Here is a 331,285-nt window from a genome sequence, read left to right on the forward strand (position 1 = left end):
GAGTTGGTGCGCCCAGTTTAGGGCCGAAGACCCGGGCAGGTGCTTGCGTAATCAGCCAGCAAGACCGCTGAAATTGGCATAACCTTCCAGTATTTAGCAGAGCTACCATCCGAATATGCCAAATATGAAACTCGACGCTTACGACCGCAAGATCCTCGCCGCCCTGCAGCGCGATGGTCGCTTGATCAATGTGCAACTGGCAGAGGAAATCGGCCTGTCACCGTCACCCTGCCTGCGCCGGGTGCGCATGCTGGAAGAGGCCGGGGTGATTCGTGGCTATCAGGCGACCCTGGATCGCGATGAAGTGGGGTTGGGGCTGACGGTGTTCGTCGGGGTCAAGGTGGAGCGGCACAACGACGCCGAGGCCGAAGCCTTTCGCCTGGCGGTGTTGCAGTTACCGGAGGTGATCTCGGCGTTCCTGGTGTCCGGCGAGTCGGATTTCCTGCTGCAGGTCGTCGTTCCAGACTTGCGCGGTTATGACCGTTTCCTCACCGGTTGCCTGCTGAAGATCCCCGGCGTCAGCGATATCCGCAGCAACTTCGCCATTCACACGGTGAAAACCCCGGGGCCCCTGCCATTGGGGCACTTGCCGGGGTGAGGTGAAGGCTAGCGCCTCAAGTCCACCAGTAGCGCACCAGGTGGAAGAAGATCGGTGCGGCGAAACACACCGAATCCAGGCGGTCGAGCATGCCGCCGTGGCCTTCGATCATGTGCCCCCAGTCCTTGACCCCGCGATCGCGCTTGATCGCCGACATGACGATGCCGCCGGCAAACCCCAGCAGGTTGATCAGCAGGGCGATGAGGAACGACTGCCAGATGTTGAACGGGGTTATCCAGAACAACGCCCCACCGATCATCGAGGCCAGCAGGATGCCGCCGACAAACCCTTCAACGGTCTTGGACGGCGACAGGTTGGGGGCGATCTTGCGTTTGCCGAAAAGTTTTCCACAGACGTACTGCAGCACGTCCGAGAGCTGCACGACGATCACCAGGTAGGCGATCAGCAGCAGGTTGCGGCCTTCGTAGCCGGCGATGTCCAGGGTCAACAGGGCCGGGACGAAGGACACGCAGAACACTGCGATCATCAACCCCCACTGGACCTTGGAGGCGCGTTCCAGGAAGTGCGTGCTGTCGCCCCCGAGGGACGCCAGGATCGGCAGTAGCAGGAACACGTAGACCGGGATGAAGATCGAGAACAGCCCGTACCAGTCGGAGTAGATCAGCAGGTACTGCAGCGGCAGCGCCAGGTAGAACGCCGCCACCAGCGCCGGGTAGTCGCTGCGCCGGGTTGGGGTCAGGGTCAGGAACTCGCGCAGGGCATAGAAGGACACCGCGTAGAACAGCAGGATCACCGCCGCAGTGCCGAGCCAGAAGGCGATGCCGATCACCAGCACCATCACCCACCAGGCGTTGATCCGCGCATTGAGGTTGTCGATCACCGGATTGGGCGTGCCACGGGTGCGTAGCTTGAGGATGAAACCAATCAGCGAGGCCAGCACCAGAATGGCGCCAATGCCGCCGAACAACATCAGGGTCTGCTTATCCATCTCAGGCGTGCTCCGGGGCCAGGGCCAGCAGCGCGGCGCGGCTGCGTTCGAGGAAGTGTTCCTTGCTTTCATCTTCTTCCAGGGTCAGCGGTGCACCGAAACTGGTGGTACACAGCAGCGGCAGGGGCAGGAAGCGGCCCTTGGGCATGACCCGGTTGAGGTTGGCAATCCATACCGGGATCACCTCGACCTGTGGATAACTCTTGGCCAGGTGGTAGATGCCACTCTTGAACGGCAGCAGGCCGTCTTCCAGGTTGCGTGTGCCTTCTGGGAAGATGATCAGTGAGTCGCCATGCTCCAGGGCGTCGAGCATCGGTTGCAGAGGATTATCCACAGGCTCCTTGCGCTCGCGGTCGATCAGCACGCCGTTGAACACCCGGTTGATGATGTAGCGGCGCAGGCTGCTTTTCTGCCAGTAGTCGGAACCGGCCACGGGCCGGGTCAGTTTGCGCAGGGCCGGTGGCAGGGAGGCCCAGAGCAGCACGAAGTCGCCGTGGCTGCTGTGGTTGGCGAAGTAGATCCGCTGCACCGCCTGTGGTGCCGAGCCGAGCCACAGGCTGCGGGCGCCGGTAATGCTGCGGGCGGCGGAGGTGATGAGGTTGGCGACCAGGGGTTCGAACATATGCATTCCTTATCCGGCGAAGGTCAGCCAGGGGCTGGCCAGGATCAAGCTCAATATCACCAGCACTTGTGCTGCCAGCAGCAGCGCCTGACGGCGCAGCAGGCCCAGGGCACCGCGGCTGCGTTCATTCCAGGGGCGGCCGCCACGTTCGGCAGGCATCAGGCCGAGGGCGCCCAGGGCCTGATCCAGGGCCTGGGTGCTGTGTTCCAGGGAGGCCGGGGTATCGGCCACGCGCTGAAACAGATCGGCATCGAAAGCCACCCGCAGCGCCAGGTACTTTTCCACAAGCCCCAGCAGGATCAGGGCGACGCTGATGAGCAGGCCCCCCAGGCTGACGCTGGCCAGCAGGTACTGGCCCAGGCCGTACAGGGCGCCGAGCAGGGTCAGCCCTGTGGATAACTGATCCAGGGCCCGGCCCTGGCGCAGCAGGCTGGCGACGCTGTGCAGTTGCATTTCAGTGGACATGGGCCGCCCTCTTGGCAGGGAGCAGCGTCTCAAGGGCCTGGCGATGGGCCACTTGCAGGACAATCTGCGGACGGGCCCGCTGGATTTGCACGATGGCGGCGTCCACCGTGGCCGCACGGCCGCTGTGCAGCAACCAGGCGGCAATCGCCGTGGCGCTGCGCGAATAACCCAGGGCACAGCACACCAGCAAGGGGCCGTGCTGGCGCAGACGTTCGATGGCCTGTGCCGCGGCCAGGCACTGCTCCGGGCTGGGGGCGCAGAGGTCGAGCACCGGCAGGCTCTGATAGCCCTGCAACTGCTGGCTGTCCAGGGACAGTTCGGCGCACAGGTCGAGCACTGCGACAAACGGGCTGTGCTTGAGCTCTGCCGGGGTTGGCAGGCGTCCCAGCCAGACGTTATCCACAACCTGATCCGGCTGCGGGTGCTTTTTTGTCCACAGCCGCGAGTTGATCCAGGCCGCCGCCAGGTAGGGCGCCAGCAGCCAGCGCGCGGCGGGGCTGAGGCTGCCGTCCACACGCTTCTGGAAACCCTCGGCGCCCAGCAAGGCGTAGTTCAAGGCCACCAGCAATAGCGCCACCGCAGGCCAGATCAGCCACAGGCCAGTGCCGCCCCAGGTGCCGGCCGCCAGGGCTAAAAGCGCTGCTCCCAGGCCATAGCGCAGGGCCAGTTGGCGACGTCTCGGGTCGCGTGCCGGATGGGCACTGAGCAGTGGGCTGGGGCGATCCAGCGGCCACAGCCAGACACACAGCCAACCAGCCAGGGCGCCGGTGGGCACGTCGATAAAGTGGTGTTGATAGGTGCTCAGCACCGACACCCCGATCAACGCGAACCAGCCATGCACCAGCCAGCGCCAGAAACCCTGGGTATGCCGTGCGTAGCAGACCCAGAGCACCACCAGCAGGGCGATGTGCAGCGACGGCGCCTGGTTGAAGGGCTTGTCGAAGCCCGCCAACACCGCGAACAGCCAGCCAAACACCCCGTCCAGCTCCGGGCGGGGGAAGGTGAAGCGCAGTGGCCAGAGCAGGAAGCAACTGACCGCAATCAGCTGGGCGGTGAGCAGGCGCAGGGCATGACGCTTGAGCTCGTCACGGCTGCGCGGCAGTAGCAGGGACAGGCCGTAGAGCAGGTCGATGGACCAGTAGGGCACGATGGTCCAGGCCCAGAACGGCATGTGCCGTTCCCAGTCGAAGACCAGGCTGGCGACGTCGTCCCGTTGTGCGGTAACCCAGGTGGCGAAACCGTAGGTGCTGAAAAACAGCGGTGCCAGCAACAGCAGCCAGAGCACCGCGGGTTTCAGTAATCCCGGTTCGCGCGGGGGCAACCCGGTATTGCCCATCATTGCACCCGTACGGCCAGGGACACGCTGAAGATGCCCCATTCATCCACCCGCATGGTGATCTTGCGGAAGCCTGCGGCCTCCACCAACTGGTCCATTTCCGCCTGGGTCCGGCGACGCATGACCCAGGCCTGGCCTTCACGGTGGCTGGTCAGGGCACGGGCGATCAGTTCCAGCTGCGGGTGCCAGGGCTGGCCGGTGTACACCAGGAAACCGCCGGGCGCCACGGCGCTGGCCAGGCCGGCCAGGGAGCCGCCGACCATCTGGTTGTCGGCGAACAGCTCATACAGCCCGGACACCACCGCCAGGGTCGGTTTCGGATCGAGGGCAGCCAGGTCTTCGCGATCAAAGGCGTTGCCTTTGACGAAGCGGGCGATTTCACCCAGGCCCTTCTCCTCGATCAGGGCGCTGCCGTCGCGCACGTTGATGTCGCTGTAGTCACGCAGCAGGATCGATTCCGGCAGCGGGCTGACCCCTTGCAGGGCTTCGAGGATGTAGCGCCCGTGGCCGGCGGCGATGTCGACGATGCGCACTTCGTTGTGCTGTTCACGGAGTTTCTCCATGGCCAGGCGCAGCAGTTCCTCCACATGCAGCTTGCGTTGGCGAATGCCGCGCCAGCCGATGGAGTTCAGGTAGTTCTGGTCGATCATCCGACCCAACGGTGAATGCCCGGTGGGGCGGTTGCGGTAGACGTAGTCCAGGGTGCTGCCGGAGTCGAAACCAGTGTCGAAGCCCAGCTTGACCCCTGCCGACAGCTGGCTGCCCAGGCGCATGCTGGCGCGAGTGGCACGCCAGTACAGGTCGCGCAGGGAGTTGTGCGGCAATGGCGCGGCCAGGGATTCGGATTCGGCGCAGGTGACGCCCAGGCGATCGGCATCCAGCAGGGCAGGGCGGTTCAGCGGGCGCAGGAAGTTCTGCTGAATGAATCGGCGGGCGCTGGCAATCGCCGGGGCCCGTTCCTTCTCGCCCAGGGTGTCGTGGAAGAAGCCCGGGAGGATGTGTTTTTCCTTTTGCAGGCTGCCCAGGCGCTCGAAGAACTGTTCCTGGGGCTTGCGGTGCACCACGAAGTCGGCGCCGGAAATCAGCAATTGGGTCGGTACCTGGATGGCTTGGGCATCGGCCACTACTCGGTCAGCTGCTTCATACAGGCCCAGCAGGACGTTGACCGAAATCGCTTTGGTGATCAGTGGATCGCTGTCGTAGCTGCGTACCCGTTCCGGGTCGTGGCTGAGGAAGCGTGCCTTGACGTAGCTGTTGACGAAGAAGTTGCCGCGAAAGCGCCGCATCAGGGCCAGGCCGGAGCGGGCGAAGGGCACGTACAGCTTGACCTTGAAGGCAGGGGACGCCAGCACCAGGGAGCGGATCCGCGGGGCGTAGTCGTGCACCCAGGTGGCGGCGATCACCGCGCCGACGCTCTGGGCCACCACGGCAATGTTTTCTTCATCGATCTGGTGGGCGCTGGCCAAGTGGTCGCAGAAGGTCTGCACGTCGCGCACACTGGTGGCGAAGCTCGGGCTGTCGCCCCGGGCTCCCGGCGACTGGCCATGGCCGCGGGCGTCCCAGGCAAAGAAATCGACCTGTGGCAGGTTCAACTCATCCACCAGGTGTGCAATGCGCCCCGAATGCTCGTGGCCGCGATGGAACAACATCACCGCCTGACGCGGTTCGCCAGGGGCCACTTCAGTGGCCGGCCAGTGGCGGTAAAACAGTTCGACACCGTCATGGGTCCGGAACGTCTGGTGTTGAGCGTCGCGCATAGCCATTTCCTTATGCAGAGGGAGCATTGTGCTGAACTTCTTTGAGGCCCTGGCGGACCCGGTTGATCAGGGTGTAGACCAGCAGCGCGGCGACCAGTGCCAGTACACCGTTGATCCACAGGGCACTGAGCCAGCCCAGGGCGATGCCGGTGGCCAGCACGCCGAGGATGAAGGCGCGGTCGCTTTTGCCCATGGGCCCGTCGTAGCGCCGTGAGGCGCCGATCATCGGCCCGAGCACGCCGGCATATTCGCTGAACAGCGCCAGCAGGGTCACCGCCAGCACCAGCAGCAGGCTGACGTCGGGCAGCAGGGCGAAAGGCAAGATCAGGGCGCTGTCGGCGACCACGTCGCAGAGCTCGTTGAGGTAGGCACCCAAGCGCGACTGCTGGCCGAATTCCCGGGCCAGCATGCCGTCGATGGCGTTCAGCGCCATGCGCAGGATCATCCACAGGGGAATCAGGGCGAAGAGCCAGGTGTGGCTGGCAAACAGGGCGATCAACGCGCCCACCAGCAACGAGATGACGGCGGCCAATACAGTGATCTGATTGGCTGTGGTGCCGTTGTCGTACAAGCGCTGCACCAACGGCCGCAGCAAGTTTTGAAAGCGCGGTTTGAGCTGGTAGATCGAGAGCATGATGGGACGGTTCCTTGTCGCACGCGGTAGGCAGGGTTGGATTATTGCCTTAAATGCCAGGGGGCTGACATCAGAAGTTTATGCACGATCAAACAGCGGTCTCTGGGTGTTCGACGCACGTAATAGATGAAAAGGCATGGCGCGCGACAAAAATTTCACTCGAATCGTTATACAGTAACGAATTGTTTTGGATTTCTTCGGCCCGGGATCTATCCCCGAGGCCGGACTAGAGCGGCGGGGTGGTATGCAAGTCGATCTTGAGACGCAGGGGGCCGAAGTGGCCGCCTTGCCACGGTTCCAGCAGGCGGCGTTCCACGCTGGGCGTTTGCAGCGCTGGGGCACTGCATTGTTTGGCCTGGCGGTGCTGGGGCTGGTGTCGTCGGTGTTCGTCGATTTGTTCGCTGCGCTGACGATCTGGCCGGTGATTCTGGTGAACCTGTCCTGTGCGCTGTTGGTAGCGGTGGCGGGCCTGCAATCGGCCTGCTGGGTCAGCCGCTGGCGGGAAGCGGCAATCAATCCGCCGCCCGCAGTAGCGCCCCAGGTGATGGATGAGCCTGGGGGTGAGCCTCTCGGGCGTCTCTCGGCTGTTCTGGCTGTGCGCTGGCGTCGTTTGTTGCAGCAGATAGGTGCGCCGACCCTGTGGCTCGCCGGCTGGTCGCTGCTGATCCTTTATTGCGGCGTGCAGGTCTTCAACCTGTCGTTGCCCGCCACCGGCCTTGGCTTGAGTGCCAGTGTGTTTGCGGTGCTGGCCTTGCTGCTGGCTTTTGCCCTGCTGGTACTGGAGCGGCAGCTGGCCCAGGAACACTCAGGGGAATGGCCGGAAGCCGGCGCCCTGGCGCAACTGTTGCGGGTATCCATTGTTTGTTTGCTGGTGAGTGCGCTGTGCCTGTTATTCAGCAGTGACACGGCACTCTGGCCGGCACGCTTGGCGGTGTTGATGGGCTTGCTGCCGGTTCTGGTGGCGGGTGAGCTGTTGTTGCGGGCTCTGTTGTCACTGTTCAGCCCCCAACGCGAACAACTGGAGCCGCGTTTGCTGGCCCACAGCTTTGTCGCCGATATGCTGCGCTGGCCACCGCAGCCGCTGCTCAGCCTGCAGCATGAGTTACACAACCGTTTTGGCATCGATCTGCGGCAGATCTGGGCCTTTGCCTACATGCGCCGGGCCTTTCTGCCCGTGCTGGCCCTGGTGCTGCTGGTGGGTTGGCTGTTGACCGGTGTTCATGAGATTTCGCTGCAGAATCGCGGTATTTACGAGCGTTTTGGCAAGCCTGTGGAAGTCTTCGGCCCAGGGTTGCACGTGGGCCTGCCCTGGCCTTTGGGGCGGGTGCTGAGCGTTGAAAACGGCGTGGTCCATGAACTGGCCACTAGCGTGGGCGATACCCCGCAACCGGTGCAGTTGGCTGCGGCCGAAGGGCCGGCGCCACAGATCGCCAATCGCCTGTGGGATGCCAGCCATGTGAATGACAAATCCCAGGTGATTGCCAGCGGCAACGCTCAGCAGCAGAGCTTCCAGATCGTCAACATGGACGTGCGCTTCGTCTACCGCATCGGCCTGGATGATGCCGCAGCCTTGGCAGCAACCTATAACAGCAACGATGTGCCGACGTTGATTCGCAGTACCGCCAGCCGGGTACTGGTACACGATTTTGCCTCGCGAACCCTCGATGGCCTGCTGGGCGAAGACCGCACCCGCCTGGCGGATGACATTGGCCGAGCGGTGCAGGCTGACCTGGGCAAGCTCGACAGTGGGGTGGAAATTCTTGCGACGGTGGTCGAGGCCATTCACCCGCCGGCCGGTGCGGCCAATGCTTATCACGGCGTGCAGGCGGCGCAGATTGCTGCCCAGGCGCTGATTTCCCGGGAGCGCGGCGCGGCTGCCGAACAGACCAACCAGGCGCAGTTGCAGGCCAGTGTGGTCAACGACAAGGCGCGCGCCGATGCCCATCAACTCCAGGCCACGGCCCAGGCCGCCGACCTGCGGTTTGCCGCCGAGCAGAAGGCCTACGCCGGCGCGGGGCAGGCATTTGTCCTTGAGCAATACCTGAGTCAGCTGAGCCAGGGCCTGAGCCAGGCCAAATTGCTGATTCTTGATCATCGTCTGGGGGGCGACAGTGCGCCGACCCTCGATCTGCGTACGTTTACCTTACCGGCCGACCCAGTGGCGCCGCGTAAAGCCGCTCAGCCAGGAGCCGACCATTGAGCCAGTCTTCCCATCCTCACGATCACGCCGCTCACGACCATGGCCATCATCACCATCATGGGCATCACCACCATCATCATGGTGCTCCGGGCGAGGCGGGGCCTTTTCCCTGGCGGCGCATGGGCTGGGCAGTGGTGCTGGTGCTGTTTGCCGTGGCGGCCGCCAGTCTGGTGCAAGTGCGCTCCGGAGAGGCGACGGTGATCACTCGCTTCGGCAATCCGGCGCGAGTGCTGCTGGAACCAGGATTGAGTTGGCGCTGGCCGGCGCCTTTCGAAGCGGCGATCCCGGTGGATCTGCGTTTGCGCACCACTTCCAGCGGTTTGCAGGACGTGGGCACCCGCGACGGTCTGCGCATCATCGTTCAGGCCTACGTCGCCTGGCGAGTGCAGGGCGACCCAGACAACGTGCAGCGTTTCATGCGAGCGGTGCAGAACCAGCCCGATGAAGCGGCGCGGCAGATCCGCACCTTTGTCGGCTCGGCGCTGGAAACCACCGCCAGTAGTTTCGATCTGGCGGATCTGGTGAATACCGATGCCGGCAAGGTCCGGATCGCCGACTTTGAAGCGCAGCTGCGCAAACAGATCGATCAACAACTGCTCTCCACTTACGGAGTGCAAGTGGTACAGGTTGGCATCGAGCGCTTGACCCTGCCCTCGGTGACCCTGACCGCAACCGTGGATCGGATGCGCGCCGAGCGAGAAACCATCGCCACTGAGCGCACGGCCATCGGCAAGCGTGAAGCGGCACAGATCCGCTCCGCCGCCGAGCGCGACGCGCGGATAGTCCAGGCCAATGCCACGGTGAAAGCGGCAGATATCGAGGCGCAATCCCGGGTTGAAGCGGCGCAGATTTATGGTCGTGCCTACGCCAGTTCACCGCAGCTGTATAACCTGCTGCGCTCCCTCGACACTCTGGAGACGGTGGTGACACCGGGCACCAAACTGATCCTGCGCACCGATGCGGCGCCGTTCCGGGTGCTGGTGGATGGCCCGCCGAGCTTGCCCAATAAAGCGCCTGGATCGCAGCCATGAATAAGGTTCCACGTGGAACAAATGAGCTGGGCAGCCCGTGGATTCAGGCCGGGCGCCTGGCGTTTATCGCGCTGTATGCGGTAACCGTGCTGGCTGCGCTGGCTTGGGCGGTGTCCAATGTGCGGCAGATCGATCCGCAAGACCGGGCGCTGGTTTTGCACTTTGGCGCGCTGCAACGGGTGCAGAATGCCGGGTTGTTGTTGGCCTGGCCCCGTCCCTTTGAGCAAGTGATATTGCTGCCTGCTGCAGACCGGGTTTTGGAGCGTCGGGTTGAAGGTCTGCTGCGTTCCGACGCGGCCTTGGAGGGCGATCGGCTGGCGAGCCTGGCCACGCCCTTGAGTGATGCCCTGGCCGGATCGGGTTATTTGCTCACCGGTGATGCCGGTGTCGTGCAACTCGATGTACGGGTGTTCTACAAGGTCAGTGAACCCTACGCTTATGTCTTGCAGGGCGAGCATGTGCTGCCGGCCCTCGACCGCTTGGTGACCCGCAGCGCGCTAGCACTGACTGCGGCCCGGGATCTGGACACCATCCTGGTGGCACGTCCGGAGTTGATCGGCAGCGACAATCAGGCCGCTGAACGTCGTGAGCGTTTGCGTGGTGATCTGCTGCAAAGCATCAATCAGCGCCTGGCGCAGCTGACTGCCAGTGGTCAGGGCATTGGGGTCGAGGTAACACGGGTGGATGTGCAATCGAGCCTGCCCGGCCCGGCGGTGAGCGCCTTCAACGCGGTACTGACCGCCAGCCAGCAAGCCGACAAGGCCGTGGCCAATGCCCGCACCGAGGCTGAGAAACTCACCCAGGGTGCCAATCAACAAGCTGACCACAGCCTGCAAGTGGCTCATGCCCAAGCCAGTGAGCGTCTAGCCTTGGCCCAGGCCCAGACCGCCACCGTACAGAGCCTGGCCCAGGCGCAACGCAACGGTACCGATCCGCAAATGCTCTTGCGTATCTACCGCGAGCGTTTGCCGAAGATTCTCGGCCAGGCCGGCTCGGTGACTACGGTCAATCCCAAAGACGATTCCCGCCTGATCATTCAGGGAGCCGAACAATGACAGTTTCTCGCCAAGGGACGGCCCCGGTCAGCATGCTGACTTCGACCGAGCAACGCAGTGCTGCGCGTCAGTTGACCCTGGCGATGCTGGCCCTGGGGTTGCTGGGGCTTGGGCTGGTGTGGCGCTGGTTGGCCCCGGAGCAGGTTGGCGTCAGTCAATTGTTGCTGGGTGTCGCCTCGCTGCTGGTGGCCGTGCCGGTGATGCGCTCGGCCTGGTTCAGCCTGCGTTATCCGAGCCTGCACGGCATCACCGATCAACTGATTGCCCTGGCCATGCTCGGTGCCTGGGCCACCGGTGATCTGCTGACCGCCGCCTTGCTGCCGATCATCATGATCTTCGGCCATGTGCTGGAGGAGCGCAGTGTGATCGGCTCCCAGGAAGCCATTGATGCCCTGGGCCGTTTGACCCGCAGTCAGGCGCGTCGGGTCCAGGCCGATGGCAGTGTGCTGGAGGTGGACAATGCCACCCTCAAGGCCGGGGACCTGGTGGAGGTTCGCGCCGGTGACCGGGTGCCCGCCGATGGTGTGGTGGTGTCCGGCCAGGCGAGCCTGGATACCGCGCCGATCACCGGTGAGTCGGTGCCCCTGGAAGCCGCGGTGGGCATGCAGGTGTTCGGCGGGGCGATCAATCTCGACGGCCTGTTGCGCCTGGAGGTGACTCGTACCGGCGAAGAGTCGACCCTGGGTAAGGTGATCGCCCTGATGCAAAGCGCCGAACGGGCCAAGCCGCCCATCACCCGTCTGCTGGAGCGTTACGCCGGCAGCTATCTGGTGCTGGTGCTGTTGTTGGCGGCGGTGACCTGGTTCATCACCAATGATGCCCAGGCCATGCTTGCCGTGCTGGTGGCGGCCTGTCCCTGCGCCCTGGTGTTGTCGGCACCGGCCACGGCGATTGCCGGGATCGCCGTAGCGGCGCGCCACGGCATCCTGATCCGCAGTTCGGCGTTTCTCGAAGAGTTGGCGGACCTGACTTCATTGGTGGTGGACAAGACCGGCACCCTGACTTTCGGCACCCTGCGCCTGCAAGCCATCGACACTGCCCAGGAGGATCAACGGGCGATGCTCGCCCTCGCGGCCAGCCTGGGCTCGGCTAGCAGCCACCCGGTAAGCCGAGCGTTGGCCGGGCTGGTGACCCAGGATCAGCAGTGGTTACTGCGTGATATCCATGAGCGCCAGGGGCTCGGCGTGGTGGCGCGTACCGAACAAGGCGAGGCCGCTTTAGGGCGTCCGGAGTTGTTTGCCCAGTTGGCAATCAACACCCGCCCTGTCCCGGGGCATGACGGGCCGATTGCCGGCCTGGCGCTCAATGGCGAGTTCCTCGGCTGGCTGTTGCTGGCGGACAGCGTCAAACCCGAAGCCCAGCAAGCGCTGGAGGAATTGCGTGAGCTGGGGCTGGGTCGCCAGTTGCTGCTGACCGGCGACCGGCAAAGTGTCGCGGACAGTCTGGCGCAGGAAGTGGGCATCAGCGATGTCGAGGCCCAGGCCTTGCCGGAAGACAAGCTTCAGCGGGTGCTGGGGGAAATCGACAAGGGCTTCCGGCCGATGGTGGTGGGAGACGGCATCAACGATTCCCTGGCGCTCAAGGCTGGGGTGGTGGGCGTCGCGATGGGCGCCGGTGGCGCGGATATCGCCCTGGCTTCGGCCGATGTGGTGCTTATCGGCAGCGACCTGCGGCGCTTGGGAACCTGCGTGCGCTTGAGTCGTGAATGCCGGCGTACCTTGCAGGTCAACGTGATCATCGGCCTGGGCTGGACCCTGGCCATTGTCGCCTTTGCCGCCTTTGGCTGGCTGGGAGCGGCGGGGGCGATGATCGCTGCGGTGTTGCACAACCTCAGCACTTTGCTGGTGCTGGGCAATGCCGGCCGGTTGTTGCGGTTCCAGGAGCCGCTGTTGAAGCTGTGAAGACGACGTTCGTCGGCAAGCCAGCGCTCGCCGCTGCTGGTTTTTTTGTGAGTCGGTTGCTCGCCTGCAGTTTTTTTTCATCCCGGCTGTAACGCCGGGAGTCCTCCTCTCTCTAGTGCTAGGACGGGATTGAACAAGCGTCCCGCCAACCCCCTGCGACTATTGAGGAAATAAAAATGAACATGAAAAAAACCGTTGCCGGCGCCGCCTTGGCTTTCGCTGCCGCCACTATGTTTGCTGGTGTTGTCACTCAAGCGTCGGCCGCTGATGCCCAAGTTCATTGTTACGGCGTCAACGCTTGCAAAGGCCAGAACGACTGCAAGACTAAAGACCATGCCTGTAAAGGCATGGGCGCCTGCAAAGGTCAGGGTTTCAAGGCCATGACTCAGGCGGCGTGCGACAAAGCAGGCGGCAAAGTCGGCGAGTAAGCGGCGATCGAGTGCTGCCGCAGTGGACTGACGACCGCTGCGGCCACTTTGCAAGGAGTTCACGATGTCTGATTTCCCTTCAAGCCTGGGCTACGGCCTGGGTTTGCGCAGTGCCTACTATCAGCAGATTCTCGATGAAGCACCGGACATCGACTGGTTCGAAGTGGTGTCCGAGAACTTCATGGTCCAGGGCGGCAAGGCCCTGTATTACCTGGACGCCATCGCCGAGCGTTATCCGATCGTGATGCACGGAGTGTCGCTGTCGATTGGCGGCCCCCATGCCCTGGATCGGGATTACCTGAGCCAGCTCAAGCAACTGGCCAAGCGGGTTGGCCCGGCATGGATTTCCGATCATCTGTGCTGGAGCCGTGGCAACGCCCATCAGTTGCACGACCTGCTGCCATTGCCCTACACCGAGGAAAGCCTGCATTACGTGGCGGACCGGGTGCGCCAGGTGCAGGAGTTGCTGGAGCGTCCGCTGGTGTTGGAGAACGTTTCCAGCTATGTGCGTGCAGCGGCGGATCAGTTCAGCGAGTGGGAGTTTCTTGCCGCCTTGAGCCAACTCAGCGGCTGTGAGCTGTTGCTGGACGTAAACAATGTCTACGTCAGTTCGCGCAATCATGGTTTCGATCCCTGGCAGTTCATCCAGGGCTTGCCGGCTCAGCGAGTGCGGCAACTGCATTTGGCTGGGCACCAGGACTATGGCGACTATGTGATCGACACCCATGACCATCCAGTGTGCGATCCGGTCTGGGAGTTGTATCAGAGGACACTCGAACACCTGGGACCCGTGGCGACCCTACTGGAGCGTGATGATCATTTTCCGCCCCTGGACGAGTTGCTCGCCGAATTGCACAAGGCGCGTGACCTGGGCCGGCAGACCCTGGCCGGGAGACAGCAATGCGCCTGAACGACTGGCAATTGACCTTTGAGGCCTATCTGTTGGGAGTCCAGCCCCAGGCGGGCGCAGTGTTGGGCGACAGCCTGATCGGCGGCCCGACCCTGGATGTCGGCACCGGCCTGGCGATTTATCACAACGCTTATCAGGCGCGGCTGCTGGAGGTCATGGTCACGGACTTCCCGGCGATTTTGTATTGGCTCGGGGATGAAGAGTTTGAAGCCCTGGCCGCCGCTTACATACGTCAATCGCCGTCCCGGCATTTCAGCCTGCGTTGGCTGGGGCAGGGGTTTGCCGAGTTCATCCTCGGTCATCTGGTGGCGGAGCAGGGCGCACCCCTGGCGGAACTGGCGCGATTGGAGTGGGCCTTTACCCTGGCATTCGACGCCGTCGAGGCTGAGGTACTGACGGTGTCGACCATGGCGACCCTGGATGCCGAGGAATGGCCGTTGCTGCAACTGGGGCTGGCGCCTTGTGTGCAGTGGCTCGGCTGTCGCTACAACAGTGTGGCCCAGTGGCGAGCGGTCAAGGACCAGGCGGATTTCCCCGCCAGTGCCTTGCTCGACGAAGAGCAGCTTTGTCTGGTCTGGCGAGTGGAACGAGTCTGTCGCTATCGCAGCCTGTCGACCGAGGAGACATGGGCATTGAAAGGCATGATTGAAGAGCGTTGGAATTTTGCGGAGCTCTGCGCCGAACTGGCCGTCATTTATGCCGAGGGGGCCCCGCTGCAGGCGGTTACCTGGCTGAAACAGTGGGTCGAAGACGGCCTGGTTATGCGCAGCGAATCATAGAAAACCGCTATCAGATCGATAGCCAGCTAGTTTTCTAGGATGGTCTACCCTCATTTCAGACGTCTGAAACAAGGGGGATTTTCCATGCTCGTGCAACTTCCACCGGCCTTACAGAATCTGCAATTGCCCTTGCGCCTGCGGCTCTGGGACGGTCATGAGTTCAATCTGGGGCCGGACCCCAACGTCACTATTGTGGTCAAGGACCCGCAATTGGTGGCGCAATTCACCCACCCCAGCCTCGACGCCCTGGGGGGCGCGTTTGTCGAAGGCAAGCTGGAGCTCGAAGGCTCCATCAGCGAAGTCATCCGGGTCTGCGATGAACTGAGCCAAGCCTTGCTGGAGGACGGTGAGGACAATCAGCCGGTGCGTTCACAGCACGACAAAGCCACTGACGCCGCCGCCATTTCCTACCATTACGACCTGTCCAACGCTTTCTATCAGCTCTGGCTCGACAGTGACATGGCCTATTCCTGTGCCTACTTCGAGACCGGCAGCGAATCCCTGGAACAAGCCCAGCAAGCCAAATTCCGCCACCTGTGCCGCAAGCTGCGCCTGCAACCGGGGGACTATCTGCTGGATGTCGGTTGCGGTTGGGGCGGGCTGGCTCGCTACGCTGCCCGTGAGTTTGGCGCCAAGGTGTTCGGCATTACCTTGAGCAAGGAACAACTGGCCCTGGCCCGTGAGCGGGTGAGTGCCGAAGGCCTGGACGATCTGGTGGAGTTGCAGCTGTTGGACTATCGCGACCTGCCCCAGGATGGCCGCTTCGACAAGGTGGTCAGCGTCGGTATGTTCGAGCATGTCGGCCACGCCAATCTGCCGGAGTATTGCCAGACCCTGTTCAAGGCGGTGCGCGAGGGTGGGCTGGTGATGAACCACGGGATCACTGCCAAGCACATCGACGGACGACCTGTTGGCCGCGGTGCGGGGGATTTCATCGAGCGTTACGTATTCCCCAACGGTGAGCTGCCGCACCTGTCGATGATCTCGGCGCAGATCAGCGAGGTCGGGCTGGAAATCGTCGATGTCGAGAGCCTGCGGATGCATTACGCCCGCACCCTGGACCACTGGAGCGAGCGCCTGGAAGACAATCTCGAGGCCGCCGCCCAACAGGTTCCACAGCAAGCATTACGGATCTGGCGGTTGTACCTGGCGGGTTGCGCCTATGCGTTCGCCAAGGGCTGGATCAACCTGCACCAGATCCTCGCGGTCAAACCCCATGCCGATGGCAGCCATGAATTGCCCTGGACCCGCGACGATCTCTACAATCCTTGACGCTGGCATTCACAGAATCGGAGAAATCAGCCGCGCGACCCGCATGCCCAGTTGTTGCAGGCGGTGGGTCTGGCGGCTTTCTTCCTTGGCGATTTCCCGCGCTTTGGCGAAGTCGGCTTCCAGCATCTGCTCCACCTCAGTGGCGAAGTCGTCGTCCACGGTCAGCAGCATCACTTCGAAGTTCAAGCGGAACGACCGGTTGTCCAGGTTGGCACTGCCAATGGCGCTGATCTCGTTGTCGATCAGCACCACCTTCTGGTGCAAGAACCCCGGCTGGTAACGGAACACCCGCACCCCGGCATTGACTGCCTCGAAGGCGAACAGGCTGGAGGCGGCATAGACGATGCGGTGATCCGGGCGCGCCGGCAGCAGGATGCGCACGTCCACATCCCGTAGCACCGCCAGGCGCAGAGCGGCGAACACGGCTTCGTCGGGGATGAAGTACGGGCTGGTGATCCAGACCCGCTCGGTGGCCGCGTGGATCGCCTCGACGAAGAACAGCGAGCAGGTTTCGTAGGCATCGGCCGGGCCGCTGGCGAGCAATTGGCAGAGCACGCCGTCATCCGGATAAGTGTCCGGAAGGATCAGCGGTGGCAACTCCCGTGCAGCCCAGAACCAGTCTTCGGCGAAGGATTCCTGCAGGCAGGCCACCACCGGGCCAGCGACCTGGATATGGGTGTCGCGCCAGGGCGCCAGCGGTGGTTTCTTGCCCAGGTATTCGTCGCCGACGTTGTGCCCGCCGACAAAACCCAGCACGCCGTCCACTACCACGATCTTGCGGTGATTGCGGAAGTTCACCTGGAAACGGTTGAGCCAGCCGCTGCGGGTGGCGAAGGCGTGGACCTGGACTCCGGCGTCGCGCAGTGTCTGTACATAACTGTTGGGCAGGGAATGACTGCCGATGCGGTCGTAGAGCAGGTGGATCGATACCCCTTCGGCGGCTTTCTCCAGTAGCAGGCGTTGCAGGCGTCGGCCCAGGTCGTCGTCGTGAATGATGAAGAACTGGATCAGCACGGCCTTGTGGGAGCGGCGGATGGCGTTGAAGATCGCCTCGAAGGTGGCGTCGCCGTTGACCAGCAGGCGCACCTGATTGTTGGCCAGGCAGGGCATGCGTCCGAGCTTGGGCATGGCGCGCAGTGAGGCATAGGCCTTGGAGGCCCGGGCAGTCAGGGCTTCTTCGACCCAGGGGCGCCAGTTCAGGGCATTGATGGCCTTGTGCATTTCCACGTTGGCCTGGCGCCGCGCCTGGATATAGGCGTCGAAGGTACTGCGGCCGAATACCAGATAGGGCACCAGGGTCAGGTACGGCATGAACATCAACGACAGGGCCCAGGCGATGGCGCCTTGGGCGGTCCTGACTGTAAGCACCGCATGGATGGCGGCGATCAGTCCGAGAGAATGCAGCAGTGCGATGATATAGCCGAAGATGTGCGGGCCGAAATAATCCATGGGGCAACCTTGCTCCTGAAGATTCACACCCTAAAAGACCATGTTCTATAGCGAAAGTCGCTATTTTATTCTGTATGCAACACCGAGCCCTGGCCGAAGTCTAACGGCCACTATTGTCTAGGAGTCATTCGATGAAACTTCATTTACTGGGTTGGGCCTTGGCTGCGGGGCTGGCGCTTCCGGTGGTTGCGCAGGCGCAGATGCTGCAGCCGGGGTTGTGGGAGCTGACCAGCAGCAACATGAAGATCGAGGACCAGAACCTGCCGGACCTGTCGTTGATTCTTGGCCAGTTGCAGCAGCAAATGACCCCGGAGCAGCGGGCGATGTTGGAGAAGCAGGGCGTGACCATGGGTGGCAAGGGCATCCGCGCGTGCCTGACCCAGGCCCAGGTGCAGTCCGACACCATTCCGCTGCAGGACCCGCAATCGGGTTGCCAGCAGCAAATCACCGAGCGCAACGGCAATCAGTGGAAGTTTCGCTTCAGTTGCCCCAAAGCCCAGGGCAATGGGGTGGCCAAGTTCATCAGTGATCGCGAGTTCACCACCCATGTGATCGGCACCTTCAATGCCACCGGCCTACAGCAGAACGGCAGCATGGACACCCGTGCGGTGTGGCTGGGACAGGACTGCGGCACGGTAAAACCTCGCGCCTCATAAGCGGCTACACGATACGGGCCAGGGCCTGCTCCAGCGTCAGGCGGCCCAGGTCCTCGCCGTTCCTACTGCGCAGGCTGACGTAGCCTCCTTGCTTTTCCTTGTCTCCGATCACCAGCAGGTACGGTACTTTCTGCAGGCTGTGCTCGCGGATCTTGTAGCCGATCTTTTCGTTGCGCAGGTCGGCACTGGCCCGCAGTCCGTGTTGGCGCAGGGTGTCGCGGACTTCCCGGGCATAATCCGCCTGGGCTTCGCTGATGTTCAGCACCACCACCTGTTGCGGGGCCAGCCATAGGGGCAGGGCGCCGCCATAGTGTTCGATGAGGATGCCGATAAAGCGCTCCAGGGAGCCGAACAGTGCGCGGTGCAGCATCACCGGTTGCCGACGTTCGCCGCTGTCGCTGATGTAGCTGATGGCGAAGCGCTCGGGCAAGTTGAGGTCGACTTGCAGGGTGCCGCACTGCCAGTCGCGCCCGATTGCGTCCCGCAGCACGAACTCCAGCTTTGGGCCGTAGAAGGCGCCTTCTCCCGGGTTGAGCCGATAGTCGACCTGCATGCTCTGCAGGGCGCCGATCAGAGCGTTTTCCAATTGGTCCCAGACTTCGTCACTGCCGATGCGGTTGGCCGGGCGGGTAGAGAGCTTTACCGCCACCTCGGCAAAACCGAACTCCTTGTAGATATCGAACACCAGGGCGATGGTGCTGGCGCATTCGCCTTGCATCTGTTCCGGGGTGCAGAAGATGTGGGCGTCGTCCTGGGTGAAGTGACGCACCCGGAGCAGGCCGTGCAGGGCACCTGACGGTTCGTAGCGGTGGACCTTGCCGAACTCGGCGATACGCAGCGGCAGGTCGCGGTAGCTCTTCAGGCGGTGGCCGAAGATCGCTACCGCGCCTGGGCAGTTCATCGGCTTGAGGGCGAAGGTGCGCTGGTCCTCGGTGCTGGTGGTGAACATGTGGTCGCGGTAGTTCTGCCAGTGGCCGGAGGTTTCCCAGAGGCAGCGGTCCATCACGTCCGGGGTGTTCACTTCTTCGTAGCCGGCCTGTTCCTGGCGCCGGCGCATGTAGCCGATCAGTTGCTGGAACAGGGTCCAGCCCTTGGCGTGCCAGAACACTGAGCCCGGTGCGCAGTCGTCGAAATGGAACAGGTCCAGTTGTTGCCCCAGCTTGCGGTGGTCGCGCTTGGCCGCCTGTTCCAGGCGGGCCAGATAGGCGTCCAGATCCTGGCGGTTGGCCCAGCAGGTGCCGTAGATCCGCTGCAGCGGCGCGTTGTTGGCGTCGCCACGCCAGTAGGCACCGGCCACCTTGGTCAATTTGAAGGCTCGCAGTAACCCGGTGGAGCGAACGTGAGGGCCGCGGCACAGGTCCTCGAAGTCCCCCTGGCGGTACAGCGACAGCACAGCGTCCGGCGGCAGGTCGCGGATCAACTCGACCTTGTAGTCCTCGCCCAGAGCGCTGAAGTATTCCAACGCATGCTCGCGGGACAGCTCTCGACGGCGCAGCGAATGATTGGTGGCGGCGAGACTGGTCATACGCGCTTCGATCAGGCTCAGGTCTTCGGGAGTGAAAGGGCGCTCGTAGGCAAAGTCATAGAAAAAGCCGTCTTCGATCACCGGCCCGATGGCGACCTGCGCCGAGGGATACAGCTGTTTCACCGCCATCGCCAACAAGTGGGCACAGGAGTGGCGCAGCACCTCCAGCCCTTGCGGATCGCGGGCGGTAACGATGCTCAGGTTGGCATCCGTTTCCAGCAGATAGTCGCAGTCCACCAAACGGCCATCGACGTGCCCGGCTACGGCGACTTTGGCCAGGCCGCTGCCGATGCTGGCGGCCACCTCGAACACGGACAACGGCTGGTCGTACTCACGGCACGAGCCATTAGGCAGGGTGATGCGGATCATCTTCAGTGGTCCTTGGTAAGGCGTGTGGGGTTAGCGGTTGAAGCGCAGGGGCAGGCCCTGGCAGTCGTCGTACAGGCGGCCCTGGTGCCAGGCGAGCTGGCCCGATACCAGGGTGGTGCTGACGCTATGGCGCAAGCGTTGGCCGGCGAAGGGTGTCCAGCCGCAGTGGGCGAGGATCGGCTGGCTGTCCACGGCCATGCCTTCAGGCTCGGCGCGGATCAGCACCAGATCGGCCCAGTAGCCTTCGCGCAGGTAGCCGCGGTCGGGAATCGCGAACAGATCGGCCACTCGGTGGCTGGTCTTGGCCACCAGGGTGGTCAGGGGCAGTAGCTGATCCGCCACCAGTTCCAGCAGCGCCGGCAACGCGTGTTGCACCAGCGGCAGGCCGGAAGGTGCGCGGGTGTAGGGCAACTGCTTCTGCTCCCAGGTGTGGGGCGCGTGGTCGGTGCCGATGACGTCCAGGCGATGGCTGTTCAGGGCCTGGCGCAGGGCATCGCGATCGGCCTGGGTCTTGATCGCCGGGTTGCATTTGATCAGGTGGCCAAGGCGCGAGTAGTCGCGTTCATCGAACAGCAGGTGGTGCAGGCAGACTTCGGCAGTGATGCGTTTCTCGGCCAGGGGCCGGTCCTCGAACAGCGCCAGTTCCCGGGCGCTGGTCAGGTGCAGGACGTGCAGGCGGGTGCCGTGTTGCTTCGCCAGTTCCACGGCCTGGGACGAGGAGCGGTAGCAGGCCTCGGCATCACGGATCCGCGGGTGGGCGGCGGCGGGAATCTGCTCGCCATAGAGTTGCTGCCAGCGCTGTTGCCTGGCCTGGATGCTCGGGGTGTGTTCGCAGTGGGCCAGGAGGATGGTGGGTACTTGGCGAAACAACCGATCCAGTACCAGAGGATCGTCTACCAGCATGTTGCCGGTGGAGGCTCCCATGAACACTTTGACCCCGGCTACCTGGGTGGGGTCGAGGGCGGCGATGGTGTCGAGGTTGTCGTTGCTGACGCCAAAGTGAAAGCCGTAGTTGGCCACTGAGGCGACCGCCGCGCGGCGCTTCTTGTCGTTGAGGGCGTCCAGGGTCAGGGTCGCCGGCGAGGTGTTGGGCATGTCCATGAAACTGGTGATGCCACCGGCCACCGCTGCCCGCGACTCGCTGTACAGGCTGCCTTTTTCCGGCGCCCCGGGATCACGAAAATGCACTTGGTCGTCGATCATTCCCGGCAGCAGCCACTGGCCCTGGGCATCGATTTCCAATTCGGCGCTGAGGTGATCGAGGCTGCCAATGGTTTCGATACGGCCGTTGTGCACCAGCAGGTCGGCGTCGAACACGCGCTCTTCATTGACCAGGCGGGCATTGCGAATGAGGATTCGACTCATGCTTAAAACTCGTTCTGCAGGGCCTTGTAGCCGCGGATCAGGTCGACGTTGGTGCGGGCCACGTCTTCGGAAAACTCCGATGCGCTGACGCTCACCGGAGGGAATTGGCCGAGGTCGGTCTTAGGGCCGATCCGGGTGGTGGAGGGCACATAGAAACCCTTGGGCAAATCGCGGCCGTCCACCACCGAGTTGTGCCGGACCACGCTGCCGTCGCCGACTACGCAGTTGAACAGCACGCTGTTGAAACCGATGAACACTCGGTCGCCGACCACGCAGGGGCCGTGGACGATGGAGCGGTGGGCGATGGAAGTGTGTTGGCCGATGGTTACCGCTGCGCCGGATTTGGAGTGGATTACCACGCCGTCCTGGATGTTCGAGTTGGCGCCAATGGTGATAGCTTCCATCTGCCCGGAGGCGTCCACCTCGTCAGCGCGGATCACCGCGTAGGGGCCGACGAAAACGTTGTCGCCGATGACCACCTTGCCGCAGATGATTGCGGTCTTGTCTACGTAAGCGGATTCGGCGATTACCGGCAGGTCACCGGAAGGGTTTTTACGAATCATGGCGCGGGTCCTTCATGGGGGAACTGATGACTTCCACCGCGCCATCGCGAATGGCGTTGTAGAAACAGTTGGGGCGGCCGGTGTGGCAGGCAGGGCCGTACTGGTCGACTTGCAGCAACACGGCATCGCCATCGCAGTCCAGGCGCGCTTCGACCAGGCGCTGCCGGTTCCCGGAGCTTTCACCCTTGCGCCACAGGCACTGGCGCGAACGCGACCAGTAGCAGGCCTGGCCGCTGGCCAGGGTTTCGGCCAGGGCCCGGCGGTTCATCCAGGCCAGCATCAGCACCTCGCCGCTGTCGTGTTGCTGGGCGATGGCGGCGATCAGCCCATCGCTGTTCCAGGGCAGGGCATCGAGCACGGCCGTCAGTGGCCAGCGGCTACCGATGGCGGCGCTTTCCAGGTCCAGCATCGATAGCGGCGGGCGTCGGATCATGGCTGGCTCAAGGCCTCGTACAAGGTATTGAGGTTGTATTCGAACAGCCCGGTGAAGGTGCTGGCCGGGCCGCTGGCCGAGAGGGCGTCGGAGTACAAGGTGCCACCGATATGGGCACCGCTTTCTTCGGCGATCTGCTTGAGCAGGCGTGCGTCCTTGATGTTCTCCATGAACACTGCCTTGACCTTGGCGTTGCGGATCTGGGTGATCAGCGCCGCGACTTCGGCGGCCGATGGCTCACGCTCGGTGGACAAGCCCTGGGGCGCCATGAAGTCGATACCGTAGGCTTGGCCCAGGTAGCCGAAGGCATCGTGGGAGGTGACGATCTTGCGGTTGCCAGGGGGCAACGAGCCGAGCTTGGCCTTGGCTTCGGCCAGCAGGTGATAGATCTGTTTCAGGTAAGCCTGGCTGTTGCGCTGGTAGTCGGCCTGGTGGGCCGGGTCGGCTGCGATCAGCGCCTTGGTGATGTTGTTCACATAGAGTTCGCTGTTGGCCAGGTTGTGCCAGGCGTGAGGGTCGGGAATGCTTTCGCCGTCTTCCTCCAGGGTCCGTGGAATCACCCCGCGGCTGGCAGTGATCAGCGCAGTCTTGGTGGCGGTACTGGCCACCAGGCGATCCAGCCAGGGCTCGAAGCCCAGGCCGTTCTTGATGATCAGCCGGGCCTTGAGCAGGGCCTTGGCGTCATCCGGACTTGGTTCGTAGGTGTGGGCGTCTTCGTCGGCGCCCACCAGGTTGGTGATCTGCACGTGCTCACCACCGACCTGGCGGGTCATGTCGGCGAGGATGCTGAAACTGGTGACCACGGCAAGCTTGTCTGCGGCTTGGGCGGTCGACAGCGACAGCGGCAACAGCAGGCTGAACAGCACGAGTAGAGCGCGCATCGGGAAACACCTCATGGGGATGTGAGCAACGGTGGGCGGTGCAGCAAGCCGTGCACCGGCCCGAACACCACGGACAGCAGGTACAGAGCGCCCGCCACCAGCACGATGGCGGGTCCGCTGGGCAGTGAGTAATGGAACGACAGCAGCAGGCCGAGCCAAACCGAGAGGCAGCCGAGCAGCGCGGCGATGCCCATCAGCAAGGGCAGGCGGCGGCTCCAGAAACGCGAGGCGGCGGCCGGCAGCATCATCAGCCCCACCACCATCAACGCGCCGATGGCTTGGAAACCAATCACCAGGTTGAGCACTACCAGGGCCAGGAACAGGCCGTGGGCCAACGGCCCGAGGCGGCTGACGCTGTGCAGGAACAACGGGTCGAGGGTGTCCAGCAGCAGCGGTTTGTAGATCAGTGTCATGGCCAGCAGGCTGACGGCTGAGACCCAGAGCATGCCCTGCAAGGTCGGGCCGTCCACCGCCAGGGCGGAGCCGAACAGCAGGTGCAAGAGGTCCAGGCGTTTGCCGGCCAACCCAAGAATCAGCACGCCGCTGGCCAGGGAGATGGGGTAGATGGCGGCGATGCTGGCGTCTTCCCGCAGGCCGGTGCGGCGGGTGATCCAGGCGGCCAGGCCCGCCATGCCCAGGCCGGCGCCAAGGCCTCCGAGGGTCAGCGCCGGTAGGCTCAGGCCAGCAAACCAAAATCCCAGGGCGGCGCCAGGGAGAATGCCGTGGGCTACTGCATCACCGATCAAACTCATGCGGCGCAGGATCAGAAACACCCCCAAAGGGGCAGTGCTGCAAGCCAGGACCAGGCCGCCGAGCAAGGCCCGGCGCATGAACATGAACTCGTTGAACGGCTGCCAGAGATGTGCGGCGATCTGCATCAAGCTACCTGTGTCTGGAATTGTGGAGCGATCAGTTCCCGACTGGGGCCGAAGACACAGCCGCTGCTTTTGATCAGCAGCGTCTGGGGGATGTGCTGACGCACTGCGGCCAAGTCATGACAGACCACCACCAAGGTCCGGCCCTGGGCATGCCAGGCATGCAGGTGTTGCCAGAGCAGGGCCTGGCCCAGTTCATCCAGGGCTGCATGGGGTTCATCCAGCAGCAACAGAGAGGCCTCGGTCAGGCTCAGGCGAGCCAGCAGCGCACGTTGTAATTCACCGCCGGAGAGCGCCATCAGCGAGCGCTTTTCCAAACCACTCAAACACCAGTCTGCGAGTGCGGCCTGCAGCTTTTCCGCCCGGGTCCTGGTCGGTTCACGCTTGCCCCAGAATCCGCCGGCCACCAGTTCTTCCAAGCTGATGGGGAACTGCCGGTCGAGGTGTTGTTGTTGAGGCAGGAATGACAATCCGCCACGTTGCGGGACTGCCAGATCGACTTTGCCGGCCAGCGGTTTTTGCAATCCGGCCAGGACCTTCAACAGGCTGCTTTTGCCTGAACCGTTGGCGCCGATGATCGCGCTAAAACTGCCGGTGGGCAGGTGCAGATCCAAGGCTGGGGTCATTGGCTGGCCGGGAGCGCCCCAGCGTAATGCTTGGCAACTGATCATCAAGCCTCCCAGTTCCAACGGCTTTCAGCCACCGCGTCATGGGCGTGCAGGCTTTCTGCATGCACCACGCGCAAGTGGAAGGCGTTGACTCCAGGGGAGCGACGCAGGGCCAGGTTCAAGCGGCGGGCGGCGTCTTCGCAGAACATCAGGTTTTGTCCGTTGGCCAGGGCGAAGGCTTGCTCGTCGGCGCGTTTGACTGCGGTTTGCACGGCGGTGCCCAGAGCGTTTTCAGCGTCATTGATCAGCGCAATCAGCGGCAGTTCGTCGAGGAAATCGTCTAGGCGCAAGCGCAGTTCGGCATGGCTGCGTTGGCTGTGGGGCGTGGCAACAATGCCTTGGGTCGATCCCAGCCAGGCGAGAACATCGGCATGCTGCAACGGCTGATTGGCAAAATCATCGACGAATTGCTGCTGAATCAACTGCCGGGACAGGGCTGCCGAACACGGGCAAGTTGAGGAATAAGGCACGTCGATCTTTAGTTCCACGTGGAACATCGCGTTTTTCAGCCGCGCTTCGATGCATAAGGGATAGCTCTTCCAGCCGGCCAATGGACTGACCAGGGCCGGGCGTTTGAGCAGCAAGTCGAAGTGAATGCGCAGGTAGGCGCTGTGGGCCAAACCCTGGTGGCTGTCGAGAAAACGCCGCAACACCTGACGCAGCAGAGCCGGGGTCAGGTTTTCCTGTTCGAGCAGTTCCAGGGCCAGGTACAGGCGCGACATGTGAATACCGCGCGCTTCGCCGTCGTCGAGGCTGACCCCGGCATCGGCTTTGGCCGCGACCCGCTGACTGTCGATCACTACAGGTAAGGCAATGCCGCACATGCCTACCCATTCCAAAGGCAAGGCTTGGCGTGAGGCCTGCGCGGCAATATCCGGCAGAGTCAGCGCGTTCATGAGCAGGTCCGTCGTAGGAAATAATTCGACATGTTATATTATAACAATACGTTCGATGGGAAATTTTTCCTCGCCGTTTCTTCAGCCTGCCTTGTGAGTACGGACGCTCCCCTATTTGCGGTATTTGTCATGCACAGACGTCAATTGCTCAACCTGCTGTTGGCCGGTACGGCCCTGATGTTTCCCTGGAGTATTTCCGCTGCGCAGATCCGCAATGCCCGGTTGTGGAAAGACCCCGACAAGCTGCGGCTGGTGCTCGATCTGAGTGGCCCGGTGCAGTACAAGACCTTCACCCTCAGTGCGCCGGAGCGCTTGATCATCGATTTGAGCGGGGCCCGCCTGAGTGGCGACTTCAGTCAGTTGGCCCTGGCCAATACGGTGATTCGTTCGATCCGCTCCGGGCATTTTGGCCAGGGCGATACGCGGATCGTCCTTGATCTGAGTGAGCCGGTGCGGCTCAACAGTTTTCTCCTGCCGCCCCAGGGCGGGCAGGGGCATCGGCTGGTGCTGGACCTGTCCCACGCTGGCAAGGCGCCGCTGCAGATCGCCGCGGCAGCCGCACCGCTGGTCAAGCCCGAGGTGTCGGTGGATAGATCGCATCCCAAGCGCAACATCATCGTCGTGGTGGACCCCGGGCACGGGGGCAAGGATCCGGGTGCGGTGGGGGCCAGGGGCGAACGGGAAAAGGATGTGGTGTTGTCCATCGCCCAGTTGTTGGCCAAGCGACTCAAGCGCGAGAAGGGTTTCGACGTGAAGCTGGTGCGTAACGACGACTTCTTCGTGCCACTGCGCAAGCGAGTGGAGATTGCCCACAAGCATAAGGCCGACATGTTCATCTCGGTGCATGCCGACGCCGCACCGCGACTCACCGCCTCGGGTGCCTCGGTGTACACCCTGTCCGAAGGTGGTGCGACCTCGGCCACAGCACGGTTCATGGCCCAGCGGGAAAACGGCGCCGATCTGTTGGGGGCCACCCGTTTGCTCAACCTCAAGGACAAGGACCCGATGCTGGCCGGAGTGATCCTCGACATGTCGATGAACGCCACCATTGCCGCCAGCCTGCAACTGGGGAACACGGTGCTGGACAGCCTGGCCGGGATCACCACCCTGCACCAGAAACGCGTCGAGCAGGCCGGGTTCGCGGTGCTCAAGTCCCCGGACGTGCCATCGATCCTGGTGGAGACCGGGTTCATTTCCAACAGCCGCGACAGCCAGCGCCTGGTCACTGCACGGCATCAGCAGGCAATTGCCGATGGTTTATTCAAAGGCCTGCAGCGCTACTTCGAGAAAAATCCGCCAGCCAACAGCTACATGGCCTGGCTCCAGGAGTCGAAAAACAAGGGCTCGGTGTAGGCGCCGGCTTGCTGGCGAATGGGCTGTATCAAGGGGGCTACGGCGCCTGGTTCGCTGGCAAGTCTGCTCCGCCGCCGCGCTGGGCTAGCAGCCGGTGATGCGGCTGCAGGTGAACTTGGCGCTACTGCCGCCGGAGCTGGAGAAGCGGTTGCGGGTGGTCCAGCCCACGCGTTGGCTGTAACCCACCCAGGCCTCGCCGTCGGATGCCAGGCCGGTGAAGAAGGTCAGTTGTCCGTAGCGGCTGTTGGTTTGCGCCCAATAGCGTTTGCCGATCACCTCGAACCCGCGCAAGTACGTGGTGCTGCCGGCGGTAGCGACGCTGTAGGCGTTGCCCAGGGGATCGACGCAGGCCAGCAGGGTAGCACTGCGGGTGCAACTGGCCAGGGTACTGGGCACGGCCGCGACGGCATGGCCGGCAAACAGCAACAGGCTTGAGAGCAGGGTGGGCAAGACAAGGCGCATGGCGATTCTCGTGGCGACAGGGGCGCAGCATCGCGCCCTTCGTCGTGGGCGGCAAGAGAGGATTGGCTAATTTGCATTGTTATAATATAACATCAAAACAAAGCCTGACCGTGACTCGCCATGACTGAACAAGATCTTCTCGCCCAACCCGACGCGCACTACATGAATGATGCCCAGCAGGGCTTCTTTCGTGACTTGCTGCTGGCCCAGCGCAGCGAACTGCAGGAGCGCATCGCCGCCGAATTCGACCAACTGCGTGAACACGAGGCCCATAGCGACCCCGCCGACATCGGCAGCGCCGAAGAACAGCGGCTGTGGCAACTGCGCCTGCTGGAGCGGGAAAAGAAGCTCCTCGACAAGATTGACGAGGCCCTGGAGCACTTGGCCCGTGGTGAGTACGGCTGGTGCCGTGACACCGGCGAGGCCATCGGCCTGAAACGTCTGCTGCTGCGGCCTACCGCCACCCTGTGTATTGAAGCCAAAGAACGCCAAGAGCTGCGCGAACGCCACCAACGGGCGTTTTGACCCAGCCGCGACCCTGATGAGGATCAACCGATGACCCAGCGTCTTCCCGTTACCGTGCTATCCGGCTTTCTCGGCGCCGGTAAAAGCACCCTGCTCAATCACGTGCTGCGCAACCGCGATAACCTGCGGGTGGCAGTGATCGTCAACGACATGAGCGAAATCAACATCGACGGCAGCGAGGTGCAGCGTGATGTCAGCCTCAACCGCGCCGAAGAAAAGCTGGTGGAAATGAGCAACGGCTGCATTTGTTGCACCCTGCGCGAGGACCTGCTGGAAGAAGTGGGCAAACTGGCCGGTGAGGGACGCTTTGATTACCTGCTGATCGAATCCACCGGCATTTCCGAGCCGCTGCCGGTGGCCGAGACCTTCACCTTTCGCGACGAATCGGGCCAGAGCCTGGCAGATATCGCCCGGCTCGACACCATGGTCACCGTGGTCGACGGTATGAACTTCCTGCTGGATTACCAGGCAGCAGAAAGCCTGGCCTCACGGGGTGAAACCCTGGGAGAGGAAGACGAGCGTTCGATCAGCGACCTGTTGATCGAGCAGGTGGAGTTTGCCGATGTGATCCTCATCAGCAAGATCGACCTGATCAGCAGCGACGAGCGTCTGGAGCTGATGGCGATCCTGGCGCGCCTCAATGCCCAGGCGGAAATAATCCCCATGGTCATGGGGCAGGTGCCGTTGACCAAGATCCTCAACACCGGTCGCTTTGACTTCGAGCGGGCGGCCCAAGCACCGGGCTGGTTGCAGGAACTGCGTGGCGAGCACGTGCCGGAAACCGAGGAGTACGGGATCGCTTCCAGCGCCTACCGGGCGCGACGGCCGTTCCATCCTGAGCGCTTCTTCAACTTCATCAACCGGACCTGGGTCAACGGCAAGCTGCTGCGCTCCAAGGGCTTCTTCTGGCTGGCCAGCAAGTATCAGGAGGCTGGTAGCTGGTCCCAGGCCGGCGGTCTGATGCGCCACGGGTTTGCCGGACGCTGGTGGCGTTTCGTGCCTAAGCAGCAATGGCCCCAGGACGAGGAAAGCACTGCGGCGATCATGCACAACTGGACCCCGGCCACCGGCGACTGCCGACAGGAACTGGTGTTCATCGGCCAGAACATCGACTTCGCCCGGCTTTGTGCCGAGTTGGACCTGTGCCTGCTGGACGACGATGAAATGGCGCTTGGCGTCGAGGGTTGGAGTCTGATGAGCGACCCCTTCGGACCCTGGCATGAAGACGAGGCTGCCTGATGCTGACCTTGAGCTCCCCAGTGACACCGCTGGTTAACCAGCCACCGGCCAGGTGGCTGTTGCTGCCCAGTGTCGAGCCTGTGATTTCACGCCGCGCGGCCATTGGCACAACCCCGGCGGTGCTGGCGCAGGTGCTGGAGGACGAGGTAAACCTCGGCCTCTGGCAGCGTCAGCTACCGGCGCATATCGCGGATTTCGGCGAGCTGCTGTTGTCCCTGGACGAACCGTTGGCGGAGTCCTTGTCCCTGGAGCTGCCGGATGAAGACTCGGAGCCGAACCTGCGTGGCCTGGCCTCGGGCTTCAGTGATTTACAGGGTTATGACGGCTTTATCGCCGATGTTTCCTGGTTGGTCAGCGCCTTTGCCTGCTTGCTCGGAGCCAAGCGCGTGGGGCTGCGCTTGCGGATGCTGGACAAGGCCATGTGCCCGCGCTTTCACGTGGACCATGTACCGGTGCGCCTGATCACCACCTATGCCGGCGTGGGCAGCCAGTGGTTGCGCGAAGGGCGGATGGACCGCCGGCAGCTCGGGCGTGCCGAGGCCGAGCCACTGGATCCGGCGTTGATCCAGCAGATCGCCAGCGGCGAAGTGGCGCTGTTCAAGGGGGAGAAATGGCACGGCAACGAAGGCTTCGGCCTGATTCACCGCTCGCCGCAGCCGGCGCCGGGTGAGCGTCGGTTGATCCTTACCCTTGATTGGCTGGGTTGATTGCTCCCATTCTCTGGTCCTCCATGGGTTTTCGGGAGCCTCTGTCGAAGGCCGCCATCGGGCACTGAAGTGCCCCCGCCCGAGAGGCCCGCAAAGCCCCTCCGGTGCCTATTGTCCGAACATGGCCCGAACCTGCAGCAACGGCTACGGGCCTAGCGGATTTTCGCCCCGGGAGGGAAGGGCGTAGCATCACTCCACAAGCTTTCGGAACCCCTTCCCATGCTGCAGAACATCCCCACTCACGTGATCGCCGGCCCTTTGGGCGCCGGCAAGACCAGCCTGATTCGTCATTTGCTGAGCCAGCGCCCGGCTAATGAGCGCTGGGCGGTGCTGATCAACGAATTTGGCCAGATCGGCCTGGATGCGGCATTGCTGACCCGGGATGAAGACGGTATCGCCCTCGGCGAAGTCGCTGGCGGCTGTCTGTGCTGCGTCAACGGCGCGCCGTTCCAGGTGGGCCTGGGGCGCCTGTTGCGCAAAGCCAAGCCGGACCGTTTGTTCATCGAGCCGTCCGGCCTTGGCCACCCGGCGCAGTTGCTCAAGCAACTGAGTGTTGCGCCGTGGCAGGGGGTGTTGGCGTTGCAGCCCTGTGTGCTGGTGCTGGACGCCCAGGCCCTGGCCGCCGGCAAGCCGCTGCCCCAGGCGCAGCAGGAGGCTCTGTCCAGCGCCGGTTTGCTGGTGCTGAACAAGGATGAGCTGCTCAGTGACAGCGATCGCTTGCGCGTGCTGGAACAATTGCCGGACATTCCCCTGTTCTGGACTCGCCATGCGGCCTTGCCTTTGGCGGAGCTACCGGGCCTGGAGGTCAGTGCCGGGACGGCGCTTGAGCCGTTCGCGGTGCCCCAGGGATTGGCGCAGCTAGCGGCGCTCTGGAGTGATCCGGGGGTGCCGATCTGCCTCAGCCAGTCCCAGGCAGAAGGTTGGAGCATTGGCTGGCGCTGGCATCCGAGCCAGCAGTTCGATCTGGCTCGAGTCGATCACTGGTTGCAGAATCTCGATTGGCGGCGGGCCAAGCTGGTGATCCACAGCAGTGAAGGCTGGCGCTCAGGCAACGGTCTGGACAATTCGCCATTCAATTGGCTGCCCAGTGAGTGGCGTCGGGATTCACGCCTGGAATTGATTTTCAGTGATGCTCAGGATGTTGCTGCGCTGCAAGCCAGCCTGGCTGCCTGCCGTCTATAACCGCAGGATTGCAGGAACCGGCTTGCCAGCGAATCTCAGTTACGCCACTTGCGGTGTTCGTCGCGCCACTGGCTCAGCTCGATCACTTCGGCGCTGGGCAATGGCTCCTTGGCTTCAAACGGGTAGGGCGCAAGTTCGATATGCGCGCTATGGGCACCGAACTGGGTAATGGTCCCGGCGTGGCGGGTTTCGCCAGTCACGGTGAACTCGAAATTGTAGATCCGCGCCAGGCGCCGACGGCCATTGGCGTCCTTGACGAAACCAATACGCTTGAGCGCGACGTTGCCGTCCAGCAGCTCGATATCGAGTTTGGCGCAGTGCTGCTTGACCCGCGCCAGCGCTCGCTCGCGCAGGCCGTGGTTGTGCCACAGCCAGGCGCCGCCGGTCGCCAGCAGCATCAGCACCAAGATGTTTCCAAGGGTCAGCATGAAAGTTTGCTCCAACGAAGTAGCATCAGCTTAACTGCGTCTCCGGTCTGTCGTACAGGCTGCGTTTAGTCGCATACTGCGCGGCTTGAATTCCACCGGTTCTATGGAAAATCCTGCATGAAACGTACGCCTCACCTGCTTGCGATCCAGTCCCATGTGGTTTTTGGCCACGCCGGTAACAGCGCCGCGGTATTTCCCATGCAGCGGGTCGGGGTGAATGTCTGGCCCCTGAACACCGTACAGTTCTCCAATCACACCCAGTATGGTCACTGGGCGGGAGAAGTGCTGGCACCGCAACAGATTCCCGAACTGGTGGAAGGTATTGCCGCCATCGGCGAGCTGGGCAACTGCGATGCGATCCTCTCCGGCTATCTGGGCAGTGCGGCCCAGGGCCGGGCGATCCTCAGCGGCGTGGCGCGGATCAAGGCGACCAACCCCAAGGCCCTGTACCTGTGCGACCCGGTCATGGGCCATCCGGAAAAGGGCTGCAGCGTGCCGGAGGAAGTCAGCGATTTCCTGCTGGATGAAGCCGTGGCCATGGCCGACTTCCTCTGCCCCAACCAGCTGGAACTGGACAGCTTCTGCGCACGCAAGCCGCAATCACTGTTCGATTGCCTGGGCATGGCTCGCTCGTTGCTGGAGAAGGGCCCCAAGGCGGTGCTGGTCAAGCATCTGGACTACCCGGGCAAACTGGCTGAAGGCTTCGAGATGCTGCTGGTGACCGCCGATGGCAGCTGGCACCTGCGGCGTCCGCTGTTGGCATTCCCGCGTCAGCCGGTGGGGGTGGGCGACCTGACTTCAGGCCTGTTCCTGGCCCGAGTGCTGCTGGGTGACAGCCTGGTGGCGGCGTTTGAATTCACCGCCGCAGCGGTGCATGAAGTACTCCTGGAAACCCAGGCCTGCGCCAGCTACGAGCTGGAGCTGGTGCGGGCCCAGGATCGTATTGCCCATCCACGGGTGCGTTTCGAGGCCACGCCGATCGGCCTTTGAGCGCGACCGGCGGGCCGCGACTCAGGCCTGCTCGGAGAACTGCACCGTCGGTGCCGGCTGGCGGAAACCTCGGGTGTGTATTCCCAGGTAGGCCAGGCCCAGGGCGAACCAGGCCATGCCGATCCCCAGGGTCAGGGCCGAGAGGCTGGTCCAGAGCCAGACGATCAGGGCGAAGCCGATCAACGGCAATAGGCCGTACTGCAGCAGCCGTATTCCGGTGCGTGGCTGGCCTTGGCCCAAGTGGCTCTTGATCACTGCCAGATTGACCACGGAAAACGCCACCAGAGCACCGAAGCTGATCATCGAGGCCAGGGTGGTCAGATCGATGACCACCGCCAGCAGGGACACCAGCGATACCAGGACAATAGCGATCACTGGCGTCTTGTAGCGCTCGGACAAGGTGCCGAATAGGCGCCGTGAGAGGATACCGTCGCGGCCCATGCTGAATAGGATGCGTGACACCGAGGCCTGTGAGGCCAGGGCCGAACCGGCAGCGCCGGCGACATAGGTCGCGGTGAAGAACATCTCCAGGAAGCGGCCGCCGGCGTGCAGCATGACTTCGCTGGCCGCCGAGTCGGCATCCTTGAAGCTGCTGCCGGGGAAGGCTAGCTGGCTGGCCATGGCCAAGAGGATGAACAACAGGCCGGCGCCCAGGGTGGTGATGAGGATGGCCCGGGGAATGTCCCGGCGCGGATCGCGGGTTTCCTCGGCCAGGGTCGATACCGCGTCAAAGCCCAGGAATGACAGGCACAGCACCGCCGCTCCCGCCATCAACGGCAACAGCCCGCTCTGGCTGCCGTCGCCGAGCCAGGGCGCGCCGAGATCCATGCTTTCGGCCCCGGCCAACTGGCGCGCCACCAGCGCCACGAACACCACCACGAACACCAGTTGGGCGCAGACGATCAGGTTGCTCATGCTCGACACCGAGCCAATCCCGCGGATGTTCAGCACGGTCACCAGGCTGATGGTCGCCACCACGAAGACCCAGGCTGGCACGGCCGGAAAGGTCAGGTTGAGAAACAGGCCGATCACCAGGTAGTTGATCATCGGCAGGAACAGGTAATCCAGGAGCAGCGACCAGCCGGCCAGGAAGCCGATACCCGGACCGAAGCTGAGGCTGGCGTAGGAATAGGCGGAGCCGGCGATGGGGTACTTCTTGACCATGACGCTGTAGGAGCGGGCGGTGAAGATCATCGCCAGCAGGGTGATTAAATAGGCCGCGGCGGTGCGCCCACCGGTGATCTGGGTAACCACGCCGTAGGTGGTGAAGACGGTCAGCGGGACCATATACACCAGGCCGAAGAACACCAGGGCCGGAAGCCCGAGAATGCGCCGCAGCGTGGTGCCCTGGGCGCTGTGGGTGAAGTCGTCGCCGGGGCTGGCGCTGCGGGTGGACAAGGAGGGGCTGCTGGGGGAGGGAGTGGCGCTGGGCATTGTTATTGTTCTCACGCGTTCGTTGGCTCGAAGGCTCCCCGGACGGGAAGTGCGTTTGTGCCTTGCCCATCGATTCTGGCAGTGGCGCCCCGCAGGCATAACTCTCTATGTGGTCAAAAAGGGATCGATCTGGCCATTCTGGATGACCGCAGAAGACTGCTTGCAAAGGCCGGGGGGGCTTGTGGCCGAGCGCTGGAGGTTCTGGCCGGGGGAGGCAGGCGTGTGGCGAAGGGACCGTCCGTGGTCCTGCTGGATCAGCGTATCTGCTTGAGGATCAAGGGCCGTCGGCCTTGATCTCCTGATAGCGCTTTTCCAGCTCCTGGCGGATCTGCCGGCGTTGCTGGGCCTGGATGTAGCGGCGTTTACCGTCGCTGGTCTCGGGTTGCAGCGGCGGCACCTGGGCGGGTTTGCGCTGGTCGTCCACCGCCACCATGGTGAAGAAGCAGCTGTTGGTGTGGCGCACCGAACGCTCGCGGATGTTCTCGGTGACCACCTTGATGCCCACCTCCATCGAGGTATTGCCGGTGTAGTTGACCGAGGCCAGGAAGGTCACCAGTTCACCGACATGGATCGGCTCGCGAAAAATCACCTGGTCCACCGACAAGGTCACCACGTAGCGACCGGCATACCGGCTGGCACAGGCATAAGCGACTTCATCGAGGTACTTGAGCAGGGTGCCGCCATGGACATTGCCAGAGAAATTGGCCATGTCAGGGGTCATCAATACCGTCATCGACAGCTGGGCGTTTCCGGGTTCCATAGCACGCTCACGGTTCTAGGCAGGGGTTGCTGGAGCACCTCTGCGGGTGCTTGGTCGAAGAGTTTTCAAACCATCGATAACCGGACGTCGGGCCGCGCCGGGCCGTCACGCTTCGGTGGATCTGTTTCCTTATATTGCACCGCCTTTCTGCCGGAAGTCGCGGTGTTAACCTGCAAAACACCCGTTCCAGGGCATTTTCCGCTCCTATTTTGGATATTTACGTCTACTGATCAGATTTTTCTTTTTAGGCGATCTCCGCCGCCCCTCATTCAAGGAGAACCCCGGCCATGCATGCCATCAGTTTCATTCAGGATCTGGCAGTCATCATGTTGGTCGCGGGCGTGGTGACCATTCTCTTTCATCGGCTCAAGCAACCCGTGGTGCTGGGCTACATCGTCGCCGGCTTCATCATCGGCCCGCATACACCTCCCTTCGGCCTGATCCACGACGAACAGACGATCAAGACCCTGGCCGAACTGGGGGTGATCTTCCTGATGTTCTGCCTGGGGCTGGAATTCAGTCTGCGCAAGCTGTTCAAGGTCGGCGCCACGGCCTTTATCGCGGCCTTCCTGGAAATCGTGCTGATGATCTGGATCGGCTACGAGATCGGTCGCTGGTTCGACTGGAGCACCATGGATTCGCTATTCCTTGGAGCGATCCTGGCCATTTCCTCCACCACCATCATCGTCAAGGCCCTCAACGACCTGAAGATGAAGAACGAGCGATTCGCCCAGTTGATCTTCGGCGTATTGATCGTCGAGGACATTCTCGGCATCGGCATCATCGCCTTGCTGTCGAGCATTGCAGTCAGTGGCACGGTCAGCTCCGGCGAAGTGTTTTCCACCGTCGGCAAGCTCTCGCTGTTCATGATCGTGGCGCTGGTGATCGGCATCCTGTTAGTGCCGCGCCTGCTGGCCTATGTGGCCAAGTTCGAGAGCAACGAGATGCTGCTGATTACCGTGCTGGGGCTGTGTTTTGGCTTCTGCCTGCTGGTGGTCAAGCTGGAGTACAGCATGGTCCTGGGGGCGTTCCTGATCGGCGCAATCATGGCCGAGTCCCGTCAGTTGCTGAAGATCGAGCGGTTGATCGAGCCGGTCCGCGATCTGTTCAGCGCGATCTTTTTTGTCGCCATCGGCCTGATGATCGACCCGCAAATCCTGCTGCAGTACGCCTGGCCGATCGCCGTGATCACTGTGGCGGTGGTGCTGGGCAAGATGCTGTCCTGCGGCATGGGGGCGTTTATCGCCGGTAACGACGGACGCACCTCTTTGCGGGTTGGGATGGGGCTATCACAGATTGGCGAATTCTCGTTCATCATCGCGGCCTTGGGCATGACCCTGCAGGTCACCAGCGACTTCCTGTACCCGGTGGCGGTAGCGGTATCGGCTATCACCACCTTGCTCACGCCTTATCTGATCCGCGCCGCCGATCCGCTGTCACTGAAGTTGGCGGGGGTTCTGCCCAGCCGCCTGAGCCGGGTGCTGGGAATGTACGGCGAGTGGCTGCGCAGCATCCAGCCCCACGGCGAGGGCGCATTGCTGGCGTCGATGATCCGCAAGATCCTGCTGCAAGTGGGGGTGAACCTGGCGCTGGTGGTGGCGATCTTCTTTTCCGGCGGTTATTTCGCCAAGCGCATTGGTGCCTATCTGGCGGATTGGGTCAGTGATCCAAGCTGGCAGAAAGCGCTGATCTGGGGTGGGGCCTTGTTGCTGTCGCTGCCGTTCCTGATCGCCGCCTACCGCAAGCTCAAGGCGCTGTCGATGCTGCTGGCGGAGATGGGGGTCAAGGCGGAAATGGCCGGGCGCCATACCCAACGGGTACGCCGGGTGATCGCCGAGGTGATCCCGATCCTGTCGTTGCTGGTGATCTTCCTGCTGCTGGCGGCGCTGTCGTCGAGCATCCTGCCCACTCTGGAGCTGCTGGTGCTGATCGCGGTGGTGGCGGCAGCGGTGGCCGCAGTGCTCTGGCGCTGGTTCATCCGAGTGCACACGCGGATGCAGGTGGCGCTGATTGAAACCTTCGATCACAGCAAGGACAACGGCGGGCATTGACCTAGCTGCTCGCCAGCAGGGCGCTGGCGAGCCTCTTCGAATCTCAGGGGGTGCTCAGCTTTCCAGCCAGACGTCCCGCGCCCAGTGCCATACCGACTCCCAGGACTCTTCGGTGATCAGCTCTTCTTCGCCGGACCACAGCACCACGGTGCCGTCTTCTTCGACGCAGTAGTAGTCGTCACCGTCCTGGCAGATCGGGATCAGCTCGCGAGGCACGCCCATGTCCCAGGCGGTCGCCGCCACTTCCGGCAGGTAGGTATGGGATTGCGGATCGGTGACGGTGACCGGTTCCAGGCTGCCGTAAACCACATCACTGACCGTCAACAGGAACTCTTTGAAGACGAATGGGATATTGATGAACAGCTGTTCTTCAATTTCCACCAGTTGGTCTTCGTCCGGCAGTTCCAGGGGGACGGGTACCGGTTCGTTGGCTTCTCGGAGTTGTTCGATGACTTCTTCCACGGCCTGGGTCCTCTTAGCTCTATGGCGCGGTTATTTGACGGCGGTTTATACAGTAGCTTGCTATAAGTGCAATCGTGAAATGCAAAACCCCGACCTGAGTCGGGGTTTTGCCTTACAGCTGTGACAGCAGAATGAATCAGCCGTTCTGGCGGATACCTGCTACCAGCCATGGCTGGTTATCGCCCTGGGCGCGTTCCATGTTCCAGCTCTCGCTGAACACTTCGCCCTGGTCGAAGCGCGAACTCTTCGACACACCACTGAAGGTCAGGGTGGCGATGGTCTTGTCGGCACGGTCATCCACACCTTCAAGCTGCACTTGCAGGTTGTCGATGTAGGTCGACTGGAAGTTGTCGCCCAGATCGGCACGTTCCTGTTTCAGGAATTGCAGCATCTGCGGGGTGACGAACTCGGCGATCTTGTCCATTTCATTAGCGTCCCAGTGTTGCTGCAGGGATTGGAAATGGTTGCGCGCAGCTTCAACGAAATTCGCTTCGTTGAACCACGCCGGAGCGTTGATCACCGGGCGCGCGGCAGGTGCTGCCGAGCCACCGAAGATCGAGCCGCCAGCAGGTTGCTGAGGTTCGAAGGCTTCACGCTGCATTGGCGCGTGGCCCGCGGGAGCGTATTGCTCCTGCTGCTTGCGACGACGAGCGGCGATAAAGCGGAAGATCACAAAAGCGATGACCGCCATGATCAGGATGTCGAAGATCTGCATGCCCTGGAAGCCGCCGCCCATGAACATGGAGGCCAGCAGGCCACCGGCCGCGATGCCGGCCAGAGGGCCGAGCCAGCGCGAAGCACCGCCGGCTTTGGCTGCGGCGCCTGCGGCACCGGCTGCACCAGCTGTTGCTGCCGCGGCGGGAGCGCCCGGAGCGGTGGGTGCCGCCTGGCGAGTTTGGTGGGTCGGGGCAGCGCCGACGCTTTTGCCGCCACCGAAGCGCTTGGCGTTGGCGTCGAGGCTCATCGTCAGGCCGATGCACAGCGCCATGGCGATGCTAAGAAAACGTTTCATAAAGGGGGTTCCCATTTGTGGATGGCACGCGCGCCATATTGCACAGGTGAAGTGTCAGTGGCGAGCGGCATAATGTTTCGGGCTTTTGCCTGACAGGCTTGGTTCAGCGCTGTCGGCAATCATGCTCGCCGATCGGCTTCAGGTCCATAAGGAAGCGGCTTTGGTTCCAGCCCATTGGCCGTTCAGCGGCGCAGTGCCAGTAGCACCACACCGGCGGAGATCAGACCGATTCCGCCCCATTGCCGCAGATCGAGTTTTTCCCCCAGCAGTGCCACGCCGATGATCGCGACGAATACCACGCTGAGTTTGTCCACCGGCGCTACCAGCGAAGCGGGGCCGAGTTTCAGGGCGCGGAAGTAGCACAGCCAGGAAGCGCCTGTCGCCAGCCCGGACAGCAGCAGGAACAGGTAGCTCTTGGGGGAAATCGATCCCAGGGACTGATATTGGCCCGTTGCGTACAAAATCAAGGCCAGGCTCACCAGTACCACGACGGTGCGCAACAGGGTGGCGAAGTCGGAATTGACGTTTTCGATGCCGATTTTCGCGAAGATCGCCGTCAAAGCAGCAAAAGTCGCCGACAACAGGGCCCAGAATGTCCACGAGGAAAAAAAGCCTGAACCCATGTTCGCGCTTCCATTGTTTGCCCTGCAGGAGCCGGCTTGTCGGCGAAGAGGCCCTTGAGCCGATCTTCGCCAGTGAGATTCGCTGGCAAGCCAGCTCCTACACAAGCCAACCGTGGGAGGTTAGATGGCTTCCAGCTTGGCATAGCCGAGCATCAGCCATTTGCTGCCTTCGCTGAAATTCACCTGGACCCGGGCCTGGGCGCCGGCACCTTCGAAGTTGAGGATCACGCCATCGCCGAAGACCGAATGCCGCACCGTCTGACCCAGGCTCAAGCCGGTATCAGGAATCTCGGTGCCGCCGAACAGGCTGCTGGTGCTTTGTGACTGGCCGCCGCCGAAAGGTCGGCTGACGCTGTTGGACAAACGCACTTCCTGAATCAGCCCCTTGGGCACTTCGCGTACGAAGCGCGAGACCTTGTTGTAGGTTTCGCTGCCGTACAGACGACGGGTTTCCGCATAGGTCATCACCAGGTTCTGCATCGCCCGGGTAATGCCGACATAGGCCAGGCGGCGTTCTTCCTCAAGGCGGCCGGGTTCTTCCAGGCTCATCTTGTGAGGGAACAGACCTTCTTCCATGCCCACCAGGAACACGTAGGGAAATTCCAGGCCCTTGGCGCTGTGCAGGGTCATCAGCTGAATGCTGTCTTCGTGTTCGTCGGCCTGGGTATCGCCGGCTTCCAGCGAGGCATGGCCGAGGAAGGCCGCCAGGGGGGTCAGTTCCTGGTCTTCTTCGGTGGTCTCGAAGTTGCGTGCGGCGCTGACCAGCTCCTCAAGGTTTTCCACCCGGGCCTGGCCTTTCTCGCCTTTTTCCGCCTGGTGATAAGCGATCAGCCCGGACTGCTCGATCACCGTCTGGGTCATCAGGTGCAGGGGCATTTCCAGGGTCTTGGCAGCGAGGTTCTCGATCAGCTCGATAAAGGCCCCGAGGGCGCCGGCCGCACGACCGGTCAGGCCTTTATTGGCCACCAGCTGGCGCAGGGCTTGCCACATCGATACATCGCTGTGGCGTGCATGCTCACGAATGGCTTCGACGGTTTTCTCGCCGATACCCCGGGCCGGAACGTTGATCACCCGCTCTAGGGCCGCGTCGTTGCCCCGGCCTTCCAGAAGGCGCAGGTAAGCCATGGCGTTCTTGATTTCGGCCCGTTCGAAGAAGCGCTGGCCGCCATAGATGCGGTACGGAATTCGTTCCCGCAGCAGGGCTTCCTCCAGCACCCGGGATTGGGCGTTGGAGCGGTAGAGAATGGCAATGTCGCTGCGGGCCATGCCGGTCTTCAACGCGCTCTCGATGGTCTCCACCACATAGCGCGCTTCATCGTGTTCGTTGAAGGCCGCGTACAGGTTGATCGCTTCGCCTTCGCCGCCATCGGTCCACAATTCCTTGCCCAGGCGCCCGGTGTTGTTGGCGATCAGGGCGTTGGCGGCCTTGAGGATGCCAGCGGTGGAGCGGTAGTTCTGCTCCAGGCGGATCGTCTCGGCGTCCGGAAAGTCGGCGGAGTACTGGTGGATGTTCTCGATCTTCGCCCCGCGCCAGCCGTAGATCGACTGGTCGTCGTCGCCTACCACCATCAGGCTGTCGCCGCCCTTGGCCAACAGACGCAACCAGGCGTATTGCACGGCGTTGGTGTCCTGGAACTCGTCCACCAGCACATGGCGGAAGCGCTTTTGATAGTGCGCCAGCAGTCCCGGGTGATCGCGCCACAGGTCCAGGGCGCGCAGCAGCAGTTCGGAGAAATCGATGACCCCGGCGCGCTGGCACGCGGCCTCGTAAGCCTCATAAATGCTGCGCATGGTGGCCAGGAACAGGTCGCCGCTGGCTTGAATGTGTTGTGGACGCAAGCCTTCGTCTTTTTGCCCGTTGATGAACCACTGGGCCTGACGTACCGGCCAGCGCTGCTCGTCCAGGCCCAGGTCGCGGATCACTCGCTTGACCAGACGTTGCTGGTCGTCGCTGTCGAGGATCTGGAAGGTCTGGCTCAGCCCGGCTTCTTGCCAGTGAGCCCGTAGCAGGCGGTGCGCCAGACCGTGGAAGGTGCCCACCCACATGCCGGCCGGGTTGATGCCCATCAGCTGCTCGATGCGGTGGCGCATCTCGGCGGCAGCCTTGTTGGTGAACGTCACCGACAGGACGGAGTGGGGCGAGGCGTTCTCGACCTGGATCAACCAGGCGATACGGTGCACCAGCACTCGGGTTTTGCCGGAGCCAGCACCGGCCAGGACCAACTGACGACCCACGGAGGCGGCTACGGCCTGGCGTTGGGCATCGTTGAGGGAGTTCAACAGGAGGGAGAGATCATCGCGCATCGGCGCATTCTAGGGGGCTGCGCCACCCCGGGCAAACCCGGCTTCGCATTAGCCGATAAAACAACCCTTGAGGACGACTGGTTGGTCATGGGCTGCAGCCATTGGCGCGTCTCGCCTGGACACTTTCGGGACGGATTGCAGCGGTTTGGTTTTATCGATTTTATGACCTGGAGCAGTTTGGCTCGGGCGTTTGCTTGTGTATGCTCCGGCGACGTTTCGGGCTCAACCATTATAAGAACACTGCCTATGACACTTAACCCCGACCTGTTCGGTCCCTTCGTGGAGCCGCGGGTTATCCGCCAGCATTACGCCGTCGAGATGGCAGTGGAGCGTACGCGCCTGCTGTATCAGGGCTCCTTGCTGCCTACCTTGTTCATGTTGCTCAACGGCCTGGTGTGTACCTGGTTGCTCTGGAGCCCTGAGCGCTATTTGTTGCTCAGCGTGTGGATGGTCTGGCTGCTGGCCCTGGTGGCCTTGCGGGTGATCCAGGTGGCGGCCTTCGATTCAGCGATTCCCAGTCGCCAGGCGCAGGCTATCTGGCAACGCATGTTTCTCTTGGGGTCAGCGGTCAGCGGCCTGACCTTGGCCTGCGCCGGGATTGCCCTGGTGCCTACCGACAGCTTCCTGCAGCAGGCCTGGGTATTCGGCCTGATCGGCGCGGCGATTCTTTCCGCCAGCGTGGCCTATGCCGTCAGCCTGCAGGCTTTCCTATCGTTCACCCTGCCTTGCCTGTTGCCGGCGATTGCCTATCTGTTCTGGGGCGGCGATGACCAGCAGCGCGGCTGGGGCTGGCTGGGGCTGATTCTCCTGGTATCGCTGAGTGTGGTGGCCTGGCAGGTCAATCGCTTGCTCCAGCGTGGCTTGTTGCGGCGCTTTCAGAACCAGGCCCTGATTGAACACCTGCAGGACGCCCAGAGCCGCAGCGGCCACCTCAACCGCGAACTGGCCCGGGAGGTCGAGCAGCGTCGGCGGGCCGAGGAGCAATTGCGTGAGGCCCAGGCCGAGCTGGAGCAGCGCGTGGCCCAGCGCAGCCTGGAGCTGGACGCGGCCAACCAGGCCCTGAGCAAGAGCGAGGCGCGCCTGGCCCTGGCCCTGAAGGCCAGCGAGCTGGGGCTGTGGGACTGGAACCTGCAGACCGACGAGGTCCATCACACTCAGCTCAAGGAGCTGTTCGGCCTGGAGCCGGAGGGTGTCACGGCGATGCTCAGCCATCTCAAGCCGCGCCTGCACCCCGAGGACCTGCCTCTGCTCAAGCGTGCCCTGGTGGAGCACCTGAAGGGCCGCAGCGAGGATTACCAGGTGGAATACCGGGTGCGCCACGGCGCCGGCCATTGGGTGTGGATCGAGGACCGTGGCCGGGCGGTGGAGCGCAGCCCCAGTGGACGGGTGCTGCGCATGGTCGGCACGCGGCGCGACATCAGCATCGACAAGGAACAAGAAGTGCAGCGCAACCTGGCGGCGACGGTGTTCGAGGCGGCCAGTGAAGGCATTGTCATCCTCGACCCCGATTACGCCCTGATCGCCGTCAATCAGGCCTTTAGCCAGGTCACCGGCTTCCAGATCGAGGACATGCTGGGGCGCAACGTGGTGGAGTTGTCCTGCAGTCGCGACGCCCGTCGGCATTATCCGTTGATTCATCAGGCCCTGGAGCAGCACGGCAGCTGGCAGGGCGAGTTGGTGGAAGCGCGCAAGAATGGCGAGCTCTACCCGCAATGGCTGCAACTGAACGTAGTGCGGGACAAACGGGGAAAAGTCCGACATATCGTGGGCTTCTTCGCCGATCTTTCGGCCCGGCGCGAATCCGAGGAGCGCATGCGCTACCTCACGCATTACGACGAGCTCACCGGGCTGGCCAACCGTTCGCTGTTTCGCGAACGCCTGCGCGAGGCCCATCAGCGGGTGCGCCAGGGCGGTCGCAGCCTGGCCTTGCTGCACATCAACCTGGATCGCTTCAAGTTGCTCAACGACAGCCTCGGCCATGAAGTGGCCGACCTGCTGCTGCAGAAGATGGCCCGGCGACTGGTCAATGCCTTGCCGGAAGCCGACACCATTGCCCGTTTGTCCGGGGATGAATTCGCCGTGCTGTTCGATGCCTATGGCAGCCTCTCCAGCCTGACCCGGGTCGCCACCCGGCTGCTGAGCAAGCTGCGCCTGCCGATCACGGTCGATGGCCATGAGTTGGTGGTCAGCGCTTCCATGGGCATCAGCATGCTGCCGGACAGTGCCCGGGAGATTGCAGCCCTGGTGAGCCAGGCAAACATGGCCATGGCCCACGCCAAGCACCTGGGCGGCAACAACTTCCAGTTCTATACCGAGAGCCTGCAAGCCAGCACCCTGGAGCGCCTGCAACTGGAAAACCAGCTGCGCAAGGCCATCGAAGAAGACCAGTTGATGGTCTTCTACCAGCCCAAACTGTGCTTGGCCACGGGCCGCTTGAATGCCGCAGAAGCCCTGGTGCGCTGGGATCATCCGACCATGGGGCGGGTGCCGCCGGGGGACTTTATCGGCCTGGCGGAAGAGACCGGGCTGATCGGTCCCATCGGTGAGTTCGTATTGCGCCAGGCCTGCTGGCAAGCCTGTGAATGGCAGCGCCAGGGCCTGGAGCCGATTCGTGTTTCGGTCAATCTGTCGGTGTATCAGTTGCGCCAGGGCAAGCTGGTCAGCCTGGTGCGCCAGGTTTTGGAGGAAACCGGCCTGGCGCCGCACTTTCTCGAACTGGAGCTGACCGAAAGCCAGTTGCTGGACAGCGTCGAGCACATCATTGCGACCTTCAAGCAACTGCGTGACCTGGGGGTGAAGCTGGCCATCGACGACTTCGGCACGGGCTACTCGTCACTGAGCTACCTCAAGCGGATTCCGGTGGACTACGTGAAGATCGACCAGGCCTTCATTCGTGGGCTGGCCGAAGGCGGCGAGGATGCGGCGATCACCCGGGCGATCATCGCCATGGCTCACGGCCTGTCGTTGAAAGTGGTGGCCGAGGGGGTTGAGGATCCTGGCCAGCTGACCTTCTTGCGTGCTGAGCACTGTGACGAAGTACAGGGTTACCTGATCAGTCGCCCGGTGAATGCCGAAGGCCTCGCGCTGTTGCTGCAGGCTCAGACCCGGTAGCGGTTGGCGCTGCCCGCCACAACGGCTACATAAGTCGTACCTCGCTGAAAATGGGGGGCAGGCAGGTACTTTCTTGATGCATTGAGCAGGCAAAAAGACCATTCATGTAGTATAACTACAAGCTCGCTACATCCCCGGCGTCAGCCAATAACAATGAGTCCAGCCCTTTGAACCTGTTGCAGCACATCGCCCAGTCACGTCATTTGTTACGCAAATCGGAGCTCAAGGTCGCCGATCACGTGCTCCTTGATCCTGCGGCCGTGATGCACAGCTCCATGGCGGACCTGGCCCACAACGTGGGCATCAGCGAGCCGACCATCGTGCGCTTCTGTCGCGCCATCGGTTGTTCGGGGTTCCAGGACCTGAAGCTCAAGCTGGCGCAGAGCCTCGCGGCTGGGGCCAGCTTCGGCCAGTTCGCGATTCATGAAGACGATTCCGTCGCCGACTACAGCCTGAAGATCTTCGACACCACCCTGCACACCCTGATGGAGGTTCGCGAGAAGCTCGATCCGGTGGCGCTGCAGCAGGCGGTGACCGCCATGTCCCAGGCCCAGCGCGTAGAGTTCTATGGCTTCGGGGCCTCGGGTGCGGTGGCGGCGGATGCCCAGCACAAGTTCTTCCGCCTGCTGCTCACTGCGGCGGCCTATTCCGACCCGCACATGCAGGCGATGTCGGCGGTGACCTTGAAACCCACCGATGTGGCCATCTGCATTTCCCAGTCCGGACGTTCCAAGGACCTGCTGATCACCGCCAATCTGGTGCGTGAAAGTGGCGCTTCGCTGATTACCTTGTGCCCGAGTCAGACACCGTTGGCCGAACTGTCCACGGTCAACCTGGCCATCGACGTGCATGAAGACACCGAGATCTACACCCCGCTGACCTCGCGTATCGCCCACTTGGTGGTGATCGACGTGTTGGCGATGGGCGTGGCCATGGCCCGTGGTCCGAGCCTGGTCAACCACCTCAAGAGCGTCAAGCGCAGCCTTCGCAGCCTGCGCCTGTCGCCCAAGTCGGTCAAAGCCCTGGACGATTGAGTCAGCAGCTTCCCGGTTAGAACAACGAGGTCTCGTCCTGGTCATCGAGATCGTTAGGCTTCACTTCCGCCAGAGTGCCTGCCGCGTCTTCGCTGAGGCTGCGCGCCTGGCGCACTGCCGCAGTGTCTGGCTTGAAATCCAGCAACCTTTCGGCGGCCAACAATTGTTCGTTGGCTTCCTCAAGCCGTACCAGTTCCTCGCCATAGCCTTCGTAGCAAGTGTCGTCATCCGACAGATCGTCGATGCGCCGCTGTTTGGCGCTCAGGTTGGCATGGATTCTTTCTAGCAGATCCTGGTGCCCGGCAATCTCATCGATGATTTCATCGACTTCATCGGGGGCAGCCGCAGCGTCAGGTGCCGGCTCTTGGTTCCGACTGGTGGCGAGCGCGGCCAGGGCGTCCTCTTTGTCTTGGTCGAAGATCGTGGGTTGTCCGGCAGGTGCTTCGCCGGGGGCTTTTTCGTGTGCGGGTGTGATCATGGTGACGGTCTCTAAAAAAGGCACAGGGATGGGTTTGTCCAGCAGGGTGTTGCGAGGGCGATAATAGAGAGCGGGCATTTTCCGGTTGACCGGAAATCCGTGGAGGCGGTGTCCATTTTTCAAGGAGCGACAGTCGATGGTCAGGATTCCAGCGTATTTTGAGGTCTTCGAAGTGCTGTGCTGGGGGCTAGGGCTGGTGACTGCCACTGCCGATGGTTTTTCCGAGCTTAGGTCCTATGAGGCCAAGCAGAAGCTGTATTTCAGGAAAACCAACGAAGTGGAGCAGGGGCTGCTGCCCGATCTGCTCAGGTATCTGGTAGAGGACGACAAGGCGCTGGCCGCTACGCTCCAGCACTGTCTGGGTCAATACGAGCATGTCTTCTCGATAGTGAGGTCACGTCCGGTCATCACTTACCAGAATTACGACACTGGAATAGCCCGTTTCCTGGATGCTTGGGTCCTGCCACAACTGGCCGTACTTCTGCATCGAGTGCACGCCAAGCTTTCTTCTCGAACCACGCTCTATCATTTCGAGGCACTGCTGGTCAGTCATCAGGCCAGCGAAATGCAGGCTGCTTCGCTGAGGGGTTACGTGAAAAGCCTGGTCCCGGCGGGTGTCGAAACTCCGGATTTTTTCTACGCTTTGGACAAGGTCAGCGACAAGTCCCACAAGAAACTCTCCACGATCAATGCCGAGATCGAAGGTCTGAGCGCGGAGATTTCATCCAGCAAGCTGACCGCTGCAGAGCAACTAGCACTGCTGGACGCCGTTCGTTGCGGCTATACGGCAGCGACTGCGCTGAGTCGTTTTTCGGCCATGTACGAAGCCGCCCGGATGGATTCGAAAGCCACCCTGGTAGAACGTTTTCGTTATCACTACGAAGCAGTCTGCGGGCGCCGCAAGCCTGATCGACTGGCTACTGCGCATGCCGGTCTGTTTGATGGCTTCATTGTTTCGAGATCGCTGGATGCCAGTGAAAATGAGCATCTTGAGTACCTGTTCGCGCTCTTTTCCCGACAAGTCGCCGCAAGGTCAGTGGAGGCGTTCGAGCCCTTGTACCAACTTCTGCTGGCCACCGAAGAGGAGTTCCGGGACCCCGTGGCGATCGAACAGGCCTTCTCGAAGCTGGAGCAGGATCCGGATTACCGGCTGTTCGAGGCCTTCGCGTGGCAGGCTCGTGCCGCCCTGGCACTGGAGGATGGCGAGACTGCCCGATCCCTGGGGTTTTATCGGAACGTCCTGCCGTACTCGGAAAAACAGCAGCTGGGGCATGTGGGGTTCTATGCCGCTTCCTATGCCATTGCCTTGGAAGTGATGCAGGAAATGCCTCTGCCACATGGAAGCCAGAACCCGCTGATCAGCTACAGGATCGAATCGGAGCCGCAGGTCGCTGAACTGCACGTGGCGTTCCCTACGGTCTTCACCCCATACAACAATCAGCCTGAGTGGCCGGCCCCGGTGCAGGCGGTGTTCTCCTCGATCAGAGAGTTCAACCGGGATATGTTGGAACTGGCGCGAATTTCCCAGGAGATCTACTGCAACCCGTTGAAAAAGCTCAACGGATTCATGGGAGAGTTCTTTAACGCGCTGGCATCGGGAAGCGATGAGGCCAGGTTCGGCAAGCTGATCTGCAAGGCCATCAAGGGCAAGGACCGGGTACGCTCGGTGTTGAGCATGCACAGCGCCACGCCTTATGAAGTCTTGCGCGATGAACACCTGTATGCGCAGACGCTGTTCGGCAGCCGCAAGCTGTACTTCCAGCTGAACCCGCACCTGCATGCGTACTACCGGTTGCCGGAGGCCCGGAAGAGACTGATCTTGAACGCCTTGAGCCCGGAGCGTTACCGGGGCGATTCGCAGCGGCCCCATTGAGCATTGCCGGGCAGCCGTTCGTCGTACGTGCCAAGCTTCATCGTTCTGTTACCCCGCTGACGTACAACTGTCATCGGGGTGGCGCATCGTGAAGCTTCCGTACTCGCATTGGGAGACCTGAAATGGCCCGGCCTTACGAAGACAGCAACAGCGCAGTCAAGACTCGTCGTCAGCAGGAAGATCACCGTCGCATGGAATTTCGTCGTGCGATCGAACACCGCTCCGAGCTGCGTCAATTGCAGCAGGAAATCAATGATTACCCCGAGCTTGAGGCCGTCAACTACTGGCAGGCTGCACCCGCAGCTTCCCGTCGAAGCGCTCAACCAGCCCGCTGATCTGCACCCGTTCGCTGCGGATGAATCCCAGGAACGCATGCGCTACCGGTGACAGGCGTTTGGCTTTGGCCTGCACCAGGCACCAGCTGCGCAGCAATGGCAGCTCTTCGACCGGCAACTCGATCAGGCCGCCGGTCGCCAACTCAAGGTTCAGGGCATGGCGCGTCAGCAAGGCCACGCCCAGACCTGCCCGCACACATTCACGCTGGGCCTCGGCCGACGACACTTCGAGGATCTGGGTGAAGTGCACGCGCTTCTCCTTGAAGTACTCCTCACAGGCCAGGCGGGTGCCGGAACCCTGCTCGCGCAGCACCAGGGTATAAGGCTCCAGGTCCTGCAGGCGCAGCGGGCCCATATGGCTCAAGGGATGATCCGGCGGGGCCACCGCGACGATCGGATTGTTGAGAAACGGCAGGAATTCCAGCTCCATGTCCTGGGGCACCATGGACATGATCACCAGGTCGTCGCGGTTGTCCGAGAGGCGACGGATCACCTGGGCCCGGTTGACCACGGTCAGCTGCAGATGGACTTCCGGGTGCTGGCGCTTGAAGGCCGCGAACAGATGCGGGACGAAGTACTTGGCGCTGGATTCCACCGCCAGCTTGAGCTGGCCCTGCAGCGAGCCCTGCATGTCGGAGAGTTGCATGTCGAGGTTCTCCAGGCGCCCGAAGATGTCCCGGCTGGCCCGTTGCAGGGCTTCGGCGGCTTCGGTCATGTAGAGCTTCTTGCCGACGTAATCGAACAACGGCTGGCCAATCAGCTCCTCCAACTGACGAATCTGCAGGCTAACCGCAGGCTGGGTAAGATTCATCTCATCGGCGGCGCGGCTGTAGGAGCGTAGATCGCAGACTTCATTGAACACCTGCAACTGACGTAATGTCAGTCTCATCAAGGACTTACGCATTTTTTGAGTGCTCGCGCCAAGGGCCGGTGCGGTGACTATAAGTCTTTACTTATGGCCAACCCAATAATTATTGATTTTTGTTAATCCCTCTGCGGAGCTAGTGTGTCGCTGCGACTGATCTGAAACATTTGGTCACGCGCCGACTCGGTCTAGCGGGTCGTTTGTTCCAACGGCTCAAGGGAACCTCCAAGTGATAAAAAAAATCCTGATCGCCAACCGTGGTGAGATTGCCGTACGAATCGTGCGTGCCTGCGCCGAGATGGGCATCCGTTCGGTGGCGATCTTCTCCGACGCCGATCGCCATGCCTTGCATGTAAAGCGTGCGGATGAGGCCCACAGCATTGGCGCCGAGCCGCTGGCCGGCTACCTGAACCCACGCAAACTGGTGAACCTGGCGGTGGAAACCGGCTGTGATGCCTTGCACCCCGGCTACGGTTTCCTTTCGGAAAACGCCGAACTGGCGGACATCTGCGCCGAACGTGGAATCAAGTTCATCGGTCCATCGGCGGAAGTGATTCGTCGCATGGGCGACAAGACCGAAGCCCGCCGCAGCATGATCAAGGCCGGCGTGCCGGTGACCCCGGGCACCGAAGGCAACGTGGCGGACATCGCCGAAGCCCTGCTCGAAGGTGACCGCATCGGCTACCCGGTGATGCTCAAGGCCACCTCCGGTGGTGGCGGCCGCGGTATCCGCCGTTGCAACAGCCGCGAAGAACTCGAACAAGCCTTCCCCCGGGTGATTTCCGAAGCGACCAAGGCCTTTGGTTCGGCGGAAGTGTTCCTGGAAAAATGCATCGTCAATCCCAAGCACATCGAGGCGCAGATCCTCGGCGACAGCTTCGGCAACGTGGTGCACCTGTTCGAACGCGACTGCTCGATCCAGCGCCGCAACCAGAAGCTCATCGAGATTGCCCCAAGCCCGCAACTGACCCCGGAACAGCGCGCCTACATCGGCGACCTGTCCGTGCGCGCAGCCAAGGCCGTGGGTTACGAAAACGCCGGCACCGTGGAGTTCCTGCTCGCCGAGGGCGAGGTGTACTTCATGGAGATGAACACCCGGGTGCAGGTGGAACACACCATCACCGAGGAAATCACCGGCATCGATATCGTCCGCGAGCAGATCCGCATCGCTTCGGGCCTGCCCCTGTCGGTGAAACAGGAAGACATCCAGCACCGGGGGTTCGCCCTGCAGTTCCGGATCAATGCCGAGGACCCGAAGAACAACTTCCTGCCCAGCTTCGGCAAGATCACTCGCTACTACGCGCCCGGCGGTCCTGGTGTGCGTACCGACACGGCGATCTACACCGGCTACACCATTCCGCCGTTCTACGACTCCATGTGCCTGAAGCTGGTGGTCTGGGCCCTGACCTGGGAAGAAGCCATGGACCGTGGCCTGCGCGCCCTGGACGACATGCGCCTGCAAGGGGTCAAGACCACCGCCGCCTACTACCAGGAAATCCTGCGCAACCCGGAATTCCGTAGCGGTCAGTTCAACACCAGCTTCGTTGAGAGCCACCCGGAACTGACCAACTACTCGATCAAGCGCAAACCCGAAGAGCTGGCCCTGGCCATCGCCGCCGCCATTGCCGCCCACGCAGGCCTGTGAGGAATACATTCATGTCCAAGAAGATCTTTGTTACCGACACCATCCTGCGTGACGCTCACCAATCGCTGCTGGCGACCCGCATGCGCACCGAAGACATGCTGCCGATCTGCGACAAGCTCGACAAAGTCGGCTACTGGTCCCTGGAAGTCTGGGGCGGCGCGACCTTCGACGCCTGCGTGCGCTTTCTCAAGGAAGACCCTTGGGAGCGCCTGCGCAAACTGCGCGCCGCGTTGCCCAACACCCGTTTGCAGATGCTCCTGCGCGGCCAGAACCTCCTGGGCTATCGCCACTACAGCGACGACGTGGTCAGGGCTTTCGTGGCCAAGGCGGCGGTCAACGGCATCGACGTGTTCCGCATCTTCGACGCGATGAACGACGTGCGTAACCTGCGGGTGGCCATCGAGGCAGTGAAAGCCGCCGGCAAACATGCCCAGGGCACCATCGCCTACACCACCAGCCCGGTGCACACCATCGAGGCCTTCGTGGCCCAGGGCAAGCAGATGGAGGCCATGGGTTGCGACTCCATCGCGATCAAGGACATGGCTGGCCTGTTGACCCCTTACGCCACCGGTGAGCTGGTCAAGGCGCTGAAGGCCGAGCTGTCGCTGCCGGTGTTCATTCACTCCCACGACACCGCCGGCCTGGCCGCTATGTGCCAGCTCAAGGCCATCGAGAACGGCGCCGACCATATCGATACCGCCATCTCCAGCTTCGCCTGGGGCACCAGCCACCCGGGCACCGAGTCGATGGTCGCCGCCCTTAAAGGCAGCGAGTTCGACACCGGCCTGGATCTGGAGCTGCTGCAGGAGATCGGTTTGTACTTCTACGCCGTGCGCAAGAAGTACCACCAGTTCGAAAGCGAATTCACCGCCGTGGACACTCGGGTGCAGGTCAACCAGGTGCCGGGCGGGATGATTTCCAACCTGGCCAACCAGTTGAAAGAGCAGGGCGCGCTGAACCGCATGGGCGAAGTGCTGGCCGAGATCCCACGGGTCCGTCACGACCTGGGCTACCCGCCGCTGGTCACCCCGACCTCACAGATCGTCGGCACCCAGGCGTTCTTCAACGTCCTGGCCGGCGAGCGTTACAAGACCATCACCAACGAAGTGAAGCTCTACCTGCAAGGTGGCTACGGCAAGGCGCCGGGCCAGGTGGACGAGCACCTGCGGCGCCAGGCCATCGGCAGCGAAGAGGTGATAGACGTACGTCCAGCCGATCTGCTGAAGCCGGAAATGACCAAGTTGCGCGGTGAAATCGGCGCTCTGGCCCATTCCGAAGAAGACGTGCTGACCTACGCCATGTTCCCGGACATCGGGCGCAAGTTCCTCGAAGAGCGTGAGGCCGGCACCCTGGTTCCGGAAGTGCTGCTGCCGATCCCTGAAGCCGGTGGCGTCAGCAAGCCGGGCGGTGAAGGCGTGCCCACCGAGTTCGTCATCGACGTCCACGGCGAGACCTATCGCGTCGACATCACCGGTGTCGGGGTCAAGGCCGAAGGCAAGCGTCACTTCTACCTGTCCATTGATGGCATGCCGGAAGAAGTGGTGTTCGAACCGCTCAACGAGTTCGTTGGCGGCGGCACCAGCAAGCGCAAGCAGGCCAGCGCGCCGGGCCATGTCAGCACCACCATGCCGGGCAACATTGTTGATGTGCTGGTCAAGGAGGGTGATGTGGTCAAGGCCGGCCAGGCCGTACTGATCACCGAAGCCATGAAGATGGAGACCGAAGTCCAGGCGGCAATTGCTGGCAAGGTCATGGCAATCCACGTGGCCAAGGGCGACCGGGTCAACCCGGGTGAGATCCTGATCGAGATCGAAGGCTGAGTTCAGGCCCTTATCTGCAACTGTTTACCTCGGGGGAGCTACGGCTCCCCTTTTTTTGTTTTTCTGAAGTGTCATTTAATGCTTTTTTTGAGAAGGATAGTTTCTTGAAATGTATTTAAATGCACTTACTGGTTCAGTGGCTTGGAAAAACTGCAATATAATGCGCGGATGATTGAGGCGGAACGTCTATTGAAGCGCATCAAATTGCAGGTACCCCAATGCTCCGGCTGACGTTGCAGCTCTACGGCGCAGGGGCGTGGGCCGATGCCATGACCCTGAGTTTCGACAAACCTGAAGCGGGCTTTGCCAGCCCTTGCAGCTTTGGTTATGTCCCGCAGTATCTGGTGGACAACCTGGAAGCGGTTGCCAGCCCGCTGGGCCGTTCGGTCAGTGCACAGATCCCTTTGGGTTGGGAGCCCTGGCGAGAAGACCGGGCGCCGGCCTTTCTTTATGACCTGGTCGCCACGCCGGCGGCGCGCAGCTTTTTGCTCCGGCAGATCGGCCATGAGCGGCCCGATGGCATGGGCAGCGAGTTGTTCCTCCTGGCCCGAAGCACCGCGGCGCCCATTGGTCGTCTGCGGATCAAGGAGTCCCTGGCAGGGCTGCACAGGCGTCCAGCCCTGGGCTTCACCCGGGAGCAGGTGGTGACCCTGGATAACCGTTTTCTTGAGTACGCCCATGAGCAGGCGGCGGCCTTTGGTGGCACGGCGAGCCTCGGCGACGAAGCGCCCAAGCTGTTGCTGACAGAAAACCGCGAGGGCTTGTTGTACCCCGATGCGCTGCTCGACGACGCTGCGGCAACGCGTCACTGGTGGGTGAAGTTCCCCCGTAACCCGGCTTCGCCGAACGCCTGCGACATTCTCAGAAGCGAGTTCCACTATTACCGGGCGCTGCAGCAACTGGGAGTCGATACGGTATCGGCGCAAGGCTTGGCCCTGGAAGAAGCTCGCAAGCCCAGCCTGTGGATGCAGCGTTTTGACCGTCGGCGGACGCCCGCCGGAGTCGAGCGTCTGGCAGTGGAGTCGATCTATTCCCTGGCCGGGCTGGTGGGCCATGGCCAAGGCATGCGCCATACCGAGGTACTGGGGATCCTCGCCGAACTGTGGCGCGCCACTGGCCAGGAGGCGTCGATCCCCGAACTGGTGGCGGACTACCTGCGGCGCGATCTGCTCAACAGGATCCTTGGCAACACCGACAATCATGGCCGCACGCTTTCGGTGGTGCGCACTGATGCTGGGGTACGCCTGGCCCCGATCCATGACCTGGCGCCCAAGGTCATGGATGACGAGGGGATTGCCCGCACCACCAAATGGCCCGGGCGCATGGAAGTGGCCGGTGACGTCGACTGGCGCCTGGTGTGCGCCAGCCTCAAGCCACTGCTCGACCCCGAAGCCGCCCTGACGCGCCTGCGCGCGGATGCCGAACACCTGCGGGCCCTGCCGGACCTGCTGAGTGCCGGCGGCTTGCCCGAAGCCACCTTGAATCATCCGCGCATTCACTTGCGCCACCTGGACCGACGCCTGCAGGAGTGGGGATTGCGATGAACATGACGCTGGAAGAACGCGGGGCCCTGATCGATCACATCCAGCAGGAAATGGCGGCCGGTCGCCTGCCGATTGGCGAGGCGGTCAAGCGCCTGCGCACTGAAGTCACGGGGCTGCACCAGCACCAGTTCGCCCGCATGTGCCGGATTTCCCTGCGCACCCTGATCCACATCGAACACGGTGACGGCAACCCGACCCTCAAATCATTGACTGGGGTGTTCAAGCCGTTCGGCCTGCAGATGGGGGTGGTGAAAGTGCAGAAGACCAGCCGTGCCCGTTCGCTGCTCGATGAGCCTGAGCGCTCTGCTCCCGAGCCTTCAGCGCTCGCCTGAACCTCAGCCGCGCTTGGCGTAGCCCTTGCCGTAATGCTTTTCCATCCGCGCCTGGATCAGCTCCAGGCCGATGGACAGCAGCCAGTAGATCAGCGCCGCGGTGCTGAGCATTTCAATGTAGCGGTAGCTGGAGCGGCCGTAGGACTGGGCCAGGAACATCACTTCCCAGACCCCCATCACCGAGATCAGCGACGAATCCTTGAGCATCGAGATGAACTGGTTGGTGGCCGGCGGGATGATGGTGCGCATGGCCTGGGGCAGGGTCACTTGCCAGAAGATCACGCTGTTGCTCATGCCCAGGGCCATGGCGGCCTGGCCTTGGCCGTGGGGCACGCCGAGGATGCCGGCGCGGAAGATCTCGCTGAGGTAGGCGCCGTAGTTCAGTGACAGGGCGATGATCCCCGCGGTGATGGCACCGGGGACGATCCCCAGTTGTGGCAGGCCGAGGTAGATCAGCAGGATCTGGATCAGCAGCGGTGTGCCGCGAAAGAACGAGGCATAGAAGCTGGCGATGCCGAAGGCCACGGCGCTGCTGGACAGTCGCGCCAGGGCGGTAACGAACCCCAGCAGCGACGAGGCGACGATGGAGCAGGCGCAGAGAAACAGGGTCAGCGCCGCGCCCTGGAGAAATCCGCTGGGAGACAGGTGCAGGCCCAGCAGGTTTGGCAGCTTGTCGAGGATGATCGAGAACTTCAGGTCGAAGCTCAGGAAGAAACTGGCGAACAGGCCCAGCAGCGTCGCCCAGGTCAGGTACAGCCGGGTCCGAAACCCCAGCAGGCGCTTGAGTCGTGGTTCGGCCAGCGGTTGTGGCGGCTGTGCAGATGGCGGGAAGGAAGTCATTGGCTGATGTCGGCGCCGATCCATTTCTGCGACAGCTGGCTCAGGGTGCCGTCCTGCTTCAGCTGGGCGAAGACCTCACGCACCTTGGCGTCCCACTGGGCATCGCCTTTCTCGATGGCCACCGAGTTGGGCTCGGCGTACAGCGCTTCGCCGGCCAGCTTGAAGCGCGAATCCTGGGTCAGCCGTGGTTGCGCGGTGACCAGGTTGGTGAGGAGCGCATCCAGGCGCACACCGGGGCCCAGGCCGAGGTCCTGGAAGGCCACGTTGTCGGTGTCGTAGGGGGCGATCTGCACATTCTCGAAGGGATATTGCAGGTGGGTGTCTTCAGCGCCTTCGATCACCAGGTTCTTGTTCAGGTAGCTCTCGTAGCTGGAGGCGGCAGTCAGGCCGACTTTCTTGTCGCTCAGGTCCTTGGCGCCGTGGATCCGCTCATCCTTGGCGTTGACCACGATCACCGCCGGCGAGGCGTAGTACTGCACCGGGAAGTCGAAGACTTCGGCGCGGGCCTTGCTCGGGGTCATGGAGCAGATGCAGATGTCGTAGCGCCCGCTCCAGCGTCCGGCGGCGATCACGTCCCAGGACGGCGTTTCCAGGCGCAGCTTGACCCCGAGCTTGGCGGCCACGGCCTTGGCCACGTCGACGTCGAAGCCGTCCAGCTGGTTCTGCTCATTGAGAAAGGAGAAGGGCGGGTAGCTTTCCATCAGCACGCCCACCAGCTCTTTTTTCTGCTCGATACGCTCCAGGGCAGCGCCGGCGAAGGCCTGGGAGGAGGCGAAAAGAGTGGTCAGGCCGAGGGCCAGCAACGGTTTGAAGTTCATCGTAATCCTGACTGAAAAAGAGTTGTTATTAACTGGATGGTGCGTATTTAATAGTTATAAGAACGGCTCAGATAGTGAGTTTTTTTCATAAGCATATGAGTGAAAAGCATATGGGCGCAGACAGCACGGTGATTCTGGATGGCGGTATGGGACGTGAACTGCAGCGCCGCGGCGCGCCGTTCCGGCAGCCCGAGTGGTCGGCCCTGGCGTTGATCGAGGCGCCGCAGGCGGTGGAAGCGGTGCACGCGGCGTATATCGACAGCGGCGCCAATGTGATCACCAGCAACAGCTACGCCGTGGTGCCGTTCCACATTGGCGAAGAGCGTTTTGCCGCTGAGGGCCAGGCCCTGGCGGCCCTGGCCGGTGAACTGGCACGTCGTGCAGTGCAGGCTTCCGGCAAGCCGGTGCGGGTCGCGGGCTCGTTGCCGCCGTTATTCGGTTCCTATCGCCCGGATCTGTTCGACGCTGCGCGGGTCGAGGAAGTGCTGAGCCCGCTGATCAAGGGGTTGGCGCCTTTCGTGGACCTGTGGCTGGCGGAAACCCAGAGCTCCATCGCCGAGGCGCGGGCCATCCACGCCGGCCTGCCCAAGGACGGCAAGCCGTTCTGGCTGTCCTTCACCCTGAAGGATGAAGACGTCGATGACGTGCCGCGCCTGCGCTCCGGCGAGCCGGTGGCAGAAGCGGCGGCGGTGGCGGCGCAGTTGGGCGTTGAGACCCTGCTGTTCAACTGCAGCCAGCCGGAAGTGATTGGTGCGGCGGTGGATGTGGCCCGTGAAACCTTCGAGCGCCTGGGCGTGCAGATCCACATCGGCGTGTACGCCAACGCCTTCCCGCCGCAGCCCGAGGATGCCACTGCCAACGATGGCCTGTGCCCGCTGCGCGAAGACCTGGACCCACCGGGTTATCTGCACTGGGTGGCGGACTGGCACCAGCGCGGTGCCAGCCATGTGGGCGGTTGCTGCGGCATCGGGCCGGAGCACATTGCGGTGTTGGCGCAGAAGCTCGGCTGAGCCCTTCGCCGGCAAGCCGGCTCTTACAAGGTTCGGGTTCACCGCAATCCTCGTAGGAGCCGGCTTGCCGGCGAACCCCCCGCTTAGCCGCGACACTCCGCCAGGGACTTGAGCTGCCCCGAGCCGCTCTGGTTTTCATCGCTCAGCCACTGCTCGAAACCCTGGGCGATAGCGGGCCATTCCCCATCCAGGATCGAGAACCAGGCGGTATCGCGGTTCTGCCCCTTGGTCACCATGTGCTGGCGGAACACCCCTTCGAAACTGAAGCCCAGGCGCTCTGCGGCATAGCGCGAGCGGGCATTGGCGTTGTTGCACTTCCATTCCAGGCGCCGGTAACCCAGGGCGAAGGCTTCCTTGGCCAGTAGATAGACTGCCTCGGTGCTCTTGGGCGAACGCTGCATCGGCGCGCCGAAGGTCACGTGGCCGATCTCGATACGACCCTGGATCGCGACGATCGACATCAGGCTGATGATGCCCTGGGCCTGGCCGCTGGCACGGTCGATCACGGTGAAGAAGTACGGGTCGCTGGCTGCCGCGTTGTTGCTCAGCCAGGCATCGAATGCCGGGCGCTCGGGGAACGGGCCGTAAGGCAGGTAGTTCCACAGCTTGGGGTCGGCGCCGGGGCCTTCCAGGGCCTGGAACAGGTCATCGCCGTGGCGCGCCGGGTCGAGTTTTTCCAAGCGGATGAAGCGCCCTTCCAGGAGGGTGGCCGAAGGGCTGGGAGCACCTTTCCAATCGGCGAGTGAAGTCGACATGCAGTGGCTCCTTGGGTCAGAGAGGGTGACGGAATTGGATGAAACCAGGGCGCTCGGCGATGCGCTCATAGAGCTGGATGGCCGTGGCGTTGCTTTCGTGGGTCAGCCAATGAACCTTGGCGCAGCCGTCCTGCTTGGCCTGGGCGTAGACGAACTCGATCAACTGGCGGCCGACACCGGTGCCGCGTTGTTCCGGGGACACCAGCAGGTCCTGTAGGTAACAGGAGTTCTCGATGCTCCAGTTGGAGCGGTGGTAGATGAAATGCACCATGCCCACGGCGTGCTCGCCATCCCAGGCCAGGGCGGCGTGGGTCGGCTCACGGGCATCGAGAAAACGCTGCCAGGTGCTCTGGGTCACGGCGTCTGCCAGCTCGGTTGCGTAGAAGCGCAAGTAGGCCTGCCATAACGGCAGCCAGGTGGCGTGGTCGGCGGCGGTGACGGGGCGGATCTGGATCTGGCTCATGAACACTCCTTGATTGTTGGGTACGAAAACCTAGGGCATCAGGCGGGACAGTTGTTGGTCACCCAGGTCGGCGCTGGCCGCCAGGCCTTCACGCACCCCGGCGATATCTTCGGCGCTGCGGTTCTGGCTGAGCTTGCGCTTGCCTTCCAGGCGCTGGATCGGCAGGGCAAAACCGACGATGGCCCGGAGCATGCCGTCGATGTAGTCGGCGGGGGCGTCGTCCACTTTCCACGGTTGCGCGCGGCCATTTTCATGGCGATCGGTCAGGGCGCTGACCAGGTTCAGCAAGCGATGAGGATCGCTGAACACCTCGGGCTGGCCGTAGGCGTGCACCGCCACGTAATTCCAGGTCGGCACCACTTTGCCGTGTTCGGCCTTGCTCGGATAGAGCGACGGGCTGACGTAGGCGTCCTCGCCGGTGAAGATCACCAGCGCCTCGGCGCCATTGGCTAATTCCGCGCACTGTGGGTTGGCCTTGGCCAGGTGCCCATAAAGGGTGCCATTGGGACCTTGCGCGCCGTCCAGCAACAGCGGCAGGTGGCTGGCCTGCAAGCCTTGATCGCCCCAGGTCACCAGGGTCGCCAGGCGGCTCTGCTGGATCACTTGGTGCAAGCGGGAGAGGTCTTCATCAACGAAAGCGCGCGGTAGGTACATATAGAAAATCCTTGGCGTGTGGCTGCATCCTAGGCAGGCTAATGGTTCGTTGTAAGAGCCATCATTGGTCTATTTCATGGGTCCAATCTTCGGAGCATGTCGATGAGCAGTGCCGTACCTCCGCTGTCTTTCAATCCGGCCGGCATCGAATTGGATCGCCGCCAGGGCCTCAGCCGCCAGCTGTACCAGGCCTTGCGCCTGCGGGTGCTGGATGGCCGCCTGGCCAGCGGGACGCGCTTGCCCGCCAGCCGCGACCTGGCCGCCGCCCTGGGGATTTCCCGGAACAGCGTGGTACGGGCCTACGACCAGTTGTACGCCGAGGGGTTTATCGAAGGTCGGGTCGGCGACGGCACCTACGTGGCCCAGTTTTCGGAAACCCACCTGCCGATCAAAAAATTATCCACAAAACTATCCACAGGGTTTTCAACAGGCTTACCCACAGGGTTATCCACAAAATCAGTAGATTTACCTGGGATTACATCCAGTGAAGTTATCCACAGCAGTGGTTTGCAGCGGCTGCAAAAGCACCATTTGAACACTCCGCCCAGTGGACCGCCGCGGGCTTTTCGGGTCGGCGTGCCGGCTTTCGACCTGTTCCCGTTCGAGGTCTGGGCCAAGCTGAATGCGGCTTTCTGGCGCAGGCCGGACCTGCGTCACCTGTGCTACGGCAATTCGGCCGGCGATTCGCGCCTGCGCAGTCTGATTGCCGCTTATTTGCGCAGCTCCCGGGGGCTGCAATGCAGCGCTGAACAAATTGTGATCACCAGTGGCGCGCAGCAAGGGATTAGCCTTTGTGCACAGTTGCTGGTGGAGCCCGGCGATGCCGTGGCTGTGGAAAACCCCGGGTATCGGGCGGCCGGCCATGCCTTCGCCGTGGCTGGCGCGCAACTGCAGGGCGTGGCGGTGGATCAGGAGGGCATTGACTGTCGCCAGCTGGAGCAACTGCACAACTGTCGCCTGGTCTATGTCACGCCGTCCCACCAGTACCCCACCGGAGTGATCATGAGTCTGGCCCGGCGCCTGGAACTGCTGGCCTGGGCCGAGCGCAGCCAGGGCTGGATCGTCGAGGACGACTACGACGGCGAGTACCGTTACAGCGGTGCGCCGTTGGCCCCCTTGGCGGCATTGGACCGGCAAGGGCGGGTGATCTACGTCGGCACCTTCGGCAAGGTCGCATTCCCGGCGCTGCGCCTGGGTTACCTGGTGCTGCCGCCGAACCTGGTGCAGGCCTTCGCCCAGCGCCGGGCGGTGGATGTGCGGCATTCCGAGGTCAGCACCCAGGCGGTGATGGCCGAGTTCATGGCGGCCGGGCATTTCCAGCGGCATATCCGGCGCATGCGCCGGGCGGCCCTGAGCCGGCGCAACACCTTGCTGGCCGGCTGGCCGGCGGCAATCGATGGCGTCGGGCCGCTGCCCGGTGTAGCGGCCGGGCTGCACCTGACGGTGGCTGTGGACAGTCTGGCCCGGGAGCGAGAGTTGCTGGCGCAGGCGGCCGCTGTCGATGTCGAGATCAGTGGCCTGAGCACTTACTGGCTGCCGGAAACCCCCTTGCCCGAGGACCAACGGGCCGGGCTGGTGCTGGGTTTTGCCGCCGTGCCTGAGGCAGATATCCAGTCTGCCCTGAGCCGTCTGCGCCAGGCCTGGCGAGTCTGACGGGGTATACTCGCGGCCATTTCCAAGCCCGAGAACCCTCATGAGCCAGACCCTCTCTGTGGCGCCGCAACGCCAGTTCGGCGCGCCTCTGTTCGCCTTGCTGCTGTTGGTCGCCGGTGCCCTGTTCCTGCAGGCCCAGGTGGGGCCACGCCAGGTCCTGCTGTTGCTGTTGGGGGCGGCCCTGGGGCTGACCCTGTATCACGCCGCCTTTGGCTTCACCTCGGCCTGGCGGGTGTTTATCCGTGACCGTCGCGGCGCTGGCCTGCGGGCGCAGATGGTCATGCTGGCCCTGGCGGTGCTGCTGTTCTTTCCTGCGCTGGGGGCTGGAACCCTGTTCGGCCAGCCGGTGGTAGGGCTGGTTGCGCCGGCGGGCGTCTCGGTGATCTTTGGTGCCTTTATCTTTGGTATCGGCATGCAACTGGGCGGCGGCTGCGCCTCTGGCACCCTGTTCACCGTCGGCGGTGGCAATGCGCGGATGCTGGTAACCCTGGCGTTCTTCATCTGTGGTTCGCTGATTGCCACCCATCACGTCGACTGGTGGTTCGCCCTGCCGTCGCTGCCGCCGATCTCCATCGTCCAGAGTTTCGGCGTGGGGCCGGCAATGGGGATGAGCCTGTGTCTGTTCGCGCTGATCGCCGTGCTGACCCAGACCCTGGAAAAGCGTCGCTACGGCCACCTGGAAGCGCCGGTGAGCAGTCAGCATCAGGGCTGGCGCCGGCTGCTGCGCGGTCCCTGGCCGCTGGTCTGGGGCGCGGTGGCCTTGGCCCTGTTGAACTTCGCCACCCTGGCCCTGGCGGGTCGGCCGTGGGGGATCACCTCGGCGTTCGCCTTGTGGGGGGCGAAAGTCGCCAGCGGCCTGGGTGTGGACGTGAGCAGTTGGGTGTTCTGGCAGGGCGCGGCGAATGCCAAGGCCCTGGCAGCCCCGGTGTGGCAGGACATCACCAGTGTCATGGACATTGGCATTGTCCTCGGTGCCTTGCTGGCGGCGGGATTGGCGGGGCGTTTTGCGCCGAATTTGAAGATTCCTACCCGCTCCCTGGTAGCGGCGGTGATCGGTGGCCTGTTACTCGGCTACGGCTCGCGCTTGGCCTATGGCTGCAACATCGGCGCCTATTTCAGCGGCATCGCCTCCGGCAGCCTGCACGGCTGGTTGTGGCTGGTGGCGGCGTTTATCGGCAACGGCGTGGGCGTGCGCCTGCGTCCCTGGTTCTTCGCCGAAGAGCGCACCCCCCAAGGCCTCACCGGCTGCTGAACGCAAAGCTGTAGGAGCCGGCTTGCCGGCGAACCCGGCGCCGCGGTCTATCGCCAACCGCGCCACCGTCGTCCGCCGGCAACCCGCACACCGCCGCTGTGCTGTTGACGAATCAGGTCCCGGACTTGATCTTGGTCCAGGCCCGGGTCCGTGCCCGCTCGGCATCACGCGGCAACGGCTGCAGGGTATACAGGGTGCTCATCGCCGCTTCGGTGGGATACAGGTTGGGGTTGTTGCGGATCGACGGGTCCACCAGCTCGGTGGCGTCCTTGTTCGGGTTGGGATAACCGACAAAGTCGCTGACCGGGGCAATCACCTGGGGTTGCAGCAGGTAGTTGATGAAGGTGTAGGCATCTTCCTGGTCCTTCGCGCCTTTGGGGATCGCCAGCATGTCGAACCAGATCGGTGCGCCTTCCTTGGGCAGGCGCATGTCCACGGTCACGCCGTTCTTGGCTTCCTTGGCGCGGTTGGCGGCCTGGGAAAAGCTCCCCGAATAACCCACCGCGACGCAGATGTCGCCGTTGGCGATATCGGCCATGTACTTGGACGAGTGGAAGTAGGTGATGTACGGCCGGATCTTCATCAGCAGCGCTTCAGCCTTCTCATAATCTGCCGGCTTCTTGCTGTTGGGGTCCAGGCCCAGGTGCTGCAGGGCCAGGGGCAGGATTTCCGACGGCGAGTCCAAGAGGGCCACGCCGCACTGCTTGAGCTTGCTGATGTTCTCTTCCTTGAAAATCAGGTCCCAGCTGTCCACCGGCGCCTTGTCGCCCAGGGCGGCCTTGATCTTGTCCGGGTTGAAGCCGATCAGGATGGTGCCGTACATGTAGGGCACGGCGAACTTGTTGCCCGGGTCGTTGGCCTCGATCAGCTTCATCAGCTTGGGGTCCAGGTGGTTCCAGTTGGGCAGCTTGCTGCGGTCCAGGGGCTGGAACACCCCGGCCTCGATCTGCTTGGCCAGGAACACGTTGGACGGCACCACCACGTCGTACCCGGAGTTGCCGGTGAGCAGCTTGGCCTCCAGGGCTTCGTTGGTGTCGAAGATGTCGTAGACCAGCTTCACCTGGCTGTTCTGGGTCTTGAAGTCTTCCAGAGCCTTGGGGGTGATGTAGTCGAACCAGTTGTAGACCCGCAGGGTGCGTTCTTCAGCGTGGGCGGTGGTGCCCAGCAGGGTTGCGCACAGGGCCGGAACGATGAGGCGTTGGAATCTTTTCATGTTTCGAGTCCCTCACTGGGCGCTTTGAAAACCTTCGAGAACGTTCACGGCGTTGATGCCGATTTCTGCCACTGCGTACCCACCTTCCATGACGAACAGCGTCGGCTTGCCGAGGGCGGCGATGCGCTTGCCCATGGCCAGGTAGTCCGGGCTGTCGAGCTTGAACTGGGAGATCGGGTCGTCCTTGAAGGTGTCGACGCCCAGGGACACCACGATGATGTCGGCGTCGTAGCTGTCGATCTGCTTGCAGGCCTGTTCCAGGGCCGCGCTCCAGGCATCCCAGCCGCTGCCAGCGGCCAATGGGTAGTTGAAGTTGCAGCCTTCGCCGGCGCCTTCGCCACACTCGTCGGCATAACCGAGGAAGAACGGGAACTCGGCTTCCGGGTGGCCGTGGATCGAGGTGAAGAGCACGTCGCTGCGGTCGTAGAAGATCGACTGGGTGCCGTTGCCGTGGTGGTAGTCGACATCGAGGATCGCGACTTTCTTGTGGCCCTGGTCGAGGAACGCCTGGGCGGCGATGGCCGCATTGTTCAGGTAGCAGTAGCCGCCCATCAGGTCGCCGGCGGCGTGGTGTCCTGGTGGCCGGCACAGGGCGAAGGCACTGCGGGCACCGCGCTGGATCACCGCCTGGGCGGTAAGGGCGACTTGCGCTGCGCTGTAGGCGGCCTGCCAGGTGCCGGCAGTGATCGGTGCGCCACCGTCGAAGCTGTAGTAGCCGAGCTGGCCGTGCAGGCTGGTGGGGATCACGCTGCGCAGGGTACGCGCCGGCCAGGTGTAGGGCAGCAGGTCGCCGTCGATGCCCTGGGCGGCCCAGCGCGCCCAGGCACCCTTGAAGAAGTCCAGGTAGGCGCGGCTGTGGATGCGCTCGATGGGCCCCAGGCCGAAGTCCTTGGGTGCCTCTACCGAGCCAAGGTTGCGGTATTTCACCCGGTCCAGCACATGGTCGGCCCGGGAAGGCATTTCGAAGCAGGGCATCAGTTGCCCGTCGATGAGTTCACAACGGCCGTGGTGCAGGTGGTGATCGTCCGAGTAGATCGTCAGCATTTTCTTGTTCTCCGCAGGCTGATTCGGTGCAGCACAGTCTTGCGGGACGCGGGGTTTCGGAGAACGGCAGGAGCGGCCAAAAGGGGATCGATCTGGCCAAAGTGTTTGACCGAAATTCGCCCCCTAAAGAAGCATAGGCGCCCTATTGCGGGGCGCCATCCGATTCAGTTGGCGGGTGGGGCGGGAGCGAAGCGCTGCAAGACCTTGAGCATGTCCTCGCGTTTTTTCCGGGCGATGGTTTCCAGCAATAGCGCGTAGCCCTTTTTCTCGCAGTGCTGGCCGATATTGGGATCGGCGCCTTTTTCCAGCAGCTGGGTGAACAGGTCCAGGGTGTCTTGCTGGCTGACGTAGGGGGCCTTGTCGTCGGCGGAGGTCTTGTCGGCCACCAGGGTCAGCAGGCTTTCGCCGACCGGCTGGTTATAGCAGGTGCCACGGCCATAGCTCAGGTTGAGGTTGGCGCCGGCCTCTATCAACTGCCTCATGGCCACATAGTTGTTCCCCGAGAACGCCCGGTACAGCGCGGTCTGACCCTCACTCGTACTGCGCAGGTCGAGGTTTTGCGGGTACTGCATCAGCCAGCTGAAGCCTTGCAGGCTGCGCCTTTGCTCGGCCATCTGCATCAGTGGGGTCTGGCCCTGGCTGTCGGGCTCGTCGATGGCGACGCCGGCTTCGATGAGGAACTTCAGGCGCCCGCCCTGGCTCAGGTCGGGGCTGTCGCCCAGGTCACGGCGCATGGCCAGGGTCGCCAGGGTGGTCCAGTTATACAGGCCGCTGGTGTGGGCGCCGTGTTCCAGCAGCAGCCGGGCGATGTCCAGGCGAGGGGCGTCCAGGGCGTGCAACAGGGCGCTGCGGCCATCGTCGGCCATGACCTCGCCGCTGATGCCAGTGGCCAGCAGGCGCTGCACTTCGGTCAGGCCGCCTGCATCCACGGCGTCTACCAGGGGCCAGAAGGCCTGGCAGGCCTGGGGGGTGGCGGCGTTCAGGCCCAGGCGCTGCAGCACCCGCGGCGGGATGCTCATCTGGCGTTGCAGGCGCAGGCCGCAATACACCCGGTAACCCTCGATGGCCCGGCCCTGGTGGACGTTGTCCAGGGTTCGCTGCTGGTAGATCGCCCAGTCCAGGTCTGCCAGGTTGAGGTAGGTCGGCATGCGCCCGGGGTCGCGGCGCAGCACTTCCTTGAGCCAGGGGCGGGCGGTTCTCAGCTGCCCGGCTTCGCTGGTCCAGTAGGCGATGTCGTTGAGCAGGCCGGCGTATTCGCGGCGCTCGGTGGCGATGCTGCGAAAGTCATGGGTGACGAAGAAGTCCTCCACCTGGTTGATGCCCGGTTGCTTGTCCTTGGCGCTGCGCAGTTGCTCGTGCAGCGCGCGGAACTGCTTCCAGATGCTCTCCGGGTCCGGAGCCTGCTCTGCTACATAGGGGTTGAGGGTGATCGGCCCAGTGCCGCGGGGGAAGGGGCGGAACCATGGCGGGAATGTCTGCAGGGCCTGCAACCATTGCTGCCCGGTTTCCTCGCTGATGGGTTGCAGCGGGGTGAACTCCAGCTGGCTCAGGTCCCGGCGGTGACTGATCGCCAGCAGCGGGTGCTGCGGATCGCGGTGGTCGATCAGCAGGTAGCGTTGGCTGAGTTGCCAATCACTGGGTTTTTTGCAGTTGAAGTCGATCGAGGTCAGGGTGATGCCGGTGTCCAGGGCATTGGTCGCGGGCCAGTTGTCGGCGACCTGCACCGGATACTCCGGGGTCATGCAGGCCCGCAGGTCTTCGGGGCTGAACAGGGCAATGGCTGGCGACTTGTAGACCCGTTGCCGGTAATCCAGGTCCTGATAGGCGTTGAGGTAGAACAGCCCGCGATACTGGGTCAGGAGGATCCGCGCCGGCACCCGCTCCCGGCCCGGCACGGGGAACGGCTTGAGCTCCAGGGTGGCGGTTTCCGGATAGTCGATGACGAAGTAGCGCGCCATTCCCGACCATTTGATCGCGCCCAGGTCCAGGTCGAAGGCCTGGGCGGCGGGTGCGCCCGCCAGCAGCACCAGCGCCAGGCCAAGCCCGCGAATGCCGATGCGCCGGGCGATGGCGCCTGAAAATAGGTTCAACGTTGCAGTCCCTTGCCGGTAGAAAGGTCGGCAATGTAATGCAATCGGCGCTGTTGTGCCGGGCTTTGTCGCAGCGGCGCAGCGGGTTCGGCGCTACGTCTCAAAGACGAAACGCCGTCGCCGGCGGTGGCGGCGCAAAACCTTGCAGCACCTTGAGCATGTCGTCGCGCTTGCGACGGGCGATGATCTCCAGCAGCCAGGTGTAGCCGTTTTGCGCGCAATAGCGGCCGACGTTGGGGTCGGCGCCACGTTGTAGAAGCAGGGTGAACATGTCCAGGCTCTCTTGCTGGCTGACCCAGGGATTGATGACCTCGGGCGAGCCCTGTTCGGCCACGATCATCAGCAGGCTTTCGCGGCTGGGCTGCTTGTCGCAAAAATAGCGGCCATAGCTCAGGTTAAGGTCGGCGCCGGCTGCTATCAGTTGCCTGGCAGCGGCGTAGTTGCCCGCCTTGAGCGCCAGGTACAGCGCCGTTTCGGCGTCTGGCCCGCTGCGTTTGTCGAGGTTCTGTGGGTGTTGCAGCAGCCAGTTGAAACGCTCGATATCGTCGCGGTCTTTGGCCATTTCCTGAAGCACGGTGCCGCCCTGGGCATCCTGTTCATCGATGGCGGCGCCGGCCTGCAGCAGGAAGTTCAGGCGTGTGGCCTGGCTCAGGTCAGGGTTGTCCTTGAGGTCGCGGCGCATGGCGAGGAACACCTGGGTGCGGCCGTTGTACTGGCCCTGGGGGCGGGCGCCATGGGCCAGCAACAGCCGGGCGATATCGAGGTTGGGTTTATCCAGCGCGTGCAACAGCGCCGGGCGCCCGTCGGTGGCGATGACGTCGCTGCGCAGGCCGCTCTGCAGCAGGCGCCGGACTTCGGCCTCGTCACCCTGGTCCACCGCTGCCACCAGCGGCAAGGAACCCTGGCAGGCCTGTTCGCTGGCCGCCGCAAGATTCAGGCGCTGGGTGACCCTGGCGGGTATTCCGAGCTGGCGTTGCAGGCGCAGCCCGCAGTACAGCCGATAGTTCTCCAAGGCCCGGCCCAGCTGCTTGGAGTTCGTGGGCTCCTGTTCGTACAGGCGCCAATCCAGGTCCGCCAGATTGAGATAGGTCGGCATGCGTCCAGGGTCGCGGAGCAGCACGTACGCCAGCCAGGGCCGGGCGCTCTGCAACTGGCCAGCCTCGGTGGCCCAATAGGCGATGTCGTTGAGCATGCCGGGGTAGACACTTCGCTCGGGGGCGATCTGGCGAAAGTCATGGCGGGTGAAGAAGTCTTCGACCCGGGCGATTCCCGGGGCCTTGTCCCTGGCGTCGCGCAATTGCGCGTGCAGTTGGCGGAACTCTGTCCAGACCTGCTCCGGTGTCGGCGCCGGGACATAGGGCTGGACCGTCAGTTGGCCGGTGCTGGCGTCGAACGGATCGAGCAACTGAGGATACTTCTGCAGGGCCTTGAGCCATTGCTGCTGGAGCTCGGGGCTGATCGGTTGCTGCGGGATGAAGTCAATCTGCGCCTCGCCCTGGCGATGACCGATGGCCAGCAACGGCCGCAGGGGATCGCGGCTGTCCACCAGCAGGTAGCGATGGCTGAGCTGCCAGGCCGGGCTCTGGCAGTCGAAACTCAGTTTGGTCAGGCTCAGGGCGGGTTCCAGATGCTTGCTCTGCGGCCAGTTGTCCGTGGTCTCAACGGGGCGCTGCTCTGGCACACAGGCCTTTAGCGCCTGGGTATCGAACAGCGGCAGCGGCGCTGACTTGTACACCCGCTGCCGGTACTGCTGATCCTCATAGGCGTTGAGATAGAACAGCCCGTGGTATTGGCTGAGGATCACCCGTGCCGGCGTCCGGGCCAGCCCGGGCAGGGGGAATGGTTCGAGTTGCAGCGTGGCGGTTTCCGGATCGTCCAGGAGGATGCCTTTCTGCATTTCCCACCAGCGGATTTTGGACAGGTCGAAGGCCTGGGCGACGGGTACGCCGGTCAGCAGCACCAGCGCCAGGCAAAGCCCGCGCAGGCCAATGCGCCGGGAGATGGCGCCTGAGGATAGGTTCAACGTTGCAGTCCCTTGCCGGTAGAAAGGTCGGCAATGTAATGCAATCGGCGGTTGTGTGCCGGGGTTTGTGTCAGGGCCGGAACTGGCTCGGCGCCACGCCGCTCCAGCGGATGAAGGCATGGCGAAAGCTCGCGGTCTCGCTGAAGCCGAGGGCCTCGGCAATCCGGTAGATGGGCAGCTGGTCTTCGCAGAGCATCTGCTTGGCCCGCTCGAAACGCAGCTCGTCGAGCAGTTCCTGATAGCTGCAGCCCAGGTCCTTGAGGTGTCGGCGCAGGGTCCTGGCCGAGCAGTTCATTTGCTCCGCCAGCCCTTCCAGGCCCGGCGCGGCATCCAGTTGCGCCGCCAGCAGTTGGCGGATCCGCCCGAGCCAGGCCTGGCGCCCGGTGAATTCGGTGTTCTGCTTGCGGCAGCGTTCGGCCATGGCCTGATGAGTGATCACGTCCGCCAGGGGCAGCGGCTGGTCGAGCCAGCGCTGGTCGAAGGCGAAGGCGTTGCTGCAGGCGTCGAATTGCAGGGGGCCGTCGAACGGTTCGTGGTAGCGCTGTTGATAGTCCGGCGCCGGATAGTCGAAGCGTGCCCCGAGCAACGGCAAAGGATGGCCCAGCAGGTCGTCGCAGATGACCTTCATCGACACCAGACAGAATTCGGTATTGAACGCTGCCAGCTCCGGACATTCGCGATAACCGGCAGCGGTGAGCCAGATTCGCGGGCCATCGGCTTCCAGGCTGAGCTCGAAAAGTGTTCCCAGCAGCGCCGGGTAGTGCATGGCCAGGCGCAAAGCGTCACCTAAGGTGGCACTGGTGAGCAGGGCGTAGCCGAGCATTCCATAGGAGGAAACGTGCATGCGCCGGCCCAGTTCCAGGCCGATGTCCCGTTGCAGGGCGACGGCATTGGCGCACACCAGCATTTCCTGATTGGTGGTGATGCGGGTGTCGGCGCGGCTCAGGTCGGCGGCGTTGATGCCGCTTCCGGCCAACAGCGCTTCGCTGTCCTGGCCCTGGTCCTTGAAGGTATTGAGAACCAGTGAAACCGCATTGAGGGTGGTGAGGTGCGAGTGCAGCATGCGCAGATTCCAGCCTGGAGAAGACCGAAAACCCGAGCAAGTTGCATGCCGCCCGCGCTCAGGCCTGCGGTTTGCCTGCCAGCGGCATGCAGCATTCCGGGCGTTGTGTAGTGAGTGACTTGGCGCTTTGATTGGTGCAACCTGCCTGCCATTCACCGCCTGAGGTGGCGGTGCAGCAACCCCGATAAAGGACTATGTATGACCCTCATCCCTGCGCGTTCCCTGCTTCTGGTGTCCGGCTTGCTCCTGAGTTCGCTGTGCCTGGCCGAGGCTGAGCCAGGCAGCGAAAGCACCATCAAGGACTCTGCCAAGTCAGCCGTCTCGTCAGCCATCTCGGCAGGCAAGAACCTCTTGGGCGGCGTCAGCGAAGGTGTGCTCGATGGTCGCCAATCGGCGCAAGGCGTCGACGGTGCCTCGATCATTTCCTCCCGTGAGCAAATGAAAGGCCGCGTCGATGTCCAGGTATTGAAGACCGAAGCCGTCGGCGATAGCTTCAACGTCACCCTGGGTTTCAAGAACAGCAGCGACAGCCAGTTGCGGCTGATCAACCTCAAGCAGACCGGCGCCCTGCTGGCGATCGACCAGGACGGTTACGCCAACAACCTGACTGTCAGCCTCGACAACCCGGACGAAGTCACCATCCCGGCCAAGGCGGCCGTGCGGCAGAAGTTCGTGTTTGAAGGGCCGATCGAGAGTTCGAGTTCGGTGCGGGTCTGGGGCCAGGATTACTCGGTCAAGAAGTAACCTGACAGCCATCCCCTGCTCGTCGTCGAGCCGGCGGCTACCGCAGTCGCTGCCGGCTCCCGAGCGTGTGCTTCAGCTCAGCTCGCCGCACAGGTCGAGTTCCACCAGGCGTCGCACTTCGCTGTTCTTCAGCCCCGCGCCGAGCAGGGCATTGAGCTTGCCGAACGCCGCTTCGCGGGTCATGCCGCCACCGGACAGTACACCCGCGCCGCGTAGGCGGCTGCCGGCTTCATAGATGTCCAGCTCGACCCCGCCTTCATGGCACTGGGTCACGGCCACCACCACGATGCCGCGGTCCTGGGCGCACCTGAGGCTGGCGAGGAACGCCGGGTTGTCGCTGGGACCGGTGCCACTGCCGAAGCATTCCAGCACCAGGGCCTGGATCCCGCTATCAAGCACGCCGTCCAGCAACTTGGCGCTGATGCCGGGGAACAGTGGCAGCACGCCGACCTTGGCCGGTTGCTTGGTCCGGCGGTAGTCCAGCGCTGGCGGAGTGGCCTCGGTCCTGGCACCGCTGCCCTTGCGTTGCAGGGCGGCAAACGGATGCCGGCCGAAGCTGCGGATCTTCGCGCAGCGGGTTGGCGCCAGCAGCTCGCCGTGGAAGTACAGGTGCACCCCTGGCGCCAGGCCCTGACCCAGTGCCAGCAACGCGCCGCTGAGGTTTTCCCAGGCGTCGCTGTCGGGCACCCCGGCCGGCAGCATCGAGCCGGTGAACACCACCCGCGCCGGCAGGCCCAGCAACTGGAAGCTCATGGCGGCGGCGCTGTAGGCCAGGGTGTCGGTGCCGTGCAGGATCAGCACGTTGTCGCAGCCCTGCACCTCGACCGCCTCGACCACCGCTTCACGCAGGCGCTGCCAGTAGTCGGGGGTCATGTTGGCGCTGTCGATCAGCGGCGCCATCTCGCGAAAGCGCCAGGCCGGCACCACCAGCTCGGGCTGACTGTCGAGGTAGGCACGCATCCGGGCTTCGAAGCCGGACGCCGGGGCCAGGCCGTCGGCGCTGGCCTGCATGCCGATGGTGCCACCGGTGTACAGCACCATGACCGGTTGCGCGGCGGGGAAAGTAGGGGAATTCATTGAGCTTCTCCTGAGCGATGGCAGCGTGGGCCAGAAGCATGCCTCTGGCCACGCGCGGTGTCACGTCGGGCGACAGGACGTCGCCCGACTTTCAGCACTCAGCGTTGCGCTGGGCTGGCGTTGGCCGCAACGGCCTCGGCTTCGGTCTTGACTGCCGGGATCTGCGGGTTGGCCGGCCAGGCCTTGGTGTCCAGGTCCAGGTCGGGGAACTTGCTGGAGTCGAACACCGGGGTCTTGATGCCTGCGGCACGCTGGTCGTCGTAGTCCTTGAGCACGCGCAGGGCGATCTTGAACAGCAGGAACAGGGCGATCAGGTTGACGAAGGCCAGCAGGGTCATGGTGATGTCGGCGAAGGCGAACACCGTGCCCAGGTTCTCCACCGCGCCCCAGAAAATCAGGACCAGTACCAGCACCCGGTAGGCGATCAGCCCCTTGCGGTTTTCGCCGATCAAGAAGCGCAGGTTGCTCTCGCCCAGGTAGTAGTTGTAGAGAATCGAGGTGAACACGAACAACGACAGGGCCACCGAGATGAACACCCGGCCCCATTCGCCGACGACCGCCGCCAGGGAGTTCTGGGTCAGGGCAATGCCGTCGCCTTCAAAACCCGGGGTATAGAAGCCCGACAGCAGGATCAGCAACGCGGTGCAGGTGCAGATGATGAAGGTGTCGAGGAACACGCTGAATGCCTGAACCACGCCCTGGGCGACCGGGTGCTCGACCGAGGCCACGGCGGCCACGTTCGGCGCACTGCCCAGGCCCGCTTCGTTGGCGAACACGCCACGCTTCACGCCCATGATGATGGCGCTGCCGATCAGGCCGCCAAAGGCCTGGTCCAGGCCGAAGGCGCTTTTGACAATGGTCATCAGCATTCCTGGCACGTGGTCGATCTGCAGCACGATCACGTACAGGGTCACGCCGATGTAGGCCAGGGTTTTCACCGGTACCAGCAGGTCGGCGACCTTGGCGATGCGCTTGATACCACCGACGAACACCAGGCCCAGCAGCACGGCCATGGTAATGCCGGAGTAGGTGGTGTCGAAGTTGAAAGCGTCCTTGAGCGAGTGGGTCACGGCGTGGGCTTGCAGGCCGTTGAAGGCGAAGCCGAAGGTCACCAGCAGCAGGAAGGCCATGATCATGCCCAGCCAGCGCTTCTGCAGGCCGTGCTGGATGTAGTAGGACGGGCCGCCACGGTACTGACCTTCGGAGTCGCAGCGCTTGTAGAGCTGGCCGAGGGAGCACTCGAAGAAGCTGCTGGACATACCCACCAGCGCGGTCACCCACATCCAGAACACGGCGCCCGGGCCACCCAGGGTCACGGCGATGCCGACGCCCGCGATGTTGCCCGCGCCGACCCGGCCGGCGAGGCTGAGCATCAGCGCCTGGAACGAGCTGAGCTGGCCGGCGCTGCTTTTCAGGCTGTCGCCGAACACCGAGAACATATGGAAGAAGTGGCGCAGTTGAACGAAACGCGAGCGGATCGTGAAGTAGCTGCCGAGCCCGACAATGAGCACGATCAGCACTTTCCCTGAGAGGAAGTCGTTGATGACTTCGAGCATGGAGTATTCCTCGCTGTTTTTTGTGTAGGCAAAAGCAGAGCGGACGGAAACATTCTGTTACACCGCTGACTGCACGCACGGCAAAGCGGTGGGGCGATTGTTCGTCCCGGTTCTCTATTCGCGGGTTGTTATTAGTTCGGGTTTCCCGTGGGTTTGAGCCTCGTTACCGACGGCTGCCCACGTGGAGAGGGGGCGCACTATACCGGTGCGCGGGCTCGCCGTCTGCATATAGCGCGTCGAGCCGAGGAACGGCAGGCGGGGCGGGAGGCTGAATCGGTTCTTGTCACACCCCGCAAAACCCCGCGAACAGGGGCCCCAAGGGGCCCGCAAGAACGGCTTCGCCGGCAAGCCGGCTCCTACACTCCCCGCAATCTCCCTGCCAGCTGTAGGAGCTGGCTTGCCAGCGAAGGGGCCCGTTTGAGCGGCGCCGGTCTTGAGGTCTTGTTCGCCGGCAAGCCGGCTCCTACAGACTCCCCGCGATCCCCCTGCCAGCTGTAGGAGCTGGCTTGCCAGCGAAGAGGCCCGCAAGAACGCCTTCGCCGGCAAGCCGGCTCCTACGGTTCAGAGCAGGAACTCTTCATGCCGCTCCTGGAAGCCCTGCAACTCACCCTGTTCCAGCAACTGGCGAATCCACGGGCCCAGCAGATCCAGCGAACTGTCCAGAGGGGTTGGCCGCTGCCAGCGCAGCGGTACTTGGACGAAGCGCTGCTGGTTGGCACTGAGTTTTTCCAGGATCTGCCGGTCCTGCTTGAGGATCACCTTGAACAAGGGCTGCAGCACGCCACGCTTGAGCCAGCCCGGCGTGCGGCCGCGGGCGGTGGCGATGCGGGCGAACAGGCGCAGCTCACCCTCGGCGGCCGGGCTCAGCCAGGCGCTGACCAGCAGGTTGAGCCGGCCCTGGCGGTCGCGGTATTCGATTTCCGCCAGCCCTGGCAGGCGAAAGCGGCCCATGCTGATGCCGCGTTCGCCTTCGAACAGCCGGGATATCAGCCCGGATTGGGTGCCTTCTTCGCTGTACTGCGCTTCAACCCCATCCTCCAGCTGATGCACCCAGGCGCGAATGCGCTGGCGCTGGCGGTCGTGGCGAATCCAGCCGGCGTGCACGAAGTGGGTGTGAAAGCCGTCGAGGAAGTTCTCCGCGGCGTCCTGCAAGGTGCAGCGCACCCGGTCGCTGATCCAGAACACGTCCAGGGCCTGGGCCTGTTCGGCGGCGGCCACCGGAGGCGTGCTCGGTGGTTCGGCGGCGAGGCTGGCCCACACCAGCCCCTGGGCTTCGCAGCTGTGCAAGGGTTGTAGCAGCGGTTGGCTGCAGCGCTGCTGCTCCTGGCCGGGCAGGTGAGTGCAGCGGCCCTGGGGGTCGAAACGCCAGCCGTGGTAGGGGCACTGGATCTGCCCGTCGCGCACCCGACCGGCGCTCAGGGGCGCAAAGCGGTGGGGGCAGCGGTCCGGCAGCACGGAGGGGGCGCCTTCGGCATCGCGGAACAGCACCAGCGGCACGCCGTGCAGGGTGCAGGCCAGGGGTTGGCGTTGCAGTTGCCGGCTCAGGGCGACGGGCCACCAGCCCGAGTGACTGTTCACAGTTTGAGCTTCCTCATCAGCGGTACGCCGATCCGTTGCAGCAGCAGGCCCATCAGTTGCCACACTAGCCTTCGCGACCAGGGCAGGTGGGCGACGTGGATCAGGCTGTATTCGATCTCGGGCTCACCGCCGCGCAGGCGCTTGAAGGCGGCGGCGCCGGAGCTGAAGTTGAGCACCTGGCGGCGGTTCACCGCTTCTTGCAGGCACAGCCTTGTCAGTTGCCGGTACAGGCCGGCGCGCTGAGGCAGGGCGGTGTCGTAGCCGACGATGGGGGTGCTGATCAGGGCGCTGTTGGCGAACCAGCCCAGGGCGCCGTCGATGCGCCCTTCGGCGTTGCGTAGGGCGCGCACTTCCAGCCAGCCCTCGGCCTGCCCGCGTTGCAGCCATTGGGCGCTGTAGTGGGGGTTGAGGCGGCTGTACTTGTCCAGGTAGAGCAGGTTGTACAGCTGTTCGATGCGCTGGAAGTCGGCCTCCCTCAGCTCACTGCCGGGCACCACCGTATAAGGGCTGCGGCGCAGCAGGGTGGCGTCCATGCGGGTGTTGTGATGGCGCAGGAAGGCCGAGTCCTCGCCGTCGCGGCCGTCGAACAGGTACACCTGGCGGCTGGGAATGGCCAGGTAGCCCAGGGCTTGCAGGCGCTTGCGCAGTTCGCGGTTGCTGAAGTCGTTGAGGGAGCGGAAACCGAAGCCGTGGTCGGGAAACTCGCGGCGCAGCAGTTCGGTGATCGCCGGCAAATCCGCGCCATCCCAGTCGGCCGGGTAGAGGTTGGTGGACAGCAACCAGTTGTTGACCTGCACCAGGCGATCGACCTTGGCCGCGCTCAGCAGCCGGTCGACGCCCTGGGTCAGCAGCTTCAGCGGCCAGGCCAGCCAGGGTCGCTTCAGGCGTTGCAGCTCTTCCCGGGCATAGCCGCTGTAGGCGGTCTGCGGCGACACCACGTAGCAGTTATCCACAGGGTCGTGGCCATGGTTGATGCTCACCGGGAACTGCTGGCGGCCGGTGTCCAGCAGGGCCAGGGCGGTGCTGACGTTGCCGATCAGCGCGCCACCGGCGCAGGTGCGCACGTAATGCCGGGCGCGGCTGTCGTCGGCGCCGGGTGGCTGCTGGGCCAGTTGTTCCGGCAGCAACAGCTTCATGGGCGCGGCGCCTCCAGGGGTTGGCCGTTCCACTCGATATCGGCGGTGGAGGCGGCCAACAGCCCGCAGCGGCGGGTCAGGGCGCGGCCGATGATTTCCGCCAGGCTCAGTACCTGGGCGGTGAGGGGGCCGCGGTCGCCGTCCTGGACGATCACGTCCCGGGCTTGCCGGTAGTCGTGCCAGAACGCGCGGCTCAAGGCTCGCTGTGGTGCGGCCAGAAGCAGCATGGCCAGGGCGATCATCCGCGGTTCCAGGGTGGCCTGCAGCGCGGTGCCGGCCTCGGTGCTAAGCGCCGCCACCAGTTGCAGCCGCTGATCGTCGAACAGGTGCACGCCGCTGGTGGCCCTGGGGTTGCACTCCAGGACGTGGAAGCGGCCGTGCTGGTCCTCGATGAAATCAAAGCCCACTTGCCCGGTGTAGCCGGTGGCCTGGCCGAACTGTTCCAGGAAGGCGCGGATCGGCGCCGGGGCGCAGCTGTGAAAGTAGATCCCCGAGCCGCGCCCGACCCGGTAGCGCGGCTGGTAGCTGCTGTGGGCGCGCAACTGGCCGTCCACCAGCACGCTGAAGCTGCAGTATTCCTGGCCGGGGACAAAGCGCTGGGCGACCCAGGGTGCCTCGGCGCTGGGTCGGACCTTGGCCAGTTGCGCCGGGCTCGGGCGGATCAGGGTCTGGGAGGCGAAACGCGAATAGGCCGGCTTGAACACCAGGGCGTCGTGCTCGGCGGCCAGGGCCTGCAACGCGCTTGCGTCATGCAGCACCTGGGTCGGCGGTGCAGCCACGGCCCAGCCCTGGGTCATGGCCGCGAAGTCGCCCTTGTGGTGCAGGCGGTGTAGCAGCTCGAAATCGCTGGTGAACACCCGGCACAGCGGGCGCAGGCGCTGCATGTCGTGGGCCAGGTAGAACACCTCTTCGCAGGTGGGCAGCAGCAGGTCGATGGCCTGCTGGCGGATGACCACGGCCAGGGCCTCGATCCAGGCCTGGGGATCGTGGCGGGGTTCCGGCAGGCGCACGAAGTGTTCGGCGGCGCGGCTGAAACGGCTCAGGGGCTGGGCCAGGGAGTCGGCCACGGTCACCGTCCAGCCGGCTTGCTTGAACGCCCGGGCCCATTCCAGGCAGGCCGGGGCCCGGGCGCCGAGAATCAATACACGCATGGCAGTCCCTCGGGTAGTTGCAGCATCAGCAGGCGGCGTCTTTTCGTTTGGGGGGGCGGGGCCTGCCAGTGGCCGAAGCTCAGGCTCGGCGCCTGCAGCCCCTGTTGCGCGCAGAGTTCGCTCAGGGCCTCGGTCAAGCGTTGGCACAGGGCGGGGTAGTCGCCCGAGGTGCGCAGGTTGGCCTGCCAGAGCAGCCCGCGCTGGTGGATTTCATATTCCTCAAGCGTCGCCCCCAGCATCAGCAAGGCGCGGCGCAACACATCGGGGTAGAGCGGTGCCAGTTGCTGGCCGTCGAGCCTTGGCAGCCAGAGGATCTCGTCGGCGCGGCCCTCCACGGCGGCAATGGCCCGCTCCGCGCGGCCACAGGGGCAGGGCGCGCTGGCCACTCGCAGGATGTCATTGAGGCGATAACGCACGATCAACTGCGTACGCCGGGAAAAGTCGGTGATGATCGGCTGAAAGCGCGTGCGTTCCGGGTCCAGCCACTGCGGCTCGATGTGCAGGTGGCTTTCATTCAGGTGCAGGGTGCCAGCCTCGCAGGTGTAGCCAAGAAAGCCCTCGCTGGCTTGATAGATCTGCTGGGGCTTGAGCCCGAAGGCCTGCTGCACCAGCTCGGCGTCAGTGCTTTCCAGCACTTCGGCCACCGACAGGATGTGCCGTGGGCGGATCGTCAGCTGCCCGGCCAGGGCCGCCTGGGCCAACCCGCGCAGCACCGTGGCCGGGGCCACCAGCACGTCGGGGTTCTGCTGGTTGAGGCGTTGCAAAGAGGCGCTCAGGCCCAGGGTCAGGTCATGAAAGGCGAAATCGATGCGACGGCTGGCCAGGGTGGTGTACAGGCGGCTGTTGGCCCGCAGGAAAAAGGCGATGCGCAGCGGCGCCAACCAGGGGCACAGCAACCGTGGCAGCAGGGCCCGGGGCAGGGTCCGCGCCAGCAGGATACCGGCCCAGCGCTGGCGTTCCGCGCTGCTGACCAGGAACACCCCCTGGGCTCCCGAGGTGCCGCTGGACAGGCCCACGGTGATGTCCCCCAGGGTCGGGCTGAAGTCCCGGGAATGCTCGGCTTGCAAGGCCACCGGCAACACCTGTTCCAGGCTCAGGGCACGGGTGTTGAAGCCGGCGAAATCGCTCATCAGGCTGGCCTTGTCCATGATCGGCAAGCTGTGCAGGCCGTCACGTCCCAGCCCCTTGAAGCGCTCGCCACGGGGCATGACCCGGGCCATGAAGTGCTTCAGGCGCCGGGCTTGCCAGGCTTCCAGTCGCTCGCGGCGGCGAAAGCGCAGGGCATAGCGGCTGAACACGAAGGCACCGATGCTGCGCAGGGTGCCCAGCAGGCGTTCACTGTTCATTGGCGAACGCCTCCCAGGCCTGGGTGCAATGGGACGGCAGCACCGCCACCGCCGGCTCGCGGCGGATCAGCTGGCCCAGGCCGCTGTAGGTGCGCAGGTATTGCTGGCGGTCGGCGCTGGCAAACCACAGCGCCGGTGCGGCCGGCAGGCGTTCGGCGCGGCAGGCCGGCACCGACCAGCAGGCATCGGCCACCAGGAACGCCGGCCGCCCCTGGGCGTCGGCGATGAACAGGCCCAACTGGCCGGCGCTGTGCCCCGGCAGCGGCACGCCGATCAGGCTGCCATCGCCGAACAGGTCCAGGCCCTGCTCGAAGGGCGCCATCCAGCCCGGCAGCGCACAGCTGGGGCTGGCGTCGGCCAGGCGCAGGCGGGCGCTGAAGTCGTCCGGCAGCAACCCCGGCAGATGGCCGCCGAGGGTGGCGCGCCAACGCTGGCCGCGCAGGCTGTCGATATGCCGGTAATCGGCCTCCAGGGCGATGAAGCGGGCATTGCTGAAGTCCCGCAGGCCGGCGATATGGTCGGCGTGGAAGTGGGAAATGATCACATGGCGGATATCCCCCGGGCCGATGCCCAGCTCGTGCAACTGCGCGCCCAGTTGCTCGACCACTGGCAACTGCACCGGCACCGCGCTGCGGTACAGGCGCTCGGGCAGGGCACGGGTGGCCTGGAAGAAGTGCTCGGCGTAGCCGGTGTCGTACAGAATCCAGCCGTGGTCCGGGTGCTGGATCAGCCCGCACAAGGCCGGGAACTGCACCGGCGCCAGGCGCCCACCACGGTCGGCCATGCATTCCAGATGCTGGCACCAGCCGGCCCGCAGGATCTTCAAGCTAACGCGGCGGCTCATGGGCGTTGCCTCTGTTGGGCCAGCCACCATTGGGCGTGCTGGGCGATGCCCTGTTCCTGGCTGATCACCGGGTGGTAGCCCAGCTCGCGCTGGATGGCGCTGATGTCCAGGGTCTGGCTGAAGGCCAGGACGCCTGCGGCATAGCGGGTGATCAAGGGTTCGGCGCCGTTGCCCAGGCGCGCCTTGAGCTCCAGCAACTGCGCCACGCCGTGCACCAGGGGCCAGGGCAGGCGGCGGGTGCGCAGTGGCAATTGGAAGTGCTCGGCCATCTGTTGCAGCAGGTCCTTGAAGGCCAGGGGCGTGGCGTTGCTCAGGTTGTAGACGCACAGCGGGCGCGGCAGGGGCCGGGTCAGGGCCAGCCACACCGCGTGCACCAGATTGTCGACGCAGGTCAGGTCCAGCTGCGCCCGGCCGCCGCGCATCAGCGGAATCGCCCCGCGCTGCATCACCCGCAGCAGACGCGGCATCAGGGTCGCGTCCCAGGGGCCGAATACCGCCCGGGGCCGTAGGATCACGCATTCCGGCAGGCCGGCTTGGCCCAGCAGGGTTTCGGCCTGGGCCTTGCTGCGGGCGTAGTCGTTCACCGGTGGCGGCAGCGGCTGGTCTTCGCGGATGCCCAGGCGGTCGCTGAAGTTGAAGTACAGGCTCGGGGTGGAGATGTGCACCAGCCGCGCAATGCGGTTGTCCCGGCAGGCGTGGATCACCTCGGCGGTGGAGTCGAGGTTGGCCCGGGCAAAGGCTTGGGGCGAACCCCAGGGTGAAGACAAGGCGGCGCAATGGACGATGGCGTCGTGCTCGCGGCTGGCGTCGGTCAGCAGGCGTTTGGCCTGGCGGCTGCCGTGCTCCAGAGGCAGCCAGCGTACCGGCGCCGGGCTGTGGGCAATCACCTCGGCCGCCGCCTCGGGGTTGCGCCCGCTGAACTGCACTTCGCAGCCTTCGGCGGCCAGCTTCCAGACCAGATGCCGACCGATAAAACCGGTGCCGCCGGTGACCAGGATCTTCATTAGAACTCCAGGATCAGGCCGCCGAGGGACAAGCCCGCGCCGGTGCCGATCAGCATCAGGGTTTGCCCGCGTTGAATGCGCCCGTCGCGCACCGCGATGTCCAGGGCGGTGGGCAGGGACGCCGCCACCTGATTGCCGTGCCGGGCAAAGATATCGATCAGCTTCTCGGGGCCGAGACTCAGGCGCTTGGCTGCGTGCTGCATGGCCTGCTGGCTGGCCTGATGGGGGATCACCCAGTCGATCCTCTCCAGGGGCAATGCGGCTTGCTGGAGCAGGTCGTCCATCAGCTCGGGCAGATGCTTGGCGGCGAGGCGGAACACCCCTTTGCCCTGCATGGCGAAGCTGGTCAGGGGCTCGAAGGGCACCTCAATGCGCCGCGGATGAAAGCGCGAACCGCCGGCGGGGATCTGGCACAGCGCGGCGCCTTCGGCGTAGGTCTTCAGGCGCGAGGCGAGGATCTTCTGCCCGCCGTCACCGGCTCCCAGCACCACCGCCGCCGCGCCGTCGCCGAAGATGCCGCTGACCTCCACCTGCTGCCAGTCCAGGCCGCAGGAGGCGATATCCGCGCACACCAGCAGCACACGCCGGTAATGCCCGGCCTGAATCGGCCAGGACAGGGTGTCCAGGGCGGCGATAAAGCCCAGGCAACTGGCGTTGATGTCCATGGCCGGGATACCCGACTGCCCCAGGCCCAGCTCCCGCTGCAGCAGCGCGGCGTTGCAGGGCATGCCCTGGTCCATGGTGCCGCTGGCGCAGACGATCAGGTCCAGCTGTTCAAGCGCCAGGCCTGCTGCGTGCAGGGCCTGGCGCGCGGCACTGGCACCGAGGCTGGCGGCGTTGTCCGCGGGGCCGGCGACATGGCGCTGCTGCACACCGCTGATGCGCGCCACGCTGCCGGTTTCCAGGCCGAGCCGGCTGTCCAGTTCGGCACTGGTGACCACCCGCTGCGGCAGGGCATGGCCGCTGCCGAGGATGGCCAGAGTGCGGGCCGGGCGCAGGGAGGACGCTGATGTGTGCATGAAAATTCCGTTTGTGGGGCGTCGAGGGGGCGTTGCGAGGTGCGTTCAGTTGGCTGAAGGCGCCACTGGGCATTTGCTCAGAAACCCCTGCAGCTTTTGCTGGTATTCCTCGACCGGCATCAGGTCACTGTGTTTGGCGATGAAACAGGCCATGCCCTCGCGGGCCATATCGGCGCAAGCCACGAGGTAGAACTCCGTTATCTCCTGCACATGCACAATCTGCTTCCAGGCCAGGCTGCTTTGAGCGCCGCGGGCGTTGAGCAGGGTGAAGCCCTGGTCGTCGAAGTTCAGGTAATAGGTGCCTTCGACGGCCCGCAACCGGGTTTCGATCAGGCGCTGACTCAACCCGCGCAACGGTGCCTGGGGTTTGATCGGGGTGGCAGCAATTCGGTTTTGCAGGTGCTTGATCCAGCGCCCGGAAAAGCGCCACCACAGGGGGATGAAGATCAACGCGAACAGCACCATGGCGATGACTTTCTCCGGGGTAAGGCGTCGCTCGGGGAAATAGATCGACAGGCAGCCGCCGAGCAGGCACAGGGTGAACATCACGAGGCCGATAAAGCGGCCTTGCCACTGCGCAAATGTGCTCATGGCCCGGACATGCTGCTGATCACCCTTGAGCAGTTCCTGCTTCAGCGGTTCGGCAATCCAGGCTTCGGTGTGGGCAGGGGTGATGCGGTAGTGCAATTCCATGGGGGCTGAATCCGAGGTCCGTGTTCGGTGAGGGCGGCAGTTTACCGATTTCTGGGGGGCGGGTAGCAGCGGCGTGTGCGCGAACCTTTACTCACTGCTCAGGTTGGAAATTGCTCTATGTATCGCTCCACCCATTGGTACAGGTGTTCGTCGAGTTGCGGCCGCTGCTGGCTGAAGCGGTCCTGGCAGCTAATGAAGAACGGGTCCTGATTGACCCGCAGCGCCAGCTCGATGGGGCTTTCGCTTTCGGCATGGGCCGCTCTTAGTTGCTGCTGGCGCTGATCGGCCTGTTCCAGACTGTCCGCCAGGGTATCCAGTTGCAGGTGGCGCAACTGGGCGATGGCCTCGGGCAGGTGAAAGTGCAGGGCGCTGTCGAAGCCCTCCCAATCCTCGTAGGCCAGCCACTCGTGCAGGATCATGAAGCAGCGCAGGGCCGGGGCCAGTTGCTCCAGTCGTGCGAAATCCAGCCAGTACTGACGCGGCAACTGCTCGGCGGTTTCCATGGCCTGGGCGATCAGATCCAGGGCCTGAGCCGGGTCCCGGTGATGCTTGCGCAGGATGCGCTGGGTCAGGGTGAAGCGCGCTTCTTCAATCGCGTGCAGGGCGCGGTTCAGGTCGTAGCCGGCGGTGTGCAGCTGTTCCCGGGCTTGCTCTTGGGGCAGGCCGGACTTTTCTACCAGCACTTGCAGCAACTCGGATTTGTAGAGCTCGGCGGCCTGTTGCGGGTTGCCTGCGCAGCGGGCGAGCAGGGCCTGGGCGTGGCGCAGGCCGATGGGGATCAGGCTGCGTAGCTGTTGCAGGGCCTGGATGTGCGTCGGGTCCATCGACTGCGGTGCCTCGGGATTGGCGGATGTTCGAGAGGGGCGATTATCCACCGTGGGCGCGCAGTTGTGCGGGTTTATAACGAGGGCCCGGTGATGTTCGCGGCACCCACGGGATTTACACGGCTTTGGGTTTGTAGGAGCCGGCTTGCCGGCGAAAGCGTCGGCCGGGATGGTGGTGAAGGCCGGGCTGGCCTCTTCGCTGGCAAGCCAGCTCCTACGGGATTTGCGCGGTTTTGAGTTTGTAGGAGCCGGCTTGCCGGCGAAGGCGTTGGCCGGGATGGCGGTGAAGGCTGGGCCGGCCTCTTCGCTGGCAAGCCAGCTCCTACGGGATTTGCGCGGTTTTGGGTTTGTAGGAGCCGGCTTGCCGGCGAAGGCGTGGGCCGGGATGGCGATGAAGGCCGGGCCGGCCTCTTCGCTGGCAAGCCAGCTCCTACGGGATTTGCGCGGTTTTAGGTTTGTAGGAGCCGGCTTGCCGGCGAAAGCGTTGGCCGGGCTGACGATGAAGGCCGGGTTGGCCTCTTCGCTGGCAAGCCAGCTCCTATGGGGAGGTGTTTAGGCGGGGTCTGGGCGGGCGCCGTCGAGCAGGGCATCCACCACGGCGCGGGCCATTTCAACGGAATGCACCATGGACCAGATCAGCCCACGTTCGATGCCGCTGGCCCGTTCGGTGATTTCATCGGACACCTCTTCGGCGCATTTGAGCAGCAGGGAGACGTGCATCAGGGCGTCTTCGGCATTGACCTGGGCTGCACGGCGAACAGCGGGTGGCCCTGGCCATCGCGCAGGTCGAAGGGGCGATGGCGGGTGCCGTGCAAGGCGGCCAGCAGGTTGGCGTTGGCGCGGTCCAGCTCCGGATCGCGGCGCGGATGATCGGTGGGCAAAGGCGGATCGGGGACGAGCCTTTTCATGACGGTCACTCACTCAGTAGTTAACGGACTGCCGAGCTCACTTCCACATGAGGGGTGGCCGTTGTGCGAGGGTGTGGAAGACCGGGACTGAGTAACCCAGCACACCCGAAGGTGTCCCGCGCACAACCGCCATAAAGCGATGCCGACGACAAAACGTCGAGCCATGCCCATGAGCGCTCATGCTTACTCAGGTCCGAACTTCCACATCCGGGCCGCTGATTTTGCAGCGGCACCGGGAGACTGCCTGATCGTTCGAAAGGGGTGCAAGGCGCTCAAAGGCGTGGGGGATTCTCTCGGATTTACCCTACAAAACAAAGAGACTCTGCTTCGCTATGGCGCGGCTTCGCCTGACAAATCTCGGCTTTTATCCAGGCAAAGAGCGGCACAACGGCCGATCAAAGAAGCAGAGAAATGATTTGATATTTAATGAAATCAGGCTTTGATGCTCGGTCTGTATTTGGGCTGCATATAGTGTGTGGTGGAAGCCGGCAGGATTCAGCGTCAGGAGTCCTGAGCGGCGAAGTTGCACAGGACATTCCTTAGCAGGGCTGCGAGCACGTCGCAAATTCTAGGAGGCTTCACTCATGCGCGTTGAAACGGTTGGCTTTTTAAAACAATACGCATCCGACCTGCCTCTAGAGGAGCCAATGGTCGTCACGCAAAACGGTGTGCCTGTTTACGTTGTCGAGTCTTACGTTGAGCGTAAGCGTCGCGACGAGGCAGTGGCGTTGGTGAAATTGCTGGCAGTCAGTTCGCGCGAGTATGCCCGAGGCAAGCATTGTTCGACTGATGAGCTGAAGGCCCGTTTAAGCGGGAGGTTTGCCCACAAATAAAAAAAAGGGCCTGGAGACGTATCTCCAAGCCCTCAAAAGGTGAGAGGTGTCTAGTCCCTCAACCTGGTGAGCGGTGTTGCATGTTTCGGTGTCGCGGTGGTTAGGCTTTCAGCGGAACCAGACGCGGGGCAATCATGTTTTCCGGACGCAGGATGTCGTCGAGCATGGCGTCGTCCAGCAGGCCTTCTTCGCGCACCAGTTCCAGTACGCCACGGCCACTTTCCAGGGCGATGCGGGCGATACGGGTGGCGTTTTCATAGCCGATGTACGGGTTCAGCGCGGTCACCAGGCCGATGGAGTGCTCCACCAGTTCGCGGCAACGGGTTTCGTTGGCGGTGATGCCGGTGATGCAGTGCTCGCGCAGCATGTCCATGGCGCGTTGCAGCAGGCGGATCGAGTCGAAGATCTTGAAGGCGATCAACGGCTCCATCACGTTCAGTTGCAGCTGGCCGCCTTCGGCCGCCATGGTCAGGGCCAGGTCGTTGCCGATAACTTGGAACGCTACCTGGTTCACGGCTTCCGGGATCACCGGGTTGACCTTGCCGGGCATGATCGAGCTGCCTGGCTGACGCGCTGGCAGGTTGATTTCGTTGATGCCGGTGCGTGGGCCGCTGGACAACAGGCGCAGGTCGTTGCAGATCTTCGACAGCTTCACGGCGGTACGCTTGAGCATGCCGGAGAACAGCACGAAGGCGCCCATGTCGGAGGTGGCTTCGATCAGGTCGGCAGCTGGAACAACCGGCTGGCCGCTGATGACGGCCAGGCGTTGTACGGCCAGGGCCTGGTAACGCGGGTCGGCGTTGATGCCGGTGCCGATGGCGGTGCCGCCCAGGTTCACTTCGGTCAGCAGTTCTGGCGCCAGAGTCTTCAGGCGCGCCAGGTCTTCACCCAGAGTGGTGGCGAAAGCGCGGAATTCCTGACCCAGGGTCATCGGCACGGCGTCTTGCAGTTGGGTACGGCCCATCTTCAGGACGTGGTTGAACTCGACGCCTTTGGCAGCGAACGCCTGGATCAGGCTGTCGAGGCTGGCCAGCAGCGCGTCGTGACCCAGCAGCAGACCCAGGCGGATCGCGGTCGGGTAGGCGTCGTTGGTGGACTGCGCCATGTTCACGTCGTTGTTCGGGTGCAGGTACTGGTATTCGCCCTTGCTGTGGCCCATGGCCTCCAGCGCGATGTTGGCGATGACTTCGTTGGCATTCATGTTGGTTGAAGTGCCAGCGCCGCCTTGAATCATGTCCACCACGAACTCTTCGTGGAAATCGCCGCGGATCAGACGGGCACAGGCTTCGCTGATGGCAGCGTGCTTGGCTTCGCTGAGTTGGCCCAGTTCGCGGTTGGCGTCAGCAGCTGCCTGCTTGACCATTGCCAGGCCGACCACCAATTTCGGGTAATGCGAAATCGGAACACCGGAGAGGCGGAAGTTGTTCACCGCTCGCAGGGTCTGGATGCCGTAATACGCTTGAGCGGGTACTTCGAGTACGCCAAGCAGGTCTTTTTCGGTGCGGAATGATGCAGCGGAGGACATGACGGAGATCATCTCGGTAGGGACCCGGTCTGTGCCGGGAACGCTGCGAATCCTAGGCTGAAGGGATTTTTTGGGCCAATGCTGTTAAACACTGGGCTATGCATATTCGGCATAATGCTGGTGTGACGCCGGGTTGCCGGCGAGCGTGTGACCTAAAATGGTGCGTGTCCGGGAGGACGTGATGAATCTGGAAAGCAAATGGCTCGAGGACTTCAGTGCCCTGGCCGCCACCCGCAGTTTTTCCCAGGCTGCCGAGCGTCGCTTCGTGACCCAGCCGGCGTTCAGCCGGCGGATCCGCAGCCTGGAAGCGGCCCTGGGCCTGACCCTGGTCAACCGCTCGCGCACGCCGGTGGAGCTGACGGCAGCGGGGCAGTTGTTCCTGGTGACCGCGCGCACCGTGGTCGAACAGCTCGGCGAGGTGGTGCGCCACCTGCACCACCTGGAAGGCGGGCAGGGTGAAGTGATGCAGGTGGCGGCGGCCCACTCCCTGGCGCTGGGCTTCTTCCCGCGCTGGATCGCCCAGTTGCGCAACGAGGGGTTGAACATTGCGACGCGGCTGGTGGCGACCAACGTCGGCGACGCGGTGCATGCCCTGCGTGAAGGCGGTTGCGACCTGATGCTGGCCTTCTATGACCCGGACGCCGCACTGCAGATGGACTCGGAAATCTTCCCCTCGCTGCACCTGGGGCATACCGAGATGCTCCCAGTGTGTGCCGCGGATGCCCAGGGCAAGCCGTTGTTCGATCTGGAAGGCGAGGCCAGCGTGCCGCTGCTGGCCTATAGCGCCGGGGCTTTCCTTGGCCGCTCGGTGAACCTGTTGCTGCGCCAGCGCAACCTGCGTTTCACCACTGTTTATGAAACCGCCATGGCCGACAGCCTCAAGAGCATGGCTTTGGAGGGGCTGGGTATTGCCTGGGTGCCGCAACTGAGCGTGCGCGCCGAACTGGCCCGGGGCGAACTGGTGGTGTGTGGCGGCGCGCAATGGCATGTGCCGCTGGAGATCCGCCTGTACCGCTGCGCCCTGGTGCGCAAGGCCAACGTGCGCTTGCTGTGGCGCAAGCTGGAAGGCGCCGCTGTGCAAGCCGCGGCCGTGTAGGAGCTGGCTTGCCGGCGAAGGCGTCGGTCGGGAGGGTGGTGATCGCGGGGCTGGCCTCTTCGCTGGCGAGCCAGCTCCTACGGGAGATAGGCGCAGGTTTTTTGTAGGAGCCGGCTTGCCGGCGAAGGCGTCGGCTGGGAGGGCGGTGATTGCAGGGCTGGCCTCTTCGCTGGCAAGCCAGCTCCTACGGGAGATAGGCGCAGGTTTCTTGTTAGGAGCCGGCTTGCCGGCGAAAGCGTCGGCTGGGAGGGCGGTGATTGCAGGGCGGGCCTCTTCGCTGGCAAGCCAGCTCCTACGAGGGAGCCGGATTGACCTTGGAGTCAATAAAGCCGGGGTTTTGCGCCGGAAATACTTTGTTTTGCAGGTGGTCGGCGAAAGTGCGTTTAGCCCGGCTTTTTCGGTATACTGCGCGGCCTTCGGCCGGTTCGTCCGGCCATTTTTCGTACAACAAGCCACGCCTTTTCGCGTGGCTTGTTGTTTTTGACGCGCCTGCGGGCGCCCAGAGAGAAGAGGCACGACGATGAGTGCACTGGTTGGCGTGATCATGGGCTCCAAGTCCGATTGGTCCACCCTTAGCCACACCGCCGATATGCTGGAAAAGCTCGGCATCCCTTACGAGGTGAAGGTGGTTTCTGCACACCGCACCCCGGACCTGCTGTTCCAGTACGCCGAAGAGGCTGAGGCGCGAGGCATCGAGGTGATCATCGCCGGTGCCGGTGGCGCGGCGCACCTGCCGGGCATGTGTGCGGCCAAGACCCACCTGCCGGTGCTGGGCGTGCCGGTGCAGTCGTCGATGCTCTCGGGCGTGGATTCGCTGCTGTCGATCGTGCAGATGCCTGCGGGCATTCCGGTAGCCACCCTGGCTATCGGCAAGGCCGGTGCAATCAACGCGGCCCTGCTCTCGGCGAGCATCCTGGGCGCCAAGCACCCGCAGTTCCATGCGGTGCTGAAAAAATTCCGTGCTGAACAGACAGACAGCGTCCTGGACAATCCAGACCCACGCGTCGCCTGAGGTTGTTGACGATGAAGATCGGTGTAATCGGTGGCGGCCAGTTGGGCCGCATGTTGGCCCTGGCGGGGACTCCGCTGGGAATGAACTTCGCTTTTCTCGACCCGGCGCCGGATGCTTGTGCGGCCGCCCTGGGCGAACACCTGCGGGCCGATTATGGCGACCAGGACCACCTGCGCCAGCTGGCCGATGAAGTGGATCTGGTGACCTTCGAATTCGAGAGCGTGCCGGCGGAAACCGTGGCCTTCCTCTCGCAGTTCGTGCCGGTCTACCCGAGCGCCGAAGCCTTGCGCATCGCCCGCGACCGTTGGTTCGAGAAGAGCATGTTCAAGGACCTGGGGATTCCTACTCCCGAGTTCGCTGACATCCAGTCCCAAGCCGATCTCGACGTTGCCGTGGCGCGCATTGGCCTGCCGGCGGTGCTCAAGACCCGCACCCTGGGTTACGACGGCAAGGGCCAGAAGGTTCTGCGCAACGCTGCCGACGTCGAAGGCACCTTCGCCGAACTGGGCAGCGTGCCTTGCCTGCTGGAAGGCTTCGTGCCCTTCACCGGTGAAGTCTCGCTGATCGCCGTGCGCGCCCGTGACGGTGAAACCCGTTTCTACCCGCTGGTGCACAACACCCACGACAGCGGCATCCTCAAGCTGTCCGTGGCCAGCAGCGATCACCCGCTGCAGGCGCTGGCCGAAGACTATTCCAGCCGGGTGCTCAAGCAGCTGGACTACGTCGGCGTGATGGCGTTCGAGTTCTTCGAAGTGGACGGTGGCCTCAAGGCCAACGAGATCGCTCCGCGGGTGCACAACTCCGGGCACTGGACCACCGAAGGCGCCGAGTGCAGCCAGTTCGAAAACCACCTGCGGGCGGTAGCCGGCCTGCCGCTGGGTTCCACCGCCAAGGTGGGTGAGAGCGCGATGATCAACTTCATCGGTGAAGTGCCGCCGGTGGACAAGGTCATCGCCATCGACGACTGCCACCTGCATCACTACGGCAAGGCCTTCAAGGTCGGGCGCAAGGTCGGTCACGCCAACCTGCGCTGCGTCGACCAGGCGACCCTGCAAGCGCAGATTATCAAGGTCGAAGCGCTGATCGCCGAGTAACAAATCCACCGGCTGGCGGGAACCTTCGTTTCCCGCCGTTCTCTGATAGCAGGATGCCAAGGCGCTGACTAGGCTTTGGCATAACCCCCCTTATCAGAGGAACAGCCATGCACATAATCGGAACCATTTTCATCGGCTTGATCGTTGGTCTGCTGGCGCGTTTCCTCAAGCCGGGAGACGACAGCATGGGCTGGATCATGACCATCCTGCTGGGTATCGGCGGTTCGCTGGCGGCCACTTATGGCGGTCAGGCGCTGGGTATCTACCATGCAGGCCAGGGCGCCGGTTTCATCGGTGCGTTGGTGGGCGCGATCATCCTGCTGGTGATCTACGGCTTCGTCAAAAAGAGCTGAGCCACGCTGCAAGCCCCCTCTGCCGTCCGGGCGGAGGGGAGCCCCTTTCTTTATCTGAAACTTCACCGCAGCTGACGGTTTGGGCACTAGAATGCCCGGGTTTTTCCGTCCTTCCTTTTTGACCGAGCCACCCTCTCATGCGCCGTCTTCTATTGACCCTTGTTCTGCTGGGCTGCGGCCTGGCCCAGGCTGGCGAACTGCCGGAAACCGACTGGCTGGAGCTGATGCCCAAGTCGGACCAGAAGGCCCTGGAGCAAATGCCGGAAATTGATCACAACTCCCCCGAAGCCAATGGCACCTTCACCGACAAGGGCGGCTTGAAGCAGAGCAAGGGGTTGCCGGCGGTGATGTATTCCACCAAGACCGTGGCGGCCATGAACGGCAAGGAAATCCGCATTGGCGGTTATCCGGTTCCGCTGGAAGCCGATGCCAAGGGGCGCAGTACGCTGTTCTTCCTGGTGCCGTACCCGGGCGCCTGCATCCACGTGCCGCCACCGCCGCCCAACCAACTGGTGCTGGTGCGCTTTCCCAAGGGTTTGAAGCTGGATGACATCTACACGCCGCTGTGGGTGACCGGCACTTTGAAGGTCGAGAAGGTCAGCAATGACCTGGCCGATGCCGCCTACGCCCTGGAGGCGGCGAAGGTGCGGGTGGTCAAGGAATCGGATCTCTGACGCGGTAGGAGCCGGCTTGCCGGCGAAAGCGGCCTCAAGAACGCCGACGGTCTTGAGGCCGCTTTCGCTGGCAAGCCAGCTCCTACGGGGACACGTCAGAGCGGGGCGGCGCTGATGCTCACGCTTAGGGTGTGGCTGGCGCCCGGCGCCAGGGTGACGATGTCGTCCATCACGTTGGCGGTCTCGATGCACAGCATGCGCTGCCAGCCATCGTCGGCCATGTCGCTGAACTGCGCGGCGCGGTCGATCCAGGGGTTCCAGATCACTGCGGTGCGCGAGCCTTCGCTGTTCAGTCGAACGCGCCGTTGCCAGCCCGGGTCGACGATATCCAGTTGCGCTGGGGCATTCAGGTAGATGCGGTCGGTTTCGCCGGCAAAATGCAGGTTGCCGCTCTGGACCTTGGTTTTCCAATCTTCCAGGGTCTCGATGTAACTCAACCCGTCCACACCCTCGACATGCACCTGGCGCACATCGCTGACTGCAAAATAGCTGTGCAGTGCCTGGCTGATGCTGACGCTTTCAGTGCCCTGGTTATGGCTGGTCAGGCTGATGTGCAGTTGCTCGTCGAGACGGATGGTCAGGCTCGGTTCCACCGGGTGAGGCCAGCCGGGAAAGCCGCCTTCGGGGCAGGGCAGGCGCAGGTGTACCAGCAGGCTGTCGCCCTGGATCTCGGTGCCCAGCAGCTCCCAGTCGGTGGCCCGTACCAGGCCGTGGGCCGGCGCCGGTTCGCTGCTCTGGCGCATGGCCTGGACACTTTCTGGGTTGCGCGCAAAGTTGCCGAACCATGGCCAGCACACTGGTACCCCGGCGCGAATGTTCTTGCCGGTCTTGAACTGCGCCTCGTCGTTGAGCCAGATCAGCGGCTGCTGCCCGGCCAGTTGATAGCTGAGGATGTGCGCGCCTTGCTGGGCCACCAGCAATTGGGCCTGACCGTGGCGGATACGCCAGCAGTTCAGTTCGTCCATTTTCACCGTTTCAACGTGGGGCGTCGGCATGCTGCGGTTCTCGTTCAGGAGGCTTGGGCTGTCATGGCAACAGCCGCCGGGTTAACGCGCTCTGGGCGGGACCGAACGGGTGCGGCCGCTGCCGTCGATGGCGACGAACACGAATACCGCCTCGGTGACCTTGCGCCATTCGCTGGACAGCGGGTCGTCGCTCCACACTTCCACCATCATCTGGATCGAGCTGCGGCCGATTTCCAGGGTCTGGGTATAGAAGGACAGCTGCGCGCCCACCGCCACCGGCACCAGGAAGGCCATGCGGTCGATGGCCACCGTGGCCACCCGACCTCCGGCGACGCGGCTGGCCATGGCGGTGCCCGCCAGGTCCATCTGCGCGACCAGCCAGCCACCAAAGATATCGCCAAAGCCGTTGGTTTCACGCGGCAAAGCGGTGATTTGCAAGGCCAGGTCGCCTTGCGGGATTGGATCTTCTTGTTCGAGTTCTATCATGCCGAGGGGCCTCTGACCCGTGACGCTTCTTGGGGTACTTCAGGTGAATAGCCGTCTTCAGGAAAAACGATTCAGTCCGAACATACTACGTTCGTCACGTTCTTTCTAAGGCGTGCTAAAGGGAAACTCTGCGAAATCGACTGGCGCTGGCCAGGGGGCGCGCAGCAGCGTTTTCGCACAGCAACCCTTGCCAGGAGCGGCTTTGCGCCCCGAGGTCTGCGAGTATATCGGTCGATAGACTCCGCGACGACCCGTCCAGTTCGCAAATTTGTCAGTCATTTGTGCACCGCTGTGTACGCATTCGAACAATTTGCTATCGTGCCGGACCTGCCAGGCCCCAACCAGCGCTGTTGCGGCTTCCAGAATCAACTATAAGAGAAGCCCTTGCCATGACCACTGTGCCCTCGAGCGCCGCGCAGCCAGCGCAACCCGCCCGCCCCCTGACCCGTAGTGACTACAAGACCCTGTCGCTGTCCGCCTTGGGTGGTGCACTGGAGTTCTACGACTTCATCATTTTCGTGTTCTTCGCCACCGTGGTCGGCAAGTTGTTCTTCCCGGCAGACATGCCCGAGTGGCTGCGCCTGATGCAGACCTTCGGCATTTTTGCTGCCGGTTACCTGGCGCGGCCCCTGGGCGGGATCGTCATGGCGCACTTCGGCGACCTGCTGGGGCGCAAGAAGATGTTCACCCTGAGCATCTTCATGATGGCGGTGCCGACCCTGATCATGGGCCTGCTGCCGACCTACGCGCAGATCGGCATGTGGGCGCCGATCCTGTTGCTGTTGATGCGGGTGATCCAGGGTGCGGCGATCGGCGGTGAAGTGCCCGGGGCCTGGGTGTTCGTTTCCGAGCACGTGCCCCAGCGGCACATCGGCTATGCCTGCGGCACCCTGACCTCCGGCCTGACCGCCGGGATTCTCCTGGGCTCGTTGGTGGCCACCGCGATCAACAGCATCTATACCCCGGCGGAAGTGGCGGACTACGCCTGGCGGATTCCGTTCCTGCTGGGCGGGGTGTTCGGCCTGTTCTCGGTGTACCTGCGTCGCTTGTTGCATGAGACCCCGGTGTTCGCCGAACTGCAATTGCGCAAGGCCTTGGCCGAAGAGTTACCGCTGCGAGCGGTGCTGCGTGATCACCGTGAAGCCATCGTGATCTCCATGTTGCTGACCTGGCTGCTGTCCGCCGGGATCATCGTGGTGATCCTGATGACCCCGACGGTGTTGCAGACCGTCTATCAGTTCCCGGCCATCACCGCCCTTGAGGCCAATAGCCTGGCGATCGTGTTCCTGAGCCTGGGCTGCGTGGCCTCCGGGGCCCTGGCGGACCGTTTCGGTGCCGGCAAAGTCTTCGTCTTCGGCAGCGCCTTGCTGCTGGCCACGTCCTGGACCTTCTATCACGGCCTGCAGGACAACCCGCAGTGGCTGTTCCCGCTGTATGCCCTGACCGGCCTGTTCGTCGGCACCATCGGCGCCGTGCCTTATGTGATGGTCAAGGCGTTCCCGGCGGCGGTGCGTTTCAGCGGCCTGTCGTTTTCCTACAACCTGGCCTACGCAATCTTCGGCGGGCTGACGCCGATGGTGGTGACCTGGCTGCTCAAGGAAAGCCCGATGGGCCCGGCCTATTATGTTGCAATTATTTGCGGCATCGGCCTGCTGGTGGGGCTGTACCTGTGGAAGAAGGGCCGCTGACAGGCGTGATGCCCACTTGGACGTGTTCGCCGGCAAGCCGGCTCCTACCGACACAATCAGGAAAGGCCAGCTTCTGTAGAGGAGTGCTGGCCTTTCATCTAATTGTCATATTCCAGACATAGAGTGTTCACACGGCCTACAGATACTGGCCCCGACTTAACACCCCCTATCTGCTAGGAGTAAGGCATGAAACTGAAGCGTTTGATGGCGGCAATGACCTTTGTCGCCGCTGGCGTTGCGACTGCCCACGCGGTTGCCGCTGTTGACCCTGCTATCCCGAGCTACACCAAGACCACTGGTGTGTCGGGCAACCTGTCCAGCGTCGGTTCCGATACCTTGGCGAACCTGATGACCCTGTGGGCCGAGAACTACAAAAAAGAATACCCGAACGTCAACATCCAGATTCAGGCCGCCGGCTCCGCCACCGCGCCACCTGCGCTGACCGAAGGCACCTCCAACCTGGGCCCTATGAGCCGCAAGATGAAGGACACCGAACTGGCGGCCTTCGAGCAGAAGTACGGCTACAAGCCAACCGCTATCCCGGTGGCCGTGGACGCCCTGGCGGTGTTCGTGCACAAGGACAACCCGATCCAGCACCTGACCATGGAACAGGTCGATGCGATCTTCTCCGCGACGCGTCTGTGCGGCGCTAAAGAAGAAGTCAAAACCTGGGGCGACCTGGGCGTGAAGGGCGACCTGGCCAACAAGCCGGTCCAGCTGTTCGGCCGTAACTCGGTATCCGGCACCTACGGCTACTTCAAGGAAGAAGCCCTGTGCAAAGGCGACTACAAGCCTAACGTCAACGAGCAACCAGGTTCGGCCTCGGTCGTACAGTCCATCAGCTCCTCGCTGAACGGCATCGGCTACTCGGGCATCGGCTACAAGACTGCCAGCGTGAAGACCGTGGCCCTGGCCAAGAAAGGCAGCACTGACTTCATCGAAGACAGCGAAGAAAACGCCCTGAACGGCAAATACCCGCTGTCGCGCTTCCTCTACGTCTACGTCAACAAAGCCCCGAACAAGCCTCTGGCCCCGCTGGAAGCCGAGTTCGTGAAACTGGTCCTGTCGAAACAGGGTCAGGAAGTGGTGGTGAAAGACGGTTACATCCCTCTGCCAGCCAAAGTTGCCGCCAAGGCCCTGGCTGACCTGGGTCTGAAAGAAGGCGCATAAGCCGCCGCATAAGGGTCCGGCCCCCGGACCCTGTCGTATCCGTAGGAGCTGGCTGGGCGACCCAGGCTCAAGGCCCCGTTCGCCGGCAAGCCGGCTCCTACAACCTCATTTTTTGTCCGCTGCCAGCTTTGCTACGCGGCGGATTTGTTGCGTCACTGCATTGTCATCTTTCTGTCATACAGGATCGCTAGGGTGTGCGCATGAATGATCTGGCCAACTCCACCATGACTACGACTTCTCCCCCCAAGCGCATTGACTTCAATACGCCTGAACTGCAACGCAAGCGCCGCATCCGCGCGCTCAAAGATCGCCTGACCCGCTGGTACGTGCTGATTGGCGGCCTGGCTGTGCTGGGTGCGATCACCCTGATCTTCTTCTTCCTCGCCTATGTCGTCGCACCGCTGTTCCAGGGTGCCGACCTGACCGCCAAGGACCCTCTGACTCCCGCCTGGATGCAGGACGCCGGCAAGCCGCTGATGTTCTCCCTGGAAGAGCAGAACCAGGTCGGCATGCGGGTCTCCGACAAGGGCCAGGCACTGTTCTTCGACATCGACAACGGCGCCGAGCTGCGCAAGGTCGACCTGCCGATCCCGGCGGGCGCCAGTGTCACTTCCATCGGCAAGGACCAGCCGGGCACGCCGCTGGTAGTGGTAGGTTTGTCCAACGGCCAGGCCCTGGTGTTCCGCCACACCTACAAGGTCAGCTACCCGGACGGCAAGAAGACCATCTCGCCAGCCATCGAGTACCCCTACGGTGAAACCCCGATCACCCTGAATGAACAGGGCGAGGCGCTGGAACACGTCAACCTCAACGCCACTGATTCGTCGCTGATCGTCGCCGGCTCCAGCGGTTCGCAGTTGCAAGTGCTGAAGCTGACCCGCGAAGAAAACATGATGACCGGTGAGGTCACCAGCGAGCAGAACCGCATCGAGCTGCCGCAGATGACCGAACCGGTCAAGGCGATGTACATCGATCCGCGCCAGCAATGGCTGTATGTGATCAATGGGCGCGCCCAGGCCGACGTGTTCAGCCTGCGCGACAAGAGCCTCAACGGTCGCTACAAGCTGCTGGAAGACGCCGATACCGAAGTGACTGCCAGCACTCAGCTGGTAGGCGGTATCTCGCTGATCATCGGTACTTCCAAAGGTGGCCTGGCCCAGTGGTTCATGGCCCGCGACCCGGATGGCGAACTGCGCCTGAAGCAGATCCGCACCTTCCAGATGGGCACTGCACCGATCATTGAAATCACCGCCGAAGAGCGCCGCAAGGGCTTCGTTGCCCTGGACGCTTCCGGCAAGCTCGGGGTGTTCCACAGCACCGCCCACCGCACGTTGCTGGTGGACCAGGTGGTCGACGGCCAAGGCATCTTCGGCCTGTCGCCACGGGCCAACCGGGTGATCGTCGAGGCTGGCGGCAAGCTGCAACCGCTGTTGCTGGACAACCCGCACCCGGAAGTGTCCTGGAGCGCGCTGTGGAGCAAGGTCTGGTACGAGAACTACGACGAACCTAAGTACGTCTGGCAATCCACGGCGGCCAACACTGATTTCGAACCCAAGCTGAGCCTCTCGCCCCTGACCTTCGGCACCTTGAAGGCGGCGTTCTATGCCATGTTGCTGGCGGCTCCGCTGGCGGTTGCGGCAGCGATCTACACCGCCTACTTCATGGCTCCGGGCATGCGCCGCAAGGTCAAGCCGGTGATCGAGCTGATGGAGGCGATGCCGACGGTGATTCTCGGCTTCTTCGCCGGTCTGTTCCTCGCGCCCTATGTCGAAGGTCACCTGCCGGGCATCTTCAGTCTGCTGCTCTTGCTGCCGGTGGGCATCCTGGTGGCGGGTTTTGCCTGGAGCCGCCTGCCCGAGTCCCTGCGCCTGCGAGTGCCGGACGGCTGGGAAAGCGCGATCCTGATCCCGGTGATCATTTTCGTCGGCTTCATCTCGCTGTACATGAGCCCGTTCATGGAGAACTGGTTCTTCGGCGGCGACATGCGCATGTGGATCTCCCATGACCTGGGGATCACCTACGACCAGCGCAACGCCCTGGTTGTGGGCCTGGCCATGGGTTTCGCGGTGATCCCGAACATTTACTCGATTGCTGAGGATGCTGTGTTCAGCGTGCCGCGCGGCCTGACCCTGGGCTCCCTGGCCCTGGGCGCCACCCCGTGGCAGACCATGACTCGCGTGGTGATCCTCACCGCCAGCCCGGGGATCTTCTCGGCGCTGATGATCGGCATGGGCCGCGCCGTCGGCGAGACCATGATCGTGCTGATGGCCACCGGCAACACCCCGATCATGGAGATGAACCTGTTCGAAGGCCTGCGCACCCTGGCCGCCAACGTCGCGGTGGAAATGCCTGAGTCGGAAGTCGGCGGCAGCCACTACCGCGTGCTGTTCCTCTCGGCGCTGGTGCTGCTGCTGTTCACCTTCGTCATGAACACCCTCGCCGAGCTGATCCGTCAGCGTCTGCGCAAGAAATATTCGTCGCTTTAACAAAGGTAGAAGTCTGTGAAACAGAACTCCCTAAACGGCTGGTTCAAAAGCGGCGCCCCCGGCGTCTGGATCAGCGGTGGCGCGGTGTCCATCGCGGTCATCATGACCATCGGCCTGCTGGCGGTGATTGCCGTGCGTGGCCTTGGCCACTTCTGGCCGGCGGATCTGCTGCAAGCCCACTACGACGTGCCGGGCCAGGCCAACCACCTGGTCGTCGGTGAAGTGGTACAGAAGGAAGAAGTGCCCCGGGAACGCCTGAAGAGTGCCGGCCTGCCGGTGCCCGACCAGGGCCCGGAGTTCATGACTCGCGAGTTGATCAAGGTCGGCAACCGTGACCTGAACGGCAATGACTTCACCTGGATCGTCGGCGAGTGGCTGACCAACCAGAGCTACCCCAAAGAGCTGATGACCATCGAACGCCGTGAGTGGGGCAACTTCTACGGCTACCTGGTCAACGTCAAAGAGAATGGCAAGGTGATCGCCGAAGGCGAGGCCGCCTGGCCTGAGCTGCAAGCGCGGATCGACCGGGTGAGCAAGCTGGCGGCCCAGCTCAAGAGCCTGGAGAAGTCCGACATTGGCGCGATCAACGCTGGCCTGGAGCGCATCCGCTTGCATGGTCGCAAGCTGGAGCTGGGCGGCAAGCTGGACGCTGCCGCTCAAGCCGACATGGACGCCGAGCGTGCCGAGCTCAATGCCCGTTACCAGGATGTCGAGTCCCGTCTGGGCGATCTGCACGCGCAGTTCAACCGCGACAGCCTGACCGCCCGTGATGCCAACGGTAAGGAAATCGAAATCGGCCTGGGCAAGGTGGTACATGCCTACCAGCCGAACGCCATGGGCACCTTCACCAAGATCGGTTTCTACTTCAGCAAGGTCTGGGAATTCCTCAGCGACGACCCGCGTGAAGCCAACACCGAAGGCGGGATCTTCCCGGCGATTTTCGGCACCGTGATGATGACCCTGATCATGGCCATGATCGTGACGCCGTTCGGTGTGCTGGCAGCGGTCTACCTGCGTGAATACGCCAAGCAGAACGCCCTGACCCGGGTGATCCGCATTGCCGTGAACAACCTGGCGGGGGTTCCGGCCATCGTCTACGGCGTGTTCGGCCTGGGCTTCTTCGTCTATGTACTGGGCGGTTCCGTGGACCGTCTGTTCTTCCCCGAAGCCCTGCCGGCGCCGACCTTCGGTACTCCGGGGCTGCTCTGGGCATCCCTGACCCTGGCGCTGCTGGCGGTGCCGGTGGTGATCGTGGCCACTGAAGAAGGCTTGGCGCGAATTCCCCGCACCGTGCGTGAAGGCTCCCTGGCGCTGGGCGCGACCAAGGCCGAGACCCTGTGGAAGATTGTCCTGCCCATGGCCAGCCCGGCGATGATGACCGGCATGATTCTCGCGGTGGCCCGTGCCGCCGGTGAAGTGGCACCGCTGATGCTGGTGGGCGTGGTGAAACTGGCGCCGTCGCTGCCGGTGGACGGCAACTACCCGTACCTGCACCTGGACCAGAAGATCATGCACCTGGGCTTCCATATCTACGACGTCGGCTTCCAGAGCCCCAACGTCGAGGCTGCGCGGCCACTGGTGTACGCCACCGCGTTGTTGCTGGTGCTGGTGATCGCGACCCTGAACCTGTCGGCGGTATGGATCCGTAACCACCTGCGGGAAAAATACAAAGCGCTGGACAGCTGATCGGCTGGCTTGTGTAGGAGCTGGCTTGCCAGCGAAGGCGCCCACAAGGGCGACACAAGGCCTAGAGGCCCCTTCGCCGGCAAGCCGGCTCCTACGGAACAGAATGATGTCGCCGCCGGCCTGATGCCTGCGGTTCACGACAAACGAATTGGTAGCACAGGGAGCATCCCATGCAACATGAAGCACACACTCACGGCATCAACATGTCCGCCCTGGGCCGCGACAAGCAGAGCCTGAGCCTGGAACAGGAAACCGTGGCCATCGAAGTGCCCGGCCTGAGCTTGTTCTACGGCGAGAAACAAGCGCTGTTCGACGTCAGCATGAACATCCCCAAGCAGCGCGTGACCGCCTTCATCGGCCCGTCCGGTTGCGGCAAGTCGACCCTGTTACGGACCTTCAACCGTATGAACGACCTGGTGGATGGCTGCCGTGTCGAGGGCGCCATCAACCTCTACGGCAACAACATCTACCGCAAGGGCGAGGACGTGGCCGAGCTGCGCCGTCGCGTCGGCATGGTGTTCCAGAAGCCCAACCCGTTCCCCAAGACCATCTATGAAAACGTGGTCTACGGCTTGCGCATCCAGGGCATCAACAAGAAGCGCGTTCTCGATGAAGCCGTGGAGTGGGCGCTCAAGGGGGCGGCGCTGTGGGAAGAGGTCAAGGACCGCCTGCACGAGTCGGCCCTGGGCCTGTCCGGTGGTCAGCAGCAGCGTCTGGTGATTGCCCGGACCATTGCCGTGGAGCCGGAAGTGTTGCTGCTGGACGAACCCTGCTCGGCGCTGGACCCGATCTCGACACTGAAAGTCGAAGAGCTGATCTACGAGCTCAAATCCAAGTTCACCATCGTCATCGTGACCCACAACATGCAGCAGGCGGCACGGGTTTCCGACTACACCGCGTTCATGTACATGGGCAAGCTGGTGGAGTTCGGCGATACCGATACGTTGTTCACCAACCCGGCGAAGAAGCAGACCGAAGACTACATCACCGGACGCTATGGCTAGGAAGCAGCTGCAAGCCGCCAGTATCAAGCGGCAAGTGAGAGCGGTTAAGGGTAACGACATAGATAGCTTGCAGCTTGTAGCGTGCGGCTCACAGCTTTTGCGGAGCAAACCATGATTTCGAAGGAAGGGTTAACCCATCACATCTCCCAGCAGTTCAATGCCGAGCTGGAAGAGGTGCGCAGCCACCTGCTGGCCATGGGCGGGCTGGTGGAGAAGCAAGTCAATGACGCGGTCACCGCGCTGATCGAGGCCGACTCCGGGCTGGCCCAGCAGGTGCGTGAGATCGACGAACAGATCAACCAGATGGAACGCAATATCGACGAGGAGTGCCTGCGCATTCTCGCTCGTCGTCAGCCGGCGGCTTCCGACCTGCGCCTGATCATCAGCATCTCCAAGTCGGTGATCGACCTGGAGCGCATCGGTGACGAAGCCACCAAGATCGCCCGGCGGGCCATTCAGCTGTGCGAGGAGGGTGAAGCTCCGCGGGGTTACGTTGAAGTGCGGCACATCGGTGACCAGGTGCGCAACATGGTCCGTGACGCGTTGGACGCTTTTGCCCGCTTCGATGCCGACCTGGCCCTGTCGGTGGCCCAGTACGACAAGATCATCGACCGTGAGTACAAGACCGCGCTGCGCGAGCTGGCCACCTACATGATGGAAGACCCGCGCTCTATCTCGCGGGTTCTGAGCATTATCTGGGTACTGCGCTCGCTCGAACGGATCGGTGACCACGCGCGCAATATTTCCGAGTTGGTGATTTATCTGGTGCGCGGTACTGATGTGCGCCATCTGGGTCTCAAGCGCATGAAGCAGGAAGTTGAAGGCACCAGCGGTGAAAGCGCTAATGTTCCGGGTGAAGCTGACGATAAGTAAGATTGCCTGAGAAGAGCGCCCGGCCCTTTTGGCCGGGCGCTTTTGTTTGAGGCTTTCGAATTGAATGGCAGCACCCGTGAACGAAAAGTCCCGGCGTGACTGAAGAGTTTTGGCAAAGTGCCATCAGCCAGCGTTATGCTTGCCGGGATTTTTAAAGGGGTGGTCGATGAGTAAGGTAAGTGTGTTGGTGGTGGATGACGCCTCGTTCATTCGTGACTTGGTGAAGAAGTGCCTGCGCAACTACTTCCCTGGCATCAAGATCGAAGACGCAATCAACGGTAAGAAGGCCCAGGCGATGCTTGCCCGTGAAGCCTTCGATCTGGTCCTGTGTGACTGGGAAATGCCGGAAATGTCCGGGCTTGAGCTGCTGACCTGGTGCCGTGAGCAAGAGGCCCTGAAAACCATGCCGTTCGTCATGGTTACCAGCCGTGGCGACAAGGAAAACGTGGTGCAGGCGATCCAGGCCGGGGTTTCCGGTTATGTCAGCAAGCCCTTCACCAACGAACAGCTGCTGACTAAGGTCAAGCAGGCGTTGAACAAGGTCGGCAAGCTCGACACCTTGATGAACAGCGCGCCGACCAAGATGAACTCGGCGTTCGGCAATGACTCCCTGAGCGCGCTGACCGGCGGCAAGCCGACAGTGGTGGGCGCTGCGGCTCCGGTCAATCCGTTTGCCAAGCCTGCCGCTGCTCCGGCTCCGGCAGCCAGTGCGGCGCCGGCTCGTGGCCTGCTCAATAGCCCGCCAGTCAAGGCCCCAGCCCCTGCGGCGTCGGCCGGTGGTGGTCGTGGCCAGGGGCAACTGCGGCTGTCCAGTGGCAACCAGCAATGTGTGATCAAGGCCTTGAGCATCAAAGAGGCCTTGTTGGTCGTGAAGCGCACCGAGAACCTGCCGCAGGTACTGGAGAGCGCGGTGCTGGACCTGGAGCAGGGCGACAACGCCGAAGTGGCGCGGTTGAATGGCTACCTGCATGCGGTGGTGGCTGTTGAGCCGAAGCCGGATAGCGACTGGTTGCAACTGACATTCCGTTTTGTGGATCAGGATGCGCAGAAGCTCGACTACATCTCCCGGTTGATTGCTCGCGGGACGGCGCAGAAGCATTTCGTTCCTGGCGCTTGATCTTCCAGGTGCTGGCTTGCCAGCCAAGGCGGACTGACCGGCGGCTCGTTCGTGGATCATTGCCGCTATAGCAGCGGCTTGTGGTTTCGCCTCTACGCCGCTGCCTAGGGCCTTCGATTCGTTCAGGCGTTCTCCCTCGAACGTCCCTCAGGAGGGCATCGCTGCCAGCGCTGCCCTCGACTGCGTCCCAATCCCGGGCTACGAGCCTATGGGCTTTCTCGGCGGTACATGGCGGCCTTCGAGCCTGTCGTAGTGTCCTCCTATCCGGCCCGCGCAGCCCCTTGCCAGCGCCGCCAGCAATCTGCTGCAAACACTTTCCTGTCCCAGGATTTTTTCCACCGCTGGATAGCGTCCGGGTTACATCACCACGACCTTGGCGTTGCGGGTGGATAACCCTCGCCTTGGGTTGAAGGCCGCCAGCAGCAAGGCGTTGAGGCTTGTACCGAGGCATTTGAGACCGTATGTCCGATTAACTTTGTCGAACTTGATTTATATCTATTTGGATATAAATTGCGAATAGCGCTCCACATCATTCTGCTCTTGCGGCCATGCCTTGAAACAACCCGATGCGACCATCCATGGCGGGGTTGATTAGCCTTGCTCCTGGTCAGTCACAGGAGAAGTTCGATGCACAGGCACAAGGATGTGGTGTTTGTCGGGAGTGCGCTCAGGGATCTCAGGGCTTTCCCTGAAGATGCCCGTCGGGCCGCCGGTTTTCAGCTGGATCTGCTGCAGCAGGGCGAGCCGCCCTTCGATTGCAGGTCGATGAAGGCTATCGGCCCGGGCGTTTTCGAAATCAGGGTCAATGAGGATTCAGGGGCGTTTCGGGTGTTTTATGTGGTCAGGCGACCCGCAGCCATTTATGTACTGCACGCGGTACGCAAGACCACCCGCAAGGCCGAAGCGCGGGATATCGAACTGGCTCGTGCCAGATTTCAGGAAATAGGTTCACGCCATGACTGACTCATCCGTTACTCAGCGGTTCGCCAGTGTCTGGGATGCTCTCGAGGCCACCCCCCAGGAAGCGGCCAACATGCGCCTGCGGGCCAAGCTCATGCTGGCGCTGGGCAAGACCGTGCAAGCCTGGGGCGTATCGCAGAAGGAGGCCGCCAAACGCCTCAATATCACCCAGCCGCGGCTCAATGACGTGCTCAGCGGCAAGATCAACAAGTTCTCCCTCGATGCGCTGGTCAATCTGTCCGAGGCGGCCCGGCTGGGGGTGGATATCAGCTTCGATACCCCAGGCACGGAGCCCCTGGCGCCGGCCTGATTCACACAAGCTCCATATCCGCCTGTTAGCGTGATTCCACAACCTACCAAGAAGCTGCCGTATGTGTGTGCGCCTGCTGTTTTTTTGTGGATTGTCGCTGGTCGCTACGTCGTTGGCGGCGATGACGGTCTACAAGTCCATCGACGCCAATGGGGTGGTGTCCTACAGCGACCGGCCTTCGCCTGGGGCGCAGGAGTTCGTGTTCCGCGAGCGCATGGTCGAGCACCTGGAGCGTCAGGTGCTCCTGGATATCCAGAAGCACAAGGGCGTGGATACGGTATATGTGCGCAATGACCTGTACGCACCGGTGGAGATCGAGTTGGGTTTTGCCGGCTTGAACAATGTCAGCGGTGTTCCCGGGCAACCGATCCGCCGGGTGCTGCCGGCCCGCAGCAGGCAGCGCCTGGCGCTGCTCACGGCGACTCGGGCCGACCAGCCCTTCAGCTATGCACCCAGGTTCCGTTATTCCCTGGGGGACCCGACAGGCGCCACCCAGGCCTATCGCTACCCGTTGCCCTGGCGTGGCGGGCCGTTTCGCCTGACCCAGGGTGCCAATGGCCAATACAGCCATTTCAGCCCCAAGAGTCGTTATGCGTTGGACATTGCCATGCCCGTAGGCACGCCGATCATCGCTGCTCGGGGTGGGAGGGTGGTGAAGACCGAGAGTGCCCAGAACGGGCGCGGCAACAACCCTGCGGGCAACTTCGTTCGGGTGCTGCACGATGACGGCACCATGGGCGTGTACCTACACCTCAAGCAAGGCTCAGTGAGCGTGCGGGAAGGGCAGCGGGTAGCGGTGGGCAGCCCGCTGGGGCTGTCGGGCAATACCGGCAACAGCAGCGGGCCGCACCTGCACTTCGTGGTGCAACGCAATACCGGGCTGGGGCTGGTGTCGATTCCCTATCAGTTCAACCAGCCGCTGGGGGATCTGCCGAATTTCGCACTGGGCAAAAAATAGGTTTCGGGGGCGGGTGTTGGCAACCGGCTCCGGGGCAGATGCAGGAGCCGGTTTGGCAGTGCAGGGCTCGATTAGTCGAGCATCAGGACTTTGGCCAGGATGATCTTCGGACCCTTCATCTTCTTGATGATGATGCGCAGGCCTTCGACTTCCAGCACTTCTTCCTCTTCCGGCACCCGTTTCAGGGTTTCGTACACCAGGCCGGCGAGGGTTTCGGCTTCGATATGGTCCAGGTCGATGCCCAGCAGGCGTTCGACCTTGAACAGTGGCGTGTCACCGCGCACCAGCAGTTTGCCCGGCTGGTAGGCGAGGATGCCGCGCTCGGTCTTGCGGTGTTCGTCCTGGATGTCGCCCACCAGCACTTCCAGCACGTCTTCCATGGTCAGGTAGCCGATCACCTTGCCGTCGGCTTCTTCCACCAGGGCGAAGTGCGAGCCGCCCTTGCGGAATTGCTCCAGCAACTGCGACAGCGGCATGTGCCGGGAGACGCGCTCCAGCGGGCGGGTCAGCTCGGCCAGGTTGAACGACTCGGGGATATGGTCCAGGGCTGCCAGTTCCAGTAGCAGGTCCTTGATGTGCAGCAGCCCGACGAACTCGTTTCGTTCGCTGTCGTAGACCGGGTAGCGGCTGAATTTGTGGCGACGGAACAGGGCGAGGATTTCCTTGAGCGGCGCGTTGAATTCGACGCTGATCAGGTCTTCCCGGGAGTTGGCCCAGTCCACCACTTCCAGTTCGCCCATTTCCACGGCCGAGGCCAATACACGCATGCCCTGGTCGCTGGGGTCCTGGCCTCGGCTGGAGTGCAGGATCAGCTTGAGTTCTTCGCGGCTGTAGTGGTGCTCGTGGTGCGGGCCAGGCTCGCCTTGGCCGGCGATGCGCAGGATGGTGTTGGCGCTGGCGTTGAGCAGGTAGATCGCCGGGTACATCATCCAGTAGAACAGGTACAGCGGCACCGCAGTCCACAGCGACAGCAACTCGGGTTTGCGGATCGCCCAGGATTTGGGAGCCAACTCGCCAACCACGATGTGCAGGTAGGAAATGATGAAGAACGCAGTGAAGAACGACACGCCGCGGATCACTTCCGGGGAGTTGACGCCGAGCGCTCCCAGCAGCGGTTCCAGCAGGTGGGCGAAGGCCGGCTCACCGACCCAGCCCAGCCCCAGGGATGCCAGGGTGATACCCAGCTGGCAGGCCGAGAGGTAGGCATCCAATTGGCTGTGCACGGTGCGCAGGATTTGTCCGCGCCAGCCGTTTTTGTGGGCAATGGCTTCGACTCGAGTCGAGCGCAGCTTGACCATGGCGAACTCTGCGGCAACGAAAAATCCGTTGAGCAGGACCAGGATCAGAGCAAAAAGAATCATGCCGAAGTCGGCGAACAGAGACGCGAGGGTAAAACCAGGGGAAGGATCCATGATGGAGTTTTGCGGGTTCCGTGTATTCGAAAAAGAAGGAAATGCAGTGCCTGAAAGGCAGGCACAAGTGACGCAATGTAGCGGCTGACAAGGCGATTGCCTAGTGTTAGCGCTGGTCGGTCAGGCTCTCGGTGCGATTTTTCTTCACCTGGGCCGGGACGAAATGGCAGGTAAAAGTGCTGCCGTGGCCCAATACGCTGCTGATCTCCAGGCGCGCCCGGTGGCGCAGCAGCACGTGTTTGACGATGGCCAGGCCCAGGCCGGTGCCGCCGGTGTTGGAGTTGCGGCTGGAGTCCACCCGGTAGAAACGCTCGGTGAGGCGCGGCAAGTGCTTGCTGTCGATGCCGATCCCCGAATCCTGCACGCTCAGGTGTGCGCCGTGCTCGTCACCCCACCAGCGGACACGGATGTTGCCTTCGGCCGGGGTGTATTTCACCGCGTTGAACACCAAGTTGGAGAAGGCACTGCGCAGCTCCGCCTCGCTGCCCTTGAGCTGTACCGAAGCATCGGCTTCCAGGGTAATGCGCTGGTTGCGCTCCCCGGACAACGCCTGGGCATCGCTCTTGATCGATTGCAGCAGCGCCTCGATGGGGACGGGCTGGTTGTCCGACGGGTAGTCGGTGGCCTCCAGCTTGGCCAGCAGCAGCAGGTCGTTGAGCAGGGTCTGCATGCGTCCGCCTTGCTGCTGCATTTGCTGCAGGGCACGGCTCCAGCGCGGATTCACTTCCTCGACGTTGTCCAGCAGGGTTTCCAGGTAGCCGCAGATCACCGTCAACGGCGTGCGCAGTTCGTGGGAAACGTTGGCGATGAAGTCCTTGCGCATCTGCTCCAGCTGGTGGATGCGGGTCACGTCCCGCACCAGCATCAGGTGCTCGTTGTTGCCGTAGCGGGTGATGTACAGCTGGATGCGCATACGGTCGTTGGCCGGGGAAGGAATCTCCAGCGGTTCGGCATAGTTGTCTTGTTCGAAGTATTCCTTGAAGCGCGGATGGCGCACCAGATTGGTCACCGGTTGGCCGCTGTCCTGGGGCGTCTTGAGGCCCAGCAGGGTTTCGGCGGCGCGGTTCCACCACTCCAGGTTGCCGTCGCTGTCGAGCATGATCACCGCGTCTTTCAGGGCCGCTGTGGACTCCTGGACTCGGTCGATCACCGCCTGTAGGCGCCCGCGGACTCGCTGATCACGGCGTTGCAGATGGTAGATGCTGTCGAACACTTCGCCCCACAGGCCGTAGCCATCGGGTGGTGCCTCGTCGGGTTGGTGCAGGCGCAGCCACTCGTGCAGGCGCAGCAGCTGTTTGAGGGTCCAGGCCAGGTAGAGGCCCAGGCCGGCGGCCAGGCTCCAGCCGTAGTAACCGCTGATCAGGCCTACCAGCAGGCAGCCGGTGATCAACAGCAACATGTGGCGAATCAGGGTGCCATGCCAGTTTTGATTCACTTAAAACACGTCCGGGTGAGTGGAGCAGCTCCGAGCTGCAAGCTTCAGTTCGAAGCGACGGGGTCCAGCTTGCCGCTTGTCAGCTTATGGCTTGCCGCTGCATTTATGCCTTTGTCGAAAAACGATAGCCGGTGCCGCGCACGGTTTGTACCAGATTCTCGTAGGCATCACCCAGGGCTTTGCGCAGCCGGCGGATGTGCACGTCCACGGTGCGCTCCTCGACATACACATTGCCGCCCCAGACCTGGTCCAGCAGTTGGCCGCGAGTGTAGGCGCGTTCCTGGTGGGTCATGAAGAACTGCAGCAGACGGTATTCGGTCGGGCCCATTTCCGCCGGCTTGCCGTCGATGGTCACCCGGTGGCTGATGGGGTCCAGCAGCAGGCCGCCGACTTCGATCGGCGCTTCGCCATCGGTGGGGCCGGCGCGGCGCAGCACGGCCTTGAGGCGGGCCACCAGTTCACGAGGGGAGAACGGCTTGGTGATGTAGTCGTCGGCGCCGACTTCCAGGCCCTGGATCTTGTTGTCCTCTTCGCCCTTGGCGGTGAGCATGATGATCGGGATGTCCCCGGTCAGCTCGTCGCGCTTGAGGCGTCGTGCCAGCTCGATGCCGGAGGTGCCCGGGAGCATCCAGTCCAGCAGGATCAGGTCCGGCTTGCGGTCGACGATGATGGCATGGGCTTGCTGCGAGTTCTCTGCCTCCATGCAGTCATAGCCGGCCATTTCCAACGCAACGGCGATCATTTCGCGAATAGGCGCTTCGTCGTCAACGATCAGAATGCTTCTGCCAACCATGCTTGAACCTCTTGTCATTTAACTGTCTTGCGCCGCATTAGATAACGGAATTATTGCAGTCGTGTGACAGTATTTCAGCTCGCGGGGCGAGGCGCATCTTCGTCGACTAAGCTTTGAGTCCGATTCCTGACAACCACAAAAGAAGGTTTCCATGACTCTGTTCAAGCAATCATTGAAAGTCCTGCTGGTGGGCGCTGTTCTGGCCTTGCCGACATTCGCTCTGGCCGCCGACCCGGCGATGAGCAAGGACGGCGTGCTGGTGGATCACAAGGGCATGACCCTCTACACCTTTGCCAAGGACGCTGATGGCAAGTCCATGTGCAACGACAAATGTGCCAGCAACTGGCCGCCGCTGATGGCTGAAGGCAGCGACAAGGCCATGGGCAAGTGGACGGTGCTCAAGCGTGACGACGGCAAGATGCAGTGGGCCTATGAAGGCAAGCCGCTGTACAGCTTCGTGATGGACAAGAAGGCCGGGGACATGACCGGCGAAGGCAAGATGGACGGCGCCTGGAAGGTCGCCAAGTCCGAATAGGCATCGAGCCCCGCAGCCGCTACTCGGGTCGCGGCTGCGACTTTGTGGGGATTTCAGCGCAACGCGTAATCCATCACCACGCCGATAAAGATCGCCATGCCCGCCCAGTGGTTGTGCAGGAAGGCCTTGAAGCATTTCATCCGGTCGCGATCCCGGGTGTACCAGTATTCCCAGGCGAAACATCCCGCTGCCACTGCCAGCCCCAGGTGAAACCAGGTCCCCAGCTCGAAGCGCGCGCCCGCCAGCAGCAGGCAGCCCAGTGACAGGCCCTGGAGGATGAGAATGATCGCCCGGTCGGCATCGCCGAACAGGATTGCGGTGGATTTGACCCCGATCCTCAGGTCGTCGTCGCGGTCGGTCATGGCGTAGTAGGTGTCGTAGCCCACGGTCCACAGCAGGTTGGCGATGTACAGCAGCCACGCGCTGGCCGGCAGTTCACCGTTCTGCGCGGTGAAGGTCATCAGGATGCCCCAGGAATAGGCCGCTCCCAGCACCACCTGGGGGTAATAGGTGTAGCGCTTCATGAAGGGGTAGCAGGCCGCCAGCGCCAGGGCGCCGAACGACAGCCAGACCGTGGTGGCGTTGGTGCACAGCACCAGCAGGAAGGCTGTGCCCATGAGGATCGCGAACAGCGCCAGGGCTTCCTTGGCGCTGACCTTGCCGGTGGCCAGGGGCCGCTGGTCGGTACGCTTGACCTGACCGTCGACCTTGCGGTCGGCAAAGTCGTTGATGGCGCAGCCACCGGCCCGGGTCAGGATCACGCCGAAGGTGAAGATCAGCACGTGGCTCAGGGACGGCTTGCCCTGGGCGGCAATCCACAGGGCGACCAGGGTCGGCCACAGCAGCAGGTAGATGCCGATGGGCTTGTCCATGCGGGTCAGTTGCAGGAAGTCCCAAGCCCGTGGATGCAGGCGATTGAGGGATTTGAGCAGGCTCAAGTACATCAGCAGGCCTCCGGTTGGGCTTCGATAGCGCGCCACAGGCTGGGCAGGAAAACCTCGGCCACCAGCAGGCTCAGGGGCCCGCGATCGAAGCGCGAGCGGCGGCCCCAGAGTCCCTCGGTTGCCACCGCAGCGGGCAGCCAGGCCTGAGGATAGCGGCAGACCTCGATGGGCCGGCGGGTAAAGGCCTCGTCGCAGAACAACAGTTCACCGAGGGAACGGCTGCCCAGTTCGTCGATATTCAACCCGCCCTCCTGCAAGGCGCTGCGTGCAGCAACGCTGCGGGCAAACACCCAGGCTTCGCCGTGGCCCCGCAGATACACCTCGCGAACCCAGCCCTGGCTGTGTTCGGGCAGGTCCAGGGCGGCGCATTCATCGTTGCGCAGGGTTTGCCATTCCTCCACCAGCGGCGTGACGCTGAAACCGTTGTGGGAGAGTCGGGTCAGGCGTCGGGTCAGCGACCCTTGATCGAACAGCCAGTTGGCGACAACTGCACCGGGGATCGGGGACAGATGGCTTTGCACCAGCCAGGTCGGGGCCGGCGCGGGGGACATTGAGTGCGGCACGGAGGGTCAGTATTGGCAGCAAATGAGGCGGCGAGCTTAGCATGGCAGCCGGCGGATTTGATTGACCCAGGACGCCTGGCGGCACGAACGTGCTTGCATCTGCCGGTAGTGATCAGTAAAAACCCCCAGTGCCGGACGCGGATCAGCGTGGCCTTTAGAGTCGATTCATCGACCGGTCCACCGGCAACGCCTGAATTCCTGAGGAAATGCATCAATGAAAAAGTGGCAATGTGTGGTCTGCGGCCTGATTTACAACGAAGCGGAAGGCTGGCCGGACGACGGTATTTTGCCGGGTACCCGCTGGGAAGACGTGCCCGCAGATTGGCTCTGCCCGGACTGCGGCGTGGGCAAGATGGATTTCGAGATGATCGAAATCGCTTGATCGATTTTTGTGGATTGAACAACCAATAACAAGGAGCAGGGAATGAGCGCACCGGTAGTGATCGTGGGAACAGGCTTGGCGGGTTACAACCTGGCCCGGGAATTTCGCAAGCTCGACGGCGAAACGCCGCTGTTGCTGATCACCGCCGATGATGGCCGTTCCTACTCCAAGCCGATGCTCTCCACGGGGTTTGGCAAGAACAAGGACGCCGACGGCCTGAGCATGGCCGAGCCCGGTGCCATGGCCGAGCAGCTCAAGGCCGAGGTGCGCACCCATACGCGCATCAGTGGCATCGATCCCGGCCACAAGCGCCTGTGGATCGGCGAAGAGGCGGTGGCCTATCGCGACCTGATCCTGGCCTGGGGCGCGGAAACCGTACGGGTGCCGGTGCAGGGCGATGCCTCTGAGTTGATCTTCCCGATCAACGACCTGGAAGACTACGCCCACTTTCGTGCCGCGGCGGCCGGCAAGCGCCGGGTGCTGTTGCTGGGGGCCGGCCTGATTGGCTGCGAATTCGCCAACGACCTGATCCTTGGCGGCTATGAAGTGGATCTGGTCGCCCCGTGCGAGCAGGTGATGCCGACGCTGTTGCATCCTGCTGCAGCTGCGGCGATCCAGGCTGGCCTGGAAAGCCTTGGGGCACGATTCCACCTGGGGCCGGTGCTCAACCGCCTGCAACGCAGCGCCGACGGCCTTGAAGCCCATTTGTCCGATGGTCAGGTGATCGCCTGCGATCTGGTGGTCTCGGCCATTGGCCTGCGTCCGCGCATCGACCTGGCCGCCGCCGCCGGGCTGGTGGTCAACCGTGGGGTGGTGGTGGACCGCGAGCTGAAAACCTCCCACGCCAATATCTATGCCCTGGGGGATTGCGCCGAAGTCGATGGCCTCAACCTGCTGTACGTGATGCCGCTGATGAACTGCGCCCGGGCTCTGGCGCAAACCCTGGCCGGCAAGCCGACGGCGGTCAGCTACGGCCCTATGCCGATTACCGTCAAGACCCCGGTCTGCCCGTTGGTGGTGTCGCCGCCGCCACGGGGTAGCGAAGGCGTCTGGACCGCTGAAGGGCAGGGGGCCGACATCAAGGCCCTGTGCCGAAATGCCAATGGCCAGCTGCTGGGCTACGCCCTGACCGGGGCGGCGGTGATGGAAAAACTGGCCCTGAACAAGGAACTCCCGGCCCTGCTGGCTTAAATACGGGTCGTTCTGTCGGATTAACCCGGTTTCAGCCCTCACAAAGGTCGTGGGGAGACTGGCGCCACTCTCAAGCGCGTGCCATCCTCACACCCGTCTGCCGCAGTGTAGAGCCTGCGGCGCCTTGGGCGCTGTTCCCGTGAACAGCACGGACATAACAACAAAAAACCGTCAAAGAGGCTTCACACTATGCGTAAACCAGAACTCGCCGCAGCCATTGCTGAAAAAGCAGACCTGACCAAAGAACAGGCCAGTCGCGTGCTCAATGCCATCCTTGAGGAAATCACCGGGGCTCTGCACCGTAAAGACAGTGTCACCCTGGTTGGTTTTGGTACCTTCCTGCAGCGCCACCGTGGTGCGCGTACCGGCAAGAACCCGCAAACCGGTGAGCCGGTGAAGATCAAGGCCAGCAACACCGTGGCATTCAAACCGGGCAAGTCGCTGAAAGACAGCGTCAACCCATAAGCATTGAGCGAGTTCCCGTCACCGGGAGCGCGCAGGAAAAGATAGGCACGCCGAGCGCATCGAGTGCCTATTTTTTTGCCCGGCGTTTGCTGGCGGATCAGCTTGCGCACCCGGGGTGGCGTGGCTAGGATGCGCGATTGTTTGACTCGCGACCTAAGGCCAAGGATGACCCGCCCCACAGACAGATCCCCAGTATTGGCAGCCGTGCTTCGTTGCCTGGGGAGCCCAGGCGCAGCCTCCATGACAGTGGGCTGCATCCTTGCTCTTGGCCTGTCATCGGCCTCGGCCGCAGGCAATTCGCGGTTGAGCCAGATCGGTTATCGCGAGGCCCTCAGCTGGTTCCACAGCCAGCAGTACGGCAGCTCCGGTGCCTGGCTCTGTGGCTACTCCCTGGCCCGCGAGGACTACAGCGTGGCACCCAAGGCTCCGCGGTTGATGGTGGAAGTGGATGAGCGCTTTCTCTACCTCAAGACCGGCGGGCAACTGGTGGAGCTCACCGGCGTCGCCCAGGGCCCCGAGCGCAGCGAGTACCAGAATGCTGGCGCGCACATCCGAGTCACCCTGAACATCCTCAAGCGCAACAATTTCAGCGAGTACCAGGAGTCTCACGACCGCCAGGTGCTGGCGCAGATCGAGATGAACGATCAGGTCGAAACCCTCACCCTCAAGGGGCAATCATGCGGTACTTGAACCTGGCGGGCCTGGGCCTGCTGATCGCCAGCGCGGCCATGCCCGCCCTGGCGGATGAATCGAACCCGGGCAAGGGCTGCTACGGCTACCTCACCGAAATGGTGCGCAGCAGCGATTTTCCCTACCGCGACTTCACCACCCCGGAGCACCTCAAGCTGCTGATCGATCAGGATGATGGCGATCAGCTGAGCCTGCAACTGTTCTATGAAACCTCCGGCAGCGGGATCATCGGCTGGGTCCGCTACGACGTACCGCAGCAGGCGTTGTGGAATGTCACCATCGATCCCGAGGAGCCGCAGGCGTTGAAGTTTGACCCGCGCTTTGCCCGGGAGTATGCGGCCTGCCTCAAGGCTCGCTGACCCCTGGCCTGGAGCGCAAGGCCAGGCGCCTCTGAACGCGGCAGCAGCACCCCCGGCGGCGAGGCTTCCTGACTCAAGGTTGCCGACAGGCTCCTTGATTGTTGCCAGTCATTGCCTGAAAATTTGCCGCTGTCCGACTCCCCCTTTTTGCATGGAACGCGAACCTCTTGTCCTCTTACCGCATTCAAGAAGCCGACCTCGACATCCCCGATACCTGGCAGGATCAGAGCATCAACATCTTCAAGCTGCCGGCCGTGGGCGGTGCCCAGGAAGCCAGCTTCGTCATCAGCCGCGATCCGAGCCAGGGCGACGCCGACTTTGCCGACTATGTGGCCAGGCAACTGACCAGCGCCGAGCAGCAACTGCCGGGTTTCAACCTGCTCAAGCGTTGGGACTTCGACATGCATGGCCACGCCGCGGTGCTGCTGGACTACAGCTGGAAGCGCGAAGGCCGCGAGCTGATGCTGCGCCAGGTGTTCGTCGAGCGTAAACCGGCGGTGCTGATCACCACCCTGACCACCACGGCCAATGACCTGGTGCACCACGAGCCCGCCTGGAAGCAGGCCATGCAGAGCCTCAAGCCCCAGCCTTCGGTGATCTGACCCCAGGCTGAGTAGCGCACCATGGATATGTTGGCAGCAGCCCGCCTGGGCGATGAGATCGCCCATGGCTTTGGCGTGGCGGCGATGCTGGCCGGGGCGGTGGCCGGTGCCCTGATCGGCGCCGCTGTGGTGGCAGCGACCGTGGCCACCGGTGGGGTGGCGATCGCCATCATCGCCGGCTCGGTCGCGGCCGGCGGTTTGTCGATGTTCCAGATCGCCAAGGGCCTGAGCACGATCTTCAACCTGCCCGAACCCAGCACGGGGGTGCTGGTGGAGGGCAGCTTCAATGTCCGCATCAACCTGCGCAACGCCATGCGCGCGGGCCAGGACCACTCGTCCTCGTGCAGCGGCCTGCCGCTGAACCATCCGCCCTGGCCGTTCCCGGTGTTGATCGCCGAGGGCAGCGCCAAGGTCACCATCAACGGCAAGCCGGCAGCACGCCTGCAAAGCAAGATGGTCTGCGGTGCACACATCAAGACCGGCAGTGAAAACACCTTCATTGGCGGGCCCACCGTGCAGGTGGCGTTCGTCCTGGATATTGAAGGCTGGATGCACACTGGGCTTGAGGCGCTGGGTTTGCTGGCGGCCGGTGCAGCCCTGGTACTGGCGGCTTGTGCCGGGGCGGCGGCGTTTTTCGGCGCCGTGGCGGTCGGTGGCGCGATGTATGGCGGGATGTCGCTGCTGGGGGACCTGGGCGACCGTTTGGGCCCGGGTTATCGTGACCTGCTTCAGGGCGTGGCCGGCATGGCCTTGCTGGGCATGGGCCCGAAGTTGGCGCGTACGCCGATGAGCGCGACACAACGCACGCTGATGGCGCAGCGACGCCAGGCGCAGATGCTCAAGGACAATCGGGGCTTCAACGTCAGCCCGGTCGCGTGGGACAAATACCCGACCATCGGCCGCAATGGCACATATGTTTCCGACAAGAAGGGTGTCGCGGATATCATCGGCGACTTTTCCGGGCGTTCGAAAGTCACCATCAGCACCGAGAAGGCGGCGAAGCTCGAACGGGCTTTTGGTCTGGAAGAAGGCTCGTTGAAAGACGGCTTCAAGATCCGTCAGGTCGATAACGTCATCGAGCGTATGCCGAGAAGCCCGATGGAGGGCAACCAGTACTTCCTCGGACCGGGTAAGCACCTGCCGGGAGGAGCACCGGAAATGGTGGTCGAGTCGATCCCGACCAAAGATATTGACGGGGTCAAAACCTTAACTGAGGTGTTTGTAAGTGACTGAGCAAGAATTGCAGGCCTATGTGGAAAAGGCGGATGCCGACACAGTACGTATTCGGGTCATTGCCGCTTCTCTGGATGCGGCCTTGGTGGCTCTGGGGTTTAGCGCAACGATCGAACCGGGGGTTTATGCCCAGGACGTAGCGGACGACGGGCGCAAGGCGCAGCTCTTCGATGCCTTGCGCACGCTCGGCGTGGCCTTTGCCGATGGCAAGGAATGGTGCCCGGCCGAGGTTTTTGAATACCTGCGCGACATGAACCTGCTCAGCGGCAAGTTCACCCGGGTTTCCTGGCGAGAGCCCGGGCGTTATCACCTGGTCGAGGTCTGATCGTTTGAGCCAGCAAGCCGCCATTTGCGAGTGGTGGCCGTATAGAGGACCGAGATGAAATTCAACGATCTGTTTGTCAGCCGCGAGGAAATGTTCTCGATGGGCATCGAAGAACTCAGCGGCCAGTACTACGTCTCCTTCCCGGTCAGCCTCGGTGTGGTCGACTACGAGGAGTTCTACGCCATCGATCGTGCGACCTTCGAGCGGTTCGAACAGGATCTGCAGGCCGCCCTGGAGTTCGTCACCCGCGGTAGAAAGCGCGAGCTGGATCGGTTGCTGATCATCAAGCCGGGCAGCAATCGCGGCACGGCGATCTGACCCGGCCTCCAGCAAGTGCTCAGGTCAGCGCTGTCAGGAGTTGCTTGTTGAACGACTCCTTCAGTTCCTGGTGATTGGTGTAGCCCAGGGTCTGCTCGCTCAGAATCTTCGCTAGCGTTTCTTCGTCCGGTTTGATGGCGTTGGTTTTCAAGGCGATAAAAATCAGCGGGACCGGATAGGCGTAATACTTTGGCCTCTCGATGACATCGCTCACCAGTGCGGGGCTGACGTTGAAGAGGTTGAACAGGACAGGCAGGTGAACATCCTGGAGCTGGCGCAGAATTACCTGGCAGGTATTTTCAATGCCTTGCTCTGTCACGGGCAGCAGTGGGCAGGCGGCTTTTTCGCTGACCGTCGACAAGCTGTAGACCAATTTTGGATTGGCCAGGTTGGACGGGTAGGGCGGGCTTATCCGCTCGATCTCGGCCTGCAGGGCCGGGTGTTCGACGAAGATGATGATTTCGTAGGCGCGGGTGTTGGCCAGGTACTGGAAATGCAGGCTCGCCACGGCGCCCGATTCTTTCTGGGCAATCACCACTTTGTTCTTGGTGACTTTTACTCCGGGATAACCTGCGAGCTCGCTCTTCAAGAAAAGTTGGAGCGCCTTTTCGAAGTGGCTGCGCAATTGATGGGTGCCTGCTTTCATTTCTTGATGGGTCCTTCAATCATGAAACGGCGGTACGACGATCCGCCCCGACCGTCGTTGAGCCCGATGTGCAGGCCTCTGCTCACTTGCCGAACGCGGCATTGATCTCCTTGAGGCTATGGCTGTAGTGCTTTTTCTTCGGATGGAAGTAGACCTCTTTCAGGCTCTTGGAGGTCAGCAGCGGGCTCATCTCGCCGTCTTTCAGGTCCCAGAATTGCAGTGAGCTCAGGCGCTCCATTGCCGGGGCGAACGACACTGAGTCGAGCTCGGAAATGAACACTTCCTCAAGGGTCTGGTTTTCCGACAGGAATCCGTAGTCCCGTAACTGGCTGCATTTTTCGACGTGCAGGGTCTTCAGGCTCTTGAGCGCGTTGATGGTGCTGATATCGAGCATCTTCGGGCTGTGCTGGATCTGAATCGATACCAGCCCGTCCAGCGTCTCGATGCCGGTCAGTCGCTCGATGTTGCCGCCGCTGATTCTCAGTTCCTGCAGTGCGCTGAGCTTCGAGAGAAACCCGCAATCCTGATTCTTCACCGCCACCAGCAACAGGTGCTTGAGTCGGGGCAGTTCCAGGGGCTCCAGCGCTTCGTCTGCGCCGGTAATGTAGAGCGTCTCCAGGCTGGGCAGTCGCGAGAAGTCGATACGGTCCTTGAGGTAGGGGAGCGACAGCAACTTCAGCTGCGGCAACGCGTACAGCGGGCTCAAATCGACCTGCTTCAGGTCGATGTCATCCGACAGATCCAGTGATTGCACGCTGTTGTGCCTATTCAGCGCACTCAAGTCGAGCGGCGTACTCTTGGCCGCTTTGGCAGAGCCCATGACCCGGAGGTTGGCGTAGCCCTTCTTGCTGGCGTATTCGATACCGGCGGCGAACTGTTGGGCCGGTATTTCCAGTGCGTCTATGTCTTCGTTGTAGCTGAAATTCTTCATTACTTACCCCCACATGATCCGGATTTCTTGAACTGGTTGTCCAACTTCGTGGCCAGCCTGTTCACTTTGCGCTGGGTCTTGGCATCCGCAGCTTCGTAATACTTTTTGCCTGGCGAGTTGAGATTCGGGCTGTTGGCGAACTTCGCCGAGTTGCGCGCGTTGTACTTCTGCATCAGGCGATGTTCCACCATGAAGCCCATCTTGCTGTCGCCGAAGTCCAAATGGGCAAACTGTGTAGCATTGCCCTTGCCTTTGATGCGGGCGAGCATCGAGTTGTTCATGCGGGTCACCGGGCCCTTGCCGATGTAGGAGATCTTGCCGTTGGTGAAGATGTAGGTGCCTGTCCAGCCGAGCGGATCAAAATACGTCAGCGGGTTGGGGCCGTAGGTGTAGAGGTTCAGGCCGCCTTCGAGGCCGATGGGGTCGGGGCTGATGTAGCGGCCGATATCCGGGTCGTAGAAGCGGAACGTGTTGTAGTACAGCCCTGTTTCGCGGTCATGGTACTGACCTTGAAAACGCAGGTTCTGTTCCTCGAGGTAAGAGGGCTCGCGCTGTTCCTCGGCAATGTTCCCCCACACCCGGTAACGGGCCTGCCAGACGCTGTGCCCATCTGCTTCCGTGAGCTGTTGCGGCAGGCCATTGAGATCGTTGTGATAGTGCCGGACCTTCTGCAGGGCGCCCGTACCATCGACCCGGGCCAGCACTTCGAAGCCCTCGTCGACATACAGATAGAGGCTGGTGGTGCTGTTGCGCTGCTCTTGCAGCAAGCGCAGGCCATCCCAGGCGAAGCGGGTTTCGCCCAGTAGATAACCCTGGGCGTCATGTTCGGTTTTCTGGATGCGGCGACCCAGGGGGTCGTAGCTCATGCTTACCGTTGTTTGCCGCTGGCCGGCCTGATTGCGCACCTCTATCAGGCGGTGTTCAGCGTCATAGTGCATGTGCTGGATCAGGTGGCCGGCGCTGCGTTTCTCGATCAGCCGGCCAAAGCCGTCATAACGGTAATGCTTGTCCTGGAACACGCGCTGCTGGTTATGCAGGACCGATCCAGACGCGGCCGATTGGCCATCCAGCAGGTTGGCGGCAGCGTCGTAGGCAAAGGTTTCGGTCTGGCCCAGGACATTGTCCTGGCTGGCGATGATGCGTTCGCTCGCATCGTAGTGATACAGCTGGTGGTGCCCGCCGCGTGGGCGCTGTTCGAGCCGGCCGATGAGATTGTCGGCAGGGTCATACTCAAAGTGCTTGCGCACTGGCGCTGGCAGCGCCGCGGGCTGTTGGGTCGGACGTTGCAGGCGCGAGCGCAGGCGCCCGGCGCGATCATATTCGCTGAGGGTCGTGAGCTGGCCCTGGGTCCGCAGCACCTCGCGGTGCAGGCGATCTCGCTCGAAGTCGCTGATCACCTGGCCGTCCACATTGATCTGGTGCAGGTGGCCGCTGCCGTAGTACAGGCGGTTGATCCAGCGCTGATCCGGCAACTGGCTCTGGCACAGGTTGCCCAGCTCGTCGTAGTGATGCTGCAAGCAACCGGCCGCGCTCTGTTCTTCCAGCAGCTGGCCGAGGGCGTCGTAGGCGAAGCTCAGGGTTTGCGACTGCTGGTTCTGATCGGTAAAGACCACCTGCGTCAGTTGATCCAAGGGATCATGCTGATACTCGGTCAACCCGTCGCTGGTGACCTTGGCGAGAATCCGGCCCACCGCATCGCGCTCCAGGCGATGGACGATCTTCGGTTGCTCCACGTTGCCCGCGGGGGCTGCCAGATACTCCACGCCTACCACGTTGTCCAGCACGTCATAGTGGTACTGCTGCACGCTGCCATTGAGGCCTTGTTGCCGGGTCAGGCGATCCCCGGCATCCCAGGCAAATCGGTAGCTTTCAGCGTTTTCGTTGCTCAGTGCCTGCAGGCGGCCGTAGGCGTCGTAACTGAACTGCACCCGGCGCCCATGGGCATCGATGCGTACCTGAAGCTGGCCCTGTCGATCGTACTGATAGTGGGTGGCGTGCCCGGCCGGATCGATGTAACCGGTCAGCTGGCCGCTGTGGTCACGCAGGAACTGCTCGACACGGCCGTCCGCGAGCTGGTTGCGCAGCAAGCGCCCACGGGCGTCGTGCTGGTAGACCGTCTGTTCGCCCAGGGCATCGGTGACGGCCTGCAGGTAGCCGCGGGGTTCATAGCTGAAGTGGGTCGGGTAGCCGGAGCAATCGGTGAACCGCAGCAACTGCCCCAGTTCGTTCCACTGCAGATGCTTGGTTTTTCCGCTGGCATCGGTGATCTCCACCATCCGCCCATGGCGGTCATGGCGATAGCGGGTGGCGTAGCCCAGCGGGTCGGTTTCACAGAGGCAATTGCCGCGCGGATCGTAGTCGTAGGTCCAGCTATTGCCGGCGGCGTCGGTTTCGATCCGCGGCAGCGACCAATGCTCCAGCCAAAGGGTCGACTCGCGCCTGCCGAGGGGATCGAGGGTTTCGCTGAGGTTGCCGGCTTCGTCGTAGCTGAGCTGGAACTGCCCGCCCTGAGGGTCCGTTGCGCCCAGTAGCTGGCGTTGGTCATTCCACTGGAACTGCCAGGTCTGCCCGAGGTTGTCGGTGTAGTCGGTGATTTGATGCTGCTTGTCCCAGTGCCGGGTGCTCTGGCGTTGCAGGCCGTCCTCGATCCGGGTGATGCCCGCCTGCAAGTCATAGTCAAAGCGGTACTCTTCGCCGCTATCGGTCCAGTGCCGCACCACGCGCCATTCGACGTCGTCGATCTGCGCCCACTGATAGAAGCAGCGCAGCCCGCTGGGCAGCTGGTGCTCCACCATGCGCCCGCCCTCGTAGGCAAAGCGCCGCTGCACCTGCTGGCTGGCGTCCTCTACCTGAGCCAGATCACCATGGGCGTCGTAGGCGTAACGGGCGAGGATTTCCCGCTGCTGGTCCGGGTACAGGCGCTCTATCTGTTGCACCCGGCGCGGCCATTGCGCGCTGTAGATCAGTTCGACCTGAACCAGATCGAAGGTGTCGCGCAGGCGGATCAATTGCCCGGCCGGGTCGTAGTCCAGGTAAATGCGGTTGTCGTTGCGGTCGCCGAACTGGCTCAGGCGCAGCCGCGAGCCTTGCCCGGGGTCGGGCTCGAAAAGACGGTACAAGCCGTTGTTGCTCTCGATCAGCAACTGCCCGTTGCCGTTGCGCCGGACACTCAGCCCTTCGCCGGGGCTGAAGGCGGCAGCGCCCAGGGCAATCGAGCCCATGTCGATGCGCCGGCCCTGTTCATCGATATACACCAGGCGCTCGCCGCCCTCGGGGTGGGTTTCGATCAGCACGCTGATTTCGTAAGGCACACTCCAGCCGCTACCGAACAGCCCGTCGTAGCGTTGGTCGAGGCTGTTGTAGAAGCGCTGCCAGTCGATGGGCAGCAGGCCCGGCAAGACGAAGTCCAGGTCCGCGGCGCCACCCAGGACCTTGGCCCCGGTCGCCGCATGCACCGGGTTTGGCGAGCCCACCACGGCATTGGTCAGGGCTCCCATGGCCTGGCTGACCACAAACGAATTGACCCCCGCCAGCAACATGCAGGGCAGGTTGGCCTTGAAGTTGCCCTTGCCGCCCTTGAGCATCATCAGCACGGTAATCGCCAGGCCGATTCCCGGGGTCTTGCCGCTGCGGATCTCGCGCACCACCACCGAGCCGCCGCCGATGCTCACGTTGGACGACACCATGCCCGCCGCGACCACCTTGGCGTCGCAGGTGCTGCGGTCGCCGCTGCGCACGGCCGGCTGGCCGTTGATGCTGACCTTTTCCGAGCCTTCGGCTAGAAACTGCGGCGGCATCGGCGGGTGCTTGGTGCAGGTCACCAGGTCCAGCGGCTTGGGTTCCGTACCGGGGGCAGGGGTGGCGACGGTGGGGCGCCACATCTGCGAAAAGAACCCTTTGGCCATGTCCAGGAAGCCGGGTTCCGCCTCTGCCGCCGCCGGTGACGGTGACTCGCTGGCGGGCGCCTGGCTTTCCGGGGTGCCCGAGGGCGGGGCAGGGGGCGGTGCCGTACCGGCGGCCCGGGCGGCGGGAATGTTGTTGGTCAGTGTGTTGGTGGAGCCGCTGAGGATGGTGGCCTGCACGGAGGGCGGAAACAGCGCGTCGCCTATCCAGTCGCACATCTTCGTCAGGCCTTTGTCGGCCCCGCTCTTGCTCATGGCCAGCCCGACGATCACCCCCACCACGGCGCCCAGCAGGCAGGCTCCGAGCCCGCCAGTGGCCACGGTGATGCCGGTGGCGGCCACCACTGCGGCAGTGGCCAGGGCGGTAATCGCGATGTTGGCGGCGACCTCCAGCACACCGCTGAGGATGTCCGCCATCACCGAGCTGTGTTCGAGCCCGTCGCCCAGGCGTGCGGCCCACAGAAGCGCGTCAGACATGCCGGAGGCTCATCATCAAGGTGTGTTGAAGTTCAGGGACTGCTTGATGGTGGCCCAGTGCGCGGCGTCACTGTCGTTCAGCGGTTGTGCCTTGACGTAGCTGAGGGCAAGCATCTTGTGGGTGCCGGGCAGGACCAGGGCCAGTTGGTACTGAAAGACCTGCTCACTGCCCTTGTTGAACTGGCTGCGCAGTTCCAGAGCGTCGACCTCCTGGGCGCTGCCCACGCGCACGGCCACGCCGGGCTGGTAGCGTAGCTCCTGAACCTGTTGTTCGAGCTTCTTGAGCTGGCTGTCGAAGCTGCTCTGCAGGGTTTCACCCTTGGCCAGCTGGCTGCGGCTGACGATCAGCGAAGTGCCCAGCTGCGGGAACTTGAGGATGTTGATCGACGCGTCCAGCAGCTCGCTGGGCGGCAAGGCGAACTGAAATTCGTTGATGCGATAGGTCATGGCGCTGGGCTCTCGTTAGGGGTTGCCCTGGGGCTTGGGAAACATGGCGTCGACGCTGGCATCGATGCTGCCTTTGACGCCCTGGCCCTCAGGGGTCGCGCCGGCGCTACCGCCGTTGTTCAGGTGCAGTACGCCGCCGGTATTGAATTCGGCATCGCCCGAGGCATAGAAGCTGATCTGCTTGCCGCTGAGGTTGATCTGGCCACTGGCGTTCAACTCCAGCACGCTTTCGCCGCAGACCAGGCGCAGGTTCTCGCCAACCTCGATGATGTAGCTCTGGCTGATGCTGTCGGTCTTTTTGCCGCCGACCACCAGCACGTCGAGTTCCTTGACCGCGCGCAGGCGGGCGGAGCCGATGGTCACGGTCTCGTCGCGGCCAATACTCTTGACCCGGTCATTGCCCACCGAGTGGCTTTCATTGACCTCGACCACGATGTCCTGGTTGCGCTCGGCGTGGATGTACAGCTGCTCCGCGCCCTTTTTGTCTTCCATGCGGATTTCGTTGAAGTTGGCCGGGCTGCCGCCCTTGCTCGACCGGCTTTTCATGCCGCTCTGGGTGGCGTTGGCCGGCAGGTCGTAGGGCACGGTCTGTTCGGCGTTGTACACCCGGCCGGTAATGATCGGGCGGTCGGGGTCGCCTTCGAGGAAGCTGACGATGACTTCCTGGCCGATGCGCGGAATCTGCATCGAGCCCCAGTTCTTTCCGGCCCAGGCCTGGGATACGCGAATCCAGCACGAGCTGTTTTCGTTGGACTGGTCATGGCGGTCCCAATGGAAGTGCACCTTGACCCGGCCGTATTGGTCGGTCCAGATCTCCTCGCCGGCAGGGCCCACCACCCGTGCGGTCTGCGGGCCCTGGACCATCGGCTTGTGGGTGCTGGCCAGGGGCCGGAAGCTCTGCTGCGCATCGATGCAGGTCAGGTGGCTTTCGAACTGCGCCGAGCCGCCGCCACCGCCGGTTTCCAGACTTTCCTGGACCACGTAGTAGCGGATGCCGACGATCAGGTATTCCCGGTTCTGGTCCTGACGGCTGAAGCCGCTGAGAGTGAACAGGTGGCCGGCGCCCAGGCCCCGGGCGTTGCCGCTGAGCTCGATGCGCTCATGCAGGCTCTGCAGGGCTTCGATGCGGGTTTGCGCATAGTGCTCGCCGTCGCCGCTCTGCACGTAGGTGCCGGGGTAGTCGTAGAGCGGGTAGTCACCGGCGCTGTGGGGGCGCGGCATGGCCGAACGCACATCGATCCGTGCGCTAGGGCGCTGGAAATCGTAGTCGTTGAGCTCCAGCGAACCGGGCTGTACTTCCTGGGCCAGGTGCCAGTCGAACAGGTGGTCGCGCTCGCGCTGCTGCTCGTCCCGCGGGTAGTAGGGCACCGAGGCGTAGCCGGGCACGCTGCTGTGGGCGCCATAGGCGTCGGCCAGCACCACCACGTGGCGGTCCTTCTCGTGGCGGAAGAAGTAGTAGATGCCTTCCTGTTCCATCAGCCTGCTGACGAAATCGAAGCTGGTCTCGCGGTACTGCACGCAGTATTCCCACTCCCGGTAGGGTCGGCTCAGGGCGTCTTCGAAATCGGAAAAACCCAGGTCGCGGAACACCTGCTTGATGATCTGCGGGATGCTCAGGTTCTGGAAAATCCGGCAATCGGAGGTACGGCTCAGCAGCCACAGCCAGGGCCGCAGCGTTACCTGGTAACTGGCGAACTGGCCCGTGTCGATGTTCTGGCTGCAGCGCGCGACGATGCCGTGGAAGTGCCGCTGGCCGCCACCGTCCAGTTGCACGCTGAGGCCCATGGGCTTGCCCAGCAACTGGTTGAGGTCGATGTTGGCGTCGCTGGAGGTCAGTTGCAGCTGATAGTCGAACAGCCGCCCCAGCTCCTCGCCGCCGCCCATGCTCTTGAGCAGCAGGACGTCCGGTCCCAGGGGGCAGTTGACCTGTGCCAGTCGTGTGGATTGCTGAAATAGCATCGTCAGTCTCGTTGAATGCGTGGTGTGCCTGGCCGGCCCTCTGTAGGAGCGAGCTTGCTCGCGAAGGCGCCAGGTCCATCACCGTGGCGGGCGCTTCGCTGGCAAGCCAGCTCCTACGGAGAGCGTGGGGTCAGGCCGGCTCGCTGAAGTCGTAGTGCAGTTCGTTGTCACGCTGGCTGATGCGCACCCCGGCCAGAGCCTTGCCTTCGAGCATCCGGGTGAGGAACTCGCGGCTCATGTCCGGCAACAGGCTGTTGGTCAGGATGGCGTCGATCATCCGGCCGCCGCTTTCGGTCTCGGTGCAGCGCGAGACGATCAGGTCGATGACCTCGTCGTCGAAGTCGAAATCCACCTTGTGAGTGCTTTCCACGCGCTTCTTGATCCGCCCCAGTTGCAGGCGGGTGATCGCCTTGAGCATGTCGTCGCTCAGCGGGTAGTAGGGGATGGTCACCAGGCGCCCCAGCAGCGCCGGCGGGAAGATCTCCAGCAGCGGTTGGCGCAGGGCCTTGGCGATTTCCTCCGGCTCGGGCACGGCCTGCGGGTTCTTGCAGACGTTGGCGATCAGCTCGGTACCGGCATTGGTGGTGAGCAGGATCAGGGTGTTCTTGAAGTCGATCACGCGACCTTCGCCGTCTTCCATCACGCCTTTGTCGAACACCTGGAAGAAGACTTCATGCACGTCCGGGTGGGCTTTTTCCACTTCGTCCAGCAGCACCACGCTGTAGGGTTTGCGTCGCACCGCCTCGGTGAGCACGCCGCCTTCGCCGTAACCGATGTAGCCCGGCGGCGCACCCTTGAGGGTGGACACGGTGTGGGCTTCCTGGAACTCGCTCATGTTGATGGTGATGACGTTCTGCTCGCCGCCGTACAGGGCTTCGGCCAGGGCCAGGGCGGTTTCGGTCTTGCCGACCCCGGAGGTGCCGGCGAGCATGAACACGCCAATCGGCTTGTTCGGGTTGTCGAGGCCGGCGCGGGAAGTCTGGATGCGCTTGGCGATCATCTGCAGGGCGTGGTCCTGGCCGATGATGCGTTTCTTCAGGTGCTGGTCGAGGTTGAGCACGGTTTCCAGCTCATTGCGGGCCATGCGCCCCACCGGAATGCCGGTCCAGTCGGCGACCACCGAGGCCACCGCCTGGTAGTCGACGGTCGGCAGAATCAACGGGGTCTCGCCTTGCAGGGCGCTGAGGCGCTGTTGCAGGTCCACCAGCCGCTCTCGCAGGCCGTGGCTTGCGTCGCCGACGTCGCTGTCCACCAGGCCGACGTTCTCGCGCAGTTGGGCGCGGGTCGCCAGCAATTCGTCGACCAGGGTCTTCTCTTCGGCCCAGCGGCTTTCCAGCGCGGCCAGGCGCTCGCGCTCGGCGGCCAGCAGGCTTTCGCTGTTGACCTGGCGGTTGCCGATGGCCACGCCGATTGCCTGTTCCCGGGCGATGATCTGTAGCTCGGTTTCCAGGGCCTCGATGCGCCGACGGCTGTCGTCCACTTCGGCCGGCACCGCGTGCAGGCTGATGGCAACCCGGGCACAGGCGGTGTCCAGCAGGCTCACGGATTTGTCTGGCAACTGGCGCGCTGGAATGTAGCGGTGGGACAGCTTGACCGAGGCTTCCAGGGCTTCGTCGAGGATCTGTACCTGGTGGTGCTGTTCCATGGTCGAAGCTACGCCGCGCATCATCAGCAGCGCCTTGTCTTCCGAAGGTTCGGCCACTTGCACCACCTGGAAACGCCGGGTCAGGGCCGGGTCTTTCTCGATGTGCTTCTTGTACTCGGCCCAGGTGGTGGCAGCCACGGTACGCAGGGTGCCGCGGGCCAGGGCCGGTTTCAGCAGGTTGGCCGCGTCGCCGGTGCCGGCGGCGCCACCGGCACCCACCAGGGTGTGGGCTTCGTCGATGAACAGGATGATCGGTTTGGGCGAGGCCTGGACGTCCTCGATGACCTGGCGCAGGCGCTGTTCGAACTCGCCCTTCATGCTGGCGCCAGCCTGCAGCAGGCCGACGTCGAGGCTGCGCAGTTCAACGTCCTTGAGCGCTGGCGGTACGTCGCCGGCGACGATGCGCAGGGCGAAACCTTCCACCACCGCAGTCTTGCCCACCCCGGCTTCGCCGGTGAGGATCGGGTTGTTCTGCCGGCGACGCATGAGGATGTCCACCAGCTGGCGGATCTCTTCGTCACGGCCGACGATGGGGTCGAGCTTGCCGCTGCGGGCCTGCTCGGTGAGGTCGACGGTGAAGCGCTTCAGGGCTTCCTGCTTGCCCAGGGCGCTGGGGGCCATGGCGCCGCTGGCTTCGCCGGGTACCGCGCCGGCATTGAAACCGTCGCTGGCGCTGAGGGCGTTTTCCGGCGAGTCACCGACGTATTCGTCAAAACGCTCGCTCAGGGCTTCGACCTTGATCTTCTCGAATTCCCGCGACAGCCCCAGCAGCGCATGGCGCAGGCTCGGGGTCTTGAGGATGCCGATCACCAGGTAGCCGGTGCGCACCTGGCTTTCGCCGAACATCAGGCTGCCGTAGACCCAGCCGCGCTCCACCGCTTCCTCGACGTGGGACGACAGGTCAGTGATCGAGGTCGAACCCCGGGGCAGGCGGTCCAGCGCCTCGGTCAGGTCCTTGGCCAGGCGTGCCGGCTCCAGGTTGAACTGGCGGATGATCCGGTGCAGGTCCGAGTCCTGCAATTGCAGCAGTTGGTGAAACCAGTGAGCCAGCTCCACATAGGGATTGCCCCGCAGTTTGCAGAAGACCGTAGCGGCTTCGATGGCTTTGTAGGCAACGCTGTTGAGCTTGCCGAACAGCGCCGCGCGACTGATTTCACCCATGCTCTGTGCTCCTTGGTGTGCGTGAGGTAGTGGCCTGATCGGCGTAGTGCCGGGCCAGTATTAGATCCTTGGCATCGCTGCCGGGTTGGCCGAGCCAGGTGTTGAAACCCAGGCGCTGGCGGCCGTTGAGTTGCAGCTTGGGCACTTCTTCCTGGAGCAGGACCAGGTTCAGGTCCCAGTCCAGCTCGAAGCCCAGGTATTCGGCGACCCAGGCCACCAGCTCCTGGAACTGCTGGCCGTCGGGCAGCATCCCCAGGTAGGCGTCGAGCTTCAGCGGGCCGAGGCGGATACGGAATTTGTGCTGGCGGTCCCAGACGTGGCTGCCCAGGCAGAAGTCCACGCCCAGCTGGTGAGCCTGGACCCCGACCCGGCTGCGCTCCGGCAATTGCAGCCACTGGCCGACGTATTCCTCGATCTCTACCGGCAGGCCGAAGTACTGGTTGATGATCGCTCGCAGGCCATCCGGATAGCGGGTCTGGGCCGCCAGGTGGCCGCTGTAGTGCAGCTTGGCGGTGTCGGCAATCAGCCCCTGCTTGAGCAGGCTGGGCATGCCCCGGCCACTCAGGGCCGCCAGCCGCGCGGACCAGTAGTCGTCGTCCGGGCGGTCGTGGCTCACGGTTGGCCGGGCTTCGGCCCAGGCCCGGTAGAACAGGCTCAGCAGGCGATGGTGGAACACATCGAGAAAGCGCTTGCTGGTGCTGTCGGCATTGTTGCGCTGGCGCTCGCGCACGTATTCGGTGATGTGCAGCGGCAACGGCCCGTTGGGGCCGCCGAGGCCGAAGAAGAACTGCTCCAGGCGCGTGGCCGCGCCCTCGCTGCCGGGGGTCACCGAAGCCAGGGTCGAGGGGGCGAAGCTGCAGTCGGCCTGTTGCCCCAGGCGCAGCGGATCGTCCGCCAGGCGCAGGGAGTGACCGAAGCGCGGCAGTTGCGGTGACAGGCATTCGATCCGCCGCAGGGCCTGGAAGAAGTCGTACTCCCAGGGCTCGGCGTGCATCGCCGTCAGCGTATTCAAAGAGTCGGACGCCGTCCGGGCTTGGCTTTCCATCGCATGATCTCGCCGCGTTCGGTGGTACGGATCACCGTCTCGGTAAAACTGTTGATCGACACGTAACGTGCCAGGAAGCGCTCGAAGACCGCGCCGAGCAGGAACACCCCGGTGCCGCGAAACGCGTTTTCATCGAATTCCAGGGTGATCTCCAGGCCCCGGCCGAAGACGATCGGCCCGGGCATCGGCAGGCGCCGGGTTACCGCCTTGCTGCTGACTTCGCGCAGGCCTTCGATCTGCAGTTGCAGGGCCGCGTCGTTGCTGTCGCCGTACAGCCGCAGCAGTTCACGCAGGGCTGCCGCGCCCTGGCCCTGTTCGCTCAGGGACAGGTAGTTCAGCGACAGCTGGCTGATCAGGCGCCAGGCCTTGCCGTCATGGGCATGGCTGGGGCGCGGCCGGCTCGGACCGGCCAGGCAGCGGATGGCTTGCACCGGGGCGCTGTCGGCCAGGGTGAAGTCGGTCTTGCCGTTGCCCACGTTCATGAACAGCGGCAGGTCGCGGTTGGTGCACAGGGCGCTGACCCCGAGCTGGCGCAGGTCGTGGCGATAGGGCGCCTGCTGGCTGTCCACCAGGCTGACGAAGGATTCGCTGCCGATGTAGGTCGAGCGCGGGCCGTTGCGACGCTGGTCGCTGGACAGCACCCGGGGCTCGCGGCGGACGATGTGATAGGCCTGGTCGCGGCCATAGCGGGACGGATCGCGCACCGCGTAGAACGGCAAAAAGGGCTGCTCCGGGCCGGTGCCGTGGCCGCTGATGGCGGTCAGCGAGTGCACCTCGAAATCCATTGGCCGGGTGCGGTCGGCGATCACATGATGTTCGTTGACCCGATTGGACAGATGGATACGGTCCAGGCGCTTGGGAAACAGGTTGATCGCCGGGGTGCAGAAGGGCACGAATTGCGCGGCGCCGACACTGCCTTCCAGGCTCTGGTCGAAGCGCTCGAAAAGCACGATCAGCTCCAGTTCCTGGCCGGCGCAGCGCTGTACCGCGCGGCCCAGTTGGGCGAACTCGACGAACAGGAAACGGTTGGGCAGGGCGAAGTATTCCTGCAACAAACGGTAGCCCTGGAAGGCCTGGGGCACCACCGGCAGGGCCGCATCGCGGTCGTCGAAGCCCCGGGAGCGCAAGGCATCCAGCGGCAGGCGCTCGACCCAATCACCGCCCGGGGCCCGGGCAAACACTGCGCAGGCATTGCCCAGCAGTTGTTCGTAGAGGCGAAACGGCTGCTCATCGTTGCCGTTGAGGTACAGCGGCAACTGGTCCAGGGCCAGGCTGCTGAACGCCAGCTCGGCGCCGGTGCGCAGGGTCAGGCGCAACCCGGCCTTGGCCTTGGGTTCACTGGCGGCCAGGCGCCCGAGCACCGCCGCGGGGTTGCCGAAATATTCGGCCTGGCTGACTTGCAGCGGCCACAGGGTCACCGCGTGCGCGGTGCGGTATTCGCAGCAGGTCTGGGTGTCGCGGCCCAGGGCGGCGCGCAGGCTGGTGTCGCGTGCCAGGGTGAAGCCGCTGCTCAGGGAACCTTCATCGGGATCGGCCTGCAACTGCACCACGGTCATCGACGGAGTCGGAGCCAGGTAGTGCGGGTAGGCGATCTCCAGCAGGTTGTGGGTGAAGGTCGGGTACTCGGCGTCGAGTTTCAGCTGCACCCGAGCAGTCAGATAGGCGAAGCCTTCCAGCAGGCGCTCGACATAGGGGTCGGCGCAGTCCATGCCCGACAGGGTCAGGCGGCTGGCGATCTTCGGGTATTCCTTGGCGAACTCCGCGGCGCTTTCGCGCACGTGGTGCAGTTCCTGGTTGTACAGCTCCAGCAGGCGCGGATTCATGAGCGCCTCCGGGAATCGGCGTGGACCACGCGGACGTGACCGGACTCCAGGTCCATGTCGGTTTGCAGCAGCAGGCGCAGGGGCATCGGCTGGGCCCATAAGTCGCCCTCGATCTCGAAACTCAGGGCGTTGTGGTTCATCTCGCCAGGTGCGGTGCGCGCGCGGACCCGCAGGGTGCTGCGCAGAATGCGCGGTTCAAAGGTGGCGATGGCCTGGTGAATCAGGTTTTCCAGGGCCGGGATATCGATGCTCGACGCGCTGTAGCCGGCCAGGGCCGGCAGGCCGTAGTTGATCACCGAAGTGCCGGCAGGGGTATGCAGGGTGGCATCGGTTTCGAGCAGGGAGGTGGTGTTGAGCAGCCAGGCCAGGTCCCGTAGCACCGAGGCCTTGAGCTGGCTCAGGGACAGCACGCGCTTGTCCGGGCTTTCTTTCAGGTTGCCGGGCTCATCGTCGGTCAGACGATCCAGCAAAGAGGGCTGCAAGCGATCGCGGGCGGCGATGTCGGTGACCAAAGGGTTCGCTCCAGGATCGGATTGCGCAGGCATGACGTCACGAAAAGGGGCATGACCCAGGGCTCACGAGGAAGCGCTCCTCGCCAGCCGTCCCCGCGTATGCCGCGGGAGCGGGTCGATCGCCGCCCAGGGCGGCGATCGCAGCGGGTCAGCGCTTGGTGTTCGAGCGGATGTTCCAGCCGTACTTGATTGGGCCGCCGTCCTTGGTGCCGTCGGCTTTCTGCGGCTGGTACTCGACCATCACCTGAGCGAAGTTCAGGGTGACGTTCTCGGTCAGGCGATCATCGCTGCCCGAACCGCCGGTGCTCAGCGAGGTAACCAGCACTTCTTCCAGGTCGATGATCATGTACTCGACCTGGCTTTCGCCGCCGGCCTTGCGCACGGTCAGGCGCACCTTGTCGATGTGCTTGCCGCTGGAGCAATGCATCATCAGGTTCGGCGAGGCCTTGTCGACGTACTTGGTCAGCGACAGGTCCTGGATGTTCACCTTGCCCGCGCCGCCGCCGCCGCCAACGTGCATGTTGCCGGACTGGGACATGCCCCAGCTCCAGTTCAGCACGTCGACTTCGTCCTTGTGGGCTTTGTCCATGGACTCGCCCTTGATGTCACCGATCTTGATGAAAATATCAACAGCCATGTTTTCTCCCTGTGTGGCACTTGCCACGATGTTTCGTATATGAACCTGTAGGAGCCGGCTTGCCGGCGATGGTCGTCAACGATGGCGCCGGTTTTCGGGAAACGAGGCGCCCTTGAGTGCATCGCCGGCAAGCCGGCTCCTACGCGGGTTAGGCGCCCTTGGCGGACGGCAGTTTGGAGACCAGGCGCAGCGACACGGTCAGCCCTTCGAGCTGGTAGTGCGGGCGCAGGAAGAACTTCGAGTTGTAGTAGCCTGGGTTGCCTTCGACTTCCTCGACCACCACCTCCGCCGCAGCCAGCGGGTGCTGGGCCTTGGTGGTTTCGGTGGAGTGTGCCGGGTCGCCGTCGACGTAGTTGAGGATCCAGTCCTGCAGCCAGCGCTGCATTTCGTCTTTCTCTTTGAACGAGCCGATCTTGTCGCGCACGATGCACTTCAGGTAATGAGCGAAGCGGCAGGTGGCGAACAGGTACGGCAGGCGTGCGGCCAGGTTGGCGTTGGCAGTGGCGTCCGGATCGTCGTACTCGGCCGGCTTCTGCAGCGACTGGGCGCCGATGAAGGCGGCGAAGTCGGTGTTTTTCTTGTGCAGCAGCGGCATGAAGCCGTTCTTCGCCAGTTCCGCTTCACGGCGGTCGGAGATGGCGATCTCGGTCGGGCATTTCATGTCCACGCCACCGTCGTCGGTGGGGAAGGTGTGGGCCGGGAGGTTCTCGACCTCGCCACCGGATTCCACGCCACGGATCCGCGAGCACCAGCCGAAGTGCTTGAACGAACGGTTGATGTTCACCGCCATGGCGTAGGCGGCGTTAGCCCAGGTGTACTTGGAGCTGTCGGCGCCGTCGGTGTTTTCTTCGAAGGCGAAGGCTTCTACCGGGTCAGTCTTGGCGCCGTACGGCAGGCGCGCTAGGAAGCGCGGCATGGTCAGGCCGATGTAGCGCGAGTCTTCCGATTCACGCAGCGAACGCCAGCCGGCGTATTCCGGGGTGGTGAAGATCTTGGTCAGGTCACGCGGGTTGGACAGTTCCTGCCACGAACCCATGCCCATCACGGTCGGCGAGGCCGCAGCGATGAACGGCGAGTGCATGGCCGCACAGACCTTGGACAGCTCGCCCAGCAGCTCGACATCCGGCGGCGACTGGTCGAAGTAGTAATCGCCTACCAGGCAGCCGTAGGGTTCGCCACCGAACTGGCCGTATTCCTCTTCGTACATCTTCTTGAAGATCGGGCTCTGGTCCCAGGCCGTGCCCTTGAATTTCTTCAGGGTCTTGTGCAGCTCCGGCTTGGAGATGTTGAGCACGCGGATCTTCAGCTGCTCGTCGCTTTCGGTGTTGTTGACCAGGTAGTGCAGGCCACGCCAGGCACTTTCCAGCTTCTGGAATTCCGGGTGGTGGATCACCTGGTTGACCTGGGCGGTGAGCTTGGCGTCGATGGCGGCGATGATCGATTCGATCGACTTGATCGCGTCGTTGGACACCAGGTCGGTTTGCGCCAGGGCCTGCTCGGCCAGGGTCCGCACCGCGGTTTCCACGGCTTCGCGGGCACGCTCGGTCTTGGGCTTGAATTCCTGCAGCAGCAGCGAGGCGAACTCGCTGGCTTGCTCGGTGGCGCCGGGTTGGGCCTGATTGTCACGCATCAATTCGGTCATGGTCGTTGGTCCTGATTTACGCGTTCGGCTCGGAGTCCACAGGTTTTGGCGCACTCGCCAGGGCCTGGAGCAACGCCGGATCCTTGATGGCTTTCATGATGATTTCTTCAGCGCCGGTCTTGCCGTCCATGTAGGTCAGCAGGTTGGCCAGTTGGGTGCGGGCTTCCAGCAGCTGGTTCAGTGAGTCGACCTTGCGCGCCACGGCGGCGGGGCTGAAGTCGTCCATGCTCTCGAAGGTGATGTCCAGGCTCAGGTTGCCTTCGCCGGTCAGCTCGTTGGGCACGTGGAACGCCACGCGGGGCTGCATGGCCTTGAGGCGCGAGTCGAAGTTGTCGACATCGATTTCCAGGAACTTGCGGTCGGCCACCGCTGCCAGGGGCTCCACGGGTTTGCCCGCGAGGTCGGCCATCACCCCCATGACGAAGGGCAGCTGGACCTTTTTCTCGGCGCCGTAGAGTTCCACGTCGTACTCGATCTGCACCCGAGGCGCGCGGTTGCGCGCGATGAACTTCTGAGAACTTTGCTTCGCCACGTTGTGCTCCTGGTCGCTGCTGCGACGGTGTTGGCGTCGGTCGGTGATTGCCGCTGACGATACTGTTCGGCCTGTCCGGGGTTAGTCGGATTCTGGGCCGCGCAGGTTTTCAAATTGGGACATGCCGTCGGGGATCAGATTGCGCACGATGCTCGCGAAGTCGGCGTTGACCAAGTGCTTGGCCCGAGTGAGCAACACCGGCAGCGGGCTCGAGGGTTCACAGCGGCTGTAGTAGGCCAACAGCCGATCGAGACTGCGCAGCACGTCTTCGCGGCTGTTGATCTCGCCGCCGACGCGTACCTGGGCCGGTGCCACGGGCGTGCCGGAGTGCTCCGGCGCAGGGTTCTCGGTGCTCTCGTCGGCACTGTGGCCGGCGGCCTGGGGGGTGTGCTGGCCAAGCACCTGCAGCGCCTGGCGCAGGGGCTGCTTGAGGGCCGTAAGGTCCACACCGCTGGCGGAGCCCACCTGTTCGCTGACTTGCTGCTCGATGGATTCGGCTGCCGAGCGGGCGCTGCTCAAGGCATGGCGAATGGTTTCCAGGTGCTGGGGATCGCTGTCTTGCAGAGCGCCGGCCAAGTGATCGGACGCCAGGCTCTCGCCGGAAAAGTGTTGCAAGCCGGCAGCGTTCAGCGCCGCCCGCACACTCACCGGACCGAAGGTCCGGGAACGGGTCAGGATGGCTTCGCGCAGCAACCCGATAGTGGCGTCGGCGGCCAGGCCGGCCAGGGCGTTGATACGCACGGTGGGATCGTTGTCGTCGTCGGCATCCAGGTGCGGATGCAGCTCTGCCCAGTAGTCTCGGAGCAGACCGTTGATCAGTTCGAGGCTGGTGGCCAGGCCCGGCAGGCCTTCAAGGGCCAGGGTGCTTTGCAGCAGAAAATGGGTGATGCGCAGGTCTTTGCTGCGCGCCAGCAAGTCCAGGCTCTGTTGCTGGATGCTGCGCCAGTCCGGTGGCTCGGCGGGAAGGGTCGAGTCGCCCATGCTGCGCTCGGGCTGGCCTTGCGCAGCCCGCTCCAGGTGCAAGAAATCCGCGTGATATTCCAGGTCTTCGCCACAAGGCGAAGTTGCTGAAATTGCGGCGAGCAACATCGGTACATCCACCGGCTTTGATCTCCCTATCAGCCTGCAAGACAGTCAGGCAATTAATGCACTAGTTGTTTGTGAACGAGTGCACATTTCTTGGTTAACATGGACTCACTGATATTAGTGGGCCATCATCCGTGTTCAAGAAGTTGTGCATTTTTGGTGTAGTAGTTGTGCCTTGTCAAGGTAAGCTATTCGCCCCGCATGACAGTGTTATGTCGTCTTATTAGTTCTTTGACCAGCGAGTCAGATTAGGGTGGGGTGAAAAGCTTTTGTCATCTGCGTGGTTCAAGTTGAGTAATCATGCTGTGAATGGCGCTGTTTAAAGGATTATTTGCGGGCTTTTCATATTTTTGCGGAACTTTTTCCCCAAGCTCGGTTCGCACGCGGAAGTACAGCAAGGAGGCGCGATGTCGCTGTGTTTGACTATCACTAGTTATCACAAGATTACCCCTGGTCAATGCCCTGAGAAACTAATGGATCAGGGTATGATGGCAATTGGCCGTAGTTCCGATAATGACTGGGTACTTCCTGACCCCGAGCGCTTAGTTTCCGCGAAGCACTGTGTCATCCAATACAAGGATGGCCGTTATTACTTGACCGATAACAGCACTAATGGTGTTGAGTTAGTCCGCGCCGGTATTCGCATGCGTCGGGGTAACAGCGAGCTTCTTGAAGACGGTGAGGTCATTCGCATTGGTGATTATGAAATCAGTGCGCGGATCGATTTCAATCTGAGTCGTGCTCAGGCTGAAGCCTTTTCCGGGGACCGCTCCAACAGTTTTGAGGCGCTGATGGGGCGCCAGCCGGCGCCAGCAACCCCCATCGAGTCGATTGCCATGGCGCCGGTGGCGCATTTCCAGGGGGCTTCGGCACAGGACACCTTTCCTGACCTGTTCGATTTTCTGACCCCGAGCACGACCCCGCCGGCCACCCAACCCGATCATGTGCCGGCCGAGCAGCACGATTTTCGTCCGCCGACTCACACCTCGATGCCTCAGTCCGTATCTCCACCGGCACCGTCGCCTCTTCACGGGGCCGCGGTCATTCCGGAAGACTGGGACCTGTTCGCCGAAGCGCCGGCCCGGCCTGCGCCGCGGCCTGACGTGCCGCCGGTGATGGCGTCACCCGCCGTTGCCCCGGCCCCGTTTGCCAGCACTGCCCCTTTCGCTGCCGAACCGCCACAGCCGCCAGCCATCGCGCCCGTAGTTCCAAAGGCTCCGACTGCTCCGGCACCCGCGCCGGTGGCGGCTCCTCAGGTGGACCTGCTGCAGGCTTTCCTGCGGGGCGCTGGGCTGGACCATTTGCGCATCGACCCGCAGCAGGCCCAGGCGCAGATGGAAAGCCTGGGCCGCAGCTATCGGCTGATGGTCGAGGGCCTGATCGATGTATTGCGTGCCCGCAGCAGCCTCAAGGGCGAGTTCCGCATGCAGCAGACGATGATTCGCCCGGTGGAAAACAATCCGCTGAAGTTCGCCCCGAATGCTGACGAAGCCATGCTCCTGCTGCTGCGCCACAGCAGCCAGGCGTTCATGGCCCCGGACCAGGCGGTGCAGGACAGTTTCGATGATCTGCGAGCCCACCAACTGGCGGTCATGGCCGGTGTGGAGGCTGCCATCAAGCATCTGCTGGGGCGTTTCGAACCCAGTGAACTGGAAGCGCGCATGGGCAAGCCCGGCGGCCTCGGCAACCTGTTCAACGGTTCGCGCCAGGCACAGAACTGGCAGCAATTCACGGCGCTCTACAGCCAGATTTCCCGCGAAGCCCAGGACGACTTCCAGGACCTGTTCGGTCGTGAATTCAGTCGTGCCTACGAAGAACATACCCACCGGCTACGCCGTTCCTGAGCGAGCCTGGAACACCCCAACACACGGATACACGGACAGCTGATACGTCATTGAGGACGCAGGATGATTCAACGATTGCTGACATTGGTCGCCATGCTGGTACTGGCGGCTTGTGCCAAGGAGGCACCACCGCCAGCCGAGGCGGTCAAGGAAGAGCCTGTGGCCACCGCGGTGGAGCTGGATTTCCTCGCCGTGGCCGGGCTCAACCCCGGTCCTGATGGCCAGGGCACGCCGGTACGGGTACGGATCTTCGAGCTGAAGAACCCGGCGACCTTCATGCGTTCGGATTACTTCGCCTTGGCCGAACGTGCGCCGGCGACCTTGGGCCCCGACCTAGTCGACCAGGACGAGGTCCTGGTGCGGCCCGGCGATCGCTTCACCCTCAAGCGCACCCTCGACCCGGCCACCCGCAACATCGGCCTGCTGGTGGGCTATCGCGAGGTGGACCAGGCGCTGTGGCGGGTCGGGGTTTACGCCGTGCCGCACAAACTCAACCGATCGCAGATCGTCCTCGATGTCCGTGCGGTCAGCGCCGAACTCGTGGAATCCCCATCCAGCCCTGCCCAATAGGCAATCGGAGCAACCATGTCCTGGAACAATCGCGTGGTCTGGTCGGAAGGCATGTTCATTGGAACCCAGCACTTCCAGCAGCATGACCGTTACCTGGAAAACCTCATCGACGCCCGCAGCCGTCCGCTGTCGGCGGGGGCCTGGGGCTTCTCCGAGCTGCGCATCGATCAGGGCCTGCTGGCCCAGGGCAAGCTGGCCATCGTCAGTGCCCGGGGCCTGTTGCCCGACGGGACGCCGTTCAACATTCCCCATGACGACCTGGCACCGAGCCCACTGAGCATCGACGACAACCTGCGGGACGGCCTGGTGTACCTGGCGCTGCCCCTCAAGCGTGCCGGCGCCCGCGACACCGTGGACGAAGGCGAGGAGTTGGGCGGTGCGCGCTACCTGAGCCAGGTGCGGGAAGTGCGTGACGATAACGCCGCCTTTGAAAACCGTGCGCCGGTGGCGGTGGGCTCCCGTGCCTTGCGCTTGCTGACGGCTCAGGACGGCCTGAGCGACTACGCCGCGATTGGGGTGGTACGGGTCAAGGAAAAGCGCGCCGACCGCGCCCTGGTGCTGGATGACAGCTACATTCCGCCCCTGCTGGATGTGGCCGCGTCCAAGCCGTTGAGCGCCTTTCGCAGCGAATTGCTGGGCCTGCTGCATCAGCGTGGCGAAGCCCTGGCTGGTCGGGTGGTCGCTTCGGGGGCCGGTGGCGCTTCGGAAATCGCCGACTTCATGCTGCTGCAACTGGTGAATCGCGCGCAGCCTCTGATCAGCCATTTGAACCAGCTCAGCCCGTTGCACCCCGAGCGGTTGTACAGCGAACTGGTGAGCCTGGCCGGTGAGTTCTCGACCTTCTCCAATACTGCTGCCCGGCGTCCGGCGGAGTATCCGCAGTACCAGCACGACGAATTGGCCCTGAGTTTCACGCCAGTGATGCAGGCCCTGCGCGAGGCCCTGTCGATGCTGATCGACAGCAAGGCGACGCCGATCCCCATCGTCGAGAAAGCCTACGGCGTGCATGTGGCAATGCTGGCGGACCGCACCCTGCTGGAAAGCGCCAGCTTCATCCTGGTGGTCCGCGCCGACGTGCCCGGGGAAACCCTGCGCGGGCGTTTCGCCCAGCAGAGCAAGGTCGGTTCGGTGGAGCACATCCGCGACCTGGTCAACCTGCAACTGCCAGGCATTGGCCTGCTGCCGCTGCCGGTGGCGCCACGGCAGTTGCCGTATCACGCCGGCTCGACCTACTACGAGCTCGACCGTGGCAGCGAGCACTGGAAACAACTGCTCCATTCCGGTGGCTTCGCATTCCACGTCGCCGGGGAATTCCCGGGCTTGAACCTGGCCTTTTGGGCCATTCGAGGATAAGTCGCGATGCATCCTTTCGACGATTCGCCAGGGCAGCCTTCCCCGGCCAATGACCGTACCCAATTCATGCCGCGCCCGGGTGGCCGCGTGCCTGAATCCGGGCGCCCGGCTGCTGCACCCGCAGCGTCGTGGGCGATGCCGGCGGCACCGCTGGCCGCCGGCCAGGCCCGCGGGCTGAACCCGCTGGAAAGCGCTGCCGGGCCTTTGCTGGCCTTGCTCACGCGGCTGCGCAGCACCCTGGCGCACCCGGCGCCGGCCAGCCTGCGGGCGCAACTGCTGGCCTACCTGCGTCAGTTCGAGGAACGTGCCGAAGCGGCTGGGGTGCCACGCAACGACGTGCTGCTGGCCCGTTATGCACTGTGCACGGCGCTGGATGAAGCGGTGTTGAGTACCCCTTGGGGCAGTACCAGCGACTGGGGCAAACAGAGCCTGTTGATCACCGTGCACAACGAGTCCTGGGGCGGCGAGAAGGTCTTCCAGCTGTTGGAGCACTGCTTGCAAAGCCCGCGTGAACGCCTGTACCTGCTGGAGCTGCTTTACCTGTGCATGTGCCTGGGTTTCGAAGGCCGTTACCGGGTAATGATCGACGGTCGCAGCCAGCTTGAAGCCCTGCGTGAGCGTACGGCGGCAACCATCCGCAGCGCCCGTGGCGAACACGAACGCGAACTGTCACCGCATTGGCGCGGGGTCAGCGTGGCCCGGGATCGCCTGGCGCAGTTCATGCCGCCCTGGGTTGGCATCGCCATCGCCGTGGCGTTGCTCCTGGCGCTGTTGTTCGGCTTGCGCCTGAAGCTGGCGGCGGACGCCGAGCCAGTGTTCAAGAATATTCATGCCCTGGGCGAGATCCCGGTGCAGACCCTGGATCGTCCGGTAATCCAGCCCAAGCTGGTGGAGCGCCCGCGTCTGGCGGGTTTCCTCGCCGAGGACATCAAGGCCGGGCGAGTGGCGGTAGAAGACGCGGTCGACCGCTCGGTGGTGACCATCCGTGGCGATGAACTGTTCACCTCGGCCAGCGCCAGCATTGTCGATGACTATCAGCCGCTGATGCTGCGCATTGCCGACGCCATCCGCAAGGTCAAGGGCCAGGTGCGGATCACCGGCCACAGCGACAATCGGCCGATCGCCACCTTGCGCTTCCCGTCCAACTGGAAACTGTCCCAGGCCCGCGCCGAATCGGTGCTGCAGATCCTCGCGGCGAAGACCGGCCAGCCGGAGCGCTTCAGCGCCGAAGGCCGCAGCGACACCGAGCCGCTGGCAAGCAATGCCACCGCCGAAGGGCGGGCGCGTAATCGTCGGGTCGAAATCAGCGTATTGGCGGAGGGGGTCGAGTGAAGGCGTTTTTCAGTTTGGTGATTCGCTGGGTGATCCCGTTGCTGGGCCTGATCGCCCTGAGCCTGATCATCTGGTTCATTGGCCCGCTGCTGGAGTCGCTGGTGCCGGAAGGCCGGCGCTGGGCGCTGATCATTTTGATCTTCGCGGTGTGGATCGCCTACCGGGTATTTCGCATCATCCAGGCCCGGCGCAATGCGGCCAAGGTCCTGCAGAGCCTGGCCGCCGATACCTCGCCGGACCCGGACAGTGTGGCCACCGCCGAGGAGCTGGCGGCCTTGCGCCAACGCATGGCCGAAGCCCTGGTGTTGCTGAAGAAAGCCAAGCTTGGTGGTGATGAGCGACGCAATCTCTACGAGCTGCCGTGGTACGTGATCATTGGTCCGCCGGGGTCTGGCAAGACCACGGCGTTGGTCAATTCCGGCCTGCATTTTCCCCTGGCGGCGCAGCTGGGCGCCGGTGCCGTGCGCGGCGTCGGTGGTACGCGCAATTGCGACTGGTGGTTCACCGACCAAGCGGTACTGCTGGACACCGCTGGCCGCTACACCACCCAGGACAGCCATGCGACGGTGGACAAGGCCGCTTGGCTGGGCTTCCTCGATCTGCTGAAAACCCAACGTTCGCGGCGGCCCATCGACGGTGCTTTCGTCGCCATCAGCCTGTCCGATCTGCTGCTGGGCAGCGAAGCGGAGCGTGCCGCTCACGCGGCGGCGATCCGCCAGCGCATCCAGGAGTTGTACACCCAACTGGGGGTGCGTTTCCCGATCTACCTGATGCTCACCAAGCTTGATCTGGTGCCGGGCTTCATGGAGTTCTTCGACTCCCTGAGCAAGGAAGAGCGAAGCCAGGTCTGGGGCATGACCTTCGCCCTGGATGACGGCAAGGGCAGCGACAGTCCATTGGCCCAACTGCCGGCAGAGTTGGCCGCCCTGGAGCAGCGGCTCAACGAGCGGCTGGTGGAGCGCCTGCAGCAGGAGCGCGACCCGGCGCGGCGTGACCTGATCTATGGCTTCGCGCAGCAGTTCGCGGCGCTCAAGGAATCCCTGCAGAGTTTCCTCGACGGTGTGTTCAAGCCCAACGCCTTTGAAGAGCGGGTGTTGCTGCGCGGGGTATATTTCACCAGCGGCACCCAGGAAGGCAGCCCGATCGACCGCCTGATCGGCGCCATGGCCCAGAGCATGAACCTGGACCGCCAGCATCTGGCGCGGCAGACCGGCACCGGGCGCAGTTACTTCATCGAGAAGCTGTTCAGCGCCGTGGCCTTTGCCGAGCGTGGGCTGGTGGGGGTCAACCCCAAGGTCGAGCGCCGGCGCAAATGGATCGCCCGTAGCGCCCTCGCGGCCAGCGTGGCCCTGGTGCTGGTGGTTGGCACCCTGTGGATTGTCAGCTACCGGGCCAACCAGGCCTATATCGCCCAGGTCGACCAGCGCGTGGTGCCGGTGCGCGAGAGCGTGCAGAACCTCAGCCCGGCCCAGCGCGATGTGCTGGCGGTGCTGCCGCTGCTCAATGCCACCCGGCACCTGGCCGGCGATGCACCGGGCTGGGCCGAAGGCCTGGGCCTGTATCAGGGCGACATGCTCGAAGCCGAGTCGGCCAGCGTCTATCGCAAGCTGCTGGTGGCGGTGTTCGCCCCACGGCTGATGACCCGCATCGAGGAACAACTGCACAGCGGCGGCAGCTCGGATTTCCTCTACGAGGGACTCAAGGCCTACCTGATGCTGGCGGACAACGAACACTACGATCCGGACTTCATCAAGGCCTGGATCACCCTGGACTGGGACCAGACCCTGTCCCGCGACCTGCCGCCCGAACAGCGCCAGGCCTTGACCACTCACTTGCAGGCGCTGTTCGAAAAACATCCACCCAATGCGCGCCTGGACCAGCACCTGATCGACGATCTGCGTCGCCAACTGCAACAGCTGCCGGTGGCCCAGCGAATCTACGACCGGGTCAAGCGTGCCAAGCTGCCGGCCGGGGTGCCGGATTTCCGTCTCAGCGAGGCCGGGGGCCGTGACGCGGCGCTGGTGTTCACCCGCAAGAGCGGCAAGCCATTGAGCGAACCGCTGAGCGGGCTGTTCACCGCCAAGGGCTACCGCGAAGGCTTCCTCCTGGCCAGCCTCAACCAGGCCGGCACCCTGGCGGAAGAACAATGGGTACTGGGGCGCGAGCAGGCCGACCGGCAGAACGTCGCCAGCCTGGCCGCCGATGTGCGCCGCCTGTACTTCCAGGACTACCTGCGCCAGTGGGACGCCTTGCTGGCGGACCTCGACTTCGTGCCGATCACCAGCGTGGCCCAGGCCGCGGATGTGCTGCGAATTCTCTCCGGGCCCAGTTCGCCCCTGAAGAAACTGTTGGTGGCGGTGGCCAAGGAAACCGACCTGCAACAGGAAGAGCGCCTGTTGGCGGCTCAGGGCCAGAAGGTCGAGGGCGGCGTCGATCAGCTCAAGCAGCGCCTGGGCTCGCTGCTGGGCCAGGAGCAGGCGGCCAATCCGAACGCCGCGGTGGCGGCGGATGATCCGCTCAGCGGGCACTTTGCCGATCTCAATAGCCTGGTAAGCAAGAACGAAGGCGAGCCGGCGGCCATCGATGGCCTGCTGTCGGACATGAACGCCTTGTACGTGCAGGTCAGCGCCATGGTCGGAGCCAGCGGCGATGCCTTGCTCGGTGAAGCCAAGAACCAGGCCAGTGCCGCTGCCGCGCGGGTCAGCCTGACGGCTGCGCGCCAGCCGCCGCTGGTCCAGGGTCTGGTCAAGTCGGTGGTCGGTTCGACCACCAACACCATGATGGGCGGAGTGCGCAATCAACTGAACGCAGCTTGGGTCAGCGAGGTGGTCAACGTTTATCGCCAGTCCCTGGGCGGGCGTTATCCGATGTCGCCGGGCAGCGCCCGGGACGCGACCCTGGATGACTTCGGCCAGTTCTTCGGTGTCGGCGGGGTGATGGACAACTACTTCCGCAAGTACCTGCAGCCTTACGTCAACACGTCGACGACGACCTGGAGTTGGCAGCCGGGTGCGGCGCAGAAGCTGGGGATCGCCCCCGGCGTGCTGCAAACCTTCCAGCGGGCGGCGAGTATCCGCGATGCTTTCTTCCGCACCGGTGGCACCCAGCCGACCGTGCGTTTCGAACTCAAACCGGTGGCCATGGACGCCAGCATCAGCCAGTTCCTCCTCGACCTGGACGGCCAGCAGTTGAGCTACGACCACGGCCCAAGCCGGCCGGTGGCAATGCAATGGCCGAATCCGGGGAGCATTGGCGTGGTTCGCTTGTCGATCATGCCACCCTCGGCCACTGGGCGTTCCGGGGTGACCCTGGAGGGCCCGTGGGCCTGGTTCCGCCTGCTGGAGCAATCGGACCTGAGCGCCGGCAACTCGCCGGACCGTTTCAACCTGCGGCTGCAGGTGGACGGCGCGAGCATCTCCTACGAGTTGCGGGCCAACAGTGCCTTCAACCCATTCAAGAGCCGGGTGCTCAGCGGCTTCAGCCTGCCGGAGCGGTTATGACGACGCCTGGCCTGTACGGCAAATTGGCCTGCCGTGGCGACTTTGTCAGCCGCGGTCTGCCGCAGAGTTTTATCGGCCCCTGGGACAGCTGGCTGGCGGCAGGTCTGGTGGCCAGCCAGAACGCCTTGGGGGAGCGCTGGTTGAACGCCTATCTGGTCAGTCCACTGTGGCGTTTCGCTGTGGCGCCGGGAGTCTGCGGACCCCAGGCGGCGGTGGGCGTGGTGATGCCGAGTATCGACCGGGTCGGGCGTTATTTTCCCCTGACCGTGGCGGCGCTGCTGGACCCCGAAGGTGATCTCGCCTCCCTGGTCAGCGGCCCGGAGCAGTGGTTTGAACACGTAGAGGAACTGTTGCTGGCGACTCTGGATGAGGGCGCCCGTTTCGAAGTCCTGGAAGAGGGCTTGCAGGCCCTGGGGGCACCACGCCCGGCGGCGTGCACCGAAGGCAGCCACTTTGCCGGCCTGCAGCGGTTTTATGTCAGTGATCCGCAGGCTCGCGGCGCGGTACTGGCCGCCCAGGCCTGTGCCGGATCGAGTGTCTGGTGGGGCCGGGGATCGCAGCACATCAGCCCGATGTTGCTGCGCTGCCAGGGGTTGCCGCCCGCCAGTGAATTTGCGCAATTTCTGCTCGGACAAGAAGGTGCCGTCTAAATGGTTTCAGCGCCACAACTGTCCTACTCATCCGCCAGTTACAGCCATGTCGGCATGGTGCGGAAAATCAATGAAGACGCCTGGCTCGAAGCCCCGGAGGCCGGCCTCTGGCTGGTGGCCGACGGCATGGGCGGGCACGCTGCCGGGGACTATGTCAGCAACTTGATCGTCGACAGCCTGCGGGCGGTTCCGGCGGCCGACAGCCTGGACCAATACGTCGCTGCGCTGCGCAATGGCCTGGCGCTGGTGAATGCTGCGGTACACGAGGAAACCGCCAATCGCGGGGTGACCATGATGGGCAGCACGGTGGTCCTGCTGGCGGTGCGCGGTGCTCGGGCAGTCTGCCTGTGGGCCGGTGACAGCCGCCTGTACCGGCTGCGGGACGAGCAATTGGAAAGCATTTCCCGCGACCATAGCTACGTCCAGGACCTGCAGGACAGTGGCCTGCTCAGTGAGGCCGAGGCGCGGGTCCATCCCCGGGCCAATATCGTCACCCGGGCGATTGGTGTCGAAGCCCAACTGGAGCTGTCCCAGGTCGACCTGCAGGTGCAGGACGGCGACACCTTCCTGCTGTGCAGCGACGGCCTGAACAAGACCGCTGAAGACTTTGAGCTGCGTGAAGTGCTCAGCCACAGCGAACCCAACGACGTGGTCCGCAGCCTGATTCACCTGGGCCTGACCCGGGGCGCGCCGGACAACATCACGGCCATCGTGATCAAGGCCACAGGACATTGACCATGGACATTCTGATTCCCGGCTTTGACATTCAGGGCGAGATTGGCGAAGGCGCCATGGCCACCGTGTACCTGGCGACCCAGCGCTCCCTGGAGCGCAAAGTAGCGCTCAAGGTCATGGCCGCGGCGCTGGCCGCCGACCCGAGCTTCTGCGAGCGCTTCCTGCGCGAAGGCAAGACCCTGGCGCGGCTGCTGCACCCGCACACCGTGACCATCCATGACATCGGCAATGTCGGGCCGTTGTACTACATGGCCATGGAGTACCTGCCCAACGGCACGCTGAAAGAACGCATCGCCGCCGGGCTGACCCCGGAGCAGGGCTTGATCTACATCCGCCAGATCACCTCGGCCCTGGGTTATGCCCATGCCCAGGGACTGGTGCACCGCGACGTCAAACCGGCCAACATCCTGTTTCGCGCCGATGGCACGGCGGTGCTCTCGGACTTCGGTATCGCCAAGTCCCTGGACGACCGCACCCAGTTCACCCAGGCCGGTTTCGCCGTGGGTACGCCCAGTTACATGAGCCCCGAGCAGGCCCGTGGCCAGGAAATTGACGGTCGCGCCGACCTCTACGCCCTGGGCGTGGTGCTCTATGAAGTCCTCGTTGGTGAGCTGCCTTACAGCGGCACCGATGCGTTGTCCACGGCTCTGGCGCACCTGACCGAGCCGCTGCCGGAACTGCCGCTGCACCATGGGCGCTACCAGCACATCCTGGGCAAGCTGCTGGCCAAGGATCCGGGGCAACGCTACCCGGACGCCGCGGCTTTGCTGGCGGCCCTGGACCACCTGCCGCAGGCGGCCCCGGAGGTCGAGGCGACGCTGATCCAGCCTTTGTCCCTGCCGCCCCAGGAGGCGCCCTTGGGCGACGACCCGGCCGGGATGACCGAGATTGTGCAGCAGGCGCCACCGCCATCAGCGCCGCCTCAGGAGCCTCGCCCGGAGCCGTTGGCGCAGCCACAACATTCCTCGAGCCTGCCGCCTGTAGATTCCTCTGTAGCTTCCGGGCAGCGTCGCGGGCCGGTGCTGGCCCTGGCTGGCGTTGCAGTGGCGGTGGCCCTGGCAGCGGCCGGTGCCTGGTATTGGTGGTTGTCGGGGGATCGCTCGCAGGTTGCGCCCCAGACTGCCTCGACGGCCGCTGCTGTTCCTCCGGTGGTGGCACCGTCGGTGAATCAGCCCGTGGCGGCCGATGTCGATGGTGGCCAGCGTCCGCTACTGATGCCGGGCAAGAAGACCCTGTTCCAGCGGGTGCTGAGCCAGCCGGGGGCGAGTTTTTCCAGCGCCCCCGGAGCCACGCCGGGCCAGGCAGTGCCCGCGTTCTCAGTGCTCTACGTGTATCAGCGCAAGAACCTCGACGGCCGCTCCTGGCTGCGCCTGGGGGCCGCCAGTGACGGTCGCAGCGCCGGCTGGTTGCCGGCCGAGCAGGTCAGTGACTGGAAGCAGAGCATGGTACTGAAATTCACCGAACGTTCCGGTCGTGCACCGGTGATGTTCGTGCGTCAGGCCAGTGAGCTGGAGCGCCTGCTGGCGGACCCGGCAGCGGCGAAGAATCTGCTGCTCAAGGCGCAGAAGAATCCCCAGGATGAACAGCAGGTACTGGCCCTGGAGCCTAGCGCCAGCGCGGTGCCCCAGGACCAGTTCTACTTGCTGCCGATCTTCGACTCCAAGGAGAGCTTCGACGAGAACGGCCAGCCGGTGCAGTTGCTGAATGTCGCTTCCATCGACCCGGGCAGCAGCCCGCAGAGTATCAGCGACAAAAGTGGCAAGAGCCTGCCGGCGAATGCCCCGGCGACCGCCGATGCCTTCCGTACGGCGGTGGTGCTGGTGGTGGACACCTCGGTGTCGATGCAGCCCTACATCGATCAGGTACGCGATGTGGTGCACGAACTGCAAAGCAAGCTCGCCGCGCGTGGTGAGCTGGACAGCGTCAGCTTTGGCCTGGTTGGCTTTCGCAACAACACCAGCAAGACCCCGGGCCTGGAGTACGTGACCAAGACCCTGGTGACTCTGGACCAGGGTCGCGATCCCCAGCGTTTCCAGGAGCTGATGAGCCAGGTCAAGGCCACCAACGTGTCCAGCCACTCGTTCAACGAAGATGCCTTTGCCGGGGTCATGCAGGCCGTGGAAGGCATGGACTGGAAGGGTTACGGCGGGCGCCTGATCCTGCTGGTCAGCGATGCCGGGGCGCTGCGCAAGAATGACCCTTACAGCCGCACTCAGATGAATGAGGCGGAGGTGCGGCAGGCGGCCCTGGGCAAGCAGATCAAGATCTACGCCTTGCACCTGCGCACCGACGCCGGCAAGAAGAACCACGCCCAGGCCGAAACCCAGTACCGGGTGCTGACCGCCGACGCCAACCCGAAGATCGGCGATTTGTACATCCCGGTGCCCGGTGGCGATGTGCGCAAGTTCGGTGAACGGGTCGACGAGATCGGCACGGTGTTCGCCGACCTGGTGCATCAGGTGCGCAGCAACCAGAACCAGGAAGTCCCGCTGCTGGCGGCGGCGCCCAGCATCGCGCAGAAATCCGCGGCCATCGGCTATGCCATGCACATGGATTTCCTCGGCCGCAAAGCGGCCAGCCAGGCGCCGCAGCTGGTCAGCGCCTGGACCGCCGACCGCGACCTGACCAACCCGGCGCTGCCGGCGTTCCAGGTCTGTGTGATGCTCACCAAGCTGCAGCTCAACGACTTGCAGCAGTCGTTGAAGCTGATCGTCGATGCGGCGCGCAAGACCCAGACCTCGCCCAAGGATTTCTTCCAGGAAATCGCCAGCGCCAGTGCCTACATGAGCCGTGATCCATCGGCCCTGCGCAAGGGCGGCAACCTGGCTGGCGGCGGCGTGTTGGGGGAATACCTGGAAGGGCTGCCGTACCGCAGCAAGTCGCTGAACATGACCCAGGACCTGTGGCTGTCCTTGAGCGTGGCCGAGCAGGAGGATTTCATCGACGAGCTGGATTCGAAGATCCGTCTCTATGAAACCTTCCACAACGACCTGGCCAACTGGGTGCGCTTCGGCGATGCCGAGCCGGGTGACGCGCTGTACCGCGTGCCTTTGTCGACACTGCCGTGATCCTGGATTTATTGGCGGTGCGCAAAAGTCGTGGCGAGGGTCGCCAACGCTACAGCCTGGTGATCCCCAGGCTGCAGCTGCGTGCGGGCGATCAACTGGCAGTGGTCGGTCCCAGCGGATGTGGCAAGAGCACTTTGCTCGATCTGCTGGCGCTGGTGCTGGCTCCGGATTCGGCGGCACGTTTCGAGTTCACTCCGGCCCATGACGCCATCGACATCGCGGGCATCTGGCGAGCGACGGGGCACAGTGCCCTGGCCGAGCTGCGCAGTCGGCACATGGGTTATGTACTGCAGACTGGCGGCCTGCTGGGGTTCCTCGACGTGCGTGGCAATATCAGCCTGCCTCGGCAGTTGCTTGGGCTGGCCGACGAGGGCATTCCCCGGCGCCTGGCCGAACGCCTGGAAATCGCCGATCAATTGCACAAGAAACCCACCACCTTGTCGGTGGGCCAGCGCCAACGGGTCAGTTGCGCTCGGGCCTTGGCCCACGGGCCGCAAGTGTTGCTGGCCGATGAGCCGACCGCGGCCCTGGATCCCTTGAATGCCCAGCGGGTCATGCAGTTGTTGGTGCAGCAGGCCCGGGAGCAGCAACTGTGCTGTGTGATTGCCACTCACGATGAACCACTGGCCCGGGCCAATGGCTTGCAGGTCCGCCGTATCGCCTGTCAGCGCGATGCCGATGGTGGGGTCACCGCGACCCTCGGGGAGGCGTGCTGATGCGTGCGGCCCTGACTGTAGCGCTGGCCTGGGAGGACTACCGGGCCGATACCTGGCTTGCGGCTTGTTCGGTGCTGGCGCTGGTGGCGGTGATTGCACCGTTGCTGGTGCTGTTCGGGCTCAAGTTTGGCCTGGTCAGCAGCCTGACCGAGCGCCTGGAAAAGGACCCGGCAGTGCGCGAGATCATTCCCCTGGGTGGCGGGCGTTTCAGTACCGAGTTCATTGCCGAGTTGGGGCGGCGGCCGGAGGTGGCGTTCGCCGTGCCGAGAACCCGGCAGATCGCGGCTACGGCGGATCTGTCCCGGGGCACGGGGGATATCGGCGTGACCGTGGAAATGCTCCCTACCGCCGTCTCGGATCCTTTGCTTGGGCTTTTGCCGGCGCCCCGCAGCATGAGTGGCGTGTTGCTCAGCCGCACAGCCGCCGAGAAGCTGGGGGTGCAGCCGGGAGACTGGCTGCAGGCAACCTTCGGCCGGCAGGTGGCAGGGCGCAGCGAGGTGCAGCGGACTCGCGTCCAGGTCGAGGGCGTGTTGCCCCTGGAGGCCTTCGCCCGTGATGCCTTGTTCGCCCCCCTGGCACTGCTGGAGGCCGCCGAGGATTATCGCGACGGTCGCGCTGTGGCAGCCCTGGGCTGGCTCGGCGAAGCCCCGGCGCTGGCCGGGCAGCGGGTCTACCCGGCGTTTCGCCTGTATGCCCGCGGTCTGGATGACGTCGAGCCGCTGCGGCTCTACTTCGCCGAGCGCGGCCTGCTGGTGTCGACCCAGGCGCAGACCATCGCTCAGGTGCAGTCCTTGAGCCGCAACCTGTCGATTGTCTTCTGGGTGATCACCGGGTTGGCCTTGGTGGGGGCCTTTGCAGCGATATTTGCTGGCGCCCTGGCAGCGGTCGAGCGCAAGCGCCGGGAGTTGTCGGTCCTGCGCCTGCTGGGGTTCTCCACGGCTGCGCTGTTGTTGTTCGTGGTGACCCAGGCGCTGTACAGCGCCGCTCTCGCCGCCGTGTTGAGCGGCGTTCTGTATGGCCTGGCCCAGGCCGGGCTGAATCATCTGTTCATGCAGGCGCCGGGCGAGTACGCCAGTCATCTGCTGCCGGTCCATTACGGGCTGGCCCTGTTGGCGACGCTCGGCGTCAGTACCCTGGCCGCCGCGCTGGGTGGCTGGCGAGTGTCGCGGATTGAAGCCTGTGAAGGAATTCGCGATGTATAAGTTGATCAGCGCTGTGCTGGCCCTGAGTCTGGCCGGTGCCGTGTGCGCCGAAGATGCCAGTAACAAGATGGACAACCCCAAGCCGTTGCCGGACGACGTCAGCCTGCCGCTGCCCTGCGAGGGCGAGATGGTGTTCCGCTACGTCTATGTATTGGCCCAGGGCACCCTGGACGACCGTGAGGTCAATCTTGGCTATCCCTTCAGCGAAGGCGAGAGCGGTTATCAGCAGTCGTTCATTTCCGGCTATCGCCGGGACTACATCAATGGTCAGTTCACCCTCAAGGATCTGCCCGGAGCCTGGGGCAAGACCATTGGCCCGGCCTTGCCGAAGACCGGTGCCGGAGTGCCCCTCAAGCCGATGCTGTATTTCATCGGCAAATATGAAGTCACCGCGCGCCAGTACGCCCAGGTGATGGCGCAAGCCCAGTCCCTGGCCAGTGGCGAGCCGGCCCCGGCCTGTGAGGTGCCGCAAGGCATGCAAGGGCGCCTGCCCAAGGTCAAGCTGTCACGCTTTGAGGCTGAGCGTTTCGCTGCGGTGTACAGCGCCTGGTTGATGAAGAATCACCGTGACCTGCTGCCAGTCAGCGGTCGCGGTAGCTCCGCGGAAGACGGCGGCCTGGGGTTCGTGCGCCTGCCCACCGAAGTGGAGTGGGAATACGCCGCCCGCGGCGGTCAGGCAGTCAGTCGCCAGGAGCTTGAAGGCCGCTTGTTCCCGCGGCGCGTGGAAGGCAGCGAAAGCGATGGCCCGCTGGCGGACTGGGCGGTGTTCAACCAGGTGGCCGGCGGCACCGGCCAGGCCACGCGGTTGATGCCCATCGGCACCAAGCTGCCCAACCCCATCGGTATGTTCGACGTGATCGGCAACGCTGCCGAGATGGTCCAGGAGTCCTTCCAGCTGGTACACGCCGGTCGGCGCCAGGGCACTTATGGCGGCTTTGTGGTCAAGGGCGGCAACTACCTGGAAGGCGAGGGCACGCTGTTTACCGGCATGCGTCGCGAGTACCCGTTGTTTGGTGCCGATGGCACCGAACAGAGCAATGAAACCACGGGGTTTCGCGTGGCCATCGGTGCCTTGTCGGCGCCGCGCTCGCGCTACAAGGAACTGTTCGCCCAGTGGCAGAAAGAGGGGCGCCTGGCGGCCCTGACCGACGCCATCGACGATGTCCAGGACCCTACCAAACGCCTGGACAGCATCATCGCCGCCAGTGTCGATCCGCGCCTGCAAGCGGAACTGGGACTGGTCAACGAAGAGCTCAAGCGCAACGTCTCGTTGATCGCCCAGCAGCGTGAGGAGGCGGCCGGCAACCTGATCCAGTCCGCCGCGCTAGTGGCCGAGACCGTCAATAACTACAACATTCGCCTGACCAACCTGAAGAAGAGCCAGCAGCAGGCCATCGATGCCAAGGACGAGCCCAGCGCCAAGCTGTTCGCCGAAGCCATCGATAACGGCCGCAGTGCGCTGGACGGTGCGGTGGCGATCTACATCGACAACCTGGCCACGGGCACCCGCTACACCGATGCGGTGATCCAGGCGCAATTTCAACGAATCAAGGAAGAACTCAATCGCAAGCCAGTGCTCGGCAAGAGCCTGGTGACGCGTGCCACGCTATTCGTTCGCCATGTCGGGAATTATCGCCAGCAACGGCGAGCTGACCCAGCGGCGATTTTGAAGGAACTGCTCGCATCGACCGGTCAGAAGTAATGACTGGCTGTTGTTTGTCGAGCCTGGAGGAGCTCGGGCGACGTTACGTCGTGCCGAGTTGGTCAAACTTAATCGAGATCACGCACATGCTTTTTTCCCGCAATCCATTTGCTTCCACTTCCAAGCGTCACCTGCTGTTGGTTGCCGCCGGGTTCAGCACCGTATTGACCGGTTGCGCGACCTCTGCGGTGTCCAAAGTTGCCTCCACCACCAAGGTCGAGTACTACCCGAGCTGTTATGAGCCGGTGCAGCACCTGCGCGCCACTGATTCGAACATGACCAAGTCTGTGGTCACCGGTGCCGCCCTGGGCGCTGCTGGTGGTGCCTTGCTCGGCGCCCTGGCCGGTGACTCCGACAAGCGCGGTCGTAACGTCGCCATCGGTGCTGCGGGTGGCGCCCTGGCCGGTGGTGCCGCCGGTTACTACACCGAGCGCCAGAAGCAGATCACCGATGACAATCAGCGCATCGCTTCCTACGCCACTGACGTCAACAAGAGCGCCGCCGACATCGATCGCAGCACTGCATATGCCCGTGCTTCGCAGACGTGCTACCAGCGTGCCTTCGACAGCCTGATCAGTGCCCGCAAGGCCAACTCGATCAACGACGTCGAGGGGCGCAAGCGCCTGGCGGAAATTGTCAGTGGCCTGAAAGAGTCCAACGACCTGATCACTGCCGTGAACGGCCGTGCCAGCGAAGACCTGAGCAAGTACAACCAGGCCTACGAGCAGGACCTGCAGCAAGTGGGCGTGCAGCGGACCGACGTGGTGAAGGTGGCGACTGCCGATATCACCCCGGTGACCACCGGCAGCGGCAAGATCAAGAAGCCGCCGGTCAAGCAGCCCAAGCTGCCCACAGTGCCTACGGAAGCGGTGAGCACCGAGAAGTCGATGCAGGAGGCCAAGACCAAGCAAGCCGAGAGCTCTCAGGTCGCTACCACCGGCCAGACTCAGGTCAACAGCATGTGCAAGAACCCGGACCTGGGTGACTGGGCACCGGTACCCTGCCCGAACGTCTGAGTCATTGATTGTCTGACAAGATGTCGCGATAAGTGCTGAACGCCAGTCGATCTTCGAGTCATCGAACAGATCGGCTGGCGCTCTTCCCGTGACAGGTTAAACTGCGCCGGCCACCCAATAATTCCACTGAGGCGCCGTGCATGAAATTTCGTTTTCTTCTCTGGGTGCTTGGCCTGTTGATGGGCAAAGCCAGCCGCAACAATCCTGCTTTTCAGCAACAGTTGGGTGATAAGGAGCTGGTGTTCCAGCTGCAGACTCTCGACGGCAAGGTTGCGCGTCACTTCTTCGTCAAAGACCAGCGCATCACCAGCCGTTCGGGTGTCTACCCCGAGCCGGCGTTCGCCATTGCCTTCAAGGATGCCGCCTACGGCTTCGCGACCATGCAGGCGAAGAACAAGCAGCTGGCGTTCATGACCGGCATCCAGGACAAGTCGATCCAGATCAAGGGCAACCCGGCGCTGGTGATGTGGTTCCAGGGCCTGACCAAGTATTTGAAACCCAGGAAGACCAAGCCCAAGGCTTGAGGGAACGGGCAAGCACTGCGCCGGCAAGCCAGTGCCTATACACGTATCCGTAGGCGCTGAGCTGGCTTGCCAGCGCAGGCGTCAGGCCTGGCTGAATTGCGAAGCCAGTTCTCGCAGCAGTACTTCAGCCTCCAGTACCTTGCTCACTACGTCGTCGGCCTTGTCGCGGCCCAGCCCCAGGCGTTCGAGCAGGGCGTCGGGAATTTCTTCGTGAGGCCCTGAGCCGATGCCGCGGCTGCGCAGCAGGCGCACTGCCAGGCACACCAGGTTCGGGTACTCGGCGTAGGCCCCGTCGTAGCTTGGATCGTGCTGGAAGCGCAGCGCCGTGGAGAGTTCGTCCGGCATGTCCCAGTAACGCATCAGCCAGGCGCCGATCTGCTCGCGGCTGATGCCCAGCAGGTGCTGCTCGACATAGCTGTGGCACAGGTGCGGGTTGACCTCCAGGTGCCGGCAGATCAGCGAGAAGTGCGGCGGGAACACGTGGGCCAGCAGCAGGTAGCCGAAGTTGTGCAGCAGGCCGGCAAGGTAGGTCAGGCCGGATTCCGGGCGCTGGGCACGGGGCATGGCGCGGGTCAGGCCTTCAATCACGGCGGCGGTGTAGATCGATTGCTGCCAGTACGGTGTGGCGTGTTGCGGCTGGTCCTTGGGCAGGCTCAGGGTCTTGCCCAGCGCCAGGCCCAGCGCCAGGTTGATGACCAGGTCGAAACCCAGCACGCGGACGATAGCGTCCTCCACCGAACGGATCTTGCCCGGCGATGCGTAGTACGGCGAGGCTGCCCAGCTGACCACTTGCGCGGCCAGGGCCGGGTCGGTTTCCACCACGCCGGTGATGTCGTCGATGGTGGCGTTGGGGTCGACTCGCAGCTTGATGATCTTCTGCGCGGTTTCCGCCAGCGGCGGGATCTCGATGGTGGCTTCCAGGCGCTGCTGGATGCGTCGCGCGGTGAAGGCCTGCATCGCCTGGGTGATTTCCTCGCGGTCGTCATCCGGGCGATCGAGGTTGGGGCGGATGCTGCTCAGGGGTTCGCCGAAGTTACCGGCGCTGGCCTTGCTGAGCATGCTCTTGAAGTCTTCGCGGGTGATTTCCAGCAGCAATCCCGGCTCGCCCGAATTGATCAGCAGGTTGGGCTCGCGCAGCAGGCTTTCTTCGTACAGGCAGGGGGAGCTGGTCAATGCCGGGAGTCCGGGCAGCAGGCTCAGGCTGTGCTTGCCGAGCATGCGCTCCAGGCGTTCGGTGGAGACCGCCGTCAGGCGTCGGCCGGTGAGCTCGGCAAGGCGATTGAGGTCCAGCAACTGGCTCTGCGGGAACAGCACCATCAGTGCACCGATGGCGTCGTCCAGCAGCACTGCCTGAACCTTGCGCGCAGCCGGCAGGCCCGGCTGGTCGGTGACTTCGCTGTAGCTGATGGCCAGCTTGCCGAGCAGCAACCGGATAACAGACGGAGCGTGCGGGGTTGCAGTGGCGAGGGCAACTTCTGTCATGGTCTGGTATCCGTTTTTTCTACAATTTGACGAGTATAACCAGCTTGGTTATGCCGTTGGTCCATTAACTGAGCGTTGGTTCACACTTGGCCGTATTGCTGGCCATGGCGCAGCCAGCGTTCCAGCAACGGGCTCACGTGGTCGGGCCAGCGCTCCAGGAGGGCCTGGGCGGCATCACGTACCGCCGGCAGCAGGTCGGCGTCACGCATCAGATCGGCGACCTTGAATTGCAGCAGGCCGGTCTGGCGGGTGCCGAGCATTTCACCAGGGCCGCGCAGTTCCAGGTCCTTTTCGGCGATGACGAAGCCGTCGTTGGTTTCGCGCATGATGCCCAGGCGTTGGCGACCGATTTGTGAAAGCGGCGGATGGTAGAGCAGCACGCAGTGGCTGGCAGCGCTGCCGCGCCCGACGCGCCCGCGGAGTTGGTGCAACTGCGCCAGGCCCAGGCGTTCCGGGTTCTCGATGATCATCAGGCTGGCGTTGGGCACGTCGACCCCGACTTCGATCACCGTGGTGGCTATCAGCAGTTGCAGGTTGCCGGCCTTGAACTCGGCCATTACCGCGGCTTTTTCCGCCGGTTTCATGCGGCCGTGGATCAGCCCCACTCGCAGTTCACCGAGGGCGCTGGAGAGGTCTTCGTAGGTGGTTTCGGCGGCCTGGCAGGTGAGCTCCTCGGATTCTTCGATCAGGGTGCAGACCCAATAGGCCTGGCGCCCTTCGGCGCAGGCGGCGCGCACTCGCTCGATCACCTCGACGCGGCGGCTGTCGGTCACCAACACAGTGTTCACCGGCGTTCGGCCGGGGGGCAGTTCGTCGAGGACCGAGGTATCCAGGTCGGCGTAGGCGCTCATGGCCAGGGTGCGCGGAATCGGCGTGGCGGTCATGATCAACTGGTGCGGGCACAGACGGCCGCCCACGCCTTTCTGGCGCAGGGCCAGGCGCTGCTGCACGCCGAAGCGGTGCTGTTCGTCGATGATCGCCAGGGCCAGGTTCTTGAACTGCACTTCGTCCTGGAACAGGGCGTGGGTGCCCACCACCATCGGTGCGCCGGCGGCTATCTGTTCCAGCGCCGCGGCGCGGTTCTTGCCCTTGAGCTTGCCCGCCAGCCAGGCAACTTCCAGGCCCAGGGGCTCCAACCAGCGCTTGAAGGTGATGAAGTGCTGCTCGGCGAGGATTTCCGTGGGCGCCATCAGCGCCACTTGGTAGCCGGCTTCCAGTGCCTGCAGGGCGGCGAGGGCGGCGACTACGGTCTTGCCGGCGCCAACGTCGCCCTGGATCAGCCGCAGCATGGGCTCCGGCTGGCTCAGGTCGTAGGCGATTTCATTGCCGACACGCTGTTGCGCACCGGTGGGGGTGAAGCCCAGGTTCTTCAGGTACCCGGCCGGCAGTTTTTTCGCCAGTGGCAATGCCGGGGCGCGCTGGGAGCGCAGGCTGTCCCGCAGACGTTGCTGCGACAGTTGGTGGGTCAGCAACTCCTCGAAGGCCAGGCGGTGCTGAGCCCAGTGGTGACCCAGGGCCAGTTCGTCGACATCGGCGTCCGCCGGTGGGTGATGCAGATAGCGGATTGCGTCGTCCAGGGGGGCCAGCTGATAGTCCCGGGCCAGTTCCTCCGGCAGCCAGTCGGGCAGGCTGCGAGGGCCGAGCAGCGCCAGGCTCTGCTGGCAGAGCATACGCAGGCGCTGTTGGGTAAGGCCTTCGGTGAGGGGATAGATCGGCGTCAGGGTCTGATCCACTGGCGGGGGTTCATCGCCGCTGATGGCGCGGTATTCGGGGTGGTAGATTTCCAGGCCCGAAGCACCGGGCCGGGCTTCACCGTAGCAACGCACCCGGGTGCCACGTTTCAGGCCATCCTTCTGCGCGTTGCTGAAATGGTAGAAGCGCAGGCTCAGGCCGCCGGTGCCATCCTGCAGGCGAACCAACAGGCTGCGGCGCTTGCCCATGACCACATCGGCGCCGCTGACGGTGCCTTCGATCACTGCATCCTGGCCGGGGCGCAGGGCGCCGATCGGTACCACGCGGGTGCGATCCTGATAACGCAGGGGCAGGTGAAACAGCACGTCCTGGAGATTCTCCAGGCCGACCTTGGCCAGTTTCTCGGCCATGGCTTCACCCACGCCCTTGAGTGCCGTGACCGGCACTTTCGACAGCTCAGTCATCGCGCTCGTTTAACTCACAGCGGGCGGCTTGGCCACCGAGCACAGGCGGATCGAGTCGGCGAGGATCTCGATGGCCTTGGGCCGCGGAAAGCTCGCACGCCAGGCGATGGCTACGGTACGGAAGGGCACCGGAGGGGTCAGCGGGCGTACTTCGATTATCCCGGGGGCGTAGTGATGGCTGTCCACCGCCGACAGCGGCAGGATCGAGATGCCCAGGCCGGACGCGACCATGTGGCGGATGGTTTCCAGGGAGCTGGATTCCACGGTGGTGTGCTTGGCGCCGTCGTTGCCCTTGGCCTGGGTCGGGCAGGCTTCCAGGACCTGGTCGCGGAAACAGTGGCCCTCACCCAGCAGCAACAGGCTCTTGTCGTTGAGCAGGTTGGCGTCGATGGTGTCCTTCTTGGTCCAGGGGTGGTCGCTGGGCATCAGTACATAGAAGGGTTCGTCGTACAGCGGCAGGGTGAGGACGTCGGCCTCATTGAACGGCAGGGCGATGATGATTGCATCCAGCTCGCCGTTGCGCAGTTTGTCCCGCAGCACGTGGGTGAAGTTTTCCTCGATGTACAGCGGCATCTGCGGAGCGACCCGGTGCAGCTGTGGAATCAGGTGCGGGAACAGGTATGGACCAACGGTATAGATCGCACCGACCTTGAGGGGTGCGGTCAGTTGGTTCTTGCCGGCCTGGGCCAGTTCGCGGATGCCCTGCGCCTGCTCCAGGACCTTCTGTGCCTGGGCGACGATGGTTTCACCCACCGGGGTCAGGCGTACCGCGCTTTTGCTGCGCTCGAAAATCAGCACACCGAGTTCGTCTTCAAGCTTCTTCACGCCGACCGAAAGGGTGGGTTGGCTGACATGGCAACGCTCGGCGGCGTGGCCGAAGTGCTGCTCTTGAGCGAGGGTAACGATGTAGCGTAATTCTGTAAGAGTCATAGCGGGCGTCCATGAGGTTGCGGCCAAGCATACCGGCTGCAATCGATAGGCGCACGTTATCAGACTGAGGGCGGAGTGTGACACCTGCCAATGTCCCGAGCAGGTTCCAGATACGCGAAGGGCACCTTCAAAGGTGCCCTTGCGCTGATCAGCGACGACCCCGAGTCTTGTCGATCTCGTAGTTGAAGGGGGCTGTGATTTCCACGCTGCCATTGCTCAGCATGTCGGCAGGAGGTTTGGGCAGTGGCTGGGCACGACGGATCATGTCCAGAGTAGCCCGGTCCAGATCGGCATTGCCCGAGCGTCCAACCAGTTCGTAGGACAGTACCTTGCCCTCTGAATCGACTACAAAGCGCAGGCTGTTGGTGCCTTCCTTGCCGCGACGCTGGGCTTCACCCGGGTAGCGTTTGTACTTTGCCAGGTGTGCCTGCAGTTCGCCTTGCCAGGTGGCCTTGGCTGCTGCTTGCGCCGGAGACGGGCCGGCAGTGGACGGTGCCGTCTTGTCGGAAGGTGCGTTGACCCGTGGTGCGTCGCTGGGCTTTTCCTCGGAAGGTTTTTCCTTGGGCAGCTCAGGTTTGACCTCCGGCTTGGGCGGCTGGGGCTTGGGCTTCTGCTTGGCCGGCTTGGGGACTGAAATGGTCGGCTTCGGTGCCTCCGCCAGTTTCGGCAGTGGCAACTCTTCAACCGGTGCCGGAGGTTGCGGCGGTGTCACCACTTTGGGCGGTGCCGGAGGCGGCGGCACAGGGGCAGGCGCCAGTTCCACCACCATGGCTTGGGGTGGAATGGCCATCGGCTGTGGTTTGGACCAGTTGAGGGCGAGCAGGATCGCCATCGCATGGACGCCCAGCACCACTGCCAGGCTACCGCTGTAACGCGTCAATCGTTGGCGCGTCGTGATCATTTCTTGGCTGCCGTCTCAAGTCCGACCAGGCCGACTTTCAGGTATCCGGCAGCCCGCAGGGCATCCATCACACCCATCAGGTCGCCGTAGTTCACGCCTTTGTCAGCCTGGAAGAAGATCGTCGTGTCCTTCTTGCCCTGGGTCTTGGCGTCGAGGGTCGCGCCAAGGGCTTCGGCCTTGACTTCATCTTCGCCGAGGAACAGGCGCTGATCGGCCTTGACGCTGAGGAATACCGGCTTCTCCGGTCGCGGCGCCGGCTTGGCGCTGGAGGCGGGCAGGTCGACCTTGATGTCCACAGTGGCCAGAGGGGCGGCCACCATGAAGATGATCAACAGCACCAGCATCACGTCGATGAACGGAGTGACGTTGATTTCGTGGTTTTCGACCAGATCGTCGTCTGCGCCTTCTTTCAAATGCAAGCCCATGGCTGATTACCCCACTTTCACCATGTGCGGTTGTGCGGAGCGCTCGGACGGCTGATGGTCGAGATCGCGGCTGACCAGCAGCAGAACTTCTGCCGAGGCGTCGGAGACCTGAGCCTTGTAGCCGGCAATGGAGCGGGCGAAGACGTTGTAGATCACTACTGCGGGGATCGCTGCAACCAGGCCCAGGGCGGTGGCCAGCAAGGCTTCTGCGATACCCGGGGCAACCACCGCGAGGTTGGTGGTCTGGGTTTTGGCGATGCCGATGAAGCTGTTCATGATGCCCCACACGGTGCCGAACAGGCCGACGAAAGGTGCAGTGGAACCGATGGTAGCCAGCACCCCGGTGCCATTGCTCATGTTGCGGCCGCAGGCGGCTACCAGGCGTTCCAGGCGGAAGCTGACACGTTCCTTGATGCCTTCTTTCTCACGGCTGTTGCTCGAGAGGCGCATTTCTTCCAGGGCGTCATGTACCAGCAGGTGGGCGAGGGTGCCCTCCTTGGCGGCACCGGCGCTGGCTTCTTTGAGGGTGGTGGCCTTTTTCAGGGCGGCAATTTCGCCGCGCAGGCGGCGCTTGGCACCCATCAGCTCGAAGCCTTTGGCGATCCAGATGGTCCAGGTGATGATCGAGGCAATGGCCAGGCCGATCATCACCAGTTTCACGATGATGTCGGCGTTCTGGTACATGCCCCAAGGCGACAGGTCGTGGGCCATGCCCAGGGTGTTGTCCGCTTCGAGGACTTCAGGAGCATCTTCACCTACGACTGGCTGACCTTCGACCTGAGCCGGGTCAGTAGCCACTGGGGTCGCTACGGGAGCTGTTGGGTCGGTCGCTGAGTGCTCGGCAGCCGGTGCGGTCGCAGCTGGCGTGGTGGCCGGTGCGTGCTGGTCGGCAAAGGCTGCGGTCGGTGCCAGCAGCAGGCTGCACAGCAGCGCTGCAACCGCGCTCATGGCGCGCAGCGGGCTTGGGCGTTTGGTTGGCGAGGCGAAGAGTTGATTGCTTGTCATGCTGGCCGGACCTGAGAGGAGAAAAGGGTGGGATGTCCTTCTAGGCCTCGCAGGGCCGAGAACAAAATGGGTGGTTATTATTGCAAGTAATTCTTGTTAACAAAAGTAATAGAGTATCTTTTTTTCCTTGATTGCTAGCCGTTCGTCCAGTGCGAGGGCTAGTCTTGACCTTTCTGAAAGGAGTTTTTTGATGTCCTCCCCCTCTGTTTTGATCGCCGGCTGCGGTGATGTCGGGAGTCGCTTGGCGACTCAACTGCTGGCTGAACAATGGCAGGTTCATGGCCTGCGCCGCACGGTGTCGCGCCTGCCACAGGGAGTGATTGGCGTTGCCGGTGATTTGTTCTCCGCGCAGTGCCCGGCGGATTGGCCCCAGGTGGCCCCGGATTACCTGGTGTACTGCGCGGCAGCCACCGAGCACGACGAGGCTGGGTATCGCGCAGCCTACATCGAAGGGTTGCAGCATGTGCTGGCCTGGCTCAAGCAACATGGCCAGCAGCCCAAGCGCCTATTGTTCGTTTCCAGTAGCAGTGTTTACGAGCAAAAAGACGGTGAGTGGGTCGACGAGACTTCTGTGGCCGAGGCTGCTGCCTACTCCGGGCGTTTGATGCTGGAGGCGGAGCAGGTGGCCTTGAACAGCGGGATTCCTGCCAGCCGGGTGCGCCTTACCGGCATCTACGGGCCCGGTCGTGAATGGCTGCTGACCCAGGTGCGCCGCGGCTATCGCGTGGCAATCGATCCGCCGCTGTACGGCAACCGTATCCACGCGGACGATGCAGCGGGGTTGTTGGCGTTCCTGCTCAAGGCGGACCATCGCGGTGTTGCGCTTGATGATTGCTATATCGGTGTGGACGACGCACCTGCGCCGTTGGCGGAGGTGGTCGACTGGCTGCGTGAATACCTGGGTGTGACCGAGTGGGCAGATGATGCCAGCGTGCGCCGTACCGGTAGCAAGCGTTGCAGCAATGCTCGGGCCAGGGCGCTGGGCTGGGTGCCGCGCTACCTGAGTTATCGCGAGGGGTATTCAGCGATTCTTGAGGGGCAGGGCTGACCGGACTGTCGCTGCGTCGAAGGCTCGGGTTGGGTTCTGACGATGAGGGCCCGTAAGAGCCCGTCTCGTGTCGAACGCTACATCACCCAACCGATGGCCTTCGGCGGCTGCAGGGGCTTTATTGCTTTTCCAGCAGCCACTGCTGGTTGCCCGGCATCAGCGAGGGCACTTCATCCGCGAGGGCCGTGTTGACCGCCTGGAAGATCTCCAGCTGTTGATCCTTGCGCACGAAGATCCAGGAGTTGCCCTGGCCATTGAGTTGCAGCCAGATGCTGTCATTGCCGCCGCTCATGGAGGCGCAGTCGCCGGCCAGGCACAAGGCATAGCGGTCGGCACCAGGCAGGCCCTGTACAGCGCCATCAGGCTGGAACTGCACTACGGCGCCGAGTCCCGGGCCGCTGACGATTTTCCATTGGCCTCCCAGGTAGGCCGAATACAAGGCACGTTCGAAGTTGGCACCTAGTGGTGCACCTTCAGGTGCTGGCTCTTTGGGGCGGTCAAACACCTGCTCAGGTTCGTTGTCGTTGGCCACTTGGAGCAGTCGTTTACCGTTGCGTTTCAGTTCGGTGGCGGCACTGCCGTAAATCTCGACTTTTGCAGTGCTGGAGCCATCGCTGAGCACCTTGCCTTCGACAGTTTCGAAGCCGTTGGTGTAGCGGGCCTGGCCAGCCTTGGTATTGAGTTCCCATTCCAGGTTCGGGCCGTAAGCCTGGAGGGCTTCACGCAAAGGGCCGCCCTTGGCGGCTGCGTCGATCGCTACCTGATTGATCCAGATGCCGCCGACATCGTGTTTGGCGGGGTCGCTGGCACAACCGCCGAGTAATACGGCGAGCAGCGAAACAGCTAGCGCTTTGCGCATGACGAAATCCTTTCAGAACGAAAACGGCGCAGCCTGGACAGCTGCGCCGCGGGTATTACTCGATGACCAGAATGGCATCCATTTCAACCTGCGAACCCTTGGGCAGGGCGGCCACGCCAATGGCGGCACGGGCTGGGTAAGGCTGTTCGAAGTACTTGCCCATGATCTCGTTGACCTTGGCGAAGTGGCTCAGGTCGGTGAGGAAGATGTTCAATTTGACGATGTCCTTGAACGAACCACCAGCCGCTTCGGCCACCGACTTGAGGTTCTCGAACACCTGGACGGTCTGGGCTTCGAAGCCCTCTACCAGTTCCATGGTTTTTGGGTCGAGAGGGATTTGACCCGACATGTAGACGGTGTTGCCAGCCTTGATCGCCTGGGAGTAAGTGCCGATGGCGGCAGGGGCCTTGTCGCTGGTGATAACAGTCTTGGTCATGAATGACTCCTTGTATTGGACGGGCTACGCACGCATGCGGGTGATGCGGATGACCCCGGTCAGTGCGCGCAGTTTCTTGATCACGCGGGCCAGGTGCACGCGGTCGTGCACGCTGACCACCAGTTGGACCACGCTGATGCGACCATCGCGTTCGTCCATGCTGATTTTCTCGATGTTGCCGTCGGCGGCGTTGACGCTGCTGGCCAGCAACGCGATCAGGCCACGCTGGTGTTCCAGCTCGACCCGCAGTTCGACGTTGAATTCGCCGGTGACATCCTTGGCCCAGGAGAGCTGGATGCATTTTTCCGGGTTGTGGCGGATTTCACTGATATTGCGGCAGTTGTCCAGGTGCACAACCATGCCCTTGCCGGCCGACAGGTGGCCGACGATCGGGTCGCCCGGGATCGGTGTACAGCACTTGGCGTAGCTCAGCACCAGGCCTTCGGTGCCGCGGATTGCCAACGGGCCTTCCGGGCTTGGCAGCTGTTCGCCCTCACCCAGCAGGCGGCGGGCAACGACGTAGGCCATGCGGTTGCCCAGGCCGATGTCTTCCAGCAGATCTTCGATCAGCTCCAGGCGGTATTCCTGGAGGATGGCCTGGATGCGTTCCGCCGGTACTTTTTCCAGGGCGCTGTCGAAGCCGTTGAGTACCTTGTTCAGCAGGCGCTCGCCGAGGCTGATGGATTCGGAGCGGCGTTGCAGCTTCAGGGCGTGACGAATATGGGTGCGGGCCTTGCCGGTAACCACGAAATTGAGCCATGCCGGATTTGGCCGTGCGCCCGGGGCGCTGACGATCTCCACGGTCGAGCCGCTTTGCAGGGGTTCCGACAGGGGGGCCAGGCGACGGTTGATCCGGCAGGCGATGCAGCTGTTGCCGACGTCGGTGTGCACCGCATAGGCGAAGTCCACCGCGGTGGAGCCTTTGGGCAGCTCCATGATTCGGCCTTTGGGCGTGAACACATAGACCTCGTCCGGGAACAGGTCGATCTTCACGCTCTCGATGAACTCCAGGGAGTTGCCGGCGCGCTGCTGCATCTCCAGTACGCCCTTGACCCACTGACGGGCCCGGGCGTGAGTGCTTTTCGGCTGTTCGTCGCCACTGGATTTGTACAGCCAGTGAGCGGCGATGCCATTGTTGGCCATTTCTTCCATTTCCCGAGTACGAATCTGGATCTCGATCGGTACTCCGTGCATGCCGAACAGCGTGGTATGCAGCGACTGATAGCCGTTGGCCTTGGGAATGGCGATGTAGTCTTTGAAGCGTCCCGGCAGTGGCTTGTACAAATTATGTACAGCGCCAAGCACGCGATAGCAGGTGTCTACTTTGTCGACGATGATGCGGAACGCGTAGACGTCCATGATCTCGTTGAAGGCCCGGCGCTTGCCGCGCATCTTCTTGTAGATGCCGTACAGGTGCTTCTGGCGACCGCTGACCTCACCCTGGATGCCATCGATGGCCAGGCAGTGGCTGAGGGACTCTTCGATCTTGTTGACGATTTCCTTGCGGTTGCCCCTGGCGCGCTTGACCGCCTGGTAGATCCGCGCGGAACGCATCGGGTGCATTGCCTTGAAGCCCAGGTCCTCGAACTCGATGCGGATGCTGTGCATGCCCAGGCGATTGGCGATGGGGGCGTAGATCTCCAGGGTTTCCTTGGCGATCCGCCGACGTTTTTCGCCGGACAGCACTTCAAGAGTGCGCATGTTGTGCAGGCGGTCGGCCAGCTTGACCAGGATCACGCGAATGTCGCGTGCCATGGCCATGGCCATTTTCTGGAAGTTTTCCGCTTGGGCTTCGGCCTTGGTCTCGAAGTTCATCTGGGTCAGTTTGCTGACCCCGTCGACCAGTTCGGCCACGGTTTCGCCAAATTGCGCACTGAGTGCTTCTTTGGCGATGCCGGTGTCTTCGATCACGTCATGCAGCATTGCGGCCATCAAACTCTGATGGTCCATGTGCATGTCGGCAAGAATGTTCGCTACCGCAAGTGGGTGCGTGACGTACGCCTCGCCGCTGCGACGGCGCTGACCGTCATGGGCTTGTTCGGCGTAGAAATACGCTCGGCGGACCAGATTGACCTGGTCCGTGCCGAGATAGGTCGATAAGCGATCGGCGAGGGCGTCTATGCTCGGCATCATGTCTCCTGCCGTAAGCTGTGATCCCGCGCCGTGCTACGTCGACCTGGCATGGACTCAGACGGTCTCGTTGGACTCGTCCTCGAAAGCAGCAAAAAGCGGCTCATCTTCAACGATTTCGGCTTCGGCGATAACTGCGTAGTTGATCAGGCCTTCAGCGATTTCGCGCAGGGCGACAACGGTAGGCTTGTCGTTTTCCCACGCTACTTTCGGCTCTTTGCCGCCGGTGGCCAGTTGACGGGCACGCTTGGTAGAGAGCATGACCAGCTCAAAGCGGTTATCCACGTGTTCTAGACAGTCTTCAACGGTTACGCGGGCCATGGTCTTCCTCGTAGCAAATGCAATATGCGCGCTGCCCGGATGGGCGAGCGGACTCAACAGTTTAAAAAATCACCAGCGTTTAGGGAAGCGCTGATTTTTTGACCAAGCTCTTCAACGCGCTGCGAGTGCCAATGTAAAGCGCTTGCAGCGGTTTTGGGAAGTGCTGTTTTAGTCCAGCAGTTCAGCCAGCAATTTGCCAAAACGCTGTTGCTGGCGTTTCTGATGCAGCTGATTGGCGCGGAATATTGCTTTCAGGTCATGTAGAGCGTGGGCGAAATCGTCATTGATGATCAGATAGTCATAGTCGACGTAGTGGCTCATCTCGCTGACCGCTTCGCGCATCCGGCCTTCAATGATCTCGTCGCTGTCCTGGCCGCGATTGGTCAGGCGCTGGTGCAAGGCTTGCAATGATGGCGGCAGGATGAAGATCGAGCGCGCCTGAGGCATCAGCTTGCGCACTTGCTCGGCGCCCTGCCAGTCGATCTCCAGAATCAGGTCGTGGCCTTCGTCGAGGGTCTGCTGCAGGTGGCTTTGCGAGGTGCCGTAGAGGTTGCCGAACACTTCGGCGCGCTCGAGGAAGTCGCCGTGCTCAATCATCTTCACGAACTCGTTGCGTTCGACAAAGTGATAGTTCAAGCCATTTACTTCACCGGGGCGCATGGCGCGGGTGGTGTGGGAGACCGAGACACGGATCTCCTGGTCGGCATCGGTCAGGGCCTTGACCAGGCTGCTCTTGCCCGCGCCCGAGGGGGCAGAAATGATGTACAGGGTGCCGGTGCTGTGGGTCATGTCAGTTGCCTTACTCAATGTTCTGCACTTGTTCGCGCATCTGCTCGATCAACACCTTGAGGTTGACCGCTGCCTGGGTGCTGCGTGTATCGAAGGCCTTGGAGCCCAGTGTGTTGGCTTCGCGGTTGAGTTCCTGCATCAAGAAGTCCAGGCGCCGACCAGCAGCGCCGCCGGATTTGAGCACGCGGTGTACTTCGATGATGTGGGTGCTCAGGCGGTCCAGTTCTTCGGCGACATCGCTCTTTTGCGCCAGCAGGACCATCTCCTGTTCGAGGCGGGTCGGGTCCAGTTCGGCTTGCATGTCGGTGAAGCGATCAAGAACCTTCTGGCGCTGGGTCGCGAGCATCTGCGGCACTAGCTCGCGTACTGTCACCACGTCTTCTTCTATGGAAGACAGGCGCTCGTTGATCAGTCTGGCCAGTTCGGCGCCTTCACGTTCGCGGCCGCTCTTCAACTCTTTCAGAGCCTGGTTGAACAAGGCCAGAGCGTTGCTGTTCAAGGCTTGCGGGTCAGTGGCATCGGCCACCAGCACTCCTGGCCAAGCCAGGACTTCCAGGGGATTCAATGCCGCAGGCTGTTTGATCAGGCTGGCGATGGATTCGGCGGCGGCAATCAGCTGTGCTGCGCGCTCACGGTCTACCTGCAGCGGCTTGCCGGCGGTTTCTTCGGTGAAGCGCAGGGTGCATTCGACCTTGCCGCGGGACAGGCCCTGGCGCAAGGCTTCGCGGACCGCGCCTTCGAGGTCGCGAAAGGCCTCCGGCAAACGCAGGTGCGGCTCCAGGTAGCGACTGTTGACCGAGCGCAGTTCCCAGCTCAGCGTGCCCTGAGTGCCGGCCCGTTCGACCCGGGCGAAGGCGGTCATGCTGTGCACCATGGAGGTACCTCCGATTCAGCGCCGGCGCCAACCGCAAGCGGGTTGAGCGGGCCTGATAGTGATGAATTAAAGCCGACAGGCGACGAAGGCGCAGGATTGTAGCGCAGTGCAGTCGGAGGCCCCAAACCCTGGTGCCGAGAATGGGCTGCAGGTCGTCGTAACAGGACCGATCTGGGGAGTAAACGCGTCTTTGGCCGTTTTAGGCGTGCCCTGTCGCGGTTGCGGGCTTTATAATGTCCAGCAGTTTTCCGTCCTCGTACAGGTGTTCCCCTATGAAACGTCCAAGTGGTCGCGCTGCCGATCAGCTCCGCTCGATCCGCATCACCCGCAACTACACCAAACACGCCGAGGGATCTGTACTGGTCGAGTTCGGTGATACCAAGGTGATCTGCACGGTCAGCGTCGAGAATGGCGTGCCGCGCTTCCTTAAAGGTCAGGGCCAAGGCTGGCTGACTGCTGAATACGGCATGCTGCCGCGGGCTACCGGCGAGCGTAACCAGCGTGAAGCCAGTCGTGGCAAGCAAGGCGGTCGGACCCTGGAGATCCAGCGCCTGATCGGTCGTTCCCTGCGCGCCGCGCTGGACATGTCCAAGCTGGGCGACGTCACCTTGTATGTCGATTGCGATGTGATCCAGGCGGATGGCGGTACGCGTACCGCATCGATCACCGGCGCCATGGTGGCCCTGGTCGACGCCTTGAAAGTGATCAAGAAGCGTGGCGGCCTGAAAGGCGGCGATCCACTCAAGCAGATGATCGCTGCAGTGTCCGTGGGCATGTACCAGGGCGAGCCGGTCCTGGACCTGGATTACCTGGAAGACTCGGCGGCAGAAACCGACCTCAACGTGGTGATGACCAGCACCGGTGGTTTCATCGAAGTGCAAGGTACTGCCGAAGGCGCGCCGTTCCAGCCTGCCGAATTGAATGCGATGTTGGCGCTGGCACAGAAAGGCATGACCGAGATTTTTCAATTGCAACAGGCAGCGCTCGCCGACTGACGAGTGCGGGTCTTCAGCAAGGAGAGCGCCATGAGCGACGAACAACTGCCGCTGCCTACGCCGAGCCATGAGGTTCGGCAGTGGGCGATGTTTTGTCATTTATCTGCCTTGCTGGGGATCTGGGTGCCGTTTGGCGCGTTGATCGGGCCGTTGATTCTCTGGCAGCTCAAGCGAGAGACCGACCCCTTCATCGATGCTCAAGGCAAGGAAGCGCTGAACTTCCAGCTGACCGTGGCGATCGCCTCGGCGGTGTGTTTCCTGCTGATGTTTGTGTTCATCGGGTTCATTCTGTTCGGCTTGCTGGTCATCGGGGCCCTGGTGCTGACCATCATTGGCGGCGTCAAGGCGGGGGAAGGCGTGGCTTATCGCTACCCCTTCACTTGGCGCCTGATCAAGTAAACCGGACGCGCACAAAAAAGCCGACATCGCTGTCGGCTTTTTTGTGGCGGTGAAAAGACGTTTAGATAGTCAGCGTCCAGTCATAGTCCACGATCAATGGCGCGTGCTGCGAGAAGCGCGGCTGACGTGGCAGTCGTGCACTGCGAACGAAGCGGCGCAGGCCAGGAGTCAGCAACTGATAGTCGAAGCGCCAGCCCAGGTTGAGCATCTCGGCCTGTTCGTTATCTGGCCACCAGCTGTACTGGTCGCCTTCGCGACTGACTTCGCGCAAAGCATCGACATAACCCATGTTGCCGACAATCTCGTCCATCCAGGCACGCTCAGGTGCCAGGAAGCCCGGAGATTGCTGGCTGTCACGCCAGTTCTTGATGTCCAGCTTCTGCTGCGCCACATACAACGAGCCGCAATAGATGTACTCGCGACGTTTGCGCCGCTGCTTATCCAGATAACGGGCGAAGTCGTCCATTAGCTTGAACTTCTGGTTCAAGTCTTCATCGCCGTTCTGCCCTGATGGAAGCAGCAAGGTCGCGATGCTGACCTTGTCGAAATCGGCTTGCAGGTAGCGCCCGTAACGATCGGCTGTCTCGAAGCCGAGGCCGCTGATGACCGCCTTCGGTTGCAACCGCGAATACAAAGCTACACCGCCTTGGGCAGGCACTTCGGCATCGCAGGCATAAAGGAAGTAGCCATCCAGTTGGAAGGCTGGGTCATCCAGTTCAAAGGCAGAGGCGCGGGTGTCCTGCAGGCAGATGACGTCGGCATTCTGTGCTTGCAGCCAACTGAGCAAACCACGCTCGACTGCCGCCTGAATACCATTGACGTTCACACTGATGATCCGCATAAATGGCCCCAAAAATCACGTGCGTGTATGATACACGGCGTCTACCTAATTAGCTAAATCCGTGGTATTTGGGGTTTTTTCATGCAAGCGTATCAGCGCGATTTCATTCGTTTTGCCATCGATCGCGGCGTTTTGCGCTTCGGCGAGTTCACCCTGAAGTCCGGGCGTACCAGTCCTTACTTCTTCAATGCCGGCCTGTTCAATAGCGGTTCGGCCCTGGCCCAGCTGGGGCGTTTCTACGCTGCGGCGATCGTCGAAAGCGGCATTCCCTTCGATGTGCTGTTTGGCCCGGCCTACAAGGGCATCCCTTTGGCTGCAACCACTGCGGTCGCTCTGGCCGAACACCATCAGCGTGATCTGCCTTGGTGCTTCAATCGCAAAGAGGCCAAGGCCCATGGCGAGGGCGGCAGCCTGGTAGGCGCACCACTGACTGGCGATGTGTTGATCATTGATGATGTGATTACTGCCGGCACTGCGATCCGTGAGGTGATGCAGATCATCGCGTCCCAGGATGGCGCCAAGGCGGCGGGCGTATTGATTGCCCTGAACCGTCAGGAGCGTGGCAACGGCGAGCTGTCGGCGATCCAGGAAGTCGAACGCGACTTCGGCATTCCCGTGGTGAGTATCGTTTCCCTGACCCAGGTTCTGCAGTTCCTGGCAGACGATCCGGCGCTCAAGCAGCATCTGCCAGCGGTGGAAGCCTACCGCGCGCAGTACGGGATCTGATCCGCAAGGATTAGCCAATATAAAAAGCCCCCGCCCGGCATGGCCGAGCGGGGGCTTTTTTGTGGGTGTCGCTTAAGGCCGCTTGCGGTTGCTGATCAGGGTACCAACACCGGTGTCGGTGAAGATTTCCAACAGAATCGCGTTGGGCACGCGACCATCGATGATCAGCGAGCTGCCGACACCGCCTTGCACGGCTTCCAAGGCGCAACGGATCTTCGGCAGCATGCCGCCGTAAATGGTGCCGTCGGCGATCAGCTCGTCCACCTGCTGGGTGCTCAGGCCAGTCAGGACCTTGCCCGACTTATCCATCAGCCCGGCAATGTTGGTCAGCAGCATCAGCTTCTCGGCTTTCAGCGCTTCGGCCACCTTGCCGGCCACCAGGTCGGCGTTGATGTTGTAGGACTCGCCATTGGCCCCTACGCCGATCGGAGCGATCACCGGAATGAAGTCGCCCTTGACCAGCAAGTTCAGCAGGTCGGTGTTGATCCCGACCACTTCGCCGACATGGCCGATATCAATGATTTCCGGAGTGGTCATTTCCGGTGTCTGGCGGGTCACGGTGAGCTTCTTCGCCCGGATCAGCTCGGCATCTTTACCCGTCAGGCCGATGGCGCTGCCGCCATGGCGATTGATCAGGTTGACGATGTCCTTGTTGACCTGGCCGCCGAGGACCATCTCCACCACATCCATGGTCTGCGCGTCAGTGACGCGCATGCCGTCGACGAAATGGCTCTCGATAGACAGGCGCTTGAGCAGGTCACCGATTTGCGGGCCGCCGCCGTGCACCACCACCGGGTTGATCCCCACGGCCTTCATCAGCACGATGTCGCGAGCGAAGCCGGTTTTCAGCTCCTCGCTCTCCATAGCGTTGCCGCCGTACTTGATCACCAGGGTCTTGCCGACATAGCGGCGAATATAAGGCAGCGCTTCGGATAGGACCTTGGCGGTATTGGCGGCGGCATCGCGTTCGATGGTCATTCAGGGCTCCGGTGCTTCAAACAGTCAAAACGGTAGTTGGAGATCAGGTGCAACACGTTTCAGCTGGACGTGGAACACGTCCTTGATCCGCTGCAGCTCGGCTTCGTCATCAGCCTCGAAGCGCAGCACCAGCACAGGGGTGGTGTTGGAGGCGCGAACCAGGCCCCAGCCCTTGGCATAGTCGACTCGCACCCCGTCAATGGTGGTCAGGTCGGCGCCTGCGCCCCACTGCGCGTCGTGCAAGGCATCAATGATGCTGAATTTGCTCTCTTCGGTCACATGGATATTGATTTCCGGCGTAGAAATATCATTCGGGAAGGTCGCGAACAGCTCTTCCGCAGTGGATTTTTCCTTGCTGAGGATCTCCAGCAACCGCGCGGCGCTATAAATGCCGTCGTCGAAACCGAACCAGCGCTCTTTGAAGAACACATGGCCGCTCATCTCGCCGGCTAGCAGGGCGCCGGTCTGTTTCATTTTCTTCTTGATCAACGAGTGACCGGTCTTCCACATTAGCGGGCGACCGCCATATTCCTTGATTAGCGGAATCAGGCGGCGGGTGCACTTAACGTCGAAGATGATCTCCGCGTCCGGGTTGCGCGCCACCACATCCTTGGCGAACAGCATCAGCAGGCGATCCGGGAAGACGATGCTGCCGGTGTTGGTCACGACGCCAACGCGGTCGCCGTCACCGTCGAAGGCCAGGCCCAGGTCGGCTCCGGTTTCCTTGACCTTGGCGATCAGGTCCTCGAGGTTCTCGGGTTTGCCGGGATCCGGGTGGTGATTGGGGAAGTTGCCATCGACTTCGCAGAACAGCGGAATGACTTCGCAGTTCAGGGCTTCGATCAGCTGTGGAGCAATGACCCCGGCGGCACCGTTGCCGCAATCCACCACGACTTTCAGGCGTCGGGCCAGCTTCACATCCCGGGTGATCTCGTCGGCGTAGCGCGGCAGGATATCTACCTGGGTGATGCTGCCCTTGGCGCTGGTCAGATGGTTGGTCTTGAGGCGCTCGTGCAGGGCCTGGATCTGTTCGTTGGCCAGGGTGTCGCCGGCAATGACGATCTTGAAGCCGTTGTAGTTCGACGGGTTGTGGCTGCCGGTGAGCATCACCCCGGACTTGCCGGCCAGGACGTTGGCGGCGTAGTACAGGGCCGGAGTCGGCACCAGGCCTACATCGCTGACGTGGCAGCCGCTGTCGTACAGTCCCTGAATCAGCTGTGCCACCAGTTCTGGTCCGGACAGGCGACCGTCGCGGCCCACTGATACGTTGGGTTCGCCTTGAGCCAGGCTCTGGGAGCCGATGGCGCGACCGATCCAGTAGGCGGTTTCAGCGGTCAGGGTTTCCGGGACCACGCCACGAATGTCATAGGCGCGAAAGATGCTGTCAGGGAATTTCGGGGCGACTTTGGCTGCGTTGCTCATCACTGAGGGTGCTCCATCTGAAGGGGTGCAGTACGGCCGAGGAAGGACAGGCCGGCAAGCTCAAACTGAAGGGTATGACGGCGTTTTCAGCATAGAGTTCGTACTGCGAAAGTGCCATCTGAGGAGTGCTGGCCAGTCTCTGATCGTTCAAGGGCCCGGTTTGGCGGGGCCGGAGCGTCACGCCGCGATCAGTGGTCATTCATCCTGAATATCGACGCAAACGCTCGGACCGGGCTGACGCCCGGGCCGAGGAGGTGCAATCAGTGGCTGCCGGAATGGCCGAAGCCGCCCGCGCCGCGCTGGCTTTCGTCAAAAGCCTCGACCACTTCGAAGTGTGCCTGGACCACAGGGACCAGCACCAGTTGGGCGATGCGCTCGCCAACGGCAATGTTGAAGGCCGTCTGGCCACGGTTCCAGCAGGACACCATCAACTCGCCCTGATAGTCCGAGTCGATCAGGCCCACCAGGTTGCCCAGCACGATGCCGTGCTTATGGCCCAGGCCGGAGCGTGGCAGGATCAACGCCGCCAGGCCTGGATCACCGATGTAGACCGACAGCCCGGTCGGAATCAGCAGGGTCTGGCCCGGCTCCAGAATGGTGTCTTCCTTGAGCATTGCCCGCAGGTCGAGCCCGGCGGAGCCTGGCGTGGCGTACTGCGGCATGGGGAATTCATTGCCGATGCGTGGGTCGAGGATCTTGGCTTGTAAAGCGTGCATGCGAGTTAAACCTGGTTCAGCCGTTCGGCGATAAAAGAGATCAGTTGGCGGGCAATCTTGCCCTTGCTGGTCTGGGCGAAGAGAGTTGCGTGCAACTCCCGGTCAATCACGCTGCAGGCGTTTTCCTCGCTGTTGAAGCCAATGCTCGGGTTGGCCACGTCGTTGGCGACGATCAGGTCGAGGTTCTTGTCCTTCAATTTGCGTGCAGCGTAGTCGAGCAGGTGTTCGGTTTCGGCGGCGAAACCGACACTGAAAGGACGATCCGGGCGGGTGGCGATGGTGGCCAGTATGTCTGGGTTGCGCACCATCTGTAGCAGCAGGCCGTCACCTTTCGTAGGGTCTTTCTTTAATTTCTGAGGGGCAACGACTTCAGGGCGGTAGTCCGCGACCGCCGCCGAGGCGATGAAAATGTCGCAGGGGATGGCCGCTTCGCAGGCCGCGAGCATGTCGCGGGCGCTGACAACGTCGATCCGCGTGACTCTGTCGGGAGTTGGCAGGTGCACCGGGCCGGTGATCAGGGTCACCCGAGCGCCCGCTTCAACGGCAGCCTCGGCCAGGGCGAAGCCCATTTTTCCTGAGCTATGGTTGGTGATGTAGCGCACCGGATCGATATTTTCCTGGGTCGGCCCTGCGGTGATCAGAACATGTTTGCCGGTCAGTGCCTGGTGCTGGAAGCAGTCGGCTGCGCACTGCGCCAGGTCCGTAGCCTCCAGCATGCGGCCCAGGCCAACGTCGCCACAGGCTTGGCTGCCGGACGCGGGGCCAAAGACCTGCAGGCCACGGCTTTGCAAGAGTTGGGTGTTGGCCTGGGTGGCGGGGTCGCGCCACATGGCCTGGTTCATGGCGGGCGCGATGGCGACAGTGGCGTCGGTGGCCAGGACCAGGGTGGTCAGCAGGTCGTCGGCAATGCCTTGGGCCAGGCGGGCGATCAAGTCGGCTGTGGCCGGGGCGATCAGGACCAGGTCGGCCCATTTGGCCAGCTCGATGTGGCCCATGGCAGCTTCGGCCGCCGGGTCCAGCAAGTCGAGGTGGACCGGGTGCCCGGAGAGCGCCTGCATGGTCAGAGGGGTGATGAACTCACTGCCGCCCCGAGTCATGACCACACGCACTTCGGCGCCCTGGTCGAGGAGTCGGCGAACCAGCTCCGCGCTCTTATAGGCGGCAATGCCGCCGCCGACGCCGAGCACGATGCGTTTCCGATACAGCCGCTGCATAGGCCTGTCTTTCCGTTCAATGATTACTGCGTGGCATGCCCCCTCCCCAGGTGAAATACCACGCAAAAAAGAGGGGGGCTAAGATAGCACAGCGCCCGCTGTGGAACAGCGGCGCCATGCACAGGGAGGTGTGATGAGCATTCGTGATTGGCCTGCGGCGGAGCGTCCGCGGGAACGGCTTCTGGAGCAGGGCGCCATCAGCCTTTCCGATGCCGAGTTGCTGGCTATTTTCTTGCGTACCGGAGTGGCCGGAAAAAGCGCGGTGGACCTGGCGCGGCACCTGTTGCAGCGTTTTGGCAGCCTGCGCAGTCTGCTGGAAGCCGATCAACTGACCTTCACTCGCCAGTTGGGGTTGGGGCCGGCCAAGTACGCCTTGTTGCAGGCGGTGCTGGAAATGGCGCGTCGGCACTTGGCGGAAAAGCTTCATCGGCAGTCGGCGCTGGAGAATCCACTGGTAGTGCGCGATTACCTGAAGTCGATGCTGCGGCACGAGCCCCATGAGGTATTCGGCTGCCTGTTTCTGGACACCAAGCATCGCGTTCTGGCCTTCGAGGTGCTGTTTCAAGGGTCGATCGACAGCACTGCGGTTTATCCGCGGCAGGTGATCAAGCGCACCCTGGCGCATAACGCGGCGGCGGTGATCCTCTGTCACAACCACCCGTCGGGCATCTCTGAGCCTAGTCCTGCCGACCGGGTGGTGACTCGGCGTTTGCAGGAGGCGCTGGAACTGATCGATGTGCGGGTGCTGGATCATTTCATCGTGGGTGAGGGCGATCCATTGTCGATGGCCGAGTATGGCTGGATCTGAGCAGCAAGCTTCAAGGTCAGGGCGTTTCTGACCGTGAAGCTTGCTGCTCAAGGCGTGCATCGCGTTATTTGACGCTGACCTTCGAGTAGTCCTGGCGTCCGAAGGGGCTCACTTGGTAACCCTCGATCTGTTTGCGGGTCAGGGCAAATGCAGTCGGGTGCGCCAAGGGCAGCCATAGGGCCTGTTGCTGGATCTGTGCCTGGGCCTGCTGGTACAGCTTGCTGCGTACCCCCTGCTCGCTGGTGGTCTTGCCGGCGGTGATCAGTTTGTCGAGGTTCTGGTCGCAGTAGCGGGCGAAGTTGGTGCCGGACTTGACCGCCGCACAGGTGAACTGTGGCGAAAGGAAGTTATCCGGGTCGCCGTTGTCGCCAGCCCAGCCCATGAACAGCAGGTCATGCTCCCCGGCTTTGGCTCGCCGGATCAGCTCGCCCCATTCGATCACGCGGATTTCCGCCTGGATCCCCACCTGCGCCAGGTCCGCTTGCAGCAGTTGCGCACCCAGGCTGGGGTTGGGGTTCAGCAGGCTGCCGGAAGGGCGGGTCCAGATGGTGGTTTCGAAGCCGTTCTTCAGGCCGGCCTGGGCCAGCAGTTGGCGGGCCTTTTGCGGGTCGTGGGCGTAGCCGGGCAGATCCTTGGCGTAGCTCCAGGTGTTGGGCGGGTAGGGGCCGTTGGCGGCTTCGGCGGTGCCTTCGAACACTGCCTTGAGATAGCTGTCCTTGTCGAAGGCAAGGTTGATCGCCTGGCGTACTTCGGGTTTGTCCAGAGGTGGGTGCTGGCTGTTGATGGCGACAAAAGCGGTCATGAAGGCTGCAGTTTTCTCAATCTTCAGTGCTGGATCCTCAGCCGCGGCGTGGACATCCAGAGGCTTGGGCGACAGGGCGATCTGGCACTCGTTGCGCCGCAGTTTCTGCAGTCGCACGTTGGCATCCGGGGTGATGGCGAAGATCAGTGAGTCCACCGCCGGTTTGCCGGCAAAGTAGTCGCGGTTGGCCTTGTAGCGGATCGATGCGTCTTTCTGGAAACGCCCAAAGATGAACGGGCCACTGCCAATCGGCTGGCTGTTGAGCTTCTCCGGCGTGCCGGCCTTGAGTAGCTGGTCGGCGTATTCCGCGGAGTAGATCGAAGCAAAACCCATGCTCAGCGTGGCGAGGAAGGTCGAGTCGGCGTGATCAAGGGTAAAGCGCACGGTCAGCGGGTCCAGGGCATCGATCTTCTTGATCAGGCTGGGCAGCTGCAGGGACTGGGCGTGAGGGAAGCCGCTCTGGGCGACCTTGTGCCATGGATGGGCCGGATCGAGCATGCGATCGAAGCTGAACTTGACGTCTTCGGCGCTCAGTTCGCGGCTGGGATTGAAGTAGTCGGTACGATGAAACTTGACCTTGGGATGCAGCTTGAACACGTAGGTCAGACCGTCGGCCGAGACTTCCCAGCTATCGGCGAGGCTGGGGACCACCTTGCCGCTGTTGGCGTCGAACTCCACCAGGCGGTTCATCAGCACATCGGCGGAAGCGTTGGTGGTAGTCAGCGAGTTGTACTGCACCACGTCGAAGCCTTCCGGGCTGGCTTCGGTGCAGACGCTCAGCGTGGCAGCCTGAGCCAGGGGGCTCAGAAAAGGTGCGAGCAGGAGCGGGAGGGCGGCGAGACGCATGGTCGGGTTCCTTGTGCAGATCGAAAGCCCATCTGCGAGTGCAGTCTGGAAATGCCTTACCCTAGTGATCTCGCTGGAAAATGACTATCCCCTTTTGCATTTGCTGTCGGAGCCCGAGGCGTGGTTCATGACTCGATCCGGTCTTTGCAGCCATGAGCCGTTGTCAGAGGCAGGTTGTTCGCCGATTCGCTCCGGGAACCCATCTTCAAAGGTCGCTTGCGCGCCTGTTGTCTGGGCTGCGTGGCGGGCTGGCAGGCGGCAAAATATATTCTGCGACGAGCGGTCGTTTACTACGGTAGCCTTTGCCGCAGGCGTTCGGCGCAAAAAAATCAGTACTTTTGATTGTCCTGTGCACTGCGGTTGTTGTTGCTATTGGGTCTTTCTGGTATAAAGCAGCGCTCTTTTCTAGGGGCCCGGTTCCTTCACTTGTAGGTGTAGCCGGTAAGACCCTTAAAGAAACGCGGCGCCTGGCGCCAAATGACTGAGAGATTAAGCGGCCAACCCATGCCGGGTTGGGCATGTGGTTTTAGAGGGCTGAGGCATGTCTAGAGTCTGTCAAGTTACCGGTAAGGGTCCGGTGACTGGGAATAACATTTCCCACGCAAACAACAAAACCCGTCGTCGTTTCCTGCCGAACCTGCAGCATCACCGCTTCTGGGTTGAAGAAGAGAAACGTTTTGTGCGTCTGCGCGTATCTGCCAAAGGCATGCGCATCATCGACAAGCGTGGCATCACTGTCGTGCTGGCCGAAATCCGCCGCGCTGGCAAGATCTAAGGGAGCTAATCATGCGTGAATTGATTCGTTTGATTTCGAGCGCCGGTACTGGTCACTTCTACACTACCGACAAGAACAAGCGTACTACTCCGGACAAAATCGAGATCAAGAAATATGATCCGGTTGTTCGCAAGCACGTGATCTACAAAGAAGGCAAAATCAAGTAATTGATTTTTCTTCTGACAAAAAAACCCGCCTTCAAGCGGGTTTTTTTGTGCCTGTGATTCAGGCTTTCTGTTCGAAGGCCACGTAGACCTTGCGGCAGGGCTCCAGCACTTCCCAGGTACCCTTGAAGCCGGCCGGGATCACGAAGCGATCACCGATGCGCAAGGTTTTGGCGTTGCCCTCGTGGTCTCGCAGCACCGATACGCCCTGCAGGATCTCGCAGTATTCGTGTTCGGTGAAATTCACTGTCCATTGGCCCACGGCACCTTCCCAAATGCCGGCGTTCAGCTGGCCGCAGGGGCTGGCGAAGTGGTTGAACACTGCTTGCTCGGGATCGCCCTGGAGGATTTTTTCCGGGGCGGGGCGGTAGCGTTCGCCCTCGGTTTTGGCCTGGCTGAAGTCGACGACGTTGTGGATGCTCATTCTTGTATTCCCCCGTGATTGCGGCGCGAGTGGCTGTGAAGGCCAAAGTCTATGTTTATTAAAATGCACATAGCAACGGTGTTTGCCCCTGCTTTGTCAAATATATTGAAAGTACAGGTGTCGCTGGTTTAGGGTGACGGGTGCCTTTGGCCGATAACAGGCTGGCCGGGCAGAATTCTTCAGGAGTGCCAGCATCGTTCGCATGGCGCTTGTATTCAAATAAGAGGAGGACACTCGTATGACCACCCTGACTCGTGCCGACTGGGAACAGCGTGCCCGCGACCTGAAAATCGAAGGCCGCGCCTACATCAACGGTGAATACACCGCATCCGTTTCCAACGACACCTTTGAGTGCATCAGTCCGGTAGACGGCCGCGTACTGGCGACTATCGCCAGCTGTGACGCCGCCGATGCCCAGCGTGCTGTGGAGATCGCTCGCGCCACCTTCAACTCCGGCGTCTGGTCGCGCCTGGCGCCAGCCAAGCGCAAGTCCGTCATGATTCGTTTTGCCGGCCTGCTGAAACAGCACGCCCAGGAGCTTGCGCTCCTGGAAACCCTGGACATGGGCAAGCCCATCAGTGATTCCCTGGACATCGACGTTCCCGGCGCGGCGCAAGCCCTGAGCTGGAGCGGCGAGGCCATCGACAAGATCTACGACGAAGTCGCGGCCACCCCCCATGATCAGCTGGGCCTGGTGACTCGTGAACCCGTAGGTGTGGTCGCCGCCATCGTGCCGTGGAACTTCCCGCTGATGATGGCCTGCTGGAAGCTGGGCCCGGCGCTGTCTACCGGTAACTCGGTGATCCTCAAGCCGTCGGAAAAATCCCCGCTGACCGCGATCCGCATCGCAGCCCTGGCAGTCGAGGCCGGGATCCCGGCCGGCGTATTCAACGTGCTGCCAGGCTACGGCCACACCGTGGGCAAGGCCCTGGCCCTGCACATGGACGTGGACACCCTGGTGTTCACCGGCTCGACCAAGATCGCCAAGCAACTGCTGGTGTACTCCGGTGAGTCCAACATGAAGCGCGTCTGGCTGGAAGCCGGCGGCAAGAGCCCGAACATTGTGTTCGCCGATGCCCCGGACCTGCAGGCTGCCGCGGAATCCGCTGCCGGCGCCATCGCCTTCAACCAGGGCGAAGTCTGTACCGCTGGCTCCCGCCTGCTGGTGGAGCGTTCGATCAAGGATAAATTCCTGCCGCTGGTGATCGAGGCCCTGAAAGGCTGGAAGCCGGGCAATCCGCTGGATCCGGCCACCAATGTCGGTGCCCTGGTGGACACTCAGCAGATGAACACCGTGCTGTCCTACATCGAAGCCGGGCATGCCGATGGCGCCAAGCTGGTGGCCGGCGGTAAGCGTACTCTGCAGGAAACCGGCGGTACCTACGTCGAGCCGACGATTTTCGACGGCGTCAGCAATGCGATGAAGATCGCCCAGGAAGAGATTTTCGGCCCGGTGCTCGCGGTTATCGCCTTCGACAGCGTGGAAGAGGCGATCCAGATTGCCAACGACACGCCCTATGGTCTGGCCGCGGCAGTGTGGACTTCGAACATCTCCAAGGCCCACAAGACCGCCAAGGCCCTGCGTGCCGGCAGCGTCTGGGTCAACCAGTACGACGGTGGTGACATGACCGCGCCGTTCGGCGGCTTCAAGCAGTCGGGCAATGGTCGTGACAAGTCGCTGCATGCGTTCGACAAGTACACCGAGTTGAAGGCGACCTGGATCAAGCTCTGAGTCTTCGGGCTTGAGGTGAGTGGCGCCGCTAAGGGCGCCTTCGCCAGCACGCCAGCATCTACAGTGGGCAACTGATCCACAGCGCAGCCGGACTTTCCGCAAGGGGAGTCCGGCTGTGTTGTCTGAGCCTTGCAAAACAATGATCCGCAGGAGTGTGGGAATGCGTTGGGCGACCTATTTCGCCGTTTTGGCCGCGGTCTTGAGTGTCGGCCTGGCCCTGGGCATGACCATGCCCCTGGTGTCCTTTCGCCTGGAAAGTTGGGGTTACGGGCCATTTGCGATTGGCGTGGTGGCGGCGATGCCGGCCATTGGCGTATTGCTTGGGGCGAAGATCTCCAGTCGTCTGGCGGCGCGCTTCGGCACGGCCAACCTGATGCGCCTGGGCCTGTGGGCGGGTGCGATTTCCATCGGTTTGCTGGCGCTGTTGCCCAGTTATCCGGTGTGGCTGCTGCTGCGCCTGCTGTTGGGTATGGTCTTGACCATCATCTTCATTCTGGGGGAAAGCTGGATCAACCAGCTGGTGGTGGAGCAGTGGCGAGGGCGGTTGGTGGCGCTGTATGGCAGTGGTTATGCCTTGAGCCAGCTGGCCGGGCCGTTGCTGCTGGGGGTTCTGGGCACCCAGCAGGATTATGGTTTCTGGGTGTCGGTGGCGTTGTTGATGGTGTCGCCCCTGCTTCTGCTGGGCCGCAGCGGAGCACCGACCTCCGAGTCCTGCAATGTCACCCTGATGGACCTCTGGCGTTTCTGCCAGGAACTGCCGGCGATTGGCTGGGCGGTGGCACTGTTCGCCACCTTCGAGGCGCTGATCCTGACACTGTTGCCGGTCTATTGCCTGAGCCAAGGGTTCACTGAAGACGTTGCCCTGGCGATGGTCAGCACCGTGGTGGTGGGCGACGCCCTATTGCAATTGCCGATAGGCGCCTTGGCGGATCGAGTGTCCAGGCGCGGTTTGTTTACTGGCTGTGCGGTGATCCTGTTGTGCTCCAGCCTGGCCATTCCATTACTGCTGGATAGCCAGCTGATCTGGCCGTTATGGGTGTTGTTCGGCGCCAGCGCGGGCGGTTTGTTCACCTTGTCGTTGATCCTGATCGGCGAACGTTATCGCGACGATGCACTGGTGCGGGCCAACGCCCATGTGGCGCAACTCTGGGGCATCGGTTGCCTGATCGGGCCGCTGGTGGCAGGAGCGGGCAGCCAATGGGTCAGCGGTCACGCCATGTTGCTGCTGGTGGCAGCGGGGGCCTTTGGCTTGCTCATCCTGCTGCTGCGTCAAGGCGCTTTCGGCAACGTCCAGGCACAACCCCTGTAGCCATCAGAGCAGGCGTTCGAGGCCGATGCGGGTACTCAGCCAGGCATTGACCCGCCGCCACCAGCTTCCGGGCTCGTGGCTCAGGGTGTGCAGTTGGCCATGGTCTTCGGTGACCCAGACCAGCTTGTCGTGCTCCAGCTGAACCTGGTAGCTCAGGGACGGCGCCATCCCCTGCAGGGCCAGCGCGCGAACGTGCTCCGCCAGCTCGGGGCTGTCCACCAGCACGCCGACTTCGGTGTTCCACAGCACCGAACGTGGATCGAAATTGAACGAGCCGATAAAGCTTTTCTGTCGGTCGAAGATCATTGCCTTGCTGTGCAGGCTGGAGTCGGAGCCCGGCATGGATCCACTGTGGAATAGCCGGAAACCACTGCCTGCATGTTCGCCGGGTTGTCGGCGCAGTTCGTAGAGCTTTACGCCGTGCTCCAGCAGTGCCCTGCGGTAGGGCGCATACCCGCCGTGCACCACCGGCACGTCGGTGGCTTCCAGGGAGTTGGTCAAGAGACTGACCGAGACCCCGGCATCAGCGCGGCCGGTGAGGTATACCAGCCCTGGCTGGCCGGGGACGAAGTAGGCCGAGATCATGATCAGCTCCTTGCCGACCCCTTCGAGTTCCGGTGCCAGTTGAGTGGTCAGCAGCAGGTGCGGGTCGGGGTCGCCCTTGGCCAGGACTTTGGTTGGCGCGTCCCACAGGGCCTGATTCCAGGCCCAGATCAGCTCCTTGCGCCAGATGTCCATGCGTGGCTGGGTCTGGTAGGTCATCAGTTGGCGGTACAGGTTCTGGTTTTGCTGGCGGCTGTCTTGCAGCGATTCTTCCAGGCGCTGGCGGGTGTTGTTGAGGTCCTTGACTGACGGGGCGTGGGGCAGGAGCTCGGCGACAGGTCGGCTCAGGGCGCTGTTCCAGTACTGGTCGAAACTGTGTCCCAGCTGTTCGGCCACCGGGCCTGCGCTGAACATATCGATGTCGGTGAAGTTCAAGTCGGGCTGGGCGTCGAAGTATTCGTCCCCGAGGTTGCGCCCGCCGACAATGGCCACGCTGTTGTCCGCCAGCCACAGTTTGTTGTGCATCCGCCGGTGCTGTTGCGACAGGTTGAACAGGCGGCCCATGGTTCGAGTGAGGCCGGTGCTGCGGCCCAGATGCAGGGGGTTGAACAGACGGATCTGGATCTGCGGATGGGCGGCCAGGGTGGCGATGATCTGGTCCAGGCCATCGCTGGTGGTGTCGTCCAGCAGGATGCGCACCCGCACGCCACGGTCGGCGGCCTTGAGCAGCTCGTCCACCAGCATCCGGGTGCTGATGCCGTCGTGGACGATGTAGTACTGCAGGTCGAGGCTGCTCTGGGCGTTGCGGATCAGCTCGGCGCGGGCCATGAAGGCCTCGGTGCTGTTGGGCAGCAGGCGAAATCCGGAGCGTCCGTGGTAGTGCGCGGCCTGGGCTCTGATCGACTGGGCGAAGCTGGACTCGGTGGCAGGCAATGCCTGGCTCGGTTGGTACGGCACCTCCAGGGTGGCGCAGCCGCCGAGCCCGAGGTTCACGAGTGCCAGCCAGGTCAACACCTGTATGCGCCTCAAGTCAGGTCATCTCGCATCAGGGCACGGGTTGGCATGGGATGGCTGGCTTCCTGGGGCGGGTCGGGGTGTCAGTCCTGGGTTTCGCTGAGCTGCCTGATAGCCGCAGCGCCGACCTTGCGTACCGCGTCTTCGATGTGCGCGGTTGGTTTGGCAGCGTAGTTCATCCGCAGGCAATTACGGTACTTGCCCGAGGCGGAAAAGATACTGCCCACGGCGATTTGCACTCCTTGCTCCAGCAGCACTCGGTTGAGCTTCAGAGCGTCAAACTCCTCGGGGAGTTCGATCCACAGCATAAAACTGCCTTGCGGGCGGCTGGCCCGGGTGCCGGCGGGGAAGTAGCGGCTGACCCAGTCGAGCATCAGGTCGCGATTGCGCTGGTATTGAGTACGCATCTTGCGCAGGTGGGGCTCGAAGTGTCCGCCTTTCAGAAACTCGGCGATGGCCACCTGGGGTTGTGGGGCGGTGGAGCCGGTGCTGATGTACTTCATGTGCAGCACCCGCTCCAGGTAGCGGCCCGGAGCGACCCAGCCGATACGCAGGCCGGGGGCCAGGGTTTTCGAGAAGGAGCTGCACAGCAACACGCGGCCGTCATCGTCGAAGGACTTGATGGTCCGTGGGCGTGGGTAGGTATAGGCCAACTCGCCATACACATCGTCTTCGATGATCGCCACGTCGAAGCGCTGGGCCAGGGTCAGCAGTGCCCGCTTGCGCGACTCCGGCATGATGTAGCCCAGGGGGTTGTTGCAGTTGGGAGTCAACTGTATGGCCTTGATCGGCCATTGTTCCAGGGCCAGTTCCAGGGCTTCCAGGCTGATCCCGGTGACCGGGTCGGTGGGAATCTCCAGGGCTTTCATGCCCAGGCCCTTGAGTGTCTGCATGGCGCCGTGAAAGCTCGGCGAGTCCACGGCGACGATGTCCCCGGGCTCGCAGATGGCGCGAATGCTGGCGGACAGGGCTTCGTGGCAGCCGGTGGTAATCACCAGGTCATTGGCTCCCAGCTGGCAGCCGGAATCCAGCATCAGCCGCGCCACTTGTTCGCGCAGTTCCAGCACGCCGTAGATGTTGTCGTAATGCAGGCCGGGCATGTCTTGGCGTCGACTGAGTCGGGCCATGGCCCGCAACAGTGGCTTCATGGTCGGCGTGGTGATGTCCGGCATGCCGCGACCCAGCTGTACCACGTCCTTGCGTGGTATCGCGCGAATCAGCTCAAGCACCTGCTCCCACTGCGAGATCTCCACCGGCCGCTGGGCCGGGCGACCGACCGCCGGCAGTGCAGGCAGCTCGCGGTTGGCGGGTACGAAATATCCGGACTTGGGTTTGGGCATCGCCAGCCCGTTGTCTTCCAGCAGCCGATAAGCCTGCTGGACAGTGCTCAAGCTGACCCCATGCTCGACACTCAGGGCGCGCACCGAGGGCAATCGATCGCCCGGGCGGTAGAAGCCTTGTTCGATACGGGTGCCCAGGAGTTCGGCGAGGTTCACATAGAGGGTCATGGTATTGACTCGAGGTGGTGTTCATCAGGACCGGTACAGATGGGGCCAAAATACAGGATTCAGCGGCATTTTTGGCAAATCTGTATGGAGGTAATACAGGTGTATTGAGTCTGTAATGGTTTTTGCCGGCCACGCATCATGTTTGCTCATGGCAACCTTGGCAAACAGGAGCAGTGGAGATGAACGGCTTGAGCGATGTACGTCTGTCGTTACGCAGCCAGGAGCTGGAGGCGGGGCAGGAGCGGATAGGGGCGGCGGCCTTGCCGCGTTCTGCGCCGTGCGGACTGAGCCGCTGGGGCTTGTACTGGCATCGGCTGAGTACCCGCAAGGCGTTGCTGGACCTGACCGCCGAGCAACTGCGGGATGTCGGCCTGAATCGTGAGGATGCACGGGCCGAAGGCCTCAAGCCTTTCTGGCGGCTGTGACCTGTTTCAGCCTCGTCTGTGCTGGGCACCTATCGCTGCCGCGAAGGCTCGGGCTTCGTTTGGGCGCTACTCCGCTCCGAAGGTGGCAAGCCCTTGAGGCAAGGTCCTGCGGAGCCGATCACCGTCTGCGGCAGTGGCTACAAGCGAGGGATCAGGTCAGCTCTTTCAGGCGATGCCAGAGCATGCCCAGGGCCAGCAATGGGGAACGCAGGTGCTTGCCGCCAGGGAAGGTGATGTGCGGCACTTTGGCGAACAGGTCGAAGCCGCCACCTTGTTGGCCGCTGATGGCCTCGCCCAGCAACTTGCCGGCCAGGTGTGTGGCATTCAATCCATGGCCGGAGTAGGCCTGGGCGTAATACACATTGGGTTGGTCCTTGAGGCGGCCGATCTGCGGCAGGCGGTTGGCGCCGATGCCGATCATGCCGCCCCATTGGTAGTCGACCTTTACCCCGGCCAACTGCGGGAACACTTCCAGCATCTTCGGCCGCATATAGGCGGCAATGTCCTTGGGATCACGCCCTGAGTAGTGACACGCGCCGCCGAACAGCAGGCGTCGGTCGGCGGAGAGTCGGTAGTAGTCCAGGGCCACGCGCTGGTCACAAACCGCCATGTTCTGTGGCAGCAGGTCATGGGCCTGGGCTGCGCTCAACGGTTCGGTGGCGATGATGTAGCTGCCGGCCGGCAGAACCTTGCCTCCCAGTTGCGGGTTGAGGTCGTTGAGGTAGGCGTTGCAACCCAGTACCAGGCTCTTGGCCCGGACCGTGCCCCGGGCGCTGTGGACCTTGATCTCGGGCCCGTAGTCGATGCGCGTCACCGCCGAGTGCTCGAACAGGCGCACACCCAGCTGTTGCGCCGCCTGGGCTTCGCCCAACGCCAGGTTCAGAGGGTGCAAATGGCCGGAGCCCATGTCGATCAGGCCGCCAACGTAGCGTTTTGAACCCACCACGGTGTGCATCTCATCGGCTTGCAGCAAGCGGGTCTGGTGACGGTAGCCCAGGCCGCGCAACTCCTCGGCGTCTTCGGCAAAGCCTGCCAGGTCAGCGGGTTTGTTGGCCAGGTCGCAGTAACCCCAGGTCAGGTCACAGGGGATCTGGAAACGCTCGATGCGCTGGCGAACGATCTCTACCGCCTCCAATCCCATGAGTTTCATCTGCCGCACGCCATCGGTGCCGATCACCTTGGCGAACTGATCGAGGCCGTGACCAACCCCGCGAATCAACTGCCCGCCGTTGCGCCCGCTAGCGCCCCAGCCAATCTTGCGGGCTTCCAGCAGAACCACGCTGAGCCCGCGCTCGGCCAGTTCCAGTGCGGTGTTGAGCCCGGAGAAACCGCCGCCAACCACGCAGACATCCGCTGTCAGGTCTCCAGCCAGCACTGGATAGTCAGGCTGCGGCAGGCTACTGGCCGCGTAGTAAGATGCGGCGTGCCGGTCGCTGGAGATGGGTTGCTGAAGACTGGCGGGCATGGAAGGCGTCCTGATCATGGCATCTGGAAAAATAGGCGGAGCATAAGCCGGGGCTTTCCGGTGGGGCAACCGCAGGACGGTCGGCCCTGTCTGCTGCAGGGCATTTGAGGCAGAATCCACGGCTATCCATGATCCCGGTAAGTTTTGTCATGAGCTGCAACCGCCAGAAAGTCCGTAGCCTGCGCCAGCAGATTCCCTCCTTCGAGTGCGTCCCTGGTTGCCACGACTGCTGCGGTCCGGTCACTACCTCGCCGGAGGAAATGTCGCGCCTGCCGCGCAAGACCGCCGCCGAGCAGGACGCGGCCATGGAAGAGCTCAACTGCGTGCACCTGGGGCCCAACGGCTGCACCGTGTATGACGAGCGGCCGCTGATCTGCCGTCTGTTCGGCACCACGCCGAGCTTGCCGTGCCCCAATGATCGGCGCCCGGTGGAGATGATTCATCCCCGGGTTGAAAAGCAGATCCATGAATACATGGCCAGTACTCGTCAGGTGCTGGTCTAGAGGCAGCGATTGGCATAAGCACCCTCGTAGGCACTGCGCCCCGGCTCAATCCGGAATCGGCAGGCTCAGGCTTTCCTTCACCTCTTCCATCACGATATAGCTCTTGGATTCCCGGACATGGGGCAGCTTGAGCAGAATGTCGCCCAGCAGCTTGCGATAGGAAGCCATTTCCGAGATCCGCGCCTTGACCAGATAGTCGAAGTCGCCGGACACCAGGTGGCACTCCAGCACGTGAGGCAGCTTCAGCACCGCGCGCCGAAACTCCTCGAAGGTGTCGCCGGACTTGTAGTCCAGGCTGATCTCGACGAACACCAGCAGGCTGCCCTTCAAGTGCTGCGGATTGAGTCGGGCGTTGTAGCCCATGATGATGCCTTCACGCTCCAGGCGGCGCACCCGCTCGGTGCAGGGTGTGGTGGAGAGCCCGACCCGTTCCCCCAGTTCGGTGAAGGAGATGCGCCCGTCAGCCTGCAAGATACGCAGGATATTGCGATCGATCTTGTCCAGGGCACGACGGGTCTGATGATTGGTTCGCATAGGGGATGCCCCTCCGTGAAAAGCTATTTTGCCGAGAATTCTCGCCAAATATAGGCGGTTATATAGTGAAAATCACTGCCGAATGTTTCTTACACTGCGCCCATCTTTGCTCTGAATAACAAACGTCAGCGGTCAAGCCGCGATGAGGGATATAAAAATGCGCGTTCTGGTCTTGGGCAGTGGCGTTATCGGAACCACCAGTGCCTATTACCTGGCTCGAGCCGGGTTTGATGTGACCGTAGTGGACCGCCAGCCGGCTGCTGCCATGGAAACCAGCTTCGCCAACGCAGGCCAGGTATCGCCGGGTTATGCTTCGCCCTGGGCCGCTCCGGGTGTGCCGCTCAAGGCCATCAAGTGGCTGCTGCAACGTCACGCCCCGCTGGCGATCAAGGCCACCGCCGACATCGATCAATACCTGTGGATGGCGCAGATGCTGCGTAACTGCACCGCCAACCGCTATGCGGTGAACAAAGAGCGCATGGTGCGTCTGTCCGAGTACAGCCGCGATTGCCTCGACGAACTGCGCGCGGAAACCGGTATTGCCTACGAAGGCCGCAGCCTGGGTACCACCCAGCTGTTCCGCACCCAGGCGCAATTGGACGGTGCGGCAAAAGACATTGCCGTGCTCAAGGAGTCTGGCGTTCCGTTCGAGCTGCTGGACCGTGAAGGCATCGCCCGGGTCGAACCGGCCCTGGCCAACGTCACCGACATCCTCGCCGGTGCCCTGCGTCTGCCCAACGACCAGACCGGCGACTGTCAGATATTCACTTCTCGCCTGGCGGAAATGGCCACCAAGCTGGGTGTTGAATTCCGTTTCGGTCAGGACATCCAGCGCCTCGACTTCGCCGGTGACCGGATCAATGGCGTGTGGATTGACGGCAAGCTGGAAACCGCCGACCGCTACGTGTTGGCCCTGGGCAGCTACTCGCCGCAATTGCTCAAGCCGTTGGGGATCAAGGCACCGGTGTACCCGCTCAAGGGTTACTCCCTGACCGTGCCGATCACCAACCCGGCAATGGCCCCGACTTCGACCATCCTGGACGAAACCTACAAGGTCGCGATCACTCGTTTCGACAATCGCATCCGGGTTGGCGGCATGGCTGAAATCGCCGGTTTTGACCTCTCGTTGAACCCGCGTCGGCGTGAAACGCTGGAGATGATCGTCAACGATCTCTATCCTCAGGGCGGCGATCTGTCCCAGGCCAGCTTCTGGACCGGGCTGCGTCCCACCACTCCGGATGGCACGCCGATTGTCGGTGCCACCACGTTCCGCAACCTGTTCTTGAACACTGGACACGGCACCCTCGGTTGGACCATGGCCTGCGGCTCCGGTCGCTTGCTGGCGGATCTGATGGCCAAGAGAAAGCCGCAGATCAGTGCCGAAGGCCTCGATATTTCCCGTTATGGCAACCCTCAGGAGTCAGCAAAACATGTCAATCCAGCGCCAGCTCACCAATGAGCGTATGAGTCAGATCGTTGTTCACGGCGGTACGGTGTATCTGTCCGGCCAGGTGGGCGATGACATGCAGGCCGGGATTGAGCAACAGACCCGGGAAACCCTGGCCAGCATCGAGCGCCTGCTGGATCTGGCCGGTACCGATAAGACTAGGTTGCTGTCGGTGACCATCTACCTGAAGGACATCGATGCCGACTTCCAAGGCATGAACAGTGTCTGGGACCAGTGGCTGCCCAAAGGCGTCGCGCCGGCCCGGGCGACCGTACAATCCAAGCTCTGCGAGCCGGAAATCCTCGTCGAGCTTTCGGTAGTGGCTGCTCTGCCTTAAGCGACAAGATCCCTCTCCCGGTGCCGGTGGTGGTCCGCCGCCATCCAGCACCGGTTTTTTATTCCCCATGACCGCCTAGAAGTCTGCCGCCATGCGTCCTGCCCGTGCCCTGATCGATCTCCAAGCCCTGCGTCACAACTATCAACTGGCCCGTGAAGTCTCGGGCGTTCGCGCGCTCGCGGTCATCAAGGCCGATGCCTACGGCCATGGCGCAGTGCGTTGTGCCCAGGCCCTGGAAGCCTGCGCCGACGGTTTTGCCGTGGCCTGTATCGAAGAGGCCCTGGAGCTGCGCGCCGCAGGCATTCGTGCACCGGTGCTGTTGCTGGAAGGTTTCTTCGAAGCCGAGGAACTGGCGCTGATTGTCGAGCATGACTTCTGGTGCGTGGTGCATTCGCTGTGGCAACTCGAAGCCATCGAACAGACTGCTGTGGCCAAGCCGCTGACGGTCTGGCTCAAGCTGGATTCGGGCATGCACCGGGTGGGCCTGCATCCCAAGGATTACCAGGTGGCCTATCAGCGGCTGCAGGCCAGCGGCAAGGTCGAGAAGATCGTGCTGATGAGCCACTTCGCTCGCGCCGATGAGCTGGACTGTCCGCGTAGCAGTGAACAGGTCGCGGTGTTTGAGGCCGCTCGCCAGGGGCTGGGGGCGCAGATCAGTCTGCGCAATTCGCCTGCGGTCATGGGCTGGCCAAGCATTCCCAGTGATTGGGTACGCCCGGGCATCATGCTCTACGGCTCGACGCCGTTCGAAGAAAACAACCCGGTAGCGGCACGTTTGCAACAGGTGATGACCCTGGAGTCCAAGGTGATCTGTGTGCGTGAACTGCCCGCCGGCGAGCCGGTTGGCTATGGTGCCAAGTTCATCACCGACAAGCCGATGCGCATTGGCGTGGTCGCCATGGGCTATGCCGACGGTTATCCGCGTCATGCGCCTACCGGCACCCCGGTGCTGGTGGCGGGCCAGCGCAGTCGTTTGCTGGGCCGGGTTTCCATGGACATGCTGTGCGTCGACCTGACGGATGTCCCTCAGGCCGGCCTGGGCTCGACCGTGGAGTTGTGGGGCAAGAACATCCTCGCCAGCGACGTGGCGCTGGCCGCCGACACTATCCCTTACCAACTCTTCTGCAACCTGCGCCGGGTGCCGCTGGTGTACTCCGAAGGCTGAGATTGCGCGGGCTGTACCGAAAGTCGCTGTCCCCGGGGGAATCGGGAGCAAGTGTTGTAAATACTGAACGCTGTCGCCATGATGACGCTCAATTACAACAACGCCTGATCCCCGCCTAGGAGGCTGCCGTATTGGACGTCGGTGAACGACTGCAATCCATCCGTAAACTGAAAGGTCTTTCCCAGCGTGAGCTTGCCAAGCGTGCGGGCGTCACCAATAGCACCATTTCAATGATCGAAAAGAACAGTGTCAGCCCCTCGATCAGCTCACTGCGAAAGGTGCTGGGCGGTATCCCCATGTCCATGGTCGAGTTCTTTTCCGAGGAAGTCCTCCAGGAAACGCCTTCTCAGATCGTCTACAAAGCCCACGAACTGATCGATATCTCTGATGGCGCAGTGACCATGAAACTGGTGGGGCGGGCCCATCCAAGCCGCGCGATTGCCTTCCTCAATGAGATCTATCCGCCGGGTGCCGATACCGGCGAGGAAATGCTCACCCATGACGGCGAGGAAACCGGAATCCTGCTCGAAGGTCGCTTGGAACTGGTGGTAGGACTTGAAACATTTGTCCTCGAAGCCGGTGACAGCTACTACTTTGAGAGTACGAAGCCGCACCGTTTCCGTAATCCGTTCGATGCACCGGCGCGACTAATCAGCGCAGCCACTCCGGCGAACTTCTAGACCAAGAGGCGTCCTGCAAGGTTTGCAGAGAAGCCCAAGTGACAATTCGCCACGATATAAGACCCCTTCGACTTTGGGGTTGTTTCAGTGTGGCGGGCTAACCGTTATACTTTCGCCCGCCTGCGAAACCGTGGCCGCAGGCGTGACTAGCCACCATTGAGGGTGTACGCGTGAACCTAATTATGAAAATGCTGGCCGCACCAGCAACCGTATTGGCCCTTTGGGCAGTCAGCGCTCAAGCTGCGACTAATGATGACATTGCCAAGCGCCTTGCGCCTGTCGGCCAGGTCTGCGTCCAGGGGCAGGAGTGCAAAGGTATGGAAGTCGCTGCCTCTGTGGGCGGTGGCGGCGGGGCAAAATCCCCGGATGACGTGATTGCCAAACACTGCAACGCTTGCCATGGCACCGGTCTGTTGGGCGCACCGAAAGTTGGTGACACTGCAGCCTGGAAAGAGCGCGCCGATCACCAGGGCGGCCTCGACGGCATTCTGGCCAAGGCGATTACCGGTCTGAATGCCATGCCGCCTAAGGGCACTTGCATGGATTGCACCGATGACGAGCTCAAAGGCGCTATCCAGAAGATGTCCGGTCTGAAATAAGCCGCCATCTTCAGCGAAAAAGCCGCTTACGAGCGGCTTTTTTGTGCCCGTAAATTGACCTCAAGACTGTTCTTTGCAGCAAACTCTCGGCAAGCTCGGTCCAACCTCAATTCATGGACGTTCCCCGGAGGATCAGATGCTGCAATCCTGTTCTATCGAGCATGCGGTGGATGAAGTGCTTGCGCGTTTGCCGCTACACATTCACATGGGCATGCCCCTGGGGCTGGGCAAACCCAACCGTTTTGCCAATGCCTTGTATCGCCGGGTCGCCCAATTACCCGAGCGCCAACTGACGATCTACACCGCTCTGAGCCTGGGTCGGCCCTCCCTGGGGGATGGTTTGCAGCGGCGCTTTCTCGAACCCTTCGTCGAGCGAGTGTTCGGCGACTATCCCGAACTCGACTTTCTTGCCGACCTGCGCCGCGACAGCCTGCCGGCGAACATCCGCGTCGAGCAGTTCTTCATGCAGCCTGGCAGTCTTTTGCACAGCACCTCGGCGCAGCAGGACTACGTCAGCAGCAACTACAGCCATGCGGCCCGGGATATCAATGCCGCCGGCCTGAACCTGGTAGCACAACTGGTGGCGCGTGATCCGCAACAGCCTGGACGCCTGAGCCTGAGCTGCAATCCGGACATCACCCTCGACATGTTGCCGATGATCGCCAAGCGCCGAGCGGCGGGCGAGACGATCTTGCTCCTCGGCCAGGTCCACAGTGACCTGCCCTACATGCCGGGAGATTCCGAGATCGACGCCGCAGCCTTCGACCTGCTGATCGACGAAGACGAGCGCAGCACGCTGTTCTCCACACCGAACATGCCGGTCGGGGTGCAGGACCATTGCATCGGCTTGCACGCCAGCACCCTGGTGCGTGACGGCGGCACCTTGCAGATAGGCATCGGCTCCATGGGCGACGCGCTGACCGCCGCGCTGTTGGCGCGGCAGGCGGACAACGAAGGTTATCGTGCCCTGCTGGCAGACTTGCAGGTGGATTGCTGGCAGCCGTTGATCGACCGTGAGGGCGGTGTCGAACCCTTTGCCCAAGGCCTCTACGGTTGCAGCGAAATGTTCGTCAACGGCTTGCTGGCCCTAGTTGATGCCGGAATCGTGCGGCGCAAGGTCTACCCAACCCTGGAACAGCAACAGCAGGCCAATGACGGAGTCCTGGATGCGGCTGCAGCCGTTGGTGGGGTGTTGATCCACGGCGGTTTCTTCCTCGGACCGCGCAGCTTCTATCAGCGTCTGCGGGAACTGCCCAAGGACAAACTGGCGGAATTCAACATGACCGCCATCAGTTACATCAACGAGCTGTATGGGGACGAAGCGCTCAAGCGCCTGCAACGCCGCGACGCGCGTTTTATCAACAGCGCCTTCACCATGACCTTGATGGGCGCAGCCGTATCCGATCAATTGCAGGATGGTCGGGTGTTGAGTGGCGTTGGCGGACAGTACAACTTCGTGGCCCAGGGCCATGCCCTGGCGGATGCCCGCTCGGTGCTGATCCTGCGCAGCTGGCGTGAGTCGGCGGGGGAGGTCAGTTCCAATATTGTCTGGGAATACGGCCACTGCACTATCCCGCGTCATCTGCGGGACATTGTCATCACCGAGTACGGTATTGCCGATCTGCGGGGCAAGTCGGATACAAAGGTAATCGAGGCGCTGCTCAATATCAGCGACTCACGCTTTCAGCCAGGGTTGATGGAGCAAGCACAGAAGGCCGGCAAGCTGGCGAAGGATTTTCGTCTGGATCCGCGTTTTGCCGACAACAGCCCACAGCGTCTGCAGAACATTCAAGCACGCCATCGCCACCTGTTTCCGGAGTATCCGCTAGGCAGTGACTTCAGTGCGCAAGAGCGTGATCTGCTGCGGGCGCTGAACTGGCTGAAGAGCAAGTTCAAGCTCAGCGAGATCCTCGAACTGGGCAAGGCAGCGCTCGACGCGCCGGAGCCTGAGGCATTCCCGGCGCACCTCGAGCGCATGGGGCTGGAGCAGCCCGAAGGCCTGCGTGAGGACCTGTACCAGCGCTTTCTGCTGGCGGGTCTGCAGGCCACTGCACCCGGCTCGTCGTAGGAGCCGGCTTGCCGGCGAACAGGCCATCAAGTATTGCATTGCCCTTGAGGACGCGTTCGCTGGCAAGCCAGCTCCTACACAAGCCAGCTCCTACACAGGCGGACGGGGTTACTCGATGAAGGTAACCACGCCACCGGCCAGGGATTTGACCCGGGCCAGGGATTCCACGCGGTAGCCCTGGGAGTCCAGCTCGGCACGGCCGCCCTGGAAGGACTTCTCGATCACGATGCCCAGGCCGGCCACGGTGGCACCGGCCTGCTTGATGATCGAGATCAGCGCTTGGGACGCCTTACCGTTGGCCAGGAAGTCATCGATGATCAGCACGCGATCGCTGCTGGTCAGGTGCCGAGGGGAGATGGCGACGGTGCTTTCCACTTGTTTGGTGAAGGAGTACACGGTGGCCGACAGCAGGTTCTCGGTCAGGGTCAGGGACTGGTGCTTGCGGGCGAAGATCACCGGTACGCCCAGGTTCAGGCCGGTCATGATCGCCGGGGCGATGCCCGAGGCTTCGATGGTGACGATCTTGGTGATGCCCGAATCCTTGAACAGCGTGGCGAATTCGTCGCCGATCAGTTTCATCAACTGCGGGTCGATCTGATGGTTCAGAAAAGCGTCGACTTTCAGTACTTGATCGGAAAGCACGATGCCTTCTTCGCGAATCTTCTTGTGCAGTGCTTCCACGGAGCTTCCTCTAACTGGCGTCTGTTGCGCCAAAGGTCGTTTAAAAATAGTCGATTTTAGCGCTTTAACATCGCGCGTATATCCGCCAGAGCGCTATTGCCGCGAACGGCTTTGACTTCGGTCGGGGTGTCGTCATTGCCTTCCCAGGCCAGATCGTCCGGGGGCAACTCATCGAGGAAGCGGCTCGGCGCGCAGTCGATGATCTCACCGTACTGCTTGCGTTTGGCCGCGAAAGTGAAGGCCAGGGTCTGACGCGCGCGGGTAATGCCCACGTAGGCCAGGCGCCGTTCTTCCTCGATGGTATCGGCTTCGATACTGGAGCGGTGCGGGAGGATTTCCTCTTCCATGCCCATGATGAACACGTAGGGAAACTCCAGCCCCTTGGAGGCATGCAAGGTCATCATCTGCACGCCCTCGGCGCCGTCTTCCTCTTCCTGCTGACGTTCCAGCATGTCGCGCAGGACCAGCTTGCCGATGGCGTCCTCGACGGTCATTTCGCCGTCTTCGTCTTTTTCCAGAGTGTTCTTCAAGGCCTCGATCAGGAACCAGACGTTGCCCATCCGGTAGTCCGCGGCCTTGTCGCTGGAGCTGTTGGTGCGCAGCCAGTTCTCGTAGTCGATGTCCATGACCATGCTGCGCAGCGCCGAGATCGGGTCTTCACCGGCGCACTGCTCACGGACCCGGTCCATGAAGCGCTTGAAGCGGGCCAGGCGATCGGTGAAGCGGCTGTCCAGATGCTCTCCCAGGCCGATTTCATCGGTGGCGGCGTACATCGAGATCTTGCGTTCGGTGGCGTAGTTGCCGAGCTTTTCCAGGGTCGTGGAGCCGATTTCCCGGCGTGGCACGTTGATTACCCGGAGGAAGGCGTTGTCGTCGTCCGGGTTCACGATCAGGCGGAAGTAGGCCATCAGATCCTTCACTTCCTGGCGTCCGAAGAAGCTGTTGCCGCCGGACAGGCGATAGGGCACCTGGTGGTGTTGCAGCTTCAGTTCGATCAGCTTGGCCTGGTAGTTGCCCCGGTAAAGAATGGCGAAGTCGCTGTAGGGCCGGTCAGTGCGCAGGTGCAGGCTGAGGATCTCCATGGCCACCCGCTCGGCTTCGGCGTCTTCGTTGCGGCAGCGGATCACGCGGATCTCGTCACCGTGGCCCATCTCGCTCCACAGCTGCTTTTCGAACTCGTGGGGGTTGTTGGAGATCAGCACGTTGGCGCAGCGCAGGATACGGCTGGTAGAGCGGTAGTTCTGCTCCAGCATCACCACTTTCAGGGACGGATAATCATCCTTGAGCAACATCAGGTTTTCCGGGCGCGCGCCGCGCCAGGCATAGATCGACTGATCGTCGTCGCCCACCACGGTGAACTGGTTGCGCTTGCCAATCAGCATCTTCACCAGCAGGTACTGGCTGGCGTTGGTGTCCTGGTATTCATCCACCAGCAGGTAGCGGACCTTGTTCTGCCATTTTTCCAGAATGTCGGCGTGCTCTTCGAACAGCTTCACCGGCAGCAGGATCAGGTCGTCGAAGTCCACCGCGTTGAACGCCTTGAGCGTGCGCTGGTAGTGGGTGTAGACGATGGCAGCGGTCTGCTCCTTGGGGTTGCGAGCATTCTCCAGGGCCTCGGGGGGCAGGATCAGGTCGTTCTTCCACGAGCCGATCATGTTCTTGATCTCGTCGACGCCGTCTTCCCCGGAGTACTCCTTCTGCATGATGTCGGTCATCAGCGACTTGACGTCGGTCTCGTCAAAGATCGAGAAGCCTGGCTTGTAGCCCAGCCGCGCATGCTCCTTGCGGATGATGTTCAGCCCCAGGTTGTGGAAGGTCGACACGGTCAGGCCGCGCCCTTCGCCGCCACGCAACAACGTGCCGACCCGTTCCTTCATTTCCCGCGCGGCCTTGTTGGTAAAGGTCATCGCGACAATGTACTGGGCGCGGATGCCGCAGTTCTGGATCAGGTGCGCGATCTTGCGGGTGATCACGCTGGTCTTGCCGGAGCCTGCGCCGGCGAGCACCAAAAGAGGGCCGCCGACATAGTTCACGGCTTCTTGCTGCCGGGGATTGAGTCGGGACATGACAGTAAAAAGGGATCGGTTACGAAAAGGGCGGGCATTTTAACAGGCTGGACAGATTCTGCTGCCTCTCTCCGACTTGTGACGCACAACGCTATCTAAATTTGCCGGTTTTGATACTTTCCCTCAGGATGCGCGCTGAATATGTGTCTAATGTTCGAGTTAGAGCGGTACAAGAAATTGCGTATGATAATCAATACCATTTGTTATTGTTTATTTGCGCGCCATAATGCCCGCCGCCAACTTTTTTGCAGAGTCTAGGGAGCTAGCTTGTCTAAGCCTGTCGAACCCTTGCGTTTGCTGCTACTGGCCGAAGAGCCGGTGTGGACAGCGTTGTTGCGCGAGTGTGTCGCTCCGTTAGGAGACTCGGTGGTATTGATCAGTGCTCCGAACTGGGAGTCGGTCAGTCGTTTGTTCGAAGACGACCGCAATGCGGTCCTGTTGACCATTGCGCAATTGCAGCCCGGCCCCGGGCGTTGCAGCCTGCCCACGGTGCTTTTGCTGGACCAGGAACCGCCGGTAGCCCCGGTGGGTGTCAGCGACTGGCTGGTAGGTTCCTGCCTCAGTACCGATGCCCTGCGCCGCTGCCTGCGCCATGTGCGTGAGCGCGGTGTGCTGGAAAATACCTTGCAGCGCCTGGCCGAGCAGGACCCGTTGACCGGCATTGCCAACCGCCAGGGTTTTCAGACCCTGCTGGCGGCGCGCCTGGCGGAAAATGAAGGTCGTGGCCTGGCCCTCGGGCACCTGGACCTGGATAACTTCCGTCACGCCAACGACGCCCTTGGCCACCAGGCCGGTGACCGGCTGATCCTGCAAGTGGTCTCGCGGCTCAAAAGCCAGCTGGAGGCCGGTGATCAACTGGCCCGCCTGGGCAGCGACGAGTTTGCCTTGCTGATCGATACCCGCCGCGCGCCGCAGCGGGCCGAGTGGATGGCCGAGCGCATTACCGAGGCCATGGCCGAACCCTACTGGGTCGACGGCGAAAGCCTGCTGATCGGCTGCAGCCTGGGAATTGCCCACGCCCGGGCCAATGCTGGCGCCGACCCATTGATGTGGCATGCGCACATCGCCATGCAGCAGGCCAAGAGCACCCAGGGCTGCACCTTTCATATTTTCAACGAACGCATCAATCGCAATGCCCGCAGCCTCGCCGACCTGGAAAGCGAATTGCGCCGGGCCTTGCGCCGTGACGAACTGGAGCTGCATTACCAGCCTCGGCTGGACCTGCATGATGGCAAGATCGTCGGCCTTGAAGCCCTGGTGCGTTGGCGCCACGGCGAGCGCGGGTTACTGCCTCCCAGTGAGTTCGTGCCCCTGGCCGAGCAGAGCGGGCTGATCGTGCCCCTGGGCTACTGGGTCATCTCCCGTGCCCTGCGGGACATGCAGGCGCTGCGTGAACGTGGGCTGCCGCCGTTGCACATGGCAGTCAACCTGTCGTTCCGGCAGTTCCAGGACAGCCAGTTGCTCTCGACCTTGAGCCGGCTGATTGCCGAGCGTGGGGTCGAGGCACAATGGCTGGAGTTCGAGCTGACCGAAACTGCAGTGATGCGTCGCAGCGATCTGGTGAAGCAGACCATGGATGCCCTTGGGCGCCTGGGGGTGCGTTTTTCCCTGGACGACTTCGGCACTGGTTTCTCTTCCTTCGTGCATCTCAACAGCCTGCCGATCACTTTGCTCAAGGTCGACAAGAGCTTTGTGGGCGGCATGGAACAGCGCGAAGAGAACCGCAAGCTGGTCCACGCCATGATCAACCTGGCCCACAACCTCAATCTGCATGTGGTCGCTGAAGGGGTCGAGACCGCGGAGCAGTTGGCATTGCTGCGGGGCTTTGGTTGCGACCAGGTCCAGGGCTACCTGATCAGCAAGCCGTTGCCCCTGGCGGAGCTGGTGGAGTACCTGACCTTCGGCAGCAGCCAGCAGCCGCTGCAGGAAGGAGTGGTCTAAGCCGTCGACTCGCGCCGCGTTGACTGTCGCTGCCTCAGGCTTCGATGGTCAACGCGGGGTTCAGTCCGCCTGGCTGGCCTGTAGGTTCATTCGCGGCACTGCTGGCTCATGCTTGATCATGCGCCGCATCCGCCATTCGAATGCCAGGGTCAGGCTGATGGCTGCGCAGGCCAGGCCCAGGGCCAATCCCCACCAGACACCGGTCGGGCCCCAGCCCAGGGTAAAGGCCATCAGCCAGGCCGCAGGTGCACCGATCAGCCAGTAACAGCCCAGGCCTACCAGGAAGGTGGTCTTGGCATCCTTCAGGCCGCGAATTGCGCCCATCGCAATGGTCTGGGTGCCGTCGAACAGCTCGAACCAGGCAGCTACTGCCAACAGGCTCACCGCCAACTGGATCACCTCGGCAAAGGCCGGATCGTTATGGTCGAGGAACAAGCCGATCAACTGGTTTGGCAACAGCCAGAAAACCATGGCAAACCCCAGCATCGCTACCGCGCCGAAGGCAATGCCGACCCGCCCGGCCAGGCGCGCATCGAGCAACTGCCCGGCGCCGTAATGCTGGCCGATGCGCATGGTGATGGCGTAGGAAATCCCCGCCGGTACCATGAACGCCACCGAAACGATCTGCAGGGCAATCTGGTGCGCCGCCAACTGGGTGCTGCCCATGGTGCCCATGCACAGCGCGGCGAAGGCGAACAGCCCGACTTCCACTGCGTAGGTGCCGCCGATGGGCAAGCCCAGGCGCCACAGTTCCCGCAGGTACTGGGTGTTCAGCCGGGACAGGCCCTGGCGCAGTGGATAAGCCGCGTAGGCCGGATGGCGCTTGATGTGCCAGGCCAGTGCCAGCGCCATGCAGTTGGCGACAATCGCGGTGACCAGGCCGATCCCCGCCAGGCCGAGTTTTGGCAAGCCGAACATGCCGGTGATCAGTGCGTAGTTGAGCAGGAAGTTGGCCACCGTACCCGCCAGGCTGATGACCATCACCGGCGTTGCCCGGCCAATCGCGCTGGTGAAACCGCGCAAGGCCATGAAGCTCAGGTAGCCGGGCAGGGCAAACGGCAGGACCAACAGGAACTGGCCGGCAGCGTGGACGTTGCTTTCAGTCTGGCCGAACAGCAACAGCAGCGGTTTGAGATTCCACAGCAGCAGGCCGGCCACCAGGGCCATCAGCCAAGCCAGCCACAGGCCGGCCTGGGTCAGGCGCGTGGCACCCTCGATGTCCCCGGCGCCCTGACGAATTGCCACTAGGGTGCCCACGGCGGCGATCACGCCGATGCAGAAGATCGAGACGAAGGAGTAGCTGGCTGCACCGAGACCGCCACCGGCCAGGGCTTCGGGGCTGAGGCGAGCCATCATCAGGGTGTCGGTGAGGACCATCAACATGTGCGCCAACTGCGAGGCGATCAGCGGCCCCGCCAGCCGCAGGATGGCCCAGAGTTCGATACGTGCTGGATGCTGCATGGTCATCGGGCTCGATAAGCTGGGAATCGGGAAGAGCGCTGATTCTCGGCGCTTCCGGGCCATAGCACAAAGGGATAAAAATACTTGCTGGCATGATTAAAACTCATGCGAAGGACTTTCTGGTAGCGTGGCGTCATTGTGCTGCCGGAGCCTATCCATGTCCCGCCGTCTTCCTCCTCTCTATGCCCTGCGTGCCTTTGAAGCCGCGGCCCGGCACAGCTCGTTTACCCGGGCGGCCGAGGAACTATCCATTACCCAGAGCGCCGTCAGCCGGCATATCCGTACCCTGGAAGATCACTTCGCCTGTCGGCTGTTCCAGCGCAGCGGACGCAATCTGCAACTGACCGAAGCGGCCCGGCTGTTGCTGCCGGGTGTTCGCGAGGGCTTCGGTGCCCTGGAGCGGGCCTGCAACACTCTGCGTGCCGAGGATGACATTTTGCGTATGAAGGCACCCTCGACCCTGACCATGCGCTGGCTACTGGCACGTCTCAGCCGTTTCCGCCACCTGCAGCCGGGCAACGAGGTGCAGCTGACCAGTGCCTGGATGGACGTCGATTCCGTGGACTTCAACCAGGAACCCTTCGATTGCGCGGTGTTGTTGAGCAATGGGCACTTTCCTGCGGATTGGGAGGCCAGCTACCTGTTCCCCGAGCTACTGATCCCGGTGGGTGCGCCGAACCTGCTCAATGACCAGCCTTGGGATGTAGCGCGGCTGGCGGCTACCGAGTTGCTGCATCCGACCCCGGACCGGCGGGACTGGCGCAGTTGGCTCGGGCATATGGGGCTGACGGGGCAGGTCTCGCTCAAGGGCGGCCAGGTGTTCGACACCCTGGAGCTGGGGATGATCGCGGCGGCGCGGGGTTACGGCGTGTCCATGGGGGATCTGCTCATGGTCGCCGAGGATGTGGCCCAGGGCCGGCTGAGCCTGCCCTGGCCGACCGCGGTGGCCAGTGGCTTGAACTACTATCTGGTCTGGCCCAAGACCCGGCCCGGAGGTGAACGTTTGCGTCGTCTCAGCGACTTCCTGCAAGGCGAGGTCCAGGTCATGCAGTTGCCCGAGGTCGAGCGCCTCGGCTGAAACGTTGAAGCACCCGGCCGGCGGCGCTCGGCAGATATCCCTGCAAAGCGCTCAAGTATTATCGAGCGCCGCCGAATCCTAGGTCATGGAACCAGCGTGCAGGAAGGTCCTGGATTACTAAAAACACCTAGAAATATTGTTGCCGAGCGTGCCACTTGATCAGGATGATCCGCCTTCTCGGCCAGGAGCCATCATGTCCCAACCCCGTGCCCGGATAGCCTCCCAGCTAGGGCTTGCCCTTGCCCTGATACTCGCCCTGGTGATCAGCGGCAGTACCCTGTTTGCCCTGCGTTCACTGGATTCGGCGAATCTCGACACTCGAGAAGAGCATCTGGCCAGCGAAGCGCGCCTGTTGGCGGACCAGCTCGATACCTTTCACGGCAGCCTGCGCGAGAGCACCCAGCGCCTCAGCGGCCTGTTCGAAAATCGCTTCAGCAGCGGCCTGAGCCTGCATCCCGAACAACCGGTGACAGTGGCTGGAGTCCAGACTCCCGGGCTGCACCTGGGGGCTGTGGTGCTGAACAACGACTTCGATGAGGTGGACGGATTCAAGCAGATGACCGCTGGTGTCGCGACTCTGTTCGTGCGCAGTGGCGACGACTTCGTTCGCGTCAGCACCTCCTTGAGAAAACAGGACGGCAGCCGCGCCATCGGCACCTTGCTCGACCATACCCACCCGGCCTATCAGAAGCTCATGGCGGGGCAGGGATATGTCGGTCGTGCCCTGTTGTTCGAGCGGTTCTACATGACCCAGTACACCCCGGTGCTGGATCGTGAAGGCAAGGTGATTGCGGTGTTGTTTGTCGGTTTCGACTACACCAATGCGCAAAATGCCCAGTTCGATAACCTCAAGCGCTTCCGCATCGGGCAGAGCGGGTCCCTGGCCTTGCTGGATGAGCAAAGCAAGTGGCTGGTACCACCGGCGGGCGTACAGGCGCTGGATCAGGCGGCGCAGTTCATGGTGGCCGCAGCCAGGGAGCCGGGCAAAGGGCGTTTCTGGAGTGATCAGGACGAAGACTTCTACAGCCTGGCAGTGCCTTTTGCCGGCGGCCCCTGGTCGGTGGTGGCGAGCATGCCCAAGGCCGAGATCCGTGCGGTGACCTGGAGCGTCGGCATTCGCCTGGTGATTGGCAGCCTGTTGGCGATGTTGCTGGCAGTGGGTGCGACGGTCTGGCTGTTGCGCAGCAAGCTGGCCCCCCTGAGTGATCTGGTGCGTCAGGCCCAGGCCCTGGGCGGCGGCGATCTGAGTGCGCGGCTGAATGTGTCCAGTCACGATGAAATCGGTCAGTTGGCGCGCAGTTTCAATCAGATGGGCGAAGCCCTGTCGAACATGGTCGAGCACATTCGCCGCTCGGCCGCCGAGGTCAATGGCCGGGCCCAGGTGCTGTCCGGCCTGTCCAGCGGTGCCTATGAGGGCATGGAGCAACAATCCGGTGAGATCACCAGCATGGCGGGGGCGGTGGAGGAGTTCAGCGCCACCTCGCTGAATATTGCCGACAACATGGGCAGCACCCAGCGCCTGGCCCAGGAAAATGCTCAGCAGACCCACATCGGCCGCGAGTCCATGGAGCAGGCGTCGTCGTCCCTGGAGCAGATTGCCGGAGCACTCGACAGCACGGCTACGGTGATCAATACCCTGGGCCAGCGCTCCCAGGAAATCGGCGGGATTGTCGGAGTGATCACCGCAATTGCCGATCAAACCAACCTGTTGGCTCTCAACGCCGCCATCGAGGCGGCCCGTGCCGGCGAGCAGGGGCGTGGTTTTGCCGTGGTGGCCGACGAGGTGCGCAACCTGGCGTCGCGGACCCGTGAGGCCACCACCGAGATCTCGCAGATGATCACCAGCATCCAGCAGGAAACTGGCCACGCCATCGAGACCATGGAGCAGGGTAATCGCCTGATGCAGGAGGGCCTGTCGCGCAACGCCGATGTGGCCTCGGCCCTGGCCCTGATCGATGAGCAGAGCCGTAGCGCTGGCGAGCAATTTGCCGCCATCACCACCGCGAGCCAGGAGCAGAGCAGCACCGCCACGGTGTTGAGCAGCAACCTGCAGAGCATTGCCCAGGCCAACAGCGAGCAACGCGAAGTGGTGTCGAACCTGGCCGTTACCGCCCGTGAACTGGAGAGCCTGGCCGCGGACCTGCGCCAGGAAGTCGACCGCTTCCGCTGAGGCTGTCAGCTTCGCCCCCGGCACCAGGTGAGGCCGGGGGCGAATGGTGCAAGGACGTTTGTTTCAGCTAAAACAGCCCGGCAGTGATTTGCCCTTCAAGGACGTCTCTTCCAGCAGGGGCTGGCATGACTCATCTCAGCCGTTTCGCCCATTGCCTGTTCTCCGTCTCGGCGCTGTTGCTCAGCCAGGAAAGCCCGGCGTGTATCGCCCCGGCAGCGGTTCATGCGACTACAAGTTCGCCGAGCCAAACGTTGATGGCTACCGCATCCGGCCGTTCTAGTTGCACTGGGTGCTGCTCGACACCTCCTTGCTCGCTAGTTTCAACGCCTTGCCCAGTTCGGCGGCGTTGTTGCTGCTGTAGACCCGGCCACCGGTGTTTTCAGCGATGCAACGCGAGGCGCCACCGACCCCGATGCTCACCACGTTGACCCGCAGGCGTGGCTGCTGGGCGGCGATTTTCCGCGACACGGCGCAAACATCCTGCTGGCAGCCGTCCTCGCCGTCGATGAACATCACGATCACTGCATCGTTGTTGCGTCCGTCAACGGTGCTGGCCGCTTTGGCTAGGCTGGCCGCCAACGGTGTGCCGTCGTCGGCGCTGAGACCACGAATGCCGTTGATCAGACGGGGCCGGTCCGCATTGCGGAAGACTCCGTGATCGATCTGACTGGCACAGCCGTTGAAGGTGATCAGGCGAGTATCGATCTTCGGATCAAGCCCCTTGATCATTCCTGTCAGCGATTCTGTGGCCACCATCATGCGGCTAGGCGGGGTGAAGATGCGTTCCACCCGGACTGGGTCAAGGTACTGGTTGAATCTGTTGCCGTAGAACCATTCTTCATCGGCCCGTTCGGCCTTGATGTTCAAGTTCATCGAGCCCGAGGTGTCCAGCACCACGACAAACTGCGGTGGTATTGCGCCCGGGATCGACTTGCGACAGGCGTAGTTATCCAGGGTCGGCGCAGGGGCCGGCTTGGCCACAGGTGGCGGCGGTGGTGGAGGTGGTGCAGGTTCCGGGACCGGCTCTGGAGCAGGCTCCGGCACCGGTTCCGGCTCTGATACCACCGGCTCCGGCGTATTCACGGGTGTCTCGACGACAGGGGGGATCACCGGCTCCACAGCCACCGGCTCACGCTTCAGGTACCAGAACCAGTAGGCCGCCCACAGCAGGAGCAGCAACAGCAGCAACGCCAGGAGCGCGGCGGCGATCTTCCACCCGTTGCGGCTCGGTGGCATGACCACCGGCGGCACAATCACGGGAGGGGCCAGTGGCTTGGGTGGCCGCAGCCCCCATCGCACCACCAACGGCTCACCGTTGAGGCTATAGAGGTCGCCCAGTTCGGGTGGGCCGATCAAGGTTCGCAGGTCGCTCGCAAGGTCCGCCTGGTTGCGTTTTTGCAGCTCGTCCGCAAGCTGCCCCAGGGACTCCTGGCGCTGCTGATAGAGGTCCAGCAGGCGACGCTGTTGATCCTCGTTCAGTTCAGCGTAAGGCGTGGGCTGGCCTCCCAGCTCGGTCCACCATTCCAGTACGTCGCCGCTGCCCTTGCGGGGAATGGCATAGAGGCTGGCGACCGTGGGCGGGAAGTGTTTTTGAATCAGTGCGACCTTGGCCGATAACGCATCGGCCTTGTCGACTGTGAACTGACCATCCCTGATGACCCGTTGCATGCAGACGTTTCCTGAAAATGACCCAGGCATCCCGAACGATGCCTGCGTAGGTGGAGGGCGTAACCCTTACTCGTAACCCAGGCTGAATTGCAGCTGGTTGACCTTCTTCTGCAACGCCTTGAGCTGTTCCTGCTTGGCTGCCAGCGCCGCGGGCGTATTGCTGGCGGTCGCAGCCTGGCTGGCCTTGAGCTGTTGTTCGAGACTGGCGATCTGTTTCTGTACCTGGGTCTCATTGCCCTGCCGGGCCTTGAGCGATGTCAGCAATTGGCCCAGGGACTGGTTCAAGGCCGCCTGGGATTGCTGCTGGCTGAGCAGATCCTTGCGGGTATCGGCCTGCTGGGCAGCGATGTTCTCGTACACCTGATGGAACAGGGCGTTTTCCTGGCGGGACGCAGTCAAGGCCAGTTCCTTCTGCTTGACTTGGTCGTTGTAGCCACCGGAGTAGTCACAGTTCATCTTGGTCAGCATGCTGGCGTCACGGTTGGTCGCGTCGCAGTCCCCCGGTTTGCTGGCACAACCGGCCAAGGCGAGTACGGCAGCGAATGCCGCCCAGTGTTTTGCAGTCGTCATGGTCATGGCCTCAACCCAGGGTGATTGCCGAACGCTGGCTGTACAAGGCGTCCACTTCTTTTTGCAGGGATGCAACTTTCTCGTTCATTTTCAGAATACTTACGTCCACTTGCTTGATCTGGGCACCGGCACCTTGCGCGCGCTCCTGATCAGCCACCTTGGTGTATTCGGTGACCTTGGTGCGCATGTTGCCCAGGTCCTTGCGCAGGCGTGCAATGTTATGGTCGATCTCGGCGATCTGGGCCTGTGCCTTGGCCTTGTCGAGCTTTTTATTGGCCATGTCCCGCTTGATCTGGGCGATACGTGCCTGGTCGTCCTTGATCACTTGTTGAGCGGTCGCGCTACGGGTCATGACATTTTGCGTGTCCTGCTCGACGTCGGCGTTCATCTTCTGCAAGCGCGTCGTGGTGTCGGCGTATTCGCTGCGGCGTTGGTCCAGGTAATAGTTGGCACCCATGGCCACGCCACAGGCGGTGATACCGGCTGCAATCGCGCAGACTGCCTTGTTGTCGCTTTTCGACAACGCGCAAGCGAGGATGCCGATACCTGCCCCGACGGCGCAGGCCTGGTAGCCGGACTTGCTGAAGAACTGGGCGTCATTGCCCTGAGTCAGACGCGGGTCGGCACCGTCGCCGAGCATGGAACTACCAGTGCTGGCACAGCCGGTCAGTAGAAGGCTGCCGGTGAGGATGAACGCGATCTGTAGCTTGAAGCGAGTCCATAGGTTGCGCGACATGGTGTTGCTCCTGGTTAACGGTGTTGGTGTTTTTTACTGAGTAACGGTTTTGCAGCTTTTCAGCCAGGCCTCGGTATCGATCTTCTGCTTCTGCAGGAAGGTCTTCTGGTTGGCCCAGTGGGTGCGCAAATAGGGCTTGAGGTCTTGCAGTTGCTTGTTGCGGGAGATGATTTCCTCCATGACCGGCACTTGCGGCTCGATCAGCGGCTTGCCGTACAGCGTGGCCGACTCGACCAGGCTGCTGGCGTAGTAACGGCTGAGTTTGTGCAACCGGTCCTTTTGCTCGTCGAGCTTGCTTTTGCGCATGTCGCAGGTGGCGTCCTTTTCTGCCGACTCGCAGTTGAGGGCGTAGTTCTTTTGCAGGAAGTCCACGTATTGGCCGTCATCGAGCATCTTGGTGCAGAGGAATGCCCCGAGGTTGAGGCTGGCGCGAATCGCTTGGTCGCGGGTTTCTTCTTGCTGCTGGTTGCTGGCGCGCAGCTGGTTTTCCAGAGCCTGGAGCTTCTCCTTGAGTGCCTTGTCCTCGATCCCCGATGCCAGTGTGCCCAGTGCCTGGGCAGTGGCAGGTGCATTGCCGGCGTTGGGCGTGGCACCGCTGCCGAGTTTCTTCCAGCTACCTTCGATGCTGGCCACACGCTCGCGGGAAGTCAGGGTCGGTGATACCAGCGCCAGGCGCAGGCCGGTGGTTTTGTTCTTCACCTGGCCTTCGCTGTTGTAGTAAGGCTCTTCCTTGCGTTGAGAGGTATGCATGTCGCCCTGGGCCGTCAGGTAATTACCCCCGCGCACCACATAACCACCGGCCTGGCCGTGTTGACGGTCGAGTTTGTTCAGGCGAAAAGGCTCGAACATCATTTCGTCAGCGTTGCCGAGCATGTCGTGCAGCCCCAGCGGGTTTGGCTTTTGCAGACCGGACAGTTGCAGCTTGCCGTTGGACGACTGCGCTCCGGCAAACCATTCGTAGGCGTTCAAGCCTTCCGGCATCGGGTAGCGGGTATCGCGGAACTCGGCGGCCCCGACTTCAATCCCGCCCCGTGCGGCAAACTCCCATTCCACCTCGGTTGGCAGCCGCAGGAAGCCCAGTGCGCCGTCTTCCTTGGGCAGTTTGTCGGCAGCATTCTTGCGCAGCCACAGGTTGTACTTGTCTGCGGCTTCAACCGCCTGGACCCAACTGATCGATACCTGCGGCAGACGCATCTTGGTCGAAGCGCTCGGGCAGGTTTCTTCAGTCAGGGCGGCGTACTGCAACTGGCTCATTTCGTACTTGGCCAACAGGTAGTAACGCGACTTGTCGCTCTTGGCGCCAGTGAAGCTGCCAGCGATGAAGGTGGGACGAGTCTGTTCGACGTAGCCAAACTCCGAGCCGTCCTGGCCGATGCTGGTCGGATAGTCGTCCAGCGGTCCGGCCACTGGAATGAATACCTTGCGAAACACCATTGCGCCTTCGCAAGGCATCGGCAGGACTACGTCATTGTCCTGCGGCATCGGGTTGTAGAACTTCTCTTCCCAGCCCGCGGCCGAGGCGTCCAGCAGATAGCCCAGGCTGAATAGCCAGCCGAAACGTTTATAGCTCACGTAGACTCTCCGCAGGTTGGATGCTGATGGCTCGCGCAGCGCCGATGAGGGCAACCAGGGCTGCGACCATGAAGGTAATGAGCAAGGCTGCAAGGCCATGCCAGGCAGTGATGTGGCAAATGAACGTGCCGGTGGCCTGGCTACTGCCGAGCAGGGCGTCGAACAAATGGCTGCCGACGAAGTAGAAACCCAGCCCACCCAGATAACCAGCCAGGCTCAACAGCAGGGCTTGCAACACCACGAAGCCAGCCACGGCGGCCCGATTGAATCCCAGCAAGCGCAGGACCGCGAGGCTTTTACGCTTGCGGTCGATATTGGCCAGGAAGGCGCCGACCATCGAGGCGACGCAGCCGATCAGTGCTGCCAGGGCGATCACACCGAAGATCAGCCCCAGCACATGATTGATCGCCTTGACGTTATCGATGTCGGCCAGGCGACTGGAGGTCTCGATGTGTTGCTGGTTGAGCCAACGCTCCAGCGGCGCGACCTGATCAATGTCACGGGCGTAGAGCCGGGCCCGGGCATACATAGGTTGCAGGTTACCCAAGGCCTTGCCGGTCTCGACGCCGAATTCGCGGACCTGATAACCATCGCGAAAGCGCTCCAGGCTCAGCAGCAGCGACGGTGCGACGAAGCCGGCAGCGCGGCCAAAGCGCGCGCCATCGAGAATGGCAATGACCGTCAGGCCGACTTCACCGCGCTCCTTGCTGCCGTCCAGGCGGCGTTCGGCACGCAGGCGCACGCTGTCGCCAACCTTGGCCTGAAGACGTTGCGCGGCCCGGGCACTGAGGATCACTTGCTGGCCGCCGGGGCTGATACCGGGCAGGTTCAGCTGCGGGTCACCGGCCTCGGTGGGAATGATTTCCGCGCTTTCAACGAAGCGCTGCATGCCGATGAACAGATCGGCCTGGCTGTTGAGTGAGCGGGTCTGGCCCAAGGCGAACCCGGTTTCCGGTTGCTGGCGCAGGCGTTCGATCCAGGCATTGTCGTAGTTGCCACTGCTGAGCATCTTGATTTCAAGGTTGCGCGGGTCACGCAGCAGTTCGTTTTGCAACTGGCTGACCACGCCGTGCTTGAGGCCGAATAGCAGCAACAGCGGCGCGATTACCGCTACCAGTGATGCCGCGATGCACAGTGACACCTTGCGGTCGTGCCAGAGGTCTTCCAGGGCTAGCTTGCCAAGCAGCCATAGGCGATTAATCCATAGGTTCAAACAGCGTTTCTCCCTGTCGACTGATCGCGCCCAGGCGCGGCAAGCCAAAATCCTTGAGCAATGCCCAGTCGTGCGATACCACCAGGGCGCTCAGGCTCAGGTTCGATACCAGGCTCAGCAGCAATTCGAACAGGCGCGTGGCGCTATGAGGGTCCAGTGCCGCAGTGGGCTCGTCGGCCAGTAACAGCAGCGGCTCATGGGCAATGGCCCGCACACAGGCGACGCGCTGGCGCTCACCGATGGACAGGGCCTGGGGGCGTTTGTCGAGCAAGCCTTCGAGGCGCAGCGCGCTAATTGCCTGAGCAACGTGTTCACTGTGCGTCGGCATGCCGAGCAGTTGACGCGGCAGGTTGATGTTGTCACGCACATTGAGAAACGGCAGCAGGCCGCCGCTTTGCAGAATGAACCCCAGGTGCCGCGAACGTACGGCCGCCAGGGCAGGCTGGTCGTCTGCTGCGAGCAGTTGGCCGATGTCCAGCACAGACCCTGGCGGGCTCAGGCTGAAACGCTGCAGCTCCACCGGCCGCAGCAGTAGGCCGATGGCCTCCAGCAGGGTGCTTTTACCGCAGCCGCTTTCGCCGGTGATCGCCAGGATCTGCCCGGCCCCAATCTGCAGTTTCGGCAGGCGTACCTGATGAGCCTGGGCGCCTTCGCCTCGGCGCACCAGCAGGTTGTTGATCGCGAGCATGGGCGTCTCGTTAAGGCATCATTTCCAGTGGCACCGGGTACACGTTGTCCCGGGCGTCGCTATCCTTGGCCAGAGCCACCCAACGGTCGACGTCAGCGTTGTAACGCTGGTAGTGACGCAGCTTGGTGTTCAGCGTGCGGATGAATTTTTCCTGTGCCAGGCCATCCCAGCTCTTCCAGGTCTCTTCATCCAGGTTCAGCACTTCGCTTTGATACGGCAGGTCTTCCAGGTACTCACCGAGTACGCCCAGTTCGGCGAGCTTGGCGTTGCCGTTCTGCTTCAGCTGGTTGGGGTCGGCGCCCATGGTGGCGGCTACCGAGCGCAGGCGTTCGAACATTTCCGTCGGAGAGATCAGGCCTTCGTTGGCAGCATCGAGGATCTTCTTCATGACATCGCTGAGATCGCTGAGCTGGGCCTTGGTCAGCAGCACCCGGACATCGGTAGTGGGGATGTTCTGCTTGATCAGGTCTCGGTCGGTAATCCACGCCTTGAACACCGGAGGGGCCTTGCTGTTGGTTCTCTCGCCGAGGTAGGCCAACTGCATGGCGTGGCCGATCAGGGCAGCGTCTTCGAGCATTTTCTTCTCGGCTGGATCCTGTTTGGCATTGAGCGCACTGCCAATGGCGTCTTCACCCATGTACGCGGCTTTGACCTGGGAAGTAATGGCGCTGGCCAGGGCGTCGACCTTGCGGCCGAACTCTTGCACATCGCCAGCATTCACCGGGTAGTACAGCGAGGTGTTGGTGCCCGGGTAGGTCGAGAGGTTCTGGTATTGCGCCTCGGCCTTGCTGTGGTCCTTGATCCCGGCGGGGGTCTTCAAGTGCAGGGTGTAGATGGCCACGCCTGGCTTGGCGGCTTCGAGGCGCACCTGGGTGGCGCTGAGCCCGGTGTTGGAAAGCTTATCGTCGCCCTCGATGGCGCCGGCGTCGGTGATCAGTACCACGTATCGCGCACCGAACTGGCTCCAGTCGACCTTGTCGATGCTGTGCATGACACCGGCATAGGCGTCTTCGTCGAAACTGCTGCTGGAGACCTTGGCTTGTTTCAGGTCGGCGACCTTGCTCAGGAAGTCGGTGCTGTCTTTGACCTTGTTAGGGTCGGCGTACATCTTGCTGACGTACTCAAGCCCTGGCACCGCCTTGGTGCTGGAGCGGAAGGCGACCAGGCCGAACTTGACCTGTTTGCCCAGGTTCTGCGCCTCGATCTGCTGGTAGACCTTGCGGATCGCCTCACGGGTGCGGTCGATGTAAGGGTCCATGGAAATGGTCGAGTCGATGACGAACACCACGGCCGCACTGAACTCTTTCAGCTGGCTGCTGGCGTTGGCATTGCCTGCGGCGCCGCCATTGGCTCCGGCCGCGCCCTGGGCATTCTTGTCATCGTCCTTGCTGACCGATGCAACGTTCAGCAGGCGAGTGCGAAAACCGCTTTCGGTCATCACCTCTTCGCCACTGAGGATGGGTAGCAGGTAGAACTGCTTCTGCAGATCGATAAAGTACTCGGGCTCTTGAGCCAGCACGCCGGGTGCCTGGGCACCTTGTTTAAGTTTGGCGCGCAGGGGCGCGACCTTGCTCACCGGGTCCGGTGCATCCAGGATGCCCTCGACGGTGGCGCGGTCCTTGAAGAACAGCAGGCGATCGCGGTTGGCCGGATTGGTGAAGGCCAGGGTCAACTGCATTTTCCAGTCGGTGGTGCAGTTGGCCGGCAGCCAGCCGACGGTCTTGCCGTAGCTGTCAGGGCCGACTTTCAGCCATTCGGCATTGCCGGCCTGAGCCCGTTCATACACATAAAAGCGCGAAAAGGTCGGTTGTGCCTCACCGGCGGCACCGCCAGCCGACGGGCTGAGATGGCAGCCAGGGGTGGTCAATACGCGCTGGAACAGGGTTTTCTTGCCGGCCTGGATCAACGGCTTGTCATCCGCCTGGGAAAGCGGGCTGATGCACAGCGCCAGCAGCGTAGCGCTGCTCAGCAGGAAACGGCTCAGGGATGCACGACTCACTGTTGCAACTCCTCGAAGCGCTGCTTGGCTTCGGCGTTGTCCGGCTCATGGCTGAGGATGGTTTCGTACCAGTAGGCGGCAGTGGCTTTATCCGGTTCGGCGAAGCAACTACTGGCCTGGTGGTATTTGGGGTCATATTCGTGGGCGTAGGCGCTGGCAATCTGCAGGTCGCCGCCCTGGGCCCGGTTGGCGTACAGGCGCTGGGCAACGCCGCAGTGGTTATTGGCCTTGGCCACTTTGATGATTTCCAGCAACTCGGCGCTGGCTGGCGCGGCCTTGATGCAGGCCTGGACGAAGGCCAGTTCAGGCTGGCTGCTCATGCTTTCCAGGGTGCAGGCGCCGGCCTGGCTGGCGACGGCAGGGATTTCAGGCTTGGCTTGTGGGGCCTGTACCTCGGGCTTTTTCAGCCAGAACCAGAGTGCGGCGGCGACTATCAGCACCAGGACCAGCAGCAGTGCCCAGATCCATTTGTACTGTTTCGCCACGGGCGCCTGGGCCTGGGTTTCGCTGATGGCAAAGGTCAATTCGGCCTGCGGCAGTTCCGGTTCTGCCGGACGCGAGGGTTGCGCAAGAGCCAGTTCAGGCAACTGTGGAATTTCCGGGGCGCTGCTCGGCGCTGCCAGGTTGCCGCCATCGTAGGTCGAGCGGGTCTGGCCACCGGCGGTCGATGGCAGCAGGCCGGAACCCGGGCGGACTACACCTTTGTCGCTGAACCCCGGACCCTGCTCGCGCAGTTCGATCTGGAAATTGGAGTTGGCGCTGCCTTCGAGCAGCGGATCGACCACGTCCGGGCCGATCAGGGTTTCCAGTACTTCACCGCTGGCGTCCACATCGAAGCGGGCGACCTTGAACCAGTAAGGGCTGTTGCTCCAGGTTTTTCCGTCCTGCAGGTAGAACGCGTCCTGATTGCGCTGGATGGAGAACTCAAGGTGCTCTTGGGCGCCTTGCCATTTCTTCACTGTCAGGCGGGACTGGCCAGGTGCATTGGGCTCTAACGCGAGCAAGTCGACTCGAATGGGCATTGCTTATCTCGCTGTGAAGGCTGCTAGCACGCGGCCCAGCCTTTCGTTCTGTTCAGGGGTGATTTCGCGGCCGGCGCCATGTCCGGCATTGTCCAGCGTGATGTAGGCCAAGCCCGAGAGCCAGTCACCGAGGAACAACTGCGCCTGGTTTGCCGGCTGCGGTGGCAGTACCGGCACTTGCCCCGGCCCTACGTCGGTGTAGAAGGAAAACAGCGGCGCACGGCTGCCTGCCCGGCTGTTAGGCCGCTCGGTCAGTGGCTTCTGGATGTAGCCGAACCAGGAGATGAAGTCGCGCAGTACGCGTTGCACTTCCAGCACCTGGCGCTCCACCAGCTGGTCACGTCGTGCACCGCTCTGGGCGCGCTTGAGCACTGCCCGGCTCAACTGCCCTGGCAGATCCTGGCGATAACCGGCGGTGATCAGTTCATCGACCACCGCTTCGATCAGCGGCTTCTCCAGGCCAAGCAGGTTGAGCAGGTTCTGGCGGGTCGGCAGTTCACGCAGGTGGGCGATCCAGGCCGTGAACGCGGCTTTGGCAAAACGGTGCTCGTTGCTTTGCAGTTCCGGTGCCTTGATGGCGGCGGAGCTGCTAGTTGGCGGGCTGTTGTCCAGGCTCAGGTCATCGCCGAAGTCGGCGAAATCAAAGCCGTCGCCGTCGCCATACAGGCTTTGGTTCGGAGCTTTTGGCTGGGGCTCGTCACTGAGAGGCTCGGCTTGGTCATTCTCGTAGGCACCGCTGAGGTACAGGTCGCGAATCTCTTCGCTGGGTACGTCGAGGTGGTTGATCAACTCGCCCAGTACCGCCGGGCGTCGCCCTAATTGGGTCAGGATCAACTGTGCTTGGGCTTTCTTGGCCGCTGCAGCACCATCGCCGTCAGCGTGGTACCAGGTGCTCAGGCCATGAACGGTCAGGCCATCGATGCACTCACCGAGTTGTTCGCGGATTCGTTGCAGCTTGAACTCAGTGTTGGCCACGCCGGTGAAGCTGCTGCTGAAATGGCTGATACCGCCATCGTCCTTGCTCAGCATGGCCTGCCAGGCCTTGGCCGGGTCCTTGATGTGTTTGCACACCAGCTCGTTGCTGGCAAAGCTTTGGCCCAGGTCGTTGAGGCGGTCCTGATAATCCGGGTTGATCCCGGTTTCCGCGCCGGAGCTGTCTTGCTTGATGAACGCGGCATCCATGCGCGGCTTGCGCACCAGGAAGGTATTCTGGAACGGCGCACCGGCCCAGTCGTTCATCCAGGGCAGGCTGCCGAAGCGTTCGAGCATGGTCAGCTTGATCATGCCGTCCCAGCTTTCGCCGTATTGCGCCGGGGTGAGCTTCAACGAAGTGCTGACCCGCAGGTCGAGCATGGTCAGCGCCCAGATCAAGCCGGTTTCACGCTTGGCGCGGGTCGCGGCATCGCCGCCCTGAGTCTTTTCGATCCAGCGGCTCAATACCGGCCCTACATCGTTGACGTCACTCTGCTTGGTCGAGCCGGTGCACACCACCAGGGCGTTCATTTCCTGGTTGTCGGTATACCGCTCGAACAGGTACGCCACTTTACCCCGCAGGATCAGCTGCGAGATGGAGTTGTCCTTGGTGCTGGAATCGGGATCGCTGGAGTTGGCGATGTCGTGGAGTTTCTTGCGCCCGCGATAGCCGGGGAAGTCCAGCAGGTCTACCTGGTTGACGATTTCGTCACTCGGTGGCTCGCTCAGGCGAAAGGTCATCTCTGCGGTCAGTGCAGCCAACTGTGCCACGGGGATGCCCTGGCTGTTGTGCAGGCGTGCGTCAATGTACGGACGAACCTCGATCGGCAAGTCCCGCGGGCTGCCGAAACGTTCGAGGATGTCGACGTTCATGATGCTGTCGCGCTGGCTGTAGGCATCGTTCTCGAAGCGCACCAAGGCGTGCAGGGGGGCAAACACGGTCTCGGGCAGGCCGAGCTTGTGCAGGGCGCCGGCCAGTTGTTGGTAGGCGCGCACCAGTTCGCGTTGCTCACCCCAGAGGATGGAAAACAGCTCGGCGCGTTCCTGGAAGTTCAGCCGTGGCGCCAGTTGCAATGCTTTGGGCCAGTACAGGTGTTCGAGTTTTTTTACCGAGTTGCGGAAGTTGTCCCGCAGGTAATCCCACAGCGACACCAGGTCGTCGGCACTGACGCCGGGTTGCAGCGGCCCGGTTTCACGACCTTCGAAGGGCTTGAGCACGCGCTGGATGCGTTCTTCGTCGATCTCGTAGGAGATCCGTTCCAGGTCGAAATCCTTGAACCAGGAGTTGGCGAGGATTTTCGCCAGTTCGATTTCGTTGAACAGCTTGAGCTCGACCGGAAAGCTCGGATCGTCACCGGGTTTGGCCCGACGGCTGAAACGTGTGACCAGGCCGGTGGCTTCTTTGCCGCCACCCACCGGGTTGATGTGCTCGATGAAGTCCAGGCGCTGACCGCCGAAGTCGGTTTCCAGCTTGCCGTTCTGTCCTGCTGCCAGCGCCGAGATCAGGTACGACTTGCCGGCCTGGGACAGGCCGAAAAAGCCGATGGTCATCGGCGTACAGGCGACGCGCCCCAGGCTGTTAGCCAGGTTGCGGGCGCGGTGCAAACGCAGGTTCAGGTTGTCGGCCTCACCGTCCAGGCGCGGGGCGTTGCCACGGGTCTGGGCGATCCACTCCAGCGCCTGGCCGGCACCTTCATACACCGCAGCCCAACTGTTCGAGAGCTGAGTTTGTTCGGGGGGCAGGTCGTTCATTTGCGTTTCACACTTCCACTGTCGAGCCAGTACTTGGTCTCGCTCAGGCTGGCATCAAGCAAGGTATTGAGTTCGAGCTTGAGGTCGCTGCGCGGGTTGAAGCTGACATTGTTGCTGTTGGATTCGATGCGGCTCACCGAGAGCCGGTCGCTGACCAGCCCGTGTTTGCGCGTGTGCTTGTCCGGTGCCTTGACTTCAAAGCGCACCTTGAGCAGTGGTGCGTCGCCATTTTCGCCGATTGCCCGGGAAAACTTGTCGCGTCCGGCCGGGGTGAAGCTCAAGGTGTAGAGCGGCGAAGCAGCCCAGCGCTCGGCGGCCAGTTGACGGAAGCCCAGGCGCAGATCGCCGCGCATTTCCAGCTGGGGTGTGTCGGCCTCGTCACCTGTGCCAATTACCGGCAACTTGATCTTGTTGTCTTCGGACTCGATGTCGCGGTACAGGACATCAGCATCCTTGATCACGTTGTTCTGATCGATGATGCCAATGTGTTTGACCGTCGAGTACGGTTTGAGCGCCGAAGAGCGGAAGTAGAAGTTCGGCATGCTGTGGTTGGCACACAGCAGGCACAGCATGGCGCCGACCGAGGCGGTGCTTTTCGGGTCGTCGATCCGACCGTTCTTGTGGAATGGGTACCAGCCACCGGTGCGATAGTTCTGCAGCGCCAGGATGCGTCCTGGCGGCAACGGCAGGACCTTGCGGATAAATGCCTGGACGCCGGGCAAGCGTGATGGCCGGCCGGTCAGCAACAGCACGTCGCACGGGTAGTGGGCTACAACTTCGCAGAGCGCACCGAGGATCTTGGTGATGTTGATCTGGCCGTTGAGGAAGGCTGCGTGCAAGCGCTGCAGGTCAAAGCCGATCGACGACTCATACAAGTCGAAGCCACTCTGCCCGCCGACTTCACGACGCACCGCGCTGTTGACGTAGTCGAGCACGGTCTGACTGATGGCGTTGTCACCCAGAAGGTCGCGGTAGTGGTGGTTGGCCACTTCCAGCTGGTCCTGTGGATCATAATGTTCGTAGGCTTTGAGCAGGGCCAGGCCCAGGGGAACAAACACCTGCAGATTCAATTGCTGGCGCAGGATTTCGTCTTGAACACTGACTGTTTCTCCGCCACACAGGCGCGACATCAGCGAATCCGGGGTTTTGACACCGGCGTTCTGCAAGGCCTTTTCAAAGCTCGGCAGGACAAAGTCCTGGATCACGTCGAGCAGGATGTCGTCACCTGCGACCTTGAAACCATCGCGAAAACGCTGCTCGGGCACGATGTGCACGTTGCTGCCGCTGCCCATGTTGCCGGCGCGGTCGAGGCGATAGTCGGTGATGACCAGGTCGGTGGTACCACCGCCGATGTCGATGGTGGCCAGGGTGATGCGCTCACGGTCGGTCTTGTCCGGGCGAGCGATGGTGTCGAAGAACTCCTCCGGGTGCCCGGCAAAGTTCTCGTTGACCTCGGTGTACAGGTAAACCAGCTGGCCGCAGGAGGCTTCATCCCATTCGACCCGAATGCTCGGGATCGGTGTGCGGGCCTTGTGGCTTTCATCCTGATGCGGGTCTTCTTCGCCGACGTGCCAGCCAAGGCTCTTCCACACCAGGCCAATGGCTTGCAGCATGCGCTCGTTGAGGATGCTGCGTTCAGCCTGTGGCATGCCCGGTGGCACGGTCAGGGTCACGCTGTTGAGCATGCGCGGTACGCGGGTGTGCCCTTGGCGCGAGCGTTGGGCCGGGCTGTTGATCTGCGACAGCGCCTGGGCCAGTACCTCGGCGAGCATGAAGGTCATCAGCGAACTGCGCGAATAACGTGGCATGAACACCGGCAGACGGTCGTCTTCGTCGAGGGTATAGAGCGCCTCGCCGGTTTCGTTGATCAGGTGCGAGAACGGCGCAGCAGTAGCGTAGGGCTCGTTGTCGGTCTTGACGTAGGCGCAGTTGAAGCGCCAGCCATGGCCGTAGGCGTTCTCGTCCCACAGATAACGTTTCGGGCTGGACAGCCCGGTGGAGCCTTCGGTGCCACGACGTCGACTGGCCAAGCGCCCGGCCTCGCTGCCGACCCGGGCGATGGTCGCCCACTGGAAGGCATCGTGGCGTCCGCTCTTGACCGAGCAATGGTCCTTGCCGAAGTAGGCCTGGGAGAACTCCACGCGGCTTTCAAACGGTTGGTTGTACGTGTGCTCGGGGGTGATCAGGTCGCGCAGTTCCAGTACGTAGTTCTGCTTGAGCCCGGAGCCGGCCTGGCCGTGGTTCTCGATCAGAATGCCGCAGGTGCGCGAGTTGCCGACGTCGAGTACCAGGTCCACCGGAATCGGTTTGACCAGGCCATTGCTGTCGTTGGCAACCACCTTGAGTTCAGGGATGTCGACCTTGGGCGGCTTGTCAGACTGTTGCGCTGCCGTAGGTTTGCTCAGCAGGCTGAGCACGTTCAGGTAGTGGGCCAGGTGGTGATTGGCGCGGATCTCGATGTCCAGCTCTTCGCGGGAACGATGGGGGTTGCCCTCGTTGAACACTTCCAGCAGCCATTCGTTGACCCACGACTGGGCCAGGAACCAGCGGATTTCCCGGGCCTGGCTGGCGAGCTTGAAAGAGACCCCGGAACTGATGTCCTCTTCGTTCGGCGCCAGGTAGGCGGTGCCTTCACGCTTGGGCATCACGCGGCTGTCGAAAGCCATGGTCAGGCGATGGGTGTTGCCGTCGATGTCTGGTGTTGCCAACTTGACCAGGCGCATGCGCGACCAATTGCTTGGGCCTTCGTCAAAGCGGTGCGGCGGCATGAAGCGAAAGAATGGAATCGGTAGCCAGACACCGTCCAGCAGGTCAAGGCTACTTTTCATGTCGACGCTGAATACCGGCTTGGTCTTTTCGATTTTTTCCGGTTCGGGTTCGTAGAAGTAGAAATCCTTCTCTTCGTTGTACAGCAGGCGGCAGATCAACCCGCTGATCATCGGCGCGAACTCGCCGGCCGGCTCTTTGCGTGCGTCCAGGCGCAGGGCAAAGTCCATGAACTGGATGCCGGTGTCACTGACCAGAGTGACGGTATCTTCGAATTGAGTGACTTCAGGCAACATGTCAGGGGTTTCCAGTGTTATTCGCCCGTCTGTCGCATGGACAAGGGGAATTTCTCGTTTCCATAGCCGCCGGTGCAGTCCGCGATGCTGGTCGCGCCCTGCCGACAATCAACCTTTGGCATGTCGTAGGTGCTGCCGTCACCACAGACGGCCTGGCCCTGGCTGTCGATCGACAGGCTGCCCTTGTTCATGGCTGCGGTAACCGGCCCGGTGCAGTTGACGCCGTTGGCGCGTTTCACCGTGACCTCGCCCTTGCCATCCTTGAAGGTGTACTCCAGGCGCAACGGTTTGCCGGTACGCCGATCCTGAATGCCAGCGCCTGCGCGGTATTGGCCATTGAGGAAGTCGGCCACACCGTCAGCGGAGTTGGCTGGGATACTCAGTGCCGGGCCTGGGGGAGTAGTAGCCTTGGGTGCTTCCGGGGTTGCCGGTGGCGTTGCCGGCTCTGCGGCGCTCGGACTTTCGTCAGCGGCGCTCGGGTCCTTGGGATCTGGCTTGGTATCCGGGTCGACGCTTACTCCATTAGCAGAAGCAGGATCAGCTGCTACGGCTGTTGGTGTTTCCACTCCAGCTGCCGTGCCATTGCCGACTACCGCCGCGCCATGGGTAACAACCCCGTCGACGGTCGACAGTGCACCGGTCTCCAGCGGTACTTCGACCAAGGGGTCGACAGGCCGCATGTCCACTGGAAGGCTGTGGACGAGTACCGGAGGAAGTGGGATGCAGCCGCGCAGCCCTAGAAGCAGCAGTAGCAACAGGAGTAGTGGCAACAGCCACAGCCACCACCAGCGTCGCCACCAGGGACGTACAACGGTTGCAGGTATCACTGGCGGTACCGCTGGGGCTATGACCGGGGGCGGCGGGGCTGCTTGGACAGGGGCGTTCAGGCAGTGCAGGGGGTCGCGATTACGGTCGCTGTCGGCATGCTCGAAGCCCCAGAAGGTCAGCACCGGCTTGCCGTTTACCAGATAGACGAAGTTCTCATCGGGGAAATGGATTACCCGCTTGAGCAGCTTGCCGAATACAGCCTTGTCACCCTGCTGTTCGGCCGGATCGGTACCGAGGAAGCGTTGGCTCAGTTCTTCAAGGGCGAGCTTGAGGTCGGCAAGTTGTTTACGTGCCGGAGCGCGCTCTTCTTCAGTAGCGCTGCTCCAGGGGATGACGTCTCCGGCAATGCCGCTATACCAGTCGATCTGGTTACCGAGCTCATCGCTCTGCGGGATGGCCAGGTGATCGACCATGTCGGGGTTCTTGCGACGAATGGCTTCGCGCAATTGCAGGGCTGCCCGGTAGACCGGTTGGCCTGTTTCGCCAAGAGCCGTGAAAGACCCGCTTTTACCGCTGCGTAATAGTGCCCCGCGCATCCAAACTCCATATGCTTCTTCGTGCAAAAAAAACACAGGCGTAGTGCCTGTGCCCTGCTCCCTGAATTAGCTCGCGACCTTAATGGCATAATGATGTTGTCGTCAACGTGACATTGGTCGCCCCACCGGTAAGTGTGTCACGGGCGGGTAGGTAGTGTGCACTGCTTTGATGGAGAACCTCGGAGTCAGTGATACGGAGGCAATTGGACGGAGCAGTTTTACGCGTCCTGAATGGTTTCATCAGCGCTATAAAAACTGCATAACTCCAATGACAGACATCCGCTATGAACCCACTGAGTGGGTGACTAAATAGGGCGGTGTCAGTTTTACCCTCAATGACACTTTCCCGCACTCGCTGAACCTGGCGCAAACCATTGGCGCCCAATAGCCGCTCAATATCCGCCATAGCCTGCTGGATAAGTTCGCTGTGGATAACACTCTAGTTTGTGTCAGTCGGATTTGGGGCGGTTGTGAGACTGAAGTGCGGCCAACGCCTTTGGTGGATTTGCCCAGAGGGTGAGCCTTCAGCCGGCGCTGGGTCGGTACTGCAGCGCTTCCGCCAGATGTTCGCGGCTGATGGCGGCCACCTGTTCCAGGTCAGCCAGGGTCCGTGCCACCTTGAGCAGTCGGTGGGCGGCCCGTAGCGAAAGGCTCAGGCGTTCGCAGGCCGCTTCCAGCCAGCGTTCGTCGACTGTGGATAACTGGCAGTGGCGACGCAGGCTGGGCAAGTCGAGCAGGGCGTTGGCGCAGCCCTGGCGTTGCAACTGTCGTTCCCGGGCCTGGGCTACTCGGGCGGCTGCGCTGGCGCTGTCATCCCCTGGCTGGGCTGCGGGATTCAGGGCGGTAGCTTCGCGGGCCACGGTCAGGTGCAGGTCGATCCGGTCGAGCAAGGGGCCGGAGAGCTTGTTGCGATAACGCTGGATCTGTTCCGGCGTGCAGCGGCAACGTCCGCTGGGTTCGCCAAGGTATCCACAGGGGCAAGGGTTCATGGCCGCCACCAACTGAAAGCGCGCGGGGAATTGCACCCGGTCACGAGCCCGGGCGATGACGATCTGCCCGGATTCCATGGGTTCGCGCAGGACTTCAAGGACCTTGCGGTCGAATTCCGGCAGCTCATCGAGAAACAGGACGCCGTGATGGGCCAGGGTTATTTCCCCGGGCTGTGGTTTCGAGCCGCCACCGACCAGCGCCGCGCTTGATGCCGAATGGTGGGGTTGGCGAAACGGTCGTTGTGGCCAATGGCGCAGGGGCGTGTGGCTGCTCACCGATTGAATCGCTGCGACTTCCAGGGCCTCATCTTCCTGCAGCGGTGGCAGCAGGCCTGGCAGGCGGCTGGCCAGCAAGGTCTTGCCAGTGCCGGGCGGGCCACTGAACAACAGATTGTGAGCGCCGGCGGCGGCGATCAGCAGCGCGCGTTTGGCCGCGAGCTGGCCCTGGACTTCGCTCAGGTCGGGGTAGGGTGAGTGGCACTCTTGCAGGCCGTCGCTGGCATAAGGCGGGATCGGTGCATGGCCATTGAGGTGGGCGACGGCCTCCAGCAGATGGTCCACGGCGATCACCTCCAGGCCCGAAGCGAGGCAGGCTTCTTCGGCATTGGTCCGGGGAACCAGCAGGGTGCGTCCAGCCTTGCGTGCTGCCAGCGCGGCCGGCAGCACGCCGCGTACCGGGCGTACCGCGCCGGATAAGGCCAGCTCTCCCAGGCATTCGACGTTATCCAGGGCCAGCGCCGGCACTTGCACGCTGGCGGCGAGGATGCCCAGGGCGATCGCCAGATCGAAGCGTCCGCCGTCCTTGGGCAGGTCTGCCGGAGCCAGGTTGAGGGTGATGCGCCGAGGGGGGAAATTGAATCCGGCATTGAGGATGGCACTGCGCACCCGGTCCTTGCTTTCCTTGACCGCAGCTTCCGGCAGCCCTACCAGGGTCAGGCTCGGCAGGCCGTTGGCCAAGTGCACTTCAACGCTGACAGCCGGAGCCTGCACGCCCACCTGGGCGCGGCTGTGGATGATTGCCAGGGACATGGGGAAGTCGTTCCTTGAGACAGCGGGAACCGCATCCTGCGGTGCTGCAAGGATAGTCGAGGGCTTTGGCGGGGTAGCGTTTGAATGCAGACAGGATATGTCGTCGGCACAGCCTTCACCGGCAAGCCGGTTTCTACATGCCTGTAGGCGCTGGCTTGCCGGCGAATAATGGATTCAGATCATTGAGCCGTCGGATTGAGCCTGGTTTCCAGCTCTGCCACTTTGGCTTCGAGGCTTTCCAGGCGTGCCCGGGTGCGGGCCAGGACCACCATCTGGCTGTCGAATTCTTCTCGGCTGACCAGGTCCAGTTTGCTGAAGCCGCTTTGCAGCAGGGCTTTGAACTGGCTTTCGATTTCATTGCGAGGCAGGGGTGTTTCACCGCTGAGCAAGCGAGAGGCGTGGCCGCTCAGGGCATCGAGAAGGTCTTTGGGCGCAAGCATGGGAGTGTCCTGAATAGCAGATGGGCCGAAGTGTATCACGCACGCCCCAAGGGCTTGGTGGTGCATGTCCTGCACGTTTTTCGCGCATCTATCCAAGCATCGACGCACCGTTATTGTGCGTATCCACGGTGCTGTTCTGCCTCATCCCTGGTCGGTTGCAGGCAAGAGACTGAAATCACTGATTTTTCCCGAGCTGGCAAGCTTTCTGCTTAGACCCTGGTGACCCATGCACTGATGCAGTCGCCATGACAAATGCAGTGCGGCAGGCGGAGCGGGGAGTGTTTCGTCAGGAGTGGTTAGCTGGCGTCGGTCTGGCTGAGTAGGGCCGACGATGCGTTACAAAGCCAGGCACTGCGCTTAGACTTGAGCCGGGTTTGTTTTCCTGGGGCAAGTCCACCAATTCGGGAGAAAGTTTCATGAAGCTAGTCACTGCCATCATCAAGCCGTTCAAGTTGGACGACGTGCGCGAGTCGCTGTCCGAAATCGGCGTGCAGGGCATTACCGTTACTGAGGTCAAGGGCTTCGGCCGGCAGAAGGGGCACACCGAGCTGTATCGCGGTGCGGAGTACGTGGTCGATTTCCTGCCCAAGGTGAAGATCGATGTCGCCATTGACGACAAGGATCTTGACCGGGTTATCGAGGCGATAACCAAGGCCGCCAACACCGGCAAGATCGGTGACGGCAAGATCTTCGTGGTCAATCTGGAACAGGCTATTCGCATCCGTACCGGCGAAACCGATACCGACGCAATCTAAGCCGCCAAACCCAACGCCCCAGGAGAAAACAATATGACTCTGCGCAAAATCGCAGGGCTAGGAGCCCTGTTGTCCCTCGTAATGCCTGGCCTGGCCTTGGCGGCAGATCCAGTGCCCCCTCCAGTCCTCAATTCCGGCGATACCGCCTGGATGCTGACCTCCACCGCCCTGGTGCTGTTCATGACCATTCCTGGGCTGGCGTTGTTCTACGGCGGCATGGTGCGTTCGAAGAACATTCTTTCGGTGATGATGCAGTGTTTCGCCATTACTGGCCTGATCACTGTCCTGTGGTTCATCTATGGCTACAGCATGGCGTTCGACACCACCGGGATGGAAGCCGGCGTCGTCAACCTCAACTCTTTCGTGGGCGGCTTCTCCAAGGCCTTCCTGGCCGGGGTCACCCCCAACAGCCTGACCGGTCCTGCGGCGCTCTTCCCTGAAGCGGTGTTCGTCACCTTCCAGATGACCTTCGCCATCATTACCCCGGCGCTGATCGTCGGTGCCTTCGCCGAGCGGATGAAGTTCTCCGCGATGCTGATCTTCATGGGCGTCTGGTTCACCCTGGTTTACGCACCGATTGCGCACATGGTCTGGAGCGGCCCGGGTTCTTTGCTGGGCGACTGGGGCGTGCTGGACTTTGCCGGCGGCACTGTGGTGCACATCAATGCTGGTATCGCGGGCCTGGTGGCTTGTCTGGTGCTGGGCAAGCGCAAGGGTTTTCCGACCACCCCAATGGCTCCTCACAATCTGGGTTACACCTTGATGGGGGCGGCCATGCTCTGGGTCGGTTGGTTTGGTTTCAACGCCGGTTCCGCCGCTGCCGCCAATGGCACTGCTGGCATGGCCATGCTGGTGACTCAGATCGCCACCGCCGCCGCCGCTCTGGGCTGGATGTTTGCCGAGTGGATCACCCACGGCAAGCCAAGTGCGCTGGGTATCGCTTCGGGCGTGGTGGCTGGCCTGGTGGCTATTACTCCGGCCGCCGGTACCGTCGGCCCGATGGGGGCTCTGATCATCGGCCTGGCTGCGGGCGTGGTGTGCTTCTTCTGCGCCACCAGCCTCAAGCGCAAACTGGGTTATGACGACTCCCTGGATGCCTTTGGCGTACACGGTATCGGCGGTATTCTCGGTGCGATGCTCACTGGCGTGTTTGCCGCTCCGTCCATGGGTGGCTTCGGCACCGTGACCGACGTGGCGGCGCAAGTCTGGATTCAGGCCAAGGGCGTGGGTTTCACGGTGATTTACACCGCCATTGTCACCTTCATCATCCTCAAAGTCCTGGATGCGGTCATGGGTCTGCGGGTTTCCGAAGAAGAGGAAGCGGTCGGTCTCGATCTGGCGCAACACAACGAGCGTGGTTACAACCTGTAATCGCTGCAGAAAAAAAGCCCGGCTCCTGCCGGGCATTTTTTTGCCTGGTATTTCTCATTGAGAAAGGCTGAAAGGTTTTTCTGGTGAGTCTTGGCGTGTTTGCCCTGACGATTTTCGGTAGGGCAAATGCTTACACTAAAGCAGGATTATTCGGCGCTTTGTTTTTTCCCTGAGCGCGCTAGAATGCGCGCCGAAGTGTGGAGATCGGTATGTGGCAACAGACCCTGATTACCCTGCGGGCCAGGCCCCGGGGCTTTCATCTGGTGACGGACGAGTTGCTCGCCGGCCTGCCTGAGTTGAAGGCATGTCGGATTGGTCTGCTGCATGTGTGGCTGCAACATACCTCGGCCTCGTTGACTATCAACGAGAACGCCGATCCGGCGGTCCGGCGTGACTTCGAGCGTTTCTTCAACACCCTAGTGCCTCAAGGCATGGCCGGGTACGAACATAACGACGAAGGCGCAGACGACCTCCCCGCGCACTTCAAGGCCAGTTTGCTAGGCTGTCAGCTGACTTTGCCGGTATCGGCGGGGCGCCTGGCCCTAGGCACTTGGCAAGGTGTTTATCTGGGCGAGCACCGCGACCATGGCGGTGCTCGTAAAGTCCTTGCCACCTTGCACGGTGATGAGGCATAAGCCGCTGAGTATCAGTGGACGTTGATTTTTTTCCGGCAGCCTTCGACAGTTGGCTGAGCTGGGCTATAACTAATCTGCTTTTCGCAAGTCATGAGGTAGAACATGAGCGACGATGATCTGGAAAACGACGACCTCGAAGTAGGTGAAGAAGACGATACCGAAGAAGGTCTTGAAGCGGCCGCCGACGATGTGGCGGAAGACGATGGCGGTGATGCACCTGCTCCGACCGCCAAAGGCAAAGCCAAGGCTGCCGTCTCGGTAGACGAGCTGCCGAGTGTCGAAGCCAAGAATAAGGAGCGTGATGCACTGGCGCGTGCCATGGAAGAGTTCCTGGCCCGTGGCGGTAGAGTGCAGGAAGTCGAGGCCAATGTGGTCGCCGATCCGCCCAAGAAGCCTGACAACAAGTACGGCAGCCGGCCTATCTGAGCCTTGCTACTTGCTTGCTGAAAAAGCCCGCCGTCGCTGCGGGCTTTTTCATGCCCAAAGCAATTGCAACCGCCGCAGGCTGCGATCAAGGGTGAGGCCCTGCCAGAGCTGGCGAAACGGCCTATCCAAGAGATCGCCTGGAGCCGTTCTGCGGGGCGTCTACAGCGACTTCCAGCGGCCTAGCAGCGCGGGGAGTTCGGTCAGGCTGCGGATTTCCGCATCGGGCGCATGCTCGGCTTCCCAGGCCTTGCCGGTGGGGTTGAACCAGATGGCGCGCAATCCTGCCTGCTGGGCACCGGCAATGTCATCACCCGGGTGATCGCCGATATGCACGGCGCTGTCGGCGCTCGCTCCGCCGCGCTGCAAGGCTTCATGGAACAGCCGGGCATCGGGTTTGGCGATGCCGATATCTTCGGCACACAGGGCGAACTTGAAGTAGTCCGCCAGGCCCAGGCGACGTACGTCGGCGTTGCCGTTGGTGACCACTCCCAGGGCGAAATGGTTGGCCAGGGCCTCCAGGGTCGGTTGGACCTCGGGGAAGATATTCAGTTGGTGCCGGGCATGCAGGAACACTTCGAAGCTCTGATCCGCTAGCTGGTTGGCCTGTACGTGGTCATACCCGGCCTCTTCCAGGGCGTGGAACAGCACCCGGCGGCGCAGGGCGCTGATCCGGTGCTTGAGGTTCGGCTCGTTGTTCAGTACCCGCTCGCGAATGGCCCACAGATGCTCCACCGGCACGCCGCCAAGATTCGGCGCGTGTTCCGTCAGCCACTGGCGCAGGGTGGCTTCGGCGCTGACGATCACCGGAGCGGTGTCCCACAGGGTGTCATCGAGGTCGAAGGTGATCAGCTTGATGGTCATTACTCACCGCCTTTGTTGCGTTTGGCCCGTGGATGGGCGCTGTCGTAGACCGCTGCCAGGTGCTGGAAGTCCAGGTGGGTGTAGATCTGGGTGGTCTTGATGTCCGAGTGCCCGAGCAGTTCCTGCACGGCGCGCAGGTCCTGGGAGGACTCCAGCAAATGGCTGGCGAAGGAGTGGCGCAGCATGTGCGGGTGCAGGTTCTGCCCCAGCTCCCGTTCGCCGGCGGCCTTGACCCGTAGTTGAATGGCTCGCGGCCCCAGGCGTCGGCCCTTTTGGCTGACGAACAGGGCGCCGTCCGGCGGGTTGCTCAGGGCTCGCAGTGGCAGCCACTGCGACAGCGCCTCCCGGGCTTTCCTGCCCACCGGCAGGACTCGAGTCTTGCTGCCCTTGCCCTGGACTTGTACCAGGCCGTCCGCCAGGTCCAGTTGTTCGAGGTTCAGGCTGGTCAGCTCGGAAAGGCGCAATCCGCAGGAGTAGAACAGTTCCAGGATCGCCTGGTCACGATGGGCCAGGAAGTCGTCTTCCACTGCGCCTTCCAGCAGTTGCAGGGTGCGATCGGCGTCCAGGGTCTTGGGCAGACGTCGTTCACCCTTGGGCGGAGCCAGGCCGTTGGCCGGATCGTGATCGCACAATCCTTCGCGGTTCAGGTAGTGGTAGAGCCCGCGTACCGCGGACAGCAGGCGCGCCAGGCTGCGCGATGACTGACCCTGCTGATGCAGGCGGGCAATCATGCTGCGCAGGCCCTGGATGTCCAGGTCGGTCCAGTTGCGGACCTGTTGTTTCTCGCAGAACCCCAGCACCTTGTCGAGGTCGCGTCGGTAGGCCTGCAGGGTGTGAGGCGACACCTGGCGCTCACTGCGCAGATGCGCGCAGTAGGCGTCCAGTTGTTCTTGCACGGTCAGCGTACCGAGCGCAGCGAGTGGGTGAAGCGCGGCAGCACGCGGCCAGTGACCTCGGCGATGTAACTGAGGAACAGGGTGCCCACCGAGCTCTTGTAATGCTGTGGATCACGGCTGGCGATAGCCAGGACACCGTGCATGCCCTGGTGTGCCAGGGCGACCACCGCGGTGGAGCCGATCTGCTTGCGCTGTTCTTCGCCGAAGAGAAAGTCCAGCTCGTGTTCGCGCAGGCTGCCGCTGACACTCTTGCCTTCCGCCAACAGGCCGCCAATGGCGCCCTGGGCTTCGGCGGCGGAAACCCAGCGACCTACCGGCATGGCGATGTCGCTGAACAGGATCAGGCTGACAAAGGGCACCTGGAAGTCCTGGCGCAGGCTGTCTTCGACGCTTATCACCACTTCTTCCAGGCTGGTGGCGTCCATTAGCGCAAGGATCAGGCGGCGGGTCTTGTCGAACAGCCGGTCATTGTCCCGTGCCACGTCCATCAATTGCGACAGGCGATGGCGCATCTCGATATTGCGTTCGCGGAGGATCTTCATCTGCCGCTCCACCAGCGAAACGGTATCGCCGCGCTGGTGGGGAATACGCAAGGCCGGGAGCAGTTCTTCGTGGTCGACGAAGAAGTCCGGGTGTGCCTCCAGGTAGGCGGCTACAGCCGCGGCCTCCAGGCTTTCGGAAGGTGAATCGTCGGGCTTTTTGGCGGGAACCTGCGGCTGATCAGTCATGGATTTCGCTCACTCATAGACGCACCTGTCCTTCGTATACGCGCACTGCCGGGCCGGTCATCATCACCGGTTGGCCAGGGCCGGCCCATTCAATGGACAAGCGCCCGCCCGGCAGGTCGATCAATAGTGGTGAATCCATCCACCCCTGGCTGATCGCGGCCACTGCGGCGGCGCAGGCGCCGGTACCACAGGCCTGGGTTTCCCCAGCGCCGCGTTCCCAGACCCGCAATTGTGCGCGCTGACGGTCCAGCACCTGGAGAAAACCGACATTGACCCGCGCCGGGAAGCGCGGATGGTGCTCGATCTTCGGGCCCAGTTGATGAACCGGCGCACTGTTGATGTCATCTACCCGCAATACCGCGTGGGGGTTGCCCATGGATACGGCGGCCAATTCGACCTCGCGACCCTCGACGTCCAGCAAGTAGCTGTTGGCCTGAGCCGGTGCCTGGAACGGAATATCCGCCGGCACCAGGCGTGGAGCGCCCATATTGACGCTGATCTGACCGTCGTTGCGCACATCCAGTTCGATCACACCGCTCTTGGTTTCCACGCGGATCTGACGCTTGGTGGTCAGGCGCTTGTCCAGTACGAAGCGGGCGAAGCAGCGGGCACCGTTGCCACATTGTTCTACTTCGGAGCCGTCGGAGTTGAAGATTCGGTAGCGGAAATCCACATCCGGATTGCTCGGGGCCTCGACGATCAGCAACTGATCGAAGCCGATCCCGGTATGACGGTCACCCCATTGTTTGGCGTGCTTGGGCAGAATATGCGCGTGCTGGCTGACCAGGTCGAGAACCATGAAATCATTGCCCAGGCCATGCATCTTGGTAAAACGCAGCAGCATGGCTTTACTCCGGCAGCAGGCTTTCGCCAGCGAATAACTCGGCTACCGTCTCGCGGCGACGCACTTCAACGGCCTGGTCGCCATCGACCAGTACTTCAGCGGCACGACCGCGGGTGTTGTAGTTCGAGCTCATGACGAAACCATAGGCACCAGCGGAATGCACCGCCAGCAGGTCGCCCTCGGCCAGGGCCAGGGCGCGCTCCTTGGCGAGGAAGTCGCCGGTTTCGCAGATCGGTCCGACGATGTCGTAGGTGCGGGGTTCGGCATCGCGCGGGCGTACGGCGCTGACGTCCATCCAGGCCTGGTACAGCGCCGGGCGGATCAGGTCGTTCATGGCGCCGTCGACGATGGCGAAATCCTTGTGTTCGGTGTGCTTGAGGTACTCGACCCGAGTCAGCAGCACGCCGGCGTTGGCGACGATGAAGCGGCCCGGCTCGAACACCAGGGCCAGGTCGCGGCCATCCAGGCGCTCGCGCACTGCCTTGATGTAGTCGGCAGCCAGCGGCGGCTCTTCGTCGCGATAGCGCACACCCAAGCCACCACCGAGATCGATGTGGCGCAGGTAGATACCGCATTCGCCGAGGCGGTCCACTAGATCCAGCAGCCGGTCGAGGGCGTCGATGAAGGGTTCCAGGGTGGTCAGTTGCGAGCCGATATGGCAGTCGACACCGATGATTTCCAGGTTGGGCAACTGGGCTGCGCGGATGTACACATCCTCGGCGGCAGCAATTGCGATGCCGAACTTGTTTTCCTTGAGCCCGGTGGAAATGTACGGGTGGGTACCGGCATCGACGTCGGGATTGACCCGCAGCGAGATTGGCGCGCGTACACCCAGCTCGGCGGCCACGACCTGCAGGCGCTCCAGTTCTTCAGCGGATTCGACGTTGAAACAATGGACGCCCACTTCCAGGGCACGACGCATGTCGTCACGGGTTTTGCCGACGCCGGAGAAGACAATCTTGTCGGCCTGACCGCCTGCGGCCAATACCCGCTCCAGCTCGCCCCGGGAGACGATGTCGAAACCGGCGCCGAGGCGGGCCAGGACATTCAGCACGCCCAGGTTGGAGTTGGCTTTTACCGCGAAGCAGACCAGGTGCGGCATGCCGGCAAGTGCCTGTGCATAAGCCAGGTACTGGGCTTCGATGTGTGCACGGGAATAGACGTAGGTGGGCGTGCCGAAACGATCGGCAATCGCGGACAGGGCTACGCCTTCCGCGAACAGCTCACCGTCGCGGTAGTTAAAAGCGTCCATGGTTTGCCCTTAGTAGGTGTCGTGCTTGTGCGACTGCGATTGCGACTTCGCCTGTTCTTCGGGGGATTTGCTGTCATCAGGCAGATACAGCGGGCCTTTCTGGCCGCAGGCGGTAACAAGGCAGGCAACCGCGACGAGCGCAGCAAGGGAAGAGATCAGGCGCTTCATGGCGAAATCCTTGAGAATGCGTAAATTGCGCCCGAGTATACCGGCCACCCGGCAGCTTGCCTATGCAGCGTAACTCCCGTCCAGCGGGCCTTTGCCCAGTGCCCGTTAGCGGGTTTGGGCGGCCCCCGGCGCAATGGGCCGCGCATTTGTTCGCCTGTTCGGTATCCTTTGCATTCGCTGGGAAGCGCCCGTATCTTGCGGCGCTTGAGCGTGAGTAGACACTTTTCGAGGTTCCCGTAATGAGTTTGACTGAAGCCCGTTTTCACGACCTGGTGGACGCCACCCAGCAGACGCTGGAGGATATTTTCGATGAGAGTGACCTGGATATCGACCTGGAAAGCTCGGCTGGGGTACTCACCGTCAAGTTCGACAACGGCAGCCAGGTGATCTTCAGCCGCCAGGAACCTTTGCGCCAGCTGTGGCTGGCCGCGCGTTCCGGCGGTTTCCACTTCGATTACGACGCAGAAAGCGAGCGCTGGATGTGCGACAAGAGCGAAGAGCAGCTGGGGGAGATGCTGGAGCGTATCGTCTTCGAGCAGGCGGGCATCAAGCTTGAGTTCGAAGGGCTTTGATACCGTGACGCAGCCTGCCGCAGTCCGCCCGCCCAAGCCGCTCTACAGTAACGTCAGCCCGGCGGTGAGCTCACCGTGCATCAGCCTGTGCCGTCTCGATGAGGAGAAGGTCTGCCGTGGCTGTTTCCGTCATGTGGAGGACATTCGCGAGTGGCGCTCGGCCGATGACGAACGTCGGCGCGTGATCTGTGCCCAGGCGCTGCAGCGTAAACAGACCGTGGTGGCAGAGGGGCTTTAGGTTCGTACTCATACGGTTTGTTTATTCAGTGTGCTGTGATAGTGTCCGGCTTCGCCTCACTACATCGAGGCCGGTGAGAACCCCGTCTTATTTGGCGGGGTTTTGCTTTTTTGTGCAGAAAAAATAGGAGTCAGCCAGGATCATGAGTACTGCACCATCCATCATCCTTACCCGCCTTGACGTGCAACGTCTGGAGCGTCTGATCGACAGCCTGGACGACTCGCTGCCAGGCGTCATTGCACTGCAAACCGAGTTGGATCGTGCCGAAACGCTGGTGGGCCACGATGAAGTTCCGGCCGGTGTCGTAACCATGAACTCGCGTGTGCATTGCCGTGAAGAAAGTAGCGGCAAGGACTATCACCTGACCCTGGTTTATCCACAGGACGCCAACGCCGACGAAGGCAAGATCTCGATTCTAGCCCCGGTAGGCAGCGCCTTGCTGGGCCTGCAGGTGGGTCAATACATCGACTGGCCGGCGCCAGGTGGCAAGACTTTGAAGCTGACTCTGCTGGAAGTGGAATACCAGCCGGAAGCAGCGGGCGACTACCACCTCTGATTTCGCCCTAGACTTGCTCGAGCGCGTCGTTCAGTGCGCGCTCCAGGCTGGCCTTGTAACGCAGATATACGATGCTCGAACTTTGCACATCACCGAGTAGCCCGGACAGGTCAAGGTCGGTGATGTAGCAGCGATAACGCTCGGGTTCGTGGCGCTGTCCGACGATCTCCTGGGCCACTGCGCTGAACAGCTGATCGCCATATTCCAGTTCGGAAAACTCCCGTTGGTTGCAGTACAGCGAGACGTGCACCTGCCCCGGTGCCGCCTTGCCGATGATTGCCTGCACGTCATAAAAAGCCTTGTCGACGGGCGTCAGCGGTGCTGGCCGGGCCTCCACCCGACGTGCTCGGCCGCTGCCTGAGGGCAGAACCTGCAAGTAGATTGTTTCCAAGGGTTTCTCGTCCTGACTGCTTTCCATCGGCAGCAGCGCTTCACGGCGGTAGAGGATCGACTGCAGGAAACGCTGCAGGGGTACCAATAGGCTTTGTTCGTCGTGGTAGGGCAAGGTCTGCTGCCACAGCGCGTTGTGCTCATCGAGGATATAGAGTTCGGCGTGGCGTTCGATGATCCGATAGAACACCTGGACGCAGTCCGACTGGCCCATGGGCAGGACCAGTGCCAGGTCATGGTCCTCCAGGGCCATCGGGTCCAGATGCAGGGGGCTGTAGCGGACCTGCTCCTGTCCCAGGTACTCGAGCAGCGCTGCAGGGGTTGCCATGGCCCGGTGGCGGACCTTCCCGGGTACCAGTTCGAGGACGTGATAATGCTGCTGCACTTGAATCAGGTAGCGATAGTTGAGCTGGCTGAGCATCAGGTTGTGCGCGGTTTCGAACAATTCCTCCACCCGCCGGGCGATGAATTGCGCGCGGTTGTGGCAGAAACAGCGTACCTGCAGGCGCGGTTGGCTGCGCGACGGCAGATTATTCAGGTAGTCCCGCAGGCAATCGAGCAACGCATGTTCGCCGTCGTAACGGCTGACCATGACCTCATTCCAGCTATTGAGAGTCACCTGATCCAGGGTCAGTACCAAGTTCTCCCGCACTCCTGCGTAGCTCAGAGAGTCGGTGCGCTCGGTGGTCATGTGAACGTTCAGGTCGCGGTGATGCTTGAGGGGGTCGACCCCGACGTTCACCAGGATCAACACCTCGCTGGGCACGCTGGCGTGCAACAGCTGCTCTTCGCTGACGCTGGCCAACGGCAGGGCGACGGTCTGTTGCAGGCTGCCCAGCAAATTGAACAGTTCGAATTCGCTCAGGTCGCTGTTGCCGGGGTGCAGGGCCAAGCGCGTACTGCTGTCGATCACTCCGTTGCGATGGCACCAGGTGAGCAGCTCCAGCAGTTCGCGGCTGCGTTTGATCGGGGCAAAGTGTTCCCACTCCAGGGCGGTTAGGCTGCCGTTGTACAGGCCCCAGTAGTCATGCCCCGGCTCCTTCTTGTTCGGCGACTGCACCAGGGTCAGAGTGTCTTCCGCCAGGTCCGGGGCGATGCCTGGATTGATGAACTCGATCTTGCCTGCCTTGCGTTCGAAGGCTGCGTACAGCCGTCGGCCCAATACATTCAAATCGCGTTTGTTGATCAGGCTAGCGGCCTGTTCGGTGCGGGCGAACTGGGTCAGGAAGCGATAGCTGTAGTTGAGTTCGTTGACCAGCGCTCGGCGTTCGGCGCTGACCTGGCGCACCTTCCATTGGCTGCGGCTGTCCAGCAGTGCCAGTTGGCGCTGATCCCAGCCCCATTCGCTGGCCAGGCGCTCCAGCAGTGCTCGTTGCCAGCTTGGGTTGCGAGCTGCGTTGCCGGTGGTGAGCTTGCGGTTGACCTTGAGGTACAGGCTGCGCCTCACCAGTTCCAGGCGCTCCGGCTCGCCTCGGGCCTTGAGGTATTCCTCGATGCGCCGGTAGACCACGATATATGGGTCTAGCTCGTCGAGGTCCAGGCGGTTGGCGAATACCGCTTGCTTGAAGCGCAGGCTCAGGCACTGGACCTTGGGATGTTCGCTGGCATAGACCTCGATCAGCAGCAGCTTGAGCACTGATTTGTAGGGTGACTCGATGCCTTTGAACAACTGCCAGAGCCCTGCACCGATGAACTCGCCGGGAGGAATGCGTGCCATGTGGCCAAGGTCGAGGTTCTCTTCGGCAGGCACGAAGCGCTTGGACAGCAGTGTGTGAATGTACTGCTCGTAGCGGTTCTCTTCGTATACCGGCACTAGCCACCACAGAGGGGTGCGGCCGGCCAGCCAGATGGCCGTACGGTAGAACTCGTCCAGCAGCAGATAATGCTGGGTAGTGCCGCAATCGTCCGAGCTCAGTTGAGTATCCCGTTCTCCGCGGACAAAGCGGCTCGGGTCGATCAGGAAGAAGTGGGCTTCGGCGCCCTGGCCGGCGGCCCAGGTTTCCAGCAACTGGCATTTCTTCTGTAGCTCGGCCAATTCGGTTTCGCTCAGATCCGCGGCGTGACACACCCAGACATCCATATCGCTTTGGTCGGCCTGGGCCAGGGTGCCCAGGCTGCCCATGAGGAATAACCCGTGAATCGGCCGTGGCGGGTTGCCATGGCGGGGCTTGTAGGAAAAAGACCGGGTCAGGCGCTGAGCTTCGGCCAGGGCCTGTGGGTCGGGTTCGTAGTTGGATAGCCCCGCTGGAGTCGCGCCGGATACATAACCGGGCAGCAATGGGTGATTGACATGAAAGAACAGGGGCAACAGGTTGAGGACCAATTGCTGGCGCGTCGACAACCCCTCCATTGCGCGTGCCATGCGTCCCTCATTGAGGGTGAGAAAACGTGCGCGCAGTCGGCTCAGAACCTTGCGATCGATTCCTTCATCCAGGTCGGGACGGATTTCATGGGTATGGGGCATCTCAAGCTGAGCTCGAACGTGGCGGTTTTGAGGACGGCAGCAGTTTACCGCCAGACAAGGCCAAGCCTTGAACTGATTTTATTTTTGACGCCAGATTTTTAGCGTATTGGCGGAAGAGTGCCTACGGAATCCGACAGACGGGAACCCCGCAGGCCGAGGAACAGTATTCAGGCGGTTTCTTTGACACTCAGGATGGTCAGCAAACCTTGTGCATGCTCGGCGGCATCCCGGCCAAGGCTGGTCAGGTAGCCCCCATCGGGCAGGGTAATGAGCTCTTTGGCAAACAGGCGTTGGGCGGCGGCGATGGCAGAAGGGGCAGCGGTCTGATGGATTTTCAGGCCTTCCTGGGAGTTGTCCAGGTTGAAGAGCGCAAGGATTTCCAGTTCGGCAACCAACTCAGGGGTATACGACATAAGGACTCCAGACTTTCTAGGAATTAGAGGTCAGCGTTCTTAAGGTGACCGCAGAAAGGCGGCGTGTCCAGCGTTCGCTGAGTACTTTTACACCCTGGGCCAGCGGTGTTTGGCCGCAGGGTGGTTGCAGTGTAGTCACGGCACAAGCGCTAGGCTGTACCGAGTGCCGGAACGTTGCTGTGCGCAGCGCTCCGGCAGTGCTGGCTCACGGCTTCTCGGGAGGCAGTTCCGGCAGGGCGCGCAGTGCGGCTTCGTACCATTGAGTATCGAAGGCGCGGTCTTGCTCGAGAATCGCATCAATCTCGATCGCCAGGACATGGGCCATCAGATTGAGAATTTCCTCCCGCTCGTAGCCTACAAGGGTCAACTTGTTGAACGTGGCCTTGGCCGCCGGCGGGTTGTCGCTTTCGATCTGGTTTTCGATGGCTTCGACCAGGGTTGTTTCGGCGAACTCTTCTTCGTCGGTGTCGATATCGGTTGGCTCGCTCATGGCAGGCTCCTCAAGGAAAGGTCGCCAGTTTACTCGTATTCAACGACGGGATGCTGCTGGCCAGAGTGGGATTAACCCTCTATAAAAAGTCCTGCCAACCCCTTGCACGGCCTGGAGGCTATGGGATGTTCAAGCTTTATGGGTTCTCCATCAGCAACTACTACAACATGGTCAAGCTGGCCTTGCTGGAGAAGGGGTTGCCCTTCGAAGAGGTACTGTTTTATGCCGGTCAAAGCCCTGAGGCATTGGCCATCAGCCCGCGGGGCAAGGTACCGGTGCTTGAGGTGGAGCAGGGCTTCATCAGTGAAACCAGTGTGATTCTTGACTACCTGGAACAGGTCCAGCCTGAGCCGGCGCTGCTGCCAGCGAACGCCTTCGAGCGTGCCCAGGTACTGGCGCTGGCCAAGGAGATCGAGCTGTACATCGAACTGCCGGCCCGGGCCTGTTTTCCCGAGGTGTTTTTCGGGGTGACGGTGCCCGAGGCGATCAAGGAAAAGGCCGGGATCGAGTTGCTGCAAGGCTTTGCCGCGTTGCGCCGGCATGCCAGGTTCGAGCCTTATGTGGCGGGCAGCAGTCTGAGTGTGGCGGATCTGTATTTCCAATACAGCGTGAGCCTGGCCCTGGTGGTCGGGAACAAGTTGTTCGGGATCGATTTCCTGGCCGAAATGCCGGAGGCGAAAGCCTTGTTGGAACGCCTGGAGCAGACGCCCAGCGCGAGGCGCATTGCCGCTGACAAGGCGACGTTGATTGCAGCCAGAAGGTCAGGGCGATAGCGCTTGGCCAAGAGCCCGTTCGCGCCGGCTGAGGGTTGCCGGAACGGACGGGCTCGACAGGGGCTTAGCGGTTGGCCAGCAGTGCCTGGCCGCGAGCTACGGCGGCTCGGACTTGGACCGGCGCGGTACCGCCGATGTGGTTACGGGCATTCACCGAGCCTTCCAGGGTCAGCACGGCAAACACGTCCTGCTCGATCTGGTCGCTGAACTTGCGCAGTTCTTCCAGGCTCATTTCCGCCAGATCCTTGCCGGTCTCGACGCCGTACTTCACCGCGTGACCGACGATTTCGTGGCAATCACGGAACGGCAAGCCGCGGCGCACCAGATAGTCCGCCAGGTCCGTGGCGGTGGAGAAGCCGCGCAGGGCCGCTTCACGCATGATGGCGTGCTTGGGCTTGATGGCCGGGATCATGTCGGCGAAGGCCCGCAGTGAGTCGCGCAGGGTGTCGGCGGCGTCGAACAGCGGTTCCTTGTCCTCCTGGTTGTCCTTGTTGTAGGCCAGGGGCTGGCCTTTCATCAGGGTCAGCAGGCCCATCAGTGCGCCAAATACCCGGCCGCTCTTGCCCCGCACCAGTTCAGGTACGTCGGGGTTTTTCTTTTGCGGCATGATCGAGCTGCCGGTGCAGAAGCGGTCCGGGAGGTCGATGAACTGGAATTGCGCGCTGGTCCATAGCACCAGCTCTTCGGAGAAGCGCGACAGGTGCATCATCGCTACGCTGGCGGCAGCGCAGAATTCGATGGCGAAGTCACGGTCGGAAACGCTGTCAAGGGAGTTGCCACCGACGGCTTCGAAGCCCAGCAGCTGGCAGGTCAGTTCGCGGTCGATCGGGTAGGTGGTACCGGCCAGTGCAGCACTGCCCAGAGGCATGCGATTGGTACGCTTACGGCAGTCCACCAGGCGTTCGTAGTCACGGCTGAGCATTTCGAACCAGGCCAGCATGTGATGCCCGAAAGTCACGGGTTGTGCAGTCTGCAGGTGGGTGAAGCCTGGCATGATGCTTTCGGCTTCGCGTTCGGCCAATTCCAGCAGGCCTTTCTGCAGGCGGGTGATTTCCCCGAGGATCAGGTCGATCTCGTCGCGCAGCCACAGGCGGATGTCGGTGGCCACCTGGTCGTTCCGGCTACGGCCGGTGTGCAGTTTCTTGCCGGTGACGCCGATGCGGTCGGTCAGGCGCGCTTCGATGTTCATGTGCACGTCTTCGAGGTCCACGCGCCAGTCGAAGCTGCCGGCCTCGATCTCGCCCTGGATGGTCTTCAGGCCATCGACGATGCTGTCGCGCTCGGCGTCGGTGAGCACCCCGACCTTGGCCAACATTGTGGCGTGGGCAATGGAGCCCATGATGTCGTGGCGATACAGGCGCTGGTCGAAAGTGACAGAGGCGGTGAAGCGGGCGACGAAGGCGTCGACGGGTTCACTGAAGCGGCCGCCCCAGGACTGATTGGTCTTGTCAGTGCTCATGAATTCGCTCGTGATCTGCTGAAGGAAGATGGCGTGAAAAACAGGCGCCGATAATAACAGGGTTGCCCGGGCTGTCGCTGGCACTGGTCGGCAGCTTTTTTTCTCCGGGCGGCCTCTGTATGGCTTGTCGCCAGCCTCGGGGGCGCAGAGACTGCAGCCAGTACTTTCGAAAGCGCACCAGGGGAGGGAGCGCCGTGAGTGCTGAAGGTGATATCGATCAAACGATATTTATCGATTGAGCAATATCGTCTTGGCAACCGTCTACAGTTGGACAGGAGGACGGGCACAATTGCGTAACACCCCTCGCGTGTTCGCAGTGGGCCGTCCACCGAGTTCACACCGCGCAGGTCCAGGTAATCCGTCCACCAAACGAGGCGGGTGCAGGCAGGGTGGACGCCGACCACAGTAACGAGGGGGGCTTTGTGTTGAAGATCAGCATTCCCTGCGACGTCGTCGCGCATCCACTGACCCTGGGCGGTATCGGGCAGGTACGGGTAAATATTGGTGCCCGACTTGCGGCACTTTTTGGCCTTCGCACTAGTCTTAGCGTGGATCGCCGTGACGGACGTCACTCCACCTGTCTACGCTATCCTTGTGCGAGACTCACGCAGGAATCCAGCGCAATATGAATGTCCTGATCGTTGATGACGAACCCCTAGCCCGCGAGCGCCTGAGCCGAATGGTCAGTGAGCTTGAGGGATACAGTGTCCTGGAGCCCAGCGCCACCAATGGCGAAGAGGCACTGAGCCTGATCGACAGCCTGAAGCCGGATATCGTCTTGCTCGATGTCCGCATGCCCGGGCTGGACGGCCTGCAAGTCGCCGGCAAGCTGTGCGAGCGCGAGACGCCTCCGGCGCTGGTGTTTTGCGCGGCTCCGGACGAATTCCCCCTTGAGGCTTTCAATGACAGTGGCGTTGGCCATCTGGTCAAGCCTGTGCGCCCCGAACTGCTGCTGGAAGCGCTGAAAAAGGCCGAGAGGCCCAATCGGGTGCAACTGGCGGCCCTGACCCGGCCAGCTGCGGAGAGTGGCAACGGCCCACGTAGCCACATCAGTGCCCGTACCCGCAAAGGCATCGAGCTGATTCCCCTGGCTCAGGTGGTGTATTTCATTGCCGACCACAAGTACGTGACCTTGCGTCACGAGGGTGGTGAAGTGCTTCTGGATGAACCCTTGAAGGCCTTGGAGGATGAGTTTGGCGAGCGCTTTGTGCGTATCCATCGCAATGCGCTGGTGGCTCGCGAGCGTATCGAGCGCTTGCAGCGTACGCCGCTGGGGCATTTCCAGTTGTACCTCAAGGGGCTCAATGGCGATGCGCTGATTGTCAGCCGGCGGCATGTAGCGGGCGTGCGCAAGATGATGCAACAGCTTTAAGTCGGGATTTCAGGCGCGCAAAACATGCAGCCTGGTGTCGGGAGGCTGCCGCGTTTCTGATACAAGTCAAAGCTGCTTTGGCTGAGCTGTTATTATCTGCCGTATCTATTCAGTACGGATTGATCCATGTCCTCTCGCGAAATCCGCATCGCTACCCGCAAAAGTGCTCTGGCCTTGTGGCAGGCCGAATACGTCAAAGCCCGTCTGCAAGAGGCCCACCCGGGCCTTATCGTGACCCTGGTGCCCATGGTCAGCCGCGGCGACAAATTGCTCGACTCGCCTTTGTCGAAAATCGGCGGCAAGGGCCTGTTCGTCAAAGAGCTGGAAACCGCGTTGCTGGAAAATCAGGCCGATATCGCCGTGCACTCGATGAAGGATGTGCCTATGGACTTCCCCGAAGGCTTGGGGTTGTTCTGCATCTGTGAACGCGAAGATCCGCGTGACGCCTTTGTCTCCAATACCTACGCCAGCCTTGAGCAATTGCCGGAGGGCAGCGTGGTAGGTACATCCAGCCTGCGCCGTCAGGCTCAGTTGCTGACTCGCCGTCCTGACCTGCAGATCCGTTTTCTGCGAGGTAACGTCAATACCCGCCTGGCCAAGCTGGACGCTGGCGAGTACGACGCGATCATCCTGGCGGCCGCCGGCCTGATCCGCCTGGGTTTCGAAGAACGCATCAGTTCCTCCATCAGTGTCGACGACAGCCTGCCGGCTGGTGGCCAGGGTGCGGTTGGCATCGAATGCCGCAGCGTCGACAGCGAAATTCACGCGCTGCTGGCACCTTTGCACCATGCTGACACCGCCAGCCGGGTAACCGCCGAGCGCGCGTTGAACAAGCATTTGAATGGTGGCTGCCAGGTGCCGATTGCCTGCTACGCAGTGTTGGAAGGCGAGCAGATCTGGCTGCGTGGCCTGGTGGGCGAGCCGAGTGGCGGCCTGCTGCTCTGCGCCGAGGCTCGAGGCCCGCGAGCATCCGCCGCGGAGTTGGGGGTGCAAGTAGCGGATGATCTGCTGGCGCAGGGTGCCAATGACATTCTGCGTGCGGTCTACGGTGAGGCGGACGGAGAGTGACTGGCTGGCGCTTGCTGCTGACCCGGCCGGCCGAGGATTGCGCTGCACTGGCAGCGACTCTGGCCGAGTCCGGGATCTTCAGCAGCAGCCTGCCATTGCTGGATATTCAAGCCTTGCCCGTTACCGATTCGCAGCGGGCGACCTTGCTCGAGCTGGATCGTTATTGCGCGGTAATAGTGGTCAGCAAGCCTGCGGCGCACCTGGGCCTGAAACTGCTGCGACAGTTCTGGCCACAGCCGCCGAGCCAGAGTTGGTTCGCCGTGGGCGCTGCCACCGGACAGATTCTTGCGGATGCCGGTCTGCGAGTGTTCTACCCACAGCTGGGTGATGATAGTGAAGCCTTGCTTGCACTTGCCCAGTTGCGCGAGGCTATCCGCCGGCCTGATCCGCGGGTGCTGATCGTGCGCGGGGAGGGCGGTCGCGAACTGCTCTCTGAGCGTTTGCGCGACCAAGGTGCTAGTGTCGATTATCTGGAACTCTATCGCCGTTGCTTGCCGCACTACGCCGAGGATGCGCTGCAACAGCGGATTCAAGTGGAACGCTTGAACGGGCTGGTGGTCAGCAGTGGGCAGGGTTTCAGCCACTTGCGGCAGTTGGCCGGCCCGGCCTGGTCGCACCTGGCGAAGATACCGTTGTTTGTTCCAAGCCCCCGGGTCGCCGATATGGCACGTGCCGCCGGGGCGGAAAAAGTTGTGGATTGTCGTGGCGCCAGTGCCGCGGCTTTGCTAACGGCGTTACGGGAGCACCCCGTGCCCGTTCTCTAACGCAAAGGATGGATACGTGAGCGAAACAGCCTTGCCTAAAGATGAAGTTCAGCCGGAGCCCAAAACACCGACTGAACCCACGACCCCAACCGTTGAACGTCGTGGCAACGGTTTGGCGATTCTGGCCCTGATGCTCGGAGCAGCGGGCGTCGCTGCCGGCGGCTGGGGAATCTGGCAGGTGCGTAACCTGCAAGCCAATCACCAGCAGCAACTGAGTCAGTTGCAGGCGTTGGGAGACCAGGCGCAGAGTTTCAAGCTCAGTGAACAACGCCTGAGCGAGCGTCTTCAGCTACTGCCAGCGGCCGATGAGCTGGAAGACCGGCGGCGCCTGGTAGCCCAGTTGCAAAGTGATCAGCAGCGCCTGAACCAGCGTCTGGAAACCGTGCTTGGTGCTAGCCGCAAGGACTGGCGCCTGGCCGAGGCCGAGCACCTGCTGCGCCTGGCCAGCCTGCGGTTGTCCGCGTTGCAGGACATCAGCAGTGCCCAGGCTCTGGTCCAGGGGGCCGACGATATACTGCGAGAGCAGAACGATCCGGGCTCATTCGCTGCCCGCGAGCAGTTGGCCAAGAGCCTTGCAGCCCTGCGCAGTACTGAGCAGCCGGATCGCACCGGCCTGTTCCTGCAATTGGGCGCCTTGCGTGATCAGGTGCTCGAACTCAGTGCCGTGGCTCCGGAGTACAAGGATCGCGGCGAGTCATTACTGGGGTTGACCGCCGATGGCGACGGCGCCAGCCGCTGGGCGCAATGGTGGGATCAGATCTCCCGCTACTTCCGTATCGACTTCAATGCCGACAAGAACATTCGTCCGCTGCTGGCCGGCCAGGGCCTGACCCAGGTGCGCCTGGCCTTGAGCCTGGCTCTGGAGCAGGCGCAGTGGGCGGCGCTGAACGGCCAGGCGGCGGTCTATACCCAGGCGCTGACGGAAGCCCGCGATGTGCTGGTCGGCAACTTCAATCAGGACAATCCGCAAAGCAAGATCATGCTTGAGCGCCTGGCGGAGTTGAGCAAGCAGCCAGTGACCGTGGTGACTCCGGACCTGGCGAAGACCCTGAACACCGTCCAGGCCTATCTTGAGCGGCGCAACTTGAACGCTGAAGAGTCCGTTAAACCACTGGCCAAGCCTGCGGCGAACAGCGCCCAGGAGACGAGCCCATGAAGCGCGCCTATGTGATTGTTCTACTGGTCATTGCAGCCATCGGCCTGCTGGGACTGGCCATCGCCGAGCATCCCGGGTACGTGCTGATCGCCTATAGCAACTTCCGCTACGAATCGAGTCTGTGGGCAACCCTGGCCTTGGTGGCACTGATCTGGCTGGTGATCTGGGGCATCAAGCTGCTGATCGAACTGGTGATGGTTTCCGGTGGAGTGGTCAATCCCTGGTCGCGACGCAATCGCAGCCGTCGGGTTCAGATCGCCATTGAACAAGGCCAGATGGACCTCGCCGAAGGGCGATGGGCCAGCGCGCAAAAGCACCTGCATCGCGCCGCCGAGGCTGAGCGCCAGCCACTGCTGTACTACCTAGGCGCGGCTCGGGCAGCCAATGAGCAGGGCCACTATGAAGAGTGTGATCGTCTGTTGGAGCGAGCGCTGACCCGCCAGCCGCAGGCCGAGTTGGCAGTGGCCCTGAGTCATGCCCAATTGCAGACCGATCGTGGCGATACCGACGGCGCGCTGAGCACCCTGCAAGCGATGCATGAGCGTCATCCTCACAGTGTCCAGGTACTGCGCCAGCTGCAGCGTCTGCACCAGCAGCGTGGTGACTGGTCGGCCCTGATCCGCCTGCTGCCTGATCTGCGCAAGGACAAGGCCCTGCCCGCCAGTGAGTTGCAGGAGCTGGAACGTAGGGCCTGGGGTGAGAACCTGATCCTGGCGGCGAGGCGCGAAGAGGATCAGGCCGCCGGTTTGCAGTCGCTCAATCGCGCCTGGCAGCAACTGACGTCGGCGCAACGTCAAGAGCCGCAACTGGTGCTGGCCTATGCCGAGCAACTGCGCCAACTGGGGGCTTCGGCCGAGGCTGAAGAAGCCTTGCGCACCGCCCTCAAGCGCAAGTATGAGAGTCACCTGGCGCGGCTTTACGGCCTGGTGCGTGGCAGCGATCCATCGCGCCAGTTGCAAACTGCCGAGCACTGGCTGAAGGAACATGCAGACGACCCGAGCCTGCTGCTGACTTTGGGGCGTTTGTGCTTGCAGAACAGTTTGTGGGGCAAGGCCCGGGACTATCTGGAAAGCAGCCTGCGCTTGCAGCGCAATCCCGAAGCCTGTGCCGAACTGGCCCGCCTGCTGGCACAGTTGGGAGATACCGAACGCAGCAACCAACTGTTCCAAGAAGGTCTTGGGCTGTTGGACGAGCGTCTGCTGGCTTCGCCGTTGCCGGTTCCGGCGCGGGTCTGATGTTTCATCAGGGCCGGTTGCCTGTTTCAGGCTCCGGCCTTTTTTGTCCGGGAATCGTGGCTCATCCGTTGCCGGTCGCCGATCATCTGCGGCATAGCGCTCCTTGAAAGGAGCGAGCGCTTTCTCTACCGTGGCTGCCTGTTTCTTCCGTTACGGATATCTCATGTCGCTGGCCGGCTCCCGCTTGCTGTTCTCCCTGGTGTTCCTGGTGGGGGCCTTGGCCTCGTGGGCGGCGTTCAACCTGCAATCCGGTGGTGGCCTGGAGTCCTGCCCGCTGTGGGGGATGCAGCGCTTGCTGCTGTTGTTGTTCGGCGGCGTAAATCTGCTGGCCTTGGTGCAGGGGCCGGGTCGCTTGGGGCGAGCGGTCTATTGGGCGCTCAACCTGTTGCTGGGCATGCTTGGAGTGATTACTGCCGGGCGCCATGTGCTGCTGCAGAATATCCCCTCCGAACAACTCTTGGCCTGTCTGCCGGACATGCCCTTCATGTTGCGCAACCTGTCGTGGTGGCAAGCGCTGAAATTGACCTTCATGGGGACGTCGGACTGCGCCGAGGTCACCTGGACCCTGCTCGACATGAGCCTCCCGGAATGGAGCCTGCTGTTTTTCGTGATCATGCTGATCTTCAGTGGCTACCGTTTGCTGCGGCTGTTGCGCAGCGTTCGGCAGGCTACGGCGTTGCCCTGAGTCAGTATTTGGCGAAGGGTGGCGGATTAAACGCTTGTATGAACTTTATCTCCTGCGTACCTTGAAGCTGTTGTCGAGCGGGCATAATCTGGCCCGCACGTGTCACTGGAATTATGTTGCTCGATGCTGTTGCGCCTGACCGGATCCAGAGTCTTCAAGGGGGACGGCGGGCAAGCGGCATGACCCATAAGGGAAGAGAGATCACCATGCTCGATAGTTGTCAGAATGCTCAGGAACGTTGGGGTGGAGTGCATCTGCTGATCGACCGCTGGTTGCAGGAGCGTCACGAACTGGTTCGAGCCTATGATGCGCTGGGCGCCGAGCCCGAGGCTCTGAGTGAGAGCAAGAAGCCCTTGCAGGAGTTCTGTGGGGTCTTGGTGGATTACGTTTCCGCCGGCCATTTTGAAATCTACGAACAGCTGACCAGCGAAGCCAAGGCCTTTGGCGACAAGCGCGGGCTCGAGTTGGCCGAGACCCTTTATCCACGTATCGACGTGATCACCGAGAAGCTCCTGGCGTTCAATGACCTGTGTGATGCAGGGCAGTGTGTGGCGCAGAAGTTCAAGGAACTGGGCGGCCTGTTGCACGAGCGCTTTGAGCTGGAAGACTGCCTGATTGAAGTGCTGCACAACGCGCACAAGCAGGAAGCGGTTGCTCAGGCCTGAGAACGGGATTGAGCGACACAAAAACGGCACGCCTCGGCGTGCCGTTTTTCGTTTCTACACTTCAGCCGGCGACGCCGAGCAATTCGATATCGAACACTAGCGGCGTATAAGGCGCGATCAGGTCGCCGGCGCCTTCGGTGCCGTAGGCCTGGCTCGAAGGAATCACCAGGCGCCATCTGGCTCCGGTGGGCATCTGCGACAGCGCACTGCGCCAGCCGGCGATCACGCTGTCCAGACGAAACCATTGCGGCTGCTGGGTCTGATCGAACACGGTGCCGTCGGGCAGGTGCCCGGTGTAGCGCACCTGGACCGAGCCATTGGGGCTGGCCTTGTTGCCGGTACCCGCAGCCAATTCGGTCAGCAGAATGCCGTCCGCCAGTTGGCGAACCCCGGGCTTGGCTTTTTCCTGATCGAGAAAACGTCGCTCGTTTTCCAGTGCGGTCTCGGTCTGTGACTTGGCTGACTGCTCGCTGATCTGTGCGTCGTGCTGGGCGAGAATCTGCTCGATGCGCTCGTTCTTGAGTGCCAGCGGTTTGCCTTGATACGCGGCTTTCAATCCCTCTACCAGGGCCTGGATCTGCAGGTCGGGCACTTCATCGCGCAGTCGTTCGCCGAGACTCGCGCCAAGGCTGTAGGCAAGATCGTGAGCGTCCTTGGGCTGAGGTTCGGCCGCGGCTTGAGCCAGAGGCAAGAACAGGCTCAAGGACAAAAACAGGTAACGCGACATGGGCACTCTCCGGCCTGAGTAGCGGTGGATTATGCCAGCGACAACGCGCTCGTTGGTGAGCAACTTGGGTGGGTGAGAAGAACATTTTCAATCGGCTGCAACGCCAGGCTTTCGATACTGTCAACATGACCTAGCGGCGGTAGCAGCAGAGGTCTAGTATGAGCCGCAACTCACATCAGCCAGGAGGTAAACCATGTCGGCCAATAAGAAGCCTGTAAATACTCCGTTGCACCTGCTCCAACAGCTGTCGGGCAGCTTGCTCGAACATTTGGAAAACGCTTGTTCCCAAGCCTTGGCTGACGCTGAGAAATTGCTCGCAAAGCTGGAAAAACAACGAGGTAAAGCGCAAGAGAAACTGCACAAATCGCGCACCAAGCTGCAGGACGCTGCCACGGCTGGAAAAGCCAAGGCACAAGCCAAGGCCAAGACTGCAGTGAAAGAACTCGAAGACTTGCTGGATGCGTTGAAGGCACGTCAGGCACAAACCCGCAGCTACATCCTGCAACTCAAGCGTGATGCCCAGGAAAGCCTGAAATTGGCTCAAGGCGTTGGTCGCGTGAAAGAAGCGGTAGCCAAGGCACTGAGCACTCGCGATGCCAAGCCGGCAGTTGTTGCGGCGAAGAAACCAGCAGCCAAGCCTGCTGCTAAAGCACCCGCCAAGCCAGCGGCTAAACCTGCTGCGAAAAAGCCAGTTGCTGCCAGCGCAGCGAAGCCTGCTGCCAAGCCGGCGGTGGCTAAGTCTGCAGCCGTTAAACCGGCCGCCAAAACTGCAGCAGCCAAGCCTGCGGCCGCGAAACCTGTCGCTGCCAAACCAGCCGCTAAAGCCGCTGCAGCCAAGCCAGTGGCTAAACCAGTCGCCAAAACTGCAGCTGCGAAGCCAGCAGCTAAACCTGCAGCCAAGCCAGCTGCTGCCAAAACGGCTGCTGCGACCAAACCTGCCGCCAAGCCAGCAGCCAAACCTGTTGCCGCAAAAACTCCGGTAAAAGCTGCCGCAAAACCTGTCGCAAAACCCGCAGCCGCCAAGCCAGCTGCATCGACAGCGGCGAAGCCTGCCGCAAAACCTGCCGCGAAAAAGCCTGCTGTGGCCAAGCCCGCTACTACTCCAGCGGCCAAGCCAGCAGCGCCAGCGCCAGCTGCGGCCAAACCGGCTGCACCGGCTGCTTCGCCAGCCTCGGCCACAGGCGCAGCTGCTGCACCTGCTTCGGCTACTGTCGGCACCCCTTCCAGCGCTTCCTAAGCGCCGGTCACCGCGACACACAGCACCTGCAGTGCGTCGCGGTTGAGGTCGGCGGCTTCGGCCGCCAGTCCTTCCAGCCAATCTTCCAAACTGTTTGCTTGAGCGCCGGGCCAGTCCCGAGCCTGTTTCTGCAGGCGCATCAACAGTTGCCGTTCGGCTTGTAGCTCCAGGGTCTTGAGCTGTTCGCGCAAGGCGCCTAAGTCGGCATCTTCGGTTGCTGCTGCACGCCACTCGATACGCAAGGTCCGCAGGGGTTGAACCACGTCCCGCTGCCAAGGCGCCGCGAGCTCTTCAAGCTGCTTCAGGCGTTGCTCATCGCAACCGACCCCCCGCTGGCCAAGCCAGGCAGCGCAGAGCAGCAGGCAGACATCGGCCCCGCCGTCCTGCAATTGCAGGCAGGCCTCTTGTACGCCGGGAAGGGCATAGGTCTTCAGGGCAAAGCTCCACAGGTCAGAGGACATATTGCTACTCGCGCCAGTTGCGAACGAAGCTGGTAGACTCCGCCGCCATTATGATTCGACTTCAGAACCTGACTTTACAGCGTGGCCCGCAACGTCTGCTAGAAGACGCCGAGCTGACCCTGCACGCCGGCCATAAAGCCGGCCTGATCGGTGCCAACGGCGCCGGCAAATCCAGCCTGTTCGCCCTGCTGCGCGGAGAGCTGCATCCGGATTCGGGTGACTGCTTCCTGCCTGCCGATTGGCGCATTGCTCACATGCGCCAGGAGGTCGATACCCTCGAACGCCTGGCGGTGGACTATGTGCTCGACGGCGACCTGCGCCTGCGCCAGGTGCAGCGTGACCTGGCTGCCGCCGAGGCCGCCCATGATGGCGCTGCCCAGGCGCGCCTGCATGCCGAGCTGGACAGTGCCGACGGTTATACCGCCGACGCCCGAGCACGCAAGCTGCTGGCTGGCCTTGGCTTCACCAACGACCAGATGGACCGACAGGTCGGTGACTTCTCCGGGGGCTGGCGGATGCGCCTTAACCTGGCGCAGGCACTGATGTGCCCGTCCGACCTGCTGCTGCTCGACGAACCGACCAACCACTTGGACCTCGACGCCATCATTTGGCTCGAAGAGTGGCTCAAGAGCTATCCGGGCACCTTGTTGCTGATCTCCCACGACCGGGATTTTCTTGATGCCGTAGTGGACCACGTGGCCCATGTCGATCAGCGCAAGATCACCCTCTATCGTGGTGGCTACAGCGCCTTCGAGCGAGCCCGTGCCGAACGCCTGGCCCAGCAACAGCAAGCTTACGAGAAGCAGCAGGCGCAACGTGCGCACATGGAAAGCTACATCGCCCGCTTCAAGGCCCAGGCCACCAAGGCCCGTCAGGCGCAGAGCCGGATCAAGGCCCTGGAACGGATGGAGGAGCTGTCGGCGGCCCATGTCGATTCGCCGTTCGATTTCACTTTCCGTGAGTCGACGAAGATCTCCAGCCCGCTGATCGACCTCTCCGATGCTCGCCTGGGTTATGGCGAGCGCACCGTACTGGAGAAGGTCAAGTTGCAGCTGACTCCGGGGGCGCGAATCGGTCTGCTCGGCCCCAACGGTGCGGGCAAGTCGACCCTGATCAAGAACCTTTCCGGTGAGCTCCAACCCTTGTCCGGTCGTTTGACCCGTGGCGAGAACACCGTGGTTGGTTATTTCGCCCAGCATCAGCTCGACTCTCTGGACTCCAAGGCCAGCCCCTTGTTGCACCTGCAGCGTTTGGCGCCCACCGAGCGTGAGCAGACCCTGCGCGACTTCCTCGGCGGCTTCGACTTCCGTGGCGCGCGTATCGACGAGCCGGTGCTGAATTTCTCCGGCGGTGAAAAGGCCCGTCTGGCCCTGGCGCTGATCGCTTGGGAACGGCCGAACCTGTTGCTGCTCGATGAACCGACCAACCATTTGGACCTGGAGATGCGCCTGGCCCTGACCATGGCTCTGCAGGAGTTCAGCGGTGCGGTATTGGTGGTCTCCCACGATCGCCATTTGCTCAAAAGCACTACGGACAATTTCTACCTGGTGGCAGACGGCAAGGTCGAGGAGTTTGATGGCGACCTGGACGACTACACCCGCTGGCTGGTGGATTACCGTCAGCGCAATGCCCCGGTCAGCAACACCCCGGTCAACCCGGACAAGACCGACAAGAAGGCTCAGCGCCAGGCCGCTGCTGCCCTGCGTCAGCAACTGGCACCGCATAAGCGCGAGGCCGACAAGCTGGAGGCCGAACTGGGCAAGGTGCATGGACGCCTGGCGCAGATCGAGACCAGCCTGGGCGACAGCGACCTCTATGAAGCTGCACGCAAGGATCAACTGCGGGACCTACTGGCCGAACAGGCCAAGCTCAAGAGCCGTGAGTCCGAGCTGGAAGAGTCCTGGATGGAAGCCCTGGAGTTGCTGGAAAGCCTACAGGCTGAACTTGAGGCGCTGTCCTGATGGAGGCGCTGCAACTGCCATTGCCGGCGCAGTGGATAGGCCCGTTGTGGATTGGCGCGCAGATCCTGCTGATCCTGCTGGCGGGCTATCTGGCCCAGCGCTTCATCGCCCGTGGCCTGACCCGCCTTGGCGAGCGCTATCCGTTTCCGCCGCAGTTGTTGATGCCACTGCGTGGCGGCCTGCGCTGGCTGATCATGGGCAGTGCGGTGATCTTCGTGCTGGAGCGCCTGGGGGTGTCTGCCACCGTGTTGTGGACTGCCTTGTCCGGGTTCGTCGCGGTGGCAGCAGTAGCATTTTTCGCCATGTGGAGCGTGCTCTCCAACCTGCTGTGCGCGATCCTGATCTTCACCGTCGGCCCGTTCCGCCTGGGTGACGTGGTGGAGCTGGTGGACACCGTCGACAAGCCTGGGGTCAAGGGCCGGGTCGTGGCGATCAACCTGCTGTACACCACCCTGATCGAGTCCGAGGAAGCCGGCACCGGCAGTGCCATGGTACAGGTGCCCAACAGCTTGTTCTTCCAGCGCTCCGTACGCCGCTGGCGCGGTAGCGACGTGCTGCCGGGCACAGGCGAAAAGTAATCCGTCTAGCTGCTCCTGTGGCCACTGCCGAAGGCTCAGGTCGCGTGTGGAGCACCAGGTCCGAAGCCTTCTGGCAGTCTTATAGCCGCCTGCGCCTGGTTTGATTGGCGTCTGACTGATCGGCGTCTGTGGCCGCGGCTACAGGGCCGCGTAGCGCCCATCCGAGAAAAAACATGGTCAGCTGCAAGTCGGAGGATTAGTTTAGGCAGTCACGACCAATTCGATCCGAGGTGTACGATGGTGCTTGAGACATGGCTGGCGTTCTTTGCCGCCAGTTGGGTGATCAGTCTTTCTCCAGGAGCCGGCGCCATTGCGTCGATGTCCTGCGGCTTGCAATACGGTTTCTGGCGCGGCTACTGGAACGCCCTAGGCCTGCAACTAGGCCTGGCCATGCAGATCGCGATTGTTGCTGCTGGCGTTGGTGCCATTCTTGCCACGTCTTCCACGGCGTTCTATGCGATCAAATGGTTCGGTGTGGCCTATCTGGTGTATCTGGCGGTCAAGCAGTGGCGGGCGCAGCCCAGCAACCTTAGCGACGATGCTGCCATTCGCCCTATCGGTAAGCCCCTGGCCCTGGTATTCCGCGGCTTCCTGGTGAACATCAGCAACCCCAAGGCCCTGGTGTTCATGCTCGCAGTGCTGCCGCAATTCATTGATCCACATGCGCCATTGCTCAAGCAGTACCTGATTCTTGGCGGCACTATGATCGTTGTCGACCTGATCGTCATGGCCGGCTACACCGGGCTGGCCTCCAAGGTCTTGCGCCTGTTGCGCACCCCGGTCCAGCAGCGACGGGTGAACCGTACCTTCGCCGGGTTGTTCATCGGTGCGGCGGGCCTGCTAGCGACTATTCGCAAAGCGGCGGTCTAGGTTTTCCAACGATAAAAAAGGCGACCCGATGGGTCGCCTTTTTCGTTCGCGGACGGTTCGGCGCCTGATCACCTGTGCCGTGTCCTAGCCTTGCCGAGGGTGCGTGAACATGTTCCTGCGCAGGCTCCTGATAGCCCGGGTTCATGGCTGCGATCTTCGGTACTGCCTGCGGCCGAATGCGCAAGCCAGGGTCGGTATGCCAATCCATGTTCGGATTGCTTGATGCTCGCGAGATGTTCCTGCGGGCCGATAAGCCTTGAGTGAAACGCATCGGGAGTGAACAATATATTACTTCGTATTTACCTTTGAGATTCATTCATGACCGCCCCCTCCCGTTTGCTGGCGTTGCTGGTGCTGCCGGTACTGGTGTTTTGCAGCTTCAACCTTCTGGCCGATAGCGTCGATGGCGCCCCCAAGGCTTTGCACCTTCTGGACTACATCGGCGCGGACTACCCCGCTACGGTGGAGGCGGGCAAGGTTATCGATGAATCTGAATACCAGGAGCAGGTGGAGTTTCTTGGGGTCTTGCAGGGGCTGATCGCCGATCTGCCGGCCAAGCCGGAGAAGGCAGAGCTGGAGCAAGGTATTGTCAGCCTGCGCAAAGCTGTCGACGAACGTGTCGAGGGCGGCCAGGTAGCACGTCTGGCACGGCAGATGGGCGCCAGGCTGGCAGTAGCCTATGAGGTCAGCCAGGCGCCGGTCATCACCCCGGACCCGACTCGTGGTGCGCCGCTGTACGCCCAGCATTGCTCGGTTTGCCACGGTGCAAACGGTGCTGGCGACGGTCCGGCGGGTGTCGGCATGACTCCGCCACCGGCCAATCTGCGGGATGCCGGGCGCCTCGACCGCCTGAGCTTGTATGCGGTCTACAACACCCTGGGGCTGGGTGTCGAAGGCACTGATATGCCGGCCTTCGCCGATCAGCTGGATGACCGTCAGCGTTGGGACCTGGCCACCTATATCGCCGGTTTCAGCGCCGATCCGGCAGCGGCCAAAGGCGAGCAGGAGTTCAACCTGGCCGACCTGGCCCGACAGACCCCAGGCGAGGTACTGGTGGCCCAGGGTCCGCAGGCCGCAGCCACCTTCCGTGCCCAGCGCGCCCAGCCTCCTCAGGTCAAGCGCGGGCCGGGGCAACTGCTGGACTACACCGCATCGACCCTGGACAAGAGCCTGGCGGCCTATCGCAATGGCGACCATGAGCAGGCCTACGACCTGTCGGTAGCGGCCTACCTGGAAGGCTTCGAGCTGGTGGAAAGCTCCCTGGATAACGTCGATGCCACGGTGCGCAAGGACACGGAAAAGGCCCTGATGGCCTACCGGCAGTCGTTGCAGGACGGTTTGCCGGTGGCTCAGGCCGAGCAGCGCCTGGACGCGGCCAAGGCCAAGCTCAAGGCGTCTGCCGAACTCTTGGGCGGGGATAGCCTGAGTTGGTCCCTGAGCTTTATCTCTGGCTTGCTGATCCTGTTGCGAGAAGGCCTGGAAGCGATTCTGGTGCTGGCGGCGATCCTGGCATTTCTGCGTAACACCGGCCAGCAATCGGCGGTGCGCAGCGTCAACGTCGGCTGGGGGCTGGCACTGTTGGCGGGCCTGGCCACCTGGGCCTTGGCGGCTTATGTGATCGATGTCAGCGGTTCTCAGCGGGAGCTGCTGGAAGGGGCAACGGCACTGTTCGCCAGTGTCATGGTGCTGTGGCTCGGCGTATGGATGCACGACCGCCGGCATGCGGCGGCCTGGCAGGACTACATCAAGAGCAGCCTGGTGGGCGGCGGCGGACGTTTCGGTTTCGCAGTGCTGGCGTTTTTCTCGGTGTACCGCGAGCTGTTCGAGGTGATCCTGTTCTACGAGACCTTGTGGCTGCAGGCAGGTCCTGCCGGGCATAACGCGGTGCTGGCCGGTGGCGCCACCGCGCTGGTGCTGCTGGTGGGCCTGGCCTGGGTGATCCTGCGGGGCTCGGCCAAGCTGCCGCTGGCACTGTTCTTCGGCATCAACGCGGCGCTGCTGTGCGCCTTGTCGGTGGTGTTCGCCGGGCACGGGGTCAAGGCATTGCAGGAAGCCGGTATCTTCGGCACTCGCCCGGTGCCATTCTTCGACTTTGACTGGCTGGGGATCCACGCTGACGCTTATTCGTTGGGCGCCCAGGCCGTGGCGATCCTGGCGATTGTGGTGCTCTATAGCCGTAGTCGTATGGCTGAGAAACAGCGCTTGCACGCTTCTTGAGTCTGCAACGTCGCTGATCGCGGGCAAGCCCGCCCCTGCAACGGGGCGGCTTGTCCGTTTTGCATTCTGGAAGGAGAAATACCATGCGTGTCTGGATCGATGCCGATGCCTGCCCTAAAGCCGCCAAGGATCAGGTGGTGCGTTTTGCCTTGAAGCGCCAGTTCGACGTGCTGATGGTGGCTGGGCAGCCGCAGATCAAACCGGCGTTCGCCTGCGTCAGGCTGATCGTGGTGCCCAGTGGCCCGGATGCCGCCGACGACTACCTGGTGGAGCATGCGGTCCCTGGCGAACTGGTGATCTGTAGCGATGTGCCGTTGGCCGATCGCCTGGTGAAAAAGGGCGTGGCGGCCCTGGACCCGCGAGGCAAGGAGTTCGATGCGCAGAATATGGGTGATCGCTTGGCGGTGCGTAACTTGTTCACCGATCTGCGGGAGCAGGGGCAGGTCAGTGGTGGGCAGGCGCCTTATGGCGAGCGAGAGAAGCAGGCATTCGCCAATGCCCTGGATCGGATCCTGACCCGACTAGCACGCGAGGCTTGAAAGGGGGAGGCCAGCGGCCTCCTGCAATACGCCCCTGCTAAAGGATCACTGCTCGCCTTCGTGAGTCAGTTCCAACACGCGGTCCACCAGCTTATTGATGCCCGAGGCGGCTTCGCTGATGGATTGCGCCAGCATGTAGGCTGGAGTGCTCACCAGTTTGCGCGCTGGGTCTTCGATGATGTCGCCCACCGCGCATTCGGCATGGGTGGCGCCCATCTTGCCCAGTGCCGCCGCAGTGTCGGCGTCTTTGCCGATGGTGCAGGTCACTCCGGGGCCATAGATCTTCGCCGCCAGTGCCGGAGCGATGCACATCAGGCCCACCGGCTTGCCGGCTTCGGCAAAGGCTTCGGCGAGAGCCAGGACATCCTCCTGGACCGTGCAAGCAGCGCCTTCGGTGGCAAAGTTGGAGAGATTCTTGGCTGCACCGAAACCGCCGGGAATGATCAGCGCATCGAACTCTTCGACGTTGGCTTCGCGCAGGTCCTTGACCTCGCCACGGGCAATACGTGCCGATTCCACCAGAACGTTGCGGGTCTCGGGCATGGTTTCGCCAGTCAGGTGGTTGAGCACATGCATCTGGGGAATGTTCGGGGCGAAGCACTGTACTTGGGCGCCACGCTGGTCGAGGCGCAACAGGGTGATCACGCTTTCGTGGATTTCGGCGCCGTCGAAGACACCACAACCGGAAAGGATCACTGCAACTTTTTTGCTCATGGTTCTTTTCTCCAGATTCATGGCGCTAACTGTCCGCCAAATGGTCGCCTGTTGCCAGAGCCGGATGTCACAGCAGCACCCTGGTTCCGGCGTTGCAAGCCGGCTCGTGCACGATACTTGGCAGGACGCTCATTGAGGTGCCGAGCGCTATGGTGCCAGGCAGCTACAGCCTCTGAATGGCATCGGGCTGTGCTGTCGCGGGCACTGTCTTATTCGACTGGCGTCTTGGCCTTGTCTTGTTCGGCGGCCTGTTCGGCTTCGTAGATCTGCTTGGCCAGGCGGGCGTTCTTGAACCGCCGCCGCAGCCACAGGCAGAAACCCAGCACCAGCAAAGCTCCCAATACCCAGAGCTCGTACTTCTTGATGCTGCCGAGCATGCCTTCCATGATCGCGCCAAAATGGTAGGCCGCTGAGGCCAGGGCCACGGCCCAGACTGCCGCACCGATGCCGTTGAGCAGCAGGTAGCGTCCTGGCGGGTAGCCGGACAGGCCAATGGCTACCGGCATCACGGTGCGCAGGCCATAGACGAAGCGGAAGCTCAACACCCAGATGTCCGGATGCTTGCGGATATGCTCCAGCGCCCGGTCACCCATCATCTGCCAGCGCGGTTTGCGCGCCAGCAGTTTGCGGCCATGCTTGCGCCCCAGGAAGTACCACAGCTGGTCACCGGCGTAGCTGCCGAAGAAGGCAACCACCATCACCAGGTTGATATCCATGTATCCGCGGAACGCGAGAAATCCGGCAAGAACCAGAATGGTTTCGCCTTCGAAAAACGTACCGAGAAAGAGGGCGAAGTAGCCGAAATCCTGAAGAAATTGTTGGAGCATTGTCTGGATGCTGGCGAAATGAACGCGCAGCCTACCCCTTCGACGACGTTCGGGAAAGTATCGAAATGTGTCTCGACGTGAACAATCCTGCCAATGACAATGAGTGTTGCTGCTGGTCAACAGCTTGAGCACAACTGTCATCTGTTCGTCATAATGCCCGCTTATAACTGTCACGCTCGCCCGCCAGCGCGGGCCATGGAGTCCGTCGTGAGCTTTACTCCCGCCAATCGCCTGTTTCCAGCTACCCGTTTGCGGCGTAACCGTCGTGATGATTTCTCCCGCCGTCTGGTGCGCGAAAACCGTCTGAGCGTGGATGACCTGATCCTGCCGGTGTTTGTGCTCGAGGGTGAGAATCGCCGCGAGGCGGTGGCCTCGATGCCTGGTGTCGAGCGCTTGAGCATCGACCTGCTGTTGGAAGAGGCGGCGCATTGGGTCGACCTGGGCATTCCCGCCTTGGCGCTGTTTCCGGTGACGCCGTCTGAGCTCAAGTCCCTGGACGCGGCCCAGGCCTGGAATCCCGAAGGCATTGCCCAGCGCGCTACCCGCGCGTTGCGCGAGCGCTTCCCGGAGCTTGGGGTGATCACCGACGTGGCGCTGGATCCGTTCACCACCCACGGCCAGGACGGTATCCTCGACGAGCACGGTTATGTGCAGAACGACATCACCGTCGATGCTCTGGTGCGTCAGGCCCTGTCCCATGCCGAGGCGGGTGCCCAGGTGGTGGCGCCGTCGGACATGATGGACGGGCGGGTCCAGGCAATTCGCGAAGCCCTGGAGCTGGCCGGGCACGTCAACGTGCGGATCATGGCCTATTCGGCCAAGTACGCCAGCGCCTACTACGGCCCCTTCCGCGATGCGGTGGGCTCGGCGCTGAATCTGGGCAAGGCCGACAAGGCTTCGTACCAGATGGACCCGGCCAACGGTCACGAAGCCCTGCATGAAGTGGCAGCGGACTTGGCGGAAGGTGCAGACATGGTCATGGTCAAGCCGGGCATGCCGTACCTGGATATTCTTTTCCGGGTCAAGGATGAATTCAAGGTGCCGACCTTTGTCTATCAGGTCAGCGGCGAATACGCCATGCATATGGCGGCGATCCAGAATGGCTGGTTGGGAGAAGGGGTTATCCTTGAATCCCTGACCGCTTTTAAACGTGCGGGTGCTGATGGCATCCTGACTTACTTTGCCGTTCGTGCTGCTCAATTGTTACGAGAGCAAAAATAGCCCTCCCAGGAACACGCGATGAATACTGAAGGACTCTCTGAAGTGGCCGTAAAAGACGCTCAGCCGGTGGTCGAGCAAGTGGTTGAAACTCCGCCGGAGCTTGAACCCGCACCCGCACCCGTGGTGGCCGAGGCGCAACCGGCGCCGGCCATTGTCATCCCCAATCTGGATGACAGCAGCTTGTATATCCACCGCGAGCTGTCGCAACTGCAGTTCAACATCCGCGTGCTGGAGCAGGCGCTGGACGAATCCTACCCGCTGCTGGAGCGCTTGAAGTTCCTGCTGATCTTCTCCAGTAACCTGGACGAGTTCTTCGAGATCCGCGTGGCCGGCCTGAAGAAGCAGATTACCTTCGCCCGTGAGCAAGCCGGTGCCGATGGCCTGCAACCGCATCAGGCGCTGGCCCGTATCAGCGAGCTGGTACACGGTCACGTCGATCGCCAGTACGCGATCCTCAACGACATTCTGTTGCCAGAGCTGGAAAAGCATCAAATTCGCTTCATCCGTCGCCGTTACTGGACCACCAAGCTCAAGACCTGGGTCCGCCGCTACTTCCGCGACGAGATCGCGCCGATCATCACCCCGATCGGCCTGGACCCGACGCACCCGTTCCCGTTGCTGGTGAACAAGAGCCTGAACTTCATCGTCGAGCTGGAAGGTATCGATGCCTTCGGTCGCGACTCCGGCTTGGCGATCATCCCGGCGCCGCGCCTGTTGCCGCGGATCATCAAGGTTCCGGAAGAAGTCGGCGGCCCTGGCGACAACTATGTGTTCCTGTCGTCGATGATCCACGCCCACGCCGATGACCTGTTCCAGGGCATGAAGGTCAAAGGCTGCTACCAGTTCCGCCTGACCCGGAACGCCGACCTGGCGGTGGACACCGAGGACGTCGAAGACCTGGCCCGCGCCCTGCGCGGTGAGCTGTTCTCCCGTCGCTACGGTGACGCGGTACGCCTGGAGGTCGCCGACACCTGCCCGAAACATCTGTCGGATTACCTGCTCAAGCAGTTCAACCTGCACGAGACCGAGCTGTATCAGGTCAACGGCCCGGTGAACCTGACGCGGCTGTTCAGCATCACCGGCCTGGACAGTCATCCGGAGCTGCAATACACCCCGTTCACTCCGCAGATCCCGAAACTGCTGCAGAACAGCGAGAACATTTTCAGCGTCATCAGCAAGCAGGACATCCTGTTGCTGCACCCGTTCGAGTCGTTTACTCCGGTCGTCGACCTGTTGCGCCAGGCCGCCAAGGACCCGCATGTACTGGCGGTGCGCCAGACCCTGTACCGCAGCGGTGCCAACTCGGAAATCGTCGACGCCCTGGTAGACGCGGCGCGCAACGGCAAGGAGGTCACCGCGGTGATCGAATTGCGTGCGCGCTTTGACGAAGAATCCAACCTGCAGATGGCCAGCCGCCTGCAAGCAGCCGGCGCGGTGGTGATCTACGGCGTGGTGGGCTTCAAGACCCACGCCAAGATGATGCTGATCCTGCGCCGCGAAGCCGGTGAGATCGTGCGTTATGCGCACCTGGGTACCGGTAACTACCACGCGGCCAACGCTCGCCTGTACACCGACTACAGCCTGCTGACCTCCGACGATGCCTTGTGCGAAGACGTCGGCAAGCTGTTCAGCCAGCTGATCGGCATGGGCAAGACCCTGCGCATGAAGAAGCTGTTGCATGCGCCGTTCACCCTGAAGAAGGGCATGCTCGACATGATTGCCCGGGAGACCCAGTTCGCCCTGGACGGCAAGCCGGCGCACATCATCGCCAAGTTCAACTCGCTGACCGATCCGAAGATCATCCGCGCGCTGTACAAGGCCAGCCAGTCCGGTGTGCGCATCGACCTGGTGGTGCGTGGCATGTGCTGCCTGCGTCCGGGCATTGCCGGGGTCTCGCACAACATCCATGTGCGCTCGATCATTGGCCGCTTCCTGGAGCACACCCGGGTGTTCTACTTCCTCAACGGTGGCGAGGAGCAGATGTTCCTTTCCAGTGCCGACTGGATGGAGCGCAACCTCGACAAGCGGGTCGAGACCTGCTTCCCGGTGGAAGGCAAGAAGCTGATTTTGCGGGTCAAGAAGGAGCTGGAAAGTTATCTCACCGATAACACCCACAGCTGGAGCCTGCAGTCCGACGGTCGTTATATCCGTAACACGCCGACCGGCAACCAGAACCCGCGCAGTGCCCAGGCGACCCTGCTGGAGCGCCTTGGCAGCCCGGTGTTGCCGGTGCGCTGAGCGCGACAGGCGTCGTAGACAAAAAGGCCAGCCCGATCATCGGGCTGGCCTTTTTATTGGCTTGCGTGGGTGGCCTGTAGGAGCTGGCTTGCCAGCGAAGGCGTCCGTGAGGGCGGTGCAGAGCTTGAGGGCCGCTTCGCCGGCTCCTACCTCCGCGGTGGCGGCAAGGTCAGCTGATGTTGAGCACGATGCCGACCCGGGTCAGCCATTCCGCTTCAAGAGCGAAATCGGCTTGGGTCAGCTGGTTTTCATCCAGCCAGTTCTCCGGGAACTCCACGTCGAGGTGGTCGCCGCTGGCGCTGAGTGTCACCTGAGGCATCTGCTGGGTGCCACGGATGTGATGGAACAGGATGGCGAAACGCAGCAGCACGCACAGACGGATCAGCTTGATGCCGTCGTCGCCGAACTCGGCGAACTTTTCCTTGGGGATGTTGCGGCGGTGACCGCGCACCAGCAGTGCCAGCATCTGCTGGTCTTCGCGGGAGAAGCCGGCCAGGTCCGAGTGCTCGATCAGGTAGGCGCCGTGCTTGTGGTAGTGATAGTGGGCGATGTCCAAGCCGACTTCGTGGACCTTGGCGGCCCAACCCAGCAGTTCGCGCCAGACACCATCCTCCAGGTCCCAGTCGGCCGCCACTTGGTCGAAGGCGCGCAGGGCTTTGCCTTCAACCCGCGAGGCTTGCTCCAGGTCGACGTGGTAACGCTCCATCAGCGAACTGAGGGTGCGTTCACGGACGTCTTCGTGGTGATGGCGGCCTAGCAGGTCGTAGAGCACACCTTCACGCAGGGCACCTTCACAGTGGTCCATGCGTTGCAGTTCCAGGGCGTCGAAGATCGCTTCGAGAATCGCCAGGCCGGCGGGGAAGATCGCCCGGCGATCAGGCTTGATGCCTTCGAAGTCGATCTTCTCGGCGTCGCCAAGCTTGAACAGCTTGCGCTTGAGCCAGGCCAGGCCTTCGGCGTTGACTTCGCCGCTGCCCTGGCCGCCGGCCTTGAGGGCCAGGCCAATGGCACGAATGGTCCCGGAGGAGCCGATGGCTTCGTCCCAGGTCAGGCGGTGCAGGGCGTGTTCGATGCTCATGATTTCCAGGCGCGCTGCGGTGTAGGCCTGGGCGTAACGGGCAGGGGTGATCTTGCCGTCGCGGAAGTAGCGCTGGGTGAAGCTCACGCAGCCCATCTGCAGGCTCTCGCGCAGCAAGGGTTCGAAGCGCTGGCCGATGATGAATTCGGTACTGCCGCCGCCAATGTCGGCTACCAGGCGCTTGCCCGGGGTGTCGGCGAGGGTGTGGGACACTCCGAGGTAGATCAGTCGGGCCTCTTCACGGCCGGAGATGACTTCCACCGGATGGCCGAGGATTTCCTCGGCACGGCGAATGAACTCGCCACGGTTACGCGCTTCACGCAGGGCGTTGGTGCCGACGATGCGCACCGTGCCCAGGGGCATGCCGTTGATCAGTTGGGAGAAGCGCTTGAGGCAGTCGAGCCCGCGCTGCATGGACTCTTCGTTGAGCTGTCGCTCTTCGTTGATTCCGGCGGCCAGTTGAACCTTTTCACCCAGCCGCTCGAGAATGCGGATTTCACCGTTCCGGGCCTTGGCCACGACCATGTGAAAGCTGTTGGAGCCCAGATCGATCGCAGCGATCAGGGACAGATTCTTGGCTTGGGATTGGGGCATGGTTGGGGGTCTCGGTCGATAACCTCGCCATCCTGCCACGATCAACGGCCCGCGCCAACGCGCAGTGTCCAATGCGTTGATTCAACGCATGAAACCCTCTGTGTCCTGGCTTGCCGGCGAGCCGGTTGCTACCGGTGCCGGAGCGGGCTTGTCGGCGAATGGCCCTCAAGCGTTCTCGGTACTGCCAATGAAATTCGCCAGCTTCGCTGCGCACTGAGGGACAGGGCGCAGGTTTCAAAGGCGCGGAAGCTGCGTGACTGGATGAAGTTGGCGGCGAAGTTCAGCGCTTCGGTGGCGATCTGTGAGCACGCCGCAGACCCCAGCATGACAATGATGATCTGGCTGCCCAGGGCCGGCAGCAGCACGTGGCGTAAGGCTTCGAAGCGGGAGCTTCCAGCCGACCCCAAGCAGCGTGCCGAAGGCGGTCAGTTACAGGGTGAACAGGGTACCGCGTAGCAACAGGCCAGTGCTCTGGAGGAAAATCTCGAGGCCATGCGCCACGAACTGCGGGCCGGGGACTTTGAGGCGGCGGCGCGTCTGGATTTCGAGTTCCATCAGAAGATTCTCCTGGCCAGCGGCAATCAGGCGATGCTGAGCAGCTTCAGCTTCAGCACCGAGATTTTCCTGGAAAGCCAGAAGCTACCGTTCATCCGGGTCGAGCGCACCATGGAAACCTGGCAAGAGCACTGCAAGATCCTTCGCGGCCTGGCTCGGCACGCCTCAGGGGCGGCGCAAAAAGCCATGCAGGAACACGTGCGTAACGCAGCCCAGCGCACTGGAATCGCCTTTATCACGCCCGTTTCTTCCTGAGCTGAGCTATACCCAAACTTATGGGGCACCATAGTTAGAGTCAATCATCTCCGGCTTCCTGAACGCGGGAAGGGCAGATATGATAGGCCACGTTTTTTTGCTTACAACCTGGAGAATTCCATGAGCAGCGATCTTATCAAACACGTCAGCGACGCCAGCTTCGAGGCCGACGTACTCAAAGCCGAAGGCGCTGTACTGGTGGACTACTGGGCTGAGTGGTGTGGCCCATGCAAAATGATCGCTCCGGTTTTGGACGAAATTGCTGAAACCTACAAAGGCAAACTGACTGTTGCCAAGCTGAACATCGACGAAAACCAGGAAACCCCGGCCAAGCATGGCGTGCGTGGTATCCCGACCCTGATGCTGTTCAAGAACGGCAACGTTGAGGCTACCAAGGTAGGTGCTCTGTCGAAGTCGCAACTGGCAGCCTTCCTCGACGCCAACATCTAAGCGTCGATTTAAGCAGCATTGAAAAAGCCCCGCAAAATGCGGGGCTTTTTCGTAATTGAGGGCTAGACGCTCCGAAACTCAGGTGTTACATTCGGTCCCGCACTGGTTCCTCCAGTGCCCCCTGCAAGCCGTCGCCGACGCTCTCCTTTTCGAATAAGTACGCGATCCTGTCGCCTTCTCTGCGGCGCGGCCTCATTAAGCCAAAAGCTTAATTTCCCCCCTCTATAAATGATTACGTCATTCCTATATGAATCTGACTGAACTCAAGCAAAAGCCGATTACCGAACTGCTCGAATTGGCCGAACAGATGGGCATAGAAAATATGGCCCGTTCGCGCAAGCAGGACGTGATTTTCTCCCTGCTGAAAAAGCACGCGAAAAGCGGTGAGGAAATCTCCGGTGATGGCGTGCTGGAGATCCTCCAGGACGGCTTCGGCTTCCTCCGCTCCTCCGATGCCTCCTACCTGGCCGGCCCGGACGATATCTACGTCTCGCCAAGCCAGATCCGTCGCTTCAACTTGCGCACCGGTGACACCATCGTTGGCAAGATCCGCCCTCCCAAGGAAGGCGAGCGTTACTTCGCGCTGCTCAAGGTCGACACGATCAACTACGACCGTCCAGAGAACGCGAAGAACAAGATCCTGTTCGAAAACCTGACGCCGCTGTTCCCGACTGTGCGCATGAAGATGGAAGCCGGCAACGGTTCCACCGAAGACTTGACCGGTCGTGTGATCGACCTGTGCGCACCGATTGGTAAAGGCCAGCGTGGTCTGATCGTTGCTCCGCCGAAAGCGGGCAAGACCATCATGCTGCAGAACATCGCGTCGAACATCACTCGCAATAACCCAGAAGTTCATCTGATCGTGCTGCTGATCGACGAGCGTCCGGAAGAAGTGACCGAGATGCAGCGCACTGTGCGCGGTGAAGTGGTCGCCTCCACCTTCGACGAGCCACCAACCCGCCACGTGCAAGTGGCCGAGATGGTGATCGAGAAGGCCAAGCGCCTGGTTGAACACAAGAAGGATGTGGTGATCCTGCTGGACTCCATCACTCGTCTGGCTCGTGCCTACAACACCGTGATCCCGAGCTCCGGCAAGGTCCTGACCGGTGGTGTCGATGCCCACGCCCTGGAGAAACCGAAGCGTTTCTTTGGTGCCGCGCGGAACATCGAAGAAGGCGGCTCGCTGACCATCATCGCCACCGCGCTGGTTGAAACCGGTTCGAAGATGGATGAAGTGATCTACGAAGAGTTCAAGGGTACCGGCAACATGGAACTGCCCCTGGACCGCAAGATTGCTGAAAAGCGCGTCTTCCCGGCCATCAACATCAACCGTTCCGGCACTCGCCGCGAAGAGTTGCTGACTGCCGACGACGAGCTGCAGCGCATGTGGATCCTGCGCAAGCTGCTGCATCCTATGGATGAAGTTGCTGCCATCGAGTTCTTGATCGACAAGCTGAAGCAGACCAAGACCAACGATGAGTTCTTCCTGTCGATGAAGCGCAAGTAAATCGATCAGGCCAGCAAGAGCCGGGGAAACCCGGCTTTTTGCTATCTGACATTCTCTATTCTGAACCTGTGGGTTCGGCGCTAAACTGCCTGCCCCGAACGCCACGGCGAAATACGAGGCTCAAGCATGCAGTATCGCGATTTGCGCGACTTTATCAGCGGCCTGGAACAGCGCTCAGAACTCAAGCGCATCCAGGTTCCGGTGTCCCCAGTGCTGGAAATGACCGAGGTCTGCGATCGCACCTTGCGTGCCAAAGGTCCGGCCCTGCTGTTTGAAAACCCCACCGGTTATGACATTCCCGTGCTCGGCAACCTGTTCGGTACTCCCGAGCGCGTGGCCCTGGGCATGGGCGCCGAAGCCGTCAGCGAGCTGCGGGAAATCGGCAAGCTTCTGGCCTTCCTCAAGGAGCCGGAGCCACCCAAGGGGCTGAAGGACGCCTGGTCCAAGCTGCCGATCTTCCGCAAGATCATCGCCATGGCGCCCAAGGTGGTGAAGGACGCGGTGTGCCAGGAAGTAGTGATCGAGGGCGACGACGTCGATCTCGGCATGCTGCCAGTACAGACCTGCTGGCCGGGTGATGTCGGGCCGCTGATTACCTGGGGCCTGACCGTGACCAAGGGCCCGAACAAGGACCGGCAGAACCTCGGCATCTATCGCCAGCAAGTGATCGGCCGCAACAAAGTGATCATGCGTTGGTTGAGCCACCGCGGCGGTGCACTGGATTACCGCGAGTGGTGTGAGAAGCACCCGGGCCAGCCGTTCCCGGTGTCGGTGGCCCTGGGCGCTGACCCTGCCACCATTCTCGGTGCCGTGACCCCGGTGCCGGACAGCCTCTCTGAATACGCTTTTGCCGGCCTGCTGCGGGGCAACCGCACCGAGCTGGTGAAGTGCCGCGGCAACGACCTGCAAGTTCCCGCTACCGCCGAAATCATCCTTGAAGGGGTGATCCATCCGGGCGAAATGGCCGACGAAGGTCCATATGGCGACCACACCGGCTACTACAACGAGGTCGACAGCTTCCCGGTGTTCACCGTGGAACGCATCACCCACCGCATCAAGCCGATCTACCACAGTACCTACACCGGCCGGCCGCCGGATGAGCCGGCGATCCTCGGTGTGGCGCTGAACGAAGTCTTCGTGCCGATCCTGCAGAAGCAGTTCCCGGAAATCACCGACTTCTACCTGCCGCCGGAAGGCTGCTCGTACCGCATGGCGGTGGTGACCATGAAGAAACAGTACCCGGGGCATGCCAAGCGCGTGATGCTGGGGGTCTGGTCGTTTTTGCGACAGTTCATGTACACCAAGTTCGTTATCGTCACCGACGACGATATCAATGCACGGGACTGGAACGACGTGATCTGGGCCATCACCACGCGCATGGACCCCAAGCGCGACACGGTGATGATCGACAATACGCCGATCGATTACCTCGACTTCGCCTCGCCGGTATCTGGCCTGGGTTCGAAGATGGGGCTCGATGCCACTCACAAGTGGCTCGGAGAGACCACCCGAGAGTGGGGCCGGGTTATCGTCAAGGATGAGGCGGTCACCCGCCGGATCGATGCCATCTGGAATCAGTTAGGAATAGATTGATGCGTGTAACCTTGCAGCCCTCCGGAGCGGTGCTTGAGACATTGCCCGGCGAGCGGATTCTCGATGCGGCGCGGCGCCTGGGCTATGAATGCCCGCAGAGCTGCCGCAATGGCAACTGTCACGTGTGTGGTGCCTTGCTGGTGGAGGGCAGCGTGCAGCAAGCCGGTGATGTGCGTGATCACGGCGAGTTCTACACTTGCATTGCAGAGCCGCTGGAAGACTGCATCGTGCTGTGGGATGGCGTCCTTGCGCTGGGAGAGTTGCCGGTGCGCAGCCTGTCGTGTCAGCTCACTGAGTGTCTTGAGATCGGCGGCGATGTCTGGCGAGTCAGGCTGCGGGCGCCGGCTGGCAAGCCACCCCGTTACCATGCCGGGCAGTACCTGATGCTGGAGCGGGACAATGGCGAGAAGTCGGCCTTTTCCCTGGCTTCAGCGCCCCATAGCGGGCGTGATCTGGAGCTGCATGTGCTGGTGCGCGAAAACAGTGCGCAAAACCTGATGGAGCAACTGCAACGCAACCGCATGGCCCGGATCGAGATGCCTTTCGGCGATACCCACCTGGCCGAGCTGCCAGAGGGCCCGCTGGTGTTGATCGCTGCGGGTACCGGCATGGCGCAGATGCACAGCCTGATCGAGCATTGCCGGTCCAGGGGTTTCAAGTACCCGGTGCATTTGTATTGGGGCGTGCGTCGTCCGGAAGATTTCTACCAGTTGGAACACTGGGAAGAGTGGCAGCAGTTGCCCAACCTTTATCTGCACAAGGTCGTCAGCGACCTGTGTGGCTGGGAAGGCCGCTGCGGCATGCTGCATGAGGCGGTATGCGAGGACATTGCCGACCTGTCGTCAGTGCATGTGTATGCCAGCGGTTCGCCGGCGATGATCTACGCCACCCTGGATGCTCTGGTGAATGCCGGTATGGATGCCCATCAGATGCGTGCCGATGTGTTTGCCTACGCCCCGCGGCCCTGACACCCATCAGGTCCGCGCTTGTCGTTATAACTCTGTATATAACCCATCGGTATTTAGTTAATTAGATGAATGCCGGTAGGTTATATAAGTCATTCAATTTGAATGGCTTCTAACCAGTGGTATTTAACTAGCCTTGAAACTTATGTGTCTTGCAGTTACTGCCAAGCGTTCTATTAAGTAACTTCTTTTACGCGGGGAGCCGAACGCTATTTGCCATGACAGCCCTTGAATCCAGCTATGTGCATTTGGCTTACCCTCCGCGGCTCGATCTGGGGCCGCAACTGACTCACGAACAACTTCGCAGCTCCATGCAGTCCACCATGTCCCGGCACCGGGGCGGTCCGGTCTGGTTGTTCGCCTACGGTTCATTGATCTGGCGCCCGGAATGTTCGGCGGTCGAACGCATGCGCGGACGGGTGCATGGCTATCATCGTGGCCTGTATCTGTGGTCCCACGAACATCGCGGCACGCCGGAGCTGCCGGGCCTGGTGTTCGGCCTGGATCGCGGCGGCTCCTGCAGCGGCTTCGCCTATCGGCTGCCGGAGGCGCAACTGGATGCTTCGCTGTATGCCCTGTGGCAGCGTGAAATGCCTTACCCCTCTTATCGCCCGCACTGGCTCAACTGCCGTCTTGAGGATGGCAGCCAGGTCCAGGCGTTGGGTTTTGTGCTGGAGCGGCACTTGCCCAGCTATGCCGGCAACTTGCCCGACCATGTGCTGAGCCAGGTTTTTGAAAGCGCTTGCGGGCGCTACGGCACCACCCGCGATTACGTCGAGCAGACTGTCCAGGCCCTGCGCAGTCATGCCATGCCGGACCGAAACCTGGAAGCACGCCTCAAGCGTTGTGGATCTTCAGGGGGTTGTTGACTCGAGGTTCATTGTTACCGGCTGATCAGTTGCTGTCTCCCGGCAATAGATGCTCCTGCACCTTCTGGCTGTGGGACTCGACCAACCGCCCCTGATCGTCGAAGCGCAACACAATCAGCCAGTCGTAGACCGATTCCGACCAGGATTTCTGTCCGGTCAGAGTTTTGGCGTCGCCACCGAAGGCCTCGATCAGGTTGTAGATCTGCCCATGGTGCCAGGCGATCAGGATCACCGGCGCCTGGTTGTTCTTGGCCAGGGATCTGACCAGCTTGTCCACATCCCGGTTGTCATAGGGCTGTTCGATGGGCAAGTGCAGGCGTTGTGAGAGAGGTACCAGGGTCAGCCTTGGTCGGGCGCTGTCCTCGCTGTCGCGGGTGGCAATCAGGCGTTGCGGCACCAGGTTTTGACCATTCAGTTGCAGCGGGTCGAAATATTGCGCATAGGCTTCGGCGCGCTGCTGGCCCCTGGGGCTCAGGCCGTCGCCCTGATCGGGTTTCTCCGCGTGCCGAATGATCAGCACCGTGGCGTTTCGCAGTCCTGCGTCCTTGGGGCCTTCGTGTGCCGGTGCCTGCAGGGCAATCATTAGTGCCGGTAACGCCAGCAGCCCCTTTAACAGCTTATGCAGCATTGTGTTCATCGTTGGGCCTCTCACAAGGGAAGACGCTGCCAGCCAGCAGCGCCGGATCGCTCGCATGATTGAAGCTGAAATATCCCGTGAGGAGGTCGATGGCCCCTGAAAATCTTCAAGGACCACGTTCGCCAAGGGATCAGCGCACCTGCACCACCACCTTGCCCACGGCCTTGCGCTGACCAAGATCGTCAATGGCCCGGGCCGCCTTGGCCAGCGGATAGACCTGTGACACCAGTGGCTTGAGCTTGCCTTCGGCGAACCAGCCGAACAGCTGCTGGAAGTTTGCTGCGTTGTCCTGTGGCTGGCGTTGGGCGAAGGAGCCCCAGAACACACCCACCACTGCGGCACCTTTGAGCAGTGCCAGGTTGACCGGCAACTCGGGGATGCGCCCGCTGGCAAAACCCACCACCAGCAGGCGGCCATTCCAGGCAATGGAACGGATGGCCTGGTCGAACAGGTCACCGCCCACCGGGTCGTAGATCACGTCGGCGCCATTGCCGTCGGTCAGGCGCTTGATCTCGTCCTTCAGGTTGCTTTCGCTGTAGTTCACCAGCTCATCGGCACCGGCGGCCTTGGCCACCGCGAGTTTCTCCGCGCTGCTGGCAGCTGCAATCACCCGGGCACCCATGGCCTTGCCGATTTCCACGGCCGCCAGCCCGACCCCTCCCGAGGCGCCCAGCACCAGCAGGGTCTCGCCGGGTTGCAGGTTGCCCCGTTGCTTGAGGGCGTGCATCGACGTGCCGTAGGTCATGCTGAAGGCCGCGGCGGTGTTGAACTCCATGGCGGCGGGAATTGGCAACACGTTATAGCCGGGCACCGCCACCTGCTCGGCAAAACTGCCCCAGCCAGTCAGGGCCATGACCCGGTCGCCGACCTTGAGATGACCGACCTTCTCGCCCACTGCGCTGACCACGCCGGCCGCTTCGCCGCCTGGAGAGAACGGGAATGGCGGCTTGAACTGATACTTGCCCTCGATGATCAGGGTGTCCGGGAAGTTGACTCCTGCGGCATGCACGTCCAGCAGGATCTCGTTCTTCTTCGGCAGTGGGCTTGCGACCTCTTCCAGCACCAGCGTTTCGGCGGGGCCGAAGGCTTTGCACAGCACGGCTTTCATCAGGGCTATTCCTTTGGGAGTGGTGGCCGATAAGTGTAGGAGTGTGAATCAGGCGGTCAACGAGCATGCCCGGTCCTGATAGTCAGCCATAAGCTTGTGCTTGGGCTCAGGCGGGCAGAGCTTTATGCTAGGCCGCAAACCGGATTAAGGAGCGAATTGTGAAAGCGTGGATCATCTTGCTGTTGGCCCTCTCCCTGCCGATGGCAGCCATGGCCGAAGAGGCCAAAGAAGGCGAAGCACCGAAAGTCAGCTACATCAGCCTGAGCCCGCCGTTCGTGGGTAACTACGGCTTGGATGGCAGCCCAAAACTCAAGGTCTATAAGGCTGACGTGGCCCTGCGGGTGACTGGCGATGCCTCGGCCCAGGCGGTCAAGGCCAACGAACCGCTGATCCGCAACCAGCTGGTGGCACTGTTCGCCCAGCAGACCACCGACACCATGAATAACGTCGAGGCCAAGGAAAAACTGCGCCAGGAAGCCCTCAAGCAGGTGCAGCAAGTGATGAACGACGAAACCGGCAAGCCGGTAGTGGAAGACTTGTTGTTCAACAACCTGATCATTCAGTAGGCCTGCCCGCTGTAGGAGCTGGCTTGCCAGCGAAGACGCCCGAGAGGGCGATACAGGGCTGAGGCCCTTTCGCCGGCAAGCCGGCTCCTACGAGGTGTGGGTCATGAGGCGAGGCTCTTGCGAAAGCGCGCCAGGGCGATGGCGAAGAACAGCAGGCCGATCGCCGCCAGGGCCAGCAGGTCGGGCCAGACCACATTGACCCCGGCATCTCGGAACAGAATCGCTGCGCTGAGGCTGACGAAGTGCGTTGACGGCGAGCCTTGCATCACCCATTGCAGCCATTGCGGCATGCTGTCCAGAGGCGTGCTGCCACCGGACAACAGCAGCATCGGGATGATCACCGGGATCGCCAGCAAGCCGAACTGTGGGGTCGAGCGAGCCAGGGTGGCCAGGAAGATCCCCAGGGCGGTGCTGGCGAACAGATAGAGTGCGGTCACCATCAGGAACAGCCCCATTGAACCTGCCAGGGGTACTCCCAGTACGCCTTTGACGATCACCTCCAGCGATATCCAGGTGCACACCACCACCACCAGCATATTGCTCCAGACCTTCGCCAGCATGATCTCCAGGGCCGTCAGCGGCAGCACCAGCAGATGGTCGAGGGTGCCATGCTCGCGCTCGCGCAGCAGCGCGGTGCCGGTGAGCACGATAGCCAGGATGGTAATGTTGTTGACGATCTGGATCACCGCGAGGAACCAGCCGCCTTGCAGGTTGGTGTTGAACAGTGCTCGGGTGGTCAACAGCGCCGGGGCCTTGCTCGCGGCATCTGCCTGATTGGCATAGTTGAGCAGCTCGCGCTGGAAGATCCGGCCGATGTAGCCGGCGCCCATGAACGCCTGGCTCATGGCGGTGGCGTCGACGTTGACCTGTACCGCGGGTTGGCGCCCGGCCAGCAGGTCGCTCTGGAAGTTGGCGGGAACGTTGATCACGAACGTGTACTGGCCGCTGTCCATCACCGCGTCCAGCTGGTCATAGGGCAATGCTGCCGGGGTCTGGAACTCCGGTGGTTGCAGCGACTCGGCCAGTTGCCGTGATAGCGCGCTGTGGTCTTCATCCACCAAAGCCACGCTGGCGTTGTGCACACCGATCACCGAACCGGCAGCGGGCAGGTAGATGGCCACGGTGAAGGCATACAGCAGAAACAGCAGCAAGACGCTGTCGTGGCGCAGGCTGGTGAGTTCCTTCAGACCCAGGCGCAGGATGTGGGCAAGCCGGTTCATCAGACCTCCTGCTTTTTCAACATGACCAGGCTGAGCCCGGTGAAACCGAGGAAAAACCCGATCAGTGCCAGGCACTGGGGCCAGAGTTCGCGCAGGTCCAGGGCTTTGGTGAAGGTGCCGACGGCGATGTCGAGGAAGTATCCGGCGGGGAATAACTGCCCCATGATCGCCGCCGAACCGTCGAGGGACGAGCGCGGCACGATCAGCCCAGAGAACTGGATGGTTGGCAGGCTGGTGATGATCATGGTGCCGAGAATCGCTGCGATCTGAGTGCGAGTGAAGGCGGAGATCAGCAAGCCCATGCTGGTAGTGGCCAGCACGTAGAGCACGCCACCCAGGGCCAGGGTCAGGCCGCTGCCCTTGAAGGGAACGCCGAACAGCCAGCGGTTCATGGCCACCAGCAAGCCCAGGTTGATCAGGCTGACGGCCAGGTAGGGTGCCTGTTTGCCGAGGAGGAACTCCAGGCGGGTCAGGGGTGTGGCGTAGAAGTTGGTGATCGAGCCCAGTTCCTTCTCGCGGACGATGCCCAGGGCGGTGAGCATGGCCGGAATGAAGGCCAGGATCAGTGCCATGACTCCGGGGCCGATGGCGTTGACGCTGACCACGTCCTGGTTGTAGCGGAAGCGGGTTTCCAGCTTGGCTGCGGGCCTTGAGTGAAGTGCCGGGCTACTCTGCTCTGCCAGCAGTTGCAGGTTGGCCTGATGCACCGCCTCGACATAGTTGCGGCTGGTTTCCGCGCGAAACGGCATGCCACCGTCCAGCCAGGCGGCCACGGCAGGCTGGCGTCCGGCATACAGGTCGCGGCCGAAACCGGGGGGGATCTCCAGGGCCAGCTTGATCTCCGAACGCTGCAGGCGTCGATGCAGTTCGGCGGAGTTGCGGATCGTCGGTTTTTCCTCGAAATAGCGTGAGCTGCGGAAGGCCTCCAGGTAGGCACGGCTTTGCGGCGTCTGGTCCTGGTCGTAGACCGCGAAGGCGAGCTTTTCCACATCCAGGGAAATGCCGTAGCCGAAGATCACCATCATGAAGATCGCTCCCAGCAGGGCAAAGCCCAGGCGCACCTTGTCTCGCAGCAGCTCCTTGCCCTCGCGGGTGGCCACTGCCAGCAGCCGGGCCAGGCTCAATCCCGAGCGGGCAGGTGCGAGGCCTGTAGTGTGGGCCGCAGATGCCGCCACCGGAGGCGGTGCAGGTGCGTCCGGTGCCCCTTGGGCATCTTCCAGGCAGCGGACGAAGGCAGCTTCCAACGTGTCGCCGGCAAACTGCTGTTGCAGTGCCGCCGGGGTGTCACAGGCCAGTACTTTGCCCGCGTGCATCAGCGAGATGCGATCGCAGCGCTGGGCTTCGTTCATGAAGTGGGTGGAGAGGAAGATGGTCACGCCCTGCTCCCGGGACAGCTCGATCAACAAGCGCCAGAAATCATCGCGGGCTGCCGGGTCGACCCCGGAGGTGGGTTCGTCGAGGATCAGCACTTCCGGGCGGTGCAGCACGGCCACTGCCAGGGACAGACGCTGGCGCAGCCCAAGGGGCAGGGCGCCGGACTGTTGTTCGGCGATCTCCCCCAGGTCGAAGCGTTGGATCAGCTCCTCGATACGTGGGCCGCTTTCGGCTTTCGGCAGGTCGAACAGGCGGGCGTGCAGCTCGAGGTTCTGGCGCACGCTGAGTTCGCCGTACAGGGAGAAACTCTGAGACATGAAGCCAACCCGCTTGCGGGTGGCCAGGTCCTTGGCATCCACCGGGTTACCCAGCAGCTTGGCGCTGCCCTCGCTGGCGGGCATCAGCCCGGTGAGGACTTTCATGGTGGTGGTCTTGCCGCAGCCGTTGGAGCCGAGGAAGCCGAAGATCTCCCCACGACCGATGGCGAAGCTGACCTTGTTGACGGCGGTGAAGTCCCCGAAGCGCAGGGTCAGCTCGTGGGCTTCGATGGCGATGTCCTGGTTGTCGCCCGAGCGCGGCGGGATCACCAGCGGCTGATTGTCGTGGCCGCTGTCGCCCTGGTAATGGGTGAAGGCGTCATCCAGCTTGCCGCTGGGCGTCACCTGCGCCAGTTCCTGACTCAGGCCCTGGGCGATCATCTTGCCGCGGTCGAGCATCAGGCAATGTTCGAACTGCTCGGCCTCTTCCATGTAGGCGGTGGCCACCAGCAGGGTCAGTTGCGGGCGTTGCTGGCGCACGTCTTCCACCAGTTCCCAGAAGCGCCGGCGCGAGAGCGGGTCGACCCCGGTGGTGGGTTCGTCGAGGATCAGCAGGTCCGGCTCATGGATCAGCGCACAGCACAGGCCGAGCTTCTGTTTCATCCCGCCGGACAGTTTGCCGGCCGGCCGTTCGGCAAAGCGCAGCAGATCGGTGGCCAGCAGCAGGCTGTGCATGCGCTGCTCACATTCGTCACGGGGCAGGCCGAACAGCGTGGCAAAGAAACGGATGTTCTCGCTGATGGACAGCTCGGGATACAGGTTGCCCCCCAAGCCTTGGGGCATGAAGGCAATGCGCGGGTAGAGGCTGCTGCGGTGGCGGCGCTGGGAAATGGCGCCACCGAGCACATCCAGCTCACCCTGCTGGAGCTTCTTGACCCCGGCGATCAGCCCGAGAAGGCTCGACTTGCCGGCACCGTCTGGCCCGATAAGGCCGCAGCGGGTGCCTGCCGGCAGGCTGAAGCTGATGTCTATCAGCGCTTGCTGTGAGCCGTAGCGATGGCTGATGCCGGTCGCTTGCAGCGCCAGGCCGCTCATTTCAGGTTAGCCGGCCAGTCCACGGGAGCGGTGCGCACATAACCGGCACCGGGCATTCCCGGCTTGGCCTGGGGCACGGACGCGGGTTGGGTCAGGCGCACCTTGACCCGGAACACCAGCTTTTGGCGCTCGTCCCGGGTTTCCACCTCTTTAGGGGTGAATTGGGATTTGGCTGCGACGAAGCTGATCTTCGCCGGCAGCGGCTGGTTGGGCAGGGCATCGAGGAGAATCCGCGACTCATCGCCAACTGTCAGGCGCCCAGTGACCGAGGCCGGCAGGTAGAGGTTCATGTACTGGTCGTTGGGGTCGATCAGCAACAGGACCCGACCGCCAGCCCCCAGTACTTCGCCGGGCTCGGCCAGGCGCAGTTGGATAATACCGTCGATGGGGGCTCGCAGGCTGCTGTCGTCGATCTCACTGGTGAGCTGGGCAACTTGGGCCTGGGCGGCGCCGATAGCCGCCTTGACCGCAGCGACCTGGGCTTGGGCCGCCAGTACCGCAGCATTGCCGGTGTTCAGTCGAGCCTGTTGCTGGTCAATGATCTGCTGGCTGGCGAAGCCGCGTCTGAACAGCTCCTGGGAGCGCTTGAGTTCCTGATTGGCCAGGAGCAGTTCGCTCTGGCGCAACTGCACGTTGGCTTGTGCCGCGGACAGGTTTTCCCGGGTTCGCACTACTTCGGCCTCGGCCTGATTGCGCTGGGCTTCGAGGGTCCGGGTATCCATGCGTGCCAGCAACTGGCCCTGGAGTACCTTGTCGCCTTCATTGACCCGTACTTCCGCCAGGCGCCCGGGGATTTTGCTGGCGATCTGTACCTCGGTGGCTTCGAGCCGCCCATTGCCCATGCTCAGCCCTTCGGGCAGGCGATCCCGCAGGGATTTCCAGTAGCCAAAGCCACCCGCGGCGAGCAACAGAATCAAGAGGGAGACAGCGAAAAGACGGGAAGAACGGTGGTTCGTCGACATGTATCTGCGTCCTGCGGCTATAGCATCCTAGTTTGACGGATCAAGGCTTTTGGCAGCTTGATGCTCGTCAAATGAAAGGGGCAAGCCTAAACCTATTGTCCGCAAGCTGCATGACGATCAGGGCAAAAAAACCTGGAGTCGGCGCCGTGCCGGTTGCCAGGCCACGGCGTATGGGGCTTAGCGCTCAGCGCAGGGCGAGCACCGCCGCCCACTGATCTGCGGTGACCGGCATGACCGACAGGCGACTGCCTTTTTGCACCAGGGGCATTTCGGCGAGTGCGGTTTGCTGCTTGAGGTAATCCAGGCGCAGGACCTTGTCGAAGGTTTCCACATGGGCCACGTCGATGGCGCTCCAGGCATTCTTCTCGGCGCTGGACTTGGGGTCGAAATAGACGCTGTCAGGTTCCAGGGCAGTAGGGTCCGGGTAGGCCGCCTGGATAATTCGGCCTATGCCGGCGATACCCGGTTCCGGGCAACTGGAGTGGTAGAAAAAGAACTCGTCGCCGACCGCCATGGCACGCAGGAAGTTGCGTGCCTGGTAGTTGCGTACCCCATCCCAGCGGGCTTGGCCGAGTTGCTGCAGACCCTCGATCGAGAGTTCATCCGGCTCGGACTTCATCAGCCAATAGGCCATCTTTCTTCCCCTCCAAAGGGTGATTGGGCAGGTTGTCGGGCAATTTTATGACAAACCGACGGTCGGTTGACGTCAGCGTTTGCGTGTCGGTTCACGTTATCGCAGAATGCCGGGATTTTAAGCTTGACGCTGCTGCACGGCCTGTTATGGAACCCGCTGCTGTCATCGTGTGTGATTTGCCTGAGGGGGGGCAATCGATGAAACGCCAACCGGATTTACTATGGATTTTGGTTATTTTGTTCGGTTTGGGCGTGGTGACCACCGGTTATGCCCAAAGCTTGTGGTCCAACAAGACCGATGCCCCGATCGAGATCGCCCAACAGCAGCCGCAACCGTTTAAGCGTTGAGCCAGGCCTGGCGCCGCGGTTTGGATGTTGCGCCTATCGGCTGAAGTACCACCCCTGATCAGTCACGGTGCCGTGCAACGGCACATCCCAGCTGGCCTGATCCAGTCTTTCGACTTTCTGGCATTCATGAGCCAGCCCCAACAGCTTTGGCTTGCGCCAGCTCTTGCGCCGCGCGAGATAGGCCAGGCTGCGGTCATAGAAACCGCCGCCCATTCCCAGGCGTCCGCCTTGTTCATCGAATCCCACCAGTGGCAGGAGCACCAGGTCCAAAGCCCAGACCTTGCGTTGCCGTGCAGCATTGATCCTGGGTTCGAGGATGCGAAAACGATTGGGTCGCAGCTTTTCTCCCGGTCGAATGCGCTGGAAGACCATCTTGGTTCGTGGCCAGGCACTGAGCACCGGCAGGTAGGTGGCCTTGCCCCGGCGCTGGGCGGCGCGCAGCACCAGGCGTGGATCGATCTCACCATCGGTAGGCAAATACAGCGACAGGTGCTTCGCCCTGCGAAACGCTGGATTCTGCGCCAGTTGGCGGTACAGGCCGCGGGCGGCTTGGCGTTGTTGGGCTGATGTCAGGGCGCGACGTGCTTTACGCAGCATGCGTCGAAGTTGCGGGCGGGAAAGCGGCGCAGGTTCGGTCATGGAAGAGGCTATGCAAGGTCGGATATGGCAGAACAGCCTACCCGGAAAAACCAACGCCAGCATGGATAACTGGCATTGGTCGGTAATTCAGGCTCCCCGGGCGAACCGCTGTCGACTTAGCCCTTGAACCCGAAAGTTCAAGGCGGAAGATGCAGCAGGCTTTAAGGCTTTCCGTCTAGCGGACATGCACACCAGCCCAACGTGCAACTTCCAGGGTAGTGCGAATCGGCTCAGGGACATCGCCAACTGGCAAGCACCCCAGGGAGTGGCGGAAGTATACCGCAACCTCGATCAGGAATCAGCTTTGCTTGTGTCCGAATCAGTGGCCAGAACCAGGTCAACGCGATCCAGCAGATCCCGCACTTGTTCGCGGGTTGTCGCACTGGCCTGCACATCCGGACGCTCCTGACGGTGCAGCAGGTCGTGAGTGATGTTCAGGGCGGCCATGACGGCAATGCGGTCGGCGCCAATGACTTTGCCGCTGCTGCGAATTTCGCGCATCTTGCCGTCCAGGTAGCGGGCTGCACTCACCAGGTTGCTGCGCTCTTCCTGGGGACAGATGATTGAATACTCTTTGTCGAGGATCTGCACGGTAACGCTATTGCTTGAACTCATGAGTCTTGCTCCAGGGCCTTGAGGCGCGAAATCATCGATTCGACCTTACGCCGGGCGATTTCGTTTTTTTCAATGAGGTGCGCGCGTTCCTCGCGCCAGGTCTTTTCCTGAGCTAATAAGAGTGCGTTTTGACTCTTTAGTTGCTCGACCCGGGTAATAAGCAGTTCGAGTCTGGCCATCAGTGCGTGCAGGTCGGTGTCTTCCATTGTGTCCCACTGAAGTTGGTCTGATGAGTGGCAACTGGCTGAGCAGCGCCTGGAAGGGCTGAACAGTCCTGGCGCATCTGGCGCTGCCCGGTCGGCAATCTGTCATTCGCCCAACGCCTCGCGGACCGTTGTGACGGGGCGCAAAGCACAACGCGGCGCTGGCAATGAATGATGACACGCCCTACGATACAAGGCCTTCATTCTAGACATTGCGCCGCTTGGCGCCTAGCTGCCCATGCCCATTCAGAATTCCCCGTATAACGCCTTCGCCACCCTGCTCAGCAGCAGTGGTCATCCTGTTTCTCCTGCCGAATTGCACGGCCTGTTGCTGGGTCGCAGTTGCGCCGGCGCCGGGTTCGAGGTCGATGGTTGGCTGGTGGACGCCACCGAACTGCTCGAAGGCGAACCGCAAGACAACGTGCGCAACGCCTTGATCGGCCTGCAGGAAATGGTCAAGGGCGAGCTCACCAGCGACGACATGACCGTGGTCCTGTTGCTGCCCAGCGATGACGCGCCACTGGCCGAACGTGCCGCGGCCCTGGGTCAGTGGTGCCAGGGGTTCCTCGCCGGTTTCGGCCTCAACTCCCGTGACAGCAGCTCCTTGAGCGTCGAGGCCACGGAAGTGTTGCAGGACCTTGCCGCTATCGCCCAGGTGCAGGACGCGTTGGAAGAATCCGACGACGGTGAAGGCGACTACATGGAAGTGATGGAGTACCTGCGGGTCGCACCGTTGCTGCTGTTCACCGAAACCAACAAGACCGTTGCACCGGCTGCCAAGCCTTCTCTGCACTGACTGACAGGGAACTGCATCTGCCCATGATTCATATCCCGAAAGCGGAATACAGCCGTCGCCGCAAGGCACTCATGGCGCAGATGGAGCCCAACAGTATCGCGATCCTGCCGGCGGCGGCCGTGGCCATTCGCAACCGCGATGTGGAACACGTCTACCGCCAGGACAGCGACTTCCAGTACCTCAGCGGTTTCCCCGAGCCCCAGGCGGTGATCGTGCTGATGCCCGGGCGCGAGCATGGCGAGTACGTGCTGTTCTGTCGCGAGCGCAATGCCGAGCGTGAGCTTTGGGACGGCCTGCGGGCCGGACAGGAAGGCGCGATCCGCGACTATGCTGCGGACGATGCGTTCCCCATCACCGATATCGACGACATTCTCCCTGGCCTGATCGAGGGGCGTGACCGGGTCTATTCGGCCATGGGCAGCAACCCGGAATTCGACCGCCACCTGATGGACTGGATCAACGTGATCCGCTCTAAAGCGCACCTCGGCGCCCAGCCACCGAACGAATTCGTTGCCCTGGATCATCTGCTGCATGACATGCGCCTGTATAAATCGGCGGCAGAAGTGAAGGTGATGCGCGAAGCGGCGCGAATTTCCGCCCAGGCCCATATCCGTGCGATGCAGGCCAGCCGTGCCGGTTTGCATGAGTTCAGCCTGGAAGCCGAGCTGGACTACGAGTTTCGCAAGGGCGGGGCGAAGATGCCGGCTTATGGCTCCATCGTCGCGGCTGGGCGCAACAGCTGCATCCTGCACTATCAGCAGAATGACGCCGTGCTCAAGGACGGTGACCTGGTGCTGATCGACGCCGGTTGTGAAATCGACTGCTATGCCAGCGATATCACCCGAACCTGGCCGGTCAATGGCAAGTTCTCTCCCGAGCAGAAGGCGATCTACGAACTGGTGTTGGCTTCTCAGGAAGCCGCCTTTGCCGAGATCGCCCCGAACAAGCACTGGAACCAGGCCCATGAGGCGACGGTACGGGTGATTACCTCCGGCCTGGTGGACCTGGGCCTGCTGGAAGGCGATGTCGATGAGCTGATTGCCAGCGAGGCCTACAAGGTGTTCTACATGCACCGTGCTGGACACTGGCTAGGCATGGATGTGCACGACGTCGGCGAATACAAGGTCGGCGGCGAGTGGCGGGTGTTGGAGGTCGGCATGGCGCTGACTGTGGAGCCGGGCATCTATATCTCCCCGGGCAACCAGCAAGTAGCGAAGAAGTGGCGCGGCATTGGCGTGCGCATCGAGGACGACGTGGTAGTGACCAAGCAGGGCTGTGAAATTCTGACGGACGGCGTGCCGAAACGGATCGCCGAGATCGAGGCACTGATGCTCACTGCCCGGACCCAGGCGCTATGAGCCGGGTCAATCTGGCAATCATTGGTGGCGGCCTGGTAGGCGCCAGCTTGGCCTTGGCCCTGCAGGCCGGCGCCAAGGCCCGTGGCTGGAAGATCGTGCTGATCGAGCCGTTTGCCCCCGGCGACAGTTTCCAGCCCAGCTACGACTCGCGCTCTTCGGCCCTGTCCTTCGGTGCCCGGCAGATCTACCAGCGCCTGGGGTTGTGGCAGGAAATCTCCCGTCGCGCCGAGCCCATCAAGCAGATCCATGTGTCTGATCGCGGGCGGTTTTCCACTGCGCGCCTGTCGGCCATGGAAGAGGGGGTTCCAGCCCTGGGTTATGTGGTGGAGAACGCCTGGCTTGGCCAATGCCTGTGGCAAGGCCTGGACAAGGATGTGATCAGTTGGCGCTGCCCGGCTGAAGTCACCCGCCTGGAGCCGCTGGAAGGCGGCTATCGCCTGACCCTCAATGACGAAACCACTCTGGAGTGCGACCTGGCAGTGCTCGCCGACGGCGGCCGCTCCGGCTTGCGCGAAAAACTGGGGATCGGGGTCAAGAACCGTCCCTACAACCAGAGCGCGCTGATTGCCAACATCACCCCCAGCGAAGCCCACAACGGTATGGCCTTCGAGCGCTTCACCGATGATGGGCCGATGGCCCTGCTGCCGTTGCCGGAAAATCGCTGCGCACTGATCTGGACCCGCCAGGGCATGGATGCGCAGCGCCTGGCCGACCTGGATGAGCGCAGTTTCCTCAGCGAATTGCAGGGTGTGTTCGGCTATCGCCTGGGGACCCTGAAACAAGTGGGCGCCCGGCACCTGTATCCGCTGTCCCTGGTGGAAGCCGAAGAGCAGGTACGCCCGCATCTGGTGGTCCTGGGCAACGCCGCCCACAGCCTGCACCCGATTGCCGGCCAGGGTTTCAACCTGTCGCTGCGTGATGCCCAGGCGTTGGCGGATGCCTTGTTGGCCAGTGAGCAGCCTCCGGGTGATTTTGCGGTTCTGCAGGCCTATCGCGAGCGCCAACGCCAGGACCAGAACCTGACAGTGGGCTTCTCCGATCAGGTCACGCGGCTGTTCGGCAGCAAGCTACCGCTGTTGTCCGTGGGGCGCAATTTGGGATTGCTTGGACTGGATCTGCTGCCCCCGGCCAAACGCTGGTTTGCACGTCAGGCCATGGGCCTGGGTACCCGTCCGGATGCGTGACTGGTTGACCCGGCGCGTCGGCAAGGCACGCCTGCTGCGCTGGTTGCTGAGCCTGTATCCACCCTATCTGGGAGCCGGTGTGCGGGTGCGGTACATCAGCGCGGACTTCCGCGAAGTCCAGGTGTCCATGGGCTTGGGCTGGTACAACCGCAACTATGTCGGGACCCAGTTCGGCGGCAGCCTGTATTCGATGGTGGACCCGTTTTTCATGCTGATGTTGATGGAAAGCCTCGGTCGCGACTACATCGTCTGGGACAAGGCCGCGGCCATCGACTTCATTGCTCCGGGCAAGGGCCCGGTGTTTGCCCGGTTCAGCATCGATCAGGCGCTGCTGGATGAGATCCGCCGGCAGACCGCCAGCGGCGAGAAGTACCTGCCGCAGTTGCAGGTGGAGATTCACGACGGCTCCGGCACCTTGGTGGCGCGGGTCGATAAAACCCTTTACGTGCGGCTCAAGCCGCAAGCGAGACAGGCTTAAAGCATGGAAATGCGCGCAGATGTGCTGATTGTCGGAGCCGGAATGGTCGGCAGTGCCTTGGCGCTGGCGTTGCAGGGCAGCGGCCTGGAAGTGCTGTTGCTCGATGGCGGCCCTTTGAGTGTCAAGCCTTTCGACGCCGAATCGCCTTTCGAACCGCGGGTCAGCGCCTTGTCGGCGGCCAGCCAGCGGATTCTGCAGCGCCTCGGTGTCTGGGATGGCGTCGCTAGCCGACGCAGCAGTCCCTATTGCGACATGCAGGTCTGGGATGGCAGTGGCACCGGGCAGATTCACTTCTCGGCGTCCAGCGTGCATGCCGAGGTACTCGGGCACATTGTCGAGAACCGCGTGGTCCAGGATGCCCTGCTTGAGCGTCTGCACGAATGCGATATCGGCCTGTTGGCCAATGCGCGATTGGAGCAGATGCGTCGCTCCGGCGATGACTGGCTGCTGACCCTGGCGGACGGTCGGGTATTGCGCGCGCCGCTGGTGATCGCCGCCGACGGTGCCAACTCGGCGGTGCGTCGTCTCACCGGATGCGCCACCCGCGAGTGGGATTATCTGCACCATGCCATCGTTACCAGCGTGCGCTGTAGCCAGCCTCACCAACTGACGGCCTGGCAGCGTTTCACTGATACCGGGCCACTGGCTTTCCTGCCGTTGGTACGAGATGGACAGCACGATTGGTGCTCGATCGTCTGGTCCACCACGCCTGCTGAGTCCGAGCGCCTGATGGCCCTGGACGACGCAAGCTTCTGTGCTGAACTGGAGCGCGCCTTCGAAGGCCGCCTGGGCAGTGTGCTCGGCGCCGATCCACGGCTCTGCGTGCCGCTGCGCCAGCGGCATGCCAAGCGCTATGTGGCAGAAGGCTTGGCACTGATTGGTGACGCCGCCCATACCATTCACCCGCTGGCGGGGCAGGGGGTCAATCTGGGCTTCCTCGACTCTGCAGTGCTGGCGGAAGTGCTGTTGCAGGCACTCAGCCGTGGCGAACGCCTGGCCGAGGTCAAGGTGCTGAGCCGTTTCGAGCGCCGGCGCATGCCGCATAACTTGGCGCTGATGGCGGCCATGGAAGGTTTTGAACGGCTGTTCCAGGCCGATCCGCTGCCACTGCGCTGGCTGCGCAATACCGGTTTGAAGATGGTCGATCAGATGCCCGAGGCCAAAGCCTTGTTCGTACGTCAGGCACTGGGGCTCAGTGGCGATCTGCCGGAGTTGGCCAAGGCGTAGGCGCTGGCTTGCCGACGAAGGGGCCACTGCTTCCGGGCGGCCTCTTCTGCGCAACATCTCGTAACTCCTCAACGCCGGGTTCGGTTGAGAAGCTAAATGTGAGTCCTTATCATTTCGCCTCATTTTGAATTCGAGAGACCGCTCCCATGTTGGCACCGAAGCGTCTACTGACCGCCCTGGCACTCACACTCATCGGTGGCACCGCCTATGCCGCTGATGAAGTCGTGGTCTACTCCTCGCGTATTGATGAGCTGATCAAGCCGGTGTTCGATGCCTACACCCAAAAGACTGGGGTGAAGATCAAGTTCATCACCGACAAGGAAGCGCCGCTGATGCAGCGGATCAAGGCCGAAGGCGAGAACGCCACCGCCGACCTGCTGCTCACCGTGGATGCGGGAAACCTCTGGCAGGCCGAGCAGATGGGCATCCTGCAGCCGTTCACCTCCAAGGTCATCGACAGCAACATTCCCCTGCAATACCGCTCCTCCAATCACGCCTGGACCGGTCTTAGCCTGCGGGCACGGACCCTGGCCTACTCCACCGACCGGGTCAAACCTTCCGAGTTGACCAGCTACGAAGCCCTGGCGGGCAAGCAGTGGGAAGGCCGCCTGTGCCTGCGTACCGCGAAGAAGGTCTACAACCAGTCGCTGACCGCGACCCTGATCGAAACCCACGGTGCCGAGAAGACCGAGGAGATCATCAAGGGCTGGGTCAACAACCTGTCCACCGATGTATTTTCCGACGACATCGCAGTGCTGGAGGCGATCAACGCCGGGCAATGCGACGTCGGCATCGTCAACACCTACTACTACGGCCGCCTGCACAAGCAAAAGCCGAACCTGGCGGTGAAGCTGTTCTGGCCGAACCAGGCTGATCGCGGGGTGCACGTCAACCTGTCGGGCATTGGCCTGACCAAGCATGCACCGCATCCGGAAGCGGCCAAGGCGCTGGTGGAGTGGATGACCACGCCTGAAGCGCAGAAGATCTTTGCCGACGTCAACCAGGAATTCCCGGCCAACCCGGCCGTAGAGCCTTCTGCGGAAGTGGCCAGTTGGGGCAAGTTCGTGGCCGACACCCTGCCGGTCGAGATTGCCGGCAAGCGCCAGGCCGAAGCCATCCGCTTGATGGATCGCGCTGGCTGGAATTGAGCCTGCCGTTATACTGCGCCCCGCTTCTGCGGGGCGTTTTCTTTAACGGCCGGCAGCAGCGGGCTTGCCCGCGATGACCGTGCCGCGCACTCCCTGTAACTGCCATCTGCCCGAGAGTTTTTTGTGGCCCATCCCGCCCAACGTCGCTGGTATCCCCTGGTCTTTGCCGTAGCGGCCCTGGTCCTGTTGCCGCTGAGCGTGTTGCTGTTGTCCTGGCAGGCGATCGATACACAGATCTGGTCCCACTTGTGGGACACGCAGATGCCGCGTCTGTTGAGCAACACCCTGATCCTGGTGCTCGGCGTGGGCGTGGGCGTCACGCTGTTGGGCGTGAGCCTGGCGTGGCTCACCAGTCTCTGCGAGTTCCCCGGACGACGCTGGCTGGATTGGGCGCTGATGTTGCCGTTCGCGATTCCGGCTTACGTGCTGGCCTTTGTCTTTGTCGGCCTGCTGGATTTTTCCGGGCCGGTGCAGAGTTTGCTGCGGGATTGGTTCGGCAGCGGCTTGCGCCTGCCCAGGGTGCGCTCCACCGGTGGGGTGATCCTGGTGCTGGTGCTGGTGTTCTATCCCTATGTCTATCTGTTGGCGCGCAACGCTTTCCTGGCCCAGGGCAAGGGCTTGATGGAGGCCGCACGAGTCCTTGGGCAATCCCCCTGGCAGGCGTTCTGGCGCGTGGCATTGCCCATGGCGCGGCCGGCCATTGGCGCCGGTGTGGCTTTGGCGCTGATGGAGACCCTGGCGGATTTCGGCGCCGTGTCGGTGTTCAATTTCGACACCTTCACCACAGCCATCTACAAGACCTGGTATGGCTTCTTCAGCCTCTCCAGTGCCGCGCAGTTGGCCAGTCTGTTGCTGCTGGTGGTGATGTTGGTGCTGTACGGCGAGCGGCGAGCCCGGGGAGCCAGCCGCACCGGCAACGAGCGGCCCCGGGGCAAGGCCTTGTATCACCTGCGGGGAATCAAGGCGGTGGCGGCCACCGGCTGGTGCCTGCTGGTGTTCGCCTGTGCGTTCGTGATCCCGCTGCTGCAATTGCTGGCGTGGTTCTGGCAGCGCGGGCGCTTCGACCTGGATGAGCGTTATGCCGGGCTGATTATCCATACCTTGTATCTGGGGGGCATGGCAGCGCTGATTACCGTCAGCGTGGCGTTGCTGCTGGCATTCGCTAGGCGCCTGGCGCCGACCCGGGGCATCCGCGCCGGGGTCAGCCTGGCCAACCTGGGTTATGCCTTGCCTGGCTCGGTGCTCGCGGTGTCGATCATGCTGGCCTTCAGTTATCTGGATCGCGAGCTGGTGATTCCGCTTTCCAGCTGGCTGGGCGAGGCCGGCAAGCCGCTGTTGCTGGGTAGCCTCAGTGCGTTGTTGCTGGCTTATCTGGTGCGTTTCATTGCCGTGGCTTACGGGCCGCTGGAAAACAGTCTGGAGCGGATTCGCCCGTCGCTGCCCGAAGCTGCGCGCAGCCTGGGGGTTGGTGGTCCGCGACTGTTTTTCAAAGTGTATCTGCCGCTGTTGCTGCCCGGGACCTTGAGCGCGGCCCTGCTGGTGTTCGTCGATGTGCTCAAGGAAATGCCCGCCACCTTGCTGATGCGCCCGTTCGGCTGGGACACGCTGGCGGTGCGGATCTTTGAAATGACCAGTGAAGGGGAGTGGGCGCGGGCTTCGCTGCCAGCGTTGACTTTGGTGTTGGTGGGCCTGTTGCCGGTGATTGGCCTGATCCGTCGCTCGGCCCATCGAATCGGTTAGGTGCCAGCCTTCCACCTTGCAGCTACAATGCGCGGCATTCGGTGCGGCCTGTTGTTTGGCCGGGACGCTGAAATCGGCTGAAAGCCATCTATTTCAAGGCTTCCACCCTTGCAGCGCCAGTCCGCACCCTCGCCACGCCCGGAAGGAGAAACCCATGGGACAGCGTACGCCTCTGTATGACCTGCATCTCGCCCTCGGCGCGAAAATGGTCGATTTTGGCGGTTGGGATATGCCCTTGCATTACGGCTCGCAGGTCGAGGAGCACCATCAGGTGCGACGTGATTGCGGTGTGTTCGATGTATCCCACATGACCGTGATCGATGTCAGCGGCGTCCAGGCCAAGGCCTGGCTCCAGCAGTTGCTGGCCAATGACGTCGAACGCCTGAAAAGCCCCGGCCAGGCTTTGTACAGCACCATGCTCAATGAGCGTGGCGGCATTGTCGACGACATGATCGTCTACCGTCTCGAAGACGCTTATCGCCTGGTGGTCAACGCCGCTACCCGGGAGCAGGACCTGGCCTGGATGCAGCTGCAACTGGGGGACTTCCAGGTGCAACTGCACGAGCGCCAGGAGCTGGCCATGCTGGCAATCCAGGGGCCTCAGGCGCGAAACCGGATTGCCGAGCTGGTCACCCAGTCTCGGGGAATACTGATCCAGCAACTCAAGCCTTTCGAAGGCCGCGCCGACGGCGACTGGTTTATTGCCCGTACCGGTTACACCGGCGAGGACGGTCTGGAGATTGTCTTGCCTGCCGAACAGGCGCCGGCATTCTTCAACGACCTGGTCGGGGCGGGGATTTCACCGATTGGCCTGGGTGCGCGGGATACCTTGCGCCTGGAAGCCGGGATGAACCTCTACGGCCAGGACATTCACCAGGATGTGTCGCCGCTGGCGGCGAACATGGCCTGGAGCATTGCCTGGGAGCCGGCATCACGCAAATTCATTGGTCGTATGGCGCTGGAGGCTGAACGAGCGTCCGGCGTGAAGCAGAAACTGGTGGGTTTGGTTCTGGAAGAACGCGGGGTTCTGCGCGCTCATCAGGTGGTTCGCATCGCGGATGTTGGCGAAGGTGAGATCACCAGTGGTAGTTTCTCCCCTACGCTGAGTAAATCGATCGCACTGGCGCGGGTGCCGATGGCCACCGCCGACCGTGCTGAAGTGGAAATCCGTGGCAAGTGGTACCCGGTTCGGGTGGTCAAGCCGACCTTCGTGCGCCATGGCAAAACCTTGATCTAACTTTTTGCAGCCGGCATTGGCCGCTGACATTTCTTCTTGAGGACACAGAACATGAGCGATATCCCTGCCCACCTGCGTTTTGCCGAAAGTCACGAATGGGCCCGTCTGGAGGCCGACGGCAGTGTGACCGTGGGTATTAGCGACCACGCCCAGGAAGCCCTGGGCGATGTGGTGTTCGTCGAGCTGACCGAAGTCGGCACTGTATTTGGTGCAGGGGATCAGGCCGGTGTGGTTGAGTCGGTGAAAGCCGCTTCCGACATCTATGCCCCGGTGGCTGGTGAAGTGATCGCGGTCAACGAAGAGTTGAGCGCCAGTCCCGAGCTGCTCAACAGCGACCCGTACGGCGCCTGGATCTTCAAGCTCAAGCCGAGCAATCTGGCCGATCTGGACAAGTTGCTGGACGCTGCCGGTTACCAGGCCGCCATCGGCGAGTAACCCGGCTCTGCGAGCAAGCCTGCTTTCCTTCCAAGCAAGCTTGCTCGCGAACGCGTTAAGCGTGCTAACCGTTAGTACTGCAACGCTTCTTTCACTGCGGCCACTGCACGTTCCACATCGGCTTTGTTCATGGCGCTGAACATCGGCAACGAGACGATCAGTCGACCGACCCGTTCTGCCACCGGGAACATGCCCTCCTTGAAGCCGCGTTCGCGGTACAGGCTCAGCAAGTGAATGGGCGGATAGTGATAGCCAATGCCGATCCCCCGCTCTTGCATCTGCTCCATGAAGGTCGCGCGAGCCGGTTTGCCATCCTTGCGCTCCGGCAACACCAGCTGGAACAGGTGCCAGTTGCTGTTGGTGAAGTCCGCTGGCGGTAGCTGGGCGCCGTAGCGGGCTTCGAAATCGCTGCCAAAACACTCGAAGTAATGCTGGGCCAGCTCACGTCGGTGGGCGGTGATCTTCTCGATATGGGCAAATTGTCCCAGGCCGATGGCCGCGGCGACATCGGTCATGTTGAACTTGCCCCCCAGCACATCCACGTCCAGGCCGTCGAAACCGCTACGGGTAACCCCTTGCAGGCGATATTTCTCGGCCAGGCGTACTTCCTCCGGTGTATTCAGGACCAGGCAGCCGCCCTCGGACGAGGTGACGTTCTTGTTGGCCTGGAAGCTGAACGACACCAGGTCGCCGCCGGCGCCAATGCGCTGGCCATTCCAGCTGGAGCCCAGGGCCTGGGCCGCATCTTCCACTACCCGCAGGTTGTGCTTTTTGGCCAGGGCGTACAAATGGTCCATGTCCACCGGCAAGCCCGCCAGGTACACCGGGATAATGGCTTTGGTTCGTGGCGTGATGGCCGCTTCGATCTGGGCCAGGTCGATGTTGCGAGTGACCGGGTCAATGTCGGCGAACACCGGTGTGGCGCCCACTTCGAGAATCACGTTGGCGGTTGCGACCCAGGAAATGGGGGTGGTGATGACTTCATCTCCAGGACCTATGCCGGCGATCCGCAAGGCGATTTCCATGGTGCAAGTGCCGGAGTTGAACGTGCGTACCGGACGCCCGCCAAAGAACTCCGAGAGTTGTGCTTCGAAGGCCTGGACCTTGGGACCGCTGGTGATCCATCCCGAACGCAGCACGTCGCCGACAGCGGCGATGGTGGCTTCATCGATGGTGGGTTTGGAGAACGGCAGGAAAGGCAGTTGGCTCATGACGATGGGACACCCGATAAGCGGACGATAAGAGCATGGGTTGAGGCGCGCCAGGGCTGGCGCGCGGACGCCCTGCATGATGGTACCGATTGCCTCGGGACGCCAGCACGTCGATGGGTGAAATCGACTGCTATGCTGCTTTGCACCCTGTTGCATCGACGCTGAGCGCCGTTTATCGGAGAGAGCCTGTCATGTCCCAGTCGCCATCCCTGAGCCAGTTACGCGAGCCCAACGCATTTCTCAACCGGCACCTGGGGCCCGATGCCGAGGAGCAGCAGGCCATGCTCGCCAGCCTTGGGCTGGGCAGCCGGGTCGAGTTGATCGAGCAGACGGTGCCGCCGGGAATTCGCCTCAATCGTGCTCTGGACCTGCCACCGGCCCTCGATGAGTCTGCCGCCCTGGCAAAGCTCAGGGGTTATGCCGCACAAAATCAGCTGTTTACCAGCCTGATCGGCATGGGCTACCACGGCACCCTGACGCCGACGGTGATTCTGCGCAATGTGCTGGAGAACCCCGGCTGGTACACCGCCTATACACCTTATCAACCCGAGATTGCCCAGGGCCGGCTCGAGGCCTTGCTGAACTTCCAGCAGATGACCATCGATCTCACCGGCCTCGACCTGGCCAATGCCTCGCTGCTGGACGAAGCCACCGCAGCTGCCGAAGCCATGGCCCTGGCCAAGCGCGTGGCCAAGTCCAAGAGCAATCTGTTCTTTGTCGACCAGCACTGCCATCCCCAGACTATTTCCGTGGTCCGTACCCGTGCCGAAGGTTTCGGTTTCGAGCTGATCGTCGACGCTGTGGAAAACCTGTCCGCGCATCAGGTGTTCGGTGCTCTGTTGCAGTACCCGGATACCCAAGGCGAGATCCGTGACCTGCGGCCGCTGATCGACCAGCTGCACGCCCAGCAGGCCCTGGCCTGTGTTGCTGCCGACTTGCTCAGCCTGCTGCTGTTGACTCCACCGGGCGAACTGGGGGCCGATGTGGTCTTGGGTTCTTCCCAGCGTTTTGGCGTGCCGATGGGTTATGGCGGCCCTCATGCTGCGTTTTTTGCTTGTCGCGACGAGTACAAGCGGGCGATGCCCGGGCGCATCATTGGCGTGTCCAGGGATACTCGGGGCCAGGTGGCCTTGCGCATGGCCTTGCAAACCCGCGAGCAACATATTCGTCGCGAGAAGGCCAACTCCAACATATGCACTGCCCAGGTGCTGCTGGCCAATATCGCCAGCTTCTATGCGGTCTACCACGGTCCGCAAGGGCTCAAGCGCATTGCCCAGCGGGTGCACCGGCTGACCTGCATCCTGGCGGCAGGTCTTGAGCGCCATGGCATCGTGCGACTCAATCGGCACTTTTTCGACACCTTGACCCTGGAGGTGGGCGGCAGCCAGACCGCGATCATCGAAAGCGCCAAGGCACTGCAGATCAACCTGCGGATTGTTGGCCGTGGTCGGTTGGGACTGAGCCTTGATGAGACCTGTGATGAAACCACCGTGGCCCGGTTGCTGGATGTGTTCCTGGGCGCTGACCATGGGCTGGATGTCACCGGACTGGACGCCGAGGAACTGCAGTCAGGCCTTCCTGACGAGCTGCTGCGCCGCAGCCGCTACCTGACCCATCCGGTGTTCAGCGCCCATCACAGCGAAACCGAGATGCTGCGCTACCTCAAGCAGTTGGAGAACAAGGACCTGGCGCTCAACCAGTCGATGATCCCCCTGGGCTCCTGCACCATGAAGCTCAACGCCAGCAGCGAAATGATCCCCATTACCTGGCCGGAGTTCGCCATTCTGCATCCCTTCGCCCCCCGGGAGCAGGCTGTCGGTTATGGGTTGATGATCGAGGAGTTGGAGCGCTGGCTGTGCGCCATTACCGGTTTCGACGCCATCTGCATGCAACCCAACTCCGGTGCCCAGGGCGAGTACGCCGGGCTGTTGGCCATTCGTCGATACCACGAGAGTCGCCATCAGGGGGATCGGCATATCTGCCTGATACCGGCCTCCGCCCATGGCACCAACCCGGCGTCGGCGCAGATGGCCGGGATGCAGGTGGTGATTGTCGAGTGCGACGAGGCCGGCAACGTCGATCTGGAAGATCTGAAAGCCAAGGCCCAGGCTGCTGGCAGCCGCCTGTCTTGCCTGATGGCGACCTATCCATCGACCCATGGCGTCTATGAAGAGGGTATCAGCCAGATCTGTGAAGTTATCCACAGCCATGGCGGCCAGGTGTATATGGACGGCGCCAATCTCAATGCCCAGGTGGGCCTGGCTCGGCCCGCGGACATTGGCGCCGACGTCTCGCACATGAATCTGCACAAGACTTTCTGTATTCCCCATGGCGGCGGTGGACCGGGTATGGGACCTATCGGGGTACGCGCGCACCTGGCGCCCTTTGTCGCCAATCACCCGGTGGTGCCGATCGACGGACCGCTGCCAGAGAATGGCGCGGTCAGCGCCGCCCCCTGGGGCAGCGCGAGCATCCTGCCCATCAGTTGGATGTATATCGCCCTGATGGGGCCGCAGTTGGCGGATGCCAGCGAGGTGGCGATTCTCGCCGCCAATTATCTGGCCGAGCACTTGGGTGGCGCATTTCCAGTGCTTTACAGCGGGCGTAATGGCCGGGTGGCTCACGAATGCATTCTCGATCTGCGCCCGCTCAAGGTCCTGACCGGCATCACTGAGGAAGATGTGGCCAAGCGTCTGATGGATTACGGCTTCCACGCTCCGACCATGTCGTTTCCGGTGCCGGGCACGTTGATGGTGGAGCCCACGGAAAGTGAGTCCAAGGCCGAGCTCGACCGGTTTATCGAGGCCATGCTGAGCATTCGTGCCGAAATCGCCCAGGTACAGGAAGGCCACTGGCCCGACCACGACAATCCGCTCAAGGGCGCGCCCCATACCCTGGCGGACATCACCGGTGTCTGGGAGCGGCCTTACAGTATCGAGCAGGCGGTGTTGCCCACGGCTCACACTCGGGCGCACAAGTATTGGCCAACGGTGAATCGCGTGGACAACGTCTATGGCGACCGCAACCTGTTCTGTGCCTGTGTGCCGCTGGAGGCTTATCGCTAAGCCTCGTCCCAGTGGTTTCTCGCCAGGTTTTCAGCAAAAAAAATGCCGCTCATTCGAGCGGCATCCTGGCTTTCATTTCCGGTGTTATTGCTCAGCCAACGCGTTCTTGGCCAGGATTGCGTTGGCCAGTTCCATGTCGGTGGCCTTGAGGCCGGGATTCTCAGCACGGACCTTCTGCATCGCAGCTTCCAGGTATGGGCCGCGGATGTTGCCATCACTGGCAACAAAGCTGCCGGCATCGTCCTGGGCCGCGACGATCAGTTTGTGGTCCTTGAAGGTCAGGTAGGTGGAACCGGTGGTGGCACCGGAGGAAATGACGTTACGCCAGAAGGTGTCGGCCATTGCCGAACCAACGGGGAGAGAAAGCAGGGCAAGTGTGACGACAGCTATTTTCAGACGCATGATGGGGGACTCCAACTGGGGGTTATCTGCACAGTTTGATTCTAGATAACCCGTCGGAGTTCCGTGACCCCCTCAGTCAAGGTTTTCGACTAGCAGGACCGTACCTTCCTGGGCCACCACCCGGACCTTGGCACCTACGGGCGCGTCGTCGCCCTTGGCGATCCACACGCCGTCGGCGACCTTGATCCGGCCACGGCCATTGACGATCGCCTGGTGCACCACGAAGGTCTTGCCGATCAATTCCTGACCCCGCAGGTTCAGGTTCGGCTGGTCGCTGGGGCGGACCACGCTGCGCTGGCGCCGCCACCAATACAGCGCTGTCAGCACCGACAGCAGGCCGAACAGCAAGAACTGCATCTCCCACGACAGGCCGGGAATCAGGAAGGTCAGGACTCCCACCGCGGCTGCGGCCAGGCCGATCCACAGCAGGTATCCCCCGGCGCCGAACACCTCGAAAATCAACAGTACGGTGCCCAGGGCCAACCAGTCCCAGAACGATAGTGCTTGGAGAAATGCCAACATGAACCGTGCCTCAGGCTTTCTTGCTGTCGAACGTGGCTTTGACGATCTCGCCGATTCCGCCGACGGCGCCGATGACCTGGCTGGCCTCCAGCGGCATCAGGATCACTTTGCTGTTATTGGCTGATGCCAGCTTGCCTAGGGCATCGATGTATTTTTGCGCGACGAAGTAATTGATCGCCTGGACGTTGCCGGTGGCGATCGCTTCGGATACCACCTGGGTCGCCCGGGCCTCGGCTTCTGCCTGACGCTCCCGAGCTTCGGATTCGAGGAATGCCGCCTGGCGCTCGCCTTCGGCCTCCAGAATCTGTGCCTGCTTCTTGCCTTCGGCGGTGAGAATGGCCGCGGCACGCAGGCCTTCGGCTTCGAGGATCTGCGCGCGCTTGACCCGTTCGGCCTTCATCTGCCCGGACATGGCCGCCATCAAGTCTGCAGGCGGGCTGATGTCCTTGATCTCGATCCGGGTGATCTTGATCCCCCAGGGCGCAGTGGCTTCATCGACGGTTCGCAGGAGTTTCTCGTTGATCCCGTCACGTTGACTGAGCATTGCATCCAGCTCCATGGAGCCGAGCACGGTACGGATGTTGGTCTGCAACAGGTTGCGGATGGCGTGTTCGAGGTTGTTGACCTCGTAGGCGGCCTGGGCGGTATTGACTACCTGGAAGAAACACACGGCGTCGATCTGCACCGTGGCGTTGTCGGCGGTGATGACTTCCTGGGGAGGAATGTCCAGCACGCTTTCCATGACGTTGATCTTGCGGCCGATGCGGTCCATTACCGGAATTATGATGTTCAGCCCCGGCTTGAGGGTGTTGGTGTAGCGCCCGAAGCGTTCCACGGTCCATTGATAGCCCTGGGGCACGACCTTGAAACCCATGAATACAATGGCCACTGCGAGGCCGACGAAGAGTAGAAGCACGCTGCCGATCTGCATGACATTTCCCTGTTCAGGTTGGATTTGGCGAAATGGCCAATGGCTTGAGTTTAGCGGGGCAGGGCAGCCCGCTGCAGGATTAACCCGCGATTTGCATCATCAGGTGACATAAAAACCAGCTGCAGGGCCGATTCGTCTGCCGACATGCTCCGGCTAGGCCTGTTCGCCGTGGGGCGTCACGCGCAATACCTCTTCCAGGCTGGTCGTGCCTTGAGCAACTTTTTGGGCTCCGGCCAGACGCAGACTGTCCATGCCGTCCGCAAGCGCCTGGCGGCGCAGGCTGTCGAGGTCCAGATCGCGCTGGACCAGCGCCTTGAGGGCGGCATTCATCGGCATGATTTCGTAGACGCCGGTGCGCCCGTGATAACCGGTGCCTCGGCACTCTGCACAGCCGACTGCCTGTTGGCAGAGAGCCGGGGCCGGGACTTGCAATGGTTGGGTCAGGTTCTGCCAGTCATCTTCGGCGATCTTGCAGGGGGCCTTGCAGTATGGGCATAGGGTTCGTACCAGGCGCTGGGCCATGACCCCGATCAGGGTGGCCTTGATCAGGTAATGGGGGACTCCCAGTTCCAGCAGGCGACTGATCGCTCCCGGGGCGTCGTTGGTGTGCAGGGTAGACAGCACCAGATGCCCGGTCAGTGCTGCCTGGATCGCCATCTCGGCGGTTTCCAGGTCTCGGATCTCGCCGATCATGATGATGTCCGGGTCTTGGCGCATCAGCGCGCGCACGCCGCTGGAAAAACTCAGGTCGATGTTGTGTTGGACCTGCATCTGGTTGAACGCCGGCTCGATCATTTCGATCGGGTCCTCGATGGTGCACAGATTGACCTCGGGGGTCGCGAGCTTCCTCAGGGTGGAGTAGAGGGTGCTGGTCTTGCCCGAACCGGTAGGGCCGGTCACCAGGATCATGCCGTGGGCCTTTGCGGTCATGGCTTGCCAGCGACTCAGGTCGTTGGTGCAGAAGCCCAACTGGTCGAAGTCCTTGAGCAGTACCTGGGGATCGAAGATGCGCATCACCATCTTTTCGCCGAAGGCCGTGGGCAGGGTTGAGAGCCGCAGTTCGATCTCGCTGCCTTCGGGTGCACGAGTCTTGACCCGACCGTCCTGAGGCTTGCGCTTTTCTGCGACGTTCATCCGCCCCAGGCTCTTGAGGCGGCTGACGATGGCCAGCGTCACCTGGGGTGGGAACTGATAGACAGTGTGCAGCACGCCGTCGATGCGAAAGCGCAGGGAGCCGTGTTCGCGGCGGGGCTCGATATGGATATCGCTGGCCCGTTGCTGGAAGGCGTACTGGAACAGCCAGTCGACGATGTTGACGATGTGGGCGTCATTGGCATCCGGCTCCTGGTCGTTGGTCCCCAGCTTGAGCAATTGTTCGAAGTTGCCCTGGTTACTGGTCTTCTGCTCGCTGGTGGCGCCCCTCACCGACTTGGCCAGGCGATAGAACTCCAGGGTCAGGCGCTGGATATCCGCCGGGTTGGCTACCACGCGCTGGATCGTGCGCTTCAGGGCATGGGCCAGATCGGCTTCCCAGGCTCTGACATAAGGCTGCGCGCTGGCCACCGTGACGCTCTGGGCGGCCACTGCCACGGCGAGAATCTTGTGCCGCTGGGCAAAGGCGTAGGACATCAAGGGGGTGGTGCTGGCCACGTCGATGCGCAAGGGATCGATGCGCAGGTAGGGTTGGCCGGCCTGTTCGGCCAGCCAGGAGGTGAGACTGTCCAGGTCCAGGTGCCTGCCCGGATGATGCAGGTCCGACAGCTGCTGACTGGCGATCACCTCCAGGGGATGCAGTGGATTGCGGGTCCCATGTCGCCGGGCTCTCATGGCCTGTTCGGCGGCGTCCTGGCTGATACGGCCCTGTACCAGCAGTTCACGCAGCAGCTCATTGAGGTCCAGCCAGCGGTCCTGAAGGGTATGCGCTGCGGTCATGGGAACTCCTTGGGGCGGTGGTAGAGACGATGTTCTCTGGCCGCAAACTGCCAAGAATAGTCCCGCGGGAGTGAGGGCCCGCCGGCCAAGGGTTGCAGGGTTTTTCCGGCCTCAGCCTGCGGCTTGCAGGTGCGATGGTTCGGCCAGTTCCAGCTCGACCGAACACACGCTGATCAGGTTGCGCAATTTGTCCCCGATCACCCGTGCCCGGTGCCAGCTCAAGCCGTCAAGCTCCACCTCGATATGCAGCGTGGCCTGTTGTTGCAGCACCGAGACTCGCTGCGGCACCAGGAACTGCAGGGCGAAATGGTTGAGTATCCGGCACAGCACGTCAGCCTCGGCCTCGGCCATCACCTGGTAGTGCACACGGCAGTGGGCATTGTTGAGGCTCCAGACATCGGCGCGGGGTGATTGGCTGGTGGCAGATTCGAGAGGGGGCATGGCGGTCTCCAGTTCAGTGGAGAAATTTTTACATGGGGTTCCGGGTATTTCTTATCTAAAATTGAGCCTATTTACTAAAAAATGAATTATTTGATTCAATATTTTATAAATTTAAGGATTGATTATGCATAGCGAGCTGGATGCCTATGACCGCCGGATCCTCGCGTTGCTTCAGGAGGATGCCTCGCTGTCCAGTGCGCAAGTCGCCGAACAGGTAGGGCTGTCCCAGTCACCGTGCTGGCGGCGGATTCAACGTTTGAAGGAAGAGGGGGTGATTCGCGGCCAGGTGACCTTGCTTGATCGCAAGAAAATCGGCCTTAACACGCAGATCTTCGCCGAGATCAAGCTCAACGCCCACGGACGTTCCAACTTCACCGAGTTCACCGAGGCGATTCGCGGTTTTCCGGAGGTGCTGGAATGCTATGTGCTGATGGGGGCGGTGGACTTTCTGTTGCGCATCGTGACTGCGGATATCGAAGCTTACGAGCGGTTCTTCTTCGAAAAACTGTCGATGGTGCCGGGGATTCAGGAGGTGAACTCGATCGTTGCCCTGTCGGAGATCAAGTCCACCACCAGCCTGCCGGTATTGCGCTGAGGAGTGTGGCAAGGAAGCTTGCTCCCTTGCCACTAGTCATATCCTTCAAGACCGGAGCTGCAATCACATGCGCAGCAGAGTTTTCCAGGCACGGTTCTGGAACACTGCAATGGCTTGCTGCTTACGAGCATCGAGGACTTCGTCGGTGATGGGCTCGTTGGCCAACTGCGTCAGTTTGTTCAGCTCACCGTAGAGGCGGTCCAGTTCAGCAATCTCCAGCACGGCACGGGCATGGTGCAGCCAGGCCTGGATGCGTTCGATACGCGGCAGTTGCTCGGCCAGGTCTTCCGGTTGTTGCTGGTAGCGTGGCAGTTGCAGGGCTGTGGCTTCCTCGGCCAACAAGCGTGGCAGCCAGCTGCCCAGTTGCGCGGCGCCCTGGCGGTGGCCACGGGTGTTGCGCTCGACAGTCCAGGCGCGGGCCAGCAGCCAACGCGAGGTGTTCAGGGAGAACAGGCCCCAGCGTACGTCCTGCAGTTCTTCAATGAATTGCTCCGGTGCGGCCTTGCGCACGTCTTCATCGTCGAGGCCGGCCTGTACCAGTGGGCGCCAGTCTTCCAGCAGGGCGTCCAGGGCACTGCGCAGCTCAGCGGTGGATTGGCGCGGCGCGGCTTGGCCCAGGCTGCTGGCCAGGGCCCGCAGTTCGGCAAGGCTATCGACCCAGTCCTGGAGCAGGCGCCAGTGGCCGTTGAAGCGATACTGCTCGGCCAGGCGCTGGCTGCTGCCCAGCAGGTGCCAGGCCAGTGCGGCGAAGGCATCGTCCAGGGGTGTTTCGGCACTCAACTGCACAGCGGGCAGGCTCAGGGAGTAGCTGCCGGCATCGAACAGGCGATAACCGCGCTCGGCCTTGCTGATGTCGCAGGGCATCAGCGGCAGGGTGAGGGCCAGCTCCGCTGCCAGCTCCAGCAGAGCGGCAGGTTCACCTTCGCGCAGTTCCAGTTCCAGCTCGCAGATTTCTTCCTTGTGCTTGCCGGCGATTACCTGGCCCAGGTCCAGGGCAGCCTCGATCACCACCTTGGCCTTGCCACGGCCCCAGGCGATTTCCGCGCGCTCGCGGACAAAGTCCGTGGTGAACAGCGGCTTGAGGGTCTTTTTATCCAGCTCGGCCAGGGCCTCTGGCCAGCACTCACCGTCGAGCTTTTTCAGGTCGAGCTTGGCTTTGGCCAGCTGCCAGTCGTATTCGTTGCGCTCGGACAGGCCGGCAACACTCTGGCCGCTGGTCTTGAGGGTCTGAATCACCGCGTCACCGTCGCGGCGCAGGCGCAGGGCGACTTTGGCCCGGGCCAGGTCGCGTTCTGGGGTGTCGAAGTACTGATTCATCAGTTCACGGCGTTCCCAGCCACTTTTGTTGCGTTTTTTCAGGAGCGGGTGCTCGCGCAGGGCGGCGAGAGTTTCGCGGCTGACGCGGAGTTTGATTTCGGTTTCTTTTTGCATGGCCGGAAAATCCAGGATCGGGAGCGCAGCCGGGGAAAGAGTTGGCTGCCAAGGCCGTGCAGTGTACAGGACAAGGCGCCTGGAGGTGCCGCGACGGTTTCTTCTGCAGGGCAACAGACCCTATGATGATCTTCATCTTGGGATTTCCGGAGCCAGCTCATGCCATTGCCGTCCATGAAGGATCAGTTTGCCGCACTGATCGCCGCGCCGTCGGTGAGCTGCACCCAACCTGCGCTGGACCAGTCCAATCGCCCGGTCATCGACTTGTTGGCCGGCTGGCTCGGCGATCTCGGTTTTTCCTGCGATATCCAGCAGGTCAGCCCGGGCAAATTCAACCTGCTGGCCAGCTTCGGCAGTGGCCCTGGCGGCCTGGTGCTGGCGGGGCACAGCGACACAGTGCCCTACGACGCTGCGCTGTGGCAGACCGATCCGTTGAAGTTGACTGAGGTCGATGGTCGCTGGGTCGGCCTTGGCAGTTGCGACATGAAGGGCTTTTTCGCCTTGATCATCGAAGCGGTGCGGCCTTTGCTGGACCAACCGTTCAAGCAACCGCTGCTGATCCTGGCCACTTGTGATGAAGAGAGCTCCATGGCCGGGGCGCGAGCCCTGGCGGAAGCCGGGCGGCCCCTGGGGCGCGCGGCGGTGATCGGCGAACCCACGGGCCTCAAGCCGATTCGCCTGCACAAGGGGGTGATGATGGAACGCATCGACATCCTCGGGCGTAGCGGCCACTCCTCGGACCCGACCCTGGGCCGCAGTGCTCTGGAGGCGATGCACGATGCGATTGGCGAATTGCGCGGGCTGCGTTTGCTGTGGCAACGCGAATTTCGCAATCCGCAGTTCAGCGTGCCGCAACCGACCATGAATTTCGGCTGCATCCATGGCGGCGACAATCCCAACCGTATCTGCGGCCAGTGCTCCCTGGAGTTCGACCTGCGGCCTCTGCCAGGCATGGATCCGCAAGTCCTGCGCGAGGCGATCCGGCAGAAGCTGCGGCCGATTGCCGAGCGTCATGAGGTGCAGATCGACTACGCACCACTGTTCCCAGCCGTGCCGCCTTTCGAGCAGCCGGAGGACGCCGAGCTAGTACGGGTCGCGGAAAGACTCACAGGACATCGCGCCGAAGCAGTAGCGTTTGGCACCGAAGCGCCTTATCTTCAGCGCCTTGGCTGCGAGACGCTGGTGCTCGGCCCGGGTGACATCGCCTGTGCTCACCAGCCCGGGGAGTACCTCGAAATGTCACGCTTGCAGCCTACCGTGCATCTACTACGGGAATTGATTGAACATTACTGCCTGACACCGACCCAATTTCAGTAAATTGCCGGTGCCTTTGTCCGTACCCATGAGGAGAGTAAGCGTGTTGCCAAGCCTGTTCCGACGATAACCATCAGCCCGCTGTGCGTTTCCCGTTTCGTCCTTTCATAGGCTGCTTTTTATTTACAGGCTCAGGTTCATGCCCGAATACGTCAATTGGCTTCGCCACGCGTCTCCCTATATCAACGCCCACCGCGACTGCACCTTCGTGGTCATGCTCCCTGGCGACGGTGTTGACCATCCCAACTTCGGCAATATCGTTCACGACCTGGTGCTGCTCCACAGCCTGGGGGTGCGTCTGGTACTGGTGCACGGTTCTCGTCCGCAGATCGAAGCCCGTCTGGCGGCGCGTGGCCTGACCCCTCATTACCATCACGGCCTGCGGATCACTGACGCGGCGACCCTGGAGTGCGTGATCGACGCCGTGGGCCAGTTGCGGATTGCCATTGAAGCGCGCCTGTCCATGGACATGGCCTCGTCGCCGATGCAGGGTTCGCGGTTGCGGGTTGCCAGCGGCAATCTGGTGACCGCCCGTCCGATCGGGGTACTGGAAGGCGTTGATTACCATCACACCGGCGAAGTGCGTCGGGTCGACCGCAAAGGCATCAACCGCCTGCTGGATGAGCGTTCCATCGTGCTGCTGTCGCCACTGGGCTATTCGCCTACTGGCGAGATTTTCAACCTGGCCTGTGAAGACGTGGCCACCCGCGCGGCCATCGACCTTGGAGCCGACAAACTGCTGCTGTTCGGGGCGGACCTGGGCCTGCTGGACGAAAATGGCAAGTTGGTACGCGAACTGCGTCCGCAACAGGTTCCGGCGCACTTGCAGCGCCTGGGTGGCAACTATCAGGCCGAACTGCTGGATGCAGCCGCCGAGGCCTGCCGAGGTGGGGTGGGTCGCAGCCATATCGTCAGTTATGCCGAAGACGGTGCCTTGCTGACTGAGCTCTTTACCCGTGATGGCGGCGGCACCCTGGTGGCCCAGGAACAATTCGAACGCGTGCGCGAGGCGGCGATTGAAGATGTTGGCGGATTGCTGGATCTGATCAGCCCGCTGGAAGAGCAGGGCATCCTGGTACGGCGTTCCCGCGAGGTACTGGAGCGCGAGATCGAGCAATTCAGCGTGGTCGAGCGCGAGGGCATGATCATCGCCTGTGCGGCCTTGTACCAGATCGCCGACTCCGATGCCGGCGAGCTGGCATGCCTGGCGGTGAACCCTGAGTACCGGCATGGAAAACGCGGTGACGAACTGCTGGAAAGGATCGAAACCCGCGCCCGTGCCCAAGGTTTGAAGACTTTGTTCGTCCTCACCACTCGTACTGCCCACTGGTTCCGTGAGCGGGGCTTTGTGCCCAGCAGCGTCGAGCGCCTGCCATCGGCCCGTGCCTCGCTGTACAACTACCAGCGCAACTCGAAGATTTTCGAAAAAATCCTCTGAGCCTGTTTTTCTGCGCAACCAGCCACTGCGATTCGATCAACTGATCGGATTGCAGTGGCTGGTTGCACATGTCAGAAAAATTTCATTTCGATACAAAAACTGTAACAAATTGACGGGAGGATAGGCTCTTAGCCATGATTGCGTCGCTTTTTTGATCCTGTGTGACGTTTTGAGCCTGAAACGCCTGGGGTCTTGGGGGCATGGATCGGGGAAATTCTTTTTAGCAATAAGCTTGCAGGCGTCTACGCTGGGATGTTCGGCGTATGAGTTGTGGGCTTTATTCCTGAAAGGCATGAAAAAGAATTAAACAATTCTTTTTGGGTTTATGAGTAATTCATTACCCTGCAAGGACCAAATCATTGCGATTAGACCATGGTCGTAGACACAGGTCGTTACGATTGACTTATCAGTCACGGTCTGGCGCTAATCGCGCATCTGTGGCAACCGGGCGTTCGATCCGGGGCCAGGAACCACAAGAATTAGAAACGAGAGGAGCGAAACATGAACAAGTCCACCTTGGCCCTGGCTGTGGCCGTAGGGGTTTTGGCGCAGCAGGCAGGCGCCGCTGGTTTTATCGAAGACAGCAAGGCCACCTTGGGGCTGCGTAACTTCTATATCAATACCGATAACCGCGACAGCAACACCAAAGCCGCAAAAGCCCAGAACAAGCAGGAAGAGTGGGGCCAAGGCTTCATCTTCAACTTCACCTCTGGCTACACCGAAGGCACTGTAGGTTTCGGCCTGGACGCAATCGGCTTGCTGGGCGTACGCCTGGACTCCGGCGGCGGCACCAATGGCGCGACCACCACGTCTTCCGGTGGCACCATTTTCCCGACTCACTCCTCCAGCGGCAAAAACGCTCTAGCGGTGAACGATTATTCCAGCCTGGGCCTGACCGGCAAGGTCAAGGTTTCCCAGACCGAGCTGAAGATCGGTACCTTGCAGCCGAACAACCCGGTGATCAAGTACAACGACGGTCGTCTGTTGCCACAAACCTTCCAGGGTGGCCAGATCACTTCGAACGAGATCAAGGACCTGACCCTGACCGCTGGCCAGATCGAACACGCCAAAGGGCGTAACTCGAGCAACAACGAAGGTCTGTCGATCGCCGGTGCCAACGCCAGCTCCAACTACGATGCCGGCAAGTTCAGCAACAAGTTCTACTACGGTGGTGCTGACTACAAGATCACCAAGGACCTGACCGCTTCGTACTACTACGGTGAGCTGAAAGACTTCTACTCGCAGAACTTCCTGGGCCTGGTGCATAACTGGTCCATCGGTCCTGGCGTGCTGAAGAGCGACCTGCGCTACTACCGTAGCCGCGACAACGGCTCCAATGGCGATACCGCTGCCTACTACACCAGCGGCTACTACCCGGACAACGGCCTGTCGACCATCACCAAGGGCAAGGTCGACAACAACCTGTACAGCTACCTGGCTCTGTACTCGGTTGAAGGTCACACCTTCGGTGGCGGCTATCAGTACAGCAACGGTGACAGTGACTTCCCTTGGCTGAACCAGGGTGACGGTTCGTCCAACAGCACCATCACCGACATGCAGATCCAGAAGTTCGCCCGTGCCGGCGAGCGTACCTGGCAAGCTCGCTACGCTTATGACTTCGCCAAGGTCGGCGTGCCTGGCCTGACCGCCGGCATCATTTACCTGCGTGGCAATAACATCAACACCGCCGGTAAGATCGGCGCTGACAAGAACCCGACTCTGGGTACTGGCGGCACCGAGTGGGAACGCGACCTGACCCTGTCCTACGTGGTTCCGCAAGGTCCGCTGAAGAACCTGGGTCTGACCTGGAAAAACGCCATGTGGCGTAACGACATTCCGGGCCAGCGCGACCAGGACGAAAACCGTCTGATCGTCAGCTACTCGATCCCGCTGAAGTAATTTCAGTTGAAGCCTCGCCCGGCGCAATGCCGGGCGAGGTATTGCTTCAAGTCAGGCCCACCCCCGTGAGCCCTTCCTGAATCCCCCTCTTTTTTACAGCGACTCAAGGCCTTCTCGAACCTTGTTGGGAAGGGTGGTCTTGCTATGTCTGTGAGTCCAGTGAAGAGATTTTTAATATTCCTTTTAGTTCTTGATAAATCGATATTTATTCTTTTTAAATATTCTTCGCTGCAGGCAGAGTAGCTCCATCAAGCACTCACAGGAGCAGCACTCATGAGCCTCAGACTGGGCGATATCGCCCCCGACTTCGAACAGGATTCCAGTGCCGGCAAGATTCGTTTCCACGAGTGGTTGGGTGACAGCTGGGGCGTGCTGTTTTCCCATCCGGCGGACTTCACTCCGGTGTGCACCACCGAGCTGGGTTTCACCGCCAAACTCAAGGATGAATTTGCCCAGCGTGGGGTGAAAGCCATTGCCCTGTCGGTGGACCCGGTGGATTCTCATCACCGGTGGATCGAGGACATCAACGAGACCCAGCACACCATCGTCAATTTTCCGATCCTGGCAGACGCCGATCGCAAGGTGTCGGACCTCTATGATCTGATCCATCCCAATGCCAACGACACCCTGACAGTGCGCTCGCTGTTCGTCATTGACCCGAACAAGAAAATTCGCCTGACCATTACCTACCCGGCCAGTACGGGGCGTAACTTCCATGAAATCCTCCGGGTGATCGACTCGCTGCAACTCACCGACAACTACAAGGTGGCCACTCCGGCCAACTGGCAGGACGGTGACGAGGTGGTCATCGTGCCGTCGCTCAAGGACGAGGAAGAGATCAAGCGCCGGTTTCCCAAAGGCTATCGCGCAGTGAAGCCTTACCTGCGCCTGACTCCGCAGCCCAATCGTTAACGCCTGATGCTTTTGTAGTAGCCGTTTTGCCGGCGAGGGCGGACGTGAGCTGAAGCAAGGTTCAAGGGCCTCTTCGCAGGCAAGCGGAGCGCCGTCTGGCTGCACTTACAGCGTTGGGGCTGATCGATCCATAAAGCAGGGGTTTTGGGCCGTTTCGACGGCCTATTTTTTTGCCTGGCGGTTTAGATATTGCATATTCATATATGGAATAAATAAATGAATAAATAAGATTTATGGATATAAAAATAGGCTGTTAAGGTCTGTCCAGTCCGGCGAGATCGCATCCCGCGAATCGCTTTATTTCGTTCAAGGAATCCCTGCATGCTGGTGGTCTCTCTCGGTGGCAGTCCCAGCCAACGCTCCCGTTCCGGAGTGCTGCTGGACTTGGCCAAGCGCTGGTTACAGCAGCAAGGCGTGGAAGTGGTCAGTTACCAGATACGGGACTTCCCGGCAGAAGATCTGCTCCACGCCCGCTTCGACAGCCCCAAGGTCATCGACCTGCTGCAACAGATCGAACAGGCCGACGGCCTGTTGATCGCTACTCCGGTGTACAAGGCATCGTTCTCCGGGGCGCTGAAAACCCTGCTTGACCTGCTGCCGGAGCGCGCCCTGAGCCACAAGGTGGTGCTGCCAATGGCCACCGGCGGCAGCATCGCCCATATGTTGGCGGTGGACTACGCCCTGAAACCGGTGCTCTCGGCCCTCAAGGCCCAGGAAATGCTGCAAGGCATCTTTGCCGAGGACAGCCAGATCGCCTACGGCGAAGGCAGTGTCCAGCCGCAGTTGGCCAAGGCTCTGGAGCAGCGCTTGAAGGAAGCCCTCGAGGAGTTTCACAGTGCCATGGCGCGTCGTCCCAAGCCCCTGGACCCTCATCTGCTGAATGAACGTTTGTTGAGTGCTCGCTGGAGCATTTGAGCCACATCCCTGATTGAAGTACTGGCCTTACTCGCCCGCCAACGGGCAAGCAGGTGCAGCCACAACCCCACAGCAAAAAGGAGAGCGCCATGCGCCCTGTCATTTTGCGTCGCGGTCTGGTCGCTCTGTTTGCTGCGGCTGTGTCCTTCGGCGTCATTGTTCAAGCTCAAGCCGAAACCTTGCGTATCGGTTATCAGAAATACGGCACCCTGGTGCTGCTCAAGGCCAAGGGCTCCCTGGAGAAGCGCCTGGCGCAGCAGGGCGTGGACGTGCAGTGGACCGAGTTCCCGGGTGGCCCACAGTTGCTAGAGGGGCTCAACGTCGGCTCCATCGACTTCGGCGTGACCGGCGAAACCCCACCGGTATTCGCCCAGGCTGCCGGTGCCGATCTGCTCTACGTGGCCTATGAGCCGCCAGCTCCCCACAGCGAAGCGATCCTGGTGCCCAAGGACTCGCCGATCAACTCGGTGCAGGACCTCAAGGGCAAGAAGGTGGTGCTGAACAAGGGCTCCAACGTGCATTACCTGCTGGTCCGCGCCCTGGAAGATGCCGGCCTCAAGTACAGCGATATCCAGACTGTGTTCCTGCCCCCGGCCGATGCCCGTGCGGCGTTCGAGCGTGGCAGCGTCGATGCCTGGGTGATCTGGGACCCCTACCAGGCGGCAGCCGAGCAGCAACTGCAGGCACGCACCCTGCGTGACGGCAGCGGCATCGTCGACAACCACCAGTTCTACCTGGCGACCAAACCCTACGCACAGCAGCACCCCGAGGTGATCAAGGCCCTGGTGGAAGAAGTGCGGGCCGTGGGCGAATGGTCCAAGGCCAACCCGCAGGAGGTCACCCAGCAGGTGGCGCCGCTGCTGGGTCTGTCTACTGAAATCACTCTGACCTCGGTGAAGCGCCAGGGCTACGGTGCGGCCTTCTTGACCCCGGAAGTGATCGCCGCGCAGCAGAAAATCGCCGACAGCTTCTATCAGCTCAAGCTGATTCCCAAGCCGCTGAGCATCAAAGACGTGATCTGGACGCCCACCGCCGCCGTGGCCAAAGCGCCGTAATTCGACCCCTTAGGAGACAACTCCATGAGCCTCAACATCTTCTGGTTCCTGCCCACCCACGGCGACGGCCATTACCTTGGTACCGCTGAGGGCGCTCGCGCCGTGGATCATGCTTACTTGCAGCAGATCGCCCAGGCTGCCGACCGCCTTGGCTTTGGCGGGGTGCTGATTCCCACCGGGCGTTCCTGCGAGGATTCCTGGTTGGTGGCGGCCTCGCTGATTCCGGTGACTCAGCGTCTGAAGTTCCTGGTAGCCCTGCGCCCCGGGATCATTTCCCCGACGGTGGCGGCGCGTCAGGCGGCAACCCTGGATCGGTTGTCCGGTGGCCGGGCGCTGTTCAACCTGGTGACCGGTGGCGATCCGGACGAACTGGCCGGCGATGGCTTGTTCCTCGACCATGAAGAGCGTTATCAGGCCTCGGTGGAGTTCACCCGTATCTGGCGGCGGGTACTGGAAGGCGAAACGGTGGACTACGACGGCCAGCACATCAGTGTGAAGGGCGCCAAGCTGCTCTATCCGCCGCTGCAGCAACCGCGTCCGCCGCTGTACTTCGGCGGTTCTTCGGAAGCCGCCCAGGACCTTGCCGCCGAGCAGGTGGAGATGGTCCTGACCTGGGGCGAGCCACCGGCCGCCGTGGCCGAGAAAATCCAGCAAGTGCGGGACAAGGCTGCCAAGCTCGGGCGCACTGTGCGTTTTGGCATCCGCCTGCACGTGATTGTCCGGGAAACCAATGCCGAGGCCTGGCAAGCCGCCGAGCGCCTGATTTCCCATCTGGACGACGACACCATCGCCCGGGCCCAGGCTTCCCTGGCACGCTTCGATTCCGTGGGCCAGCAGCGCATGGCAGCGCTGCATGGCGGGCGTCGCGACCAGCTGGAAGTGAGCCCCAACCTCTGGGCCGGAGTCGGCCTGGTGCGCGGTGGTGCCGGCACCGCCCTGGTGGGCGACGGTCCTACCGTGGCGGCGCGGATGAAGGAGTACGCGGACCTGGGCATCGACACCTTCATCTTCTCCGGTTATCCACACCTGGAAGAGTCCTACCGGGTGGCCGAGCTGCTGTTCCCGCACCTGGATATCGAGCGCCCCAAGCTGCCTGAAGCTGCAGGTTATGTCAGCCCGTTCGGGGAAATGGTGGCCAATGACATCATCCCCAAAGCCGCGTCCCAGAGCTGAGGTGCGGCCATGAATGGACAACGCATAGTGCATCGGCTGGCGCCCTGGGGGCTGCCGTTGCTGTTGCTCGCGGTGTGGCAACTGTCGGTGTCGGCGGGTTGGCTCTCGACCCGCATTCTGCCGGCCCCCAGCGCAGTGATCGAAGCCGGGGTCAGCCTGGTACGCAGCGGTGATATCTGGACCCATCTGGCGATCAGCGGCTGGCGTGCGGGGCTGGGTTTTGTCATCGGCGGCGGCATCGGCCTGGCGCTGGGCTTCATCACCGGTTTGTCGAAATGGGGCGAGCGCTTGCTCGACAGCTCGGTGCAGATGATCCGCAACGTACCGCATCTGGCACTGATTCCCCTGGTGATCCTGTGGTTCGGTATCGATGAGTCGGCGAAGATCTTCCTGGTGGCCCTGGGCACCCTGTTTCCGATCTACCTCAACACGTATCACGGCATTCGCAACGTCGATCCGGCGCTGGTGGAGATGGCTCGCAGCTACGGCCTGTCTGGCTTCGCGCTGTTTCGCCAGGTGATCCTGCCGGGGGCCCTGCCGTCGATCCTGGTGGGGGTACGTTTTGCCCTGGGCTTCATGTGGCTGACCCTGATCGTCGCCGAAACCATTTCCGCCAGTTCCGGTATTGGTTACCTGGCAATGAATGCTCGGGAGTTCCTGCAGACCGATGTGGTGGTGCTGGCCATCGTCATGTACGCGGTGCTTGGCAAGCTGGCGGATCTGGCGGCGCGTGGCCTGGAAAGGCTCTGGCTGCGCTGGCATCCGGCCTACCAAGTGGCCAAAGGCGGTGCCCAATGACGGCTCAACAACCCCCACGGCTGTTGCGGGGTATTCCCTTAGCCGTACACAAATTGCACAAGACCTTCGGTTCGCGGCAGGTGCTGCGGGAAGTCGATCTGCATATTCCTGCCGGTCAGTTCGTTGCGGTGGTCGGTCGCAGCGGTTGCGGCAAAAGCACTTTGCTGCGCCTGCTGGCCGGTCTCGATCAACCCACGGGCGGTGAGTTGCTGGCGGGCTCCGCGCCGTTGAGCGCGGCCATTGAAGATACCCGGCTGATGTTCCAGGAGGCGCGTTTGCTGCCCTGGAAAAAAGTCATCGACAACGTTGGGCTTGGACTCAAGGGCAACTGGCGGCCACAAGCCCTGGAAGCTCTAGAGGCAGTGGGCCTGGCAGATCGCGCCAATGAATGGCCAGCCGCTTTGTCCGGTGGCCAGAAGCAGCGCGTAGCCCTGGCCCGGGCCTTGATTCACCAGCCGCGATTGTTGCTGCTGGACGAGCCGCTGGGGGCGCTGGATGCCCTGACCCGGATCGAGATGCAGCAGTTGATCGAGCGTCTGTGGCAGCAGCATGGCTTCACCGTATTGCTGGTGACCCACGATGTCAGTGAAGCCGTGGCGATTGCCGATCGAGTGATCCTGATCGAGGACGGCGAGGTCGGTCTCGATCTGCATGTTGAATTGCCGCGTCCGCGGGTACGGGGTTCCCATCGCCTGGCGGCGCTGGAGACTGAAGTCCTCAATCGTGTGTTGTCACTGCCTGGCTCGCCGCCGGAACCGGAACCTGTTTCACCCTTGCCCACCCAGTTGCGGTGGGCGCTGTAAGAGCAGCGGCAAGTTTTCAGCGATAACTTGCAGCTCATTTCGATCCCCAGGAGAAATATCATGACCATTAAAGCCATCAACGTACGTAATCAGTTCAAGGGCACTATCAAGGAAATCGTCGAAGGTGATGTGCTGTCGGAAATCGACGTGCAAACCGCCTCCGGGATTGTCACTTCGGTGATCACCACCCGTTCGGTCAGGGAGTTGGAGTTGGCGATCGGTAGCGAAGTGATCGCCTTTGTAAAGTCCACCGAGGTGTCGATCGCCAAGCTGTGAGCGGTGCAACACAACAGCCTCGAAGGGTGCGAGTCCTTCGGGGCTTTTTCATGGGCGCTGTAAATAACGGTCAGATTTGATACTTTCCCTGCTTTCGGCAAGGCCTGAACAGTACTGACATGACAACAGAGCAGGGTCCAAACGTAGGGTATCTGGAGTTCGATCGCGACCATTGGTCTGCTTTGCGGGCTGGGGAACCCATGAGCCTGTCACCGTCCGAGATGGACACGCTGACCAGTCCGACCCAGCCCATGGCGTCCGAGGAGGTGAGGCAGATTCTGCTCCCGCTGTCGCGCCTGCTGCATTTGCATGCGGCACAGGTGCAGCCGCTCAAGGAGCCGCAGGCAGGCTTCAAGGCCCCTTATGTGATTGGCGTCTCGGGCAGCGTGGCAGTGGGCAAAAGCAGTTTTGCCAGGGTCTTGGCGGCTCTGTTGGCCTATTGGCCGGGAAAACCCAATGTGCACCTGGTGACCACGGATTCGTTTCTGTTTCCTTTGGCGACCCTTGAGGCAAAGAATATTTTGCACCGCAAGGGGTTTCCCGAGTCCTACGACGAGCCGCTGTTTGTGGATTTCCTGCAGGCCGTGTGCAAGAACGGCAAAGCCGCGCAGATTCCGGTCTACTCCCATGTTCGCTACGACATCCTGGCCGATGAAGCGCAGTCGGTAGAGGCGCCGGATATCATCATCCTGGAAGGCCTGAATGTGTTGCAGGGGGAGCAGGGGCAAGGCTTGAACGCGCTGGACTTCATCGACTTCTCCATCTATGTCGATGCATCGCCGGAGACGATCAAGACCTGGTATCTGGAGCGATTTGTCTACTTGAAGAACACCGCCTTCCAGTCGGCAGACTCTTACTTCAACAAGTACAAAGGGCTCTCCGATCCCGAAGCACTGTCAATGGCGTCTGCTACCTGGGATCGGGTCAACTTGAAGAACCTTGTCGAAAACATCCTGCCGACCCGAGAAAGGGCCAACCTGATCATCCATAAATCGGCGGACCATCACATCGACAGGCTGCTGTTGCGGCAAGTATGAGCGGGCTGGCGCTGTTCTCAGCGCGATGCTGGGCGCTTGGGCAGGTAGGGCGGTAGATAGAGACCCAGGTAGGCATCGAATACGCGCATGCCTTCTTCTGCCATGCGCGGGGTGATCTGCCCATGCTGTTGTACCGAGCGCGCGTACACCCGATCTCCCAACTCCATGGCCAGGGCGAATACATCCACGTCCTGGGGCAGCGTCGGCAGTTCGAAGTGGTGATTGAACAGCTTGTGCATCAGGTCGCCGAGTTCGATGTCGTGCTGGCGATCGGCCTGAGTCACTTCGGTCAGGCCGTGCTGCGCGAGAATCAGCTGGCGGGCCGCTGCATCAGCGTCGTAGATGACGAGCATGCGTTGTTCCACCAGGCGTGACAGATCGCGCCAGCTGTTGAGTTGGTCATGGTCGATCGGTGCTTGCAGGCAGGCGCGGAACCCGGCGTGGACGTCGGCGGTAAGGGCTTCCAGCAGGGCCGGGACGCTGGCGAAGAAGTGATAGACCGACGACGGTGGAATCTGTGCTCTTTCAGCCACGCTGTAGATCGACAGGCTGGCCACGCCCTCGGCCGCCAGCAGGGTCCGTGCGGCCTCGAGTATCGAGTCGATCCGGGCCTGGCTGCGTGCACGGGGTTTGCGAAGAGGGGCAGTGCGCGTCATCGGTGTCTCCTACAGGGCAGCGGGCATTGTACGTCAGCGGTTACGGATCACCGGCGCAAAAAAACGCCGCGGGCTGTTGAGCCCCGCGGCGTTGTTTTCTACAGCAACCGTTTAAACGGTGTGCAGGTACCAGTTGTACTCGAGGTCGGAGATGGAGTGTTCGAACTCCTCCAGCTCGCTCTCTTTACAGGCGACGAAGATATCGATGTATTTCGGGTCGATGTACTTGGCCATGACTTCGCTGTCGTCCAACTCGCGCAGTGCATCGCGCAGGTTGTTCGGCAGGCTCTGCTCGTTCTGCTCGTAGGAGTTGCCTTCCACCGGAGCACCGGGTTCGATCTTGTTGGTCAGACCGTGGTGCACGCCCGCCAGGACCGAAGCCATCAGCAGGTAAGGGTTGGCGTCGGCGCCGGCTACCCGGTGCTCCAGGCGGACCGCGTCGGCAGAGCCGGTCGGTACGCGCAGGGCTACGGTGCGGTTGTCCAGGCCCCAGCTCGGCGAATTGGGTACATAGAACTGCGCGCCGAAACGACGGTAGGAGTTGACGTTCGGGCAGAGGAAGGCCATCTGCGCCGGTAGGGTCTCGAGCACACCGCCGATCGCGTGACGCAGTGCGGCGTTCTGCTCGGGATCCTCACTGGCAAAAATGTTTTTGCCGTCTTTGTCGAGAATCGAGATGTGGACGTGCAGACCGTTACCCGCCTGGCCAGGGTAAGGCTTGGCCATGAAGGTGGTGTCCATCTCATGGTCGTAGGCGATGTTCTTGATCAGACGCTTGAGCAGTACCGCGTAGTCGCAGGCCTTGATCGGGTCGGCAACGTGGTGCAGGTTCACTTCGAACTGCGCCGGAGCACTTTCCTTGACGATGGCGTCAGCTGGGATGCCTTGCTCTTTCGCACCTTCCAGAATGTCCTGGAGGCAGTCGACATATTCGTCGAGGTCGTCGATCAGGTAGACCTGTGTCGAGTGCGGACGCTTGCCGGAGATCGGCGAGCGCGGAGGTTGTGGGCGACCGTTCACGTTCTCCTGGTCGATCAGGTAGAACTCCAGCTCGAACGCTGCGCAGATGGTCAGGCCGAGATCGTCGAACTTGGTCACGACTTGACGCAATACTTCGCGGGGGTCGGCGAAGAAAGGTTCGCCTTCCAGTTCGTGCATGGTCATTAACAGTTGCGCGGTAGGGCGCTTCTGCCAGGGTTCATTGCACAGGGTATCGGGGATTGGATAGCAGATTCGGTCAGCATCACCGATGTCCAGGCCCAGGCCGGTGCTTTCCACCGTAGAGCCATTGATATCCAGGGCAAAGAGGGAGGCCGGCAGGTTGATGCCTTTCTCGTAAACCTTGTGGAGGCTGGTGCGTTCGATGCGCTTGCCGCGCACCACACCATTCATATCCGCAATTAGAAGGTCTACGTACAGAACCTCAGGATGATCCTTAAGGAACGCGTTCGCTTCATTAAGCTGAACGGCACGCGGGGGTACCGACATGATGCAACACCTTTGTTGTTAAAAATATCAATCATTGATCTTTTCTGGTTTCAGTCAACCCGAACGGCTTGCCGAAGTCAAGTAAGGCCTTTTATGCCCTAATAAAGGGCCGACAAGGCCCTTTTGAGGCAAAACGGGGCGTTTTTTGGGCCTCGAGTCACTTGGGTGCCGCAGGCTTGAGCGGGCCGTGTTGTATTTTTTACGGGGGTGTTGTGTAAAAAAATGAACAAGGCTAAGCTCGAATCAAACCCATAACAGCAATAATACCGGGGTGTTTCATGTCTCGCCTGCCGTTAATCGGCGTCACCGCCTGTTCCAGGCAGATCGGTCTGCATGCCTATCACATCAGTGGCGACGAGTATGTCCAGGCAGTAGCCAGCGCCGCCCACGGCGTGCCGGTGATTCTTCCTTCCCTGGCAGAACTGCTTTCCCCGTCCGATATTCTGGACGGTCTGGACGGCATTCTCTTTACGGGCTCCCCTTCCAATATCGAACCTTTTCACTATCAGGGTCCTGCCAGCGCGGCGGGCACTGCTCATGATTCTGCACGGGACGCTGCCACGTTGCCACTGCTGAGCGCCGCCGTTGCCGCCGGGATTCCGGTGCTGGCTATCTGTCGCGGTTTTCAGGAAATGAACGTGGCCCTCGGTGGCAGCCTGTATCAGAACGTGCATGAGGTGGAGCCTTTCATGGACCACCGCCACGCGGAGCAGCCCGAGCAGCCCCTGGATGCCTGGTACGCGCCCGCTCACGAGCTGCATATCCAGGCCGGCGGGATACTGGCGGGCCTGGGCTTGCCGCAAAAGATGCAAGTCAACTCGATTCATGCTCAAGGCGTTGAACGTCTGGCGCCGGGCCTGCAGGTTGAGGCACAGGCTCCTGACGGGTTGATAGAGGCGATCTCTATCAAAGGAGGCAAGGCTTTTGCTTTGGGGGTGCAATGGCACCCCGAATGGCAGGTAAGCTCCAATCCTCACTACCTTGCCATCTTCCGGGCATTTGGTGATGCCTGCCGCAAGCGGGCAACACAACGCGACGCCCATGCGTCAAACAACGCCTGACCTAATAAAGAGTCAGGAAACTCAGCCTAGAGGCATTTATGAGTAACAACCTCGACCAGCTCACCGATTGGTTGAAAGACCACAAGATCACAGAAGTCGAATGCATGATCGGCGACTTGACCGGTATCACCCGGGGCAAGATCTCGCCGACCAACAAATTCATTGCCGAGAAAGGCATGCGTTTGCCCGAGAGCGTGCTGCTGCAGACCGTGACCGGCGACTATGTCGAAGACGACATCTATTACGACCTGCTGGATCCTGCGGACATCGACATGATCTGCCGCCCGGACCAGAACGCCGTGTTCCTCGTGCCGTGGGCCATCGAGCCCACCGCCCAGGTGATCCACGACACCTACGACAAGCAAGGCAACCCCATCGAGCTGTCGCCGCGCAACGTCTTGAAGAAGGTCCTCAAGCTCTATGCCGACCACGGCTGGCAGCCCATCGTGGCGCCGGAGATGGAGTTCTACCTGACCAAGCGCAGCGACGACCCGGACTACCCGTTGCAACCGCCGGTGGGCCGCTCCGGCCGCCCGGAAACCGGTCGCCAATCCTTCTCCATTGAAGCCGCCAACGAATTCGACCCGTTGTTCGAGGACGTCTACGACTGGTGCGAGCTGCAGGAGCTGGACCTCGACACCCTGATCCACGAGGACGGCACGGCGCAGATGGAGATCAACTTCCGTCACGGCGATGCCCTGTCCCTGGCCGATCAGATCCTGGTGTTCAAGCGCACCATGCGTGAAGCCGCGCTCAAGCACGACGTCGCCGCGACCTTCATGGCCAAGCCGATGACCGGCGAGCCTGGCAGCGCCATGCACCTGCACCAGAGCATCATTGAGATCAGCACTGGCAAGAATGTTTTCTCCAATGAAGACGGAACCATGAGCCAGCTGTTCCTCAATCATATCGGCGGGTTGCAGAAGTTCATCCCCGAGCTGCTGCCGCTGTTTGCCCCCAACGTCAACTCGTTCCGCCGCTTCCTGCCCGACACTTCGGCGCCGGTGAACGTCGAGTGGGGTGAGGAGAACCGTACCGTGGGCCTGCGGGTGCCGGATGCCGGACCACAGAACCGCCGGGTGGAAAACCGCCTGCCGGGCGCCGACGCCAACCCCTACCTGGCCATTGCTGCCAGCCTGCTGTGTGGCTACATCGGCATGGTCGAAGGCCACAACCCGAGCGCGCCGGTGGTCGGTCGTGGCTACGAGCGCCGTAACCTGCGCCTGCCGTTGACCATCGAGGATGCGCTGGAACGTATGGAAAACAGCAAGACCATCGAAAAATACCTGGGCCACAAGTTCATCACCGGTTATGTCGCGGTGAAGCGGGCCGAGCATGAAAACTTCAAGCGCGTGATCAGTTCGTGGGAGCGGGAGTTCCTGTTGTTCGCCGTCTGATCCGCCGGGCGCCACTGCCCGCCAGTGGCGCCTTCACTGACACTTAGGAGACATTGATGACTCATAAAAACCCGCAAACCCGCGAGTGGCAAACCCTCAGCAGTGATCACCACCTGGCGCCTTTTAGTGACTTCAAACAATTGAAGGAGAAGGGGCCACGGATCATCACCCATGCCAAGGGTGTTTATCTCTGGGACAGTGAAGGCAATCAGATTCTCGACGGCATGGCTGGCCTGTGGTGCGTGGCCATCGGCTACGGTCGTGATGAACTGGCCGAGGCCGCCAGCAAGCAGATGCGCGAACTGCCGTACTACAACCTGTTTTTCCAGACGGCCCACCCGCCGGTGCTGGAGTTGTCCAAAGCGATTGCCGATGTCGCACCAGAAGGCATGAATCACGTGTTCTTCACCGGTTCCGGCTCCGAAGGCAACGACACCATGCTGCGCATGGTCCGCCACTACTGGGCGATCAAGGGCCAGCCGAACAAGAAAACCATCATCAGCCGGGTCAATGGCTACCACGGTTCCACCGTGGCCGGTGCCAGCCTTGGCGGCATGACTTACATGCACGAGCAGGGCGACTTGCCGATCCCGGGCATCGTCCACATCCCGCAGCCTTACTGGTTCGGCGAAGGCGGTGACATGAGCCCCGAAGAGTTCGGCATCTGGGCGGCCAACAAACTCGAAGAAAAGATCCTCGAACTGGGCGTGGACAACGTCGGGGCCTTTATCGCCGAGCCGATCCAGGGCGCCGGCGGGGTCATTGTGCCGCCGGACAGCTACTGGCCGCGGATCAAGGAAATCCTCGCCAAGTACGACATTCTCTTCGTCGCCGATGAAGTGATCTGTGGCTTCGGTCGTACCGGTGAGTGGTTCGGTAGCGATTTCTACGACCTCAAGCCGGACATGATGACCATCGCCAAGGGCCTGACCTCCGGCTATATCCCCATGGGTGGCCTGGTCGTACGTGACGCGGTGGTGGCGGTGCTCAACGAGGGCGGTGATTTCAACCACGGTTTCACCTATTCCGGGCACCCGGTGGCGGCGGCTGTGGCCCTGGAAAACATCCGCATCCTGCGTGAAGAAAAAATTATCCAGCATGTCCAGGAAAAAACGGCACCTTACTTGCAGAAACGACTGCGGGAACTGAGTGACCACCCGTTGGTGGGTGAGGTTCGCGGAGTCGGTCTACTGGGGGCGATCGAACTGGTCAAGGACAAGGCCACCCGGGCACGCCACACAGGCCGTGGTGCAGGCATGATTTGCCGGCAGTTCTGTTTCGACAACGGCCTGATCATGCGCGCCGTGGGCGACACCATGATCATTGCTCCGCCGCTGGTGATCAGCGAAGCAGAGATTGACGAGTTGGTGGCCAAGGCGCGCAAGTGCCTGGACCTGACTCTGCATGCACTCGAGGGCTGAGTGCTAGGCTTTGAGCGCGATGCTTGCGGGCATTGCGTTCAAAGTGGATATAAAGGCCGGGACTTTCCTTGAAAGCCGGCCTTGGATCTTGCCAGACTACCCGCCGTTCTTAGTGGCTTGCATATCGGCCGCTGGCTCTGGGTCACCAAGAATGTGCTTAAAAAGAATAATCGGAGCATTACGCATGAAGGCATTAGGTATGAAGTTAGCTGGCAAGACCCTCCTCGCCATGTCCCTGATGGGCGTGATGGCGGCCGCGGCACAGGCGGACGATAAAGTGCTGCACGTTTACAACTGGTCCGATTACATCGCTCCGGACACCATCAAGAAGTTTGAAGCCGAGTCGGGCATCAAAGTGGTCTATGACGTGTTCGACAGCAACGAGACCCTGGAAGCCAAGTTGCTGGCCGGCAAGTCCGGTTACGACGTGGTGGTGCCTTCCAACAACTTCCTGGCCAAGCAGATCAAGGCGGGCGTCTACCAGGAACTGGACCGGTCCAAGTTGCCGAACTGGAAGAACCTCAACGAGTCGCTGCTCAAGGCGGTATCGGTGAGTGACCCGGGCAACAAACACGCTTTCCCTTACATGTGGGGCTCGATCGGTATCGGCTTCAATGCCGAGAAGGTCAAGGCTGCATTGGGTGCCGACGCACCGACCAACTCCTGGGACCTGCTGTTCAAGCCGGAAAACGCCGCGAAGTTGAAATCCTGTGGCGTCAGCTTCCTCGATTCGCCAACCGAGATGATTCCGGTGGCATTGCACTACCTGGGCTACCCAACCGATAGCCAGGACAAGAAACAACTGGCTGAAGCCGAAGCACTGTTCCTCAAGATCCGTCCTTCGATCGCCTACTTCCATTCGTCCAAGTACATCTCTGACCTGGCCAACGGCAACATCTGCGTGGCTGTTGGTTACTCGGGCGATATCTACCAGGCCAAGGCCCGTGCGGCTGAAGCCGGTGACAAGGTCAAGGTCAGCTACAACATTCCGAAAGAGGGTGCTGGCAGTTTCTACGACATGGTCGCCATCCCTAAAGATGCAGAAAACGTCGAAGGTGCCTACAAGTTCATGACCTTCCTGCAGAAGCCGGAAGTGATGGCCGAGATCACCAACGCCGTGCGTTTCCCCAACGGTAACGCGGCTGCAACCCCATTGGTCGATAAAGACATCACCAGCGACCCGGGCGTTTACCCGCCTGCGGATGTCCAGGCCAAGCTGTACGCGATCTCCGACTTGCCGGCCGCGACCCAGCGCGTCCTGACCCGCAGTTGGACCAAGATCAAATCCGGTAAATAAACCGATTTGCAGCAATATCCTGTTGTCGTCGTCATGGCGAGGGCGGCAACAGGAAACAATTAAATGACAGAAAGTTTTGCTGGATTGGTTTATCGAGGGTAAGTTGCGCGCCGGTTTTGTTGCTGGGCAGCTTGGGGGCTGTCAGGTAGCGCGGGGCAACTTGGGCCCAACTATTGAAGAGGACCTCTACTTGCCTATTTCTTTGTTTCGCAAAGCCATGCTGGTTGCCGCCGGCCTGACGCTGATGGCTGGCGCTCAGGCGGCACCGACCGTGCATATTTATAACTGGTCGGATTACATCGGTCAGAACACCCTGGCAGAGTTTGAAAAGGCCACGGGTATCAAGCCGGTGTATGACGTATTCGATTCCAATGAAACCCTGGAAGGCAAGTTGCTGGCCGGTCGTACCGGTTATGACGTGGTCGTACCGTCCAACCACTTCCTGGGCAAACAGATCAAGGCCGGGGCTTTCCAGAAACTCGACAAAAGCCTGCTGACCCACTATTCGAATCTTGACCCGGCACTGCTCAAGCGCCTGGAAATGAACGACCCGGGCAACCAGTACGCGGTGCCTTACCTGTGGGGCACTAATGGCATCGGCTACAACGTCGATAAGGTCAAGGCTGCCTTGGGTGTGGACAAGATCGACTCCTGGAGCGTGCTGTTCGAGCCAGAGAACATCAAGAAGCTCAACAGTTGCGGTGTGGCCTTCCTCGACTCCGCCGACGAGATGATGCCCACGGTCCTCAACTACCTGGGCCTGAACGCCAACAGCACCACCCCGCAGGACTACAAGAAGGCCGAAGCCAAACTCTTGGCCGTACGTCCTTACGTGACCTATTTCCACTCGTCCAAGTACATCTCCGACCTGGCCAACGGCAATATCTGCGTGGCCATCGGTTTCTCCGGTGACATCTTCCAGGCCAAGGCCCGGGCCGCGGAGGCCGGCAAGGGCGTGAACATCGCCTATGCAATTCCGAAAGAGGGTGGCGCCCTGTGGTTCGACATGCTGGCGATTCCCAAGGACTCGACCAACGTCAAGCAAGCCCACGCCTTCATCAACTATTTGCTGCAACCTGAGGTGATTGCTCAGGTCAGTGACTACGTCGGTTATGCCAACCCCAATCCGGGGTCGGACAAGCTGATGGAGCAATCCATTCGCACCGATGCAGCGGTTTATCCACCGCAGGAAGTGCTCGACAAGACTTACGTGTCCACCGAGTTACCCCCGAATATCCAACGCTTGATGACCCGCAGCTGGACCAAGGTCAAGACGGGTAAATAGTTCCACAGGCTCAAACTATCCAAGGCCCGCCGGCGTGCGGCGGGCTGCAAATTTTGTTGGGAGTTTCGCAAAATGGCAGTTGCCTCCGGCGCCTATAAGAAAGCCCTCGAGGGCGACCAGACACCGAAACAGGTGTTGGTCAAAATCGACCGGGTCACGAAGAAGTTCGACGAGACGATTGCTGTGGACGATGTGTCCCTGGAAATCAACAAAGGCGAGATCTTCGCCCTGCTCGGCGGCTCGGGATCGGGCAAGTCCACTTTGCTGCGTATGCTGGCCGGGTTCGAGCGGCCGACGGAGGGGCGAATCTTCCTCGATGGCGTGGACATCACCGATATGCCGCCTTACGAGCGGCCGATCAACATGATGTTCCAGTCCTACGCCTTGTTCCCGCACATGACTGTGGCGCAGAACATCGCCTTCGGCCTCAAGCAGGACAAGATCCCGGCCGCTGAAGTCGACGCCCGGGTGGCCGAAATGCTCAAGCTGGTGCAGATGAGCCAATACGCCAAACGCAAGCCGCACCAACTGTCCGGCGGCCAGCGCCAGCGCGTGGCCCTGGCCCGCTCTCTGGCCAAGCGCCCGAAACTGTTGCTGTTGGATGAGCCCATGGGCGCCCTGGACAAGAAGCTGCGCTCGCAGATGCAGCTGGAGCTGGTAGAGATCATCGAGCGCGTGGGTGTGACCTGCGTGATGGTGACTCACGACCAGGAAGAGGCCATGACCATGGCCGAGCGCATCGCCATCATGCACCTGGGCTGGATCGCCCAGATCGGCAGCCCGATCGATATTTATGAAACGCCGGTCAGCCGTCTGGTCTGCGAGTTCATCGGCAACGTCAACATCTTCGAGGGCGAAGTGGTGGACGATGCCGAGGGCCATGCGGTGATCACCTGCAAGGACGTGGACCGCAGCATCTATGTTGGCCACGGCATCAGCACCTCGGTCCAGGACAAGTCGGTGACCTACGCGATCCGCCCGGAAAAACTCCTGGTCACCGCCGAGATGCCGACCTGCGAGTACAACTGGTCCAGCGGCAAGGTGCACGACATTGCTTACCTGGGCGGTCACTCGGTGTTCTACGTCGAGCTGCCGAGCGGCAAGCTGGTGCAGTCCTTCGTCGCCAACGCCGAGCGCCGTGGCGCGCGGCCGACCTGGGGTGACCAGGTCTACGTGTGGTGGGAAGACGACAGCGGCGTGGTACTGCGCTCATGAACATGCGAAAGCTCAAGCGCCGACTCAATCGAATAATTCCCGGTGGTCGCCAACTGGTCATCGGGATCCCCTTCATCTGGCTGTTCCTGTTCTTCATGCTGCCGTTCTTCATTGTCCTGAAGATCAGCTTCGCCGAAGCGGACGTGGCCATTCCGCCGTATACCGAGATCTACAGCTACGTCGACCAGAAGCTCCAGCTGCTGCTCAACCTCGGCAACTACGCGATGCTGGGGGACGACGAGCTGTACATCGCCGCCTACCTCGGCTCGCTGAAGATGGCGTTCTTCAGCACCATCCTCTGCCTGCTGATCGGCTACCCGATGGCCTATGCCATCGCCAGTGCCCGCAAAGAGATGCAGACGGTGCTGGTGCTGCTGATCATGATGCCGACCTGGACCGCGATCCTGATCCGCGTCTATGCCTGGATGGGCATTCTCAGTAACAACGGCCTGCTCAATGGCTTCCTGATGTCGATGGGCTGGATCAACGAACCGCTGCAGATCCTCAACACCAACATCGCGGTGTACATCGGCGTGGTCTATTCCTACCTGCCGTTCATGATCCTGCCGCTCTACGCCAACCTGGTAAAGCACGACCACAGTCTGCTGGAGGCGGCGGCCGACCTGGGTTCTAGCTCCTTCAACAGCTTCTGGACGATCACCGTACCGCTGTCCAAGAACGGCATCATCGCCGGCTGCATGCTGGTGTTCATCCCGGTGGTGGGCGAGTTCGTGATTCCGGAACTGTTGGGCGGTCCGGAAACCCTGATGATCGGTAAAGTGCTCTGGCAAGAGTTCTTCAACAACCGTGACTGGCCGGTGGCGTCTGCCCTGGCAGTGGTGATGCTGGCGATCCTGATTGTGCCGATCATCCTGTTCAACCGCAGTCAGGCCAAGGAAATGGAGGGCAAGGAATGAAGCGCTTCAGTTTTTCAAGCCTGATGCTGGTGCTGGGATTGTTGTTCATCTACCTGCCGATGCTGATCCTGGTGATCTACTCGTTCAACGCCTCGCGACTGGTGACGGTGTGGGGCGGTTGGTCGATCAGTTGGTACGTCGGCCTGCTGGACAACACCCAGCTCATGGGCTCGGTCCTGCGGTCCCTGGAGATCGCCTGCTACACCGCGGTAGCGGCAGTGGCCCTGGGCACCCTGGCGGCATTCGTGCTGACCCGGATCACCCACTTCAAGGGCCGCACCCTGTTCGGTGGCCTGGTCACCGCGCCGCTGGTGATGCCGGAAGTGATCACCGGTCTGTCGCTGTTGCTGCTGTTCGTGGCCATGGCCCAGGCCATCGGTTGGCCCCAGGAGCGTGGCATCGTCACCATCTGGATCGCTCACACCACGTTCTGCGCAGCCTATGTGGCGGTGGTGGTGTCGGCACGCCTGCGTGAGCTGGACCTGTCCATCGAAGAGGCGGCCATGGACCTGGGCGCGCGGCCGTGGAAGGTGTTCTTCCTGATCACCATCCCGATGATCGCGCCATCCCTGGCAGCCGGCGGCATGATGTCCTTCGCCCTGTCCCTGGATGATCTGGTGCTGGCGAGCTTCGTTTCCGGCCCGGGCTCCACCACCTTGCCGATGGAAGTGTTCTCGGCGGTGCGACTGGGGGTGAAACCGGAGATCAACGCCGTGGCCAGCCTGATCCTGCTGGCGGTGTCCCTGGTGACCTTCCTGGTCTGGTTCTTCAGCCGTCGCGCCGAAGAAGCCCGCAAGCGGGCGATCCAGCAGGCCATCGAGGAAAGCGCCGCCGACTCCTGGAAACAGCCGGACGTGCGTCGGCCACAGCGGGTGGAAACCGTCTGACCTGCGTGCAGCACTGAAAAAACCTCGCCCCTGATTGGGAGCGAGGTTTTTTTTACCCTGAACATTCCCTCTCAGGATTGCCAGGGCGACTGGCGGGTGATCTCGATGAAGTCCAGCGTCCTGAGCCCAGGCTGCTGATCCCGCAACACGTCGACCTTTCCGTTGCCGAAGGTGCTGCTTCGAGATTGGCGCAGGGCCGTCATGGCTTCAGGCTGTCATACGCCTCTAGCGTGCGCAGTGAATAGATATAGGCCGCACCGGCATTCAGCGAGATCGCCGTGGCCAGGGTCGCGGCCACTTCTTCGCGGGTGGCGCCGGCCTTGATCGCGGCGTCGGTGTGTACACCGATGCAGCCGTCACAGCGGGTGGTGATGGCCACGGCAATGGAAATCAGCTCGCGGGTCTTGGCGTCGAGTACGTTGTTTTCTTCCGCGGCTTCACCCAGGGCCATATAGGCCTGGACCATTTTCGGGTTGCTCTTGCCCAGGGAGCCAAAGGCTTTCTTGATGGTAGGCAGCAGTTCGGACCAGTTATGGAACATCGTAGTCACTCCGGGATGGGTTGGGGGGTGTGCTGTTGCGACACCCTCAGTCTTGACCATCCTGGCGTTTCGGGTGTGTCCGATTCGCTCAAATACCTGCCCAGTACGCGCAAATGATCTCGATGGCGAGCCCGTTTGCCAACAATGGGCTGCCCCGGCTTATTGGGGGCCGCGCGCCGGCAGCAGCTTCAGAGTGCTGCGGGTATTGGCGGTGACCTCTTCTTCGCTGAAGTGCGCTTGCTGATAGACCCCTTCGATGTAGGCCTCAGCCTGATCGTCGTAGTGCTTGTCGAACAGTACACCGCTCTGGCCCACCGGGTTGATGGTCAAGCTGTGGGCCGGATCGGCGAAGTCGATGATGCGTCGGGTCGAGGGACCATACACCACTGACCAGGGCGCCGGGCCGATCTTGGCGGTGAGGTTGTTCGGCACTTCATGGCTGCCGGGGGCTTCCAGAGGGCCAACGTTGAACAACCGGTCCAGAGGTTTCTGCATGCCCAGCGGGTGGGCGTGGGTCAGGGTATGGGCGGTGCCCCAGCGCCATTGCCCAGGGTTGGCCCCTAGGGTGCGCTTGAGGTGGTCGATGCTGGCGCGCCAGGCCACCTTCACGGTGTCGGCGCGGCTTTCACGCTGAGCGGTGGTGCGATTGTCCCACCAGGGCGAGTCGGGGTCCGCCGCCAGGCGTGGCAGGGCGGCATCGACTACCCGGGCCTGGATCAGCGCGTCGAAATAGGCGTCGCCGAGTTTCTCGTGGAAGGTGGCGTCGGCCAGTTCGAACAGGAACTGGTTGAACAGGGTGGCGCTGGTGGAGTCCAGCGGGTAGTCGCCTGGCCACTTCGCCAGTTGCTCGACCAGTTTCAGTTCATCGGGATCGCTGACCACTTCTCGCAACACCGGCAGCAGGGGAGCCAACAGGCGCGGGCCGTAGGCGGTGGTGGTGCCCAGTTGCAGTTTCTGGGTGTTTTCCAGGTCCCACTTGACACTTTTTTCACTGAGCTGACGGTCCAGTTGTTGACCACGGTCGGGGAGGTTGTAGTAGCCGGGAATTTCCATGCCGGTGGGGGAGAGCGGCTGGAAGTTGGCAGAGACGATATAGCCCCGGGCCGGATTCTCTTCCTGAGGGTTGGCGCTGAAGGGGTAGAAACCTTCCTTGTCCGCCATGGCGGTGCTGCCATCGAGGATAAAGGCCGGCTTGGCCCCGGCTGGGCGCTTGGGCAGCAGCGCCGCAGCCCACCAGCCGATGTCGCCCTTGGCGTTGGCCCAGACGATGTTCAGTCCTGGTGCGTGGATCTTGGCCGCGGCGGCGCGGGCTTTGGCCAGGGTGTCGGCACGATTGAGCTGGTAGAAACCGTCGAGGATCGGGTTCGGAGTTTCCAGGAAGCCCCACCACATGGCCACCGGGGCCTTGCCCACGGTGGTACCGAGCATGTCGTTGATGATCGGACCGTGGGGTGACTGGCGCAAGGTCAGGGTCACCGGTGCCTGGCCCTTGACCGCAATCTGTTGCGTGCTGCTGCTCAGGTCGACCCATTTGTCGTGGAACCAGACCTGATTGGGGTTCTCCGGGTTGACCTTCTCGGCGATCAGATCGAGGTCGTCGTTCTGGAACATGGTCAGGCTCCAGCCGAAGTCCAGGTTGTGGCCCAGGAAGGCAAAGGGCACCAGGGCCTGATGATGGCCGTAGAGCTCGAAACCCGGCGCCGACAGTTGCGCCTCGTACCACACCGATGGCAGGGAATAGCGAATATGCGGGTCGCCGGCCAGCAGCGGCCGGCCGCTCTTGGTGCGTGCGCCGGCCACGGCCCAGGCGTTGCTGCCTTCGAACTGCGGCAGTCCCGCCTCGCTCAGGGCCTCCTGGCTCAGGCGGGCGATCTGCCCCAGGTCCTGCCAGTCAACGGCGGCCAATGGCAGTGAGGTGGGCGACTTGCCCTTGGCCAGCACGCCCTTGGGCTGCCAGTCGAGATCGAAGACCTTCAGGTAGTCGTTGCCCAACTGGTCGCGGATGTAGGTCAGCAGCGGTTCGGTACGAAAGGCCATGGCGAAGCTGTAGGCCATGAAACCGGCGACGCTGACAGTGTCTTCTGCAGTGAACGGCCGTTTGTGGATACCCAGGACATCGAATTCCATGGGTTGGGCGTGGCTGGCCTGATACTGGTTAATGCCGTCCAGATAGGCTTCCAGGGCCTTCCAGGCCGGAGATTGGCGGTCGAGCCCGGCCACGTAGCTGTCGGCACGCTCGCGAATGCGCAGGCTGCGAAACAGTTTGTCGGTATCCAGCAGCTTGGGCCCCAGGACTTCTGCCAGCTCGCCGCGGGCCAGGCGCCGCAGGATTTCCATCTGGAACAGCCGGTCCTGGCCGTGGACGTAACCCAGGGCGCGGTACAGATCGGCTTCGTTTTCCGCACGGATGTGCGGCACGCCGCGTTCGTCGTAGCGCACGGTGACCGAGCCCTGCAGGCCGCTGAGCTCGACCTGGCCCTGACGCGTCGGCTGTTTGCTGTACAGATAGCCGGCAACGCCTGCCAACAGGGCGAAGATCAGTACGGCGACGACGGTCAGGCTGCGTTTCATGCGGGCTCCTTGCTGTTGTTTTCAATGCCGCCTTGGGAGAGCTGCAGAGATTTAGCACAAGTCATGGGCCTCGCGCAGGAGGCGGTCCTTGAATAGTCGCGAATGCCTTAGTCCGCGCTGGCTGGCCAGGGACAGTAGCAGCCTACCGCCAGGGTATGGGTGGCGCTGACCTTGCGATTGTCCTGCAGGGCCTGGAGGATCGGCTCGATAAAGCTGTTGCTGGCGTTGCAGGTCAGGCCTTCGCTGTAGGGACCGAAGTACGCCAGTTTGCCGCTACGGTCCCAGATCGCCACTGCCGGGCTGGCGGGGATCTGTTCGGCACCCGGCAGGCTGTCGAGGGGTTTTAGGCGGCTCAGGGTGGCGGGTAGCTGGCCGTGACTGCCAGGCTTTTGCACCGAGTAGAACTCCACGCCCTGAGGGCCGTAGGCCTCGATCAGCTCGGCCAGGTGCTGTTGATTGCCGACGTTGCAGGGGCAGGCCGGGTCCCAGAAGTGCACCAGGCGGATCGCCCCGGGGCCGGCCAACTCGGCGGGCAGTTGCAAGGGGTCGCCGGAGAACATCGCCGTGTGCTCACTGAAGGCCCGCAGATAGCGTCCCTGAAACCAGTCGTAGGCGCTCCACAGCACAACGGCACAGATCAGGACGAGCAGGCTGGCAATCAGGGGCGTGCGGTAAGAATGGCGCATGGAATACAGTCCTCGAAGGTCGCGTAGCTTGCCATGCTTGCCGCGACAGATGAATATCGCAGGCCCAGAAAGCCCGTTTTGTCCCCGCTATCCCGTTTTGGAAACCTCTATGTCCGCGACCTTCGACTCCGACCACCTGCGTGCCAGCCTGCAACCCCTGGTCGCCGGGCAGCCCTTGTCGGCCGAGGCTCAGGCCTACCAACGGTTCTATGGGCTGGACTTCGCCGGACGTGCGCTGGTGCCGCGCAGTCGCCTGGGGCGGTTCCAGGTGGACGGCTACGAAGTGGTCTGTCAGGTCTGGTGGCCAGAGCAGCCGCGGGCAACGCTGTTTCTGTTCCACGGTTTCTACGATCACATGGGTTTGTACCGACATGTGATTGAGTGGGCGCTGCAGCGCCACTTTGTGGTGATTTCCTGCGATCTGCCTGGGCACGGGCTGTCCAGTGGCGAGCGAGCCAGTATCGATGACTTCGCGGTGTACCAGCGGGTGCTGCAAGGCCTGTTCGCCGAAGCGCGGTCCCTGGAGCTGCCACAGCCCTGGCACCTGTTCGGACAAAGCACCGGCGGCGCGATCATCATGGATCATCTGCTCAACCAGGGAGCCGAGAGCCCGGCCCAGGGCCAGGTGATCCTGTTATCGCCCCTGGTGCGGCCGCGGGCCTGGGGCTGGTCGATGCTCAGCTATTACCTGCTGCGGCCCTTCGTCAGCGGCATTGCCCGGCGCTTCAGCGAAAACTCCAACGACCCGGATTTCCTCGCCTTCCTACAGTCCGATCCGCTGCAGCCCCAGCGTCTGCCAACTGCCTGGGTGGGTGCGCTGGCGCACTGGATCAAGCGTTTGGAGGCGGCGCCGTGCAGCTCAAGGCAGCCGTTGATCGTACAGGGGCAGGCGGACATGACGGTGGATTGGGAGCACAACCTGCAGGTGATTCGCGGCAAATTCGCCGCGCCCGAGGTGTTGATGCTGGCGGAGGCCCGGCACCATCTGGCGAATGAAATTCCGTTGTACCGCGACCAGTACTTCGCTTTTCTCACCCAGCATGTCTGAGGCTGGGTATCTGGGCGGACGGCTACAGGGGCAACACCGGTAGCCAGGATTCAGGGTGCGAGATTTGAGCTGCTTTGTCCTACCGCCAGCCCCGCGCGAATCGCTGCCAGGGCCGCCTGGTAATAGGCCTTGCCTTCGCTGGACTCGGCAAAGGTGGCGAACTCTTCCAGCTCGGTGTCGGACAGGTCCCGATAGACGTACAGCAGGGTGTTGTTCAGGTCATTGCCGATCTGCTGCATCAGCCGCTGGCGCTGACCATTGAGCATGCCCTGGGCTTGCCCGCCGCCCAGCAGGCCGGGAATCATCTGGCTCAGGCTGTCGGCGGCGACGCCGGCAATCGCCAGGCTCACTTCCGCGCCGGCTTCCCGGGCCGGCAGCGCCTGGGCCAGATGACCGATGATCAACTGGCGGTTGTCACTGGCCGGCATCTTCGGCAGGCCCTGGGCGTTCTTGGCCAGTTGGTCGCGGCGGGTGGCCAGCAGTTCCGCGGCAACGATCTTGCGTCCCAGAGGCGACTGGAAGAAGGCCAGCGCGGGCGCGGGATCGGCAAGGTTCTGCCGCAGTTGCGCTTCGGCGCGACGATCCACGGCCTGAGGCGCGAAGCGTTGATTGCTGTTGTCCACCAGGGCCTGGTAGACCGCTGGCGGCAAGCTGTTCTGGTAGCGTTGCTGGGCAGCGCTGAGGGCATCGTTGAAATGCGCGCGTTGTTCCGGCCAACCGGCGACCTTGTACAACTGGTCGTGGCTGTCTGCCCAGGCAGGCAAGGCGCAGAACATCAACAGTGAGAAAAGCAAACGACGCATAAGGACTCCTGTCAGCAGGCGACTATTCTCCGGGGCAGGGCGATGGTTGTCGAGAATTCGTATCAGGATCGCCCGCTAAAGTGATGATGGGAAAGTGCATTGGAAAAAATGCTTGCTCCTCCGCTCTGCGGCTCTGTCAGATTCATCTGATGCTGGATACTATGCGCGCCATGCAAATACCCTCTGATCACCCGCTGTTGTTGCGTATCGTCGACGACTTGGCCACCTGTGGCTGGTCGCAGCAGAATATGTTCCTGCCCGAGGCTCTGACCCTCGAACTGGCGGCTGAGTGCCGTAAACGTGCTGAAGAAGGTGAATTGGCCCCTGCGGCGGTCGGGCGCGGCGCGGCCCAGGAAATTCGCGAGGGTATTCGCGGTGATCATATCCAGTGGCTCGAACCTGGCGAGGCCAAGTCCAGTGATTGCTACCTGGGGCTGATGGACAGCCTGCGCGAGGCACTCAATCGGGGCCTGTTCCTCGGCCTCGAGGATTTTGAATGCCACTTTGCCCTCTACCCGCCGGGTGCTTTCTACAAGCGCCATGTGGACCGCTTTCACGACGACGACCGACGCATGGTGTCGGCGGTTATCTACCTCAACTCTTCTGAGTGGCTGCCGGAGCATGGCGGGCAATTGCGCATGTACCTGGAGGGCCAGGAACCATACGATGTGGTGCCCGTCGGTGGGCGCCTGGTGGTGTTTCTCTCCAGCGAAGTGCCCCATGAAGTCCTGCCCGCAAGCCGGGAACGCCTGTCCTTGACCGGGTGGTTCCGACGTCGCGGTAACGAGCCGTTTTGATGATGCACAAGATCCTGGTCAGCCGTTGCCTGTTGGGCCACCGCGTACGTTATGACGGCGGTGCCAGTGGTCCGTTCGACCAACTGAGCAGTTGGCTGCAAGAGGGGCGTGTAGTTGCCTTGTGCCCGGAAGTGGCTGGCGGTTTGCCAACGCCACGGGCGGCGGCGGAAATCCCCGGTGGGCAGGGTGTGGAAGTGCTGGAGGGCAAGGCCCGGGTGCTGACCACTGAAGGCGACGATGTCAGCACCGAGTTCCTGTCCGGTGCCCGGCAGGCTTTAGCGTTGGTGGAGAAGCACGGGATTCGCATTGCCGTGCTCAAGGCCAACAGTCCGTCTTGCGGCAACCTGCTGACTTATGACGGCACATTCAGCGGGACCCGGGTTCAGGGCCAGGGCGTCACCGCTGCGCTGTTACAACACCACGGTGTGCAAGTCTTCAGTGAGCTGCAATTGCCTGAGGCCGCAGCCGCCCTGGCTGCCCTGGCCTCTTTGTAGGTTTCAGGGCTGAGGATTACTGCCCGGCTTCGGCCTTGGGCGGTTTGCTTGCATCCATGCCGAACCATTTCTCCGAAAGGGCCATCAGTCGCCCATCTGCCTTGATCCGCTGCAGGGCGCTATCGAGGCTTGCCCGGAATGCCGGGTTACCTTTCTGGAAGGGAATCGCCAGGCTCAGGGTCGGCCCGACCTTCGCGCCTTCCTTCACCGGCAGGCGGCTGTCACGAATGGCGTAGGGAATCAGCAGGCGGTCGCTGATGGCTGCGTCGATCTGTTTGTCTGCCACATCCTTGATCGGCTGTTGGGCATCGGCGTAGCTACGCAGGTTGATCCCTTCCACAGTACGCGCCTGATCGACGAACTGGCTGCCCTGTGCCACGCCCAAGGCCTGGCCGCGCAGGGCCTGCAGGGAAAACAGCGGGCGCTGTTCTTCTTTGCGCACGATCAGTTGGGCGCTGGAGTAACTGTAAGGTTCGCTGAAGTCGAAACGATCCTTGAGTTCTGGAGTCACTGCTATGTGATTGATGGCCACGTCGAACTTGCCGCTCTCGACTCCCGGCAGCAACTCGGCCGACTGGGTCACCACGAAGTCCGCGCGTACGTCCAGCTCGCTGGCCAGCAACTGCCCCAGCTCGACCTCGAAACCGCTGAGCTTGCCGTCATCCTTGAAGTTGAAGGGCGGTGCGTTGGCCTCCAGGGCGATGCGCAGTTCCCCGCGGTCATTGATGTCATCCATCAGTTCGGCTTGAGCGTAAGTGCTCACAAGGGGCAGCAAAAGTATCAGGCCAGGCAGGAAACGCATGGTCACTCCTTGAATTTATATGAGCGATGCGCCGTTCAGGCTCGCTTTGCTAAGGTGTTGAGTGCCTTCGACAACGAATTGCCACGAAGTTGTCATAACCGTAAAAGATTTGCGGAAAAACTGGAGAAGATAATGAAAAATTTTATGTCTTGTGCGGCCCTGGCCGGTCTGTTGCTGGGAACCTCGATGTTGGCCGGCGCTGCGGATATTCCTCGTACTGAAGCACCTGAGGGTGCCAAGGTGTTTATTGTTTCCCCGGCTGACGGGGCTACCGTGGACAAGACCTTCAAGGTCACGTTCGGCGTTGAGGGCATCGCCCTGGCCCCGGCGGGCGACCAAACCGCCCATACCGGTCACCATCACCTGCTGATCGACGTCGATACCCTGCCTGCGGAAAACCTGCCGATCCCAGCCGATGCCAAGCACATTCACTTCGGCAAGGCCCAGACCGAAACCGAAGTGACCCTGACCCCGGGTACGCACACCCTGCAGTTGGAGCTGGGTGACAAGAACCATGTGCCGTTCAACCCGGTGATTGTCTCCAAGAAAATCACAGTGACAGTGAAATAATCGTAAATGCGCGATAAAAAAAGGGAGCCCTTGGGGGCTCCCTTTTTTATCGCGCTACAAGCTGCAAGTCAGAGCGGGCTCTGGGCTTGCTGCTGTTTAGAACAGCACGCGGCAACGGATGGTGCCGTTGATGTGCTGCAGCTTCTCTTGCGCCAGGTCCGAGTACTCGGCGTCGACGTCGATCACCACGTAGCCGACCTTCTCGTTGGTCTGCAGGAACTGACCGGAGATGTTGATGCCGTTTTCGGCGAAGACCTTGTTGATCTCGCTCATCACGCCCGGAATGTTCTCGTGGATGTGCAGCAAGCGGTGCTTGCCAGGGTGGGCCGGCAGCGCCACTTCCGGGAAGTTGACCGAGGATACCGAGGTACCGTTGTCGCTGTACTTGACCAGTTTCTCTGCCACTTCCAGGCCGATGTTGGCCTGGGCTTCAGCGGTGGAACCGCCGATGTGCGGGGTCAGGATCACGTTGTCCAGGCCGCGCAGCGGGCTTTCGAACTCTTCGTCGTTGGAGCGAGGCTCCACCGGGAACACGTCGATGGCAGCGCCGATCAGGTGCTTGTCCTTGATCGCGTCCGCCAGGGCGTCCAGTTCGACCACGGTGCCGCGAGCAGCGTTGATCAGGATCCCGCCTTTCTTGATGGCGCGGATTTCCTTCTCACCGATCATCCACTGGGTGGCAGCGGTCTCTGGAACGTGCAAGGTGACGATGTCGGACATGCCCAGCAAGTCGTGCAGTTTGCCGACCTGAGTGGCGTTGCCCAGCGGCAGCTTGGTTACGGTGTCATAGAAGAACACCTGCATGCCCAAGCCTTCGGCCAGGACCGACAGCTGAGTACCAATGGAGCCGTAACCGACGATACCCAGCTTCTTGCCGCGGATTTCGAAGGAGTTGGCAGCGCTCTTGATCCAGCCGCCACGGTGGCAGGAAGCGTTTTTCTCGGGGATGCCGCGCAGCAGCAAGATGGCCTCGGCCAGCACCAGTTCGGCTACCGAACGGGTGTTGGAGTAAGGCGCGTTGAACACCGCAATGCCGCGCTCGCGAGCAGCAGACAGGTCAACCTGGTTGGTGCCGATGCAGAAACAGCCCACTGCGACCAGTTTCTTCGCGTGGTCGAAGATCTCTTCGGTCAGTTGAGTACGGGAGCGAATACCGATGAAGTGCGCATCGGCGATCTTTTCCTTGAGCTGGGCTTCCGGCAGAGAACCGGTGAGGTACTCGATGCTGGTGTAGCCGGCGGCCTTGAGGACGTCGACAGCGGATTGGTGGACGCCTTCGAGGAGAAGGAACTTGATCTTGCTCTTATCGAGAGAAGTCTTGCTCATCTGCGTAAACCTGTGTCCCGGAGAAAAATGGCAGGGAAGTGGACAGCTTGAGCTGACCTGGGCGGCACGTAAGCCGCCACCGCAGAACGCCCTTGGGCTCTATCCTGCGGGGGCGGTATGCTAGCATACGCGCCCCGCTAAACACTCATTCCTGCGACGTGAAGCGTTCTCAGGATGACCATGAATTGTTCGAGAGTTCTGTCGATGACCAATCCTGCCCTGATTGATGAGCTGAAGACCCTGGTTGAGCCTGGCAAGGTGCTGACCGACGCTGACTCCCTGAATGCTTACGGCAAGGATTGGACCAAGCATTTCGCTCCGGCCCCGACGGCCATCGTGTTTCCGAAAACCACCGAGCAGGTCCAGGCCATCGTGCGTTGGGCCAATCAGCACAAGGTGGCGTTGGTGCCGTCCGGCGGTCGTACCGGGCTCTCGGCCGCTGCAGTGGCCGCCAATGGCGAAGTAGTGGTGTCCTTCGACTACATGAACCAGATTCTCGATCTGAACCTGACTGACCGTACAGTGGTGTGCCAGCCGGGCGTGGTCACCGAGCAGTTGCAGAATCTGGCCGAAGAGAATGGCCTGTATTACCCGGTGGACTTCGCCTCTGCAGGGTCCAGCCAGATTGGCGGCAATATCGGCACCAATGCCGGCGGGATCAAGGTGATTCGCTACGGCATGACCCGCAACTGGGTGGCGGGCATGAAAGTGGTCACCGGCAAGGGTGACCTGCTGGAGCTGAACAGGGACTTGATCAAGAACGCTACCGGCTACGATCTGCGCCAGCTGTTCATCGGCGCGGAAGGCACCCTGGGGTTTGTGGTCGAGGCCACCATGCGCCTGGACCGGGCGCCAAAGAATCTCACCGCCATGGTGCTTGGCACTGCCGACTTCGATTCGATCATGCCGGTGCTGCACGCATTCCAGAACAAGCTTGATCTCACCGCTTTCGAGTTCTTCTCCGACAAGGCCCTGGCCAAGGTCCTGGCGCGTGGTGACGTGCCGGCGCCGTTCGAGTCCGACTGCCCGTTCTACGCACTGCTGGAATTCGAAGCCACCACTGAGGAAGTGGCCAACCACGCCCTGGAAACCTTCGAGCACTGCGTCGAGCAAGGCTGGGTTCTGGACGGCGTGATGAGCCAGAGCGAAACCCAGCTGCAGAACCTGTGGAAGCTGCGCGAGTACATTTCCGAGACCATCTCCCACTGGACTCCGTACAAGAACGACATTTCGGTCACCGTGTCGAAAGTGCCGGCATTTCTTAAGGAAATCGACGCCATCGTCGGCAAACACTATCCGGATTTCGAAATCGTCTGGTTCGGCCACATCGGCGACGGCAACCTGCACCTGAACATCCTCAAGCCGGACAACCTGAGCAAGGACGAGTTCTTCGCCAAGTGCGCCACGGTGAACAAGTGGGTGTTCGAGACCGTCGAGAAGTACAACGGTTCGATCTCTGCCGAGCACGGTGTGGGCATGACCAAGCGTGACTACCTGACCTACAGCCGCTCGCCGGTGGAGATCGAGTACATGAAGGCGGTCAAGGCGGTGTTCGATCCGAACGGCATCATGAACCCGGGCAAGATCTTCGCTGTTTGAGCCCAAGCAGCGTCCTGATGAAGCACACGAGCAGGAGTCGGTAATGAGCTATCAGCACCAGTATGTCGACGGTACCCGGATTCATTTCCCGGTGGGCAAGGTGGTGTGCATCGGGCGTAACTACGCCGAGCACGCCAAGGAACTGGACAATCCGGTGCCTACCGAGCCCCTGCTGTTTATCAAGCCAGGCAGTTGCGTAGTGCCACTGGAAGGTGGTTTTGCCATTCCCACGGAGCGTGGTTCGGTGCACTACGAAGCGGAAATTGCCGTGCTGATCGGTAAACCGCTGTCCACCAAGCCCAGCCGCGAAGAAGTACTGGATGCCATTTCCGGCTTCGCCCCGGCACTGGACCTGACCCTGCGGGACAAGCAGGCCGAGCTGAAAGCCAAGGGCTTACCTTGGGAAATCGCCAAGTCGTTCGACGGCGCAGCAGTGATCGCGCCTTTTGTGGTGGGCAGTACCTTTGCCGACCTCACCGACATCGGCATTCGCCTGACTATCAATGGTGAAGTTCGCCAGGACGGTAACAGCAGCATCATGCTCAACCCCATTGTGCCGATGATCCAGTACATGGCCGGCTGTTTTTCGCTGCAGGCCGGCGATGTGATCCTGACCGGCACTCCGGTCGGCGTTGGTCCGCTGAATGTCGGTGATGAGCTGGTACTTGAGTTGCCGGGCGCCAGTCGTTTCACCAGCAGCGTCCGTTGAACCGAATCTTTCTGCGAGTGGCCCGGGAATACCGGACACCTCGCAGAAAGGGTTTTTCCGTTAACTGTTTTTTCACATTTTCTCCGGATAATTCTGAAGCCTATGGTTCGCGGATCTGAAATTCGTGTGCTATTACCTATGGCCGAGCTTCTGGAATCTGTGTGATGGACGCCCCTCCCCTGCCCAAACCCCTTCCCACCCGTCGTCTGCATATACGCATGCGTTGGTACTCCTGGCTGCTGCTGGCTGGGGTGATCTGCTATGGCATTGCCAATGTCCTGCATTGGGATGACCGAGGTGCGCTCTGGGTACAGGAAGGTTTTGTCAGTCCTGCCGAGCGCAGTGCCAGCGTCTGGTTGCCCGCTTATCGCGCCGTCATCGATGCCAAGCTGTTGCCGGGTATGGAGCGTGATGAAGCTTCCGACCTTTCTTACAGCCCGCAGACCAAAACCTTGTTCTCGGTGATGGGCAAGTATCCGTTCCTGGTGGAGCTGACCCTGAACGGCGACGTCCTGCGCAAGATCCCCCTGGTGGGCTGGAGCAACCCGGAAGGGGTGGCGGTCATGGAGAATGGCCTGCTGGCGATTGTCGATGAGCGTGAGCACTCGTTGGTGATCGTCAAGGTCGATGGCGATACCAAAGAGCTGAATATCAAAGACTTCCCAAGCTATGACCTGGGCCCCTCGAAGAACCAGAACAAGGCCTTTGAAGCGGTGGCCTGGAACCCACGCAAGCAGCAGTTGCTGCTGGGCGAGGAGCGTCCGCCGGCGCTGTTCACCTGGAGCAGCGACGGTAGCCAGGTGCTCAAGGGCGACAAGCAGAAACTGCCTAGCGATGAGCTTGACCTGCGTAACCTCTCGGCCTTGGCCATCGATCCGCGCACCGGTCATACCTTGGTGTTGTCCGCAGACTCCCATCTGCTGCTGGAGTTGGACGAGCAGGGTGAACAGGTCAGTTTCATGGCCTTGCTCGGCGGCTTCAACGGCTTGAAAAGTACCATTCCCCGGGCCGAAGGTGTGGCCATGGACGAAGCGGGCAATCTGTATATGGTCAGTGAGCCCAATCTGTTCTATCGCTTCGAGAAGCAATGAATCCCTGGTCCGGCAGCCTGGCCGGACCGCGGATTAAGCTTGAATTCAGTCGGCTGTGATATTCCGTCTGCCTGTTCTGATTTCGAGCCTGTGCGCCATGTATCGCCTGACCCGCTTCCAACCCCTTTACCTGATCCTCGGTCTGCTGGCCGTGCTGCTCGCAGTGTTCGTTCATAACCACCGATTGTGGCAACGCGCCTGGTTTGATTGGCAATCCTACTGGCAAGTGACGGCTGCGCAGTCCCTGGGCCTGGGCGATTATCGGGTGGTGCTTGAGGCACAACCCATCGAGGGCCTGGATGAGGTCTCGGCACTGACCTACGACCCGTTGCGCAACAGCCTGTTCACCGTGACCAACAAGAATGCCGAGCTGATTGAACTGTCACTGGATGGGCAGATTTTGCGGCGCATTGCCTTGGTGGGTTTCAGTGATCCCGAGGCGGTGGAGTTCATCAGCGCCAATACCTATGTGATCAGCGATGAACGCCAGCAACGGTTGATCAAGATCCAGCTGCAGGATGCAACGACGACGGTGGATGCAGCAGCGGCCGAGCAGATCACCCTTGGCGTGCACCTCGCGGGTAACAAGGGGTTTGAGGGGTTGGCCTACGATTCACAGGGCAAGCGTCTGTTCGTCGCCAAGGAGCGCGACCCGATGCTGATTTATGAAGTGCAGGGGTTTCCCCATGACAACCCGGACAAATCCTACGGGGTGCATGTAGTGAACAATCCCAAGCGCGATGCCGGGTTGTTTGTGCGCGACCTCTCCAGCCTGCAATACGATGAGCGCAGTGGCCATCTTCTGGCCTTGTCGGACGAATCTCGCCTGGTGCTGGAGTTGGATGTCGAAGGTCGCCCGTTGAGCACGTTGGCGCTGGGCAAAGGCCGGCAGGGCTTGAGCAAGGCGGTACCCCAGGCGGAAGGAATGGCCATGGATGACGCCGGCACCCTGTACCTGGTGAGCGAGCCGAATCTGTTCTACGTCTTCAAGAAGCCTGAGCTGTAGCGGCTTGTGCAGGCCGGGGCTTGCCGGCGAAGGCGTCCGTGGGAACGCCTTCGCCGGCCGGGGTGACAGACAGCCTCAGGCCTTGAGGGTCTTCACGCCTTCGGCAGTGCCCAGCAGCAACACGTCCGCAGGACGCGCAGCGAACAGGCCGTTGGTGACCACGCCGACAATGGCATTGATCTGGCTTTCCAGCTCCACCGGGTTGGTGATCTGCATGTTGTACACATCGAGGATGATGTTGCCGTTGTCGGTGGTTACACCTTCGCGATACACCGGATCGCCGCCCAATTTCACCAGCTCACGGGCCACGTGGCTACGGGCCATGGGAATCACTTCCACGGGCAGTGGGAAGTTGCCCAGTAACGGTACCAGCTTGCTGGCGTCGGCGATGCAGATGAAGGTCTTGGCCACGGCGGCGACAATCTTTTCCCGGGTCAGGGCGGCGCCGCCGCCTTTGATCAGGTTCAGGTGCTCGTCGCTCTCGTCGGCGCCGTCGATGTAGAACTCCAGGTCGCTGACGGTGTTGAGCTCATACACCGGAATCCCATGGCCCTTGAGGCGCGCGGCGGTGGCTTCGGAGCTGGCGACTGCGCCGTCGAATGCGCCTTTGTGCAGGGCCAGGGCGTCGATGAAGCAGTTGGCGGTAGAGCCGGTGCCGACCCCGACGATGCTCTTGTCATCGAGTTTCGGGAGGATAAGGTCGACGGCGGCCTGGGCGACTGCCTGTTTGAGTTGATCCTGGGTCATGCGGGCTCCGAAGCGGGCAAGGGGGGCACAAAGCAGGCTGTGTGAAAACTGCTGCGTTCGACAATAAGGCGTTAAAAGCAGGCTCGGAATGCTCATTTAGGCCACTAAACTCCGCTTCCTCCCTGTTTTTGCCTTGTCTTGCCTTCACTCGCGACGTTTTCACACAGTCTGCAAAGGCCGGCATTATAGGCGCCGTCGCAAGTCAGGTCATTGCCCGTTTGGCTAATCGGCCGGGAGTGGCGGGGCGTGTGCGGCGTGAAGGGAGGCAGGCCAGGGGGCGGCTAAAACCTCTGGATTCGTGTGGTCGCCCGGGCAAACGCTGGGTTAGACTCCCTGGCCCTGCCCCTGTCTCTTATACACAAC

General features: G+C 62.2%; 301 protein-coding genes, 1 other RNA gene and 5 pseudogenes. 158 read left to right on the top strand and 149 right to left on the bottom strand.

From position 1 onward, the window contains the following. The first annotated feature begins 124 nt into the window (after nt 1–124). A complete protein-coding gene (locus tag GV819_RS00850; protein ID WP_161752579.1) occupies nt 125–598 on the top strand; it encodes an Lrp/AsnC family transcriptional regulator in 474 nt (157 codons plus the stop codon). Nucleotides 599–614: 16 nt separating this feature from the next. On the opposite strand, the gene GV819_RS00855 is transcribed toward GV819_RS00850, so the two are convergent. Genes GV819_RS00855 through GV819_RS00880 form a run of 6 tightly spaced genes read right to left on the bottom strand, consistent with a single transcriptional unit; the run spans nt 615 to nt 6,361 of the window. Beyond that, nucleotides 615–1,547 carry a phosphatidate cytidylyltransferase gene (locus GV819_RS00855; RefSeq protein WP_161752581.1) on the bottom strand — a complete coding sequence of 311 codons (933 nt, stop codon included), beginning with the start codon at nt 1,545–1,547 and terminating at the stop codon, nt 615–617. A gap of 1 nt (nt 1,548) precedes the next feature. Next, nucleotides 1,549–2,169 carry a lysophospholipid acyltransferase family protein gene (locus tag GV819_RS00860; protein WP_161752583.1) on the bottom strand — a complete coding sequence of 207 codons (621 nt, stop codon included), beginning with the start codon at nt 2,167–2,169 and terminating at the stop codon, nt 1,549–1,551. Between the two features lie 9 nt (nt 2,170–2,178). Then, complete coding sequence (locus GV819_RS00865) at nt 2,179–2,634, bottom strand: hypothetical protein (protein WP_161752585.1); 456 nt, start codon at nt 2,632–2,634, stop codon at nt 2,179–2,181. Beyond that, on the bottom strand, nt 2,624–3,970 hold the full coding sequence (locus GV819_RS00870; RefSeq protein ID WP_161752587.1) for a phosphatase PAP2/dual specificity phosphatase family protein: 1,347 nt from the start codon (nt 3,968–3,970) through the stop codon (nt 2,624–2,626). The genes GV819_RS00865 and GV819_RS00870 overlap by 11 nt, the downstream gene beginning before the upstream one ends. Continuing rightward, nucleotides 3,970–5,727 carry a bifunctional alpha/beta hydrolase/class I SAM-dependent methyltransferase gene (locus GV819_RS00875; protein ID WP_161752589.1) on the bottom strand — a complete coding sequence of 586 codons (1,758 nt, stop codon included), beginning with the start codon at nt 5,725–5,727 and terminating at the stop codon, nt 3,970–3,972. Before GV819_RS00875 ends, GV819_RS00870 begins: the two co-directional genes overlap by 1 nt. 10 nt (nt 5,728–5,737) lie before the next feature. Further along, on the bottom strand, nt 5,738–6,361 hold the full coding sequence (locus tag GV819_RS00880; RefSeq protein ID WP_161752591.1) for a CDP-alcohol phosphatidyltransferase family protein: 624 nt from the start codon (nt 6,359–6,361) through the stop codon (nt 5,738–5,740). 244 nt (nt 6,362–6,605) lie between these two features. On the opposite strand from GV819_RS00880, the gene hflK (GV819_RS00885) reads away from it, so the two are divergent. The 8 genes from hflK (GV819_RS00885) (at nt 6,606) to cfaB (ending at nt 15,937) form a co-directional block, all read left to right on the top strand. Then, nucleotides 6,606–8,561, top strand: coding sequence for a protease modulator HflK (gene hflK / locus GV819_RS00885; protein WP_161752593.1), 1,956 nt, complete (start codon nt 6,606–6,608; stop codon nt 8,559–8,561). Continuing rightward, on the top strand, nt 8,558–9,592 hold the full coding sequence (hflC, locus tag GV819_RS00890; RefSeq protein WP_161752595.1) for a protease modulator HflC: 1,035 nt from the start codon (nt 8,558–8,560) through the stop codon (nt 9,590–9,592). Before hflK (GV819_RS00885) ends, hflC begins: the two co-directional genes overlap by 4 nt. After that, on the top strand, nt 9,589–10,647 hold the full coding sequence (gene hflK / locus GV819_RS00895; protein ID WP_161752597.1) for a protease modulator HflK: 1,059 nt from the start codon (nt 9,589–9,591) through the stop codon (nt 10,645–10,647). The genes hflC and hflK (GV819_RS00895) overlap by 4 nt, the downstream gene beginning before the upstream one ends. Next, entirely contained in the window at nt 10,644–12,548 is a 1,905-nt protein-coding gene (locus GV819_RS00900) for a heavy metal translocating P-type ATPase (protein WP_161752599.1), read from the top strand. Before hflK (GV819_RS00895) ends, GV819_RS00900 begins: the two co-directional genes overlap by 4 nt. Nucleotides 12,549–12,724: 176 nt before the next feature. Next, entirely contained in the window at nt 12,725–12,976 is a 252-nt protein-coding gene (gene bufA2 / locus GV819_RS00905) for a BufA2 family periplasmic bufferin-type metallophore (RefSeq protein WP_161752601.1), read from the top strand. Nucleotides 12,977–13,040: 64 nt separating this feature from the next. Next, nucleotides 13,041–13,886: an MNIO family bufferin maturase gene (gene bufB, locus GV819_RS00910; protein WP_161752603.1), complete on the top strand. Its 846-nt coding sequence runs from the start codon at nt 13,041–13,043 to the stop codon at nt 13,884–13,886. After that, complete coding sequence (locus GV819_RS00915) at nt 13,877–14,665, top strand: HvfC/BufC N-terminal domain-containing protein (protein ID WP_161752605.1); 789 nt, start codon at nt 13,877–13,879, stop codon at nt 14,663–14,665. Before bufB ends, GV819_RS00915 begins: the two co-directional genes overlap by 10 nt. Nucleotides 14,666–14,749: 84 nt before the next feature. Then, a complete protein-coding gene (gene cfaB / locus GV819_RS00920; RefSeq protein ID WP_161752607.1) occupies nt 14,750–15,937 on the top strand; it encodes a C17 cyclopropane fatty acid synthase CfaB in 1,188 nt (395 codons plus the stop codon). Between the two features lie 9 nt (nt 15,938–15,946). Here cfaB and cls read toward each other — a convergent pair whose 3' ends face one another. Further along, nucleotides 15,947–17,386 carry a cardiolipin synthase gene (gene cls, locus GV819_RS00925; RefSeq protein ID WP_161752609.1) on the bottom strand — a complete coding sequence of 480 codons (1,440 nt, stop codon included), beginning with the start codon at nt 17,384–17,386 and terminating at the stop codon, nt 15,947–15,949. Nucleotides 17,387–17,517: 131 nt separating this feature from the next. Here cls and GV819_RS00930 point away from each other — a divergent pair, with 131 nt between their 5' ends. Further along, complete coding sequence (locus GV819_RS00930; protein WP_161752611.1) at nt 17,518–18,042, top strand: DUF3617 domain-containing protein; 525 nt, start codon at nt 17,518–17,520, stop codon at nt 18,040–18,042. Between the two features lie 4 nt (nt 18,043–18,046). Here GV819_RS00930 and thrS read toward each other — a convergent pair whose 3' ends face one another. The 8 genes from thrS to folE2 are packed head-to-tail and all read right to left on the bottom strand — an operon-like array spanning nt 18,047 to nt 25,617. After that, complete coding sequence (gene thrS / locus GV819_RS00935) at nt 18,047–19,936, bottom strand: threonine--tRNA ligase (protein WP_161752613.1); 1,890 nt, start codon at nt 19,934–19,936, stop codon at nt 18,047–18,049. Nucleotides 19,937–19,966: 30 nt separating this feature from the next. Then, nucleotides 19,967–21,301: a dihydroorotase gene (locus GV819_RS00940; RefSeq protein WP_161752615.1), complete on the bottom strand. Its 1,335-nt coding sequence runs from the start codon at nt 21,299–21,301 to the stop codon at nt 19,967–19,969. A gap of 2 nt (nt 21,302–21,303) precedes the next feature. Continuing rightward, nucleotides 21,304–21,864 carry a carbonate dehydratase gene (locus GV819_RS00945; protein ID WP_161752617.1) on the bottom strand — a complete coding sequence of 187 codons (561 nt, stop codon included), beginning with the start codon at nt 21,862–21,864 and terminating at the stop codon, nt 21,304–21,306. Continuing rightward, nucleotides 21,854–22,297 (bottom strand): phosphoribosyl-AMP cyclohydrolase, encoded by a 444-nt coding sequence (gene hisI, locus GV819_RS00950; RefSeq protein WP_161752619.1) that lies wholly within the window; start codon nt 22,295–22,297, stop codon nt 21,854–21,856. The genes GV819_RS00945 and hisI overlap by 11 nt, the downstream gene beginning before the upstream one ends. Continuing rightward, complete coding sequence (locus tag GV819_RS00955; RefSeq protein WP_161752621.1) at nt 22,294–23,178, bottom strand: metal ABC transporter substrate-binding protein; 885 nt, start codon at nt 23,176–23,178, stop codon at nt 22,294–22,296. Before GV819_RS00955 ends, hisI begins: the two co-directional genes overlap by 4 nt. 11 nt (nt 23,179–23,189) lie before the next feature. Then, on the bottom strand, nt 23,190–24,056 hold the full coding sequence (locus GV819_RS00960; protein ID WP_161752623.1) for a metal ABC transporter permease: 867 nt from the start codon (nt 24,054–24,056) through the stop codon (nt 23,190–23,192). Next, the gene (locus GV819_RS00965; RefSeq protein WP_161752625.1) at nt 24,056–24,724 is read right to left on the bottom strand and encodes a metal ABC transporter ATP-binding protein; all 669 of its coding nucleotides are present in this window, start codon (nt 24,722–24,724) and stop codon (nt 24,056–24,058) included. The genes GV819_RS00960 and GV819_RS00965 overlap by 1 nt, the downstream gene beginning before the upstream one ends. Continuing rightward, nucleotides 24,724–25,617 (bottom strand): GTP cyclohydrolase FolE2, encoded by an 894-nt coding sequence (folE2, locus tag GV819_RS00970; RefSeq protein WP_161752627.1) that lies wholly within the window; start codon nt 25,615–25,617, stop codon nt 24,724–24,726. The genes GV819_RS00965 and folE2 overlap by 1 nt, the downstream gene beginning before the upstream one ends. Nucleotides 25,618–25,746: 129 nt before the next feature. On the opposite strand from folE2, the gene GV819_RS00975 reads away from it, so the two are divergent. Continuing rightward, nucleotides 25,747–26,970 carry an N-acetylmuramoyl-L-alanine amidase gene (locus GV819_RS00975; RefSeq protein ID WP_161752629.1) on the top strand — a complete coding sequence of 408 codons (1,224 nt, stop codon included), beginning with the start codon at nt 25,747–25,749 and terminating at the stop codon, nt 26,968–26,970. An 84-nt stretch (nt 26,971–27,054) separates the two neighbouring features. Here the strand turns inward: GV819_RS00975 and GV819_RS00980 are convergent, their stop codons facing one another. Then, nucleotides 27,055–27,432, bottom strand: a complete 378-nt coding sequence (locus tag GV819_RS00980; protein WP_161752631.1) for a glutamine synthetase — start codon at nt 27,430–27,432, stop codon at nt 27,055–27,057. Between the two features lie 120 nt (nt 27,433–27,552). Between GV819_RS00980 and dksA the strand changes: the two genes are divergently transcribed. The 4 genes from dksA to GV819_RS01000 all read left to right on the top strand — a co-directional run bounded on the left by dksA (nt 27,553) and on the right by GV819_RS01000 (nt 31,085). Next, complete coding sequence (dksA, locus tag GV819_RS00985) at nt 27,553–27,957, top strand: RNA polymerase-binding protein DksA (protein WP_161752633.1); 405 nt, start codon at nt 27,553–27,555, stop codon at nt 27,955–27,957. Nucleotides 27,958–27,987: 30 nt separating this feature from the next. Then, complete coding sequence (gene zigA / locus GV819_RS00990; protein ID WP_161752635.1) at nt 27,988–29,196, top strand: zinc metallochaperone GTPase ZigA; 1,209 nt, start codon at nt 27,988–27,990, stop codon at nt 29,194–29,196. Then, on the top strand, nt 29,196–29,903 hold the full coding sequence (locus GV819_RS00995) for a DUF1826 domain-containing protein (RefSeq protein WP_161752637.1): 708 nt from the start codon (nt 29,196–29,198) through the stop codon (nt 29,901–29,903). The genes zigA and GV819_RS00995 overlap by 1 nt, the downstream gene beginning before the upstream one ends. 219 nt (nt 29,904–30,122) lie before the next feature. Then, entirely contained in the window at nt 30,123–31,085 is a 963-nt protein-coding gene (locus GV819_RS01000) for a CobW family GTP-binding protein (protein WP_161752639.1), read from the top strand. Between the two features lie 35 nt (nt 31,086–31,120). Here GV819_RS01000 and GV819_RS01005 read toward each other — a convergent pair whose 3' ends face one another. Next, nucleotides 31,121–31,513, bottom strand: coding sequence for a DUF3301 domain-containing protein (locus GV819_RS01005; protein ID WP_161752641.1), 393 nt, complete (start codon nt 31,511–31,513; stop codon nt 31,121–31,123). A 117-nt stretch (nt 31,514–31,630) separates the two neighbouring features. On the opposite strand from GV819_RS01005, the gene pdxY reads away from it, so the two are divergent. Further along, the gene (gene pdxY / locus GV819_RS01010; protein ID WP_161752643.1) at nt 31,631–32,503 is read left to right on the top strand and encodes a pyridoxal kinase PdxY; all 873 of its coding nucleotides are present in this window, start codon (nt 31,631–31,633) and stop codon (nt 32,501–32,503) included. A gap of 21 nt (nt 32,504–32,524) precedes the next feature. Here pdxY and GV819_RS01015 read toward each other — a convergent pair whose 3' ends face one another. Next, nucleotides 32,525–33,937, bottom strand: a complete 1,413-nt coding sequence (locus GV819_RS01015) for an APC family permease (protein ID WP_256667314.1) — start codon at nt 33,935–33,937, stop codon at nt 32,525–32,527. A gap of 274 nt (nt 33,938–34,211) precedes the next feature. Beyond that, entirely contained in the window at nt 34,212–34,697 is a 486-nt protein-coding gene (locus tag GV819_RS01020; protein WP_025131551.1) for an acyl-CoA thioesterase, read from the bottom strand. Nucleotides 34,698–34,984: 287 nt separating this feature from the next. On the opposite strand from GV819_RS01020, the gene GV819_RS01025 reads away from it, so the two are divergent. Then, nucleotides 34,985–36,748, top strand: coding sequence for a cation:proton antiporter (locus GV819_RS01025; RefSeq protein ID WP_161752647.1), 1,764 nt, complete (start codon nt 34,985–34,987; stop codon nt 36,746–36,748). Nucleotides 36,749–36,802: 54 nt separating this feature from the next. Here GV819_RS01025 and GV819_RS01030 read toward each other — a convergent pair whose 3' ends face one another. The 4 genes from GV819_RS01030 to uvrD all read right to left on the bottom strand — a co-directional run bounded on the left by GV819_RS01030 (nt 36,803) and on the right by uvrD (nt 41,149). Beyond that, nucleotides 36,803–37,210 (bottom strand): SMI1/KNR4 family protein, encoded by a 408-nt coding sequence (locus tag GV819_RS01030; protein ID WP_011064330.1) that lies wholly within the window; start codon nt 37,208–37,210, stop codon nt 36,803–36,805. A 136-nt stretch (nt 37,211–37,346) separates the two neighbouring features. Next, on the bottom strand, nt 37,347–38,222 hold the full coding sequence (locus GV819_RS01035) for a Tim44 domain-containing protein (protein ID WP_161752649.1): 876 nt from the start codon (nt 38,220–38,222) through the stop codon (nt 37,347–37,349). A gap of 182 nt (nt 38,223–38,404) precedes the next feature. Then, nucleotides 38,405–38,845 carry an EamA family transporter gene (locus tag GV819_RS01040; protein WP_161752651.1) on the bottom strand — a complete coding sequence of 147 codons (441 nt, stop codon included), beginning with the start codon at nt 38,843–38,845 and terminating at the stop codon, nt 38,405–38,407. 120 nt (nt 38,846–38,965) lie between these two features. Continuing rightward, entirely contained in the window at nt 38,966–41,149 is a 2,184-nt protein-coding gene (gene uvrD / locus GV819_RS01045) for a DNA helicase II (RefSeq protein WP_161752653.1), read from the bottom strand. Nucleotides 41,150–41,395: 246 nt separating this feature from the next. On the opposite strand from uvrD, the gene GV819_RS01050 reads away from it, so the two are divergent. Then, entirely contained in the window at nt 41,396–44,260 is a 2,865-nt protein-coding gene (locus tag GV819_RS01050) for an EAL domain-containing protein (protein ID WP_161752656.1), read from the top strand. Between the two features lie 167 nt (nt 44,261–44,427). Then, a complete protein-coding gene (gene hexR, locus GV819_RS01055; protein WP_161752658.1) occupies nt 44,428–45,294 on the top strand; it encodes a transcriptional regulator HexR in 867 nt (288 codons plus the stop codon). Between the two features lie 16 nt (nt 45,295–45,310). Here the strand turns inward: hexR and GV819_RS01060 are convergent, their stop codons facing one another. Further along, entirely contained in the window at nt 45,311–45,895 is a 585-nt protein-coding gene (locus GV819_RS01060; RefSeq protein ID WP_161752660.1) for a hypothetical protein, read from the bottom strand. A 13-nt stretch (nt 45,896–45,908) separates the two neighbouring features. Here GV819_RS01060 and GV819_RS01065 point away from each other — a divergent pair, with 13 nt between their 5' ends. Continuing rightward, a complete protein-coding gene (locus GV819_RS01065) occupies nt 45,909–47,645 on the top strand; it encodes a hypothetical protein (RefSeq protein WP_161752662.1) in 1,737 nt (578 codons plus the stop codon). 122 nt (nt 47,646–47,767) lie between these two features. After that, a complete protein-coding gene (locus tag GV819_RS33060; RefSeq protein WP_161752664.1) occupies nt 47,768–47,980 on the top strand; it encodes a PA3496 family putative envelope integrity protein in 213 nt (70 codons plus the stop codon). Here the strand turns inward: GV819_RS33060 and GV819_RS01075 are convergent. Continuing rightward, nucleotides 47,922–48,884 (bottom strand): LysR family transcriptional regulator, encoded by a 963-nt coding sequence (locus tag GV819_RS01075; RefSeq protein WP_161752666.1) that lies wholly within the window; start codon nt 48,882–48,884, stop codon nt 47,922–47,924. The two genes, GV819_RS33060 and GV819_RS01075, sit on opposite strands and share 59 nt — an antisense overlap. A gap of 190 nt (nt 48,885–49,074) precedes the next feature. Here GV819_RS01075 and GV819_RS01080 point away from each other — a divergent pair, with 190 nt between their 5' ends. From GV819_RS01080 to GV819_RS01095, 4 genes are all read left to right on the top strand, one after another. After that, on the top strand, nt 49,075–50,490 hold the full coding sequence (locus tag GV819_RS01080; RefSeq protein ID WP_161752668.1) for an acetyl-CoA carboxylase biotin carboxylase subunit: 1,416 nt from the start codon (nt 49,075–49,077) through the stop codon (nt 50,488–50,490). Between the two features lie 11 nt (nt 50,491–50,501). After that, a complete protein-coding gene (gene oadA, locus GV819_RS01085) occupies nt 50,502–52,310 on the top strand; it encodes a sodium-extruding oxaloacetate decarboxylase subunit alpha (protein WP_161752670.1) in 1,809 nt (602 codons plus the stop codon). Between the two features lie 269 nt (nt 52,311–52,579). Next, nucleotides 52,580–53,854, top strand: a complete 1,275-nt coding sequence (locus GV819_RS01090) for a type II toxin-antitoxin system HipA family toxin (RefSeq protein ID WP_161753116.1) — start codon at nt 52,580–52,582, stop codon at nt 53,852–53,854. Then, entirely contained in the window at nt 53,851–54,186 is a 336-nt protein-coding gene (locus GV819_RS01095; RefSeq protein ID WP_161752672.1) for a helix-turn-helix domain-containing protein, read from the top strand. Before GV819_RS01090 ends, GV819_RS01095 begins: the two co-directional genes overlap by 4 nt. A 3-nt stretch (nt 54,187–54,189) precedes the next feature. Here GV819_RS01095 and GV819_RS01100 read toward each other — a convergent pair whose 3' ends face one another. Continuing rightward, nucleotides 54,190–55,026: an amino acid ABC transporter permease gene (locus GV819_RS01100; RefSeq protein WP_161752674.1), complete on the bottom strand. Its 837-nt coding sequence runs from the start codon at nt 55,024–55,026 to the stop codon at nt 54,190–54,192. Then, nucleotides 55,023–55,844: an ABC transporter substrate-binding protein gene (locus GV819_RS01105; RefSeq protein WP_161752676.1), complete on the bottom strand. Its 822-nt coding sequence runs from the start codon at nt 55,842–55,844 to the stop codon at nt 55,023–55,025. The genes GV819_RS01100 and GV819_RS01105 overlap by 4 nt, the downstream gene beginning before the upstream one ends. Nucleotides 55,845–55,954: 110 nt before the next feature. On the opposite strand from GV819_RS01105, the gene GV819_RS01110 reads away from it, so the two are divergent. Continuing rightward, nucleotides 55,955–56,854, top strand: coding sequence for a homocysteine S-methyltransferase family protein (locus GV819_RS01110; RefSeq protein ID WP_161752678.1), 900 nt, complete (start codon nt 55,955–55,957; stop codon nt 56,852–56,854). Between the two features lie 83 nt (nt 56,855–56,937). Here the strand turns inward: GV819_RS01110 and GV819_RS01115 are convergent, their stop codons facing one another. Genes GV819_RS01115 through GV819_RS01125 form a run of 3 tightly spaced genes read right to left on the bottom strand, consistent with a single transcriptional unit; the run spans nt 56,938 to nt 58,726 of the window. Next, entirely contained in the window at nt 56,938–57,609 is a 672-nt protein-coding gene (locus GV819_RS01115; RefSeq protein WP_161752680.1) for a GNAT family N-acetyltransferase, read from the bottom strand. A 16-nt stretch (nt 57,610–57,625) separates the two neighbouring features. Further along, the gene (locus GV819_RS01120; protein WP_161752682.1) at nt 57,626–58,072 is read right to left on the bottom strand and encodes a GNAT family N-acetyltransferase; all 447 of its coding nucleotides are present in this window, start codon (nt 58,070–58,072) and stop codon (nt 57,626–57,628) included. A 30-nt stretch (nt 58,073–58,102) separates the two neighbouring features. Then, on the bottom strand, nt 58,103–58,726 hold the full coding sequence (locus tag GV819_RS01125) for an FMN-binding negative transcriptional regulator (protein ID WP_161752683.1): 624 nt from the start codon (nt 58,724–58,726) through the stop codon (nt 58,103–58,105). A 102-nt stretch (nt 58,727–58,828) separates the two neighbouring features. Between GV819_RS01125 and GV819_RS01130 the strand changes: the two genes are divergently transcribed. Further along, entirely contained in the window at nt 58,829–60,379 is a 1,551-nt protein-coding gene (locus GV819_RS01130) for a PLP-dependent aminotransferase family protein (RefSeq protein ID WP_161752685.1), read from the top strand. Nucleotides 60,380–60,419: 40 nt separating this feature from the next. Beyond that, on the top strand, nt 60,420–61,631 hold the full coding sequence (locus tag GV819_RS01135) for a YeeE/YedE family protein (protein WP_161752687.1): 1,212 nt from the start codon (nt 60,420–60,422) through the stop codon (nt 61,629–61,631). 112 nt (nt 61,632–61,743) lie between these two features. Here GV819_RS01135 and GV819_RS01140 read toward each other — a convergent pair whose 3' ends face one another. The 5 genes from GV819_RS01140 to GV819_RS01160 form a co-directional block, all read right to left on the bottom strand. Continuing rightward, a complete protein-coding gene (locus GV819_RS01140) occupies nt 61,744–62,844 on the bottom strand; it encodes a polyamine ABC transporter substrate-binding protein (protein ID WP_161752688.1) in 1,101 nt (366 codons plus the stop codon). A 12-nt stretch (nt 62,845–62,856) separates the two neighbouring features. Next, entirely contained in the window at nt 62,857–63,888 is a 1,032-nt protein-coding gene (locus GV819_RS01145) for a histone deacetylase family protein (protein ID WP_161752690.1), read from the bottom strand. 164 nt (nt 63,889–64,052) lie between these two features. Beyond that, the gene (locus GV819_RS01150) at nt 64,053–65,978 is read right to left on the bottom strand and encodes an ankyrin repeat domain-containing protein (RefSeq protein WP_161752692.1); all 1,926 of its coding nucleotides are present in this window, start codon (nt 65,976–65,978) and stop codon (nt 64,053–64,055) included. A gap of 100 nt (nt 65,979–66,078) precedes the next feature. Then, the gene (locus GV819_RS01155; protein ID WP_434738415.1) at nt 66,079–68,001 is read right to left on the bottom strand and encodes an ankyrin repeat domain-containing protein; all 1,923 of its coding nucleotides are present in this window, start codon (nt 67,999–68,001) and stop codon (nt 66,079–66,081) included. A gap of 70 nt (nt 68,002–68,071) precedes the next feature. Beyond that, nucleotides 68,072–69,064, bottom strand: a complete 993-nt coding sequence (locus tag GV819_RS01160) for an AraC family transcriptional regulator (RefSeq protein WP_161752694.1) — start codon at nt 69,062–69,064, stop codon at nt 68,072–68,074. A gap of 198 nt (nt 69,065–69,262) precedes the next feature. Here GV819_RS01160 and GV819_RS01165 point away from each other — a divergent pair, with 198 nt between their 5' ends. Then, nucleotides 69,263–69,808 carry a hypothetical protein gene (locus GV819_RS01165; protein WP_041120452.1) on the top strand — a complete coding sequence of 182 codons (546 nt, stop codon included), beginning with the start codon at nt 69,263–69,265 and terminating at the stop codon, nt 69,806–69,808. Nucleotides 69,809–69,880: 72 nt separating this feature from the next. On the opposite strand, the gene GV819_RS01170 is transcribed toward GV819_RS01165, so the two are convergent. The 12 genes and pseudogenes from GV819_RS01170 to GV819_RS01225 all read right to left on the bottom strand — a co-directional run bounded on the left by GV819_RS01170 (nt 69,881) and on the right by GV819_RS01225 (nt 82,944). Next, nucleotides 69,881–70,885, bottom strand: a complete 1,005-nt coding sequence (locus tag GV819_RS01170; protein WP_161752696.1) for an asparaginase — start codon at nt 70,883–70,885, stop codon at nt 69,881–69,883. A gap of 98 nt (nt 70,886–70,983) precedes the next feature. Beyond that, the gene (locus GV819_RS01175) at nt 70,984–72,441 is read right to left on the bottom strand and encodes an alanine/glycine:cation symporter family protein (protein WP_161752698.1); all 1,458 of its coding nucleotides are present in this window, start codon (nt 72,439–72,441) and stop codon (nt 70,984–70,986) included. A gap of 561 nt (nt 72,442–73,002) precedes the next feature. Next, nucleotides 73,003–74,019 carry a Rieske 2Fe-2S domain-containing protein gene (locus tag GV819_RS01180; RefSeq protein WP_161752699.1) on the bottom strand — a complete coding sequence of 339 codons (1,017 nt, stop codon included), beginning with the start codon at nt 74,017–74,019 and terminating at the stop codon, nt 73,003–73,005. Further along, on the bottom strand, nt 74,016–75,155 hold the full coding sequence (locus GV819_RS01185) for a hypothetical protein (RefSeq protein ID WP_161752701.1): 1,140 nt from the start codon (nt 75,153–75,155) through the stop codon (nt 74,016–74,018). The genes GV819_RS01180 and GV819_RS01185 overlap by 4 nt, the downstream gene beginning before the upstream one ends. Next, a complete protein-coding gene (locus GV819_RS01190) occupies nt 75,152–76,306 on the bottom strand; it encodes an ATP-grasp domain-containing protein (protein ID WP_161752704.1) in 1,155 nt (384 codons plus the stop codon). Before GV819_RS01190 ends, GV819_RS01185 begins: the two co-directional genes overlap by 4 nt. Beyond that, nucleotides 76,294–77,652 (bottom strand): F390 synthetase-related protein, encoded by a 1,359-nt coding sequence (locus GV819_RS01195; protein WP_161752706.1) that lies wholly within the window; start codon nt 77,650–77,652, stop codon nt 76,294–76,296. The genes GV819_RS01190 and GV819_RS01195 overlap by 13 nt, the downstream gene beginning before the upstream one ends. Continuing rightward, nucleotides 77,642–78,496, bottom strand: a complete 855-nt coding sequence (locus GV819_RS01200) for an MBL fold metallo-hydrolase (protein ID WP_161752708.1) — start codon at nt 78,494–78,496, stop codon at nt 77,642–77,644. The genes GV819_RS01195 and GV819_RS01200 overlap by 11 nt, the downstream gene beginning before the upstream one ends. Then, on the bottom strand, nt 78,493–79,500 hold the full coding sequence (locus GV819_RS01205; RefSeq protein WP_161752709.1) for an NAD-dependent epimerase/dehydratase family protein: 1,008 nt from the start codon (nt 79,498–79,500) through the stop codon (nt 78,493–78,495). The genes GV819_RS01200 and GV819_RS01205 overlap by 4 nt, the downstream gene beginning before the upstream one ends. Then, nucleotides 79,500–80,519, bottom strand: a complete 1,020-nt coding sequence (locus tag GV819_RS01210) for a beta-ketoacyl-ACP synthase 3 (protein ID WP_161752711.1) — start codon at nt 80,517–80,519, stop codon at nt 79,500–79,502. Before GV819_RS01210 ends, GV819_RS01205 begins: the two co-directional genes overlap by 1 nt. A 45-nt stretch (nt 80,520–80,564) precedes the next feature. Continuing rightward, the gene (locus tag GV819_RS01215) at nt 80,565–81,212 is read right to left on the bottom strand and encodes a hypothetical protein (protein WP_161752713.1); all 648 of its coding nucleotides are present in this window, start codon (nt 81,210–81,212) and stop codon (nt 80,565–80,567) included. Between the two features lie 98 nt (nt 81,213–81,310). Beyond that, a complete protein-coding gene (locus GV819_RS01220) occupies nt 81,311–82,036 on the bottom strand; it encodes a hypothetical protein (protein ID WP_161752715.1) in 726 nt (241 codons plus the stop codon). 552 nt (nt 82,037–82,588) lie between these two features. Further along, nucleotides 82,589–82,944: pseudogene (locus GV819_RS01225) on the bottom strand (DUF6124 family protein). Nucleotides 82,945–83,528: 584 nt separating this feature from the next. Between GV819_RS01225 and GV819_RS01230 the strand changes: the two are divergent. Then, a complete protein-coding gene (locus GV819_RS01230) occupies nt 83,529–83,777 on the top strand; it encodes a prevent-host-death protein (protein WP_161752717.1) in 249 nt (82 codons plus the stop codon). Nucleotides 83,778–83,877: 100 nt separating this feature from the next. On the opposite strand, the gene aspA is transcribed toward GV819_RS01230, so the two are convergent. Next, complete coding sequence (gene aspA / locus GV819_RS01235; protein WP_161752719.1) at nt 83,878–85,302, bottom strand: aspartate ammonia-lyase; 1,425 nt, start codon at nt 85,300–85,302, stop codon at nt 83,878–83,880. Nucleotides 85,303–85,483: 181 nt separating this feature from the next. Here aspA and GV819_RS01240 point away from each other — a divergent pair, with 181 nt between their 5' ends. The 5 genes from GV819_RS01240 to GV819_RS01260 all read left to right on the top strand — a co-directional run bounded on the left by GV819_RS01240 (nt 85,484) and on the right by GV819_RS01260 (nt 89,531). Continuing rightward, entirely contained in the window at nt 85,484–86,398 is a 915-nt protein-coding gene (locus GV819_RS01240; RefSeq protein ID WP_161752721.1) for a LysR substrate-binding domain-containing protein, read from the top strand. A 520-nt stretch (nt 86,399–86,918) separates the two neighbouring features. Further along, nucleotides 86,919–87,410 (top strand): 5-(carboxyamino)imidazole ribonucleotide mutase, encoded by a 492-nt coding sequence (gene purE, locus GV819_RS01245; RefSeq protein ID WP_016967060.1) that lies wholly within the window; start codon nt 86,919–86,921, stop codon nt 87,408–87,410. 11 nt (nt 87,411–87,421) lie between these two features. Next, nucleotides 87,422–88,504: a 5-(carboxyamino)imidazole ribonucleotide synthase gene (locus GV819_RS01250; protein ID WP_161752723.1), complete on the top strand. Its 1,083-nt coding sequence runs from the start codon at nt 87,422–87,424 to the stop codon at nt 88,502–88,504. 107 nt (nt 88,505–88,611) lie between these two features. Next, nucleotides 88,612–88,857: a GlsB/YeaQ/YmgE family stress response membrane protein gene (locus GV819_RS01255; protein WP_161752725.1), complete on the top strand. Its 246-nt coding sequence runs from the start codon at nt 88,612–88,614 to the stop codon at nt 88,855–88,857. A gap of 137 nt (nt 88,858–88,994) precedes the next feature. Beyond that, nucleotides 88,995–89,531 (top strand): DUF3299 domain-containing protein, encoded by a 537-nt coding sequence (locus GV819_RS01260; RefSeq protein WP_161752727.1) that lies wholly within the window; start codon nt 88,995–88,997, stop codon nt 89,529–89,531. 95 nt (nt 89,532–89,626) lie between these two features. Here the strand turns inward: GV819_RS01260 and GV819_RS01265 are convergent, their stop codons facing one another. Both GV819_RS01265 and GV819_RS01270 read right to left on the bottom strand, forming a co-directional pair. Then, a complete protein-coding gene (locus GV819_RS01265) occupies nt 89,627–90,526 on the bottom strand; it encodes a D-hexose-6-phosphate mutarotase (RefSeq protein ID WP_161752729.1) in 900 nt (299 codons plus the stop codon). 51 nt (nt 90,527–90,577) lie between these two features. After that, nucleotides 90,578–90,982 carry an acyl-CoA thioesterase gene (locus tag GV819_RS01270; protein WP_003229628.1) on the bottom strand — a complete coding sequence of 135 codons (405 nt, stop codon included), beginning with the start codon at nt 90,980–90,982 and terminating at the stop codon, nt 90,578–90,580. A gap of 389 nt (nt 90,983–91,371) precedes the next feature. On the opposite strand from GV819_RS01270, the gene GV819_RS01275 reads away from it, so the two are divergent. From GV819_RS01275 to GV819_RS01320, 10 genes are all read left to right on the top strand, one after another. Continuing rightward, complete coding sequence (locus GV819_RS01275) at nt 91,372–92,670, top strand: MFS transporter (protein WP_161752731.1); 1,299 nt, start codon at nt 91,372–91,374, stop codon at nt 92,668–92,670. A 186-nt stretch (nt 92,671–92,856) separates the two neighbouring features. Then, a complete protein-coding gene (locus GV819_RS01280; RefSeq protein WP_161752733.1) occupies nt 92,857–93,840 on the top strand; it encodes a phosphate ABC transporter substrate-binding protein PstS in 984 nt (327 codons plus the stop codon). A 452-nt stretch (nt 93,841–94,292) separates the two neighbouring features. Beyond that, entirely contained in the window at nt 94,293–96,326 is a 2,034-nt protein-coding gene (locus GV819_RS01285; RefSeq protein ID WP_178125226.1) for an ABC transporter permease subunit, read from the top strand. A 15-nt stretch (nt 96,327–96,341) separates the two neighbouring features. Beyond that, a complete protein-coding gene (gene pstA / locus GV819_RS01290) occupies nt 96,342–98,012 on the top strand; it encodes a phosphate ABC transporter permease PstA (protein WP_161752737.1) in 1,671 nt (556 codons plus the stop codon). Nucleotides 98,013–98,182: 170 nt separating this feature from the next. Then, the gene (gene pstB, locus GV819_RS01295) at nt 98,183–99,016 is read left to right on the top strand and encodes a phosphate ABC transporter ATP-binding protein PstB (protein WP_161752739.1); all 834 of its coding nucleotides are present in this window, start codon (nt 98,183–98,185) and stop codon (nt 99,014–99,016) included. Nucleotides 99,017–99,127: 111 nt separating this feature from the next. Further along, the gene (gene phoU, locus GV819_RS01300) at nt 99,128–99,889 is read left to right on the top strand and encodes a phosphate signaling complex protein PhoU (RefSeq protein WP_161752741.1); all 762 of its coding nucleotides are present in this window, start codon (nt 99,128–99,130) and stop codon (nt 99,887–99,889) included. A 166-nt stretch (nt 99,890–100,055) separates the two neighbouring features. Next, nucleotides 100,056–101,006 (top strand): response regulator, encoded by a 951-nt coding sequence (locus GV819_RS01305; RefSeq protein ID WP_161752743.1) that lies wholly within the window; start codon nt 100,056–100,058, stop codon nt 101,004–101,006. 627 nt (nt 101,007–101,633) lie between these two features. Next, nucleotides 101,634–101,969 (top strand): type II toxin-antitoxin system RelE/ParE family toxin, encoded by a 336-nt coding sequence (locus GV819_RS01310; protein WP_161752745.1) that lies wholly within the window; start codon nt 101,634–101,636, stop codon nt 101,967–101,969. Beyond that, entirely contained in the window at nt 101,962–102,276 is a 315-nt protein-coding gene (locus tag GV819_RS01315) for a helix-turn-helix domain-containing protein (protein WP_161752747.1), read from the top strand. The genes GV819_RS01310 and GV819_RS01315 overlap by 8 nt, the downstream gene beginning before the upstream one ends. A 61-nt stretch (nt 102,277–102,337) precedes the next feature. After that, nucleotides 102,338–103,234: a peptidoglycan DD-metalloendopeptidase family protein gene (locus GV819_RS01320; RefSeq protein ID WP_161752749.1), complete on the top strand. Its 897-nt coding sequence runs from the start codon at nt 102,338–102,340 to the stop codon at nt 103,232–103,234. Nucleotides 103,235–103,305: 71 nt separating this feature from the next. Here GV819_RS01320 and GV819_RS01325 read toward each other — a convergent pair whose 3' ends face one another. The 3 genes from GV819_RS01325 to phoB all read right to left on the bottom strand — a co-directional run bounded on the left by GV819_RS01325 (nt 103,306) and on the right by phoB (nt 106,874). Further along, nucleotides 103,306–104,646 (bottom strand): hemolysin family protein, encoded by a 1,341-nt coding sequence (locus GV819_RS01325; RefSeq protein ID WP_161752751.1) that lies wholly within the window; start codon nt 104,644–104,646, stop codon nt 103,306–103,308. 106 nt (nt 104,647–104,752) lie between these two features. Next, nucleotides 104,753–106,045, bottom strand: a complete 1,293-nt coding sequence (phoR, locus tag GV819_RS01330; RefSeq protein WP_178125225.1) for a phosphate regulon sensor histidine kinase PhoR — start codon at nt 106,043–106,045, stop codon at nt 104,753–104,755. Nucleotides 106,046–106,184: 139 nt separating this feature from the next. Next, a complete protein-coding gene (gene phoB, locus GV819_RS01335; RefSeq protein WP_003177195.1) occupies nt 106,185–106,874 on the bottom strand; it encodes a phosphate regulon transcriptional regulator PhoB in 690 nt (229 codons plus the stop codon). A gap of 151 nt (nt 106,875–107,025) precedes the next feature. Here phoB and GV819_RS01340 point away from each other — a divergent pair, with 151 nt between their 5' ends. Further along, a complete protein-coding gene (locus GV819_RS01340; protein ID WP_161752755.1) occupies nt 107,026–107,409 on the top strand; it encodes a COG4315 family predicted lipoprotein in 384 nt (127 codons plus the stop codon). Between the two features lie 53 nt (nt 107,410–107,462). Here the strand turns inward: GV819_RS01340 and ubiA are convergent, their stop codons facing one another. Together ubiA and GV819_RS01350 are read right to left on the bottom strand one after the other, a co-directional pair. Beyond that, nucleotides 107,463–108,353, bottom strand: coding sequence for a 4-hydroxybenzoate octaprenyltransferase (ubiA, locus tag GV819_RS01345; RefSeq protein ID WP_161752763.1), 891 nt, complete (start codon nt 108,351–108,353; stop codon nt 107,463–107,465). Beyond that, nucleotides 108,353–108,916, bottom strand: coding sequence for a chorismate--pyruvate lyase family protein (locus GV819_RS01350; protein WP_161752765.1), 564 nt, complete (start codon nt 108,914–108,916; stop codon nt 108,353–108,355). Before GV819_RS01350 ends, ubiA begins: the two co-directional genes overlap by 1 nt. A gap of 214 nt (nt 108,917–109,130) precedes the next feature. Here GV819_RS01350 and GV819_RS01355 point away from each other — a divergent pair, with 214 nt between their 5' ends. From GV819_RS01355 to GV819_RS01395, 9 genes are all read left to right on the top strand, one after another. Then, entirely contained in the window at nt 109,131–109,298 is a 168-nt protein-coding gene (locus GV819_RS01355; RefSeq protein WP_011064271.1) for a rubredoxin, read from the top strand. Nucleotides 109,299–109,340: 42 nt separating this feature from the next. Continuing rightward, nucleotides 109,341–110,489 (top strand): NAD(P)/FAD-dependent oxidoreductase, encoded by a 1,149-nt coding sequence (locus tag GV819_RS01360; protein WP_161752767.1) that lies wholly within the window; start codon nt 109,341–109,343, stop codon nt 110,487–110,489. Between the two features lie 189 nt (nt 110,490–110,678). After that, nucleotides 110,679–110,954 (top strand): HU family DNA-binding protein, encoded by a 276-nt coding sequence (locus GV819_RS01365; protein WP_068577601.1) that lies wholly within the window; start codon nt 110,679–110,681, stop codon nt 110,952–110,954. A 240-nt stretch (nt 110,955–111,194) separates the two neighbouring features. Continuing rightward, nucleotides 111,195–111,644, top strand: a complete 450-nt coding sequence (locus tag GV819_RS01370; protein ID WP_256667315.1) for a hypothetical protein — start codon at nt 111,195–111,197, stop codon at nt 111,642–111,644. Continuing rightward, complete coding sequence (locus GV819_RS01375) at nt 111,632–112,003, top strand: hypothetical protein (protein WP_161752771.1); 372 nt, start codon at nt 111,632–111,634, stop codon at nt 112,001–112,003. Before GV819_RS01370 ends, GV819_RS01375 begins: the two co-directional genes overlap by 13 nt. Before the next feature lie 167 nt (nt 112,004–112,170). Beyond that, the gene (locus GV819_RS01380) at nt 112,171–112,605 is read left to right on the top strand and encodes a DcrB-related protein (protein ID WP_161752773.1); all 435 of its coding nucleotides are present in this window, start codon (nt 112,171–112,173) and stop codon (nt 112,603–112,605) included. 21 nt (nt 112,606–112,626) lie between these two features. Further along, nucleotides 112,627–113,838 carry a PAAR domain-containing protein gene (locus GV819_RS33460; RefSeq protein WP_161752775.1) on the top strand — a complete coding sequence of 404 codons (1,212 nt, stop codon included), beginning with the start codon at nt 112,627–112,629 and terminating at the stop codon, nt 113,836–113,838. Then, nucleotides 113,831–114,163, top strand: a complete 333-nt coding sequence (locus GV819_RS01390) for a hypothetical protein (protein WP_161752777.1) — start codon at nt 113,831–113,833, stop codon at nt 114,161–114,163. Before GV819_RS33460 ends, GV819_RS01390 begins: the two co-directional genes overlap by 8 nt. A 54-nt stretch (nt 114,164–114,217) precedes the next feature. Next, nucleotides 114,218–114,481 (top strand): hypothetical protein, encoded by a 264-nt coding sequence (locus GV819_RS01395; RefSeq protein WP_161752779.1) that lies wholly within the window; start codon nt 114,218–114,220, stop codon nt 114,479–114,481. A gap of 19 nt (nt 114,482–114,500) precedes the next feature. Here GV819_RS01395 and GV819_RS01400 read toward each other — a convergent pair whose 3' ends face one another. The 13 genes from GV819_RS01400 to tssA all read right to left on the bottom strand — a co-directional run bounded on the left by GV819_RS01400 (nt 114,501) and on the right by tssA (nt 132,941). Then, nucleotides 114,501–115,127 (bottom strand): hypothetical protein, encoded by a 627-nt coding sequence (locus GV819_RS01400; RefSeq protein WP_161752781.1) that lies wholly within the window; start codon nt 115,125–115,127, stop codon nt 114,501–114,503. A gap of 82 nt (nt 115,128–115,209) precedes the next feature. After that, the gene (locus tag GV819_RS01405) at nt 115,210–116,058 is read right to left on the bottom strand and encodes a toxin (RefSeq protein WP_161752783.1); all 849 of its coding nucleotides are present in this window, start codon (nt 116,056–116,058) and stop codon (nt 115,210–115,212) included. Then, nucleotides 116,058–120,437 (bottom strand): RHS repeat-associated core domain-containing protein, encoded by a 4,380-nt coding sequence (locus GV819_RS01410; RefSeq protein ID WP_161752785.1) that lies wholly within the window; start codon nt 120,435–120,437, stop codon nt 116,058–116,060. The genes GV819_RS01405 and GV819_RS01410 overlap by 1 nt, the downstream gene beginning before the upstream one ends. Before the next feature lie 15 nt (nt 120,438–120,452). After that, on the bottom strand, nt 120,453–120,884 hold the full coding sequence (locus GV819_RS01415) for a DcrB-related protein (RefSeq protein ID WP_161752787.1): 432 nt from the start codon (nt 120,882–120,884) through the stop codon (nt 120,453–120,455). Between the two features lie 15 nt (nt 120,885–120,899). Beyond that, a complete protein-coding gene (locus GV819_RS01420; protein WP_161752789.1) occupies nt 120,900–122,843 on the bottom strand; it encodes a type VI secretion system tip protein VgrG in 1,944 nt (647 codons plus the stop codon). Nucleotides 122,844–122,973: 130 nt separating this feature from the next. Next, nucleotides 122,974–125,649 (bottom strand): type VI secretion system ATPase TssH, encoded by a 2,676-nt coding sequence (gene tssH, locus GV819_RS01425; protein WP_161752791.1) that lies wholly within the window; start codon nt 125,647–125,649, stop codon nt 122,974–122,976. Beyond that, nucleotides 125,642–126,694, bottom strand: a complete 1,053-nt coding sequence (gene tssG / locus GV819_RS01430) for a type VI secretion system baseplate subunit TssG (RefSeq protein WP_161752793.1) — start codon at nt 126,692–126,694, stop codon at nt 125,642–125,644. The genes tssH and tssG overlap by 8 nt, the downstream gene beginning before the upstream one ends. Further along, on the bottom strand, nt 126,658–128,517 hold the full coding sequence (gene tssF, locus GV819_RS01435) for a type VI secretion system baseplate subunit TssF (protein ID WP_161752795.1): 1,860 nt from the start codon (nt 128,515–128,517) through the stop codon (nt 126,658–126,660). Before tssF ends, tssG begins: the two co-directional genes overlap by 37 nt. Next, nucleotides 128,514–129,029 (bottom strand): type VI secretion system baseplate subunit TssE, encoded by a 516-nt coding sequence (gene tssE, locus GV819_RS01440; protein WP_161752797.1) that lies wholly within the window; start codon nt 129,027–129,029, stop codon nt 128,514–128,516. Before tssE ends, tssF begins: the two co-directional genes overlap by 4 nt. Before the next feature lie 148 nt (nt 129,030–129,177). Continuing rightward, nucleotides 129,178–129,666 (bottom strand): Hcp family type VI secretion system effector, encoded by a 489-nt coding sequence (locus GV819_RS01445; RefSeq protein WP_161752799.1) that lies wholly within the window; start codon nt 129,664–129,666, stop codon nt 129,178–129,180. Nucleotides 129,667–129,814: 148 nt separating this feature from the next. Beyond that, complete coding sequence (gene tssC / locus GV819_RS01450; RefSeq protein WP_161752801.1) at nt 129,815–131,308, bottom strand: type VI secretion system contractile sheath large subunit; 1,494 nt, start codon at nt 131,306–131,308, stop codon at nt 129,815–129,817. Nucleotides 131,309–131,324: 16 nt separating this feature from the next. Next, nucleotides 131,325–131,840 carry a type VI secretion system contractile sheath small subunit gene (gene tssB, locus GV819_RS01455; protein ID WP_102881305.1) on the bottom strand — a complete coding sequence of 172 codons (516 nt, stop codon included), beginning with the start codon at nt 131,838–131,840 and terminating at the stop codon, nt 131,325–131,327. An 81-nt stretch (nt 131,841–131,921) separates the two neighbouring features. After that, the gene (gene tssA / locus GV819_RS01460; protein ID WP_161752803.1) at nt 131,922–132,941 is read right to left on the bottom strand and encodes a type VI secretion system protein TssA; all 1,020 of its coding nucleotides are present in this window, start codon (nt 132,939–132,941) and stop codon (nt 131,922–131,924) included. Nucleotides 132,942–133,333: 392 nt separating this feature from the next. Here tssA and tagH point away from each other — a divergent pair, with 392 nt between their 5' ends. From tagH to GV819_RS01525, 13 genes are all read left to right on the top strand, one after another. Beyond that, complete coding sequence (gene tagH / locus GV819_RS01465) at nt 133,334–134,770, top strand: type VI secretion system-associated FHA domain protein TagH (protein WP_161752805.1); 1,437 nt, start codon at nt 133,334–133,336, stop codon at nt 134,768–134,770. Nucleotides 134,771–134,833: 63 nt separating this feature from the next. Further along, complete coding sequence (gene tssJ / locus GV819_RS01470; RefSeq protein ID WP_161752806.1) at nt 134,834–135,340, top strand: type VI secretion system lipoprotein TssJ; 507 nt, start codon at nt 134,834–134,836, stop codon at nt 135,338–135,340. Between the two features lie 15 nt (nt 135,341–135,355). Further along, complete coding sequence (gene tssK, locus GV819_RS01475) at nt 135,356–136,693, top strand: type VI secretion system baseplate subunit TssK (protein WP_161752807.1); 1,338 nt, start codon at nt 135,356–135,358, stop codon at nt 136,691–136,693. 6 nt (nt 136,694–136,699) lie between these two features. Continuing rightward, nucleotides 136,700–138,025: a DotU family type VI secretion system protein gene (locus GV819_RS01480; protein ID WP_161752808.1), complete on the top strand. Its 1,326-nt coding sequence runs from the start codon at nt 136,700–136,702 to the stop codon at nt 138,023–138,025. Further along, complete coding sequence (gene tssM, locus GV819_RS01485; protein WP_161752809.1) at nt 138,022–141,525, top strand: type VI secretion system membrane subunit TssM; 3,504 nt, start codon at nt 138,022–138,024, stop codon at nt 141,523–141,525. The genes GV819_RS01480 and tssM overlap by 4 nt, the downstream gene beginning before the upstream one ends. Beyond that, nucleotides 141,522–142,175, top strand: a complete 654-nt coding sequence (tagF, locus tag GV819_RS01490; protein ID WP_161752810.1) for a type VI secretion system-associated protein TagF — start codon at nt 141,522–141,524, stop codon at nt 142,173–142,175. Before tssM ends, tagF begins: the two co-directional genes overlap by 4 nt. Beyond that, nucleotides 142,176–142,910, top strand: a complete 735-nt coding sequence (locus tag GV819_RS01495) for a PP2C family protein-serine/threonine phosphatase (RefSeq protein WP_161752811.1) — start codon at nt 142,176–142,178, stop codon at nt 142,908–142,910. A gap of 2 nt (nt 142,911–142,912) precedes the next feature. Next, nucleotides 142,913–145,978, top strand: a complete 3,066-nt coding sequence (locus tag GV819_RS01500; protein ID WP_161752812.1) for a serine/threonine-protein kinase — start codon at nt 142,913–142,915, stop codon at nt 145,976–145,978. After that, a complete protein-coding gene (locus GV819_RS01505; RefSeq protein ID WP_161753120.1) occupies nt 145,978–146,694 on the top strand; it encodes an ABC transporter ATP-binding protein in 717 nt (238 codons plus the stop codon). Before GV819_RS01500 ends, GV819_RS01505 begins: the two co-directional genes overlap by 1 nt. Beyond that, nucleotides 146,694–147,896 carry an ABC transporter permease gene (locus GV819_RS01510; protein ID WP_161752813.1) on the top strand — a complete coding sequence of 401 codons (1,203 nt, stop codon included), beginning with the start codon at nt 146,694–146,696 and terminating at the stop codon, nt 147,894–147,896. The genes GV819_RS01505 and GV819_RS01510 overlap by 1 nt, the downstream gene beginning before the upstream one ends. Continuing rightward, nucleotides 147,889–149,598 carry a formylglycine-generating enzyme family protein gene (locus GV819_RS01515; protein WP_161752815.1) on the top strand — a complete coding sequence of 570 codons (1,710 nt, stop codon included), beginning with the start codon at nt 147,889–147,891 and terminating at the stop codon, nt 149,596–149,598. The genes GV819_RS01510 and GV819_RS01515 overlap by 8 nt, the downstream gene beginning before the upstream one ends. Before the next feature lie 86 nt (nt 149,599–149,684). Further along, nucleotides 149,685–150,614 carry a type VI secretion system-associated lipoprotein TagQ gene (tagQ, locus tag GV819_RS01520; RefSeq protein ID WP_161752817.1) on the top strand — a complete coding sequence of 310 codons (930 nt, stop codon included), beginning with the start codon at nt 149,685–149,687 and terminating at the stop codon, nt 150,612–150,614. 140 nt (nt 150,615–150,754) lie between these two features. Beyond that, the gene (locus GV819_RS01525; RefSeq protein ID WP_161752819.1) at nt 150,755–151,138 is read left to right on the top strand and encodes a helicase; all 384 of its coding nucleotides are present in this window, start codon (nt 150,755–150,757) and stop codon (nt 151,136–151,138) included. Nucleotides 151,139–151,219: 81 nt separating this feature from the next. Here the strand turns inward: GV819_RS01525 and GV819_RS01530 are convergent, their stop codons facing one another. The 6 genes from GV819_RS01530 to exbB form a co-directional block, all read right to left on the bottom strand. Next, the gene (locus tag GV819_RS01530) at nt 151,220–152,620 is read right to left on the bottom strand and encodes an aminoacyl-tRNA deacylase and HDOD domain-containing protein (RefSeq protein WP_161752821.1); all 1,401 of its coding nucleotides are present in this window, start codon (nt 152,618–152,620) and stop codon (nt 151,220–151,222) included. Nucleotides 152,621–152,700: 80 nt separating this feature from the next. Then, nucleotides 152,701–154,776, bottom strand: coding sequence for an ATP-dependent DNA helicase RecG (recG, locus tag GV819_RS01535; protein ID WP_161752823.1), 2,076 nt, complete (start codon nt 154,774–154,776; stop codon nt 152,701–152,703). A gap of 9 nt (nt 154,777–154,785) precedes the next feature. Next, nucleotides 154,786–155,706 (bottom strand): hydrogen peroxide-inducible genes activator, encoded by a 921-nt coding sequence (locus GV819_RS01540; RefSeq protein ID WP_161752825.1) that lies wholly within the window; start codon nt 155,704–155,706, stop codon nt 154,786–154,788. A 148-nt stretch (nt 155,707–155,854) separates the two neighbouring features. Then, on the bottom strand, nt 155,855–156,607 hold the full coding sequence (locus GV819_RS01545; protein WP_161752827.1) for an energy transducer TonB: 753 nt from the start codon (nt 156,605–156,607) through the stop codon (nt 155,855–155,857). Continuing rightward, nucleotides 156,604–157,032, bottom strand: coding sequence for a TonB system transport protein ExbD (gene exbD, locus GV819_RS01550; RefSeq protein ID WP_161752829.1), 429 nt, complete (start codon nt 157,030–157,032; stop codon nt 156,604–156,606). Before exbD ends, GV819_RS01545 begins: the two co-directional genes overlap by 4 nt. A 6-nt stretch (nt 157,033–157,038) precedes the next feature. Then, the gene (exbB, locus tag GV819_RS01555) at nt 157,039–158,037 is read right to left on the bottom strand and encodes a tonB-system energizer ExbB (protein ID WP_161752831.1); all 999 of its coding nucleotides are present in this window, start codon (nt 158,035–158,037) and stop codon (nt 157,039–157,041) included. Nucleotides 158,038–158,227: 190 nt separating this feature from the next. On the opposite strand from exbB, the gene GV819_RS01560 reads away from it, so the two are divergent. Next, nucleotides 158,228–159,085, top strand: a complete 858-nt coding sequence (locus GV819_RS01560; RefSeq protein WP_161752833.1) for an NAD-dependent epimerase/dehydratase family protein — start codon at nt 158,228–158,230, stop codon at nt 159,083–159,085. Nucleotides 159,086–159,203: 118 nt separating this feature from the next. On the opposite strand, the gene GV819_RS01565 is transcribed toward GV819_RS01560, so the two are convergent. The 6 genes from GV819_RS01565 to GV819_RS01590 all read right to left on the bottom strand — a co-directional run bounded on the left by GV819_RS01565 (nt 159,204) and on the right by GV819_RS01590 (nt 164,494). Beyond that, nucleotides 159,204–159,944, bottom strand: a complete 741-nt coding sequence (locus GV819_RS01565; RefSeq protein ID WP_161752835.1) for a hypothetical protein — start codon at nt 159,942–159,944, stop codon at nt 159,204–159,206. A 55-nt stretch (nt 159,945–159,999) separates the two neighbouring features. Then, entirely contained in the window at nt 160,000–160,380 is a 381-nt protein-coding gene (locus tag GV819_RS01570) for a RidA family protein (protein WP_025130815.1), read from the bottom strand. Nucleotides 160,381–160,404: 24 nt separating this feature from the next. Continuing rightward, complete coding sequence (gene spoT, locus GV819_RS01575) at nt 160,405–162,510, bottom strand: bifunctional GTP diphosphokinase/guanosine-3',5'-bis pyrophosphate 3'-pyrophosphohydrolase (RefSeq protein ID WP_161752837.1); 2,106 nt, start codon at nt 162,508–162,510, stop codon at nt 160,405–160,407. 57 nt (nt 162,511–162,567) lie between these two features. After that, nucleotides 162,568–162,831 (bottom strand): DNA-directed RNA polymerase subunit omega, encoded by a 264-nt coding sequence (gene rpoZ / locus GV819_RS01580; protein ID WP_161752839.1) that lies wholly within the window; start codon nt 162,829–162,831, stop codon nt 162,568–162,570. 168 nt (nt 162,832–162,999) lie between these two features. Then, nucleotides 163,000–163,620, bottom strand: a complete 621-nt coding sequence (gene gmk, locus GV819_RS01585) for a guanylate kinase (protein WP_161752841.1) — start codon at nt 163,618–163,620, stop codon at nt 163,000–163,002. 10 nt (nt 163,621–163,630) lie between these two features. Continuing rightward, complete coding sequence (locus GV819_RS01590; protein WP_161752842.1) at nt 163,631–164,494, bottom strand: YicC/YloC family endoribonuclease; 864 nt, start codon at nt 164,492–164,494, stop codon at nt 163,631–163,633. Nucleotides 164,495–164,766: 272 nt separating this feature from the next. Between GV819_RS01590 and rph the strand changes: the two genes are divergently transcribed. Continuing rightward, a complete protein-coding gene (gene rph, locus GV819_RS01595) occupies nt 164,767–165,489 on the top strand; it encodes a ribonuclease PH (protein ID WP_025130820.1) in 723 nt (240 codons plus the stop codon). 30 nt (nt 165,490–165,519) lie between these two features. Further along, complete coding sequence (locus GV819_RS01600; RefSeq protein WP_161752844.1) at nt 165,520–165,888, top strand: DUF4870 domain-containing protein; 369 nt, start codon at nt 165,520–165,522, stop codon at nt 165,886–165,888. 61 nt (nt 165,889–165,949) lie between these two features. Here GV819_RS01600 and GV819_RS01605 read toward each other — a convergent pair whose 3' ends face one another. Beyond that, nucleotides 165,950–166,729, bottom strand: coding sequence for an exodeoxyribonuclease III (locus GV819_RS01605; RefSeq protein WP_003176915.1), 780 nt, complete (start codon nt 166,727–166,729; stop codon nt 165,950–165,952). A gap of 81 nt (nt 166,730–166,810) precedes the next feature. Here GV819_RS01605 and pyrE point away from each other — a divergent pair, with 81 nt between their 5' ends. Continuing rightward, nucleotides 166,811–167,455 carry an orotate phosphoribosyltransferase gene (gene pyrE, locus GV819_RS01610; protein WP_161752846.1) on the top strand — a complete coding sequence of 215 codons (645 nt, stop codon included), beginning with the start codon at nt 166,811–166,813 and terminating at the stop codon, nt 167,453–167,455. A gap of 72 nt (nt 167,456–167,527) precedes the next feature. Here the strand turns inward: pyrE and argB are convergent, their stop codons facing one another. From argB to coaBC, 4 genes and pseudogenes are all read right to left on the bottom strand, one after another. Then, complete coding sequence (gene argB, locus GV819_RS01615; protein WP_011064225.1) at nt 167,528–168,433, bottom strand: acetylglutamate kinase; 906 nt, start codon at nt 168,431–168,433, stop codon at nt 167,528–167,530. Nucleotides 168,434–168,457: 24 nt separating this feature from the next. Then, nucleotides 168,458–169,858: pseudogene (locus GV819_RS01620) on the bottom strand (phosphomannomutase/phosphoglucomutase); the annotation flags it as partial. A 257-nt stretch (nt 169,859–170,115) separates the two neighbouring features. Further along, entirely contained in the window at nt 170,116–170,571 is a 456-nt protein-coding gene (gene dut, locus GV819_RS01625) for a dUTP diphosphatase (protein ID WP_161752850.1), read from the bottom strand. A 5-nt stretch (nt 170,572–170,576) separates the two neighbouring features. After that, nucleotides 170,577–171,785, bottom strand: a complete 1,209-nt coding sequence (gene coaBC / locus GV819_RS01630; RefSeq protein WP_161752852.1) for a bifunctional phosphopantothenoylcysteine decarboxylase/phosphopantothenate--cysteine ligase CoaBC — start codon at nt 171,783–171,785, stop codon at nt 170,577–170,579. Nucleotides 171,786–171,918: 133 nt separating this feature from the next. Here coaBC and radC point away from each other — a divergent pair, with 133 nt between their 5' ends. After that, nucleotides 171,919–172,593, top strand: a complete 675-nt coding sequence (gene radC / locus GV819_RS01635) for a RadC family protein (RefSeq protein WP_161752854.1) — start codon at nt 171,919–171,921, stop codon at nt 172,591–172,593. Nucleotides 172,594–172,657: 64 nt separating this feature from the next. On the opposite strand, the gene GV819_RS01640 is transcribed toward radC, so the two are convergent. After that, nucleotides 172,658–174,241 carry an ABC transporter substrate-binding protein gene (locus GV819_RS01640; RefSeq protein WP_161752856.1) on the bottom strand — a complete coding sequence of 528 codons (1,584 nt, stop codon included), beginning with the start codon at nt 174,239–174,241 and terminating at the stop codon, nt 172,658–172,660. Between the two features lie 541 nt (nt 174,242–174,782). Here GV819_RS01640 and rpmB point away from each other — a divergent pair. Together rpmB and rpmG are read left to right on the top strand one after the other, a co-directional pair. Beyond that, nucleotides 174,783–175,016, top strand: coding sequence for a 50S ribosomal protein L28 (rpmB, locus tag GV819_RS01645; RefSeq protein ID WP_019410280.1), 234 nt, complete (start codon nt 174,783–174,785; stop codon nt 175,014–175,016). 11 nt (nt 175,017–175,027) lie between these two features. Then, the gene (gene rpmG, locus GV819_RS01650; protein ID WP_003177274.1) at nt 175,028–175,183 is read left to right on the top strand and encodes a 50S ribosomal protein L33; all 156 of its coding nucleotides are present in this window, start codon (nt 175,028–175,030) and stop codon (nt 175,181–175,183) included. Between the two features lie 58 nt (nt 175,184–175,241). On the opposite strand, the gene GV819_RS01655 is transcribed toward rpmG, so the two are convergent. Beyond that, on the bottom strand, nt 175,242–175,604 hold the full coding sequence (locus tag GV819_RS01655) for a cupin domain-containing protein (protein ID WP_161752858.1): 363 nt from the start codon (nt 175,602–175,604) through the stop codon (nt 175,242–175,244). A gap of 238 nt (nt 175,605–175,842) precedes the next feature. Between GV819_RS01655 and GV819_RS01660 the strand changes: the two genes are divergently transcribed. Then, complete coding sequence (locus tag GV819_RS01660) at nt 175,843–177,336, top strand: aldehyde dehydrogenase (RefSeq protein WP_161752860.1); 1,494 nt, start codon at nt 175,843–175,845, stop codon at nt 177,334–177,336. Between the two features lie 160 nt (nt 177,337–177,496). Then, the gene (locus tag GV819_RS01665; RefSeq protein ID WP_161752862.1) at nt 177,497–178,645 is read left to right on the top strand and encodes an MFS transporter; all 1,149 of its coding nucleotides are present in this window, start codon (nt 177,497–177,499) and stop codon (nt 178,643–178,645) included. 3 nt (nt 178,646–178,648) lie between these two features. Here GV819_RS01665 and GV819_RS01670 read toward each other — a convergent pair whose 3' ends face one another. Both GV819_RS01670 and GV819_RS01675 read right to left on the bottom strand, forming a co-directional pair. Further along, on the bottom strand, nt 178,649–180,208 hold the full coding sequence (locus GV819_RS01670; RefSeq protein WP_372242045.1) for a phospholipase D family protein: 1,560 nt from the start codon (nt 180,206–180,208) through the stop codon (nt 178,649–178,651). A 77-nt stretch (nt 180,209–180,285) separates the two neighbouring features. Next, nucleotides 180,286–181,710 carry a PLP-dependent aminotransferase family protein gene (locus GV819_RS01675; protein ID WP_161752866.1) on the bottom strand — a complete coding sequence of 475 codons (1,425 nt, stop codon included), beginning with the start codon at nt 181,708–181,710 and terminating at the stop codon, nt 180,286–180,288. A 179-nt stretch (nt 181,711–181,889) separates the two neighbouring features. Between GV819_RS01675 and GV819_RS01680 the strand changes: the two genes are divergently transcribed. Then, nucleotides 181,890–182,135 carry a DUF1127 domain-containing protein gene (locus GV819_RS01680; protein WP_161752868.1) on the top strand — a complete coding sequence of 82 codons (246 nt, stop codon included), beginning with the start codon at nt 181,890–181,892 and terminating at the stop codon, nt 182,133–182,135. A gap of 151 nt (nt 182,136–182,286) precedes the next feature. Here GV819_RS01680 and GV819_RS01685 read toward each other — a convergent pair whose 3' ends face one another. Then, nucleotides 182,287–183,600 (bottom strand): NAD(P)/FAD-dependent oxidoreductase, encoded by a 1,314-nt coding sequence (locus tag GV819_RS01685; protein WP_161752870.1) that lies wholly within the window; start codon nt 183,598–183,600, stop codon nt 182,287–182,289. Between the two features lie 149 nt (nt 183,601–183,749). On the opposite strand from GV819_RS01685, the gene GV819_RS01690 reads away from it, so the two are divergent. Beyond that, complete coding sequence (locus GV819_RS01690) at nt 183,750–184,103, top strand: YkgJ family cysteine cluster protein (RefSeq protein ID WP_161752872.1); 354 nt, start codon at nt 183,750–183,752, stop codon at nt 184,101–184,103. A gap of 45 nt (nt 184,104–184,148) precedes the next feature. On the opposite strand, the gene GV819_RS01695 is transcribed toward GV819_RS01690, so the two are convergent. Beyond that, nucleotides 184,149–184,637: an Lrp/AsnC ligand binding domain-containing protein gene (locus tag GV819_RS01695; RefSeq protein WP_011064210.1), complete on the bottom strand. Its 489-nt coding sequence runs from the start codon at nt 184,635–184,637 to the stop codon at nt 184,149–184,151. 157 nt (nt 184,638–184,794) lie between these two features. Between GV819_RS01695 and dadA the strand changes: the two genes are divergently transcribed. From dadA to GV819_RS01725, 6 genes are all read left to right on the top strand, one after another. After that, complete coding sequence (dadA, locus tag GV819_RS01700) at nt 184,795–186,096, top strand: D-amino acid dehydrogenase (protein ID WP_161752874.1); 1,302 nt, start codon at nt 184,795–184,797, stop codon at nt 186,094–186,096. Continuing rightward, nucleotides 186,068–186,421, top strand: coding sequence for a RidA family protein (locus GV819_RS01705; protein ID WP_161752876.1), 354 nt, complete (start codon nt 186,068–186,070; stop codon nt 186,419–186,421). Before dadA ends, GV819_RS01705 begins: the two co-directional genes overlap by 29 nt. Before the next feature lie 91 nt (nt 186,422–186,512). After that, the gene (gene alr, locus GV819_RS01710; protein ID WP_161752878.1) at nt 186,513–187,586 is read left to right on the top strand and encodes an alanine racemase; all 1,074 of its coding nucleotides are present in this window, start codon (nt 186,513–186,515) and stop codon (nt 187,584–187,586) included. A 131-nt stretch (nt 187,587–187,717) separates the two neighbouring features. After that, nucleotides 187,718–188,266 (top strand): cupin domain-containing protein, encoded by a 549-nt coding sequence (locus tag GV819_RS01715; RefSeq protein ID WP_123726820.1) that lies wholly within the window; start codon nt 187,718–187,720, stop codon nt 188,264–188,266. Between the two features lie 182 nt (nt 188,267–188,448). Continuing rightward, nucleotides 188,449–188,865: a c-type cytochrome gene (locus GV819_RS01720; RefSeq protein WP_161753122.1), complete on the top strand. Its 417-nt coding sequence runs from the start codon at nt 188,449–188,451 to the stop codon at nt 188,863–188,865. Between the two features lie 136 nt (nt 188,866–189,001). After that, complete coding sequence (locus tag GV819_RS01725; protein WP_161752880.1) at nt 189,002–190,933, top strand: acetyl-CoA hydrolase/transferase family protein; 1,932 nt, start codon at nt 189,002–189,004, stop codon at nt 190,931–190,933. A gap of 108 nt (nt 190,934–191,041) precedes the next feature. On the opposite strand, the gene GV819_RS01730 is transcribed toward GV819_RS01725, so the two are convergent. Together GV819_RS01730 and rep are read right to left on the bottom strand one after the other, a co-directional pair. Next, nucleotides 191,042–191,614, bottom strand: coding sequence for a xanthine phosphoribosyltransferase (locus GV819_RS01730; RefSeq protein WP_011064203.1), 573 nt, complete (start codon nt 191,612–191,614; stop codon nt 191,042–191,044). Between the two features lie 56 nt (nt 191,615–191,670). After that, entirely contained in the window at nt 191,671–193,680 is a 2,010-nt protein-coding gene (gene rep / locus GV819_RS01735; protein ID WP_161752882.1) for a DNA helicase Rep, read from the bottom strand. Nucleotides 193,681–193,947: 267 nt separating this feature from the next. Here rep and GV819_RS01740 point away from each other — a divergent pair, with 267 nt between their 5' ends. Then, nucleotides 193,948–195,621 (top strand): putative bifunctional diguanylate cyclase/phosphodiesterase, encoded by a 1,674-nt coding sequence (locus GV819_RS01740; protein WP_161752884.1) that lies wholly within the window; start codon nt 193,948–193,950, stop codon nt 195,619–195,621. Nucleotides 195,622–195,681: 60 nt separating this feature from the next. Here the strand turns inward: GV819_RS01740 and GV819_RS01745 are convergent, their stop codons facing one another. Further along, nucleotides 195,682–197,082, bottom strand: coding sequence for a NorM family multidrug efflux MATE transporter (locus GV819_RS01745; protein ID WP_178125908.1), 1,401 nt, complete (start codon nt 197,080–197,082; stop codon nt 195,682–195,684). A gap of 157 nt (nt 197,083–197,239) precedes the next feature. On the opposite strand from GV819_RS01745, the gene GV819_RS01750 reads away from it, so the two are divergent. From GV819_RS01750 to GV819_RS33605, 3 genes and pseudogenes are all read left to right on the top strand, one after another. After that, nucleotides 197,240–198,160 carry a LysR substrate-binding domain-containing protein gene (locus GV819_RS01750; RefSeq protein ID WP_161752888.1) on the top strand — a complete coding sequence of 307 codons (921 nt, stop codon included), beginning with the start codon at nt 197,240–197,242 and terminating at the stop codon, nt 198,158–198,160. Between the two features lie 193 nt (nt 198,161–198,353). Beyond that, nucleotides 198,354–199,427, top strand: a pseudogene (locus tag GV819_RS33600) (Cache 3/Cache 2 fusion domain-containing protein); the annotation flags it as partial. Nucleotides 199,428–199,607: 180 nt separating this feature from the next. Further along, on the top strand, nt 199,608–200,330 hold the full coding sequence (locus GV819_RS33605) for a methyl-accepting chemotaxis protein (RefSeq protein ID WP_434738416.1): 723 nt from the start codon (nt 199,608–199,610) through the stop codon (nt 200,328–200,330). Between the two features lie 276 nt (nt 200,331–200,606). Here GV819_RS33605 and GV819_RS01760 read toward each other — a convergent pair whose 3' ends face one another. From GV819_RS01760 to GV819_RS01820, 13 genes are all read right to left on the bottom strand, one after another. After that, complete coding sequence (locus tag GV819_RS01760) at nt 200,607–201,998, bottom strand: VWA domain-containing protein (protein ID WP_161752892.1); 1,392 nt, start codon at nt 201,996–201,998, stop codon at nt 200,607–200,609. A 66-nt stretch (nt 201,999–202,064) separates the two neighbouring features. Continuing rightward, complete coding sequence (locus tag GV819_RS01765) at nt 202,065–202,568, bottom strand: hypothetical protein (protein ID WP_161752894.1); 504 nt, start codon at nt 202,566–202,568, stop codon at nt 202,065–202,067. Nucleotides 202,569–202,578: 10 nt separating this feature from the next. Next, on the bottom strand, nt 202,579–203,304 hold the full coding sequence (locus tag GV819_RS01770; protein ID WP_161752896.1) for a hypothetical protein: 726 nt from the start codon (nt 203,302–203,304) through the stop codon (nt 202,579–202,581). 33 nt (nt 203,305–203,337) lie between these two features. Next, nucleotides 203,338–204,876 carry an SUMF1/EgtB/PvdO family nonheme iron enzyme gene (locus GV819_RS01775; protein WP_368668853.1) on the bottom strand — a complete coding sequence of 513 codons (1,539 nt, stop codon included), beginning with the start codon at nt 204,874–204,876 and terminating at the stop codon, nt 203,338–203,340. Beyond that, entirely contained in the window at nt 204,866–206,089 is a 1,224-nt protein-coding gene (locus GV819_RS01780) for an ABC transporter permease (RefSeq protein WP_161752900.1), read from the bottom strand. Before GV819_RS01780 ends, GV819_RS01775 begins: the two co-directional genes overlap by 11 nt. Beyond that, complete coding sequence (locus GV819_RS01785) at nt 206,073–206,777, bottom strand: ABC transporter ATP-binding protein (protein WP_161752902.1); 705 nt, start codon at nt 206,775–206,777, stop codon at nt 206,073–206,075. The genes GV819_RS01780 and GV819_RS01785 overlap by 17 nt, the downstream gene beginning before the upstream one ends. Before the next feature lie 10 nt (nt 206,778–206,787). Continuing rightward, nucleotides 206,788–208,776: a vWA domain-containing protein gene (locus tag GV819_RS01790; RefSeq protein ID WP_368668854.1), complete on the bottom strand. Its 1,989-nt coding sequence runs from the start codon at nt 208,774–208,776 to the stop codon at nt 206,788–206,790. After that, nucleotides 208,773–209,798, bottom strand: coding sequence for a hypothetical protein (locus GV819_RS01795; RefSeq protein ID WP_161752904.1), 1,026 nt, complete (start codon nt 209,796–209,798; stop codon nt 208,773–208,775). Before GV819_RS01795 ends, GV819_RS01790 begins: the two co-directional genes overlap by 4 nt. A 3-nt stretch (nt 209,799–209,801) precedes the next feature. Further along, entirely contained in the window at nt 209,802–212,522 is a 2,721-nt protein-coding gene (locus GV819_RS01800; protein ID WP_161752906.1) for a putative virulence factor, read from the bottom strand. Beyond that, the gene (locus GV819_RS01805; protein WP_161752908.1) at nt 212,519–215,584 is read right to left on the bottom strand and encodes a virulence factor SrfB; all 3,066 of its coding nucleotides are present in this window, start codon (nt 215,582–215,584) and stop codon (nt 212,519–212,521) included. The genes GV819_RS01800 and GV819_RS01805 overlap by 4 nt, the downstream gene beginning before the upstream one ends. A 17-nt stretch (nt 215,585–215,601) precedes the next feature. Beyond that, nucleotides 215,602–216,948 carry an SrfA family protein gene (locus tag GV819_RS01810; RefSeq protein ID WP_161752910.1) on the bottom strand — a complete coding sequence of 449 codons (1,347 nt, stop codon included), beginning with the start codon at nt 216,946–216,948 and terminating at the stop codon, nt 215,602–215,604. Nucleotides 216,949–217,472: 524 nt separating this feature from the next. After that, nucleotides 217,473–218,966: a YifB family Mg chelatase-like AAA ATPase gene (locus tag GV819_RS01815; protein ID WP_161752911.1), complete on the bottom strand. Its 1,494-nt coding sequence runs from the start codon at nt 218,964–218,966 to the stop codon at nt 217,473–217,475. Nucleotides 218,967–219,145: 179 nt separating this feature from the next. Next, nucleotides 219,146–219,406: an accessory factor UbiK family protein gene (locus GV819_RS01820; protein WP_161752913.1), complete on the bottom strand. Its 261-nt coding sequence runs from the start codon at nt 219,404–219,406 to the stop codon at nt 219,146–219,148. Nucleotides 219,407–219,822: 416 nt separating this feature from the next. On the opposite strand from GV819_RS01820, the gene glnK reads away from it, so the two are divergent. The 4 genes from glnK (at nt 219,823) to sutA (ending at nt 222,593) form a co-directional block, all read left to right on the top strand. Further along, complete coding sequence (gene glnK, locus GV819_RS01825) at nt 219,823–220,161, top strand: P-II family nitrogen regulator (protein ID WP_002555808.1); 339 nt, start codon at nt 219,823–219,825, stop codon at nt 220,159–220,161. Nucleotides 220,162–220,194: 33 nt separating this feature from the next. Next, on the top strand, nt 220,195–221,532 hold the full coding sequence (locus GV819_RS01830; RefSeq protein WP_161752915.1) for an ammonium transporter: 1,338 nt from the start codon (nt 220,195–220,197) through the stop codon (nt 221,530–221,532). A 209-nt stretch (nt 221,533–221,741) separates the two neighbouring features. Further along, nucleotides 221,742–222,167, top strand: coding sequence for a secondary thiamine-phosphate synthase enzyme YjbQ (locus tag GV819_RS01835; RefSeq protein ID WP_161752917.1), 426 nt, complete (start codon nt 221,742–221,744; stop codon nt 222,165–222,167). A gap of 102 nt (nt 222,168–222,269) precedes the next feature. Continuing rightward, nucleotides 222,270–222,593, top strand: a complete 324-nt coding sequence (gene sutA, locus GV819_RS01840; protein ID WP_161752919.1) for a transcriptional regulator SutA — start codon at nt 222,270–222,272, stop codon at nt 222,591–222,593. 159 nt (nt 222,594–222,752) lie between these two features. Here sutA and GV819_RS01845 read toward each other — a convergent pair whose 3' ends face one another. The 6 genes from GV819_RS01845 to lptM are packed head-to-tail and all read right to left on the bottom strand — an operon-like array spanning nt 222,753 to nt 227,342. Further along, nucleotides 222,753–223,454, bottom strand: coding sequence for an HAD family hydrolase (locus tag GV819_RS01845; RefSeq protein WP_161752921.1), 702 nt, complete (start codon nt 223,452–223,454; stop codon nt 222,753–222,755). After that, nucleotides 223,454–224,350 (bottom strand): tyrosine recombinase XerC, encoded by an 897-nt coding sequence (xerC, locus tag GV819_RS01850; RefSeq protein WP_161752923.1) that lies wholly within the window; start codon nt 224,348–224,350, stop codon nt 223,454–223,456. The genes GV819_RS01845 and xerC overlap by 1 nt, the downstream gene beginning before the upstream one ends. Nucleotides 224,351–224,352: 2 nt before the next feature. Further along, the gene (locus GV819_RS01855; protein ID WP_161752925.1) at nt 224,353–225,078 is read right to left on the bottom strand and encodes a DUF484 family protein; all 726 of its coding nucleotides are present in this window, start codon (nt 225,076–225,078) and stop codon (nt 224,353–224,355) included. A 13-nt stretch (nt 225,079–225,091) separates the two neighbouring features. Then, nucleotides 225,092–225,922 (bottom strand): diaminopimelate epimerase, encoded by an 831-nt coding sequence (gene dapF, locus GV819_RS01860; RefSeq protein ID WP_161752927.1) that lies wholly within the window; start codon nt 225,920–225,922, stop codon nt 225,092–225,094. 4 nt (nt 225,923–225,926) lie between these two features. After that, nucleotides 225,927–227,174 carry a diaminopimelate decarboxylase gene (gene lysA / locus GV819_RS01865; protein ID WP_161752929.1) on the bottom strand — a complete coding sequence of 416 codons (1,248 nt, stop codon included), beginning with the start codon at nt 227,172–227,174 and terminating at the stop codon, nt 225,927–225,929. A gap of 9 nt (nt 227,175–227,183) precedes the next feature. Beyond that, the gene (gene lptM / locus GV819_RS01870; RefSeq protein ID WP_011064184.1) at nt 227,184–227,342 is read right to left on the bottom strand and encodes an LPS translocon maturation chaperone LptM; all 159 of its coding nucleotides are present in this window, start codon (nt 227,340–227,342) and stop codon (nt 227,184–227,186) included. Nucleotides 227,343–227,581: 239 nt separating this feature from the next. Here lptM and cyaY point away from each other — a divergent pair, with 239 nt between their 5' ends. From cyaY to rnk, 3 genes are all read left to right on the top strand, one after another. Beyond that, nucleotides 227,582–227,914: an iron donor protein CyaY gene (cyaY, locus tag GV819_RS01875; protein WP_161752931.1), complete on the top strand. Its 333-nt coding sequence runs from the start codon at nt 227,582–227,584 to the stop codon at nt 227,912–227,914. Nucleotides 227,915–227,918: 4 nt separating this feature from the next. After that, a complete protein-coding gene (locus GV819_RS01880) occupies nt 227,919–228,152 on the top strand; it encodes a DUF1289 domain-containing protein (protein WP_161752933.1) in 234 nt (77 codons plus the stop codon). 142 nt (nt 228,153–228,294) lie between these two features. Next, the gene (gene rnk / locus GV819_RS01885; RefSeq protein ID WP_011064182.1) at nt 228,295–228,708 is read left to right on the top strand and encodes a nucleoside diphosphate kinase regulator; all 414 of its coding nucleotides are present in this window, start codon (nt 228,295–228,297) and stop codon (nt 228,706–228,708) included. Between the two features lie 7 nt (nt 228,709–228,715). On the opposite strand, the gene GV819_RS01890 is transcribed toward rnk, so the two are convergent. The 3 genes from GV819_RS01890 to GV819_RS01900 form a co-directional block, all read right to left on the bottom strand. Next, nucleotides 228,716–231,562, bottom strand: coding sequence for a class I adenylate cyclase (locus GV819_RS01890; protein WP_161752935.1), 2,847 nt, complete (start codon nt 231,560–231,562; stop codon nt 228,716–228,718). 167 nt (nt 231,563–231,729) lie between these two features. Next, complete coding sequence (locus tag GV819_RS01895) at nt 231,730–231,975, bottom strand: TIGR02647 family protein (RefSeq protein WP_159894382.1); 246 nt, start codon at nt 231,973–231,975, stop codon at nt 231,730–231,732. 205 nt (nt 231,976–232,180) lie between these two features. Beyond that, nucleotides 232,181–232,465, bottom strand: coding sequence for a hypothetical protein (locus GV819_RS01900; protein ID WP_161752937.1), 285 nt, complete (start codon nt 232,463–232,465; stop codon nt 232,181–232,183). Between the two features lie 125 nt (nt 232,466–232,590). Between GV819_RS01900 and GV819_RS01905 the strand changes: the two genes are divergently transcribed. Beyond that, nucleotides 232,591–233,238 carry a glutathione S-transferase family protein gene (locus GV819_RS01905; protein WP_161752939.1) on the top strand — a complete coding sequence of 216 codons (648 nt, stop codon included), beginning with the start codon at nt 232,591–232,593 and terminating at the stop codon, nt 233,236–233,238. Between the two features lie 64 nt (nt 233,239–233,302). On the opposite strand, the gene argH is transcribed toward GV819_RS01905, so the two are convergent. Next, a complete protein-coding gene (argH, locus tag GV819_RS01910) occupies nt 233,303–234,697 on the bottom strand; it encodes an argininosuccinate lyase (protein ID WP_161752941.1) in 1,395 nt (464 codons plus the stop codon). A 625-nt stretch (nt 234,698–235,322) separates the two neighbouring features. On the opposite strand from argH, the gene GV819_RS01915 reads away from it, so the two are divergent. The 7 genes from GV819_RS01915 (at nt 235,323) to rsd (ending at nt 241,642) form a co-directional block, all read left to right on the top strand. Continuing rightward, nucleotides 235,323–236,069, top strand: coding sequence for a LytR/AlgR family response regulator transcription factor (locus GV819_RS01915; RefSeq protein ID WP_161752943.1), 747 nt, complete (start codon nt 235,323–235,325; stop codon nt 236,067–236,069). A 126-nt stretch (nt 236,070–236,195) separates the two neighbouring features. Continuing rightward, the gene (gene hemC, locus GV819_RS01920) at nt 236,196–237,137 is read left to right on the top strand and encodes a hydroxymethylbilane synthase (RefSeq protein ID WP_161752945.1); all 942 of its coding nucleotides are present in this window, start codon (nt 236,196–236,198) and stop codon (nt 237,135–237,137) included. Next, complete coding sequence (locus GV819_RS01925; protein WP_161752947.1) at nt 237,134–237,901, top strand: uroporphyrinogen-III synthase; 768 nt, start codon at nt 237,134–237,136, stop codon at nt 237,899–237,901. The genes hemC and GV819_RS01925 overlap by 4 nt, the downstream gene beginning before the upstream one ends. 16 nt (nt 237,902–237,917) lie before the next feature. Beyond that, on the top strand, nt 237,918–239,057 hold the full coding sequence (locus GV819_RS01930; protein WP_161752949.1) for a uroporphyrinogen-III C-methyltransferase: 1,140 nt from the start codon (nt 237,918–237,920) through the stop codon (nt 239,055–239,057). Next, nucleotides 239,054–240,292, top strand: coding sequence for a heme biosynthesis protein HemY (locus tag GV819_RS01935; protein ID WP_161752952.1), 1,239 nt, complete (start codon nt 239,054–239,056; stop codon nt 240,290–240,292). Before GV819_RS01930 ends, GV819_RS01935 begins: the two co-directional genes overlap by 4 nt. 163 nt (nt 240,293–240,455) lie before the next feature. Then, nucleotides 240,456–240,977 (top strand): disulfide bond formation protein B, encoded by a 522-nt coding sequence (locus GV819_RS01940; RefSeq protein WP_161752954.1) that lies wholly within the window; start codon nt 240,456–240,458, stop codon nt 240,975–240,977. A 206-nt stretch (nt 240,978–241,183) separates the two neighbouring features. After that, nucleotides 241,184–241,642: a sigma D regulator gene (rsd, locus tag GV819_RS01945; protein ID WP_161752957.1), complete on the top strand. Its 459-nt coding sequence runs from the start codon at nt 241,184–241,186 to the stop codon at nt 241,640–241,642. Between the two features lie 61 nt (nt 241,643–241,703). Here rsd and GV819_RS01950 read toward each other — a convergent pair whose 3' ends face one another. Beyond that, nucleotides 241,704–242,369 (bottom strand): FKBP-type peptidyl-prolyl cis-trans isomerase, encoded by a 666-nt coding sequence (locus GV819_RS01950; RefSeq protein ID WP_161752959.1) that lies wholly within the window; start codon nt 242,367–242,369, stop codon nt 241,704–241,706. Between the two features lie 193 nt (nt 242,370–242,562). On the opposite strand from GV819_RS01950, the gene GV819_RS01955 reads away from it, so the two are divergent. Continuing rightward, entirely contained in the window at nt 242,563–243,606 is a 1,044-nt protein-coding gene (locus tag GV819_RS01955) for an AlgP family protein (protein ID WP_161752961.1), read from the top strand. On the opposite strand, the gene GV819_RS01960 is transcribed toward GV819_RS01955, so the two are convergent. Beyond that, on the bottom strand, nt 243,603–244,067 hold the full coding sequence (locus GV819_RS01960; RefSeq protein ID WP_161752963.1) for a TIGR02444 family protein: 465 nt from the start codon (nt 244,065–244,067) through the stop codon (nt 243,603–243,605). The genes GV819_RS01955 and GV819_RS01960 overlap by 4 nt on opposite strands. Nucleotides 244,068–244,117: 50 nt before the next feature. On the opposite strand from GV819_RS01960, the gene GV819_RS01965 reads away from it, so the two are divergent. From GV819_RS01965 to GV819_RS01985, 5 genes are all read left to right on the top strand, one after another. Continuing rightward, nucleotides 244,118–246,028, top strand: coding sequence for an ATP-binding cassette domain-containing protein (locus GV819_RS01965; protein WP_161752965.1), 1,911 nt, complete (start codon nt 244,118–244,120; stop codon nt 246,026–246,028). Beyond that, nucleotides 246,028–246,606 carry a mechanosensitive ion channel family protein gene (locus tag GV819_RS01970; protein ID WP_161752967.1) on the top strand — a complete coding sequence of 193 codons (579 nt, stop codon included), beginning with the start codon at nt 246,028–246,030 and terminating at the stop codon, nt 246,604–246,606. The genes GV819_RS01965 and GV819_RS01970 overlap by 1 nt, the downstream gene beginning before the upstream one ends. Nucleotides 246,607–246,843: 237 nt before the next feature. Continuing rightward, nucleotides 246,844–247,476: a LysE family transporter gene (locus GV819_RS01975; RefSeq protein WP_161752969.1), complete on the top strand. Its 633-nt coding sequence runs from the start codon at nt 246,844–246,846 to the stop codon at nt 247,474–247,476. 318 nt (nt 247,477–247,794) lie between these two features. Continuing rightward, nucleotides 247,795–249,693, top strand: a complete 1,899-nt coding sequence (locus GV819_RS01980; protein ID WP_161752971.1) for a cytochrome c/FTR1 family iron permease — start codon at nt 247,795–247,797, stop codon at nt 249,691–249,693. An 83-nt stretch (nt 249,694–249,776) separates the two neighbouring features. Then, nucleotides 249,777–250,232 carry a YaiI/YqxD family protein gene (locus GV819_RS01985; protein WP_161752973.1) on the top strand — a complete coding sequence of 152 codons (456 nt, stop codon included), beginning with the start codon at nt 249,777–249,779 and terminating at the stop codon, nt 250,230–250,232. 45 nt (nt 250,233–250,277) lie between these two features. Here the strand turns inward: GV819_RS01985 and elbB are convergent, their stop codons facing one another. Both elbB and GV819_RS01995 read right to left on the bottom strand, forming a co-directional pair. Continuing rightward, nucleotides 250,278–250,946, bottom strand: a complete 669-nt coding sequence (gene elbB, locus GV819_RS01990; RefSeq protein WP_161752975.1) for an isoprenoid biosynthesis glyoxalase ElbB — start codon at nt 250,944–250,946, stop codon at nt 250,278–250,280. A 209-nt stretch (nt 250,947–251,155) separates the two neighbouring features. Next, nucleotides 251,156–251,773: a DedA family protein gene (locus tag GV819_RS01995; RefSeq protein ID WP_161752977.1), complete on the bottom strand. Its 618-nt coding sequence runs from the start codon at nt 251,771–251,773 to the stop codon at nt 251,156–251,158. A gap of 207 nt (nt 251,774–251,980) precedes the next feature. On the opposite strand from GV819_RS01995, the gene hemB reads away from it, so the two are divergent. After that, nucleotides 251,981–252,994, top strand: a complete 1,014-nt coding sequence (hemB, locus tag GV819_RS02000) for a porphobilinogen synthase (protein ID WP_161752979.1) — start codon at nt 251,981–251,983, stop codon at nt 252,992–252,994. A gap of 18 nt (nt 252,995–253,012) precedes the next feature. Further along, the gene (ppk1, locus tag GV819_RS02005) at nt 253,013–255,232 is read left to right on the top strand and encodes a polyphosphate kinase 1 (protein WP_161752981.1); all 2,220 of its coding nucleotides are present in this window, start codon (nt 253,013–253,015) and stop codon (nt 255,230–255,232) included. Nucleotides 255,233–255,401: 169 nt separating this feature from the next. Here ppk1 and ppx read toward each other — a convergent pair whose 3' ends face one another. Next, nucleotides 255,402–256,904, bottom strand: a complete 1,503-nt coding sequence (gene ppx / locus GV819_RS02010) for an exopolyphosphatase (RefSeq protein WP_161752983.1) — start codon at nt 256,902–256,904, stop codon at nt 255,402–255,404. Nucleotides 256,905–257,122: 218 nt separating this feature from the next. Then, nucleotides 257,123–257,293: pseudogene (locus tag GV819_RS02015) on the bottom strand (amino acid ABC transporter permease); the annotation flags it as partial. A gap of 79 nt (nt 257,294–257,372) precedes the next feature. Between GV819_RS02015 and GV819_RS02020 the strand changes: the two are divergent. From GV819_RS02020 to GV819_RS02045, 6 genes and pseudogenes are all read left to right on the top strand, one after another. Continuing rightward, nucleotides 257,373–257,714, top strand: a pseudogene (locus GV819_RS02020) (FadR/GntR family transcriptional regulator); the annotation flags it as partial. A gap of 120 nt (nt 257,715–257,834) precedes the next feature. Further along, nucleotides 257,835–258,164, top strand: a complete 330-nt coding sequence (trxA, locus tag GV819_RS02025; protein WP_003206727.1) for a thioredoxin TrxA — start codon at nt 257,835–257,837, stop codon at nt 258,162–258,164. 247 nt (nt 258,165–258,411) lie between these two features. Further along, nucleotides 258,412–259,671: a transcription termination factor Rho gene (gene rho / locus GV819_RS02030; protein WP_161752985.1), complete on the top strand. Its 1,260-nt coding sequence runs from the start codon at nt 258,412–258,414 to the stop codon at nt 259,669–259,671. A gap of 126 nt (nt 259,672–259,797) precedes the next feature. Further along, a complete protein-coding gene (ubiD, locus tag GV819_RS02035) occupies nt 259,798–261,264 on the top strand; it encodes a 4-hydroxy-3-polyprenylbenzoate decarboxylase (protein WP_161752987.1) in 1,467 nt (488 codons plus the stop codon). Then, a complete protein-coding gene (locus GV819_RS02040; protein ID WP_161752989.1) occupies nt 261,264–262,232 on the top strand; it encodes a CDP-6-deoxy-delta-3,4-glucoseen reductase in 969 nt (322 codons plus the stop codon). The genes ubiD and GV819_RS02040 overlap by 1 nt, the downstream gene beginning before the upstream one ends. Nucleotides 262,233–262,447: 215 nt before the next feature. After that, the gene (locus GV819_RS02045) at nt 262,448–263,098 is read left to right on the top strand and encodes a gamma-glutamylcyclotransferase (protein WP_161752991.1); all 651 of its coding nucleotides are present in this window, start codon (nt 262,448–262,450) and stop codon (nt 263,096–263,098) included. A gap of 25 nt (nt 263,099–263,123) precedes the next feature. Here the strand turns inward: GV819_RS02045 and GV819_RS02050 are convergent, their stop codons facing one another. Continuing rightward, a complete protein-coding gene (locus tag GV819_RS02050) occupies nt 263,124–263,735 on the bottom strand; it encodes a flagellar basal body-associated protein FliL (RefSeq protein ID WP_161752993.1) in 612 nt (203 codons plus the stop codon). 130 nt (nt 263,736–263,865) lie between these two features. Further along, nucleotides 263,866–264,843: an NADPH:quinone oxidoreductase family protein gene (locus tag GV819_RS02055; protein ID WP_161752995.1), complete on the bottom strand. Its 978-nt coding sequence runs from the start codon at nt 264,841–264,843 to the stop codon at nt 263,866–263,868. 158 nt (nt 264,844–265,001) lie between these two features. Between GV819_RS02055 and GV819_RS02060 the strand changes: the two genes are divergently transcribed. Further along, nucleotides 265,002–265,409: a flagellar basal body-associated protein FliL gene (locus GV819_RS02060; RefSeq protein ID WP_161752997.1), complete on the top strand. Its 408-nt coding sequence runs from the start codon at nt 265,002–265,004 to the stop codon at nt 265,407–265,409. 101 nt (nt 265,410–265,510) lie between these two features. Here the strand turns inward: GV819_RS02060 and GV819_RS02065 are convergent, their stop codons facing one another. The 4 genes from GV819_RS02065 to GV819_RS02080 form a co-directional block, all read right to left on the bottom strand. Next, nucleotides 265,511–266,629 carry an ABC transporter permease gene (locus tag GV819_RS02065; RefSeq protein WP_161752999.1) on the bottom strand — a complete coding sequence of 373 codons (1,119 nt, stop codon included), beginning with the start codon at nt 266,627–266,629 and terminating at the stop codon, nt 265,511–265,513. Further along, nucleotides 266,629–269,355, bottom strand: a complete 2,727-nt coding sequence (gene rbbA, locus GV819_RS02070) for a ribosome-associated ATPase/putative transporter RbbA (protein WP_161753001.1) — start codon at nt 269,353–269,355, stop codon at nt 266,629–266,631. The genes GV819_RS02065 and rbbA overlap by 1 nt, the downstream gene beginning before the upstream one ends. Then, complete coding sequence (locus tag GV819_RS02075; RefSeq protein WP_161753003.1) at nt 269,352–270,317, bottom strand: HlyD family secretion protein; 966 nt, start codon at nt 270,315–270,317, stop codon at nt 269,352–269,354. Before GV819_RS02075 ends, rbbA begins: the two co-directional genes overlap by 4 nt. 184 nt (nt 270,318–270,501) lie before the next feature. Next, nucleotides 270,502–270,951 (bottom strand): EVE domain-containing protein, encoded by a 450-nt coding sequence (locus GV819_RS02080; RefSeq protein ID WP_161753005.1) that lies wholly within the window; start codon nt 270,949–270,951, stop codon nt 270,502–270,504. A 197-nt stretch (nt 270,952–271,148) separates the two neighbouring features. Here GV819_RS02080 and GV819_RS32900 point away from each other — a divergent pair, with 197 nt between their 5' ends. After that, nucleotides 271,149–271,298, top strand: coding sequence for a hypothetical protein (locus tag GV819_RS32900; protein ID WP_178124695.1), 150 nt, complete (start codon nt 271,149–271,151; stop codon nt 271,296–271,298). A gap of 33 nt (nt 271,299–271,331) precedes the next feature. Here the strand turns inward: GV819_RS32900 and GV819_RS02085 are convergent, their stop codons facing one another. From GV819_RS02085 to GV819_RS02100, 4 genes are all read right to left on the bottom strand, one after another. Beyond that, entirely contained in the window at nt 271,332–271,937 is a 606-nt protein-coding gene (locus GV819_RS02085; RefSeq protein WP_161753007.1) for a 5-formyltetrahydrofolate cyclo-ligase, read from the bottom strand. A gap of 89 nt (nt 271,938–272,026) precedes the next feature. Then, nucleotides 272,027–272,205, bottom strand: a non-coding RNA gene (ssrS, locus tag GV819_RS02090) — 6S RNA. 23 nt (nt 272,206–272,228) lie between these two features. Then, entirely contained in the window at nt 272,229–272,552 is a 324-nt protein-coding gene (locus tag GV819_RS02095; RefSeq protein WP_161753009.1) for a cell division protein ZapA, read from the bottom strand. Beyond that, the gene (locus tag GV819_RS02100) at nt 272,549–272,758 is read right to left on the bottom strand and encodes a TIGR02449 family protein (protein WP_011064144.1); all 210 of its coding nucleotides are present in this window, start codon (nt 272,756–272,758) and stop codon (nt 272,549–272,551) included. The genes GV819_RS02095 and GV819_RS02100 overlap by 4 nt, the downstream gene beginning before the upstream one ends. 235 nt (nt 272,759–272,993) lie before the next feature. On the opposite strand from GV819_RS02100, the gene GV819_RS02105 reads away from it, so the two are divergent. The 9 genes from GV819_RS02105 (at nt 272,994) to gcvH (ending at nt 282,358) form a co-directional block, all read left to right on the top strand. Further along, nucleotides 272,994–273,551, top strand: coding sequence for a YecA family protein (locus GV819_RS02105; protein WP_161753011.1), 558 nt, complete (start codon nt 272,994–272,996; stop codon nt 273,549–273,551). Between the two features lie 23 nt (nt 273,552–273,574). Then, nucleotides 273,575–274,909, top strand: a complete 1,335-nt coding sequence (gene pepP, locus GV819_RS02110) for a Xaa-Pro aminopeptidase (RefSeq protein ID WP_161753013.1) — start codon at nt 273,575–273,577, stop codon at nt 274,907–274,909. After that, nucleotides 274,906–276,093, top strand: coding sequence for a 2-octaprenyl-6-methoxyphenyl hydroxylase (gene ubiH / locus GV819_RS02115; protein WP_161753015.1), 1,188 nt, complete (start codon nt 274,906–274,908; stop codon nt 276,091–276,093). Before pepP ends, ubiH begins: the two co-directional genes overlap by 4 nt. Further along, entirely contained in the window at nt 276,086–276,571 is a 486-nt protein-coding gene (locus tag GV819_RS02120) for a DUF4442 domain-containing protein (RefSeq protein WP_161753017.1), read from the top strand. The genes ubiH and GV819_RS02120 overlap by 8 nt, the downstream gene beginning before the upstream one ends. 9 nt (nt 276,572–276,580) lie before the next feature. After that, entirely contained in the window at nt 276,581–277,798 is a 1,218-nt protein-coding gene (locus tag GV819_RS02125; protein WP_178125920.1) for a 2-octaprenyl-3-methyl-6-methoxy-1,4-benzoquinol hydroxylase, read from the top strand. Nucleotides 277,799–277,944: 146 nt separating this feature from the next. After that, nucleotides 277,945–278,946: an extracellular solute-binding protein gene (locus tag GV819_RS02130; protein ID WP_161753021.1), complete on the top strand. Its 1,002-nt coding sequence runs from the start codon at nt 277,945–277,947 to the stop codon at nt 278,944–278,946. 123 nt (nt 278,947–279,069) lie between these two features. Further along, the gene (locus tag GV819_RS02135; protein ID WP_161753023.1) at nt 279,070–280,686 is read left to right on the top strand and encodes an ABC transporter permease; all 1,617 of its coding nucleotides are present in this window, start codon (nt 279,070–279,072) and stop codon (nt 280,684–280,686) included. Between the two features lie 154 nt (nt 280,687–280,840). Next, the gene (gcvT, locus tag GV819_RS02140; RefSeq protein WP_161753025.1) at nt 280,841–281,923 is read left to right on the top strand and encodes a glycine cleavage system aminomethyltransferase GcvT; all 1,083 of its coding nucleotides are present in this window, start codon (nt 280,841–280,843) and stop codon (nt 281,921–281,923) included. A gap of 51 nt (nt 281,924–281,974) precedes the next feature. Further along, nucleotides 281,975–282,358, top strand: a complete 384-nt coding sequence (gene gcvH / locus GV819_RS02145; protein WP_161753027.1) for a glycine cleavage system protein GcvH — start codon at nt 281,975–281,977, stop codon at nt 282,356–282,358. Nucleotides 282,359–282,429: 71 nt separating this feature from the next. Here the strand turns inward: gcvH and GV819_RS02150 are convergent, their stop codons facing one another. Then, the gene (locus tag GV819_RS02150) at nt 282,430–283,569 is read right to left on the bottom strand and encodes a DegT/DnrJ/EryC1/StrS family aminotransferase (RefSeq protein WP_161753029.1); all 1,140 of its coding nucleotides are present in this window, start codon (nt 283,567–283,569) and stop codon (nt 282,430–282,432) included. Between the two features lie 191 nt (nt 283,570–283,760). On the opposite strand from GV819_RS02150, the gene gcvP reads away from it, so the two are divergent. Continuing rightward, complete coding sequence (gene gcvP / locus GV819_RS02155; protein WP_161753031.1) at nt 283,761–286,634, top strand: aminomethyl-transferring glycine dehydrogenase; 2,874 nt, start codon at nt 283,761–283,763, stop codon at nt 286,632–286,634. Between the two features lie 84 nt (nt 286,635–286,718). On the opposite strand, the gene GV819_RS02160 is transcribed toward gcvP, so the two are convergent. From GV819_RS02160 to GV819_RS02180, 5 genes are all read right to left on the bottom strand, one after another. Next, nucleotides 286,719–287,036, bottom strand: a complete 318-nt coding sequence (locus tag GV819_RS02160; protein WP_161753033.1) for a DUF2388 domain-containing protein — start codon at nt 287,034–287,036, stop codon at nt 286,719–286,721. 72 nt (nt 287,037–287,108) lie between these two features. Beyond that, nucleotides 287,109–287,558, bottom strand: coding sequence for an NfeD family protein (locus GV819_RS02165; RefSeq protein ID WP_161753035.1), 450 nt, complete (start codon nt 287,556–287,558; stop codon nt 287,109–287,111). Between the two features lie 10 nt (nt 287,559–287,568). Further along, nucleotides 287,569–288,489: an SPFH domain-containing protein gene (locus GV819_RS02170; RefSeq protein WP_161753037.1), complete on the bottom strand. Its 921-nt coding sequence runs from the start codon at nt 288,487–288,489 to the stop codon at nt 287,569–287,571. A 153-nt stretch (nt 288,490–288,642) separates the two neighbouring features. Further along, a complete protein-coding gene (locus GV819_RS02175) occupies nt 288,643–290,421 on the bottom strand; it encodes a GspE/PulE family protein (RefSeq protein ID WP_161753039.1) in 1,779 nt (592 codons plus the stop codon). A 111-nt stretch (nt 290,422–290,532) separates the two neighbouring features. Then, on the bottom strand, nt 290,533–290,862 hold the full coding sequence (locus GV819_RS02180) for a hypothetical protein (protein WP_161753041.1): 330 nt from the start codon (nt 290,860–290,862) through the stop codon (nt 290,533–290,535). A 124-nt stretch (nt 290,863–290,986) separates the two neighbouring features. Between GV819_RS02180 and GV819_RS02185 the strand changes: the two genes are divergently transcribed. After that, nucleotides 290,987–291,457, top strand: a complete 471-nt coding sequence (locus GV819_RS02185; protein WP_161753043.1) for an Lrp/AsnC family transcriptional regulator — start codon at nt 290,987–290,989, stop codon at nt 291,455–291,457. Nucleotides 291,458–291,520: 63 nt separating this feature from the next. On the opposite strand, the gene GV819_RS02190 is transcribed toward GV819_RS02185, so the two are convergent. After that, nucleotides 291,521–292,888, bottom strand: a complete 1,368-nt coding sequence (locus tag GV819_RS02190) for an inorganic triphosphatase (protein ID WP_161753045.1) — start codon at nt 292,886–292,888, stop codon at nt 291,521–291,523. Between the two features lie 159 nt (nt 292,889–293,047). On the opposite strand from GV819_RS02190, the gene argE reads away from it, so the two are divergent. The 11 genes from argE (at nt 293,048) to coaA (ending at nt 304,508) form a co-directional block, all read left to right on the top strand. Next, the gene (gene argE, locus GV819_RS02195) at nt 293,048–294,205 is read left to right on the top strand and encodes an acetylornithine deacetylase (RefSeq protein WP_161753047.1); all 1,158 of its coding nucleotides are present in this window, start codon (nt 293,048–293,050) and stop codon (nt 294,203–294,205) included. A 136-nt stretch (nt 294,206–294,341) separates the two neighbouring features. Then, nucleotides 294,342–295,640 carry an amino-acid N-acetyltransferase gene (gene argA / locus GV819_RS02200; protein ID WP_161753049.1) on the top strand — a complete coding sequence of 433 codons (1,299 nt, stop codon included), beginning with the start codon at nt 294,342–294,344 and terminating at the stop codon, nt 295,638–295,640. Nucleotides 295,641–296,141: 501 nt separating this feature from the next. Beyond that, nucleotides 296,142–297,539: an OprD family porin gene (locus GV819_RS02205; RefSeq protein WP_161753051.1), complete on the top strand. Its 1,398-nt coding sequence runs from the start codon at nt 296,142–296,144 to the stop codon at nt 297,537–297,539. 273 nt (nt 297,540–297,812) lie between these two features. Then, nucleotides 297,813–298,451 (top strand): peroxiredoxin, encoded by a 639-nt coding sequence (locus tag GV819_RS02210; RefSeq protein ID WP_161753053.1) that lies wholly within the window; start codon nt 297,813–297,815, stop codon nt 298,449–298,451. A gap of 321 nt (nt 298,452–298,772) precedes the next feature. Beyond that, nucleotides 298,773–299,366: an NADPH-dependent FMN reductase gene (gene ssuE, locus GV819_RS02215; RefSeq protein ID WP_161753055.1), complete on the top strand. Its 594-nt coding sequence runs from the start codon at nt 298,773–298,775 to the stop codon at nt 299,364–299,366. Between the two features lie 89 nt (nt 299,367–299,455). Further along, nucleotides 299,456–300,421, top strand: coding sequence for a sulfonate ABC transporter substrate-binding protein (locus GV819_RS02220; protein WP_161753057.1), 966 nt, complete (start codon nt 299,456–299,458; stop codon nt 300,419–300,421). Nucleotides 300,422–300,445: 24 nt separating this feature from the next. Beyond that, the gene (gene ssuD / locus GV819_RS02225) at nt 300,446–301,594 is read left to right on the top strand and encodes an FMNH2-dependent alkanesulfonate monooxygenase (RefSeq protein ID WP_161753059.1); all 1,149 of its coding nucleotides are present in this window, start codon (nt 300,446–300,448) and stop codon (nt 301,592–301,594) included. 9 nt (nt 301,595–301,603) lie between these two features. Then, on the top strand, nt 301,604–302,392 hold the full coding sequence (gene ssuC, locus GV819_RS02230) for an aliphatic sulfonate ABC transporter permease SsuC (RefSeq protein WP_161753061.1): 789 nt from the start codon (nt 301,604–301,606) through the stop codon (nt 302,390–302,392). After that, on the top strand, nt 302,389–303,195 hold the full coding sequence (ssuB, locus tag GV819_RS02235; protein WP_161753063.1) for an aliphatic sulfonates ABC transporter ATP-binding protein: 807 nt from the start codon (nt 302,389–302,391) through the stop codon (nt 303,193–303,195). The genes ssuC and ssuB overlap by 4 nt, the downstream gene beginning before the upstream one ends. A 60-nt stretch (nt 303,196–303,255) precedes the next feature. Then, a complete protein-coding gene (locus tag GV819_RS02240; RefSeq protein ID WP_007928303.1) occupies nt 303,256–303,471 on the top strand; it encodes a TOBE domain-containing protein in 216 nt (71 codons plus the stop codon). A gap of 119 nt (nt 303,472–303,590) precedes the next feature. Then, entirely contained in the window at nt 303,591–304,508 is a 918-nt protein-coding gene (gene coaA / locus GV819_RS02245) for a type I pantothenate kinase (protein ID WP_161753065.1), read from the top strand. Between the two features lie 17 nt (nt 304,509–304,525). Here the strand turns inward: coaA and GV819_RS02250 are convergent, their stop codons facing one another. Then, nucleotides 304,526–305,164 (bottom strand): TetR/AcrR family transcriptional regulator, encoded by a 639-nt coding sequence (locus GV819_RS02250; RefSeq protein ID WP_161753067.1) that lies wholly within the window; start codon nt 305,162–305,164, stop codon nt 304,526–304,528. Nucleotides 305,165–305,275: 111 nt separating this feature from the next. After that, a complete protein-coding gene (locus tag GV819_RS02255) occupies nt 305,276–306,652 on the bottom strand; it encodes a glutamine synthetase family protein (RefSeq protein ID WP_161753069.1) in 1,377 nt (458 codons plus the stop codon). A 278-nt stretch (nt 306,653–306,930) separates the two neighbouring features. On the opposite strand from GV819_RS02255, the gene GV819_RS02260 reads away from it, so the two are divergent. The 8 genes from GV819_RS02260 (at nt 306,931) to GV819_RS02295 (ending at nt 316,132) form a co-directional block, all read left to right on the top strand. Beyond that, nucleotides 306,931–307,713, top strand: coding sequence for a gamma-glutamyl-gamma-aminobutyrate hydrolase family protein (locus GV819_RS02260; protein ID WP_161753071.1), 783 nt, complete (start codon nt 306,931–306,933; stop codon nt 307,711–307,713). A 38-nt stretch (nt 307,714–307,751) separates the two neighbouring features. Further along, complete coding sequence (locus GV819_RS02265) at nt 307,752–309,110, top strand: glutamine synthetase family protein (RefSeq protein ID WP_161753073.1); 1,359 nt, start codon at nt 307,752–307,754, stop codon at nt 309,108–309,110. A gap of 56 nt (nt 309,111–309,166) precedes the next feature. Continuing rightward, on the top strand, nt 309,167–310,531 hold the full coding sequence (locus GV819_RS02270) for an aspartate aminotransferase family protein (RefSeq protein ID WP_161753075.1): 1,365 nt from the start codon (nt 309,167–309,169) through the stop codon (nt 310,529–310,531). Between the two features lie 199 nt (nt 310,532–310,730). Further along, entirely contained in the window at nt 310,731–311,828 is a 1,098-nt protein-coding gene (locus GV819_RS02275; protein ID WP_161753077.1) for a polyamine ABC transporter substrate-binding protein, read from the top strand. Nucleotides 311,829–312,018: 190 nt separating this feature from the next. After that, nucleotides 312,019–313,113 carry a polyamine ABC transporter substrate-binding protein gene (locus GV819_RS02280; RefSeq protein WP_161753079.1) on the top strand — a complete coding sequence of 365 codons (1,095 nt, stop codon included), beginning with the start codon at nt 312,019–312,021 and terminating at the stop codon, nt 313,111–313,113. Between the two features lie 72 nt (nt 313,114–313,185). Further along, nucleotides 313,186–314,328, top strand: coding sequence for an ABC transporter ATP-binding protein (locus GV819_RS02285; RefSeq protein ID WP_161753081.1), 1,143 nt, complete (start codon nt 313,186–313,188; stop codon nt 314,326–314,328). Between the two features lie 35 nt (nt 314,329–314,363). After that, nucleotides 314,364–315,245, top strand: coding sequence for an ABC transporter permease subunit (locus GV819_RS02290; protein ID WP_368668860.1), 882 nt, complete (start codon nt 314,364–314,366; stop codon nt 315,243–315,245). Further along, nucleotides 315,242–316,132, top strand: a complete 891-nt coding sequence (locus tag GV819_RS02295; RefSeq protein ID WP_161753085.1) for an ABC transporter permease subunit — start codon at nt 315,242–315,244, stop codon at nt 316,130–316,132. Before GV819_RS02290 ends, GV819_RS02295 begins: the two co-directional genes overlap by 4 nt. A 199-nt stretch (nt 316,133–316,331) precedes the next feature. Here the strand turns inward: GV819_RS02295 and GV819_RS02300 are convergent, their stop codons facing one another. The 3 genes from GV819_RS02300 to GV819_RS02310 form a co-directional block, all read right to left on the bottom strand. Continuing rightward, a complete protein-coding gene (locus GV819_RS02300; RefSeq protein ID WP_161753087.1) occupies nt 316,332–316,673 on the bottom strand; it encodes a carboxymuconolactone decarboxylase family protein in 342 nt (113 codons plus the stop codon). A gap of 159 nt (nt 316,674–316,832) precedes the next feature. After that, entirely contained in the window at nt 316,833–319,244 is a 2,412-nt protein-coding gene (locus GV819_RS02305) for a penicillin acylase family protein (RefSeq protein WP_161753089.1), read from the bottom strand. 107 nt (nt 319,245–319,351) lie between these two features. Next, nucleotides 319,352–319,930, bottom strand: a complete 579-nt coding sequence (locus tag GV819_RS02310) for a DUF6436 domain-containing protein (protein ID WP_161753091.1) — start codon at nt 319,928–319,930, stop codon at nt 319,352–319,354. A gap of 109 nt (nt 319,931–320,039) precedes the next feature. Here GV819_RS02310 and GV819_RS02315 point away from each other — a divergent pair, with 109 nt between their 5' ends. Further along, nucleotides 320,040–320,978, top strand: coding sequence for an alpha/beta hydrolase (locus GV819_RS02315; protein WP_161753092.1), 939 nt, complete (start codon nt 320,040–320,042; stop codon nt 320,976–320,978). Between the two features lie 50 nt (nt 320,979–321,028). On the opposite strand, the gene GV819_RS02320 is transcribed toward GV819_RS02315, so the two are convergent. Then, nucleotides 321,029–321,781, bottom strand: a complete 753-nt coding sequence (locus tag GV819_RS02320) for a DUF2059 domain-containing protein (protein WP_161753094.1) — start codon at nt 321,779–321,781, stop codon at nt 321,029–321,031. 161 nt (nt 321,782–321,942) lie between these two features. Between GV819_RS02320 and GV819_RS02325 the strand changes: the two genes are divergently transcribed. Together GV819_RS02325 and GV819_RS02330 are read left to right on the top strand one after the other, a co-directional pair. Then, nucleotides 321,943–322,578, top strand: coding sequence for a 2OG-Fe(II) oxygenase (locus tag GV819_RS02325; protein WP_161753126.1), 636 nt, complete (start codon nt 321,943–321,945; stop codon nt 322,576–322,578). 2 nt (nt 322,579–322,580) lie between these two features. Beyond that, nucleotides 322,581–323,072 (top strand): DUF523 domain-containing protein, encoded by a 492-nt coding sequence (locus GV819_RS02330; RefSeq protein ID WP_161753128.1) that lies wholly within the window; start codon nt 322,581–322,583, stop codon nt 323,070–323,072. 16 nt (nt 323,073–323,088) lie between these two features. Here the strand turns inward: GV819_RS02330 and GV819_RS02335 are convergent, their stop codons facing one another. Beyond that, nucleotides 323,089–323,874: a transporter substrate-binding domain-containing protein gene (locus tag GV819_RS02335; RefSeq protein ID WP_161753096.1), complete on the bottom strand. Its 786-nt coding sequence runs from the start codon at nt 323,872–323,874 to the stop codon at nt 323,089–323,091. 132 nt (nt 323,875–324,006) lie between these two features. Here GV819_RS02335 and GV819_RS02340 point away from each other — a divergent pair, with 132 nt between their 5' ends. Then, nucleotides 324,007–324,444, top strand: coding sequence for a DUF4399 domain-containing protein (locus GV819_RS02340; protein ID WP_161753098.1), 438 nt, complete (start codon nt 324,007–324,009; stop codon nt 324,442–324,444). A gap of 96 nt (nt 324,445–324,540) precedes the next feature. On the opposite strand, the gene serA is transcribed toward GV819_RS02340, so the two are convergent. Continuing rightward, nucleotides 324,541–325,770 (bottom strand): phosphoglycerate dehydrogenase, encoded by a 1,230-nt coding sequence (gene serA, locus GV819_RS02345; RefSeq protein WP_161753100.1) that lies wholly within the window; start codon nt 325,768–325,770, stop codon nt 324,541–324,543. A 204-nt stretch (nt 325,771–325,974) separates the two neighbouring features. On the opposite strand from serA, the gene GV819_RS02350 reads away from it, so the two are divergent. The 4 genes from GV819_RS02350 (at nt 325,975) to GV819_RS02365 (ending at nt 330,175) form a co-directional block, all read left to right on the top strand. Beyond that, nucleotides 325,975–327,369: an FAD-binding oxidoreductase gene (locus tag GV819_RS02350; RefSeq protein ID WP_161753102.1), complete on the top strand. Its 1,395-nt coding sequence runs from the start codon at nt 325,975–325,977 to the stop codon at nt 327,367–327,369. A gap of 43 nt (nt 327,370–327,412) precedes the next feature. Next, nucleotides 327,413–328,078, top strand: a complete 666-nt coding sequence (locus GV819_RS02355) for a fumarylacetoacetate hydrolase family protein (RefSeq protein ID WP_161753104.1) — start codon at nt 327,413–327,415, stop codon at nt 328,076–328,078. A gap of 164 nt (nt 328,079–328,242) precedes the next feature. Then, on the top strand, nt 328,243–329,169 hold the full coding sequence (locus tag GV819_RS02360) for an SdiA-regulated domain-containing protein (RefSeq protein ID WP_161753106.1): 927 nt from the start codon (nt 328,243–328,245) through the stop codon (nt 329,167–329,169). Between the two features lie 97 nt (nt 329,170–329,266). After that, nucleotides 329,267–330,175: an SdiA-regulated domain-containing protein gene (locus tag GV819_RS02365; RefSeq protein WP_161753108.1), complete on the top strand. Its 909-nt coding sequence runs from the start codon at nt 329,267–329,269 to the stop codon at nt 330,173–330,175. Between the two features lie 75 nt (nt 330,176–330,250). Here GV819_RS02365 and rpiA read toward each other — a convergent pair whose 3' ends face one another. Beyond that, nucleotides 330,251–330,922, bottom strand: a complete 672-nt coding sequence (gene rpiA / locus GV819_RS02370) for a ribose-5-phosphate isomerase RpiA (RefSeq protein WP_161753110.1) — start codon at nt 330,920–330,922, stop codon at nt 330,251–330,253. Between the last annotated feature and the right edge of the window lie 363 nt (nt 330,923–331,285).

This window comes from Pseudomonas sp. Fl5BN2, from assembly GCF_009908205.1.
Lineage (GTDB): Bacteria > Pseudomonadota > Gammaproteobacteria > Pseudomonadales > Pseudomonadaceae > Aquipseudomonas.

What these genes read in the sequence shown, in the direction of transcription:
- GV819_RS00850 (WP_161752579.1), top strand. Translation starts at nt 125, where the DNA reads ATGAAACTCGACGCTTACGACCGCAAGATCCTCGCCGCCCTGCAGCGC.
- GV819_RS00855 (WP_161752581.1), bottom strand. Translation starts at nt 1,547, where the DNA reads ATGGATAAGCAGACCCTGATGTTGTTCGGCGGCATTGGCGCCATTCTG.
- GV819_RS00860 (WP_161752583.1), bottom strand. Translation starts at nt 2,169, where the DNA reads ATGTTCGAACCCCTGGTCGCCAACCTCATCACCTCCGCCGCCCGCAGC.
- GV819_RS00865 (WP_161752585.1), bottom strand. Translation starts at nt 2,634, where the DNA reads ATGTCCACTGAAATGCAACTGCACAGCGTCGCCAGCCTGCTGCGCCAG.
- GV819_RS00870 (WP_161752587.1), bottom strand. Translation starts at nt 3,970, where the DNA reads ATGGGCAATACCGGGTTGCCCCCGCGCGAACCGGGATTACTGAAACCC.
- GV819_RS00875 (WP_161752589.1), bottom strand. Translation starts at nt 5,727, where the DNA reads ATGCGCGACGCTCAACACCAGACGTTCCGGACCCATGACGGTGTCGAA.
- GV819_RS00880 (WP_161752591.1), bottom strand. Translation starts at nt 6,361, where the DNA reads ATGCTCTCGATCTACCAGCTCAAACCGCGCTTTCAAAACTTGCTGCGG.
- hflK (WP_161752593.1), top strand. Translation starts at nt 6,606, where the DNA reads ATGCAAGTCGATCTTGAGACGCAGGGGGCCGAAGTGGCCGCCTTGCCA.
- hflK (WP_161752597.1), top strand. Translation starts at nt 9,589, where the DNA reads ATGAATAAGGTTCCACGTGGAACAAATGAGCTGGGCAGCCCGTGGATT.
- GV819_RS00900 (WP_161752599.1), top strand. Translation starts at nt 10,644, where the DNA reads ATGACAGTTTCTCGCCAAGGGACGGCCCCGGTCAGCATGCTGACTTCG.
- bufA2 (WP_161752601.1), top strand. Translation starts at nt 12,725, where the DNA reads ATGAACATGAAAAAAACCGTTGCCGGCGCCGCCTTGGCTTTCGCTGCC.
- bufB (WP_161752603.1), top strand. Translation starts at nt 13,041, where the DNA reads ATGTCTGATTTCCCTTCAAGCCTGGGCTACGGCCTGGGTTTGCGCAGT.
- GV819_RS00915 (WP_161752605.1), top strand. Translation starts at nt 13,877, where the DNA reads ATGCGCCTGAACGACTGGCAATTGACCTTTGAGGCCTATCTGTTGGGA.
- cfaB (WP_161752607.1), top strand. Translation starts at nt 14,750, where the DNA reads ATGCTCGTGCAACTTCCACCGGCCTTACAGAATCTGCAATTGCCCTTG.
- cls (WP_161752609.1), bottom strand. Translation starts at nt 17,386, where the DNA reads ATGGATTATTTCGGCCCGCACATCTTCGGCTATATCATCGCACTGCTG.
- GV819_RS00930 (WP_161752611.1), top strand. Translation starts at nt 17,518, where the DNA reads ATGAAACTTCATTTACTGGGTTGGGCCTTGGCTGCGGGGCTGGCGCTT.
- thrS (WP_161752613.1), bottom strand. Translation starts at nt 19,936, where the DNA reads ATGATCCGCATCACCCTGCCTAATGGCTCGTGCCGTGAGTACGACCAG.
- GV819_RS00940 (WP_161752615.1), bottom strand. Translation starts at nt 21,301, where the DNA reads ATGAGTCGAATCCTCATTCGCAATGCCCGCCTGGTCAATGAAGAGCGC.
- GV819_RS00945 (WP_161752617.1), bottom strand. Translation starts at nt 21,864, where the DNA reads ATGATTCGTAAAAACCCTTCCGGTGACCTGCCGGTAATCGCCGAATCC.
- hisI (WP_161752619.1), bottom strand. Translation starts at nt 22,297, where the DNA reads ATGATCCGACGCCCGCCGCTATCGATGCTGGACCTGGAAAGCGCCGCC.
- GV819_RS00955 (WP_161752621.1), bottom strand. Translation starts at nt 23,178, where the DNA reads ATGCGCGCTCTACTCGTGCTGTTCAGCCTGCTGTTGCCGCTGTCGCTG.
- GV819_RS00960 (WP_161752623.1), bottom strand. Translation starts at nt 24,056, where the DNA reads ATGCAGATCGCCGCACATCTCTGGCAGCCGTTCAACGAGTTCATGTTC.
- GV819_RS00965 (WP_161752625.1), bottom strand. Translation starts at nt 24,724, where the DNA reads ATGATCAGTTGCCAAGCATTACGCTGGGGCGCTCCCGGCCAGCCAATG.
- folE2 (WP_161752627.1), bottom strand. Translation starts at nt 25,617, where the DNA reads ATGAACGCGCTGACTCTGCCGGATATTGCCGCGCAGGCCTCACGCCAA.
- GV819_RS00975 (WP_161752629.1), top strand. Translation starts at nt 25,747, where the DNA reads ATGCACAGACGTCAATTGCTCAACCTGCTGTTGGCCGGTACGGCCCTG.
- GV819_RS00980 (WP_161752631.1), bottom strand. Translation starts at nt 27,432, where the DNA reads ATGCGCCTTGTCTTGCCCACCCTGCTCTCAAGCCTGTTGCTGTTTGCC.
- dksA (WP_161752633.1), top strand. Translation starts at nt 27,553, where the DNA reads ATGACTGAACAAGATCTTCTCGCCCAACCCGACGCGCACTACATGAAT.
- zigA (WP_161752635.1), top strand. Translation starts at nt 27,988, where the DNA reads ATGACCCAGCGTCTTCCCGTTACCGTGCTATCCGGCTTTCTCGGCGCC.
- GV819_RS00995 (WP_161752637.1), top strand. Translation starts at nt 29,196, where the DNA reads ATGCTGACCTTGAGCTCCCCAGTGACACCGCTGGTTAACCAGCCACCG.
- GV819_RS01000 (WP_161752639.1), top strand. Translation starts at nt 30,123, where the DNA reads ATGCTGCAGAACATCCCCACTCACGTGATCGCCGGCCCTTTGGGCGCC.
- GV819_RS01005 (WP_161752641.1), bottom strand. Translation starts at nt 31,513, where the DNA reads ATGCTGACCCTTGGAAACATCTTGGTGCTGATGCTGCTGGCGACCGGC.
- pdxY (WP_161752643.1), top strand. Translation starts at nt 31,631, where the DNA reads ATGAAACGTACGCCTCACCTGCTTGCGATCCAGTCCCATGTGGTTTTT.
- GV819_RS01015 (WP_256667314.1), bottom strand. Translation starts at nt 33,937, where the DNA reads ATGCCCAGCGCCACTCCCTCCCCCAGCAGCCCCTCCTTGTCCACCCGC.
- GV819_RS01020 (WP_025131551.1), bottom strand. Translation starts at nt 34,697, where the DNA reads ATGGAACCCGGAAACGCCCAGCTGTCGATGACGGTATTGATGACCCCT.
- GV819_RS01025 (WP_161752647.1), top strand. Translation starts at nt 34,985, where the DNA reads ATGCATGCCATCAGTTTCATTCAGGATCTGGCAGTCATCATGTTGGTC.
- GV819_RS01035 (WP_161752649.1), bottom strand. Translation starts at nt 38,222, where the DNA reads ATGAAACGTTTTCTTAGCATCGCCATGGCGCTGTGCATCGGCCTGACG.
- GV819_RS01040 (WP_161752651.1), bottom strand. Translation starts at nt 38,845, where the DNA reads ATGGGTTCAGGCTTTTTTTCCTCGTGGACATTCTGGGCCCTGTTGTCG.
- uvrD (WP_161752653.1), bottom strand. Translation starts at nt 41,149, where the DNA reads ATGCGCGATGATCTCTCCCTCCTGTTGAACTCCCTCAACGATGCCCAA.
- GV819_RS01050 (WP_161752656.1), top strand. Translation starts at nt 41,396, where the DNA reads ATGACACTTAACCCCGACCTGTTCGGTCCCTTCGTGGAGCCGCGGGTT.
- GV819_RS01065 (WP_161752662.1), top strand. Translation starts at nt 45,909, where the DNA reads ATGGTCAGGATTCCAGCGTATTTTGAGGTCTTCGAAGTGCTGTGCTGG.
- GV819_RS33060 (WP_161752664.1), top strand. Translation starts at nt 47,768, where the DNA reads ATGGCCCGGCCTTACGAAGACAGCAACAGCGCAGTCAAGACTCGTCGT.
- GV819_RS01075 (WP_161752666.1), bottom strand. Translation starts at nt 48,884, where the DNA reads ATGCGTAAGTCCTTGATGAGACTGACATTACGTCAGTTGCAGGTGTTC.
- oadA (WP_161752670.1), top strand. Translation starts at nt 50,502, where the DNA reads ATGTCCAAGAAGATCTTTGTTACCGACACCATCCTGCGTGACGCTCAC.
- GV819_RS01090 (WP_161753116.1), top strand. Translation starts at nt 52,580, where the DNA reads ATGACCCTGAGTTTCGACAAACCTGAAGCGGGCTTTGCCAGCCCTTGC.
- GV819_RS01095 (WP_161752672.1), top strand. Translation starts at nt 53,851, where the DNA reads ATGAACATGACGCTGGAAGAACGCGGGGCCCTGATCGATCACATCCAG.
- GV819_RS01100 (WP_161752674.1), bottom strand. Translation starts at nt 55,026, where the DNA reads ATGACTTCCTTCCCGCCATCTGCACAGCCGCCACAACCGCTGGCCGAA.
- GV819_RS01105 (WP_161752676.1), bottom strand. Translation starts at nt 55,844, where the DNA reads ATGAACTTCAAACCGTTGCTGGCCCTCGGCCTGACCACTCTTTTCGCC.
- GV819_RS01110 (WP_161752678.1), top strand. Translation starts at nt 55,955, where the DNA reads ATGGGCGCAGACAGCACGGTGATTCTGGATGGCGGTATGGGACGTGAA.
- GV819_RS01115 (WP_161752680.1), bottom strand. Translation starts at nt 57,609, where the DNA reads ATGTCGACTTCACTCGCCGATTGGAAAGGTGCTCCCAGCCCTTCGGCC.
- GV819_RS01120 (WP_161752682.1), bottom strand. Translation starts at nt 58,072, where the DNA reads ATGAGCCAGATCCAGATCCGCCCCGTCACCGCCGCCGACCACGCCACC.
- GV819_RS01125 (WP_161752683.1), bottom strand. Translation starts at nt 58,726, where the DNA reads ATGTACCTACCGCGCGCTTTCGTTGATGAAGACCTCTCCCGCTTGCAC.
- GV819_RS01130 (WP_161752685.1), top strand. Translation starts at nt 58,829, where the DNA reads ATGAGCAGTGCCGTACCTCCGCTGTCTTTCAATCCGGCCGGCATCGAA.
- GV819_RS01135 (WP_161752687.1), top strand. Translation starts at nt 60,420, where the DNA reads ATGAGCCAGACCCTCTCTGTGGCGCCGCAACGCCAGTTCGGCGCGCCT.
- GV819_RS01140 (WP_161752688.1), bottom strand. Translation starts at nt 62,844, where the DNA reads ATGAAAAGATTCCAACGCCTCATCGTTCCGGCCCTGTGCGCAACCCTG.
- GV819_RS01145 (WP_161752690.1), bottom strand. Translation starts at nt 63,888, where the DNA reads ATGCTGACGATCTACTCGGACGATCACCACCTGCACCACGGCCGTTGT.
- GV819_RS01160 (WP_161752694.1), bottom strand. Translation starts at nt 69,064, where the DNA reads ATGCTGCACTCGCACCTCACCACCCTCAATGCGGTTTCACTGGTTCTC.
- GV819_RS01165 (WP_041120452.1), top strand. Translation starts at nt 69,263, where the DNA reads ATGACCCTCATCCCTGCGCGTTCCCTGCTTCTGGTGTCCGGCTTGCTC.
- GV819_RS01170 (WP_161752696.1), bottom strand. Translation starts at nt 70,885, where the DNA reads ATGAATTCCCCTACTTTCCCCGCCGCGCAACCGGTCATGGTGCTGTAC.
- GV819_RS01175 (WP_161752698.1), bottom strand. Translation starts at nt 72,441, where the DNA reads ATGCTCGAAGTCATCAACGACTTCCTCTCAGGGAAAGTGCTGATCGTG.
- GV819_RS01185 (WP_161752701.1), bottom strand. Translation starts at nt 75,155, where the DNA reads ATGAAGCTGTTGCTGCCGGAACAACTGGCCCAGCAGCCACCCGGCGCC.
- GV819_RS01190 (WP_161752704.1), bottom strand. Translation starts at nt 76,306, where the DNA reads ATGCGTGTATTGATTCTCGGCGCCCGGGCCCCGGCCTGCCTGGAATGG.
- GV819_RS01195 (WP_161752706.1), bottom strand. Translation starts at nt 77,652, where the DNA reads ATGAACAGTGAACGCCTGCTGGGCACCCTGCGCAGCATCGGTGCCTTC.
- GV819_RS01200 (WP_161752708.1), bottom strand. Translation starts at nt 78,496, where the DNA reads ATGAGCCGCCGCGTTAGCTTGAAGATCCTGCGGGCCGGCTGGTGCCAG.
- GV819_RS01205 (WP_161752709.1), bottom strand. Translation starts at nt 79,500, where the DNA reads ATGAAGATCCTGGTCACCGGCGGCACCGGTTTTATCGGTCGGCATCTG.
- GV819_RS01210 (WP_161752711.1), bottom strand. Translation starts at nt 80,519, where the DNA reads ATGCACACATCAGCGTCCTCCCTGCGCCCGGCCCGCACTCTGGCCATC.
- GV819_RS01215 (WP_161752713.1), bottom strand. Translation starts at nt 81,212, where the DNA reads ATGGAATTGCACTACCGCATCACCCCTGCCCACACCGAAGCCTGGATT.
- GV819_RS01220 (WP_161752715.1), bottom strand. Translation starts at nt 82,036, where the DNA reads ATGGACCCGACGCACATCCAGGCCCTGCAACAGCTACGCAGCCTGATC.
- GV819_RS01230 (WP_161752717.1), top strand. Translation starts at nt 83,529, where the DNA reads ATGCGCGTTGAAACGGTTGGCTTTTTAAAACAATACGCATCCGACCTG.
- aspA (WP_161752719.1), bottom strand. Translation starts at nt 85,302, where the DNA reads ATGTCCTCCGCTGCATCATTCCGCACCGAAAAAGACCTGCTTGGCGTA.
- GV819_RS01240 (WP_161752721.1), top strand. Translation starts at nt 85,484, where the DNA reads ATGAATCTGGAAAGCAAATGGCTCGAGGACTTCAGTGCCCTGGCCGCC.
- purE (WP_016967060.1), top strand. Translation starts at nt 86,919, where the DNA reads ATGAGTGCACTGGTTGGCGTGATCATGGGCTCCAAGTCCGATTGGTCC.
- GV819_RS01250 (WP_161752723.1), top strand. Translation starts at nt 87,422, where the DNA reads ATGAAGATCGGTGTAATCGGTGGCGGCCAGTTGGGCCGCATGTTGGCC.
- GV819_RS01255 (WP_161752725.1), top strand. Translation starts at nt 88,612, where the DNA reads ATGCACATAATCGGAACCATTTTCATCGGCTTGATCGTTGGTCTGCTG.
- GV819_RS01260 (WP_161752727.1), top strand. Translation starts at nt 88,995, where the DNA reads ATGCGCCGTCTTCTATTGACCCTTGTTCTGCTGGGCTGCGGCCTGGCC.
- GV819_RS01265 (WP_161752729.1), bottom strand. Translation starts at nt 90,526, where the DNA reads ATGCCGACGCCCCACGTTGAAACGGTGAAAATGGACGAACTGAACTGC.
- GV819_RS01270 (WP_003229628.1), bottom strand. Translation starts at nt 90,982, where the DNA reads ATGATAGAACTCGAACAAGAAGATCCAATCCCGCAAGGCGACCTGGCC.
- GV819_RS01275 (WP_161752731.1), top strand. Translation starts at nt 91,372, where the DNA reads ATGACCACTGTGCCCTCGAGCGCCGCGCAGCCAGCGCAACCCGCCCGC.
- GV819_RS01280 (WP_161752733.1), top strand. Translation starts at nt 92,857, where the DNA reads ATGAAACTGAAGCGTTTGATGGCGGCAATGACCTTTGTCGCCGCTGGC.
- GV819_RS01285 (WP_178125226.1), top strand. Translation starts at nt 94,293, where the DNA reads ATGCAGGACGCCGGCAAGCCGCTGATGTTCTCCCTGGAAGAGCAGAAC.
- pstB (WP_161752739.1), top strand. Translation starts at nt 98,183, where the DNA reads ATGCAACATGAAGCACACACTCACGGCATCAACATGTCCGCCCTGGGC.
- phoU (WP_161752741.1), top strand. Translation starts at nt 99,128, where the DNA reads ATGATTTCGAAGGAAGGGTTAACCCATCACATCTCCCAGCAGTTCAAT.
- GV819_RS01305 (WP_161752743.1), top strand. Translation starts at nt 100,056, where the DNA reads ATGAGTAAGGTAAGTGTGTTGGTGGTGGATGACGCCTCGTTCATTCGT.
- GV819_RS01310 (WP_161752745.1), top strand. Translation starts at nt 101,634, where the DNA reads ATGCACAGGCACAAGGATGTGGTGTTTGTCGGGAGTGCGCTCAGGGAT.
- GV819_RS01315 (WP_161752747.1), top strand. Translation starts at nt 101,962, where the DNA reads ATGACTGACTCATCCGTTACTCAGCGGTTCGCCAGTGTCTGGGATGCT.
- GV819_RS01320 (WP_161752749.1), top strand. Translation starts at nt 102,338, where the DNA reads ATGTGTGTGCGCCTGCTGTTTTTTTGTGGATTGTCGCTGGTCGCTACG.
- GV819_RS01325 (WP_161752751.1), bottom strand. Translation starts at nt 104,646, where the DNA reads ATGGATCCTTCCCCTGGTTTTACCCTCGCGTCTCTGTTCGCCGACTTC.
- phoR (WP_178125225.1), bottom strand. Translation starts at nt 106,045, where the DNA reads ATGTTGCTGTTGATCACCGGCTGCCTGCTGGTAGGCCTGATCAGCGGT.
- phoB (WP_003177195.1), bottom strand. Translation starts at nt 106,874, where the DNA reads ATGGTTGGCAGAAGCATTCTGATCGTTGACGACGAAGCGCCTATTCGC.
- GV819_RS01340 (WP_161752755.1), top strand. Translation starts at nt 107,026, where the DNA reads ATGACTCTGTTCAAGCAATCATTGAAAGTCCTGCTGGTGGGCGCTGTT.
- ubiA (WP_161752763.1), bottom strand. Translation starts at nt 108,353, where the DNA reads ATGTACTTGAGCCTGCTCAAATCCCTCAATCGCCTGCATCCACGGGCT.
- GV819_RS01355 (WP_011064271.1), top strand. Translation starts at nt 109,131, where the DNA reads ATGAAAAAGTGGCAATGTGTGGTCTGCGGCCTGATTTACAACGAAGCG.
- GV819_RS01360 (WP_161752767.1), top strand. Translation starts at nt 109,341, where the DNA reads ATGAGCGCACCGGTAGTGATCGTGGGAACAGGCTTGGCGGGTTACAAC.
- GV819_RS01365 (WP_068577601.1), top strand. Translation starts at nt 110,679, where the DNA reads ATGCGTAAACCAGAACTCGCCGCAGCCATTGCTGAAAAAGCAGACCTG.
- GV819_RS01370 (WP_256667315.1), top strand. Translation starts at nt 111,195, where the DNA reads ATGACAGTGGGCTGCATCCTTGCTCTTGGCCTGTCATCGGCCTCGGCC.
- GV819_RS01375 (WP_161752771.1), top strand. Translation starts at nt 111,632, where the DNA reads ATGCGGTACTTGAACCTGGCGGGCCTGGGCCTGCTGATCGCCAGCGCG.
- GV819_RS33460 (WP_161752775.1), top strand. Translation starts at nt 112,627, where the DNA reads ATGGATATGTTGGCAGCAGCCCGCCTGGGCGATGAGATCGCCCATGGC.
- GV819_RS01395 (WP_161752779.1), top strand. Translation starts at nt 114,218, where the DNA reads ATGAAATTCAACGATCTGTTTGTCAGCCGCGAGGAAATGTTCTCGATG.
- GV819_RS01400 (WP_161752781.1), bottom strand. Translation starts at nt 115,127, where the DNA reads ATGAAAGCAGGCACCCATCAATTGCGCAGCCACTTCGAAAAGGCGCTC.
- GV819_RS01405 (WP_161752783.1), bottom strand. Translation starts at nt 116,058, where the DNA reads ATGAAGAATTTCAGCTACAACGAAGACATAGACGCACTGGAAATACCG.
- GV819_RS01410 (WP_161752785.1), bottom strand. Translation starts at nt 120,437, where the DNA reads ATGTCTGACGCGCTTCTGTGGGCCGCACGCCTGGGCGACGGGCTCGAA.
- GV819_RS01415 (WP_161752787.1), bottom strand. Translation starts at nt 120,884, where the DNA reads ATGACCTATCGCATCAACGAATTTCAGTTCGCCTTGCCGCCCAGCGAG.
- GV819_RS01420 (WP_161752789.1), bottom strand. Translation starts at nt 122,843, where the DNA reads ATGCTATTTCAGCAATCCACACGACTGGCACAGGTCAACTGCCCCCTG.
- tssH (WP_161752791.1), bottom strand. Translation starts at nt 125,649, where the DNA reads ATGGGTGAAATCAGTCGCGCGGCGCTGTTCGGCAAGCTCAACAGCGTT.
- tssG (WP_161752793.1), bottom strand. Translation starts at nt 126,694, where the DNA reads ATGGAAAGCCAAGCCCGGACGGCGTCCGACTCTTTGAATACGCTGACG.
- tssF (WP_161752795.1), bottom strand. Translation starts at nt 128,517, where the DNA reads ATGAATCCGCGCCTGCTGGAGCTGTACAACCAGGAACTGCACCACGTG.
- GV819_RS01445 (WP_161752799.1), bottom strand. Translation starts at nt 129,666, where the DNA reads ATGGCTGTTGATATTTTCATCAAGATCGGTGACATCAAGGGCGAGTCC.
- tssC (WP_161752801.1), bottom strand. Translation starts at nt 131,308, where the DNA reads ATGACCGAATTGATGCGTGACAATCAGGCCCAACCCGGCGCCACCGAG.
- tagH (WP_161752805.1), top strand. Translation starts at nt 133,334, where the DNA reads ATGTCGCTGTGTTTGACTATCACTAGTTATCACAAGATTACCCCTGGT.
- tssJ (WP_161752806.1), top strand. Translation starts at nt 134,834, where the DNA reads ATGATTCAACGATTGCTGACATTGGTCGCCATGCTGGTACTGGCGGCT.
- tssK (WP_161752807.1), top strand. Translation starts at nt 135,356, where the DNA reads ATGTCCTGGAACAATCGCGTGGTCTGGTCGGAAGGCATGTTCATTGGA.
- GV819_RS01480 (WP_161752808.1), top strand. Translation starts at nt 136,700, where the DNA reads ATGCATCCTTTCGACGATTCGCCAGGGCAGCCTTCCCCGGCCAATGAC.
- tagF (WP_161752810.1), top strand. Translation starts at nt 141,522, where the DNA reads ATGACGACGCCTGGCCTGTACGGCAAATTGGCCTGCCGTGGCGACTTT.
- GV819_RS01495 (WP_161752811.1), top strand. Translation starts at nt 142,176, where the DNA reads ATGGTTTCAGCGCCACAACTGTCCTACTCATCCGCCAGTTACAGCCAT.
- GV819_RS01500 (WP_161752812.1), top strand. Translation starts at nt 142,913, where the DNA reads ATGGACATTCTGATTCCCGGCTTTGACATTCAGGGCGAGATTGGCGAA.
- GV819_RS01510 (WP_161752813.1), top strand. Translation starts at nt 146,694, where the DNA reads ATGCGTGCGGCCCTGACTGTAGCGCTGGCCTGGGAGGACTACCGGGCC.
- GV819_RS01515 (WP_161752815.1), top strand. Translation starts at nt 147,889, where the DNA reads ATGTATAAGTTGATCAGCGCTGTGCTGGCCCTGAGTCTGGCCGGTGCC.
- tagQ (WP_161752817.1), top strand. Translation starts at nt 149,685, where the DNA reads ATGCTTTTTTCCCGCAATCCATTTGCTTCCACTTCCAAGCGTCACCTG.
- GV819_RS01525 (WP_161752819.1), top strand. Translation starts at nt 150,755, where the DNA reads ATGAAATTTCGTTTTCTTCTCTGGGTGCTTGGCCTGTTGATGGGCAAA.
- GV819_RS01530 (WP_161752821.1), bottom strand. Translation starts at nt 152,620, where the DNA reads ATGACAGAAGTTGCCCTCGCCACTGCAACCCCGCACGCTCCGTCTGTT.
- recG (WP_161752823.1), bottom strand. Translation starts at nt 154,776, where the DNA reads ATGACTGAGCTGTCGAAAGTGCCGGTCACGGCACTCAAGGGCGTGGGT.
- GV819_RS01540 (WP_161752825.1), bottom strand. Translation starts at nt 155,706, where the DNA reads ATGACTCTTACAGAATTACGCTACATCGTTACCCTCGCTCAAGAGCAG.
- GV819_RS01545 (WP_161752827.1), bottom strand. Translation starts at nt 156,607, where the DNA reads ATGATCACGACGCGCCAACGATTGACGCGTTACAGCGGTAGCCTGGCA.
- exbD (WP_161752829.1), bottom strand. Translation starts at nt 157,032, where the DNA reads ATGGGCTTGCATTTGAAAGAAGGCGCAGACGACGATCTGGTCGAAAAC.
- exbB (WP_161752831.1), bottom strand. Translation starts at nt 158,037, where the DNA reads ATGACAAGCAATCAACTCTTCGCCTCGCCAACCAAACGCCCAAGCCCG.
- GV819_RS01560 (WP_161752833.1), top strand. Translation starts at nt 158,228, where the DNA reads ATGTCCTCCCCCTCTGTTTTGATCGCCGGCTGCGGTGATGTCGGGAGT.
- GV819_RS01565 (WP_161752835.1), bottom strand. Translation starts at nt 159,944, where the DNA reads ATGCGCAAAGCGCTAGCTGTTTCGCTGCTCGCCGTATTACTCGGCGGT.
- GV819_RS01570 (WP_025130815.1), bottom strand. Translation starts at nt 160,380, where the DNA reads ATGACCAAGACTGTTATCACCAGCGACAAGGCCCCTGCCGCCATCGGC.
- spoT (WP_161752837.1), bottom strand. Translation starts at nt 162,510, where the DNA reads ATGCCGAGCATAGACGCCCTCGCCGATCGCTTATCGACCTATCTCGGC.
- rpoZ (WP_161752839.1), bottom strand. Translation starts at nt 162,831, where the DNA reads ATGGCCCGCGTAACCGTTGAAGACTGTCTAGAACACGTGGATAACCGC.
- gmk (WP_161752841.1), bottom strand. Translation starts at nt 163,620, where the DNA reads ATGACCCACAGCACCGGCACCCTGTACATCATTTCTGCCCCCTCGGGC.
- GV819_RS01590 (WP_161752842.1), bottom strand. Translation starts at nt 164,494, where the DNA reads ATGGTGCACAGCATGACCGCCTTCGCCCGGGTCGAACGGGCCGGCACT.
- rph (WP_025130820.1), top strand. Translation starts at nt 164,767, where the DNA reads ATGAAACGTCCAAGTGGTCGCGCTGCCGATCAGCTCCGCTCGATCCGC.
- GV819_RS01600 (WP_161752844.1), top strand. Translation starts at nt 165,520, where the DNA reads ATGAGCGACGAACAACTGCCGCTGCCTACGCCGAGCCATGAGGTTCGG.
- GV819_RS01605 (WP_003176915.1), bottom strand. Translation starts at nt 166,729, where the DNA reads ATGCGGATCATCAGTGTGAACGTCAATGGTATTCAGGCGGCAGTCGAG.
- pyrE (WP_161752846.1), top strand. Translation starts at nt 166,811, where the DNA reads ATGCAAGCGTATCAGCGCGATTTCATTCGTTTTGCCATCGATCGCGGC.
- argB (WP_011064225.1), bottom strand. Translation starts at nt 168,433, where the DNA reads ATGACCATCGAACGCGATGCCGCCGCCAATACCGCCAAGGTCCTATCC.
- dut (WP_161752850.1), bottom strand. Translation starts at nt 170,571, where the DNA reads ATGCACGCTTTACAAGCCAAGATCCTCGACCCACGCATCGGCAATGAA.
- coaBC (WP_161752852.1), bottom strand. Translation starts at nt 171,785, where the DNA reads ATGCAGCGGCTGTATCGGAAACGCATCGTGCTCGGCGTCGGCGGCGGC.
- radC (WP_161752854.1), top strand. Translation starts at nt 171,919, where the DNA reads ATGAGCATTCGTGATTGGCCTGCGGCGGAGCGTCCGCGGGAACGGCTT.
- GV819_RS01640 (WP_161752856.1), bottom strand. Translation starts at nt 174,241, where the DNA reads ATGCGTCTCGCCGCCCTCCCGCTCCTGCTCGCACCTTTTCTGAGCCCC.
- rpmB (WP_019410280.1), top strand. Translation starts at nt 174,783, where the DNA reads ATGTCTAGAGTCTGTCAAGTTACCGGTAAGGGTCCGGTGACTGGGAAT.
- rpmG (WP_003177274.1), top strand. Translation starts at nt 175,028, where the DNA reads ATGCGTGAATTGATTCGTTTGATTTCGAGCGCCGGTACTGGTCACTTC.
- GV819_RS01655 (WP_161752858.1), bottom strand. Translation starts at nt 175,604, where the DNA reads ATGAGCATCCACAACGTCGTCGACTTCAGCCAGGCCAAAACCGAGGGC.
- GV819_RS01660 (WP_161752860.1), top strand. Translation starts at nt 175,843, where the DNA reads ATGACCACCCTGACTCGTGCCGACTGGGAACAGCGTGCCCGCGACCTG.
- GV819_RS01665 (WP_161752862.1), top strand. Translation starts at nt 177,497, where the DNA reads ATGCGTTGGGCGACCTATTTCGCCGTTTTGGCCGCGGTCTTGAGTGTC.
- GV819_RS01675 (WP_161752866.1), bottom strand. Translation starts at nt 181,710, where the DNA reads ATGACCCTCTATGTGAACCTCGCCGAACTCCTGGGCACCCGTATCGAA.
- GV819_RS01680 (WP_161752868.1), top strand. Translation starts at nt 181,890, where the DNA reads ATGAACGGCTTGAGCGATGTACGTCTGTCGTTACGCAGCCAGGAGCTG.
- GV819_RS01685 (WP_161752870.1), bottom strand. Translation starts at nt 183,600, where the DNA reads ATGCCCGCCAGTCTTCAGCAACCCATCTCCAGCGACCGGCACGCCGCA.
- GV819_RS01690 (WP_161752872.1), top strand. Translation starts at nt 183,750, where the DNA reads ATGAGCTGCAACCGCCAGAAAGTCCGTAGCCTGCGCCAGCAGATTCCC.
- GV819_RS01695 (WP_011064210.1), bottom strand. Translation starts at nt 184,637, where the DNA reads ATGCGAACCAATCATCAGACCCGTCGTGCCCTGGACAAGATCGATCGC.
- dadA (WP_161752874.1), top strand. Translation starts at nt 184,795, where the DNA reads ATGCGCGTTCTGGTCTTGGGCAGTGGCGTTATCGGAACCACCAGTGCC.
- GV819_RS01705 (WP_161752876.1), top strand. Translation starts at nt 186,068, where the DNA reads ATGTCAATCCAGCGCCAGCTCACCAATGAGCGTATGAGTCAGATCGTT.
- alr (WP_161752878.1), top strand. Translation starts at nt 186,513, where the DNA reads ATGCGTCCTGCCCGTGCCCTGATCGATCTCCAAGCCCTGCGTCACAAC.
- GV819_RS01720 (WP_161753122.1), top strand. Translation starts at nt 188,449, where the DNA reads ATGAAAATGCTGGCCGCACCAGCAACCGTATTGGCCCTTTGGGCAGTC.
- GV819_RS01725 (WP_161752880.1), top strand. Translation starts at nt 189,002, where the DNA reads ATGCTGCAATCCTGTTCTATCGAGCATGCGGTGGATGAAGTGCTTGCG.
- rep (WP_161752882.1), bottom strand. Translation starts at nt 193,680, where the DNA reads ATGTCCCGACTCAATCCCCGGCAGCAAGAAGCCGTGAACTATGTCGGC.
- GV819_RS01745 (WP_178125908.1), bottom strand. Translation starts at nt 197,082, where the DNA reads ATGCAGCATCCAGCACGTATCGAACTCTGGGCCATCCTGCGGCTGGCG.
- GV819_RS01750 (WP_161752888.1), top strand. Translation starts at nt 197,240, where the DNA reads ATGTCCCGCCGTCTTCCTCCTCTCTATGCCCTGCGTGCCTTTGAAGCC.
- GV819_RS33605 (WP_434738416.1), top strand. Translation starts at nt 199,608, where the DNA reads ATGGCGGGGGCGGTGGAGGAGTTCAGCGCCACCTCGCTGAATATTGCC.
- GV819_RS01760 (WP_161752892.1), bottom strand. Translation starts at nt 201,998, where the DNA reads ATGCAACGGGTCATCAGGGATGGTCAGTTCACAGTCGACAAGGCCGAT.
- GV819_RS01765 (WP_161752894.1), bottom strand. Translation starts at nt 202,568, where the DNA reads ATGACGACTGCAAAACACTGGGCGGCATTCGCTGCCGTACTCGCCTTG.
- GV819_RS01770 (WP_161752896.1), bottom strand. Translation starts at nt 203,304, where the DNA reads ATGTCGCGCAACCTATGGACTCGCTTCAAGCTACAGATCGCGTTCATC.
- GV819_RS01785 (WP_161752902.1), bottom strand. Translation starts at nt 206,777, where the DNA reads ATGCTCGCGATCAACAACCTGCTGGTGCGCCGAGGCGAAGGCGCCCAG.
- GV819_RS01795 (WP_161752904.1), bottom strand. Translation starts at nt 209,798, where the DNA reads ATGCCCATTCGAGTCGACTTGCTCGCGTTAGAGCCCAATGCACCTGGC.
- GV819_RS01800 (WP_161752906.1), bottom strand. Translation starts at nt 212,522, where the DNA reads ATGAACGACCTGCCCCCCGAACAAACTCAGCTCTCGAACAGTTGGGCT.
- GV819_RS01805 (WP_161752908.1), bottom strand. Translation starts at nt 215,584, where the DNA reads ATGTTGCCTGAAGTCACTCAATTCGAAGATACCGTCACTCTGGTCAGT.
- GV819_RS01810 (WP_161752910.1), bottom strand. Translation starts at nt 216,948, where the DNA reads ATGCGCGGGGCACTATTACGCAGCGGTAAAAGCGGGTCTTTCACGGCT.
- GV819_RS01815 (WP_161752911.1), bottom strand. Translation starts at nt 218,966, where the DNA reads ATGTCCCTGGCAATCATCCACAGCCGCGCCCAGGTGGGCGTGCAGGCT.
- GV819_RS01820 (WP_161752913.1), bottom strand. Translation starts at nt 219,406, where the DNA reads ATGCTTGCGCCCAAAGACCTTCTCGATGCCCTGAGCGGCCACGCCTCT.
- glnK (WP_002555808.1), top strand. Translation starts at nt 219,823, where the DNA reads ATGAAGCTAGTCACTGCCATCATCAAGCCGTTCAAGTTGGACGACGTG.
- GV819_RS01830 (WP_161752915.1), top strand. Translation starts at nt 220,195, where the DNA reads ATGACTCTGCGCAAAATCGCAGGGCTAGGAGCCCTGTTGTCCCTCGTA.
- GV819_RS01835 (WP_161752917.1), top strand. Translation starts at nt 221,742, where the DNA reads ATGTGGCAACAGACCCTGATTACCCTGCGGGCCAGGCCCCGGGGCTTT.
- sutA (WP_161752919.1), top strand. Translation starts at nt 222,270, where the DNA reads ATGAGCGACGATGATCTGGAAAACGACGACCTCGAAGTAGGTGAAGAA.
- GV819_RS01845 (WP_161752921.1), bottom strand. Translation starts at nt 223,454, where the DNA reads ATGACCATCAAGCTGATCACCTTCGACCTCGATGACACCCTGTGGGAC.
- GV819_RS01855 (WP_161752925.1), bottom strand. Translation starts at nt 225,078, where the DNA reads ATGACTGATCAGCCGCAGGTTCCCGCCAAAAAGCCCGACGATTCACCT.
- dapF (WP_161752927.1), bottom strand. Translation starts at nt 225,922, where the DNA reads ATGCTGCTGCGTTTTACCAAGATGCATGGCCTGGGCAATGATTTCATG.
- lysA (WP_161752929.1), bottom strand. Translation starts at nt 227,174, where the DNA reads ATGGACGCTTTTAACTACCGCGACGGTGAGCTGTTCGCGGAAGGCGTA.
- lptM (WP_011064184.1), bottom strand. Translation starts at nt 227,342, where the DNA reads ATGAAGCGCCTGATCTCTTCCCTTGCTGCGCTCGTCGCGGTTGCCTGC.
- cyaY (WP_161752931.1), top strand. Translation starts at nt 227,582, where the DNA reads ATGAGTTTGACTGAAGCCCGTTTTCACGACCTGGTGGACGCCACCCAG.
- rnk (WP_011064182.1), top strand. Translation starts at nt 228,295, where the DNA reads ATGAGTACTGCACCATCCATCATCCTTACCCGCCTTGACGTGCAACGT.
- GV819_RS01890 (WP_161752935.1), bottom strand. Translation starts at nt 231,562, where the DNA reads ATGCCCCATACCCATGAAATCCGTCCCGACCTGGATGAAGGAATCGAT.
- GV819_RS01895 (WP_159894382.1), bottom strand. Translation starts at nt 231,975, where the DNA reads ATGTCGTATACCCCTGAGTTGGTTGCCGAACTGGAAATCCTTGCGCTC.
- GV819_RS01900 (WP_161752937.1), bottom strand. Translation starts at nt 232,465, where the DNA reads ATGAGCGAGCCAACCGATATCGACACCGACGAAGAAGAGTTCGCCGAA.
- GV819_RS01905 (WP_161752939.1), top strand. Translation starts at nt 232,591, where the DNA reads ATGTTCAAGCTTTATGGGTTCTCCATCAGCAACTACTACAACATGGTC.
- argH (WP_161752941.1), bottom strand. Translation starts at nt 234,697, where the DNA reads ATGAGCACTGACAAGACCAATCAGTCCTGGGGCGGCCGCTTCAGTGAA.
- GV819_RS01915 (WP_161752943.1), top strand. Translation starts at nt 235,323, where the DNA reads ATGAATGTCCTGATCGTTGATGACGAACCCCTAGCCCGCGAGCGCCTG.
- hemC (WP_161752945.1), top strand. Translation starts at nt 236,196, where the DNA reads ATGTCCTCTCGCGAAATCCGCATCGCTACCCGCAAAAGTGCTCTGGCC.
- GV819_RS01935 (WP_161752952.1), top strand. Translation starts at nt 239,054, where the DNA reads ATGAAGCGCGCCTATGTGATTGTTCTACTGGTCATTGCAGCCATCGGC.
- GV819_RS01940 (WP_161752954.1), top strand. Translation starts at nt 240,456, where the DNA reads ATGTCGCTGGCCGGCTCCCGCTTGCTGTTCTCCCTGGTGTTCCTGGTG.
- rsd (WP_161752957.1), top strand. Translation starts at nt 241,184, where the DNA reads ATGCTCGATAGTTGTCAGAATGCTCAGGAACGTTGGGGTGGAGTGCAT.
- GV819_RS01950 (WP_161752959.1), bottom strand. Translation starts at nt 242,369, where the DNA reads ATGTCGCGTTACCTGTTTTTGTCCTTGAGCCTGTTCTTGCCTCTGGCT.
- GV819_RS01955 (WP_161752961.1), top strand. Translation starts at nt 242,563, where the DNA reads ATGTCGGCCAATAAGAAGCCTGTAAATACTCCGTTGCACCTGCTCCAA.
- GV819_RS01960 (WP_161752963.1), bottom strand. Translation starts at nt 244,067, where the DNA reads ATGTCCTCTGACCTGTGGAGCTTTGCCCTGAAGACCTATGCCCTTCCC.
- GV819_RS01965 (WP_161752965.1), top strand. Translation starts at nt 244,118, where the DNA reads ATGATTCGACTTCAGAACCTGACTTTACAGCGTGGCCCGCAACGTCTG.
- GV819_RS01970 (WP_161752967.1), top strand. Translation starts at nt 246,028, where the DNA reads ATGGAGGCGCTGCAACTGCCATTGCCGGCGCAGTGGATAGGCCCGTTG.
- GV819_RS01975 (WP_161752969.1), top strand. Translation starts at nt 246,844, where the DNA reads ATGGTGCTTGAGACATGGCTGGCGTTCTTTGCCGCCAGTTGGGTGATC.
- GV819_RS01980 (WP_161752971.1), top strand. Translation starts at nt 247,795, where the DNA reads ATGACCGCCCCCTCCCGTTTGCTGGCGTTGCTGGTGCTGCCGGTACTG.
- GV819_RS01985 (WP_161752973.1), top strand. Translation starts at nt 249,777, where the DNA reads ATGCGTGTCTGGATCGATGCCGATGCCTGCCCTAAAGCCGCCAAGGAT.
- elbB (WP_161752975.1), bottom strand. Translation starts at nt 250,946, where the DNA reads ATGAGCAAAAAAGTTGCAGTGATCCTTTCCGGTTGTGGTGTCTTCGAC.
- GV819_RS01995 (WP_161752977.1), bottom strand. Translation starts at nt 251,773, where the DNA reads ATGCTCCAACAATTTCTTCAGGATTTCGGCTACTTCGCCCTCTTTCTC.
- ppk1 (WP_161752981.1), top strand. Translation starts at nt 253,013, where the DNA reads ATGAATACTGAAGGACTCTCTGAAGTGGCCGTAAAAGACGCTCAGCCG.
- ppx (WP_161752983.1), bottom strand. Translation starts at nt 256,904, where the DNA reads ATGCCCCAATCCCAAGCCAAGAATCTGTCCCTGATCGCTGCGATCGAT.
- trxA (WP_003206727.1), top strand. Translation starts at nt 257,835, where the DNA reads ATGAGCAGCGATCTTATCAAACACGTCAGCGACGCCAGCTTCGAGGCC.
- rho (WP_161752985.1), top strand. Translation starts at nt 258,412, where the DNA reads ATGAATCTGACTGAACTCAAGCAAAAGCCGATTACCGAACTGCTCGAA.
- ubiD (WP_161752987.1), top strand. Translation starts at nt 259,798, where the DNA reads ATGCAGTATCGCGATTTGCGCGACTTTATCAGCGGCCTGGAACAGCGC.
- GV819_RS02040 (WP_161752989.1), top strand. Translation starts at nt 261,264, where the DNA reads ATGCGTGTAACCTTGCAGCCCTCCGGAGCGGTGCTTGAGACATTGCCC.
- GV819_RS02045 (WP_161752991.1), top strand. Translation starts at nt 262,448, where the DNA reads ATGACAGCCCTTGAATCCAGCTATGTGCATTTGGCTTACCCTCCGCGG.
- GV819_RS02050 (WP_161752993.1), bottom strand. Translation starts at nt 263,735, where the DNA reads ATGAACACAATGCTGCATAAGCTGTTAAAGGGGCTGCTGGCGTTACCG.
- GV819_RS02055 (WP_161752995.1), bottom strand. Translation starts at nt 264,843, where the DNA reads ATGAAAGCCGTGCTGTGCAAAGCCTTCGGCCCCGCCGAAACGCTGGTG.
- GV819_RS02065 (WP_161752999.1), bottom strand. Translation starts at nt 266,629, where the DNA reads ATGAACCGGCTTGCCCACATCCTGCGCCTGGGTCTGAAGGAACTCACC.
- rbbA (WP_161753001.1), bottom strand. Translation starts at nt 269,355, where the DNA reads ATGAGCGGCCTGGCGCTGCAAGCGACCGGCATCAGCCATCGCTACGGC.
- GV819_RS02075 (WP_161753003.1), bottom strand. Translation starts at nt 270,317, where the DNA reads ATGTCGACGAACCACCGTTCTTCCCGTCTTTTCGCTGTCTCCCTCTTG.
- GV819_RS02080 (WP_161753005.1), bottom strand. Translation starts at nt 270,951, where the DNA reads ATGGCCTATTGGCTGATGAAGTCCGAGCCGGATGAACTCTCGATCGAG.
- GV819_RS32900 (WP_178124695.1), top strand. Translation starts at nt 271,149, where the DNA reads ATGAAACGCCAACCGGATTTACTATGGATTTTGGTTATTTTGTTCGGT.
- GV819_RS02085 (WP_161753007.1), bottom strand. Translation starts at nt 271,937, where the DNA reads ATGACCGAACCTGCGCCGCTTTCCCGCCCGCAACTTCGACGCATGCTG.
- GV819_RS02095 (WP_161753009.1), bottom strand. Translation starts at nt 272,552, where the DNA reads ATGAGTTCAAGCAATAGCGTTACCGTGCAGATCCTCGACAAAGAGTAT.
- GV819_RS02100 (WP_011064144.1), bottom strand. Translation starts at nt 272,758, where the DNA reads ATGGAAGACACCGACCTGCACGCACTGATGGCCAGACTCGAACTGCTT.
- GV819_RS02105 (WP_161753011.1), top strand. Translation starts at nt 272,994, where the DNA reads ATGCCCATTCAGAATTCCCCGTATAACGCCTTCGCCACCCTGCTCAGC.
- pepP (WP_161753013.1), top strand. Translation starts at nt 273,575, where the DNA reads ATGATTCATATCCCGAAAGCGGAATACAGCCGTCGCCGCAAGGCACTC.
- ubiH (WP_161753015.1), top strand. Translation starts at nt 274,906, where the DNA reads ATGAGCCGGGTCAATCTGGCAATCATTGGTGGCGGCCTGGTAGGCGCC.
- GV819_RS02120 (WP_161753017.1), top strand. Translation starts at nt 276,086, where the DNA reads ATGCGTGACTGGTTGACCCGGCGCGTCGGCAAGGCACGCCTGCTGCGC.
- GV819_RS02125 (WP_178125920.1), top strand. Translation starts at nt 276,581, where the DNA reads ATGCGCGCAGATGTGCTGATTGTCGGAGCCGGAATGGTCGGCAGTGCC.
- GV819_RS02130 (WP_161753021.1), top strand. Translation starts at nt 277,945, where the DNA reads ATGTTGGCACCGAAGCGTCTACTGACCGCCCTGGCACTCACACTCATC.
- gcvT (WP_161753025.1), top strand. Translation starts at nt 280,841, where the DNA reads ATGGGACAGCGTACGCCTCTGTATGACCTGCATCTCGCCCTCGGCGCG.
- gcvH (WP_161753027.1), top strand. Translation starts at nt 281,975, where the DNA reads ATGAGCGATATCCCTGCCCACCTGCGTTTTGCCGAAAGTCACGAATGG.
- GV819_RS02150 (WP_161753029.1), bottom strand. Translation starts at nt 283,569, where the DNA reads ATGAGCCAACTGCCTTTCCTGCCGTTCTCCAAACCCACCATCGATGAA.
- gcvP (WP_161753031.1), top strand. Translation starts at nt 283,761, where the DNA reads ATGTCCCAGTCGCCATCCCTGAGCCAGTTACGCGAGCCCAACGCATTT.
- GV819_RS02160 (WP_161753033.1), bottom strand. Translation starts at nt 287,036, where the DNA reads ATGCGTCTGAAAATAGCTGTCGTCACACTTGCCCTGCTTTCTCTCCCC.
- GV819_RS02165 (WP_161753035.1), bottom strand. Translation starts at nt 287,558, where the DNA reads ATGTTGGCATTTCTCCAAGCACTATCGTTCTGGGACTGGTTGGCCCTG.
- GV819_RS02170 (WP_161753037.1), bottom strand. Translation starts at nt 288,489, where the DNA reads ATGCAGATCGGCAGCGTGCTTCTACTCTTCGTCGGCCTCGCAGTGGCC.
- GV819_RS02175 (WP_161753039.1), bottom strand. Translation starts at nt 290,421, where the DNA reads ATGACCGCAGCGCATACCCTTCAGGACCGCTGGCTGGACCTCAATGAG.
- GV819_RS02180 (WP_161753041.1), bottom strand. Translation starts at nt 290,862, where the DNA reads ATGCCCCCTCTCGAATCTGCCACCAGCCAATCACCCCGCGCCGATGTC.
- GV819_RS02185 (WP_161753043.1), top strand. Translation starts at nt 290,987, where the DNA reads ATGCATAGCGAGCTGGATGCCTATGACCGCCGGATCCTCGCGTTGCTT.
- GV819_RS02190 (WP_161753045.1), bottom strand. Translation starts at nt 292,888, where the DNA reads ATGCAAAAAGAAACCGAAATCAAACTCCGCGTCAGCCGCGAAACTCTC.
- argE (WP_161753047.1), top strand. Translation starts at nt 293,048, where the DNA reads ATGCCATTGCCGTCCATGAAGGATCAGTTTGCCGCACTGATCGCCGCG.
- argA (WP_161753049.1), top strand. Translation starts at nt 294,342, where the DNA reads ATGCCCGAATACGTCAATTGGCTTCGCCACGCGTCTCCCTATATCAAC.
- GV819_RS02205 (WP_161753051.1), top strand. Translation starts at nt 296,142, where the DNA reads ATGAACAAGTCCACCTTGGCCCTGGCTGTGGCCGTAGGGGTTTTGGCG.
- GV819_RS02210 (WP_161753053.1), top strand. Translation starts at nt 297,813, where the DNA reads ATGAGCCTCAGACTGGGCGATATCGCCCCCGACTTCGAACAGGATTCC.
- ssuE (WP_161753055.1), top strand. Translation starts at nt 298,773, where the DNA reads ATGCTGGTGGTCTCTCTCGGTGGCAGTCCCAGCCAACGCTCCCGTTCC.
- GV819_RS02220 (WP_161753057.1), top strand. Translation starts at nt 299,456, where the DNA reads ATGCGCCCTGTCATTTTGCGTCGCGGTCTGGTCGCTCTGTTTGCTGCG.
- ssuD (WP_161753059.1), top strand. Translation starts at nt 300,446, where the DNA reads ATGAGCCTCAACATCTTCTGGTTCCTGCCCACCCACGGCGACGGCCAT.
- ssuC (WP_161753061.1), top strand. Translation starts at nt 301,604, where the DNA reads ATGAATGGACAACGCATAGTGCATCGGCTGGCGCCCTGGGGGCTGCCG.
- ssuB (WP_161753063.1), top strand. Translation starts at nt 302,389, where the DNA reads ATGACGGCTCAACAACCCCCACGGCTGTTGCGGGGTATTCCCTTAGCC.
- GV819_RS02240 (WP_007928303.1), top strand. Translation starts at nt 303,256, where the DNA reads ATGACCATTAAAGCCATCAACGTACGTAATCAGTTCAAGGGCACTATC.
- coaA (WP_161753065.1), top strand. Translation starts at nt 303,591, where the DNA reads ATGACAACAGAGCAGGGTCCAAACGTAGGGTATCTGGAGTTCGATCGC.
- GV819_RS02250 (WP_161753067.1), bottom strand. Translation starts at nt 305,164, where the DNA reads ATGACGCGCACTGCCCCTCTTCGCAAACCCCGTGCACGCAGCCAGGCC.
- GV819_RS02255 (WP_161753069.1), bottom strand. Translation starts at nt 306,652, where the DNA reads ATGTCGGTACCCCCGCGTGCCGTTCAGCTTAATGAAGCGAACGCGTTC.
- GV819_RS02260 (WP_161753071.1), top strand. Translation starts at nt 306,931, where the DNA reads ATGTCTCGCCTGCCGTTAATCGGCGTCACCGCCTGTTCCAGGCAGATC.
- GV819_RS02265 (WP_161753073.1), top strand. Translation starts at nt 307,752, where the DNA reads ATGAGTAACAACCTCGACCAGCTCACCGATTGGTTGAAAGACCACAAG.
- GV819_RS02270 (WP_161753075.1), top strand. Translation starts at nt 309,167, where the DNA reads ATGACTCATAAAAACCCGCAAACCCGCGAGTGGCAAACCCTCAGCAGT.
- GV819_RS02275 (WP_161753077.1), top strand. Translation starts at nt 310,731, where the DNA reads ATGAAGTTAGCTGGCAAGACCCTCCTCGCCATGTCCCTGATGGGCGTG.
- GV819_RS02285 (WP_161753081.1), top strand. Translation starts at nt 313,186, where the DNA reads ATGGCAGTTGCCTCCGGCGCCTATAAGAAAGCCCTCGAGGGCGACCAG.
- GV819_RS02295 (WP_161753085.1), top strand. Translation starts at nt 315,242, where the DNA reads ATGAAGCGCTTCAGTTTTTCAAGCCTGATGCTGGTGCTGGGATTGTTG.
- GV819_RS02300 (WP_161753087.1), bottom strand. Translation starts at nt 316,673, where the DNA reads ATGTTCCATAACTGGTCCGAACTGCTGCCTACCATCAAGAAAGCCTTT.
- GV819_RS02305 (WP_161753089.1), bottom strand. Translation starts at nt 319,244, where the DNA reads ATGAAACGCAGCCTGACCGTCGTCGCCGTACTGATCTTCGCCCTGTTG.
- GV819_RS02310 (WP_161753091.1), bottom strand. Translation starts at nt 319,930, where the DNA reads ATGCGCCATTCTTACCGCACGCCCCTGATTGCCAGCCTGCTCGTCCTG.
- GV819_RS02315 (WP_161753092.1), top strand. Translation starts at nt 320,040, where the DNA reads ATGTCCGCGACCTTCGACTCCGACCACCTGCGTGCCAGCCTGCAACCC.
- GV819_RS02320 (WP_161753094.1), bottom strand. Translation starts at nt 321,781, where the DNA reads ATGCGTCGTTTGCTTTTCTCACTGTTGATGTTCTGCGCCTTGCCTGCC.
- GV819_RS02325 (WP_161753126.1), top strand. Translation starts at nt 321,943, where the DNA reads ATGCGCGCCATGCAAATACCCTCTGATCACCCGCTGTTGTTGCGTATC.
- GV819_RS02330 (WP_161753128.1), top strand. Translation starts at nt 322,581, where the DNA reads ATGCACAAGATCCTGGTCAGCCGTTGCCTGTTGGGCCACCGCGTACGT.
- GV819_RS02335 (WP_161753096.1), bottom strand. Translation starts at nt 323,874, where the DNA reads ATGCGTTTCCTGCCTGGCCTGATACTTTTGCTGCCCCTTGTGAGCACT.
- GV819_RS02340 (WP_161753098.1), top strand. Translation starts at nt 324,007, where the DNA reads ATGAAAAATTTTATGTCTTGTGCGGCCCTGGCCGGTCTGTTGCTGGGA.
- serA (WP_161753100.1), bottom strand. Translation starts at nt 325,770, where the DNA reads ATGAGCAAGACTTCTCTCGATAAGAGCAAGATCAAGTTCCTTCTCCTC.
- GV819_RS02350 (WP_161753102.1), top strand. Translation starts at nt 325,975, where the DNA reads ATGACCAATCCTGCCCTGATTGATGAGCTGAAGACCCTGGTTGAGCCT.
- GV819_RS02355 (WP_161753104.1), top strand. Translation starts at nt 327,413, where the DNA reads ATGAGCTATCAGCACCAGTATGTCGACGGTACCCGGATTCATTTCCCG.
- GV819_RS02360 (WP_161753106.1), top strand. Translation starts at nt 328,243, where the DNA reads ATGGACGCCCCTCCCCTGCCCAAACCCCTTCCCACCCGTCGTCTGCAT.
- GV819_RS02365 (WP_161753108.1), top strand. Translation starts at nt 329,267, where the DNA reads ATGTATCGCCTGACCCGCTTCCAACCCCTTTACCTGATCCTCGGTCTG.
- rpiA (WP_161753110.1), bottom strand. Translation starts at nt 330,922, where the DNA reads ATGACCCAGGATCAACTCAAACAGGCAGTCGCCCAGGCCGCCGTCGAC.